At 52.8% G+C, this 461,373-nt stretch carries 411 protein-coding genes, 8 tRNA genes, 9 rRNA genes, 10 pseudogenes, 2 riboswitches and 1 other annotated feature (1 of these 441 only partly in view); of the genes and pseudogenes, 240 read left to right on the forward strand and 198 right to left on the reverse strand.

All coding sequences use genetic code 11. From position 1 onward, the window contains the following. From dnaA to yidA, 5 genes are all read left to right on the forward strand, one after another. Entirely contained in the window at positions 1–1,404 is a 1,404-nt protein-coding gene (dnaA, locus tag HV334_RS00005) for a chromosomal replication initiator protein DnaA (RefSeq protein WP_047498800.1), read from the forward strand. A gap of 4 nt (positions 1,405–1,408) precedes the next feature. Next, entirely contained in the window at positions 1,409–2,509 is a 1,101-nt protein-coding gene (gene dnaN / locus HV334_RS00010) for a DNA polymerase III subunit beta (protein ID WP_016155068.1), read from the forward strand. Then, positions 2,509–3,582, forward strand: coding sequence for a DNA replication/repair protein RecF (recF, locus tag HV334_RS00015; protein ID WP_016155067.1), 1,074 nt, complete (start codon positions 2,509–2,511; stop codon positions 3,580–3,582). Before dnaN ends, recF begins: the two co-directional genes overlap by 1 nt. Positions 3,583–3,610: 28 nt before the next feature. Beyond that, positions 3,611–6,025 (forward strand): DNA topoisomerase (ATP-hydrolyzing) subunit B, encoded by a 2,415-nt coding sequence (gene gyrB / locus HV334_RS00020; protein WP_047498797.1) that lies wholly within the window; start codon positions 3,611–3,613, stop codon positions 6,023–6,025. Positions 6,026–6,155: 130 nt separating this feature from the next. Next, the gene (gene yidA / locus HV334_RS00025) at positions 6,156–6,968 is read left to right on the forward strand and encodes a sugar-phosphatase (RefSeq protein ID WP_016155065.1); all 813 of its coding nucleotides are present in this window, start codon (positions 6,156–6,158) and stop codon (positions 6,966–6,968) included. Positions 6,969–6,972: 4 nt separating this feature from the next. Here the strand turns inward: yidA and cbrA are convergent, their stop codons facing one another. After that, complete coding sequence (gene cbrA / locus HV334_RS00030; protein WP_049271669.1) at positions 6,973–8,091, reverse strand: colicin M resistance lipid reductase CbrA; 1,119 nt, start codon at positions 8,089–8,091, stop codon at positions 6,973–6,975. A gap of 99 nt (positions 8,092–8,190) precedes the next feature. On the opposite strand from cbrA, the gene HV334_RS00035 reads away from it, so the two are divergent. After that, positions 8,191–9,417, forward strand: coding sequence for a DUF3748 domain-containing protein (locus HV334_RS00035; RefSeq protein ID WP_181221017.1), 1,227 nt, complete (start codon positions 8,191–8,193; stop codon positions 9,415–9,417). 1 nt (position 9,418) lies between these two features. Here HV334_RS00035 and HV334_RS00040 read toward each other — a convergent pair whose 3' ends face one another. Continuing rightward, positions 9,419–9,751 carry a YceK/YidQ family lipoprotein gene (locus tag HV334_RS00040; RefSeq protein ID WP_162489540.1) on the reverse strand — a complete coding sequence of 111 codons (333 nt, stop codon included), beginning with the start codon at positions 9,749–9,751 and terminating at the stop codon, positions 9,419–9,421. Between the two features lie 239 nt (positions 9,752–9,990). After that, positions 9,991–10,063: a sequence feature (ROSE (Repression Of Heat Shock gene Expression) occurs in the 5'-region of heat shock genes and acts as an RNA thermometer to modulate expression.), on the forward strand. On the opposite strand from HV334_RS00040, the gene ibpA reads away from it, so the two are divergent. The 3 genes from ibpA to HV334_RS00055 all read left to right on the forward strand — a co-directional run bounded on the left by ibpA (position 10,057) and on the right by HV334_RS00055 (position 12,933). Beyond that, positions 10,057–10,470, forward strand: coding sequence for a small heat shock chaperone IbpA (gene ibpA / locus HV334_RS00045; RefSeq protein WP_003023882.1), 414 nt, complete (start codon positions 10,057–10,059; stop codon positions 10,468–10,470). Its footprint overlaps the feature before it by 7 nt. A 92-nt stretch (positions 10,471–10,562) precedes the next feature. Next, complete coding sequence (ibpB, locus tag HV334_RS00050) at positions 10,563–10,991, forward strand: small heat shock chaperone IbpB (protein ID WP_003827096.1); 429 nt, start codon at positions 10,563–10,565, stop codon at positions 10,989–10,991. A gap of 280 nt (positions 10,992–11,271) precedes the next feature. Beyond that, complete coding sequence (locus tag HV334_RS00055; RefSeq protein ID WP_046276202.1) at positions 11,272–12,933, forward strand: putative transporter; 1,662 nt, start codon at positions 11,272–11,274, stop codon at positions 12,931–12,933. Here HV334_RS00055 and HV334_RS00060 read toward each other — a convergent pair whose 3' ends face one another. Further along, entirely contained in the window at positions 12,934–13,650 is a 717-nt protein-coding gene (locus HV334_RS00060; protein ID WP_046276201.1) for a GntR family transcriptional regulator, read from the reverse strand. A 223-nt stretch (positions 13,651–13,873) separates the two neighbouring features. Here HV334_RS00060 and HV334_RS00065 point away from each other — a divergent pair, with 223 nt between their 5' ends. Together HV334_RS00065 and HV334_RS00070 are read left to right on the forward strand one after the other, a co-directional pair. Next, complete coding sequence (locus HV334_RS00065) at positions 13,874–15,493, forward strand: alpha-glucoside-specific PTS transporter subunit IIBC (protein WP_181221018.1); 1,620 nt, start codon at positions 13,874–13,876, stop codon at positions 15,491–15,493. Further along, positions 15,490–16,812: a 6-phospho-alpha-glucosidase gene (locus HV334_RS00070; RefSeq protein ID WP_019078008.1), complete on the forward strand. Its 1,323-nt coding sequence runs from the start codon at positions 15,490–15,492 to the stop codon at positions 16,810–16,812. Before HV334_RS00065 ends, HV334_RS00070 begins: the two co-directional genes overlap by 4 nt. Here the strand turns inward: HV334_RS00070 and HV334_RS00075 are convergent. Next, complete coding sequence (locus HV334_RS00075; protein ID WP_181221019.1) at positions 16,809–17,702, reverse strand: AraC family transcriptional regulator; 894 nt, start codon at positions 17,700–17,702, stop codon at positions 16,809–16,811. The two genes, HV334_RS00070 and HV334_RS00075, sit on opposite strands and share 4 nt — an antisense overlap. Positions 17,703–17,869: 167 nt before the next feature. Here HV334_RS00075 and HV334_RS00080 point away from each other — a divergent pair, with 167 nt between their 5' ends. The 5 genes from HV334_RS00080 (at position 17,870) to HV334_RS00100 (ending at position 22,982) form a co-directional block, all read left to right on the forward strand. Beyond that, positions 17,870–19,585, forward strand: a complete 1,716-nt coding sequence (locus HV334_RS00080; RefSeq protein ID WP_047499146.1) for a solute:sodium symporter family transporter — start codon at positions 17,870–17,872, stop codon at positions 19,583–19,585. Then, positions 19,582–21,075 (forward strand): sulfatase-like hydrolase/transferase, encoded by a 1,494-nt coding sequence (locus HV334_RS00085; RefSeq protein WP_141875735.1) that lies wholly within the window; start codon positions 19,582–19,584, stop codon positions 21,073–21,075. The genes HV334_RS00080 and HV334_RS00085 overlap by 4 nt, the downstream gene beginning before the upstream one ends. Before the next feature lie 98 nt (positions 21,076–21,173). Beyond that, positions 21,174–21,521, forward strand: a complete 348-nt coding sequence (locus tag HV334_RS00090; RefSeq protein WP_016157812.1) for a DUF202 domain-containing protein — start codon at positions 21,174–21,176, stop codon at positions 21,519–21,521. Beyond that, positions 21,511–21,873, forward strand: a complete 363-nt coding sequence (locus tag HV334_RS00095) for a DUF202 domain-containing protein (RefSeq protein ID WP_016155058.1) — start codon at positions 21,511–21,513, stop codon at positions 21,871–21,873. The genes HV334_RS00090 and HV334_RS00095 overlap by 11 nt, the downstream gene beginning before the upstream one ends. Then, positions 21,870–22,982 (forward strand): anaerobic sulfatase maturase, encoded by a 1,113-nt coding sequence (locus tag HV334_RS00100; protein WP_160289482.1) that lies wholly within the window; start codon positions 21,870–21,872, stop codon positions 22,980–22,982. The genes HV334_RS00095 and HV334_RS00100 overlap by 4 nt, the downstream gene beginning before the upstream one ends. Positions 22,983–22,994: 12 nt before the next feature. Here the strand turns inward: HV334_RS00100 and dsdA are convergent, their stop codons facing one another. Both dsdA and dsdX read right to left on the reverse strand, forming a co-directional pair. Continuing rightward, positions 22,995–24,317 carry a D-serine ammonia-lyase gene (dsdA, locus tag HV334_RS00105; RefSeq protein WP_049282843.1) on the reverse strand — a complete coding sequence of 441 codons (1,323 nt, stop codon included), beginning with the start codon at positions 24,315–24,317 and terminating at the stop codon, positions 22,995–22,997. 17 nt (positions 24,318–24,334) lie between these two features. Then, entirely contained in the window at positions 24,335–25,672 is a 1,338-nt protein-coding gene (gene dsdX / locus HV334_RS00110) for a D-serine transporter DsdX (protein ID WP_016157809.1), read from the reverse strand. Between the two features lie 229 nt (positions 25,673–25,901). Here dsdX and dsdC point away from each other — a divergent pair, with 229 nt between their 5' ends. Then, entirely contained in the window at positions 25,902–26,828 is a 927-nt protein-coding gene (dsdC, locus tag HV334_RS00115) for a DNA-binding transcriptional regulator DsdC (protein ID WP_016155054.1), read from the forward strand. Between the two features lie 78 nt (positions 26,829–26,906). Next, a complete protein-coding gene (locus HV334_RS00120) occupies positions 26,907–27,989 on the forward strand; it encodes a cellulase family glycosylhydrolase (protein ID WP_181221020.1) in 1,083 nt (360 codons plus the stop codon). Here the strand turns inward: HV334_RS00120 and emrD are convergent. The 3 genes from emrD to tisB form a co-directional block, all read right to left on the reverse strand. After that, positions 27,916–29,100, reverse strand: a complete 1,185-nt coding sequence (gene emrD / locus HV334_RS00125) for a multidrug efflux MFS transporter EmrD (protein WP_047498775.1) — start codon at positions 29,098–29,100, stop codon at positions 27,916–27,918. The two genes, HV334_RS00120 and emrD, sit on opposite strands and share 74 nt — an antisense overlap. 193 nt (positions 29,101–29,293) lie before the next feature. After that, positions 29,294–30,127: a DMT family transporter gene (locus tag HV334_RS00130; protein WP_016157806.1), complete on the reverse strand. Its 834-nt coding sequence runs from the start codon at positions 30,125–30,127 to the stop codon at positions 29,294–29,296. Between the two features lie 123 nt (positions 30,128–30,250). Beyond that, a complete protein-coding gene (gene tisB, locus HV334_RS00135) occupies positions 30,251–30,340 on the reverse strand; it encodes a type I toxin-antitoxin system toxin TisB (protein WP_003023909.1) in 90 nt (29 codons plus the stop codon). A 522-nt stretch (positions 30,341–30,862) separates the two neighbouring features. Between tisB and ivbL the strand changes: the two genes are divergently transcribed. The 3 genes from ivbL (at position 30,863) to ilvN (ending at position 33,051) form a co-directional block, all read left to right on the forward strand. Beyond that, positions 30,863–30,961 (forward strand): ilvB operon leader peptide IvbL, encoded by a 99-nt coding sequence (gene ivbL / locus HV334_RS00140; RefSeq protein ID WP_003827118.1) that lies wholly within the window; start codon positions 30,863–30,865, stop codon positions 30,959–30,961. A 107-nt stretch (positions 30,962–31,068) separates the two neighbouring features. Next, positions 31,069–32,757: an acetolactate synthase large subunit gene (gene ilvB / locus HV334_RS00145; protein WP_016155049.1), complete on the forward strand. Its 1,689-nt coding sequence runs from the start codon at positions 31,069–31,071 to the stop codon at positions 32,755–32,757. 3 nt (positions 32,758–32,760) lie between these two features. After that, a complete protein-coding gene (gene ilvN / locus HV334_RS00150) occupies positions 32,761–33,051 on the forward strand; it encodes an acetolactate synthase small subunit (protein WP_003023914.1) in 291 nt (96 codons plus the stop codon). A gap of 1 nt (position 33,052) precedes the next feature. Here ilvN and HV334_RS00155 read toward each other — a convergent pair whose 3' ends face one another. Then, positions 33,053–33,838, reverse strand: coding sequence for a DeoR family transcriptional regulator (locus tag HV334_RS00155; RefSeq protein ID WP_181221021.1), 786 nt, complete (start codon positions 33,836–33,838; stop codon positions 33,053–33,055). Positions 33,839–34,163: 325 nt separating this feature from the next. Between HV334_RS00155 and rbsK the strand changes: the two genes are divergently transcribed. From rbsK to nepI, 9 genes are all read left to right on the forward strand, one after another. Further along, positions 34,164–35,084 carry a ribokinase gene (gene rbsK, locus HV334_RS00160; RefSeq protein WP_003827124.1) on the forward strand — a complete coding sequence of 307 codons (921 nt, stop codon included), beginning with the start codon at positions 34,164–34,166 and terminating at the stop codon, positions 35,082–35,084. A 27-nt stretch (positions 35,085–35,111) separates the two neighbouring features. Beyond that, positions 35,112–36,428 (forward strand): L-fucose:H+ symporter permease, encoded by a 1,317-nt coding sequence (fucP, locus tag HV334_RS00165; RefSeq protein ID WP_003023919.1) that lies wholly within the window; start codon positions 35,112–35,114, stop codon positions 36,426–36,428. 11 nt (positions 36,429–36,439) lie between these two features. Next, positions 36,440–37,453, forward strand: a complete 1,014-nt coding sequence (locus HV334_RS00170; protein ID WP_131347227.1) for an aldose 1-epimerase family protein — start codon at positions 36,440–36,442, stop codon at positions 37,451–37,453. A gap of 195 nt (positions 37,454–37,648) precedes the next feature. After that, a complete protein-coding gene (gene uhpA, locus HV334_RS00175) occupies positions 37,649–38,242 on the forward strand; it encodes a transcriptional regulator UhpA (RefSeq protein ID WP_016155044.1) in 594 nt (197 codons plus the stop codon). After that, positions 38,239–39,741, forward strand: a complete 1,503-nt coding sequence (gene uhpB / locus HV334_RS00180) for a signal transduction histidine-protein kinase/phosphatase UhpB (RefSeq protein ID WP_141875739.1) — start codon at positions 38,239–38,241, stop codon at positions 39,739–39,741. Before uhpA ends, uhpB begins: the two co-directional genes overlap by 4 nt. 9 nt (positions 39,742–39,750) lie before the next feature. Continuing rightward, entirely contained in the window at positions 39,751–41,079 is a 1,329-nt protein-coding gene (locus HV334_RS00185; RefSeq protein WP_181221022.1) for an MFS transporter, read from the forward strand. A 142-nt stretch (positions 41,080–41,221) separates the two neighbouring features. Then, positions 41,222–42,613, forward strand: coding sequence for a hexose-6-phosphate:phosphate antiporter (gene uhpT, locus HV334_RS00190; protein WP_003023929.1), 1,392 nt, complete (start codon positions 41,222–41,224; stop codon positions 42,611–42,613). A gap of 148 nt (positions 42,614–42,761) precedes the next feature. Continuing rightward, positions 42,762–43,214, forward strand: coding sequence for a DUF1198 family protein (locus HV334_RS00195; protein ID WP_181221023.1), 453 nt, complete (start codon positions 42,762–42,764; stop codon positions 43,212–43,214). 168 nt (positions 43,215–43,382) lie between these two features. After that, positions 43,383–44,567 (forward strand): purine ribonucleoside efflux pump NepI, encoded by a 1,185-nt coding sequence (gene nepI, locus HV334_RS00200; RefSeq protein WP_016155040.1) that lies wholly within the window; start codon positions 43,383–43,385, stop codon positions 44,565–44,567. 55 nt (positions 44,568–44,622) lie between these two features. Here the strand turns inward: nepI and HV334_RS00205 are convergent, their stop codons facing one another. Next, positions 44,623–46,005, reverse strand: coding sequence for a glycoside hydrolase family 1 protein (locus tag HV334_RS00205; RefSeq protein WP_181221024.1), 1,383 nt, complete (start codon positions 46,003–46,005; stop codon positions 44,623–44,625). A gap of 92 nt (positions 46,006–46,097) precedes the next feature. Then, positions 46,098–46,391: a YicS family protein gene (locus HV334_RS00210; protein ID WP_019078023.1), complete on the reverse strand. Its 294-nt coding sequence runs from the start codon at positions 46,389–46,391 to the stop codon at positions 46,098–46,100. A gap of 130 nt (positions 46,392–46,521) precedes the next feature. On the opposite strand from HV334_RS00210, the gene HV334_RS00215 reads away from it, so the two are divergent. From HV334_RS00215 to nlpA, 10 genes are all read left to right on the forward strand, one after another. Next, the gene (locus tag HV334_RS00215) at positions 46,522–46,938 is read left to right on the forward strand and encodes a GNAT family N-acetyltransferase (protein ID WP_016155037.1); all 417 of its coding nucleotides are present in this window, start codon (positions 46,522–46,524) and stop codon (positions 46,936–46,938) included. A gap of 90 nt (positions 46,939–47,028) precedes the next feature. Next, positions 47,029–49,827 (forward strand): transcriptional regulator DagR, encoded by a 2,799-nt coding sequence (gene dagR, locus HV334_RS00220; RefSeq protein WP_181221025.1) that lies wholly within the window; start codon positions 47,029–47,031, stop codon positions 49,825–49,827. Between the two features lie 120 nt (positions 49,828–49,947). Then, positions 49,948–50,373: a PTS sugar transporter subunit IIA gene (locus HV334_RS00225; RefSeq protein WP_047498758.1), complete on the forward strand. Its 426-nt coding sequence runs from the start codon at positions 49,948–49,950 to the stop codon at positions 50,371–50,373. A gap of 12 nt (positions 50,374–50,385) precedes the next feature. Then, the gene (locus HV334_RS00230) at positions 50,386–50,871 is read left to right on the forward strand and encodes a PTS system mannose/fructose/N-acetylgalactosamine-transporter subunit IIB (RefSeq protein ID WP_003023959.1); all 486 of its coding nucleotides are present in this window, start codon (positions 50,386–50,388) and stop codon (positions 50,869–50,871) included. Positions 50,872–51,015: 144 nt separating this feature from the next. After that, positions 51,016–51,765: a PTS sugar transporter subunit IIC gene (locus HV334_RS00235; protein ID WP_181221026.1), complete on the forward strand. Its 750-nt coding sequence runs from the start codon at positions 51,016–51,018 to the stop codon at positions 51,763–51,765. Beyond that, positions 51,762–52,622 (forward strand): PTS system mannose/fructose/sorbose family transporter subunit IID, encoded by an 861-nt coding sequence (locus HV334_RS00240; RefSeq protein WP_005121522.1) that lies wholly within the window; start codon positions 51,762–51,764, stop codon positions 52,620–52,622. The genes HV334_RS00235 and HV334_RS00240 overlap by 4 nt, the downstream gene beginning before the upstream one ends. 3 nt (positions 52,623–52,625) lie before the next feature. Continuing rightward, positions 52,626–53,735, forward strand: coding sequence for a D-glucosaminate-6-phosphate ammonia lyase (gene dgaE / locus HV334_RS00245; RefSeq protein ID WP_047498755.1), 1,110 nt, complete (start codon positions 52,626–52,628; stop codon positions 53,733–53,735). Beyond that, positions 53,722–54,465, forward strand: coding sequence for a 2-dehydro-3-deoxy-phosphogluconate aldolase (locus HV334_RS00250; protein ID WP_047498754.1), 744 nt, complete (start codon positions 53,722–53,724; stop codon positions 54,463–54,465). The genes dgaE and HV334_RS00250 overlap by 14 nt, the downstream gene beginning before the upstream one ends. Positions 54,466–54,674: 209 nt before the next feature. Continuing rightward, positions 54,675–55,601, forward strand: coding sequence for an Rpn family recombination-promoting nuclease/putative transposase (locus tag HV334_RS00255; protein WP_181221027.1), 927 nt, complete (start codon positions 54,675–54,677; stop codon positions 55,599–55,601). Between the two features lie 122 nt (positions 55,602–55,723). Then, complete coding sequence (gene nlpA / locus HV334_RS00260; protein ID WP_046276188.1) at positions 55,724–56,542, forward strand: lipoprotein NlpA; 819 nt, start codon at positions 55,724–55,726, stop codon at positions 56,540–56,542. Positions 56,543–56,570: 28 nt separating this feature from the next. Here nlpA and HV334_RS00265 read toward each other — a convergent pair whose 3' ends face one another. The 3 genes from HV334_RS00265 to HV334_RS00275 all read right to left on the reverse strand — a co-directional run bounded on the left by HV334_RS00265 (position 56,571) and on the right by HV334_RS00275 (position 58,906). Continuing rightward, complete coding sequence (locus HV334_RS00265; RefSeq protein ID WP_153689879.1) at positions 56,571–57,473, reverse strand: carboxylate/amino acid/amine transporter; 903 nt, start codon at positions 57,471–57,473, stop codon at positions 56,571–56,573. 118 nt (positions 57,474–57,591) lie between these two features. Next, entirely contained in the window at positions 57,592–57,897 is a 306-nt protein-coding gene (locus HV334_RS00270) for a putative quinol monooxygenase (RefSeq protein ID WP_181221028.1), read from the reverse strand. A 1-nt stretch (position 57,898) separates the two neighbouring features. Continuing rightward, positions 57,899–58,906, reverse strand: a complete 1,008-nt coding sequence (locus HV334_RS00275) for a zinc-binding alcohol dehydrogenase family protein (RefSeq protein WP_181221029.1) — start codon at positions 58,904–58,906, stop codon at positions 57,899–57,901. Positions 58,907–59,016: 110 nt separating this feature from the next. Here HV334_RS00275 and HV334_RS00280 point away from each other — a divergent pair, with 110 nt between their 5' ends. Next, on the forward strand, positions 59,017–59,922 hold the full coding sequence (locus HV334_RS00280; RefSeq protein WP_181221030.1) for a LysR family transcriptional regulator: 906 nt from the start codon (positions 59,017–59,019) through the stop codon (positions 59,920–59,922). A 355-nt stretch (positions 59,923–60,277) separates the two neighbouring features. Continuing rightward, positions 60,278–61,114 (forward strand): helix-turn-helix domain-containing protein, encoded by an 837-nt coding sequence (locus HV334_RS00285; RefSeq protein ID WP_181221031.1) that lies wholly within the window; start codon positions 60,278–60,280, stop codon positions 61,112–61,114. Positions 61,115–61,174: 60 nt separating this feature from the next. On the opposite strand, the gene HV334_RS00290 is transcribed toward HV334_RS00285, so the two are convergent. From HV334_RS00290 to HV334_RS00305, 4 genes are read right to left on the reverse strand one after another with little or no spacing between them, the layout of a single operon-like run. Continuing rightward, a complete protein-coding gene (locus tag HV334_RS00290) occupies positions 61,175–62,122 on the reverse strand; it encodes a fimbrial protein (protein ID WP_016155030.1) in 948 nt (315 codons plus the stop codon). Beyond that, positions 62,113–64,575, reverse strand: a complete 2,463-nt coding sequence (locus HV334_RS00295; RefSeq protein ID WP_181221032.1) for a fimbria/pilus outer membrane usher protein — start codon at positions 64,573–64,575, stop codon at positions 62,113–62,115. Before HV334_RS00295 ends, HV334_RS00290 begins: the two co-directional genes overlap by 10 nt. Before the next feature lie 20 nt (positions 64,576–64,595). Then, positions 64,596–65,303 carry a molecular chaperone gene (locus HV334_RS00300; RefSeq protein ID WP_131347215.1) on the reverse strand — a complete coding sequence of 236 codons (708 nt, stop codon included), beginning with the start codon at positions 65,301–65,303 and terminating at the stop codon, positions 64,596–64,598. A gap of 51 nt (positions 65,304–65,354) precedes the next feature. Then, entirely contained in the window at positions 65,355–65,933 is a 579-nt protein-coding gene (locus HV334_RS00305; protein WP_131347214.1) for a fimbrial protein, read from the reverse strand. A 481-nt stretch (positions 65,934–66,414) separates the two neighbouring features. Between HV334_RS00305 and HV334_RS00310 the strand changes: the two genes are divergently transcribed. Beyond that, positions 66,415–67,077, forward strand: coding sequence for a LuxR C-terminal-related transcriptional regulator (locus HV334_RS00310; RefSeq protein ID WP_047498727.1), 663 nt, complete (start codon positions 66,415–66,417; stop codon positions 67,075–67,077). A 62-nt stretch (positions 67,078–67,139) separates the two neighbouring features. Here HV334_RS00310 and HV334_RS00315 read toward each other — a convergent pair whose 3' ends face one another. The 3 genes from HV334_RS00315 to HV334_RS00325 all read right to left on the reverse strand — a co-directional run bounded on the left by HV334_RS00315 (position 67,140) and on the right by HV334_RS00325 (position 70,214). Next, positions 67,140–68,636 (reverse strand): C69 family dipeptidase, encoded by a 1,497-nt coding sequence (locus HV334_RS00315; protein ID WP_047498724.1) that lies wholly within the window; start codon positions 68,634–68,636, stop codon positions 67,140–67,142. Positions 68,637–68,979: 343 nt separating this feature from the next. After that, a complete protein-coding gene (locus HV334_RS00320; protein ID WP_181221033.1) occupies positions 68,980–69,444 on the reverse strand; it encodes a hypothetical protein in 465 nt (154 codons plus the stop codon). After that, positions 69,441–70,214 (reverse strand): winged helix-turn-helix domain-containing protein, encoded by a 774-nt coding sequence (locus HV334_RS00325; RefSeq protein ID WP_181221034.1) that lies wholly within the window; start codon positions 70,212–70,214, stop codon positions 69,441–69,443. Before HV334_RS00325 ends, HV334_RS00320 begins: the two co-directional genes overlap by 4 nt. 577 nt (positions 70,215–70,791) lie before the next feature. Between HV334_RS00325 and HV334_RS00330 the strand changes: the two genes are divergently transcribed. Beyond that, positions 70,792–71,409, forward strand: a complete 618-nt coding sequence (locus tag HV334_RS00330) for a helix-turn-helix transcriptional regulator (protein ID WP_046276006.1) — start codon at positions 70,792–70,794, stop codon at positions 71,407–71,409. Positions 71,410–71,484: 75 nt separating this feature from the next. Next, a complete protein-coding gene (gene misL, locus HV334_RS00335; RefSeq protein WP_181221035.1) occupies positions 71,485–74,325 on the forward strand; it encodes an intestinal colonization autotransporter adhesin MisL in 2,841 nt (946 codons plus the stop codon). A gap of 98 nt (positions 74,326–74,423) precedes the next feature. Here the strand turns inward: misL and HV334_RS00340 are convergent. Further along, a pseudogene (locus HV334_RS00340) lies at positions 74,424–74,755 on the reverse strand (DUF1493 family protein). 292 nt (positions 74,756–75,047) lie between these two features. Then, on the reverse strand, positions 75,048–75,338 hold the full coding sequence (locus HV334_RS00345) for a SymE family type I addiction module toxin (RefSeq protein WP_181221036.1): 291 nt from the start codon (positions 75,336–75,338) through the stop codon (positions 75,048–75,050). Between the two features lie 137 nt (positions 75,339–75,475). Here HV334_RS00345 and HV334_RS00350 point away from each other — a divergent pair, with 137 nt between their 5' ends. After that, entirely contained in the window at positions 75,476–75,667 is a 192-nt protein-coding gene (locus tag HV334_RS00350) for a toxin-antitoxin system HicB family antitoxin (RefSeq protein WP_003844491.1), read from the forward strand. Positions 75,668–75,738: 71 nt separating this feature from the next. Here HV334_RS00350 and HV334_RS25470 read toward each other — a convergent pair whose 3' ends face one another. From HV334_RS25470 to HV334_RS00420, 15 genes are all read right to left on the reverse strand, one after another. Continuing rightward, a complete protein-coding gene (locus tag HV334_RS25470; protein WP_345943270.1) occupies positions 75,739–75,927 on the reverse strand; it encodes a hypothetical protein in 189 nt (62 codons plus the stop codon). Beyond that, positions 75,909–76,889 (reverse strand): IS5-like element ISKpn26 family transposase, encoded by a 981-nt coding sequence (locus HV334_RS00355; RefSeq protein WP_020899206.1) that lies wholly within the window; start codon positions 76,887–76,889, stop codon positions 75,909–75,911. The genes HV334_RS25470 and HV334_RS00355 overlap by 19 nt, the downstream gene beginning before the upstream one ends. Positions 76,890–76,929: 40 nt before the next feature. Further along, positions 76,930–77,328 carry an oligogalacturonate-specific porin KdgM family protein gene (locus tag HV334_RS00360; RefSeq protein ID WP_249415044.1) on the reverse strand — a complete coding sequence of 133 codons (399 nt, stop codon included), beginning with the start codon at positions 77,326–77,328 and terminating at the stop codon, positions 76,930–76,932. A gap of 348 nt (positions 77,329–77,676) precedes the next feature. Further along, positions 77,677–78,519: a PTS system mannose/fructose/sorbose family transporter subunit IID gene (locus HV334_RS00365; protein ID WP_103767196.1), complete on the reverse strand. Its 843-nt coding sequence runs from the start codon at positions 78,517–78,519 to the stop codon at positions 77,677–77,679. Further along, the gene (locus tag HV334_RS00370; protein ID WP_103767195.1) at positions 78,512–79,312 is read right to left on the reverse strand and encodes a PTS sugar transporter subunit IIC; all 801 of its coding nucleotides are present in this window, start codon (positions 79,310–79,312) and stop codon (positions 78,512–78,514) included. Before HV334_RS00370 ends, HV334_RS00365 begins: the two co-directional genes overlap by 8 nt. A gap of 11 nt (positions 79,313–79,323) precedes the next feature. Further along, positions 79,324–79,821, reverse strand: a complete 498-nt coding sequence (locus HV334_RS00375) for a PTS sugar transporter subunit IIB (RefSeq protein WP_181221037.1) — start codon at positions 79,819–79,821, stop codon at positions 79,324–79,326. A 12-nt stretch (positions 79,822–79,833) separates the two neighbouring features. Beyond that, a complete protein-coding gene (locus HV334_RS00380) occupies positions 79,834–81,012 on the reverse strand; it encodes a glycoside hydrolase family 88 protein (protein ID WP_103767193.1) in 1,179 nt (392 codons plus the stop codon). After that, positions 81,009–81,491: a PTS fructose transporter subunit IIA gene (locus HV334_RS00385; RefSeq protein ID WP_103767192.1), complete on the reverse strand. Its 483-nt coding sequence runs from the start codon at positions 81,489–81,491 to the stop codon at positions 81,009–81,011. The genes HV334_RS00380 and HV334_RS00385 overlap by 4 nt, the downstream gene beginning before the upstream one ends. 180 nt (positions 81,492–81,671) lie before the next feature. Further along, a complete protein-coding gene (locus HV334_RS00390; protein ID WP_181221038.1) occupies positions 81,672–84,266 on the reverse strand; it encodes a sigma 54-interacting transcriptional regulator in 2,595 nt (864 codons plus the stop codon). Between the two features lie 181 nt (positions 84,267–84,447). Next, a complete protein-coding gene (locus HV334_RS00395; RefSeq protein ID WP_181221039.1) occupies positions 84,448–86,193 on the reverse strand; it encodes a putative frv operon regulatory protein in 1,746 nt (581 codons plus the stop codon). After that, positions 86,193–87,263 (reverse strand): aminopeptidase, encoded by a 1,071-nt coding sequence (locus tag HV334_RS00400; RefSeq protein ID WP_181221040.1) that lies wholly within the window; start codon positions 87,261–87,263, stop codon positions 86,193–86,195. Before HV334_RS00400 ends, HV334_RS00395 begins: the two co-directional genes overlap by 1 nt. Next, positions 87,253–88,698 carry a PTS fructose-like transporter subunit IIBC gene (locus tag HV334_RS00405; protein ID WP_049282349.1) on the reverse strand — a complete coding sequence of 482 codons (1,446 nt, stop codon included), beginning with the start codon at positions 88,696–88,698 and terminating at the stop codon, positions 87,253–87,255. Before HV334_RS00405 ends, HV334_RS00400 begins: the two co-directional genes overlap by 11 nt. 10 nt (positions 88,699–88,708) lie before the next feature. Beyond that, the gene (locus HV334_RS00410) at positions 88,709–89,155 is read right to left on the reverse strand and encodes a PTS fructose transporter subunit IIA (RefSeq protein WP_016157883.1); all 447 of its coding nucleotides are present in this window, start codon (positions 89,153–89,155) and stop codon (positions 88,709–88,711) included. A 182-nt stretch (positions 89,156–89,337) separates the two neighbouring features. Further along, complete coding sequence (locus HV334_RS00415) at positions 89,338–89,661, reverse strand: AzlD domain-containing protein (RefSeq protein ID WP_016157884.1); 324 nt, start codon at positions 89,659–89,661, stop codon at positions 89,338–89,340. Then, positions 89,661–90,320: an AzlC family ABC transporter permease gene (locus HV334_RS00420; protein ID WP_181221041.1), complete on the reverse strand. Its 660-nt coding sequence runs from the start codon at positions 90,318–90,320 to the stop codon at positions 89,661–89,663. Before HV334_RS00420 ends, HV334_RS00415 begins: the two co-directional genes overlap by 1 nt. Positions 90,321–90,421: 101 nt before the next feature. Here HV334_RS00420 and HV334_RS00425 point away from each other — a divergent pair, with 101 nt between their 5' ends. Further along, entirely contained in the window at positions 90,422–90,970 is a 549-nt protein-coding gene (locus HV334_RS00425; protein ID WP_016155192.1) for an XRE family transcriptional regulator, read from the forward strand. A gap of 336 nt (positions 90,971–91,306) precedes the next feature. Further along, entirely contained in the window at positions 91,307–92,707 is a 1,401-nt protein-coding gene (locus HV334_RS00430; RefSeq protein WP_181221042.1) for a carbohydrate porin, read from the forward strand. A gap of 290 nt (positions 92,708–92,997) precedes the next feature. Here the strand turns inward: HV334_RS00430 and rhaM are convergent, their stop codons facing one another. The 5 genes from rhaM to rhaB form a co-directional block, all read right to left on the reverse strand. Continuing rightward, positions 92,998–93,312 carry an L-rhamnose mutarotase gene (gene rhaM, locus HV334_RS00435; protein ID WP_016155195.1) on the reverse strand — a complete coding sequence of 105 codons (315 nt, stop codon included), beginning with the start codon at positions 93,310–93,312 and terminating at the stop codon, positions 92,998–93,000. Continuing rightward, positions 93,309–94,463: a lactaldehyde reductase gene (fucO, locus tag HV334_RS00440; protein ID WP_181221043.1), complete on the reverse strand. Its 1,155-nt coding sequence runs from the start codon at positions 94,461–94,463 to the stop codon at positions 93,309–93,311. Before fucO ends, rhaM begins: the two co-directional genes overlap by 4 nt. A gap of 126 nt (positions 94,464–94,589) precedes the next feature. Beyond that, entirely contained in the window at positions 94,590–95,417 is an 828-nt protein-coding gene (gene rhaD / locus HV334_RS00445; protein ID WP_016155197.1) for a rhamnulose-1-phosphate aldolase, read from the reverse strand. Positions 95,418–95,560: 143 nt separating this feature from the next. After that, the gene (gene rhaA / locus HV334_RS00450; protein WP_019077926.1) at positions 95,561–96,820 is read right to left on the reverse strand and encodes an L-rhamnose isomerase; all 1,260 of its coding nucleotides are present in this window, start codon (positions 96,818–96,820) and stop codon (positions 95,561–95,563) included. Further along, entirely contained in the window at positions 96,817–98,286 is a 1,470-nt protein-coding gene (gene rhaB / locus HV334_RS00455) for a rhamnulokinase (protein ID WP_181221044.1), read from the reverse strand. Before rhaB ends, rhaA begins: the two co-directional genes overlap by 4 nt. Before the next feature lie 300 nt (positions 98,287–98,586). On the opposite strand from rhaB, the gene rhaS reads away from it, so the two are divergent. The 8 genes from rhaS to HV334_RS00495 all read left to right on the forward strand — a co-directional run bounded on the left by rhaS (position 98,587) and on the right by HV334_RS00495 (position 108,780). Continuing rightward, positions 98,587–99,435, forward strand: a complete 849-nt coding sequence (gene rhaS / locus HV334_RS00460) for an HTH-type transcriptional activator RhaS (protein WP_016157890.1) — start codon at positions 98,587–98,589, stop codon at positions 99,433–99,435. A 105-nt stretch (positions 99,436–99,540) separates the two neighbouring features. Next, the gene (gene rhaR, locus HV334_RS00465; RefSeq protein WP_049040553.1) at positions 99,541–100,389 is read left to right on the forward strand and encodes an HTH-type transcriptional activator RhaR; all 849 of its coding nucleotides are present in this window, start codon (positions 99,541–99,543) and stop codon (positions 100,387–100,389) included. A gap of 222 nt (positions 100,390–100,611) precedes the next feature. Continuing rightward, the gene (locus HV334_RS00470) at positions 100,612–100,941 is read left to right on the forward strand and encodes a hypothetical protein (protein ID WP_181221045.1); all 330 of its coding nucleotides are present in this window, start codon (positions 100,612–100,614) and stop codon (positions 100,939–100,941) included. 61 nt (positions 100,942–101,002) lie between these two features. Then, positions 101,003–101,317: a PTS fructose transporter subunit IIB gene (locus HV334_RS00475; RefSeq protein ID WP_016157892.1), complete on the forward strand. Its 315-nt coding sequence runs from the start codon at positions 101,003–101,005 to the stop codon at positions 101,315–101,317. Beyond that, on the forward strand, positions 101,310–102,425 hold the full coding sequence (locus HV334_RS00480; RefSeq protein ID WP_049282357.1) for a PTS fructose transporter subunit IIC: 1,116 nt from the start codon (positions 101,310–101,312) through the stop codon (positions 102,423–102,425). The genes HV334_RS00475 and HV334_RS00480 overlap by 8 nt, the downstream gene beginning before the upstream one ends. A gap of 87 nt (positions 102,426–102,512) precedes the next feature. Continuing rightward, positions 102,513–105,104: a glycoside hydrolase family 38 C-terminal domain-containing protein gene (locus HV334_RS00485; RefSeq protein ID WP_181221046.1), complete on the forward strand. Its 2,592-nt coding sequence runs from the start codon at positions 102,513–102,515 to the stop codon at positions 105,102–105,104. 4 nt (positions 105,105–105,108) lie between these two features. Then, complete coding sequence (gene ptsP, locus HV334_RS00490; RefSeq protein ID WP_181221047.1) at positions 105,109–107,598, forward strand: phosphoenolpyruvate--protein phosphotransferase; 2,490 nt, start codon at positions 105,109–105,111, stop codon at positions 107,596–107,598. A gap of 3 nt (positions 107,599–107,601) precedes the next feature. Beyond that, positions 107,602–108,780, forward strand: coding sequence for an MFS transporter (locus HV334_RS00495; protein ID WP_181221048.1), 1,179 nt, complete (start codon positions 107,602–107,604; stop codon positions 108,778–108,780). A gap of 127 nt (positions 108,781–108,907) precedes the next feature. Here HV334_RS00495 and rhaT read toward each other — a convergent pair whose 3' ends face one another. Further along, positions 108,908–109,942, reverse strand: a complete 1,035-nt coding sequence (gene rhaT, locus HV334_RS00500; protein ID WP_016157897.1) for an L-rhamnose/proton symporter RhaT — start codon at positions 109,940–109,942, stop codon at positions 108,908–108,910. A gap of 202 nt (positions 109,943–110,144) precedes the next feature. Beyond that, positions 110,145–111,566 carry an L-fucose/L-arabinose isomerase family protein gene (locus HV334_RS00505; protein ID WP_019077921.1) on the reverse strand — a complete coding sequence of 474 codons (1,422 nt, stop codon included), beginning with the start codon at positions 111,564–111,566 and terminating at the stop codon, positions 110,145–110,147. A 255-nt stretch (positions 111,567–111,821) separates the two neighbouring features. Between HV334_RS00505 and sodA the strand changes: the two genes are divergently transcribed. Next, on the forward strand, positions 111,822–112,442 hold the full coding sequence (gene sodA, locus HV334_RS00510; protein ID WP_016155203.1) for a superoxide dismutase [Mn]: 621 nt from the start codon (positions 111,822–111,824) through the stop codon (positions 112,440–112,442). Between the two features lie 235 nt (positions 112,443–112,677). Further along, positions 112,678–113,661, forward strand: coding sequence for a 2-keto-3-deoxygluconate transporter (gene kdgT / locus HV334_RS00515; protein WP_016155204.1), 984 nt, complete (start codon positions 112,678–112,680; stop codon positions 113,659–113,661). Between the two features lie 41 nt (positions 113,662–113,702). Here kdgT (HV334_RS00515) and HV334_RS00520 read toward each other — a convergent pair whose 3' ends face one another. After that, positions 113,703–114,599 (reverse strand): dihydrodipicolinate synthase family protein, encoded by an 897-nt coding sequence (locus HV334_RS00520; RefSeq protein WP_016155205.1) that lies wholly within the window; start codon positions 114,597–114,599, stop codon positions 113,703–113,705. Between the two features lie 153 nt (positions 114,600–114,752). Here HV334_RS00520 and yiiM point away from each other — a divergent pair, with 153 nt between their 5' ends. The 4 genes and pseudogenes from yiiM (at position 114,753) to HV334_RS00540 (ending at position 118,693) form a co-directional block, all read left to right on the forward strand. Continuing rightward, the gene (gene yiiM, locus HV334_RS00525; protein WP_181221049.1) at positions 114,753–115,427 is read left to right on the forward strand and encodes a 6-hydroxyaminopurine reductase; all 675 of its coding nucleotides are present in this window, start codon (positions 114,753–114,755) and stop codon (positions 115,425–115,427) included. A 228-nt stretch (positions 115,428–115,655) separates the two neighbouring features. Next, positions 115,656–116,360: a GntR family transcriptional regulator gene (locus HV334_RS00530; RefSeq protein ID WP_181221050.1), complete on the forward strand. Its 705-nt coding sequence runs from the start codon at positions 115,656–115,658 to the stop codon at positions 116,358–116,360. 8 nt (positions 116,361–116,368) lie between these two features. Further along, positions 116,369–117,325, forward strand: a complete 957-nt coding sequence (locus HV334_RS00535) for a TIM barrel protein (RefSeq protein WP_181221051.1) — start codon at positions 116,369–116,371, stop codon at positions 117,323–117,325. Positions 117,326–117,443: 118 nt separating this feature from the next. Next, positions 117,444–118,693: pseudogene (locus HV334_RS00540) on the forward strand (MFS transporter). Positions 118,694–118,733: 40 nt separating this feature from the next. Here the strand turns inward: HV334_RS00540 and cpxA are convergent. Further along, the gene (cpxA, locus tag HV334_RS00545) at positions 118,734–120,107 is read right to left on the reverse strand and encodes an envelope stress sensor histidine kinase CpxA (RefSeq protein WP_181221052.1); all 1,374 of its coding nucleotides are present in this window, start codon (positions 120,105–120,107) and stop codon (positions 118,734–118,736) included. Next, positions 120,104–120,802 (reverse strand): envelope stress response regulator transcription factor CpxR, encoded by a 699-nt coding sequence (gene cpxR / locus HV334_RS00550; RefSeq protein WP_006686193.1) that lies wholly within the window; start codon positions 120,800–120,802, stop codon positions 120,104–120,106. Before cpxR ends, cpxA begins: the two co-directional genes overlap by 4 nt. Positions 120,803–120,952: 150 nt before the next feature. Between cpxR and cpxP the strand changes: the two genes are divergently transcribed. Beyond that, positions 120,953–121,453, forward strand: coding sequence for a cell-envelope stress modulator CpxP (gene cpxP, locus HV334_RS00555; protein WP_016155211.1), 501 nt, complete (start codon positions 120,953–120,955; stop codon positions 121,451–121,453). 167 nt (positions 121,454–121,620) lie between these two features. Here cpxP and HV334_RS00560 read toward each other — a convergent pair whose 3' ends face one another. After that, on the reverse strand, positions 121,621–122,601 hold the full coding sequence (locus HV334_RS00560; RefSeq protein ID WP_063217253.1) for a tyrosine-type recombinase/integrase: 981 nt from the start codon (positions 122,599–122,601) through the stop codon (positions 121,621–121,623). 66 nt (positions 122,602–122,667) lie between these two features. After that, positions 122,668–122,973: a helix-turn-helix transcriptional regulator gene (locus HV334_RS00565; protein WP_063217254.1), complete on the reverse strand. Its 306-nt coding sequence runs from the start codon at positions 122,971–122,973 to the stop codon at positions 122,668–122,670. Positions 122,974–123,081: 108 nt separating this feature from the next. Between HV334_RS00565 and HV334_RS00570 the strand changes: the two genes are divergently transcribed. The 13 genes from HV334_RS00570 (at position 123,082) to HV334_RS00630 (ending at position 130,461) form a co-directional block, all read left to right on the forward strand. Continuing rightward, positions 123,082–123,363: a Cox family DNA-binding protein gene (locus HV334_RS00570; RefSeq protein WP_181221053.1), complete on the forward strand. Its 282-nt coding sequence runs from the start codon at positions 123,082–123,084 to the stop codon at positions 123,361–123,363. A 2-nt stretch (positions 123,364–123,365) separates the two neighbouring features. Further along, a complete protein-coding gene (locus tag HV334_RS00575) occupies positions 123,366–123,626 on the forward strand; it encodes a hypothetical protein (RefSeq protein WP_063217256.1) in 261 nt (86 codons plus the stop codon). Further along, a complete protein-coding gene (locus HV334_RS00580) occupies positions 123,616–123,789 on the forward strand; it encodes a hypothetical protein (RefSeq protein ID WP_167854259.1) in 174 nt (57 codons plus the stop codon). Before HV334_RS00575 ends, HV334_RS00580 begins: the two co-directional genes overlap by 11 nt. A 12-nt stretch (positions 123,790–123,801) precedes the next feature. Beyond that, positions 123,802–124,029: a phage filamentation protein Fil family protein gene (locus HV334_RS00585; protein ID WP_074149901.1), complete on the forward strand. Its 228-nt coding sequence runs from the start codon at positions 123,802–123,804 to the stop codon at positions 124,027–124,029. Between the two features lie 87 nt (positions 124,030–124,116). Continuing rightward, a complete protein-coding gene (locus tag HV334_RS00590) occupies positions 124,117–124,479 on the forward strand; it encodes a hypothetical protein (RefSeq protein WP_063217257.1) in 363 nt (120 codons plus the stop codon). A 333-nt stretch (positions 124,480–124,812) separates the two neighbouring features. Further along, entirely contained in the window at positions 124,813–125,205 is a 393-nt protein-coding gene (locus HV334_RS00595) for a hypothetical protein (RefSeq protein ID WP_181221054.1), read from the forward strand. 69 nt (positions 125,206–125,274) lie between these two features. After that, positions 125,275–125,847, forward strand: a complete 573-nt coding sequence (locus tag HV334_RS00600) for a 3'-5' exonuclease (protein WP_058651663.1) — start codon at positions 125,275–125,277, stop codon at positions 125,845–125,847. Next, positions 125,844–126,698 carry a Dam family site-specific DNA-(adenine-N6)-methyltransferase gene (locus tag HV334_RS00605; RefSeq protein WP_058651662.1) on the forward strand — a complete coding sequence of 285 codons (855 nt, stop codon included), beginning with the start codon at positions 125,844–125,846 and terminating at the stop codon, positions 126,696–126,698. Before HV334_RS00600 ends, HV334_RS00605 begins: the two co-directional genes overlap by 4 nt. Then, positions 126,695–126,979 carry a hypothetical protein gene (locus tag HV334_RS00610; RefSeq protein WP_058651661.1) on the forward strand — a complete coding sequence of 95 codons (285 nt, stop codon included), beginning with the start codon at positions 126,695–126,697 and terminating at the stop codon, positions 126,977–126,979. Before HV334_RS00605 ends, HV334_RS00610 begins: the two co-directional genes overlap by 4 nt. Continuing rightward, positions 126,979–129,483 carry a replication endonuclease gene (locus HV334_RS00615; protein ID WP_249415045.1) on the forward strand — a complete coding sequence of 835 codons (2,505 nt, stop codon included), beginning with the start codon at positions 126,979–126,981 and terminating at the stop codon, positions 129,481–129,483. The genes HV334_RS00610 and HV334_RS00615 overlap by 1 nt, the downstream gene beginning before the upstream one ends. Positions 129,484–129,493: 10 nt before the next feature. Continuing rightward, a complete protein-coding gene (locus tag HV334_RS00620) occupies positions 129,494–129,679 on the forward strand; it encodes a hypothetical protein (RefSeq protein ID WP_058651660.1) in 186 nt (61 codons plus the stop codon). 180 nt (positions 129,680–129,859) lie between these two features. Beyond that, entirely contained in the window at positions 129,860–130,081 is a 222-nt protein-coding gene (locus tag HV334_RS00625) for a type II toxin-antitoxin system Phd/YefM family antitoxin (RefSeq protein WP_006117881.1), read from the forward strand. Further along, positions 130,078–130,461, forward strand: coding sequence for a type II toxin-antitoxin system death-on-curing family toxin (locus HV334_RS00630; protein WP_006117882.1), 384 nt, complete (start codon positions 130,078–130,080; stop codon positions 130,459–130,461). The genes HV334_RS00625 and HV334_RS00630 overlap by 4 nt, the downstream gene beginning before the upstream one ends. A 451-nt stretch (positions 130,462–130,912) precedes the next feature. Here the strand turns inward: HV334_RS00630 and HV334_RS00635 are convergent, their stop codons facing one another. Further along, on the reverse strand, positions 130,913–131,971 hold the full coding sequence (locus HV334_RS00635; protein WP_058651658.1) for a phage portal protein: 1,059 nt from the start codon (positions 131,969–131,971) through the stop codon (positions 130,913–130,915). Continuing rightward, the gene (locus tag HV334_RS00640) at positions 131,971–133,701 is read right to left on the reverse strand and encodes a terminase family protein (RefSeq protein ID WP_063217259.1); all 1,731 of its coding nucleotides are present in this window, start codon (positions 133,699–133,701) and stop codon (positions 131,971–131,973) included. The genes HV334_RS00635 and HV334_RS00640 overlap by 1 nt, the downstream gene beginning before the upstream one ends. 159 nt (positions 133,702–133,860) lie before the next feature. Between HV334_RS00640 and HV334_RS00645 the strand changes: the two genes are divergently transcribed. The 16 genes from HV334_RS00645 to HV334_RS00720 all read left to right on the forward strand — a co-directional run bounded on the left by HV334_RS00645 (position 133,861) and on the right by HV334_RS00720 (position 144,047). Further along, a complete protein-coding gene (locus tag HV334_RS00645; protein WP_058651656.1) occupies positions 133,861–134,697 on the forward strand; it encodes a GPO family capsid scaffolding protein in 837 nt (278 codons plus the stop codon). A 23-nt stretch (positions 134,698–134,720) separates the two neighbouring features. Continuing rightward, positions 134,721–135,770 carry a phage major capsid protein, P2 family gene (locus HV334_RS00650; protein WP_058651655.1) on the forward strand — a complete coding sequence of 350 codons (1,050 nt, stop codon included), beginning with the start codon at positions 134,721–134,723 and terminating at the stop codon, positions 135,768–135,770. A gap of 45 nt (positions 135,771–135,815) precedes the next feature. Beyond that, positions 135,816–136,673: a phage terminase small subunit gene (gene gpM / locus HV334_RS00655; protein ID WP_058651654.1), complete on the forward strand. Its 858-nt coding sequence runs from the start codon at positions 135,816–135,818 to the stop codon at positions 136,671–136,673. Between the two features lie 98 nt (positions 136,674–136,771). Next, positions 136,772–137,296: a head completion/stabilization protein gene (locus HV334_RS00660; protein WP_058651653.1), complete on the forward strand. Its 525-nt coding sequence runs from the start codon at positions 136,772–136,774 to the stop codon at positions 137,294–137,296. Next, entirely contained in the window at positions 137,296–137,496 is a 201-nt protein-coding gene (locus tag HV334_RS00665; protein ID WP_058651652.1) for a tail protein X, read from the forward strand. The genes HV334_RS00660 and HV334_RS00665 overlap by 1 nt, the downstream gene beginning before the upstream one ends. 9 nt (positions 137,497–137,505) lie before the next feature. Next, positions 137,506–137,838 (forward strand): phage holin, lambda family, encoded by a 333-nt coding sequence (locus tag HV334_RS00670; protein WP_058651651.1) that lies wholly within the window; start codon positions 137,506–137,508, stop codon positions 137,836–137,838. After that, entirely contained in the window at positions 137,825–138,265 is a 441-nt protein-coding gene (locus tag HV334_RS00675; RefSeq protein ID WP_058651650.1) for a lysozyme, read from the forward strand. The genes HV334_RS00670 and HV334_RS00675 overlap by 14 nt, the downstream gene beginning before the upstream one ends. After that, positions 138,262–138,798 (forward strand): DUF2514 family protein, encoded by a 537-nt coding sequence (locus HV334_RS00680; protein ID WP_058651649.1) that lies wholly within the window; start codon positions 138,262–138,264, stop codon positions 138,796–138,798. The genes HV334_RS00675 and HV334_RS00680 overlap by 4 nt, the downstream gene beginning before the upstream one ends. 4 nt (positions 138,799–138,802) lie before the next feature. Further along, the gene (locus HV334_RS00685) at positions 138,803–139,273 is read left to right on the forward strand and encodes a phage tail protein (protein ID WP_058651648.1); all 471 of its coding nucleotides are present in this window, start codon (positions 138,803–138,805) and stop codon (positions 139,271–139,273) included. After that, positions 139,266–139,904, forward strand: a complete 639-nt coding sequence (locus HV334_RS00690; protein WP_058651647.1) for a phage virion morphogenesis protein — start codon at positions 139,266–139,268, stop codon at positions 139,902–139,904. The genes HV334_RS00685 and HV334_RS00690 overlap by 8 nt, the downstream gene beginning before the upstream one ends. Further along, a complete protein-coding gene (locus HV334_RS00695; protein WP_063217261.1) occupies positions 139,901–140,482 on the forward strand; it encodes a phage baseplate assembly protein V in 582 nt (193 codons plus the stop codon). Before HV334_RS00690 ends, HV334_RS00695 begins: the two co-directional genes overlap by 4 nt. After that, the gene (locus HV334_RS00700) at positions 140,479–140,847 is read left to right on the forward strand and encodes a GPW/gp25 family protein (RefSeq protein ID WP_063217262.1); all 369 of its coding nucleotides are present in this window, start codon (positions 140,479–140,481) and stop codon (positions 140,845–140,847) included. The genes HV334_RS00695 and HV334_RS00700 overlap by 4 nt, the downstream gene beginning before the upstream one ends. Further along, positions 140,834–141,730: a baseplate J/gp47 family protein gene (locus HV334_RS00705; RefSeq protein WP_063217263.1), complete on the forward strand. Its 897-nt coding sequence runs from the start codon at positions 140,834–140,836 to the stop codon at positions 141,728–141,730. The genes HV334_RS00700 and HV334_RS00705 overlap by 14 nt, the downstream gene beginning before the upstream one ends. Continuing rightward, positions 141,723–142,337, forward strand: a complete 615-nt coding sequence (locus HV334_RS00710; RefSeq protein ID WP_085381511.1) for a phage tail protein I — start codon at positions 141,723–141,725, stop codon at positions 142,335–142,337. Before HV334_RS00705 ends, HV334_RS00710 begins: the two co-directional genes overlap by 8 nt. Further along, positions 142,327–143,454: a phage tail protein gene (locus HV334_RS00715; RefSeq protein ID WP_181221055.1), complete on the forward strand. Its 1,128-nt coding sequence runs from the start codon at positions 142,327–142,329 to the stop codon at positions 143,452–143,454. The genes HV334_RS00710 and HV334_RS00715 overlap by 11 nt, the downstream gene beginning before the upstream one ends. Next, the gene (locus HV334_RS00720) at positions 143,454–144,047 is read left to right on the forward strand and encodes a tail fiber assembly protein (RefSeq protein ID WP_181221056.1); all 594 of its coding nucleotides are present in this window, start codon (positions 143,454–143,456) and stop codon (positions 144,045–144,047) included. The genes HV334_RS00715 and HV334_RS00720 overlap by 1 nt, the downstream gene beginning before the upstream one ends. Here the strand turns inward: HV334_RS00720 and HV334_RS00725 are convergent. The 8 genes from HV334_RS00725 to HV334_RS00760 form a co-directional block, all read right to left on the reverse strand. Beyond that, the gene (locus tag HV334_RS00725) at positions 144,028–144,372 is read right to left on the reverse strand and encodes a tail fiber assembly protein (protein WP_108361571.1); all 345 of its coding nucleotides are present in this window, start codon (positions 144,370–144,372) and stop codon (positions 144,028–144,030) included. The two genes, HV334_RS00720 and HV334_RS00725, sit on opposite strands and share 20 nt — an antisense overlap. After that, complete coding sequence (locus HV334_RS00730) at positions 144,369–144,857, reverse strand: hypothetical protein (RefSeq protein ID WP_181221057.1); 489 nt, start codon at positions 144,855–144,857, stop codon at positions 144,369–144,371. Before HV334_RS00730 ends, HV334_RS00725 begins: the two co-directional genes overlap by 4 nt. 131 nt (positions 144,858–144,988) lie before the next feature. Continuing rightward, complete coding sequence (locus tag HV334_RS00735) at positions 144,989–145,477, reverse strand: phage tail protein (RefSeq protein ID WP_063217265.1); 489 nt, start codon at positions 145,475–145,477, stop codon at positions 144,989–144,991. 14 nt (positions 145,478–145,491) lie between these two features. Continuing rightward, positions 145,492–148,458 carry a phage tail tape measure protein gene (locus HV334_RS00740; RefSeq protein ID WP_109867100.1) on the reverse strand — a complete coding sequence of 989 codons (2,967 nt, stop codon included), beginning with the start codon at positions 148,456–148,458 and terminating at the stop codon, positions 145,492–145,494. After that, complete coding sequence (locus HV334_RS00745; protein ID WP_032424037.1) at positions 148,445–148,600, reverse strand: GpE family phage tail protein; 156 nt, start codon at positions 148,598–148,600, stop codon at positions 148,445–148,447. The genes HV334_RS00740 and HV334_RS00745 overlap by 14 nt, the downstream gene beginning before the upstream one ends. A gap of 5 nt (positions 148,601–148,605) precedes the next feature. Then, the gene (locus tag HV334_RS00750) at positions 148,606–148,923 is read right to left on the reverse strand and encodes a phage tail assembly protein (RefSeq protein WP_045292898.1); all 318 of its coding nucleotides are present in this window, start codon (positions 148,921–148,923) and stop codon (positions 148,606–148,608) included. Between the two features lie 48 nt (positions 148,924–148,971). Next, a complete protein-coding gene (locus HV334_RS00755; RefSeq protein ID WP_006117904.1) occupies positions 148,972–149,487 on the reverse strand; it encodes a phage major tail tube protein in 516 nt (171 codons plus the stop codon). Continuing rightward, a complete protein-coding gene (locus HV334_RS00760) occupies positions 149,488–150,669 on the reverse strand; it encodes a phage tail sheath family protein (RefSeq protein ID WP_063217267.1) in 1,182 nt (393 codons plus the stop codon). Positions 150,670–150,822: 153 nt separating this feature from the next. On the opposite strand from HV334_RS00760, the gene HV334_RS00765 reads away from it, so the two are divergent. From HV334_RS00765 to HV334_RS00800, 8 genes are all read left to right on the forward strand, one after another. Then, the gene (locus HV334_RS00765; RefSeq protein ID WP_063217268.1) at positions 150,823–151,959 is read left to right on the forward strand and encodes a phage late control D family protein; all 1,137 of its coding nucleotides are present in this window, start codon (positions 150,823–150,825) and stop codon (positions 151,957–151,959) included. Between the two features lie 39 nt (positions 151,960–151,998). Then, entirely contained in the window at positions 151,999–152,247 is a 249-nt protein-coding gene (locus tag HV334_RS00770; RefSeq protein WP_064767481.1) for an ogr/Delta-like zinc finger family protein, read from the forward strand. Positions 152,248–152,372: 125 nt separating this feature from the next. Then, positions 152,373–152,756 carry a hypothetical protein gene (locus tag HV334_RS00775; protein WP_063217269.1) on the forward strand — a complete coding sequence of 128 codons (384 nt, stop codon included), beginning with the start codon at positions 152,373–152,375 and terminating at the stop codon, positions 152,754–152,756. A gap of 243 nt (positions 152,757–152,999) precedes the next feature. After that, positions 153,000–153,902 (forward strand): CDF family cation-efflux transporter FieF, encoded by a 903-nt coding sequence (fieF, locus tag HV334_RS00780; protein ID WP_016155246.1) that lies wholly within the window; start codon positions 153,000–153,002, stop codon positions 153,900–153,902. Positions 153,903–154,087: 185 nt separating this feature from the next. Next, the gene (gene pfkA / locus HV334_RS00785; protein ID WP_003028778.1) at positions 154,088–155,050 is read left to right on the forward strand and encodes a 6-phosphofructokinase; all 963 of its coding nucleotides are present in this window, start codon (positions 154,088–154,090) and stop codon (positions 155,048–155,050) included. 206 nt (positions 155,051–155,256) lie between these two features. Next, positions 155,257–156,246 (forward strand): sulfate/thiosulfate ABC transporter substrate-binding protein Sbp, encoded by a 990-nt coding sequence (sbp, locus tag HV334_RS00790; protein WP_047497565.1) that lies wholly within the window; start codon positions 155,257–155,259, stop codon positions 156,244–156,246. 104 nt (positions 156,247–156,350) lie between these two features. Beyond that, positions 156,351–157,100, forward strand: a complete 750-nt coding sequence (locus HV334_RS00795; RefSeq protein ID WP_181221058.1) for a CDP-diacylglycerol diphosphatase — start codon at positions 156,351–156,353, stop codon at positions 157,098–157,100. 73 nt (positions 157,101–157,173) lie between these two features. After that, on the forward strand, positions 157,174–158,478 hold the full coding sequence (locus tag HV334_RS00800) for an SLC13 family permease (protein ID WP_181221059.1): 1,305 nt from the start codon (positions 157,174–157,176) through the stop codon (positions 158,476–158,478). Positions 158,479–158,560: 82 nt separating this feature from the next. On the opposite strand, the gene tpiA is transcribed toward HV334_RS00800, so the two are convergent. After that, entirely contained in the window at positions 158,561–159,328 is a 768-nt protein-coding gene (gene tpiA / locus HV334_RS00805; RefSeq protein WP_003028783.1) for a triose-phosphate isomerase, read from the reverse strand. A gap of 111 nt (positions 159,329–159,439) precedes the next feature. Beyond that, positions 159,440–160,036, reverse strand: coding sequence for a YiiQ family protein (locus tag HV334_RS00810; protein WP_049282363.1), 597 nt, complete (start codon positions 160,034–160,036; stop codon positions 159,440–159,442). Positions 160,037–160,136: 100 nt separating this feature from the next. On the opposite strand from HV334_RS00810, the gene HV334_RS00815 reads away from it, so the two are divergent. Next, positions 160,137–160,568, forward strand: coding sequence for a DUF805 domain-containing protein (locus tag HV334_RS00815; protein WP_016155251.1), 432 nt, complete (start codon positions 160,137–160,139; stop codon positions 160,566–160,568). A 39-nt stretch (positions 160,569–160,607) separates the two neighbouring features. Here the strand turns inward: HV334_RS00815 and fpr are convergent, their stop codons facing one another. The 4 genes from fpr to HV334_RS00835 all read right to left on the reverse strand — a co-directional run bounded on the left by fpr (position 160,608) and on the right by HV334_RS00835 (position 164,972). Next, positions 160,608–161,354 carry a ferredoxin--NADP(+) reductase gene (gene fpr / locus HV334_RS00820; protein ID WP_181221060.1) on the reverse strand — a complete coding sequence of 249 codons (747 nt, stop codon included), beginning with the start codon at positions 161,352–161,354 and terminating at the stop codon, positions 160,608–160,610. 95 nt (positions 161,355–161,449) lie between these two features. Next, positions 161,450–162,460 carry a class II fructose-bisphosphatase gene (gene glpX, locus HV334_RS00825; RefSeq protein WP_016155253.1) on the reverse strand — a complete coding sequence of 337 codons (1,011 nt, stop codon included), beginning with the start codon at positions 162,458–162,460 and terminating at the stop codon, positions 161,450–161,452. A 135-nt stretch (positions 162,461–162,595) separates the two neighbouring features. Further along, on the reverse strand, positions 162,596–164,104 hold the full coding sequence (gene glpK / locus HV334_RS00830; protein ID WP_016155254.1) for a glycerol kinase GlpK: 1,509 nt from the start codon (positions 164,102–164,104) through the stop codon (positions 162,596–162,598). Between the two features lie 22 nt (positions 164,105–164,126). Then, positions 164,127–164,972 (reverse strand): MIP/aquaporin family protein, encoded by an 846-nt coding sequence (locus HV334_RS00835; RefSeq protein ID WP_016155255.1) that lies wholly within the window; start codon positions 164,970–164,972, stop codon positions 164,127–164,129. A gap of 428 nt (positions 164,973–165,400) precedes the next feature. On the opposite strand from HV334_RS00835, the gene zapB reads away from it, so the two are divergent. The 4 genes from zapB to HV334_RS00855 all read left to right on the forward strand — a co-directional run bounded on the left by zapB (position 165,401) and on the right by HV334_RS00855 (position 167,233). After that, a complete protein-coding gene (gene zapB / locus HV334_RS00840) occupies positions 165,401–165,646 on the forward strand; it encodes a septal ring assembly protein ZapB (RefSeq protein WP_019077914.1) in 246 nt (81 codons plus the stop codon). 92 nt (positions 165,647–165,738) lie between these two features. After that, on the forward strand, positions 165,739–166,116 hold the full coding sequence (locus tag HV334_RS00845; protein ID WP_249415046.1) for a hypothetical protein: 378 nt from the start codon (positions 165,739–165,741) through the stop codon (positions 166,114–166,116). Positions 166,117–166,159: 43 nt separating this feature from the next. After that, positions 166,160–166,507 (forward strand): hypothetical protein, encoded by a 348-nt coding sequence (locus HV334_RS00850; protein WP_181221061.1) that lies wholly within the window; start codon positions 166,160–166,162, stop codon positions 166,505–166,507. A 28-nt stretch (positions 166,508–166,535) separates the two neighbouring features. Continuing rightward, positions 166,536–167,233, forward strand: a protein-coding gene (locus tag HV334_RS00855) for an IS1-like element IS1B family transposase (protein ID WP_095033700.1) whose coding sequence is annotated in 2 segments (ribosomal slippage) — positions 166,536–166,785 and positions 166,785–167,233 — 699 coding nt in all. Because the reading frame shifts where the segments join, the coding sequence is not laid out codon by codon here. 134 nt (positions 167,234–167,367) lie between these two features. Here the strand turns inward: HV334_RS00855 and rraA are convergent. From rraA to priA, 7 genes are all read right to left on the reverse strand, one after another. Further along, complete coding sequence (rraA, locus tag HV334_RS00860) at positions 167,368–167,853, reverse strand: ribonuclease E activity regulator RraA (RefSeq protein WP_008787034.1); 486 nt, start codon at positions 167,851–167,853, stop codon at positions 167,368–167,370. 92 nt (positions 167,854–167,945) lie between these two features. Further along, positions 167,946–168,875 (reverse strand): 1,4-dihydroxy-2-naphthoate polyprenyltransferase, encoded by a 930-nt coding sequence (gene menA, locus HV334_RS00865; RefSeq protein WP_016157915.1) that lies wholly within the window; start codon positions 168,873–168,875, stop codon positions 167,946–167,948. Positions 168,876–168,942: 67 nt separating this feature from the next. Next, on the reverse strand, positions 168,943–170,274 hold the full coding sequence (gene hslU / locus HV334_RS00870; RefSeq protein WP_003028803.1) for an HslU--HslV peptidase ATPase subunit: 1,332 nt from the start codon (positions 170,272–170,274) through the stop codon (positions 168,943–168,945). Positions 170,275–170,283: 9 nt separating this feature from the next. Continuing rightward, the gene (gene hslV / locus HV334_RS00875) at positions 170,284–170,814 is read right to left on the reverse strand and encodes an ATP-dependent protease subunit HslV (RefSeq protein WP_003028805.1); all 531 of its coding nucleotides are present in this window, start codon (positions 170,812–170,814) and stop codon (positions 170,284–170,286) included. Between the two features lie 91 nt (positions 170,815–170,905). Next, positions 170,906–171,880: a cell division protein FtsN gene (ftsN, locus tag HV334_RS00880; protein WP_181221062.1), complete on the reverse strand. Its 975-nt coding sequence runs from the start codon at positions 171,878–171,880 to the stop codon at positions 170,906–170,908. A gap of 93 nt (positions 171,881–171,973) precedes the next feature. Next, complete coding sequence (gene cytR, locus HV334_RS00885; RefSeq protein WP_016157916.1) at positions 171,974–172,999, reverse strand: DNA-binding transcriptional regulator CytR; 1,026 nt, start codon at positions 172,997–172,999, stop codon at positions 171,974–171,976. 156 nt (positions 173,000–173,155) lie between these two features. After that, positions 173,156–175,354: a primosomal protein N' gene (priA, locus tag HV334_RS00890; protein WP_181221063.1), complete on the reverse strand. Its 2,199-nt coding sequence runs from the start codon at positions 175,352–175,354 to the stop codon at positions 173,156–173,158. A 257-nt stretch (positions 175,355–175,611) separates the two neighbouring features. Here priA and rpmE point away from each other — a divergent pair, with 257 nt between their 5' ends. From rpmE to HV334_RS00905, 3 genes are all read left to right on the forward strand, one after another. After that, positions 175,612–175,824, forward strand: coding sequence for a 50S ribosomal protein L31 (gene rpmE / locus HV334_RS00895; RefSeq protein ID WP_008787040.1), 213 nt, complete (start codon positions 175,612–175,614; stop codon positions 175,822–175,824). Between the two features lie 339 nt (positions 175,825–176,163). Continuing rightward, positions 176,164–176,844 carry an oligogalacturonate-specific porin KdgM family protein gene (locus HV334_RS00900; RefSeq protein ID WP_181221064.1) on the forward strand — a complete coding sequence of 227 codons (681 nt, stop codon included), beginning with the start codon at positions 176,164–176,166 and terminating at the stop codon, positions 176,842–176,844. 87 nt (positions 176,845–176,931) lie between these two features. Further along, on the forward strand, positions 176,932–178,356 hold the full coding sequence (locus HV334_RS00905) for a glycoside-pentoside-hexuronide (GPH):cation symporter (protein ID WP_047497587.1): 1,425 nt from the start codon (positions 176,932–176,934) through the stop codon (positions 178,354–178,356). A 53-nt stretch (positions 178,357–178,409) separates the two neighbouring features. Here HV334_RS00905 and metJ read toward each other — a convergent pair whose 3' ends face one another. Next, complete coding sequence (gene metJ / locus HV334_RS00910; RefSeq protein WP_003825168.1) at positions 178,410–178,727, reverse strand: met regulon transcriptional regulator MetJ; 318 nt, start codon at positions 178,725–178,727, stop codon at positions 178,410–178,412. Positions 178,728–178,992: 265 nt separating this feature from the next. On the opposite strand from metJ, the gene metB reads away from it, so the two are divergent. Both metB and metL read left to right on the forward strand, forming a co-directional pair. Further along, positions 178,993–180,153 carry a cystathionine gamma-synthase gene (metB, locus tag HV334_RS00915; RefSeq protein WP_019077907.1) on the forward strand — a complete coding sequence of 387 codons (1,161 nt, stop codon included), beginning with the start codon at positions 178,993–178,995 and terminating at the stop codon, positions 180,151–180,153. 2 nt (positions 180,154–180,155) lie between these two features. Next, on the forward strand, positions 180,156–182,588 hold the full coding sequence (metL, locus tag HV334_RS00920) for a bifunctional aspartate kinase/homoserine dehydrogenase II (protein ID WP_016155268.1): 2,433 nt from the start codon (positions 180,156–180,158) through the stop codon (positions 182,586–182,588). Here metL and HV334_RS00925 read toward each other — a convergent pair whose 3' ends face one another. Then, positions 182,589–182,969, reverse strand: a complete 381-nt coding sequence (locus HV334_RS00925; protein WP_181221065.1) for a carboxymuconolactone decarboxylase family protein — start codon at positions 182,967–182,969, stop codon at positions 182,589–182,591. Positions 182,970–183,057: 88 nt separating this feature from the next. Between HV334_RS00925 and HV334_RS00930 the strand changes: the two genes are divergently transcribed. The 3 genes from HV334_RS00930 (at position 183,058) to katG (ending at position 187,360) form a co-directional block, all read left to right on the forward strand. After that, on the forward strand, positions 183,058–183,966 hold the full coding sequence (locus tag HV334_RS00930) for a LysR family transcriptional regulator (RefSeq protein ID WP_181221066.1): 909 nt from the start codon (positions 183,058–183,060) through the stop codon (positions 183,964–183,966). A gap of 157 nt (positions 183,967–184,123) precedes the next feature. Then, positions 184,124–185,011: a methylenetetrahydrofolate reductase gene (gene metF, locus HV334_RS00935; RefSeq protein ID WP_016155273.1), complete on the forward strand. Its 888-nt coding sequence runs from the start codon at positions 184,124–184,126 to the stop codon at positions 185,009–185,011. 168 nt (positions 185,012–185,179) lie between these two features. Beyond that, a complete protein-coding gene (katG, locus tag HV334_RS00940; RefSeq protein ID WP_181221067.1) occupies positions 185,180–187,360 on the forward strand; it encodes a catalase/peroxidase HPI in 2,181 nt (726 codons plus the stop codon). Between the two features lie 85 nt (positions 187,361–187,445). On the opposite strand, the gene HV334_RS00945 is transcribed toward katG, so the two are convergent. From HV334_RS00945 to ptsP (HV334_RS00955), 3 genes are read right to left on the reverse strand one after another with little or no spacing between them, the layout of a single operon-like run. Next, the gene (locus tag HV334_RS00945; protein WP_016155275.1) at positions 187,446–188,549 is read right to left on the reverse strand and encodes a glycerol dehydrogenase; all 1,104 of its coding nucleotides are present in this window, start codon (positions 188,547–188,549) and stop codon (positions 187,446–187,448) included. Between the two features lie 12 nt (positions 188,550–188,561). Then, on the reverse strand, positions 188,562–189,224 hold the full coding sequence (fsa, locus tag HV334_RS00950; protein ID WP_153689836.1) for a fructose-6-phosphate aldolase: 663 nt from the start codon (positions 189,222–189,224) through the stop codon (positions 188,562–188,564). A gap of 15 nt (positions 189,225–189,239) precedes the next feature. Continuing rightward, positions 189,240–191,741, reverse strand: coding sequence for a phosphoenolpyruvate--protein phosphotransferase (ptsP, locus tag HV334_RS00955; RefSeq protein WP_181221832.1), 2,502 nt, complete (start codon positions 191,739–191,741; stop codon positions 189,240–189,242). Between the two features lie 308 nt (positions 191,742–192,049). Here ptsP (HV334_RS00955) and HV334_RS00960 point away from each other — a divergent pair, with 308 nt between their 5' ends. From HV334_RS00960 to HV334_RS00980, 5 genes are all read left to right on the forward strand, one after another. Then, entirely contained in the window at positions 192,050–193,129 is a 1,080-nt protein-coding gene (locus HV334_RS00960) for a PTS fructose transporter subunit EIIC (RefSeq protein ID WP_003825153.1), read from the forward strand. A 14-nt stretch (positions 193,130–193,143) separates the two neighbouring features. Beyond that, on the forward strand, positions 193,144–193,464 hold the full coding sequence (locus tag HV334_RS00965; protein WP_016155279.1) for a PTS fructose-like transporter subunit IIB: 321 nt from the start codon (positions 193,144–193,146) through the stop codon (positions 193,462–193,464). Between the two features lie 103 nt (positions 193,465–193,567). Beyond that, positions 193,568–195,865, forward strand: coding sequence for a formate C-acetyltransferase (locus HV334_RS00970; RefSeq protein WP_181221068.1), 2,298 nt, complete (start codon positions 193,568–193,570; stop codon positions 195,863–195,865). After that, on the forward strand, positions 195,831–196,709 hold the full coding sequence (locus tag HV334_RS00975) for a [formate-C-acetyltransferase]-activating enzyme (protein ID WP_181221069.1): 879 nt from the start codon (positions 195,831–195,833) through the stop codon (positions 196,707–196,709). The genes HV334_RS00970 and HV334_RS00975 overlap by 35 nt, the downstream gene beginning before the upstream one ends. 1 nt (position 196,710) lies before the next feature. Then, positions 196,711–197,067, forward strand: coding sequence for a PTS fructose-like transporter subunit IIB (locus tag HV334_RS00980; RefSeq protein WP_016155282.1), 357 nt, complete (start codon positions 196,711–196,713; stop codon positions 197,065–197,067). On the opposite strand, the gene HV334_RS00985 is transcribed toward HV334_RS00980, so the two are convergent. From HV334_RS00985 to argE, 4 genes are all read right to left on the reverse strand, one after another. After that, positions 197,054–197,914 carry an AraC family transcriptional regulator gene (locus HV334_RS00985; RefSeq protein ID WP_181221834.1) on the reverse strand — a complete coding sequence of 287 codons (861 nt, stop codon included), beginning with the start codon at positions 197,912–197,914 and terminating at the stop codon, positions 197,054–197,056. The genes HV334_RS00980 and HV334_RS00985 overlap by 14 nt on opposite strands. An 86-nt stretch (positions 197,915–198,000) precedes the next feature. Beyond that, the gene (locus tag HV334_RS00990; RefSeq protein ID WP_047497602.1) at positions 198,001–199,734 is read right to left on the reverse strand and encodes a phosphoethanolamine transferase CptA; all 1,734 of its coding nucleotides are present in this window, start codon (positions 199,732–199,734) and stop codon (positions 198,001–198,003) included. Between the two features lie 210 nt (positions 199,735–199,944). After that, positions 199,945–202,596, reverse strand: a complete 2,652-nt coding sequence (gene ppc / locus HV334_RS00995) for a phosphoenolpyruvate carboxylase (RefSeq protein WP_016157932.1) — start codon at positions 202,594–202,596, stop codon at positions 199,945–199,947. Positions 202,597–202,939: 343 nt separating this feature from the next. Next, positions 202,940–204,091, reverse strand: a complete 1,152-nt coding sequence (argE, locus tag HV334_RS01000) for an acetylornithine deacetylase (RefSeq protein WP_016155286.1) — start codon at positions 204,089–204,091, stop codon at positions 202,940–202,942. Between the two features lie 155 nt (positions 204,092–204,246). On the opposite strand from argE, the gene argC reads away from it, so the two are divergent. From argC to argH, 3 genes are all read left to right on the forward strand, one after another. Then, positions 204,247–205,251, forward strand: coding sequence for an N-acetyl-gamma-glutamyl-phosphate reductase (argC, locus tag HV334_RS01005; RefSeq protein WP_016155287.1), 1,005 nt, complete (start codon positions 204,247–204,249; stop codon positions 205,249–205,251). A 10-nt stretch (positions 205,252–205,261) separates the two neighbouring features. Beyond that, positions 205,262–206,035, forward strand: a complete 774-nt coding sequence (gene argB / locus HV334_RS01010; protein WP_016155288.1) for an acetylglutamate kinase — start codon at positions 205,262–205,264, stop codon at positions 206,033–206,035. 116 nt (positions 206,036–206,151) lie between these two features. Next, the gene (gene argH, locus HV334_RS01015) at positions 206,152–207,525 is read left to right on the forward strand and encodes an argininosuccinate lyase (RefSeq protein ID WP_047497608.1); all 1,374 of its coding nucleotides are present in this window, start codon (positions 206,152–206,154) and stop codon (positions 207,523–207,525) included. 64 nt (positions 207,526–207,589) lie between these two features. On the opposite strand, the gene HV334_RS01020 is transcribed toward argH, so the two are convergent. Further along, a complete protein-coding gene (locus tag HV334_RS01020) occupies positions 207,590–209,761 on the reverse strand; it encodes a ricin-type beta-trefoil lectin domain protein (protein WP_181221070.1) in 2,172 nt (723 codons plus the stop codon). A 483-nt stretch (positions 209,762–210,244) separates the two neighbouring features. Here HV334_RS01020 and oxyR point away from each other — a divergent pair, with 483 nt between their 5' ends. Beyond that, positions 210,245–211,162 (forward strand): DNA-binding transcriptional regulator OxyR, encoded by a 918-nt coding sequence (gene oxyR, locus HV334_RS01025; protein WP_181221071.1) that lies wholly within the window; start codon positions 210,245–210,247, stop codon positions 211,160–211,162. On the opposite strand, the gene sthA is transcribed toward oxyR, so the two are convergent. Continuing rightward, positions 211,145–212,545: a Si-specific NAD(P)(+) transhydrogenase gene (gene sthA, locus HV334_RS01030; RefSeq protein ID WP_016155291.1), complete on the reverse strand. Its 1,401-nt coding sequence runs from the start codon at positions 212,543–212,545 to the stop codon at positions 211,145–211,147. The two genes, oxyR and sthA, sit on opposite strands and share 18 nt — an antisense overlap. Positions 212,546–212,736: 191 nt before the next feature. Between sthA and fabR the strand changes: the two genes are divergently transcribed. Together fabR and HV334_RS01040 are read left to right on the forward strand one after the other, a co-directional pair. Next, positions 212,737–213,372 (forward strand): HTH-type transcriptional repressor FabR, encoded by a 636-nt coding sequence (gene fabR, locus HV334_RS01035; protein WP_003028862.1) that lies wholly within the window; start codon positions 212,737–212,739, stop codon positions 213,370–213,372. Between the two features lie 15 nt (positions 213,373–213,387). Further along, positions 213,388–213,747 (forward strand): YijD family membrane protein, encoded by a 360-nt coding sequence (locus HV334_RS01040; protein ID WP_016155292.1) that lies wholly within the window; start codon positions 213,388–213,390, stop codon positions 213,745–213,747. 45 nt (positions 213,748–213,792) lie between these two features. Here the strand turns inward: HV334_RS01040 and trmA are convergent, their stop codons facing one another. Beyond that, positions 213,793–214,893, reverse strand: a complete 1,101-nt coding sequence (trmA, locus tag HV334_RS01045) for a tRNA (uridine(54)-C5)-methyltransferase TrmA (RefSeq protein WP_181221072.1) — start codon at positions 214,891–214,893, stop codon at positions 213,793–213,795. A 115-nt stretch (positions 214,894–215,008) separates the two neighbouring features. Next, positions 215,009–215,196, forward strand: a riboswitch (cobalamin riboswitch). A gap of 64 nt (positions 215,197–215,260) precedes the next feature. Between trmA and btuB the strand changes: the two genes are divergently transcribed. From btuB to birA, 9 genes are all read left to right on the forward strand, one after another. Beyond that, complete coding sequence (btuB, locus tag HV334_RS01050) at positions 215,261–217,099, forward strand: TonB-dependent vitamin B12 receptor BtuB (protein ID WP_047497611.1); 1,839 nt, start codon at positions 215,261–215,263, stop codon at positions 217,097–217,099. After that, positions 217,044–217,895 (forward strand): glutamate racemase, encoded by an 852-nt coding sequence (gene murI / locus HV334_RS01055; protein ID WP_016157938.1) that lies wholly within the window; start codon positions 217,044–217,046, stop codon positions 217,893–217,895. The genes btuB and murI overlap by 56 nt, the downstream gene beginning before the upstream one ends. A 375-nt stretch (positions 217,896–218,270) precedes the next feature. Continuing rightward, positions 218,271–219,812: ribosomal RNA gene (locus tag HV334_RS01060) — 16S ribosomal RNA — on the forward strand. A gap of 71 nt (positions 219,813–219,883) precedes the next feature. Then, positions 219,884–219,960 (forward strand) — tRNA-Ile (locus HV334_RS01065). A 108-nt stretch (positions 219,961–220,068) separates the two neighbouring features. Then, positions 220,069–220,144: transfer RNA gene (locus HV334_RS01070), tRNA-Ala, on the forward strand. Between the two features lie 208 nt (positions 220,145–220,352). Beyond that, a 23S ribosomal RNA gene (locus HV334_RS01075) occupies positions 220,353–223,259 on the forward strand. Positions 223,260–223,357: 98 nt separating this feature from the next. Then, positions 223,358–223,473: ribosomal RNA gene (gene rrf, locus HV334_RS01080) — 5S ribosomal RNA — on the forward strand. The 16S, 23S and 5S rRNA genes sit together here with 2 tRNA genes alongside, the layout of an rRNA operon. Positions 223,474–223,703: 230 nt before the next feature. Next, positions 223,704–224,732 carry a UDP-N-acetylmuramate dehydrogenase gene (gene murB / locus HV334_RS01085; RefSeq protein WP_181221073.1) on the forward strand — a complete coding sequence of 343 codons (1,029 nt, stop codon included), beginning with the start codon at positions 223,704–223,706 and terminating at the stop codon, positions 224,730–224,732. Next, positions 224,729–225,691 (forward strand): bifunctional biotin--[acetyl-CoA-carboxylase] ligase/biotin operon repressor BirA, encoded by a 963-nt coding sequence (birA, locus tag HV334_RS01090; protein WP_103767370.1) that lies wholly within the window; start codon positions 224,729–224,731, stop codon positions 225,689–225,691. Before murB ends, birA begins: the two co-directional genes overlap by 4 nt. Before the next feature lie 33 nt (positions 225,692–225,724). On the opposite strand, the gene coaA is transcribed toward birA, so the two are convergent. Then, complete coding sequence (coaA, locus tag HV334_RS01095; protein ID WP_003031107.1) at positions 225,725–226,675, reverse strand: type I pantothenate kinase; 951 nt, start codon at positions 226,673–226,675, stop codon at positions 225,725–225,727. A gap of 301 nt (positions 226,676–226,976) precedes the next feature. Further along, positions 226,977–227,045, reverse strand: a pseudogene (locus HV334_RS25200) (hypothetical protein); the annotation flags it as partial. Between the two features lie 19 nt (positions 227,046–227,064). On the opposite strand from HV334_RS25200, the gene HV334_RS01100 reads away from it, so the two are divergent. The 13 genes from HV334_RS01100 to rpoC all read left to right on the forward strand — a co-directional run bounded on the left by HV334_RS01100 (position 227,065) and on the right by rpoC (position 241,200). After that, positions 227,065–227,140 (forward strand) — tRNA-Thr (locus tag HV334_RS01100). 8 nt (positions 227,141–227,148) lie between these two features. After that, positions 227,149–227,233, forward strand: a tRNA-Tyr gene (locus HV334_RS01105). Positions 227,234–227,347: 114 nt separating this feature from the next. Next, a tRNA-Gly gene (locus tag HV334_RS01110) sits at positions 227,348–227,422 on the forward strand. Positions 227,423–227,427: 5 nt separating this feature from the next. Next, positions 227,428–227,503: transfer RNA gene (locus HV334_RS01115), tRNA-Thr, on the forward strand. A gap of 118 nt (positions 227,504–227,621) precedes the next feature. Next, positions 227,622–228,806 carry an elongation factor Tu gene (gene tuf, locus HV334_RS01120; RefSeq protein WP_003031109.1) on the forward strand — a complete coding sequence of 395 codons (1,185 nt, stop codon included), beginning with the start codon at positions 227,622–227,624 and terminating at the stop codon, positions 228,804–228,806. A gap of 230 nt (positions 228,807–229,036) precedes the next feature. Continuing rightward, a complete protein-coding gene (gene secE / locus HV334_RS01125) occupies positions 229,037–229,420 on the forward strand; it encodes a preprotein translocase subunit SecE (RefSeq protein WP_003033128.1) in 384 nt (127 codons plus the stop codon). A gap of 1 nt (position 229,421) precedes the next feature. Further along, on the forward strand, positions 229,422–229,967 hold the full coding sequence (gene nusG / locus HV334_RS01130; protein WP_003033125.1) for a transcription termination/antitermination protein NusG: 546 nt from the start codon (positions 229,422–229,424) through the stop codon (positions 229,965–229,967). A 155-nt stretch (positions 229,968–230,122) separates the two neighbouring features. Continuing rightward, complete coding sequence (gene rplK / locus HV334_RS01135; RefSeq protein ID WP_003033122.1) at positions 230,123–230,551, forward strand: 50S ribosomal protein L11; 429 nt, start codon at positions 230,123–230,125, stop codon at positions 230,549–230,551. Positions 230,552–230,554: 3 nt separating this feature from the next. Beyond that, positions 230,555–231,262 (forward strand): 50S ribosomal protein L1, encoded by a 708-nt coding sequence (gene rplA / locus HV334_RS01140; protein ID WP_016155300.1) that lies wholly within the window; start codon positions 230,555–230,557, stop codon positions 231,260–231,262. Between the two features lie 359 nt (positions 231,263–231,621). Next, entirely contained in the window at positions 231,622–232,119 is a 498-nt protein-coding gene (gene rplJ, locus HV334_RS01145; protein ID WP_005132895.1) for a 50S ribosomal protein L10, read from the forward strand. Between the two features lie 66 nt (positions 232,120–232,185). Further along, positions 232,186–232,551, forward strand: coding sequence for a 50S ribosomal protein L7/L12 (gene rplL / locus HV334_RS01150; protein ID WP_000028882.1), 366 nt, complete (start codon positions 232,186–232,188; stop codon positions 232,549–232,551). Positions 232,552–232,871: 320 nt separating this feature from the next. Beyond that, complete coding sequence (gene rpoB / locus HV334_RS01155) at positions 232,872–236,900, forward strand: DNA-directed RNA polymerase subunit beta (protein ID WP_003033111.1); 4,029 nt, start codon at positions 232,872–232,874, stop codon at positions 236,898–236,900. Between the two features lie 76 nt (positions 236,901–236,976). Further along, positions 236,977–241,200, forward strand: coding sequence for a DNA-directed RNA polymerase subunit beta' (gene rpoC, locus HV334_RS01160; protein WP_016155301.1), 4,224 nt, complete (start codon positions 236,977–236,979; stop codon positions 241,198–241,200). A gap of 147 nt (positions 241,201–241,347) precedes the next feature. Here rpoC and HV334_RS01165 read toward each other — a convergent pair whose 3' ends face one another. Next, positions 241,348–241,665 carry a PTS lactose/cellobiose transporter subunit IIA gene (locus HV334_RS01165; protein WP_047415986.1) on the reverse strand — a complete coding sequence of 106 codons (318 nt, stop codon included), beginning with the start codon at positions 241,663–241,665 and terminating at the stop codon, positions 241,348–241,350. 4 nt (positions 241,666–241,669) lie between these two features. Continuing rightward, positions 241,670–241,975: a PTS sugar transporter subunit IIB gene (locus tag HV334_RS01170; RefSeq protein WP_016155303.1), complete on the reverse strand. Its 306-nt coding sequence runs from the start codon at positions 241,973–241,975 to the stop codon at positions 241,670–241,672. A 1,090-nt stretch (positions 241,976–243,065) separates the two neighbouring features. Between HV334_RS01170 and HV334_RS01175 the strand changes: the two genes are divergently transcribed. Beyond that, entirely contained in the window at positions 243,066–243,278 is a 213-nt protein-coding gene (locus HV334_RS01175) for an RNA chaperone/antiterminator CspA (protein WP_016155304.1), read from the forward strand. A 120-nt stretch (positions 243,279–243,398) separates the two neighbouring features. On the opposite strand, the gene thiH is transcribed toward HV334_RS01175, so the two are convergent. From thiH to HV334_RS01210, 7 genes are all read right to left on the reverse strand, one after another. Next, the gene (thiH, locus tag HV334_RS01180; RefSeq protein ID WP_016157943.1) at positions 243,399–244,532 is read right to left on the reverse strand and encodes a 2-iminoacetate synthase ThiH; all 1,134 of its coding nucleotides are present in this window, start codon (positions 244,530–244,532) and stop codon (positions 243,399–243,401) included. Then, the gene (gene thiG, locus HV334_RS01185; RefSeq protein ID WP_047415991.1) at positions 244,529–245,299 is read right to left on the reverse strand and encodes a thiazole synthase; all 771 of its coding nucleotides are present in this window, start codon (positions 245,297–245,299) and stop codon (positions 244,529–244,531) included. Before thiG ends, thiH begins: the two co-directional genes overlap by 4 nt. A gap of 1 nt (position 245,300) precedes the next feature. Next, the gene (gene thiS / locus HV334_RS01190; protein ID WP_016155307.1) at positions 245,301–245,501 is read right to left on the reverse strand and encodes a sulfur carrier protein ThiS; all 201 of its coding nucleotides are present in this window, start codon (positions 245,499–245,501) and stop codon (positions 245,301–245,303) included. Then, the gene (locus tag HV334_RS01195) at positions 245,482–246,240 is read right to left on the reverse strand and encodes a HesA/MoeB/ThiF family protein (protein ID WP_103284369.1); all 759 of its coding nucleotides are present in this window, start codon (positions 246,238–246,240) and stop codon (positions 245,482–245,484) included. Before HV334_RS01195 ends, thiS begins: the two co-directional genes overlap by 20 nt. Further along, positions 246,233–246,868 (reverse strand): thiamine phosphate synthase, encoded by a 636-nt coding sequence (gene thiE / locus HV334_RS01200; RefSeq protein WP_047498837.1) that lies wholly within the window; start codon positions 246,866–246,868, stop codon positions 246,233–246,235. The genes HV334_RS01195 and thiE overlap by 8 nt, the downstream gene beginning before the upstream one ends. After that, positions 246,868–248,766, reverse strand: a complete 1,899-nt coding sequence (thiC, locus tag HV334_RS01205) for a phosphomethylpyrimidine synthase ThiC (protein WP_181221074.1) — start codon at positions 248,764–248,766, stop codon at positions 246,868–246,870. Before thiC ends, thiE begins: the two co-directional genes overlap by 1 nt. A gap of 83 nt (positions 248,767–248,849) precedes the next feature. Next, a riboswitch (TPP riboswitch) is annotated at positions 248,850–248,972 on the reverse strand. A 49-nt stretch (positions 248,973–249,021) separates the two neighbouring features. Continuing rightward, a complete protein-coding gene (locus HV334_RS01210; protein WP_016155311.1) occupies positions 249,022–249,510 on the reverse strand; it encodes an Rsd/AlgQ family anti-sigma factor in 489 nt (162 codons plus the stop codon). Between the two features lie 96 nt (positions 249,511–249,606). On the opposite strand from HV334_RS01210, the gene nudC reads away from it, so the two are divergent. From nudC to HV334_RS01240, 6 genes are all read left to right on the forward strand, one after another. Beyond that, the gene (gene nudC / locus HV334_RS01215) at positions 249,607–250,380 is read left to right on the forward strand and encodes an NAD(+) diphosphatase (protein ID WP_016155312.1); all 774 of its coding nucleotides are present in this window, start codon (positions 249,607–249,609) and stop codon (positions 250,378–250,380) included. A gap of 43 nt (positions 250,381–250,423) precedes the next feature. Continuing rightward, positions 250,424–251,488: a uroporphyrinogen decarboxylase gene (gene hemE / locus HV334_RS01220; protein ID WP_181221075.1), complete on the forward strand. Its 1,065-nt coding sequence runs from the start codon at positions 250,424–250,426 to the stop codon at positions 251,486–251,488. Between the two features lie 9 nt (positions 251,489–251,497). Then, positions 251,498–252,178, forward strand: a complete 681-nt coding sequence (gene nfi, locus HV334_RS01225; RefSeq protein WP_181221076.1) for a deoxyribonuclease V — start codon at positions 251,498–251,500, stop codon at positions 252,176–252,178. Between the two features lie 33 nt (positions 252,179–252,211). Continuing rightward, positions 252,212–252,802, forward strand: coding sequence for a YjaG family protein (locus HV334_RS01230; protein ID WP_003842015.1), 591 nt, complete (start codon positions 252,212–252,214; stop codon positions 252,800–252,802). Between the two features lie 186 nt (positions 252,803–252,988). Then, complete coding sequence (hupA, locus tag HV334_RS01235; RefSeq protein ID WP_001044509.1) at positions 252,989–253,261, forward strand: nucleoid-associated protein HU-alpha; 273 nt, start codon at positions 252,989–252,991, stop codon at positions 253,259–253,261. An 11-nt stretch (positions 253,262–253,272) separates the two neighbouring features. After that, positions 253,273–253,965 carry a DUF1481 domain-containing protein gene (locus HV334_RS01240; protein ID WP_047359007.1) on the forward strand — a complete coding sequence of 231 codons (693 nt, stop codon included), beginning with the start codon at positions 253,273–253,275 and terminating at the stop codon, positions 253,963–253,965. 59 nt (positions 253,966–254,024) lie between these two features. Here the strand turns inward: HV334_RS01240 and zraP are convergent, their stop codons facing one another. Further along, positions 254,025–254,465, reverse strand: a complete 441-nt coding sequence (zraP, locus tag HV334_RS01245; RefSeq protein WP_016155316.1) for a zinc resistance sensor/chaperone ZraP — start codon at positions 254,463–254,465, stop codon at positions 254,025–254,027. 264 nt (positions 254,466–254,729) lie between these two features. On the opposite strand from zraP, the gene zraS reads away from it, so the two are divergent. Next, positions 254,730–256,115, forward strand: a complete 1,386-nt coding sequence (zraS, locus tag HV334_RS01250) for a two-component system sensor histidine kinase ZraS (RefSeq protein ID WP_075849254.1) — start codon at positions 254,730–254,732, stop codon at positions 256,113–256,115. 5 nt (positions 256,116–256,120) lie between these two features. Next, the gene (gene zraR, locus HV334_RS01255; protein ID WP_181221077.1) at positions 256,121–257,446 is read left to right on the forward strand and encodes a sigma-54-dependent response regulator transcription factor ZraR; all 1,326 of its coding nucleotides are present in this window, start codon (positions 256,121–256,123) and stop codon (positions 257,444–257,446) included. On the opposite strand, the gene purD is transcribed toward zraR, so the two are convergent. Both purD and purH read right to left on the reverse strand, forming a co-directional pair. Then, on the reverse strand, positions 257,443–258,732 hold the full coding sequence (purD, locus tag HV334_RS01260; protein WP_115191111.1) for a phosphoribosylamine--glycine ligase: 1,290 nt from the start codon (positions 258,730–258,732) through the stop codon (positions 257,443–257,445). The two genes, zraR and purD, sit on opposite strands and share 4 nt — an antisense overlap. Positions 258,733–258,747: 15 nt before the next feature. Further along, positions 258,748–260,337 (reverse strand): bifunctional phosphoribosylaminoimidazolecarboxamide formyltransferase/IMP cyclohydrolase, encoded by a 1,590-nt coding sequence (gene purH, locus HV334_RS01265; RefSeq protein ID WP_181221079.1) that lies wholly within the window; start codon positions 260,335–260,337, stop codon positions 258,748–258,750. Positions 260,338–260,956: 619 nt separating this feature from the next. On the opposite strand from purH, the gene HV334_RS01270 reads away from it, so the two are divergent. The 8 genes from HV334_RS01270 (at position 260,957) to aceK (ending at position 272,478) form a co-directional block, all read left to right on the forward strand. Further along, a 16S ribosomal RNA gene (locus HV334_RS01270) occupies positions 260,957–262,498 on the forward strand. A gap of 85 nt (positions 262,499–262,583) precedes the next feature. Next, a tRNA-Glu gene (locus HV334_RS01275) sits at positions 262,584–262,659 on the forward strand. Between the two features lie 220 nt (positions 262,660–262,879). Then, positions 262,880–265,786: ribosomal RNA gene (locus HV334_RS01280) — 23S ribosomal RNA — on the forward strand. Between the two features lie 97 nt (positions 265,787–265,883). Then, positions 265,884–265,999, forward strand: a 5S ribosomal RNA gene (rrf, locus tag HV334_RS01285). A gap of 509 nt (positions 266,000–266,508) precedes the next feature. Beyond that, positions 266,509–267,438: a homoserine O-succinyltransferase gene (metA, locus tag HV334_RS01290; RefSeq protein WP_016155321.1), complete on the forward strand. Its 930-nt coding sequence runs from the start codon at positions 266,509–266,511 to the stop codon at positions 267,436–267,438. Between the two features lie 268 nt (positions 267,439–267,706). Continuing rightward, positions 267,707–269,308, forward strand: a complete 1,602-nt coding sequence (gene aceB, locus HV334_RS01295) for a malate synthase A (protein ID WP_181221080.1) — start codon at positions 267,707–267,709, stop codon at positions 269,306–269,308. 35 nt (positions 269,309–269,343) lie between these two features. After that, positions 269,344–270,648, forward strand: coding sequence for an isocitrate lyase (gene aceA, locus HV334_RS01300; RefSeq protein WP_016155323.1), 1,305 nt, complete (start codon positions 269,344–269,346; stop codon positions 270,646–270,648). Positions 270,649–270,750: 102 nt separating this feature from the next. Then, positions 270,751–272,478, forward strand: a complete 1,728-nt coding sequence (gene aceK, locus HV334_RS01305) for a bifunctional isocitrate dehydrogenase kinase/phosphatase (RefSeq protein ID WP_047415535.1) — start codon at positions 270,751–270,753, stop codon at positions 272,476–272,478. 17 nt (positions 272,479–272,495) lie between these two features. Here aceK and iclR read toward each other — a convergent pair whose 3' ends face one another. Continuing rightward, positions 272,496–273,320 carry a glyoxylate bypass operon transcriptional repressor IclR gene (gene iclR / locus HV334_RS01310; protein ID WP_047357748.1) on the reverse strand — a complete coding sequence of 275 codons (825 nt, stop codon included), beginning with the start codon at positions 273,318–273,320 and terminating at the stop codon, positions 272,496–272,498. 195 nt (positions 273,321–273,515) lie between these two features. On the opposite strand from iclR, the gene metH reads away from it, so the two are divergent. After that, on the forward strand, positions 273,516–277,199 hold the full coding sequence (gene metH / locus HV334_RS01315) for a methionine synthase (protein ID WP_047415532.1): 3,684 nt from the start codon (positions 273,516–273,518) through the stop codon (positions 277,197–277,199). Between the two features lie 241 nt (positions 277,200–277,440). Further along, positions 277,441–279,072, forward strand: a complete 1,632-nt coding sequence (locus tag HV334_RS01320; protein WP_016155327.1) for a Na/Pi cotransporter family protein — start codon at positions 277,441–277,443, stop codon at positions 279,070–279,072. 56 nt (positions 279,073–279,128) lie between these two features. On the opposite strand, the gene pepE is transcribed toward HV334_RS01320, so the two are convergent. Both pepE and HV334_RS01330 read right to left on the reverse strand, forming a co-directional pair. Next, positions 279,129–279,818 (reverse strand): dipeptidase PepE, encoded by a 690-nt coding sequence (gene pepE / locus HV334_RS01325; protein WP_016155430.1) that lies wholly within the window; start codon positions 279,816–279,818, stop codon positions 279,129–279,131. Between the two features lie 155 nt (positions 279,819–279,973). Beyond that, on the reverse strand, positions 279,974–280,393 hold the full coding sequence (locus tag HV334_RS01330) for a rhodanese-like domain-containing protein (RefSeq protein ID WP_019077882.1): 420 nt from the start codon (positions 280,391–280,393) through the stop codon (positions 279,974–279,976). A gap of 84 nt (positions 280,394–280,477) precedes the next feature. On the opposite strand from HV334_RS01330, the gene ftrA reads away from it, so the two are divergent. Then, the gene (gene ftrA, locus HV334_RS01335) at positions 280,478–281,458 is read left to right on the forward strand and encodes a transcriptional regulator FtrA (protein ID WP_047499533.1); all 981 of its coding nucleotides are present in this window, start codon (positions 280,478–280,480) and stop codon (positions 281,456–281,458) included. 68 nt (positions 281,459–281,526) lie between these two features. Next, the gene (gene rluF / locus HV334_RS01340) at positions 281,527–282,402 is read left to right on the forward strand and encodes a 23S rRNA pseudouridine(2604) synthase RluF (protein WP_016155331.1); all 876 of its coding nucleotides are present in this window, start codon (positions 281,527–281,529) and stop codon (positions 282,400–282,402) included. Here rluF and HV334_RS01345 read toward each other — a convergent pair. From HV334_RS01345 to lysC, 3 genes are all read right to left on the reverse strand, one after another. After that, the gene (locus HV334_RS01345) at positions 282,399–282,671 is read right to left on the reverse strand and encodes a DUF3811 domain-containing protein (RefSeq protein WP_003826541.1); all 273 of its coding nucleotides are present in this window, start codon (positions 282,669–282,671) and stop codon (positions 282,399–282,401) included. The genes rluF and HV334_RS01345 overlap by 4 nt on opposite strands. Positions 282,672–282,772: 101 nt before the next feature. Further along, positions 282,773–283,699, reverse strand: coding sequence for a ketopantoate/pantoate/pantothenate transporter PanS (gene panS, locus HV334_RS01350; protein ID WP_016155332.1), 927 nt, complete (start codon positions 283,697–283,699; stop codon positions 282,773–282,775). Positions 283,700–283,791: 92 nt separating this feature from the next. After that, a complete protein-coding gene (gene lysC, locus HV334_RS01355; RefSeq protein WP_016155333.1) occupies positions 283,792–285,141 on the reverse strand; it encodes a lysine-sensitive aspartokinase 3 in 1,350 nt (449 codons plus the stop codon). Positions 285,142–285,443: 302 nt separating this feature from the next. Here lysC and pgi point away from each other — a divergent pair, with 302 nt between their 5' ends. The 5 genes from pgi (at position 285,444) to HV334_RS01380 (ending at position 291,334) form a co-directional block, all read left to right on the forward strand. Next, entirely contained in the window at positions 285,444–287,090 is a 1,647-nt protein-coding gene (gene pgi, locus HV334_RS01360) for a glucose-6-phosphate isomerase (RefSeq protein WP_016155434.1), read from the forward strand. Between the two features lie 469 nt (positions 287,091–287,559). Then, positions 287,560–287,802 carry an exopolysaccharide production protein YjbE gene (gene yjbE / locus HV334_RS01365; protein ID WP_003826562.1) on the forward strand — a complete coding sequence of 81 codons (243 nt, stop codon included), beginning with the start codon at positions 287,560–287,562 and terminating at the stop codon, positions 287,800–287,802. Between the two features lie 63 nt (positions 287,803–287,865). After that, entirely contained in the window at positions 287,866–288,504 is a 639-nt protein-coding gene (locus HV334_RS01370; protein WP_181221081.1) for a YjbF family lipoprotein, read from the forward strand. After that, positions 288,501–289,238, forward strand: a complete 738-nt coding sequence (locus HV334_RS01375; protein WP_181221082.1) for a capsule biosynthesis GfcC family protein — start codon at positions 288,501–288,503, stop codon at positions 289,236–289,238. Before HV334_RS01370 ends, HV334_RS01375 begins: the two co-directional genes overlap by 4 nt. Next, complete coding sequence (locus HV334_RS01380) at positions 289,238–291,334, forward strand: YjbH domain-containing protein (RefSeq protein ID WP_181221083.1); 2,097 nt, start codon at positions 289,238–289,240, stop codon at positions 291,332–291,334. The genes HV334_RS01375 and HV334_RS01380 overlap by 1 nt, the downstream gene beginning before the upstream one ends. 34 nt (positions 291,335–291,368) lie before the next feature. On the opposite strand, the gene HV334_RS01385 is transcribed toward HV334_RS01380, so the two are convergent. Further along, on the reverse strand, positions 291,369–291,824 hold the full coding sequence (locus HV334_RS01385; RefSeq protein ID WP_161784581.1) for an acyltransferase: 456 nt from the start codon (positions 291,822–291,824) through the stop codon (positions 291,369–291,371). 135 nt (positions 291,825–291,959) lie between these two features. Between HV334_RS01385 and psiE the strand changes: the two genes are divergently transcribed. Further along, positions 291,960–292,370, forward strand: coding sequence for a phosphate-starvation-inducible protein PsiE (gene psiE / locus HV334_RS01390; RefSeq protein ID WP_003031674.1), 411 nt, complete (start codon positions 291,960–291,962; stop codon positions 292,368–292,370). Between the two features lie 45 nt (positions 292,371–292,415). Here the strand turns inward: psiE and xylE are convergent, their stop codons facing one another. The 4 genes from xylE to malE all read right to left on the reverse strand — a co-directional run bounded on the left by xylE (position 292,416) and on the right by malE (position 298,043). Further along, the gene (gene xylE / locus HV334_RS01395) at positions 292,416–293,891 is read right to left on the reverse strand and encodes a D-xylose transporter XylE (protein WP_047499539.1); all 1,476 of its coding nucleotides are present in this window, start codon (positions 293,889–293,891) and stop codon (positions 292,416–292,418) included. A 324-nt stretch (positions 293,892–294,215) separates the two neighbouring features. Then, positions 294,216–295,106: a maltose ABC transporter permease MalG gene (gene malG, locus HV334_RS01400; RefSeq protein ID WP_016155340.1), complete on the reverse strand. Its 891-nt coding sequence runs from the start codon at positions 295,104–295,106 to the stop codon at positions 294,216–294,218. Positions 295,107–295,120: 14 nt separating this feature from the next. Continuing rightward, positions 295,121–296,665, reverse strand: coding sequence for a maltose ABC transporter permease MalF (malF, locus tag HV334_RS01405; RefSeq protein WP_016155440.1), 1,545 nt, complete (start codon positions 296,663–296,665; stop codon positions 295,121–295,123). Positions 296,666–296,852: 187 nt separating this feature from the next. After that, positions 296,853–298,043: a maltose/maltodextrin ABC transporter substrate-binding protein MalE gene (malE, locus tag HV334_RS01410; protein ID WP_016155342.1), complete on the reverse strand. Its 1,191-nt coding sequence runs from the start codon at positions 298,041–298,043 to the stop codon at positions 296,853–296,855. A 359-nt stretch (positions 298,044–298,402) separates the two neighbouring features. Between malE and malK the strand changes: the two genes are divergently transcribed. The 5 genes from malK (at position 298,403) to ubiA (ending at position 303,672) form a co-directional block, all read left to right on the forward strand. Next, positions 298,403–299,512 (forward strand): maltose/maltodextrin ABC transporter ATP-binding protein MalK, encoded by a 1,110-nt coding sequence (malK, locus tag HV334_RS01415; RefSeq protein WP_016155343.1) that lies wholly within the window; start codon positions 298,403–298,405, stop codon positions 299,510–299,512. A 176-nt stretch (positions 299,513–299,688) separates the two neighbouring features. Further along, positions 299,689–301,047, forward strand: a complete 1,359-nt coding sequence (locus HV334_RS01420) for a maltoporin (protein WP_016155344.1) — start codon at positions 299,689–299,691, stop codon at positions 301,045–301,047. 113 nt (positions 301,048–301,160) lie between these two features. Next, positions 301,161–302,108: a maltose operon protein MalM gene (gene malM / locus HV334_RS01425; protein ID WP_016155345.1), complete on the forward strand. Its 948-nt coding sequence runs from the start codon at positions 301,161–301,163 to the stop codon at positions 302,106–302,108. Between the two features lie 180 nt (positions 302,109–302,288). Continuing rightward, a complete protein-coding gene (ubiC, locus tag HV334_RS01430) occupies positions 302,289–302,786 on the forward strand; it encodes a chorismate lyase (protein ID WP_181221085.1) in 498 nt (165 codons plus the stop codon). 13 nt (positions 302,787–302,799) lie between these two features. Next, entirely contained in the window at positions 302,800–303,672 is an 873-nt protein-coding gene (ubiA, locus tag HV334_RS01435; protein ID WP_003826589.1) for a 4-hydroxybenzoate octaprenyltransferase, read from the forward strand. A gap of 60 nt (positions 303,673–303,732) precedes the next feature. Here ubiA and plsB read toward each other — a convergent pair whose 3' ends face one another. Further along, on the reverse strand, positions 303,733–306,153 hold the full coding sequence (gene plsB / locus HV334_RS01440) for a glycerol-3-phosphate 1-O-acyltransferase PlsB (RefSeq protein ID WP_047499542.1): 2,421 nt from the start codon (positions 306,151–306,153) through the stop codon (positions 303,733–303,735). A 171-nt stretch (positions 306,154–306,324) separates the two neighbouring features. On the opposite strand from plsB, the gene HV334_RS01445 reads away from it, so the two are divergent. The 4 genes from HV334_RS01445 (at position 306,325) to HV334_RS01460 (ending at position 309,210) form a co-directional block, all read left to right on the forward strand. Next, complete coding sequence (locus HV334_RS01445) at positions 306,325–306,693, forward strand: diacylglycerol kinase (protein ID WP_003826594.1); 369 nt, start codon at positions 306,325–306,327, stop codon at positions 306,691–306,693. 109 nt (positions 306,694–306,802) lie between these two features. Beyond that, positions 306,803–307,411 carry a transcriptional repressor LexA gene (gene lexA, locus HV334_RS01450; protein ID WP_003826596.1) on the forward strand — a complete coding sequence of 203 codons (609 nt, stop codon included), beginning with the start codon at positions 306,803–306,805 and terminating at the stop codon, positions 307,409–307,411. A 134-nt stretch (positions 307,412–307,545) separates the two neighbouring features. Continuing rightward, complete coding sequence (gene dinF / locus HV334_RS01455) at positions 307,546–308,865, forward strand: MATE family efflux transporter DinF (protein ID WP_181221086.1); 1,320 nt, start codon at positions 307,546–307,548, stop codon at positions 308,863–308,865. Between the two features lie 135 nt (positions 308,866–309,000). Next, a complete protein-coding gene (locus tag HV334_RS01460) occupies positions 309,001–309,210 on the forward strand; it encodes a CsbD family protein (RefSeq protein WP_019077869.1) in 210 nt (69 codons plus the stop codon). Positions 309,211–309,258: 48 nt separating this feature from the next. Here HV334_RS01460 and zur read toward each other — a convergent pair whose 3' ends face one another. Next, positions 309,259–309,777 (reverse strand): zinc uptake transcriptional repressor Zur, encoded by a 519-nt coding sequence (zur, locus tag HV334_RS01465; RefSeq protein WP_003031709.1) that lies wholly within the window; start codon positions 309,775–309,777, stop codon positions 309,259–309,261. Between the two features lie 115 nt (positions 309,778–309,892). On the opposite strand from zur, the gene HV334_RS01470 reads away from it, so the two are divergent. The 3 genes from HV334_RS01470 to pspG all read left to right on the forward strand — a co-directional run bounded on the left by HV334_RS01470 (position 309,893) and on the right by pspG (position 311,863). Further along, positions 309,893–310,381: a cupin domain-containing protein gene (locus tag HV334_RS01470; protein WP_016155350.1), complete on the forward strand. Its 489-nt coding sequence runs from the start codon at positions 309,893–309,895 to the stop codon at positions 310,379–310,381. Between the two features lie 107 nt (positions 310,382–310,488). Further along, the gene (dusA, locus tag HV334_RS01475; RefSeq protein ID WP_047499544.1) at positions 310,489–311,487 is read left to right on the forward strand and encodes a tRNA dihydrouridine(20/20a) synthase DusA; all 999 of its coding nucleotides are present in this window, start codon (positions 310,489–310,491) and stop codon (positions 311,485–311,487) included. Between the two features lie 133 nt (positions 311,488–311,620). After that, a complete protein-coding gene (pspG, locus tag HV334_RS01480; RefSeq protein WP_016155352.1) occupies positions 311,621–311,863 on the forward strand; it encodes an envelope stress response protein PspG in 243 nt (80 codons plus the stop codon). A 232-nt stretch (positions 311,864–312,095) separates the two neighbouring features. Here the strand turns inward: pspG and HV334_RS01485 are convergent, their stop codons facing one another. Continuing rightward, complete coding sequence (locus tag HV334_RS01485; RefSeq protein ID WP_141876101.1) at positions 312,096–313,079, reverse strand: quinone oxidoreductase; 984 nt, start codon at positions 313,077–313,079, stop codon at positions 312,096–312,098. 64 nt (positions 313,080–313,143) lie between these two features. Between HV334_RS01485 and dnaB the strand changes: the two genes are divergently transcribed. From dnaB to HV334_RS01510, 5 genes are all read left to right on the forward strand, one after another. Then, a complete protein-coding gene (dnaB, locus tag HV334_RS01490) occupies positions 313,144–314,559 on the forward strand; it encodes a replicative DNA helicase (protein WP_003826610.1) in 1,416 nt (471 codons plus the stop codon). Positions 314,560–314,606: 47 nt separating this feature from the next. After that, the gene (gene alr / locus HV334_RS01495) at positions 314,607–315,686 is read left to right on the forward strand and encodes an alanine racemase (protein WP_016155354.1); all 1,080 of its coding nucleotides are present in this window, start codon (positions 314,607–314,609) and stop codon (positions 315,684–315,686) included. A gap of 129 nt (positions 315,687–315,815) precedes the next feature. Beyond that, positions 315,816–317,009, forward strand: a complete 1,194-nt coding sequence (tyrB, locus tag HV334_RS01500; protein WP_181221087.1) for an aromatic amino acid transaminase — start codon at positions 315,816–315,818, stop codon at positions 317,007–317,009. 249 nt (positions 317,010–317,258) lie between these two features. Then, positions 317,259–317,972: an acid phosphatase AphA gene (gene aphA / locus HV334_RS01505; protein ID WP_003826615.1), complete on the forward strand. Its 714-nt coding sequence runs from the start codon at positions 317,259–317,261 to the stop codon at positions 317,970–317,972. 126 nt (positions 317,973–318,098) lie between these two features. Then, positions 318,099–318,455, forward strand: coding sequence for an MmcQ/YjbR family DNA-binding protein (locus HV334_RS01510; protein ID WP_016155357.1), 357 nt, complete (start codon positions 318,099–318,101; stop codon positions 318,453–318,455). Between the two features lie 94 nt (positions 318,456–318,549). Here the strand turns inward: HV334_RS01510 and uvrA are convergent, their stop codons facing one another. After that, entirely contained in the window at positions 318,550–321,372 is a 2,823-nt protein-coding gene (gene uvrA / locus HV334_RS01515; RefSeq protein ID WP_016155358.1) for an excinuclease ABC subunit UvrA, read from the reverse strand. A gap of 251 nt (positions 321,373–321,623) precedes the next feature. Here uvrA and ssb1 point away from each other — a divergent pair, with 251 nt between their 5' ends. Then, the gene (gene ssb1 / locus HV334_RS01520; protein ID WP_003826621.1) at positions 321,624–322,148 is read left to right on the forward strand and encodes a single-stranded DNA-binding protein SSB1; all 525 of its coding nucleotides are present in this window, start codon (positions 321,624–321,626) and stop codon (positions 322,146–322,148) included. 66 nt (positions 322,149–322,214) lie between these two features. Here ssb1 and HV334_RS01525 read toward each other — a convergent pair whose 3' ends face one another. Then, positions 322,215–322,496, reverse strand: a complete 282-nt coding sequence (locus HV334_RS01525) for a YjcB family protein (protein WP_016155360.1) — start codon at positions 322,494–322,496, stop codon at positions 322,215–322,217. 551 nt (positions 322,497–323,047) lie between these two features. On the opposite strand from HV334_RS01525, the gene HV334_RS01530 reads away from it, so the two are divergent. Continuing rightward, complete coding sequence (locus HV334_RS01530; protein ID WP_047499546.1) at positions 323,048–324,634, forward strand: EAL domain-containing protein; 1,587 nt, start codon at positions 323,048–323,050, stop codon at positions 324,632–324,634. A gap of 2 nt (positions 324,635–324,636) precedes the next feature. Here HV334_RS01530 and soxS read toward each other — a convergent pair whose 3' ends face one another. Further along, on the reverse strand, positions 324,637–324,960 hold the full coding sequence (soxS, locus tag HV334_RS01535; RefSeq protein WP_016155362.1) for a superoxide response transcriptional regulator SoxS: 324 nt from the start codon (positions 324,958–324,960) through the stop codon (positions 324,637–324,639). Positions 324,961–325,046: 86 nt separating this feature from the next. On the opposite strand from soxS, the gene soxR reads away from it, so the two are divergent. From soxR to HV334_RS01550, 3 genes are all read left to right on the forward strand, one after another. After that, a complete protein-coding gene (gene soxR / locus HV334_RS01540; RefSeq protein ID WP_016155363.1) occupies positions 325,047–325,505 on the forward strand; it encodes a redox-sensitive transcriptional activator SoxR in 459 nt (152 codons plus the stop codon). A gap of 604 nt (positions 325,506–326,109) precedes the next feature. After that, a complete protein-coding gene (gene ghxP, locus HV334_RS01545; RefSeq protein ID WP_016155449.1) occupies positions 326,110–327,459 on the forward strand; it encodes a guanine/hypoxanthine transporter GhxP in 1,350 nt (449 codons plus the stop codon). A gap of 157 nt (positions 327,460–327,616) precedes the next feature. Then, entirely contained in the window at positions 327,617–329,263 is a 1,647-nt protein-coding gene (locus HV334_RS01550; RefSeq protein WP_016155450.1) for a Na+/H+ antiporter, read from the forward strand. An 84-nt stretch (positions 329,264–329,347) separates the two neighbouring features. On the opposite strand, the gene HV334_RS01555 is transcribed toward HV334_RS01550, so the two are convergent. Further along, the gene (locus HV334_RS01555) at positions 329,348–330,238 is read right to left on the reverse strand and encodes a LysR family transcriptional regulator (RefSeq protein WP_016155366.1); all 891 of its coding nucleotides are present in this window, start codon (positions 330,236–330,238) and stop codon (positions 329,348–329,350) included. Between the two features lie 101 nt (positions 330,239–330,339). Here HV334_RS01555 and HV334_RS01560 point away from each other — a divergent pair, with 101 nt between their 5' ends. Both HV334_RS01560 and HV334_RS01565 read left to right on the forward strand, forming a co-directional pair. Further along, positions 330,340–330,750, forward strand: a complete 411-nt coding sequence (locus HV334_RS01560) for a CidA/LrgA family protein (protein ID WP_016155367.1) — start codon at positions 330,340–330,342, stop codon at positions 330,748–330,750. Beyond that, entirely contained in the window at positions 330,743–331,432 is a 690-nt protein-coding gene (locus tag HV334_RS01565) for an LrgB family protein (protein ID WP_049282883.1), read from the forward strand. Before HV334_RS01560 ends, HV334_RS01565 begins: the two co-directional genes overlap by 8 nt. Before the next feature lie 14 nt (positions 331,433–331,446). On the opposite strand, the gene HV334_RS01570 is transcribed toward HV334_RS01565, so the two are convergent. Beyond that, positions 331,447–332,736, reverse strand: coding sequence for a Gfo/Idh/MocA family oxidoreductase (locus HV334_RS01570; RefSeq protein WP_181221089.1), 1,290 nt, complete (start codon positions 332,734–332,736; stop codon positions 331,447–331,449). A gap of 243 nt (positions 332,737–332,979) precedes the next feature. Here HV334_RS01570 and HV334_RS01575 point away from each other — a divergent pair, with 243 nt between their 5' ends. Continuing rightward, complete coding sequence (locus tag HV334_RS01575; protein ID WP_172976633.1) at positions 332,980–333,927, forward strand: DUF4431 domain-containing protein; 948 nt, start codon at positions 332,980–332,982, stop codon at positions 333,925–333,927. Positions 333,928–334,171: 244 nt separating this feature from the next. Here the strand turns inward: HV334_RS01575 and actP are convergent, their stop codons facing one another. The 3 genes and pseudogenes from actP to acs form a co-directional block, all read right to left on the reverse strand. Continuing rightward, positions 334,172–335,821: a cation/acetate symporter ActP gene (gene actP, locus HV334_RS01580; RefSeq protein WP_016155369.1), complete on the reverse strand. Its 1,650-nt coding sequence runs from the start codon at positions 335,819–335,821 to the stop codon at positions 334,172–334,174. After that, positions 335,818–336,131 (reverse strand): annotated as a pseudogene (locus HV334_RS01585) (DUF485 domain-containing protein). The gene actP and the pseudogene HV334_RS01585 overlap by 4 nt, the downstream one beginning before the upstream one ends. A gap of 236 nt (positions 336,132–336,367) precedes the next feature. Next, positions 336,368–338,326, reverse strand: coding sequence for an acetate--CoA ligase (gene acs, locus HV334_RS01590; protein ID WP_016155371.1), 1,959 nt, complete (start codon positions 338,324–338,326; stop codon positions 336,368–336,370). 1,173 nt (positions 338,327–339,499) lie between these two features. Here acs and nrfA point away from each other — a divergent pair. From nrfA to gltP, 7 genes and pseudogenes are all read left to right on the forward strand, one after another. Beyond that, a complete protein-coding gene (gene nrfA, locus HV334_RS01595) occupies positions 339,500–340,936 on the forward strand; it encodes an ammonia-forming nitrite reductase cytochrome c552 subunit (protein WP_016155372.1) in 1,437 nt (478 codons plus the stop codon). Between the two features lie 44 nt (positions 340,937–340,980). Further along, positions 340,981–341,547 carry a cytochrome c nitrite reductase pentaheme subunit gene (gene nrfB, locus HV334_RS01600; protein WP_005132587.1) on the forward strand — a complete coding sequence of 189 codons (567 nt, stop codon included), beginning with the start codon at positions 340,981–340,983 and terminating at the stop codon, positions 341,545–341,547. Further along, a complete protein-coding gene (gene nrfC / locus HV334_RS01605) occupies positions 341,544–342,215 on the forward strand; it encodes a cytochrome c nitrite reductase Fe-S protein (RefSeq protein ID WP_103767227.1) in 672 nt (223 codons plus the stop codon). Before nrfB ends, nrfC begins: the two co-directional genes overlap by 4 nt. Next, positions 342,212–343,168, forward strand: coding sequence for a cytochrome c nitrite reductase subunit NrfD (nrfD, locus tag HV334_RS01610; protein WP_016155452.1), 957 nt, complete (start codon positions 342,212–342,214; stop codon positions 343,166–343,168). The genes nrfC and nrfD overlap by 4 nt, the downstream gene beginning before the upstream one ends. A gap of 8 nt (positions 343,169–343,176) precedes the next feature. Next, positions 343,177–345,388 (forward strand): annotated as a pseudogene (gene nrfF / locus HV334_RS01615) (heme lyase NrfEFG subunit NrfF). Further along, on the forward strand, positions 345,385–346,005 hold the full coding sequence (nrfG, locus tag HV334_RS01625; protein WP_047357723.1) for a heme lyase NrfEFG subunit NrfG: 621 nt from the start codon (positions 345,385–345,387) through the stop codon (positions 346,003–346,005). The pseudogene nrfF and the gene nrfG overlap by 4 nt, the downstream one beginning before the upstream one ends. Positions 346,006–346,349: 344 nt before the next feature. Further along, positions 346,350–347,663 (forward strand): glutamate/aspartate:proton symporter GltP, encoded by a 1,314-nt coding sequence (gltP, locus tag HV334_RS01630; protein ID WP_016155378.1) that lies wholly within the window; start codon positions 346,350–346,352, stop codon positions 347,661–347,663. Between the two features lie 50 nt (positions 347,664–347,713). Here the strand turns inward: gltP and yjcO are convergent, their stop codons facing one another. Together yjcO and fdhF are read right to left on the reverse strand one after the other, a co-directional pair. Further along, positions 347,714–348,403: a Sel1 family TPR-like repeat protein YjcO gene (gene yjcO / locus HV334_RS01635; RefSeq protein WP_016155379.1), complete on the reverse strand. Its 690-nt coding sequence runs from the start codon at positions 348,401–348,403 to the stop codon at positions 347,714–347,716. A 103-nt stretch (positions 348,404–348,506) separates the two neighbouring features. Beyond that, the gene (fdhF, locus tag HV334_RS01640) at positions 348,507–350,654 is read right to left on the reverse strand and encodes a formate dehydrogenase subunit alpha (protein ID WP_181221091.1); all 2,148 of its coding nucleotides are present in this window, start codon (positions 350,652–350,654) and stop codon (positions 348,507–348,509) included. A 288-nt stretch (positions 350,655–350,942) separates the two neighbouring features. Here fdhF and HV334_RS01645 point away from each other — a divergent pair, with 288 nt between their 5' ends. Then, complete coding sequence (locus HV334_RS01645) at positions 350,943–351,674, forward strand: response regulator transcription factor (RefSeq protein ID WP_181221093.1); 732 nt, start codon at positions 350,943–350,945, stop codon at positions 351,672–351,674. A gap of 52 nt (positions 351,675–351,726) precedes the next feature. Here the strand turns inward: HV334_RS01645 and HV334_RS01650 are convergent, their stop codons facing one another. Genes HV334_RS01650 through HV334_RS01660 form a run of 3 tightly spaced genes read right to left on the reverse strand, consistent with a single transcriptional unit; the run spans position 351,727 to position 354,286 of the window. After that, positions 351,727–352,731 (reverse strand): carbohydrate kinase family protein, encoded by a 1,005-nt coding sequence (locus tag HV334_RS01650; protein ID WP_181221837.1) that lies wholly within the window; start codon positions 352,729–352,731, stop codon positions 351,727–351,729. Next, complete coding sequence (locus tag HV334_RS01655) at positions 352,728–353,588, reverse strand: ketose 1,6-bisphosphate aldolase (RefSeq protein WP_016155383.1); 861 nt, start codon at positions 353,586–353,588, stop codon at positions 352,728–352,730. The genes HV334_RS01650 and HV334_RS01655 overlap by 4 nt, the downstream gene beginning before the upstream one ends. A gap of 14 nt (positions 353,589–353,602) precedes the next feature. Beyond that, positions 353,603–354,286: a D-lyxose/D-mannose family sugar isomerase gene (locus HV334_RS01660; RefSeq protein ID WP_049268870.1), complete on the reverse strand. Its 684-nt coding sequence runs from the start codon at positions 354,284–354,286 to the stop codon at positions 353,603–353,605. 619 nt (positions 354,287–354,905) lie between these two features. Here HV334_RS01660 and vgrG point away from each other — a divergent pair. Genes vgrG through HV334_RS01685 form a run of 5 tightly spaced genes read left to right on the forward strand, consistent with a single transcriptional unit; the run spans position 354,906 to position 361,986 of the window. Then, entirely contained in the window at positions 354,906–357,446 is a 2,541-nt protein-coding gene (gene vgrG, locus HV334_RS01665; protein WP_181221094.1) for a type VI secretion system Vgr family protein, read from the forward strand. Beyond that, a complete protein-coding gene (locus HV334_RS01670) occupies positions 357,439–359,535 on the forward strand; it encodes an alpha/beta hydrolase (protein WP_181221095.1) in 2,097 nt (698 codons plus the stop codon). The genes vgrG and HV334_RS01670 overlap by 8 nt, the downstream gene beginning before the upstream one ends. 9 nt (positions 359,536–359,544) lie before the next feature. Next, positions 359,545–360,321, forward strand: a complete 777-nt coding sequence (locus tag HV334_RS01675) for a hypothetical protein (RefSeq protein WP_181221096.1) — start codon at positions 359,545–359,547, stop codon at positions 360,319–360,321. Position 360,322: 1 nt separating this feature from the next. Further along, the gene (locus HV334_RS01680) at positions 360,323–360,583 is read left to right on the forward strand and encodes a PAAR domain-containing protein (RefSeq protein ID WP_016155465.1); all 261 of its coding nucleotides are present in this window, start codon (positions 360,323–360,325) and stop codon (positions 360,581–360,583) included. Further along, positions 360,580–361,986, forward strand: coding sequence for a hypothetical protein (locus HV334_RS01685; RefSeq protein ID WP_181221098.1), 1,407 nt, complete (start codon positions 360,580–360,582; stop codon positions 361,984–361,986). The genes HV334_RS01680 and HV334_RS01685 overlap by 4 nt, the downstream gene beginning before the upstream one ends. A gap of 73 nt (positions 361,987–362,059) precedes the next feature. On the opposite strand, the gene HV334_RS01690 is transcribed toward HV334_RS01685, so the two are convergent. The 3 genes from HV334_RS01690 to HV334_RS01700 are packed head-to-tail and all read right to left on the reverse strand — an operon-like array spanning position 362,060 to position 365,542. Continuing rightward, positions 362,060–363,001 (reverse strand): ABC transporter substrate-binding protein, encoded by a 942-nt coding sequence (locus HV334_RS01690; RefSeq protein WP_019077849.1) that lies wholly within the window; start codon positions 362,999–363,001, stop codon positions 362,060–362,062. 29 nt (positions 363,002–363,030) lie between these two features. Further along, a complete protein-coding gene (locus tag HV334_RS01695; RefSeq protein WP_016155386.1) occupies positions 363,031–364,026 on the reverse strand; it encodes a hypothetical protein in 996 nt (331 codons plus the stop codon). Further along, positions 364,019–365,542: a sugar ABC transporter ATP-binding protein gene (locus tag HV334_RS01700; RefSeq protein ID WP_016155468.1), complete on the reverse strand. Its 1,524-nt coding sequence runs from the start codon at positions 365,540–365,542 to the stop codon at positions 364,019–364,021. Before HV334_RS01700 ends, HV334_RS01695 begins: the two co-directional genes overlap by 8 nt. Positions 365,543–365,656: 114 nt before the next feature. Here HV334_RS01700 and HV334_RS01705 point away from each other — a divergent pair, with 114 nt between their 5' ends. Further along, positions 365,657–367,921 (forward strand): hybrid sensor histidine kinase/response regulator, encoded by a 2,265-nt coding sequence (locus HV334_RS01705; protein ID WP_181221099.1) that lies wholly within the window; start codon positions 365,657–365,659, stop codon positions 367,919–367,921. A 69-nt stretch (positions 367,922–367,990) separates the two neighbouring features. Beyond that, the gene (gene yjdP, locus HV334_RS01710; RefSeq protein ID WP_016155470.1) at positions 367,991–368,320 is read left to right on the forward strand and encodes a DDRRRQL repeat protein YjdP; all 330 of its coding nucleotides are present in this window, start codon (positions 367,991–367,993) and stop codon (positions 368,318–368,320) included. A 69-nt stretch (positions 368,321–368,389) separates the two neighbouring features. Here the strand turns inward: yjdP and phnP are convergent, their stop codons facing one another. From phnP to HV334_RS01790, 16 genes are all read right to left on the reverse strand, one after another. Further along, complete coding sequence (phnP, locus tag HV334_RS01715) at positions 368,390–369,148, reverse strand: phosphonate metabolism protein PhnP (protein WP_181221101.1); 759 nt, start codon at positions 369,146–369,148, stop codon at positions 368,390–368,392. Positions 369,149–369,156: 8 nt separating this feature from the next. Then, entirely contained in the window at positions 369,157–369,591 is a 435-nt protein-coding gene (gene phnO, locus HV334_RS01720; protein WP_046274567.1) for an aminoalkylphosphonate N-acetyltransferase, read from the reverse strand. Continuing rightward, positions 369,578–370,132, reverse strand: a complete 555-nt coding sequence (gene phnN / locus HV334_RS01725; protein WP_016155392.1) for a ribose 1,5-bisphosphokinase — start codon at positions 370,130–370,132, stop codon at positions 369,578–369,580. The genes phnO and phnN overlap by 14 nt, the downstream gene beginning before the upstream one ends. A 2-nt stretch (positions 370,133–370,134) precedes the next feature. Further along, a complete protein-coding gene (gene phnM, locus HV334_RS01730; protein WP_103767212.1) occupies positions 370,135–371,271 on the reverse strand; it encodes an alpha-D-ribose 1-methylphosphonate 5-triphosphate diphosphatase in 1,137 nt (378 codons plus the stop codon). Further along, positions 371,268–371,954 (reverse strand): phosphonate C-P lyase system protein PhnL, encoded by a 687-nt coding sequence (gene phnL, locus HV334_RS01735; protein WP_047499592.1) that lies wholly within the window; start codon positions 371,952–371,954, stop codon positions 371,268–371,270. Before phnL ends, phnM begins: the two co-directional genes overlap by 4 nt. Positions 371,955–372,070: 116 nt before the next feature. Further along, positions 372,071–372,829 (reverse strand): phosphonate C-P lyase system protein PhnK, encoded by a 759-nt coding sequence (phnK, locus tag HV334_RS01740; RefSeq protein WP_003844769.1) that lies wholly within the window; start codon positions 372,827–372,829, stop codon positions 372,071–372,073. Further along, positions 372,826–373,617, reverse strand: coding sequence for an alpha-D-ribose 1-methylphosphonate 5-phosphate C-P-lyase PhnJ (phnJ, locus tag HV334_RS01745; protein ID WP_232079158.1), 792 nt, complete (start codon positions 373,615–373,617; stop codon positions 372,826–372,828). Before phnJ ends, phnK begins: the two co-directional genes overlap by 4 nt. A 46-nt stretch (positions 373,618–373,663) precedes the next feature. Then, positions 373,664–374,731, reverse strand: a complete 1,068-nt coding sequence (locus HV334_RS01750; RefSeq protein WP_016155475.1) for a carbon-phosphorus lyase complex subunit PhnI — start codon at positions 374,729–374,731, stop codon at positions 373,664–373,666. Continuing rightward, a complete protein-coding gene (gene phnH / locus HV334_RS01755) occupies positions 374,731–375,315 on the reverse strand; it encodes a phosphonate C-P lyase system protein PhnH (protein WP_003031824.1) in 585 nt (194 codons plus the stop codon). The genes HV334_RS01750 and phnH overlap by 1 nt, the downstream gene beginning before the upstream one ends. Beyond that, positions 375,312–375,764 (reverse strand): phosphonate C-P lyase system protein PhnG, encoded by a 453-nt coding sequence (gene phnG, locus HV334_RS01760; protein ID WP_019077841.1) that lies wholly within the window; start codon positions 375,762–375,764, stop codon positions 375,312–375,314. The genes phnH and phnG overlap by 4 nt, the downstream gene beginning before the upstream one ends. Next, on the reverse strand, positions 375,765–376,490 hold the full coding sequence (gene phnF, locus HV334_RS01765) for a phosphonate metabolism transcriptional regulator PhnF (RefSeq protein ID WP_016155477.1): 726 nt from the start codon (positions 376,488–376,490) through the stop codon (positions 375,765–375,767). 20 nt (positions 376,491–376,510) lie between these two features. Beyond that, positions 376,511–377,290, reverse strand: a complete 780-nt coding sequence (phnE, locus tag HV334_RS01770; RefSeq protein ID WP_016155398.1) for a phosphonate ABC transporter, permease protein PhnE — start codon at positions 377,288–377,290, stop codon at positions 376,511–376,513. A gap of 105 nt (positions 377,291–377,395) precedes the next feature. After that, positions 377,396–378,412 carry a phosphonate ABC transporter substrate-binding protein gene (gene phnD, locus HV334_RS01775; RefSeq protein WP_016155399.1) on the reverse strand — a complete coding sequence of 339 codons (1,017 nt, stop codon included), beginning with the start codon at positions 378,410–378,412 and terminating at the stop codon, positions 377,396–377,398. Between the two features lie 80 nt (positions 378,413–378,492). Continuing rightward, a complete protein-coding gene (gene phnC / locus HV334_RS01780) occupies positions 378,493–379,281 on the reverse strand; it encodes a phosphonate ABC transporter ATP-binding protein (RefSeq protein WP_016155400.1) in 789 nt (262 codons plus the stop codon). 132 nt (positions 379,282–379,413) lie between these two features. Continuing rightward, positions 379,414–379,860, reverse strand: coding sequence for a VOC family metalloprotein YjdN (gene yjdN, locus HV334_RS01785; RefSeq protein ID WP_016155401.1), 447 nt, complete (start codon positions 379,858–379,860; stop codon positions 379,414–379,416). A gap of 141 nt (positions 379,861–380,001) precedes the next feature. After that, complete coding sequence (locus tag HV334_RS01790) at positions 380,002–380,337, reverse strand: zinc ribbon domain-containing protein YjdM (RefSeq protein ID WP_003031835.1); 336 nt, start codon at positions 380,335–380,337, stop codon at positions 380,002–380,004. A gap of 539 nt (positions 380,338–380,876) precedes the next feature. Between HV334_RS01790 and crfC the strand changes: the two genes are divergently transcribed. Together crfC and HV334_RS01800 are read left to right on the forward strand one after the other, a co-directional pair. Beyond that, a complete protein-coding gene (gene crfC, locus HV334_RS01795; RefSeq protein ID WP_047416018.1) occupies positions 380,877–383,234 on the forward strand; it encodes a clamp-binding protein CrfC in 2,358 nt (785 codons plus the stop codon). After that, on the forward strand, positions 383,231–384,124 hold the full coding sequence (locus HV334_RS01800; protein ID WP_016155403.1) for a diguanylate cyclase regulator RdcB family protein: 894 nt from the start codon (positions 383,231–383,233) through the stop codon (positions 384,122–384,124). Before crfC ends, HV334_RS01800 begins: the two co-directional genes overlap by 4 nt. A 30-nt stretch (positions 384,125–384,154) precedes the next feature. On the opposite strand, the gene kdgT (HV334_RS01805) is transcribed toward HV334_RS01800, so the two are convergent. Beyond that, positions 384,155–385,153: a 2-keto-3-deoxygluconate transporter gene (gene kdgT / locus HV334_RS01805; RefSeq protein WP_016155482.1), complete on the reverse strand. Its 999-nt coding sequence runs from the start codon at positions 385,151–385,153 to the stop codon at positions 384,155–384,157. A gap of 699 nt (positions 385,154–385,852) precedes the next feature. On the opposite strand from kdgT (HV334_RS01805), the gene proP reads away from it, so the two are divergent. Both proP and pmrR read left to right on the forward strand, forming a co-directional pair. Continuing rightward, positions 385,853–387,355 carry a glycine betaine/L-proline transporter ProP gene (gene proP, locus HV334_RS01810; protein WP_103767207.1) on the forward strand — a complete coding sequence of 501 codons (1,503 nt, stop codon included), beginning with the start codon at positions 385,853–385,855 and terminating at the stop codon, positions 387,353–387,355. An 82-nt stretch (positions 387,356–387,437) separates the two neighbouring features. Then, positions 387,438–387,527 (forward strand): LpxT activity modulator PmrR, encoded by a 90-nt coding sequence (pmrR, locus tag HV334_RS01815; RefSeq protein WP_016155406.1) that lies wholly within the window; start codon positions 387,438–387,440, stop codon positions 387,525–387,527. Here pmrR and pmrB read toward each other — a convergent pair. The 7 genes from pmrB to melR all read right to left on the reverse strand — a co-directional run bounded on the left by pmrB (position 387,521) and on the right by melR (position 397,079). After that, positions 387,521–388,603: a two-component system sensor histidine kinase PmrB gene (gene pmrB, locus HV334_RS01820; RefSeq protein ID WP_181221103.1), complete on the reverse strand. Its 1,083-nt coding sequence runs from the start codon at positions 388,601–388,603 to the stop codon at positions 387,521–387,523. The genes pmrR and pmrB overlap by 7 nt on opposite strands. Continuing rightward, positions 388,604–389,272 (reverse strand): two-component system response regulator PmrA, encoded by a 669-nt coding sequence (gene pmrA, locus HV334_RS01825; protein WP_016155408.1) that lies wholly within the window; start codon positions 389,270–389,272, stop codon positions 388,604–388,606. It abuts the gene before it with no gap. A 4-nt stretch (positions 389,273–389,276) separates the two neighbouring features. Beyond that, positions 389,277–390,914 (reverse strand): phosphoethanolamine transferase EptA, encoded by a 1,638-nt coding sequence (gene eptA / locus HV334_RS01830; protein ID WP_049043178.1) that lies wholly within the window; start codon positions 390,912–390,914, stop codon positions 389,277–389,279. Between the two features lie 145 nt (positions 390,915–391,059). Continuing rightward, positions 391,060–392,397: an arginine/agmatine antiporter gene (gene adiC / locus HV334_RS01835; protein ID WP_016155410.1), complete on the reverse strand. Its 1,338-nt coding sequence runs from the start codon at positions 392,395–392,397 to the stop codon at positions 391,060–391,062. A gap of 127 nt (positions 392,398–392,524) precedes the next feature. Then, the gene (locus HV334_RS01840) at positions 392,525–393,286 is read right to left on the reverse strand and encodes an AraC family transcriptional regulator (RefSeq protein ID WP_016155411.1); all 762 of its coding nucleotides are present in this window, start codon (positions 393,284–393,286) and stop codon (positions 392,525–392,527) included. Positions 393,287–393,601: 315 nt separating this feature from the next. Further along, positions 393,602–395,869: an arginine decarboxylase gene (gene adiA, locus HV334_RS01845; RefSeq protein ID WP_016155412.1), complete on the reverse strand. Its 2,268-nt coding sequence runs from the start codon at positions 395,867–395,869 to the stop codon at positions 393,602–393,604. 277 nt (positions 395,870–396,146) lie between these two features. Next, positions 396,147–397,079 (reverse strand): transcriptional regulator MelR, encoded by a 933-nt coding sequence (gene melR / locus HV334_RS01850; protein WP_047499581.1) that lies wholly within the window; start codon positions 397,077–397,079, stop codon positions 396,147–396,149. 269 nt (positions 397,080–397,348) lie between these two features. Here melR and melA point away from each other — a divergent pair, with 269 nt between their 5' ends. The 3 genes from melA (at position 397,349) to HV334_RS01865 (ending at position 400,484) form a co-directional block, all read left to right on the forward strand. After that, entirely contained in the window at positions 397,349–398,704 is a 1,356-nt protein-coding gene (gene melA / locus HV334_RS01855) for an alpha-galactosidase (RefSeq protein ID WP_049259806.1), read from the forward strand. 92 nt (positions 398,705–398,796) lie between these two features. Next, positions 398,797–400,227 carry a melibiose:sodium transporter MelB gene (melB, locus tag HV334_RS01860; protein ID WP_047416009.1) on the forward strand — a complete coding sequence of 477 codons (1,431 nt, stop codon included), beginning with the start codon at positions 398,797–398,799 and terminating at the stop codon, positions 400,225–400,227. A 2-nt stretch (positions 400,228–400,229) separates the two neighbouring features. Then, on the forward strand, positions 400,230–400,484 hold the full coding sequence (locus HV334_RS01865; protein ID WP_016155416.1) for a SemiSWEET transporter: 255 nt from the start codon (positions 400,230–400,232) through the stop codon (positions 400,482–400,484). A gap of 26 nt (positions 400,485–400,510) precedes the next feature. Here the strand turns inward: HV334_RS01865 and HV334_RS01870 are convergent, their stop codons facing one another. The 6 genes from HV334_RS01870 to HV334_RS01895 form a co-directional block, all read right to left on the reverse strand. Continuing rightward, complete coding sequence (locus HV334_RS01870) at positions 400,511–401,128, reverse strand: DUF2238 domain-containing protein (protein ID WP_019077832.1); 618 nt, start codon at positions 401,126–401,128, stop codon at positions 400,511–400,513. A gap of 147 nt (positions 401,129–401,275) precedes the next feature. Beyond that, positions 401,276–402,922, reverse strand: a complete 1,647-nt coding sequence (fumA, locus tag HV334_RS01875; protein ID WP_016155418.1) for a class I fumarate hydratase FumA — start codon at positions 402,920–402,922, stop codon at positions 401,276–401,278. Between the two features lie 96 nt (positions 402,923–403,018). Next, positions 403,019–404,359, reverse strand: coding sequence for an anaerobic C4-dicarboxylate transporter DcuB (gene dcuB / locus HV334_RS01880; protein WP_003031873.1), 1,341 nt, complete (start codon positions 404,357–404,359; stop codon positions 403,019–403,021). 118 nt (positions 404,360–404,477) lie between these two features. Then, positions 404,478–404,780, reverse strand: a complete 303-nt coding sequence (locus tag HV334_RS01885; protein ID WP_131341598.1) for a hypothetical protein — start codon at positions 404,778–404,780, stop codon at positions 404,478–404,480. A gap of 297 nt (positions 404,781–405,077) precedes the next feature. After that, a complete protein-coding gene (dcuR, locus tag HV334_RS01890) occupies positions 405,078–405,797 on the reverse strand; it encodes a two-component system response regulator DcuR (RefSeq protein WP_016155419.1) in 720 nt (239 codons plus the stop codon). Continuing rightward, the gene (locus HV334_RS01895; protein WP_103767205.1) at positions 405,794–407,425 is read right to left on the reverse strand and encodes a sensor histidine kinase; all 1,632 of its coding nucleotides are present in this window, start codon (positions 407,423–407,425) and stop codon (positions 405,794–405,796) included. Before HV334_RS01895 ends, dcuR begins: the two co-directional genes overlap by 4 nt. A 597-nt stretch (positions 407,426–408,022) precedes the next feature. On the opposite strand from HV334_RS01895, the gene HV334_RS01900 reads away from it, so the two are divergent. From HV334_RS01900 to rrf (HV334_RS01910), 3 genes are all read left to right on the forward strand, one after another. After that, positions 408,023–409,564: ribosomal RNA gene (locus HV334_RS01900) — 16S ribosomal RNA — on the forward strand. Positions 409,565–409,798: 234 nt separating this feature from the next. Continuing rightward, a 23S ribosomal RNA gene (locus HV334_RS01905) occupies positions 409,799–412,705 on the forward strand. Between the two features lie 97 nt (positions 412,706–412,802). Then, positions 412,803–412,918: ribosomal RNA gene (gene rrf / locus HV334_RS01910) — 5S ribosomal RNA — on the forward strand. A gap of 166 nt (positions 412,919–413,084) precedes the next feature. Here the strand turns inward: rrf (HV334_RS01910) and HV334_RS25205 are convergent. The 9 genes and pseudogenes from HV334_RS25205 to HV334_RS01950 form a co-directional block, all read right to left on the reverse strand. Beyond that, a pseudogene (locus HV334_RS25205) lies at positions 413,085–413,180 on the reverse strand (GNAT family N-acetyltransferase); the annotation flags it as partial. A 279-nt stretch (positions 413,181–413,459) separates the two neighbouring features. Further along, a complete protein-coding gene (locus tag HV334_RS01915; RefSeq protein WP_001548928.1) occupies positions 413,460–414,302 on the reverse strand; it encodes a DUF4942 domain-containing protein in 843 nt (280 codons plus the stop codon). An 84-nt stretch (positions 414,303–414,386) separates the two neighbouring features. Continuing rightward, the gene (locus HV334_RS01920) at positions 414,387–414,584 is read right to left on the reverse strand and encodes a DUF957 domain-containing protein (protein WP_000839269.1); all 198 of its coding nucleotides are present in this window, start codon (positions 414,582–414,584) and stop codon (positions 414,387–414,389) included. 11 nt (positions 414,585–414,595) lie between these two features. After that, positions 414,596–415,084 (reverse strand): DUF5983 family protein, encoded by a 489-nt coding sequence (locus HV334_RS01925; protein WP_001547769.1) that lies wholly within the window; start codon positions 415,082–415,084, stop codon positions 414,596–414,598. After that, entirely contained in the window at positions 415,081–415,458 is a 378-nt protein-coding gene (locus HV334_RS01930) for a TA system toxin CbtA family protein (protein WP_000854726.1), read from the reverse strand. The genes HV334_RS01925 and HV334_RS01930 overlap by 4 nt, the downstream gene beginning before the upstream one ends. 89 nt (positions 415,459–415,547) lie before the next feature. Continuing rightward, positions 415,548–415,874 (reverse strand): type IV toxin-antitoxin system antitoxin YafW, encoded by a 327-nt coding sequence (gene yafW / locus HV334_RS01935; protein ID WP_001548930.1) that lies wholly within the window; start codon positions 415,872–415,874, stop codon positions 415,548–415,550. A gap of 18 nt (positions 415,875–415,892) precedes the next feature. Further along, complete coding sequence (locus HV334_RS01940; protein WP_000691994.1) at positions 415,893–416,114, reverse strand: DUF987 domain-containing protein; 222 nt, start codon at positions 416,112–416,114, stop codon at positions 415,893–415,895. A gap of 8 nt (positions 416,115–416,122) precedes the next feature. Further along, on the reverse strand, positions 416,123–416,569 hold the full coding sequence (locus HV334_RS01945; RefSeq protein ID WP_128638097.1) for a RadC family protein: 447 nt from the start codon (positions 416,567–416,569) through the stop codon (positions 416,123–416,125). A gap of 27 nt (positions 416,570–416,596) precedes the next feature. Continuing rightward, a protein-coding gene (locus tag HV334_RS01950; protein ID WP_095033700.1) for an IS1-like element IS1B family transposase occupies positions 416,597–417,294 on the reverse strand; the annotation gives its coding sequence in 2 pieces (ribosomal slippage) (positions 416,597–417,045 and positions 417,045–417,294; 699 coding nt in all). 56 nt (positions 417,295–417,350) lie between these two features. Between HV334_RS01950 and HV334_RS01955 the strand changes: the two are divergent. Beyond that, positions 417,351–419,441: pseudogene (locus HV334_RS01955) on the forward strand (type I restriction endonuclease subunit R); the annotation flags it as partial. A 24-nt stretch (positions 419,442–419,465) separates the two neighbouring features. On the opposite strand, the pseudogene HV334_RS01960 reads toward HV334_RS01955, so the two are convergent. The 4 genes and pseudogenes from HV334_RS01960 to HV334_RS01980 form a co-directional block, all read right to left on the reverse strand. After that, positions 419,466–419,792 (reverse strand): annotated as a pseudogene (locus HV334_RS01960) (transposase); the annotation flags it as partial. Between the two features lie 40 nt (positions 419,793–419,832). Continuing rightward, positions 419,833–421,368, reverse strand: coding sequence for an IS66 family transposase (locus HV334_RS01965; RefSeq protein ID WP_001000406.1), 1,536 nt, complete (start codon positions 421,366–421,368; stop codon positions 419,833–419,835). Positions 421,369–421,417: 49 nt separating this feature from the next. Continuing rightward, a complete protein-coding gene (gene tnpB, locus HV334_RS01970; RefSeq protein ID WP_000609174.1) occupies positions 421,418–421,765 on the reverse strand; it encodes an IS66 family insertion sequence element accessory protein TnpB in 348 nt (115 codons plus the stop codon). Between the two features lie 448 nt (positions 421,766–422,213). Continuing rightward, a pseudogene (locus tag HV334_RS01980) lies at positions 422,214–423,203 on the reverse strand (IS5-like element IS5 family transposase). A 34-nt stretch (positions 423,204–423,237) separates the two neighbouring features. On the opposite strand from HV334_RS01980, the gene hdeB reads away from it, so the two are divergent. Beyond that, complete coding sequence (gene hdeB, locus HV334_RS01985; protein WP_024196074.1) at positions 423,238–423,567, forward strand: acid-activated periplasmic chaperone HdeB; 330 nt, start codon at positions 423,238–423,240, stop codon at positions 423,565–423,567. Positions 423,568–423,618: 51 nt separating this feature from the next. On the opposite strand, the gene HV334_RS01990 is transcribed toward hdeB, so the two are convergent. Genes HV334_RS01990 through HV334_RS02010 form a run of 5 tightly spaced genes read right to left on the reverse strand, consistent with a single transcriptional unit; the run spans position 423,619 to position 428,993 of the window. Then, positions 423,619–424,422 (reverse strand): MIP/aquaporin family protein, encoded by an 804-nt coding sequence (locus HV334_RS01990; protein ID WP_032669189.1) that lies wholly within the window; start codon positions 424,420–424,422, stop codon positions 423,619–423,621. Between the two features lie 53 nt (positions 424,423–424,475). Continuing rightward, positions 424,476–426,287 (reverse strand): diol dehydratase reactivase subunit alpha, encoded by a 1,812-nt coding sequence (locus HV334_RS01995; protein WP_175097912.1) that lies wholly within the window; start codon positions 426,285–426,287, stop codon positions 424,476–424,478. 11 nt (positions 426,288–426,298) lie between these two features. Next, positions 426,299–426,727: a diol dehydratase small subunit gene (locus HV334_RS02000; protein WP_181221105.1), complete on the reverse strand. Its 429-nt coding sequence runs from the start codon at positions 426,725–426,727 to the stop codon at positions 426,299–426,301. Positions 426,728–426,729: 2 nt separating this feature from the next. Further along, complete coding sequence (locus HV334_RS02005; protein ID WP_016154579.1) at positions 426,730–427,314, reverse strand: propanediol/glycerol family dehydratase medium subunit; 585 nt, start codon at positions 427,312–427,314, stop codon at positions 426,730–426,732. Positions 427,315–427,325: 11 nt separating this feature from the next. Then, positions 427,326–428,993, reverse strand: coding sequence for a propanediol/glycerol family dehydratase large subunit (locus HV334_RS02010; RefSeq protein ID WP_016154580.1), 1,668 nt, complete (start codon positions 428,991–428,993; stop codon positions 427,326–427,328). Positions 428,994–429,384: 391 nt separating this feature from the next. Here HV334_RS02010 and HV334_RS02015 point away from each other — a divergent pair, with 391 nt between their 5' ends. From HV334_RS02015 to HV334_RS02030, 4 genes are read left to right on the forward strand one after another with little or no spacing between them, the layout of a single operon-like run. After that, positions 429,385–429,813 carry a heme-binding protein gene (locus tag HV334_RS02015; protein WP_019077737.1) on the forward strand — a complete coding sequence of 143 codons (429 nt, stop codon included), beginning with the start codon at positions 429,385–429,387 and terminating at the stop codon, positions 429,811–429,813. A 22-nt stretch (positions 429,814–429,835) separates the two neighbouring features. After that, positions 429,836–430,999 carry a 1,3-propanediol dehydrogenase gene (gene dhaT, locus HV334_RS02020; protein WP_016157511.1) on the forward strand — a complete coding sequence of 388 codons (1,164 nt, stop codon included), beginning with the start codon at positions 429,836–429,838 and terminating at the stop codon, positions 430,997–430,999. 16 nt (positions 431,000–431,015) lie between these two features. Next, positions 431,016–431,369: a glycerol dehydratase reactivase beta/small subunit family protein gene (locus tag HV334_RS02025; protein ID WP_016154583.1), complete on the forward strand. Its 354-nt coding sequence runs from the start codon at positions 431,016–431,018 to the stop codon at positions 431,367–431,369. Further along, the gene (locus tag HV334_RS02030; RefSeq protein WP_181220868.1) at positions 431,370–431,900 is read left to right on the forward strand and encodes a cob(I)yrinic acid a,c-diamide adenosyltransferase; all 531 of its coding nucleotides are present in this window, start codon (positions 431,370–431,372) and stop codon (positions 431,898–431,900) included. It abuts the gene before it with no gap. Here the strand turns inward: HV334_RS02030 and dhaR are convergent. Continuing rightward, positions 431,878–433,803 (reverse strand): dihydroxyacetone kinase operon transcriptional regulator DhaR, encoded by a 1,926-nt coding sequence (dhaR, locus tag HV334_RS02035; RefSeq protein ID WP_181221107.1) that lies wholly within the window; start codon positions 433,801–433,803, stop codon positions 431,878–431,880. The two genes, HV334_RS02030 and dhaR, sit on opposite strands and share 23 nt — an antisense overlap. Positions 433,804–433,894: 91 nt before the next feature. Next, entirely contained in the window at positions 433,895–434,992 is a 1,098-nt protein-coding gene (locus HV334_RS02040; protein WP_003024745.1) for a glycerol dehydrogenase, read from the reverse strand. A 560-nt stretch (positions 434,993–435,552) separates the two neighbouring features. On the opposite strand from HV334_RS02040, the gene HV334_RS02045 reads away from it, so the two are divergent. Then, positions 435,553–437,211, forward strand: coding sequence for a glycerone kinase (locus tag HV334_RS02045; protein ID WP_016243888.1), 1,659 nt, complete (start codon positions 435,553–435,555; stop codon positions 437,209–437,211). 40 nt (positions 437,212–437,251) lie between these two features. On the opposite strand, the pseudogene cfa reads toward HV334_RS02045, so the two are convergent. Then, a pseudogene (cfa, locus tag HV334_RS02050) lies at positions 437,252–438,142 on the reverse strand (cyclopropane fatty acyl phospholipid synthase); the annotation flags it as partial. A 55-nt stretch (positions 438,143–438,197) separates the two neighbouring features. On the opposite strand from cfa, the gene HV334_RS02055 reads away from it, so the two are divergent. Then, a protein-coding gene (locus HV334_RS02055) for an IS1 family transposase (RefSeq protein ID WP_249415047.1) occupies positions 438,198–438,895 on the forward strand; the annotation gives its coding sequence in 2 pieces (ribosomal slippage) (positions 438,198–438,447 and positions 438,447–438,895; 699 coding nt in all). A 107-nt stretch (positions 438,896–439,002) separates the two neighbouring features. Here HV334_RS02055 and HV334_RS02060 read toward each other — a convergent pair. The 7 genes from HV334_RS02060 to aspA all read right to left on the reverse strand — a co-directional run bounded on the left by HV334_RS02060 (position 439,003) and on the right by aspA (position 446,568). Then, entirely contained in the window at positions 439,003–440,265 is a 1,263-nt protein-coding gene (locus tag HV334_RS02060) for an integrase arm-type DNA-binding domain-containing protein (protein WP_001218854.1), read from the reverse strand. 197 nt (positions 440,266–440,462) lie between these two features. Then, a tRNA-Phe gene (locus HV334_RS02065) sits at positions 440,463–440,538 on the reverse strand. A 397-nt stretch (positions 440,539–440,935) separates the two neighbouring features. Next, a complete protein-coding gene (locus HV334_RS02070; protein ID WP_181221109.1) occupies positions 440,936–441,511 on the reverse strand; it encodes a transcriptional regulator in 576 nt (191 codons plus the stop codon). 36 nt (positions 441,512–441,547) lie between these two features. Beyond that, positions 441,548–443,257, reverse strand: coding sequence for a protein-disulfide reductase DsbD (locus HV334_RS02075; protein WP_181221110.1), 1,710 nt, complete (start codon positions 443,255–443,257; stop codon positions 441,548–441,550). Beyond that, the gene (gene cutA, locus HV334_RS02080; protein ID WP_003025447.1) at positions 443,233–443,580 is read right to left on the reverse strand and encodes a divalent cation tolerance protein CutA; all 348 of its coding nucleotides are present in this window, start codon (positions 443,578–443,580) and stop codon (positions 443,233–443,235) included. Before cutA ends, HV334_RS02075 begins: the two co-directional genes overlap by 25 nt. A gap of 134 nt (positions 443,581–443,714) precedes the next feature. Beyond that, positions 443,715–445,016 (reverse strand): anaerobic C4-dicarboxylate transporter DcuA, encoded by a 1,302-nt coding sequence (dcuA, locus tag HV334_RS02085; RefSeq protein ID WP_181221111.1) that lies wholly within the window; start codon positions 445,014–445,016, stop codon positions 443,715–443,717. Positions 445,017–445,131: 115 nt separating this feature from the next. Beyond that, positions 445,132–446,568: an aspartate ammonia-lyase gene (gene aspA / locus HV334_RS02090; RefSeq protein WP_016151388.1), complete on the reverse strand. Its 1,437-nt coding sequence runs from the start codon at positions 446,566–446,568 to the stop codon at positions 445,132–445,134. A 338-nt stretch (positions 446,569–446,906) separates the two neighbouring features. Between aspA and HV334_RS02095 the strand changes: the two genes are divergently transcribed. Continuing rightward, on the forward strand, positions 446,907–447,383 hold the full coding sequence (locus HV334_RS02095; RefSeq protein ID WP_103766926.1) for an FxsA family protein: 477 nt from the start codon (positions 446,907–446,909) through the stop codon (positions 447,381–447,383). 48 nt (positions 447,384–447,431) lie between these two features. On the opposite strand, the gene yjeH is transcribed toward HV334_RS02095, so the two are convergent. Continuing rightward, on the reverse strand, positions 447,432–448,697 hold the full coding sequence (yjeH, locus tag HV334_RS02100) for an L-methionine/branched-chain amino acid transporter (protein WP_047500035.1): 1,266 nt from the start codon (positions 448,695–448,697) through the stop codon (positions 447,432–447,434). Positions 448,698–448,972: 275 nt separating this feature from the next. Between yjeH and HV334_RS02105 the strand changes: the two genes are divergently transcribed. The 3 genes from HV334_RS02105 to HV334_RS02115 all read left to right on the forward strand — a co-directional run bounded on the left by HV334_RS02105 (position 448,973) and on the right by HV334_RS02115 (position 451,562). Then, complete coding sequence (locus HV334_RS02105; protein WP_000027827.1) at positions 448,973–449,266, forward strand: co-chaperone GroES; 294 nt, start codon at positions 448,973–448,975, stop codon at positions 449,264–449,266. A gap of 43 nt (positions 449,267–449,309) precedes the next feature. Next, complete coding sequence (gene groL / locus HV334_RS02110; protein ID WP_003025464.1) at positions 449,310–450,956, forward strand: chaperonin GroEL; 1,647 nt, start codon at positions 449,310–449,312, stop codon at positions 450,954–450,956. A gap of 252 nt (positions 450,957–451,208) precedes the next feature. Beyond that, entirely contained in the window at positions 451,209–451,562 is a 354-nt protein-coding gene (locus tag HV334_RS02115; RefSeq protein ID WP_016151391.1) for a DUF4156 domain-containing protein, read from the forward strand. Positions 451,563–451,647: 85 nt separating this feature from the next. On the opposite strand, the gene yjeJ is transcribed toward HV334_RS02115, so the two are convergent. Both yjeJ and epmB read right to left on the reverse strand, forming a co-directional pair. Next, positions 451,648–452,511 (reverse strand): YjeJ family protein, encoded by an 864-nt coding sequence (gene yjeJ / locus HV334_RS02120; protein WP_181221112.1) that lies wholly within the window; start codon positions 452,509–452,511, stop codon positions 451,648–451,650. 183 nt (positions 452,512–452,694) lie between these two features. Further along, positions 452,695–453,723, reverse strand: a complete 1,029-nt coding sequence (gene epmB, locus HV334_RS02125) for an EF-P beta-lysylation protein EpmB (RefSeq protein ID WP_103766923.1) — start codon at positions 453,721–453,723, stop codon at positions 452,695–452,697. 41 nt (positions 453,724–453,764) lie between these two features. Between epmB and efp the strand changes: the two genes are divergently transcribed. The 3 genes from efp (at position 453,765) to ecnB (ending at position 454,777) form a co-directional block, all read left to right on the forward strand. After that, positions 453,765–454,331 (forward strand): elongation factor P, encoded by a 567-nt coding sequence (efp, locus tag HV334_RS02130; RefSeq protein WP_003025478.1) that lies wholly within the window; start codon positions 453,765–453,767, stop codon positions 454,329–454,331. Between the two features lie 57 nt (positions 454,332–454,388). Further along, positions 454,389–454,523 (forward strand): lipoprotein antitoxin entericidin A, encoded by a 135-nt coding sequence (gene ecnA, locus HV334_RS02135; protein ID WP_016151394.1) that lies wholly within the window; start codon positions 454,389–454,391, stop codon positions 454,521–454,523. A 107-nt stretch (positions 454,524–454,630) separates the two neighbouring features. Further along, the gene (gene ecnB, locus HV334_RS02140) at positions 454,631–454,777 is read left to right on the forward strand and encodes a lipoprotein toxin entericidin B (RefSeq protein ID WP_016151395.1); all 147 of its coding nucleotides are present in this window, start codon (positions 454,631–454,633) and stop codon (positions 454,775–454,777) included. Positions 454,778–454,807: 30 nt separating this feature from the next. Here the strand turns inward: ecnB and HV334_RS02145 are convergent, their stop codons facing one another. Then, positions 454,808–455,407 (reverse strand): LuxR C-terminal-related transcriptional regulator, encoded by a 600-nt coding sequence (locus HV334_RS02145; RefSeq protein WP_181221113.1) that lies wholly within the window; start codon positions 455,405–455,407, stop codon positions 454,808–454,810. A 256-nt stretch (positions 455,408–455,663) separates the two neighbouring features. On the opposite strand from HV334_RS02145, the gene sugE reads away from it, so the two are divergent. Continuing rightward, the gene (sugE, locus tag HV334_RS02150; protein ID WP_016151397.1) at positions 455,664–455,981 is read left to right on the forward strand and encodes a quaternary ammonium compound efflux SMR transporter SugE; all 318 of its coding nucleotides are present in this window, start codon (positions 455,664–455,666) and stop codon (positions 455,979–455,981) included. On the opposite strand, the gene HV334_RS02155 is transcribed toward sugE, so the two are convergent. After that, entirely contained in the window at positions 455,978–456,511 is a 534-nt protein-coding gene (locus HV334_RS02155; RefSeq protein ID WP_016151398.1) for a lipocalin family protein, read from the reverse strand. The genes sugE and HV334_RS02155 overlap by 4 nt on opposite strands. Positions 456,512–456,604: 93 nt before the next feature. Next, positions 456,605–457,750 (reverse strand): CMY-2 family class C beta-lactamase, encoded by a 1,146-nt coding sequence (gene blaCMY / locus HV334_RS02160; protein ID WP_181221114.1) that lies wholly within the window; start codon positions 457,748–457,750, stop codon positions 456,605–456,607. Between the two features lie 131 nt (positions 457,751–457,881). Here blaCMY and ampR point away from each other — a divergent pair, with 131 nt between their 5' ends. After that, complete coding sequence (gene ampR, locus HV334_RS02165; RefSeq protein WP_094761031.1) at positions 457,882–458,754, forward strand: LysR family transcriptional regulator AmpR; 873 nt, start codon at positions 457,882–457,884, stop codon at positions 458,752–458,754. A gap of 44 nt (positions 458,755–458,798) precedes the next feature. Here ampR and frdD read toward each other — a convergent pair whose 3' ends face one another. The 4 genes in view from frdD to frdA are tightly spaced (at most 10 nt apart) and all read right to left on the reverse strand, a layout consistent with a single transcriptional unit that may run on beyond the window. Further along, a complete protein-coding gene (gene frdD, locus HV334_RS02170; RefSeq protein ID WP_003025535.1) occupies positions 458,799–459,155 on the reverse strand; it encodes a fumarate reductase subunit FrdD in 357 nt (118 codons plus the stop codon). Positions 459,156–459,165: 10 nt separating this feature from the next. Beyond that, the gene (frdC, locus tag HV334_RS02175) at positions 459,166–459,561 is read right to left on the reverse strand and encodes a fumarate reductase subunit FrdC (protein WP_016151401.1); all 396 of its coding nucleotides are present in this window, start codon (positions 459,559–459,561) and stop codon (positions 459,166–459,168) included. A gap of 10 nt (positions 459,562–459,571) precedes the next feature. Next, positions 459,572–460,306, reverse strand: coding sequence for a fumarate reductase iron-sulfur protein (gene frdB / locus HV334_RS02180; protein ID WP_016155500.1), 735 nt, complete (start codon positions 460,304–460,306; stop codon positions 459,572–459,574). Then, positions 460,299–461,373: the 3' portion of a fumarate reductase (quinol) flavoprotein subunit gene (gene frdA, locus HV334_RS02185; protein ID WP_181221115.1), read on the reverse strand. Its footprint extends 716 nt past the window's final position; the window shows 1,075 of its 1,791 coding nt (coding positions 717–1,791); its start codon lies off the right edge, out of view; it ends in the stop codon at positions 460,299–460,301. Before frdA ends, frdB begins: the two co-directional genes overlap by 8 nt.

Below are 461,373 nucleotides of genomic sequence, written 5' to 3' on the forward strand. Positions count from 1 at the left end.
GTGTCACTTTCGCTTTGGCAGCAGTGTCTTGCCCGATTGCAGGATGAGTTACCAGCCACAGAGTTCAGTATGTGGATACGCCCGTTGCAGGCGGAACTGAGCGATAACACGCTGGCTTTGTATGCGCCAAACCGTTTCGTGCTTGATTGGGTAAGGGATAAATACCTTAATAATATTAATGGATTACTCAATAACTTCTGTGGAGCGGATGCCCCACAGCTGCGCTTTGAAGTCGGTACTAAACCCGTCACGCAAACGCTGAAAACGCCGGTAAACAACGTTGTTGCGCCCGCCTACGTGGCTCAGCAAGTGCAACCGCAACGTGCCGCTCCGTCGGCGCGCTCAGGCTGGGATAACGTCCCGGCACCGGCAGAACCTACCTATCGTTCTAACGTCAACGTCAAACACACGTTTGATAACTTCGTTGAAGGTAAATCTAACCAACTGGCGCGCGCGGCGGCACGTCAGGTGGCGGACAATCCTGGCGGCGCCTACAATCCGTTATTCCTTTATGGCGGTACGGGTCTGGGTAAAACCCACCTTCTGCACGCTGTCGGTAACGGTATTATGGCGCGTAAGCCAAACGCGAAAGTGGTGTATATGCACTCCGAACGTTTTGTGCAGGACATGGTTAAGGCCCTGCAAAACAACGCGATCGAAGAGTTTAAACGCTACTACCGTTCCGTGGATGCGCTGCTGATTGACGATATCCAATTCTTCGCGAATAAAGAACGATCGCAGGAAGAGTTTTTCCACACCTTTAACGCCCTGCTGGAAGGCAATCAGCAGATCATCCTGACTTCGGATCGCTATCCGAAGGAGATCAACGGCGTTGAAGATCGTCTGAAATCCCGCTTCGGCTGGGGACTGACTGTTGCGATCGAGCCGCCTGAGCTGGAAACGCGCGTTGCGATCCTGATGAAAAAAGCCGACGAAAACGACATTCGTCTGCCGGGTGAAGTGGCGTTCTTTATTGCCAAGCGTCTACGCTCTAACGTACGTGAGCTGGAAGGCGCACTGAACCGCGTGATCGCCAACGCTAATTTTACCGGCCGGGCGATTACCATCGATTTCGTGCGCGAAGCGTTGCGCGATCTGCTGGCTTTACAGGAAAAGCTGGTCACCATCGACAATATTCAGAAGACGGTGGCGGAGTATTACAAAATCAAAATTGCGGATCTGCTTTCTAAGCGTCGATCTCGCTCGGTAGCTCGTCCGCGCCAGATGGCGATGGCGCTGGCAAAAGAGCTCACTAACCACAGTCTGCCGGAAATTGGCGACGCGTTTGGTGGGCGTGACCATACTACCGTGCTTCATGCCTGTCGCAAGATTGAGCAGTTGCGTGAAGAAAGCCATGATATTAAAGAAGATTTCTCCAATTTAATCAGAACATTATCTTCGTGACGCTATGAAATTTACCGTTGAACGTGAACATTTATTAAAACCGCTTCAGCAGGTCAGCGGCCCGCTGGGTGGACGTCCTACACTGCCTATTCTCGGAAATCTGCTGCTGCAGGTTGCTGACGGTGCGCTTTCTCTGACCGGTACCGATCTCGAAATGGAGATGGTGGCGCGCGTGGCGCTGATCCAGCCTCATGAACCTGGTGCGACCACCGTTCCGGCGCGTAAATTCTTCGATATTTGCCGTGGGTTGCCGGAAGGCGCGGAAATTGCCGTTCAACTGGAAGGCGATCGCATGCTGGTGCGTTCTGGCCGCAGCCGTTTCTCGCTGTCTACGCTGCCTGCCGCCGACTTCCCGAATCTGGACGACTGGCAGAGCGAAGTCGAATTCACGCTGCCGCAGGCCACGATGAAGCGCCTGATTGAAGCCACGCAGTTTTCGATGGCGCATCAGGACGTGCGTTACTACTTAAACGGCATGCTGTTTGAAACCGAAGGGGAAGAGCTGCGTACCGTGGCGACCGACGGTCACCGCCTGGCGGTCTGTTCAATGCCTGTCGGTCAGCAGTTACCCAGCCATTCGGTGATCGTTCCGCGTAAAGGCGTGATTGAACTGATGCGTATGCTCGACGGCGGCGACAACCCGCTGCGCGTGCAGATTGGCAGCAACAACATTCGTGCGCACGTGGGTGACTTCATCTTTACCTCCAAGCTGGTTGATGGCCGTTTCCCGGATTATCGCCGCGTATTGCCGAAGAATCCGGACAAACATCTGGAAGCCGGTTGCGATATCCTCAAACAGGCATTTGCTCGTGCGGCGATCCTCTCTAACGAGAAATTCCGCGGCGTGCGTCTGTATGTCAGTGAAAACCAGCTGAAAATCACCGCCAACAACCCGGAGCAGGAAGAAGCGGAAGAAATTCTGGATGTCTCCTATCCTGGTACCGAACTGGAAATCGGTTTTAACGTTAGCTACGTACTGGACGTACTGAACGCGCTGAAGTGCGAGAACGTTCGTATTCTGCTGACCGATTCCGTATCGAGCGTACAGATTGAAGATGCTGCCAGCCAGAGCGCGGCTTATGTTGTTATGCCAATGAGACTGTAATGTCGCTCACCCGTCTGTTGATCCGCGACTTTCGCAATATCGAAAGCGCGGATCTCGCTTTATCCCCTGGCTTTAACTTCCTGGTTGGCGCGAACGGCAGCGGCAAAACCAGCGTGCTGGAAGCCATCTATACGCTCGGCCACGGCCGGGCGTTTCGCAGTTTGCAGATTGGCCGCGTAATTCGCCACGAGCAGGAGTCGTTTGTTTTACACGGGCGTTTGCAGGGGGAAGAGCGTGAGACATCGATTGGCCTGACGAAAGACAAACTGGGCGACAGCAAAGTGCGCATTGACGGCACTGACGGGCACAAGGTCGCGGAACTGGCGCACCTGATGCCGATGCAGCTGATCACGCCAGAGGGGTTTACTTTACTCAATGGCGGCCCCAAATACAGAAGAGCATTCCTTGACTGGGGATGCTTTCACAATGAAGCCGGATTTTTCACCGCCTGGAGCAATCTGAAGCGACTGCTAAAGCAGCGCAACGCAGCCCTGCGCCAGGTGAGTCGTTATGAACAACTGCGTCCGTGGGATAAAGAACTGATCCCGCTGGCGGAACAAATCAGCACCTGGCGCGCGGAGTACAGCGCCGGTATCGCGCAGGATATGGCGGATACCTGTCAGCAGTTTCTACCCGAATTTTCTCTCTCCTTCTCATTCCAGCGCGGCTGGGAGAAAGAGACCGATTATGCCGAAGTGCTGGAACGCAGTTTTGAACGCGATCGCATGTTGACCTACACCGCGCACGGTCCGCACAAAGCGGATTTTCGCATTCGCGCTGACGGTGCGCCGGTGGAAGACACGTTGTCGCGTGGGCAGCTAAAGCTGCTGATGTGCGCCTTACGTCTGGCGCAAGGGGAGTTCCTCACCCGCGAAAGTGGGCGGCGGTGTCTCTACCTGATAGATGATTTTGCCTCTGAACTTGATGATGCCCGTCGTGGGCTGTTAGCCAGCCGCTTAAAAGCGACGCAATCTCAGGTCTTTGTCAGCGCAATCAGCGCTGAACACGTTCTGGACATGTCGGACAAAAATTCGAAGATGTTCACCGTGGAAAAGGGTAAAATAACGGATTAACCCAAGTTTAAATGAGCGAGAAACGTTGATGTCGAATTCTTATGACTCCTCCAGTATCAAAGTCCTGAAAGGACTGGATGCGGTGCGTAAGCGCCCGGGTATGTATATCGGCGACACGGATGACGGCACCGGTCTGCACCACATGGTATTCGAGGTGGTAGATAACGCTATCGACGAAGCGCTCGCGGGTCACTGTAAAGATATCGTTGTAACGATTCACGCTGACAACTCCGTGTCCGTTACCGATGATGGCCGTGGTATCCCAACCGGTATCCACCCGGAAGAGGGCGTTTCGGCGGCGGAAGTTATCATGACCGTTCTGCACGCAGGCGGTAAATTCGATGATAACTCCTATAAAGTTTCCGGTGGTCTGCACGGCGTAGGTGTGTCCGTAGTAAACGCCCTGTCACAGAAACTGGAGCTGGTGATTCGCCGCGAAGGTAAAGTGCATCAGCAAACTTACGTGCACGGTGTGCCGCAGGCGCCGCTGGCGGTAACCGGCGAAACAGAAGCGACGGGTACTCAGGTACGTTTCTGGCCAAGCCACGAAACCTTTACCAACGTCGTTGAGTTTGAATACGAGATTCTGGCTAAGCGTCTGCGCGAGCTGTCGTTCCTGAACTCCGGCGTCTCTATTCGTCTGCGCGACAAGCGCGATGGTAAAGAAGACCATTTCCACTACGAAGGCGGCATTAAGGCGTTTGTTGAATACCTCAACAAAAACAAAACGCCGATCCACCCAAATATCTTCTACTTCTCCACCGAAAAAGACGGTATCGGCGTTGAAGTTGCGCTGCAGTGGAACGATGGTTTCCAGGAAAACATCTACTGCTTCACCAACAACATTCCGCAGCGTGACGGTGGTACTCACCTTGCAGGCTTCCGTGCGGCGATGACCCGTACCCTGAACGCCTACATGGACAAAGAAGGCTACAGCAAAAAAGCCAAAGTCAGCGCCACCGGTGACGATGCCCGTGAAGGCTTGATTGCCGTTGTTTCCGTGAAAGTACCGGATCCGAAGTTCTCCTCACAGACCAAAGACAAGCTGGTCTCCTCTGAGGTGAAATCGGCGGTAGAACAGCAGATGAACGAACTGCTGAGCGAATACCTGCTGGAAAACCCGTCTGACGCGAAAATCGTCGTTGGCAAAATTATTGATGCTGCACGTGCCCGTGAAGCGGCACGTCGCGCGCGTGAAATGACCCGTCGTAAAGGCGCGCTGGACTTAGCGGGCCTGCCGGGCAAGCTGGCGGACTGTCAGGAACGCGACCCGGCGCTGTCCGAACTGTACCTTGTGGAAGGGGACTCCGCGGGCGGTTCTGCGAAGCAGGGCCGTAACCGTAAAAACCAGGCAATTCTGCCGCTGAAGGGTAAAATCCTCAACGTCGAGAAAGCGCGCTTTGATAAAATGCTCTCTTCTCAGGAAGTGGCAACGCTGATCACCGCACTCGGCTGTGGCATCGGTCGTGACGAGTACAACCCGGACAAACTGCGTTATCACAGCATCATCATCATGACCGATGCGGACGTCGACGGCTCGCATATTCGTACGCTGCTGTTGACCTTCTTCTATCGTCAGATGCCGGAAATTGTGGAACGCGGCCACGTTTACATTGCACAGCCACCGCTGTACAAAGTGAAAAAAGGTAAGCAGGAACAGTATATTAAAGATGACGAAGCGATGGATCAGTACCAAATTTCTATCGCTCTGGATGGTGCAACGCTGCACACTAATGCCAGCGCACCTGCTCTTTCAGGTGAGTCGTTAGAAAAACTGGTTTCTGAATACAACGCGACGCAGAAAATGATTGGCCGTATGGAACGTCGTTTCCCGAAAGCGTTGCTGAAAGAACTGGTTTATCAACCGACGCTGCCGGAAGCTGATTTGGCGAACGAGCAGACCGTTACCCGCTGGGTTAATACGTTGATTACCGAGCTGAACGAAAAAGAACAGCACGGCAGCCTGTGGAAGTTTGATATCCACCACAACGCAGAGCAGAACCTGTTTGAGCCGATTGTGCGCGTCCGTACTCACGGTGTGGATACCGACTATATTCTGGACCACGAGTTTGTGACCGGTGGCGAATACCGTCGTATTTGTACGCTCGGTGAGAAGCTGCGCGGGCTGATCGAAGACGATGCGTTTATCGAACGTGGCGAGCGCCGCCAGCCGGTTGCCAGCTTTGAGCAGGCACTGGAATGGCTGCAGAAAGAGTCACGTCGCGGCCTCGCTATCCAGCGTTATAAAGGTCTGGGCGAGATGAACCCGGATCAGTTGTGGGAAACCACCATGGATCCGGAAAGCCGTCGTATGCTGCGCGTTACCGTGAAGGATGCGATTGCCGCCGACCAGCTCTTCACTACGCTGATGGGCGATGCCGTTGAACCGCGTCGCGCGTTTATCGAAGAAAACGCCCTGAAAGCGGCGAACATCGATATCTAACTTGCACCCAGGTCTACAACCGTCCTGCAAAAGGGGAATCTCGATTCCCCTTTCTATCCCCCTTTTCGTAGCTGTTTTTTGAGCGGAATCGCGTTAGCATGAGGACGGACTCATTTAATCCGGGGAACTCATGGCTATCAAACTTATTGCTATCGACATGGATGGCACACTTCTGCTGCCCGATCACACCATTTCACCCGCGGTCAAAACGGCGATTGCCGCAGCGCGCGCGCGTGGCGTAAATGTGGTGCTGACCACGGGGCGCCCGTATGCCGGCGTCCACAGCTATCTGAAAGAATTGCATATGGAAGAACCCGGTGACTACTGCATTACCTACAATGGCGCGCTAGTGCAGAAAGCAGGGGATGGCAGTACTGTCGCGCAAACCGCGTTGAGCTATGATGATTATCGTTATCTGGAGCAGCTCTCCCGGGACGTTGGCTCGCATTTCCACGCTCTCGATCGCAACACCCTGTATACCGCGAACCGTGATATCAGTTACTACACGGTACATGAATCGTTTGTTGCGACGATTCCGCTGGTGTTCTGTGAAGCCGAGAAAATGGATCCCGCAACCCAGTTCCTGAAAGTGATGATGATTGACGAGCCGGAGATCCTCGATAAAGCTATCTCGCGCATACCTGCGGAAGTAAAAGAGAAGTACACCGTGCTGAAAAGTGCACCGTATTTCCTCGAAATCCTCGATAAACGCGTCAATAAAGGGACTGGCGTGAAATCGCTGGCCGATGCGTTGGGTATAAAAGCCGAAGAGGTGATGGCGATTGGCGATCAGGAAAACGACATCGCGATGATTGAATACGCAGGCGTGGGTGTTGCCATGGACAACGCTATTGGGTCAGTCAAAGAAATCGCCAACTTTGTGACGAAATCTAACCTTGAAGATGGCGTCGCGTATGCCATTGAGAAGTTTGCGCTGAAATAAGATGTTATGGGCAAATGCCTTGGCGCATTTGCCCTGTTTCAGCAATTAGTTGTGATACTGAGTGGTCACCTTGAGGAATATGCGCCACGCCGCTGCGCATTATCCATTTACGGGAAAACGCCGACGTCAGGGCCCGACTTTTCAGAATTTTGCCAAACAGTTTGAGACGTAACTTGCGGGTGGCTTTGCGGTAAGCGTGATTCATATCTGGTGCATCCCGCAACAATACAGATTTGAGCGCCTCCGCGCTGTCCAGCGCATAGCTAATCCCCTCCAGTGAGCTGGCGCTGATAAAACCGGCCGCTTCGCCAATCAAAAATGCGTTGTCCTTGCCACAGACGAAGTCTTTCCAGCGTGAAGGAAACAGCACAGTACATTTTTCACTTTTCACCGGTTTGCCGAACTGAAATTGGAACGCTTCCATCTTCGCTTTCAGCGCGTCAAAGCGCGCCTGGCCGTCCTTCATCGGGTAGGCACCGCCAAAGATAAAATAGCCATCTTTGCTGATACTCCAGGAATAACAGTCGGTTGCGTCGTTATCAAAAATGCAGGAATAGAACGGGACGGGATGCTTTTCCGCAAACCATTGTTGAATAGCAACATATTTACGGATCTGGTGCCGGGGATAGAGATGACGGCGTACCAGTGAGTTCGCGCCGTCGGCTCCCACCAGATAACGCGCGGTGATCTGCTGCTCCCAACCGTCGGCGCGGAAGATAACATGCCATTTATCGCCCTCGCGCCAGATTTTCCGACATAGGCTGTCGTGGTACACCTGTACATCATCAGGAATGAGAGATTTAAGCCATAAATCAAAAGCATGGCGGTTGATATTAATGTAGCTGCGCTGGTAGTTACGCGTCAAAGAGGCTGCAACATCAACCGTTTTAACGCTAAATATCTGTGGGTTAGCGATGACATCAACGGGTAAGGTTATCCCGTCGCGGATAAACGAACGCTGGGCATCCGGGGCCAACAGACCGCCGCAGGGTTTGGTGAAACCTTCGTTGCCGCACTGGTGTTTTTTATCCAACGCGATCACGCGCATTTTTCCACTCAACTGCCGCGCCAGCGCTGCGCCTGCCGGGCCTAACCCGATAATGGCTACGTCAAAATGTTCCATCTTTCTGTCCGCAAAAATGAAGATGGCGATACGCTAAAGCCTGAAAGTGAAGTGCTTGTGAAGTATGATTGCTGAAATCGTCTTGTATCAGGGCATTCCATGAAGCAAATCACCTTTACGCCGCGTAATCATCAGCTTACCAATATCAATACCTGGACACCGGACAGCCAGTGGCTGGTCTTTGATGTGCGCCCTTCCGGTGCCTCTTTTACCGGCGACACAATTGAGCGCGTCAATATTCATACTGGCGAGCTGGAGGTGATTTATCGGGCCATGCAGGGATCGCACGTTGGCGTGGTGACCGTTCATCCAAAGTCGGAAAAATATGTGTTTATTCATGGGCCTGAAAATCCTGATGAAACATGGCATTACGACTTCCATCATCGGCGTGGGGTGATAGCTACGCAGGCAAAAGTGGAGAATCTGGATGCAATGGATATTACCGCCCCATATACGCCGGGCGCGCTGCGTGGCGGTAGTCATGTGCATGTATTTAGCCCGAGCGGCGAGTTTGTCAGTTTCACCTATAACGACCATGTGCTGCATGAGCGCTCACCGGCGCTGGATCTACGCAATGTCGGTGTGGCTGCGCCCTATGGTCCGGTGACGGTCTCCGCGCAGCATCCCCGTGAGTACAGCGGGAGCCATTGGTGCGTGCTGGTAACCCAGACGACACCCACGCCTAAACCGGGTAGCGATGAGATTAACCGCGCCTATGAAGAGGGCTGGGTAGGGGAAAACAGACTGGCGTTTATCGGTGATACGTTATCAGTCACGGGCGAGAAAGTGCCGGAGTTATTTATTGTTGATTTACCACAGGATGAAAGCGGCTGGAAACAGCCGGGTGACGCTCCGCTGGAGGGCACTGAGGCAACAATGCCTGCGCCGCCATTCGGTATTTATCAACGCCGCCTGACGTTTACTCATGCGCGCGCCTTTCCCGGTCTGGTAAATCAGCCGCGCCATTGGGTGCGCAGTAATCCAAAGGCATCTGAGATTGCGTTTTTAATGCGTGATGACGTCGGCATTGTGCAACTGTGGCTGATTTCCCCACAAGGAGGAGAACCGCGTCAGCTTACCCGCTGCGCCACGGATATTCAGTCAGCATTCAACTGGCATCCGTCAGGGAAATGGCTGGGGTTTGTACTGGATAACAAAATTGCTTGTTGTGATGCTCAGACAGGACAGGTTGATTTTTTAACGGACCGTCACGGCAACCCACCATCGGGCGATGCGATCATCTTCTCTCCTGATGGTCGACAGGTTGCGTGGATGGAAGACGTCGAGGGTTTCCGCCAGCTGTGGGTAACAGAGACTGGGCGTTAACTTAAGGAGCAGGCATTTCAGCCGGAGGGATAACGGCGTTCGCGGCCTGCGTTCTCTCCTCGCTTTTTTCTACACGGGATCTCACCGAGCTATCTTTGCGAAAGAGATCCCACGGAAGTAATACTGTATCCAGTACTGCGGTAAACGGCATATCCAGAATCGCCAGTGACTTGGTTCCCCAGTTTGTATCACTTTCGCTAATCATTGTGGCGCTGGCGCGCGTGCCAGGATACGTCCCTTCTTTGCCCCCGGTATGCGACATAATGCTGGAACAGCCGCTCACAAACGCCATCCCGCTGCACATTGTCAGTGTTACCAACATTTTTTTTATCATCATTTTTTTCATCTGTATTTATTGTGTTTGCATGGTGAGTTAAAGCGATCCGTTGCGAAAATAACATCACCATTTCGTCACACTGTGGCGGCTATCGCGATTTAACGATAACAACTGCTCCCACCAGTGTATGCAATAGACAACAAACTGCAAAAAAAGTCAGATGAATACGCTTGAAAAGTTTGTATTAAGACCCATTTTTAGAGTGTAGACAAATGAAGGGCATGCCTGATGGGTGTCCTGGCTACCTGACCTGTCCATGATGGAAGGTCTATTATTCTCGCTGATTTCAGGAGCTATTGATTATGCGTAACTTTGATTTATCCCCACTGTACCGTTCTGCTATTGGTTTTGATCGCCTGTTTAACCTGCTGGAAAACAATCAGGGCCAGAGCAATGGCGGCTACCCTCCGTATAACGTTGAGCTGGTAGACGAAAACCATTACCGAATTGCGATTGCCGTTGCTGGTTTTGCTGAAAGCGAACTGGAAATTACTGCCCAGGACAATCTGCTGGTGGTGAAAGGCGCCCATGCGGACGATCAAAAAGAACGTACTTACCTGTATCAGGGGATTGCCGAGCGCAACTTCGAACGTAAGTTCCAGTTAGCGGAGAACATTCATGTTCGCGGCGCGAACCTGGTGAATGGTCTGCTGTATATCGATCTCGAACGCGTGATTCCCGAGGCGAATAAGCCGCGCCGCATCGAAATCAACTAATTCTGTGGGCCGCTTCAGGCGGCCCTGCTAAGCAATCGGCTTGCCGTCAGGGAGCCAAAAGGTACTTACTCGCTTCTTAGAAGGAGATTATTATGCGTAACTACGATTTATCCCCACTGCTGCGTCAATGGATCGGTTTTGACAAACTGGCCAATGCCTTGCAAAACACGGGCGAAAGCCAGAGCTTCCCGCCTTATAACATCGAAAAGAGCGATGATAACCACTACCGCATTACCCTTGCGTTAGCCGGTTTCCGCCAGGAAGATCTGGATATTCAACTGGAAGGCACGCGCCTGACCGTGAAAGGTACGCCGCAGCAGCCGGAAAAAGAGACCAAATGGTTGCATCAGGGGCTGGTCACTCAGCCGTTCAGCCTGAGCTTTACGCTGGCTGAAAATATGGAAGTCTCCGGCGCAAGCTTCACTAACGGCTTGCTGCATATCGATTTGACCCGGAATGAACCTGAAACCATCGCTCCACAACGTATCGCCATCAGCGAACGTCCCGCATTAGACAGTTAAATAGCTCCATGCCTTTGCCCCGCCAGAAATGACGGGGCTTTTTTGTGCATCAGCCCACATGAAACTATGATCTGGAGGGCAGGATGCCGGAAGCGCTGCCATTGCCAGAAAAAAGCATTCAGCAATTTCAAATCGACGTGAAGAAAAACAGTAAAGAACGCTCTTCTTAAGCGCTCTTGGGCGCTCTGTAGCATGATAATGTGCGCCACTCTGCATTCATGCCTGAACGGTTCAGTCATAATCCTCGTTAAATAAAATGTTATTCACAGGGAACAGGAAAATGAGTGATATAGCATTGACGGTCAGCGTTCTGGCAATGGTGGCAGTTGTCGGATTATGGATCGGCAACATAAAAATACGTGGTGTTGGTTTTGGCATCGGAGGCGTGCTGTTCGGCGGTATTATTGTCGGGCATTTTGTCGATCAGGCAGGGATGACCCTGAGCGGTGACATGCTGCATTTTATTCAGGAATTTGGCCTGATTCTTTTCGTCTACACCATCGGTATTCAGGTGGGGCCGGGCTTTTTTGCGTCACTGCGCGTTTCGGGCCTACGGCTGAATCTGTTTGCCGTGCTGATTGTTATCATGGGTGGCCTGGTCACCGCGATCCTGCATAAGATTTTTGCCATTCCCCTTCCCGTGGTGCTGGGCATTTTTTCCGGTGCGGTCACCAATACTCCGGCGTTAGGCGCGGGGCAGCAGATTCTGCGCGATCTGGGTACTCCTGTTGATGTGGTGGATCAGATGGGGATGAGCTATGCCATGGCTTATCCTTTTGGTATCTGCGGTATTTTGCTCACTATGTGGCTGATGCGCCTTATTTTTCGCGTTAACGTCGATGCCGAAGCCCATCAGCATGAATCCACGCTGACCAACGGACACGCTCTGATTCAGACGATGAATATCCGTGTGGAAAACCCGAACCTCAACAATATGGCGATTCAGGATGTCCCAATCCTGAACAGCGACAAAATCATCTGCTCACGTTTGAAACGTGAAGAAACATTGATGGTGCCGTCGCCGGGGACGATTATTCAGATGGGCGACCTGCTACACCTGGTTGGTCAGCCTGCTGATCTGCACAACGCGCAGGTGGTGATTGGGCAGGAGGTGGACACATCGCTGTCGACGCGAGGCACCGATTTACGCGTTGAGCGCGTGGTGGTGACCAACGAACAGGTGCTGGGGAAACGAATCCGCGACCTGCATTTCAAAGAACGTTACGACGTGGTTATCTCCCGTCTGAACCGTGCGGGGGTTGAGCTGGTAGCCAGCAGCGACGCCAGCCTGCAGTTTGGCGACATCCTCAATCTGGTTGGCCGACCTTCCTCGATTGATACTGTTGCCAATGTGGTGGGTAACGCCCAGCAAAAACTGCAGCAGGTGCAGATGCTGCCGGTATTTATCGGGATCGGGCTGGGTGTTCTGCTGGGTTCAATCCCGCTTTTCATTCCGGGGTTCCCGGTGGCGCTAAAACTGGGGCTGGCCGGTGGGCCGCTGATTATGGCCTTGATCCTGGGGCGTATTGGCAGCATCGGTAAGCTGTATTGGTTTATGCCCCCCAGCGCTAACCTGGCGCTGCGAGAGTTGGGTATCGTGCTGTTTCTCGCAGTGGTTGGTCTGAAGTCAGGCGGTGATTTTGTTCATACCCTGACGCAGGGAGATGGCCTGAGCTGGGTGGGTTACGGTATTTTCATCACCGCGATTCCGCTGATTACCGTGGGGCTGCTGGCGAGGATTTTCGTCAAAATGAACTACCTCACGCTGTGCGGCATGCTGGCTGGCTCAATGACCGATCCGCCTGCACTGGCATTTGCTAACAACCTGCATGCCACCAGCGGGGCAGCGGCGCTGTCGTATGCGACCGTTTATCCGCTGGTGATGTTCCTGCGAATTATCACGCCGCAACTGCTGGCGGTGATTTTTTGGGGGATGGGTTAGTCAGGCTGAGTCTGGGTGGACGCGCCGTAAGTGGTAGTCCACCTGGTACTCGCTGGCGTTTCTGAACATCACCGAATAATTCAAAAACTCCCCGCTATCGCTGTAGGACAGTGAGGTAATCCGCAGCAATGGCGTCTGTTCAGGTACGTTCATCTGCGCGGAAAGCTGCTTATCGGCAAGAACGGGAGTCAGACTTTCATAGTTGCCGCTGATAGTTATTCCGCACTCTTTCTCGATGTAATCGAATTTTGACCCTTCCAGATGCGCCAGCGATAAATTACGGAATAATTTTACCGGCATGTAGCTGTCTTCAAGCATCAGCGGCTTGCCGTCCACATAGCGAACGCGACGTGAGAAGTAGATGCGTTCATTAATCTGGATACGCAGTTGGCTGGCAATTGCTGGTGGTGCGGGCATCACTTCAAATACCAGTACTTCACTGGTGACCTCTTTCCCTTGTCGCTTCAGTACTTCCGCCAGTCCGGTCAGGTTTGTGGTTTCATGATGGACATCTTTGCGCGCCACATAAGTTCCACTCCCATGACGGCGTACGACCAATCCCCAGCCAATCAACATATCAATTGCTTTACGGATCGTCATTCGTGAAACCGCGAACTCTTGGGCAAGCTTTTTTTCACCAGGCAACGGGCTACCGATGTTGTAATCAGAAGAATTCAGGCGAATTCGTAGTCGTTCCGCAATTGATTTGTAGATCACTACCAGACCTCTTTTTTCTTTTAATTACTGCACCATAAACCTTTTGATGTCTAACTTTTACGTAAAAAGTAGACCTCATTGCCGAAATTAAAACCATGAAAGCGATCACGAATCGCAGCGGCATGCCATGTCTGAAGGATCGCAACTTTCTATTCTCGTATCAGGCCAGCAATCACTACAAAAAAGGCCTCTCCCCTACTGGTTGTTATATGAGGATGTGAAAATGCTCAGTCAAATACAACGCTTTGGCGGCGCGATGTTCACCCCGGTGCTGCTGTTTCCCTTTGCCGGTATCGTCGTCGGTATCGCTATTATGCTGCGCAACCCGCTGTTTGTGGGTGAAGCGCTTACCGATCCCAACAGTTTGTTCGCACAAATCGTTCATATCATCGAAGAAGGTGGCTGGACGGTATTTCGCAATATGCCGCTGATTTTCGCCGTTGGTCTGCCGATCGGTCTGGCGAAACAGGCTCAGGGGCGCGCTTGTCTGGCGGTACTGGTCAGCTTTCTTACGTGGAATTACTTCATCAATGCCATGGGCATGACCTGGGGACATTTCTTCGGCGTGGATTTTAGCGCAGACCCGACGGCAGGTAGCGGCTTAACGATGATGGCCGGGATTAAAACACTTGATACCAGCATCATCGGCGCCATTGTCATTTCCGGTATTGTCACCGCTCTGCACAATCGTTATTTCGATAAACCGTTGCCGGTATTTCTTGGTATTTTCCAGGGGACATCGTTTGTGGTGATCATTGCTTTCCTGGTGATGATCCCCTGTGCCTGGCTGACGCTGCTGGGCTGGCCAAAGGTGCAGATGGGGATTGAATCCCTGCAAGCCTTTCTGCGTTCTGCGGGGGCGCTGGGGGTATGGGTGTATACCTTCCTTGAGCGTATTTTGATCCCGACCGGGCTGCATCACTTCGTCTATGGTCCATTTATCTTCGGCCCTGCGGCGGTGGAAGGCGGCATCCAGGTCTACTGGGCGCAGCATTTGCAGGAATTCAGCCAAAGCACAGAGTCGCTGAAAACACTGTTCCCGGAAGGGGGTTTTGCCCTGCACGGCAACTCGAAAATCTTTGGTTCATTAGGTATTGCTCTGGCGCTTTACTTCACGGCCTCTCCGGAAAACCGGGTGAAGGTGGCGGGACTGCTGATCCCCGCCACGCTGACGGCCGTGCTGGTGGGGATCACCGAACCGCTGGAGTTCACCTTCCTGTTTATCTCACCCTTGCTGTTTGCTGTACACGCCGTGCTGGCGGCGTCTATGGCAACGGTGATGTATCTCTGTGGGGTGGTAGGCAATATGGGCGGCGGCCTGCTTGATCAGTTCTTGCCGCAAAACTGGATCCCGATGTTCCACAACCATGCCGGAATGATGTTCACCCAGATAGCGATTGGCCTGGCCTTTACTGCACTCTATTTTGCCATCTTCCGCGCGCTGATCCTGCGCTTCAACCTGAAAACGCCGGGCCGGGAAGATAGCGAAATCAAACTCTACACCAAAGCTGACTATAAAGCCGCGCGTGGGCAAACCACCGCCGCTGCGCCAGACACCAAACTGGGACAGGCGGCCGGTTTTCTGCAAGCGTTAGGCGGCGCAGGCAATATCGAAAGTATTAATAACTGCGCCACTCGCCTGCGGATTGCGCTTCACGACATGGCGAAAACGCAAAGCGATGACGTCTTCAAAGCGCTGGGTGCACACGGTGTTGTGCGTCGCGGCAATGGTATTCAGGTCATTGTTGGTTTACACGTCCCTCAGGTACGCGACCAGCTCGAAACGCTAATGAAATCTACTTTATCAAACGAACAGATCCCCATGACGGAGGCAGTATCATGAAAAAATTCTCAGTGGTTATCGCAGGTGGTGGTAGTACCTTTACGCCGGGCATCGTGCTGATGTTGCTGGCAAATCAGGACCGTTTCCCGCTTCGTGCGCTGAAATTTTATGACAACGATGGCGCGCGTCAGGAGGTGATTGCCGAGGCGTGTAAAATCATCCTCAAAGAGCAGGCGCCGGAGATAGAGTTTAGTTACACCACCGATCCCAAAACTGCGTTTACCGATGTTGATTTCGTGATGGCACATATCCGCGTGGGTAAATACCCAATGCGTGAACAAGACGAGAAAATCCCGTTACGTCACGGGGTGTTAGGCCAGGAAACCTGTGGGCCGGGCGGGATTGCCTACGGCATGCGATCTATTGGCGGTGTGCTGGAACTGGTGGATTATATGGAAAAATATTCACCAAACGCCTGGATGCTTAACTACTCTAACCCGGCGGCAATTGTGGCTGAAGCCACGCGTAGACTGCGTCCAAATGCGAAAATCCTCAATATTTGCGATATGCCCATCGGTATTGAAGGACGGATGGCGCAGATTGTCGGCCTTAAAGATCGTAAACAGATGCGCGTGCGCTACTACGGGCTGAACCACTTTGGCTGGTGGACATCAATTGAAGATCTCCAGGGTAACGATTTGATGCCGAAGCTGCGTGAATACGTGGCGAAGCATGGTTATGTGCCGCCATCGAACGACCCGCATACGGAGGCGAGCTGGAACGATACCTTCGCTAAGGCGAAGGATGTGCAGGCGTTGGATCCGGACACCATGCCAAATACCTACCTGAAATACTATCTGTTCCCGGATTACGTGGTCCAGCACTCCAATCCGCAGCGTACCCGTGCCAACGAGGTTATGGATCACCGCGAAAAACAGGTGTTCGGTTCCTGCCGGGCCATTATTGAGGCGGGCCATTCTGCGGCCGGTGAACTGGAGATTGACGAACATGCTTCCTACATTGTCGATCTGGCGGCGGCCATCGCCTTTAACACTCAGGAGCGGATGCTGCTGATTGTGCCAAATAATGGTGCGATTCATAACTTTGATGATGAAGCGATGGTCGAGATCCCATGCCTGGTGGGGCATAACGGCCCGGAGCCGCTGACGGTGGGGGATATCCCGCAGTTCCAGAAAGGGTTGATGAGCCAGCAGGTGGCGGTTGAGAAGCTGGTGGTCGATGCCTGGGAACACCGCTCTTACCAGCGTTTGTGGCAGGCTATCACCCTGTCGAAAACCGTGCCGAGTGCGTCTGTAGCTAAAGCGATTCTGGATGATTTGATCGACGCTAACAAAGAGTACTGGCCGGAACTGCGCTAACCCAGTTGACCGGCATCCTCTGGGTGCCGGTCCGCATGTTTCAATACCGCCGACGGCGCATAGCCAAATTTGTGTTTAAACGCCTTGCTGAAATGAAACGAGTCAAAGAAGTTAAGTATATCAGCGACCTGCCCGACCGTATTTCCCTCCTGCTTTAGCAGCGACAGCGCCAGTTCCAGCCGCGCATCCAGATAGTATTCTTTCGGTGTTTTTCCGGTATAGCGTAAAAAAAGACGACGTAGCCAGGCTTCGCTACAGGGGATAGTGGCTGCCATATCCGCCACGCTCCACCGTTTTTGTAGACTGGCATGTAGAGTGGCAATCAGTTTTTCAATCTGTATTCGCTGTGGGTCTTTTTTACCTTCGGCGTAAATAAGACAAATCCATTGATAAATTATTTTTGTGAGAAAGGCGACTGCCAGATTATTTTTTATTGAGTCTGGGGATGTAATTAATCGCGAAACTTCGGTCAGCTCCTGATTATAAATATCACCATTATAAATAATGCTTTGTTGTCGTAGCGGAATATCCATTACGCTGGTTGGTGTGAATTCCATCCAGTATTGTTCCCATACCAATCCTTCACAGTGATAAGACTGTATATCGGTTGGTTTTAAAAAGATTATACAGTTTCCGGTAAGCGTGATTTGTTCACCGCCTTTAAGAAGGATTTTTCCACAGCCCTGGACGGTGTAGACTGCAACCCATGAATTAGCAATCAGCGGTTTTTTCTTATCACGTGGCCAAATAACCCGATAATGTTCGTCGGCATAGGTGTGCCACAGCGAGATCAATGAAATCCCGCTGGAGATCACACTTTCATTAATCAACAGGGGAATATTGTACGTAGTTTCGTTTTTTACATGCGAACTTTGCATCTTTCCATTCATTTTAATTTCCCACCGGAGAATTATGCCCACAACCTGAACTTAACAGAAAAAATCTGTTCAGGGATATGACGTTTTTATTTTAAGAAATCTGACTGCCTGACCCGGCGCACATTACCTTGCATTCCCCCTACAGCTGCCGGGACATAATGAAAAATAAGGGCTATGAGATGAATACGCTACAAATTCTGAGCTTTGTGGGCTTTACGCTGCTGGTGGCGCTAATCACCTGGTGGAAGGTACGTAAAACGGATACCGGATCGCAACAAGGGTATTTTCTTGCCGGGCGTTCATTGAAAGCGCCGGTGATTGCCGCGTCATTGATGTTAACTAACCTTTCAACCGAACAGTTGGTTGGTCTGTCTGGTCAGGCTTACAAAAGCGGAATGTCGGTTATGGGTTGGGAAGTCACCTCTGCGGTGACGCTTATCTTTCTGGCGCTGATTTTTCTACCTCGCTATCTGCAACGTGGTATCGCTACGATCCCAGATTTTCTGGAAGAGCGTTACGATAAAACCACGCGAATCATTATCGATTTTTGCTTTCTTATTGCCACTGGCGTCTGCTTCCTGCCGATTGTGCTTTATTCAGGGGCGCTGGCGCTGAATAGCCTTTTTCACATCGGTGAATCGCTGAATATTTCTCAGGGCGCAGCAATCTGGTTACTGGTTATTTTGCTGGGCCTTGCCGGGATTATTTATGCGGTGATCGGCGGTTTACGTGCGATGGCGGTGGCCGATTCTATCAATGGTATAGGGCTGGTGATTGGTGGATTGATGGTCCCCGTGTTCGGCCTGATTGCGATGGGAAAAGGCAGTTTTTTACAAGGTGTTGAGCAACTGACCACCGTACATGCGGAGAAATTAAACTCAATTGGTGGAGCGAACGATCCGCTGCCGATAGGTGCAGCCTTTACCGGTTTGATTCTGGTGAATACCTTCTACTGGTGTACTAATCAGGGCATCGTACAACGTACGCTGGCTTCCAAAAGCCTCGCCGAAGGGCAGAAAGGAGCATTACTCACAGCGGTATTGAAAATGCTCGATCCACTGGTGCTGGTATTACCAGGTTTAATTGCTTTTCATCTATACCAGGATCTGCCAAAGGCGGATATGGCATATCCGACACTGGTAAATAACGTGCTTCCTGTCCCTTTGGTGGGGTTTTTCGGTGCCGTTTTATTCGGCGCGGTAATCAGTACATTCAATGGATTTTTAAACAGCGCCAGTACCTTATTTAGCATGGGAATATATCGGCGGATTATTAATCAACACGCCCAATCGGAACAGCTGGTTCGGGTTGGGCGTAAGTTCGGATTCTTTATCGCGGTAATTTCCGTGCTGGTAGCACCGTGGATCGCTAATGCACCGGAAGGACTCTACAGCTGGATGAAACAGCTCAACGGTATTTATAACGTGCCGTTGGTGACCATCATCATCATGGGATTCTTTTTCCCGCGCATCCCTGCGCTGGCAGCGAAAGTCGCTATGGGATTCGGTATCGTCAGCTACATCACCATTAATTATCTGGTGAAGTTCGACTTTCACTTCCTTTACGTACTGGCCTGTACCTTCTGCATCAACGTGGTGGTGATGCTGGTTATCGGCATTATCAAGCCGCGTGCGACGCCGTTTAAATTCCATGATGCTTTTGCGGTAGACATGAAGCCGTGGAAAAACGCCAAACTTGCCTCTGTCGGTATCCTGACCGCGATGCTCGGCGTCTATGCCGGACTGGCGCAGTTTGGAGGGTACAACACCCAATGGCTGACGATTCTCTGCTACTCAATTACGGCGGCAGTGATGATGTATTTAATTTACAGCAGCTGGCAGACGCGTCGTTTGGCCACTGCGCTTTCTGTCTCTGATGCTAAGGATAAAGCATGACCCGCCCTAATTTTCTGTTCATTATGACTGATACCCAGGCGACCAATATGGTCGGCTGTTATAGTGGTAAGTCTCTGAATACCAATAACATTGATAGCCTGGCGGCGGAAGGTATTCGCTTCAATTCTGCTTATACCTGCTCACCGGTGTGCACCCCGGCCCGCGCTGGGCTGTTTACCGGTATTTATGCCAACCAGTCCGGCCCGTGGACCAATAACGTCGCGCCGGGGAAAAATATCTCCACCATGGGACGCTATTTTAAGGATGCGGGCTATCACACCTGCTACATCGGCAAGTGGCATCTCGACGGGCACGATTACTTTGGTACCGGTGAGTGCCCGCCCGAATGGGATGCTGACTACTGGTATGACGGGGCAAATTACCTCGCGGAACTGACGGACAAAGAGATCGGTTTGTGGCGTAACGGTCTGAACAGCGTGGAGGATTTGCTGGCTAACAATATCAATGAAACCTTTACCTGGGCGCACCGCATCAGTAACCGGGCGGTTGATTTCCTCCGCCACCCTGCACGTGATGAAGAACCCTTCCTGATGGTAGTTTCCTACGACGAGCCGCATCACCCGTTTACCTGTCCCGTGGAGTATCTGCAGAAATATCAGGATTTTTATTATGACCTGGGGATGAAGGCGCACGACTCTTTGAGTAACAAACCTGAACATCATCGTCTTTGGTCTGAAGCGATGCCTTCGCCGGTAGGTGATGATGGGCGCTATCACCATCCGCTCTATTTTGCCTGCAACGACTTTGTCGATGACCAGATTGGCCGGGTTATTAATACCTTAACGCCCATGCAGCGGGACAACACCTGGGTCATTTACACCTCCGATCATGGCGAGATGATGGGGGCGCATAAGCTTATCAGTAAGGGGGCAGCGATGTATGACGACATCACGCGAATTCCGCTGATTATGCGCTCGCCTCAGGGAGAATCAATGCAGGTAGACACGCCGGTCAGCCATATCGATCTGCTGCCGACGATGATGGCGCTGGCGGGTATTGAGAAGCCACAAATCCTGCCGGGTGAAAACATCCTTACCGTTGAAAAACCACGCGGTGTGATGGTGGAGTTCAATCGTTATGAGATTGAACATGACAGTTTTGGCGGATTTATACCGGTACGTTGCTGGGTGACGGATGACTGGAAGCTGGTGCTGAACCTGTTTACCAGTGATGAGCTTTACGACAGACGAAACGATCCCGATGAGCTACACAACCAGATAGATTCTCCGCAATTAGCCGATGTTCGCTGCCAGATGCACGACGCGCTGCTGGACTATATGGATAAAATCCGCGATCCATTCCGCACCTATCAGTGGAGTTTGCGTCCCTGGCGTCCTGACGCTGTACCGCGCTGGATGGGCGCTTTTCGCCCGCGCCCGCAAGACGGCTATTCTCCCGTGGTACGCGATTACGACACCGGTTTACCAACCCAGGGCGTAAAAGTGGAGGAGAAAAAGCAGAAGTTCTGACTACAATGCCAATTGGCGCAGATACTCATATTTGCACTTACCTGTCGGCCGGATAAGGCATTAGCCGCCATCCGGCAATGACAGCCAGAGGAGTTTGAATGAAAATTTCCCGCCTTGGAGAAGCCCCGGATTACCGCTTCTCACTGGCAAATGAGCGTACCTTTCTGGCGTGGATCCGTACCGCGCTGGGGTTTCTGGCGGCGGGGGTTGGTCTCGACCAACTGGCTCCGGATTTTGCCACGCCGGTAATTCGTGAGCTTTTAGCGCTGTTGCTATGCCTGTTTGCCGGTGGTCTGGCGATTTATGGCTACCTGCGCTGGCTGCGTAATGAGAGGGCGATGCGCCTGAAAGAGGATTTGCCCTATACCCATAGCCTGTTAATCATCAGTCTGATTTTGTTTATTGTCGCGGTGATTGTCATGGGACTGGTGCTGTATGCCGGATAGCCGTAAGTCGCGACGTATCGCCGATCCGGGGTTACAACCGGAGCGAACATCGCTGGCCTGGTTTCGTACGCTTCTGGGTTATGGCGCGCTAATGGCGTTGGCGCTGAAGCACAACTGGCATCAGGCGGGCTTCCTGTTTTGGGTTTCAATTGTGGTGCTGGCGCTGGTGGCAATCGTTCTGTGGCGCTATACCCGCAGCCGTAATCTGATGGATGTTACGCATAGCGATTTTTCTGAATCTCGCGCGGTGCGTGACAAATTTATGATCTCCCTCGCGGTGTTATCCCTCGCAATACTGTTTGCTGTAACGCATGTCCGCCAACTTATTGCGTTTATCGGGAATTTAGCATGACAGGATGTCAGGTCATGGCCAAACCAGCCAGCTCTCGTTGTAACCTGGATTGTCGTTACTGTTTTTACATCGATAAACCCACTCAACCCGAAATGGATGACGCCACCTTAGAGACGTTTATTCGTCAGCATATCACCGCACAGCCGGGGGCTGACGTGATGTTCGCCTGGCAGGGCGGAGAGCCAACCCTCTGTGGCATCGACTTTTTCCGCCGCGTAGTGACGTTGCAAAAACAGTACGGGGAAGGGAAGAAAATCCATAACGCGTTCCAGACCAACGGGATTTTGCTCAACGACGAATGGTGTCAGTTTTTGCACGATAACGGCTGGCTGGTGGGGATTTCGTTGGATGGCCCCGCCGAGTTGCACGATGCTTATCGTGTTAACCGCAGCGGAAAACCGACTCACCATAAGGTGGTGGACGCCATTGCCAGGCTCCGTAAGCATCAGGTGGAGTTCAATCTGCTGGTAGTGGTTAATTCTCTGAACAGCCAGCGACCAGGACAGATGTATCGCTACCTTCGCCAGCTTGGCACGCCTTTTTTGCAGTTCATTCCGCTGGTTGAATATGATGAAGACGGCGAGCTTACCGCCGAATCCGTCCCGCCTCAGGCGTGGGGAACCTTCCTGAATTCCGTCTTTGATATCTGGGTCAGAGAAGATATTGGCCGCGTATTCGTCCAGTTATTTGATTCAACTCTGGGCGTATGGTGCGGACACCCGGCGCAGATGTGTTCGCTAAGCTCCACCTGCGGACATGCTTTTGCTCTGGAAGCGAATGGCGATTTGTATCAGTGCGATCACTATGTCCACCCAGATTTTCGCTTGGGTAATATTCATCGCACGTCGTTGAGTGAGCTCAACGCCAGCCCGAGGGCAGCGGCGTTTGGTCAGTCCAAGAGAACCACGCTGAGCGCGGAATGCCAGGCGTGTTCGCTATTACGCTTTTGCCATGGTGATTGTCCAAAGCATCGCGACAGCAGTGGAAAGAGTGCGATTTGCGGCGGATACAGCGCTTTCTTCAATCATACCGCGCCGCATATGCGCGTGATGCGTGACCTTCTGAAGCAACATCGCTCACCGATGGAACTGATGGCGATGCTGCGTTAAGTTCAGCGGCGTTTAACGTCCTTTGGCCAGATACTGCGCCATTTCGGCTTCCGGCACCATGCCGCCGCCGGTCGCCCACACCAGGTGGGTGGCGTTATTGAGCTGCTCCGCGCTGAAGCCGTGCATTTGCTGATAGTCAGCAGAAGCGCAAACGTGCTGCGGACCGGCCATCCCGGCCAGCGCCGACGGCTCAAGGCGAATGCCTTCTTCCTGCGCCAGCCAGCCCAGCATGTCGTACATAGTCTGATCGTCCAGGGTGTACAGACCGTCGAGCAGACGTTCCATTGCCCGGCCAACAAAGCCGGACGCGCGGCCCACCGCCAGCCCATCAGCCGCTGTCAGGTTATCGATACCAATGTCCTGCACAGAAATCGTATCGTGCAGCCCGGTATAAATCCCCAGCAACATGCACGGTGAATGGGTAGGTTCTGCGAAGAAGCAGTGCACGTTATCGCCGAATGCCAGCTTCAGGCCAAACGCCACCCCGCCAGGCCCACCGCCGACGCCGCACGGCAGGTAAACAAACAGCGGATGGTCGGCATCCACCACGCGCCCCTGCTGCGCGAACTGCGCCTTCAGACGCTGGCCGGCGACCGCATAACCTAAAAACAACGTGCGGGAATTTTCATCATCGATAAAGAAACAGTTCGGATCGGACTGTGCCGCCTTACGGCCCTGCTCAACCGCCACGCCATAATCTTCTTCATACTCCACGACCGTCACGCCGTGGCTGCGCAGTTTGGCTTTTTTCCATGCGCGAGCGTCGGCAGACATATGAACCGTCACCTTAAAGCCGATACGGGCGCTCATAATGCCGATCGACATCCCAAGGTTGCCGGTGGAGCCTACGGCGATGCTGTACTGACTGAAGAACTGTTTAAACTCAGGCGAAAGCAGAATGCTGTAATCGTCTTGTGTGGTCAGCAGACCAGCCTCCAGCGCCAGTTTTTCCGCGTGGGTTAGCACTTCATAAATACCGCCACGCGCTTTAATTGAGCCGGAAATCGGTAGATGGCTGTCTTTCTTCAGCAGAATTTCGCCGTTGATGCGCTGCCCATACTCTTTTTCCAGCCGCTTTTGCATCGCCGGGATCGCGGCCAGTTCGGATTCGATAATGCCGCCAGTGGCTGCGGTTTCCGGGAATGCCTGCGCCAGATACGGCGCGAAGCGCGTCAGACGAGCGTGGGCATCCTGAACATCGTGCTCTGTCAGGCCAACATACGGTAAACCTTCCGCAAGAGAGGTAGTGCCAGGGTTAAACCAGGTCGTCTCCTTGAGAGCGACCAGATCTTCCACTAAAGGATGCTGGGCGATAAGTGTTTGAATGTTTTCCATAGTCAGTCTCTTTGCGCTTAGATAATAAAGGAAAGCAGGAATGTGCAAACCAGTGCAATAACGGACGCGATAAATGTCGCGGTCGTATAATATTTGAACGTCTCATTTAGGGTGGCGCCGCAGTACTGCTTCACCAGCCAGAAGAGGGAATCGGTGACGATCGTGCAGCCAATCGCGCCGGAACCGATGGCAATGGCGATGATCTCCGGGCTAACGTTGGGGTAGAGCGGCAGCATCGGGGCCACGATTGCCGTCGCACCCATCATCGCCACCGTGGCAGAGCCCACCGCAGCATGCAGGATTAACGCCACCAGCCATGCCAGCAGAATCGGGTGCATATGCATGTTCGAGAGGATCAGCGCGAGGGTATCCGCCAGTCCGCTGCTCTTGAGGATAGCGTTGAATGCGCCGCCTGCGCCGATAATCAGCAAAATGTTAGCAATGGAGCCAAAACCGTTTTCGGTGTGGGTCAGCAGCGCACCCATGCCAATGTGCTGACGCAGGCCGAGAATGTAATAGGCCACGAAAACGGCAATAAACATCGCGGTGATCGGGTTACCAATAAACTCCAACAGCGTATAAACCGTGCTGCCTTTCGCCATGTTCAGCTCAGCGACGGTTTTTACCAGCATCAGGCCAATCGGCAGCAGTACGGTAAACAGCGTAGCGCCCAGCGATGGCAGCGTACTTTCGTCGCGCACCTTGAGGTCGGAAAACTCAGCCGGAACCGGTTTAAACGGCAGACGGTTACCGAGGAATTTCAGATACAGCGGACCGCCGATCAGCGAGGCCATTAAGCCCACCAGTAAGCCGTAGACAATCACGGTGCCAATGTCCGCGCCCAGCTTGTTCGCCACGAAGAGGGCGGCTGGATGCGGCGGCACGACGCAGTGTACTGCCATCAGCGCTGTACATAACGGAATCGCCAGCTTCAGTAGCGAGGTATTGGTTTTTTTGGCAATTGAAAAGGCCAGAGGAATCAACAGCACTACGCCGACTTCAACAAACAGCGTGATCCCGCAAATCAGCCCGACCAGTACCATAATGACGTCAGCGGAAAGCCAGCGACAGCGCTGTAGCGTCAGGCCGATACGTTCGGCCGCGCCGGACACTTCCATCATTTTGCCAAGAATGGTCCCAAGGCCGATAACCGCGGCGAGGAAGCCCAGCGTACCGCCGATGCCACTCTCAATGGCATTGACCATATCCAGCGGCCCCATACCCATCATCGTACCCACGAAGAAGCTGGCTAACAGCAGCGCCAGAAACGGGTGGAATTTGAACTTCACGATGGTCAAAACGATTAACACGATGCTTATCAGCAGCGTGCTCACAACCCAGATTTGAGAGTGCATAACTCACCTTGCCCTGTGATTAATATAGGGTTATTGGACAAAAATAAGGCATGGTCTGACAAACGATATAAATCCCCTTTCACATGAGCCAGATTGCATCAAGTAGGTGATTTACGTCTAATTACGCTTTGTTTATGCGATATGGTTCACCTTGATTCATCTTTGTGCTGATTTTTGCAGCGAACTTTTTTACACTCCGGCGAATGAATCAGGAGGACAGGAGGTGAACATGGATCCCTTACGCGAGGTCAGAAATCGGCTGCTCAACGGCTGGCAGTTGTCAAAGCTGTATACCTTTGAAGTGGCGGCCCGACATCAGTCGTTTGCGCTGGCGGCAGATGAGCTGTCACTAAGCCCCAGCGCTGTCAGCCATCGCATTAATCAGCTGGAAGATGAGCTGGGTATTCAGCTGTTTGTTCGTTCGCATCGTAAAGTGGAACTCACCCACGAGGGCAAGCGGGTGTTCTGGGCGCTGAAATCATCGCTGGATACGCTGAATCAGGAAATCCTTGATATTAAAAATCAGGAGTTGTCCGGGACCCTCACCGTCTACTCACGGCCTTCTATCGCTCAGTGCTGGCTGGTTCCGGCGCTCGGCGACTTTACCCGTCGCTATCCGTCGATTTCGCTGACCATGCTGACCGGGAACGACAACGTCAATCTGCAGCGTGCCGGGGTCGATCTGGCCATCTATTTTGACGACGCACCCTCCGCGCAGCTCACGCACCACTTCCTGATGGATGAAGAGATCCTGCCGGTATGCAGCCCGGACTACGCTCGCCGCCATGACCTTACCGGTTCGCTGGTGAATTTACCGCACTGTACGTTGCTGCATGACAGACAGGCGTGGAGTAACGACTCCGGGACCGATGAATGGCACAGTTGGGCGCAGCATTTTTCGGTGAATCTGCCGACATCGTCGGGAATTGGTTTCGATCGTTCTGATTTGGCGGTGATTGCGGCGATGAATCATATCGGCGTGGCGATGGGCCGAAAGCGGCTGGTGCAAAAACGCCTCGACAGTGGAGAGCTGGTTGCGCCTTTTGGCGATATGGCGCTGAAATGCCATCAGCACTACTACATCACCACCCTGCCTGGCAGACAGTGGCCGAAAATCGAGGCGTTTATTCGCTGGCTTCAGGAACAGGTTAAATAAGCAGGCCGCGAATATTTTTTACGCTTTCTCGCTACACGCAAAGTGAAAAAGCATGCTAAATACGTGATATCACTCCTGATGATTTGCGTAAGGACGACCGTGTTAAAGCCGATTGTTTCCCTTTTACTGTTAGCCAGCGCCACCGTGTGTGCCGCGCAACCTGTGCTGACTGCGGCGCAGTATGCGCAGCAGCTTGGCGTTGGGATGGACGTAGACTGGGCGCGCACCGATCGGGGTATCCGTGAATTCGATCCGCTGGTGGTGCGGGATTACAAGGCGAAAGGGTTAACCCACGTGCGCATTCGCGTGGCGGGAGAGCCTACGGAGGCGCGGCTTATACATCTGCGCAAGCTGGTGGAAGCCTGCGAGCAGTATGGCGTGATCCCGATAATTGCCTATCAGGCTGACGAATATAAAAAAGATCCCAGTACCGGTAACGAAAAAGAGGTGGTTAACTGGTGGGTGGCGGTGGCGCATTACTTTGGTCAAAGCTCGCCGTTACTGGGTTTCGACCTGATATACGAACCCTCTGATAAGCTCAACCATAATCAGGTGTCGCTCAATCGGGTGTATGACAAAACAATTCGTACTGTCCATGCCATCGACCCGCAGCGGATGATTTTTATCGCGCCGCGACTACGCGCCGCCCCGGAAGATTTGCCTGACCTGAAACTGCCGCCGCAAAGTCAGAATACCGTGCTGGCTCAATGGCATATTTTTCCGTGGGGGCCGCTGAAAAATAATGGTAAATATCCGTGGACCTCAGGCACAGCGGCAGAAAAGGCTGCTATTCGCGCCCGTATCAATACCGCCCTTCACTGGCAGCAGAAAACGGGTCATGTCAGTTGGGTGGGAGGCTGGTCGCCAGGAGAAACCATCAGGAACGTGCCTTCTGCCTCGCAAATGGCGTTTGCCCGATTTATGGCGTGCGAACTGAAAAAAGCGAAAATTCCCTATGCTATCAATGCGGATACGCAGTTTTATGATGGCGAGGAAGGCGCCTGGCGTCCGGCGCTGGAGCCGTTACTGACGACGATGATCGCGCCTGAATGCGAAAAGCCCGGCGATAAGCCGGGCCATCATACGCTTAAACCGCCTGCCCCTGATGCGACACGCGTGACGCCAGCGGAAGCCAGCAAACAAAAATCAACAGTCCCATAAGGGTCATCAGCAGGCCCAGACTGGCTTGCCCGGTCTGCGGCAGCATTGCAGAGAACCACGCCAGCACGCCGGAACCAATATTCTGTAATCCCCCAACCAGCGCACCGGCAGTGCCTGCCAGGAATGGGAAAGGCTCCATTGCGCCACTGGTTGCCAGCGGAAACAGCATCCCGGCACCGAAGAAAAATAGTGCGGCGGGAACCAGCAGCGTCCAGACGTTCATCACGTCAAACAGGCCCGGGATCCACATCATTAAACCGGCTACCAGACAGCAGATAACCGACTGCCACATCAGCGTCGAGAAACGCTTATTCGGGCGACCGGCGAACCAGGCGCCGAAAAATGCCGCCGGGATGGGCAGAATAAACAGGATACTGACCACCATGCTGCTTAAACCGAGCCTTGCGCCCAACAATACCCCGGAGCAGGCCTCGAAGACCGCAACGCCCGCCAGGCCGCCGATCAGCATCAGCACGTAACAGGTGAAAGAACTGTTACCAAACAGCGTTTTATAGCTGGCGATAAGGCGTGGACGCGGTGCGCCCGCAGGACGCGTTTCCGGCATCCAGCGCGCCATGCTAAACGTGACGCCCGCGCACAGAACCAGCAGGAAGATGTAACAGGCGCGCCAGTTCCACAGGGTATCCAGCATGCCGCCAATCAGCGGGGCCAGCAGTGGACTCACCAGAATCCCCATGTTTAACAAACTATTCGCGTGGCGCAGCTGCGTGCCTTCGTACAGATCGCGCGGTAAGGTTCGCGCCATTACACCGCCGACGCCTGTTCCCATGCCCTGGATTGCACTGGCGATAATCAGTACCGTCAGGCTGTGGGTGGTTATCGCGACCAGCGTGGCCAGCATGAAAATAGACATTCCGGTAAGGATCACCGGACGGCGGCCAACGCGATCGGAAAGTGGGCCGTAAAACAGTTGTGACAGGCCGTAGGTCAGCAGGTAGGCGGCCATTACGCTTTGCACCGCTCCTTCGCGAACGTTCAGTTCACGCGCCATATCAGCAATCGCGGGGATATAAATGGTTTGCGCCATCTGACCTACCGCCACCAGTAATACCAACATCAACAACAAATTGACGCTTCTATGCCTTTTCATTTCGCTGATTACTTTTAAAAAAGAGAAAAAAGAAGAATAAGGTGCTGTACTTTCCCGTAAATGCGCGTGGAATCTACCACAACATAAAAAGAAGGCCAGATAGTGGGCTGGAATGTTTACGCGATGAACGGCAGGAAATGTAAACAAAAAGCGGCAACAAATGTTGCCGGATTGAATCGGGGTTACGGCGCGATCATGACAAGCGGAGTAAGACAGCGCCTACGGCAATGCCGGCGGCCGCGACAAGGCGTATTCCGGCAACCTTTTCTTTCAGCAGTAGCCAGGCGAGCAGAGCGCCAAACAGAATGGAGGTTTCACGCAGCGCTGCGACCACCGCCAACGGAGCCTGGGTCATGGCCCACAGCGCCAGACCGTAAGAACCCATCGTGCCAATCCCGCCCAGAATACCTTTCTTCCACTGCTGTACCAGATAGCGTGACGCTTCCCGGCGCCGGGCGATCATCGCCCAGCCCAGCAGACAGGAACCGTTCAGAAAGAAGGTCCACAGCGTATAACCGAGCGCGGTTTCTGATAAGCGTACGCCGGTGCCATCAACCAGCGTGTAACCAGCGATAAAGCAGGCGTTAATGAGCGCCAGTACGATCCCGCGTTGTGAGCTGCTGCGTCCGTTAAATGCCATGCCGAGAATGGCCAGACAGATCGTAGCAATCCCCACCCAGGCAAACACAGACAGGCTATCGCCAAGGAACAAGACGCTGATAATCGCAACCAGCAGCGGTGCTGTCCCACGCATCAGAGGATAGGTCTGACTCATATCCGAAACCTGATAGGTTTTGGCGACCAGGACCGTATACACCACTTGCAACGCGGTTGAGACGGCCAAAAACGGCAGGCTGGCGGCGGAAGGCTGAGGCGCGAAGGGTAAGCAGATCAATGCCATAATCGCCGCGGAGCCGCTGACGCCAATCGCCGAGTACAGTTTATCGTTTCCAGCTTTAACAATGGCATTCCAACTGGCATGCAGCAGCGCGGCAAACAGCAAAATGCAGAAAACAGAAAGCGTCATGGTGGCGTTCTTCCCTGAGAATGTCATAAAAACGTAACATATTGGCGCGAGACAAGCACCAGGGAGAAGGTGAAAGGGGAGCGGAGTGTTACCCGCTCCCCTTAGGTGCGACTTGAATCCGAATTACTTAACGTATTTCAGAACGGCATCAAGTAGTTGCAGTGCTGCAACAATGAGTTTGAGGATAAGAATAGCGATATCCACGAGGCTCATACGCTCTCCTTTTGGTACAAGGAGCACGGTGCTGACGTACCTCGCCGCTGCCTGTTGCCAGCACCTTTGTTGACATAACACAGTGTGCTCACACGGGGGTTAAGGCGCTGACGGCACCACCCGTTTCAGCCAGGACTTTGATGCGCCGGTTTACGATGCGGCCCCCGCATAACACATTGCGTACCGAGACATTATAGATAAGTACTGTATAAATTAACAGTATCTTATGGACATTGTGTCATTCATGTTCCATACTCAAAACCATCAAAATTCGTGCCGAAATTGCGTGTTCTTCGCAGAACGCGTATACTTTTTCCGTTGACATAACACAGTGTGTTCGGCGGCTACCAACCGCACAGCGCTGAAAAAAACCTCGCTCCGGCGGGGTTTTTTGTTTTCCGACTCTGCACAGCGAAATGTGATCGTTGACGCATTTTTATGCAGATGAAAATTTTTCCATTGTCACGCTGAAAAACCTGTGTTTGTATAAATCCAGTTAATCAACAAACAGACAGGTCCCTAATGAACCCTTCCATGCTGACTGCGACCCTACTAAAAACTGCGCCATCTCGCGCAGCGGTCGTCGTGCGTGTGGTGGTGGTCGTCGGCAATGCGCCGTAGGGTCCGGATCAACACACGATTCCAAAACCCCGCCGGCGCAAACCGGGCGGGGTTTTTCGTTTAAGAGACCTGCCCGAAGCAAAGGCCCAGAATAAAAGGACTGGAGCATGGCAAGTTCGGGCATAACATCCAAGCGTACGCGTTTTACGGGCGCAGAATTCATCGTTCATTTCATGGAACGCCAGGGGATTCAGGTGGTCACCGGTATTCCTGGCGGATCGATTCTTCCCGTCTATGACGCCTTGAGCCAAAGCACGCAAATCCGTCATATCCTGGCGCGCCACGAGCAGGGCGCGGGGTTTATCGCACAGGGGATGGCGAGAACCGATGGTAAACCCGCCGTCTGTATGGCCTGCAGCGGACCGGGCGCGACCAACCTGGTGACCGCCATTGCCGACGCGCGGCTGGATTCTATCCCGCTGGTGTGTATCACCGGGCAGGTTCCGGCCTCAATGATCGGGACCGACGCCTTCCAGGAAGTCGATACCTACGGCATCTCTATCCCCATCACCAAGCACAACTATCTGGTCCGCCATATCAGTGAATTACCGCAGGTCATGAGCGATGCGTTCCGCATTGCGCAGTCCGGCCGTCCGGGCCCGGTGTGGATAGACATTCCTAAGGATATTCAAACTGCAGTTTTTGAAATTGAAGAGATGCCGGAGCCCGCGCAGAAAATGGCGGCACCGGCGTTCAGCCAGGACAGCATTCGCGATGCCGCGGCCATGATTAACGCCGCACAGCGTCCGGTGCTGTATCTCGGCGGCGGCGTGATTAACGCGCCTGAGCGGGTTCGTGAACTGGCAGAAAAAGCTATGCTGCCCACCACCATGACCTTAATGGCGCTCGGTATGCTGCCGAAAGCGCATCCGCTGTCGTTAGGCATGCTGGGTATGCACGGCGCGCGCAGCACTAACTTTATTCTGCAAGAAGCGGACTTATTGATTGTTCTGGGCGCGCGTTTTGATGACCGGGCGATTGGTAAAACCGAGCAGTTCTGTCCGAACGCCAAAATCATCCATGTGGATATCGACCGTGCGGAGCTGGGTAAAATCAAACAGCCGCACGTGGCGATTCAGGCGGATGTCGATGAGGTTCTGGCGCAACTGATCCCATTAATTGACGCGCAGCCGCGAGAGTCGTGGCATCAAATGGTGGCCGATTTACAACGCGAATTCCCCTGCAGCATTCCGCAGGAAAGCGACCCGCTCAGCCACTATGGGCTGATCAACGCCGTAGCGGCCTGCGTGGATGACAATGCCATTATCACCACCGACGTAGGCCAGCATCAGATGTGGGCCGCACAGGCTTACCCGCTGAACCGTCCGCGTCAGTGGCTGACCTCCGGCGGTCTGGGAACCATGGGCTTTGGCCTGCCGGCGGCAATTGGCGCAGCGCTGGTCAACCCGGACAAAAAGGTGCTGTGCTTCTCCGGCGACGGTAGCCTGATGATGAATATTCAGGAAATGGCAACGGCCAGCGAAAATCAGCTGGATATTAAAATCATCCTGATGAATAACGAAGCGTTGGGTCTGGTGTATCAGCAGCAGAGTTTGTTCTATAAGCAGGGCGTTTTTGCGGCGACATATCCGGGGATGATTAACTTTATGCAGATAGCCGCCGGGTTTGGCCTCGAAACCTGCGATTTGAATAACGAAGCGGATCCACAGGCTGCGTTGCAGGAGATTATTAATCGCCCTGGACCTGCGCTGATCCACGTGCGCATCGATGCCGAAGAAAAAGTGTACCCGATGGTGCCGCCGGGTGCGGCAAACACAGAAATGGTGGGGGAATAAGCCATGCAACAGCAGACTCATGACAACGTAATCCTGGAACTCACCGTACGCAACCATCCGGGCGTAATGACCCACGTCTGCGGGCTGTTTGCCCGCCGCGCGTTCAACGTGGAAGGCATTCTCTGTCTACCGATTCAGGACAGCGACAAGAGCCGCATCTGGCTGCTGGTCAATGACGATCAGCGTCTTGAGCAGATGATAAGCCAGATCGACAAGCTGGAAGATGTGGTGAAAGTGGCCCGCAACCAGTCCGACCCGTCGATGTTTAACAAAATCACGGTTTTCTTTGAGTGAGTTAGTCGCCGTCTGAATCCGGGGTGATGACTTTGACAGAGCCGTTCCGGCAGTGGGTTGCATAATCTGCCGGCAACGGGCGATCGCTTATCAGTACGTCAAAAGTAGAGAGCGGGCCAATGCTGGCGGGGGCAACCTCATCAAACAGGGCGTGGCGCGTCAGCAGAATTTTGCGCAATCCGCGTTCCATCGCTTTGCGTTTGGTGGCCAGATCGTCCGGATTGAACCAGCTAACGCCGAAATGCTCATGGACTCCGCTGGCAGAGATAAACACTTTTCGTGGGTTGAGCGCATCCAGCGGAGAGGGATTGTTGGTGTCGTAAAAGGCATCACTTTTCGCCCGATAGGTGCCCCCGCAAAGAATCGCCGTGGCGTTGGGTTTTTCATTTAGCGCCACGAATACCCGGTGTGAGTAGCAAATTCCGGTAAAGGTAATATCGTCCGGGATCATGCTGATGACTAATGGCATTTCGGCACCATTATCAAAAAAGACCAGATCGTTTTCACTGACCAGTCCCGCGGCCAGAATGGCAACCGGTAAATCGTCGCGATGATACTGCTTTTGCACGGGGAGCGGAGCGTTAACGAGGGTGGCGGGCTTGTTCACCATCACGATGTAACCACCGAGTAGCGTAAGCGGCAATGGTTCGTCATCCTGGCTGAGATCCCGACGGATGGTCATCACGGAAACCTCCAGCATGCGCGCCGCCTCTTTCAGATGGATTCTGTCGGTCTTCTTCAACAATTCCATCAGACGTCGAATACGTTCTTTTTGCTTGGTTTCCATGCACACTCTCCACGAATCATGTTTTCATGTTCCTTCAGTAACATTTATGTGTTTCTGGGAACATGATATTGCTGCATTACTATACGTCTGACCATTGGGAAATAAAAGCGTGTTTTTACACGTTTTATTGATTATAAGCAGCGAGTTTTCAGTCAATTGTAAGCAAGTTAATCATTTTGAGTGTGATAGAGACGCAACATTTAGCATAATAAATAAACAATAAAATGATCCTCCAATCGCGATCCTAGTCACAAATGATACGGAAGTAACATGATAATGTTATTTTAATATCATTGTTGTGTGATTGTTTCTGAGAGGTAGTAAAATGGATATCGCGGTTATTGGCTCCAACATGGTGGATCTCATCACCTACATCAACCAGATGCCCAAAGAAGGGGAAACGCTGGAAGCACCCGCCTTTAAAATTGGTTGTGGCGGTAAAGGGGCAAATCAGGCCGTTGCGGCTGCTAAGCTCAATTCCAAAGTGCTGATGCTGACGAAAGTCGGTGATGATATTTTTGCGGATAACACCATTCGTAATCTCGAATCCTGGGGGATTAATACGACCTATGTCGAAAAGGTACCCTGCACCAGCAGCGGCGTTGCACCGATCTTTGTTAATGCAAACTCCAGCAACAGCATTCTGATTATTAAAGGTGCCAACAAGTTTCTCTCCCCGGAAGATATCGATCGCGCGGCGGAAGATCTGAAAAAGTGTCAACTTATTGTCCTGCAGCTGGAAGTACAGTTGGAAACGGTTTATCACGCGATTGAATTCGGTAAAAAACACGGTATTGAAGTGTTATTAAATCCCGCCCCTGCATTACGGGAATTAGATATGTCTTATGCCTGTAAATGCGATTTCTTCGTGCCAAATGAAACCGAGCTCGAAATATTAACCGGTATGCCGGTGGATACCTATGACCATATTCGCGCCGCGGCACGTTCTTTGGTCGATAAAGGTCTGAACAATATTATCGTCACCATGGGGGAGAAAGGTGCTCTGTGGATGACGCGTGACCAGGAAGTCCATGTCCCGGCGTTTAAAGTGAACGCTGTCGATACCAGTGGCGCAGGTGACGCTTTCATCGGTTGTTTTGCCCACTATTACGTTCAAAGCGGTGATGTCGAAGCCGCCATGAAAAAAGCCGCTCTCTTCGCTGCATTCAGCGTTACCGGGAAAGGCACTCAATCATCTTATCCAAGCATCGAACAATTTAATGAGTTTCTTACCTTAAACGAATAATACTCCTGCATTGTAAAAGGTAGCACTATGAACGATAAAAACATCATTCAGATGCCCGACGGCTATCTGAATAAGACGCCTCTGTTCCAGTTTATTTTGTTATCCTGTTTATTCCCTTTATGGGGATGCGCAGCCGCATTAAATGATATTCTGATTACGCAATTCAAAAGCGTATTTTCACTCAGCAACTTTGCTTCGGCATTAGTTCAGAGTGCCTTTTATGGCGGTTATTTTTTAATTGCGATTCCGGCATCTTTGGTGATTAAAAAGACCAGTTATAAAATCGCCATCTTAATGGGACTGACCCTTTATATTGTTGGCTGTACGCTCTTTTTCCCGGCATCGCACATGGCCACCTACACCATGTTCCTCGCGGCAATTTTTGCGATTGCGATTGGCTTGAGCTTCCTGGAAACCGCAGCCAACACCTACAGCTCCATGATAGGCCCAAAAGCGTATGCCACCCTGCGCCTGAACATCAGCCAGACCTTTTACCCCATTGGTGCAGCCGCCGGTATTCTGCTGGGTAAATATCTGGTCTTCTCTGAAGGCGAGAGTCTGGAAAAACAGATGGCTGGGATGAACGCGGAGCAGATCCACAACTTTAAAGTGTTGATGCTGGAAAATACCCTTGAGCCTTACAAGTACATGATTATGGTGCTGGTTGTGGTGATGGTGTTGTTCCTGCTGACCCGCTTCCCGACCTGCAAAGTCGCGCAAACGGCGAGTCATAAACGTCCGTCAGCGATGGATACGCTGCGTTATCTGGCCAGCAATGCCCGTTTCCGCCGTGGGATTGTGGCGCAGTTCCTGTACGTGGGGATGCAGGTCGCGGTGTGGTCATTTACCATCCGTCTGGCGCTGGAATTGGGTGATATCAACGAGCGCGACGCCTCAACCTTCATGGTCTATAGCTTTGCCTGCTTCTTTATCGGCAAGTTTATCGCCAACATCTTGATGACACGCTTCAATCCTGAAAAAGTGCTGATCCTCTACTCCATCATTGGCGCACTGTTTCTGGTCTATGTTGCGCTGGCGCCAAGCTTTAGCGCCGTGTACGTTGCCGTACTGGTGAGCGTCCTGTTTGGACCCTGCTGGGCGACAATCTATGCCGGTACGCTGGATACCGTGGATAACGAACATACTGAAATGGCGGGAGCAGTCATTGTCATGGCGATTGTTGGTGCAGCGGTGGTTCCGGCAATTCAGGGCTATGTGGCCGATATGTTCCACTCGCTACAACTCTCGTTCCTGGTCTCCATGTTGTGCTTCGTGTACGTCGGTATCTACTTCTGGCGTGAAAGCAAAGTGCGCAATAACCTGGCTGAAGCGACTGTTTCCTGAGGAGAGCGATCATGACAACACGTATCACGCTGTGGCGGGAACTCTTTGCAGAGCATCCGCGAATCTTACTGAAGAATAGCGACTTCACGGTTACCGCATTTCGTTACGCCAGCGGTGTGGAAGGGCTGAAGGTAGAAAACAGTCGTGGACATCTGGTTATTCTGCCCTGGATGGGGCAGATGATCTGGGATGCTCAGTTTGACGGGCATGAACTGACCATGCGCAACATGTTTAGTCAGCCGAAACCGGCTGCGGAAGTGGTAGCGACATACGGCTGCTTTGCTTTCCACTCGGGTATATTGGCTAATGGCTGCCCTTCGCCAGAAGATTCTCACCCGTTGCATGGCGAAATGGCCTGTGCCGCGATGGATGAGGCCTGGCTGGAGCTGGAGGGAGAGAATTTGCGCGTGAGCGGACGCTACGAGTATGTGATGGGGTTCGGTCATCATTATCAGGCGCATCCTGCGGTGGTTATGCGCAAAGCGAGTGCGCTGTTTGATATTCAGATGGCGGTCACCAACCTCGCCTCAGTGGCAATGCCTTTACAGTATATGTGCCATATGAACTATGCCTACGTACCGGAAGCGACCTTCAGCCAGAATATCCCGGATGAAGCCATGAAGCTGCGTGAGTCGGTACCCGCGCATGTTAAACCTACCGAGCAGTGGCTGGCGTTTAATCAGCGGATCATCCAGGGCGAGGCCTCGCTGGGGCGCCTCAACGAGCCCGATTTTTACGATCCGGAAATCGTTTTCTTCGCTGACCAACTGGACCGATACACGGATAAGCCTGAATTTCGCATGATCGCACCTGATGGCACCACGTTCGTGACGCGTTTCTCCAGCGCGGAGTTGAATTATGTCACCCGTTGGATCCTCTATAACGGCGATCAGCAGGTGGCAGCCTTCGCCCTACCTGCGACCTGTCGCCCTGAAGGCTTCCTGGCGGCACAGCGAAAAGGCACGTTGATTCAGCTAGAACCGCAGCACACCCGCACATTTACCGTCACAACTGGCATCGCCTGATCGCTCAAGGCTTAAACAGCAGCGCGTCGGAACACAAAATCCTTCAAGCTGCATAAGGCGGCAAGTCTGCTCACCTCAGAAGCTTACTCAAGTCAGTGACTGGGGTGAGCAGACCAAGCCAACGCAGAGGCTGCTTGAAGGATAAAGTGTATATCGTTAAGGTAAGCACGTTTTTTATCCCCCAGGACAGAACCCATGATCACCGTTGCCCTTATCGACGACCACACTATCGTCCGCTCCGGCTTTGCCCAGTTGCTGGGGCTGGAACCTGATTTGCAGGTTGTGGCTGAGTTCGGCTCAGGCAGTGAGGCGCTGGCGGGATTACCGGGACGTGGCGTGCAGGTATGTATCTGTGATATCTCGATGCCTGATATCTCCGGTCTTGAACTGTTAAGCCAGTTGCCAAAAGGGATGGCGATTATCATGCTCTCCGTCCACGACAGCCCCGCGCTGGTGGAGCAGGCGCTCAACGCGGGCGCGCGTGGTTTCCTTTCTAAACGCTGTAGCCCTGATGAGCTGATCGCGGCGGTGCATACCGTGGCGACCGGCGGCTGCTATTTGACGCCGGATATCGCCGTCAAACTGGCGGCTGGTCGTCAGGATCCGCTGACCAAACGCGAACGTCAGGTGGCGGAGAAACTGGCGCAAGGCATGGCGGTAAAAGAGATTGCCGCCGAACTGGGCCTGTCGCCGAAAACGGTGCACGTGCATCGCGCTAACCTGATGGAAAAACTGGGCGTTAGCAATGATGTCGAACTGGCCCGCCGGATGTTTGACGGCTGGCAATGAACACGCTCTGTTCCCGGTTAATCACCGTTGTTGCCTGCTTCTTTATCTTCTCTGCCGCGTGGTTCTGCTTGTGGAGTATCAGCCTGCACCTGGTTGAGCGCCCGGAGCTGGCGGTACTGCTGTTTCCGTTTGGCCTGCGTCTGGGGTTGATGCTGCAATGTCCACGCGGCTACTGGCCGGTGCTGCTGGGTGCGGAATGGCTGCTTCTTTTCTGGCTGGCGCAGGAAGTGGCGCTGGCTCACTTGCCACTTTTGATGATCGGGAGCTTCCTCACGTTACTCCCGGTGATGCTGATTTCGCGCTACCGCCATCAGCGCGACTGGCGCACGCTGCTGTTACAGGGCGCGGCGCTGACGGCGGCGGCGTTGCTGCAATCGCTGCCCTGGCTTGGGCAAGGCGAAGAGGCGTGGAATGCCCTACTGCTGACGCTCACTGGTGGATTAACGCTGGCTCCGATCTGTCTGGTTTTCTGGCACTATCTTACCAGCACCACCTGGTTGCCGCTGGGCCCGGCGGTGGTGTCTCAGCCGGTGAACTGGCGCGGGCGGCATCTGGTCTGGTATCTGCTGCTGTTTAGCGTCAGCCTGTGGTTGCAGCTTGGCCTGCCCGATGAACTGTCGCGCTTCACGCCGTTTTGCCTCGCACTGCCGATCATTGCGCTCGCCTGGCACTACGGCTGGCAGGGGGCGCTGATTGCCACGTTAATGAACGCCATTGCGCTGATTGCCAGCCAGACCTGGCACGATCATCCCGTTGACCTGTTGCTCTCCCTGCTGGTGCAAAGCCTGACCGGGCTGCTGCTCGGCGCGGGGATCCAGCGTCTGCGCGAGCTTAACCAGTCGCTGCAAAACGAATTAGCGCGCAACCACCGTCTGGCTGAACGCCTGCTGGAGACCGAAGAGAGCGTGCGCCGGGATGTGGCGCGCGAACTGCACGATGATATCGGTCAGACCATCACCGCCATTCGCACCCAGGCGGGCATTGTCCAGCGGCTGGCGCCGGAAAACGCAGGGGTGAAGCGCAGCGGGGCGCATATCGAACAACTTTCTCTTGGCGTGTACGATTCGGTGCGTCGTCTGTTGGGTCGTCTGCGTCCGCGCCAGTTGGATGATCTCACGCTGGAACAAGCCATCCGCTCATTGATGCGTGAAATGGAGCTGGAAAGCCGTGGCATCGTCAGCCACCTTGACTGGCGAATTGACGAATCTGTACTCAGCGAAAGTCAGCGGGTGACGCTGTTTCGCGTCTGTCAGGAAGGGCTGAACAACATCGTTAAGCACGCCAACGCCAGCGCGGTGACGCTTCAGGGCTGGCAGCAGGATGAACGGCTGATGCTGGTGATTGAGGACGACGGCAGCGGCCTGCCGCCGGGGTCGAATCAGCTGGGATTTGGCCTCACCGGGATGCGTGAACGTATTACCGCCCTCGGGGGATCGCTCTCGATTTCCTGTACGCACGGCACGCGGGTCAGCGTGTCGTTACCTCAGCGTTATGTGTAAGGAGCGGTCATGTTTTCGTTTTTAAAAGCCCCAGTCAGCGCGCCGCTCATCACCGATAAGCGTGAAGTGGATGCCCTCTACCGCTACTGGCGGCGGCATATTCTGACCACTATCTGGCTCGGCTACGCGCTGTTCTATTTCACACGCAAGAGCTTCAACGCCGCCGTACCGGATATTCTCACCAGCGGCGTGCTGACCCGCAGCGACATTGGTCTGCTGGCGACGCTGTTTTACATCACCTACGGCCTGTCGAAGTTTGTTTCCGGTATCGTCAGTGACCGTTCCAACGCCCGCTATTTTATGGGGTTTGGGCTTATCGCCACCGGCGTGGTGAACATTCTGTTTGGCTTCTCCACCTCGCTCTGGGCTTTTGCGGTGCTCTGGGCGCTGAACGCCTTTTTCCAGGGCTGGGGGTCGCCGGTCTGCGCGCGTTTATTGACCGCGTGGTATTCGCGTACCGAACGCGGCGGCTGGTGGGCACTGTGGAATACTGCGCACAATGTTGGCGGGGCGCTGATCCCTATCGTGATGGCGGCGACGGCGCTGCTCTACGGCTGGCGTGCCGGGATGATGATCGCCGGGCTGCTGGCGATTGTAGTGGGGATTTTTCTCTGCTGGCGGCTGCGCGACAGGCCGCAGGCGATTGGTCTGCCGCCGATTGGCGACTGGCGCCATGATGAGCTGGAAATCGCCCAGCAGCAGGAAGGAGCAGGGCTGAGCCGTAAAGAGATCCTCACCCGCTATGTATTGCTGAATCCCTATATCTGGTTGCTGTCGCTGTGTTACGTGCTGGTGTACGTCGTCCGCGCCGCCATCAACGACTGGGGCAATCTGTATATGTCGGAGACGCTCGGCGTGGATCTGGTGACCGCCAATACCGCCGTGACCATGTTCGAATTGGGCGGATTTATCGGCGCGCTGGTCGCAGGCTGGGGCTCGGACAAACTGTTTAACGGCAACCGCGGTCCAATGAACCTGATTTTTGCTGCCGGAATTTTGCTCTCCGTGGGCTCGTTGTGGCTGATGCCGTTCGCCAGTTACGTGATGCAGGCGGCGTGCTTCTTCACCACCGGATTCTTCGTCTTCGGCCCGCAAATGCTGATCGGCATGGCGGCGGCAGAGTGCTCGCACAAAGAGGCAGCGGGCGCGGCAACCGGATTTGTCGGGCTGTTTGCCTATCTGGGGGCATCGCTTTCCGGCTGGCCGCTGGCGAAGGTGATGGAGGTCTGGCACTGGACCGGATTCTTTGTGGTGATCGCCATTGCGGCGGGGATTTCCGCGCTGCTGCTGCTGCCGTTTTTGAACGCCCAGGCTCCACGCGAACTCAACGAAGCGTGATGCACCTCACCTTTTTGCCCTGAGTAGGGCAAAACTAAGAAATTTTCCCGGTTTCACCTGGACGCTGTCTCAGGCGCGTCCCCCGGCTGATTTTTACAATGCCTGCCATTCGCAGGTATAAAAATTAGCTCGGGAGTGTCAAATGCTGGCCTTTCTAAACCAGGTACGCAAGCCGACCCTGGATCTGCCGCTCGATGTGCGGCGCAAAATGTGGTTCAAACCGTTCATGCAGTCCTATCTGGTAGTCTTTATTGGCTACCTGACCATGTATCTGATCCGCAAAAACTTCAATATCGCGCAGAACGACATGATCTCCACCTACGGGCTGAGCATGACGCAGCTGGGAATGATTGGCCTGGGCTTCTCCATCACCTACGGCGTGGGTAAAACGCTGGTTTCCTACTACGCAGACGGCAAAAATACCAAGCAGTTCCTGCCGTTTATGCTGATCCTCTCCGCCATCTGTATGCTCGGCTTCAGCGCCAGCATGGGAGCGGGTTCAACCAGCCTGTTCCTGATGATCGCCTTCTACGCGCTGAGCGGTTTTTTCCAGAGTACTGGCGGCTCGTGTAGCTATTCCACCATCACCAAATGGACGCCGCGTCGCAAGCGGGGTTCTTACCTCGGTATGTGGAATATCTCCCATAACCTCGGTGGTGCGGGTGCGGCTGGCGTGGCGCTGTTTGGCGCCAACTATCTGTTCGACGGTCACGTCATTGGTATGTTTATCTTCCCGTCAATTATCGCCCTGATTGTCGGCTTTATCGGCCTGCGCTACGGCAGCGACTCCCCGGAGTCTTATGGCCTCGGTAAAGCTGAAGAGCTGTTCGGCGAGGAGATAAGCGAAGAGGACAAAGAGACTGAAGAAAATGAGATGACCAAATGGCAGATCTTTGTTGAGTACGTGCTGAAAAACAAAGTGATCTGGCTGCTGTGCTTCTCCAACATTTTCCTGTACGTGGTGCGCATCGGTATCGACCAGTGGTCCACTGTCTACGCTTTCCAGGAGCTGAAGCTCTCCAAAGAAGTGGCGATTCAGGGCTTTACCCTGTTTGAAGTGGGCGCGTTGGTCGGCACGTTACTGTGGGGTTGGCTCTCTGACCTGGCTAACGGTCGTCGTGCGCTGGTAGCCTGCGTGGCGCTGGCGTTGATTATCGCAACTCTGGGCGTTTATCAGCACGCCAGCAACCAGTATGTCTATCTGGCTTCGCTGTTTGCGCTGGGCTTCCTGGTGTTCGGTCCTCAGCTGTTAATCGGCGTTGCAGCCGTCGGATTCGTACCGAAAAAAGCGATCGGCGCAGCCGATGGGATTAAAGGCACCTTCGCATATCTGATTGGTGACAGCTTCGCCAAGCTGGGTCTGGGGATGATTGCCGACGGCACGCCGATTTTCGGTCTGACCGGCTGGGCGGGCACGTTCGCCGCGCTGGATACCGCCGCCATCGGTTGTATCTGTCTGATGGCCATTGTGGCCGTGTTTGAAGAACGTAAAATTCGCCGCGAGAAAAAAATTCAACAATTGAAAGTCGCTTAAGTTAAGTGTGCATTGGTAACTTTTGCCCGCCTGAATGGCGGGCTTTTTTATGTCGCGGATCCATCCTGAATCGTGTTGATACGTTCAGTCGTCGACAGAGAGGAATTTGCCGTTATGATGGGCATCCTGTCTGGTAATGGATGTGCGCATGATTTGGATAATGCTGGCCACATTGGTCGTTGTTTTTGTAGTGGGTTTTCGGGTGTTGACGTCCGGATCTCGACGGGCAATTCGCCGTCTGAGCGAGCGACTGAATATTGATGTTGTGTCGGTAGAGTCGATGATCGATCAGATGGGAAAAGTACAGGGTGAGGCTTTTTTACAGTACCTCCACCGCCCAGATGAATCGCATCTGCAAAATGCTGCCCAGGTGTTGTTGATCTGGCAAATCGTTATTGTCGACGGCAGTGAGTCGAATCTGCTGCAATGGCACCGTTGGCTGCAAAAAGCCCGATTGGCCACGCCGATTACTGACGCACAGATGCGTCTGGCGCTCGGTTTTCTGCGCGAAATAGAGCCGGATATGCAGGAGTTTAATGCGTTTCAGATGCGCTATAACGCCTTTTTCCAGCCCGAAGATGGCGTGCACTGGCTGCACTGACAGTCATGCCTGTTGGCGTTACGTGACTCAGGCCGACAAAGGGACCCTGCCGCTGGTCGAATAAGACACGTCGACATTCAGCGGTAAAGTTGCCAAAACGTTAAATGCGTCACAGATTTAGTGTTACACTGCGTAACTTTTCTGCAATAACCCCACGCAGGTAACAAAATGAGTGAAGCTGTTGAACAAAAATCCCGCGCTGAGGCAAATGCCCGACCGAACTGGTCGGCGGTATTCGCTGTGGCGTTCTGCGTTGCCTGCCTGATAACCGTTGAGTTTCTGCCCGTTAGCCTGTTAACGCCGATGGCGCAGGATCTGGGGATTTCTGAAGGTGTTGCCGGACAATCGGTGACTGTGACGGCATTTGTTGCCATGTTCGCCAGCCTGTTTGTGACGCAAATTATCCAGGCGACCGATCGTCGCTACGTGGTGATCGTGTTTTCGGTGCTGCTGACGCTCTCCTGCCTGCTGGTTTCCTTTGCCAACTCTTTTTCACTGCTGCTCATTGGCCGCGCCTGTCTCGGTCTGGCGCTTGGCGGATTCTGGGCGATGTCGGCGTCGCTGACCATGCGTCTGGTTCCCGCCCGTACGGTACCGAAAGCGCTGTCGGTGATTTTTGGCGCGGTCTCTGTCGCGCTGGTGATTGCCGCGCCGCTGGGGAGTTTTTTGGGCGGTATTATCGGCTGGCGCAACGTGTTTAATGCGGCGGCGGTAATGGGCGTGCTGTGCACGATTTGGGTGGTGAGAGCGCTGCCGTCGTTGCCAGGTGAACCTTCGCATCAGAAACAAAATATGTTCAGCCTGCTGCAGCGCCCGGGGGTGATGGCCGGGATGATTGCCATCTTTATGTCCTTTGCCGGACAGTTCGCCTTCTTTACCTATATTCGCCCGATCTATATGAATCTGGCAGGCTTTGAAGTTGATGGCCTGACGTTGGTGCTGCTGAGTTTTGGTATCGCCAGCTTTGTCGGGACGTCGCTCTCCTCGGTAGTTCTGAAGCGCTCGGTCAAACTGGCCTTAGCCGGTGCGCCGCTGGTGCTGGCGCTTAGCGCGCTGGTCCTGATCCTGTGGGGTAGCGACAAAGTTGTGGCGGCAGGTATTGCGATTATCTGGGGCCTGGCGTTTGCGTTGGTTCCGGTCGGCTGGTCGACGTGGATCACCCGATCGCTTGCCGATCAGGCAGAAAAAGCCGGATCCGTCCAGGTCGCCGTGATCCAGCTTGCCAATACCTGCGGGGCAGCGGTGGGAGGCTATGCGCTCGATAACCTCGGACTGCTTTCGCCCCTGATGCTTTCCGGCAGCCTGATGCTGCTGACGGCGCTTCTGGTCACGATGAAGGTCAGAATACAGTGAGATTGTTGCCTGATGGCGCGCAGCTTTCAGGCAACACCGCTATCTGACGACTGAATCAATCAAAACCCTTGTTTTCGGCGGTATGGGCAAACCATTCGCCGCTTTTCTTCACCGTACGTTTTTGCGTATCTAAATCTAACTGGACAAAACCGTAGCGGTTTTTATATCCATTGAGCCAGGACCAGTTATCAATAAAGGTCCACATATGGTAGCCAAGACAATTACACCCTTCGCTAATGCCTTTATGTAGCCATTTAAGATGCGCGGAAACAAATTCAATGCGGTAGCTGTCGTTGATTTGGTCCTGCTGAATAAAACGTTGCTCATTTTCGACTCCCATGCCGTTTTCAGAAATAAAACAGCGCGGGTTGCCGTAGTTATCACGCAGATTAGTAATAATATCGTATATACCTGGCTCGTAAATTTCCCAGCCACGGTAAGGGTTCATTTTACGCCCCGGCATTTCGTAATAATCAAACAGCCACTCCGGCATAAACGGCGCGTCAGGATTGACGGCAGTATCACGACATTTCACGCGGCGCGGCTGATAATAATTAATACCGAGCAGGTCGATTTTGCCATCGGCGATGAGCTGACTGTCGCCTGGCCGACATGCTGGGAGTTGATCGTACTCTTTTAGCAGCTCTATCAGATCCGCCGGATATTCACCTTTTAGCACCGGGTCAAGGAAGCTGCGGTTAAACAGCAGATCCGCATGGTGCGCAGCTTTTACATCCGCCGGGTGTTGTGAGCGCGGATAAGAGGGCGTTAAATTCAGGATCACACCGATTTCACCGTCATAACTTCCGGCGTGGTACGCGCGCACCGCCGTGGAATGCGCCAGTACGGTGTGATACGCCACGGTGGCCGCGCGTTTGAAATCCACCACATTAGGGTAATGGAAGTCATACAGATAGCCGCCTTCTACCGGGACAATCGGTTCGTTAAAGGTGAACCAGTGCTTCACCCGATTGCCGAACAAGGTAAAACAGGTTTGTGCGTAGCGACCAAACGCCTCAACCACATCACGGTTTTCCCAGCCACCTTTCTCCTGCATCACCATCGGCATATCGAAGTGGAACAGGGTGATAAATGGCGTAATGCCTTGCGCCAGCAGCTCATCGATGACGTTGTTATAGAAATCAACTGCCTGCGGGTTGACGTCGCCAGTACCGTCCGGGATCAGTCGTGACCAACTGATTGAAGTGCGGAAGCTGTTGTGCTTCAGCTGTTTGAGCAGTGCGATGTCCTGTTTCCAGTGCTGATAAACGGTCGAGGTGTTCGCCGGGCCAATCTCCTGATGGAAACGCCCAGGCTGGCGGTCGAACCACACGTCCCATGTCGTCTGGCTTTTGCCGCCGTTCAGACTATCCCCTTCGGTTTGCAGCGCCGAGCAGGCACTGCCCCACCAAAAGTTTTCGGGAAAACGGTATCGCATTATCTTGCTCCTTGATGTGTTTCATTTCCCTACACAATAGGCGATTTTGCAAAACAGAAACCGGTTACAGCACTCGTTTTTCAATGCGATAGTTACAAATCCGGGCATTCAACTTTGCCCAGCGCTTCCCAGTAGTTGTTCTGATTGTTTCTTTGTATTGCCAGAATGGCTTCGCGGATGTGTTGCTGATTACGCGTATCAGCCATAATCGTTTTTTCCCACACCTCATCCGATGGCGACCCCTGCGGGGTACAAATCTTGCGTAAATCCTTCAATACGGTGTTTTTTTCATGAACGGACTGTAGAGAGCCATAAGCCGAATCGGCCTGCGCCAAACCCGGCAGCATGAAAAGAATGGCAATAAGCGGTAAAACGGCTTGTTTCATGATAATAATCCTTGTTGTCGATGCGCATCATCTCAAGAGTAAGTGTAGACGGCATGCGCCTCACTCATCAGCCTGTGTTAATTTCTAAAAAGAAAATCAGCCAGAAGTTTTAGTTTTTCAGGAGGATAGGATGCAAATACAGATTACAGATACCATTACTGAAGACGATCAAAATGCTCTGCTTGTTGGATTGCGCGCCTACAATCGCCAGTTTCTGAGGACCACCAATTTTGGCGACCTGGCGGTGTACTGGCGCGATGAGCACAATGAAATACTGGGCGGGCTGATCGGTAAAATCAAAGGCGAATGGCTGTGCATTGATTTCCTGTGGATGCATGACTCGCTGCGTAAAGGCGGTTACGGCACAAAGTTGATGCAGGCCGCTGAACAGACGGCGCGTGAGAGAGGATGCCTGCATGCGCTGGTGGACACGATGAGTTTCCAGGCGCTGCCGTTTTATCAGAAAAACGGCTATCAGTTGCAAATGACCCTCGATAACTTTCCAGAAACCGGTTCCGCGCGCCATTATTTGTCGAAAACGTTTTGATGACCGGAAGGACTGGACGCCGCCTCACTTTCTTGCGTAGCAGAATAGTGTATGTTCTGAACAATCATTTATTTCTTAAGCGGTAAAGAGATGAGACGGATTGAGATAATACTGGGGGAGCTGGAACGGCTGACGCGAGGACTGAATCTTGCCCATCTGGCGCAGGAAACGGCGTTCACAGCGGAGGCAATCGGCTTTAACCTTGGACTGGCGCGCAACTCGGTCAGTAAAGATCTCAATCAGCTCTGGAACGACGGTCTGGCGATTAAAAGCCGTGGGCGCCCGGTATTCTTTCTGCACCGCCAGGCGATTGAAACGTTGCTGGGGCGCAAACTGGATGAGTCCGAGCGCGAAGTGCAAACAGTTGCCGACCTGTTGCCTGTTCAGGAAAACCAGGCGACAGACGATCCCTTTGTCGGCCTGATTGGTTACGATCGCAGCCTGCGCGATGCGGTGGAAAAAGGTCGTGCGGCGGTGCTGTATCCTCATGGACTGCATGTTCTGCTAACTGGTCCCTCCGGCGTCGGTAAAACCTTTTTTGCCGAACTGATGCACCGTTTCGCCTGCGAGCGTGCAGTGGGAACGCCCCCACCGCTGGTCTATTTCAACTGCGCAGAATACGCCCATAACCCGGAGCTGCTCTCTTCGCATCTGTTTGGTCATCGACAGGGGGCATTTACTGGCGCAAACGAAAATAAACCCGGTCTGGTCGAGCAGGCCGACGGCGGCTATCTGCTGCTTGATGAAGTGCATCGTCTACCGTATGAAGGTCAGGAAAAGCTGTTCTCTATTCTCGACAAAGGTGAATACCGGCCGTTAGGTTCAAGCGCCGTGGTGCGTTCTATTTCGGTACGCTTGATTTGTGCCACTACCGAACCAGTAAGTTCGGCATTGTTGCGTACCTTCCAGCGGCGTATTCAGGTGTGTATCGATCTCCCCAGCATCCGCCAGCGCTCAGTGGAAGAGCAGGTCGAACTGATTGTTGGCTTCTTACAGCGTGAGAGCCGCAAAATCGAGCGTACGATAAGCATCGACCGTACCCTGCTGCTCTGGCTGCTGAACAAGCCGCTGGAAGGCAATATTGGGCAGCTCAAGAGCGACATTCAGTTTCTCTGCGCCCAGGCTTGGGCCTCGGGGATGACGGAGCACAGCGATACGCTACAGTTGGATAAACGTCTGGCAGATATTCCGTTTAACGCCACGCCGGAACAGCGTCTGCTCATTGGTACGATGTTTGAAGGCAAAGAGCACCTGAGCATTGATGCCCGCACGCTGCCCGCACTGAAAAATTCGCTGGCCACCGGAGCCGAAATAGAAGAGAGCGATCTCTTTTACAGCTTCCTGACCCGGGAATATATCAACCTGCGTAACAGCAACGTACCGCCAGCCGAAACGCTGGCAATCCTCAAAAACAAACTCAGCTCAATTTTTGAATATGGCCTCTACAGCCGCGACAACGTGGCGCATCCCCCGCGCTATGGCGATCAGATTGAAGAGCGCGTCACGCTGCTGATCGGCAGCGTTGAACAGGTGCTTGGTTTCACGCTGCCGGAAAATCTGATTAACCCGCTGCGCAAACACTTCCTGGCGCTGATTGGCTACGTACAGCGTGGACTTATTCCCCAACTTTATTCTTCCAGCCTGATCCTCGATCGCTGTAAAGATGAATATGAAAACGCCACGCTGTTATGCCGAAAAATCAATGAACTGCTGCATATTCAGTGTCCGGCGACGGAAGTGGTCTGGCTATGCTTGTTCCTCAAAGAGTGTCGCCATTACCGCCAACGGATTGATGCCAGTCCGGACTGCGGGGTGATTTTGATTGCCCATGGTGCGACGACCGCCACAAGTCAGGCACAGTACGTGAATCGCGTGCTGGAGCGCGAGGTGTTCAGCGCTATCGATATGCCTTTCGAGCAGTCGGTGCATGACACACTGGAAGCCCTGACGCAGATGATCCACACCCGGCAATATCGTCGGTTGATCCTGATGGTGGATATTGGTTCTCTGATCCATTTTGGTAGCACTATCAGTAAATTATTCCAGATAGACGTTCTGCTAATGCCCAATATCACGCTCACCAGTTTGCTGGAGATAGGGCTGGATTTAAGCTACGAAACCAGTGATCTACCGCAGCTGGAGGCGTTGATGCAGAGCAAAAATATACCCTGTCAGCTCTGTACGCCGCAGCAGGAAAACTGCGGTAAAGTGCTGGTCATCTCCTGCATCACCGGCATGGGAACGGCGGAAAAAATCAAAAAGGTGCTGGAAGAGAGCTTCGGCGAGCTGATGTCGCAGGATACGCGGATGGTTATCCTTGATTACAACGAAGTGCGTAGCCTGGAACGCGTTCAACAAGCGATAAACCCCAGTGAACGTCTGGCGGGAATCGTCGGTACTTTCCAGCCGGGACTGCCGGACATTCCGTTTATCTCGCTCGAGGAGTTGTTCTCTGAGCAAGGCCCCGAGCTGGTGCTCAGCCTGCTGACGCCGGATCTCTCCAGTAGCGAACGCCGTCTGGAGATGGAGCGCAGTGCGATGCGCTTTATCAGTGCGTTGACTATGGAGAGCATCATTAACCATATTTCGGTGCTCAACCCACAGCGCATTCTGAAAGAGATAGAAGGTGTGCTTAACCATCTGACCACTGCGCTTTCTCTGAAACCGAGTCGTCAGGTGACACTGCGCTTCCTGATTCATTGCTGCTGTATGGTCGAGCGTATCGTGATTAACCGCAAACCGTTACAGATGGCGCTGGAGAATAAACCGGATCTGGATATTCGCGCGTTTAGTGTCATTAAATCTGCTTTCCTGCCGATAGAAGAGGCCTATGCCATCCGGTTATCGGATGCGGAATATTTTTATATCTACGAACTGTTGTATAGCTAATCCTTTGTTTGGGTGGGGCTTTTCGCCCCGCCGGCATCCACAAATCCCCGCGTGACACAAATACTGGCACAACCTTTGCTCTGTTTACCTATGTCTATGTAATTGAGCCAGGAGGCCATTTTGACTACCACTGAATCCTTGCCCCAGATCCTGCTGCTGACCCATGGCGGCTGGGGGCAACAGCTTTGCAACAGCTTGCGCATGGTGATGGGTGAAATCAAAGGCGTTACGGAAATTTCCCTGATGCCTGTTGATACGCTCGGCGAGTTTTATCAGCGCGTTGAAGCCGTGGTGAAAACCATGCCGGAAGGCTCACTGATCCTGACTGATTTTATTGGCGGCACGACCTCCAACGTGGCAGCGCGGCTGAGTGCTGATTACCCGGTAGCAGTGATTTCAGGGCTCAACGCCTCTTTGTTACTGGAGGCGCTTGATAAACGCGAGCATGGCCAACTGACCACCTGCGTGGCCGATCTGGTCGAGGCTGGGCGTAGCAGCTGCCTGGACGTTGTTGCCCACGTACGTCAACTACAACAATCACAATAAGGAATAAACATCATGGCAAACATCGTCTTATGTCGTATCGACAGCCGTCTGATTCATGGACAAGTGGTGACCAAATGGGTTGGGCAATCTCAGGCAAACCGGATTGCGGTTGTTAGCGATGAGCTGGATGCCGATCCGTTTATGAAAAATATCTACCTGATGGCCGCGCCCCCGAACATCAAAGTGGATTGTTTCGGTAACCAAAGTTTTGCGGCCGCCTGGAAAGAAAACCAGCTTGGTGACGGCAAAGTACTGGTGCTGTTCCCCTCTCTGGCGGCGGTGCAGGAAGCGGTTCAACTGGGCTTTGATGTCACCACTATTCAGGTTGGTGGGCTGGGTGGGGGGCCAAACCGCAAAGCGGTATTCCAGAACATTACACTGGATGAAAAAGACGTCGGCATTCTGAGCGACCTGAAAAATCGTGGGATTCAGGTGTTCTTCCAGACTATCCCGGAAGATAAGCCGCAGTCGCTGGACGATATCCTGAAAAAATTCTAACCATTTAGCATACACAAAATCATTCTGGATGCATCGAGGCGGCAACTGAGTGAATCCCCAAAGCTTACTGAAGTAAGTGATTGGGGTGAGCGAAGGCAGCCAACAAAGAGGCAGCCTGAAGGATGACGTGTACAGGAAAATATTATGGATACTTTAGTCTTTGCAAGCCTGATGGGATTGTATTACTGGTTTGCCCGCTTACGCCTTGGCTACACCTTCTCCGCCATGCTGCTACAGCCGGTGGTGATTGCCGTATTCGTTGGTCTGCTGTTAGGCAACATGGAAACGGCGATGATCATAGGTGCAGGGATGCAGTTGGTTTACCTCGGTGTGACCTCGACGCCAGGCGGTAACGTCCCGTCGGATCCGGCGCTGGCCGCCTGTATTTCAATTCCTATCGCCGTGAAGGCCGGAATGGACCCGAATCTGGCTATCGCGCTGGCCATTCCATTTGGCGTCATTGGCGTATTCCTCGATCAGCTGCGCCGCACGTTAAACGCCGCGTGGGTTCATATGGCCGACAAGCATGCGGAAACGGCAAATATGGCGGGCATTATGCGCTGTGCGTTCCTCTACCCGGCGTTGCTTGGCCTGGTACTGCGTTTCCCGGTGGTTTTCGCCGCCAACTATTTTGGTCAGGACGTTGTGGAAAGCTTCCTGAAGCTGATGCCGCATTGGTTGACTCACTCCTTTGAAATTATGGGTGGCATTCTGCCGGCGCTGGGCTTCGCCATCACCATTATGGTGATCGGTAAAAAGAGCCTGCTGCCGTGGTTTATCGGCGGATTCTTTGCAGTGCTGTACCTGAAAGTGGGCATCATGGCGATGGCAATCTTTGGTACCTGCGTGGCCTTCCTGATTAAAGGTCTGGCGAAAAATGAAGGAGCAGCATGATGAGCAGCGACGTAATGCAGCATGAATTGGTGGAGCGCGCACGTGAAAGCGGCACGTTGACCAAAGCAGATATCACTAAAGCCTGGTTTATTTACTGGCTGGGCGCTGAAGTTTCCAGCTCCTATGAACGTTTGCAAAGCCTGATTTTCTGCGCCTCAATGACGCCGATCATCAAAAAACTCTACCCGCAAAAAGAGGAGCAGGTGGAAGCGCTGAAACGCCATCTGAACTTCTTCAACTCAGAGCAGACGTTTGGGGCGGTGATTCAGGGGATCTCCATTGCGATGGAGGAACAGAAAACTCGCGGCGAGCCGATTAGCGATGCCTCAATTACCGGGATTAAAACCGGGTTGATGGGGCCGCTGGCCGGGATGGGAGACTCAATCATCTGGGCTGCTGTTATGCCGCTGTTAATTGCTATTTTCATCCCATTTGCCGCTAATGGCAGCGCGATGGGCGGAATTGTACCTTTAATCCTCTATCCAGCCATTACGTTGGCAATCAGCTATGGCATGGTTCACAAAGGCTATACGCTGGGGCGTGATTCGATAATTGGTCTGCTGCAGGGAGGGAGAATTAAGGAGCTTATCTACGGTGCGAACGTGCTGGGCCTGATTATGATGGGCGCGCTTTCTGCAAGCTACGTCAAGATCACCACGCCGTTAAAACTCAGCGCCCTGAAAGGCTCTGAAGTGGTGGTCCAGCAAATCCTCGACTCCATTGCTCCCGGCCTGTTGCCGCTGGCGGCGGTGTTCGCCATTTACTTCTATCTGGTGAAGAAAGGGCCGCGTTATACCACGATTTTGCTGTCGATTGTCGCGCTCAGCGTGGTCTGTTCGCTGCTGGGAGTACTGTAAGCCATGACACAAAATATTTACCAACAACTGGGACTAAGACAGGTCATTAACGCCTGCGGCAAGATGACGATTCTGGGCGTTTCCAGCGTGGCGCCGGAGGTGATGCAAGCCACTGTGCGAGCTGCCTCAGCCTTTGTTGAAATTGATCGGCTGGTGGACCGCACCGGTGAACTGGTTTCCCGCTACACCGGCGCTGAAGACAGCTATGTCACTTCCTGTGCATCAGCGGGTATTGCGATTGCTGTTGCTGCCGCCATTACCCGCGGTGACCAGGCGCGAGTCTCGCTGATGCCGGACAGTGCGGGTATGGCGAATGAAGTAGTCATGCTGCGCGGGCATAACGTCGACTATGGTGCGCCCATCACCAGCGCCATTCGCTTGGGTGGCGGGCGGGTGGTGGAAGTAGGGTCAAGTAATCTGGCGGCCCACTGGCAGTTGCAGAGCGCAATTACCGACAACACCGCCGCACTGCTGTACGTGAAATCGCACCACTGCGTACAGAAAGGCATGTTGAGCATTGCGGACTTCGTGCAGGTCGCGCAGGTTCACAACCTGCCGCTGATTGTCGATGCCGCTGCCGAGGAAGATTTACACGCCTGGGTGGCGAGCGGGGCGGATATGGTGGTCTATAGCGGGGCAAAAGCTTTTAACGCGCCGACCTCCGGGTTTATCACCGGGAAGAAACAGTGGATTGCCGCGTGTAAAGCGCAGCACCACGGGATTGCCAGGGCGATGAAAATCGGCAAAGAGAATATGGTCGGGCTGGTGTATGCCCTGGAAAACTATCATCAGGGCCAAACTGTGACCACTGCTGAAGAGCTCTGGCCCGTGGCGCAGGCGATTTCAGACATTCGTGGACTGGATGCGGATATTGAGCAAGACGAAGCCGGACGCGCTATCTGGCGGATTCGTATTCGGGTAAATGCGCAGGTGTTGGGGATAGATGCGTACGCCGTAGAAGCGCAGCTGCGCGGGGGTGATATCGCGATTTACGCTCGTCGTTACAACCTACATCAGGGCGTTTTCAGTCTTGACCCGCGTACGGTCGCTGAAGGGGAAATGGCGCTGATTGTGGCGCGACTAAAGGAGATTGCAGCGCATGCAGCACATTAATTTTTATCGTAATAAAGTGGCCATTAACGTGCTGGCGAAGGATATCGCCAATGCGCGGGAAATCTATGATGCTGCCGAAGGCCATGCGGTGATTGGTATCCTTTCCGCTCAGTTTTCCTCGGTTGAGGAAGGGGTTCAGGAAGTGAAGCGCTGGATGACCGACGTGCCGTCGGTTTCCGTGGGGTTGGGGGCAGGTGATCCTGCGCAGTATTACAAAGCGGCAATGATTGCCTCTCAGGTTCATCCGGCACACGTCAACCAGACCTTTACCGGCTGCGGCTTTGCGGCAGGGGCGCTGGCGGCAACGGGCGGTGAACAGACCCATATCAACGCACTGGTCAGCCCGACGGGCACGCCAGGGGAAGTGTTGATCTCGACCGGCGTCAGCAGCAGCCAGGGCACACCAGCTCGAGTTTCCTGCGATGCCGCAGTACGCATGATGTTGGATTCTGGCGCGCATGCCGCTAAGTTTTTCCCGATGGGCGGTGAGACATCGTTGCCAGAGCTGTACGCACTGGCGACGATCGCGGCGCGAAACGGTATGACGCTGATTGAACCGACCGGCGGTATCGATCTCGATAACTTCGGCATTATCCTGCAAACCTGTCTGGAGGCTGGAGTGCCGCGCGTCATGCCGCATGTTTACAGCTCGATTATTGACTCACAGACCGGTAATACCCGGCCTGCAGATGTCGTCAGGTTGATGGAGATAGTGAAAGCCCTGATGTGATATTGCCATCGTCGGATGGCATACAAAAATGCCCGGAGGTGCTCACGCTTACCGGGCATTTTTGCGAACACCATTCCCTGCAAATGAATACATTGCAAAAGTATGTATTTATTCGCCAAAGCGTCTCGCAGATAGAAAAGTTCCCTGATGTTGTGTGCGCTACTGGCGAGTAAGGTTCCGTCATCTTGTACTTCTGGTGACGGACCGCCATGAAAAAAAATACAACGTCTATACCGCATGATGCGGTATTTAAAAAGTTCTTAAGTCACCCAGAAACGGCACGGGATTTTCTTGATATCTACCTACCTGCAGCATTACGTGAACTTTGCGATCTGAACACACTGAAGCTGGAATCCGGGAGTTTTATAGAGGAAGACCTGCGTGCCAGTTATTCCGATGTTCTGTGGTCACTGAAAACGAGGACCGGAAAAGGCTATATCTACGCGTTGATTGAACACCAGAGTTCATCGGATGCTCATATGGCATTCCGGCTGATGCGTTACGCTATTGCCGCGATGCAAAATCACCTTGATGCCGGACACAAAAAGCTGCCGCTGGTGGTTCCGATACTTTTTTACCATGGCGTTGCTAGCCCGTACCCTTTTTCACTGTGTTGGCTGGATGAGTTTGACGATCCAGAAACGGCGCGGCAGCTTTATGGCGCGGCCTTTCCGCTGGTAGACATCACGATGGTGTCTGATGATGAGATTATGCAGCATCGGCGGATGGCGCTACTGGAACTTGTCCAGAAGCATATACGCGAGCGCGATTTGATGGTGCTAGTGGATAAACTGGTTGCCTTGCTGATTAAGGGACACGCTAATGACAGTCAGGTAGAAACGCTATTTAATTACCTGGTTCAGTCTGGCAGCGCACCACGTTTTGAGGCGTTTATTCGAAAGGTTGCACTGTGCGTTCCCCAACACAAGGAGAGATTAATGACTATCGCAGAATGCTTACGTGAGTCGGGGCATCGCAGTGGCCTGCAGGAAGGACTGCAAAAGGGATTACTTGAAGGCAAACAGGAAGAAGCGTTGCGGATAGCCCAAGCCATGCTTGAAAAGGGGATTGATCGTGAACTGGTGCTAATTATTACTGGGCTTTCCTTTGATGAGCTAACGGCACATTCCGATTAATTTTCCTTTTCGCATTATGCTTTTTTCTTCTTGCTGATGCTTTTTCGTTTTTTAAACCGCAGCGGCCTTCCCGCTATAGTCATTTCATTACTCATCAGGCGGTTATTGCAAAAGGATAAAACGTGAAACTGAAGATACCTTATTTTGGGGCTGGGGCGGCGTTATTACTGGCGGGATTATTGCTGGCAGGATGCGATCAGCAGAACAATGATGCAAAGCATATTAAAGTGGGCGTGATTAACGGCGCAGAGCAGGATGTGGCGGAAGTCGCGAAGAAAGTCGCTAAAGAAAAATATGGCCTGGAGGTGGAGTTGGTGGGGTTTAGCGGTTCTCTGCTGCCCAACGATGCCACTAATCATGGTGAGCTGGATGCCAACGTCTTCCAGCATCGTCCGTTCCTTGAACAAGATAATAAAGCGCACGGCTATAAGCTGGTAGCGGTGGGCAATACCTTTGTGTTCCCGATGGCGGGTTATTCGAAGAAAATCAAAACTGTTGATGAACTAAAAGACGGTGCGACGATTGCGATACCTAACGATCCGACCAACCTTGGGCGGGCGCTGTTGCTGCTACAAAAAGAGAAGTTAATCACGCTGAAAGCGGATACCGGCCTGCTGCCAACGGCGCTGGATATTACGGATAATCCGCGACATCTGAAAATTATGGAACTGGAAGGGGCGCAGCTACCGCGCGTGCTGGACGATCAAAAAGTGGATGTGGCGATTATCAGTACCACCTACATCCAGCAAACCGGGCTTTCTCCGGTACATGACAGCGTATTTATCGAAGACAAAAATTCACCGTACGTGAACATTCTGGTGGCGCGAGAAGACAATAAAGATGCCGAGAATGTGAAAGAATTCCTGCAATCTTATCAGTCACCGGAAGTGGCGAAGGCGGCAGAAACTATCTTTAACGGCGGCGCAGTTCCGGGCTGGTAATCGTCACCCGTTGCCGCGCCAGTTGGGGTTAAACCGCTCTGGCGCGGCGACGTGAGTCCATTGAGATAAGCACGACCGATGAGAGGATCAAAAGCGTACCCAGCCAGTCTGGCAGGGTAAAGGTGATGCCTAACAGCAGCAGGGACAGCAACGCACTGCTCAACGGTTCCGCGCAGCTTAAAATGCTCGCTTTCGGTCCGCCAATCATCTGCGCGCCTTTCAGGTACAGGCTAAACGTGAGTGACGTGCCGATGACCACCAGATAGAAAAACGCCAGAACCAAACTGCCATTTACCACGAAATGAGTTCCCTGCCCGGCATAGAACGGCAGTAGGATCATTCCACCGATTAACATACTCCAGCCGACGACTGGCAACGTGCCGTAGCGCGCGATGAGCGTTGAGGGGTAGGTGGTATAGAATGCGGCGGCAAACGCCGAGGCTATTCCCCAAAACAGCGCGGCAGCTGAGATAGATAACGACGTCGGATTACCGTGGGTGACCAGTAAGAAGGTACCGATGAGTGAGGTGAAGATCGCCGTCAGCACTAAAATCCCCGGCCGCGCTTTGCGCACCACGGAGAACCACGCCACGATAATGGTCGGTGACAAAAATTGCAGCACCGTCGCGGTGGCGGCGTTGGATTTTTCGATGGTCAGCAGGAAGGTTAGCTGTACGGTGAGTGCCCCGACCACGGAAAAAATCAGCAGGCTGATGGCGTCCTTGCGGTTTTTGATAATGGAGAATACGTTGTCGCCGTGAACGAAAGAGAGCATCAGCAGAATGAGCCCCGCGAAAATCAGGCGCGTCATGGTCAGAAACTGCGACGACATCTGGCTTTGCTCCATGATGTACTGCGCGCAAACGCCTGAACTTCCCCATAATACGGCGGCAATCAGGACGTTCATCATCCCTCTTCTGGTGGAACTCATCTTTCCCTCTGCATGTTGTTTTGTTTTATTTGTGTGCAGGCATCATAGCAGAGATAGCGAAGCGAGTGAGACATGACGGGCACAGCCCCCCACACCGCAGGGGGCTTCGGCAGTCATCTTACGGCGCAATCGGCGTCAGATAATCCAGTCGTAGCGGTTCGGCCAGCAGCTCGTTCATTTGCAGAATAAACGTCTGGAAATGGGGCAGGGCGATATGCTCGTCCAGACCGGCCTGACCGCGCCAGGATTCACGAACGTAGAAGACATCCGGTGTGTCGCGCAACTGGAACAGGGCATACTCAATATTGCCCGGCTCCTGGCGCGTGGGCAGCAGCAGAGCCTGCAGCGCCTGTTTCAGTGCGTCGATTTTCCCCGGTCTGGCTTTCAGTACCGCAATAATTGAAATCACCTTTGAATCAGACATGTTAAAACCCCTCCAGCACAATCTTGCCGACTGAACGACCGGTTTCAATTTGCGCGTGCGCTTTTTGCAGATTCGCCGCGTTGATTGCGCCAAAATGCTCGCCCAGCGTGGTGCGAATGGTGTTGTCATCGATCAACTGTGCCACGCGGGTTAATAGCTGATGCTGCGCAATGATGTCGTGGGTGGTAAACATCGAACGGGTAAACATAAATTCCCAGTGCAGCGAAATGCTTTTGGCCTTCAGTGGACGTGCATCGAGGGTTTGCGGATCGTCAATCAGCGCCAGTTTGCCCTGCGGCGCCAGGGCGGCAATAATTTGCGGGTAGTGCTGCTCGGTATTGTTCAGGCTGGCAACGTGCGTCACCTCTTTAATGCCTATCCGAGCCAGCTCTTCCATCAGCGGCTTGCTATGGTCAATCACGTGATGAGCGCCTGCTTCACGTACCCATTTCTGGCTCTGTGGACGTGAAGCGGTACCGATGACTGTCATTTTGGTCAGCTTACTGGCCAGTTGCGTCAGGATAGAACCGACGCCGCCAGCAGCGCCAACAATCAATAACACATCATTTTCATTGCCATTTTCCTCAACGCCCAGACGGTCGAACAGCATTTCCCAGGCGGTGATGGCGGTCAGCGGCAGTGCCGCAGCAGAAGCGTTGTCCAGCGATTGCGGCTTCAGCGCGGTAATACGTTCATCAACCAGCTGAAATTCACTGTTACTGCCAGCGCGACCCAGCGCACCGGCGTACCAGACTTCATCGCCAGGAGCGAACAGGGTGACTGCTTCACCCACGGACTTCACTACGCCAACGGCGTCCCAACCCAGCACGCGGGGCACATTAGCGTTAAAACCTTCGCGGACCTTGGTATCAACGGGGTTGACGGAAATGGCCTTCACTTCAACCAGCAGATCGTGCCCGGAGGCGACGGGCATGGGCAGGTCAATCTCTTGTAAAAATTCAATGTTACTGCCGTCGGTTGCGGCGCGGGTAATAGCGATGGCTTTCATAATCTCTCCGGTTAATAAACCTTCTATCTGTTGAATAATTCGATGGTAAACCGGTAGCAGAACGGGAAAAATAGCCCTTCGGCGACAGGACTTATACTCGGGGAGTGAAAATGTTCCGGCTTGAAGATCTCACGTTGTTTGTCCGCGCCGCGGCGCTAAATAGTTTTAGCGATGCCGCACGCGAAGTCGGCGTTCAGCCTGCTCAGGTCAGTTCTGCTATTAAGCGCCTGGAATCTACGCTGGCTATCCGCTTGTTCGCCCGCTCCACGCGCAGTCTGCGCCTGACGCCGGAAGGTGAGGTCTGGCTACCCTATGCCCGCCAGATGCTGGACGTGATGCATGCCGGACTGCAAAAAATTCAGACCCCGGAAGATGAAGTTTCAGGCACGCTGCAAATCGCCGTACCTTCCGATCTCGGTCGGAACCTACTGCTGCCGGTCTTTCAGTCGTTTCGACGCCGCTATCCCGCGCTGCGCCTGCGGATTTTTTTCTCCGACCAGGTGACGGATGTCTTTAAAGACCCCGTCGATGTTGCGTTTCGTTATGGCAACACCGAAGACGCATCTTACATTGCGCTGCCTGTCGCACCGGGTAACCGACGCGTGCTGGTGGCATCACCGGAATGGGTTTTGCAAAACGGCGCGCCGCAAACTCCGGATGATTTAACACAGCTCAACGCCATGACCTTCGTCTTACGCGGACGCCTGCACGATCGCTGGACGTTTACGCATAACGGCGAGGTTAGCAGTGTGCAGGTAAACGGCACCATTATGAGCGACGATGCTGCAGTAATCCGACGGCTGGCGATTGCCGGAGAAGGCATCGCGTACAAGTCGTGGCTGGATGTCAGCGAGGATGTGCGTGATGGACGATTGCAGCTACTGATGCCTGATTACCTGGGCGAGAAAGCCCCGCTAAATATGATTTGCCCACATCGTAAGCAGCTTTCAACGGCTGTCCGTCTGCTGCATGACGCCGTGAAGGCGCGGTGTGACACGTTGGGCGTTTCCCCGTGAGGTGTTCAATTGCAGGAATATTATTCGATAGCCATACGCATAAATAATAGCTAATCTCTGTTGCGGGCATTAATCTGATCGGAACGCCGATCAGTTAGTGATAATTGTTTCATTGAGTATAGTTTCTTCGATTAATATTGTTTCTTAAATTAATGCAGTGTTTATAATATTTATGTTAAGAATTTTTTGGTCGATGATTTAATGACTTGTATATTTATTAAAAGGTATTTGACGAGATACCTTCCGCTACGATATAAAACATAATAGCCCCGATACATACCTATTTCTTTGCCTGATTGTTAAACGCATTGATGCTTTTTGTTATTACGTTATTTATTGGGGTAGGAGAGGGCCATTGAAGTCAAAGACTATAAATGATGTATTGTATTATATAGAAGATAATTTTGTTTCAGGCATTGGTATTGATGACATTTCACAGTTTTCCGGATACAGCCGCAGGCATATACAGAATATTTTAAAGCAGCGAATAAATATGCCTGTGGGGCTTTATATTCGTAGGCGACGGATAACCAAAGCAGCAAGCTTGTTACGCCTTACTCATATGGATATTATCGATATTTCAGTGCGGGTGGGATTCGATTCTCAGCAATCTTTCTGCCGTGAATTTAAAAAACTAACCGGTTATACCCCCACAGAATACCGTAAAAATCCCAGTTGGGATCTTTCGCCGTTAATGTCGTTTGTACTACGCAGTGATATTGTTGTCGGCGAATTGCAACTACGTACCTTACCTGCTGATACCGTGCATGGATTTCAGTACAACTATGACACACCAATCCCGCCTGCCAGTGACTCACATCTGCATCGATTAAATCTAATATTTGAGCAACTTACCAGTTCAAAACAAAATGTGTGGGCATTAACCGATTTCTCGTCTAATCCAAACTCAATGATGCGGTTGAAAGTTAAAAGCATCATTGGTAATAAAAGTCATCATTCGCCCAATGCCTATAATCGTTATGAGTGTCCTTCGGGAATGTATGCCTGTTTTTCATTCAGATTCAAGAAAGAGGACTATCCACTCTATTCAAGATATATTTATTTTAAAATGTTGCCGGAGAGTAAATTAAAAAGAAAGGCAGGTTATGATATTGAAATATTCCATTATAACCAAGAGGATCTTAAAAACAAAATAATTACCTGTGATCATTACATTCCGATAGATACGTAATGTAAAAAAGCTCCACTTGCGTGGAGCAAAGACCTCGCAGTACGCCTAGATTAGGATTGATTATTGGTACTCAGCATTGAAATACAAAACTGAACGTACAATGCCGGGACTGACATTGTTAGCTGTTTGATAATACTGAGCATAAAACGGGATGGAATGATTACCTTTATCTTGAGGCGCTAAATTGATATATGAAGGTGTATTGAATTTAACAGGCTGTTGTTGTTGATCTAACACCTGAATGCCGATGCCAGCAGCGCCTTTGGGGTGGATATTCTTTAGTACACCGATAATACTGCGGTGACCATTCTCTGTGTCGCTCCAGCTTAGAATAACCCGGGAAGGCGTGGTAAAATCACTTTTACAGAGAAGGTCGATAGTAAATGGTTTTCTTCCCGCAGTGCTTCCATAGCCTCTGAATTGCTCAAGTGCTATATCGGGCAGTTTGACGTTGATCGAGCGGTTACCTTTGATTGCGCATGAACGGTTGAGCATCGTGATATATTTTGCCGGCACAATGATATCCACCACGGGCAACGATTGAGCCTCACTTCTGATTTGCAGGTTGATGGAGCCCGCAGCGGCTCCTGCCGCAAGCTGATCATCCAGTTTGATCAGCTCAATCTTTATTTTGCTGTTTCTGAATTCATCTGCCGTCGCTCTGAAAGTTGATGGCCACTGGATCGTTTGTCCGGTTGAGGTTTCCAGGGTGACTTTAATGCCAATCCCACTCACATTGCTGCGTATAATACCGGGTTGTTTCATTGCGGACCGATCGCCAATAATCTGTGCGGAAAAAGGCTGGTTGTTAGTACAGCCTGACGCCTGAATATTCTGTAGCGAAAGCGTGCGCGTCTGAATAACTCCCCCTGACTGGATTGATTGCTTATCGTTAACGATTTCCGGCGACAAAATAAACTTTTGTGTGGTCAGGGTACATGCAGCACTGGCTGTCTGATGAATGCCCAAGGCACAGCCCAGAATTAAAGCGGTTCGTATTACCGACATGTGGCCTCCTGGTTTTTTAACACGATCGTACATTTCCCTGTTTCCAGTGAAACGAACACTTCTGGTGAGGTGGTTTCATCAATATAAAGCGCACCGCCTTGTCCGACGTAGCCGACATGATTATTGGCATTGTCGCGGATGATGGCACCGAATGGCATTCTCTGCTGACCCTGCAGGCGGGGATAAATAATGTTCTGTTTTCTGAGCGTCGTTTCAAAGGTGACTGGAATGACATTACCTTCGTAAGGCGCAATCTTGGCCTGGGTTTTAGTAAAGTTCAGACCTTCAGTTGAACCTTTTGGATCGATAGTAACGTCATTCACGCGCCACGGACGAAGCCAGGGCAGAATGGCGTAGCCATTTTTATCGAAGCGGGTTCCAGGTACGCCTTCAAGATGAGCGCCATGCGCATCAGGCGCATAGACCAGCGCGACGGTATCTGAGCGCTCTGGCGAGAAGGTTATTCCCCCCGCGTGCCCAACCAGCATGCCACTCATTCCACCGCTTACCTGGTGCCATGAGTTACTCTGACTCCACGTCCCGTTCAGCGAGGTATAAGGCGTACGCACCATGCCGTTTGCTCCCCATTCCACACTACCGCCGCGGAGATAGCCGGTATTTGCTCCCCAAACGATATTGTTTTCCTCATCAGTCGAGGTCGTGAAGCCGAGGCGTGTATTGCTGGCTTTGCCGTTATCGCTATAGCTATCAGAGGAGATCTGCGTAAAACCGGCGTTATCCCGGGGCAGGAAATAGCTGAATGAGAGCATGATTTGGTCATCTTTGGTGACCGAACCCTGTTGATCCTGATTCCAGAAACGTTGGGCGGATATACTCCAGGTCAGGTTGCCCCAGGCATTGGTGTATCCCACGGCATACTGGCGATAATTATCCTGCTGATCCCAGAACTTCTTAAGAGAGCCGGATAAATAGAATGAGCCCCAGGTATCGGATAACGGCTGATTAATACTGGCGCTAAACGACTGCTTCTCGCGTGACGAGAAATATTGGCTGACGAATGCCTGTGCATCCAGGGCATCCAGCGCATCGCGTTGACCGTAAAAGTGATGTGAACTGTATTTTGCTTCCAGCCAGAGCGCGGTTGCCGACCAGGGTAGGGTGCTATTCCATGTCAGACGATACTGTTGTCCTTGTTGACGATTGTCCTCAAGCTTCAGGCGCGATTGGGTGATATCAAGGGCGAATGCGCCGAGTTGGGTGTTCAGACCGCTACCGATGAGGGCTGACTGATAGCGCTCGAATCCAGAGGCCCCGGTATACAACGTTAAATAGTTGTTCAGGCCATACTGCCAGTAGGCCTGGGCTAAAAACGGATCTTCATCATAATTATCTTCATCGACGGTGCCGAGAGTGATGCCATAGCGCGAAATGCCGGGTTTTAGTAGCTGTGGTACCGAAGAGTATGGAACGGTAAAGCGGCGGATACGCCCGTCTGATTCCTGAATCGTGACCAGCAACTCGCCGCCAGTATTCGCGGGCAACACGGAATCAATCGAGAATGGCCCAGCCGGAACCGAAGACTGATGAATGGTTTGACCATCCTGGGTGACGGTAATACGGGCGTTGGTCTCAGCTACGCCGCGAATAATCGGCGCCCAGTTCAGCGTGCTATCCGGGCGCATTAAATCCTCAGAAGCCAATCCCACTCCGAGAATAGCCATACTGTCGAACATCTGGCTGTCAGTATAGAACTTGCCAGCGCTTAACATGGATTTCCAACGAGTGATGGGCCGTTTTAGCGTCGTGCGATTATTGGCGTAATGGCTACCTATTTTGCTGTCCCAATTTTGGCTACCAAAATGTTCAATTAGCCACCCTCCAGCAGAGCTTCGGATATCCATTCCCACCCAGGCGCTGTCCGTACTTGAACGATCGTTACCACGTTGCTGGGTGCTGTAATAATCGGCGTTATAGCTGAAATTAATCGCCGGCGCCCCTGGTTGCCAGAGTTCAGGTTGGACATAATTGTTTTCGATATTATCAACATAAGCCTGCGGGATGGTGATGCGCAGCTCAAGCTGGCTGGTGTTGAGTCTCTCCGTTGCTTTCCCGCTGGTGTCCCAATCGGCAATGCTGCCGCAGCGTGAAGGGTGAGCGGCCAGCGTTTGATTCATTTTTTCTGGGTTAATGCCCACGCCTTTGATAAATGCTTCTGAATAACAGCTAACTAAATCGCCGTGATTATCTTTTTTGAATAAGAGTTCACGACGTCCACGCCAGTTATCATTAATATAAATATCTACGATATATGTCCCAGGCAATAAGCCTGCGGCATTAAAGGACTGCAAATCGTTAAGTGAAGCATTGCCCATTAAGATGGCATTATCAAATTCATATCGGCTAGTGCTGTCTGCATGAAGCATGGCTGAAAATAACGAACCATATAAAATTACGCAGCCGGGTATGGTTAAGATCCTTTTACGTAAGCCCATTGTGTATTCCTTTTTTATTTCTATTTATTAATGGCTGTTTTGAATTCCACGACGCTGCCGTAATCGTTCACTGCTTGTAAAACTACAGCTTCTCCAGGTTTGATTTTTTGTTTTGAATTGACCTTAGTTTTACTTTTAGGCGCAACCATGATGCTTTCTTTCAATAACCCGTTTCCTGAGGCGCTAACAACATCTACAACTGTGATAAAAAAGGGCGTCGGGTTGACCAACGTAATGCCGTCAGAGGTGGCAATAAATTCCATCTTACTTTCGGCATTTTGCCGATCTCCTAAACCGATCGGCCGCCAGAAAAATTTAAACCGAGAACGAATGGCTAAATTGAGAATGGCTGTGTTTTCCGTAGCCTGGCTTTTATCTACGGAGGGAATGTCCAGAATATTTAACCACCATAATGATTCTCTATCGTTCGCGGCAATGCGTTTATCAATAGCTTTTTTTATTCTTATTGATTGTCCATTTTTTGCATCAATACGAGCAATCGGTGGTGAGATAATAAATGGAGTGGAAATGTCTTCGGGTAATTTTCCTGCGTCACCATTATCCAGCCATACCTGAGCCAGTGAAGGTGAGTCTCCTGAATTGGACATTTGTATGGTAATTTCGGTAGTTTCTTCAGAGTAAATGAATCGAGTACCATTCACGATAATGTTATTAGCATGTGCAATAGAAATAGAAAAAAAAACAAACAGAGCAAGGATGATTTTCATATGACCTCTGGCAAAAAATGCCATAGCAGCAAGTGCTACGGCATCATGTATTTAGAGATAGGTAATGCTGTAGTTTGCCTGGGCAGTTACCGGACCTGTAGTAACCTGATCCCAAAAATGAGTATTACGCGGTTTAATGTAACCGACACTGAAGGTGTATGTTAATGGAGAATCATTATGACCGATGGATTGATAATTTTCTGGCTCAAAACGATTAGATTTATCGTTTAAGTCAATGGTCCTCCCGTTTTTATCTTTCAACACTAATGCAACGTTTTTGGCACCATTAGCATCATTATTTTGGAGATAACCTTCATTCGTCAAATTGCCGTTATTAACCCATGCTAATTTAGGGATTAATTTTTCATGTATATAACAATCTTTAACCTTAATATGGAATATCTGATCCTGCTCAGAACTGAATTTATTAACTTTATGGCTCAATACCGGTTTTAATTTCACATTTTTATTACTATCATCATTTACAATTTTACAGGAACTGGAATAAACATGACCAGTAAAATTAACTTTGCCTTGAGGATCGTGGGTATTGCTGCCTAAACCTATTGCCATCGCTGAAGGAATTGATACTGCATATGTTATTAAAATCGCAGTGAATAATTTATTCATAATGTACTCCTCATTTAGAGATAGATCGTCCCTATTATCAGTAACATTGTCTGGGCTCCTTTTTTCTTGCGCCCTGTAAGGCTGTCGCCCGCTATCAATTATGTTAGATAAATTATTGTTGTACATCGTAGATTGGACGTATTTCACTCATCCTATAATATTAATAATGATCATTAACTATGAGTATTAATGAATTATTATTATCTATAAGCAGATTGTGATTGAGATAGTCCTCAACTCTAAGGTGAAATAAAAACACTTGGAATACAATATGTTATGTTTGTATTGTGATACTTCTTTAAATGCTATAAAGAAAAATCGAATCCTGCGCTCGGAAAAAGCGAATGATCGAATTGCACAATTAGCTAAATTCTTATAATTCAATCAGATTATCTTTAATCTTAAGTAGTGACTTGTTATTGGCTTGGCATGCAATAACGATAAGGAATATTGTCAATCATCATTTGAATGAAGGCTAGATATGCTTAACATGGACAGTAAGATAATACTCATTAGTAACCAATCAATACAGACGCAACTCTTGCTGGATTATCTCAATAAGCAAAACGATATCTTGGTTGATTTTGTTAACATTAGCAGACCAGACATGTCATTTATCGTTGAGGGAAGTATCATCCTCTATGATATACAGGCATCAAGCCGTAAATTAAAAAATGTCTGGTCAAAATTACTCAATGACAGCGCATATAGTTTGCGCGTTTATATTATTAACTGCCTGCGGTCGCTCCCACTCTATGAGAGCATGCTATGGCCAAATTTTGAGTCGATCGTACCAAATAATTGCTCTACAGAATATTTGTTAGAACTCCTTAAAGAGGGGCTTAAAACCTCCCGTCCACCACGCTCACTGTCACCGCCGCCAGAGTATGTAAACCTCACGCCATCAGATAGTGACTACGGAATTTTAACCGAAAGAGAATATGAAATTTTAACTGAGTTGTCGAAAGGTGCGTCTAATGTAGAAATTGCTAACGCATTTTTTATTAGTGAAAATACAGTGAGAACGCATATTTATAATATATTTAAAAAGATATCTGTGAATAACCGAACACAGGCAGCCTGCTGGGCCAATTTGCATCTAAGAAGCCTGGCTGTCGATCAACTGCCGCGGAAGGAAATGTAAGCCGTACTACTGGCGCAAAGTTTTGAAGCTTACTTTGCGCCAGCATGTCATCGTGCCGTTACTCAGTCTTTTTTCGCAGCGTTTGCAAAGAAGATATCAGACTGAATGTCTTTAGTGCGGATGGTAAAGAGCTGATTAGTCAGATCTTCCGTCAGCTTCTCGGCATCGGCCATGATGCGCAAGTTGAAGTCATTGAGCATCTTATCTGCGGCAGGTTTATCGGTTTTTGCCATCTTCAGATATTTTGCTTCGACCTCTTTTTGCTCCTTCGCCACTTTATCTTCCCATGCTTTGTAGGCTTTTTTGACGATTGGCGCGAGCTTCGGATAATCGGTCATCGTCAGCGTCTGTAACTTACGGTATTTCCAGTAAATGGACTGATCGTCCGCTTTATCGGTGCCCATCGTATAGTTTGCCGGATACGCTTTCAGGCCGCTGTAGTACGGAACAAACGCGGTGAGGTCGGCCATACCCAGACCAATGTAGGTCGTTTCACCAATCTCTTTTGGCAACCACGGACGGACCTGCATCACGTGCGCTTCATAGGTGCGGAAGACGCTAACCGGACGCCATGGCTCTTTGCCGTTCAGACCGTTGGTGTACGGGTCATGGCTGGTGCCTTCGTAATGGTTACGCAGCACGGCCTTCACATCATCCAGCGTCATCTTCTTCTCTGGCGTCATGAACACCGGGAATTCGCGCCCTTTGGCCATATCCTGATTTACGGAAGGATTGAACTCTTTCTGGATGGTCCATACGCGAGGATCGTTATACGTGCGGTCACGCTCATCATCACGGGTATAGGCTTTGGAGAAGTTGAATTTGCCATCTTTTGCCGGTTCGTACAGACCTTTTTCGGTCGCAAATTGAATCAGGTTTTTTGACGCCATCATGTCCGGGTTTTTAGGGTCGTAATCCTGTAAGCGGCCCTGATTACCGGTGGCAAAATACTGGTTATTCGGCAGGCGCTGCGCCATCCACTGGTGACCGCTGCCGGTTTCCAGGTACCAGATTTCGTTATCGTCGACGACGGCCACGCCAAAACCTTCCCCAGCGCCGACGGTCTCAACGATATGACCCAGTAACGCCACGGCTTCACGCGCAGTTTTGCTCTGGGACAACAGAATATCCGGGATATCATCTTCGGTGATCCCTTTATCTTCAACGTAGGGGTCGGCAGCCAGCGCTTTTGCTGAGGCAAAAATAGATTCTGTACCGCTCACGCCAACGCCCAATTCGTTAAATCCGGTCGCGCCGTGCAGTTGGGTTTTCCAGTTTGGAACGGTGGTATAACGCAGAGAGTTTTTGGGTAGCGGCCAGGTAAAGTCATTCGCGCCATTATGTGCTTTGGTGCTGTATATCCCGGTCTGATTCTGCTTGGCCGGATGAATGACAAAATGCTGCGCTTTCAGGGCATCGCTGTCAGCGCTACGGGCTACCAGCATGGAGCCGTCCGCTGATGCTTCATTACCGACCAATAGGGTCGTACAAGCAAAACCTGATGAAACAACGGCCAAATTTATAGAAAGTGCAATCAGGCACTTTTTAAAAGTAAACATTACGTATCCCTCATATGTACGCCAAAAATACACCGGAAACACACCGTTTCCTGAAATGCGATAACGCCTGAACGCTCAGACATTGCTCGCGAGAGAGATAAACGCCCCTGTCCACGTCTTCTCCAAATATCCATCCGTAGGTTGAAGTCTTCTGGGCAAAATAAAACGCCCATTTCGCTTAATTATTGCGCAATGGATATCGTGGTATTCAGGATGTTTCCTGATTCGGGATGAAGAATAGCAATGGGATATGAGTGGATTCAGTGACCCATGTCGCGTAAGTCGATGATGGCAAATATGAATTCTATTGAAGGGGGCGTGCTTTTTGTATCCGGATATGACGTTACCTTTTGCGGCAATACAGCGAGGGGACATTTGAGCTGGCAAAAATCCATGCGCCCTTATACTCCTCCATGATCAGGCTCAGGTTTCGTCCGCTTTGACGGTAAAATCCGGGTAATGTGTTGTTAATATCAGCTTCATCGGCGCTGTCAGCGAAGGTTTTGACCACCTGCATTGCCTGTAGCACTCGGGCTTCGTGCTGCCTGGTATAACTGAAATAGATGTTCCTGCTAATGTCTGAGGTATTACGTCCGTACAGTTTTCCGGTAATGGTCGCTAGCCCTGCATCTTTGTACATCCGAAATGAAACCGTACCTGCAAAGCGGTTGCTGCCAATATTCCATTCGACATTTCCAACGCAATTTAGCTGCTTTTCGGCATAGCGTGAATGCCATAGCCATCCGCCTGAGCCGAGCAATGTCGCCACGCCGATTACGATTAAAATAAGGTGGTGTATTTTTTTCATTGCCCGCGCATCCAGTAATAATGGGTAGTACAAAACGCGTGCGCATCTACCCGTGCATCTTTATCACAAACAAATGCCACGATCCTCTCCGCTTTACGGTAGCCGGAAAGGAAAACATGCTTGTTGTTTTCACAGAGAGAAGGGTGCAGTTGCATCAGATTGAAATAATTTTCCTGATCGTGATCATTCAGTGAGTAATAAATTTTACAGTTTTGCCGAGATGGGACCTGCATAGAAACAGAAATGAATTTACTAAACGGCATAACAGGACGTGTCTGATACCACACCAGCCAGATAATCAATGTGGCAATAACGATGCCAGCGCTAAATATAATATTCCACCAGGGGACCCGCGTCGTTTGTTGTGCCGCGGGAGGAATTATCTTTGGGGGCGCGTATTCCTCTATTAGCGGTGACTGGAAAACTTCACTCTGAGGATGCGTTATCGCCTCTACCTGCGTATTTTCATTTAATCTGAGTCCGCGTCGAGAAATAGTTTTCACCGTATCACGTGGCAGACCCACATCCGCCAGCGCGTTACGTAGCGTCAGAATAGCCTGGTAAAATGTGTTGGTTGTGGTCACATTATTTCTCTCACCCCAACCCACTTTTATCAATGTGTTCTGCGAAACAATGTCACTTGCGTGAGTAATTAAATAGAGAAAGCAAAGCGAAGCTGGGAGCTGAAGTTGTATTGCGCGCCCGGTCTGACGATTGACCAGACTTTTGCTGTTAGGATTAAATTCGACCAACTGATTGATAAGGTACAATTGCCCAGCCCTCAGTAACTATAACGTATCACCGCGTGTGCCTACACATACCTTAAATTTTACATCCAAATCGTGAATATGCCTCACTCTTTGTACGTGATCGAAGATAAGAATTTCACTTAAGGATTAAAAACACTTTAAATACAATGTGTTACGTGTGTAAATTCTTAGGTGAGTATTAACTAATGTTAAATAATGAGAATTCATTACAGTTTTATCTGAATTCTCATTATATTTATCAACAGCACTTCAAGGGGGATTGAGTTATCAGGATTGTGTAATTAATAAGAGCCCCTTTCATTGGTTAATTTTTAGCAAATAGTGCTTTTTTAATTTTTATTCTGGGATTTGGATTTATGCATAAAATTCCTAATACCCAGACTGTTATTCTGAGATAAAGCAGAAAAAAGCTTAGCGCAATCGCATTACTTATAGCCTATACATAATAACATATCAGGAGTTTATTACATTTTTTAGGTGTCACTGTTATTAACTGACAAGGAATGTCACACGTGTCGGATTGACACATTTATTTACCAATGAAATATTTATGGAAAAATAACAGGAGTCATTTTTGATGAAGAGATCACCATCACAGAGTGTTCGTTGCATAAGCTGTGAATTATCCTGTCAATTATTTCCGGATACTGTGGTACGCGCCAGCTACTGTCACCGAGCCACTTTTGCGATCTGGCCAGAGGGAAATAGTTTTCTGCAAAAAGGAATTATTGAAAAACTTCTCCTTAATAATCAAAATCATTTGTCGCGTGGGTTTATTTTTGTGGACTTTTCCTTCCCAAACCTGCGCCTGTTCGCCGATCCGCAATGGGTTGACCGGCTGGCCTACAGCGGTATGTATATTGTGTTGATAGCGGACAGGAATCTCGCGCCGTTAGCCAACTACTGGCTGTCGAAAAGCAATAAAATACAAGGGATTATATATTCCGATGATGATGATGAAGTTCAGCATCAGAAAATTCGCCGATTATTTACCGGCCACCTTGCGAACAGTAAACGCGGACGCTCACTCAACTATACAGAAATGATATTACTGAAGCGATTTGTGTCAGGGAAAAGTATTCAGCAAATTACAAAAATAGATAATATAGATATTAAGAAAATATATGTCTACAAGCTCAGGCTTGAAGATAAATTAGGCCATAGCATTCATCAAATACTGTCGAATATTTTATAACGCATTTTTGATTTTTACTATTTTCACATCTTTGCGATGTGGTGGACGCCCTACGCCCGAAAGCAGGAGGCTATTATGAAAAAACCTAAGCATTACTCACGCATTGCGATAGCGGTATCAACCGCGTTAACGTCAATGGTATTTTCAACCCACGCGGCCTGGATTGATATTGATAGTCTTCCTGCCAGTGGATTGGTGAGCAGTCTTTCGCCGGAGTTGCAGGCTTTATTTCCTGCACAAGCGAATGCCAGTTTCGAAAAAACCAGCGCTACGCCGAATTATGTTTATCAGTGGAGTGCCGGTACCATTCCCGTTTTTGGCCATGGATTAACGCTCAATGGGCCTGGGGCTGAAGCTTTTGAACACTCTGTTACCGTTATTCAGAACAGCACGACGGGTAGCCCGGGCGTTATTTTCGGTGACGACCTGACGATTCGCACACAGTCAAAGAATGCCACTAATAATGGTAAAGATGTTGACGGTATCCGCACACACGGGGCTAATACGCCGGATAATCCAGTCTTTATTATCACCGGGGATCGCACCAGTATTTATGTGGACGGCCAGGATGGTGATGGTATTAACGCCGGTTACAACGCCTATAATGGTGGGCAGGGTTGGAAAGGCTCGGCCAACATTTACGTCGGCGACGATCTGTATATTCAAACCACCGGTAACCAGGGGCGTGGCATCACGGCAAACGCGATGAGAGACGAAACGCTGGCTAAAAATACGATTATCGTCGGCGACCGGGCACACATTGTGACAACCGGTAGCAGCTCAGAAGGTCTCCGCACCGGGCAGAGCGGGTCCTCAATCCGCCTTGGCAATGACGCCACCATCGAGACGTCGGGTGCTTCCTCGACAGGGATTTATGCCGCCTCATCTTCCAAAACGGAACTGGGCAACAATGCCACGATTACGGTCAACGGCGTCAGCGCACATGCGGTTTATTCCACCAATGCAACCGTGAATCTCGGCGAAAACGCAACGATCAACGTCAACAATTCGGCGAAAGCGGCGTCATACAGCAAAGCGCCACGCGGCCTGTATGCGATTTCACGCGGTACGATAAACCTGGCAGGTGGCGCCGCCATTACCATGGCGGGCAATCACAGCAATGAAAGTTATGCCATCAGTACAGAAACGGGCGGTATCGTCGACGGTTCTGCTGGCGGGCGTTTCCTTATCGACGGCGATCTTCACGCAGCCGGTGCTACTGCCGCAAACAACACCCAGCCGCAGCAAAACAGTACCATCAACCTCAATATGACCGACAACTCGTTGTGGAGTGGGGCGTCATACGTCACCAGCGGCACTGCCGGGACGGGGGTTATCTCGCTGCAAATGAGCGATGCGACCTGGAACATGACCAACAGCTCAACGCTCACTGACCTGACGCTGAACGGCGGGTCAGTGGTGAACTTTGGGCATGCTGACGGCGAACCGTGGCAGACGCTTACTATCAATGAAGATTTTACCGGCAACGGCGGAAAACTCGTTTTCAATACCGTCCTGAATGACGATGCCTCCGAAACCGACAAGCTGAAAGTGCTCGGCAACACCGCGGGTAACGCGTTTGTGGCGGTGAACAATATCGGCGGAACTGGGGCGCAAACCGTTGAAGGTATTGAGATCATCGAAGTGGCCGGTAATTCTGACGGTACTTTTGAGAAAGCGGGCCGTATTGTTGCCGGTGCGTACGACTATAACGTGGTGCAAAAGGGCAACAACTGGTATCTGACCAGCTTTATTCCTGCTCCGCCGGATCCGGAAGAGCCGGACCCCGTCGATCCGGACCCGGTTGACCCTATTGACCCAGATCCCGTTGACCCGGACCCGGTTGACCCTATTGACCCAGGTCCTGTTGACCCGGACCCGGTCGATCCTGTCGACCCGATTATCCCTGAGCCGGAAGAACCTGTTGCGCCCCCTGTCACTGAGCAGCAGTACCGCCCGGAAGCAGGCAGTTATCTGGCGAACAACTACGCTGCTAACACGCTGTTCATGACCCGACTCCACGATCGTCTGGGGGAAACGCAGTACGTCGATATGCTGACGGGCGAGAAAAAAGTCACCAGTCTGTGGATGCGTAACGTCGGGGCACATACCCGCTTCAAAGACGGTAGCGGGCAGTTGAAAACCCAAAGCAACAGCTATGTCTTGCAGTTAGGCGGTGACCTGGCGCAGTGGAGCAGCGATGGCCTCGACCGCTGGCACCTCGGTGCGATGGCTGGTTACGCCAACAGCCAGAACCGCACGCAGTCCAGTCTGACCGGCTACCATTCACGTGGTCAGGTCACCGGTTACAGCGTGGGACTGTACGGCACCTGGTATGCCAATGACGCTGACAAGACCGGCACTTACGTAGACACCTGGATGCTGTACAACTGGTTTGATAACAAGGTGATGGGTCAGGAGCAGGCGACGGAGAAATATAAATCCAGCGGGATCACCGCTTCTGTTGAAGCCGGTTACAGCTTCAAATTGGGTGAAAATGAGCGCAACAGCTATTGGCTGCAACCGAAAGCTCAGGTGGTGTGGATGGACGTGCAGGCCGACAGCCACCGTGAAGCGAACGGTACCCGCGTGAAGGACAACACCGATGGCAACCTGATGACCCGTCTGGGGGTAAAAGCCTTTATCAACGGTCACAACGCCATCGACGACGGTAAATCTCGTGAGTTCCAGCCGTTTGTTGAAGCCAACTGGATCCACAACACGCAGACGACTCGCGTGAAGATGGATGATGTGAGCAACGACATGCGTGGCACCAAGAACATTGGCGAGCTGAAAGTCGGCGTTGAAGGTCAAATCACTCCGCGCCTCAACGTGTGGAGCAACGTGGCCCAACAGGTCGGCGATAAAGGCTACAGCGATACCCGCGGTATGCTGGGCGTGAAATATAACTTCTGACGTAGTTGCAGGTAATGGAAAAGCCGCTGATTAATGGGTCAGCGGCTTTATTTTTTGGGGAAGCGGTAGGTCGGATAAATGGCATCCGTCAATAAGGTTCAGTCATAAAGCCATTTACCCGCTTTTGCAGACTCTGCCAGCATGCGGAGTGTTAATGGCTGCGGCTCATCGTCATCTCTGCTACAGGTAAAAATTGCATAAAGAATGAATGTCTCAATAGGCCAATATTTATAGAAATCGAAATTGGAGCAATCAACATTGAAAGTTGCAAAGTAAGCATCCATGATGTCTGCGCCCGTTTCACTGGCCACACATAATCTCCCGTTGAAAGGCTGGTATCGAGAGTGACTGGCCAACGCTTTTTAAAGAATAAGCTGGGTTTATTAAATGTTTCATCGTACCAGGCGATGATATCATCATCACTTACCATAGCTTATCTTTACCTCTGACGTCTTTGAGCCAGAGATAAACAGTAATTGCCATTTTAATAACTCATTTTGTTGAAAAATAATATATGAGGGTTATTACGATTGGTTTGCAATAGTGAAAACATTAATAATAGAGAAAAATAAATCATTCCACGGTTAAATTTAAAATAGCCATATATAATTAGGATGATTGGTTATGGAAGAGTGATTCATTTTGAAAGTAGGCCGGATAAGCGTTAGCGCCATCCGGCACCTGGTAAACCTATAAGTAACGCTTACAGGTTCAGTTATACGTTACTGAAGAGTCGCCAGCGTGCTCCCAATTCTATTCAACTTCTGATTTGCCTCTTTTAGCTCATCCTGCAATCGTTGCTCCTGCTCGCCATAGACTATCAGGACGATGCAACCGTTCATCACTTTTACGCTAATCTGTTGCCCGGTATCAAACCCCGCCGCGCGGAGCCACTTGCCTGAAAGGATAATTTTGGGTGTGGATTTGTCGAAAACATTCGGTCGGTATCCCACAATTAACGAACGTTCGGTTCCGGATTGGTCGCTATCTGGGGTAGAATGCGAATCAGCCATAATCAACTCCTTGATAGTTGGTGAGGTTAGCTCTCGTCGGGTACTGCGAATACCGGGCGAGGGCGTTTATAAGTCAGGTCGTCAGATAAGACAGGTACGTACCTGATTGGTGATATCTTGCGCTTGTAGGTACGTACATGTCAACGGCTAAACGCGACCCAAATCAGTCCAAATCCGGAAAGGCTCCAACTTTTCAGATTCGTATCACGCCTGAGTTAAAGGCGCAGTTCGAGGCTGCTGCAAAAGCAGAAGGGATGAGTTTGGGGAATTGGCTCAAAACCTTGGGGAGAAATGAATTACGTAAATTAGGTATTGAGCCAGAAATGTAGGCTAGTTCAATTGAGAATTTTGAGCGTCAGAAGATTCGGGAAAAGAAACTACATCCATTTTTAATGCTGTTTCACCAGAGAAAATTGAAGCTAGGGAAGGTGCGAATAAGTAGGTCATTTCTTCCCAAGCTGACTCGCTGATTAAAATTTCGCGGATCTGGGCCGATTTTTTTCCCGCAAACACATCGAATCAGCCTATTTAGGCTATTTTTTCCACCATTTCTGGCGTTATTTCCGGTTTTTACTGAGATCTCTCCCACTGACGTATCATTTGGTCCACCCGAAACAGGTTGGCCAGGGTGAATAACATCGCCAGTTGGTTATCGTTTTTCAGCAGCCCCTTGTATCTGGCTTTCACGAAGCCGAACTGCCGCTTGATGATGCGAAACGGGTGCTCCCCCCTGGCACGGATGCTGGCTTTCATGTATTCGATGTTGATGGCCGTTTTGTTCTTGCGCGGATGCTGCTTCAAGGTTTTTACCCTGCCGGGACGCTCGGCGATCAGCCAGTCCACATCCACCTCGGCCAGCTCCTCGCGCTGTGGCGCTCCTTGGTAGCCGGCATCGGCTGAGACAAATTGCTCCTCTCCATGAAGCAGATTACCCAGCTGATTGAGGTCATGCTCGTTGGCCGCGGTGGTGACCAGGCTGTGGGTCAGGCCACTCTTGGCATCGACACCAATGTGGGCCTTCATGCCAAAGTGCCACTGATTGCCTTTCTTGGTCTGATGCATCTCCGGATCGCGTTGCTGCTCTTTGTTCTTGGTAGAGCTGGGTGCCTCAATGATGGTGGCATCCACCAAAGTGCCTTGGGTCATCATGACGCCTGCTTCGGCCAGCCAGCGATTGATGGTCTTGAACAATTGACGGGCCAGTTGATGCTGCTCGAGCAGGTGGCGGAAATTCATGATGGTGGTGCGATCCGGCAGGGCGCTATCCAGGGATAATCGGGCAAACAGGCGCATGGAGGCGATTTCGTACAGGGCATCTTCCATGGCACCGTCGCTCAGGTTGTACCAATGCTGCATGCAGTGAATACGCAGCATGGTCTCCAGCGGATAGGGCCGTCGGCCATTGCCCGCCTTGGGATAAAACGGCTCGATGACAGCGGTCATATTCTGCCATGGCAGAATCTGCTCCATGCGGGAGAGGAAAATCTCTTTTCGGGTCTGACGGCGCTTAGTGCTGAATTCACTATCGGCGAAGGTGAGTTGATGGCTCATGATGTCCCTCTGGGATGCGCTCCGGATGAATATGATGATCTCATATCAGGAACTTGTTCGCACCTTCCCTAAAACTTAATGTCTTACTGATTTTATAATCGAGGCTGATATAAGGTGCCAGTTTCGTCCCGTTACTATCAATATCAGTTAATCCGCCAGGCGTCAGCGTCCATTTTTCATTAAGCGGAATAGGGTACCAACCTTCAAACTCCTGAAAAGAGCTTTTCATTTGATTAAAGTCTTGTCCGAGGTCATACATGGCGGAAGCAAGGACTCCTGCGCCGTTATCAAATATATGGCCAAGACCAATTTTATACTGATTTTTCTCAGAGGCCGTAGTGTGTGCGTAGCGGTTATCAACCCAGGTGGCTGCGGAAAATGCATTCAGTGCAAAGCAGGATAGCGGTATGCCGATCACAAGCGTGTGTAATTTTTTCATTTTTATTCCTGTAGAATTTGTTGAATATTTAATGCCATTTTTTCTGTGAAAAAATAAAAGACAGAAATTAATTGCAAATCCCGTGCCAGTAATTAAAAGCTATAAATTACAATTGTTTATGGTTTTTGTTGAAAAGTGAGATCGACACTAATGGCGATAATGGCTTTTTCATCCACTTGCGTCGAGAGAAATAAAGACCAATCGATTTTTTATAAATTTATTCATTGGGGGAGTAAAAGGTTTTCTTAATATGAACAGGTTCTGTGGTGGAGGTAAATAAATTAAGGTGAACATTCTCATAGAGAATGCGAAAGGGCTCCCTTTAGTAAAAGGGAGCCGGATGAAAGTTTAAATAATTCCCACGCCCGCTGACGCAAAGCCAAAAACAATCAGCATAATAAGCACTTTGTTCGGGCTGACCTTTTTATTCAGTAGCTTCAGGCACCCCAAAACTAAAAGCAGAGGAATCAATCCAACGCAAATTTTGTCGAGGATCTCCTGCAATACGAACGGCTGTCCGGCGATAGTGGTTTTAAAGGTGGTAGTAAACTTCACCATGCTGGCGCTCATCGCACCCACCATCATCAGGCCCATCATTGCCGAGGCTTTGGTAATACAGCTTAGTAGACCCGACTGCGTCGCTTCGGCGATGTACTTCGAACCTAGCCGGTAGCCCATAACGCCGCCATAGTAGCGCAGCAGGTAGCTCGGAATGTTGTAAATCAGCAGGAACAGCAGCGGCCCCAGAGGGTTCCCTTGTGATGCAAGGCCGATAGCAATCCCGGTAGCGATAATGCGCAGCACACCATAGAAGAATGAATCGCCAACGCCTGCGAACGGCCCCATCAGCGCGACTTTAATACCATTAATACTGGAGGTATCAAAATTCGGGTTGGCGGCATTCTCTTTTTCCATCGACAGCGTCAGGCCCATAATGAAGGGAGCTAAATGCTGGTTGGTATTGAAGAACTGGCTGTTGCGCTTCAGTGACTCAATATAGCCGTGCGGGTTGCCTGTATAAATCTTTTTAAGTAACGGTGCCAGAATCCAGCCGTAGCTCAGCCCCTCCATGCGGGTGAAGTTCATGGAGCCGAGCAGCTGAAACTGGCGGAGGAACAGTTGGCGGAACATCTTTTTCTCGCCTTTGCTGTCATCATGTGCGTTGAGAGCGCTGTGTTGGATATCAGTCATTGAAGAACCCATCCTTATCGTCAACCGATGCCGGAGCTGCAGTTGCCGCCTGTTTATTGGCTTTAAGCTGATTGAATTCGTTGAAGCAGAGATAAACGGCTACGGACGCGGCGATAATCGCGATACCCATAATCGGCAGTTGCAGATAAGCCGCCATGGCGAAGCCGATAAAGAAGAAGGCAGCAATGTTCCGGTTCCATAAGGCTTTAAGCAGGATGGCGAAGCCCAGCGCAGGAAGAATACCGCCGACGGCAGTCATGCCGCGCATGACCGTATCCGGAATGCTCTCGACCAGACTACGAATAACGTCGGTGCCGAAGAGAATGCCGAAGAACGCCAGGACGGCGAACGGCACACCGTAGAACATTGTCATCCCGAGCGTGATACCGAGCGCGGCGCGGTCGCGTCCTTCTTCAAGCAAGGCGTCGTACTGCTCTACCAGGGCGGTATAAACCAGCTTCAGCACTTGGTAGACGAATACCGCCAGCAGGCTGATGGGCAGCGCGAGCGCGACAGCCACCGCAGGCTCCGCGCGGGTAAGTATGGTAAACGCAGTAGCCAGCACCGAGCCCACCGCCAGGTCGGCTGGTACCGAGCCGCCGATGGTGATGGTGCCGAGAAAAATTAGCTCCAGCGTGGCGCCGATAATAATGCCCTGCTGGAAATCACCCAGCACGAAGCCGACCATTGCACCGCAGATAAGTGGCCGTTCAATCAGTGGTTGGCCCAAAGTGTGGTCGGCGAATTTGGCGATATACATCACCAGCGCGACAAGTAATGCAGACGTTAACATAGCGACCTCGCTTAGCTAGTAGCGTTATCCAGCATCTCAATCAGGTTTTTTACCGAATGAGATGGCAGGACCTGGTATTCCACCTTCACGCCGCGCGCGGCAATGGCATGAAAATCAGCAATATCTTCAGGAGTGACGTATACGGTGTCGCTAATGCGTTTTTTCGCTGCCAGATTGTCGGTAATGCGCCCGAAGTTAGCGACATTCAGCGTTTTAATGCCTTCAACCTGTTCAACCATACGACGCGCGTCGGCGGCATTATTGACGATCACCATAATTTTCATTGCCTCGGAGCGCGGGTCATTGAGGATATCGCCTGCGTCTTTAACCGCCATAATGGCGCACTTCGCGGTATCAGGGGCCGCCATGCGCAGCGACATCTTCTGCACTTCGTTATTCACGATCTGATCGTTGGCGACCAGAATACGGTTCACGCCCAGATGCTTGGTCCAGACCACGGCAACCTGGCCGTGGATCAGGCGATCGTCAATTCGTACTAAAGAAATCATGTGTAGCTCCAGTTAGCAAAAGTAGGGGGTCCAGATGCGGGAAAGTCGAACCAGGGCTTCGAAATAGAAATAATCGCCCCAGAGGTTAGGTTCGTTAATACCCATGTTGCGGCCAAAGTTATAAACGCCTTCACGCAGCAGGCCGTCCTGCGTATGGGCAAAATAGCGCTCGCGTAAATTGCGCATCATCAGTTCGATAGCGTTGCCGTAAGCAGAGCGCAGTGGGTCGGTTAACGGCAGCAGCGTGAGCAGCTCCGTCAGGCCGCAGGCGGCGACGGCAGCGGCGGAAGTATCTCGTGGCGCGTTATCCTGCGGCGTGAAAATCAGGTCCCAGTAGCAGACGAAATCCTCTGGCAGACGGTTGAGAAAATAGTGCGCCAGCTTACGCGCCAGCTCCGGCTGAGTGACATCGCCGGTATGGCGGAAGCCCAACGCAAAACCGTAAATTCCCCACGCCTGGCCGCGCGCCCAGCACGAGCTGTCGCTAAAGCCCTGATGGGTATCGCCGAGTAGCGGCTGGCCGCTGTGCACATCCATGTAGAAGGTGTGGAAGCTGGAAGCATCCTCGCGAACCAGATAACGCGCGGCCTGCGCCAGGTGACGCGTCGCGGCTTCCCGCCACGCTGCGTTGCCTGTCTCATCGGCGGCCCAGAACAGCAGCGGCACGTTGAGATTGCAGTCAATGATCATGCGCCCCTGGCGCGTCGGGTCGTTGAGATCGCCCCAGGCCTGAATGACGCCTGCCGTGGCGTTAAAGCGGCGGTACAGTAGTTCAGCTGCACGCAACGCCAGGTCGCGGGCGCGAAGGTTACCGGTGAGTTTCCAGGCGTTGACGCAGGAGAGCAGATAGAGGAAGCCCAGGTCATGGGTATCGACTTTAATCTGTTTATCAAGACGCTCTTCAAAACTGTCGAGCAGGCCTTCCGCCACCGTGCGGTATTTATCATCGCCGGTCACTTCCCAGGCCAACCACAGCATGCCGGTCCAGAATCCTTCGGTCCAGTCGACTTTCTCTACCGCCGGGTAGCGGCCATCCGTCGCGCTGGCTGCGGGAAAAGTGGCGGTAAAACGCGGCAGCATGGCGTCAACGCTGGCGAGCACTTCACGGAGTGCTTCACTCAGCCAGCGCGAGTCTAAGCCCGGCTGTAGCGCAAGATAGCGGCGGTCGAGCGTTTCCAGCGCAACGATCATGGCTGTGTCTCCGTGGCAAAAAAGTCGTCGATATCATCCTCAACGGCAGGCTGTGCGGCCTGGCGAGCGGCGATAATTTCCGGCTGCTCATTCATGTACTGCATCGCGCCGCTGGCGGCGGTGATGGCGTCCTTAAGGCGTGATGGGGTATCCGTATGTTCGGAGAGGCAGAATTCCATCAGCATGATCAAATTGGCGCCGCTGATCACGTGGGCATGCGGATATTTCACCAACATCTGTACAGCGGTGTTATTGACGCTACCGCCCGGCATATCGGTAAACAGCACCAGCTCTTTTCCCCGACTAGCCGCCTGCTGTGCGATAGCGTCGAAGCGTACCGCCAACTCTGCCGTGGAGCCGATCTCTCCGCAGTAGGCGCAGATGGGCGTCACGCCGTGATCGTCGCCAACCAGCAGATTCAGCGCCGAGATAATCCCTTCTGCGTAATGTCCGTGGGTCGCGATGTACATCTCTCGCATTGCGTATTCCTTCGTTTTTCGGTATCTGTTGAGGATATTGCAACTGCCGTGCCATGTTTTTAACCTAATGATTTATCGAGGGAATATAGCAGTGTCTGCACGTATTCATAGTGTTGAAAGCGGCGGTAAGGGGAGTGTCGAACCGTCTGCCAGCTTGCACTGGCAGAGCGGTTAGTTGAGCTATTCGGCCGCGATCCACGGCTCCATGATTTCATAGATCATCAGCACTTCGGTGAGTGGCAGGGTGATATTGTATTTACGGTTCAGCACCTGGAAGAAGGTGTCATGTACGGCGACAAAAGCCTGTTGAGCCAGTGTTAGTTCTGCCTCTTCGCGGTGGCGCACGCTGTTGTTGACCATCACCCGTTCAATCATCAGCGCGATATGCATAAACAAATTGATACGCAGGTAGCTTTCAAAATGTATTTTGTAGAAAGATTCATACTGCTTAATAACTGCTTCAACTTCATCAATAATGACCACCGGATTGAGAAAGTTGAGACGGCTGGCGACGCCTTCGACGGTGAACAGCTTCACCACTTCATCAATCATGGGTTCCAGACCGCCTTCCATCAGCAGCCCGTTGAAGTAATCGCGTTTTAGCACCAGTGTTTTTTCTTTGATCAACTGCTCTACGCTTAACAGCGGAATATAGCCTGCTTCCAGATCGGTGGTGGTGATGATCAGCCGCGTGCCGTTCAGCGCCGGGTCGGCATGGGCGATTTTCCATTTCAGATCGTCATACTCCATCGTAATGATGTCGATCTCCTCCTGCGCCAGATACCGCTGGACGATATCTTTGAGTTTGCGGGAGATCCCTTCCCCGGAAATGCAAGAGATAATGATTTTATTCCCCGGCAAGATTCCTGCGTAGTATTGGGTTTCAACCTCATACGCTCCTTTGGCGCTCTCAATAATCGCCTCCATTGACAGCTTATCCTGAATTTTGGCCGCAATATCCAGCGCCATAGCTGTGCTGACGTTATTGATAACCAACAGTTCGCCATGCAGGTGGAGCTTGATCTCTTCGTAGATCTCTTTTAGTGACCCCATATCCACCAGGATAATCAGACCGCCCCCTTGTTTGAGGCGCGAGACGTGGGAGATCAGCAGGTCGATGATATCCCTGGTGGAAGTCGCGTTAGCCATATCGAAGGCTTTAAAGTAGTACCCGCCGGTCAGTTGATTGGCGATACTGCCAATGCTAGACGCGGTCGCGCGTCCGTGCGAAACGATAATGCCCTGAATCGGGTCGTCTTCACCGGCGAGGTTATGAAAAGCACAGCTTAACAGCGGCAGTAAGAGAGGATGCGGCTGGTGAATGATGTGCTTGCTCAGCAAGGAGAGGCACTCTTCCGCCAGCAGACGCGCTTTGTCGGAGACGTAGTCGGAAATCGTTTGTAGCTCAGTTACATTGACCGTTTCCTGAGGGGCATGTAGCGCATAGATGACGCAAAGCCATATCGCTTTGCGAATTTCTTGGCTACAGCTGATGCCGGTCTGGCTTTCCAGCTCGTTTAACGCATGGATGGTGTTCTGCCAGATGTATCCACTGTACAGCGACTCGGCGGTAACCGCGCCGCTGACCGTGGTCAGGTGCTGTTCCATTTTGCGATTCAGTAATAGCACGTTACCGCTATGGCAAAAGTCACGAAAAATAACCTCATCGTGCATCGCTTTAGGCAACAGCTGACTGGGATCCAGCGCCTCATCATGAAGATGAGTGGTAATTCTGATTATTTCGCCGTTGAACGATGGGCCGCGTAGCGTAATAACGTCGGTCTCGTGATTGTCGCTCCAGGCGCTGGCGCACATCACTTTGATTTGATTTTTTAACTCGCCGATATTGCCGCGGACTGGCGAAGTCACCAACTGATGCATGAGCTGGCTATCAAGATGAATATCCCGACGCAAGCTGAGCGCCTCCTGATGCAAAAAATGACTGACCTGAGCGACGCGCTCGGTGAGTGGGCGAGAAATATAATTGGGCAGCGTCACGCGCACCGGAATTCGACGACGAAAGGTGTTGAGCAGGACGGTGTCGATATTCTCCGTGGTGGCAAAGATAAAGCGTAGCGACGCCGGATGGTGCGTGCGATTATCGCCAAGACGGTAGAAATATCCTTTGTCCATAAACAGAAACAGTTTTTCCTGGTTTTCCGCCGACAGCCGATGGACCTCATCAAGGAACAGAAATCCGCCATCCGCATCATCAAAGGCTCCGCGCTTTTCGCGGTCGGCTCCGGTGAACGCGCCGCGGGTATAGCCAAACAGCGTTGCCGAAAGCAGCTCCGGGTTGTTAGCGTAGTCGGCACAATTCAGTTCAACAAATGGCTTATCAGCCGTGATCACGCCGCGCTCGATGGCATATTGATAAATCAGCGCCGCCAGATGGCTCTTACCGACTCCACTTTCTCCGGAGAGCAGGACAGGCAGACCGTCGCCGGGATAATCTACCGCCGAGCGGCAAAGCGCGATTGCCTCCGCCAGGCTTCCCTGTGCGCCGATCAACTGCCGAAATGCATCGTATTTTTTCGACACTACGCGAGACGCCTGCACATTTTTCACACCATTTGTCTGCACAAAGAAGCGCACCGGACGGGTATTTTCTTTACTCAGATGGCCGTCATCGCACAGTCTGTTGAGATAATGACTGATGACGCTGCGATTAACCTGCATGAAGTCTGCACAGTCCTGGGCTGTGAAGCCCGCAGGTTTCTCTGCATAATGAGTGAGTATTTTATGGAATAACTTTTCTTTCGCCGACAGCGCCATTTTTCAATGTCCCGCATAGAGTAGAAAATAGCGTCGATTTTATTTCGACACTAGACACCACTGTTTTTATTAGACACTGGATACTTTCCACGGCATGGAATAAAAATGAAACTACGTTTTGATTAGAATGTGATAGAGATCGCCACACTTTTTCTGTGGTGGAAAACAAATCGGCGGTGCTTTATTGCCTGAGCAATCCGATAAACGCGTTATAGTCTTTCAATCCCGCAATAGTTTCTGCCGGATGGCTGCTCAGCACGCTGGATAAATAACTGAAGATTTTTAGCTCATGCCGCGCCTCGGCGGCGGCACAGGCGATCAGGGCATGGCTGACCGGTTCGTTATTCACCAGAATAGGGTGTGCGAGGGTAATAAAGAAACCACGAAAGCGGCGCTCCTGTTCGCTCCAGCAATGAGGAATCGCCAGGCGATTCACGATCAGGTTTTCACCTTCATGCTCCCGGGCGCAAATGCGCAGCGCTTCGTCCTCGGTGATATGGCTCTGTGCCACAAGCTGGCCGCAGATCCGGCCGATGATACTCTGCCAATTTTCGGCCTTCATATTGGCGTAATGGAAGCTGCCCGGCTGTAAAAAGAAACGTTCGGGCTGCTGGCGGATAAAGGCCGTTGCGAGGAAGTGTTTAATCTGCTCGGTACCCGCAGCGGTGATGATGTTCTTGATGGTTAAGGTATTTTTTATAGATTCATCAAGTAAATAGTGACTATTGTTGATGATTAACAGTGGGGTGATTTCTTCACTGATGGCGCTGACTTCACTCGTATTTCGCGCAATGATCACCCGACAATTCAGAACATCTCGCTCAATAGCCTGTTGGTTGATGGTGGCGATAGCATTCTGGTCGGATAACAAAATGACCGGCTGGCGCTCGTTTTGATGGCGCTCCAGGGCGCAGGCGAAGTAAAGCCCTATGAGGTCGCTATCGAACAGTGGGATATCCAGTTTTTCACGCAACAGGGCAATAAAACGCAGACTCAAATCGAAGGCGGCAGGCCAGGTCGACTTCAGGTTGTGCATACTGCTCTGGCGATGTTCCGGTACCCAAACCGGGGCAGAGACGCATCTCAGCAGGTGGCCGGTAATATTATCAACCAGTTGGGTATCGATAACGTGCAACGCAGCGATGCCGGGAACGCTTTTTAACAACAAGGTCACCGCATCGGCAGAGATTGTCATTGCCTGCCGTTGTCTGATTTCCAGAAGGCCGATCAGTGTTCTGAAGGCGTTCTCGCCCAGGTAGACTCCTCCTTGTTCCACCGCATTTTTCAGTGAAACATACCGACACTCCGGCCATGACCCGGAGAGCTGGTTACGCAGGGCATAGACGGCCAGCACCAGACTTGCCAGGTACTCTCCCGAGATGAGCGGGAATTCATTAAGTTTTTCACATGCTGCATTGAGCCTGTCGATGTTGTCCCGGGTAATACCCGGCAGTGGAATTAAGAGGGGATCTTTTTTAAGCAGATTCGCCAACAGGATAATGCGCTTTTCTTCTGGTTCATCAATGAAATGACCGACGCCTGGGCGGCTGGCAAGACAAAAGGCCCGCTCATAGCGCTGCTTCAACCGTGGGAGACGATCGGCCACCCAGGTTTCAGGTAAATTGAGCGCCGAAGCCAGCTGTACACGCGGTGTAAAGGTATTAAGCAGAAGAAAGGCCAGCAACCGGTCATCATTATCATGGCGTTGCAGAAGCTGAAAATAACCGCGTCTGTCGACAATTTCCAACTGATAGCCCGCACTGCCACCGGGCTGAATGCGGGCCTTACCGCTGAGGGTAAAATTGAGGTAGTCAATATCGCGCAGGATGGTTCTGCCTGAAACGCCAGTTTGCCGCGCCAGGTCGCCCAGCAAACACGGCTGCTGTTCAAGAAGATCCACCAATTTTAACTGGCGTTCCGAAAGCATTAACTCTCCCGGCGAAAGTCAGTAAACGCGCGGACCTTTTCGGTCGACAGCGAGGTGAGCAGTTCGTGCACCAGCGTAAACAGCGCGTCGTAATCCGATGCGGAAATCATGCCGCTGTTGGCGTGGAGATAGCGAGTCGGCAGGCATAGCGCCGCCACCGGACGACCGCCGCCCATAACGTTATAGCGTCCACCGTCCGTCGCCCCGGTTTTCATGGTGCAAAACTGCAATGACGCACCGCTGTTTTCTGCACACGCTTTTAATGTGGCAACCAACTGCTGATTAGGGAAATAGCGCTTATCGAACAGCATCAGCCCTGGGCCCTCGCCAAGCTTGAGTGGGTATTTAATGCCGTCGATTCCGGGCACATCGCCCGCAACCGCAGTATCCAGCACGATCACCACATCGGGCTTGATATGCTCCGCTGAGGTTTGCGCCCCGCGTAGACCCACTTCTTCTTCCACGCTGCCCACGCCGTACAGGGTAATTTCAGGGTTATCCACGGTTTGTAAAAGCTCGGCCATCAGGGCGCAGCCGACGCGATTATCCAGCGCTTTGCCGACGATCTTATCTTCGCCCCAGCGAGCGAAATTGGCTTCCGGGCTCACGAAGTCACCGATCGCAATTCCGCGGTTTTCTACTTCTTCGCGGCTGTTGGCACCAATATCGATGAACATTTCGTCAAATGTCAGAGGTTGCTGTTTCTGCTTTTCCGTTAAGGCGTGCGGTGCCACGGAGCCGATTATGCCAGGGATTTTGACGCCCTTGCGGGTGCGGATGGCGACCCGGTGGTTCAGCATCGACTGGCTCCACCAACCGCCAATGGTGGTGAAGCGCAAAAAGCCGCTTTCGTCGATATGCGTGACCATAAAGCCCACTTCATCCATGTGACCGACGATGGCAACCTTCGGCCCACGGTTGCCCTTGCGTGCGACAAAGCTGCCGAGGCCGTCAAAAGTGATTTCATCGACGCTGGAATCCAGCGCATTAATGAGAAGAGTGCGAACTTCCTGCTCATCACCGCTGACGGCGCTGGCTTCGCATAACTGCTGAAGTAACTCAATGTTCATGGGCAAGCTCCTGCTGCGCGGCTTTACGTTTCAGCCACAATCCTTTCAGGATGATAATTAACGAAATGTTCAGCGCCAGACCGATAGCCAGCACCAGGTAAAATGACCCCACCGGAGACATCAGGCCAATCAGCGGATCAAAGATACCTAAACCCGGCGCGAGACGTTTGATTCCAAAGGCGATGACCAGCATGCCGGTAATACCACCGGAGAGTGTATTGGCGGTAATCATCGGCAGCGGCGCGGCCAGCGCATAGGGGATTGCCGGTTCGGTGGCGACGGTGGCACCCACCACAATCGCACTGCTGGCGGCGGCCTTCTCCTGCTGGGTAAACAGTTTCGGCGCTAAATAGGTAGCGATACCTGCCGCGACGGGCGGCATCAGCGCCACCACGCCGACGATGGCGTACCAGTCATAGATATGTTTTTCCAGCAGTGAGAAGCAGAAGAACCAGGCCGTTTTATTGATTGGCCCGCCCATATCAAATGCCAGCATTGCGCCAACGAGGAAGGCTGCGCCCATTTTCATTGATGGCGGAATGGTGTTCAGGAAGTGCAGCAGACCCCCCATGATGTCGGACATCACCGGGCCGATGACGTAATAAGTCAGGACGCCAAACACCAGCAAAGTGACAAACGGGATCAGCATGGAGCCGAGCAGCGGCTGCAACGCTTTGCCGAGTCGAACCTTGCGAAACCAAAGCACAAAGTAGCCAATTGCCAGCCCGAGTACGACCGCGCCGAGAAACCCCGCGCCGGACTGGGTGCCGAGAAGACCTTTATCGTTCGCCAGGTAACACACCAGAAACGCCGGGGCAAAAGCGGGCTTATCGGCAATCGACCACGCGATGTATGCCCCCATAATGGGGATCATAAAGGTGAAACCCAGATAGCCGATGGATTCAACAACCCAGGTGAACGACGGCGCACCTTTCGACATATCGGCATAGGGCAAACCGAACTGTACCAGCATATTAGCGATGGCAACCAGAATACCGCCGCCAATAACAAACGGCAGCGCGGCGGAAACGCCAGCCATCAGGTGGCTCATCACGCTACCGTGCTGGACCTCCTGTTTTCCCAGCTTCACGCTGCTATCAGTGGCAAAAAGTTGTGAATGAGTCGGTAACTGCGTAAAAATCAGGTCGATATTTTTCAGCGCCTGGGAAATGGCTATTTCATAGACTTTTTTCCCGGCGAAACGCGCCCGGTCTTCACCGCTCAGGCCGCGACCTGTAGCCAGAATAACGTAATCGGCAGCGGCAATTTCTTCACTGGTCAGTCGGTTTTCGATGCCGCTTGAGCCCTGGGTTTCGACTTTAATCGTATGGCCGAGCGAGCGCGCTTTTTGCTCCAGCGCTTCTGCCACCATATAAGTGTGGGCGATACCCGCCGGACAGTTGGTAATCGCCACTAAACGCAAGGATGACTCCATAGCCGCTTCCTTATGAGGTTAAGGTCTGATTGAGCAGGGCGAGTACCTGGTCGGTGTCGCCTTGCTTCAGTTGGTTGATGAAATCTTGATGGATAATTTTGCGGCACAGGGTGCCGATAATTTTGACCTGATCGTCCTCGCCCGTTTGTGGCACGCCGAGGCAGATCCAGCAGTTAACGTCCTCGCCGTCGCTGGCTTTCCAGTCCACTTTTTCTGATTTGCGCGCGAACAAGACGAAGGGGCGTGTGATACAGACGCTTTTACCGTGTGGGACGGCAATGCCCGAACCAAAGCCGGTGGAATGCAGCTTTTCGCGTATCAGCAGCGTTTGCAGGAAGGCGCTGCGGTCAGAGACGTAGCCATTTTGAAGCGCCATATTCGCCAGTTGCTTGAGGATGGCATAAACGCTATTCCCCTGAATATTCAGGTCAATGCAGTTAGCTGTAAGGGCTGTCATGGTGGGACTCCGTTAAAAACTGTTTGATTTGATTTTAACGGTGAGATGGTGAAGAGATGAGCAGCAATATGTCAGCGGGAAGTGACAATTTGAGGCAGAGTTAGCGCCTGGTTTTGTGGGGTAAAACACATAACGCTACAGGTGATTACCCTGATGAATATTTCGCCAGGGTAATTATATAGTTAGTGTATACCCACCATTCGTAACAGCGCGGTTACCACTGCGGCGGCAACGATCACCACGATCAGCGGCATCTTACGCCAGGCGAGAAATACCGCAAAAGCCACGCCGAGTACGCGCGCCATTCCGGCAAAGTGTTCGCCCTCGTAAAAGGTGGTCGCCAGCGCAACGGAGAACAGTAATACCGTTGCGGCGTCGGAAAGCAGCGCCTGCGAGCGTTCTGAGAACGCTAAACGGCTTCCAAGCTTGGCTCCCCCTAAACGCATTAAATACGTTCCCACAGATAACATGGCGATACCGACGATAAACAGCGTCATGTTGCCCATTATTTTTTCCTCGTCAGTAAGCCAAAGAGTGAGAGCAAAACCGGTAAACCGACCGGCGCAAAGGGAATGGCGGCAAGCGACAACGTGGCGCCGCTACAGGCACGAATCAGCGTAGTGCGGTTTTTGAATGCCGGGACGACCAGAGCCAGCAGAATGGCAGGGAAGACGGCATCCAGACCGATGGTTTCCGGGGCAGGGAGCAGTTTGCCGACGCCTGCGCCGATCAGGGTGCCAACAGGCCAGAAAATTGCGACGCCCAGACCGCACAGCCAGTAGGCGGCTTTACGTTGCTCAGGCGTTTTTTGCGACAGGCCAAAGACCACGCTTTCGTCGTTCATAATATGACAGCCGAGGAAACTGGCAGCCTGGGTGCCTACCAGATCGCGCACGGTGACGCCGAACGGCACGTGTCGGGCGTTAACCAGTAAACCGGCAGCCGCAGCCGCCAGTGGATTACCACCGCTGGCGATAATGCCGATAAACATAAACTCGGACGCGCCCGCCAGCACAGTAATAGAGAGTACAAACGGTACCCACAGCGGGAAGCCGTACGCCATCGCCAGTGAGCCGTATGACATGCCGACTACACCGACGGCCAGACAGACTAAAAATATTGCTTTTATCGTGTCGCCTTTGAGACTGGAAAAATAATGTTTCATACCGTTTTAGCCATATCGAACGAGTTTCCATTATAATGAACGTGACTAATTGGCTTTACAAGTCGAACAATTCGTTCGATATAAAAAACATGGAGTCGTGAATGACCCAGCCCATCAGTATGATCGCGAAAAGTCTGGTGCGTGAACGTCAGCGTACCGGTTTGTCGCTGGCGGAGATTGCCCGTCGCGCGGGGATTGCAAAATCGACACTCTCGCAATTGGAAGCGGGCAATGGAAATCCTAGCCTGGAAACGCTCTGGTCGCTGTGTGTGGCGTTAGATATTCCCTTTGCGCGCCTGCTGGAACCGCAGGAGCAAAAAACGCAGGTGATTCGCCGCGGCGAAGGGACAAAAGTCGTGGCTGAGCAGGCCCACTATCAGGCCATTTTACTGGCCGCCTGCCCACCGGGTGCGCGGCGGGATATCTATCTGCTGCTGACGCAGCCGGGCGCGGATCGTATTTCACAACCGCATCCACCGGGATCGGTTGAACATATTATCGTAACGCAGGGTAAGGCGATGGTGGGATTGACGGAAGCGCCGGAGGAGTTAGGTGAGGGCGATTATATTTGTTACCCCGCCGATCAAGCGCATATCTTTAAAGCACTGGAGCCTGACACTCAGGCGATTCTGGTTTCTGAGCAGAGTTAATTGAACGCTTATTAAATAAAGGTGTGGCGATTATCGTTCGCGCCTTTATTATTTTTAATTATGTTTTATTGTTATTCATATAAAATTGTTTTTATTATTTTTAGTTAATTTCAGCACTATTGTTATATCCCTCACATTCTTACTTATATCTACGTTACACATAATAAAATCAGTATGATAATAAATATTAGCCTGCACTGGTGCCACGTTTTAATGTTCTGAATTTATTTCAGTCATCGGTATCGTATTACCTATAAAAATATTTTTTGGATTTGCATGTTGCGCGTCTTCCGGTCGGAAGACGTTGGACGATCTTTATTTCAAGGAAAGCAAATAATGAAGAAATCGACGTTAGCTTTAGCAATAGGTCTATTATTAGTGGCAAATAATGGCTTTGCTAAAACGCAAAAAATGACTCTGGAACAGCGGCTCGAACAACTGGAGGCTCGGCTGGAAGCTGCGGAAAACCGCGCGGCAAAAGCGGAAAATCAGGTGCAGCAATTGCAGGTACAGCAGGCTGCGGAGATCCAGGAAATTAAAGTTGCTCAGGGGAATACGCCAGTCAACGGCACTACGCCTGCGCAAGAGACCAAAAAGAACGCCACCACCCCTAACCTGGTGCTCTCCGGCTATGGCGATCTGAAAATCTACGGCGACGTGGAATTCAACATGGATGCGGAAAGCAACAAAGGCGTGCTGGCGGCAACCAATTCGAATGTGGGCGACCCAACCAATGAACGCTGGGATCTGAACGGACGTATCCTGCTGGGCTTTGACGGTATGCGTAAGCTGGACAACGGCTATTTCGCCGGTTTTTCAGCGCAACCGCTGGCTGACATGACGGGTTCGGTCAATCTTGATGACGCCGCTTTCTTCTTCGGTCAGGAAAATGACTGGAAAGTAAAAGTCGGTCGTTTCGAAGCTTACGATATGTTCCCGCTGAATCAGGATACCTTTGTTGAGCATTCAGGGCATACCGCCAACGATTTGTATGATGACGGTAGCGGCTACATCTACATGATGAAAGAAGGTCGTGGCCGTTCTGATTCCGGCGGCAGCTTCCTAATGAGCAAACAGCTCGATAACTGGTATTTCGAGTTAAATACCCTGTTGGAAGATGGCACCTCGCTGTATCAGGATAGCCGCTATCATGGTCGTGAAATATCGCAGGAGAAAAACGTGGCTTATCTGCGCCCGGTTGTCGCCTGGACGCCGGTGGATGCGCTGACGATTTCTGCGGCTATGGAATCGAACGTTATCAATAACGCCTATGGATATACCGATCCGCTATCAGGCAAGTTTGTCGATCAGTCCGATCGTACCGGTTACGGTATGACGATGACCTGGAACGGTCTGAAAGCCGATCCGGAAAATGGCCTGGTGTTTAACCTGAACACCGCTTATCTCGATGCGGATAACGAAAAAGACTTTACGGCGGCGGCCAACGTTCTGTGGAAGCGCTTTGAACTGGGCTATATCTATGCTCATAACAAGATCGACGAATTTAACAATCTGATTAAGCACGATGATAATGACTGGTTCTACAATGAGGGCACTTACGATATTCATACCATTCACGCGTCTTATTTAATTCCGAATGTAATGGATATGCAGAACTTTAATATTTATCTCGGCGCTTATTATTCGATGATCAACAGCGATAACAGCAATCCGGAGAATTATACCGACGACGACGACCGTTACGGCGCGCGTCTCCGTTTCAAATACTTCTTCTGATTTTCCGTTCTCAGGCGCCTGGATTCAGGCGCTTTTTTCTTATAGCCTGGTCATCAGGCTTTTATTTCCCCACCCAGTTATTTTTGATTTTGAACTTGTCGGCGCGGTTGTAGCTACACGAGTAGTTAAATGCCGTCCCGTCTTCCAGTTTGGTGACGCCGGAGACTTTCAGCATCGGTATGCCTGAGCAGGTGCCGGGTTGTGGGGAAATGGCGTGGATGACAAAACGAACGCAATGCTGCTGACGGGAGAAAAAGTTTCCTCCCCCGTCAGGGGAGGAAACAGAGCGGTTAAGGCAGATAAAACACTTCTTTTAGCTCAGCGCTGACCGGGCTGTTGTCCGGGTTTGCCGGCATGACATCACGCATATGCTTCCACCAACGCTGGCAAACATCGGTGCTGGCAACGGCGTTCCAGCGCTCTTCTGACTCAATCTCGACGGTGGCGAACAGCAGGTTGCGTTCCTGGTCGAGATAAATCGCGTAGTGATGGGCACCGTGCTCTTTCAGCACCGCTTCCAGTTCTGGCCAGATGGGATTGTGCCGACGTTGATACTCAACGTGCGCGTCGGCATTCACCTGCATCACAAAGGCCTTGCGGATCATAACGCCTCCAGATACAGCTCGCGGACCTCATCGCGGCTGGCGGTGCGTGGGTTACACGGCGCACATGGATCGGCCAACGCTTTATCCAGCCAGCCTTCAATATCCTCTTTCGTCACGCCAAGGGAACTAAAACCAGCCGGAATACCTACACGCTTGCTCAGGGCACGAATCGCGGTGATGGCCTCCATGCTTGCCGCTTCGTCGCTCATCCCGCGGGTGTCCACTCCCATCGCCTGCGCCACTCGGGCAAAACGCGCCACGGCGTTCGGGCGGTTAAAGTTTTCGATAATCGGCAGCAGGATGGCATTGCAGACGCCGTGCGGCAGGTTGTGGGTCGCGCCTGGCTGGTGAGCCAGCGCATGCACCAGACCCAGACCCAGACCAGCACTGTTGAATGCCATACCCGCCAGATACTGACCAAACGCCATTTGCTCACGGGCCTCGAGGTTATGACCATCGTCGACCGCTTTCGGTAGCCACAGGTTGATCAGGCGAATTGCTTCCAGGGCGTTGGCGTCGGTGAGCGGATGCGCGCCAACGGAAACATAGGCTTCCACCGCGTGAGTCAGGGCGTCCATGCCGGTTGCGGCGGTAACGGAGGCTGGGATTTCCAGCATCACGCTGGCGTCATCCACGGCGATATCCGGGATGATGTTCGGGTCGATGATCACCTCTTTGACCTTGCGGGCAGAGTCGATAATGACCGCGTTGCTGGTCATCTCTGCTGCTGTACCAGCAGTGGTATTGATGGCAACCAGCGGCACGCCCGCATTTTTCACTTTGCCCACGCCGGAGTAAGCGGTAGAAGGGCCAGGGTTGGCGGTCAGGATCTTCACCGCTTTGGCGGTATCGATCGGGCTGCCGCCGCCGAAGGCGATAATATAGTCACATTCCGCCCCCTGATATGCCGTAAAACCTTTCTGTACCAGCTCTTCTGTCGGATTCGGGAACACCTCATCAAACAGGTGGTAAGACATTTGATGTTCATCCAGTGCGGCAAATAGGCTATCCAGCAGGCCCAGCTTCACCAGTTGACCATCGGTGACGATCAGCGCTTTGCCCCATTGTTTATTCGCCACGAGATTCACCATATCGGCAATCGCGCCGGCGCCATGCAGGCTAATTTTTGGCAGTGCCAACATAAAGCTCATCACTATTCTCCTTAAAAAAAATCCCTGGTGCCCGATGGCATTACGCTTATCGGGCCGACGGTGAAACGTGCATCGTCATGTAGGCCGGATAAAGCGAAGCCGCATCCGGCGTTGAGTTGGCAGGTATCAGTACAGCTCTACGGCGCTTGCCAGCGGAGTCACGCCAAAGCGTTTAGCCAGTGCTACCAGCTCTTCACGCGTGATGGTCTGCTTCATACCGCCCATCGAATAGATTTTGACTAAAACTTCGGCGGATTTTTCTGCGGTATCTATCAAGCCAAATGCTTCGTCGAGGGAGGGACCGCTGCCGAACACGCCGTGGAACGGCCACAGTACCAGCGAGTGTTTCTGCATTTCCTCGGCGGTTGCCTGGCCGATTTCATCCGTACCCGGCACCATCCACGGCAGAATGCCGACGCCATCCGGGAACACCACCAGACACTCGGTGCTGCCTTCCCACAGTTTGCGGGTAATCAGCGGGGTGTTGTTTTCCAGCACGTAGGTCAGGGCGATCAGGTTGGTAGCATGGCAGTGCATGATCACGCGGTCTTTGCCGTTCGTCGCTTTAATACGCTCGCAATGGGAGAGGAAGTGAGCCGGCAACTCGGAGGTTGGCACCGCTTCGTGGGTCAGGCCCCAGAGGATGTGGTAGCCCGCGCCGTCGCTGTCTACTTTCACCACGCCCAAATTTGCCGCGGGATCGAGCTGAACGTTACGGAAAAATTTACCGGAACCGGTGACGATAAACGGCGTGTTAGCCAGCAAAGGCATTGGCTGACTTAGCGCGATATAGCGCGGTTTTTCGTGGAAATCGGCGCTAAATGGCGCAATGTCAGCCTCATCCAGACGCAGTGTCAGGTTGCCGCCGTTACGTTCGTCCCAGCCTTTCAGCCACGCGTCGGAAGTGGCTTTGATCATCCCCTGGACGAACCAGGAATTAGTCATGTTTTGCATATTCGGTGATCCTGTTGATTGCCCGATCGTTATCGGGTCTTACGTAGGCCGGATAAGTGAAGATCCATCCGGCAATCGTCTTTCATTCATTGCCGGATAGCGACGTGGGGCGTCATATCCGGCCTGTAAGCCTGGTGTCACGGTTAGCTACGTTTGCTCAAAATCTCTTTCTCATAGGCGCGCACGCTGTCCAGCCACTGACTTCCTGCTGGCGTGTCGTGACGCTGGCAGTACATCTCCCACACGGCTTGCCACGGCAGCGATTTTTGCTCTTCCAGCAAGGCCAGACGTGCGGTGTAGTCGCCGCTGGCTTCCAGCTGACGCAGTTGTTCGGTCGGTTCTAACAGCGCGCGCAGCAGGGCTTTTTTCATATTGCGAGTGCCGATAACCCACGCGGCGATGCGGTTAATAGAGGCGTCGAAGAAGTCGAGGCCGATGTGTACGCGGTCAAACAGGTTGTGGCGGACTATCTCGCTGGCAATCGCCTGCGTTTCGTCATCCAGCAGCACCACGTGATCGCTGTCCCAGCGCACCGGACGGCTGACGTGCAGCAGCAGACGCGGTACGTACAGCATGGCGGCGGAGATTTTGTCGGAAATCACTTCAGTCGGATGGAAGTGACCCGCATCCAGGCACAGCGCAGTCTGACGGCTGGTGGCGTAACCCATATAGAACTCGTTGGAGCCCACGGTGTAGCTTTCGGCGCCGATGCCAAACAGCTTGCTCTCGACGGCGTCGATATGGTGCGCCGGGTCGAGTTTTTCGCTGATCACTTCATCCAGTGCTTCAAGCAGACGTTGGCGCGGCGCTAACCGGTCAACGGTAATGTCTTTCATGCCATCCGGGATCCAGATATTCATCACCGACGGCGTACCCAACTGCTCGCCAAAATACGCTGAGACGCGACGGCTGGCTTTGCAGTGGTCAATCCAAAACTGGCGAATGGTGTCATCGGCGTGGGCCAGCGTGAAGCCGTCGGCGCTCAGCGGGTGAGAGAAGCAGGATGGGTTGAAATCCAGCCCTAACTGGTTTGCTTTCGCCCACTCGACCCAGTTTTTAAAGTGTTCAGGTTTGATTTGGTCGCGGGCAACCGGCGTATCGGACTCCAGATAGATCGCGTGCAAATTCAGACGTTTTGGACCCGGGATCAGGCTCAGCGCCTGCTCCAGATCGGCGCGCAGCTCGGTTGCGTTACGCGCTTTGCCCGGATAGTTGCCGGTAGCCTGAATACCGCCTGTGAGCGAGCCTTCTGGATTCTCGAAACCGGCGACATCATCGCCCTGCCAGCAGTGCATGGAGACCGGCAGACGATCGAGCTGGCGTAAGGCCGCCTCGACATCAATGCCTACCGCGGCGAAACGTAGTTTTGCCAGTTCCCAGGCTTGTTCAAGTTGAGTGGTCATGCGCAAAGCTCCTTTGTCTGTCGTAGTGATGGAAACTGCGCCTGGTAGCGGGCAATTTCACTTTCAGGATTTGGAATGAAGGTGGTCAGGTCGTAGTTGGCACGCACCACCTGACGGAAATCATCAACGTTGTTAAGCTCGTCCAGCGTCATCAACTGGATGCCAATATTGCCGAGCGTGGAGGCCTCAATCGGCCCGGACATCACGCGAATACCGCAGGCATCCGCGCACAGCTGGTTCAGTAGGGCGTTCTGGCAGCCGCCGCCAACGATGTGCAGTTGGCTAAATGCTGCACCACGCAGTTGTGCCAGTTCTTGCAGAATGTCAGCGTATAGCAATGCCAGGCTGTCGAAGATACAGCGCGCCAGTTCGGCGTTTTGCTGGGGAACGGGTTGACCCGATTCACGACAGGCCGCCTGAATTTCCGCGCTCATATCGTCGGGGTTGATAAAGCGATCGTCGTTCGGGTTAATCAGGAATTGGCAGGCCGGCAGCGCTTGCGTTTGGGCAATAAGCGTTGGCAGGTCGGTAATCTGGCGCTCTTTTAAAACGCGCTGGAGCAGCCACAGTCCCATGATGTTTTTCAGTACGCGGTAGCGCCCTTCCGCACCCCCTTCGTTGGTGATGTTCGCCGCCAGCGCCGCATCGTTGGTATACGGCGTTCTGCTCTCAAAGCCCATTAGCGACCAGGTACCGGAAGAGAGATACGCACTATTTTTATCGGCCAGCGGTGAAGCGATGACCGCGCTGGCGGTGTCGTGACTGGCGACGGCCACAACCGGAATTTGGTTTTTCTGCGGGCAAATCCAGTGACCAATGACGTTCCCCGGATGCGTCGGGCGACCAAACCAGGCTTTGTCTGCCCCGGTCCACGCCAGCAGCGTGTCATCCCAGTCGTCGGTGTTGATATTGACTAACTGGGTGGTGGTGGCGTTGGTGTATTCCCAGTTCAATTTGCCGGTCAGGCGAAAGCTGAAGTAGTCGGGGATCAGCAGGACATGTGCCACCTGCGCAAGCAGTTCTGGCTGCTGTTCAACCAGCGCACGTAGCTGATACAAGGTGTTAAACGGCAGAAACTGAATGCCGCTACGGCGGTAGATTTCACCTTTACCTGGCTGCGCCATCGCCTGTGACATAATGCCGGTCGTGCGGCTGTCACGGTAAGAGACCGGCAGACCAACACGTTGGCCGGCGTTATCGATCAATACGTAATCCACGCCCCAGGTATCAATGCCAATGCTGTCTATCCGAATGCCTTCATCACAGACTTTTTTCAGGCCAAGGCGAATGTCGTTTTCCAGGCTGTCGATGTCCCAGGTGTCAAAACCGTCCGTTTTTTGCAGACAGTTAACGAAGCGGTGGATTTCACGCAGCGTCAGGGTGCGGTGTTTACTGTCGTAACGTGCGAGCATTACGCGCCCACTGGATGCGCCGAGATCGACAGCGACACAATGGCGAAAAGTCATGGCGAGGTCCTTCTGAGTTTTATTGCACTCAGTCTAAGAACCCCGAATAAAGCGTACCTTCTTGACAGTGACAGCCCCAATTAGCGGCTGGCAACATGGCAAAGGTGAACGTGATGTTGTTCACAGTTTCCACTAATCGCGCGGATTTTGGCGGATGTGACGCCTTCCGCATTTCCCGATCTTTCCCGCCATTTCTTGAAGAATTAACCGTGTTTACGCACTTTGGCGTCAAAAAATTAAGGTGAGGGTAGGAACCCTTAATTACTATTCAGCCATATTCGTTAATCAGGGGGAGCCGTCATGACCGTACTGCATTGCGTGGATTTTTTTCCGACAGGTAAAGCGCCAGTGGCTATTGAACCGCGGCTTCCTCAGCCCGCGTTTCCTGAACATCATCATGATTTTCATGAAATTGTGGTGGTCGAACATGGAACGGGGATCCATGTGTTCAACGGACAGCCTTACACCATCAGCGGCGGTACGGTGTGTTTCGTCCGCGATCATGACAGGCATTTATATGAACATACTGACAATCTGTGTCTGACCAATGTTTTGTATCGCTCTCCGGATGCGTTTCAATTTCTGGCCGGGCTGAATCAGCTTTTACCTCAGGAACAAAATGGGCAGTATCCCTCCCACTGGCGCGTAAACCAGGGCGTACTGCAGCAGGTTCGTCACCTGGTGGGGCAGATGGAGACGCTCGGCGAGGAGATGGATACGCCCACGGCGGCAAATCGCGAGATCTTGTTTATGCAGTTGCTGGTACTGCTACGTAAAAGCAGCCTGATGGAAGCGGCGACCGATAACGATGCGCGGCTTAACCTTTTGATGGCATGGCTGGAGGATAACTTTGCCGAAGAGGTGTGTTGGGAGGCGCTGGCCGAGAAGTTTTCGCTCTCTTTACGCACTCTGCATCGCCAGCTTAAACAGCAAACAGGATTGACGCCGCAGCGCTACCTTAACCGTCTGCGACTGATTAAAGCCAGGCATCTGCTCCGCCACAGTGATGACAGCGTGACTGATATCGCTTATCTCTGCGGTTTCGGTGACAGTAACCACTTTTCGACGCTTTTTCGCCGTGAGTTCGAGTGGTCGCCACGCGATATTCGTCAGGGGCGTGACCTTATAGCGGGAAGCAGCCTTCAGTAACGCGAAAGCTATCAACGTTTTTTACCGTCCGTTTGCTGATAATCATACCCTTTCATGCCGGATAAGCGCAGCGCATCCGGCAAGCGTACAGGTTGAGGTGATGTGATGGCGAATCATCTGGTTCTTTTGAAATCAGACTTTTTTGCGCATGAGCAGCAGGCTGTCGCCGTGGCCGATCGTTATCCGCAGGATGTCTTTGCTGAGCATACCCACGAGTTTTGCGAGCTGGTTCTGGTCTGGCGCGGCAATGGTCTGCATGTCCTTAACGATCGTCCGTACCGGATAACCCGTGGCGATCTGTTTTACATTCGCGCCGAAGATAAACACTCCTATACCTCCGTTAACGACCTTGTGTTGCAAAATATCATCTACTGCCCGGAGCGGTTAACGCTGAATGTTGACTGGCAAGGGGCGATCCCCGGATTTGACGGTACGCCGAGGCAGCCGCACTGGCGACTCGGCAGCGTTGGCATGACCCAGGCCAGACAGGTGATAAGCCAGCTTGAGCATGAAAGTAATCAGCGCGATGCGCAGGCCTTTACCATGGCTGAGCTGCTGTTTGGTCAACTGGTAACTCACCTTAAACGTCATCGTTATGCCACGGATACGCTCCCGGCGACGTCAAGTGAAACGCTGCTGGATAAACTGATCACCGCGTTAGCCGGTAGCCATGAGCATGCGTTCGAACTGGATACGTTTTGCGAGCGTGAACGGTGCAGCGAACGCGTTTTGCGCCAGCAGTTCCGCAGCCAGACCGGGATGACGATCAACCATTACCTGCGGCAACTGCGCATTTGCCATGCTCAGTATCTGTTATCGCATACTGAAAAGCTGATTGGTGAAGTTGCTATGCAGTGCGGTTTTGAAGACAGTAACTATTTTTCGGTGGTATTTAACCGCGAAGTCGGGATGACGCCAGGGCAATGGCGCCATCGTAGTCGGGTGACACCATAATATATAAATCTGGTTTATATATTGCAGTGGCGTTTTGATACATATTCGGACTAAATCAGACATAATGAGTGAATACTCTGTGCAATAAATCACAGTTGCTCTTTTATTTTTGTTTTATTCTCAGCAAACTTATTTATCGGAGTAACGTTTGTGTTGACCAACTCTATAATCATCAAAAGTCTGCTTTTAATTTTGCTATCTTGCGATCGCAAAATTAAACGTATGCTTGATTATTTTTGCTGGTTTAATTCCGTTAACGATCTGGCTGAAAATGATATCGCCGAGCAGGAGTGTATGGATACGCAAATGGCGCGCGAATGGTCCAGCCTGTGGGACTGCGCCAGCGAAGCTATCGGCGCGAGCGTACGTCAACGCTGTCATCGTCCTGCCCGTTTTGGCCTGCATTTCCCACAGGCGCTGCTGTGCCGTCGCAAACGTGACGAGCTGGCCTTCAGTTTCCGTAACTCCAGCCTGCACCAACTGTTAGTTTGCCGCCATGCCAGCGGCGCTGACGGTGAAAGCCAGGTTTATCAATTTGTTAGTCCTATATAAAGCACAATGCGCACTTTCGCCATTGTGCTTTTTTTATTGCCTGAATCTATGAGGAATCATTATGTACATTGTTTGTGTTGCAGCTTGTCCGACCGGCGTTGCTCATACCTACATGGCTGCGGAATCGCTTGAAATCACGGGGAAAAACCGTGGGCATGAAGTTAAAGTGGAAACGCAGGGGAGCATTGGCGCTGAGAATGAAATTACGCCAGAGGATCTGGCGCGCGCTGACGCGGTCATCATTGCTGCCGACGTTGCGATTAGCGGGAAAGAGCGTTTCGATGGCATGGTGAAGCTCGAATGCAGCGTCTCTGATCCCATCAAATTTGGCGATGCGGTGTTTGAAGCAGTAGAGCAGGAGGTTGCAAATGGCTAAGTTTCAGGGGGGAGACAAACCGTCTACCGGGATAGAGGTCAAGAACGCCATTATGACCGGCGTTTCATGGATGCTGCCGTTTGTCATTGCTGGAGCTGTGCTAATGGGGATCGCCCGTATCGGCGCTTCTCTCTACGGTATTGATAACATCTGGGATGCCAGCTACGAGCAGGCCGGCATGGTGGTGCAGTTGCTGCACAAATTTGATGGTTTCGGCGGGCTGGCGCTGTCCCTGATGTTGCCGGTGGTGGCCGGCTATATCAGCTTTGCGCTGGCGAACAAACCGGGTCTTGCGCCGGGGATGATTGGCGGACTGCTGGCGAGTAACCTGGGAACGGGTTTTCTCGGCGCGCTGGCGGCCGGTTTTGTCGCGGGCTATATCGTTCGCGCCCTGAACCGCTACATCAAATTGCCGAAGGCGCTCTCCTCTGCTGTGCCTATTTTCATTCTGCCAGTCGGTGGTACGCTGCTGACCTGCGTGGTGATGGCATTTATTATCGGTACGCCGCTGGCGGCGTTGAATCACGGCATGGAAAGCTGGCTGTTATCCATGTCCGGCACGAACAAAGTGCTGCTGGCGGCGGTCATTGGCGGCATGGTTGGGTTTGATCTCGGCGGCCCGATTAACAAGGCGGCGGTGACGACGGCAATGGCGTTACTGGCCTCCGGTATTTATGACCCAAACACCGCCGCGCAGGTGGCGATTATCGTGCCGCCAATTGGTCTGGGTGTCGCTACGCTGCTGTGGTCGTCACGCTTCCCGGAATCCCTGCGTGAGGCGGGTAAAGCCTCTACGTTGATGGGGCTGATTGGTGTTTCGGAAGGCGCCATTCCGTTTGCGCTGTCAAACCCAAGAATTATTGTCGTCAACGTGATTGGCTCGGCGGTGGGGGCGGCGATGGCGGTAGGATTAGGGGCGGTAAACCATGCGCCGATCTCCGGTTTTTACGGCTGGCTGGCGGTAGAAAAATGGCCGATTTATGTGCTCTCGATTGTCTGCGGCTCGGCGATTATCGCCTGCGGCTCATTGTTGATATTCCGTGGCCCGACAGCCACGCCTGAGGTGAGAAAAGAGACGGCGGCGCCGAAATTTAAAGCCAGCCGTTAGACGTACTACTGAATTAATATTTCCCTATGTTTAGCGCGGGTAAATATCCGTGCGGGTTACCTACGCCTTAAAACAGGAATAAACGAAATGAAAACGGTTCATTTAATTCAGCATACGCACTGGGATCGTGAATGGTATTTTACGGAGAATGATTCCCAGGCTCTGCTTTATTATTTTATGGCAGATCTTATCCAACATCTTGAAGCGGATGAATCATTAGGTCCATTTATGCTTGATGGCCAAACGGTGGTGCTGGAAGATTATTTCCAACTGGCACCAGAAAACCGCGAACGCGTGCAGGCGCTGGTGAAAGCCGGACGTTTGTTAATCGGTCCCTGGTATACACAGACCGATTTTTTGGTGGTTGGCGCTGAGTCCATCACCCGCAATCTGCTGCTGGGGCAGGCAGACTGTGACGAGATAGGGCCGAGAATGGCGGTCGGTTATGTGCCGGACTCCTTTGGCCAGAGCGCACAGTTGCCCATGTTCCTTAATCAGTTTGCCATCGACCACGCGGTTATCTGGCGCGGCTGGAGCGAGTACGACACGCCGTTTACCGAGTTCCGCTGGCGAAGCCAGGGGGGCAGCGTGGTGACGACGGCGGTATTACCGCAGGGTTATGGGTGCGCTAAGTGGTTGCCGACGGATGCCAACCAGGCCTGGCCGCGCCTCTCTGCGGTTATGGAAAAGCAGGCGGCATTTAGCCGCAGTACGCAGCTACTACTGCCGAACGGTAACGATCAGTCACCGTTTGAGTACGGCGTTCCGGCAATGCTCGACACGCTGAATCAGGAACAAACGGCGTACCGCTTTATTCGCAGCGACTTTAGCCGTTACTTTGCCGCACTGGCGGATACGCCGCTGGCGATCTTTGAGGGCGAACTGCTAAGCCCGAAATATATGCGTATCCATCGCGGTATTTTTTCTACCCGCATGGATATTAAACAGGCCAACGTCCGGCTGGAGAACTTCGTCAGCCGTCAGCTAGAACCGCTGCTGAGTGTGGCCTGGACGCTGGGGTTGCCCTATCCGCAGCGCGCCATTGAGACAATATGGCGCGAGGCGATGAAATCCCACGCTCACGATAGCATCGGTGGGTGTAACGCCGATCGCGTGAATGCAATGGTGAAGGCGCGTTTGCTCTCGGGTCAGGAAAAAGCCGAGCGCCTGTACGAGCTGAATATGCAGATGTTGGCAAACGGCATTACGGCGCAGCAACAGGGTAAAAAAATCATCGTCTTTAACGCGCTGCCGTCGGTGCGCGATGGCCTGGTGGCGCTGACGCTCTACCTACCCGGTGAGGCGTTCCGCATTGTTGACGAGCAGGGACAACCCTGCCGCTGGCAGATTATGCGTGAGACATCGCAAGATATGTCCGTCATTGTTCAGGAGCTGTCCAATAGTCCCGATCCCGTCTTCTATCGGCGGTGCGATATTTTACTGGAGGTCGCATCGCTCCCCGCCTGCGGCTATACCACCCTTTATCTGCAAGATGAGTGCGCCCCCGGATTTGCTGTGCCGTCCTCAACAGAAGAGGCGCTGGAGAATCCGTGGTTACGCCTGACGCTGGAAGGCGAACAGGTTGTTCTGGTCGATAAGCGCAGCGGTAAGCGCTGGGATAACCTTATTCAACTGGTGGACGGCGGCGATGCCGGTGACACCTATAACTATTCTCCACCAGAGGATGACTGGCGCGTTACCGGCGCAGGGGCGCTGCTTCACGCCGACTGGCAGCGCGGCGCGCTGGTGGACACGTTGTCGCTAAGCTGGTCTATCGCAGCACCGCACACGCTGGCCGACAGGCAGGAGCACCGTTGTAATGCACGACTGGATGTCAGCATGGTGGTCATGCTGGATCACCAGCGCCCGACGCTGGACCTCCAGGTTAGCGTCAACAACACCTTGCACGATCATCGTTTACAGGTGGAAATTCCTGCTGATGTCTTTACCGATGTCCATTTTGCCGATCAACCGTTTGGTCTCATTCGTCGCGCCAACCGACCGGCCACGCTGGATGTCTGGCAGCAGGAAAATTGGGGTGAAGCCCCGGCATCGCTGTGGCCAATGCAAAGTCTGGTAATGATGCATGATGGCAAGCAGGGCATCAGTGTGGTGACGGATGGGCTGCGAGAATATGAAATTCCCGCAGAACGCCCATCGGTTATCGCCATTACGCTACTGCGTAGCGTGGGTTGGCTGGGACGTGCCGGTATGCCGTGGCGTCCGGGACGCGCATCCGGTATGGCGTTGCCTTCCCCAGACTCACAGATCCCAGGCGAATTTAGCGCCCGCTTCGCGCTCATCCCGTTGTGCGATGGTGAAAGCCCGAACTTCTGGCGTGAAGTCGAAGCCTGGCGCACACCGCCAGTTGGCTGGCTGGATTCCGGCTGGGCGCGTTTTAAAACTAATCCACACGCGCTGACATTCCCGACAGTCTACAGCCTGCTGCACTGGGAGACACCACTCCATTTCAGCACCTTGAAAAAAGCGCAACGTGAAGATGCGCTGATTTTACGCGGCTGGAACCCCGGCTCGCAGCCGCAGATCAGCTCAACGCCGGTTGCTGATGCGACAGTGCGCGAAGTTACGCTGGCGGAAAAATCGCTGAACTCATCGCATGAAACGATACCGGCCTGCACGCCGATCTCATGGCGTATTACGCCTGCAGCCAGAGGATAATATTGTGTTAAACATTCGTTTTACCTGCCCGTTGCCAAATGGTCTACATGCCCGCCCCGCCAGTGCGTTAGAGCAGCGCGTCAGCGCATTTCAGGCTCGCGTTCAAATAGGCAATCTGCGTAACCAGCGTCAGGCCGATGCCCGTAGCGTGTTGGCGATGATTGGGACCGATATTTTGTATCAGGACCCGTGTGAACTGGTGATTGAGGGCGAGGATGAATCTGCCGCGCATCAGGCGCTGACTCAGTTTGTGAGGCAAGAGTTTGCCGCGTGTGATGAACCCGTTGCCCGGACGCCGGAACGGGTGGAGCAACCTCTGCCGGTTTTTCTGGCGCAGACCCGTGCGGAGTGGGTGCGCGGTAACGGCGTGAGCGCTGGGCTGGCGCAAGGGGTGGCAATGCATCTGGGCGTGCCGGATCTGTATCAATTGGCAGAACAAGAGGCGGTGGCGGCGCCGGCTGTACAGCGAGCCGCGCTGACGGCGGCACTTGAGCAAGTACGCCGCGAGCTGCACGACGCATTACCGCATACGCAGGGAGAAGCCGCAGCGGTGCTACAGGCTCATGTCAAACTGCTGGACGATGCGCTCTTCGAAACCTCGCTACTTACCGACCGTACAGCGCGCAATGCGCTGGCAGCATTGGCGCTGGCGCTGGATGAACTGAGCGCGCCGCTGCGCGAAAGTCGCAGCGTCTACCTACAACAGCGGGTGCTGGATTTACAGGATTTGGGCCTGCGTCTGGCGGCGCATCTCACCGCGCAGCCGCTGATGCCGCAAACGGCATTGTCGCAAGATACCATCGTTATCAGTCCGGTTCCCATAACGCCAGGCCAGTTTCTGGCGCTGCGCGGCCCGCATCTGAAAGGTGTGGTGATGGGCGCGGGCGGGGAAACATCACATACCGTCATTCTGGCGCGATCGTTTGGGGTTCCGCTGCTGAGCGTAGAGGCGGCGGAAGCGGGGCGTATTCGCGGTGGTGAAGCGCTGCTGCTCGACGCTCGCCACGGGGTGGTGGTGGTGTCACCGGATGAGCAGGCTCTGCGGTGGTATCAACTGGAAGAGGACAAACGTCAGCGCCTTGAGGCGCGTTTACAGCCGCTTATTCAACGCCCTGGGGCGACGCAAGAGGGCGAACGGGTGACGGTGCTGGCGAATATCGCGCTGGCTGCGGAAGTGGAAGCGGCATTTGCCGCCGGGGCGGAGGGGATTGGTCTGTTCCGCACTGAAATGCTGTTCTGCGAACGAGCCGCGCCGCCTGACGAGGAGGAGCAGTACCAGGCCTATCGTCATGTGCTGGAACAGGCGCGGGGGCGTAAAGTGGTGATCCGTACGCTGGATATTGGTGGCGATAAACCCTGTGACTATCTGGCGATGCCGCCGGAGGAAAACCCGTTTCTTGGCTGGCGCGGCATCCGCCTGTATCCCGAATTTATGTCGATTTTCCGTCCTCAGATACGTGCGCTACTGCGCGCCAGCGCCGCCGGACCGTTGCACATTATGGCGCCGATGGTGACTACGCTTGCTGAGGTGAAGTGGCTGCGTGAACAGTTCCAGCAAACAGCGGCGCAACTGCTGGCCGAGGGGGCGGCGGTTGGGCAGTGGTCGCTGGGTATTATGGCGGAAGTGCCATCCGTGCTTTATCTGCTGGAGAAAGCCGCTGCGTATATCGACTTTGTTTCGATTGGCAGCAACGACCTGACGCAATACTTCCTGGCCTGCGACCGGGGCAACGCGCAGGTTCGACATCTCTACAATTATTTTGACCCCGCGTTTTTACAGTTACTGAAGGAGATGACGGCACGCGCGCAGCGGGCCGGTATTGAGATCAGCCTGTGCGGCGAGATGGGCGGCGACCCGTCGGCGCTGGCGCTACTGTTGGGCGTTGGTTTACGACAGATCAGCATGTCCTCAAGCCGTATTGCGCCAGCCAAGGCGCGCTTAATGACCTTAACCCTCGCGCACAGCGAGCAGACGCTGGAACGGGCATTAGCTTGTGAAAGTGGTCAGGACGTGGCGGTACTACTTTCACAACAGGTGGCGGCGCAAGCAAAACCCGTGTTTGATCCCGCCCTGATCCTGCTCGATCGGGCGATTACCCGTAAAGCGGAGGCGATTAAGGTGCTCACCGATAATCTTGAGGTCGAACAGCGGGTCTTTTCCGGCTCAGCCGTTGAAGAGGCTATTTGGCAGCGTGAGGCGATTTTCTCTACCGCATTAGGATTTGCGATTGCGCTTCCGCACTGCAAATCGGCGGCGGTCGCGCACAGTAGCGTGTCGGTGATGCGTTTGAGTGAGCCGCTGGCGTGGAGCGACGAGGTGGATGTCTCGCTGGTTATCATGCTGACGGTGAGCGAGCAGGAGAAGGGCGATCATATGAAAATCTTCTCCCGTCTGGCGCGTAAGTTGATGCATGTGGAGTTCCGTGAGCAGTTGCTTGGCAGCATGTCGCCGCAGGATGTCGCCGTGCATCTGGCACAGGAAATGGCGGGATAAATCATGGTACAGAATCCTCGCCGGGCGTTCATTATGCTGTCGGCTGTCTTTTTTTACTGGGGCGTCCTGACGGCAATTAATAGCGCCACGATTCCCTTTTTCCGGCAAGTTTTTTCGCTTTCATGGCGAGACTCGATGTTGGTAAATGTGGCGTTTTATCTCGCACCGTTTGTGATTTGTTTACCGTGTTCAGGCTGGATGGCGCGTTTAGGGTATCGCAGCGCACTCTTACTGGCGTTGATACTTGCCGCAAGTGGTTCGGTGGTGATTGCCGTATCGCTCTGGCTGGCGTCATTTGCCGGTTGCCTGGTGGGGATTTTCATTGTGGCGATGGGGGTTGCGGCGATGCAGGTGGTCGCAAACCCTTATGTTAATCGGCTTGGCGAGGCGCAAAGTGCGGCTGGACGCCTCAGTCTGGCGTCGTCCATCAACTCCCTCGGGGCGGCGCTGGCGCCTGTCGTCCTGGCGGTTGTTCTGGCTGGCTCTGTCATTTCAGTTCCAGGGATGTATCTCGGTTTGATGCTGGTGGGAGGCATACTGCTGGTTGCGTTATACCGTTTTTCAATTGCTGATTTTCGTGACGCGCACGAGAATATTTTTTCTGCGATTCGTGCGCTCAGGCGCTATGCGCAGTTTCGTACTGGGGTGAGTGGCATTCTTGTTTACGTTGGCGTTGAAGTCAGCATTGGTACTACGGCTCTCAGCTATCTTCACGACCCATCTTTGGGCGGGTTTTCGCTTGCACAAGCGACCTCCTTTATCGCGTTGTACTGGGGCGGTGCATTGGCGGGGCGGTTTTTGTATGGCTTGCTGGCTCACTGTTGCCGACCTCAGTTGTTGTTTTGCCTGTGTTCTTCGGGAGCGGTACTACTAACCGTTGCCGCGATAGTTTTCGCTAACCGTTTTGGCGGCTATTGTCTGCTGGCGACGGGACTCATGAACTCGGTGATGTATCCCATTATTTTCTCTCGCACGCTCTCCGGCCTTGATCGCTATGCGGCATCTATTTCTGCTTGCTTGATTATGGCGGGCATTGGCGGCGGGGTGCTGCCCTTTATCCAGGGGATGGTTATTGATGCTATTGGCCTGCGTTTGAGCTTTTGGGTGCCGGTTATCGGGTATCTGTTTTTATTGCTGAACGGATTTAAGCTATACGCTCGAACGGAGGTATTTTGTGAGTAACGCCATCATTATTTGGTTAATATTTGGTTAATTTAAGGTAGTTCAACGGAAACTGATTCTGGGTGATATTTAACCGTAAAGTTGGGATGACGCCGAGCCAGTGGCGTCATCTCAGTACCCAACATGATTAGCTGGCCATTCCCAGACCAACAATGTTTGCCGCGACAATGATCACTACGCAGCCAAGACTTAGCACGCTGACCGGACGTCTCCCTGCATTGCTCCACTCTTTCATGATCAGGCCCACGATACCGCCGCACAGGACGTAGAAGCTCATGTGCAGCATCCAGCTCATGTAGTCATACTGTGCTGGAATTTTGGCATGGCCCCAGGCGTAAAAGAAGAACTGGAGATACCACATCAGGCCAGCAAGCGCAGAAAACAGGATATTGCTGATAATCAGCGGTTTTGCTAAAGAGAAATCGGCCTTTACTGACAGGTTTTTCATTTTTGCCAGACGAATGAAGCAGTATCCCAGATTGATCACCGCACCACCGCCCATGATGACTACGTAGCTTGGCAGGGCGACATACAGCGGATCGATACCGAGTGTTGCAGCGGCTTCGTGCATTGGTTTAGCCGCATCCATGGCAAAGGACATCCCCGCGGAGAAAAAGCCGCACATCACCGCCAGTATCAGACCTTTTTTCAGATTGAACTCTTCGGCTTTGATGCCCATCTTGCGCTCTTTTAACTGTCCGGCGCGGGTGACAATCGCCACTCCGATCAGGGCGACCAGCACGCCGAGCAGGGTCATACGTCCGCCTGGTGTGCCAATGAGCACGTCAAATTTACCGGCAATGATTGGCGTCATTAAGGTACCAACAATTAGCGTAATGCCGATAGCGATCCCGATCCCCATCGACATACCGAGATAGCGCATAGTCAGGCCATAGTTGATATTACCAATCCCCCACATGGCACCGAATAAAAATACCGGCAGCAGGGTGGACGCACTGAATGAACTGTAATAGGCCCAGAAGTCCGGCAGAAGGATCGCGCTGACGAGCCAGGGAAGGATCAGCCATGAAACAAAACCACCTATAGACCACATGGTTTCCCAGGACCAGTGTTGTACCTTTTTAAAAGGGGCATAGAAACAAGCGGCACTAGCGGCACCGATTAGATGCCATATTATCCCCATCGTAATTGCGTTACCCATTCTGTTTCCTTTTGAATTATCGATTTGGCAGGATGAAAATCACCCGTTTTGATGTTCAAAAGTCTAAAGAGTGAGCAATAGATTAACCTTCAGCATGCTGCCGTGGGATGAGTAATGCTGGCAAAATTCAGGGGATGAAAGGGATATTGATCACAAATGCGGCTCCGCCCCTCTTTTTTGAGAAGGGCGGAAATATAGAGGATTAGCAAATTCTTACTGCCTGAATACCCAGTAGCCAGGCGAGTTTTTCCAGTGCCTCGCCATGGTGCCCCAGGCCAATGCTGCAATGATGAGCTGGGCCGCCCATGCACCATTGTGTGGTGAACTCGCGAGCTGATAACGGGAAGCGATAGCGGCTATTGGTGTTGCCAATATCCAGGACTTCACCTGGTACAGCTTCACCTTCGGCATACTGTAAACGCACCCCGTTTTCGGCATCTTCAATTACCGAAAGAAAGGTCACCGGACCTGATTTCACGGTCATCTGGATAGATACACCTTTACCGGGTTTACCATGATAAACCGGCAGCGGCACCAGACTCACCGGACCATCCGCCATCAGCGGGTGTGCCGGACCGTCATGTCCCCACAAAACAGCATCATCATTAAATTCAATGCCATATGGTTCTGAGAATGAACCGCCAGCCCCCAGAAGTTGCTGAATTTTCATCGCCAGCACATTTTTGATTTCATATTCTCCCGCTACGGGAATACCACGGTGGGTAAGCAGCGTGTTGCCGAGAATGATTGAGGTGATGATGTTCTCGTAAGCGTTGCCGTTACGGCCTTCATAGTAATAGGCTAGTGCACCGAGTTTATTCTGGGCAATTAGTTTATCCATGGCGCAGGCAGTGGTGAGTGCGCGGTTGAGCTCTGCAGGTTCGCATGCCGCATCCAACTGAAGTACACGGTGCATTTCCTGTCGTTTGGCGTTGAGGTCTGCCTCGCTGACCTGCTCGCGATATTCAGCCAACTCACACATTTCCAGTGGCTTAAAGCGCACGCCCATTTTGGCGGACAAATTCGTCATATTGCTGTAAACGTCTACCATGCCGTCATAATAGTGCCCGAGGACGCCGACCTGACAATTTGCCAGCATTTGACGAGCGTTAAGTGCCTGTAGCCACTGCGCCGTTTGTTGCCAGACATACTCATCGCCCTGTAATGCGCCAACAATCAACTGAAAGCGGATATTCGCACGGTTAAACACGTTTGCCAGTTCGGGGGCGCTGCAGGCCTGACAGTGCGCCAGCCACTCTCCAGTACGGCCTCCCCGATCGGGAATTTGACGGATTGTTGAATAAGGCAGCCCTGGCTCTGGCTGTAGGGCCAGAATAATGACCGGTTTATTGATACTCTGCACAAGCGGTAGCACCGTTGAGCTGAGCGCGTAGGTGCTGATGTAAAGACAGACAGCATCGACCGGCTGTTGCTGCAACCGTCTGATAAGGGCATCGGCTTTATCGACGTTATCAATCAGGCCGCCATTAATCACGCTGGCTTGTTGCGCCGTCAGGCGCTCATCAATTGATTGCAGATAGCCCTGAAGACGTGACTCCAGGCCTGTAAACTGGGGCCAGTATGTGTCGAGGCCGATACCAAAAAGGGCGATGTTGACAGACATAGCAATATTTCCTTGTGAGATAATTTTCAGACTATGTCGTGCTTTATCTCCCATGTCCTTCATGTCGCTGCCTATTTTCTACTCAGATTGGCAAAATCAGCCTGATTTTCCCAGTGATGCTCACACTTTTACCTCATAATAGCCATGTAAAAAGTACGGCATTGATAATCATTTTCAATATCATTTAATTAACTATAATGACCCAACTGCTTACGCGGCGTTAACACTGGCCGCCCGACAATACTGGAGATGATTATGAGTTATACACTGCCATCCCTGCCGTACGCTTATGATGCCCTTGAACCGCACTTCGATAAGCAGACGATGGAAATCCACCATACCAAACACCACCAGGCTTACGTAAACAACGCGAACGCTGCGCTGGAAAGCTTGCCTGAATTCGCGAGCCTGCCTGTTGAAGAGCTGATCACCAAACTGGATCAACTGCCAGCAGACAAGAAAACCGTACTGCGTAACAACGCGGGCGGCCACGCTAACCACAGCCTGTTCTGGAAAGGTCTGAAAACCGGTACTACGCTGCAGGGCGACCTGAAAGCGGCTATCGAACGTGACTTCGGCTCCGTGGACAACTTCAAAGCTGAATTTGAAAAAGCTGCGGCAACCCGTTTTGGTTCCGGCTGGGCGTGGCTGGTTCTGAAAGGTGACAAACTGGCTGTTGTTTCCACTGCTAACCAGGATTCCCCGCTGATGGGTGAAGCTATCTCTGGCGCTTCCGGCTTCCCGATCGTGGGCCTGGATGTTTGGGAACACGCTTACTACCTGAAATTCCAGAACCGCCGCCCGGACTACATCAAAGAGTTCTGGAACGTGGTGAACTGGGACGAAGCTGCCGCGCGTTTCGCAGCGAAAAAATAAGTTCTACGCTTTAGTAAGCCCCTGCAAGCGATGCTTGTGGGGGTTTTTTTGTGATCAAAATCAATATAAAAACAATGATCCACTTAAATTGAAACAAGGTTTTATTATGCGAGTGGGATCACTTTTATAGTCTCTATGAATGTCTATCTTCGTTTCATCAAGACGGGCGCATCTCATAAGCAAGATGCAATCGCCCATAAAAATTGCCCCATTTTTATGTCTACAGGTGATGGAAATGCAGATCAAACGAACGATAGAGAAAATCCCAGGCGGCATGATGCTGGTGCCGCTTTTTCTGGGCGCGTTGTGTCACACCTTTTCCCCCGGCGCCGGGAAATACTTCGGCTCCTTTACCAACGGTATGATCACCGGTACGGTGCCTATTCTGGCGGTCTGGTTCTTTTGTATGGGGGCGTCGATCAAGCTAAGCGCTACCGGTACCGTACTGCGTAAATCGGGTACGCTGGTCATAACCAAGATCCTGGTAGCGTGGGTGGTCGCGGCGATTGCTTCACGTATTCTGCCGGAACATGGTGTAGAAGTTGGTTTCTTCGCCGGGTTGTCTACGCTGGCGCTGGTGGCCGCCATGGATATGACCAACGGCGGGCTGTATGCCTCGATTATGCAGCAGTACGGCACCAAAGAAGAGGCCGGGGCGTTTGTCCTGATGTCGCTGGAGTCTGGCCCGCTGATGACTATGGTAATTCTGGGAACCGCCGGGATCGCTTCGTTTGAACCACACGTGTTTGTGGGGGCCGTATTACCGTTCCTGATTGGCTTTGCGCTGGGGAATCTGGACCCTGAGCTGCGGGAGTTCTTCAGCAAAGCGGTGCAGACATTGATTCCTTTCTTTGCCTTCGCGCTTGGTAACACCATTGATTTGAGCGTGATTGCGCAGACCGGTGTACTGGGTATTTTGCTGGGCGTGGCGGTAATTATCATTACCGGTATTCCATTGATTATCGCCGATAAACTGATTGGTGGCGGCGATGGCACAGCGGGGATTGCGGCCTCCAGCTCAGCTGGTGCGGCGGTCGCTACGCCAGTGCTGATTGCTGAAATGGTTCCGGCATTTAAACCGATGGCGCCGGCAGCAACTTCCCTTGTCGCCACGTCGGTGATTGTGACCTCCATTCTGGTGCCGATTATCACTTCCATCTGGTCGAAAAGAGTTAAAGCCAGGGCGGCGGAAATTGATATTCGTAGCGCCGTGAAGTAAGCCTCTTTTGCCGGATGGTCTGTTCCATCCGGCTTAACGATTTACGCTTTGACGACAAATACCTCATCGATGGTCCGACACTCACCCTCGTTCAACTCTCCGCCGGCATTTCGTGACACGCCGGTGCAATAGCCAAACTTACGCGATACCACGGTTTTGATGGTGGTGACGAAATCTTCGCCGATGGCGTAGATGGACATGTAGGTGCCAATCTGGTCCTGAATGTCGCGAAGTGCTGTCAGGTCGCCCTGTTTAAATGCTTCCCGTGCGCTGACAAACAGTTCAGGCATGACGTTGTTTAATCCTGAAATCACCCCCGCGCCGCCTGCCAGCAGGTTAGGAATGTAGTATTCGTCATAGCCGGACAACACGGCAAAATCCTCCCGTACGGCGCGGGTGGTCTGGATCATACTGCGAGTATGGGACTGGCAGTCGACGGTATCTTTAATGCCTGCGAAGTTGGGGAACTCGGCGGCGAGGGTGGCAACCAGTTCGGGCGTTAAATCGCAGCCAGTGCGCGCTGGAAAGTTATAGGCAAACCATTTGCCGCTGAGCTTCTGCCCCAACTGACGGAAGTAGCTCAGCAGCTGTTTTGCCGTTTGCCCGTAGTAGTAAGGCGGCAGGATCATCACGGCATCGTAATCGGCGCGATACGCTTCCTGCGCCATCAACAGCACATCATTCTGGCAGGTGGATGAGACGTTGGCGACCATCTTCAGCGAGCTCATGGCGCGGGCCTCGCGGATCAGTAGCAGCTTTTCTTCGAGCGTAAAGGAGGCAAATTCCCCGATGCTACCCATCAGCAAAATCACGTCGATTTTGGCCTCGGTAAGGCGTTTGAGATGCTGGCTCAGACCGTTAAGATCGATCTTGCCGTCATTATCCATTGGCGTAATGGAAGGACACCAGACGCCAGCAAATTGCGATTGACCAGTCACGTTGTTGACTCCTTATTTGAAATGATGTTTCAAAACCAGATTACATTGATAGCATGTGTCCCTAAGTTTCATGTGAACCGTGCTCTCATTTTGAGCGACTGGGGTAAAATAAATGTGGTGTAATGGGGGAAAATTTATCGGGAGAGGGAACAGATGCGATATCCGGTCGATGTTTTTACAGGCAAGGTTCGGGACTACACGGGAAGCCGTCCCAGCGCGATTGCTAAGGTCCAGGTTGACGGCGAGCTGATGCTGACCGAACTGGGGCTGACGGGTGATGAACAGGCGGAAAAGAAAATTCACGGTGGGCCAGATCGCGCGCTGTGCCACTATCCGCGTGAACACTATCAGCACTGGAGACAAGAGTTTCCGGAGCAGGCAGAGCGCTTTGTCGCGCCCGCGTTTGGCGAGAATCTCTCTACTGAGGGGCTAACGGAAGAGAATGTATTCATTGGCGATATTTTCCAGTGGGGAGATGCGCTGATTCAGGTCACGCAGCCGCGCTCGCCGTGCTTTAAGCTGAATTTCCATTTTGGCATCAGCGATATGGCCAGCCAGATGCAGGAGGCAGGCAAGACGGGCTGGTTGTGCAGCGTCATCGCTCCAGGTCAGGTGTCGGCGGACGCGCCGTTGATCCTGGCTTCACGCGTCAGCGACGTCAGCGTGCGGGAGGCGATTGCTATTGCCTGGCATATGCCGTTTGATGACTCACAATATCACCGTTTACTCTCGGCTGCCGGGTTATCGAAAAGCTGGACCAGAACGATGCAAAAGCGTCGTTTAAGCTGCAAGATCGAAGACAATTCCCGCCGTTTGTGGGGAAAATAAAGCCATTCTGGCCATGCAATTAAATCAGGTGGTAACACCTGATTTGCCTCTCTCGTGGTTCTTATCTCTGCATACTAAGGTGGGTTAAAAAACCTGCCTGTCACGCCATGTTTTCAGTCCATTCTTGATACCTGGCCCACAAAAAGAAACTCTGTGTTGAAAAAAAACTTGAGTATTTCCTGCACTCAAATATCTTAGCTTTAAATTGGTTTAAACCAGACGAGCAAGATGAAAAAGAAAAACAATGTTGATGTGCTTAGAGAGCGCTTTGAAAGCTGGTTAAACGAGAATAATTTGCCAGCGGGCTCTAAATTGCCTTCGGAGAGAGAGTTATGTGAGCTGCTGGATGCGAAGCGCATGACTTTACGTCAGGTTCTGATTGAGCTTGAGATCGATGCGCGTATCTTCCGAAAGAACCGCAGTGGTTGGTTTATTTCATCGAAGCGATTTATTTATAATCCCAAATCACTTTCCAGCTTTAATGCTGAAGCCTGTGCTCAGGGGCGCAAGCCTTTTTGGGGTTATTTAACCAAAGAAACGATTGCGACGGTTCCGCACCATGTTGATGATGTTTTTCTCTCCTCCGGTGATCGCTATTTAGTTGCCGGTTGGTGTGGTCTTGATTCGCATAAAGTGTTTTACCATGAGTCCTATATTGATGCTGATGTTGCGCCAGGATTCATTAACAAATTGGGCAATCAGTCTTTTGCCAGCGTCTGGGAAGATGCGTTTGGTCATGCTTTAAATATCAAAGAAATGATTTTTAAACCGGTCAATATGCCAGAAGTGGCCTGCAAAGAGTTGGGCGTTGCGCCTAATACTTATGGAATTTTAGTAGAAAAACATCGGGCTACCCGAGATAAAAAAGTGGTTCAGGTTGATTTTGAATACTGGCGACTTGAATCTGTGGAACTTGTTATTCGTGATGAATGAGAAAAATAATGGGAAAATGCAACCAAGAACTTCTCGCTGAACGTGCGAGAAATATACCACTGTACCTACATGCTTATGCCTTTCATCTGAATATGCGCTATGAGAGAGTCCTTCCGGGCGATCTTCTGGATATTGCGCATCAGCAACAATTAAAGGGAGTGAAAATACATGTTGAGGATGGTGAGTCCCAATCACTGCAGAAACTAAACGATCGGCAGTTGCACGATTTTAAAGAAAAGGCAAAAAAATATAACCTCGATGTACATATTGAAACGAGCGCATCGGACAAGGCGACATTGACGGATGCGATCCGTATTGCTGTGGCAACTGGCGCAACTTCAGTACGTTTCTACCCGCGCTATGAAGGACATCTCAACGATGTCATGGCAAAGATTGCCAATGATATTGCGTGGCTGTCTCAGTATGACGATTGCGGACTAAGCTTTACTATCGAACAGCATGAAGATCTGCAAGGCCATGAACTGGTGACGCTGGTTAATAATAGTGGAATGAAGAATCTCTCTATTCTGTTTGATTTTGGCAACATGATTAACGCCAATGAGCAGCCGCTTTCTGCGTTAGAAGTCATGTCCCCTCTAATCACTCAGGTGCATATCAAAGACGCAAAAATTATTAAAGAAGGTAAAGGCTGGGGGCATGAGGCTTGTCGTTCAGGATACGGTGATTTACCAATGGAAGAGATGCTTAAGGCATTATTACTTTTAGGTGAGGATAAACCGCAAGTAAATGCTTTTGGTCTGGAAGAGGAAGTTGAATATTATGCTCCGGCATTTCGTTTTGATGATGAAGGTGATAATCCCTGGATCCCATGGCGCGATGCAAGCTATACGCCGCTGCCCGACTGTGACATGATTGATGCGCGACTGGCGCAGGAAAAAGAACATGCTCTTGCTCAAATAAAGTATATCCGTGATTTATGCGATAAGTTTACAAGTAATAAATAAACTTCTTTAAATATTATTAAATGCGAAAAGGGTTATGAAAATAACTCTCTTAATTTATTAACTGCATGATTTAATTTAAATATTTCTCTCAACAAGCAATGAGGGTTTAACTATGTTCATGAATAAATGGGCAAGGCTCTGTTTTTTAATTTTAGGCGGCGGCACAATATTCAAACTTTCAAGTATGAAAGATGTTTTCTATGTGCCAATGCAAAGTGACTGGGGTTTAACCAATACGCAAATTGGTTTAAGTTTTACTGTTTATACGATTGTTCAGACAACCGGGCTTTTTCTGTCGCTCTATATCGCAGACCGTTATTCCAAAAAATATTATTACCATTTGGTCTGATCGGCGTTGGGCTATGCGGTTTATATTTGGCGACGCTACCGTCATTTACCGGTTATCTTATTTGCTTTGCCGCAATGGCGTTTTTTGCCGATGTGGTTTATTGGCCGGTGTTATTGAAAGCTGTGCGTCTGCTAGGTACGCAAGAAGAACAAGGGCGCATGTTTGGCTTTTTAGAAGCCGGACGCGGCGTGGTGGATGTTATCGTCGCTTCTGGCGCTCTGTTTGTTTTCGTCCAGTTTGGTGAAGGTAAAGCGGGGATGCAGGCTGGACTGTTGTTTTATACGCTAATTACGCTGGCTGCGGGCGTTCTCACTTACTTTATTGTCGATGATGACAAAGTGAAAGGCGGCGAGAAAACCAGTGCCAACATGGAAGTCTTAAAGGGTATCAAACATGTGTTGTCCTGCCCTAACGTCTGGCTGGCTTCTTTAGGGATTTTCTTTGTTTACGCCGCGTACTGTGGCCTGACTTACTTCATCCCATTCTTAAAAGATATCTACATGCTGCCGGTAGCGCTCGTCGGCGCGTACGGCATCATCAACCAGTATGCATTGAAAATGGTGGGAGGGCCGATTGGTGGGCTGCTGGCGGATAAGGTTGCTAAATCACCTACGGTTTACCTGAAGTGGACGTTTCTGATCTCTGCTGCTGCTATGGTTGTTTTTATGCTGTTGCCACATCAAACGATGAATGTGTATATCGGTATGGCGGCGACGCTAGGATTTGGGGCGATTATTTTCTCACAGCGCGCCATTTTCTTTGCACCAATGGATGAGATTGGTACCCCGCGTGAATATGCCGGTTCGGCGATGGCATTTGGCTGTATCATCGGTTATATGCCCGCCATGTTTGCGTATACGTTATACGGCTATTTACTGGATACCAATAGCGGCATCACGGGCTATAACTATGTCTTTAGCGTGATGATTGCATTCAGCTTAATGGGCTTTATCTGTTCGACCATTCTGGTGAAGCGGATTAAAAAGCAAAAGCTAGCGGCTGCGACTGTGGCAGCATAATGTGAGAACTTCCCCGGTACGACGTTACCGGGGAAGCATGTTAAGCGCGTTTATACAGCGGCAACCAAATTACCAGCCGTAAACCACCCAGCGGGCTGTCTTCGGCTTTCACCCAGCCACGATGCTGTTGGATTGCGGTTTCAACAATCGCCAGACCCAGACCTGTTCCGCCAGACTCGCGATCGCGCGCCTCATCGGTACGATAGAACGGACGGAAAATCTGTTCTCGGTCTTCAGGGCTAACGCCCGGGCCATCGTCGTCGACAGTGATGGTAATCCCATCGATATCCACCGCGAAGCCAACTTCAATCTGAGTGTGTGAATAACGCAGGGCGTTGCGCACAATGTTTTCCAGCGCGCTTTCCAGCGCATTTGGGTTGCCGTACAGCGGCCACGGGCCCGGCGGGAAATTCACCGTGAGTGATTTACCCATCTGCTCGGCTTCAAAGGCGGCGTTATCCAGCACTTCGCCCCACAGCTGATTGGCTTTCACCGTTTCACTGACCAGCGCGTTTTTCTGCTGATTGCGTGACATCACCAGCAGGTCGTTGATCATGCTGTCCAGTCGATGTGCTTCTGTTTCAATACGCTCCAGCTCTTTGCTTTCACCGCTACGACGGCGCAGCAGCGCGGTGCCCAACTGCAGACGCGTCAACGGCGTTCTCAACTCGTGGGAGATGTCCGACAGCAGGCGTTGCTGCGAGGTCATCATTCGCTCCAGCGCCGTCACCATCTGGTTAAAGCTGGCGCCTGCCGCCAGAAACTCCTGCGGACCGGCTTCCAGTTCCGGATGCTGACGCAGGTTGCCCTGGGCCACTTCATCCGCCGCATTTTTCAACTTACGCGCCGGTTTCGCCAGACTCCAGGCAAGCCAGAGCAGTAGCGGAGAGCTGACTAACATGGTGACAATCAGCAACAACAGCGGTCGGTCGAACAACAGATTGATAAAGTCAGATTGTGAGCTGCTGGCAGGTCGAATGAGATACAGCTGGTAGTTATCTTTGCCGTCTCTGACGGAGAAAGGCCCGACCATCTCAACGCGACCGTATTTTTTCTTTTGCGGATGGTCGGCGTTATCGGCCTGACCAATAAAGTTACGAATGATCTGCATTTCGTTGCGTTCTGCGCCGATCACGCGTCCTTCCGTCGTAACAAGCAATAACCGCTGTCCTGGCGGCGCCCACTTGTCTATCGCCCGAAACAAGCGACGCCACCACATTAAATCGTTGGGTGGATCGTTCGCCAGTTCAGCTTCAACGTGTTGCTCAATCATCAACCCCTGGCGCTGCTCGCTGTCCAGTAGCTCGGTCATCTGGCGTGAATCAAGCTTGGGTAACATCAGTACCAACATCAACACCAGTGCCAGCGTCAACCAGAAGATGGCAAAGATGCGTGCGGTTAAGCTCCCTATCATGAAGCGGAGACCATCAGGTAGCCGCGACCGCGCAGGGTTTTAAACCACGGGTGTCCGTCTTTACGTTCTGGCAGCTTACGACGCAGGTTCGAGATATGCATGTCGATCGCGCGATCAAAAGGCGTCAGGCGTTTGCCCAGCACTTCCTGGCTCAGGTGTTCACGCGAAACCACCTGACCGAGATGCTGTGCCAGCAAATAGAGCAGGGTGAATTCGGTGCCGGTTAATTCCAGGGTTTGCCCGTCAAAGCTGGCTTCCTGGCGACCCGGATTAAGGCTTAACGCATCCACTTCTAGAGTCGGCGAACCGTTGTCGCTGTTCTGCTGCTGTTCGCTCCAGTGTGAGCGACGCAAAATAGCGCGGATGCGCGCGACCAGTTCACGGTCGTTAAACGGTTTGGGTAAATAGTCGTCCGCGCCCAGCTCAAGGCCAAGTACGCGATCCAATTCGCTGCCGCGAGCGGTCAGCATGATTACGGGTGTCTGGTGTGTCTGACGAAGTGCTTTCAGCGTATCAATGCCATTTTTCTTCGGCATCATGACGTCGAGCAAAAGTAAATCGATGCTGTCATCCAGAAGCTCAAGCGCCTGTTCCCCATCATAGGCAACCAGCACATCGAAACCTTCCATTTCGAGCAACTCCTTTAACAGGGAAGTCAGCTCTCGGTCATCATCAACTAACAGGATTTTATTCATTGTTTACGTACCTCCGAGGCAGAAATTACGTCATCAGGCGTCGCTAATCTATGACTTTACGTTGTTTTACACCCCCTGACGCATGTTTGCAGCCCGAATCGTAAACTGTCTCTCGTTGAATCGCGACAGAAAAGATTTTGGGAGCAAGTGATGGGCAAAGTTACCGCTGCCGTCATGGCCTCAACGCTGGCACTGAGTACTTTAAGCCATGCAGCTGAAGTCGTCACAGGCGATCACTGGCACCTGGGTGAAGGCTCCGCGCAACGCAGCGTTCAGAGCCACATGTTCGACGGTATCAGTTTAACCGAACATCAACGTCAACAGATGCGAGATTTAATGCAGCAGGCAAGACACGAACAGCCTCCTGTTAATGTTAGCGAAATGGAGACAATGCATCGCCTTGTCACCGCAGAGAAATTTGATGAACGCGCTGTGCGCGCTCAGGCAGAAAGAATGGCGCAAGAACAGGTTGCCCGCCAGGTTGAAATAGCCAAGGTTCGCAACCAGATGTATCGCCTGTTAACGCCCGAGCAGCAAGCGGTTTTAAATGAGAGACATGAACAACGAATGGAGCAACTGCGCGACGTAGCGCACTGGAAAAAAAGCTCATCGTTGAATTTATTGAGTAGTAGCAACTCACGTTCCCAGTAGTAACCCTGTTTTCCTTGCCATAGACACCATCCCTGTCTTCCCCCACATGATGTGGGGGTTTTTTTTATCAGGTACTTAGAAGAAAACCCTTATAAATCAATCCATGCTGTAACCGCCAGAAGCAGCTACAGCGGGTTATAGTGTTTGGTGGCGTAGTCAACGTGTAGTCAAATTGCCAGCCCTCCACCTAGTGGGTTTAACGTTACCGCGTGCTTAAGATAATCAGGGGCAAGGTGAGCATAAACCATCGTTTGTTGTATGCTGGCGTGCCCCAAAATCTGCTGTAGCGCAATAATATTCCCCCCGTTCATCATGAACCAGCTTGCGAACGTGTGCCGGAGCACATGCGTGGCCTGTCCGCGCGGCAAGTCTGGTTTAACCTGCCTGAGCCGCTCACAGAAGTTTTCATAGTCAACTTTGAACAGTGGCCCCGTGTCGCTGGTCTTGATCTCTTTTTCCAGTTCTTCCGAGATCGGAACCGTTCGCTTTTTCCCGTTTTTGGTTTTGAGAAACGTTACGCGCCCGTGGTTAACCTGCTCACCTCGCAGCGTGCTGCCCTCTCCCCATCGTGCGCCAGTGCTGAGACATACCAGAGCTACGCGCCGATCGTCACCGGTCAAAGTTTCCAGCAGCCTGCCGATCTCTAACTTCGTTAGATAGGTCATGGCTGGCGGTGTTTCTTTCAGCGGTTCCAGACCCTTACAGGGGTTTTCCTTCCTGAACTCTTCCATCTTGATCAACGCACTGAACATGCCGGAAAGCCGGTAGATATCACGATTAATAGTGGCCGCGCTGATCCCATCGTCCAGCCTTTGGCTTCGGTGCTGCGCTATCGTGCGTTTGCTCAACCGATTAACGGCCGGATCACCCAACGCCCTGATCGTTTTATTCAGGTGACGTTTCTCAATTTCGCCATTTTCCAGCGTCTGCCCGTATAACAACCACCAGGCCTCTAACAACTCGCTTAAGGTGCGGCGATCTACGCTCGCGCCCAGCCATTCTTTTTTGTCGGCGTTGACCAATACATAACGCTCAAAAAGTACAGCTTCTTGTTTCTTATCGAACCGCCTGCGTATGCGTTTTCCATTACGCCCGCGCGGGTAAACGTCTACTTCGTATTGACCACCTTCGAGCTTCTTAATCGACATAGCGAAGCCCTCCAGTGCAATTGTCATTTTGCGCTGATTGTTCTAGCGCAAAGAAAAACCAGATTTTTAACCAGTCTTGAGGCCGGAACGGCGCGACATTGTTTTTCCTTGCCCATCAGGGGAGAGAGCCGGGGAAACCTGCCCCGCAGATGGTGCGGTTTTATCGGTCATGAGCCAAAGGGCGTATTTTTCGAATCTGGGGTGATTCGTAAAATTAACCATAAATTTTTCAGTCATTTGGATGCCTTTCATTTCATAGTTATTGAGAGTTCCGTAGGGAACATCAAGCATTTCAGCTAGTTGCGCCCTTGTTAATCCCTCTGCTTCTCTGATTAGGCGGATCTTTTCGCCCAGGCTTGACGAATTAGCCATATCTGTCTAATATCCTCTTTAGTTGGTCATATGTGTCTAAGTTAGGCGGCCGCCTAGAGCAGCTACAGCCAGCTATAAGCGGCCAAACACCAAAGAGGATTATTACACATGAAAGACAAATACCCAGAGGGCTACATTGAATTGCGTCACCCTGTGGACGCAGTGCCAACCACAAAATTTGCCGAAATGATCGGTAAATCCGCCAACGCAGTGGGCGACATGGTTCGCGACGGTAAGTTGCCGGTTGTCCAGATGAAGAACCCGGAAGCCCTTACAGGCCGTTCAGAAAACTGGATCTACATCCCAGAATTTAACCGCGCTATGCGTGACGCCTATTTCAACCGCCCGAAAGAGCAGCGCGACGCCTGGTTACTGTGGATTGGGCTTTGATTATGAAAAAGCGCTATTCACAACATGGGTCACATGCCGGAAGCATTCCGGGATTGGTTCAGGTGAGCAAAAACGTTTATGTATATTCCGGCTTCACTATCCGCAAATCATCACGCAATGCTTTTAATCGAAGCAATTCGTATTTGATAAATAAGCGGGATGATAACGGCGGTATTGATAATTACTATGGCCGTGACTTTGCCTTAGCGGAAGCAATGCGAACCATTGAAAGGCTGAATGGTGGTAAAGGTTATGAAAACTGAAATGGTTATCGGGCTTTCTCTCTTTGCTGTTCTTGCGTTGTATTTAATTCAATTTTTAATCCGCTTGCGGAGTAGAAAAGTAAAGCAGCAAAGAGCTAAGGCGCTTGCTGAATATAAAACCCGCCGTGAAGAAGTTGAACTAAAAGCCCGTAGGCAACTGTAGCAGGTACACGATATGTACGATAACGCTCCATCACTTGCCAGCCTGTTAAAGCATGGTTGCCAGGTCACGCATTACCGCAATACACGCGGCTGGATTGAATGCCCGGACGGGCGTTTCTTTAAACCGGAACCGAATAAGGTACGTTTTATTAAAGGTATGAGTAAGCCTTTTGTTTATACGAAGAAGATAAACAAAGGCTTATTTAGTGCCTTAGCTGGGTTATTTAGAAAGCTGCTTTAGTCATTAAGTAATAGATAAAACTTTTTCTACCTGTCGTCACTTTATTAAGTGATGGCTCATTCACTCACCCAGATAACGGGGTTAGCTATGTTCAAGTTCGAATTAGGACAACAAGTATCAATTAAAAGCAGCGGAGAAAAAGGCGCTGTTGAGGCCTGCGCTAAATACATAGCAAGCGGCAACCATTATTACATTCATTATCGCGCGGCTGATGGGCGTGCGGTAACTAAATGGTTCGAAGAACATCACATTGAAGTTTGCGACCAAAATACAACGGAAAGCACCGATTCCATTACTGAGATCGGTGCACAAATCGAATCATTGATTAAGAGAGTTTGCGACGCTTTGCAAAAGCAGGGAGAAGAAGCGCAAGTTCAGCGTGAATTTCTGATGAAACACCTGCAATTGCAGATGGAGAAGTTGAAAGAGCAGCCGTCGATTCCAGAGTAGACAAGACTTTTTCCTGTTGCTCAGGAGTTAAGGCATTAAACATCGCTACAGCAAGTAATGAAACGGCATTCGTCTGATTCCTGGTCATTTCGTTGGCTTGAGTAAGCGTAGAAATCAGCTTGTTAAATGCTCCTTGTGTATCTGGTTTTTTATCGTTAGACACGGTTTCTCCTTTTGAGTGGGTAGTAGTTGTGCCGCTCGCTTCTTGCTGGAAGGCGGCATCACGAAATTACCACAAAACCATGCGCCGGGCATGGCTAAAACCCGGCACTTATCCGAGGCATTACTTGCGAGTAGTGCGCCTGATAAGTGGCAGTGATGGGGGATAGGTTAATGAGTATCGGACAAGAAAAACCAGTATCCGGGCATCAGATGTTCCTTGAACAGCGTGCCCGTTTGCAGTCGAGCATTTCAGTTTCCCGTACCAATGACACGGCGAGCCGTTTCAATCGCCTGGGCGAGACTCAGAAAAAGGTGCTCATCCTGCTGGCAAACGAAGCTGCGCAGCGGTTTAAAGATTTGCCGCCGCTGACCCATTCCCATCTCACCATGCCTTTCGAACAGTTCAGCTCTCAGGACAAAGTGAGTCTGATGTTGGGTATTAAGCGCCTTGCTGAACTGGCCACAGCGATGCCGTGGGAGTTTCCAGATCATGCCGCGCCGCGCCTTGAAATGCAGGCGTTACGCGAATCACCACCACCCGCGCCGGATGGCGCAGTCAATTAACCACTGAATGATTAACCAGTAGTCAGGCGCATCACCGCGCCGGGCTTCCTGCACCCAGGAGAAAGCAAGATGAAGCACGTAATGATTGATATTGAAGCCATGGATAACAAGCCCACTGCGGCGATTGCGTCTATTGCTGCGGCAATCTTTGACCCTATATCAGGTGAGGTTTCCGCCTCAATGTACCGCCGCATTGCTATTGAAAGCAGTGAGGCATTCGGCGGAACGCTGGGCGCTGAAACAATCAAATGGTGGTTTAAGCAGTCGGGAGAAGTACGAGCAGAAGTAATCAAAGAAGGGGCTTACTCCCTCCCTGTAGCTCTTAGTGAATTAAATATGTTTATCCTGGAATATTGTGATCTGGCGAGCGTGAAAGTCTGGGCGCGCGGCACTGATTACGATATGCCAATTATCTACAACGCACTGCGCGCTGTAGATTTAAAGCCGGTCTGGAATTTCTGGAATGTCCGCGACGTTAGAACGGTTGAAGAGGTTGCGCTTACTGTCTGGGGGTATGCTTCAAATCGGCTTGTCGATCCTGAAAAGCATAACGCTGCCGCTGATGTGTGGAATCAGATCGCCCAGCTCTCAGACAACCTAAAAAGCCTCGCAGCAAAAGGCGCTATGGGGGCGGCATTATGATCCGTTCCCTCCTCAAATGGCCCGGTGGCAAAAGCCGCGTGATGCCTGAATTACTGCCGCATTTACCAAAGGCTGGTTGCCTCGTTGAGCCTTTTGTTGGTGGCGCTTCCGTGTTCCTCAATACCGATTATCGCCGCTATATCCTTGCGGATATCAACCCAGACCTGATCCGCCTTTATCGTGAGGTCAAAAGCAATCCTGAGTTGGTGATTGATCTTGCGCGCCCGCTCTTTGCGACCGGCAATTCCAAAGAGGAATACTTACAGAACCGCCGTATTTTCAACGGTACAAAAGGCTTGCTTGATGTGGCCCGCGCGGCCCTGTTTCTCTACCTCAACCGCCACGGCTACAACGGCGTGGTGCGTTACAACCAGAGCGGTGGTTATAACGTGCCGTTTGGTCAGCACAAAAGCGCGCCTTACTTCCCTGAGGCGGAGATCCGCCAGTTTGCTGAGAAGGCCAACGACACCAAAGCTATTTTCCTGTGCAGCTCGTTTCAAAACACCCTCAAAGTGATGGTTGGAACGGATGAAGCCATCTATTGCGATCCGCCGTACCTGCCTGCCAGCGAAACCGCCAACTTCACCCAATACCACACTGAGCCATTCACCGAGCAGCAGCACCGCCAGTTAGCGACGGAGTTGCTGGAAGTGAACCGCAAATATGGCGTGCCGGTTGTCATTTCCAACAGTGACACCGAAACCACCCGCGAGATTTACCACCGCTTTCACCTGCATGAAATCGACGTGCAGCGCTCCGTTAGCACTGACGCCAGCAACCGCCAGAAGGCCAAAGAAGTGATCGGCACTTTGGGCATCGTTGAAGGATGCCCGGCAGGTGGTTGCGAATGAACATGGAAAAAACTCTCGATCTTCCCGTTTGGATGGCTATTGATTTAGCTCGCGCTCATGCTGACGCCACGGTTTATGCGGTAGTTGATCGCATCCTAGACCGCTGGAAATTGCATGATTTTTGGGTTGTTGAATTTGAAGCTTTTGACGTCCATGAAGGAGTCTATGTCCGTAATCAATTTACATTCGATACGGCTAAAGAAGCATACAAATTTAAGCCAGGGCGCGCCGTTACGTGGAGTTATGACACCGCCGATTGTGATGATGAGCTGCCATTCTGATGAGCACATCACTAAGCGGGCGCAACGCACCGACTCCGCCCCCTCCGTATCCGGGTAGTACTCCAGACGCTACCCGGTACGATTACGAATGGCAGAAGCCGAAAGCTGCCATTTGTGTTGATAAGACTCCCGTTGTTGATCTAGTCGAGCTGGGTCAAGAACAGGAGTTTTTGGCGTGGGTGAAAGTCACCCTTGCGCCGCTACCTCGCTTTATTCGCCTGCGTCTGGCTTCCCGCATTGACAGCATTCACACCATGAAGGGCAGGCACATCGCTCGTCTGGCGCTGCGCGATATCATCCGCAGGGATCTGCCGCCTATCAGCATGGTGAATGAGCAATACGCTATTGCGATGACCGATGAGGCTAAATCTCAGGCTGATACAGCATTCAAAGGATTAAACCCGCTTTACCACACGTTTAACACTCTGCATGGATTGGTTGAGCGCTTTAACCACCTGCCGGACTTCACGCCGGAAGATGTTGAGCTACTGGCGCAGGATATCGCTATCTATATGCGGTCTGTGCTGAGTGAAGTTCACGAAACGGTAGAGACTCAGAGTGATCGGAAATATGCCGGATACCTTTACACCGAAGCGGCTATCCTCGCGCGGCTTTTCTTCCTTACACCTCCGAGCTGGGCAAAGTATTGCCGGGGGGCACTGTTTATTGATGAGGCTACTACCGGTATCAGCAAGATGCTGGATGATCGCTACTGGCACCGTAACCTGAAAAAGTACGCCGCGCGCTGGCGTGAGCACCTGCACATTGCCTTTGGTGATGTGAAGCGGGGCGCTGCACCGTATTGCAGTAAGCACCACGTTGATGAGTGGGATGCCAGACGCAAGCGCAGCCGCGCGATCATGGCTCGTCTTGAGCTGGAAGACCAGGACACCAAAGAGCGTATTTCGCTTATTGAGCAGATCGATAAGAGCATATCTAACCCGGCATTGCGCCGCGTTGAACTTATGACCCGTATCGGCGGCTTTGAGAAAGTTGCCACCGAAAGCGGCTACGCGGGCCAGTTTTTTACTCTGACAGCACCATCCAAATACCACGCATATACCGTATTCGGTCATCGTAATGCCAAATGGAATGGTGCCAGCCCAAGAGCCACGCAGCGTTATCTTAATCGGGTATGGCAACAGATCCGCGCCGAGCTGGCCCGCCGTGAAATTCCTGTCTTTGGTTTGCGGGTGGCTGAGTCTCACCACGATGGTACGCCGCACTGGCACGGCCTGCTGTTCTCCCTGCCGGAACATTCCGCCGAACTGCTGGAAGTGATGGAGGACTATGCCACCCGCGAGGATGCGGAAGAGTTGCAGGGTAAGCACGGCAATCAGCCGCGTTTTGATATGAAGCCGATCGATCAGGAAATCGGCAGCGCCACCGGCTACGTGGTGAAGTACATCAGTAAGAATATTGACGGCTACGCGCTCGACGGTGAAACCGACGACGAAAGCGGCAGGCCGCTGAAAGAAACATCAAAACACGCTACCGCCTGGGCATCGTGCTGGGGCATCCGTCAGTTTCAGTTTTTGGGCGGTGCGCCGGTATCTGTCTGGCGTGAGCTGCGCCGGTTTCGCAATCAGGAGCAGGCCGACAAGATAAACCCGCTGTTTGCTGAGCTGCACCGCGCAGCAGATGCTGGCGACTGGCAGCAATACACCCAATTGCAGGGTGGGGCACTGGTTGCCCGCCGTGATCTGCCGTTGCGCATCTGGTACCAGCAGAAAGAAGAGCCAAATGATTACGGCGAGTATCTGGATCTTATTAAAGGTCTGGTGATGCCAGCTGCTCACATCCCACCAATTGAAACCCGCCTGCATACCTACCGCATTGTGCGTAAGAAACCTGAAGTTTTAGACGACTCCGGGCAGGCCGTTGACTTTGATTTTGACCTTCGGGGCGCGTCCGCGCCCTCTAGGACTCGTGTCAATAACTGTACCGAGGTCAAAAAACGAACAAATTCACCGCCCGGATCACCGTCATTAATGACAGTGCCAGCTGAGCGGGAAGGGCCGGAACAGTTTGAGATCGGTCAGTTGACCCAGGAACAGCGAAAACAGGTACGTGAAAGCCTTCATAACCACAAACCGAAGCGGCAGAAATCGCCTGCTGATGAGTTTGAGGAGCTGGCGCGCAGCATTACTAGCGGCGACTGTTCCGAATATGACACCCAGCGGGCAGAAAGTTACCTCAAAGCCGCCCATGCAATCAGGCAGCAAGAGCAAGTTTTATCACCGGCAATTGCTGGTTTGGCTGGGCTGGTTCAGTCATGGGCGCAGGTTAAGAAGGTACAGATCAGTAAACCGCAGGCCATTCAACTGGCGCGCGGTAATGAAGTGACGGTACTCGATACCGTGTATCGCGCGCATCCGGTTACAGGTGAGTTGATTATCGCCGGTACCGATCAGCCGTGGCGTAAATCCATATCCAAACACAAGGTTGGTGAGCTGGTTGACCGATGGAAAGCAGCGGTTAAGTCAGCAGATAACGAAGGGTAAGGGAGGGAAAATGAAAACGATTCTGGATGTTATCGGCTTTTTGCTGGCGGTTTCGGCCTATGACTGGATGCGGACAAACGTACCAGCAAAGCGCCGGGCGGCATGGATTGCGGCAGCGGCGACTTTATTCGCTTGGATTTGTGTTCAGGCTGTTGGTGAGGCGCTATTTGAAATGCTACCCCAATGGGTTTGGTAACAATCGGTATGACCGGCGCAACTTGTTGCGCGGGGAGTGGCGATTCTGCGGGCGCGGGCGGCAAAGAGTCCGCCAGCGCCACAACGTGGCGCTCAATGCTAAATGGGTCTGGCTCAGGTAATGGTGTTGCGTGTTGTACGTTTGTATTGTACATTCGAGGTGTACATCAAAGGAGGTCATATGCGAACCTATACCACATCTCAGGCCCGGCAAAACATTGCTGAGGTAATGGAAGCGGCTACGGCTGGCGAACCTGTAGAAATAACCCGCCGCGATGGCTCTGCCGCTGTGCTTATCAGCCGGGATGATTTCAATGCGTGGCAGGAAGCAAAGCTTGATGCTGAATTTGCCGAAATTATGGGGCGACACGGTCGTACCATTAAGGCGCTGGCCGACAGATGAAATGGATCAGCGCTCAGGAGGTGATAGCGTTTCATGATCGTCTGCTTGCAGCTTTGCCCGGCGTTCAGGGGATGCCAGAACCGGGAAGAGCAGAGGCGATCATTTATCGTGTTCAGAACCAGCTTTACTATGAAGGCGTTGAGGATATCCACGAACTCGCTGCGATGTATCTCGTCGCCATTTCGCGTGGTCATATCTTCAATGATGGCAACAAGCGAACCGCCTTTTTCGTTGCGATGGCTTTTTTAAAGCGCAATGGTATTGATATCCGTGATGAAGGTAACGAACTGGAAGAACTGACCGTATCCGCAGCGACGGGGTCACTAAGCAGCGGTGATGTTGCTGCTGTTTTGCGCCGACTATCCATCAATCCCCACTGACCTGAGAAGCTGCCTTTTAACGGCGGCTTTTCTTCCCTCCGGGCCTTCTTTCTCTGTTGCACAATAGTGCACAAATTTGCACAATTTTTTTGAAGCTATTTATACCCTTTCCGCCCTGTGGCTGCGCGGTCTGGCCCCGGATCGGCAAATGCACAAAAAACGAAGCAAATGTCGCGCGCAGGTGACGGGGGAACAGCCCACGCGACGGATGGTCGGGAGGTGATGCCTTTAATTGCTATTCTCCGGCCTTTTTCGCCTTCTCCGCGCGTTTTCTCACGTCTGGATGTGTTCGGGGTAAATTGCAGATTGCGCCTGCCAGAATGGCGCTCATGCGCTCTGAGTGAGGGGCGTTAAAGGTCGTACCGGGTGGGAATTGGGTGGTGGCCGGTCATGCGGAGATTGAAAATTACTGAAGGAGAACCGCCGCAGGATGTGCGGCGGGTGAAGCGGCTCACTCGTCTTTGAGCAGAGCGTAGGGATTAAAGCGGATCACTTCCTGACCGAGCCAGTCATTGACGCCTTTCATTGCTTCCATTACGGGCAACATTTCGTTGATGGCAAAGACGCGCGCGGCCTTCTCAACATCACCGAGCGAGCCGTTGCCTTCCGGCATTGCGCCCATCAGTTGCGGCGGGATGCGGTGAGCGTCGCGGAGATCGTTGCGCGTTGCTGATTTAATGTTAAGAAACTCATCCTTTGCCGATATCTGGCTGAATGGCAACAGTTGCACACCATCTTTGCCGCCGCCCGGTGCGTGGATCAGAACGTTTTTGAAGGAGCCTTTCCCTCTGGCCTGTGACAGCGTCTTTTGCACCACCTTGATGCTTTCCTGATCCACCTTCTCCGAACCGACATAGAGAATACATCCGGCGTGAGAGCCGTTGTCATAGTAAAGTTTGCGGAACCTGTCGGCAGAATGGGACAGGCTGGCGGACAGAAGCGCCCCCATGTATTCCGGCATACCGTAGATTTCCTGATGAATGTCCGGGTTCATGATGTGGCAGATCTCGCCCGCCTTGAACTCGTATTCATCTTTCCACTGCCGGATAAACCAGTAGGTATCAAGATCGCTTCCCCGTCGCGTGTTCAGCGCCGGAACATGCTTAAGTTTTAGCGGCTCTCCCAGGCGATTAGACCGACGCTCAAGATAGGCATTGCCGAAGACAAACCAGTCCAGTGCAAACGCAGAGAAGGCCTGACGTGAGAGTAACGGGTGAGGGATATAGCACCCGGTCAGCACATTACGCTTGAAGTAAAGCGCCGACTGATGCAGCGGGGACTGTGCGAACGCACGGGTTAACCCTTTCCAGTCTATTGGCGTCTCGTAGTACCGACCATTATCGACGCAGCACATGCTGTCCAGCAGATCATAGCCGTCTGTTACTGAATATGGCCCGTCAAACGTGAAGGCGCTGAGCGCCGGATCGCTTCTGAGCGCGTCAGAAATATCAGGCTGTTCGGCACCGCCACTGCTGGCAGTGTGATTGTTTTTGTAGGTGCGCTTCTTCATCAGAACTCCATAGCAAACCCGCCGCTGCCACTCTCCTGGCCCAGCGGTTCGTTAATAATGGCGAGCATATTCGCCCAGGCTAAATCCCCGTGGCTGACGCCGCGCGAGCGGTCAGTGTCATAGGTGATGAATCCGCCCGGCGTCTTTACCTTGCGAACAGAGTTAAAGGCGTTGATCAGGGCGCGCTCGCTGCGGTCATATTCCCATCGCCCGGCGCGGATCAGCTGTAGCATTTTCAGCACCAGGGCGCGCTTTGACGTCATTGACATGGTGTAGGGCATCGCCATCGGGAAAAACTTCTTCACTATCTGGTAAACGGCTTCACCATTACCGCCCGTCACGTCGATGCCGACATGCTGAACGTTGTATTTGAAGGTGAAGTTTTCGATAACTTTCGCCTGCTCTTCAAATTCAAGGCCGCGCACCTGTTCCGTTTCCACCGTACGGAATTTACCGCCCGGCACCAGTGGCGGAACCACAACGCAAATCGCGCCGCTGTCACCGTTGCCGCTGCTGCCGTTGGCGTCATAGCCTATCCAGACCGGGCGATTACCCATCGGCCTGGACGCGAAAGGCTTCCAGTCCGGCCATTCGTCATAACCATCTGCCCCGCAGCTAATCAGTGCGTTAAGGTTGAAGGCTGACTCGCCATCGCGAACGAACTCGCACATGTACAGGTTGCGGAATTCATCCTCGCTGTTTTCATCCTGGATCTCTTCAAGGTCGGTATATTCCCAGCCGTGGTCTATCACATCTTTCAGGGTGACAATCTGACGCCAGGTTTTATCCGGGCATAACAGCCCGCTGTTCAGCGTTTTCCAGCCCACATCAAACGCTTTGCGCTGTGCCTTCGGGCGTTTCTCATTCCAGCGATCTCCCGTCCAGAACGGGTAGGCCTCATGGGTCTCGCCTGACGGCGTGGAAAAGTAGGTACGCGTCAGCCCCTTCAGCGTTGCCATCGCACCTGCAACCTTTCGCAGGTTGGTGAAGTTGCTGACCCAGAAGAATTCGTCAAACTTCAGGTTGCCCGTATATGACTGCGCTGTTGCAGCGGACGTGCCGAGGAAATGCAGCTCTGCGCCGTTACTCAGTACGATTTTGTCACCGCCCTTAAGCTCAACGTCCACCTCTTCCGCCATCTTCTGAATGAATCCCCTGAACTGGTGCGCCTGACGGCGGGATGCAGACAGAAATATCTGGTTGCGCTGGTACGGGTATTTCACATCATCGCGCAGCGCATCAAGCAACGCCTCGCGTGCAAAGTACCAGGTTGCGCCAATCTGGCGGGACTTCAGTATCATGCGGTTTCGGTGGTGGCGTTGCTCATACCAGCCGCGTTGATGCCACGAAAGGGAATCAAGTATTTTCTCCCGCAGCGCGACGATCTGTTCTTCGGTGAAGTGGTTTTTCAGCTTGCGCTTGCGTGGCTTTTTGCCCGCGCCAGCCCCTGCCGGTTGTCCGTCAGACAGCTTTTTCAGTTGCCGGGTCAGCAGGTCAATCTCCTTGAAGTCTCCCCCGGTCTTGTCTTTCTTGTCCGTAAGCTGGATGAGGCGCGCATCCATCGACTGGCTGACGCGCTGGACGGGCGGTGTTTCATCCCATTCATCGCGTTTCTTCCAGGCGTAAATTGTGTTCTGATTAATCCCCATCAGGCGCGCGATCTCCGCTGGCGGGTAGCCCTGCCAGTAAAGTTGTTTTGCCCTCTGACGTACAAAAGCGTCCTGTATCATCTGCCCTCCACCGTTTATGGAGTGAAGATTACCCCGCGCGCGATCCCGCTATCGCCCCCTTTATGGTCTGGCTTTCCTCCGACAACAAAACCTCGTTGAGACAGCAAGTTACGCTCTGCCATCATGGCCGTACAGAAACCACTCAACAGGATTATCGACATGGCTAGCGCAGCTAAACCAGCCCGTAAGAAATTCCGCGTTGCTGTCTCCGGTGCCACCGTTGACGGGCGTGAAATTCGCCCTGAGCACCTTCGTGATGCAGCAGCAAACTACAGCCCGGACGTGTACGGCGCACGCGTCAATGTGGAGCACTACCTTTCGCCGTTCCCCGGCAGTGATTTCGGCGCGATGGGTGATGTGACGGCGCTGAGTGCTGAAGATATCAGCGAAGGCCCGCTCGCCGGGCGCACCGCGCTTTACGCCGAGATCGAACCTTCTGAGCGCATGAAGAAGCTGACGGAAGAAGGTAAGAAAATTTACTCCAGCATTGAACTGCATCCGCAGTTTGCGCTTAACGGCAAGGCGTATGTCATGGGGCTGGCGATGACCGATACCCCGGCCAGCCTCGGCACCGAGCGCCTGAAATTTGCCGCGCAGCAGCGTCAGCAGGTTATGTCCTTCAACAATCAGCAAGGTGAAGCCCCGCTGTTCACCGATGCCATTGAGGCAGAAATCATCGAACTGGCCGAGCAGCGCAGCGATGAAGGTAAGCAGTGGTTCGGGCGCGTCATGGGGATTATCGGCAAAGGCCGTAAATCTGACGGTGAGCAGTTCAGCCAGGTGCGTGACGCCGTGGAGAAAGTCGCCCAATCCCATGCCGATTTGCTGGACAGTTTTAATGACCTGAGCCGCGCCCGCGAGCAGGACAGCCAGGCCATCCAGAAGCTGACCTCCGATCTTGCCGCGCTGACCAGCAAGCTGGGAAGCACAGACGCCAATTTCAGCCAGCGGGAACCCGCGAGCGGTGGCGCTAACGCGCAACTGGCTGATTACTGATATTCACAAAGAGAGCAGAGAACATGGATAACAATACCCGCCAGCTATTTGATCAGTACATCGCCCGGCAGGCACAACTCAACGGCGTATCAACCGCCGCTGTCGCTGCAAAATTTGCCGTAGATCCGACGCGTCAGCAGCGCCTTGAACAGGCCGCACAGCAGGATGATTCTTTCCTGAGCAAAATTAATGTGTTTGGCGTAAACCAGCAGATCGGCCAGAAAGTCCTGATCGGCAGCAAAGGCCCGATGGCTGGCGTAAACAACAGTGTTACCAGTCGTCGCAACCCTGGCTCAAATCATTCAATGGAGCCGTTCGACTACATGTGTCGCAAGGTCAACTATGACTACGGCATCAGCTATGAACAGCTTGATGCGTGGGCGCACATGCCGGAGTTCCAGCCGCTGATCAGTAAGGCAATGGCCCGCCAGATGTCGCTTGACCGCATCATGATTGGCTTTAACGGCGTGAAGTACAGCGACCCGTCTGACCGTGCCGCTAACCCGCTGTTGCAGGATTGTGGCATTGGCTGGCTGGAAAAAATCCGCCAGGAAGCGCCGCACCGCGTTATTTCCAATGTGACGATCACCTCGCGCGATGAAGATAACAAGATTGTCGCAAAAGGCACCTACGGCAACATTGGCGCTGCGGTGTACGACGCCAAAAACAGCCTGATGGATGAATGGCACAAGCGTAACCCGGATAACGTAGTGATTCTGGCGGGTGACCTGCTGACGAGCAGCAATTTCTCGGCCATCAACGCCTTAAGCCAGACCAACCCGAATACCGAAATGCTGGCCGGTCAGCTGATTGTCGCGCAGGAGCGCGTAGGCAATATGCCGACCTTTATCGCGCCTTACTTCCCGGTAAATGGCGTGCTGATCACGCCGTTCAAAAACCTGTCGGTGTACTACCAGCGTGGCGGTCTGCGCCGGACGATCAAAGAAGAGCCGGAATACAACCGTGTCGCAACTTATCAGTCGTCAAACGATGACTTCGTCATTGAAGACTACGGCAATGTTGCGTTCATTGACGGCATTCAGTTCGCCCAGGCCGAACCGGCAGGCGAGTGACAGAAGCGGCGGGGCATTGCCCCGCCATGACGGGGAGAAGTGACGATGTTAACACCGGCACAACGACATTTTCAGAAGGTCATGGCAGAACGCCGGGGCCAGGCGGATGAAGAATCCGATATCCAGCGCACCGCGCATGAGCAAATTCTGCATCGCCTGCGTATGGACTTGTCCCGCCTCAGCGGCGTGCAGTCCGAAGAAACCAAAGCCGAAATGAAAAAATCCATGCTGCCTGAATACGAGGGATGGATTGAAGGCACACTCGACGGCGACAGCGGGCGGCAGGATGAAGTCATTACCAGGCTGATGGTCTGGGCGATTGACTGTCGTGACTATGCTCTTGCGTTGAGGCTGGGGCGCTATGTAGTACGCCACGGGCTGACGCTGCCGGATAACTTCAACCGCACGGCAGCAACCTTCCTGACCGAAGAAGTGAGCAAACCACTATTGACGCTCGCGGCCGCTGATGCCGACGCTGATTTATCGTCTGGTGTCGCCGTGCTTGACGAAGTGGCGGAAATTGTCGCCGACAGTGATATGCCCGATGTGGTGCGCGCCAAGTTGTGCAAGGCCCGTGCGCTTGCCCGCCGTGGTGCGACTGATATCACGACCAAAGCTGAAGCGCTGGCGCTGTTCCGTGAGGCGCTGACGCGTAACCCCAACGCCGGGGTAAAAAAAGAGATTGCCACGCTGGCCCGTGAAGTTAAGAAGCTGTCTGCGGATGGCGGCACGGGTGAAGGCGATACGGCCAGCACCGACAAAACTGACGGTACTGCTGAGCCTGTTCCTGAAAAGAGCACCACCGCCAGCGCAGCAGGTAAAGCGACGACGCGTAAAACCACGACTAGGGCGGCAACAGGCAAAGCGACAAAGCGCAAGCCTGCCAGCCAGAAAAAGAATTAACGACTTCGGCCCCGTCCGACAGGCGGCGCGGGTGGATATCTGCCTGTTCACGGTCTTTTAACCACCCGCCCACCGCCTGATTTATGGGAGATAAGTGCATGAGCAGCCTTGTGGCTAATAAGCGCGTGTTGCCTGCCGACAGCGATACCCCCGATGTTGATGATGGTGATACCACCGTCAGTGCCGGGGACTTCTGGCCGGTGATTAAACTCGCCGATCTCCGTCTGGCCGCGCGCATCACAGGTGGTATCACCACGTCCAGGCTGATGCACGTCACCACGGAAGCGGTAGCCCATGTCACCGCACAGTTGCTGGACTGGCGCACCGGTCAGCTCAAAGCAGGTTTTCACGCGCTGGAAGATGTGCCTTCAGCCCTGCCATCAGGTGAGATGGAAAAGCTGATGATCAACGGTGAAAACGTGAAGGTCTACCGCTTCCGGCGTGCGGTTTATTCGATTGCCAGGGCGCTGGTACTTGAAGGTTATCGCGATGTTGATACCACGGCGAAAGGCGACAAAGACGCCGCCGCGCTTGACCTTCAACGGGATGATCTGTGGCGGGATGCCCGCTGGAGTATCGCCGACATTCGCGACACGCCGCGCCTCTATGCGGAGCTTTGCTGATGAAAGTGAAGGCATTGCAGGGGGATACGGTGGATTTGCTTTGCTGGCGTCACTACGGCACCACGCAGGGCGTGACCGAAAAAGTGTTATCTGCCAATCCCGGACTGAGTCAGCAGGTTTTTCTTGATGCCGGTCAGGAGATTGAACTGCCGGAAATCGCGAGCAAAGCGCAGCGGGAGATGGTGCAGCTTTGGGATTGAGAGGTTGCCATGAGCGACGTACCTACGGGGGTGCTGGAACAAACAATGAAATGGATTGCTACATATCTGCCGACGCTGTACGCGGCAGGTGCGGCGTTGAGCATATCGGCGCTGATGAGTCTGTATGACGGCCAGTCAATGCTGAAAACCGCCACCGGTTCACTGGTCTGCGGGATTGTCACGCTGGCAGTTGCCGGATCGCTTGAATATCTGGGCCTGCCATCCAATGCCGTCACCTTCGTGGGCGCGTCAATAGGATTTATGGGGGCTGACAAGGTACGCAACAAAGTGACCGGCTTTATTGAAACCCGTATCGGAGGGGCGAAAAGTGGAAATGAGTAAAAACGGACTGGCCCTGCTCAAAAGCTTTGAGGGCTGCGAGCTTACCGCCTATCAGGATGCAACAGGTGTCTGGACTATCGGCTATGGCTGGACGCAACCCGTTAACGGCGTGCCGGTCGGTAAGGGTATGACCATCACTCAGGCAACCGCCGACAGCCTGCTGAGCAGCGGCGTGGTGCAGTATGAAAAAGGTGTGACAGGTCTGGTGAAGGTAGCCGTTAATCAAAACCAGTTTGATGCTCTCGTTGATTTTGCCTACAACCTGGGCGTTAACGCCCTGGCGGGGTCAACACTGCTGAAAAAACTTAATGCCGGGGATTTTGCGGGCGCAGCGAATGAGTTTCCGAAGTGGAACAAGGCAGGCGGCAGGGTTCTTAACGGTCTGGTTAGACGCCGTGCCGCTGAGCGCTCGCTGTTCCTGTCATGAGCTGGTTACTGTCCCGCTGGAAACCTGTGCTAATTGCGGTGCTCTGTGGTCTGGCTGTCTGGTGGTTCAGTCATCAGTGTTATACAGCCGGGTACAGTGACGCCAGCGCAGAGTGGGCGCTGAAATGGAAACAGCGTGATGCTGACGATGCTACAGCACTGGCTAAGCGGCAGACAGAGGCCAGGGAAGAAGAACAACGCCGACAGGGTGAAGTTGATGAGATCAGAAAACAAGCCAGCCAGCAGCTTGCTGGCGTCAAGGCTGATGCCGATCGTGCCCGTGCTGCTTCTCGTGGGTTGCACGACAGGGCCGATAAACTTGCCAGGCAACTGGCCGAACGTGAACGCGCCTGCGGTGCCGATACTTCCGGCAGAAGCGAGACAGAAGCCAGCGGAGCCGTATTGCTCGCCGACCTGTTCCGCCGCGCTGACGAGCGAGCGGGAGATCTGGCAAGAGAGGCTGATGAGGCAAGAGCCAGAGGGCTGGCCTGTGAAGCCGCATACAGTTCAATAGCGACTCCGCCTAAGAGGTAGCGCCATGTTAAAAGCTGATTCACTACGCGAGACCCTGACCAGCGCTAACAAATGGTGCAGGGCCAACCCTGAAGCCTTCACCGTTTTTGTGGAAGAAGGGAATATCGAGACGACCGGCGAAACGCCGTCGTTTATGTACCGCTATACCCTGGTGCTGTTTGTGATGAATTTTGCCGGTGATATTGATGATTTCACGTTGCCGTTAATGGCATGGCTCTGGCACAACCAGCCCGATCTGTTGCTTAACCCGGAGAAGAACCGGGACATTAAATTTACGACCCTTATCAACAACGACGATACCGCCGACATTCTGTTTGAAATGCCGCTGCGCGAGCGCGTGAAGGTCACTCTGGATGAAAACGGCATTCCCAGGGCAGAGCATTTGCCGGAACCTAAACCACGCATCCCGTCAGCGGACGGCGACTGGAGCGCCATCTTTGAGGACGTGACGTGGGAGGCTGACGCGCATGAGTAACGATCTCTTCCGTGAGCTGGATCAGGTATTCAGCGACATACTGGCGGGCACTTCGCAGGCCGGACGTATTCGCACCGCCCGCGCGGTTGGTCAGGTACTGCGAAAGAGCCAGCAACAGCGCATCAAAGCACAGCAGAACCCGGAAGGTTCGCCATATCCTGCCCGCCGTCGCCGGGTGCTGCGTTCTCAGCAGGGTATTGTGTTTGTCTGGCAGGGTGAGATCCGCCGCCTCAAAAACTGGCACGGTGGCCGGGGGAAATACGGGCGCACCATTACCGGCTTTGACGAAGAGCGCAACGATATTCGCACGTTTTACCGCAGCGATATTGAGCGTTACATCGAGATCAATACGCGCTCAGTGCGCCGCAGCACAGCAAAGAAAGTGCCGATGTTTCAGCGATTGCGCAGCTATCGCTTTCTCAAAATGCGCGCTGATGCAGGCGGTACAACCGTGGGCTATGACGGCGTGGCCGCGCGCATTGCGCGTGTGCACCAGTACGGCCAGCGCGATCAGGTCGGGCCGGGTGCCTTTGCTAAATATCCTGTGCGTGAGCTGCTGGGCTTTACCGCTGGCGATGAGCAGATGATTACGGAACAGGTAGTTAACAGCCTGGGGAATGCTGCACGATGAGCGCTGAACTGATCCGCCTGCTGGAAAATATCCTCCGCGTCGGCGTCGTTATTGCCGTTGATGAAGAGAGCTGGCGCGTGCGCGTGCAAAGCGGCGAGCTTCAGACCGACTGGCTGCGCTGGAACACCACGCGCGCCGGGGCATTCAGTATCTGGGTGCCGCCTTCCGTGGGTGAGCAGGTCTGGCTGGGCTGTATTGGTGGCAATCCTGAAACGGCGGTCATTATCGGCAGTCTCTACAGCAACGATCACCCTGCACCGGGCAGCAGCCTGAAAGAGATTATGCTGACAGCGCCAGACGGTGCCTCTTTTCGCTACGACGCGGAGGCCAGCGCACTGGAAGCGCAGGGCATGAAGACCGCACATATCAAAGCCTCTGCCAGCGTCACGCTTGAAACGCCGATCGTAGAATGCACCGACCATCTGAAAGCGCGGACGTTCGAACTGTCGGAGGGTGGCACGATGAAGGGCAATGTTACCCATTCTGGCGGATCGCTTTCGTCTAACGGGGTGACGGTTCATTCGCACGTGCATGGTGGTGTGCAGGGTGGCAGCAGCAACACCGGGGGGCCGAAATGACAGTCCGCTATACCGGGATGAACCCGGACGGCACGGGCCAGCTTACCGATACTGATCAGCTGTGGAATTCAGTACGCGACATACTGACAACGCCGCTGGCAAGCCGGGTGATGCGCCGGGATTACGGCAGCATGATCCCCGATCTGCTGGATGAGCCACAAAACGAAGTGACCCGCCTGCAATGTATGAGTGCGGCAGTGATCGCCCTGACGATGTGGGAGCCGCGTATTGCCCTGAACGGCATCAATATCAGTTATTCAAAGGATGGCGCTGTCACCGCTGAACTGGTCGGCATTATCACCGAAACCATGCAGACGGCTGGCACAGCGCTGACGCTCAGGAGTGGCACTAATGGCAACAGTTGATTTATCGCAGCTACCACAGCCGCAAATTATCGAAGTGCTGGACTTTGAAGTCATTCTCAGCGAGGTGAAAGCCGTCATGCTCGCGGCATTCCCGCAGGAACAGCAGGCTTCTGTTGCCGCTGCGCTGGAGCTGGAATCCGAACCGCTGAACGTGATCGCCCAGGTGGTAGCTTACCGTGAAATGATGCTCAGGCAGCGGATTAATGATGGCGCGGCGGCGTGCATGTTGAGCCATGCCGTATCGTCCGATCTTGATAATCTCGCGGGCAACCTGAACACCGAACGTCTGATCATCACCCCGGAGACAGCAACCACTGACGCAGTAACGGAAAACGATACCGCACTGCGTTTGCGGGCGCAGGCTGCGTTTGAAGGGCTAAGCGTGGCGGGGCCAACCGGCGCATACGAATATTTTGCCAAAAGTGCCAGCGGCAAAGTGGCGGACGCCAAAGCGATCAGCCCGTCGCCTGCCGTGGTGGTGGTCTCTGTCCTGTCCACCGAGGGCGACGGCACCGCCAGTGCGGAACTGCTGGCAACGGTGGATAAGGCGCTGTCTGCTGACGATAAGCGCCCCGTTGCCGATCGTCTGACCGTTCAGGCGGCAGAGATCGTGAATTATCAGATTAATGCGCTGCTGTATTTCTACCCAGGCCCTGAGTCTGAACCTATCCATACCGCCGCGCAGGACGCGCTTCAGTCCTGGCTGAATCAACAGGGCAAGATTGGTCGTGATGTTGCCCGCTCAGCCATTATGGCGGCGTTGCATGTTCAGGGTGTGCAGAGGGTGGAGCTGCTGGAGCCTGTCAGCGATATTGTGATCGCCGATACGCAGGCAGCACGGTGTGAGTCCTTCACGATCGAGACCGGGGGCACAGATGAATAACAACATGCTGCCGCCTTCGGCCAGCGGTTTTATGCGCAGTACGGAGACGGTGACGGAGCGGCTTACCGATATTCCTGTTGACCTGCGCAAGCTGTGGAACCCGGACGAGTGTCCGACTGATCTTCTGCCTTATCTCGCCTGGGCGCTGTCTGTTGACCGCTGGGATAAGAACTGGTCAGAACAGACTAAACGGCAGGTGATTAAAGCCTCCTGGCTGGTTCACCGTCAGAAGGGCACCATTTCCGCTTTGCGCCGCGTCGTTGAACCGTTTGGCTTTCTGCTGCGCGTGATCGAATGGTGGCAGAGTGGCGAAGAGCCGGGAACATTCAAGCTTGAAATCGGCATTCAGGACGAAGGGATCACCGAGGAAACCTATCTTGAGCTTGAGCGCCTGATTGACGACGCAAAACCCAGAAGCCGTCACCTTACAGGCCTTTCACTTTCACTTCAGACGCAGGGGTATATCGAAGCCGGGGCGGGGTGTTATATCGGCGATACGCTGACCGTTTATCCCTATTTTCCTGAAACCATATCCGTAGGCGGTGCTGACTACACCGGCGCGGCAGTCCATTTAATTGATACCGTGGAGATCGCAAGTGGCGACTAAATATTTTGCCCTGTTAACCAATATCGGGGCGGCAAAACTGGCAAATGCCACGGCATTGGGTGCGCAGGTTGAGATCACCCAGATGGCCGTGGGCGATGGTAACGGCGTGCTGCCGACACCGAACCCGGCACAGACCGCGCTGACGCATGAGCTGCGCCGTGCGCAACTGAATATGCTGACTATTGACCCGGTTAACACCAATCAGATCATTGCGGAACAGGTTATACCGGAAGACGCGGGCGGATGGTGGATCCGTGAGATTGGCCTGTTTGATAAAGACGGAGATATGATTGCGGTTGCCAACTGTGCAGAGACTTATAAACCGCAGTTGCAGGAAGGTAGCGGGCGCGTGCAGGTGATTCGCGTGATCCTGATCGTCAGCAGCACCGAGGCTGTGACGCTGAAAATCGATCCGTCAGTGGTGCTGGCAACCCGTAAATATGTTGATGATGCCGTTATTGAAGTTAAGGCATACGCCGATGATGTGATGAAAAAGCACGTAGCTGCTGCAAATCCACACAAGCAATACCCACTGATAGCCAATGCATTAAAAGAAATGGTTGATGCTGGACTGGTAAATCAGATTCTCGAAAACCTTCATTTGGAAGAACTGCCAAATTTCGCAAAGTATGGCGCACCGATGATAGGCGAATTGATTGAATGGCCGTCTGACAAAATGCCGAATGAAATTTACCCTGATATGAAGATGGAGTTTATCCCGTACATAGGGCAGTCATTCGATCCGGTAAAGTATCCGCTACTTGCAACTCTACATCCCAATCTGCATTTGCCAGCAGATATGCGCGCAAACGTGGCGCGTGGCTGGGACTGGGGGCGGGGTATTGACGCCGGACGTGTACTCATGTCGGCTCAGGATGACGCGATGCAAAGGATTACCGGTGAACTTACAGATATGTGTTCAGGAGACTCTCTCCAGGCTACCGGCGCATTGACTATTACCGCTAAACCCGCTCAGCACTGGTATGCGGCTGCGACAGTATCATCAGCATATTTATATTACAGAGCAATAGGCTTTGATAATGCGTCAGTTGCAAGAACAGCAAATGAAAACAGAATGAAAAACGTGGCGTGGAATATGATTGTGAGGGCTAAATAATGTCGTTATTTGATAAAAATGGAAATGCGATAGAAACACATGTTGCAACTGTCAGTAGTTACGACGCCATGACTGGTGAATTTATTGATACCTATGATGTTCGTATTATTGATGGAACCGGTATTCCTGCCTTTTCCACTCTGACCATCGCCCCGGAACCAGAGAAAGGATTTGCGCACATCTGGAATGGTCAGTCATGGGATGCAGTCCCTGATTATCGCGGAATGACCGCCTATATCAAAGAATCTGGCGCGGGCGTAACGGTGAGAGATATTGGCGAATTAGCTGAGACGCTAACCCTGATAAAACCGCTTACCCCTTTTGATAAATGGGATGGTATGCAGTGGGTAACGGATACAGATGCGCAGCATGCATCTGATGTTGCTACTGCTGACGCAGAAAAGCAGTCCCGGATTGACCAGGCCAATGACTACATGAACAACAAGCAGTGGCCTGGCAAATCCGCGCTCGGACGCATGAAAGATACAGAAAAAGGGCAGTATAATTTGTGGCTGGATTATCTGGATGCACTGGAAGCGGTAGACACCTCCAGTGCGCCGGATATCAAATGGCCTACGCCTCCTGCGCATTAGGCCAGACGGGGGCTGCTGTATCGACGCGCATCAGCAGTACCCGGTATTTTTTCCACTCTGCCAACTCCACGGTTTCTGCGGCTGTCGCTACTCCCGCATCGACAGCGTCCTGCCGCCACGCAATCTCAGCATCAGCGGTGGCGCGCAGCTGTAATTTTTTAGCCTCAGCCTCTGCTATCACCTCATCCTGAGTCGGTGGGGGATTAGCTATATCCATCGCCTCCTTTTCAGTTATTGGAGAAAGGTCTGGGATTATGAATTCGTCTTGAGAACCATCCGACTCGTAGGCATAGACAATATTATTTATATCTTTGAAGTATTTCATTGTGATAGCTCCATCCATCTAATCAGTGAACCACCAGGGATAATTGATGCTGCTATTGAGTATGTAACTCCTGGTGGAACGACAGCGTAAACCGTACCGATCTGACTGGCTGAATTTGATGACGCAAAACTTGATGTGATTACTCCACCTACAACAGCGTCTCGGCGGCCATTTAATGGAACATCCAACGTGACCAATATCATTATTGCACGAGATGTTGTATTGGTATATGTCACGCCGAGCATCCTAGAGGATGTTACATCTTTATACTGCTGAGCTATGCCAAACGTAGAATCTCCGGAGGCAACAGACCCATAGACTTTCCCAACGTTTAAAATCGCCGAATCCCCCAACTGAAGGTTAAGTCGTGCAGCAACAATATTCTCAACGTCGGAAAAGTTATTCCCCTTTTGGAGTGAGCCAGCGGCCTCTTTCACCGTTTCTTGCAATTGAACGATTAAGAGAATGGATATTCCGGAATGCACGGTCACTTCTGACGGTGATGGCCATACATATCGAGTAACGTCATTACTGGCTGTGCTGTAGCACAGTCAAATATGACTGGACATGGACATAAAATAACGGGCTTGCGCCCGTATAAATTTCCATCATGGAGCTAAAAAAGACCCGATATCGTACTACTGGCAGAATTATAGGCAGTTGTCGCCTTGTTCTTTAGCCCTGAAAGCAGATCGCTAACGGATGACGCTTGCAGGCGCTCGCGTAAGTCTTCATCACAGCGCTGGAAGCTGATCGAAAACTCTATTTTTTTCGCCTTTCCGTAACGGTCAAACTCCGTATGCGTGGCCTGTAGCCCGGTCAGCACATACATGCCGTAAATCTGCCCCGCACCACTGATTAAAGGCCACGGACGCCCGGTGTATGCCTGCGTTGCCAGAACGGTAAGAGATACGTCACCGCCCGTAATTTCAGGGTAAAGCACCCCGTCAAGGTTGATCTGCGTCTCCCCAGCGCCGATGTACTGCCATTTTGCCGATCGGTTGATGCGGTCATTTTTCACATGCCGCCAGTTAAGCGAATGGCGCAACTGCTGATAAGGCAGTGTCTTCAGTTCAAAAACGAACATCCCGTATATCATCATCATAATGTCGCTTCCCCTTAATCTCTGTCTTTGAAGCTACCGCGATTGAGCCGCGCAAGACGGGCCATTTCGGCATTCACCGCGTCGGCAGCAATGCGGCCAATTTCGCGCGCATCCTGCCGGTCAACACCGTGCAGGTGTACGTGGATTTCCCCCGTAAAGCCGCCAGCGGCAACCGGTATATTGCTGGCGCTGCGGCTGACTGGCAGAAGTTCAGCCTGCTTAACGGGAAGCGATGCCGCTACCACTGCGGGACGTGCGCTTAACCCGTTGTTCCTGACCGTGCTGGCCAGCTGCGACTCCTTCCATTCCCCACGAACGGCCAGCGCACGGGGCAGGTTTTTAAACACGATATCGCCGGGGCCGATCTTCTTCGTGTTATCGGCAGTCGCTTTGGTGTTGCTGTCGATATTCTGCAACCGGCGCATTGTGCCGTTATCGCCGGTCAGCGGTGATGAGGGTTGCGGTGTGTCAGGCGGAACGTTTTTCACCTCAACTTTTTTCGGTGCAACTTTAGCGATATCGCCCTGAAGAAGGGCTACTTTGTCCTGAAGAACGGCCATGCGTTGCGCGTCCTCGATCTTCTTCCTGGCTTTTTCAGCTTCATCAGGCAGAACGCCGAGCTTTTCAAGGATCCATGCCAGTGTATCCAGCAGCATTTTTGCAGGCGTCAGAACAAGCTGGAGAGCGCCACCAAGAACGTTACCGAATACCTCACCGGCGCTGGCGCACTTATCCAGTGTTTCCTTGCTGGACTCCATCGGGGAAAGCAGAGATTTAAACCAGTTAAAGACCTGACTGACAGCGCGGCCTATCGCGTCAAAGATGGGGCTGAACTGCGAGAAGGTGTCACGTAACGGGGCCAGTCTTTCCATGATGCCGGTGAATACGCCAGCAAAAAATGCTTTAAGAGGCTCCCAGTAACGCCAGATAAGAACTCCGGCAGCAACAAACGCCGCCACTATCAGGCCAATCGGACTAAACAGCAGTGACAGCGCTGTACCCAGCATAGACACCGCAGCAGTAATCATGCTCCATATGGCCGGTAAGCCTGTCAGGCGAAGAGCGAGCATTCCGAGGTTTTTAGTCAGCGCTCCCAGCGCGGCACCGGGTGCAAGAAATACCCCCATAAGTGCGCCACGCATAGCGGGTATGATGGCCGAAACGCCCCGCATTTTCCCTGCTAACGAGCCGAGAACTGGAGCCCATCCGCGCACGCTTGCCATCGCCGGGCCGGAAGCCGTGCCGAGCGTTCGCAGAGCGGCAATCGTTCCGGCTATGCCTCTGCCCCCTGTCAGCAGGGTAAAACCTAACTGGAGTTTAGCCAGTGGCCCCATCAGCAGGCCGATCGCCAGCGATGTGCCGCCAATGGCGGCGGTCAGCGCCAGAACGCTACCGCCGACAACCAGCAGGGATTGTGCGAGCTTCGGATTCTCCTTCGCCCACTGCGTCATATGCCCCACAACATTACTCAGCCCCTGGGTCAGGGCGCGAAGCTGGTTGTTGACGAGATCGTTAATCTGGATACGGAATCCTTCCCAGGCGCTGTCCAGATTCTTGAGATCGCCATCAAGGTTATCCGCCATTATTTTGGCGGCTTTCTGTGCCTCACCCTTGGCGTTTTTCAGTTCACCAAGCAATTTCTGAAGTTCGCCGCTCCCTGCCGACATAACCAGAGCCTGGAATGACTTTGACGCTTCTTCACCGGCAATATCTTTGAAGAAAGAGAGCTTATCGGTATCGCCGTATTTGCTGATTTTTTTATAGAGATCGGTAAGCACAACTTCAGCAGGGCGCATTTTCCCCGTCGCATCAGCGACTTCTACACCCAGTTCTTTAAGCGCAGTTTTTGCTCTGCCGGTCGGCGCGGCAAGGCGTGAAAATGTGGCCTGCAAACCCGTACCGGCGATACTCCCGCGCAGACCAACGTTCGCCATCACGCCGATCATAGCCGTGGTCTGTTCGACGCTGACGCCTAGGTTGGAAAGACCTGTCCCGGCGTACTTCATCGCCTCACCGATATTTTGCAGATCGGTGTTGGTACGGGTGAATGCGCCCGTTAATACGTCGCTGACGCGATCCATTTCTTTGGGATCGAGACGGAACTGAGACAGGATGTTTGAGCTGATATCAGCGCTTTCACCTAAATCCATACCACCGGCCAGCGCCATATTGAGCACGCCAGGCAGTGCGGCCTGAATGGCCTGCGGAGTGAAACCGGCCATAGCGAGAAATGCCTGTCCACTGGCGGCGTCGGTCGTGGTGAACTGTGTTTCAGCACCCAGCTTTTTGGCCTGGTCACGAAGTGCTGAAAAGTCAACGGAGCTTTTATCTATACGGGTCAGCGCCTGTACGCGGGACATTTCCCGATCAAACCCAACGGCGGGGGATAAGAAACGTCCCGCTACGTAACCGGCAGCAGTGGCCCCGGCAACGGCCATCGTGCCACCGCCGCGAAGTTTACCCGCTGTTTGCTGCATCTGGTCATAGCGTGCCCGTGCCTGTGTGACAGCGGCAAGCTGTCGCCGTTCCCGCTCCAGCGTCTGGTTGTACTGTTCGGTTCTACGTATCGCGCTCTGAATGGTGCGATCGCTGCCGACCAGCGAAACACCGTGGCTGCGCAGCGCCTGTGAGGCAGCACGCAGCTTAACCATTTCCTGCGTGCGTGCAGAGTTAAGGCGCTCCAGCTTTGCGGCCAGCGCTGCCATATGTGCTTTTTGCTTGTCTGTAAGCTGTGTACCTTCCCGCTGCGCCTGATTCAGCCCTTCAAGCGTCCGGCTGGCGTCGTCAATTTTGCGGGAGGTCTTTTGCACGCTGTCGCGCAGACGGTTGAACGTGCGGGACTGGCTGTCCAGGTCTTTAATGCTGGATTGCGTTTTTTTGAGGGATTCTGACAAACCGCCCGCACTCTGGCGGGCGGCATTGACCGGGCGGGTAAGTTTATCGATCGCGCTGAACGCGACGCGGATATTAAGGCTTTTCACTGTCACTGGCTCCACTTCGGACAGCCGCCCGCTCACGCCAGGCTATGACTTCGCCCAGTTCCATCGTGAAGACTTCAGAGGGCGGCCAGTTGAAAACAACCGCGATATCAGCAACCAGATCGTCGATCAGGTCGAACCGCAGGAGTGTTACTGATTCTCCGTCTCCGCCTCGCTCGACGCTCCAGACCCCGCAGGCGTCAAAAAAGGGACGAGCGCTTCAGACAGGCTGACAAAATCGCGGGTATCCATTTCGTTGATTTCGGTCTGTTTGAGGCGTGGTGACGTGACACGGGTCAGCAGTACCGCCACCGAATCCACATCCATATTCATCACGTTGACCAGCTTCAGCCCACGCAGTGAGCCAGCCTGTTTGATCTCATCCGTGATCGTTACCTGAGTAATTTTCTCATCGCCGCGAACAACGGGTTTTGCCAGAGTAATGGCGTTATCGTTTTTTTTGCTCATTGTTGAATGCTCCGGGCGGCAAGGCTGTGCCGCCACTTATCAGGTTAATCAGTTACCCATTCCAAGCGCAGACGTGATGCGGTCAGGGTAGATATTCTTGCCGTCTTTCTTGTAGATGAAGTTCAGCAGATCAAACTCAAACAGCGGCTTATCGTCGATGGTGAGTTTGTAATAAGTGTTCTTCATCGTGTAGCTGACGGAGGTGTCTTCTCCCTGCTTGCTCTCGCCGCCGTCCATTTCGGTGATGCGGCCGCGCAGTTCGACCTCAACCAGCAGGCTTTCACCATCGGTGTAATACTCCCCGGCGAAGCGGAAACGGGTTTCGTCGATATCGCCGCAGTAGTTCAGCAGTAACGACTGAACCAGACCGCCAACCACCATCGTGGTATCCAGCGCGCCACTGTCCAGACCGAGATCCACCGCAGCGGAGCCAATCATCCCGCCCCCCTGAAAATCTTCAGTTTTACGGGTCAGTTTTGGCAGCGTCACGGAAGAGACTTTGCCGATGCAGTTGCTGCCGTTCACAAAGCAGGTGAACAGGCGTAGTTTGTGAGGAACCGCCATTTATGCACCTCCCAGGGAAGAAAACGCCGATTCGAAATACTCGTCCGTGAAGGTCTGGTAGAGCGTCAGATCTTCCATTGGCGGAACCGGTGTATATTTATAGCGAATGCGTACCTGACCCTGACGGAGACCGGTTGTCGGGTTATCCAGGATATCAAACCAGCATTCAGCACCAATTAGCCGCCCCTGCGTCACCAGCGAATTGAGTTTGCCGCTGATGCCGCTGACCACGTCCTTGACGTTGGCCGGGGTTAGCGGTTCGTCCACTGATTCAAATTGCGCCTCAGCGATACTGTCAGCCAGAATCTGTGCCGTACGGGTGTAAACCTCAAAAATATAATCTTTGGTGTCCGTGACGCGGTTACCCCAGAACCGGAAACCGTTACGCTTGATGAGCGTCGTGATCTCCTTGTTGTTGAGTTCGTTCGCGTCGCTGTCTTCGGCCTGAAGCGACCAGAAAACATCCTGTGAAATACCCAGCACGTTGCTTACCGACACATTGGAAAGCGATTTGTGCCAGCCCTGATTGTTGTCAATCAGCGCGCGAAGGCCGCAGGCATAGGCCGGGGCCGGGAAGGTTTCGTTTTCTCCGGTCAGCGGGTTGTAGGCGATGAAATCAGGCCAGATAAGCATTAGCTCTCGATAGGCGAAGGTCGCACGATATGCGGTGGCTTCAGCCATCGTTTTGCAGCCGTAGCAACTGGCGTAAACAAACGCGCGCAGATTCTGAGCAATAACACACAGCGCAGAAGTGACTTCTTCCGTGTCGTAGCCCGGCACGGCCAGAATGCGTGGACGATAACCAACCTTCTGCTCGGCAGTCAGAAACGCGTACATGCCGGTATAGCTGCCGTCTTCTGCCGTGCCACCCATGATGAGCTGCGACTGCGTTTTACCGCCTTCCTCTTCCGTGGCTGCTGCCACGCGCACAACGATAACCTTCGGACTGGTCTGGTCAGCGATGGCTTTGAGTGTTTTGTACAGGGAGCCGGTTTTACCCGCCTTACCCAGCACGTTGTTAACCCGCGTCAGCAACACGGGGGTATTCAGGGGAAAGGTTTCCGCGTCGGCATCATCCGCCACGGCAACGATCCCAATGACACTGGATTCAATGTCATTGATAGCCGTCACCAGGTCGGTATTCTCCCGGACGCGTACACCGTGGAAACGTGTCTCTGACATGTTAGCCACCATTACGTTATTGAGTTCGCAGTCATAATCCCTCATGTCTGAATGTCACTCACGCTATTGCGGGTCTGGCCGGACGGCGACAACAAAAACCGATTTGGTCTCTCCCGCGCGCGTGGGATCCTTCGCCGGAAGAAGGGGGAAAGCATGGCACTTACAGACCTGACAAAATCACTTAACGACGCCGTCAGCAGTTATAACGATTCACTTACCGAGGCGGTAAAAAGTCCAGGATTCAGCATTACGATGGGTGGCAAGGTACTGACGCAGCTTGATGATCGGATCATGTCGTTGTCACTAACGGACAACAGGGGCTTTGATGCTGATCAGCTATCTATTTCCATTGATGACAGTGACGGTATGGTTGCACTGCCGCCGCGCGGGGCTGAACTTGCCGTATCATTTGGCTGGCTGGGTGAACCGCTGATTTACAAGGGGCTGTACACGGTTGACGAGGTTTCCCACGAAGGCCCGGCAGATACCATTGGCGTTACTGCCCGCAGCGCTGATTTTCGTGAAGAATTCAACGTAAAGCGCGAAGTCTCATGGCATGACGTGACCGTTGAGCGCGTTGTGTCGGCAATAGCGCACCGATACGGACTGAAGGCGCAGATCAGTGAAATGCTCATAGATATTGAGATTGATCACGCCGACCAGACGCAGGAAAGCGATATGTCATTCCTTACCCGCATGGCGGACATGCTGGGCGCAATTGCCACCGTCAAGAACGGCAGTCTGCTGTTTATCCTGCCGGGCGGTGGCGTAACCGCTGACGGGAAGGCGCTCCCCTCTGCCAGTATTGACCGCACAAGTGGCGACCGGCATCGCTTTCGTATTGCCGATCGGGATGCCTATACCGGCGTTCGGGCTTACTGGCTGGATCTGAATTTCGGCAAAAAGAAAAAGGTCAGCGTAAAGCGCCGCAAGCCTGCAAAGCCCAAAAAAGAGAAGAGCAGCAGCCGTGAGGGCGATTACATGGAGGGCGCAGACGGTAACGTCTATGTGCTGCGCAAAACCTACCAGAATGAAGAGGCTGCGAAACGTGCGGCAGCGGCAAAGTGGCAACAGCTTCAGCGTGGCGCGGCAGAGTTTTCGATCACCCTGGCGCGTGGCCGCGCAGAGCTTTACCCAGAAATGCACGTTACTGTTAGCGGTTTTAAGGATGAAATAGACAATCAGGACTGGATCATTGCACGCGCTGAGCACGTCATAGACGACAGCGGTTTTACCACCCGGCTGGAGCTGGAAGCAAAAATACCTGACTGGATAGCGGAAACTGAATAAAATGAAATGGAGTTCAACTCCCACAGGGGAGCCATCATTATGTTCAGATGTCCATTTTGCGGCGCTATGGCCCGCACCCGTACCAGCCGTAAAATAACCGATATGACTATCCGGCAATATCACCAGTGTCAGAATCTGGAATGTAGCCGGTCATTCACCACACTAAACAGCGTGGAAAGGGAAGTAACAAAGCGTGCAGGCACTGCACCGTTACCGCCTGACTTTATCCCCCGTGATGCTTTCCCTGCATCACATTACGGCAGAGACCAGCTTAATCTGGCTCTCTGACCACCGTCAAAGCGCCCCCGTAAATCCATTCAGTGCGGGGGCAGCTTCAAGCAAAACGCTTTTTCCAGAGAAAATATCTTTGATAACATCGGTCAGCATATTAATAGCGATGATGGGATAGGGATATGAAAAAGGTGTTGTTAATACTGGCTTTGGTTTCTCTCGTTGGATGTAAGCCTGGCGCTGAAAAAGCTGTTGAACTAGGTAAGTCAGAAGTCGCAGCAGATGTTAGGGATCCAGATAGCGTAAAATTTAGATATCTTCGATTTGTTCAGGGTGAGGATTCACCTGATGGGGCTATCGTTGGCTATGTTTGCGGCCAGATCAATGCAAAAAATGGTTTTGGGGCTTACGAGGGATTCTCTCCATTCCTTATGAAAATAAGCATGAAATCAAAGGGCGCGTTTTCTAAGGGGGTCACCTACTCTGTAACAGAGAAGAAAATCTACACCCGGTTTAGTGATCCAGTGCCAGCGTCATACAAAGACAACTGCGGCCCTGATGAGTGAGGGATGTTTCGGTAAGATGCCAGGCAAAAGCCCGGCTTTTTAATGTCGAAGTGTAGTCAAAATGTAGACGAAGTTAAGAATAAATCCTTTTATTCCATTATGTTACTGTCTGGATTTCTTCACCATCCCTGTCTTCCCCCACATGATGTGGGGGTTTTTTTTGCCCAAAATTTGTCACTCGGTTATTGCCTGACTGTTTTACTTCATCCGTTATACTAGCGGCATATCATGGCAGGAGTGTTTATGAATCAAACCTATGGGCGGCTGGTTAGCCGGGCGGCAATCGCGGCGACCGTGATGGCATCGCTGTTACTTTTGATCAAGATTTTTGCGTGGTGGTACACCGGATCGGTCAGTATTCTGGCAGCGCTGGTGGATTCTTTGGTGGACATCGCCGCGTCGTTAACCAACCTGTTGGTGGTGCGCTATTCTTTGCAACCGGCCGATGATGAACATACGTTCGGACACGGAAAAGCGGAATCGCTGGCGGCGCTGGCGCAAAGCATGTTTATTTCCGGTTCGGCGCTGTTTTTATTCCTGACCGGGATTCAGCATCTCATCCAACCCACGCCAATGAAAGATCCTGGCGTCGGGGTGGTTGTCACCATCATTGCGTTAGTGTGTACAATCATTCTGGTCTCGTTTCAGCGCTGGGTGGTGAAGCGCACGCAAAGTCAGGCCGTTAGGGCGGATATGCTTCATTATCAGTCTGATGTTATGATGAACGGTGCGATTCTCGTGGCGCTTGGGCTGGCATGGTACGGCTGGCATCGCGCAGATGCCTTGTTTGCGCTCGGGATTGGCATCTATATTTTATATAGTGCATTACGCATGGGTTATGAGGCGGTACAGTCTTTGCTGGATCGCGCTTTACCCGATGAAGAACGTCAGGAAATTATTGATATTGTGACGTCATGGCCTGGAGTCAGCGGCGCTCACGATCTTCGCACGCGGCAGTCAGGGCCGACCCGCTTTATTCAGATTCATTTGGAAATGGAAGATAATCTGCCGCTCGTTCAGGCGCATTTAGTGGCTGAACAGGTAGAGCAGGCAATTTTACGGCGTTTCCCGGGATCGGATGTCATCATTCATCAGGATCCCTGTTCGGTCGTACCCAAGGAAGGCAAGATGTTTGAGCTTTTATAATTCGTTGTAAAAAAAGTGAACCGGGCCAGCATTTTGTGTATAAATTACCACCATTTGGCCTGACCTGAATCAATTCAGCAGGAAGTGATTGTTATACTATCTGCATATTCGTTGGATCGTTTCGATATGCGGAATCGACTTCCGGCAGCAGATTTCATTTTGCATTCCAAAGTTCAGAGGTAGTCATGATTAAGAAAATCGGTGTGTTGACAAGCGGCGGTGATGCGCCGGGCATGAACGCAGCAATCCGTGGTGTTGTACGTGCAGCGTTGACGGAAGGGCTGGAAGTCATGGGGATCCATGATGGCTACCTGGGTTTGTATGAAGACCGTATGGTTCAACTTGACCGCTACAGCGTGTCCGACATGATCAACCGTGGCGGTACATTCCTCGGTTCTGCCCGCTTCCCGGAATTCCGCGACGAAAACGTGCGTGCCGTGGCTATCGAAAACCTGAAAAAGCGTGGCATTGACGCGCTGGTTGTTATCGGTGGTGACGGTTCATACATGGGGGCAAAACGCCTGACTGAAATGGGCTTCCCATGCATCGGTCTGCCAGGCACTATCGACAACGATATCAAAGGCACCGACTACACCATCGGTTATTTCACCGCTCTGGGTACCGTAGTCGAAGCGATTGACCGTCTGCGTGATACCTCTTCTTCTCACCAGCGTATTTCCATCGTTGAAGTGATGGGCCGCTACTGTGGCGATCTGACCCTGGCGGCTGCCATTGCTGGTGGCTGTGAGTTTGTGGTGGTTCCGGAAGTGGAATTCAGCCGTGACGATCTGGTTGCTGAAATCAAAGCAGGCATCGCGAAAGGTAAAAAACACGCGATTGTGGCGATCACTGAGCACATGTGTGACGTTGACGAACTGGCGCATTACATCGAGAAAGAAACGGGTCGTGAAACGCGCTCAACCGTACTGGGTCACATCCAGCGTGGTGGTTCTCCGGTGCCTTACGACCGTATCCTGGCGTCCCGTATGGGCGCATATGCCATTGAACTGCTGTTGGCCGGTCACGGCGGTCGCTGTGTAGGTATTCAGAACGAGCAACTGGTTCACCACGACATCATCGACGCGATTGAAAACATGAAGCGTCCGTTCAAAGGTGACTGGCTGGACTGCGCGAAAAAACTGTACTGATTGTTTTTTCCGCGCCTGATGGCGCTAAGCGCATCAGGCCTACAGGTTGCAAAGACTTGTAGGCCTGATGAGCCGCTAACCATCATTCGGCACAATTCCCCGCATTTATTCCCCTAAGTTATAGCAAATCTTTTTTTATTCTTTAATGTTTGGATACCTTTCTGACACGCTTTGCTCATCACAACACCACATAAGAGAGCTGGGCGATGAACAAATGGGGCGTAGGGTTAACATTATTGCTGGCATCGACCAGCGTTCTGGCAAAGGATATTCAGTTACTTAACGTATCGTACGATCCAACGCGTGAATTGTACGAGCAGTACAATAAGGCCTTTAGCGCGCACTGGAAGCAGGAAAAGGGCGACAACGTCGTGATCCGCCAGTCGCACGGCGGTTCGGGTAAACAAGCGACCTCCGTCATTAACGGCATTGAAGCCGATGTCGTGACGCTGGCGCTGGCTTACGATGTGGATGCCATTGCTGAACGTGGTCGTATCGATAAAAACTGGATTAAGCGTCTGCCGGATAACTCCGCGCCATACACCTCCACCATCGTTTTCCTGGTCCGCAAAGGCAACCCCAAACAAATTCATGACTGGAACGATCTGATCAAACCAGGCGTGTCGGTCATTACGCCAAACCCGAAAAGCTCAGGCGGCGCACGCTGGAACTATCTGGCGGCATGGGGCTACGCCTTGCACCACAACAACAACGATCAGGCCAAGGCACAAGACTTCGTGAAGGCCCTGTATAAGAATGTTGAAGTGCTGGACTCCGGTGCGCGTGGCTCAACCAATACCTTCGTTGAGCGCGGTATCGGTGATGTGCTGATCGCCTGGGAAAACGAAGCCCTGCTGGCGACAAACGAGCTGGGCAAAGACAAATTCGAGATAGTGACGCCGAGTGAATCTATCCTCGCGGAACCGACCGTTTCCGTGGTCGACAAAGTAGTGGAAAAGAAAGACACCAAAACGGTGGCGGAAGCCTACCTGAAATATCTCTATTCTCCGGAAGGTCAGGAAATTGCAGCGAAAAACTACTATCGTCCGCGTGATGCAGACGTTGCGAAGAAATACGAAAATGCATTTCCGAAGCTGAAACTGTTCACCATCGACGAAGAGTTTGGCGGCTGGACGAAAGCGCAGAAAGAGCACTTCTCTAACGGTGGTACGTTTGACCAGATCAGCAAGCGCTAAATAAGTCTGTGATTTACCGACCCGGTGGCATAACGCGACCGGGTTTTTTATTTGTCATGGTTTTGCGTTACTCTTGCCCTTCAATGAGATACAGGGAACGCGTAATGAAAAAAGCAGGCTATCTTTTACTGGCGGTGATTGTAGTCGCCGCTGCTGCAGGTATCGGGTACTGGAAATTCACCGGTAACCCGGACGCATTACGCCAGATTGTTCTTCAGCAATGCCTGCCACACCAGTTGCAGCAGCAGGATCCTGCGCCGTGCGCAGAAGTGAAGCCAGATGCCGGATATGCGGTGTTCAAAGACCGAAATGGCCCTTTGCAATATTTGTTGATGCCCACTTACCGCATCAACGGTACAGAAAGCCCACTGCTGTTAAAATCAGGCACGCCGAACTTTTTCTGGTTGGCCTGGCAGGCGCGTAGCTTTATGAGCCAAAAATACGGCCACGAAATCCCTGACAAAGCGGTCTCTCTGACCATTAACTCGCGTAGCGGGCGTACACAAAATCATCTGCATATTCATATCTCCTGCCTGCGAACCGATGTCAGACAACAGCTGGATGACAATCTGGCGAAAATCAGTACTCGCTGGCTGCCTTTACCGGGTGGACTGCGCGGTCATGAATATCTGGCGCGTCGCGTCACGGAAAATGAACTGGCGCAACGCAGTCCATTTATGATGCTGGCAGAAGAGGTGCCGGATGCGCGTGAACATATGGGCAGCTATGCGCTGGCGATGGTGCGTCAGAGCGATGAGTCTTTTGTCCTGCTGGCGACCCAGCGCAATTTGTTGTCGCTCAATCTCGCCTCCGCTGAGGAAATTCAGGATCATCAATGTGATATTCTGCGTTAACCCCACCTAATCTGGCATTTACTCCGCATGTCTGTCCCCGTATTCTTGTTGAAAAAAACAACAGGAGACAGGCATGTCGCTCTGGCTTACACACCCTTTGTTTATCCCCTCTCTGGTGGTTGGCATTACTATCCTGCTCTGGGCGACGTCGCTACTGCCGGAGTTTATAACGGCGCTGCTGTTCTTTGCCGTAGCAATGGTCGCCAAAATCGCACCTGCGGATGTGATCTTTGGCGGATTTGCGTCTTCGGCATTCTGGCTGGTCTTTAGTGGTTTTGTGCTGGGTATCGCGATTCGCAAAACGGGGCTGGCGGACAGGGCGGCGAGAGCGCTGTCATCGCGATTGACCGATTCCTGGCCGTTAATGGTGGCGAGTGTGGTGCTGCTCAGTTACGCGCTGGCGTTCGTGATGCCGTCCAACATGGGGCGTATTGCGCTGCTGATGCCGATTGTTGCCGCAATGGCGAAGCGTGCCGGAATTAACGAGGGTACGCGCGCCTGGTATGGTCTGGCGCTGGCCGTCGGGTTTGGGACGTTCCAGCTTTCCGCGACCATTTTACCCGCTAACGTGCCAAATCTGGTAATGAGCGGCGCGGCGGAAGGCTCTTACGGCATCCACCTCAATTATCTTCCCTATTTGCTGCTGCATACGCCGGTTCTGGGTTGGCTGAAAGGCGCGGTGCTCATCATGCTTATCTGCTGGCTGTTCCCTGGCAAGCCCCACGCACCGCGCGATCTCACGCCAGCGGAACCAATGAGCCGGGATGAAAAACGTCTGGCCTGGATGTTAGCAGTGGTGCTGCTGCTGTGGGTAAGTGAAAGCTGGCACGGTATAGGGCCTGCGTGGACCGGGCTGGCGGCGGCGGTTATCACGCTGCTACCACGGGTTGGCTTTATCAATGGCGACGAGTTTTCCTCCGGGGTAAATATCAGGACCTGCATTTACGTGGCGGGGATTCTGGGGTTGGCAATCACCGTTACCCAGACCGGCATTGGCAGTGCAGTGGGCGAGGCGCTGTTACAGGTGATGCCGCTGGATGCGGAAAAACCATTTACCAGCTTTCTCGCGCTGACCGGCATTACCACCGCACTCAATTTTATTATGACGGCGAACGGCGTTCCGGCGCTGTATACCACTCTGGCGCAAAGTTTTGCCGATGCGACTGGGTTCCCGCTGCTGTCGGTAATTATGATTCAGGTATTGGGGTATTCCACACCGCTACTGCCGTATCAGGCTTCGCCGATTGTGGTGGCGATGGCGCTTGGGAAAGTGCCTGCGAGGGCGGGGATGCTGCTGTGTATCGCGCTGGCGACGGCAACATATCTGGTTCTTCTGCCGCTGGATTATCTGTGGTTTAGCGTGTTGGGTAAGTTGTAAAAAAAAGCCCGGTAGCGCTAACGCTTACCGGGCCTACAGTCTTGGAGGGCGGGTCAGCGAAGCGCTACCCGCCTCAACAGCATTACGCCTGTTTAGCCGCTTCTGCTGCTTTAACGATGACCGCGAAGGCATCTGCTTTCAGAGAAGCACCGCCAACCAGCGCGCCATCGATATCCGGCTGAGCGAACAGTTCTGCTGCATTAGCTGCGTTTACGGAACCGCCGTACTGGATGATAACTTGTTCAGCGATTTTCGCGTCAGCTTTAGCAATGTGGTCACGAATGAATTTGTGAACAGCCTGAGCCTGAGCAGGAGTTGCAGATTTACCGGTACCGATAGCCCATACTGGTTCGTAAGCGATAACGACGCCTTCGAATGCTGCCGCGCCCTGAGTTTTCAGAACGGCGTCGATCTGACGTGCACAGACTTCTTCAGTTTTGCCCGCTTCGTTTTCTGCTTCGGTTTCACCGATGCACAGAACCGGAGTCAGACCTTGTTCTTTCAGCACGGCGAATTTTTTAGCGATCAGCTCGTCAGACTCTTTGTGGTAAGTACGACGCTCAGAGTGACCGATAATGATGTACTGCGCGCCGATATCTTTCAGCATTTCAGCACTTGTTTCACCGGTAAATGCGCCAGACAGGTTCAGGTCAACGTTCTGCGCGCCCAGGATAATGTGGCTACCGGCAGCGGCGTGTTTCGCCAGGTCGATATACATTTCCGGCGGAGCGATTGCTACTGCACAGCCAGCAACGCCAGCCAGTTCTTTACGCAGATTAGCAACCAGTTCGTTTACCATGTGGCGGCTGCCGTTCAGTTTCCAGTTACCCATCACTAAAGGATGTCGCATTTCATTTCTCCACGCTTGTCAGCGAATTAAGGAATATGGCCGCCCGTCAGGGCAGCATGGTCTGTGAAACAGTATAGAGATTCGTCTGCGGAAAGGCTTTGCTTTTTGTCATCAATTCGCCTTCTCAAGACTATCTGATAGTGCCAGCTTAATCGGTTCAACAGCGAAGGTCAGCCCTTTTTCACCGTTATCTGCCACAACATAGCGAATTGCGCCTTCTGTTTCGGCGTAATAGTGTTTACCTTTGCCGGCAGCGAGCAGTTTTTGCAGCTTTTTCTGGCTCTGCTCTTTCGTCAGTAGCGGCGCGACGGTACGAATGACGGCGGTCATGTATTCCAGCGCTTTCGCTTTGGCCGCCTTTTGTTCTGGTCCCTGAATCGGCAACCAGGTTATCTGCATACTTTTGATTTTTAGCGTGCCGCGCTCAAGGGCGGAGGACGCATACAGGTTTTCATTGATTTTACTGGCCGCGCGGGTGAGGTTTGCCCGATCGCGGCTGCTGTCGATGGCGCGGAACTCATTCAGGATAAGCTTCGGATTCTGCGTATTAAAGTTTTCGCGAAACTGGCTAATCGACAGGTCAAAGGTCGGCGCACCCGCCAGTAAATAGGGGGCCGTGGTTGCCGTCGATGGCTCTTCCGCCCGTGCCGCAACGCTCGCGGTGAAGGCTGAAAACAATAATAAAAACAGTGTAAATCCTTGCTTCATCAATCGTACCTTTCGTTATGACTGCTCACGATTAAAACGGTAACTGTCGGGCTTGTCAAAAGGGTAAACTGTTCTGGAAGGTAATAATAAAGGAACTTACATGACCATACAGCAGTGGTTATTCTCATTTAAAGGGCGCATCGGGCGCCGTGATTTCTGGATTTGGATAGGTCTGTGGATCGTCGGAATGCTGGTTCTGTTCTCGCTGGCGAGCAAGCAATTACTCGATATTCAGACTGCGGCATTTTGTCTGGTTTGTCTGCTATGGCCGACGGCGGCAGTGACGGTAAAACGCCTGCACGATCGGGGACGTTCTGGAGCGTGGGCGCTGCTGATGATTCTGGCGTGGATGCTGCTGGCCGGAAATTGGACGATGTTACCCGGCGTCTGGCAATGGGCGGTTGGTCGCTTTGTTCCGACGCTCATTCTGGTCGGTATGCTTATCGATCTGGGCGCGTTCGTTGGCACCCAGGACGAAAATAAATATGGTAAGGATACGCAGGACGTAAAGTACAAAGCCGAGCGCCAGTAGTTGTAGACCGGAGAAGCGCAATCGCCGCCCGGCAAACCCTCACCAGTAATGCTCAGCAGTCATATGGCCCGGTCGACGGCGCAGGTGTTTGGTCATCTGCCGGGTCTCTTTCAGCAGTTGCTGCGTGTCGCGTACCATTTGTGGATTTCCGCACAACATCACATGGCTGGTTTCTTTATCCATTGGCAGCCCTACCGCCTTTTCCAGTTCACCGCTTTCAATCAGCGCCGGTACACGCCCGGTCAGCGAATCTACGGCTGTCTCACGGCTAACAACCGTCTGGATGCGTAATTTACCTTCGTAGCGCTTTTCCAGCGCCTGCATCAATGGCAGGTAGCTCAAATCGGCGGCATAGCGTACGGCGTGGACCAGCACCAGATTTTTAAAGCGATCCAGGTCTTTGCCTAATTGAAGAATCGACAAATACGGGCCGATAGCCGTGCCGGTTGCCAGCATCCATAGCGTTTCGCAATCAGGGACTTCATCCAGCACGAAGAATCCAGCGGCCTCACTCACCACCTGAACTTCATCGCCAGGCTTTAGCGCCGCCAGTTGAGGGCTGAGTTTGCCGTCGGGAACCGTCACCAGATAAAATTCTAAGTCGGGGTTATCGGGCGCATTCACGTAGGAATAGGCGCGCTGGACGCGCTCACCGTCGATCTCAAGGCCAAGCTTGGTGAACTGACCTGCAGTGAAAGGAAGAACCGGAGCTCGCACGGTCAAACTAAACAGGGCATCGGTCCAGTTCTGCACCTTTGTGACTTTGCCTGTTACCCAATCTGCCATGGTTTTCTCCTGTCTGCTTTGATTGCCTTATCTTCGTTCGTTGGACGAAAGATTTCCAGCCCGGATGGGCTGGAAGGCTCTATTGATCAAATCAATTACAGGATGTGCGCCTGCACATCGGGATCTTTGCGATCGAGGTAGTGAATCGACTGAATGCGGCGGATCGTGCGTGATTTGCCGCGGATCAACAGCGTTTCGGTGGTTGCGATATTGCCTTTACGGCTAATTCCTTCCAGCAGATCGCCTTTGGTGATGCCGGTAGCGGAGAAAATGACGTTGTCGCTGCGCGCCATTTCATCCAGACGCAGCGCTTTGCCCGCTTCAATGCCCATCGCGGTGCAGCGGGCCAGTTCCTGTTCGCCAATACGACGGTTCTCTTCGCTGTCGCCTTTGACGTCATGGCGCGCCAGCAGGCGGCCCTGCATGTCGCCGTCCAGCGCGCGGATGACGGCCGCGGAAACCACGCCTTCCGGTGCGCCGCCAATACCGTACAGCACGTCAACTTCGCTGTCTGGCATACAGGTCAGAATCGAGGCCGCAACGTCGCCGTCAGGAATGGCGAAGACGCGCACGCCCAGTTTCGCCATCTCTGCAATAACCTCGTCATGGCGTGGTTTTGCCAGGATGGTGACGGTCAGGTCACTCAGTGGTTTGTTCAGCGCGGCTGCAATGTTTCGCAGGTTGGTTTCCAGCGACAGGTTCAGGTCGATGGACCCTTTTGCGCCAGGGCCGACAATCAGCTTTTCCATGTACATGTCTGGCGCGTTCAGGAAACAGCCTTTATCGCCTACAGCCAGCACCGCCAGCGCATTCGCCTGGCCCATTGCCGTCATACGCGTGCCTTCGATAGGATCGACGGCGATGTCGACCGCATCACCGTGGCCGGTTCCGACTTTCTCGCCGATAAACAGCATCGGCGCTTCATCAATCTCACCCTCGCCAATCACGATGGTGCCGTCGATGTTGACCTGGTTGAGCATAATACGCATGGCGTTCACCGCCGCGCCATCAGCGGTATTTTTATCGCCGCGGCCCAGCCATTTATAGCCAGCCAGCGCGGCCGCTTCGGTCACGCGTGAAAATTCAATGGCAAGTTCTCGTCTCATTGCAAACTCGTAGCTGAAAGGAATGGCGCGAAGTGTAGCACAGGGGAGGGGACTAGATTATTGATGTGTGTGCGGGGTTGCCCCCGCACGAAGATATTGCCGGACAAGGTAAAGTCGCCATCCGGCAATGACGAATTACTCGTCGTGATCTTCCCACGCCATGGCGCGTTTGACCGCTTTTTTCCAGCCGCTGTAACGGAAATTACGCTCGGTGGTTTCGATGCCCGGGCGGAATTCACGCTCGATGACCGCTTTCTCCTGCAGTTCATCCAGATTCTGCCAGAAACCTACTGCCAGACCGGCAAGGTACGCAGCACCCAATGCGGTGACTTCGCGGACTTCCGGGCGCTCAACGCGCGTGCCGAGAATATCGGACTGGAACTGCATCAGAAAGTTGTTGGCGACCGCACCGCCATCGACGCGCAGGGCGTGCAGGCGAATACCGGAGTCAGCCTGCATCGCTTCCAGTACGTCACGGGTCTGGTAAGCGATAGACTCAAGCGTTGCGCGGATGATGTGGTTGGAGTTTACGCCACGGGTCAGGCCGAAGATGGCTCCGCGTGCATACGGGTCCCAGTACGGTGCGCCAAGGCCTGTGAATGCCGGAACGACGTATACGCCGTTGGTGTCTTTCACTTTGGTGGCGAAATATTCAGAGTCGAATGCATCGCTGATGAGTTTCATTTCATCGCGCAGCCACTGGATGGATGCGCCAGCCATAAATACCGCACCTTCCAGCGCGTAGTTCACTTCCCCGGTCGGTCCGCAGGCGATGGTGGTCAGTAGTCCATTTTCGGACTTAACGGCTTTCTCGCCAGTGTTCATCAGCATGAAGCAGCCGGTACCGTAGGTGTTTTTCGCCATCCCTTCCTTCACGCACAGCTGGCCAAACAGAGCAGCCTGCTGGTCACCGGCAATACCGGAGATAGGAATACGAATGCCGCCTTTACCACCGATGTTGGTCTGGCCGTACACTTCAGAAGAACGACGCACTTCTGGCAGCATTGCACGCGGAATATCCAGCGCATCCAGCATCGTGTCATCCCAGTCCAGGGAGTGGATGTTGAACAGCATGGTACGAGAGGCGTTGGTGTAATCCGTTACGTGTACGCGCCCCTGCGTCATTTTCCAGATAAGCCAGGTGTCTACCGTACCGAACAGCAGTTCGCCGCGACGAGCGCGCTCACGTGAGCCTTCTACGTGGTCGAGGATCCACTTCACTTTAGTGCCGGAAAAGTATGGGTCAATTACCAGACCCGTGTTATTACGGATGTACTCTTCCATTCCGTCGCGCTTGAGCTTTTCGCAGATATCCGCGGTACGACGACACTGCCACACAATTGCGTTATAGATAGGCTTACCGGTCTCACGCTCCCAGACGATGGTGGTTTCACGCTGGTTGGTAATACCGATCGCTGCAATTTCATCGGAACTGATATCGGCTTTCGCCAGAACTTCTACCAGCGTGGAGCTTTGGGTCGCCCAAATTTCCATTGGGTCATGTTCTACCCAACCTGCTTTCGGGTAGATTTGCTCGAATTCGCGCTGTGAAACGCTAACGATATTCGCATCGTGGTCCATTACGACCGCGCGGGAGCTGGTGGTGCCCTGGTCGAGCGCAACGATATATTTTTTTTCAGTCATGATTATTTGTCCCGTAGTCACATTACTGCGAAGCTTTTTGTTGAGTGTTGGTCGCAACGTCTTTCTCTTCAATCGCGCAGACATCGCACGGTAAATGGCGACCAATCAGTTTGCGATATGCCCATGCGCCTAAAATCGCGCCGGTAATCGGGCCAAACACCGGGACCAGGAAGTAAGGGATATCACGACCACCCGTGAAGGCAATCTCACCCCATCCGGCCATCCAGGCGAAGAGTTTCGGTCCGAAGTCACGTGCCGGGTTCATCGCAAAACCTGTCAGCGGACCCATGGAAGCACCAATAACGGCAATCAACAAGCCGATCAGCAGTGGTGCCAGCGGACCACGAGGTACACCGTTACCATCGTCGGTCAGAGCCAGAATCAGCCCCATTAGAATAGCGGTAATGACCATTTCAACCGCGAAGGCCTGCACAAAATTGATATGCGGGTTCGGATAGGTCGAGAAAGTACCTGCCAGACCCAGGCTCTCGGTACTGCCGCGCACGATATGGTTAGTTTGTTCGAAATCGATGAAAAGATTGTAATAAAGCCCGTAAACCAGTGCCGCTGCGCAAAAGGCGCCGGCAATTTGCGAAATAATAAAAGGAGCAACTTTGCGTTTATCAAAACAGGCGAACAGCCAGAGTGCGATGGTTACCGCTGGATTCAGGTGTGCACCAGAAACGCCTGCAGTCAGATAGATAGCCATCGCTACCCCCAGACCCCAGATGATACTGATTTCCCACTGACCAAAAGTAGCCCCAGCAACTTTGAGTGCAGCGACACATCCCACACCGAAGAAAATCAACAACCCGGTACCGAGGAATTCAGCAATGCACTGGCCTTTTAAGGTTGATGTTTGACTCATAATCGGATCCTGAAGAGAGTTTAATGTTTATTGTATGCGAGAAGGTCACTGACATCCCCGGAGCCGGTAGGCACACTGTTAATTTATCGTTAACGCTCAAAAACGAGAAATATCGAAATTGAAATGTGTGTACTCCATCAACAAAATGAGCGTTATCGCGCTATTTCGCGGTATTTGTTATACAAAAATAGTGTGAGCTGAATCATTTCAATGATCAATTCGTTAACACTTAAGAGTTATGATAGTAATGTCACCAGGAGAAAGACGAAAAGTGTTGCAAACCGCAATCTGCGCGGGATGCCGCTGGACAGGGATGACGCGGCTTCATACAATCGGTGTTAAGTAGAGTGCGCTCGTTTTTATTAAGGCGTCGCCGGTTATCGGGACGAGGATTTTTATCCATCAACGCCTTGCAATTCAGGAGAGGTATGACGATGTCATTAGAAGTGTTTGAGAAACTGGAAGCAAAAGTACAGCAGGCGATTGATACCATCACGCTGTTGCAGATGGAAATCGAAGAGCTGAAAGAAAAGAACAACTCACTGTCGCAGGAAGTTCAGTCTGCACAGCAGCAGCGTGAAGAGCTGGAGCGTGAGAACAACAACCTGAAAGAACAGCAGAATGGCTGGCAGGATCGTCTGCATGCCCTGTTGGGGCGTATGGAAGAAGTCTAATTCTGATTTCTTTAAAAAGGCATCCATAATGGATGCCTTTTTACTATGTAGACTTTAGGATATCGTAATTCTCAAATTTCAAAGAATACGATATGACAAAAAGAAACGATATTATTGATAATTTGGATCGATTTATCACCAGAGATATTAGATATGGTCTTATCTATACAGATAATCTAGGGTGGATTGATTTAGGCCACGCTAATCCGGCAGGCGCTGAAAAATTATGGTTTGAAATGACAAGACCTCGTGGTGGTGATAGTGAATTTTATGAAGTAAATTACCATCAAAGTATGTCTAAAAGCATTCACGGTCTAAATATCAATGCTGGTATATATCGTAGATTCATGGTGCGACGAGGATTGCAGGAGCGAATTCTGCAAGGTATTGCTTTGTCTATATTCTTGAGTACGTCACATCGTTTCGAATCCTTACAGGATTTTTGGCCTTACACTTATTTATGGATGTAATAAAACCTGTTGCGAATCCAAATTATGTTCGGGAACTCCGTATATGACGTTTCGACGATTAGGTGTTATTATTGCATTTATGCTTTTCTTTGCGCTGCTTTATTGTTATTTCATGGTGAGTGTCTTTACAAAAAAATGCTATACGCAGCATGATTTATTAATTTATCAGCTATTAACGCCGAAATTGATTAAACAGGTTCCAAGGGTATCCAGCGACTGGTTTTTTGTAAGCCATACAGATGAGGGTAGCCATCTTCAACGCAGTGAAATAGTTTTTACGGGGATACCTAAGAATGATATTCACAGAGCAGAAGAAAAATTAAACGCATATGTTGAATCTTATCCTGCAAGTCGTGAGATGATGGGTGATGCTGCCAACTTACTGATTTAGTGTATGATGGTGTTTTTGAGGTGCTCCAGTGGCTTCTGTTTCTATCAGCTGTCCCTCCTGTTCAGCTACTGACGGGGTGGTGCGTAACGGCAAAAGCACTGCCGGACATCAGCGCTATCTCTGCTCTCACTGCCGTAAAACATGGCAACTGCAGTTCACTTACACCGCTTCTCAACCCGGTACGCACCAGAAAATCATTGATATGGCCATGAATGGCGTTGGATGCCGGGCAACCGCCCGCATTATGGGCGTTGGCCTCAACACGATTTTCCGCCATTTAAAAAACTCAGGCCGCAGTCGGTAACCTCGCGCATACAGCCGGGCAGTGACGTCATCGTCTGCGCGGAAATGGACGAACAGTGGGGATACGTCGGGGCTAAATCGCGCCAGCGCTGGCTGTTTTACGCGTATGACAGGCTCCGGAAGACGGTTGTTGCGCACGTATTCGGTGAACGCACTATGGCGACGCTGGGGCGTCTTATGAGCCTGCTGTCACCCTTTGACGTGGTGATATGGATGACGGATGGCTGGCCGCTGTATGAATCCCGCCTGAAGGGAAAGCTGCACGTAATCAGCAAGCGATATACGCAGCGAATTGAGCGGCATAACCTGAATCTGAGGCAGCACCTGGCACGGCTGGGACGGAAGTCGCTGTCGTTCTCAAAATCGGTGGAGCTGCATGACAAAGTCATCGGGCATTATCTGAACATAAAACACTATCAATAAGTTGGAGTCATTACCAGATGATGAGTGTCGTTGTTGAAGCAAGAGCTGGGAATTATGATGTTAAGGTCATTCACTACAAATCGGATGAATGAAGAAAATAAAAGGCCATCAAACTTGCTGATGGCCTTTTTCACTTACTCGATATCGAGCGGGTCTTCGGAGAGGATTATCCCGGTGTTGTCGGCGTACAGGTGGTCGCCGGAGAAGAATGTCACGCCGCCAAAGTTGACGCGCACATCGCTTTCCCCGATACCTTCTCCTGAAGCACCTACCGGAATTGCGGCAATCGCCTGAATGCCGATATCCAGTTCTTCCAGATCGTCTACCTGGCGGACTGAGCCGTAGATGACCAGACCTTCCCATTCATTCTGTACGGCCAGTCGTGCCAGTTCGGCATCGACCAGCGCACGACGGACAGAACCGCCGCCATCGACCAGCAGAATGCGACCACGGCCATTTTGTTCGAGCAGATCGTACAGCAACCCGTTGTCCTCGAAACATTTTACCGTGATGATTTGTCCGCCAAACGACGACCGTCCTCCAAAGTTAGAGAACAGCGGTTCCACGACGTTGACATCTTCCTGATAGATGTCACAAAGCTCGGATGTATCGTATTTCATAGGCTTAACGTTCAGTTGCTGCGAGAATTTTTAGTATATCGCGCTATGTGTACTGTTGGCAAAATCATCAATTGTTAATTGATATTTGTCAGTTAAAGAGACCACTGACTTAAGAAAATTCCAACGACAAACAGCAAGTTAGTTAATAGCGCCGCTTTTACGGTGCGTTCCAGCATCGGACGCATTGCCGCAGGATCCATTTCGCGCATCACGTAACGCGCCTGTTTGAAAAGCAGCGGAGCGGCAAGGATAAACAGCCATCCCCACAGACTTTGTAGCGAAAACAGGTTAAACAGCGCCAGGCAGACCAGCGTCCCCATCAGCAGGCAGGCATGGTAGCGGCGGGCATTGACGGCACCTAAACGTACTACCAGCGTGTTCTTGCCGTTCTCTCTGTCGCTGTTGATATCGCGCAGGTTGTTGACGTTGAGCACGGCAGTTGCCAGCAGACCACAGGCGGTGGCAGGCAGAATCAGCGCCGGAATCAGCGTATGCGCCTGCAGATACCAGCTTCCCATCACGCTAAGCCAGCCAAAGAATACCAGCACGGAAATATCGCCCAGACCGATATATCCGTATGGGCGATTACCCACGGTGTAGGTGATCGCCGCAATAATCGACAGGCCCCCAAGCACCAGGAAACCGACAAAATCCGCCAGCGTGTGACAGGCCACAGCAACCAGGGCCAGGCCCGACAAACAGATCAACACCACGGTGACGATCAGCGCACGCTTCATCTGCTGTTGGGTGATAACCCCTTTTTGCATACCACGCAGCGGTCCAATGCGATCGGGCTTGTCGCTGCCTTTGACGGCATCGCCATAGTCGTTAGCGAGGTTGGACAGAATTTGCAGCAGTCCTGCTGTAATCAATGCCAACAGAGCAACCAGCGGATCGAAGTATCCTTGCCACCATGCTAATGCCGTACCGACGATGATCGCCGCGAAGGCGAGCGGTAAGGTCTTAGGTCGTAAACTTTCCAGCCAGGCTTGTGAGCGGCTAATTTTTTGTTGTTCAGTCATATTTAGCGCCAATAAAAATGGGGCTTTATCAGCCCCATCAACAGTGATGAAAATGCATTGAACGCGATTATAGGATAAAACGGCTCAGATCTTCATCTGCGACCAGCGCATCCAGATGTTTGCTCACATATTCGGCATCAATTGTGATGCTTTGGCCGTTTAAATCGCTCGCATCATAGGAAATATCTTCCATCAGACGCTCGAGAACGGTATGCAGACGACGTGCACCGATGTTTTCGGTGGTTTCATTGACCTGCCAGGCCGCTTCGGCAATGCGTTTAATGCCCGATTCGGTGAAGTTGATGTCCACACCTTCGGTCGCCATCAGCGCTTTGTACTGGACGGTGATGGAGGCATTCGGTTCGGTAAGGATACGCTCAAAATCGCTGGTGGTCAGCGCCTGCAGCTCGACACGAATCGGCAGACGACCCTGCAGTTCCGGGATCAGGTCAGACGGTTTCGCTACCTGGAATGCGCCAGAGGCGATAAACAGAATGTGGTCTGTTTTCACCATACCGTGTTTAGTGGAGACCGTGCAGCCTTCAACCAGCGGCAGCAGGTCGCGCTGTACGCCTTCACGGGACACGTCCGGGCCGGAGGATTCGCCGCGCTTACAGATTTTGTCGATTTCGTCGATAAACACGATTCCGTGTTGCTCAACGGCGTCGATAGCTTCCTGTTTCAGCTCTTCCGGATTCACCAGTTTGGCCGCTTCTTCTTCAATCAGCAGCTTCATCGCGTCTTTGATTTTCAGCTTACGCGGTTTTTGCTTCTGACCGCCCAGGTTCTGGAACATGGACTGTAGCTGGCTGGTCATCTCTTCCATTCCCGGAGGCGCCATGATTTCAACGCCCATCGGTGCGGCCGCGAGATCGATTTCGATCTCTTTATCATCCAACTGGCCTTCACGCAGTTTTTTACGGAACGCCTGACGCGCTGCAGAAGGTTCCTGCGGCTGCTCTGACTGTCCCCAGTTATTTTTAGCCGGTGGGATCAGCACGTCGAGAATGCGCTCTTCCGCCATCTCTTCGGCACGGAAGCGGTTTTTCTCGATGGCCTGAACGCGGACCATTTTGATGGCAGCATCGGTCAGATCGCGGATGATAGAGTCAACTTCTTTACCAACATAGCCGACTTCGGTGAATTTCGTTGCTTCAACTTTGATGAACGGCGCGTTGGCCAGTTTTGCCAGACGACGGGCGATTTCGGTTTTACCGACGCCGGTTGGGCCAATCATCAGAATGTTTTTCGGCGTAACTTCATGGCGCAGCTCTTCGTTGAGCTGCATGCGGCGCCAGCGGTTACGCAGGGCAATCGCCACGGAACGCTTAGCGTTATCCTGGCCGATGATGTGTTTGTTCAGTTCGCTGACAATTTCGCGTGGGGTCATTTCAGACATGGGGGATCCTTACGCTTTGGAGTTCAATTCTTCGATGGTATGGAAGTGGTTGGTATAAATGCAGATATCCCCTGCAATATCCAACGCTTTCTCAGCAATCTCGCGTGCGCCAAGCTCAGTGTTTTCCAGCAGAGCGCGTGCAGCAGCCTGGGCGTAGGGACCGCCGGAGCCGATGGCAATCAGATCGTTTTCTGGCTGGATGACGTCGCCGTTACCGGTGATGATGAGTGATGCGGTTTCATCCGCAACGGCCAGCAGCGCTTCGAGTTTGCGCAGCATACGGTCGGTACGCCAGTCTTTTGCCAGTTCAACGGCAGCTTTCACCAGGTGACCCTGGTGCATTTCCAGCTTGCGTTCAAACAGTTCAAACAGCGTGAATGCATCCGCAGTACCGCCCGCAAAGCCCGCGATGACTTTGTCGTTGTACAGACGGCGGACTTTCTTCACGTTGCCTTTCATTACGGTGTTACCCAGTGTGGCCTGACCATCACCGGCGATTACCACATGGCCGTTACGGCGTACGCTTACTATTGTTGTCACGAGCAGACCCCTTGGTTACAAATGCAAAACACAGGCCCCGCGCAGTATGCGGGGCGTAATGCAAGTATAGATGGGGGGGATTTTGGGGGTTTCAACCCCCAGTGGCGAGTCGAATGCAGTTTGTGTGACCAGCAACTTTCAGGCGGCTGATGGTGTTGTCGGCATTCTCTTTGCCTTTGACCGGACCAATGACCACGCGATTCCAACCGTTATTGGTGGTAATACGTGAGTTGAAGCCTTCAAAAGCCAACTGCGCGCGCACGGTTTCTGCCTGCTCAGCGCCTTTAAATGAGCCGCACTGTACCATCCAGCGGCGTTCATCTTTTTTCTCCGCCGTCTGTTTTGGCGGCTGCGTTTCATTCGTTATCGGCGCGGCCGGCTGCGTTTTCGGCTGAGCGGCGGTGGTATGCGCAGGTGTTTGCAGTAGATCCTGATACGGCTGTTGGGCCGCCGGTTTTGGCTGCGCCTTCGGCTGCTGTACCGGTGCGGCTTGCGCAGTACGCGTTTGCTGCTGCTGGTTCGGCTGTTCCGTTACCCGTTGGCGCGGCTGTTGAGCCTGCTGTTGGGTGTTATTCCACTGCTGCTGTTGCACCTGACGCTGACGCTGCAGCGTTTGCTGGCGTTGTTCAGCAGTTTGTTCGTTCCACGGTACTTCGTTGAGCTGCGTTGGCTGTTGGCGCATATCGGCCTGCATTTGCGCCAACAACTGGCGCTGCTCATTGGTAAGCTGATCGGCGTTCAGTACCTCGCCGCCTGCAGACGGTTCGGTAGGCGCACGTACGCCAGGCTGACGGCTTTCCAGCTCTTTGATGTATCGCCAGCGCTCTTCCGGTTTTGGCGGGATGCCATTACCGGTGACTTTCTGGTTTTGCAGCGTTTCGGACTCTTCTTTCTTGTGATGCGTAATGAAGTACAGACCACCGATAAAGGTCACGAGTACGGCTGCAGCAATAGCAACCATAGCGGGCGATACCGCAGGCGTATTGCGTTGTTTTTTCCGTGATGTGCTCTTCTTGCGCCGCGAAGGTACCGGTTGGCCGCGACGTACATAATCTCGTTGTGCCACTATCGTTTCGCTGTATTTATTCGTTCGTCAGCCCGCCATGTTACTTAAGCGGCGGGCCTTTGACCAGACAGGGGAGTCCGAAAGCACTTTACTTTACGTCAGTGCCCGGGTAGTGCCCCGAATAATAAGCTCGCAGTCCAGTAAACGTGAGCCACTGCTGACGTTCTGACCTTGTAGTTGATCGAGCAGTAACAGCATAGCTTCACGTCCGATATCGAAACGCGGCTGTGCGACGGTTGTCAGGGGTGGATCACAAAATTCCGTGAGCGAAATATTATCAAAGCCAATGATGGATAAATCGTCAGGTACCTTCAGACCCTGACGTTTGGCGTAAGAGAGTGCCCCCAGCGCCATGACATCGCTGTGGCAAAAGACCGCAGTAGGTGGCTGTGGAAGCTCAAGGAGCTGCTTAAGCGCATTGGCTCCCGCTTCATAGGTAAAGTCACCGCGCGCGATGAAATGCGGATCGACCGTAATTCCGCTGCGGCGCAATGCCTGAACGTAACCTTGCAGACGGTAATGGCACAGCGGCATATCCTCTGGTCCGGCGATACAGCCAATGCGTTTATGCCCCAGTTCCAGCAGATAGTTCATCGCGTTGAAGGCGGCGGTGAGATTATCAATGTGCACGGTGGGGAGTTCCAGCTCTGGCGCGAACTCGTTGGACATGACCATCGGCGGCAAGTTGCGCTGCTCTTCCACGCTGGCATCAAACGGCAGGCGCGAGCTGAGCAGCACCATGCCATCGATCTGTTTGGTGATAATGAGGTTGAGGAAGGTCTTTTCCTGCTGATTCTGGTGGGCGCAGTCGCCGATAAGCACCAGATATCCCTGCTCAGCGGCGGTCACTTCTATGCCGCGAATCACTTCGCTAAAAAACGGATCGCAGATATCCGGGACAATCACCAGAATGGTACGTGATTCATTACGCTTAACGTTGCGTCCCATTGATTGGGGTAAATATCCCACTTCCAGCGCAGCCTGTTCAACCTTGTTACGGGTTGACTGCGAGACTTTGTCCGGGTTCATTAACGCGCGGGATACGGTTGCCGTTGAGACTTTCGCCTTCAGAGCAACATCTTTCATCGTAGCGGCGGCAACCTGCTTATTCGGTTTCACTCTTTCTCCTCGCCAGAGAGCTGCTGGCACAGACTCGTCCTTGAATAGCCTTCATCTGAAACATTTTTATCAGATAGTTAATGGAAGCGGTTACAGAATTTTCATAAAAAGTGTGATGGATCTTTAATTTTACGATCCGCCTCGCATCGTGAGGGATTATCCCTCGATGGGATCGACATCCAGCACCCATTTAACCTTACGTGCATCGGGTAACGTATTGATCAGCGCCAGTGTGCCGCTGACGATATGCTGCAGGCGAATTCGCGACGGATGTTGCAACAAAATTTGCCAGCGATAGCGACCGCCGCGCTTGGGGGCCAGGGCGGGAACCGGGCCGAGCACCCACAGTTTGTCATCGGCAAGCGGACTGGCCTGGATCAGATTTCGCAACTGTTGTAAGAACATAGGCGCATGCTGGTTGTTATGATCTTCTGCCCGCACAATCACATGGCTGGTCCACGGTGGAAGCTGGAGCGTTTGTCGCTCGGCCAGCGCCTGCTCGGCAAACGCGTCATAACCTTTGTACAGCAAAGTTTGCAGCAGCGGATGTTCAGGATGGTGCGTTTGTAGCACCACTTCGCCCTGTTTCCCGGCGCGTCCTGCTCGCCCGGAGACCTGCGTGTAAAGCTGGGCGAAGCGTTCTGCCGACCGGAAATCTACAGAGAACAGCGCGCCGTCAACGTCCAGAAGCGCCACCAGGGTGACGTCCGGGAAGTGGTGGCCCTTGGCCAGCATTTGCGTGCCGATCAGAATTCGTGCGCCGCCGCGATGTACTTCCGCCAGATGCTGCTCCAGCGACCCTTTACGGCTGGTGGTGTCGCGATCGATGCGTGAGATTGGCACACCGGGGAAAAAAGGGGCCAGAGCCTGCTCAAGCTGTTCGGTGCCGAGTCCAACCGGAACCATATGCGTTGAGCCGCAGGAAGGGCACTGACGTGGTATTGGGCGCTGGCTGTCGCAGTGGTGGCAGCGTAAATGGTGCTGTGCCTGATGCAGCGTGTAGTAGTGATCGCAGCGCGGACATTCGGCAATCCAGCCGCAGTCATGGCACAGCAGCGCAGGAGCAAAGCCCCGGCGGTTCAAAAACAGAATCACCTGGTTATCCGCCTGCAGGTGCTGACGCATACGGGTGATAAGCGCAGGGGCAAGTCCGGCCTGCACCTGCTGACCTTTGAGATCCAGCACGTGCTGAGTGGCGGGGCGCGCATTTCCGGCACGACGCGTCAGGCGCAGCATGCGATATTTTTTCTGTCGCACGTTGCACAGCGTTTCCAGAGCCGGAGTGGCTGAGCCGAGAATAATCGGGATCTGCTCGCTGTGGGCGCGATAAACCGCGAGATCGCGTGCATGATAGCGCCAGCCTTCCTGCTGTTTATAAGAGCTGTCGTGCTCTTCGTCGATGACAATCACGCCGAGATTTTTAAACGGTGTAAACAGCGACGAGCGCGTGCCGATAACAATCGCCGCTTCGCCATTTTTTGCTTTCAGCCAGGCCGAAAGACGTTCGCTGTCGTTCAAACCGGAGTGCAGGACTTCGACCGGCGCATTGAAGCGTTCGCGAAAACGGGCAATAGTTTGCGGCGTCAGGCCAATCTCCGGCACCATCACCAGCGCCTGCTTGCCCTGAGCCAGGACATTTTCCAGTACGCTTAGATAGACCTCTGTTTTGCCTGAGCCCGTCACGCCCGCTAATAGCCAGGCGCTAAAACTGTCCGCGGCGCTGTGAATCGCCCCGACGGCGGTGGCTTGCTCGGTGTTCAGTCGAAGACGCTCACCGGAAACCGCGTAGTGGGTACGCCAGTCGCTAAAACCTGGCGTTTCGCTCGCCAGATCGCACAGCCCTTTTTTCCGCAGCGCCTGTAATGCGGCGTCATTAAATTCGAGCTCAGCCACCTGGTCGCGCCAGATTTTTCCCTGGCGTAGCGCAGCCAGCGCCTGCTGTTGCTTGGGAGAGCGCTTGAGGCTGTTGAGATCAATAACCTGACCTTCTTCAGTGGCAAACCAGTACCATATGGGCGCGTTTGTCGCCGGGCGTCCCTGGCGCAGCAGAATCGGCAGGGCGTGAAACAGTACGTCGCCGATAGGATGGTGATAATAGTCAGCCGCCCACAGCAGTAGACGCCAGACGGAGGTCGAATAAACCGGCTCGCTGTCCAGCACTTCGAGAACGGCTTTCAATTCGCTCAGCGGCAGTTCGCTGTGCTCGCTAACGGATAGAACGATGCCCACGCGCTCCTGTTGCTTGCCAAAGGGCACGCGTACACGACACCCAGCTTTGGCGCTCATGCCTTCCGGCAGCAGGTAGTCAAAGGTGCGAGGTAGCGGAACGGGTAAGGCAACGTGCGCAACGGGCATTGAATCATCCTGACTTGAAATCTGGCGGGTTAGTATACACATTAGTGAAGGGTAGAATGCGGATCAGTTTGCATGAGCAGGTTAATTTCTGTATGATTCGCCGCCTTTGATGCAAATTGATTGCGTCAAACAATGACCATTACCCGAGAGTTTCAGGCTGTTGATGCAGCGTGAAAGGTGACGGGGAATAATTAACATCGCGTGGTGTCTGGCGTTAGGGCTGGAAGAGCGACGCGGCCTTAAACCGAGGTTTTCCCATGAAAAAAGATATTCACCCGAAATACGAAGAAATTACTGCAAACTGCTCTTGCGGTAACGTCATGAAAATCCGCTCTACCGTCGGTCACGATCTGAACCTGGACGTGTGCGGTCAGTGCCACCCGTTCTATACTGGCAAGCAGCGTGATGTTGCTACCGGTGGCCGTGTTGATCGCTTCAACAAGCGTTTCAGCATCCCAGGCAGCAAGTAAGTTTCAGCTGTCAGAAAAAAGCGCCTTATGGCGCTTTTTTTGTATCTGCGCCTGCAGACTGAAATTCGTATTGATGTATTGAATGATGTCTTTTATTTAATAAATAAAACAGCGTTTTTATTTTTACGATAAAATGTTTCAACTGGTGATCTGCGTCCTTTTTATCTTCTTGTTTTTGCCACTTATGCCAATCTTTGGCAAAATACCAAAGGTTTCCTCCTTCTTTCTAAAATACACTTTCGTGGAAATATAAAATTATTCTTATTCCTTCATCGTTTCTTCATTTATGGACGGAGCGAGATGGGCAATTTCCTAGATTTAGTGTGAAGAGGGATGGTCATGAAATTTAAATCCGCGTTATTACTGATTCCATTATTCTCTGCGGCCGCGCAAGCGGGTTATGTTGATTATCGACATGAATATTATGATGATGGTCGTAATTATGACCGTGTTTATATGTCGCATCGTTTTGCTACGGGTTTTGGTGTGGCAGTCGAGGCCATTTCACGTTCCGAAAATACGCAATCTAATGATGCGTGGAATAATATGGAAAGTAATGGCAACGAGTATACGGCGAGCTACCAGTTCACCTGGAATGACCTTGTCTGGCAGCCGGGTATTGCGATCGAAACGGGCGATAACATCGCGATTTATAAGCCTTATATTCGCGTGCAGTATAACATCAATGACCATTGGTGGACTGCGTTCCGCTATCGTCAGGAGTACATGCGTAGAAACACTGACGGCAAGGATGACCGCATGGTCTATCGTCCGGAAGCATGGCTCGGTTACAACATCAATGACTGGATGTTTGAGCTGAACGGTATTTATAAAATTGCCGATAGCGAAGATTTATATAACAACCGAAAAGACGATTACGAATATAACTTCCGTGTGGCGTATAAAATAGGCTCATGGGTTCCATTTGTTGAGGTAGGTAACGTTTCCTCGGGGTATAACACCACAACCACAGACGATCGTCAGACCCGCTATCGCGTTGGTCTCGGTTATAACTTCTGACCGTTAATACACTTCGTATCGATTTATTACGCTGAGCATCGGTATACGCATAGTTTGCGTGAATAATGTGTCTAAGGAGTTAACATCATGTCTAATGATGGAACAATGATCGGAAGCAATCAAAATATTGCCGTCAGGCCTTTCGGATTAAGAGATAAATTCGGTTATTTATGTGGTGACCTCGGAACCTGTTTTATTCTTGGACTGGTAAATAGTTTTTTAATGATTTATTACACCAACGTACTCGGTATTTCCGGTGTTATTGTTGGTTCACTCTATTTTGTGACCAAACTCTTTGATGCGTTTGTCGACGTTGGTGTAGGGCGCTTATGTGATACCTCTAAACTGACGGTACATGGGCGATTTAACCCCTGGGTGCGCCGCATGAAGTACCCGTTTTGCATCATTGCGGTCGTTCTGTTCCTGCCGTTTGTGCATGATTTTTCTTATACGGCGAAAATTATCTACATCTGCTGTTCCTATTTTATTTACGGTTCGCTGTTATCGACAGTGAGTATTCCGTATGGCGCCATGTCTGCGGCGATTAGCTCGAACCCGGAAGATCGCGTATCGCTGTCAACCTGGCGCAGCGTTGGGTCCGCCATCGGCGGCGGGACAACCGGCTTTTTTATTCCGATCCTGATGTACACCACTCTGGTGGACGGAAGCCAGGTGATCTCTGGGCAGCATTTCTTCTGGATTGCCATTGGTTGTTCTGTGCTGGGGTTTATCTTTTTAACGTTGACCTGTCAGTTAACGACGGAACGCGTGCGGGTTGAAAGAAAAGAGAGCATGCCGGTTTCTGTGCTGCTGAAGGGGTTGCTACGCAATAAAGCGCTGATTGTTTTAGTGGTTGTGGATCTGCTGATTGTGATTAATCAGGGGTTGTCTGGTACCAACATGACTTACCTGTTTAATGACTATTTCCATAACAAAGAGGCCATGTCCGTTGCATTGCTCTTCACCTTTGGCTCTCTGGTTTTGCTGGCACCCTCGGCATCCTGGCTCACGAAGCGCTTCGGTAAGAAAGAAGCCAGCGTAGGCGCGCTGCTCTTTGCGGTAGCCATGTATGTGATTATGTACTTCACCCACATTACCGACGCGAAGGTTTATTTGGTTTTCCTGTTCCTGGCGACGCTGGGAGCTGGGTTATTCAACCTGATGATTTGGGCGTTTATGACCGATGTGTGTGATTATCACCAGTATGTCACCGGCGATCGTGAAGATGGGACCGTCTATGGCGTGAACTTCTTCGCCCGCAAGGTTGGCCAGGCGTGCGCAGGGGCTATTGGCGGCTTTATGCTGGCCATCATTGGTTATCAATCTTCGTCAACGGGTGGCGCTGTGCAAACCAGCATTGTGCAGGAAAACATCTATACGATGGCGAATCTGTTACCGGCTTTATGCCTGTTTTTGGCCGCGGTCATTCTGATTTATTTCTATCCATTGAACCGTAAAGAGACGCTCAAAATGGAAGAAACATTGAATAAGCTTAATGGTATCAGTAAGTAACGTAGTGAGAAGCGGCGGGAGTAATCCCGCCTTTTCTCATCTGTCTTGAAAAATCAGTATTCCCACGTTTCCGGGTTGATACCCAGTTCACGCATGATTACCTTTGCTTCTTCCGGGATTTCATCGCTGCGCTCTTTACGCAGGTCGTCATCGTTGGGTAATGGTTGCCCGGTAAAAGCATGCAGAAACGCTTCACACAGCAGTTCGCTGTTGGTGGCGTGACGCAGGTTGTTAACCTGACGACGCGTGCGTTCATCGGTAAGGATTTTTAACACCTTCAGAGGAATGGAAACCGTAATTTTTTTGACTTGCTCACTCTTCTTACCGTGCTCAGCGTATGGGCTGATATATTCGCCGCTCCATTCAGCCATGAGATACCTAATCCTCTTTGTCATTAATATTGAGGCCAGAACCTGAGCCCGGACCATAATTGCGCGTAGTTTATCGTAGTGGCGTGGCCCTGACACGAAGTAAGCCGACGCAGATGTACGCTAATGCATATAATTTTAACGGCTATTTCCGGTTTGCTCAATCTATACGCAAAGAAGTTTAGATGTCCAGATGTATTGACGGCTATCGTAACTATGATTACTCTGGTGTCTGACTTTTCACCGACTCAGCCAGGATCTCCTCAATATGACGCGTAAACAGGCCACCATCGCAGTGCGTAGCGGGTTAAATGACGACGAACAGTACGGTTGCGTTGTCCCGCCGATCCACCTCTCCAGCACCTATAACTTTACCGGTTTTAATGAGCCTCGCGCCCATGACTATTCGCGCCGCGGTAACCCAACGCGTGATGTCGTTCAGCGTGCGCTGGCGGAACTGGAAGGTGGGGCGGGGGCAGTACTGACCAATACCGGCATGTCGGCGATTCATCTGGTGACTACGGTATTCCTCAAGCCTGGCGATCTGCTGGTCGCACCGCACGACTGCTACGGCGGGAGCTATCGTCTGTTTGACAGCCTGGCAAAGCGTGGCTGTTATCGCGTACTGTTTGTCGATCAAGGAGATGAGCAGGCGTTGCAGGCGGCACTGGCGGAAAAACCGAAGCTGGTGCTGGTAGAAAGCCCAAGCAACCCGCTGTTGCGCGTGGTGGATATCGCGAAAATCTGCCAGCAGGCGCGCGAGGCTGGTGCGGTCAGCGTGGTGGACAACACTTTTTTAAGCCCGGCACTGCAAAATCCACTGGCATTAGGCGCCGATCTGGTGTTGCATTCATGCACGAAATATTTAAACGGTCACTCCGACGTAGTGGCTGGTGTGGTGATAGCAAAAGATCCTGAAATGGTCACTGAACTGGCATGGTGGGCGAATAATATTGGTGTGACCGGCGGCGCGTTTGATAGTTATCTGCTGTTGCGCGGCCTGCGTACTCTGTCACCTCGTATGGAGGTGGCGCAACGTAATGCTCAGGCGATTGTGGATTATCTGCAAACTCAGCCGCTGGTGAAAAAATTGTATCACCCGTCATTGCCGGATAATCAGGGCCATGAGATTGCCGCGCGTCAGCAAAAAGGGTTTGGCGCGATGTTGAGTTTTGAGCTGGATGGCGATGAGCAAACGCTGCGTCGCTTCCTCGGCGGGTTGTCATTGTTTACGCTGGCGGAATCGTTAGGGGGCGTTGAAAGTCTGATCTCTCATGCCGCAACCATGACACACGCGGGAATGGCGCCAGAAGCGCGTGCTGCTGCCGGAATTTCGGAAACGCTGTTGCGTATCTCCACCGGTATTGAAGATGGCGAAGATTTAATTGCCGACCTGGAAAATGGCTTCCGGGCTGCAAACAAGGGGTAAACATGAGTGTGATTGCGCAGGCAGGGACGAAGGGTCGTCAACTGCACAAATTTGGTGGTAGTAGTCTGGCTGATGTGAAATGTTATCTGCGTGTCGCAGGCATTATGGCGGAGTACTCGCAGCCTGATGACATGATGGTTGTTTCAGCCGCAGGCAGTACCACTAACCAGTTGATTAGCTGGCTAAAATTAAGCCAGACCGATCGTCTGTCTGCGCATCAGGTTCAACAGGCGTTACGTCGCTATCAGAGTGAGCTTATCAGCGGTTTGTTACCTCCTGAGGTGGCGGATGGGCTGATCGGCGCGTTTATTCACGATCTGGAGCGTCTGGCTGGGTTACTCGACAGCGGCGTGAATGATGCCGTCTATGCTGAAGTCGTCGGGCATGGCGAGGTGTGGTCGGCGCGTTTGATGTCTGCCGTCCTTAACCAACAGGGGCTGGAGTCAGCCTGGCTGGATGCGCGCGATTTTTTACGTGCCGAGCGCGGCGCTCAGCCGCAGGTGGATGAAGGTCTTTCTTACCCATTGCTGCAGCAACTGCTGGCGCAGCATCCGGGCAAACGCCTGGTCGTTACCGGTTTCATTAGCCGCAGCAACGCCGGTGAGACGGTACTGCTGGGGCGTAACGGCTCCGACTACTCGGCGACGCAGGTTGGCGCGTTGGCGGGGGTTTCCCGCGTAACCATCTGGAGCGATGTCGCCGGGGTTTACAGCGCGGATCCGCGTAAAGTAAAAGATGCCTGTCTGCTGCCGCTGCTGCGTCTGGATGAAGCCAGCGAGCTGGCGCGTCTGGCGGCTCCGGTTCTCCATGCCCGCACCCTCCAGCCGGTTTCCGGCAGCGATATCGATCTCCAGTTGCGTTGTAGCTATACGCCGGAGCAGGGATCGACGCGTATTGAACGCGTGCTGGCTTCCGGTACCGGGGCACGTATTGTGACCAGCCATGACGACGTTTGCCTGATTGAGTTTCAGGTTCCCACTGGCCAGGACTTTAAACTGGCCTATAAAGAAATCGATCAGATTTTAAAACGCACCCAGGTGCGTCCGCTGGCAGTGGGTGTGCATCCTGACCGCCAGTTGCTGCAATTTTGCTATACCTCCGAAGTCGCTGATGGCGCATTGAAAATTCTGGATGAAGCTGGCCTGCCGGGCGAACTGCGTCTGCGCCAGGGGCTGGCGCTGGTGGCGATGGTTGGGGCGGGCGTCACCCGTAACCCGCTGCACTGCCATCGCTTTTGGCAACAGCTGAAAGGTCAGCCGGTCGAATTCACCTGGCAGTCGGAAGAGGGCATTAGCCTGGTCGCCGTCTTGCGTACCGGGCCAACGGAGAGCCTGATTCAGGGTCTGCACCAGTCAATCTTCCGCGCGGAAAAACGCATTGGTCTGGTGCTGTTCGGCAAAGGTAACATTGGGTCGCGCTGGCTGGAGCTATTTGCCCGCGAGCAGAGCACGCTCTCGGCGCGTACCGGATTAGAGTTCGTGCTGGCAGGAGTGGTTGATAGTCGCCGTAGCCTGCTGAATTACGAAGGGCTGGATGCCAGCCGCGCATTGGCCTTCTTCGATGACGAGGCGGTAGAACAGGATGAAGAGTCATTGTTCCTGTGGATGCGCGCCCACCCGTATGATGATTTAGTGGTGCTGGACGTCACTGCCAGCGAGCAGTTGGCGGAGCAGTATCTGGATTTCGCCAGTCATGGCTTCCACGTTATCAGCGCCAACAAGCTGGCGGGGGCGAGCAGCAGTAATAATTACCGCCAGATTCATGACGCCTTTGAAAAAACCGGTCGCCACTGGCTGTATAACGCCACCGTAGGCGCAGGCTTGCCGATCAACCATACCGTGCGCGATCTGATTGATAGCGGAGATACTATTCTGTCGATCAGCGGGATCTTCTCCGGCACGTTGTCGTGGTTGTTCCTGCAATTTGATGGCACGGTCCCGTTCACCGATCTGGTGGATCAGGCGTGGCAGCAGGGTCTGACTGAACCTGATCCGCGCGTGGATCTTTCCGGCAAAGATGTGATGCGCAAGCTGGTGATTCTGGCGCGTGAAGCGGGTTACGACATCGAACCGGATCAGGTACGCGTAGAATCGCTGGTGCCTGCACACTGTGAAGCAGGTTCTATTGACCATTTCTTTGAAAATGGCGATGAGCTGAACGAGCAGATGGTGCAACGCCTGGAAGCGGCACGTGAAATGGGACTGGTGCTACGCTATGTGGCGCGTTTTGACGCTAACGGTAAGGCACGCGTTGGCGTTGAAGCGGTACGCCCTGAGCACCCGCTGGCGGCACTACTGCCGTGCGATAACGTCTTCGCCATTGAAAGCCGTTGGTATCGTGATAACCCGCTGGTCATTCGCGGACCGGGGGCGGGCCGCGATGTGACCGCCGGGGCGATTCAGTCTGATATCAACCGCCTGGCGCAACTGCTGTAGTTAGCGCTTACTGTTCGCCGCAAACACCTCTTTTGCGGCGAACAGGCCGTTTAGTGCTGCCGGGAATCCCGCATAAACAGCCATCTGCATCATCACTTCAATAATCTCTTCCTGCGTTAAGCCAACGTGCAGCGCGGCGGCGATGTGTACCTTAAGCTGCGGTGCGGCGTTACCCATGGCGGTGAGCGCGGCGACGGTGGCAATTTCTCTACTGCGTAAATCCAGCCCCGGCCTTGAATAGATGTCGCCAAAAGGAAATTCAATCAGGTATTGGGCGAAGTCCGGCGCGATATCCTTCAGGCTATCGACGACCGCATCTCCCCCTTTTCCATCAACCTGTTGCAGCATTCTCTGACCGGTTAAATAGCGTTCTGAATCCATGATAATCACCTCGTGAGTTCGTGTATGGCATGAGGATAGAGCGCGCAGAATGATTGGGGTAATACCGTTTCCGTGATACCTTTTCGGTATGACAACATCGCCTTTGCACTCTCTGGATATCCGCCTTCTACGCTATTTTTCCGTGGTGGCGGAAGAGAACAACATGAGTCGAGCGGCGCAGCGTTTATTTATGTCGCAGCCGCCGCTGAGTCGCCACATTCGCCAGCTTGAAGAGCGCCTGGGGGTGACGCTTTTTGTCCGTCATACCCGTGGACTTGCGCTGACGGAGGACGGCCAACGCGTACTTGAAATCGTGCGCCCGCTATTGGCGTTACAGGATAAAACCTGGACGGTGTTGAGTCAGATAGCGAAAACGGGAGAGCAATTTCTGCGCTTAGGGCTAAGTACGGCGTTTGAGCAGGGCGTTTTTGCGGCGCTTGAGTCGCAGCTTGCTACGCGTGTACAGAAGCTACATATTGTCCGTCATGGTTCGCCTGAACTGGCGCGTCAGGTGCGTCGGGGAAAACTGGATGCAGCGCTGGTGGCGCTACCGCTTGAGAATTCGGGTCTTAGCGTCACGCCGCTCGGCTGGCAAGAATCGATGATCGCCGCCTTACCCACGCTCTGGCCCGAGGCGGCTCTGCCTTCGCTCTCGTTAACGTCGCTGAACCACCGACCGCTGTTCTGGTTCAAACGTGAACGTAACCCTGCTTTTTTTGATTACACTCGACACATTTTTCGTCGTGCCGGTTACTCTCCTGCCCTTATTGAGGAGCCGATGGAACATGACGTGCTGCTGGCACGGATCGCGCAGGGTGACGGTCTGAGCCTGGTTCCGGCCTCCTTTTCCGCTATCCAGCGTCAGGGCGTGATCTTCCTTCCGCTTACTGATACAGAATTGCGGCTTGGCATGGGGTTAGCGACGCTGCCTGAGAACGTAACAAAAGTAGAGTGGCTACAGACGGTCGTGACGCAATCCCTCACCATTTCAAGCTGATGTGAATTTTTTTCACGTTGGCTGAGTATTCCTCACCTTTAACGATGATTTTTGTGTTGACGCCAGCATGCTTTTCCGTCATTTTTACATCTAGACGTCTAAACGTATAGCAGTTCACAACACAACATATAACGACAAAAGATTGATGAGGTAAGGTATGAGCTTTTTTCACGCCAACCAGCGGGAAGCCCTGAATCAGAGCCTGGCAGAAGTGCAGGGTCAGATTAACGTTTCGTTTGAGTTTTTCCCGCCGCGCACCAGTGAAATGGAGCAAACCCTGTGGAACTCCATCGATCGCCTGAGCAGCCTGAAGCCGAAGTTTGTTTCAGTTACTTACGGTGCAAACTCTGGTGAGCGCGACCGTACGCATAGCATTATTAAAGGCATTAAGGATCGCACAGGTCTTGAAGCGGTCCCGCACCTGACATGCATTGATGCGACCCGTGATGAGCTGCGTACCATTGCTCAGGACTACTGGCATAACGGTATTCGTCATATTGTTGCCCTGCGCGGCGACCTGCCGCCGGGAAGCGGTAAACCGGATATGTATGCTTCCGACCTGGTGACTCTGCTGAAAGACGTTGCAGACTTCGATATCTCCGTTGCGGCTTACCCGGAAGTGCACCCGGAAGCGAAAAGCGCTCAGGCCGATTTGCTGAACCTGAAGCGTAAGGTTGATGCCGGTGCAAACCGCGCGATCACTCAGTTTTTCTTCGATGTAGAAAGCTATCTGCGCTTTCGCGATCGCTGCGTGTCTGCGGGAATCGATGTGGAAATTATTCCGGGCATCCTGCCGGTATCTAACTTTAAGCAGGCGAAAAAATTTGCTGACATGACCAACGTCCGCATTCCTGCGTGGATGTCGACCATGTTTGATGGTCTTGATGATGACGCGGAAACCCGCAAGCTGGTGGGCGCGAATATCGCTATGGACATGGTGAAAATTCTCAGTCGCGAAGGGGTGAAGGATTTTCACTTCTATACCCTCAATCGTGCCGAGATGAGCTACGCTATTTGTCACACACTGGGTGTAAGACCTAACTAAACAGATGCCCCAGCCCTCTACGGAGGGCTTTTTGTTGATCATTTTGATCTACATCTCTGCAACTTAAAATATAAAAGGAATTAGCTATCGAATCTGTGGGTTATTTCGACTATATCTTATCTCTGGTGGTGTATATCGTAGTCAGAACACTGTAAAGGGAGCATATAGATGAGCATGTCCGACGATAGCCAAAACGCATCAACTGCCGGTAAGTGTCCTTTTCATCAAGGCGGTCACGATCAGAGCGCGGGAGCAGGAACGAACAACCGCGACTGGTGGCCAAATCAACTCCGCGTTGATCTTTTAAACCAACATTCCAACCGTTCGAACCCGCTGGGTGAGGACTTCGACTACCGCAAAGAGTTTAGTAAACTCGACTATTCTGCCCTGAAAGGGGATCTCAGAGCCCTTCTGTCCGAATCTCAACCGTGGTGGCCCGCTGACTGGGGAACCTATGCCGGATTGTTTATCCGCATGGCATGGCACGGCGCGGGAACCTATCGCTCTATCGATGGACGCGGTGGAGCGGGTCGCGGACAGCAGCGTTTTGCACCACTGAACTCCTGGCCGGACAACGTCAGCCTTGATAAAGCACGTCGTCTGCTGTGGCCAATCAAGCAGAAATATGGTCAGAAAATTTCCTGGGCCGACCTGTTTATCCTCGCGGGTAACGTGGCGCTGGAAAACTCAGGTTTCCGTACCTTTGGCTTTGGTGCCGGTCGTGAAGATGTCTGGGAACCGGATCTCGACGTAAACTGGGGTGATGAAAAAGCCTGGCTGACTCACCGTCACCCGGAAGAGCTGGCAAAAGCGCCGCTGGGCGCCACCGAAATGGGCCTTATTTATGTGAACCCGGAAGGGCCGGACCATAGCGGCGAACCGCTTTCTGCGGCAGCGGCTATTCGCGCGACCTTCGGTAACATGGGGATGAACGACGAAGAAACCGTGGCGCTGATTGGCGGCGGTCATACGTTGGGCAAAACCCACGGCGCAGCAGCGGCATCGCACGTTGGCGCCGATCCAGAATCCGCACCGATTGAAGCGCAGGGCCTGGGCTGGGCCAGCAGCTACGGTAGTGGCGCGGGCGCGGATGCAATTACTTCCGGTCTGGAAGTGGTGTGGACGCAGACGCCTACCCAATGGAGCAACTATTTCTTCGAGAACCTGTTCAAATATGAGTGGGTGCAGACTCGCAGTCCGGCAGGCGCGATTCAGTTTGAAGCGGTTGACGCGCCAGAAATTATTCCCGATCCGTTTGATCCGTCGAAAAAACGCAAGCCGACGATGCTGGTTACCGACCTGACGCTGCGTTTCGATCCTGAGTTCGAAAAGATCTCTCGCCGTTTCCTGAACGATCCGCAAGCGTTCAACGAAGCGTTTGCCCGTGCGTGGTTTAAACTGACGCACCGCGATATGGGGCCAAAATCGCGTTACATTGGCCCGGAAGTGCCAAAAGAAGATCTGATTTGGCAAGACCCGCTGCCGCATGCGTTCTTCAACCCAAGCGAAGAAGATATCCTGAAGCTGAAGGCGACCATCGCTGCTTCCGGACTGTCCGTGGGCGAACTGGTATCGGTAGCGTGGGCTTCGGCATCGACTTTCCGTGGCGGGGATAAACGTGGCGGCGCTAACGGTGCACGTCTGGCGCTGGACCCACAACGCGGCTGGGATGTGAATGCCACCGCGGCACGCGTTCTGCCTGTGCTGGAAGGTATTTATAAGTCTGCCCACACTGCCTCGTTGGCCGATATTATCGTGCTGGCCGGTGTTGTCGGTATCGAGCAGGCGGCTAGCGCTGCGGGCGTCAGCATCAAGGTACCTTTTGCGCCGGGTCGCGTGGATGCGCGTCAGGATCAAACGGATATTGAGATGTTTGAACTGCTTGAGCCGATTGCCGATGGTTTCCGTAACTACCGCGCTCGTCCTGACGTGTCGACCACCGAGTCGCTGCTGATCGACAAAGCGCAGCAGTTGACGCTAACCGCACCGGAAATGACCGTGCTGTTGGGCGGTATGCGCGTACTGGGCACCAACTTTGATGGTAGCCAGCACGGCGTCTTTACCGATCGCCCTGGCGTACTCAGCACTGACTTCTTCGTCAATCTGCTGGATATGCGTCATGAGTGGAAGGCGGTTGATGAGTCACAAGAGCTGTTTGAAGGTCGTGACCGTTCGAGCGGCGAAGTAAAATACACCGCAACTCGCGCCGATCTGGTGTTTGGTTCTAACTCTGTACTACGCGCAGTGGCTGAAGTTTATGCCTGCAGCGATGCTCACGAGAAGTTCGTGAGAGATTTCGTTGCCGCATGGGTGAAAGTGATGAACCTGGATCGTTTCGATCTGCTGTAACAGACCATGCCGGATGTCGCTTGCGCGGGTCCGGCATAGTATGAACAAAAAAATCCCCGCAATTGCGGGGATTTTTATTGGCCGGTTATTCCCACTCTTGCAGGTAACGTTGACCGTACTGGTCAGCCACCAGCAGGGCGGCATACACCTGGTCCGGCGTTGCGCCGCCAGGCATATTGTGGATGGTTTCGCCTTCGGCACAGGCAGCTTCAGCCACAATGCGCATTTTCGCCGGAATATCCTGTTTGATGTCCAGTTGCGCCAGGGTAATCGGCAGGCCAACGGAATGACACAGCGCCGCAACGGTTTCAATTTCATCGACCGGCGCGTTTTCCAGTACCAGTTGCGTCAGCGTGCCGAAAGCCACTTTCTCGCCGTGGTAATAGTGATGCGCATCCGGGATTGCCGTCAGACCGTTATGGATGGCATGCGCCGCCGCCAGACCGCCGCTTTCAAAACCGACGCCGCTCAGATAGGTGTTGGCTTCAATAACGCGCTCCAGCGCAGGCGTTACCACGTGCTGCTCGGCGGCCAGCATCGCTTTTTCACCTTCTTCTATCAGCGTATTAAAGCACAGCTCAGCCAGCGCCAGCGCCGCCTGAGTGCACTGACCGCCCGCCATGGTGGTTGCGCCGCTGCGTGAACAGGCGCGCGCTTCGAACCAGGTCGCCAACGCATCGCCGATGCCCGCGGCTAACAGACGCGCCGGTGCGCCCGCGACAATTTTGGTATCAACAATGACCCTGTCCGGGTTATTGGGCAGCAGCAAATAGCGATCGAATTCACCGGCATCGGTGTAAATAACGGACAGCGCGCTGCACGGTGCATCGGTAGAGGCGATGGTTGGCGCAATGGCGACAGGCACGCCCATAAAGTGCGCCAGCGCTTTGGCGGTATCCAGCGTTTTACCGCCGCCAATACCAAGTACTGCGCCACATTGCGCTTTTTCTGCCACGCCGCGCAGACGGTCGATTTCGTTTTGTGAACACTCGCCGCCAAACGGTGCAATCTCCAGCGCCAGTCCGGCATCCTGGAAACTTTTTTCCAGTGCGCCCTGGGCAAAGCCTAAGACAAACTTGTCCCCAACGACCAGCCAGCGCTCTGCCAGTGGTTTGAGGTAGTTGCCAAGACGGGTAATAACATCGGCACCCTGGATGTACTTACCAGGTGATTGAATAATGCGATCCATACTTTATTTCCCTCACAGGTTGATGTGACCAAATGTATTGTTCCAGTCATGTTCAAACTTCTCTACTGCTGACTCTACCGCAGGGGTATTGAGCATTTGTTGCGCTACGTCTAATGGCAGGGTGATTGCTTCGCATCCTGCCAGTAAGCAATCCAGCGCCTGACGAGGGGTTTTAAAGCTGGCTGCCAGTACCATGCTGTTTGGCGCATGCAGTTCCAGTAATGTTTGCAGTTCTTGTACCGTGCGAATTCCGTCGCCGCCCTGCGCGTCAATACGGTTAACGTAAGGCGCGATATATTTCGCCCCCGCCAGCGCTGCCAGCAGCCCCTGAGAGGCACTGTACACGGCGGTTCCCAGCGTGGTGATACCCTCTTTTTTCAGCATCTTGATCGCGGCCAGACCTTCGGATGTCACCGGGATTTTTACCACCAGACCGGGGACCGCGTTGCTCAGACGTTTGGCTTCCTCCACCATGCCTTGTGCGTCGCGGCTCATGGTTTGGGCAAACAGAATGCCCTCTTCGTCAATGGCGTTTTGCAGGCGCGGCAGCACATCCCAGATGGATTCTTTGCTTGCTGCCACAATGCTTGGGTTGGTGGTGACACCCGCGATAGGGAAGATGCGTGCCAGACGTTCGACTTCCGCGACGTTGGCGGTATCAAGGTAAAGTTCCATACAAAAACACCCTCTTTAAAGTTCAAGTTCATGTTGCAGCAGGCTGGCGATAGCGTCGGCAGAGGCGGCGTTAACCAGCGCGTTACGGAATTCTTCATGCATAATGCGCCGTGCCAGACGCGAGAAAATACGCATATGCTGGTCGCCCGCGGCGTGTTTGTTGAGCGTCAGCATAATAATGAATTGCGCATCATCATCACCCCAACGTACCGGCGCTTGCAGGCGCGCTACGCTGATAGTGGACTGCTCAATATGTTCTGATTTGCTGTGCGGAATGGCGAAGCTAAAACCTAATCCGGTAGAGAAGACCGCTTCGCGCGCCCACAGATCGGCTTCCAGTTTACGCGGATAGCGGCAACGACCTGCCAGCAGGAGGTTGTCGGTCATCCCTTTGATGACCTCCTCTTTACTACGCCAGTCGCTATCCAGCGTGATGCACTCGGCGGTAACCAGAGGGGTATCCTGTTGGGTCATGCGGAACTGGGCCAGCAGATGTTCGACCTCCAGCGACGTTCGACACGCCATTGCTTGATTCAGCAACTGACGGCAGGCGCGGCTGTCAAGTTGCGCCATCCGCGCTTTGGCGGCGGGAATGGAGGGAGCGCTCATGCTGATCTCGTCCAGACCCAGTCCCACAAGCAGCGGTAGCACTGAACCTTTAGCGCCAAGTTCGCCGCACAGGCCAATCCATTTCCCCTGACGATGTACCGCCTGTACGGCGTAATCCAGTGCACGCAAGAAGGCTGGATTCAGGCTGTTGTAATGGCGGGTAACTTTGGCGTTGTCGCGGTCGACCGCCAGCAGGTATTGCGTCAGGTCATTACTGCCAATACTAAAGAAATCAATTTCTTCGCAGCATTGATCGATGATGAACATCACCGACGGAACCTCCAGCATGATACCGAGCGGGATCTTCTCATCAAACGGGATGTGTTCAGTACGCAGTTGCTGTTTAGCTTCGGCCAGCTTCTCTTTGACCCACAGGATCTCTTCCATAGAGGAGATCATTGGGATCATGATTTTCAGGCTACCGTGCGCTGATGCGCGCAGGATCGATCGCAGTTGTGTGGTAAACAAAGCGGCGTATTCTTCATAGATACGCACCGCGCGATAACCGAGGAACGGGTTGGCTTCGGCAGGAATATTCAGATAATCAACGGGTTTATCACCGCCGATATCCATAGTGCGCACAATGATGCTGCGTCCCTGCGCGGGCTCCAGCGCCTGGCAGAAAATGTTGTATAGCTCATTCTCATCCGGGGCGCAGGTACGGTCCATATACAGCATTTCCGTGCGGAACAGGCCAACCGCTTCCGCACCGTTGCCAAAGGCTGCTTGCGCTTCCACGGAATGGGCGATGTTGGCGGCGACTTCCATGCGGATGCCATCACCCGTGCGCGCCTCCTGGGTCAGCCAGATACGTTGTTGTTCTCGAATGGCATCCTGGATACGGGTTTCCTGCTGGTAGTAACGTACGACGGATTCATCAGGGGCAACAATGACCGCTCCTGCGTTACCATCGATATAAACCGTTTGCTGCAGCCATGGCATTAAGGATTCAATATCCACGCCAACCAGCGTAGGAATGTTGAATGACCGGGCGAGAATCACCGTGTGTGAAGTGGTACCGCCGCTTTTTAACAGCAAGCCTTTCAGCAATGTTTTGTCCAGTTCGAGGAACTGGCTCGGTGTGAGCTCGTCCGCCATACAGACCGTAGGCTGGCTTAGTTTTCCCGGCGCAGGAAAACGCTGCTCTCCATAAATTTGCTGCAGAAGCTGGAAGCAGACATCGCGCACATCCAGCGCACGTTCCTGTAAATAACTGCTGCTGGAGCGGGCGAATTCATCACAAAAATGTCCGGCACTTTCGACAATCGCCTGGGCGCAGCTTAACCCGCGAGATACTCCAGCGAGCAGGTGCTGACGCAGTGAGAGGTCGCTTGCCAGCGAGCGGTGTGCTTCCAGAATCGCACTGGTTGCGCCGTCGCTGTCGAGTAACCGAAACGCAATATTCTTCATCAGCAGCGTTAAGCCGTTATCCAGTGCCGCCTGCTCGGTTTCAATATCTTTAGCGGATGGGAGATTGTTAAGGGCGTTGAGATCCAGCGAAGAGAGCAGACTCAGAACGCCTCCCGCACTGCCGCTGCAGACGGTGCGAGCGCGAAAAAGCTGTGGGTTTAGATTGGTGAGGGATGCAGGAAGTGGCTCCAGCTCGTTGCTTTTGGCTTCCGCTAGCGGTGCATCGCAGTGTGGAAATTCATTACGTAACCATTGGGTTAAATGCTGGTGGGCTGCCTGTTCATCTGCACCCGAAATCAGCAACTGGCAGCTATCACCCGCCAGAGTATCGGTGCCAATCAGTGCCAATGCGCTCTTGGCGTTACCCCTACGTTCGGTACGCAGGTTGTGCCACTCAATGTGCGAAGTAAAGGTGTTGCACTGCGTTTCTATGTGACTTGCCGGGCGCGCATGTACGCCATTGGGCAGCTCACAGGTAAATTCCACAATCAGGGCCATAGCCTCATCTCCCATAACGATTTCTCGCTACAGGATAAAAGGGCAACGCCTGAGCCTGCCATCTGACAAATCTGCCAAAAACTGGATAAATGTAATGTAACCATCAAAGTGAGATATCCCTCACAAGTCAGTTTGTCCTCTATAAATTCCGAGAAACTACAAGTTATGAGGCGGATCGCATTTTTGCTCTGACATTACAAAAGTCCAGCAAATGGCCTTTTTATCCACTGTTTGCGCCGCGTCGGATTGCCTATTGTTTTCCGCAACAAGTTTATGGATATGGGCTTTAGGCAGCCTGGGAGCGACTTATGAAAGAGTTGGTACAAATCCTGAAAAATACCCGTCAGCACCTGATGACGGGTGTTTCGCATATGATCCCCTTCGTAGTCGCGGGTGGAATTTTGCTGGCGGTCTCTGTCATGTTGTATGGCAAGGGCGCGGTACCGGATGCAGCGACCGATCCTAATCTCAAGAAACTGTTTGATATTGGCGTCGCAGGGCTGACGTTGATGGTGCCATTCCTTGCCGCTTACATTGGTTATTCCATTGCTGAACGTTCTGCTCTCGCCCCTTGTGCGATTGGCGCATGGGTGGGAAACAGCTTCGGCGCAGGTTTTTTCGGCGCGCTAATTGCCGGGATTATTGGCGGTATCGTCGTCCATTATCTGAAGAAGATCCCCGTACATAAGGTGTTGCGATCGGTAATGCCTATCTTCGTTATTCCTATTGTCGGCACCTTTATCACCGCAGGCATCATGATGTGGGGCCTGGGAGAACCCGTTGGCGCGTTAACCACTAGCCTGACCGAGTGGCTGCAGGGTATGCAGCAGGGCAGCATCGTGCTGCTGGCGGTAATTATGGGACTGATGTTGGCCTTCGATATGGGGGGGCCGATTAACAAAGTTGCCTACGCTTTCATGCTGATTTGCGTGGCGCAGGGGGTTTATACCGTGGTGGCCATCGCCGCGGTAGGGATCTGCGTGCCGCCGCTGGGCTTAGGTTTGGCGACGCTGATTGGTCGTAAGAATTTCTCTTCTGAAGAACGTGAAGCCGGTAAAGCCGCGCTGGTGATGGGCTGCGTTGGCGTAACGGAAGGCGCAATTCCTTTTGCTGCCGCCGATCCGCTGCGCGTTATCCCATCCATTATGGTGGGTTCCGCCTGCGGCACGGTAACCGCCGCGCTGTTTGGTGCGCAGTGTTATGCCGGCTGGGGCGGGCTGATTGTTCTGCCGGTCGTTGAAGGAAAATTGGGTTATATCGCGGCGGTTGCCGTGGGGGCTGTAGTGACCGCTGTGTGCGTTAACGTACTGAAAAGTCTGGCGCGGAAAAAAGTGTCTCAGGTCGACCAGAAAGAAGACGACCTGGATTTAGATTTTGAAATGAATTAAGCGAGGAATGAGTCATGACCAAGATTATCGCAGTAACTGCATGTCCTTCTGGCGTTGCCCACACCTATATGGCCGCCGAAGCGCTGGAAAGCGCCGCTAAAGCCAAGGGGTGGGAAGTAAAGGTTGAGACTCAGGGGTCGATCGGTCTGGAAAACGAACTGACCGCGGCGGATGTGGCAGAAGCCGACATGGTGATTCTGACCAAAGACATTGGTATTAAGTTTGAAGAGCGTTTTGCGGGCAAAACTATCGTTCGTGTCAACATCAGTGATGCAGTGAAACGTGCCGACGCCATCATGAACAAGATTGGTGCACACCTTGCGCAAACCGCATAACGGTTTGTTTGCCGGAGGGTGGTTTCGACTTATCCGGCCTACTGATACGTAGGCCAGATAAGCACAGCGCCATCTGGCATCAGTTTTTCTACAGGAGTTCCTCATGACTAGCCGTATCCAACGTTTAAAAAACGCTCTGTTTCAAAATAACCGCGAAATTTCGCTTGAGCGTGCGCTGCTATATACCGCCAGCCACCAGCAGACGGAGGGAGAGCCGGTTATTCTGCGGCGGGCGAAAGCCACCGCATATATTCTTGAGCACGTTGAAATATCGATTCGTGATGAGGAACTGATAGCCGGGAACCGTACCGTTAAACCGCGGGCGGGCATAATGTCACCGGAAATGGATCCTTACTGGCTGCTCAACGAGCTGGAGCAGTTTCCAACCCGTCCGCAGGACCGTTTTGACATCAGCGAAGAGGATAAACATCTCTATCGCGATGTGCTGTATCCGTACTGGGAAAAGCGGTCGATGAAAGATTTCATCAACGGTCAGATGACCGATGAGGTAAAAGCCGCTGTCCGTACGCAGATTTTTAGCGTTAACCAGACGGATAAAGGTCAGGGGCATATCATTATTGATTATCCACGCCTGTTGAATCTCGGGCTTGGCGAACTGGTAGCGCAGATGCGGGCGCATTGTCTGCAGCAGCCGGATAACCACTTTTATCAGGCTGCTCTGTTGCTGCTTGAGGCTTCGCAAAGCCACATTCTGCGTTACGCCCTGCTGGCAGAACAAATGGCGGAAAGCTGCCCGGATGCGCAGCGACGTCAGGAATTGCTGACGATTGCAGAAAACTCCCGGCATAACGCCCAGCATAAGCCGCAAACCTTCTGGCAAGCATGTCAGCTGTTCTGGTACATGAACATTATTTTGCAATATGAGTCCAACGCCAGTTCGCTCTCACTCGGACGCTTCGACCAGTATATGTTGCCGTTTTATCAGACCTCGCTGACGCAGGGGGAAGATCCTGCATTCTTAAAAGAAATCCTCGAATCGCTATGGGTGAAATGCAATGACATTGTACTGCTGCGATCCACCAGCAGCGCGCGCTATTTCGCTGGCTTCCCAACGGGTTACACCGCACTGCTTGGGGGATTAACGGAGAATGGTCGTAGTGCGGTAAACGTACTGTCGTTTCTCTGCCTTGATGCTTATCAGAGCGTACAACTGCCGCAACCAAATCTCGGTGTGCGCACGAACGCGTTGATCGATACGCCGTTCCTGATGAAAACGGCACAGACCATTCGCCTTGGGACCGGCATTCCGCAAATCTTTAATGATGAAGTGGTGGTGCCCGCATTTCTTAACCGTGGCGTCTCGCTGGAAGATGCGCGAGATTACGCGGTAGTCGGCTGTGTCGAGCTGTCTATTCCAGGCAGAACATACGGTTTGCACGACATCGCCATGTTTAATCTGCTGAAAGTAATGGAAATCTGCCTGCATGAGAACGAAGGCAATCGCGCGCTGACGTATGAAGACCTGTTGAAGCATATTCGTGCCAAAATCAGCCACTACATTACGTTGATGGTCGAAGGCAGTAACATCTGCGATATCGGTCATCGCGACTGGGCGCCGGTGCCGCTGCTCTCCTCGTTTATTAGCGATTGCCTGGATAAAGGGTGTGATATTACCGACGGCGGCGCGCGTTATAACTTCTCCGGCGTACAGGGAATCGGCATTGCGAACCTGAGCGATTCGCTGCATGCGCTCAATGGACTGGTATTTGAACAACAGCGCTTAACTTTTGACGAACTTTTGTCGGTGCTAAAAGACAACTTTGCTACCCCGGAAGGCGAGAAAATTCGCGCCAGGCTGATTAACCGCTTCGAAAAATACGGCAACGATATTGATGATGTAGATAACATCAGCGCCGAACTGCTGCGTCATTACTGTAAAGAGGTAGAGAAATACCAGAATCCACGCGGCGGGCAATTTACGCCGGGTTCATATACTGTCTCTGCGCACGTGCCGCTGGGTTCGGTCGTCGGAGCGACACCGGATGGTCGCTTCGCCGGGGAACAGTTGGCGGACGGGGGGCTGTCGCCGATGCTGGGTCAGGATATGCAAGGGCCGACGGCGGTATTGAAATCGGTCAGCAAGCTGGATAACACGTTGCTTTCCAATGGGACTTTGCTGAACGTGAAGTTTACGCCAGCCACACTGGAAGGTGAGGCTGGTTTACGCAAGCTGGCGGATTTTCTGCGGGCATTTACCCAGCTCAAGCTCCAGCACATCCAGTTTAACGTGGTGAATGCCGACACATTGCGAGAAGCGCAGCAGCGCCCACAAGATTTCGCCGGGCTGGTGGTGCGCGTGGCGGGTTACAGCGCCTTCTTTGTCGAGCTGTCGAAGGAGATCCAGGATGACATCATTCGCCGCACCGCGCATCAGCTGTGAGGTTATTGACCCACGTGGCGAGGACGTCGCGCGTATATTCAATATTCAGCGTTACTCACTGAATGATGGACAAGGTATTCGTACGGTAGTCTTTTTTAAAGGTTGTCCGCATACCTGCCCGTGGTGCGCCAACCCTGAATCTCTCTCCCCACGTATTGAAACAGTACGGCGGGAGAGTAAATGCCTGCACTGTACACCCTGTCTACGTGATGCTGATGAGTGTCCCTCCGGTGCGTTTGAACGTATCGGTCGTGATATCTCGCTGGACGAGCTGGAACGTGAAGTGATGAAAGATGATATTTTCTTTCGCACCTCTGGCGGGGGGGTGACGCTTTCCGGTGGTGAAGTGCTGATGCAAGCGCCCTTTGCCGTACGATTCCTGCAACGTCTGCGGCGCTGGGATGTTCGCTGCGCGATTGAAACGGCTGGCGATGCGCCAGCCAGTCGTTTGTTATCGCTGGCAAGAGAGTGCGATGAGGTGCTGTTTGACCTCAAAATTATGGATGTCCATTTGGCGCGTGAGACCATTAATATGAACCTGCCGCGCGTGCTGGCGAATTTACGACTAATGGTCGCTGAAGGAATTAATGTCATACCTCGCCTGCCGCTGATTCCGGGCTTTACGATGAATGTAGAGAACACGCAGCAGGCGTTGACGCTGTTGTCATCATTAGGCATAAAGCAGGTGCACCTGCTAACGTTTCATCAATATGGCGAACCGAAATACAACCTGCTCGGATTACCCTGGTCGATGAAAGAAGTGCCCGTCCCGTCGGCGCAAGAGATAGATTTTATACGTAAGATGGCAGAATGCGCCGGATTTCAGGTAACAGTAGGAGGATAGTATGGCCATCGCACCTGTACGATATCTGGTTGCTGTCACCGCGTGCGTAAGCGGCGTGGCCCATACTTATATGGCCGCTGAACGGCTGGAGAAACTCTGCCAGCAGGAGAAATGGAGCATCAAGATTGAAACTCAGGGCGCGTTGGGTACCGAAAATCGCCTGACGGAAGAGGATATTAACCGTGCTGATGCGGTGTTGCTTATTACCGATATTGAACTGGCAGGAGCAGAGCGATTTACGCAGAGCCGATACGTCCAGTCGGGCATTAGCGCATTTCTGCGTGAGCCGCAGCGGGTGATGAGCGCCGTGCGAAAGCTGCTTTCTGCACCACAGCACACACATCTTACTTTGGATTAGCTTTTATCTCCGTCAGTTGGCTGTGGCATTGCCGACGATATTCTGACGGCGAACGTTCGGTATTTTTGCGAAACAGGCGGCAGAAATAGTTGCTGTCAACAAACCCACAGGTGTGCGCCACTTCTTTGATCTTCAGCTCATAACCCTTCAGCAGCGTTTTCGCGTGTTCCAGTCGCGTGTGATTCAGGTATTCGTTAAACCCGATAGTGCCCGTTTTTTGAAACAGGTGGGAGAGGTAATTGGGTGAGATGTAAAACGCCTGCGCGACGGATTCTCGGGTGAGCGGCGAAGCGTAGCGTTCATCAATATAGTCGCGAATGGCTTCGAAAAGCGCCTGACTGCGTGATGCGGTCTGGATCTGGCTGCCCAGCAGATCGCGGCAGTGGCTCAGTAAGCTCGCAACGATTAGCCTGGCGGTTTGTTGCTCCTGCGGTTGCATCTGCATTTCATTGAGCGTTTGCAGCAGGAAAGAGCCAATTCGTGGCCCACGCCGCGCGACGTGCTGGCGGGTAAGATTATGATATTGCTTGCCGTCCCACTGGACGATGCTGAAACCCAGTTGCTGTTTGCCGAACAGAATGCTGAGCGTGGTGACCGGTGTGAGCCACTGCGGAAAGTTCCAGCCGCCAGCCGGAACGAATAGCACATCGCAAGGCAGTAACGTCGCGGATGCGCCAGCAACTCCGTTATCGGTGAACTCACCTTCCAGCACAATTTCCAGCCGGGGAAAATCGACCTGATACGCCAGCTCCGGCGTTGAGCTACTGGTGCTGGCAAAATAAACCTGGCACAGCGGCGTGGGGCCGTTAATCAGGCGGGAGAGAAGATGGCTGACGTCGTGATACATGTTAATCCCTTGCAGGCAGCAGACAGGGGAAACAGTAACCGTCATCATAAAAAAAGGCCACTCTTAAAGAGTGGCCGATACGAGTATTACTGATTACCGATTTGATCGCCGTACGGCAGGCTATCGTAATCAATCAGGGCATTCTTTTTGTACGGATTGCCAATCCAGCGGGTCGTCTCTTTGAACTGCGGGCTGGTAATGGATCGGGTCGGATCGAAACCGTCGTAGGTGAATCCCGCTAAATCAGACCAGGTGTGGATAAGCTCTGAGCTGCTGTATTTACGATTCACATCCTGTGAGAAGTCACGCGGGTGTGCAGCCTGCCATTTTTCAGAGGTCCACAGCAGGAACGGTACCGTATACATATGGCGCGTCGGGTTGTCTTCATTACGACCCTGCGTTTTATGCGGTGGCGTATCGTATACCTCCTCCCCGTGATCGGAGAAGTAGAGCAGGAAGCCGTTCGGGTCTGTCGCTTTATAGTCTTTGATCAGACTGGCAATGATATGGTCATTGTAGACATTCGCGCTGTCGTAATCGTTGTATGCTTCCAGCTCATCATCATCCAGGCCGGGGGGAACATGGTCGACATTGTTATCGAATTTACCCTGACCATCCGGATAGCGGAATTTGTACTTAATATGCGTACCCAGCAGGTGCACGATGATGAACTTTTTCGGTGCCGGGTCGGCCAGTACTTCTTTAAATGGCGCCAGCACATTGCTGTCATATTCGCGCGCACTTTGCGTACGCTGCTGATTCATATAGAACTGCTTATCCGTCTGCTTAGAGAACACGGTCAGCATGGTGTTGCGAGCCGTCATCGTCTGCTGATTGGTGATCCAGAAGGTTTTATAACCTGCCTGTTTCATCATATTCATCAGAGACGGTTGAGTCAGGTACAGGTCCGGATTCTTCTCGTTGGCGAAGGTCAGCGCCTGCTGCAGGATTTCAATGGTGTACGGACGTGAGGTCACGACATTATTGAATACGGTGAAGTTAGGATCGGATTTATGCAATGCATCCAGTTCTGGCGTCGTTTCGCGCGGGTAACCATACAGGCTCATGCGACCACGCTGCGTTGACTCGCCAATGACCAGCACCAGCGTACGTGGGGCATCGCCGGAGTTATCTTTGAAGTTAGCCAGCGGCGGCAGGGCATTGTTCTCATTCAGCAGGCTATTGAGTGAGGTCAACTGCTGACGGTACTGATAATACCCGGAGATGAATTGCCACGGTGCGGCGGGCTCCATACGTGAGGCGAGACCATTTACCGTTTTTTCAAACGGCTTGTGTTTGATGAAAGTGTTAACGGCTATCGGATGCAGAATCAAACCGTATAACAACGCAAACGACACCAGATAGCGCCAGGGCGATGGAATATGAACAGGGCGCAGACGCGTCCACAGCAGAATAGCGATAGCCGTATAGGCCAGGGCGATAAGAACAATTTTTAGGCTGAAATACTGGCTGAGATATTCGCTGGCTTCGTTCGCATTGGTTTCAAACATCACATACAGAACGCTTTGCGAGAACTCTTGTCCGTAGATGACGTAATAGCTCAGAGCAGCCAGCGAGGCCGCCCATAGCACCATGCCAATGACGGCAGCAATAATACGGATACGGTTTGGAAATAAAAATACCGGGATTAACCACAGCGAACTGAATAGCAAGGAGTCGCGTAATCCATTAGTTCCGCTATATCCGGTTAAACAAATAACGACCTGAAGTAAAGTGGAAAAAAACCAAAAATAGAGGAGCGCCCAACCCAGGGCTTTCCAGCTAAATTTAGGTTTAGACTGGAGTTGTAAGGATTGCATAATGTGAGCCTGTCTTTAATCGTAGCGCCAAGAGTAGCGACTTAATATTAAGAGGAACTTAAGCATCACGATCTTAGGATCGTGTTTTGCTGTTGATATATTCACAATGTGAATATATTCAGGCGGGAATATATTGAAAAAGAAGCGGTTATGACAGCAGTTTTTGTTGTCGCCTTCGTACAATAGCACGAAGGCGACGAGGGGGGGACGTTAGCCTGTATTACGCATGCCGGCTGCGACACCAGCGATTGTCACCATCAGCGCTTGTTCAACGCGCGGATCCGGTGCATTGCCTTGCTCTTCCGCCAGGCGTGAGCGGTGTAACAGCTCAGCCTGTAAGACATTCAGCGGGTCAGTATAAATATTTCTTAACTGAATGGACTCGGCAATCCACGGCAGGTCGGCCATCAAATGTGAGTCGTTGGCAATCGCCAGCACGACATCGATATCGGCTTCCAGGCGCTGACGCAGCTCTTCACCCAGCGGCCACAGCTCTTTTTTGACCAGGCGCTGATCGTAGTATTCTGCCAGCCACAGGTCTGCTTTGGCGAAAACCATTTCCAGCATGCCAAGACGTGTGGAGAAGAATGGCCAGTCGCGGCACATTGCTTCGAGTTCGCTTTGCTTACCGTCTTCAACCACTTTTTGCAGTGCGGTGCCTGCACCCAGCCACGCCGGGAGCATCAGACGGTTCTGCGTCCAGGCAAAAATCCACGGAATGGCGCGCAGAGACTCTACCCCGCCGGTTGGGCGACGTTTTGCCGGACGTGAACCGAGCGGTAATTTACCCAGTTCCTGCTCTGGCGTTGCGGAGCGGAAGTAAGGGACGAAGTCTTTGTTTTCACGTACATATCCACGATAGAGCTCACAGGAAATATCGGAAAGCTCATCCATGATATGACGCCAGTTATCTTTCGGCTCTGGCGGCGGTAACAGGTTGGCCTCCAGAATTGCTGCGGTATACAGCGACAGGCTGCTGATGGTCACTTCCGGCAGGCCGTACTTAAAGCGGATCATCTCCCCTTGTTCTGTCACGCGCAGACCGCCTTTCAGGCTGCCTGGTGGTTGAGAAAGCAGCGCCGCATGCGCAGGCGCGCCACCGCGACCAATGGAGCCACCGCGACCGTGGAACAGCGTCAGTTCGATACCGGCTTTTTCGCAGGTTTTGATCAACGCGTCCTGCGCTTGATATTGCGCCCAGGAGGCCGCCATCACGCCCGCATCTTTTGCGGAGTCAGAGTAGCCAATCATGACCATCTGTTTGCCCTGAATAAAGCCACGGTACCAGTCAATGTTCAGGAGCTGAGACATGACGTCATCGGCGTTGTTGAGGTCGTCCAGCGTTTCAAACAGCGGGGCAACCGGCATAGCAAAACCGATACCGGCTTCTTTCAGTAGCAGATGTACGGCCAGTACATCCGATGGCGTTTTCGCCATTGAGATAACATAGGCGGCAATGGAGCCATACGGGGCTTCAGCAATGACCCGGCAGGTGTCGAGCACTTCGCGGGTGTCGTTGCTCGGCTCCCAGTTACGTGGGAGCAGCGGACGCTTGGAGTTCAGCTCGCGGATCAGGAAAGCCTGTTTATCCGCTTCCGACCAGTTTTCGTAGTCGCCAATGCCCAGATAACGGGTCAGTTCTCCAAGGGCTTCAGTGTGACGGGTACTTTCCTGACGAATATCAATACGTACCAGCGGTACGCCGAAACATTTCACGCGGCGTAGGGTGTCGAGCAATTCGCCATTGGCGATAATGCCCATGCCACAGGCCTGCAGAGACTGATAGCACGCATATAGCGGGTCCCAGAGCTGTTCGTTTTGGGTGAGAAGTCCCGCAGGTTTCGGCAATTTCTCGCCTTTCAGACGGGCTTCCAGCCAGGCCTGGGTTGCCATCAGACGTGAACGCAGGGTTTTCATCAGATAACGGTAAGGTTCTGCTGCGCCTTCTTCACCCACCAGCGCCAACAGTTCCGGTGTGGCATCCACCATCGACAGCTCAGAAATCAGAAACTGAATGTCTTTCAGGAACAGATCGGTCGCTTTCCAGCGGCTGAGTAGCAGCACGTGACGGGTGATATCCGCTGTTACGTTCGGGTTGCCATCGCGGTCGCCGCCCATCCAGGAGGTAAAGCGAACCGGGACAAAATCAACGGGCAGCTTATAGCCCAGATGCTCTTCCAGTTGTTCGTTCAGCTCGCGCAGATAGTTTGGTACGCCTTCCCACAGGCTATTTTCAACCACCGCGAAGCCCCATTTGGCTTCATCAACCGGGCTTGGGCGCAGCTTGCGGATTTCATCCGTATGCCAGGACTGGGCAATCAACTGGCGCAGACGGCGCATCAGCTGATGGCGCTCGTAATCGACGAGGTCTTTGTTATCAAGTTGCTTGAGACAGGCGTTCACTTCACCCATTTTATGGATCAGCGTACGGCGGGTGATCTCGGTCGGGTGGGCAGTGAGAACCAGCTCCAGGGAGAGAGATTCGACGGCTTTTTTGATGGTGGCTTCATCGAGGTTGGGCTGCTCTTTCAGTTTACGCAGAGTGCGAGCAATCACTTCCGGGTTGCTGGCTGCTTCGCCTTTTGGCGAAATGCTGTGGTACTGCTCGGCGGTGTTGGCCAGGTTCAGAAACTGGCTAAACGCGCGGGCAACCGGCAGCAGCTCGTCGTTAGACAGGTTTTGCAGCGTAGTGAGCAGCTCCTGGCGATTGACTTCATTGCCAGCGCGGGATGATTTGGACAACTTACGGATTGTTTCTACGCGGTCAAGAATGTTCTCTCCCAGCGCATCCTTGATGGTCTCCCCCAGCACTTTGCCGAGCATACTGACATTACTACGCAACGCGGAATATTGTTCGTTCATATTAACCCAGACACCCCATCTTTAATTTATGCGTCCTGTATCTTTCGCGCGACATCGGCGTTGGCTGCGCTTGCCCATCTGGTCACTTACTTATGTAAGCTCCTTGTATGAGCTCGCTTGCCGCCTTGCTGTGACGCGAAATCTCTCGGACTTTGTATGTTAGCCGTCTTTTATAAAGCCACGTAAAAGTCGTGACGTCAATTGCTGCGAAATCGGTTCAGCAAACGAAAAAATGACGGGAATTTACGTTATTTAATTCACATCGAATCAAATAAGCTTTGCTTATGGAAATGTTAATAAATTACCTCGCTTACCACTAAAGGGTTAGCGAGGCGATAAGCGGTTAATGCCAGCAGAAATGATGCACAACCTGGGTGATCAATTCGCGGGTTGGCTTAATAAAACGAGTTTCCAGATACTCATCCGGCTGATGCGCCTGATTAATGGAGCCAGGCCCTAACACCAGCGTCGGGCAAAGCGTCTGGATAAACGGCGCTTCGGTGCAGTAGTTCACCACTTCTGTCTGTGCGCCCAGCAGTTTCTCAACCACTTGTACCAGTTGATGATCTGGTGGGCACTCATAGCCTGGAATTGGCGGATGTAGCTCCGACACCGTCAGGCGACCTGGCCAGCGCTCGCTGACCGGGGCCAGCGCGTCGTTAAGTAAGCCATTGAGATCGTTAAGCGTCATGCCGGGCAGTGGGCGAATATCCATATGCAGCTCGCAGCAGGCGCAGATTCGGTTGGCGGCGTCGCCGCCGTGGATGTGACCCAAATTTAACGTCGGATAAGGGACGGTAAAAGCATCATGGTGATAGCGCTCTTTCAGATCATCGCGCAGATTCATGATATGACCGATGGCATCATGCATCAGTTCAATGGCATTCACGCCACGAGCCGGATCGCTCGAGTGACCCGATTGTCCCAAAATGCGAATCGCATTAGAGATATGACCTTTGTGCGCGCGGACCGGTTGCAAAGAAGTGGGTTCGCCAATGATCGCGCAGTCCGGGCGTAAAGCGGTGGTTTCAGAGAAATAACGCGCTCCCGCCATGCTGGTCTCTTCATCGGCAGTGGCCAGAATGTACAGGGGCTTTTTCAGTTGAGTGACGTCGACGTCACGCAGCGCGTCGAGGATAAAGGCGAAGAAGCCTTTCATATCTGCCGTACCCAAACCGTAGAGCTTATTGTCATGCTCGGTCAGGGTGAACGGATCGCGCGTCCAGCGTCCGTCGTCAAAGGGGACGGTATCGGTATGGCCCGCCAACAACAAACCACCGGCTCCCTGTCCAATGCTTGCCAGCATATTGAATTTATTGCGCGTGTCGGGAACCGGCTGGACCTCCACATTAAAGCCTAAATCTTTGAACCAGCCCGCCAGCAGAGTGATTAAACCTGCATTACTTTGGTCGAGCGCTTCTTCGGTGGCGCTAATCGACGGCATGGCAATCAGAGCGCGGTATATCTCGATAAATGGCGGTAAATTGTTTTTCATTGTTGACACACCTCGGGTCATGATAGTATCAATATTCATGCAGTATTTGTGAATAAAAATACATTAACGTTGAGCGTAATAAAACCCACCAAGTGTAAGGTGAGGTGATAAAGGCTTATATCTGGCAACAGAATCTAAGAAGGTGAGCAGCCCCGATGTTGAATACGCTGATTGTGGGCGCCAGTGGCTATGCCGGCGCAGAGCTTGTGACCTATGTAAATCGCCATCCTGATATGACCATAACCGCTTTGACCGTCTCAGCGCAAAGCAATGATGCAGGAAAATTAATCTCCGATTTGCATCCGCAGTTGAAAGGCATTGTCGATTTACCGTTACAGCCAATGTCAGATATCAGCGAGTTTAGCGCAGGGGTGGACGTTGTGTTCCTCGCAACGGCACATGAGGTGAGCCATGACCTGGCCCCGCAGTTTTTGCAGGCCGGATGCGTGGTGTTTGACCTCTCGGGCGCGTTTCGCGTAAACGACGGCGCGTTCTATGAAAAATATTACGGCTTTACCCATCAGCATCCCGACCTGCTGGAGCAGGCGGTTTATGGACTGGCGGAGTGGAGCGCAGACCAACTGAAAGACGCGAATCTGATTGCCGTGCCGGGTTGCTACCCGACGGCGGCGCAGCTGTCGCTGAAACCACTGATTGATGCCGGGCTGCTGGATCTCAGCCAGTGGCCGGTAATTAACGCCACCAGCGGCGTGAGCGGCGCGGGACGTAAGGCGGCTATTTCCAACAGCTTTTGTGAGGTGAGCCTGCAGCCGTATGGCGTGTTTACCCATCGCCATCAGCCGGAAATCGCTACTCACCTTGGTGCGGAGGTGATCTTCACCCCGCATCTGGGCAACTTCCCGCGCGGAATTCTGGAAACCATCACCTGCCGTTTGCAAGCGGGCGTAACCCATGCGCAAGTGGCTCAAACGTTGCAACAGGCGTATGGCGATAAGCCACTGGTGCGTCTGTATGACAAAGGCGTTCCGGCGCTGAAGAACGTGGTTGGCTTACCGTTCTGTGATATCGGGTTTGCCGTACAGGGTGAGCACCTGATCGTGGTGGCAACTGAAGACAACTTATTGAAAGGCGCGGCGGCACAGGCGATGCAGTGCGCAAATATTCGTTTTGGCTTTGCTGAAACGCAGTCTCTTATTTAAGGGTGCAACGATGAATCCATTAATTATCAAGCTGGGCGGCGTTTTACTGGATAGCGAAGAGGCGCTGGAGCGTCTGTTTACCGCACTGGTGAATTATCGTGAGTCGCATCAGCGACCGCTGGTCATTGTGCACGGTGGCGGCTGCGTGGTTGACGATCTGATGAAGCAGCTGAACCTGCCGGTGAAAAAGAAAAATGGTCTGCGCGTCACGCCAGCCGATCAAATTGACATTATTACCGGCGCCCTGGCGGGAACAGCGAATAAAACCTTACTGGCCTGGGCGAAAAAGCATCACATCGCATCCGTGGGTCTGTATCTTGGTGATGGCGATAGCGTAAAAGTGACGCCGCTCGATAAAGCGCTGGGTCATGTTGGACTGGCGCAGCCGGGTTCGCCTAAGCTGATTAACACACTGCTGGAAGGCGGTTTTCTGCCGGTAGTTAGCTCCATTGGCGTTACTGAAGACGGACTGCTGATGAACGTTAATGCCGATCAGGCGGCAACGGCGCTGGCGGCAACGCTGGGTGCGGATCTGATCCTGCTCTCTGACGTAAGCGGTATTCTGGATGGTAAAGGCCAGCGTATTGCCGAAATGACCGCCGCTAAAGCGGAACAACTGATTGAACAAGGTATTATTACTGACGGCATGATCGTGAAGGTCAATGCGGCGCTGGATGCCGCGCGCACGCTGGGTCGCCCTGTGGATATTGCCTCCTGGCGTCATGCCGAGCAACTGCCGGCGCTGTTTAACGGCATGCCAATTGGCACGCGGATTTTAGCGTAAACTATTTTGTACCCGATGGCGGTTATGCCTTATCGGGCCTACGTGAACCGAACCTGTACGCCGGATAAGCTAAGCGCCATCCGGCGTTGAAATTCAAGATATTAAGGAAGCAAGTTATGGCACTTTGGGGTGGGCGTTTTACACAGGCAGCAGATCAGCGGTTCAAACAGTTCAACGACTCGTTGCGTTTTGACTACCGCCTGGCAGAACAGGATATTGTCGGCTCTGTGGCCTGGTCTAAAGCGCTGGTAACGGTCGGCGTACTGACTGCCGATGAACAACTGCAATTGGAAGAGGCGCTGAACACTCTGTTGGAAGAGGTTCGCGTTAATCCGCAGCAGATCCTGCAAAGCGATGCTGAAGATATTCATAGCTGGGTGGAAGGTAAGCTGATTGATAAAGTCGGCCAGCTTGGTAAAAAACTGCATACCGGACGTAGCCGTAATGACCAGGTCGCGACCGATCTTAAACTGTGGTGTAAAGACACGGTTATTGAATTACTGTCGGCCAACCGTCAGCTGCAAAGTGCGCTGGTGGTGACGGCAGAGAATAACCAGGACGCCGTCATGCCGGGTTACACCCACCTGCAACGTGCGCAGCCGGTGACGTTTGCTCATTGGTGTCTGGCCTATGTCGAAATGTTGGCGCGTGACGAGAGCCGTCTGCAGGATTCGCTCAAGCGCCTGGACGTCAGTCCACTGGGCTGCGGCGCGCTGGCGGGGACGGCGTATGAAATCGATCGCGAGCAGCTGGCCGGTTGGCTGGGCTTTTCCTCGGCGACGCGTAACAGTCTGGACAGTGTTTCTGACCGTGACCACGTGCTGGAGTTACTCTCCAACGCTTCTATCGGCATGGTGCACCTGTCGCGTTTTGCTGAAGACCTGATTTTCTTTAATACCGGCGAAGCGGGCTTTGTCGAGCTGTCCGATCGTGTAACTTCGGGTTCATCTCTGATGCCGCAGAAGAAAAACCCGGATGCGCTGGAGCTGATCCGTGGCAAATGCGGTCGCGTGCAGGGTGCGCTGACCGGCATGATGATGACCTTAAAAGGTCTCCCGTTGGCATACAACAAAGATATGCAGGAAGACAAAGAAGGGCTGTTCGATGCGCTCGACACCTGGCTGGACTGTCTGCATATGGCTGCGCTGGTGCTGGATGGCATTCAGGTGAAACGTCCGCGTTGTCAGGAAGCGGCGCAGCAGGGTTATGCTAACGCCACCGAGTTGGCGGATTATCTGGTAGCAAAAGGCGTCCCGTTCCGCGAAGCACACCATATTGTGGGTGAGACGGTGGTCGAGGCGATTCGTCAGGGCAAACCGCTGGAAGCGCTGTCGCTTGCTGACTTACAAAAGTTCAGTCAGGTTATTGGCGAGGACGTTTATCCGATCCTCTCGTTGCAATCGTGCCTGGATAAACGTGCGGCGAAAGGCGGCGTGTCGCCACAGCAGGTGGCGCAGGCGATCGACTACGCGAAGGCGCGTCTGATTTAACGTCGGTAATAAAAGAGGCCATCCCGAGGGATGGCCTTGTCATGTTTCTATCCTGGATAGCAGTTTACGGACGATAAATCTCAAATTCCTGGGCGACGTTATTGTCGGTGCAGGTACTTAAGGTGACATAACCGTCGTTACCCACCGTCATACAACGTTGCGTGCCTTCCTTCTGTGAGACGAACTTGTTGTTTTGCCAGGTCCATGTCTGATTTTTGTTGGTATCAGTCGGGGTGTGGCAGGTGTAAGAAATAATATTTCTGCCTTCAACATTATAACCGTTTTGAATATCCAGGCAGCTCTGGCTATTGCCAATTACCAGATGTTCACGGGCATCAAATTTAAAGGTCTGGTTGTTGGAGCCGGAGCAGGCATAGGTGAACAAACGATCGCCATTCCGGATTTGACCGTTTTTGACATCCAGGCAGAGGTTGTTTTTCCGTGATTTATAAACACCGGTGACGACCTCTTTTTCATCTGCGTGAGTAAACGGCGCAAATACCTGGCTGTATGCGTACATCGGTGCCTGCTGTGCGGTCATGCCGCTGTGCTCCGGGCTGACCTGCTTCGCCACGCCCGGCTGATCGCGTGCCATTGACCACGCGCCAATCATGCCGAGGTTGCGTTTTTTCGCATCTTCCATTACCAGTTTCGCATCGGACAGATAGAACACTTCGCCCTGTACATCGTTGTAACCGATCATCGGGGTGGTGCCCATCATGGCGTTGATCTCTTTGTCAGATTTCTCTGGCCAGATTTTCTTCAACTGGGTGAACATGTTGTCGATAGCGGATGTGGCGCATTTACCGTGAATGTTCTGCCCTTCGGTGCCGTCTGACTGGCAGACGGCGTTACCGTAGTCCATGGTCATCACGTTAATACCAGCCAGCTCAACGCCGGCATGGCGCGCATTTTCCAGTACATACAGACCTTCAGCCGTCAGACCGGTCGGCAGAATTGGCAGGGTGTACCAGATACCGACTTTGCGACCTTCCTCTTTCCACTGAGCCTGAACCTCTTTTACTGCCTGGTTGCGACGATCGATGGAATCCTGATCGGCCACCCATGTGCCTTCGATATCAAAATCCAGCACGTTCAGGTTCATGTTATCAACAATGTCGTAGTAGAGTTTTTGCAGGTCTTTAACATTCTTACAGGCAGCTGCCAGCGGGGAGTTATTCGCTCCGCCAATGGAAACCATCACATCGCCACCGGCTTCACGCAGCGCTTTTATTTTGCTGTACTGTGAGTAATCCTGCAGATTATAGGCCGTACCCCAGGTTGGGATGCACTGCTCGCCGCTTTTCGCGACGACAAACGCCATGGTGAAGTGGGTAATATTTTGCTCTTTCGCCAGTTTTGCCAGATCCGGAATGCTGTTCAGGCTAAAGTCGACGTATGGTGCATAAACGTGGGCAGGCCACGGATTTTTCGGCGTCCCTACGCGCTCTTTGGTGCCTGCCCAGTTGGTATAAATCGCCCACGGGTTGTTATCATCCGGCATAAAGCCTTTGACTTTCGTCTGAGCGACATAAGGTATCCCTTTGTACACCGCCAGTTTGCCAGCTTCGTAAAGCGCAATGGAGTTGATCTGTGGGGCATTATTAAATTGTTCCTGGGTGAATTCGACCGTTGGGCCTAACGGTTTCCACGGACGGCCATTGGTGCCGGTCGGGTTCTGGTTACCTGCAATAGAAGGGTTTTCGCCAACGGTATAGTACAGTGCTTCATAAGACTGGCCGTCAACTTTGACCTCATCCCCTTTGTTATAAACCTGGCTGGAACTCCAGTCGGGTACTGGCGTATAGAGTTTCCACGGGTTATCGGCACCTGGGGTGAAGGAATAAGCCGGAATGGGCCTGGACGCTTCATATGTCACATCCTGATAAGCGACAATATCATCTTTGGCATAATCTTTTTCTGCGCTGAATGCGTCGTGGGCGACCGGCGTGGCGCTGCCCGCGTCACAGGTCGTTGGGTTGCCGTATTGGTCTATTTCCGCTTTTGTGGCATCGCGCACATAACTCCACGGATTATCCCAGTTTTCAGCGGACGCGCCCTGTGGGCAATTATCGGCATTTATATACCAGCGGTTACTATAAACTTTACTGTCAAAAATAACTTCAATGGTGTTTCCACCTGACTGACCGCTCCAGGCTTCCAGGGCGAATGCGTTTGCGGCGCACGACATCAGGCCTGCCGCGAGAAAATATCGCGAAATAGTATTGAGTTTCATAAAAGATTCCATTCGATAAATATTAGAAAAATATGGGTGAATGTACTCTAAATAATTAGAGTGGCGAAGAAACGAGTGTTCTTGCGATTTGCCATATATTGAATATCGCGCGGTTATTATTTATGAACCTGATAGGGCGTCAAATATATAAATGATACAAAATGTTTTTGATTATTTTAATTTAATATGATTTTCATTTAAATAATCGAATGGAAATATGTAATTTATATTTTGTATATATTTTTTTGAATGTATTCGCGCCGGGCGCAAAAAAAAATGCGGACTCAAGGTCCGCAAAAGTTCACGTTGGCTTTAGTTATTTCGAGTATGAGAGAAACTCTCAAAACGGACAGTAGCTTCAAGGGTTAAAGGGGTACCGTTCCGTTTCTGTGGTGCATTATTAAACAGAAAGCTTGATAGGGATAATCGTTCGTTGCTATTCTACCTATCGCTACGAACTATCGTGGCGATGGAGGATGAATAATGAATATTCGTGATCTTGAATACCTGGTGGCGCTAGCCGAACATCGTCACTTCCGACGAGCGGCAGACTCCTGTCACGTTAGTCAGCCAACGCTGAGCGGACAGATCCGCAAGCTGGAAGATGAGCTTGGCGTCATGCTGCTGGAGCGTACGAGTCGCAAAGTGCTGTTCACTCAGGCAGGTTTACTGCTGGTGGATCAGGCGCGCACCGTGCTGCGCGAGGTCAAAGTGCTCAAGGAGATGGCAAGCCAACAAGGCGAGACAATGTCTGGACCGCTGCATATTGGTTTGATCCCAACGGTGGGGCCATACCTGCTGCCGCATATTATTCCTATGTTGCACCAGACCTTCCCAAAACTGGAAATGTATCTCCATGAGGCGCAGACGCATCAGCTGTTGGCGCAACTGGATAGCGGTAAGCTCGACTGCGTCATTCTGGCGCTGGTGAAAGAGAGTGAGGCGTTCATCGAAGTACCATTATTTGATGAGCCTATGCTGCTGGTGATCTATGAAGATCACCCATGGGCAAACCGCGACTGTGTACCGATGTCCGATCTGGCGGGTGAGAAACTGCTGATGCTAGAGGATGGCCACTGCCTGCGCGATCAGGCGATGGGCTTCTGCTTTGAAGCGGGTGCCGATGAGGATACCCATTTCCGGGCGACCAGTCTGGAAACGCTGCGTAACATGGTGGCGGCAGGCAGCGGTATTACCTTACTGCCTGCGCTGGCCGTGCCGCCGGAGCGTAAGCGTGATGGCGTTGTCTATCTGCCCTGCATCAAGCCTGAACCGCGCCGTACGATTGGCCTGGTGTATCGTCCAGGTTCGCCGCTGCGCAGCCGTTATGAACAGCTGGCAGAGGCCATCCGTGGGTCAATGGATGGCCATTTCGACAGTGCGTTAAAACAGGCGGTTTAAGCCATTTAGCGCTGCTACCCGATAGGCTTCCGCCATGGTTGGGTAGTTAAAGGTGGTGTTAACGAAGTATTCGATGGTGTTACCACCACCTTTTTGCTCCATTATCGCCTGACCGATGTGAATAATTTCGGCCGCGCGTTCCCCAAAGCAGTGGATCCCCAGAATCTCTTTCGTTTCGCGATGGAACAGGATCTTCAGCGTTCCGACACTCATACCCACGATTTGCGCACGTGCCAGATGTTTAAACTGGGCGCGGCCAACCTCGTATGGAACTTTCATGGCTGTGAGCTGCTGCTCGGTTTTCCCGACGGAGCTGATTTCCGGAATGGTATAAATCCCGGTCGGGATATCTTCGATCAGATGCGCGGTAGCTTCGCCTTTTACCAATGCCTGGGCGGCAATGCGTCCCTGATCGTAGGCCGCCGATGCCAGACTCGGATAGCCGATCACATCTCCTACGGCATACACGTGAGGCAGCGCCGTCTGGTACATGCTGTTGACCTTCAACTGTCCGCGGCTGTCGGTTTTCAACCCAATATTTTCCAGCGCCAGCGAATCGGTATTACCGGTACGGCCATTGGCGTACAACAGGCAGTCGGCTTTCAGTTTCTTACCGGATTTCAGATGCATGATGACGCCGTCATCGCAACCTTCAATCTTCTCGTACTCTTCGTTGTGGCGAATGACCACACCGCTGTTCCAGAAGTGGTAAGAGAGCGAGTCGGACATCTCTTGATCGAGGAACGCAAGCAGACGATCGCGGGTGTTGATTAAATCGACTTTGACGTCCATTCCACGGAAGATCGACGCATATTCGCAGCCAATTACTCCCGCACCATAAATCAAAACATGGCGGGGTTCATGGTGCAGGCTCAGGATAGAGTCGCTGTCATAAACCCGGGGATGGGAAAAGTCGACATCCACCGGATGATAGGGGCGTGAACCACAGGCGATGATGAACTTATCCGCGGTCAGCGTTTCCACCGTGCCGTCGTGGCATTCAAGGGCGAGTGTGTGTTCATCAACAAAACGGGCATTTCCCTGCAAAATTTCACAGTGGTTGCGCTCGTAAAATCCTTGCCGCATACGCGTTTGCTGATTAATAACGTTATCAGCGTGGTTGAGAATATCGGCGAAAGAAGAACGAAGGAGTCGGGAGTGGTCGCTGTAAAGTGGGTTCTGATTGAATTCAATAATACGGCTGACGGCGTGGCGGAGGGCTTTCGACGGGATGGTCCCCCAGTGGGTACAGCCTCCGCCGACGTTATGATAGCGCTCAATCACCGCGACGCGCGCTCCTTGCTTAACCAGACCCATTGCAGCGCCTTCGCCGCCGGGACCGGAACCTATTACTATTGCATCGTAATCGTAGGAATGTGACATGGTCAGGCTTACCTGTTCTTATACATAAAAGCAACAGAATAGTAACATCGTTGTCGGGATAACCCAATTATCGTTGTGCTTTTTTGCGAACTCGAAGCACAAACGGCGCGTAAACAATCATTCACAAAGCCATGCCAACCGCCTAATCTCTGGTATAGTGCCAGCAAGGTATGTGGAAGGATTCAGACATCGTGATGGGCGTTAGAGCGCAACAAAAAGAAAAAACCCGGCGTTCGCTGGTAGAAGCCGCATTTAGTCAACTCAGCGCTGAGCGTAGTTTTGCCAGCCTCAGTTTACGCGAAGTCGCTCGTGAAGCGGGCATTGCGCCAACCTCGTTTTATCGCCATTTCCGTGATGTGGATGAACTCGGCCTGACGATGGTGGATGAGAGTGGTTTGATGCTGCGTCAGTTGATGCGTCAGGCGCGTCAGCGTATCGCGAAGGGCGGGAGTGTGATCCGCACCTCGGTCTCAACATTTATGGAGTTCATCGGCAACAATCCCAACGCCTTCCGTTTATTATTGCGCGAGCGTTCGGGAACCTCCGCAGCGTTTCGCGCAGCGGTTGCTCGTGAAATTCAGCACTTCATTGCGGAACTTGCGGACTATCTCGAACTCGAAAACCATATGCCTCGTGCGTTTACTGAAGCGCAGGCCGAAGCCATGGTCACCATTGTGTTCAGCGCCGGGGCAGAAGCACTGGATGTTGGCGCCGAGCAGCGTCGACAGCTGGAAGAACGGCTGGTATTGCAACTGCGCATGATCGCGAAGGGCGCATTTTATTGGTACCGCCGTGAACAAGAGAAGATGACGCATCACTCCGAGTAACGAGAAGGACGAGCAATGAAACAGTCAGGTCAAGATAAAGGTACGCTGCTGCTGGCGCTGGTTGCTGGCTTATCGATCAATGGCACATTTGCGGCGCTGTTTAGCTCCATTGTGCCATTCTCAGTATTCCCAATTATTTCGCTGGTGCTGACGGTTTATTGTCTGCATCAACGCTATCAAAACCGTACCATGCCTGTGGGGTTACCGGGCCTGGCCGCCGCCTGTTTTATTCTCGGCGTTCTGTTGTACAGCACTGTGGTACGCGCTGAATATCCGGATATTGGCTCTAACTTCTTCCCGGCGGTTCTGTCGGTGATTCTGGTGTTCTGGATCGGCTTTAAAGTGCGTAACCGTAGACAGGAAATCGTGGAGTAATATTTGTAGGCCGGGCAAGCGAAGCGCGCCCGGCCAGGACATCATTTACTTGGCGGTCAGTAATACTCCGCACTCCATATGGTGCGTATACGGGAACTGATCGAACAGAGCCAGGCGTGAAACATTGTGCGTCTGGCTTAACGTTTCCAGGTTCTTACACAATGTCTCCGGGTTACAGGAGATGTACAGAATTCGCGGGTACGCCTGCACCATTTTCTCTGTTTCGCTGTCCAGACCGCTGCGCGGTGGGTCAACGAAAATGGTTTCACACTGGTAACTCTTCAGATCGATTCCCTGCAAACGGTTGAACTCACGAACCCCGTTCATCGCCTGAGTAAACTCTTCGGCCGCCATGCGGATAATTTGTACGTTATCAATATGGTTAGCCGCAATGTTGTATTGCGCTGCAGCCACGGACGGTTTAGCGATTTCAGTGGCCAGCACGCGGTTGAAGTTTTGTGCGAGGGCTAACGAGAAATTGCCATTGCCGCAGTACAGCTCAAGCAGGTCGCCTTTTGATCCCCTGGTGACATCAATCGCCCATTCCAGCATCTGAATATTCATGACGGCATTCGGCTGGGTGAAGCTGTTCTCAACCTGGCGGTAGATAATCTCTTTACCCGCAACCGGCAAGCGTTCGTCAATGTAATCCTGGTCCAGCTCGATTTTGGTTTTGGTTGCCCGGCCAATCAGATGCACGTTCAGGTTTTGCGCCCGTAACGCATCCCGCAGCGCTTCAGCTTCCTGACGCCATTCATCATCCAGCTTTTTATGGTACAGCATCGATACCACCGCCTGATCGCTCAGGGTAGTGAGGTAATCAATCTGGAACAGTTTGTGGCGCAGGACGTGGTTGTTGCGAACGCCGTCGATCATTGCCGTCATCAGCGTGTTGATAAGCTCGCTGGCCGCCGGGAAACTGTCGACGCGGATACGGCTTTTGGTCTGGCTGTCGAACATGATGTGGTACAGATCATCCCCGTCATGCCACAGACGAAATTCCGCGCGCATACGGTAGTGGCTGACCGGCGAGCGAAACACTTCCGGAGCCTGTGCATAAAATGGCGTCATTAAGCTCTGCAGACGCACTACTTTTTCAGCTAACTGGGCGTCGTACTGTTCTGTCGGAAGGTGTTCGGGGGTCATGATGCGTCCTGAAAAATAAAAGTACGCGGGGATTGTAGGGATTGCTCAACAGATGTCCAGTCATTGATGATTTCCGATATTGTGATGCGCGGTCTGGACACCAGGTTGTAACAAACTGTAGCATCCGTTTTCCGGTCCTGTGAGTTAAAAGGGAATCCAGTGTGAATCTGGAGCTGACGCGCAGCGGTAAGGAAGGTAGGAGATGAGCGCACCTGGTGCAGACACTGCGGCTTGCCGTGGGAAGTCATCATCTCTTTAAGTTGCCTCCAAGCCCGAAGACCTGCCGGCTAACGTCGCATCTGGTTTTCATCATCGCGTACTATCGGTGGGACCTGCGGCATCCTTCTTATATTGTGGATGCTTTACAATGATTAAAAAATCGTTGCTGTGCACGGCGCTGTCCGTCACAGCATTTTCGGGTTGGGCGCAGGACACTAGCCCAGATACTCTCGTCGTCACTGCCAACCGTTTTCAGCAGCCTCGTAGCGCTGTACTTGCCCCTATCACCGTTGTTACGCGTCAGGACATCGATCGCTGGCAATCCACTTCCGTCAATGATGTGCTTCGTCGCCTGCCGGGCGTGGATATCGCCCAATACGGTGGTATGGGACAAAATTCGTCTATTTCTATTCGCGGCACCAATGCCAGCCATGTGCTGGTGTTGATTGACGGCGTGCGTCTGAACCTGGCAGGGGTTAGCGGCGCAGCCGATCTTAGCCAGTTCCCAGTCTCGTTAGTGCAACGTATCGAATACATTCGTGGGCCGCGGTCGGCGGTTTATGGGTCTGATGCGATTGGTGGTGTGGTGAATATCATTACCACGCGTGAAAAGCCGGGGACGGAACTCACTGCTGGTGTGGGGAGCAATGGGTATCAGAATTATGATGTCTCAACCCAACAACAGCTTGGCGAAAATACGCGCGTCACATTAATGGGCGATTATGCCTATACCAAAGGTTTTGATGTTGTCGCATACGGTAGCACTGGCTCTCAGGCTCAGCCTGACAAAGACGGTTTCTTAAGTAAGACGCTATATGGCGCGCTGGAACATAACTTTTCCGATACATGGAGCGGGTTTGTTCGCGGCTACGGCTATGATAACCGAACAGATTATGACGCGTATTATTATCCTGGGACGCCGTTAGTGGATACCCGTCAGCTCTATAGCCAAAGCTGGGATGCCGGGCTGCGCTTTAATGGCGAGCTTATCCAGTCACAACTGGTTTCCAGCTATAGCCATAGTAAAGATTACAACTATGATCCGGATTATGGCCGCTATGACTCCTCGGCCACACTGGATGATATGAAGCAATATAATGTTCAGTGGTCCAACAGTATGGTGCTTGGTCACGGTAACGTAGGCGCAGGCGTTGACTGGCAAAAGCAAACCACGACGCCTGGCACCGGGTATGTCACGGACGGTTACGATCAGCGTAATACGGGTCTCTACCTGACCGGGTTGCAGCAACTGGGCGACTTTACCTTTGAAGGTGCGGCGCGCAGTGATGATAACTCCGAGTTTGGCCGTCATGGCACATGGCAGACCAGCGCCGGATGGGAGTTTATTGAAGGCTATCGCTTTATTGCGTCCTACGGTACATCTTACAAAGCGCCTAATCTCGGACAGTTGCATGGTTATTACGGTAATTCGAACCTGGATCCTGAACAAAGTAAGCAATGGGAAGGGGCGTTTGAAGGCTTAACGGCGGGCGTGAACTGGCGTGTATCCGGATATCGTAATGATATCGATGACATGATCGATTACGACCCGCATACCGAGAAATACTTTAATGAAGGTAAAGTTCGTATTAAAGGTGTGGAAGCGACCGCAAACTTTGATACCGGGCCGTTGGCACATACGCTGAGCTACGATTATGTCGATTCGCGCAATGCGATTACGGACAAGCCGCTCGCACGGCGTTCTAAAAACCAGGTGAAGTACCAACTCGACTGGCAGGTTTATGATTTTGACTGGGGCCTGACGTATCATTACCTGGGAACGCGTTATGACACTGACTACGTAACCTACCAGCCGGTAAAAATGGGTGGGGTTAGCCTGTGGGATCTTGGCGTGTCATATCCAATCACCTCACAGCTGACAGTTCGTGGTAAAATCGCCAACCTGTTCGATAAAGATTACGAGACAGTTTATGGCTACGCAACTGCAGGACGGGAATACACCTTGTCTGGCAGCTACACTTTCTGATCCGCGTCCCACCGTGCTGGTGTTTGATTCCGGCGTCGGTGGGTTGTCGGTCTATGACGAGATCCGGCGTCTTCTGCCGGATCTCCACTATATATACGCTTTCGACAACGTCGCCTTTCCTTATGGAGAGAAGAGCGAGGAGTTTATCGTCGAACGTGTTGTTGAGATTGTGACTGCGGTCCAGCAGCGTTATCCCCTCTCTCTTGCGGTCATCGCGTGTAATACAGCAAGCACGGTATCGCTCCCTGCATTACGTGAGAAATTTGCCTTTCCGGTTGTGGGCGTGGTGCCTGCCATTAAACCGGCGGCGCGACTCACGGCGAATGGTGTGGTGGGACTGCTGGCTACGCGTGCAACGGTGAAGCGTTCATATACCCATGAGTTGATTGCACGGTTTGCTAACGAATGTCAGATAGCGATGCTGGGTTCCGCTGAGCTGGTGGAACTGGCGGAAGCGAAGCTGCATGGTGAAACCGTTTCTCTGGAAGAACTGCGTCGTGTCCTGCGCCCTTGGCTGCGGATGTCGGAACCACCTGACACAGTGGTGCTCGGATGCACCCATTTCCCTCTATTACGGGAAGAACTTTTACAGGTCCTGCCCGAGGGGACGCGGCTGGTGGATTCTGGTGCCGCGATTGCGCGTCGTACGGCCTGGTTATTAGAACATGAAGCGCCAGACGCGAAATCAACTGATGAGAATGTCGCATTCTGCATGGCAATGACGGCAGAAGCCGAACAATTATTGCCCGTGCTGCAGCGTTATGGCTTTAAGACGCTCGAAAAACTGGCTGTTTAGGCTGTTTTGGTGGAAAAATAGGCACTCGGAAGATTATTTTAAATTTCCCCTTGTCAGCCTGAAATAACTCCCTATAATGCGCCTCCACTGACACGGAACAACGGATTACAAACCGCCGGGTCAGCGGGGTTCCACTGCGAATCTCGCAGAGAAAAGCAAAAATAAATGCTTGACTCTGAATGAGGAAAACGTAATATACGGGACCTCGCGACAGAGCGCTAAAGCGCGTCGCAACTGCTCTTTAACAATTTATCAGACAATCTGTGTGGGCACTCGAAGATACGGATTCTTAACGTCGCAAGACGAAAAATGAATACCAAGTCTCTGAGTGAACACGTAATTCATTACGAAGTTTAATTCACGAGCATCAAACTTAAATTGAAGAGTTTGATCATGGCTCAGATTGAACGCTGGCGGCAGGCCTAACACATGCAAGTCGAACGGTAGCACAGAGGAGCTTGCTCCTTGGGTGACGAGTGGCGGACGGGTGAGTAATGTCTGGGAAACTGCCCGATGGAGGGGGATAACTACTGGAAACGGTAGCTAATACCGCATAACGTCGCAAGACCAAAGAGGGGGACCTTCGGGCCTCTTGCCATCGGATGTGCCCAGATGGGATTAGCTAGTAGGTGGGGTAACGGCTCACCTAGGCGACGATCCCTAGCTGGTCTGAGAGGATGACCAGCCACACTGGAACTGAGACACGGTCCAGACTCCTACGGGAGGCAGCAGTGGGGAATATTGCACAATGGGCGCAAGCCTGATGCAGCCATGCCGCGTGTATGAAGAAGGCCTTCGGGTTGTAAAGTACTTTCAGCGAGGAGGAAGGTGTTGTGGTTAATAACCGCAGCAATTGACGTTACTCGCAGAAGAAGCACCGGCTAACTCCGTGCCAGCAGCCGCGGTAATACGGAGGGTGCAAGCGTTAATCGGAATTACTGGGCGTAAAGCGCACGCAGGCGGTCTGTCAAGTCGGATGTGAAATCCCCGGGCTCAACCTGGGAACTGCATCCGAAACTGGCAGGCTAGAGTCTTGTAGAGGGGGGTAGAATTCCAGGTGTAGCGGTGAAATGCGTAGAGATCTGGAGGAATACCGGTGGCGAAGGCGGCCCCCTGGACAAAGACTGACGCTCAGGTGCGAAAGCGTGGGGAGCAAACAGGATTAGATACCCTGGTAGTCCACGCCGTAAACGATGTCGACTTGGAGGTTGTGCCCTTGAGGCGTGGCTTCCGGAGCTAACGCGTTAAGTCGACCGCCTGGGGAGTACGGCCGCAAGGTTAAAACTCAAATGAATTGACGGGGGCCCGCACAAGCGGTGGAGCATGTGGTTTAATTCGATGCAACGCGAAGAACCTTACCTACTCTTGACATCCAGAGAACTTAGCAGAGATGCTTTGGTGCCTTCGGGAACTCTGAGACAGGTGCTGCATGGCTGTCGTCAGCTCGTGTTGTGAAATGTTGGGTTAAGTCCCGCAACGAGCGCAACCCTTATCCTTTGTTGCCAGCGATTCGGTCGGGAACTCAAAGGAGACTGCCAGTGATAAACTGGAGGAAGGTGGGGATGACGTCAAGTCATCATGGCCCTTACGAGTAGGGCTACACACGTGCTACAATGGCATATACAAAGAGAAGCGACCTCGCGAGAGCAAGCGGACCTCATAAAGTATGTCGTAGTCCGGATTGGAGTCTGCAACTCGACTCCATGAAGTCGGAATCGCTAGTAATCGTGGATCAGAATGCCACGGTGAATACGTTCCCGGGCCTTGTACACACCGCCCGTCACACCATGGGAGTGGGTTGCAAAAGAAGTAGGTAGCTTAACCTTCGGGAGGGCGCTTACCACTTTGTGATTCATGACTGGGGTGAAGTCGTAACAAGGTAACCGTAGGGGAACCTGCGGTTGGATCACCTCCTTACCTTAAAGAACCGACCTTTGTAGTGCTCACACAGATTGTCTGATGAAAATTAGCAGTAAGAAAATCTCTGCAGGCTTGTAGCTCAGGTGGTTAGAGCGCACCCCTGATAAGGGTGAGGTCGGTGGTTCAAGTCCACTCAGGCCTACCAAATTCGCCTCCGTGCTGTGTTACGGCGATGCTCGCATACTTCAGTATGCTTCGCACCACCGCGCCTTGCCCGGAAACGAATTAGGGTACAGAGATTAGCATTTACGATGGGGTTATAGCTCAGCTGGGAGAGCGCCTGCCTTGCACGCAGGAGGTCTGCGGTTCGATCCCGCATAGCTCCACCATCCTTTACTGCAAAAACACAAGAAAACTTCAGAGTGTACCTGAAAAGGTTCACTGCGAAGTTTTGCTCTTTAAAAATCTGGATCAAGCTGAAAATTGAAACGACACACTGTTTCATTTCTCCGTAAACAAGAAATGAAAAGCGGTGTGTTCGAGTCTCTCAAATTTTCGCAACACTGAAGTGTTTTACGAAACATCTTCGGGTTGTGAGGTTAAGCGACTAAGCGTACACGGTGGATGCCCTGGCAGTCAGAGGCGATGAAGGACGTGCTAATCTGCGATAAGCGTCGGTAAGGTGATATGAACCGTTATAACCGGCGATTTCCGAATGGGGAAACCCAGTGTGATTCGTCACACTATCATTACGTGAATACATAGCGTAATGAAGCGAACCGGGGGAACTGAAACATCTAAGTACCCCGAGGAAAAGAAATCAACCGAGATTCCCCCAGTAGCGGCGAGCGAACGGGGAGCAGCCCAGAGTCTGAATCAGCATGTGTGGTAGTGGAACGGTCTGGAAAGTCCGGCGATACAGGGTGATAGTCCCGTACACAAAAGTGCATGTGTTGTGAACTCGAAGAGTAGGGCGGGACACGTGGTATCCTGTCTGAATATGGGGGGACCATCCTCCAAGGCTAAATACTCCTGACTGACCGATAGTGAACCAGTACCGTGAGGGAAAGGCGAAAAGAACCCCGGCGAGGGGAGTGAAAAAGAACCTGAAACCGTGTACGTACAAGCAGTGGGAGCCTCTTTATGGGGTGACTGCGTACCTTTTGTATAATGGGTCAGCGACTTATATTCTGTAGCAAGGTTAACCGAATAGGGGAGCCGAAGGGAAACCGAGTCTTAACTGGGCGTTAAGTTGCAGGGTATAGACCCGAAACCCGGTGATCTAGCCATGGGCAGGTTGAAGGTTGGGTAACACTAACTGGAGGACCGAACCGACTAATGTTGAAAAATTAGCGGATGACTTGTGGCTGGGGGTGAAAGGCCAATCAAACCGGGAGATAGCTGGTTCTCCCCGAAAGCTATTTAGGTAGCGCCTCGTGAACTCATCTTCGGGGGTAGAGCACTGTTTCGGCTAGGGGGTCATCCCGACTTACCAACCCGATGCAAACTGCGAATACCGAAGAATGTTATCACGGGAGACACACGGCGGGTGCTAACGTCCGTCGTGAAGAGGGAAACAACCCAGACCGCCAGCTAAGGTCCCAAAGTCATGGTTAAGTGGGAAACGATGTGGGAAGGCACAGACAGCCAGGATGTTGGCTTAGAAGCAGCCATCATTTAAAGAAAGCGTAATAGCTCACTGGTCGAGTCGGCCTGCGCGGAAGATGTAACGGGGCTAAACCATGCACCGAAGCTGCGGCAGCGACACTATGTGTTGTTGGGTAGGGGAGCGTTCTGTAAGCCGTTGAAGGTGTGCTGTGAGGCATGCTGGAGGTATCAGAAGTGCGAATGCTGACATAAGTAACGATAATGCGGGTGAAAAACCCGCACGCCGGAAGACCAAGGGTTCCTGTCCAACGTTAATCGGGGCAGGGTGAGTCGACCCCTAAGGCGAGGCCGAAAGGCGTAGTCGATGGGAAACAGGTTAATATTCCTGTACTTGGTGTTACTGCGAAGGGGGGACGGAGAAGGCTATGTTAGCCGGGCGACGGTTGTCCCGGTTTAAGCATGTAGGCGGAGATTCCAGGTAAATCCGGAGTCTTGTTAACGCTGAGGTGTGATGACGAGGCACTACGGTGCTGAAGTAACAAATGCCCTGCTTCCAGGAAAAGCCTCTAAGCATCAGGTAACACAAAATCGTACCCCAAACCGACACAGGTGGTCAGGTAGAGAATACCAAGGCGCTTGAGAGAACTCGGGTGAAGGAACTAGGCAAAATGGTGCCGTAACTTCGGGAGAAGGCACGCTGATATGTAGGTGAAGTGATTTACTCATGGAGCTGAAATCAGTCGAAGATACCAGCTGGCTGCAACTGTTTATTAAAAACACAGCACTGTGCAAACACGAAAGTGGACGTATACGGTGTGACGCCTGCCCGGTGCCGGAAGGTTAATTGATGGGGTTATCCGTAAGGAGAAGCTCTTGATCGAAGCCCCGGTAAACGGCGGCCGTAACTATAACGGTCCTAAGGTAGCGAAATTCCTTGTCGGGTAAGTTCCGACCTGCACGAATGGCGTAATGATGGCCAGGCTGTCTCCACCCGAGACTCAGTGAAATTGAACTCGCTGTGAAGATGCAGTGTACCCGCGGCAAGACGGAAAGACCCCGTGAACCTTTACTATAGCTTGACACTGAACACTGGTCCTTGATGTGTAGGATAGGTGGGAGGCTTTGAAGTGTGGACGCCAGTCTGCATGGAGCCAACCTTGAAATACCACCCTTTAATGGCTGGTGTTCTAACGTAGACCCGTAATCCGGGTTGCGGACAGTGTCTGGTGGGTAGTTTGACTGGGGCGGTCTCCTCCTAAAGAGTAACGGAGGAGCACGAAGGTTAGCTAATCCTGGTCGGACATCAGGAGGTTAGTGCAAAGGCATAAGCTAGCTTGACTGCGAGAGTGACGGCTCGAGCAGGTGCGAAAGCAGGTCTTAGTGATCCGGTGGTTCTGAATGGAAGGGCCATCGCTCAACGGATAAAAGGTACTCCGGGGATAACAGGCTGATACCGCCCAAGAGTTCATATCGACGGCGGTGTTTGGCACCTCGATGTCGGCTCATCACATCCTGGGGCTGAAGTAGGTCCCAAGGGTATGGCTGTTCGCCATTTAAAGTGGTACGCGAGCTGGGTTTAGAACGTCGTGAGACAGTTCGGTCCCTATCTGCCGTGGGCGCTGGAGAATTGAGGGGGGCTGCTCCTAGTACGAGAGGACCGGAGTGGACGCATCACTGGTGTTCGGGTTGTCATGCCAATGGCATTGCCCGGTAGCTAAATGCGGAAGAGATAAGTGCTGAAAGCATCTAAGCACGAAACTTGCCCCGAGATGAGTTCTCCCTGACCCTTTAAGGGTCCTGAAGGAACGTTGAAGACGACGACGTTGATAGGTCGGGTGTGTAAGCGTAGCGATACGTTGAGCTAACCGATACTAATGAACCGTGAGGCTTAACCTTACAACGCCGAAGGTGTTTTGGCGAAAGAGAAGACATCATTTTCAGTTTGATTACAGATTACATCGACATGCGAAAAGCGTGTTGATAAACAGAATTTGCCTGGCGGCTGTAGCGCGGTGGTCCCACCTGACCCCATGCCGAACTCAGAAGTGAAACGCCGTAGCGCCGATGGTAGTGTGGGGTCTCCCCATGCGAGAGTAGGGAACTGCCAGGCATCAAATAAGTGAAGAAGCCCATCCTGCCGGATGGGCTTTTTTGCGTCTGCAGGGAGTGAAAACTGCCGGAGGTGGCCTCCCGCCTTATCCGGCCAACGTCTGTTATTACCGGATACGGGGCCTGTAAACCTTATTCTGATTGTGATTGCTGCTCCTAAGCTTCCATAAAACAAGCCATCCTGCTGCATATACGGTAAACTAAGCGCGATTTTGCATCAGGAAAGCGTCTATGAATCACTCCCTTAAAGCCTGGAACACCTTCGGTATCGATCAACACGCTAATGTGCTTGTCTGTGTCGAAAATGATCAACAACTACTAAATGCCTGGCAATCAGCCAATGCATCACATCATCCAGTGCTAATCCTGGGCGAAGGGAGTAACGTCCTGTTTCTTGATGCCTTCCATGGAACGGTGATCGTCAACCGTATCAAGGGAATAGCGATTACAGAACAACCTGATGCGTGGCATTTGCACGTAGGCGCGGGTGAAAACTGGCATCATCTGGTAGAGCATACGCTGCAGCAAAGCATGCCCGGGCTGGAAAATCTGGCGCTGATCCCCGGCTGCGTAGGTTCATCGCCAATCCAGAATATTGGTGCCTATGGCGTAGAACTGCGGCGCGTCTGTGAATACGTGGACTGCGTAGAGCTTTCGACCGGCAAACATCTGCGTGTCAGCGCCGCAGAATGCCGATTTGGTTACCGCGACAGTATCTTCAAACATGAGTACCAGGATCGTTTCGCGATTGTAGCTGTTGGTCTGCGCTTACCTAAACAGTGGCAACCCGTTCTCACTTACGGTGACCTGACGCGTCTTGATCCTGCCACGGTAACGCCTCGGCAGGTTTTTGATTCTGTTTGCCATATGCGCACCACAAAACTGCCCGATCCAAAAGTAAACGGTAATGCGGGGAGCTTCTTTAAAAACCCGGTTGTCACCGCGGACATTGCGCAGGAGCTCCTGGCGAAATTCCCGACTGCACCTCATTACCCGCAGGCTGATGGCTCTGTGAAACTGGCTGCTGGCTGGCTTATCGATCAATGTCAGCTAAAAGGCATGCGCATTGGTGGTGCAGCGGTACATCAGCAGCAGGCACTGGTGTTGATTAATGCAGGCCATGCTACGAGTCAGGATGTGGTGCAACTGGCGCATCACGTACGCCAAAAAGTCGGTGAGAAATTCAATGTCTGGCTTGAACCGGAAGTCCGGTTTATTGGCCCACTGGGTGAAGTGAATGCCGTGGAGATCGTTGCATGAAGGATAATACCGTCCCCCTGACGCTTATTTCATTATTATCCGATGGCGAATTTCAATCTGGTGAGCAACTCGGTGAAAAGCTGGGAATGAGCCGTGCGGCAATCAATAAACATGTCCAGACGCTACGTGACTGGGGTGTTGATGTATTTACTGTCCCTGGTAAAGGATACAGCTTACCTGAACCTATCCAGCTATTAGATTCATCACTTATTTATTCTCAGCTGGATGGCGGGAATATAACGGTCCTGCCGGTTATCGACTCAACCAATCAGTACCTGATGGATCGAATTGGTCAACTGGAGTCAGGGGATGCCTGCGTCGCTGAGTATCAGCAGGCCGGTCGTGGTCGTCGTGGACGTAAATGGTTCTCTCCCTTTGGCGCCAATCTGTACCTTTCAATGTTCTGGCGACTGGAACAAGGACCGGCAGCCGCGATTGGCCTGAGCCTGGTGATTGGTATTGTCATGGCTGAGGTTTTACGCGATCTGGGCGCGGATAAAGTGCGTGTTAAATGGCCGAACGATCTCTATTTACTCGACCGTAAACTGGCAGGGATCCTGGTTGAACTCACCGGAAAAACGGGCGATGCCGCACAGATTGTTATTGGGGCGGGTATAAACATGTCCATGCGTCGGGTTGAGGAGAATGTGGTTAATCAAGGCTGGATTAATCTGCAGGAGGCGGGTATTACCATTGACCGCAATACTCTGGCTGCCCGACTGATCCGCGAGCTGCGCGCTGCCCTGGTACTGTTTGAGCATGAGGGCCTGGCGCCGTATTTGTCCCGCTGGAGGGCGCTGGATAACTTTATCGACCGCCCTGTTAAACTCATTATTGGTGATAAAGAAATATTTGGCGTATCTCGTGGAATAGATGCGCAAGGTGCATTACTACTCGAACAAAATGGCGTGATAAAACCCTGGATGGGTGGGGAAATATCGCTTAGAAGCGCTGAATAATAAGAAGGGGAGCTATGGCTCCCCTTTATTTTTTTATTTTCGTAATCTGACTTGCTCAACGGCATGATTGGCGCTTTTCGTCATGATTAAGCTGGCTCGCTCACGCGTTGGTAAAATATTCTGTTTTAAATTCAACCAGTTGATTTCTTTCCACAGCGATGTGGCCGTGTTGATTGCCTCGTCTTCCGACAATTTCGCATAGTTATGGAAATAAGAGTCTGGGTTGGTAAATGCCCCTTCGCGGAATTTCAGGAAGCGGTTGATATACCACGTCTGGAGTAATTCTTCTGGCGCATCCACATAAATAGAAAAGTCGACAAAGTCAGAAACAAATACATGATGTGGATCGTGAGGATAGTCCATCCCGCTTTGTAATACATTGAGCCCTTCGAGGATTAATATGTCAGGCTGGGCAACGGTTTTGTCGCCATCAGGGATCACATCATAAATCAGATGAGAATAGACCGGTGCCGTAACGTTTGGGACGCCAGACTTTAGATCGGAAACGAATTTAACCAGACGGTGCATATCATAGGACTGAGGAAAGCCTTTCTTCTTCATGAGCCCACGATCTTTCAACACCTGGTTAGGATGAAGAAAACCGTCAGTAGTGATCAGCTCAACCTTACGATGTTCGGGCCAGCGACTCAGTAACGCTTGCAACACACGTGCAGTCGTACTTTTGCCGACGGCGACGCTGCCAGCAATGCTAATAATATAAGGAATACGCTCGCCGTTGGTGCCTAAAAATTGCTCCAGCACAGCCTGACGCCGCAGGTTCGAACTGATGTAAAAATTTAGCAAACGCGATAATGGTAAATAAATCTCAGCAACTTCTTCCAGCGATAAGTCTTCGTTAATGCCTTTCAGACGAGCAATCTCTTCCTCGGTCAGAGTCATCGGCACGGAATCACGAAGCGCAGCCCACTGGTTGCGATCAAACTGTAGGTAAGGCGACGTTAACGCTTGCTCTTTTATACTCATACGCATGGTCTGGCTGTCATTGCTATATCAGGTCTGCGGTAAAAAACGAAATCATCCCCGGTACGCAATGGCACGCACATTTCAGTTAATTTGGACAATGGGCAGGAGGGTAACACCAGATGGGAGGGAATAATAAGAAAAAATCGTCCCCTGAAACGCAATGTGACGGCTATTCCAGATGTATAAAGATGCACTTTCTCTCTATTGATAACGGCATGCCGGAGCAAAATGCCTTCAGGGAGCGCGGCTGACGTTGGAAATTTGTTCAATTCGAAGAAGAAATAGATTATTTATCGGTCGCATAGCGCAAAATGTGAGCGATAGAACATTTTATGCAATTTTTTAGTTGCATGAGTGCGCATGTCTCCATAAAATGCGCGCTACTTGATGCCGACTTAGCTCAGTAGGTAGAGCAACTGACTTGTAATCAGTAGGTCACCAGTTCGATTCCGGTAGTCGGCACCATCAAGTCCGGTGGGGTTCCCGAGCGGCCAAAGGGAGCAGACTGTAAATCTGCCGTCACAGACTTCGAAGGTTCGAATCCTTCCCCCACCACCACTTTCTGGCAGCGTTATCGCCGCCTGAGTTGGTTAAAAAATTAATCAGCTCGAATAAAAAAGAGAGAAATCTCTTTTTTATTACAGAAAGAACTGGGTAGCCGAGTTTCAGGATGCGGGCATCGTATAATGGCTATTACCTCAGCCTTCCAAGCTGATGATGCGGGTTCGATTCCCGCTGCCCGCTCCAGACGTGCTGATATGGCTCAGTTGGTAGAGCGCACCCTTGGTAAGGGTGAGGTCCCCAGTTCGACTCTGGGTATCAGCACCACTTCACTTCTCCTTCCCGTTTCTCTCTGTTTACTTTTAAAAGCATTCAACAGCTCAGGCATATGGCTTGGTTGATGTGGTGATATCACCGATTTATCCGTGTCTTAGAGGGACAATCGATGTCTAAAGAAAAATTTGAACGTACAAAACCGCACGTTAACGTCGGTACTATCGGCCACGTTGACCATGGTAAAACAACGCTGACCGCTGCAATCACTACCGTACTGGCTAAAACCTACGGTGGTGCTGCTCGTGCATTCGACCAGATCGATAACGCGCCGGAAGAAAAAGCTCGTGGTATCACCATCAACACTTCTCACGTTGAATATGACACCCCGACTCGCCACTACGCACACGTAGACTGCCCGGGCCACGCCGACTATGTTAAAAACATGATCACCGGTGCTGCGCAGATGGATGGCGCGATCCTGGTTGTTGCTGCGACTGACGGCCCGATGCCGCAGACTCGTGAGCACATCCTGCTGGGTCGTCAGGTAGGCGTTCCGTACATCATCGTGTTCCTGAACAAATGCGACATGGTTGATGACGAAGAGCTGCTGGAACTGGTAGAAATGGAAGTTCGTGAACTTCTGTCTCAGTACGATTTCCCGGGCGACGACACTCCGATCGTTCGTGGTTCTGCTCTGAAAGCGCTGGAAGGCGAAGCAGAGTGGGAAGCGAAAATCATCGAACTGGCTGGCTTCCTGGATTCTTATATCCCAGAACCAGAGCGTGCGATTGACAAGCCGTTCCTGCTGCCTATCGAAGACGTATTCTCCATCTCCGGTCGTGGTACCGTTGTTACCGGTCGTGTAGAGCGCGGTATCATCAAAGTTGGTGAAGAAGTTGAAATCGTTGGTATCAAAGAGACTGCTAAGTCTACCTGTACTGGCGTTGAAATGTTCCGCAAACTGCTGGACGAAGGCCGTGCTGGTGAGAACGTTGGTGTTCTGCTGCGTGGTATCAAACGTGAAGAAATCGAACGTGGTCAGGTCCTGGCTAAGCCGGGCTCTATCAAGCCGCACACCAAGTTCGAATCTGAAGTGTACATTCTGTCCAAAGACGAAGGCGGCCGTCATACTCCGTTCTTCAAAGGCTACCGTCCGCAGTTCTACTTCCGTACTACTGACGTGACTGGTACCATCGAACTGCCGGAAGGCGTTGAGATGGTAATGCCGGGCGACAACATCAAAATGGTTGTTACCCTGATCCACCCAATCGCGATGGACGACGGTCTGCGTTTCGCAATCCGTGAAGGCGGCCGTACTGTTGGTGCGGGCGTTGTTGCCAAAGTAATGAGCTAATTGCCGAATAACATTTGACGCAATGCGCAATAAAAGGGCATCATTTGATGCCCTTTTTGCACGCTTTCACACCAGAACCTGGCTCATCAGTGATTTTATTTGTCATAATCATTGCTGAGACAGGCTCTGAAGAGGGCGTTTAGTCCGAAACGCACCAGAGCATTTCGGTTTGGATCGCCTCGCTTACGCGGGGTGAAAATGTTTGTAGAATACTTCTGACAGGTTGGTTTATGAGTGCGAATACCGAAGCTCAAGGAAGCGGGCGCGGCCTGGAAGCGATGAAGTGGGTTGTTGTCGCTGTATTGCTGCTTGTAGCTATCGTTGGCAACTACCTCTATCGTGACATGATGCTGCCGCTGCGTGCGCTGGCCGTAGTGATTCTGATTGCCGCAGCGGGTGGTGTCGCGCTGTTGACAACAAAAGGTAAAGCGACCGTTGCTTTTGCCCGTGAAGCGAGAACCGAAGTCCGTAAGGTCATTTGGCCAACTCGCCAGGAAACATTGCACACCACATTAATTGTGGCTGCGGTTACCGCAGTAATGTCACTGATCCTGTGGGGACTGGATGGTATTCTGGTTCGCCTGGTATCCTTTATCACTGGCCTGAGGTTCTAAGATGTCTGAAGCCCCTAAAAAGCGCTGGTACGTCGTTCAGGCGTTTTCCGGTTTTGAAGGCCGCGTAGCTACATCGCTGCGCGAATATATCAAGTTACAAAATATGGAAGAGCTGTTTGGCGAAGTCATGGTGCCGACCGAAGAAGTGGTCGAAATCCGTGGCGGTCAGCGTCGCAAGAGCGAACGTAAATTCTTCCCGGGCTATGTATTGGTCCAGATGGTGATGAATGACGCAAGCTGGCACCTGGTGCGCAGCGTGCCGCGTGTGATGGGCTTTATCGGCGGTACTTCTGACCGTCCGGCGCCGATCAGCGACAAAGAAGTTGATGCGATCATGAACCGTCTGCAGCAGGTTGGCGACAAGCCGCGTCCGAAAACGATGTTTGAGCCAGGTGAAATGGTTCGCGTTAGCGACGGTCCGTTCGCTGACTTTAACGGCGTGGTTGAAGAAGTGGACTACGAGAAGTCTCGTCTGAAAGTTTCCGTATCTATCTTCGGTCGTGCGACTCCAGTTGAACTGGACTTCGCTCAGGTTGAAAAAGCCTAACACCCCGATCAAAAAAGCGACGATTTAAGCGTTGCACAAGGCGCGAGATTGGAATACAATTTCGCGCCTTTTGTTTTTATGGAAACTATCCGTAAAACGAATTTAATCACGGGGAGCCTCCTTGAGGCGTTATAACCCAACTAGAGGAATTTAGAATGGCTAAGAAAGTCCAAGCCTATGTCAAGCTGCAGGTTGCAGCTGGTATGGCTAACCCGAGTCCGCCGGTAGGTCCTGCACTGGGTCAACAAGGCGTGAACATCATGGAATTCTGCAAAGCGTTCAACGCTAAAACTGATTCCATGGAAAAAGGTCTGCCAATCCCGGTTGTTATCACCGTTTACGCTGACCGTTCTTTCACTTTCGTTACCAAAACGCCTCCGGCAGCAGTTCTGCTGAAGAAAGCGGCTGGTATCAAGTCTGGTTCCGGCAAGCCGAACAAAGACAAAGTGGGTAAAATTTCCCGCGCTCAGCTGCAGGAAATCGCGCAGACCAAAGCTGCCGACATGACTGGTTCCGACATTGAAGCGATGACTCGCTCCATTGAAGGTACTGCACGTTCCATGGGCCTGGTAGTGGAGGACTAAGAAATGGCTAAACTGACCAAGCGCATGTCCGTGATCCGTGACAAAGTTGATGCTACTAAGCAGTATGACATCAACGAAGCTATCGCTCTGCTGAAAGAGCTGGCCACTGCTAAATTCGTAGAAAGCGTGGACGTTGCTGTTAACCTCGGCATCGATGCTCGTAAATCTGACCAGAACGTACGTGGTGCAACTGTACTGCCGCACGGTACTGGCCGTTCCGTTCGCGTAGCCGTATTTACCCAGGGTGCAAACGCTGAAGCTGCTAAAGCTGCAGGCGCTGAGCTGGTAGGTATGGAAGATCTGGCTGAACAGATCAAGAAAGGCGAAATGAACTTTGACGTTGTTATTGCTTCTCCGGATGCAATGCGCGTTGTTGGCCAGCTGGGTCAGGTTCTGGGTCCGCGCGGCCTGATGCCAAACCCGAAAGTTGGTACCGTAACTCCTAACGTTGCTGAAGCTGTTAAGAATGCTAAAGCTGGTCAGGTTCGTTACCGTAACGACAAAAACGGCATCATCCACACCACCATCGGTAAAGTGGATTTTGACGCTGACAAACTGAAAGAAAACCTGGAAGCTCTGCTGGTTGCGCTGAAAAAAGCAAAACCGACTCAGGCAAAAGGCGTGTACATCAAGAAAGTTAGCATCTCCACCACCATGGGTGCTGGCGTTGCCGTTGATCAGTCCGGTCTGACTGCGACTGTGGCGAACTAATATTCGCCTTTACGTGGGCGGTGATTTTGTCTACAATCTTACCCCCACGTATTCTGCTAATTGCAGACGTATATCTGAGATATTCAGGCTGTGGCAAGGCGGTCAACGCCACTACAGATTGAATAGCGACAGATAGAAAAGATTTGTTCGTTGGAGCCTGGCCTAATCCAGGCCTCCGTCGAAGACCGCAGGTGTTTCGTAAGAAACTTAATGCCCTGCGTAGACGGTGACAGAACGCTAAGATTATTTCTGATACTCTGGCTTGTTTCTGCTCACCGTATTTAGACGCTCTCTCCGTTGGGGGGGAGTGAAGTGAGTTCCGGAACATGAGTTCCGGCAAACATCCAGGAGCAAAGCTAATGGCTTTAAATCTTCAAGACAAACAAGCGATTGTTGCTGAAGTCAGCGAAGTAGCCAAAGGCGCGCTGTCTGCAGTAGTTGCGGATTCCCGTGGCGTAACTGTAGATAAAATGACTGAACTGCGTAAAGCAGGTCGTGAAGCTGGCGTATACATGCGTGTTGTTCGTAACACCCTGCTGCGCCGCGTCGTTGAAGGTACTCAGTTCGAGTGCCTGAAAGACACGTTTGTTGGTCCGACCCTGATTGCATACTCTATGGAACACCCGGGCGCTGCTGCTCGTCTGTTCAAAGAGTTCGCGAAAGCGAATGCAAAATTTGAGGTCAAAGCCGCAGCCTTTGAAGGTGAGTTGATTACGGCATCGAATATCGATCGCCTGGCAACTCTGCCGACCTACGAAGAAGCAATTGCACGCCTGATGGCAACCATGAAAGAAGCTTCGGCTGGCAAACTGGTTCGTACTCTGGCTGCTGTACGCGATGCGAAAGAAGCTGCTTAATCGCAGTTATCTTTGTAAAGCATCTGCTTACGTATAAACTTATTCTGATTTTCAGGAACAATTTAAATGTCTATCACTAAAGATCAAATCATTGAAGCAGTATCCGCTATGTCCGTAATGGACGTTGTAGAACTGATTTCTGCAATGGAAGAAAAATTCGGTGTTTCTGCTGCTGCTGCTGTAGCTGTAGCTGCTGGCCCGGCTGAAGCTGCTGAAGAAAAAACTGAATTCGACGTAATTCTGAAAGCTGCTGGCGCTAACAAAGTTGCTGTTATCAAAGCAGTACGTGGCGCAACTGGCCTGGGTCTGAAAGAAGCTAAAGACCTGGTAGAATCTGCACCGGCTGCGCTGAAAGAAGGCGTGAGCAAAGACGACGCAGAAGCACTGAAAAAATCTCTGGAAGAAGCTGGCGCTGAAGTTGAAGTTAAATAAGCCAACTTTTCTGGTTGCAGCCTAAGAAATTAGGCTGATGGCTGGTGACTTTTTAGTCACCAGCCTTTTTGCGCTGTAAGGCGCCAGTAGCATTTCACACTGTTTGACTACTGCTGTGCCTTTCAATGCTTGTTTCTATCGACGTCTTAATATACTGCGACAGAACGTCAGTTCTGTGTAAATCGCAATGAAATGGTTTAAGCGTGATAGCAACAGGCATTGCGGAAAGTATTCGATTTTCCGGTCAACAAAATAGTGTTGCACAAACTGTCCCTTCGTCGGACAGATGGGTCGACTTGTCAGCGAGCTGAGGAACCCTAATGGTTTACTCCTATACCGAGAAAAAACGTATTCGTAAGGATTTTGGTAAACGTCCGCAAGTGTTGGACATACCTTATCTCCTTTCTATCCAGCTTGACTCGTTTCAGAAGTTCATCGAGCAAGATCCTGAAGGGCAGTATGGTCTGGAAGCAGCTTTCCGTTCCGTTTTCCCGATTCAGAGCTACAGCGGTAATTCCGAGCTGCAATACGTCAGCTACCGCCTTGGCGAACCGGTGTTTGACGTTCAGGAATGTCAGATCCGTGGCGTGACCTATTCCGCACCGCTGCGCGTAAAACTGCGCCTGGTGATCTACGAGCGCGAAGCGCCGGAAGGCACCGTAAAAGACATTAAAGAACAAGAAGTCTACATGGGCGAAATTCCGCTCATGACAGACAACGGTACCTTTGTTATCAACGGTACTGAGCGTGTTATCGTTTCTCAGCTGCACCGTAGTCCTGGCGTCTTCTTTGACTCCGACAAAGGTAAAACCCACTCTTCGGGTAAAGTGCTGTATAACGCGCGAATCATCCCTTACCGTGGTTCCTGGCTGGACTTCGAATTCGATCCGAAGGACAACCTGTTCGTACGTATTGACCGTCGCCGTAAACTGCCTGCGACCATTATTCTGCGTGCACTGAACTACACCACTGAGCAGATCCTTGACCTGTTCTTTGAGAAAGTTGTTTTCGAAATTCGTGACAACAAGCTGCAGATGGAACTGGTGCCGGAACGCCTGCGTGGTGAAACCGCCTCCTTTGACATCGAAGCTAACGGCAAAGTCTACGTCGAAAAAGGCCGTCGTATCACTGCGCGCCACATTCGCCAGCTGGAAAAAGACGATATCAAACATATCGAAGTTCCGGTTGAATACATTGCTGGTAAAGTTGCGGCTAAAGACTACGTTGACGAATCTACTGGCGAGCTGATCTGCGCAGCTAACATGGAGCTGAGTCTGGATCTGCTGGCTAAGCTGAGCCAGTCTGGCCACAAGCGTATCGAAACGCTGTTCACCAACGATCTGGACCACGGTCCGTACATTTCTGAAACTGTACGTGTTGACCCAACCAACGATCGTCTGAGCGCGCTGGTAGAAATCTACCGCATGATGCGCCCTGGTGAGCCGCCGACGCGTGAAGCTGCTGAAAGCCTGTTCGAGAACCTGTTCTTCTCCGAAGACCGCTATGACCTGTCTGCGGTTGGTCGTATGAAGTTCAACCGTTCTCTGCTGCGCGACGAAATCGAAGGTTCTGGTATCCTGAGCAAAGACGACATCATCGAAGTGATGAAGAAGCTCATCGATATCCGTAACGGTAAAGGCGAAGTCGATGATATCGACCACCTCGGTAACCGTCGTATCCGTTCCGTAGGCGAAATGGCGGAAAACCAGTTCCGCGTTGGCCTGGTACGTGTTGAGCGTGCGGTGAAAGAGCGTCTGTCTCTGGGCGATCTGGATACCCTGATGCCTCAGGATATGATCAACGCTAAGCCGATTTCTGCAGCAGTGAAAGAGTTCTTTGGTTCCAGCCAGCTGTCTCAGTTTATGGACCAGAACAACCCGCTGTCTGAGATTACGCACAAACGTCGTATCTCTGCACTCGGCCCAGGCGGTTTGACCCGTGAACGCGCAGGCTTCGAAGTTCGAGACGTACACCCGACTCACTACGGTCGCGTATGTCCAATCGAAACGCCTGAAGGTCCGAACATCGGTCTGATTAACTCCTTGTCCGTGTACGCACAGACTAACGAATACGGCTTCCTCGAGACTCCGTACCGTAAAGTGACCGACGGTGTTGTAACTGACGAAATTCATTACCTGTCTGCTATCGAAGAAGGCAACTACGTTATCGCTCAGGCGAACTCCAACCTGGATGACGAAGGCCACTTTGTAGAAGATCTGGTTACCTGCCGTAGCAAAGGCGAATCCAGCTTGTTCAGCCGTGACCAGGTTGACTACATGGACGTATCCACCCAGCAGGTGGTATCCGTCGGTGCGTCCCTGATCCCGTTCCTGGAACACGATGACGCCAACCGTGCATTGATGGGTGCGAACATGCAACGTCAGGCGGTTCCGACTCTGCGTGCTGATAAGCCGCTGGTTGGTACCGGTATGGAACGTGCTGTTGCCGTCGACTCCGGTGTTACCGCAGTTGCTAAACGTGGCGGTACCGTCCAGTACGTGGATGCTTCCCGTATCGTTATCAAAGTTAACGAAGACGAGATGTACCCGGGCGAAGCAGGTATCGACATTTATAACCTGACCAAATACACCCGTTCTAACCAGAACACCTGTATCAACCAGATGCCTTGCGTATCTCTGGGCGAACCGGTTGAACGTGGTGATGTGCTGGCAGACGGTCCGTCCACCGACCTCGGTGAACTGGCGCTCGGTCAGAACATGCGCGTGGCATTCATGCCATGGAATGGTTACAACTTCGAAGACTCCATCCTCGTATCTGAGCGTGTTGTCCAGGAAGACCGTTTCACCACCATCCACATTCAGGAACTGGCATGTGTGTCCCGTGACACCAAGCTGGGGCCGGAAGAGATCACCGCTGACATCCCGAACGTGGGTGAAGCTGCGCTCTCCAAACTGGATGAATCCGGTATCGTTTATATCGGCGCGGAAGTAACCGGTGGCGATATTCTGGTTGGTAAGGTAACGCCGAAAGGTGAAACCCAGCTGACGCCAGAAGAGAAGCTGCTGCGTGCGATCTTCGGTGAGAAAGCGTCTGACGTTAAAGACTCTTCTCTGCGCGTGCCAAACGGTGTTTCCGGTACGATTATCGACGTTCAGGTCTTTACTCGCGATGGCGTAGAAAAAGACAAACGTGCGCTGGAAATCGAAGAGATGCAGCTGAAGCAGGCGAAAAAAGACCTGTCTGAAGAACTGCAAATCCTCGAAGCTGGCCTGTTCAGCCGTATCTACGCTGTGCTGGTTTCCGGTGGTGTTGAAGCTGAGAAGCTCGACAAACTGCCGCGCGATCGCTGGTTAGAACTCGGCCTGACCGACGAAGAGAAACAAAATCAGCTGGAACAACTGGCTGAGCAGTACGACGAACTGAAACACGAGTTCGAGAAAAAACTCGAAGCGAAACGCCGTAAAATCACTCAGGGCGACGATCTGGCACCGGGCGTGCTGAAGATTGTTAAGGTTTATCTGGCGGTTAAACGTCGGATCCAGCCTGGTGATAAGATGGCAGGTCGTCACGGTAACAAGGGTGTAATCTCTAAGATCAACCCGATCGAAGATATGCCACACGATGCTAACGGTACGCCGGTAGATATCGTGCTGAACCCGCTGGGCGTACCATCGCGTATGAACATCGGTCAGATCCTTGAAACCCACCTGGGTATGGCTGCGAAAGGTATTGGCGATAAGATCAACGCCATGCTGAAACAGCAGCAGGAAGTCGCGAAACTGCGCGAATTCATCCAGCGTGCTTACGATCTGGGTTCAGATGTTCGTCAGAAAGTTGACCTGAATACCTTCAGCGATGAAGAAGTTCTGCGTCTGGCTGAAAACCTGAAAAAAGGTATGCCGATCGCAACGCCGGTGTTCGACGGTGCGAAAGAGTCTGAAATCAAGGAACTGTTACAGCTGGGTGGCCTGCCGACTTCCGGTCAGATCACACTGTTCGACGGTCGTACCGGTGAGCAGTTCGAGCGCCAGGTTACCGTTGGCTACATGTACATGCTGAAACTGAACCACCTGGTTGATGACAAGATGCATGCGCGTTCTACCGGTTCTTACAGCCTGGTTACTCAGCAGCCGCTGGGTGGTAAGGCTCAGTTCGGTGGTCAGCGCTTCGGGGAGATGGAAGTGTGGGCGCTTGAAGCATACGGCGCGGCATACACCCTGCAGGAAATGCTCACCGTTAAGTCTGATGACGTGAACGGTCGTACTAAGATGTATAAAAACATCGTGGACGGCAACCATCAGATGGAACCAGGCATGCCGGAATCCTTCAACGTACTGTTGAAAGAGATTCGTTCGCTGGGTATCAACATCGAGCTGGAAGACGAGTAACTCTCGATCAAACAGGTCACTGGTGCTGGCGTAACAGCCAGCGCCAGATTGTGCTAACTCCGACGGGAGCAAATCCGTGAAAGATTTATTAAAGTTTCTGAAAGCGCAGACTAAAACCGAAGAGTTTGATGCGATCAAAATTGCTCTGGCCTCGCCAGACATGATCCGTTCATGGTCTTTCGGTGAAGTTAAGAAGCCGGAAACCATCAACTACCGTACGTTCAAACCTGAACGTGACGGCCTTTTCTGCGCCCGTATCTTTGGGCCGGTAAAAGACTATGAGTGCCTGTGCGGTAAGTACAAGCGCCTGAAACACCGCGGTGTGATCTGTGAGAAGTGCGGCGTTGAAGTGACCCAGACTAAAGTACGCCGTGAGCGTATGGGCCACATCGAGCTGGCGTCTCCGACTGCTCACATCTGGTTCCTGAAATCTCTGCCGTCCCGTATCGGTCTGCTGCTCGATATGCCGCTGCGCGATATCGAACGCGTACTGTACTTCGAATCTTATGTGGTTATCGAAGGCGGTATGACTAACCTGGAACGTCAACAGATCCTGACTGAAGAGCAGTATCTGGACGCGCTGGAAGAGTTCGGTGACGAATTCGACGCGAAGATGGGTGCGGAAGCAATCCAGGCCCTGCTGAAGAGCATGGATCTGGAGCAAGAGTGCGAAACTCTGCGCGAAGAGCTGAACGAAACCAACTCCGAAACCAAGCGTAAGAAGCTGACCAAACGTATCAAACTGCTGGAAGCATTCGTACAGTCTGGCAACAAGCCAGAGTGGATGATCCTGACCGTTCTGCCGGTTCTGCCGCCAGATCTGCGTCCGCTGGTTCCGCTGGATGGTGGTCGTTTCGCAACATCAGATCTGAACGATCTGTACCGTCGCGTGATCAACCGTAACAACCGTTTGAAACGTCTGCTGGATCTGGCTGCGCCGGACATCATCGTACGTAACGAAAAACGTATGCTGCAGGAAGCGGTTGACGCCCTGCTGGATAACGGTCGTCGTGGTCGTGCGATCACCGGTTCTAACAAACGTCCTCTGAAATCTTTGGCCGATATGATCAAAGGTAAACAGGGTCGTTTCCGTCAGAACCTGCTCGGTAAGCGTGTTGACTACTCCGGTCGTTCTGTAATCACCGTAGGTCCATACCTGCGTCTGCATCAGTGCGGTCTGCCGAAGAAAATGGCACTGGAACTGTTCAAACCGTTCATTTACGGCAAGCTGGAACTGCGTGGCCTGGCCACCACCATCAAAGCCGCTAAGAAAATGGTTGAGCGTGAAGAAGCTGTCGTTTGGGATATCCTGGACGAAGTTATCCGCGAACACCCGGTACTGCTGAACCGTGCACCAACCCTGCACCGTCTGGGTATCCAGGCATTTGAACCGGTACTGATCGAAGGTAAAGCTATCCAGCTGCACCCGCTGGTTTGTGCGGCATATAACGCCGACTTCGATGGTGACCAGATGGCTGTTCACGTACCGCTGACGCTGGAAGCCCAGCTCGAAGCGCGTGCGCTGATGATGTCTACCAACAACATCCTGTCTCCGGCGAACGGCGAACCTATCATCGTTCCGTCTCAGGACGTTGTATTGGGTCTGTACTACATGACCCGTGACTGTGTTAACGCCAAAGGCGAAGGCATGGTGCTGACTGGCCCGAAAGAAGCTGAGCGTATCTATCGCGCAGGTCTGGCCTCTCTGCATGCGCGCGTTAAAGTGCGTATCACTGAATACGAAAAAGATGAAAACGGCGAATTCGTTGCGCACACCAGCCTGAAAGACACGACCGTTGGTCGCGCCATTCTGTGGATGATCGTACCGAAAGGTCTGCCTTTCTCCATCGTCAACCAGGCGCTGGGCAAGAAAGCAATCTCCAAAATGCTGAACACCTGTTACCGCATTCTGGGCCTGAAGCCGACCGTTATCTTCGCTGACCAGACAATGTACACCGGCTTTGCTTATGCAGCGCGTTCAGGTGCATCTGTTGGTATTGATGACATGGTCATCCCAGAGAAGAAACACGAGATCATCTCTGAAGCGGAAGCTGAAGTTGCTGAGATCCAGGAGCAGTTCCAGTCTGGTCTGGTAACCGCGGGCGAACGCTATAACAAAGTTATCGATATCTGGGCTGCGGCGAACGATCGTGTATCCAAAGCGATGATGGATAACCTGCAAACCGAAACCGTGATTAACCGTGACGGCGTAGAAGAGCAGCAGGTTTCCTTCAACAGCATCTACATGATGGCCGACTCCGGTGCGCGTGGTTCTGCAGCACAGATTCGTCAGCTGGCTGGTATGCGTGGTCTGATGGCTAAGCCAGATGGCTCCATCATCGAAACGCCAATCACCGCGAACTTCCGTGAAGGTCTGAACGTACTCCAGTACTTCATCTCTACTCACGGTGCTCGTAAAGGTCTGGCGGATACCGCACTGAAAACAGCGAACTCCGGTTATCTGACTCGTCGTCTGGTTGACGTTGCGCAGGACTTGGTTGTTACTGAAGACGATTGCGGCACGCTGGAAGGCATCACCATGACCCCGGTTATCGAGGGTGGTGACGTTAAAGAACCGCTGCGCGATCGCGTTCTGGGTCGTGTGACTGCTGAAGACGTTCTGAAGCCGGGTACGGCGGATATTCTGGTTCCACGCAACACGCTGCTGCACGAACAGTGGTGTGACCTGCTGGAAGAGAACTCCGTTGACTCCGTCAAAGTCCGTTCCGTTGTATCCTGTGACACCGACTTTGGTGTATGTGCGCACTGCTACGGTCGTGACCTGGCGCGTGGCCACATCATCAATAAAGGTGAAGCAATCGGCGTTATCGCGGCACAGTCCATCGGTGAACCGGGTACACAGCTGACGATGCGTACGTTCCACATCGGTGGTGCGGCATCTCGTGCGGCTGCTGAATCCAGCATCCAGGTGAAAAATAAAGGTAGCATCCGTCTGAGCAATGCGAAGTCGGTTGTTAACTCCAGCGGTAAACTGGTTATCACCTCACGTAACACCGAACTGAAACTGATCGACGAATTCGGCCGTACCAAAGAAAGCTATAAAGTGCCTTACGGCTCCGTTATGGCGAAAGGTGATGGCGAACAGGTTGCTGGCGGCGAAACCGTAGCGAACTGGGATCCGCACACCATGCCGGTTATCACCGAAGTGAGTGGTTTCGTCCGCTTCACTGACATGATCGACGGCCAGACCATTACTCGTCAGACCGACGAGCTGACCGGTCTGTCTTCTCTGGTGGTTCTGGATTCTGCAGAACGTACTGCGGGTGGTAAAGACCTGCGTCCGGCACTGAAAATTGTTGATGCTCAGGGCAACGACGTTCTGATCCCAGGCACTGATATGCCTGCTCAGTACTTCCTGCCGGGTAAAGCGATTGTTCAGCTGGAAGATGGCGTACAGATCAGTTCTGGTGACACCCTGGCGCGTGTTCCGCAGGAATCCGGCGGTACCAAGGATATCACCGGTGGTCTGCCGCGCGTTGCGGACCTGTTCGAAGCACGTCGTCCGAAAGAGCCGGCAATCCTGGCTGAAATCAGCGGCATCATTTCCTTCGGTAAAGAAACCAAAGGTAAACGTCGTCTGGTTATCACCCCGGTAGACGGTAGCGAGCCGTACGAAGAGATGATTCCGAAATGGCGTCAGCTCAACGTGTTCGAAGGTGAACGTGTAGAACGTGGTGACGTTGTTTCCGACGGTCCGGAAGCGCCGCACGACATCCTGCGTCTGCGTGGTGTGCATGCTGTAACTCGTTATATCGTTAACGAAGTTCAGGACGTATACCGTCTGCAGGGCGTTAAGATTAACGATAAGCACATCGAAGTTATCGTTCGTCAGATGCTGCGTAAAGCCACCATCGAAAGCGCTGGTAGCTCCGACTTCCTGGAAGGCGAGCAGGTTGAATACTCCCGCGTCAAGATTGCTAATCGCGATCTGGAAGCGAACGGCAAAGTGGGTGCAACATTCTCCCGCGATCTGCTGGGTATCACCAAAGCGTCTCTGGCGACCGAGTCCTTCATCTCTGCAGCATCGTTCCAGGAAACCACGCGTGTCCTGACCGAAGCCGCTGTTGCAGGTAAACGTGATGAACTGCGCGGTCTGAAAGAGAACGTTATCGTGGGTCGTCTGATCCCGGCGGGTACCGGTTATGCGTACCATCAGGATCGTATGCGCCGCCGCGCAGCGGGCGAACTGCCAGCTGCTCCGCAGGTGACTGCTGAAGATGCGTCTGCCAGCCTGGCAGAACTGCTGAACGCAGGCTTGGGCGGTTCTGACAACGATTAATCGTTGCTGACGCTAATAAAAAACCCGCTTCGGCGGGTTTTTTTATGTCGATGGATTTAAGATGTATTATGTTGGTCGGATAAGGCATCAGCTGCCATCCGGCATGATGACGCCAGGCTTATGAGGCCTACGGCTTACGTCAGCCGATCAGTTTACTGGTGGTAAGCGTCGATACAGTTCAATCATGTCGCCTGCCAGATCCTGAATCACCATGGCATTCATCAGGTGGTCCTGGGAATGGACTGTGATGAGATTAACCGGTAGTTTGCCGGTACCTTCGTCAATTCCGATCAGTTGGGTCTGGATTTTATGCGCTTGTTTAACATACTCGCGTGATTCTATCATCGCGTGTTCTGCCCCGGCGAAATCACCTTTACGCGCCAGTTGCAACGCCGTCAGGGCTTGACTGCGCGCAGCTCCGGCGTTTACCAATAATTCCATGATGATCGTTTCTAACTCTTCCATGCCATCACTCCAGTAGTTTCAGCGCTTTGTCCAGTACCGCATCGCCTTTCATCATGCCGTAATCCATCATATCGATAACGGCGACTTTTTTTCCTAGCGGGTCGGCGAGCGCCTGCAGCTTGGCCTGTTCATACTTAACCTGTGGGCCGAGCAATACGATATCCGCAGTGGCGATATTCTCTTCAAACTCAGCCACCGGGACCGCTTTGATAGTGACGTCGACTCCTTTTTTCTGGGCGGCATCTTTCATCTTTTGCACCAGCATGCTGGTGGACATTCCGGCGGCACAGCATAAAACGATGTTTTTCATAAGCAGTCTCGATCAACATGTGTGGGTTGATAATTATCGCGAGCCAGCCGCAGCAACAACTGCTTTGCAACGATTGTGTGCAAGGCATCACAAAGAAAGTCACTTTTTCTGAAACCGGTTACAAAAAGAGGCTCAACACTACGATCTGGCCCTGATTTGGCGATTGTTGACCCATTTATCATATGCAGGAATATATAATCACTGTTAATAAAGACATGTTATAAAAAACAGTATTGACAGCGTTTTTTAAACCCGTATGTTAATACTTAACAGCGGAGAAATTGTAGTTTGCTGTTAAGGTAGTAAGTGTTAGTAGAGCTTGATTGGGGGTTGCGATAAAGGCCACGAAGTATTTTTGTATGGGATAGTCGATACTGAAAACGCTATTTATTCACCTCGACAATGCTTTCAGGCCACGTAGTTGATATATCTAATCGCAAATAGTTAGTAAAACGCGACGATGTAACGCCATGATTTAATAGTAAATGTTTGCGGTTTCTGTTTTCTGGTTATCGCAAGGGAAATAAGGCAACGCATCAAAGAGTATATGTCGCGAGGGGAAGTGTACTTGTTTAGGTCACCAGCCTTGAGTTCTATTATCAAGCGGGTGGAATGTGTTTAACGGTAAATAGAGGACGTTTTTAGTTAGTATCAATATCCAATATTATCTGTAGTAAACGTGTACATTTTAAAGTAGTACCATCAGCAGTACTAAATCGTTAAGTTTATTAATGTTAAATTTGAAGTGTGTAGTAACTTAAAGCCCTGACTGCAATGGTCAGGGCTTTTGTTCATTTTAGATCAAGTTGTTACCTGAAATGCTCAACCGCGATGGTGTAACATTTCGGCGCTAATCGATTATTAAATAAATTAATGCTTGCTTATTGATTAGAAGTAAGTCTACTATAGCGACATCGGTTTGATACACAGACCTTATGAAAGCAGTTTTAGTAAAGCAGTTCTCAGTTCAAGCGTTATCCTCAGATACTCTTCTTCATGAGCCTCCTCCCTAAGTGCCCCATAAGTTAATTTCTGCAAAACAGGCCATCTTCGCTGCTTAAGCGGCTCAAAAATATGAAAGGAAGTATCTATGTCTAACAAAATGACTGGTTTAGTAAAATGGTTTAACTCTGAGAAAGGCTTCGGCTTTATCACTCCTCAGGACGGTAGCAAGGACGTGTTTGTGCATTTCTCTGCTATCCAGAGCAACGATTTTAAAACATTAGACGAAGGTCAAAAAGTGGAGTTCTCTGTGGAGAATGGCGCTAAAGGCCCGTCTGCTGTTAACGTTGTCGCGCTGTAATCGCCGATAATTTCACTAATGCTTACGATAGCGATGAAGGCCAGAGCCTGAGCAGTTAAGTGACAGTGAAGAAAAAACCCGCGAAAGCGGGTTTTTTCGTTTTATGCGATTGCTCCGGACTTACGGCATCTGCGAAGCGCGTCCCAGATAGCTGTCCCAGTCCTTCCACACGGGCTGTAACCCCTGCGCCATTAGTGCTTCAGCAACGGCTTCTGGGCGACGGGCGTCGTGTGGGGAGAACTGTTCCAGTTCAGGATGGTTATCGGCATAACCGCCTGGCTGTGTTTTTGAGAAGGCGCTGACGTTGTTGATCGCCAGCGGGATCACATGATCGCGGAACCATGGCGATTCGCGGGTGGAGAGCGACAGCTCAATTTCTGGCGCCAGTAAACGAAACGCGCAAATGGTTTGGACCAACTGTCGCTCGTCCATGATCGATGCGGGTTCAACGCCACCGGTGCATGGGCGCAGGCGAGGGAAGGAGATGGAGTAGCGGCTCTGCCAGTAATGCTGCTGCATCCACAGCAGATGTTCAGCCACCATATAGCAATCGACCCGCCAGCTGTCGGACAAACCAATCAACGCGCCAAGACCGATTTTGTCGATCCCTGCGCGGCCCAGCCTGTCCGGCGTTTCCAGTCGCCAGAAGAAATCCTGCTTTTTCCCCTTCAGATGGTGGCGAGCGTAAATCGCCTCATGATAGCTCTCCTGATACACCATCACGCCATCCAGTCCCAGCGTCTTCAGCTCCGCATATTCAGCCTCTGACAGCGGCTGAACTTCCATCTGCAACGAGGCAAACTGGCGGCGAATGGTGGGCAAATGGCGACGAAAGTAATCCATTCCGACTTTTGCCTGATGTTCACCGGTGACCAACAACAGATGCTCAAAACCCAGCTCACGGATAGCGGTACACTCTCGTTTTATCTCATCTTCGTCCAGCGTTTTGCGTTTGATACGGTTGCTCATGGAAAAGCCGCAGTAGGTGCAGTCGTTGGCGCAAAGATTTGAGAGATACAGCGGAACATAAAAGCTGACCGTGTTGCCGAAGCGCTGGCGGGTCAGGCGCTGCGCTCGCTGTGCCAACGGCTCCAGAAAGTCGGCGGCGGCAGGGGAGAGCAACGCCATCAGATCGTCGCGACTAAGCTGTGAAGCGTTGAGGGCGTGCTCCACGTCAGCGGCGGTTTTACCGTTGATACGCAGGCGGATGTCATCCCAGTCAAGCTGGCGCCAGCGGTCGCTGAACGTTTTCATACGAAGGCCTCCAGGAATCCGGTTAACGGGCTGGTGGCGCTTGCCTGCGAACTTTTGCTTCCTGGTACCGCCTGGCGCGCCAGAAGGCCCGCTTCAACCGCCAGACGGAAGGCGGTAGCCATTGTGACCGGGCAGTCGGCCACGGCGATTGCCGTGTTGACCAGCACTGCGTCGGCACCCATTTCCAGCGCCTGTGTGGCGTGGCTGGGGACGCCGATACCCGCATCAACCACCACCGGTACGGTTGCCTGCTGGATAATAATCTCCAGCATCGCTTTCGTTTCCAGTCCCTGATTAGAACCGATGGGCGCACCGAGCGGCATTACCGCCGCGCAGCCGACCTCTTCCAGCCGCTTACACAGCACCGGATCCGCGCCGCAGTAGGGCAGCACCACAAAGCCCAGTTTCACCAATGCTTCCGCGGCTTTTAACGTTTCAATCGGATCCGGCAATAGCCAGCGGGCGTCCGGGTGGATTTCTAATTTTAGCCAGTTTGTGCCCAGCGCTTCACGTGCCAGTTGGGCGGCGAAAATAGCCTCTTCCGCGGTTTTCGCCCCGGAGGTGTTAGGTAGTAGCGTCACCCCCGCGTCGATAAGTGGGGCCAGAATGGCATCGTTGTGCTGGCGCAAATCCACGCGCTTCATCGCCAGCGTCACCAGTTGGCTGCCGGAGGCGCGGATCGCCTCGACCATCAGCTGCGACGAAGCAAATTTTCCGGTGCCGGTGAACAGATGTGAATCAAACGTTTTGTCGGCAATACGTAACATATCAACCCCCTGCAATAACCTGAAAAAGCAGGATCTGGTCGCCTTCCTGCACGATTTGCTGCTCCCACTGCTCGCGCGGCAGGATCTGCTGATTAAGCGCCAGCGCCGCTCCCGGTTTAAGTTGATTTAGCGCAGTGAGCAGCCCGCTGACGGTTTGTCCCTCGGCGCACTGCATTGGCTCATCATTGAACTGAATCTGCATGTTGTCCTCCGCAGACCGGGCAGCCGCTGGCACGACGTAGCGCGAGGCTGCGCCACTGGCTGGTTTTACCGTCGAACAGGCGTAGCTCCCCACTGGGAGTTTCAATGCCGCTGAGTAATTTAATCGCCTCCAGCGCCTGCAAGGTGCCCATCACGCCCACAACCGGGCCGACGATGCCGGCGGTGCGGCAGTTGCGTTCCGGCTCTACATCATCCGGCCACAGGCAACGGTAACAGCCTTGTTCCCACGGTGGCGTCAGTACCATTAGCTGGCCGCCAAAGCCCACAGCGCTGGCGGTGATGAGCGGAGTGTTGAGCATCACGCAGGCGGCGTTAATTTCCTGGCGCGTCGCCATGTTGTCGGTACAGTCGAGCACCACGTCGGCACGCGCTACCGCATGCCGGAGCGCCTCACCGGTCAGCCGCTGCTCAAGGGCGACCAGCTCGCTGTCCGGATTAAGGCGTGCCAGATGTCGCTTTGCCGCCTGTGCTTTCGGCCGGGCGATATCATCGGTGGTGAACAATATTTGCCGCTGCAGGTTGCTCAGATGAACGTCATCATCGTCCGCCAACGTCAGCGTGCCGACGCCCGCTCCCGCCAGATACAGTGCCGCAGGCGAGCCGAGCCCACCTAAGCCGACGATCAGCACATGGCTATCGAGCAGCTTTTGTTGGCCCTCAATGGCAATGTCGCCGAGCAGGATCTGGCGGCTGTAGCGCATAAAATCGCGGTCATTCATCGCCGGCTCCCGCAATGTCCAGTAGCTGCGCCGTGGCTGCCTGCCAGTCTGCGGCGTGGGTTATGGCGCTGACCACGGCAATGCTGCCAACGCCGGTCGCCAGCACCGCTGGGGCGCGCTCAAGGCTGATGCCGCCGATAGCGACAGTGGGGTAATCCGCCAGTCGTTTACTATGGCTTGCCAACTGCGTGAGACCCTGCGGGGCCGACGGCATCTGCTTGGTTTGCGTCGGGAAGACATGACCCAGCGCGATATAAGAAGGCTTAGCAGCCAGCGCTACGTCTATCTCCATATCATCGTGAGTGGAAACACCCAGGCGTAGCCCCGCCGCCTGAATCGCCTTCAGGTCGGTGGTTTCGAGGTCTTCCTGGCCCAGATGCACGCCGTACGCGTTGTGCTTAATTGCCAGACTCCAGTAGTCGTTGATAAACAGGCGAGCATCATAGCGATGCCCCAACTCTATGGCGGCAATGACGTCGGCTTCGACCTCTTCATCACGTTTATCTTTAATGCGCAGTTGGATCGTGCGCACACCTGCCTGCAGCAAGCGTTCAATCCATTCAACGCTGTCTACCACCGGGTAAAGCCCGAGGCGGAACGGCACGGTCGGGAAATCAGGCTGGTACATCACGCCTCCTCTTTTTTGAGGTAGATTTCGCCGCCTTTGGCGCGGAAGTTCTCCGACATATCCGCCATTCCGATTTCAATGGTTTGTGCGGCGGCGTAGTCGCGGACCTCCTGGCTGATTTTCATCGAGCAGAACTTCGGCCCGCACATGGAGCAGAAGTGGGCAACCTTGCCGGACTCCTGTGGCAGGGTTTCATCGTGATAGGCGCGGGCGGTGAATGGGTCGAGTGCGAGGTTAAACTGGTCTTCCCAGCGGAATTCGAAGCGCGCTTTCGACATGGCGTTATCGCGGATCTGCGCTCCCGGATGGCCTTTGGCTAAATCAGCGGCATGGGCGGCAATCTTGTAGGTAATCAGCCCTTGCTTCACGTCTTCTTTGTTCGGCAGGCCAAGGTGCTCTTTTGGCGTGACGTAGCACAGCATCGCACAGCCAAACCAGCCGATCATCGCCGCACCAATGCCGGAGGTGAAGTGGTCATAGCCCGGCGCGATATCTGTCGTCAACGGCCCTAAGGTGTAGAACGGCGCTTCATGGCAGTGCTCCAGCTCTTCGGTCATATTGCGCTGGATCATATGCATCGGCACATGACCCGGGCCTTCAATCATCACCTGCACGTCGTATTCCCAGGCGATTTTGGTCAGTTCGCCCAGCGTATGCAGCTCGGAGAACTGCGCCTCGTCGTTGGCATCCTGAATCGAGCCTGGACGCAGGCCGTCGCCGAGAGAGAGCGAAACGTCATAAGCGGCACAGATTTCGCAAATCTCGCGGAAATGTTCAAACAGGAAGTTCTCTTTGTGATGAGAAAGACACCATTTCGCCATGATCGAACCGCCGCGCGAGACAATTCCTGTCAGGCGTTTAGCGGTCATCGGCACGTAGCGCAGCAGTACGCCCGCGTGAATGGTGAAGTAGTCGACGCCCTGTTCGGCTTGTTCGAGCAGCGTGTCACGGAAGGCTTCCCAGGTGAGATCTTCAGCGATCCCGTTAACCTTCTCCAGCGCCTGGTAGATCGGTACGGTACCGATCGGCACCGGGCTGTTACGTAGGATCCACTCGCGGGTTTCGTGAATATAGCGGCCGGTGGAGAGGTCCATCACCGTATCTGCGCCCCAGCGGGTCGACCACACCAGCTTCTCCACCTCTTCTTCAATGGAGGAGGTCACCGCCGAGTTACCGATGTTGGCGTTCACCTTCACCAGGAAGTTGCGGCCGATGATCATCGGCTCGGATTCCGGGTGGTTGATGTTGGCAGGAATAATCGCGCGGCCCGCAGCGACTTCATCACGCACGAATTCCGGGGTGATGTTTTCCGGCAGGCGCGCACCAAAGTTCATTCCTGGATGCTGATGGCGCAGCACTTCACTACGAATGCGCTCGCGGCCCATGTTTTCACGGATGGCGATAAATTCCATCTCCGGGGTAACCATCCCCTGACGGGCATAGTGCAACTGGGTAACGCGCTTGCCGGCTTTGGCGCGTTTTGGCGTCAGCAGGCCGCTGAAACGCAGCTCGTCCAGGCCATCGTCGGCCAGACGTTGTTTGGTATAAGCGGAGCTACGGTCGTCTAATTCTTCGCTATCTTTACGCGCCGCAATCCATGGCTGGCGCAGTTTTGCCAGACCCTGCTGAACGTTAATCGCCACATCAGGATCGCCGTACGGCCCGGAGGTGTCGTACACCGGCACGGCTTCGTTCTCTTCAAACTGCGGGTTGTCTTTCGTACCACCAATCAGCGTAGGACTTAGCTGGATTTCGCGCATCGGGATGCGGATATCCGCCTGCGAACCGGTGATGTAGATACGTTTTGAGTTAGGAAAGGCGGTACCTTCCAGCGTGTCGATAAAGTGTTGGGCTTGGGCGCGCTGTTCGCGGCGTGATGGTTTAGTAGTGGCAGACATAGCTCATTCCAAATAAAAGTAAGGATATGGCTTGTCAGACGACGGATGAAGCAAGAGAGACGAACGCCAAAGGGCGATACGGTTGTAGATTGACTCTTGTTCCCTTCGCAGGTTTTAACCTGATCAGGTTCCGCGGATCCCGAATTAACGGTCTCAGCCTTTTCCACTCATGCTGCTGTGGAAAATAAGCACTCCGACAAGAAGTAACCTCAAAAAGAGGTAATGAATGTAAATTACGCGTTAATGTCGCAAATCTCAAGCAGGACGTTTGATCATGCCACTCTCGTGCATCGCATCAAAAACCAGCATGATCAGCTTATCTTCCAGCACGAACCGGGCTTCCAGCGCCTCGCCGATATCCGATAAGGCCTGTTGAAATTCAAGGAAGTTATCGTGATCAATGGCGGTCTCCAGACTGGAATCATAGTAGTCCATGATCAGTTGCGTATTGGCTTCCAGGAGCGGCCAAATTTTTGTGGCTTTTAAAAGCTGCCCGTTCCCTTCCAATTTATGGAGAATACGTTCATAAATACTGAAGTGTCCGGTGGAAAGGTAATCGACCAGGCTCTGGCAAAAATCATCCAGCGCCTTTTCATTGAGCCGCATGTACGATTCTTTGCCAGGCTTAATGCCAACCAGATTGTAGTAAGCCACGAGCAGGTGCTTACGTACATGTAGCCAGCGATCAACCAGTTTGTTACTTCCTCCGACGTGCTCCGTCAGGCTTTCCAGCTGGTTTAGCATGATTGACTCCGCAAGATGGTGTTTAGGAACGGCTCACCCGTAAATGTAAAAATAATGTAAACAACATGCCTGTGAAGCAAAGGTTGCGCAAGAGATATGGATCGTATAATTGAAAAATTAGATAGCGGCTGGTGGATTGTCAGTCATGAGCAAAAGTTATGGTTGCCTCATGGCGAACTGCCTTACGGCGACGCAGCAAGTTTTGATCTGACCGGGCAGCGTGCACTTCCTATAGGCGAATGGGAAGGGGAGACGGTCTGGCTGGTGCAGCAGCAGCGTCGGCACGATATGGGGTCTGTGCGCCAGGTCATTGACCAGGATGTTGGCCTGTTTCAACTGGCCGGACGCGGCGTACAACTGGCCGAGTTCTACCGCTCACATAAATTCTGCGGTTACTGCGGTCATCCCATGCACCCGAGTAAAACGGAATGGGCGATGCTGTGTAGCCACTGTCGAGAACGCTACTACCCGCAAATTGCCCCCTGCATTATCGTCGCTATTCGCCGTGACGACGCTATCCTGCTTGCCCAACATGTTCGCCATCGTAACGGCGTGCATACCGTGCTGGCGGGTTTTGTCGAAGTGGGCGAGACCCTCGAGCAGGCGGTGGCACGCGAAGTCATGGAAGAGAGCGGCATTAAGGTGAAAAACCTGCGCTACGTCACTTCTCAGCCGTGGCCGTTCCCACAGTCTTTGATGACCGCATTTATGGCGGAGTATGATAGCGGCGAAATTGTTATTGACCCGAAGGAACTGCTGGAAGCGAACTGGTATCGCTACGACGATTTACCGCTCCTGCCCCCGCCGGGCACCGTCGCGCGTCGATTGATTGAAGATACTGTCGCCCTCTGCCGGGCAGAGTATGAGTGACACACATGTTACACTGGCGTGAAATAGCTCAAGGAATGGAAAAATGACCGAACTGAAGAACGATCGTTATCTGCGTGCGCTGCTGCGCCAGCCCGTTGATGTCACTCCGGTATGGATGATGCGCCAGGCGGGCCGCTATCTACCGGAATATAAAGCCACGCGCGCCGAAGCGGGCGATTTTATGGCGCTGTGCAAAAATGCCGAGCTGGCCTGCGAAGTCACGCTGCAGCCGCTGCGTCGCTATAAGCTTGATGCGGCGATCCTCTTTTCGGATATCCTGACGATTCCTGATGCGATGGGACTTGGGCTGTATTTTGAAGCCGGAGAGGGCCCACGCTTTACCTCACCGATCGTCAGCAAGGCTGACGTCGACAAACTGCCGATCCCGGACCCGGAAGATGAGCTGGGGTATGTGATGAATGCGGTGCGCACAATCCGCCGTGAACTGAAAGGCGAAGTGCCGCTGATCGGCTTCTCCGGTAGCCCGTGGACACTGGCGACCTATATGGTCGAAGGCGGTAGTAGTAAGGCCTTCACCGTGATTAAAAAGATGATGTACGCCGATCCAAAGGCGCTGCATCTGCTGCTTGATAAGCTGGCGAAGAGCGTCACTCTGTACCTGAACGCGCAGATCAAAGCGGGCGCGCAGTCGGTAATGATTTTCGACACCTGGGGCGGTGTGCTGACCGGTCGCGACTATCAGCAGTTCTCCCTGTATTACATGCACAAAATCGTCGACGGCCTGATGCGCGAGAACGAAGGTCGTCGCGTACCGGTGACGCTGTTCACTAAAGGCGGTGGTCAGTGGCTGGAAGCGATGGCGGAAACCGGCTGTGATGCGTTAGGTCTGGACTGGACCACTGACATTGCCGATGCGCGTCGTCGTGTAGGTCATAAAGTGGCACTACAGGGCAATATGGATCCGTCCATGCTGTATGCGCCGCCAGCCCGCATCGAAGAAGAGGTGGCGACGATTCTGGCCGGTTTTGGTCAGGGTGAAGGCCATGTCTTTAACCTGGGCCACGGCATTCATCAGGATGTCCCGCCAGAGCATGCGGGTGTCTTTGTGGAGGCGGTACATCGGTTGTCTGAACAGTATCACCGCTAAGGAGTCATTATGGATCTTGCGTCATTACGCGCGCAGCAGCTTGAACTGGCCTCCTCAGTGATCCGCGAGGATCGCCTGAGGAACGATCCACCGGATCTGATCGGCGGGGCGGACGTTGGGTTCGAGCAGGGGGGCGAAGTGACGCGAGCCGCGATGGTCTTACTGAAGTACCCCTCGCTGGAACTGGTTGAATACACGGTGGCGCGAATCGCCACCACCATGCCCTACATTCCTGGCTTTCTCTCCTTTCGCGAAACACCCGCGCTGATGGCCGCCTGGCAGCAGCTTTCGCACAAGCCTGATCTGCTGTTCGTTGACGGTCACGGGATCTCTCACCCTCGCCGTCTGGGCGTGGCCAGCCATTTTGGCCTGCTGGTGGATGTCCCGACGATTGGTGTGGCGAAAAAACGGTTGTGCGGCAAGTTTGAGCCGCTCGCCGCCGAACCCGGAGCGTTAGCGCCGTTGTTGGATAAAGGCGAACAGCTGGCATGGGTTTGGCGCAGCAAAGCACGCTGTAACCCGCTGTTTATCTCTACGGGTCATCGCGTGAGCCAGGACAGCGCGTTAGCGTGGGTACAATGCTGTATGAACGGCTATCGTCTGCCGGAACCAACACGCTGGGCAGATGCGGTGGCATCCGAACGCCCTGCTTTTACGCGGCTTGCAGCAAAAACGCCCCATATCGGGTAAACTGCCGCTAATTTCCGTATTTGAGAACTCATCATGTTACAAAATCCGATTCACCTGCGTCTGGAGAAGCTGGAAAGCTGGCAGCACGTCACGTTTATGGCCTGTCTGTGCGAACGCATGTACCCCAACTACGCCATGTTCTGTAAGCAAACCGAATTTGGCGATGGACAAATTTACCGCCGAATTCTGGATTTGATTTGGGAAGCGCTGACGGTTAAAGACGCGAAAATCAATTTCGATAGCCAGTTGGAAAAATTTGAAGAGGCTATTCCTTCAGCAGACGATTACGATTTGTACGGCGTTTATCCGGCGATTGATGCCTGTGTGGCATTAAGCGAACTGATGCATTCGCGTCTTAGCGGTGAAACGCTGGAACATGCAATTGAGGTTAGTAAGGCTTCGATTACGACGGTTGCGATGCTGGAAATGACCCAGGCTGGTCGCGAAATGACCGATGAAGAGCTCAAAGAGAACCCGGCCGTTGAGCAAGAATGGGATATTCAGTGGGAAATTTTCCGACTTTTAGCCGACTGTGAAGAACGCGATATTGAGCTGATAAAAGGGCTTCGTGCAGACCTGCGCGAGGCTGGCGAGAGCAATATTGGTATAAATTTTCAGCAATGACACCATAAAACGTGATTTAACGCCTGATTTGTCGTGCCTGAAGGCTTCCCATCCGCCCCCGGTCTGGTCTACATTTGGGGGGCGAAAAAAAGTGGCTATCGGTGCGTGTATGCAGGAGAGTGCTTTTCTGGCATTTCCGTCGCACTCGATGCTTAGCAAGCGATAAACACATTGTAAGGATAACTTATGAACAAGACTCAACTGATTGATGTAATTGCAGACAAAGCAGAACTGTCTAAAACACAGGCTAAAGCTGCTCTGGAATCCACTCTGGCTGCTATTACTGAGTCTCTGAAAGAAGGCGATGCTGTACAACTGGTTGGTTTCGGTACCTTCAAAGTGAACCACCGTGCTGAGCGCACTGGCCGCAACCCGCAGACCGGTAAAGAAATCAAAATTGCCGCAGCTAACGTACCGGCATTTGTTTCTGGTAAAGCACTGAAAGACGCGGTTAAGTAATTCGCGTGGCAGTGAACAGTTTTATCGAAGGGGCGGTTTCGCCCCTTTTGTCCATCTGGCGTCATTCGCTTTGGCTTTCAGGTGTGCTGTTACTGTCTGCCTGTAGTCGCCACTCTGAGCTTCCTCCGTTCACGGCCAGCGGCTATGTTGGCGATCAGGGGGCGGTACGCATTTGGCGTAAAGATTCCAGCGACGATGTTCACTTACTCTCGGTATTTAGTCCGTGGCGTAAAGGCGATACCACTACCAGTGAATACCGCTGGCAGGGTGATTCGCTCTCGCTGATAGAACTCAACACTTACAGTAAACCACCGGAACATGTCCGTATACGCTTCGATGACCGGGGCGAACTGAGTTTCATGCAACGTGAAGTCGATGGGCAAAAGCAGCAGCTTTCCAGCGATCAAATTGCGCTTTACCGCTATCGTGCCGATCAAATCCGCCAGACCAGCGATGCGTTGCGTCAGGGACGGGTGATATTGCGTCAGGGACGCTGGCATGCGAATAACACAGTCACGACCTGTGAAGGTGAAACACTGAAGCCCGATCTGGAATCGTGGGCGATAAACCACATTGAGCGCCGCCAGAGCCATTCATCTGTAGAAGTGAGTGTGGCATGGCTGGAAGCGCCCGAAGGGTCGCAGCTACTGCTGGTTGCTAATGAAGATTTTTGTCACTGGCAGCCTACTGCCAAAACCTTCTGAAAACCTGATGCCAGGACATCGGGCCAGATAAGGTGAGGCCGCCATCCGGCAAAAAACGTTTACCAGTGGCCCATTCCCATATGGCCGCCGCGATGGTTACCGCCACCGCCGCACCCGCCGTAGCCCATTCCCGCTCCGCGAGGTACGCCTGCCTGGGCCATTGCGACATCGCGTTTAACGCGCTGCTCATCCAGTGACTGATTCAACGCCTCCATCTCTTTTGCCACGGCATTAATTTTTGCAGTGTCCGGCGAGCTGGCTGTTAGCAACGCGTTGTACTCATAACGTTTAGAGGTCAGCTGTTGGCGCAAGGCGTTGGTCTGCGAGTAGTAATCATCATATATTTTCTGCGCGGTAGCCTGCTGCTCAGTGGTCATTGGCGTACCGCCTCGTTGCTGCATTCCATCACCATATCCCCAGTGATTTTGCGCCAGCGCCGGGGTAGAGCCCAACGCGATAAGAGAGAGCGCAATCAGCGCCAGTTTGTTGTTCCGTTTCATGGGTCGTTCTCCTGTTGGTTAGATTACATTTCCTATTGCATCTTCCGTGCCAAAGCGGCAATCCCGCTCCCGCGGGCGTTGTACTCGTGGTCTTTACAGGGCGACGAGTAAAAATGACTCGCCAGAACGCGCCGGCGGGTCATTTTTACCCGCTACTTTCAGCGGTTTGTGTCTGAGGGCAGGGTTATCATTGAGAAAAAATGGCATGATTTCTGCTGTATACCTGCAACGATGAAAGGAACAGGTGGGATAAAGGGAGAGCGTATGCGTCTTTATAAGGACACGGCGGCCAAGTGGTTGAGCCGACTCTTGCTGGCGGCAATCCTGATTTTGGTCGGTTGGTTTTCGATTATGACCATTCGGGACTATGGGCGGGAAAGCGGCGCCGCGCGGCAAACGCTACTGGAAAAAGGCAGCGTGCTCATCCGCGCTCTGGAGTCTGGTACGCGCGTAGGTATGGGGATGCGCATGCATCATGCTCAACAGCAGACGCTGCTGGAGGAAATGGCCGTACAACCAGGCGTGCTATGGTTTGCCGTCGTTGACGATCATGGCGTCATTATTACTCACAGCAATTCCGCGATGGTCGGTAAAACGCTCTATTCACCGGATGTCCTGCGACAACTAAGCCCCGGGGAACAAGAAAGCTGGCGGAATATTGACATGCCTACGGGGGACGGTGAAAAAACACCGGTCCTGGAAATTTATCGTCAGTTTCAGCCGATGTATGGTCCAGGACGTCATGGCATGGCGCGCTGCGCCAGCAATGACGGACAGCTTATCCCCCCCGCACAAACCATATTTATCGCTTTTGATGCCAGCGATCTGGCTGCGACTCAGGCAAGAGAGTGGCGTAACACCCTGATCGTCCTGTCTGCGCTGGCGGCCGTGCTGCTGGCCACTGTGCTGACGTTCTTCTGGTATCAACGCTATCAGCGCTCGTACAAAGAACTGCAGGATGCGATGAAGCGTAAAGAAAAACTGATGGCGCTCGGACATCTGGCGGCCGGGGTCGCGCATGAGATTCGAAACCCGCTTTCATCGATCAAGGGTTTAGCGAAGTATTTTGCTGAACGAACTCCGGCTGGTGGTGAGTCGCATGAGCTGGCGCAGGTGATGGCGAAAGAGGCGGACCGTTTAAATCGGGTGGTGAGCGAGCTGCTGGAGCTGGTGAAACCTGCGCATCTGACGCTGCAACAGGTGGATCTCAATGAGGTCATCACCCACTCATTAAACCTGGTGAGTCAGGATGCGGCAAGCCGGGAAATCCAGCTACGTTTTTCGGCCAGTTCCACGCTGCCCGCTATTCAGGCCGATCCCGACCGACTGACTCAGGTTCTGTTGAATCTGTATCTGAACGCCATTCATGCGATTGGTCGTCAGGGCACGATTACGGTTGAAGCGAGTGAAAGCAGCGGCGATCGCGTTAAAATCGTGGTTATTGATAGCGGGAAAGGGATTGCCGCGGAACAGCTGGAGGCCATTTTTACGCCTTACTTCACGACTAAAGCGGATGGAACCGGCCTTGGGCTGGCGGTAGTGCAGAACATAATTGAACAGCACGGTGGTACCATTCATGTGGCAAGCGTTGAGGGCAAAGGCGCAACCTTTACCCTCTGGCTGCCGACCAACGCGAAACAACAGGATTAACAAGGATGACGCGCGGAAAAATCAATATTCTGGTGGTAGATGACGATATCAGCCACTGCACCATTTTACAGGCGCTGCTGCGCGGCTGGGGTTATGAGGTCGCGCTGGCCTATAGCGGGCAAGCGGCACTGGAACAGGTGCGTGAACGCGTATTTGATTTAGTGCTGTGCGATGTGCGTATGGCGGAGATGGACGGCATCGCAACGCTGAAAGAGATTAAAGCGTTGAATTCGGCGATTCCGGTATTGATCATGACGGCGTTCTCCAGCGTGGAGACCGCCGTTGAGGCGCTGAAAACCGGGGCGCTGGACTACTTAATCAAGCCGCTGGATTTTGATCGCCTGCAGGAGACGCTGGAAAAGGCGCTGGCGCATACGCGGGAAACGGGCGCTGAACTGCCGTCAGGGTCGGCTGCGCAGTTTGGCATGATTGGCAGCAGTCCGGCGATGCAGCAGTTGATCAATGAAATCGCGATGGTTGCGCCCTCGGATGCAACGGTGCTCATTAACGGAGACTCCGGTACGGGGAAAGAGCTGGTGGCCCGGGCGCTGCATGCCAGCAGTGCCCGCTGTGATAAACCGCTGGTGACGCTGAACTGTGCGTCGCTTAATGAATCGCTGCTGGAGTCCGAACTTTTTGGTCATGAGAAAGGCGCGTTTACCGGTGCGGATAAGCGGCGGGAAGGGCGCTTTGTGGAAGCCGAAGGCGGCACGTTATTTCTTGATGAAATTGGCGATATCTCACCGCTAATGCAGGTGCGTCTGCTGCGGGCAATCCAGGAGCGAGAAGTGCAACGGGTTGGCAGCAACCAGACTATTGCGGTTGATGTCCGGCTGATCGCTGCCACACATCGCGATCTGGCGGAGGAAGTGAACGCCGGGCACTTTCGTCAGGATCTCTACTATCGCCTGAACGTCATCACTATTGAAATGCCAGCGCTGCGCCAGCGTCGGGAAGATATTCCGCTGCTGGCCGAACATTTTCTCCAGCGTTTTGCCACACGTAATCGAAAAGCGGTGAAAGGCTTTACTCCGCAGGCGATGGATCTGCTGATCCACTATGACTGGCCGGGCAATATCCGTGAGCTGGAAAATGCGATTGAGCGTTCGGTGGTGCTGCTAACGGGGGAATATATTTCCGAACGCGAGCTGCCGATGGCGATTGCCGCGACACCGATAAAAACGGAATACAGTGGCGAGATCCAACCGCTGGTGGATGTCGAAAAAGAAGTGATTCTGGCGGCGCTGGAAAAAACGGGCGGTAATAAAACCGAAGCCGCCCGTCAGTTAGGTATTACGCGCAAAACGCTGCTGGCTAAGCTCAGCCGTTAGTTTTGCTCACGTTCGATGGCGCGCCAGCCGATGTCGTTACGGCTGAAGCTGCCGTCCCAACGGATGTCGGTCATCAGGGCGTAGGCACGCTGCTGCGCCTCAGCAACGGTGTTGCCCAGCGCGGTGGCGCACAGGACGCGACCGCCGTTGGTCAGCACGCGATCGTCAGCAGACAGTTTGGTGCCCGCGTGGAACACTTTACCGTCAGCGGCTTCTTCCAGCGGCAGGCCGTGGATCTCATCGCCAGTATTGTAGTTGCCCGGATAACCCCCTGCGGCAATCACTACGCCCAAAGAGGCGCGTTCGTCCCACTCAGAGGTTTTCTCATCCAGCTTGCCATCACAGGCGGCAAGGCACAGCTCCACCAGATCCGATTTCATACGCAGCATAATCGGCTGGGTTTCCGGATCGCCGAAGCGGCAGTTGAACTCGATAACCTTCGGGTTGCCCTGTTTGTCGATCATCAGACCTGCGTACAGGAAACCGGTGTAAGTGTTCCCTTCCGCTGCCATGCCTTTTACGGTTGGCCAGATGATGCGTTCCATGGTGCGCTGATGAACGTCGTCAGTCACCACCGGTGCCGGTGAGTAAGCGCCCATACCGCCGGTGTTCGGACCGGTATCGCCGTTGCCCACGCGTTTGTGGTCCTGGCTGGTGGCCATTGGCAGCACGTGCTCGCCGTCAACCATCACGATAAAGCTCGCTTCTTCACCGTCAAGGAACTCTTCGATAACGATACGGTGGCCCGCATCGCCAAAAGCGTTACCTGCCAGCATGTCATGAACGGCGGCTTCGGCTTCCTCCAGCGTCATCGCGACGATAACGCCTTTACCGGCGGCCAGGCCGTCGGCCTTGATAACGATCGGCGCGCCTTTCTCACGCAGATAGGCCAGCGCAGGCTCAATCTCGGTGAAGTTCTGATACTCCGCCGTCGGAATGTTATGACGGGCAAGGAAATCTTTGGTGAAGGCTTTGGAGCCTTCCAACTGTGCTGCACCTTCGGTTGGGCCGAAGATTTTCAGACCGGCAGCGCGAAACGCATCGACCACGCCAATTACCAGAGGCGCTTCTGGGCCAACGATGGTCAGATCGATCTTCTCATTTTGGGCAAAGCTCAGCAGCGCCGGAATATCGGTCACGCCGATTGCCACGTTTTGCAGCGCAGGTTCCAGCGCGGTGCCCGCGTTGCCTGGTGCGACAAATACCGTTTCGACTTTTGGCGACTGCGCCGCTTTCCAGGCCAGCGCGTGTTCGCGCCCGCCGTTGCCAATCACTAATACTTTCATCGTCTGCTCCGTGGATTAATGGCGGAAGTGGCGCATGTCGGTGAACACCATCGCTATGCCGTGCTCGTCGGCGGCAGCAATGACTTCATCATCACGGATAGAACCGCCCGGCTGGATCACGCAGGTCACACCGGCGGCGGCGGCGGCATCAATCCCATCGCGGAACGGGAAGAAGGCGTCGGATGCCATAGAGGAACCTTGAACTTCCAGACCTTCGTCGGCGGCTTTAATCCCGGCGATTTTTGCGGAATATACGCGGCTCATCTGGCCTGCGCCTATGCCGATAGTCATGTTCTCTTTGGCGTAAACAATGGCGTTGGATTTTACAAACTTAGCTACTTTCCAGCAGAACAGCGCATCGCGCAGTTCCTGTTCGGTCGGCTGACGTTTGGAAACTACGCGCAGTTCACCTTCGCTCACCATACCCAGGTCACGATCCTGAACCAGCAGACCGCCGTTAACGCGTTTGAAGTCCAGGCCCGGCACACGTTGTGCCCACTGACCGCAGGTCAGCACGCGGACGTTCTGTTTGGCGGCGGTGATTTTCAGTGCGTCTTCGGTTGCGGATGGCGCGATGATCACTTCCACGAACTGACGGGAAATGATGGCTTGAGCAGTTTCGGCATCCAGTTCGCGGTTGAAGGCGATGATGCCGCCGAACGCGGAGGTCGGGTCGGTTTTATAGGCGCGGTCGTAAGCATCGAGAATAGAGGTACTGACAGCCACGCCGCACGGGTTAGCGTGTTTGACGATCACACAGGCTGGCTCGTTGAATTCTTTTACGCACTCCAGCGCCGCATCGGTATCGGCGATGTTGTTGTAGGAAAGTGCTTTGCCCTGTACCTGCTGTGCGGTGGCAACGGACGCTTCTTTAACATTCTCTTCTATATAGAAGGCAGCCTGTTGGTGGCTGTTCTCGCCGTAGCGCATATCCTGCTTCTTAATGAAGTTCAGGTTCAGTGTACGTGGAAAGCGACCGGCGGCTTCTTTGCTTTCGCCGTGGTAGGCCGGAACCATGCTACCGAAGTAGTTGGCGATCATGCTGTCGTAAGCGGCGGTGTGTTCGAAGGCTTTAATCGCGAGGTCGAAACGCGTGTCGAGGGTCAGAGAACTGTCGTTGGCATCCATCTCTTTAATAATGGCGGCGTAGTCGCTGCTCTTCACAACGATAGCCACATCTTTATGGTTTTTGGCAGCGGAACGCACCATCGTCGGGCCGCCGATATCAATGTTTTCTACCGCATCTTCCAGCGAGCAGCCTTCACGGGCAACGGTCTCGGCGAACGGGTACAGGTTAACAACCACCATGTCGATAGGTGCGATGCCGTGCTGTTCCATAATCCCGTCGTCCTGACCGCGACGACCAAGAATGCCGCCATGGACTTTCGGATGCAGGGTCTTTACGCGTCCATCCATCATTTCCGGGAAGCCGGTGTAATCGGAAACTTCGGTCACTGGCAGACCTTTCTCAGCTAACAGGCGCGCAGTGCCACCTGTAGACAGCAGCTCCACACCGCGTGCGGAAAGTGCCTGAGCGAATTCGATGATACCGGCCTTGTCAGAAACACTGAGCAGAGCGCGGCGGACTGGACGACGTTGTTGCATGGTAAATCCCCTGGATTTGACTATTACAGAGAGCGTTAGGTGAATTCTTGGCTAAAAACTCAGCTAACGCCCCTTACGGGGCATCCTTGTTGTGCGGGGGCATTGTAACGAAAACGTTTGCGCAACGCTCGCGAATTTTTAATTTTCGATTTTGACCTCTTCTTTTTCCGTTGAAGGATGCTCATATAAACAGAGAAGTGCACAAACGATCGCGTGGTTTGTGGATAACTCTGTGTGTAAATGGGTATAAGGCGGGGTTTTGCTGTGGAATGCAGCGGTCAGTCATTTTTCTGTAATTTAAGGGTTGCGGGCCGCGGGAAACTCCCTATAATGCGCCTCCATCGACACGGCGGATGTGAATCACTTCACACAAACAGCCGGTTCGGTTGAAGAGAAAAACCTGAAAATGAGGGTTGACTCTGAAAGAGGAAAGCGTAATATACGCCACCTCGCGACAGAGCGCTAAAGCGCGTCGCACCTGCTCTTTAACAATTTATCAGACAATCTGTGTGGGCACTCGAAGATACGGATTCTTAACGTCGCAAGACGAAAAATGAATACCAAGTCTCTGAGTGAACACGTAATTCATTACGAAGTTTAATTCACGAGCATCAAACTTAAATTGAAGAGTTTGATCATGGCTCAGATTGAACGCTGGCGGCAGGCCTAACACATGCAAGTCGAACGGTAGCACAGAGGAGCTTGCTCCTTGGGTGACGAGTGGCGGACGGGTGAGTAATGTCTGGGAAACTGCCCGATGGAGGGGGATAACTACTGGAAACGGTAGCTAATACCGCATAACGTCGCAAGACCAAAGAGGGGGACCTTCGGGCCTCTTGCCATCGGATGTGCCCAGATGGGATTAGCTAGTAGGTGGGGTAACGGCTCACCTAGGCGACGATCCCTAGCTGGTCTGAGAGGATGACCAGCCACACTGGAACTGAGACACGGTCCAGACTCCTACGGGAGGCAGCAGTGGGGAATATTGCACAATGGGCGCAAGCCTGATGCAGCCATGCCGCGTGTATGAAGAAGGCCTTCGGGTTGTAAAGTACTTTCAGCGAGGAGGAAGGTGTTGTGGTTAATAACCGCAGCAATTGACGTTACTCGCAGAAGAAGCACCGGCTAACTCCGTGCCAGCAGCCGCGGTAATACGGAGGGTGCAAGCGTTAATCGGAATTACTGGGCGTAAAGCGCACGCAGGCGGTCTGTCAAGTCGGATGTGAAATCCCCGGGCTCAACCTGGGAACTGCATCCGAAACTGGCAGGCTAGAGTCTTGTAGAGGGGGGTAGAATTCCAGGTGTAGCGGTGAAATGCGTAGAGATCTGGAGGAATACCGGTGGCGAAGGCGGCCCCCTGGACAAAGACTGACGCTCAGGTGCGAAAGCGTGGGGAGCAAACAGGATTAGATACCCTGGTAGTCCACGCCGTAAACGATGTCGACTTGGAGGTTGTGCCCTTGAGGCGTGGCTTCCGGAGCTAACGCGTTAAGTCGACCGCCTGGGGAGTACGGCCGCAAGGTTAAAACTCAAATGAATTGACGGGGGCCCGCACAAGCGGTGGAGCATGTGGTTTAATTCGATGCAACGCGAAGAACCTTACCTACTCTTGACATCCAGAGAACTTAGCAGAGATGCTTTGGTGCCTTCGGGAACTCTGAGACAGGTGCTGCATGGCTGTCGTCAGCTCGTGTTGTGAAATGTTGGGTTAAGTCCCGCAACGAGCGCAACCCTTATCCTTTGTTGCCAGCGATTCGGTCGGGAACTCAAAGGAGACTGCCAGTGATAAACTGGAGGAAGGTGGGGATGACGTCAAGTCATCATGGCCCTTACGAGTAGGGCTACACACGTGCTACAATGGCATATACAAAGAGAAGCGACCTCGCGAGAGCAAGCGGACCTCATAAAGTATGTCGTAGTCCGGATTGGAGTCTGCAACTCGACTCCATGAAGTCGGAATCGCTAGTAATCGTGGATCAGAATGCCACGGTGAATACGTTCCCGGGCCTTGTACACACCGCCCGTCACACCATGGGAGTGGGTTGCAAAAGAAGTAGGTAGCTTAACCTTCGGGAGGGCGCTTACCACTTTGTGATTCATGACTGGGGTGAAGTCGTAACAAGGTAACCGTAGGGGAACCTGCGGTTGGATCACCTCCTTACCTTAAAGAACCGACCTTTGTAGTGCTCACACAGATTGTCTGATGAAAAGTAAATAGCAAGGCGTCTTGCGATTGAGACTTCAGTGTCCCCTTCGTCTAGAGGCCCAGGACACCGCCCTTTCACGGCGGTAACAGGGGTTCGAATCCCCTAGGGGACGCCACTTGCTGGTATGTGTGAGTGAAAGTCGCCGACCGAAGTATCTCAAAACAGACTTTCGAGTCTCGTTTGAGATATTTGCTCTTTAAAAATCTGGAACAAGCTGAAAATTGAAACGACACACTGTTTCATTTCTCCGTAAACAAGAAATGAAAAGCGGTGTGTTCGAGTCTCTCAAATTTTCGCAACACTGAAGTGTTTTACGAAACATCTTCGGGTTGTGAGGTTAAGCGACTAAGCGTACACGGTGGATGCCCTGGCAGTCAGAGGCGATGAAGGACGTGCTAATCTGCGATAAGCGTCGGTAAGGTGATATGAACCGTTATAACCGGCGATTTCCGAATGGGGAAACCCAGTGTGATTCGTCACACTATCATTACGTGAATACATAGCGTAATGAAGCGAACCGGGGGAACTGAAACATCTAAGTACCCCGAGGAAAAGAAATCAACCGAGATTCCCCCAGTAGCGGCGAGCGAACGGGGAGCAGCCCAGAGTCTGAATCAGCATGTGTGGTAGTGGAACGGTCTGGAAAGTCCGGCGATACAGGGTGATAGTCCCGTACACAAAAGTGCATGTGTTGTGAACTCGAAGAGTAGGGCGGGACACGTGGTATCCTGTCTGAATATGGGGGGACCATCCTCCAAGGCTAAATACTCCTGACTGACCGATAGTGAACCAGTACCGTGAGGGAAAGGCGAAAAGAACCCCGGCGAGGGGAGTGAAAAAGAACCTGAAACCGTGTACGTACAAGCAGTGGGAGCCTCTTTATGGGGTGACTGCGTACCTTTTGTATAATGGGTCAGCGACTTATATTCTGTAGCAAGGTTAACCGAATAGGGGAGCCGAAGGGAAACCGAGTCTTAACTGGGCGTTAAGTTGCAGGGTATAGACCCGAAACCCGGTGATCTAGCCATGGGCAGGTTGAAGGTTGGGTAACACTAACTGGAGGACCGAACCGACTAATGTTGAAAAATTAGCGGATGACTTGTGGCTGGGGGTGAAAGGCCAATCAAACCGGGAGATAGCTGGTTCTCCCCGAAAGCTATTTAGGTAGCGCCTCGTGAACTCATCTTCGGGGGTAGAGCACTGTTTCGGCTAGGGGGTCATCCCGACTTACCAACCCGATGCAAACTGCGAATACCGAAGAATGTTATCACGGGAGACACACGGCGGGTGCTAACGTCCGTCGTGAAGAGGGAAACAACCCAGACCGCCAGCTAAGGTCCCAAAGTCATGGTTAAGTGGGAAACGATGTGGGAAGGCACAGACAGCCAGGATGTTGGCTTAGAAGCAGCCATCATTTAAAGAAAGCGTAATAGCTCACTGGTCGAGTCGGCCTGCGCGGAAGATGTAACGGGGCTAAACCATGCACCGAAGCTGCGGCAGCGACACTATGTGTTGTTGGGTAGGGGAGCGTTCTGTAAGCCGTTGAAGGTGTGCTGTGAGGCATGCTGGAGGTATCAGAAGTGCGAATGCTGACATAAGTAACGATAATGCGGGTGAAAAACCCGCACGCCGGAAGACCAAGGGTTCCTGTCCAACGTTAATCGGGGCAGGGTGAGTCGACCCCTAAGGCGAGGCCGAAAGGCGTAGTCGATGGGAAACAGGTTAATATTCCTGTACTTGGTGTTACTGCGAAGGGGGGACGGAGAAGGCTATGTTAGCCGGGCGACGGTTGTCCCGGTTTAAGCATGTAGGCGGAGATTCCAGGTAAATCCGGAGTCTTGTTAACGCTGAGGTGTGATGACGAGGCACTACGGTGCTGAAGTAACAAATGCCCTGCTTCCAGGAAAAGCCTCTAAGCATCAGGTAACACAAAATCGTACCCCAAACCGACACAGGTGGTCAGGTAGAGAATACCAAGGCGCTTGAGAGAACTCGGGTGAAGGAACTAGGCAAAATGGTGCCGTAACTTCGGGAGAAGGCACGCTGATATGTAGGTGAAGTGATTTACTCATGGAGCTGAAATCAGTCGAAGATACCAGCTGGCTGCAACTGTTTATTAAAAACACAGCACTGTGCAAACACGAAAGTGGACGTATACGGTGTGACGCCTGCCCGGTGCCGGAAGGTTAATTGATGGGGTTATCCGTAAGGAGAAGCTCTTGATCGAAGCCCCGGTAAACGGCGGCCGTAACTATAACGGTCCTAAGGTAGCGAAATTCCTTGTCGGGTAAGTTCCGACCTGCACGAATGGCGTAATGATGGCCAGGCTGTCTCCACCCGAGACTCAGTGAAATTGAACTCGCTGTGAAGATGCAGTGTACCCGCGGCAAGACGGAAAGACCCCGTGAACCTTTACTATAGCTTGACACTGAACACTGGTCCTTGATGTGTAGGATAGGTGGGAGGCTTTGAAGTGTGGACGCCAGTCTGCATGGAGCCAACCTTGAAATACCACCCTTTAATGGCTGGTGTTCTAACGTAGACCCGTAATCCGGGTTGCGGACAGTGTCTGGTGGGTAGTTTGACTGGGGCGGTCTCCTCCTAAAGAGTAACGGAGGAGCACGAAGGTTAGCTAATCCTGGTCGGACATCAGGAGGTTAGTGCAAAGGCATAAGCTAGCTTGACTGCGAGAGTGACGGCTCGAGCAGGTGCGAAAGCAGGTCTTAGTGATCCGGTGGTTCTGAATGGAAGGGCCATCGCTCAACGGATAAAAGGTACTCCGGGGATAACAGGCTGATACCGCCCAAGAGTTCATATCGACGGCGGTGTTTGGCACCTCGATGTCGGCTCATCACATCCTGGGGCTGAAGTAGGTCCCAAGGGTATGGCTGTTCGCCATTTAAAGTGGTACGCGAGCTGGGTTTAGAACGTCGTGAGACAGTTCGGTCCCTATCTGCCGTGGGCGCTGGAGAATTGAGGGGGGCTGCTCCTAGTACGAGAGGACCGGAGTGGACGCATCACTGGTGTTCGGGTTGTCATGCCAATGGCATTGCCCGGTAGCTAAATGCGGAAGAGATAAGTGCTGAAAGCATCTAAGCACGAAACTTGCCCCGAGATGAGTTCTCCCTGACCCTTTAAGGGTCCTGAAGGAACGTTGAAGACGACGACGTTGATAGGTCGGGTGTGTAAGCGTAGCGATACGTTGAGCTAACCGATACTAATGAACCGTGAGGCTTAACCTTACAACGCCGAAGATGTTTTGGCGGATGAGACATCGAAATTCAGCTTGATTACAGATTACATCGACAGACCGAGAGGTGTGTTGATAAACAGAATTTGCCTGGCGGCTGTAGCGCGGTGGTCCCACCTGACCCCATGCCGAACTCAGAAGTGAAACGCCGTAGCGCCGATGGTAGTGTGGGGTCTCCCCATGCGAGAGTAGGGAACTGCCAGGCATCAAATAAAAGCGAAAGGCCCGGTCGAAAGACCGGGCCTTTTGTTTTATCTGTGGTCTGTCGGTGAGTGCTCTCCTGAGGAGGACAAATCCGCCGGGAGCGGATTTGAACGTTGCGCAGCAACGGCCCGGAGGGTGGCGGGCAGGACGCCCGCCATAAACTGCCAGGCATCAAATAAGTGAAGAAGCCCATCCTGCCGGATGGGCTTTTTTGCGTCTGCAGGGAATGAGAACTGCCGGATGCAGCGTACCGTTTTATCCAGCCCATCATGTTGTAACCGGTGTTCAGGCCTGAGAAGCGCAGCGCACCTGGCTCTCCCGGCAGCACATTGCCTGTTACGCGAACGACGAATAGCATTCTCCTTTTTTCTTTACTGCACTAATCTACAGCAAGGAGCCGTGAAACTTTCTCAACTTGAGGATGCAGGCTCGACATTCGCATGATTCCTGGGTATCTTCAGCTATCTGGATGTCTAAACGTTTAAACGTATGTAGTGAGGTTATCAGGTTATGCCAATTCGCGTGCAGGACGAGCTACCCGCCGTCAATTTCTTGCGTGAGGAAAACGTCTTTGTGATGACGTCATCTCGCGCTTCCGGTCAGGAAATTCGTCCACTGAAGGTGCTCATCCTCAACCTGATGCCCAAGAAGATTGAAACGGAAAACCAGTTCCTGCGTTTACTCTCTAACTCACCGTTGCAGGTAGATGTTCAGCTATTGCGCATTGATGCCCGCGAGTCACGCAACACCCCTACGGAGCATCTGAATAACTTTTACTGTAATTTCGAGGATATCTGCGATCAGAACTTTGATGGACTGATCGTGACCGGCGCGCCGTTGGGTCTGGTTGAATTTAATGACGTGGCTTACTGGCCGCAGATTAAACAAGTGCTTGAATGGGCGAAAGATCATGTTACATCGACGCTCTTTGTCTGTTGGGCGGTGCAAGCCGCATTGAATATCCTGTACGGAATTCCCAAGCAAACCCGTACGGATAAACTCTCAGGCGTCTATGAGCACCATATTCTTCATCCTCATGCGCTGCTGACGCGTGGATTTGATGATGCGTTCCTGGCCCCGCATTCGCGCTATGCCGATTTTCCTGCTGCCCTTATCAGGGACTACACCGATCTCGAGATTTTTGCCGAAACAGAAGAGGGAGATGCCTACCTGTTTGCCAGCAAAGATAAACGTATCGCCTTCGTAACGGGCCATCCTGAGTATGACGCCCATACACTCGGCAGTGAATATTTTCGTGACGTCGAAGCCGGCTTAACGCCGGAAGTGCCCTATAACTACTTCCCAAAAGATGACCCGCAAAATAAACCGCGGGCAACCTGGCGTAGCCACGGCAATCTGTTGTTTACCAACTGGCTCAACTATTACGTTTACCAGATCACGCCATATGATCTGCGTCACATGAATCCAACGCTGGATTAATCTTCTGTAACAGACGATCCTTAAGCGTTTCAGCATGTTGAATCAGGCACCTTCGGGTGCCTTTTTTATTTCCGAAACGCACCTCACTGTGTAATTAAATTTTATTTATATTGTTATCAATAAGTTAATTGATAATTAAATTAAAAATGGAAATTGTTTTTGATTTTGAAATTTAAATGAGTAGTCTTAGTTGTGCTGAACGAAAACCGCACAACGATCCTTCGTTCGCATTGGGGATGTGTTTGGATCAATGACGAGGAACTACGCAATGAATCAACAGGCAACGACAACCGATGAACTGATCTTCACCAGGCCGCGTGGCGAACAGGAACAGCAGATTCTGACCGCTGAAGCGGTGGAGTTTCTGACCGAGCTGGTGACAAGATTTACGCCAAAGCGGAATAAACTTCTGGCTGCACGTATCCAGCAGCAGCAGGATATTGATGACGGTAAGTTGCCTGACTTTATTTCGGAAACAGCTTCCATTCGCGAAGGCAGCTGGAAAATTCGCGGTATTCCTGATGATTTACTGGATCGCCGTGTAGAGATTACCGGACCGGTTGAGCGCAAGATGGTTATCAACGCGCTGAACGCGAACGTCAAAGTCTTTATGGCTGATTTTGAAGATTCGCTGGCTCCTGAGTGGAGCAAAGTTATCGACGGGCAAATCAACTTGCGCGATGCAGTCAATGGCACCATTAGCTACACCAACGAAGCCGGTAAAATTTATCAACTCAAACCCAATCCGGCCCTGTTAGTGTGCCGCGTTCGCGGTCTGCACCTGCCGGAAAAACACGTCACCTGGCGTGGCGAATCGATCCCGGGCAGCCTGTTCGACTTTGCCCTCTATTTCTTCCACAACTACAAAACGTTGCTGGCAAAAGGCAGTGGCCCTTATTTCTATCTACCCAAAACGCAGGCCTGGCAAGAAGCGGCATGGTGGAGTGAAGTGTTCAGCTATGCAGAGGATCGCTTTAATCTGACGCGCGGCACAATTAAAGCGACCCTGCTGATTGAAACGCTGCCAGCCGTTTTCCAGATGGACGAAATTCTGCACGCGCTGCGTGACCACATTGTGGGCCTGAACTGCGGTCGCTGGGACTACATTTTCAGTTATATCAAAACACTGAAGAACCACCCGGATCGCGTGTTGCCGGACCGTCAGGTGGTGACGATGGATAAGCCATTCCTCAGTGCGTATTCGCGTCTGCTGATCAAAACCTGTCATAAACGCGGCGCGTTCGCGATGGGCGGCATGGCCGCGTTCATTCCCAGCAAAGATGCGGAACGTAACAACCAGGTTCTGACCAAGGTAAAAGCGGACAAAGCGCTGGAAGCCAATAACGGTCATGACGGCACATGGATTGCCCATCCAGGACTGGCAGATACCGCAATGGCGGTGTTCAACGACGTACTCGGTGAAAATAAAAATCAGCTGTTCGTGACCCGTGAAGAAGATGCGGCGATTACCGCAGAACAATTGCTGGCACCCTGTGAAGGTGAGCGTACTGAAGAAGGCATGCGTGCCAACATTCGTGTCGCGGTGCAGTACATCGAAGCGTGGATCTCCGGTAATGGCTGCGTACCGATTTATGGTCTGATGGAAGATGCGGCCACCGCCGAAATCTCTCGTACTTCCATCTGGCAGTGGATCCACCACCAGAAAACGCTCAGCAACGGCAAACCGGTTACCAAACCGTTGTTCCGCCAGATGCTGGCCGAAGAGATGCTGGTGATTCAGGAGGAACTGGGCGAACACCGCTACAGCAGCGGGCGTTTTGACGACGCCGCGCGCCTGATGGAGCAAATCACCACTTCCGACGAGTTAATTGACTTCCTGACGTTACCGGGCTATCGCCTGTTGGCCTAATTTACCCACAATTTATCCTAATGGAGCATCTGCACATGAAAACCCGTACTCAACAAATCGAAGAATTACAGAAAGAATGGACTCAACCGCGCTGGGAAGGCATCACCCGCCCCTATAGCGCGGAGGAAGTGGTGAAATTACGTGGCTCGGTCAACCCGGAATGCACGCTGGCGCAGCTTGGCGCGGCGAAAATGTGGCGTCTGCTACACGGCGAATCGAAGAAAGGTTATATCAACAGCCTCGGTGCGCTGACTGGTGGTCAGGCGCTGCAGCAAGCGAAAGCTGGTATTGAAGCGGTCTACCTTTCAGGCTGGCAGGTGGCGGCAGATGCCAACCTGGCGTCCAGCATGTATCCGGATCAATCGTTGTATCCAGCGAACTCCGTTCCGGCGGTGGTGGACAGGATCAACAACACATTCCGTCGTGCCGATCAGATCCAATGGTCAACTGGTATTGAGCCGAACGATCCGCGCTATGTGGATTACTTCCTGCCGATCGTTGCCGATGCGGAAGCGGGTTTTGGCGGGGTACTGAACGCGTTTGAACTAATGAAATCGATGATTGAGGCTGGTGCAGCGGCCGTTCACTTCGAAGATCAGCTCGCATCGGTGAAAAAATGTGGTCACATGGGCGGCAAAGTCCTGGTGCCGACTCAGGAAGCTATCCAGAAACTGGTGGCAGCCCGTCTGGCTGCAGACGTTATGGGCGTTCCGACGCTGGTGATTGCGCGTACCGATGCTGACGCAGCCGATCTGATTACGTCTGATTGCGACCCATACGATAGCGAGTTCATCACTGGCGAACGTACCAGCGAAGGGTTCTACCGTACGCATGCGGGTATTGAGCAGGCGATCAGCCGTGGCCTGGCCTACGCACCGTATGCGGATCTGGTGTGGTGTGAAACCTCCACGCCGGACCTCGAACTGGCGAAGCGCTTTGCCGATGCTATTCATGCGAAATTCCCAGGCAAACTGCTGGCCTACAACTGTTCGCCATCGTTTAACTGGCAGAAAAACCTGGATGACAAAACCATTGCCAGCTTCCAGCAACAGCTGTCCGATATGGGTTACAAATACCAGTTCATTACGCTGGCGGGTATCCACAGCATGTGGTTCAACATGTTCGACCTCGCGCATTCCTATGCGCAGGGTGAGGGCATGCGCCACTACGTTGAGAAGGTTCAGCAGCCGGAATTTGCGGCGGCTAAAGATGGTTACACCTTCGTGTCCCATCAGCAGGAAGTAGGGACAGGCTACTTCGACAAAGTAACCACCATCATTCAGGGCGGCACTTCTTCAGTGACCGCGCTGACCGGCTCGACTGAAGAATCGCAGTTTTGATCAATGCCCGGTGGCGCTGCGCTTACCGGGCCTACGAAAGGATGTAGGCCGGATAAGCGAATGCGCCATCCGGCATGACATTGTGCCGGATGGGAGAAATTGATGACGCGTGGCCTGGAATTACTGATTGCTCAGACGATTTTGCAAGGTTTCGACGCCCAGTACGGGCGTTTTCTGGAAGTGACCTCCGGCGCGCAGCAGCGTTTTGAACATGCCGACTGGCACGCGGTTCAGCAGGCGATGAAAAGTCGTATCCACCTTTACGATCATCATGTGGGTCTGGTGGTGGAGCAACTGCGCTGCATTACTGATGGCAAAAGTACCGACGCGGATTTTTTACTTCGCGTGAAAGAGCATTACACCCGGCTATTGCCAGATTACCCACGCTTCGAGATTGCGGAGAGTTTCTTTAACTCCGTCTATTGCCGGTTATTTGACCACCGCTCGCTGACTCCCGAGCGACTGTTTATTTTCAGCTCTCAGCCAGAGCGCCGTTTTCGCACGATCCCACGCCCGTTGGCGAAAGACTTTTTTCCCGATACCGGCTGGGAGTGGCTGCTTACGCGCGTCCTCAGCGATCTGCCCTTGCGTCTGCCGTGGCAGAACAGACATCGGGATATCCACTACATCATCGAACACCTGACCGAAACGCTGGGGGCGGATGTGTTGCAGCGCAGTCATTTGCAGGTGGCGAACGAACTGTTTTATCGCAACAAGGCCGCCTGGCTGGTCGGTAAGTTGATTACCCCTTCCGGGACGCTGCCGTTTTTACTGCCAATTCACCGTACTGACGAGGGTGAACTGTTTGTCGATACCTGCCTGACCACGACGGCGGAAGCCAGTATCGTGTTTGGCTTCGCCCGCTCGTATTTTATGGTTTACGCCCCACTGCCCGCCGCGTTAGTGGAGTGGCTGCGCGAGATCCTGCCCGGTAAAACCACCGCTGAATTGTATATGGCGATCGGCTGTCAGAAACACGCGAAGACCGAAAGTTACCGCGAATATCTGCTCTATCTTGCCCATTGCGATGAGCAATTTATCGAAGCGCCGGGGATCCGCGGCATGGTGATGCTGGTATTTACCCTGCCAGGCTTCGACCGCGTCTTTAAAGTCATCAAAGACAAATTTGCGCCGCAAAAAGAGATGTCGGCCGCCCACGTCCGCGCCTGTTATCAACTGGTCAAGGAGCACGATCGTGTCGGGCGGATGGCTGACACTCAGGAGTTCGAGAACTTTGTGCTGGATAAACGGCAAATCGATCCGTCGCTGATGGCGCTGTTGCTACAGGAAGCCCCGGAAAAAATTACCGATCTCGGCGATCAGATCGTCATTCGCCATCTGTATATCGAACGACGGATGGTGCCGCTGAATATCTGGCTGGAGCAGGTCGAAGGCCAGCAACTGCGCGATGCAATTGAAGAGTACGGCAATGCCATTCGTCAGCTGGCCGCCGCCAATATTTTCCCCGGCGATATGCTGTTTAAGAACTTCGGCGTGACTCGCCACGGGCGCGTGGTGTTCTACGACTACGATGAAATTTGCTACATGACGGAGGTGAATTTCCGTCATATCCCGCCGCCGCGCTACCCGGAAGATGAGATGAGCGCTGAACCGTGGTATAGCGTATCCCCGGGGGATGTCTTCCCGGAAGAGTTTCGTCACTGGCTATGCGCTGACCCGCGTATCGGGCCGCTATTTGAAGAGATGCATGCTGACCTGTTCAGCGCTGACTACTGGCGAGGTCTGCAAACGCGGATCCGTGAAGGGCACGTGGAAGATGTTTACGCCTACCGGCGCAAACAGCGGTTTTGCATCAGATTTGCGGCTTGATGCCCGGCAACCCTTTCTTAACGAAATCCGCCGTATGCCAGCGTGACTTCTTTCGCCGCTTTGATCGCCATGGCGCCAAACTCGGTCACTCGATCGTCGGTAATGCGCGAAATGGGTCCGGAGATGGAAATAGCGGCAAACGGCTCGCGGTGTTCATCATAAATGCACGACGCCACGCAGCGCAGACCCAGCGCATGCTCCTCATCATCAAAGGAGTAGCCGCGCTTGCGCGTCTGGGCTAAATCCTCTTTCAGATGCACCGGCGACACCAGCGTGGCGTGGGTGTATGCGTGCAGCCCTTTACGGTGCAGCAGGCCAGTCACCTGTTCTTCACTCAGTTGGGATAAAAACGCCTTACCCGCACCGGAGGCGTGCATCGGCAGTTTGCCGCCGATAGGCGCGGACATACGCATCAGTTGGGTACACTGCACCTGGTCGATAATAATGGCCTGATGGTCGCTTTGATCTAACACGGCCAGGTTTACCGTCTCACCGGAGTCTTCCATCAGCTTGCGCAGGATCGGGTGGACAATCGCCAGCAAATTACGGCTTTGCAAAAAGCTGCTGCCGACGATAAACGCATGCGCACCCACGGCCCAGTGGCCTAATTCACCCACCTGACGGACAAATCCTTGCTGCTGCATGGTGGTCAACAAACGGTGAGTCGTGGAGTTTGGCAAACCGGCCTGCTGTGCCAGCTCGGTTAGTGCCACGCTGCCGTTGGATTCTGCAATCCACTCCAGTAGCTTCAGGCCGCGAGTCAGAGACTGAACCTGCCCGGTTGCAGGCGTAGTAGCAGCGGCGGGTTTTCTACCGCGTTTCGCGGGGATTGTGGCAACCATGGCGGACTCCTTTTCTGTATCGTGGAAATCATTTTCGTTTTATTCAATTATAATGCAAGAATTCCTGTACTGATCGGATGAGTGAAGCTGAACATGTCTCATGTTGGCCGTTGTTCTCTTTTCCACCTCTCAGGTTTGTGCCAGTATGGTCTGTTGAGTTTTTTTCGGTCTGGTTGAGCGTTGTCGGGAGCGAGTGTGAGCAGCAAAGTTGAACAATTACGTCAGCAGTTAAATGAACGTATTCTGGTGCTGGACGGCGGTATGGGCACCATGATCCAGGGATATCGTCTGAGCGAAGAGGATTTCCGCGGCGAACGCTTTGCCGACTGGCCGTGCGATCTGAAAGGCAACAACGACCTGTTGGTGCTCAGCAAACCTGAGGTGATCGCCGCCATCCATAACGCCTATTTTGAGGCGGGCGCGGATATCATCGAAACCAACACCTTTAACTCCACGACTATCGCCATGGCGGATTACCAGATGGAATCCCTGTCGGCGGAAATCAACTTTGCAGCAGCCAAACTGGCGCGCGCAGCGGCAGACGAATGGACGGCACGCACACCGGAAAAACCGCGCTATGTCGCGGGTGTGCTTGGTCCAACCAACCGTACGGCGTCTATCTCGCCTGACGTCAACGACCCGGCTTACCGCAATATTACCTTTGATCAGCTGGTGGCCGCCTACCGTGAATCCACCAAAGCGCTGGTGGAAGGTGGCAGCGACCTGATCCTGATTGAAACCGTCTTCGATACCCTGAACGCCAAAGCCGCTATTTTCGCGGTTAAAACCGAGTTCGAAGCGCTGGGCGTTGAGTTGCCGATTATGCTCTCCGGCACTATCACCGATGCTTCCGGGCGTACGCTCTCCGGTCAGACAACCGAAGCGTTCTATAACTCACTGCGCCACGCCGATGCGCTGACCTTCGGTCTGAACTGCGCCTTAGGCCCGGACGAGTTGCGCCAGTACGTGCAGGAGCTGTCGCGCATTGCCGAATGCTATGTTACCGCGCACCCGAACGCCGGGTTGCCGAACGCCTTTGGCGAATACGATCTCGATGCCGACACCATGGCGGCGCAAATACGCGAGTGGGCGCAAGCGGGCTTCCTCAACGTGGTTGGCGGCTGCTGCGGCACCACGCCGGAACACATCGCCGCGATGAGCCGCGCAGTGGAAGGCTTGCCGCCGCGCCGCTTGCCGGAAATCCCGGTAGCCTGCCGTCTGTCTGGCCTTGAACCGTTGAATATTGGCGACGATAGCCTGTTTGTGAACGTCGGCGAGCGTACCAACGTCACCGGTTCGGCGAAATTTAAGCGACTGATCAAAGAAGAGAAATACAACGAAGCGCTGGATGTCGCCCGTCAGCAGGTGGAAAGTGGCGCACAGATTATCGATATCAACATGGATGAGGGGATGCTCGACGCCGAAGCGGCGATGGTGCGTTTTCTCAACCTTATCGCCGGTGAGCCGGATATCGCCCGCGTGCCGATTATGATCGACTCCTCAAAATGGGACGTCATCGAAAAAGGGCTGAAGTGCATTCAGGGTAAAGGCATCGTTAACTCCATCTCGATGAAAGAGGGGGTTGAGACCTTTATCCACCACGCGAAGTTGCTGCGACGCTACGGTGCCGCAGTGGTGGTGATGGCCTTTGACGAGCAGGGGCAGGCCGACACCCGAGCGCGTAAAATTGAGATTTGCCGACGGGCGTACAAAATTCTTACCGAAGAGGTAGGCTTCCCGCCGGAAGACATCATCTTCGACCCGAACATCTTTGCGGTCGCGACCGGGATTGATGAGCACAACAACTACGCCCAGGACTTTATCGGCGCCTGTGAGGACATCAAACGCGAACTACCGCACGCGCTGATCTCCGGCGGCGTCTCCAACGTGTCGTTCTCCTTCCGTGGTAACGACCCGGTTCGTGAAGCCATTCACGCGGTATTCCTTTACTACGCCATTCGCAACGGCATGGACATGGGGATCGTCAACGCCGGACAACTGGCGATTTACGACGACCTGCCCGCCGAGCTGCGCGATGCGGTTGAAGATGTGATCCTCAACCGTCGTGACGATGGCACCGAGCGTCTGCTGGAGCTGGCTGAGAAATATCGCGGTAGCAAAACTGATGACACTGCCAATGCCCAGATGGCGGAATGGCGCAGTTGGGACGTGAAAAAGCGCCTCGAATATTCGCTGGTGAAAGGCATTACCGAATTTATTGAGCAGGATACTGAAGAAGCTCGCCAGCAGGCCGCGCGTCCGATCGAGGTGATTGAAGGGCCGCTGATGGACGGGATGAACGTGGTTGGCGATCTGTTTGGCGAGGGCAAAATGTTCCTGCCGCAGGTGGTGAAATCCGCCCGCGTGATGAAGCAGGCGGTGGCCTACCTCGAACCGTACATTGAGGCCAGCAAAGAGAAAGGCTCCAGCAACGGCAAGATGGTCATTGCTACCGTGAAAGGCGATGTGCACGATATCGGCAAAAACATCGTTGGTGTGGTGCTGCAATGTAACAACTACGAAATCGTCGATCTTGGCGTGATGGTGCCAGCGGAGAAAATCCTCAGAACGGCACGTGAAGTGAATGCCGATCTGATTGGTCTTTCCGGGCTGATTACCCCGTCGCTGGACGAAATGGTCAACGTGGCGAAAGAGATGGAGCGCCAGGGTTTCACTATTCCATTGCTGATTGGCGGCGCGACCACCTCAAAAGCGCACACGGCGGTGAAAATAGAGCAGAACTACAGTGGTCCGACGGTTTATGTGCAGAACGCCTCGCGTACCGTTGGCGTAGTCGCCGCACTCCTCTCTGACACTCAGCGCGATGACTTTGTCGCCCGTACGCGTAAAGAGTACGAAACCGTGCGTATCCAGCATGCGCGTAAGAAACCGCGGACCCCACCAGTAACGTTACAGGCTGCCCGCGACAACGATCTGGCCTTCGACTGGGAAAACTACACGCCGCCGGTGGCGCACCGCCTCGGCGTACAGAGCGTTGAAGCCAGCATCGAAACGCTGCGCAACTACATCGACTGGACGCCGTTCTTTATGACCTGGTCGCTGGCCGGGAAATACCCGCGCATCCTCGAAGATGAGGTGGTGGGAGAAGAGGCGAAACGTCTGTTCAAAGACGCCAATGACATGTTGGATAAACTCAGCGCTGAGAAAACCCTGAATCCGCGCGGCGTGGTGGGCTTGTTCCCGGCTAACCGCGTGGGGGACGACATCGAGATTTACCGTGACGAGACGCGTACGCACGTCATCAACGTCAGTCATCACCTGCGCCAGCAGACGGAAAAAGTCGGTTTCGCCAACTACTGCCTGTCTGACTTTGTTGCGCCGAAACTGAGCGGCAAAGCGGATTACATCGGTGCTTTCGCAGTTACCGGCGGTCTGGAGGAAGATGCACTGGCGGACGCCTTCGAAGCCCAGCATGACGACTACAACAAGATCATGGTGAAAGCGATTGCCGACCGCCTGGCGGAAGCGTTCGCGGAATATCTGCACGAGCGCGTGCGTAAAGTCTACTGGGGCTATGCGGCGAATGAGAACCTCAGTAACGAGGAGCTGATCCGCGAAAACTACCAGGGAATTCGCCCGGCGCCGGGCTATCCGGCGTGTCCGGAACACACCGAAAAGGCCACCATCTGGGAACTGCTGGATGTAGAAGCGCACACCGGGATGAAGCTCACCGAATCCTTCGCGATGTGGCCAGGTGCGTCGGTTTCCGGCTGGTATTTCAGTCATCCAGACAGCAAGTACTACGCCGTGGCGCAAATCCAGCGCGATCAGGTTGAAGATTACGCCTTCCGTAAAGGCATGAGCGTGGCGGAAGTCGAACGTTGGTTAGCGCCTAATCTGGGCTATGACGCTGACTGATTCACAAAACTGTCATCTTTATTTACAACAAACAGGGCACTCAATGAGTGCCTTGTCTCTTTATTACGTTTAAACCCTTATACTGAAAGAACGTTCATCGGTACTGCTTGCCGGATGGCGGCGTAAACACCTTATCCGGCTACTGGCATATTTTTGTAGGCCTGATAAGCGTGGCGTCATCAGGTGTTATGTCATCGCTATGAGCCTCAGGAACATATAACGATAAGGAGAACCTGATTCCGTGCTAACTCTGTTACACCTGCTTTCTGCTGTCTCTATGCTGGTTTGGGGTACGCATATTGTGCGCACCGGCGTGATGCGCGTCTTCGGCGCCCGCTTGCGTACCGTACTCAGCCGTAGTGTTGAAAAGAAGCCGCTCGCCTTTTGTGCGGGTATCGGCGTGACGGCGCTGGTACAAAGCAGCAACGCCACCACCATGCTGGTGACCTCGTTTGTCGCGCAGGACCTCGTCGCGCTCACCCCTGCGCTGGTGATTGTACTCGGCGCCGACGTCGGGACCGCGCTGATGGCGCGTATCCTGACCTTCGATCTCTCCTGGCTGTCGCCACTGCTGATTTTTATCGGCGTGATCTTCTTTCTCGGACGTAAGCAGTCCCGTGTGGGGCAACTGGGGCGGGTTGGTATTGGACTGGGGTTGATTTTACTGGCGCTGGAACTGATTGTGCAGGCGGTAACACCGATCACCCAGGCTAACGGCGTACAGGTTATTTTCGCCTCGCTCACCGGCGATATCATGCTGGATGCGCTGATTGGCGCTATGTTCGCGATTATCAGTTACTCCAGCCTTGCGGCGGTGCTGCTGACGGCAACGCTGACCGCGGCAGGCATTATCTCGTTCCCGGTGGCGTTGTGTCTGGTGATTGGCGCCAACCTCGGCTCTGGCCTGCTGGCGATGCTTAATAACAGCGCCGCTAACGCCGCCGCCCGCCGTGTGGCGCTCGGTAGCCTGCTGTTTAAGCTGGTGGGAAGCCTGATTATCCTGCCGTTTGTTCATCCGCTGGCCAATCTGATGGATGAACTGCCGTTACCGAAATCTGAACTGGTTATTTACTTCCATGTCTTCTACAACCTGGTGCGCTGCGTGGCGATGGTGCCGTTCGCAGAACCGATGGCGCGTTTTTGTAAGCGCATCATCCGCGATGAGCCGGAGCTGGATGCGCATCTGAAGCCCAAGCATCTGGACGTCAGTGCGCTGGATACGCCGACGCTGGCCCTGGCCAATGCCGCTCGTGAAGCTCTGCGCATCGGCGACGCGATGGAGCAGATGATGGACGGGCTGAAGAAGGTGATGCACGGCGAGCCGCGTGAAGAGAAAGAGCTGCGCAGGATGGCGGACGACATTAACGTGCTATACACGGCAATCAAGCTTTATCTGGCGCGGATGCCAAAGGATGAACTGGCGGAAGAGGAATCACGCCGTTGGGCGGAGATTATCGAAATGTCGCTTAACCTCGAGCAGGCTTCCGATATTGTCGAACGTATGGGCAGTGAGATAGCGGATAAGTCGCTGGCTGCCCGTCGCGCATTCTCTGTGGAAGGATTGAAAGAGCTGGATGCGCTCTTCGATCAGCTGCTCAGCAATCTGCAGCTGGCGATGTCGGTGTTCTTCTCTGGTGACGTGACCAGCGCCCGACGTCTGCGCCGTAGCAAGCACCGTTTCCGTATTCTCAACCGTCGGTATTCGCATGCGCACGTTGACCGTCTGCATCAGCAGAACGTGCAGAGCATCGAGACCAGCTCCTTGCACCTGGCGCTGCTGGGCGATATGCAGCGTCTGAACTCGCTGTTTTGTTCCGTGGCTTATAGCGTGCTGGAACAGCCGGATGAGGACGATGAGCGCGACGATTATTGAGTGAGGTGGACCGGGTGGCCGGATAAGGCATTTATGCCGTTATCCGGCAACGTCGGTTAGAAGCAGTGACCTGCTTCGAGGGCAACCGCGTCTTCACCCGCTTTAAAGACGTAAGTGGTGTTCGGACCGCCAAGAACCGCCTGGCCGTTACTCACCTTAATCCAGTTTCCTTCCGGCAAACCAATTACCGTCAGCTCTGGTGCCACAACCAGCAGCTCGCGAATACGCTGTTCACGCGTTTCGCCTTTGTGGCCTTCCGGAAGCGCATTGGTGAAATGTGGGTTAATCTGCAGCGGGAACAGACCCAGGGCATCAAAACCTTTTGGATCGACAATCGGCATGTCGTTGGTGGTGCGGATGGTCTGGCAGGCGAGGTTAGAACCTGCGCTCCAGCCGATGTACAGCGCACCGCGTTTGACGACATCCACAATCGGCGCCAGCAGTCCGCGCTCGCGGCTCTCTTTCAGTAACTGGAAGGTGTTACCCCCGCCGACAATCACCAGCTCTGCGTTTTCAATGGCAGCGATCGGATCGGCAACGGTATGAATGCCAGTAACGTTGACGCCCATTGGCGCAAAGATGGCTGCCGTTTTCGCCGTGTATTCATCCCAGGTTTGCGTCACGCCAGCGAACGGAATAAACACCGCCGTACGGCGACCATTCAGCTGCTCAGCAATCAGCGGTAGCGCATGTTCCATCCAGCCTTTGCCCGGCAGCGTCGAGTTACTCAATAAAAGCAGTTCCATCATTTCTCCATGTAATCAGAAAATTACAAACCGCGCTAATGCTACCACTATCAGCGTAACGCCTTACTGATATGGCTCACGATGTTGGAAGGGGGAAAGCCGAACGGGTTAACCACAACCTCCTGTTGGAAAAGCCCGTTCAGACTTAACAACGATCAATCTATTGAAACAGCGTCCTTTTGCGTAGTGGCAAACGCCAGGCCTTCGTCCTCCCAGCCCTTAATACCACCAATCATTATTTTCACCGGTCGACCTAGCTGCGCCAACTTCAGCGCCGCGCGATCGGCCCCGTTACAGTGTGGGCCAGCGCAATAGACGACAAACAGTGTGTCCTGTGGCCATTTTTTCAAGGATTCCGTATTTATCAGTCGATGGGGAAGATGAATCGCGCCAGGGATATGACAACGGGAAAAACTCTCTGCACTCCCCACTACATGTAAAAGCACAAAATCTTTGTCGTCAGCAGCCATCGCGGAATGAACGTCAGAACAATCCGTCTCCATATTCAGACGTTGCTGGAAATGGGCGATAGCTTGTGCAGATGAAGCGGCTGGAATATCAGTTACGGTACTCATATTGTTGTTTTCTCTTGTGGTGAAATCAGCTGTTGTGTTACCTCTTATCTCATCAAAAAATTAACCTCGAAACACCCTCTGACCATGACAGATTCCGCCAGGATCATGACAACATCTTCTCGCCCGTTGGTCGTTGCACTCGCTTATGACGGGCTATGTACTTTCGAGTTTGGCGTCGCAGTGGAAGTTTTTGGGCTTCCGCGACCTGAACTGGGAGAGAGCTGGTATCGTTTTGCCGTGGCTTCGGTTGATCAAGGTGAATTAAGGGCAACTGGTGGGGTTCGTATCGTGGTGGACGGTGGATATGAATTGCTGCAGGAAGCAGACACTATTGTCATTCCTGGCTGGCGTGACGTGAGCTCACCGGTCCCGGAAGCATTATGCGATGCGCTTCGTGAAGCACATCAACGCGGTTGTCGAGTCATCTCTATCTGTTCTGGTGTATTTGTTCTGGCTGCGGCAGGTTTGCTGGATGACCGTAAGGCGACGACGCACTGGCGTTACGTCAGTGAACTCCAGCGACGCTTTCCCGCCATCAACGTCGTGGAAGATGTCCTGTATGTCGGTGACCACGACGTGCTCACTTCGGCAGGTAGTGCGGCAGGGATTGATTTATGTTTGCATGTGGTGCGCACTGATTTTGGACTTGAGATTGCCAATAACGTGGCCCGTCGCCTGGTGCTGCAGCCCCACAGGGATGGCAGCCAGACTCAGCAGCAACTGCGTCCTGTTGCCCGCAGTCGGGAAAGCCAGCGTTTTGGTCTTTTGCTTGACTGGTTACATAACAATATCGCGCAGAAGCATACTCTTGACGCTCTGGCCAGCCAGGTCGGTATGAGTCCCCGAACGTTGATGCGGCGATTTCAGGAGTCAACGGGGCTTACTCCCGCACGTTGGCTGATGAATGAACGGCTAAACCGTGCGCAGCAGGCGCTCAATACATCCCATATCAGTATTGAGCAGATCGCGCAGCAAACCGGGTTCGGCAGCGCAAACTCTTTGCGTTACCACTTTCAAAAACGATTTGGTATCAGCCCGCAGGCATTACGTAATCAGATGCGATAGCACATTTTCACGCTCTGCTTTTTTATCCCCCGCAAGGTAGGGTATATTTCGCTGTCAAAGGAGAAATTATGCTGCCCGACTCATCCATCCGATTAAATAAATACATCAGTGAAAGCGGAATCTGCTCGCGCCGCGAGGCGGATCGCTTTATCGAACAAGGGAATGTCTTCCTGAATGGTAAACGCGCCACCATTGGCGATCAGGTGATGCCTGGCGACGTCGTAAAAGTGAATGGTCGGTTGATTGAGCCGCGTGAAGCGGAAGATCTGGTTTTTATCGCGCTGAACAAGCCGGTAGGGATTGTCAGCACCACTGAAGACAGCGAACGCGACAACATTGTTGATTTCGTTAACCACAGCAAGCGCGTGTTCCCGATCGGTCGTCTGGACAAAGATTCCCAGGGACTTATCTTTCTGACCAACCACGGCGACCTGGTGAATAAAATCCTGCGTGCCGGTAACGATCACGAAAAAGAGTATCTGGTGACGGTAGATAAGCCGGTCACTGATGACTTTATCCGTGGGATGAGTGCCGGTGTGCCAATCCTTGGCACCGTTACCAAGAAATGTAAGGTCAAGAAAGAAGCGCCGTTTGTGTTTCGTATCACGCTGATTCAGGGGCTGAACCGCCAGATCCGTCGTATGTGCGAGCACTTTGGCTATGAAGTTACTAAGCTTGAGCGTACACGTATCATGAACGTTGGTCTGTCCGGCCTGCCGCTGGGTGAATGGCGCGACCTGACGGATGACGAACTGATCGACCTGTTCAAGCTGATTGAGAACTCGTCCTCAGAAGCCAAACCGAAGGCGAAAGCGAAGCCAAAAACCGCAGGCATTAAGCGCCCGGTGGTGAAAATCGAAAAATCGGCTGAGAAAGAGAAATCGCGCCCGGCGGCAAACGGGAAGCGTTTTACCTCGCCGGGGCGTAAGAAGAAAGGGCGTTAACGTCTGCCGCGCGTTGGCGTATTCGCTGACCAGGAAAATGATGCTTCCGCATCCGGTTTATAAGCCTGCTTTTTCTTCAACTGGCGGGCTTTTTTAGCTTCTGCTTCACGCAAGGCCATCAGTTTATCGATGTACTCTTTCTTGATGCTGTTGGTCTCAGCGTTGGTCAGCAGCCGACCATGCGCAATGCGCGCGCGGTCGAGCAGCGTTTTCAGTTCACGCTGTTCGCGTTCGGTCATCTCTTTTTGGGTAATGCGGGGGAGTGCCATAAGGGTGCCCTCTGTTAGCCGATATCCGCAGTGTACGGCAAAGTGCAGAGGCTGGGTAGGCCGGATAAGGTGTTAGCCGCTATCCGGCCTGCCGCCGTCAATTAGCGGCGTTCTTTTTCTTTAATCGGTTTACCGGACCAGTAACCTGCCAGCAGCGAACCGGAAAGGTTATGCCAGACCGAGAACAACGCGCCGGGTAGGGCCGCAAGCGGGCCAAAGTAGATTTTGCCCAGCGCAGCGGCAAGCCCTGAATTCTGCATGCCCACTTCAATAGCCAACGTACGACAGGTTGACTCGTCGAAACCAAACAGTTTTCCGCCCCAGTAGCCGCCGAGCAAGCCAATGGTGTTATGCAGGATCACGGCGATAATCACCACAAAGCCGACGGACGCAATGTGCGAGGCAGAACCCGCCACGACGGCGCTGATGATCGCCAGGATGCACAGCATAGAAAACGCCGGCAGATACGGTTCCACGGCTTTTACGACGCGTGGGAACAGATGGTGAATGACCAGTCCCAAAGCAATCGGAATGACCACGATCTGCAGAATACTCAGCAGCATACCCATCACATCCACCTGGATATGCGCGTCGACATACAGCCGTGTCAGCAGCGGCGTGGCGACAACGCCGACCAGCGTTGAAACCGATGAAATAGTCACGGAGAGCGCCACATCACCTTTTGCCAGATAGATCATGACGTTCGATGCGGTTCCGCTGGCGACGCTACCGACCAGCACCATCCCTGCCGACAGTTCCGGCGGCATATTAAATGCCAGCGCCAAAATCCATGCGGCGAGCGGCATCACCAGATAGTGCAGGAAAATACCCGCCGCGACCGGTGCGGGGCGTGAAAGTACGCGTTTAAAGTCGTCCACCTTCAGGTGAACGCCCATGCCGAACATGATCAGCATCAGCAACGACGGTACGAATGGCCCGACAGGCGTAAAGGTGGAGGGCGTGTAATACGCAATAACAGAGAGCAGCAGCGCCCATAACGGGAACAGCCGCGTGAGAGTAGCGAGCATGTTATCTTCCTTGCGATTGAAATGTGTTGTGTTGTTATAAAAAAGCCGGGTTCGAGCCCGGCTATAGTTATTGTTTATCGCGTGATGAAATATTATTCAAACAAATTATGATGTAGCTTCTGTACCACCTGTTCGGCTTCGCTACCGGGCACCAGGAAGCACAGGTTATGGCTGGACGCGCCGTAGCAAATCATGCGGATGTTGAACGGCTCCAGTACACCAAATACCTCTTTACCCACGCCGCAGGCTTTGGACAGGTCGTTGCCAATCAACGCCACCAGCGCCAGGCCTTCTTCGACTTCAACCCGGCACAAGGCAGACAGTTCCATCAGCAGAGACTGCGTTAACAGCGTATCGCCGGTGGAGGTTGAACCGGTGGTATCCAGCGTCAGCGCTACGCTGACTTCAGATGTGGTAATTAAATCGACCGAGATATTGTGGCGTGCAAGGATGCCGAACACTTCTGCTAAAAAGCCGCGAGAGTGCAGCATATTCAGGCTATGCAGCGTCAGCAGCGTCTGCTTACGGCGTAGCGCCAGCGCACGGAACAGCGGTGGATTCGCGGTTTTATTGCAGACCAGCGTACCGCCTGCTTTTGGATCCTTGCTGGAGCCAACAAATACCGGGATATCGCTACGTACGGCCGGCAACAGGGTTGCCGGGTGCAGCACTTTCGCGCCAAAGGTCGCCATTTCCGCGGCCTCTTCAAAGGCGATTTCATCAATACGCTGCGCAGCAGGAACAACGCGCGGATCGGTAGTGTAAATGCCTGGAACATCGGTCCAGATATCGACGCGCGTTGCGTGCAGCGCTTCGGCCAGCAGGGCGGCTGTATAATCGCTACCGCCGCGCCCCAACGTGGTGGTGCGGCCTTTGCCTTCGCTGCCGATAAAACCCTGAGTGATTACCAGACCTTCGCTCAGACGCGGGGCCAACTGAAGCGTTGCCAGTTCAGCCAGCGCCGCGACGTCGGGTTCTGCGCGACCAAAACGATCGTTGGTGCGCATCACTTTACGCACGTCAAACCACTGCGCTTGTACGTTGCGTTCACGCAGGATTTCGACGAACAACAGGGTAGACATCAGTTCACCGTGGCTGACCAGTTCGTCGGTCAGGGCGGTTGAGGTCGCCAGTGACGCCGCTTCTGCCAGCGTGGTGATGTTTTCCAGCAGACGTTCAATCTCTTCACGAATTACGTTTGGATAACGCAGGCGTTCCAGAATATTGAACTGAATTTGACGAATGGCGTCGAGTTTTTCGAAGCGCTCGGTTGGCTCCAGCCCTTCAGCCAGTGCGACCAGCAGGTTGGTAATTCCAGCGGAAGCGGAAAGCACCACTACACGGACGTTAGCATCAGAAAGCACCACATCAGCGCTGCGATTCATGGCATCAAAATCCGCCACGCTGGTACCGCCAAACTTGGAGACAACTACATCAGTCATAACTACCTCGTGTCAGGGAATGAATAGAGCGACCATGGCACATAAGGCAGAACGAAAACCGGTGCAGGCGCAAATGCAAATACCGTATTTATAAATAAAATGTGTAGCTTGCACTGTCAACGCTGGGATTATGCGGATTTTTCATGCTGCGTTTCCGTTCAGTAACAGCGCTTATAACATCTATACTTTTTACCCTGGTTCGATGGATACAAGGGCGATGGCATTAAAACAATCACACTTTTCTGTGACTGGCGTTACAATCGATCTCAGTCACAATTCTCAAAATCAGAAGAGTATTGCTAATGAAAAACATCAATCCAACGCAGACCTCAGCCTGGCAGGCACTACAAAAACACTTTGAAGAGATGAAAGACGTTACTATCGCGGATCTGTTCGCGAAAGATAGCGATCGTTTCGCTAAATTTTCCGCTACGTTTGACGATCTGATGCTGGTGGATTTCTCCAAAAACCGCATCACTGAAGAGACGCTGGCTAAACTGCAGGATCTGGCGAAAGAGACCGATTTGGCAGGCGCCATCAAGTCCATGTTCTCCGGTGAGAAAATTAACCGCACTGAAGACCGTGCCGTGCTGCACGTGGCGCTGCGCAACCGTAGCAACACTCCAATCATCGTTGACGGCAAAGATGTGATGCCGGAAGTGAATGCGGTGCTGGAGAAGATGAAATCCTTCTCTGAAGCGATTATCTCTGGAAGCTGGAAAGGCTATACCGGTAAAGCCATTACTGATGTCGTGAACATCGGTATAGGCGGTTCAGACCTCGGCCCGTTCATGGTGACCGAAGCGCTGCGCCCGTACAAAAATCACCTGAACATGCATTTTGTGTCTAACGTCGATGGTACGCACATTGCCGAAGTGCTGAAGAAAGTGAATCCGGAGACTACGCTGTTCCTGGTCGCTTCCAAAACCTTCACCACTCAGGAAACCATGACTAACGCCCACAGCGCGCGCGACTGGTTCCTGGCGACCGCTGGCGACAACAAGCACGTTGCCAAACACTTCGCAGCGCTCTCCACTAACGGTAAAGCGGTTGGCGAGTTCGGTATTGATACCGCCAATATGTTCGAGTTCTGGGACTGGGTTGGCGGTCGTTACTCTCTGTGGTCTGCAATCGGTCTGTCCATCATCCTTTCTGTGGGCTTCGACAACTTTGTTGAGCTGCTTTCTGGCGCGCACGCCATGGACAAACACTTCTCCACCACTCCGGCGGAGAAAAACCTGCCGGTGCTGTTGGCGCTGATCGGTATCTGGTACAACAATTTCTTCGGTGCTGAAACCGAAGCGATTCTGCCGTACGACCAGTATATGCACCGTTTCGCGGCCTACTTCCAGCAGGGCAATATGGAATCCAACGGTAAATACGTTGACCGTAACGGCAATGCGGTGGATTACCAGACAGGCCCAATCATCTGGGGTGAGCCGGGTACTAACGGTCAGCATGCGTTCTACCAGCTGATTCACCAGGGTACCAAAATGGTTCCGTGCGATTTCATCGCTCCGGCAATCACCCACAACCCGCTGTCGGATCACCATCCGAAACTGCTGTCTAACTTCTTCGCTCAGACCGAAGCGCTGGCTTTTGGTAAATCTCGTGAAGTGGTTGAGCAGGAATACCGCGATCAGGGTAAAGATCCTGCAACGCTTGACCACGTTGTGCCGTTCAAAGTGTTCGAAGGTAACCGTCCAACTAACTCCATCCTGCTGCGCGAAATCACACCGTTCAGCCTGGGTGCGCTGATTGCGCTGTACGAGCACAAAATCTTCACTCAGGGCGCGATCCTGAATATCTTCACCTTTGACCAGTGGGGCGTTGAGCTGGGCAAACAGCTGGCGAATCGCATTCTGCCAGAGCTGAATGATGATAAAGAAATCACCAGCCATGATTGCTCAACTAACGGTTTGATTAACCGTTATAAGTCCTGGCGTTAATCTGCTTCTTCCTTCGAGCCGCAGCGGTGTTGGCTGCGTTCGTTAACCCCGGTCGCATAGCTATCTATGCTCCCGGGGATTAACGATCTTGCCGTCTTGCTGCAATTCGAATGAATTTGCAGATTACTTATAAAAAAAGCCGATATTAATATCGGCTTTTTTATAATCTGGCTCCCGAATATCTACGCTTTTGCTTTACACCTTTATTGAGCTTAATCCTAAAATAATTCATTCAACGTTATCGTGTTTCTGGTTTTTTCAGAATTACCGGATGTTGTGTTTTTGTTTTTGTATTTTAACTTTATGATTATATTGAATTAATTATCTTGCGTTAATCATTTTATTTCTTGCTATCTAATTATCCTAAATTCCCGCCTGGCGTAATTTGCACACTTTGGCTTGTGTATACTCGATCTCGCCCGAAATTCTTTTGGGTAAATCTCCATTCATACAATGAAGGGAATTTGTGATGAAAAAAGTTCTGTATGGCCTTTGGGCTATATCTGCGCTTGCGGCGACTTCTGTCTATGCTGCCCCCGTTCAGGTGGGTGAGGCTGCAGGGTCGGCTGCCGCGTCGGTTTCGGCAGGAAGTTCCTCCGCAACCAGCGTGAGCACCGTAAGTTCCGCGGTGGGGGTTGCTCTTGCGGCAACCGGTGGCGGCGATGGTTCTAACACCGGAACCACAACCACCACAACCACCAGTACCCAGTAATACCGGTACGTTTAATTCTAACCACACTTCGGTGTGGTTATTTTGCCGCTGCGGAGAAATGTCGTGAAGCGACCAGCGCTGATAATGGTTTGCCTGTTATTACAGGCGTGCTCAGCCACCACCGAAGGGCTGGGTCATTCGCTATGGGATAGCGTGTTTGGTACTCCCGGCGTACAGATGACGGACGATGAAATCAAAAACATGCCCTACGCCAGCCAGTACATGCAGCTCAACGGCGGCCCACAACTGTTTGTGGTACTCGCGTTCGCGGAAAACGGACAGCAGAAATGGGTGACTCAGGATCGGGCCATTCTCGTCACGCAGTCTGGGCGCATGGTGAAAACGCATCTCGGCGGGGACAACCTGATCGAGGTGAATAATCTGGCGGCAGATCCGCTCATCAAACCAAACCAGATAGTCGATGGGGCAACGTGGACCCGCACGATGGGCTGGACCGAACATCAGCAGTTGCGCTATGCCACCGCCCGCTCGGTTTTCGAATGGGATGGCACTGACACCATTAAGGTTGGTAGCGAAGATACGCCAGTACGAATCCTTGACGAAGAAGTCACCACCGATCAAACGCACTGGCATAACCGCTACTGGATCGACAGCGAAGGGCAGATTCGCCAATCGGAACAGTATCTTGGCGCACGTTACTTCCCGGTGAAAACCACGCTGATTAAGGCGGCAAAATCATGATGAAACGAGCCGTTGTGGCGCTGCTATTGAGCCTGAGCGCAGCGTCAGTTTTTGCTGCGGGTAGCGTTAAGGTCTTTACCTCCGCCAGCGAAGAGCCAAAAACGTTGACCGGGGCCGAACATCTGCTCGACCTGGTTGGGCAGCCGCGGTTGAGTAATAGCTGGTGGCCAGGAGCGGTTATCAGCGAAGAGCGGGCAACGACGGAAGCAGAGCGTCAGCAGCAGGCATTACTGGCTCGTCTGGCGATGCTCAGCGCTGAAGCAAGTGGTGACGATGCCGCGGCTATCAACGCATTGCGCCAGCAAATTCAGGCGCTGAAGGTGACCGGCAGACAGAAGATTAATCTCGACCCGGATGTTGTGCGCGTCAGTGAGCGAGGCAACCCGCCGTTGCAGGGCAATTACACGCTGTGGGTCGGACCGCAGCCAACGGATATAACGCTGTTTGGCCTGCTAAGTCATCCGGGTAAACAACCGTTTATGCCCGGGCGCGATATCGCCAGCTATCTCGATGGGCAACGTCGGCTCAGCGGCGCAGATCGTAGCTATGCCTGGGTCATCTATCCCGACGGACGCACGCAAAAAGTCCCGGTCGCATACTGGAACAAACGTCACGTTGAGCCGATGCCCGGCAGCATCATTTTTGTCGGACTCTCTGATGCTGTCTGGCGCAGCACCCCGGATGAAATCAATGCCGACATTCTTCGCACCCTGACCCAGCGGATACCCGAATAATGAGAAAAACTTATCTGCTCAGCTTACTGGCGATGGGCGTAAGCGTTGCCTGCCACGGTGAAACCTGGCCCGCGCCCATTGGACCTTCCCAGTCGGATTTTGGCGGCGTGGGACTGCTGCAAACCCCAACCGCACGCATGGCGCGTGAAGGCGAAATGAGCCTTAACTACCGCGATAACGATCAATACCGTTACTACTCTGCGTCGGTACAACTCTTCCCCTGGCTGGAAACCACCCTGCGCTATACCGATGTGCGTACCAAAAAATACAGCGGCGTGGAGTCGTTTTCTGGCGATCAGACTTATAAAGATAAGGCTTTTGATCTCAAACTTCGCCTGTGGGAAGAGAGCTACTGGATGCCGCAGGTGGCGGTTGGCGCGCGGGATATCGGTGGTACCGGACTGTTTGATGCGGAGTATGTGGTGGCGAACAAAGCCTGGGGCCCGTTTGATTTCTCTCTCGGCCTTGGCTGGGGATATCTCGGGACCAGCGGCAACGTTAGCAACCCGTTTTGCTCATACAGTGATAAATTCTGCCATCGCGATAACAGCTACAAGCAGGCCGGTTCTATTGACGGTAGCCAGATGTTCCACGGTCCGGCGTCGCTGTTTGGCGGCGTAGAGTATCAGACTCCCTGGCAGCCGCTGCGCCTGAAACTGGAGTATGAAGGTAATAATTACCAGCAGGATTTTGCCGGCAAGTTGGATCAGAAGAGCAAGTTTAACGTCGGCGCTATTTATCGCGTCACCGATTGGGCCGACGTTAACCTCAGCTATGAGCGCGGGAACACCTTGATGTTTGGGGTCACGCTGCGGACTAACTTTAACGATCTGCGACCAAACTATAACGACAATACCCGCCCGAAATATCAACCACAGCCGCAGGATGCCATCCTGCAACATTCGGTGGTGGCGAATCAGTTAACGCTGCTGAAATATAATGCCGGGCTGGCGGATCCTAAAATTCAGGTGCAGGGCGATACGCTGTATGTGACGGGTGAACAGGTGAAATACCGTGATTCGCGCGAAGGGATCGAGCGTGCTAACCGGATCGTGATGAACGATCTTCCCGATGGGATCCGCACGATCCGCATTACGGAAAACCGCCTTAACTTGCCGCAGGTGACGACCGAAACGGAGGTTTCCAGCCTCAAGCGCCATCTGGAAGGCGAGCCGTTGGGCCATGAAACTCAGCTGGCACAAAAACGCGTCGAACCCGAGGTACCGAAAACGACCGAGCAGGGCTGGTATATTGATAAGTCACGCTTCAATTTCCACATCGATCCAGTGCTAAATCAGTCGGTGGGCGGCCCGGAAAACTTCTATATGTATCAGTTGGGCGTGATGGGAACGGCGGATTTGTGGGTTACCGATCATCTGCTGACCACCGGGAGTTTGTTCGCCAACCTCGCCAATAACTATGACAAGTTTAACTACACCAACCCGCCGCAGGATTCGCATTTACCACGCGTGCGTACCCATGTGCGTGAGTATGTGCAAAACGATGTCTACGTGAATAACCTGCAGGCCAACTACTTCCAGTCACTCGGAAACGGGTTCTACGGACAGGTTTACGGGGGCTATCTGGAAACTATGTACGGCGGAGCGGGGGCAGAAGTGCTGTATCGCCCGCTGGACAGCAACTGGGCGTTTGGTGTTGATGCCAACTACGTGAAACAGCGTGACTGGCGTAGCGCGCAGGACATGATGAAGTTCACCGACTACAGCGTGAAGACCGGGCATTTGACGGCTTACTGGAATCCTTCGTTCGCCCAGGATGTACTGGTGAAAGCCAGCGTGGGGCAGTATCTGGCGGGGGATAAGGGCGGAACGCTGGAAGTGGCGAAACGCTTTGACAGCGGCGTAGTGGTGGGTGGTTATGCGACCATCACCGACGCCTCGCCGGATGAGTACGGAGAGGGTGATTTTACCAAAGGGGTGTACGTTTCTGTGCCGCTGGATCTGTTCTCGTCAGGCCCAACCCGCAGTCGTGCGGCGATTGGCTGGATGCCGTTAACACGCGATGGCGGCCAGCAGCTTGGACGTAAGTTTGGTCTGTACGACATGACCAGCGACAGGAGTGAAAACTTCCGCTGATAGATGGCCGGATGGGACCTGCGCTTATCCGGCTCTATAAACGACGTAATAATTTTGCCGGATTTCCCGCATACACGCCTTTCTCGGTGATCGATTTGGTCACCACGCTTCCCGCGCCGACGACCACGCCATCACAGATAGTGACCGCCAGAATGGTCGCTCCGCTACCGATCGAGACATCGTCGCCAATCGTAATACGTCCCCAACTGTTGCGGTCGGCATTGGGTTTTCCTTCGCGAAACATATCGTTGGCGAACATCACGCCGTGACCGATAAAACAGCGGGCGCCGAGGGTGACATATTCGCAGATGAAGGTGTGCGACTGAATTTTGCTGTCTGCGCCAATCTGCGTATTACCCTGGATTTCAACAAATGGTCCGACAAAAACGTTGTCACCCAATGTGCAGTCGTAGAGATTTGCGGGTTCATAAATTACCACGTTCTCACCGCAGGTAACGTTGCGAACAGCGGATTGTCTGAGCTGCATAATTCATCCTGTGAAATGTGTCGTGATATACATCATTCCCTGCTGACCTTTCTTGCACAAAATATAAACAAAAAATGTAGATCTCTGTCACATTTTTGCGTTATACAGGAACATTGCCACTGAGTAAGAGGTGCTGTTATGACGTCGCTATCTCGTCCGCGCGTGGAGTTTATCTCCACTATTTTACAGACCGTGTTGAATCTGGGGTTGCTGAGTCTGGGCCTGATCCTGGTCGTATTCCTCGGGAAAGAAACGTTGCATCTGGCGGATGTGCTGTTCGCGCCGGAACAAACCAGCAAATATGAACTGGTGGAAGGGCTGGTGGTTTACTTTCTCTACTTTGAATTTATCGCGCTGATTGTGAAGTACTTTCAGTCAGGTTTTCACTTTCCGCTGCGCTACTTTGTCTATATCGGGATCACTGCGATTGTGCGGCTGATCATTGTCGATCATAAAGCGCCGATGGATGTGCTGATCTATTCTGCGGCGATCCTGCTGCTGGTGATCACCCTGTGGCTGTGTAATTCCAAACGGCTGAAGCGAGAGTAAAAGACAACACGCCGCAATTAGGCTGCGGCGTGTTTTGGGTAAGAATTACTGCGCAGAGGCCGGCTGGGTTTTCTCCGCTGCGGGCTCCCACAGCTCTTCAAGTTCTTCCAGCGTTTTGCCTTTGGTTTCCGGCACAAACTTCCACATAAACAGCGCGGCCAGAATGCCCATACAACCGTAAATCCAGTAGGAGAAACCGTTGTGGAAATGGGAAATCAGCCACGAATTTTTGTCCATCATCGGGAAAGTCCAGGAAACGAAGTAGTTCGCCAGCCATTGCGCGGCAACCGCAATGGCGAGCGCTTTGCCACGAATTGCATTGGGGAAGATTTCGGCCAGCAGCACCCAACAAACCGGTCCCCAGGACATGGCGAATGCGGCGACATAAAACAGCATCGACAGTAACGCAACCAGCCCGGAAGCCTGGGTATAAAAGGCGGTTCCGAGGCTGAACATACCGATGGCCATGCCTAAGGCGCCAATAATCTGCAGCGGTTTGCGACCAAATTTATCCACCGTCATGATCGCCAATACGGTAAAGCTTAGGTTGATCACGCCAACAATAATGGTCTGCAACAGCGCCACGTCAGTGCTGGCTCCCAGCGTTTTAAACACTTCCGGGGCATAGTAGAGCACGACGTTAATACCGACGAATTGCTGGAAGATAGACAGCATCACGCCGATGACGATAACGCCTGCGCCAAACATCAGCAGTCGACCGCCGGTTTTACGACCATGTTCCAGAGACTGATTGATCTCCTGTATGGCCTGGGCGGCGAGGGTGCTGCCCATAATTTTGCGCAGAATACCTTCCGCTTGTTCATGTCTACCACGCGCCATCAGCCAGCGTGGGCTTTCTGGTACGGTATACAGCAGCAGTAAAAATAGCAGAGCGGGAATACTTTCGGACGCAAACATATATCGCCAGCCATCAGTATTCAGCCAGTTAGCGTCACCTGAACGAGCGATAAAATAGTTAACGCAATACACCAATAGTTGACCAAAAATAATGGCGAACTGGTTAAATGACACCAGTTTCCCACGAATATGTGCGGGTGCCAGTTCAGCAATATACATTGGTGAGAGCATTGAGGCTAAACCTACCCCAATACCACCAATGATGCGATAAATAACAAATTCGGGAACGTATCCGGCTAAATAAACAGGTACCGCGTTATCTGGATTAATCGTCGTAAAGCCTAATTCCGGCCAGGCGGATCCAATGCCGGAAATAAAGAACAGCAGGGCGGCGATTTTCAGCGAGTCCCGACGACCAAACCGGTTACTGCAATAGCCGCCCAGCGCGCCGCCGATGATGCAACCAATCAACGCACTGGCGACGCAAAAACCTAACAGCGAGTTGGCAGCGGATTCACTTAAGTGTTGTGGGGCGACAAATACGGTATTTAAGGATTCTACCGTTCCGGAAATGACAGCCGTGTCATAGCCGAATAATAGCCCTCCTAATGTTGCGACTAATGTAATCGAAAAAATATAACTGGAATTATATTGAGTGTTCATTCAGACCTGCCTTAAAGGGTACAGCTCTTTTGATCAGTGCGGTGATGGTGAATTTAACAGGCAGGGAAGACAATTATCATTTTTTACATTGCAATTATGTTTTGTCTTTTCTGTGATCTTAATTCTGTTTAATTTGTCGAGTTTCAGGCGAAAAATTGATTTGCAGTGATGGGGGGCACGAAAGGAAATAATCGTAAGCGTAATGCAAAATAACATAAAAAAAGGGCGCTCCGTAGAGCGCCGAATAACAGTCACAGGTTGGGATAACATAAGTTGAGGGTTGCAGTGGCATTGCCCGTTGCCGGGCAGTTACTTCGGTAAAACTTAACCTTTCACACCACCCGCCGTCAGTCCGTTGACCAGCCAGCGCTGTGCCAGCAGGAACACCAGAGTGATCGGAATGGCTGAAAGTACAGCTGCGGCGGCAAAGTCGCCCCACAAATAGTTCTGTGGATTGAGGTACTGCTGCATACCTACCGCAAGGGTATAGCTGTTCACATCACGCAGCAGCAGTGATGCGACCGGTACTTCGGTAATCGCGGCAATGAAAGACAGAATAAACACGACCGCCAGAATCGGAACGGAAAGCGGTAGCAACACCAGGCGGAATGCCTGCCACGGCGTTGCGCCATCCAGCGCGGCCGCTTCTTCCAGCGAACCGTCGATGGTTTCGAAATAGCCCTTAATCGTCCACACATGCAGCGCAATACCGCCGAGATAGGCGAAGATCACGCCACCGTGAGTGTTCAGACCAATAAACGGAATGTACTGGCCCAGGCGGTCAAACAAAGCATACAACGCGACCAGAGACAGCACCGCCGGGAACATCTGGAATATCAGCATCCCTTTCAGTAGGGTTGCTTTGCCCGGGAAACGCATACGGGCAAAGGCGTAAGCGCAGGTGGTGGAAAGCGTCACGATACCGATCGCGGTAATGGTGGCTACTTTCACCGAGTTCCACAGCCATAACAGCACCGGGAACGGCGGCGGCGTCACGCGGCCATCCGCGTGTTCAACGCTAAAGCCCAGCGCCAGTTTCCAGTGTTCCCAGGAGATGTTTTCCGGGATCAGGCTGCCGGTGGCAAAGTTACCTTCACGCAGCGAGATAGCGATAACCATCAGCAGCGGGAACATGATCGCTGCAATGAAAATCAGCAGCAGCAAGTGCGTTGTTAAGAGACGCAGTTTCTGAGATTTGGGTTGTACCATAGCCATGTTCGTTGTCTCCCTTAATCAAACTTCATACGCGTGGCTTTCAGGTTCACTATGGCCAGCGCACCGACCAGCAGGAAGATCAGCGTGGCAATCGCCGCCGCCAGACCGAAGTCCTGACCACCGCCGCCTTCGAAGGCGATACGGTAGGTGTAGCTCACGAGCAGGTCGGTATAGCCTGCTGGCGTGGTGGTACCAAGACGGTCTGGACCACCGTTGGTCAACAGTTGAATCAGCACGAAGTTGTTAAAGTTAAAGGCGAAGCTGGCGATCATCAGCGGCGTCAGCGGCTTAATCAGCAGCGGCAACGTAATCTTAAAGAAGTTCTGGAACGGACCTGCACCATCCATCGCCGACGCTTCATACAGGTCGTCAGGGATCGCTTTAAGCAGACCCATGCACAGGATCATCATGTACGGGTAACCAAGCCAGGTGTTGACGATAATAATCATCGAACGCGCGGTGGTTGGGTCGCTGAACCAGGCCGGTTTGATGCCAAACAGCGCGCTCAGCATCATGTTGATTTCACCGAAGCTCTGGTTGAACAGCCCTTTGAAAATCAGAATCGAAATAAACGACGGTACGGCATACGGCAGAATCAGCAGGACACGGTAAATCGCTTTGCCTTTGAGAGACTCCCACTGTACGAGACAGGCCAGTACCATCCCCACGGCCACGGTGAGGATCACGGTCAGAACAGAGAAGACCACCGTCCAGACAAAGATGGCGAAGAACGGTTTCTGAATGCCTTCGTCAGTAAATACGCGGGCGAAGTTGTCCCAACCGATGGCAACGGTATAGCCTGGGCTGAGTTTTTCGTTACCCCAGCTACCGTCAGCGTTAATTGCCTGATAATAACCAATATCGTTGTTGGCGCGGTATTTTACGCCGCTTTGGCTGTTGGTGAGCGTGCCGTCATCAGCGAGCGTATAGAGTGGCTGCGTGCCGGAAAACTGGCGCAGTGAACTCATAATCACTTTGCTTTCATCCGGCAGGATGGCGGTGAGTTGGGTTAACGCCTGGCGATTTTGCGTGATGATACGCAGCGTCGCACGTTCGCCCGCTGGCAGCGCCTCGGCTTCTTTCAACTGCAGTTTCTGTTCGCCGCCAAATTTAAAGGCGTCGGAGAGATAATTCTTGCCAGTTTCACCGTCGGTGAGGGCCAGTTGCCACTCCGTACCCGCCGGATACAGGCCGAAGTTGTAGGTTTTCCCCGCCTGATAAGAACGGTCCATCAGGACTTCCTGAGCACGTTCAAAGGTCAGTTGGTTGGTGCTGCTGTAGTTGGTAAAGGCAATTGCGATAGTACAAATTAGCGGAAACAGGACAAACAGCCCCATCCCTGCAACGCCTGGGTAAACATAGCGCCAGGCGTAGGCTTTACGGTTAGCAAAAATATACAGGCCAGCAGAGCTTAAAATCAGCGTCATGATGGCAAACAGGTACTCCCCCTGAGCATACATCAAAACAACAAGGTAACCGACCAGCAGCCCAAGCAGACCCATCACTGACCATTTCAGCCGGTCGCTTTGCCACCAGTGTTTCTTTTTAATGACATCCATGGGGATCAATCCTCTTAACGCTTTATCCTTCGCACTACCTCTTTGTTGGCTGCGGAAGCTCACCCCAGTCACTTACTTATGTAAGCTCCTGGGGATTTGCCTCCTTGCCGCCTCGATGTAGCGCGAATGATTTCGCGTAACAACGTATTCAATAAACCTGATTCCCTAAGAAATAAGGGAAACCGTATTACTTGGTGATACGACCTTGTGCATCTTTCAGCGCGGCATCGACGGTCTGACGGCCGCTGGCAGCGTTGATCACTGCGGTACGAACGGCATACCAGAATGCGGACATCTGCGGGATGTTCGGCATGATCTCGCCTTTCTGGGCGTTATCCATGGTGGCCGCGATACGCGGGTCTTTCGCTAACTGATCCTGGAAGGATTTCAGCGCAACCGCGCCCAGCGGTTTGTCCTTATTCACTTCATCCAGACCCTGATCGGTCAGCAGGTAGTTTTCGAGGAACTCTTTTGCCAGTTCTTTGTTCGGGCTGGCAGCGTTGATACCTGCGCTCAGAACGCCCACGAACGGTTTGGACGGTTTACCCTTGAAGGTTGGCAGCAGGGCAACGCCGTAATTCACCTTGCTCTTATCGATGTTGGACCACGCCCACGGACCGTTGATGGTCATCGCGGTGTCACCTTTGTTAAAGGCCGCTTCGGCGATGGAGTAATCGGTATCCGCGTTCATGTGTTTGTTCTTGATCAGATCAACCAGGAAGGTCAGACCCGCTTTTGCGCCCGCGTTGTCCACGCCCACGTCTTTCACGTCGTACTTGCCGTTTTCAAACTTGAACGCGTAACCGCCGTCGGCGGCAATCAGCGGCCAGGTGAAGTACGGTTCTTGCAGGTTGAACATCAGCGCGGACTTCCCTTTCGCCTTCAGCTCTTTATCCAGCGCAGGAATTTCTTCCCAGGTTTTTGGCGGGTTCGGAACGAGGTCTTTGTTATAAATCAACGACAGCGCTTCAACCGCAATTGGGTAGGCAATCAGTTTGCCGTTATAGCGTACGGCATCCCAGGTGAATGGATAGAGTTTGTCCTGGAACGCTTTATCTGGGGTGATTTCAGCCAGCAGGCCAGACTGAGCGTAGCCGCCAAAACGGTCATGTGCCCAGAAGATGATGTCAGGGCCATCGCCAGTCGCGGCAACCTGTGGGAACTTCTCTTCCAGTTTGTCCGGGTGCTCAATGGTGACTTTGATACCGGTGTCTTTCTCGAATTTTTTGCCCACTTCAGCGAGGCCGTTATAGCCTTTGTCGCCGTTAATCCAGATAACCAGCTTACCTTCTTCAATCTTGGCGAGAGCCGAGGCGGAAAACATCATCGTCGTTAATGCAGACAATGCGAGGATGCGTGCGCCAGTTTTGATTTTCATAGTTCCCATCCTGTTTGGTGATTTTGCAGAGGTGGCTTAACGGTTACTAGTTTCTTTATACGACAACCTCTTTCCATCCTCCTTACCCCTACGCCCCACCCGCTCTTTATGTGATCTGTGTTACATAAATGTGAGTATTGCGTACTGGCGCACATAAAAACCCACTGATTTTTGCAGGCTGCATCACGAAATTCCTCCGCGGCGTACGGCCCGGGTCTCAGACGCTGTTCTCTCATCCTCCCGCCTCCTCCCCCATAAAAAAGCCGGGGGTGGAGGATTCACGCAGTCAAGGGATCACGCATAGTCAGCCCATCATGAATGTTGCTGTCGATGACAGGTTGTAACGAAGGGAGAAGGGCATGGCGAGCGTACAGCTGCGAAATGTAACGAAAGCCTGGGGTGACGTGGTGGTATCGAAAGATATCAATCTCGACATTCACGAAGGGGAATTCGTGGTGTTTGTCGGACCGTCAGGCTGCGGTAAGTCGACCTTGCTGCGTATGATCGCCGGACTTGAAACCATCACCAGTGGCGACCTGTTTATCGGGGAGACCCGGATGAACGACATTCCCCCCGCCGAACGCGGCGTGGGCATGGTCTTTCAGTCCTACGCGTTGTATCCCCATTTATCCGTCGCAGAAAACATGTCGTTTGGCCTCAAACTGGCTGGCGCAAAAAAAGAGGTGATGAATCAGCGCGTGAATCAGGTCGCGGAAGTTCTGCAACTGGCGCACCTGCTGGAGCGTAAACCGAAAGCGCTTTCCGGCGGACAACGTCAGCGTGTGGCGATTGGCCGAACGCTGGTCGCCGAGCCGCGCGTATTCCTGCTGGATGAACCGCTGTCGAACCTCGACGCCGCTCTGCGTGTGCAAATGCGTATTGAAATCTCCCGCCTGCATAAACGTCTTGGCCGCACGATGATTTACGTCACCCACGATCAGGTCGAAGCGATGACGCTGGCCGACAAAATTGTGGTGCTGGATGCTGGTCGCGTGGCGCAGGTCGGCAAACCGCTGGAGCTATACCACTATCCGGCTGACCGCTTTGTGGCGGGCTTTATTGGTTCGCCGAAGATGAACTTCCTGCCGGTGAAAGTCACCGGGACGGCCATCGATCAGGTGCAGGTTGAACTGCCTAACCGCCAGCAAATATGGCTACCAGTGGACAGCCATGCGGTACAGGTTGGTGCCAACATGTCTTTAGGTATCCGCCCGGAACATCTGCTGCCCAGCGATATCGCCGATGTCACCCTCGAAGGTGAAGTGCAGGTGGTCGAGCAGCTTGGTCACGAAACTCAAATTCATATCCAGATCCCCGCCATCCGTCAAAACCTGGTTTACCGCCAGAACGACGTGGTGTTGGTAGAAGAGGGTGCCACATTCGCCATCGGCCTGCCGCCAGAGCGTTGCCATCTGTTCCGTGAGGATGGCACTGCATGTCGTCGGTTGCATCAAGAGCCGGGCGTTTAAGGTCCCCATAAAAAACGAAACGCAAAGCCATTCGAAGCTACATCGAGGCGGCAAGTAAATGAATCCCCGGGAGTGTACAAAGAGTACGCGACTGGGGTGAAAGAACGCAGCCAACAAAGAGGCAGCCCGAAGGGGGACGCGTTTAAAGAAAAGCAATGATCTCAGGAGATAGAACGATGATTACTCTGCGCAAACTCCCTCTGGCGGTTGCTGTAGCAGCAGGCATTATGTCTGTTCAGGCAATGGCTGTAGATTTCCACGGTTACGCTCGTTCCGGTATTGGCTGGACAGGGAGTGGCGGTGAACAACAGTGTTTCCAGGCAACCGGTGCACAAAGTAAATACCGTCTCGGTAACGAATGTGAAACCTATGCGGAAATCAAATTAGGTCAGGAAGTGTGGAAAGAAGGCGATAAGAGCTTCTACTTCGACACCAACGTTGCTTACTCCGTCGCACAGCAGAATGACTGGGAAGGCACAGACCCGGCATTCCGTGAAGCTAACGTGCAGGGTAAAAACCTGATCGAATGGCTGCCAGGCTCCACTATCTGGGCCGGTAAGCGCTTCTACCAGCGTCATGACGTACACATGATCGACTTCTACTACTGGGATATTTCAGGTCCTGGCGCCGGTATTGAAAACATCGATCTGGGCTTCGGTAAACTGTCTTTGGCAGCGAGCCGTTCACAGGAAGCGGGTGGTTCATACGCTTTCAGCAGCCAGAATATCTATGATCGTACCAAAGACACCGCGAACGATGTATTTGACGTTCGTTTAGCGCAGTTGGCAACTAACCCGGATGGGATGTTGGAACTGGGCGTTGACTATGGTCGCGCGAATACCACCGATGATTACAGGCTGGCGGACGGCGCATCTAAAGATGGTTGGATGTTCACCGCTGAACATACCCAGAGCATGCTGAAGGGCTACAACAAGTTTGTCGTTCAGTACGCCACAGATTCCATGACCACCCAGGGCAAAGGCCTGAACCAGGGTTCTTATGGTTCTTCCACTACGACCATTGAAGATCCCGTTACTGGCGTTAAAACCAACTATGCCAACAACGTTGTGAATAACAACGGTAGCCTGTTCCGCGTGCTGGACCACGGTGCAATCTCCCTGGGCGACAAGTGGGACCTGATGTACGTCGGTATGTACCAGAACCTCGACATGGATAACGACCTGGGGACCGAATGGTACACCGTCGGTATTCGCCCGATGTATAAATGGACGCCAATCATGAGCACCCTGCTGGAAGTCGGTTACGACAACGTCAAATCTCAGCAGACCAGCGATCGCAACAGCCAGTACAAAATCACCCTGGCCCAACAATGGCAGGCGGGTGACAGCATCTGGTCTCGTCCGGCAATCCGCGTCTTCGCAACCTATGCAAAATGGGATGAAGAGTGGGGTTACATCAAAAATGGTAACGACGTAACCAAATTCGCAGCGGCAACGAACTCTGGCCTCAGCACAACCAGCCGTGGCGACAACGATGAGTGGTCCTTCGGTGCCCAGATGGAAATCTGGTGGTAATTCAGCACTAACCTGACGTAAAGACGGAAAGAGGGGCGCAAGCCCCTCTTGATTACGGTTTAGCGCGCTATTGCCTGGCCACCGCTGAACCCATGCTATCTGAGGTGATAACAATGAAAATGAAGAAAAGTCTCGTTGCCCTTTGTTTATCTGCAGGGTTATTTGCCAGCGCACCTGGCATCAGCCTGGCCGATGTGAATATTGTTCCGCAGAACACCACCGCGGCCCCATCTATTCCCACTGCGGCGCTGCAGCAGTTAACCTGGACGCCTGTTGATCAATCCAAAACCCAGTCTTCGCCGCTTGCGACAGCGGGTCAGCGTCTGGATGTCGCCGGTATTACTGGCCCGGTCGCTGCGTATAGCGTCCCGGCGAATATTGGCGAACTCACCCTGACGCTGTCCAGTGAAGTGAATAAACAAACCAGCGTATTTGCGCCAAACGTATTAATTCTTGACCAAAACATGACGCCATCTGCGTTCTTCCCCAGCAGCTATTTTACCTACCAGGAGCCCGGCGTGATGAGTGCCGATCGTCTGGAAGGGGTAATGCGTCTGACGCCAGCGCTGGGTCAGCAAAAACTCTATGTTTTGGTCTTTACCACTGATAAAGATCTCCAGCAGACCACAACCCTGCTTGACCCGGCAAAAGCCTATGCCAAGGGCGTAGGTAACGCTATTCCGGATATTCCAGACCCGATCGCCCGTCATACCACCGACGGTTTACTGAAACTGAAAGTCAAAACCAGCTCCTCCTCCAGTGTTCTGGTCGGGCCGCTGTTTGGCTCATCCGGCCCTGGTCCTGTCACGGTGGGCAATACCGCCGCGCCTGCGGTGACCTATGCGGCTCCGGCAGCAGCCGTTGCTGCTCCAGCGCCACAACCGGTGAAGAAAAGTGAGCCGATGCTGAACGACACGGAAAGTTATTTTAACCAGGGCATTAAGGATGCCGTTGCGAAAGGCGATGTCGATAAAGCGCTGAAGCTGCTTGATGAAGCTGAGCGTCTGGGATCCAAATCTGCCCGATCCACCTTTATCAGCAGTGTAAAAGGCAAGGGGTAAACATCGCCCCGCATTGTTGATTTTGCAACAACTGGTGCGTCTCCTGGCGCACCTTTTTTTATCCTTCGGTGCTAATTGTTACACTTATGTTGCTCTGGCGATCACTTAATTGTGTTTGCTCACCCCGTAATGCATTTTCTGCGATACAATGCCTTCAAGTTATAAATCGGAGAGTAAGGCATGGCACACCCTGCGTTAACGCAACTGCGTGCGCTGCGTTATTTTGATGCGATCCCGGCGCTGGACGCCCAACTGCTCGACTGGTTGTTACTGGAAGATTCCATGACTAAACGTTTTGAGCAGCAGGGAAAACAGGTCACCGTAACGTTGATTCGCGAAGCATTCGTTGGGCAAAATGAGGTGCCTGAAGAGCTGCCGCTGCTGCCTAAAGAGTCCCGTTATTGGTTACGTGAGATCCTGTTATGCGCGGATGGTGAACCCTGGCTTGCCGGGCGGACCGTGGTGCCTGAATCAACCTTGTGCGGCCCTGAGCTGGCCTTACAAAATCTGGGGAAAACCCCGCTCGGACGTTACCTGTTTACATCATCGACATTGACCCGAGATTTTATTGAGATTGGCCGCGATGCAGCGCTGTGGGGGCGCCGTTCCCGCCTGCGGCTGAGCGGTAAGCCGCTGATGCTTACCGAGCTTTTTCTACCTGCATCGCCGTTGTACTGAGAGGAAGATAAAGATGGAGTGGAGTCTGACGCAGAATAAGCTGCTGGCATTTCACCGCTTGATGCGTACGGATAAGCCAATCGGTGCCTTACTGCTGCTCTGGCCTACGCTGTGGGCATTGTGGGTGGCAACCCCAGGCATGCCGCAATTGTGGATCCTGGCGGTTTTTGTCGCTGGCGTTTGGTTAATGCGCGCCGCCGGCTGCGTGGTGAATGATTATGCCGACAGGAAATTTGACGGACACGTTAAACGCACCGCAAATCGACCGCTGCCAAGCGGGGCAGTCACTGAAAAAGAGGCCCGAACGCTGTTCGTCGTATTGGTACTGCTGGCCTTCCTGCTGGTTTTGACGCTCAACACGATGACCATTTTGTTGTCCGTTGCGGCGTTAGCGCTGGCGTGGGTTTACCCGTTCATGAAGCGCTATACGCACCTGCCGCAGGTGGTGCTGGGGGCGGCGTTTGGCTGGTCGATCCCGATGGCGTTCGCCGCCGTGAGCGAGTCCGTACCGCTGAGCTGCTGGCTGATGTTCCTCGCCAATATTCTCTGGGCTGTGGCCTACGACACCCAATATGCGATGGTTGACCGCGATGATGACCTGAAGATCGGCATTAAATCGACCGCGATTCTGTTCGGTCAAAACGACAAGCTGATCATTGGTATCCTGCAGGTGGGCGTACTGGTGCTGATGGCGCTGGTGGGTTGGCTAAACGGGCTGGGACTGGGTTATTATTGGTCTCTGCTGGTGGCCGGCGCGCTGTTTGTATATCAGCAGAAACTGATCGTCAATCGCGAGCGTGATGCCTGTTTTAAAGCGTTTATGAACAATAACTACGTCGGTTTGGTGCTGTTCTTAGGGCTGGCGATGAGCTACTGGCATTTTTGAGTTTGGCTTAGCCTGCAAAATAAAAAACCGGTCATTTCATTTCGACCGGTTTTTTTATGCTTACTCGCCCTGTGTGGCGCTCTCGATGGTCAGACGCACATCTGACGTGACCAGTTCGGCCAACATCTGATAGATCTTCATCGTCTCTTCCGGTTCGGCATCTCCGGTATCGCTGATGAATCCCTCGTCACGCAGCGTCAGCACCAGAGAGCTGAACACGGCTTTATCGAAGAATTCCGGCGCGTTAATGCCGTGCAGTACGGAGAGGCGTTGCGCCACGGTACGGCTCTCTTTCTCCAGCGTGCCACGGTTGATAGACGGGTTCGCGCTCAGCAGCCAGAAGGTAATGGCGTAGCGTTGCAACGTCTCGCGAGCACCCGCCGCCAACAGCTGTAGCGTACGAGAGCGGGCCGGATTGATATGCAGTTCGTCATCGTTCAGGGCGATCAGTCCCTGGCGCTGCATTTCGCTGGCCAGTTCGTCAATCACTCCGGTGAGTTCATCACGCTCCCAACGTAAGAACAGCTCTGCTTTCAGCATTGGGTACAGCGCATCAATATGCTGCTGTAGCGCGGCGCGTGAAATACGACGATGCTGAGTCACAATGGCTGCCATCAACGAAGGCAGAACCAGCATATGCGCAATGTTGTTGCGGTAATAGGTCATCAATACCGCCTGCTCGCGCGGCAGAATGATGATGTCACCGATGGTGTCTTTCTCGACCTCAAACTTATTCATCTGTAAGGCGTGGTCGATCAATTCACTGGCGCTCTGCGCAGGAACCGTACAATCTGCCGCATACGGCACGTTGCGCAGCAGACTCAGATAGCAGTCGAGCTGTTCAGTCAGTTGCTCACGGGTCAGAGAGCGCTGGCGGGAGGCCAACAGCGCGGTACAGCACAGGTTCATGGCATTGGCCGCGCCTGCATTGTTAATGCGTACCATCAGATCGGCGGCAATGCTATTTACCGTCGGCGTCAGCCAGGCCGGACGGATGGACTCGATAGGATCGATCGATTCACGCCACTCCGGTACATGCTGGTTGAGGTAAGTCATCAATGGCATCGGTTCGCCAAAGTTGACATAACCCTGACCCAGATTACGCAGCTTGCTCAAGCCACGCAGCATTTGCGGCAAACTCTCTTTCTCTTTCGTCGCGCCACGCAGCTCTTTCGCGTACGTGCCCACTTCCATTACGTGCTCGTAGCCGATGTAGATGGGGACGAGGGTAATCGGACGCGTACCGCCGCGCAGCATCGCCTGAATGGTCATCGACAGCGTGCCGGTTTTCGGGTCGAGCAGACGCCCGGTACGTGAACGGCCTCCTTCGACAAAGTATTCAACCGAGTAGCCGCGGCTGAACAACTCGCCCAGGTATTCGCGGAAAACGGTGGAATAGAGCTTGTTGCCCTTGAAGGTACGACGAATAAAGAACGCGCCCAGACGACGGAAAATCGGACCTGCTGGCCAGAAGTTCAGGTTGATACCGGCAGCGATGTGCGGCGGAACCAGCCCCTGGTGGTACAGAACGTACGACAGCAGCATATAGTCCATATGGCTGCGGTGGCACGGAACATAGACGATTTCGTGCCCATCGTGCGCCAACTGACGTACACGCTCCGCATTGTGAACGTTAATCCCCTGATACAGACGGTTCCAGGTAAAGCCCAGAATACGGTCTGTCAGACGAATCATCTCGTAGGAGAAGTTGGCGGCAATCTCTTCCATCAGCGCAATGGCATTTTGCTGCGCTTTTTCGTGGGAGATTTTTTTACTGCGCGCTTCATCTTCTACCGCGCGAGCGATAGCTTTTGAGGCCAGCAGTTTATTGAACAGGTCCTGGCGGGCAGGGAGGCGCGGGCCGACTGCGGCCAGACGCTGACGAGCAAAGTGCATGCGCGCCACACGAGCCAGCTTCTGAGCGATGATTTTATCCGTACCGTGTTCGTCCGCCATGCGACGCAGGGAGACCGATGGGGAGAAGCGGACAAAACTGTCGCGACCCAGCCAGGACACAGCAAAGAATTTCTGTACGCCGTTCAGCATGCGCAGCGGCGGATTGACCTCGCCTTTTTCACGCCCAGGCGCGCGGCCAAACATCACCGAAACCGGCACCATTTGCACATCCAGGTCTGGATTGCTGCGATGCAAGTCGAGATAGTTATGGAACAGCTTAATGGACTCTTCTTTCGGCGTGTAATAGGTGAACACGCGCGGGCCGCCGTGAATAAACACGTAGCGCGGCAGCAGAGTTCCGTCTATCTCCAGCGGTTCCAGGGGATCCGGGAGATCGTGCACCAGACATTGGGCACGCAGCGTCAGCAAGTCTGCTTTTGAGTTGTACGGTAGGACGTACATAATGGGACGCGAAGTATCGAGCCCCAATTCCGGGGCAGGTTCTGCCGGAATAGACTTGCTTTTTACCAGGACGCTTAATGGTAAATTCAGTAATTTGTAGTAAATTCGTGGCCAGCCGGACATAAACGATGTAAAGCCTCTGGTTAATAATGCAAATGCGCTGCAAGGATATCAGAAAGTTTAGTGAATTTCTGGTGTATCCGGTCATACTTCGCGCTGCTTTGCCACACCCTGAAACAAACGGGGTAACGTTACAATGACATTGACGCTAATAATGTAAAAAGGTTCTTTTTGATGGCCAATAATACCACTGGATTCACCCGAATTATCAAAGCTGCAGGCTATTCCTGGAAAGGTTTTCGCGCCGCATGGATCAATGAGGCGGCATTCCGCCAGGAAAGCGTTGCCGTACTGTTGGGCGTAGCCATCGCCTGCTGGCTGGACGTCGACGCCATTACCCGCGTGCTGTTGATTGGTTCCGTGATGCTGGTGATGATCGTTGAAATCCTCAACAGTGCGATTGAGGCGGTGGTTGACCGTATTGGCTCTGAGTATCACGAACTTTCCGGTCGGGCGAAAGATATGGGCTCGGCAGCGGTATTGCTGTCTATTTTTGTCGCTCTGATCACCTGGGGCATCCTGTTGTGGTCGCATTTGCGATAAAGATTCCACAACTGCATAAATCTCCTGTTTTTTGTGCAGTTTGCGGTTCCAAAATCACCTTTAGCTGTATATACTCACAGCATAACTGTATATACACCCAGGGGGCGGAATGAAAGCGTTAACGGCCAGGCAGCAAGAGGTGTTTGATCTCATTAGGGATCACATCAGCCAGACAGGTATGCCACCGACGCGTGCGGAGATCGCGCAGCGTTTGGGGTTCCGTTCCCCAAACGCCGCTGAAGAACACCTGAAAGCGCTTGCGCGTAAAGGCGTCCTTGAAATTGTATCCGGCGCATCGCGCGGTATTCGACTGCTGCAGGAAGAAGAAGAAGGGTTACCGCTTGTCGGACGCGTAGCGGCAGGCGAGCCACTGCTGGCGCAGCAGCACATCGAAGGCCACTATCAGGTCGATCCTTCACTGTTCAAACCGAACGCCGATTTTCTGCTGCGCGTTAGCGGTATGTCGATGAAAGACATCGGTATTATGGACGGTGATTTACTGGCTGTGCATAAAACTCAGGATGTGCGTAACGGTCAGGTCGTTGTTGCCCGTATCGACGACGAAGTCACCGTCAAGCGTCTGAAAAAGCAGGGCAACAAGGTTGAACTCCTGCCAGAAAACAGCGAATTTAAACCTATTGTTGTCGACCTGCGCGAGCAAAACTTCACTATTGAAGGGTTGGCGGTAGGCGTCATTCGTAACGGTGAATGGCTGTAATTTTCTGTTGATTACCTGTCGGCCGGATAAGACGTTTACGTCGCTATCCGGCAACTTGCTTGGTGGCGCTACGCTTACCGGGCCTACACTGCATCTTTTTTCAGTACATCTAACTTCTTCTCAGGCTCTCCTGTATGCCTTTCTTTACCTCTTCTGATAAAGCACTCTGGTACCTCGCCTTACCGATGATCTTCTCCAATATCACCGTTCCCCTGTTGGGACTGGTGGATACCGCGGTGATTGGTCATCTGGATAGTCCGGTCTATCTTGGCGGCGTTGCTGTTGGCGCCACGGCGACCAGCTTTCTCTTTATGCTGCTGCTTTTTTTGCGCATGAGTACCACCGGCCTTACCGCGCAGGCATTTGGCGCGAAAAATCCGCAGGCGCTGGCGCGCGCGTTGGTGCAGCCGCTATTGCTGGCGCTGGGCGCGGGGTTGCTTATCGCACTGTTTCGTACGCCGATTATCGATCTGGCTCTGCACATTGTCGGCGGAAGTGAGGCGGTACTGGAGCAGGCCCGACGTTTCCTGGAAATCCGCTGGTTAAGCGCACCCGCGTCGCTGGCGAATCTGGTGCTGCTCGGTTGGTTACTTGGCGTTCAGTATGCGCGCGCGCCAGTTATCCTGTTGATTGTCGGCAATATTCTCAACATTGTGCTCGATTTATGGCTGGTAATGGGCCTGCATATGAACGTGCAGGGGGCGGCGTTGGCGACGGTGATTGCCGAATATGCCACGCTGCTGATTGGCCTGATGATGGTACGCAAAGTCCTGCATATGCGTGGAATTTCGCTGGCAATGTTGAAGCTGGCGTGGCGTGGCAACTTCCGTCGTTTGCTGGCGCTCAACCGCGACATCATGCTGCGTTCTCTGCTGCTACAGCTCTGCTTTGGGGCCATTACAGTTCTGGGCGCGCGTTTGGGAGGCGATATCATCGCGGTTAACGCCGTTCTGATGACTCTGCTGACGTTTACCGCCTACGCGCTGGATGGATTTGCCTATGCTGTGGAAGCGCATTCGGGTCAGGCCTATGGGGCGAGGGATGGCAGCCAGTTGCTTGATGTCTGGCGGGCGGCCTGTCGACAGTCCGGTATTGTGGCTATTCTGTTTTCGCTGGTTTATGCCCTGTTTGGCGAGCAGATTGTTGCGCTGCTGACCTCGCTGCCGCAAATCCAACAGTTGGCCGATCGCTATCTTTTCTGGCAGGTGGTTTTGCCGCTGGTGGGGGTGTGGTGTTATCTGCTCGACGGTATGTTTATTGGCGCGACACGGGCTGCAGAAATGCGCAACAGTATGGCCGTTGCCGCAGCAGGGTTCGCATTAACGCTACTGGCTTTACCGTTGCTGGGAAATCATGGTTTGTGGCTGGCGTTAACCGTTTTTCTCGCGCTGCGTGGGCTTTCCCTGGCCTTTATCTGGCGGCGTCACTGGCGTAATGGAACCTGGTTTGCCTGAGCGGATGGTTAAAAATTCCGAATAATAAATAAAACCCAGAATCCCTGACTACACTTATTCTCACGTCCAGCAAAAACAGCATGTGTCTGGACATGGCACTCTCGCTATTCACAACCTAACGATGAGGACTTGATGATGAATAAAGACGAAGTCGGCGGTAACTGGAAGCAGTTTAAAGGTAAAGTGAAAGAGCAATGGGGCAAACTGACCGATGATGATATGACGGTCATTGAAGGTAAACGTGACCAACTGGTCGGTAAAGTCCAGGAGCGTTACGGTTACGCGAAAGATCAGGCGGAGAAAGAAGTGACCGATTGGGAAAAACGTAATGATTACCGCTGGTAATTAACCCTTCCCTCCTGAGAGTACAAGGATGTACGCTCTCCCACCCGCTTAACGCCCAACTTTCTTCTTCACCTGAATCGTATGGTCATGCTGGCATTCGCCAGGGTGACGACATGACTCAACCTCCACACAGGCCGGGCACAGTCCATGGGCTTCAATAACGTTATGTCGCAGGGCAAAACCCATTTTTGCTGCCAGCGTATGCATGATGTCTTCCACGCCTTCCGCGCACTCTTCTTTTACCACACCACAGCGGTCGCAAATGAACATTGCGGAACTGTGAGTTGGCTGATCGAACAGATGGCAAAGCACATAGCTGTTGGTGGATTCCACCTTGTGCACAAACCCTTGTTCCAGCAGAAAATCGAGCGCACGATACACGGTCGGCGGCTTGGCCTGCGGCTCGGTTTCCCGCAACAGGTCAAGTAGGTCGTAAGCGCTGATTGCGCCTTCCTGCAGGCTCATCAGGCGCAGCACTTCGAGGCGTTGTGGCGTAAGCCGTACGTTGCGTTGCGCACAGAGTTTTTCAGCTTGAGCCAATAACTCCTGCGTGGTGGTTTTGTCCATTTGGCGCCTCGATTTGCGTGCAAGGTTAATCCCTTACTTTAACATGTTCTGTTTAAAACACCGAGATCCACCGCGGTGTGCTATACCTGACCCATCGCAATACTGGAAAATAATCATGAAAAGACCCGATTGTATTCGTCACTGGCGTGAAGTTGAGGGGGCTGATGACTCCACCTATCCCGACAGCGATGAGCTGTTTTCCATAGGTGCGCCGCTTGCCCGCAAGCTGGGGTTAGGGCGACTCGGCATTCATCATGAGCGCCTGCCGCCGGGCCGACGCACCTCGTATCCGCACGCTGAAAGTGATGAGGAAGAGTTTATCTATGTGCTGGAGGGATATCCTGAAGCCTGGATTAACGGTTATTTATGGAAGCTGGAGCCGGGCGACAGCGTCGGTTTCCCGGCGGGCACCGGCGTGTGTCACACCTTTATCAATAACACCAGTGAAGAGGTTCGTCTGCTGGTCGTGGGTGAGGCGAACAAAAAATACAATCGTATTTATTATCCGCTTAATCCGGTTTATGCCGCCACGCGTGAGGACCGTTGGGTCGACCATCCGCCGCAGTTTTTTGGATCTCACGACGGAAAACCGGGGCGTAAATAGCGCTTGTCGGGGAGCAGGGAGGGGGAACCGCGAGGATGTGGCTCACTATCGTAACGGTCTATGCTATAGTAGCGCCCCTTTTTTAACCGGATGCTTGAATATTCGCCATGCTGCCTGAATCTCAGTCTACCGCTTTTCCCGCTCATCGTTTTTCTATCGCGCCGATGCTTGACTGGACGGACAGACATTGCCGCTACTTTTTGCGCTTACTGTCCAGCCAGACGCTGCTCTACACGGAGATGGTAACCACCGGCGCGATCATTCATGGTAAAGGCGATTATCTGGCGTATAGCGAAGAAGAACATCCGGTCGCTTTGCAACTGGGCGGGAGCGATCCGGCTGCGCTGGCGCAGTGCGCAAAGCTTGCTGAACAACGGGGCTATGACGAAATTAACCTCAACGTGGGTTGCCCTTCCGATCGTGTACAGAATGGAATGTTTGGTGCCTGTCTGATGGGGAATGCGCAACTGGTCGCTGATTGCGTCAAAGCGATGCGCGATGTGGTATCGATTCCGGTAACGGTGAAAACCCGTATTGGTATTGATGACCAGGACAGCTACGAATTCCTGTGCGATTTCATCAACACGGTCACCGGTAACGGTGAATGTGAGATGTTTATCATCCACGCCCGCAAGGCCTGGCTGTCCGGGCTAAGCCCGAAAGAAAACCGCGAAATCCCACCGCTGGATTATGACCGTGTTTATCAGCTAAAGCGCGATTTTCCGCATCTGACGATGTCGATCAACGGTGGCATAAAATCGTTGGAAGAAGCGAAAATCCATCTGCAACATATGGATGGCGTGATGGTGGGGCGCGAAGCTTATCAAAACCCAGGCATTCTGGCGTCCGTTGACCGCGAGATTTTTGCTGTCACCAGCGAAGATGCCGATCCGGTCGCCGTAGTGCGTGCGATGTATCCGTATATTGAGCGTGAACTGAGTAAAGGAACCTATTTGGGGCATGTCACGCGCCATATGCTGGGACTGTTTCAGGGGATTCCTGGGGCACGGCAGTGGCGTCGCTATCTGAGCGAAAATGCGCATAAAGCCGGGGCAGATATTGAGGTTCTGGAACATGCGCTGAAGCTGGTGGCAGACAAACGTTAAGTTTTCACCAAAAGTTAGTGAATTTCACCACGCCCTGCGCTTCGTCGCGGGGCGTTTGCTTTATAAATCAATATATTAATTTTGGCATGTTTCTTGTAAAGCTGTGGAGAGTATTTCATTTCGGGAGAGAGCCATGCTGGAACTACTTTTTGTGATTGGATTTTTTATCATGCTGATGGTCACCGGCGTATCTTTGCTGGGAGTGCTGGCCGCATTGGTGGTAGCCACTGTGGTGATGTTTTTGGGCGGACTATTTGCGTTGATGATTAAACTGTTGCCCTGGCTGTTATTGGCCGTTGCCGTGGTGTGGGTTATCAAGGCGATAAAAGCGCCAAAAGTCCCACAGTATCAGCGCAATAACCGCCGATTTTACTAAGGTATTGAGCGGTGTGTCACAACCTGCAACATTGCCTTTAGAAGCAAATAGGAATTGATTATCAAATCTGTCACTATTGCCAGGTTAACGAATTCATCGAGCTGTACCCTACATACAGCCGAACTAAAAAAAGAAAGGGCTTCCTACGGGAAGCCCTAATTCTTTCTTCCCCCTTCATAATTCAAACCGCAGGTTTGTTGGCGGCTTGAATTATTTAACGGAAATGAGGGCGTTACGGGATCAGCAAACTCGACCCCTGTGTGGCCCGGCTTTCCAGCACTTCATGAGCATGCTGCGCGTCGTGCAGTGCGAACGTCTGGCCCGGTGCGACATCCACTTTGATCACTCCGCTGGCAATCAGCGAGAAAAGCTCATTGCTGGCTTCGGTTAATTCATGGTGGTTGGTGATGTAACCCTGGAGTGAAGGGCGAGTCACGTACAGCGAACCTTTCTGATTCAGAATGCCTAAGTTAACGCCAGTCACCGGTCCGGAAGCATTACCAAAGCTGACCATGAGCCCCCGGCGCTGCAGGCAATCCAGTGAGGCTTCCCAGGTATCTTTCCCCACCGAGTCATACACCACCCGCACTTTTTTACCGCCAGTGATCTCTTTTACACGTTCTACAATGCTCTCTTCACGATAGTTAATGACCTGCCATGCGCCGGCCTGCAGCGCAATTTGCGCTTTTTGCGCATTACCGACGGTGCCAATCAGCTTCGCACCCAATGCTTTTGCCCACTGGCAGGCAATCATACCGACGCCGCCTGCTGCCGCATGGAACAAAAATGGTTCATCGGGCTGAATTTCATAGGTCTTACGCAACAGATAAAAAACGGTGAGCCCTTTAAGAAATGAGGCGGCAGCTTGTTCAAACGAGATAGCGTTGGGCAAAATAGCGGTTTTATCCGCCGGGACGTTATGCACTGAGCTGTAGGCGCCCAGGGGAGACTGAGCGTAAACCACGCGATCGCCGGCTTTAATGTGCGTCACTTTGCTACCGACTTTACTGACCACGCCTGCGGCTTCGGTACCCAGACCGCTGGGCAGAGAAGGCGGCGGATAAAGACCACTGCGGATATAGGTGTCGATATAGTTGATCCCAATCGCTTTGTTCTCGACCTGGATTTCATTTTCCGCCGGGTCTACGGGCGTAAACTCCACTGCCTTGAGTACATCAGGGCCACCATGCTTGTGAAATTCAATACGTGTTGCCATGCTTCCTCCAAAAGAAATGTGGTAATCTTTCGACCCAATCATTATCTCGGTAACTCCATTCACTATGGCAGGAAATAAACCCTTCAACAAACAACAGACTGATGCTCGTGAGCGCGATCCCCAGGTCGCCGGGCTGAAAGTACCGCCGCACTCGATTGAAGCGGAACAGTCGGTGTTGGGCGGTTTAATGCTGGATAACGAACGCTGGGACGATGTGGCCGAGCGTGTGGTGGCGGAAGATTTTTATACCCGACCGCACCGGCACATCTTCACCGAAATGCATCGCCTGCAGGAGATGGGAAAACCCATCGATCTGATCACGCTTGCAGAATCGCTGGAAGTTCAGGGGCAACTGGACAGCGTCGGCGGTTTTGCTTACCTGGCTGAGTTATCTAAAAATACGCCAAGTGCAGCGAACATTAGTGCCTATGCGGATATTGTCCGCGAACGTGCCGTTGTTCGTGACATGATTTCGGTGGCGAACGAGATCGCGGAAGCCGGGTTTGATCCGCAAGGCCGTTCCAGTGAAGATCTGCTGGACCTCGCGGAATCCCGCGTCTTTAAAATTGCTGAAAGTCGCGCCAATAAAGACGAAGGTCCGAAAAATATTACCGATGTGCTCGACGCTACCGTCGCGCGTATCGAACAGTTGTTCCAGCAACCACACGATGGTGTCACCGGGGTCAACACCGGTTATGACGACCTCAATAAAAAGACTGCTGGTTTGCAGCCGTCAGACTTAATTATCGTCGCCGCGCGTCCGTCGATGGGTAAAACGACATTTGCAATGAACCTCGTCGAAAATGCGGCGATGCTGCAAGATAAGCCGGTTCTTATCTTTAGTCTTGAAATGCCCTCAGAACAGATCATGATGCGTTCCCTGGCCTCACTCTCACGTGTAGACCAAACCAAAATCCGTACCGGTCAACTGGATGATGAAGACTGGGCGCGAATTTCCGGAACAATGGGTATTTTGCTGGAGAAACGAAACATCTATATTGATGACTCCTCCGGCCTGACGCCAACGGAAGTGCGATCACGTGCCCGTCGTATCGCCCGCGAACACGGTGGTATCGGACTTATCATGATCGACTACCTGCAACTGATGCGCGTGCCGTCGCTCTCCGACAACCGTACGCTGGAAATTGCTGAAATTTCCCGCTCGCTGAAAGCGTTAGCGAAAGAACTGCATGTGCCGGTGGTGGCGCTGTCGCAGCTTAACCGCTCTCTGGAACAACGCGCCGATAAGCGTCCGGTCAACTCGGATCTGCGTGAGTCCGGCTCCATCGAGCAGGATGCCGACTTAATCATGTTTATCTATCGTGATGAGGTTTATCACGAAAACAGCGACTTGAAAGGCATCGCCGAGATCATTATCGGTAAACAGCGTAACGGCCCGATCGGTACGGTGCGCCTGACGTTTAACGGTCAGTGGTCGCGCTTCGATAACTATGCTGGCCCGCAGTACGACGACGAATAACAACACTGAATCAGGTTACTCAAGCAAATACTTATCAAGGAATACAAATGCAAGCGGCAACTGTAGTCATTAACCGCCGCGCTCTGCGACACAACCTGCAACGTCTGCGTGAACTGGCTCCAGCCAGTAAACTGGTTGCGGTCGTGAAAGCGAACGCTTACGGCCATGGTCTGTTAGAGACCGCGCGAACGCTCCCCGATGCGGACGCTTTTGGTGTCGCTCGTCTTGAAGAAGCCCTGCGGTTGCGAGCGGGAGGGATCACGCAGCCCATCCTGCTGCTGGAAGGATTTTTTGATGCTTCCGATCTGCCGACTATCTCCGCGCAGCGTCTGCATACTGCCGTCCACAACCAGGAGCAGCTTGAAGCTCTGGAAGCCGCGGTACTGGCTGAACCGGTCACCGTCTGGATGAAGCTCGACACGGGAATGCACCGCCTGGGCGTGCGTCCGGAGCAGGCCGAGGCGTTTTATCAGCGCTTGACGCAATGCGAAAACGTGCGCCAGCCGGTCAATATCGTCAGCCACTTTGCGCGCGCGGACGAGCCTGAGTGCGGCGCGACCGAAAAGCAGCTCGATATCTTCAATAGCTTTTGCGCGGGTAAACCGGGTCAACGTTCGATCGCCGCGTCGGGTGGTATTCTGCTGTGGCCGCAGTCTCACTTCGACTGGGCGCGTCCGGGGCTGATTCTGTATGGCGTATCGCCGTTGGAAAACCACTCTATCGGTGCCGATTTTGGCTGCCAGCCGGTGATGTCGCTCACTTCCAGCCTAATTGCGGTGCGTGAACACAAAGCGGGCGAGCCGGTTGGCTATGGTGGAACCTGGCTGAGCGAGCGCGACACGCGTCTGGGCGTGGTGGCGATGGGCTATGGCGATGGTTATCCGCGCGCTGCGCCGTCTGGGACACCGGTACTGGTCAATGGCCGTGAAGTGCCGATCGTCGGTCGCGTCGCGATGGATATGATTTGCGTCGATTTAGGTCCCGAGGCGCAGGATAAAGCCGGCGATTCGGTTATCCTGTGGGGTGAAGGCCTGCCCGTTGAACGCATTGCTGAAATGACGAAAGTAAGTGCTTACGAACTTATCACGCGCCTGACCTCAAGGGTGGCAATGAAGTATATCGATTAAGTTCATGATGTGCCGGATAAGGCGGTTACGCCGCCATCCGGCAATATTCCTCTCAACATCCTCTCGATCTTCTCCCGCTTCCGGTTTATTGTGTTCTTAACCCCTGCCTGTAAACCTGGAGAACCACACGTGTTTCAAAAAGTTGACGCCTACGCCGGCGACCCGATTTTATCGCTCATGGAGCGTTTCAAAGAAGATTCACGTAGCGACAAAGTGAACCTCAGCATCGGTCTGTACTACAACGAAGACGGCATTATTCCTCAGCTTAAAGCGGTGGCAGAAGCGGAAGCCCGACTGAATGCCAAACCGCATGGCGCTTCGCTGTATCTGCCGATGGAAGGCCTGAACACTTATCGCCATACTATTGCGCCGCTGTTGTTTGGCGCAGAGCATCCGGTTCTCCAGCAGCAGCGCGTCGCAACGATTCAGACGCTGGGCGGCTCCGGTGCGCTAAAGGTTGGTGCAGACTTCCTGAAACGCTATTTCCCTGATTCTGGCGTGTGGGTCAGCGATCCGACCTGGGAAAACCACATCGCGATTTTTGAAGGTGCTGGGTTCGAAGTAAGTACTTACCCCTGGTATGACGACACCACCAATGGCGTGCGTTTCAACGACCTGCTGGCCACGCTGAACACCTTACCGGCGCGCAGCATCGTACTGCTGCATCCGTGCTGCCATAACCCGACGGGTGCGGATTTAACCCCCGCGCAATGGGATGGTGTCATTGAGATCCTGAAAGCTCGCGATCTGATCCCGTTCCTGGATATTGCTTACCAGGGTTTCGGCGGCGGAATGGAAGACGATGCCTATGCGATCCGCGCCATGGCCAGCGCCGGATTGCCTGCACTGGTCAGCAACTCATTCTCGAAGATTTTCTCTTTGTACGGCGAACGTGTCGGCGGACTTTCAGTGGTCTGTGAAGACGCTGATGCCGCCAGCCGCGTTCTGGGGCAGCTAAAAGCGACGGTGCGTCGTAACTATTCCAGCCCGCCAAACTTTGGTGCGCAGGTCGTGGCCGCGGTGTTGGGTGATGACGCGCTGAAAGCCAACTGGCTGGCGGAAGTCGAAGAGATGCGTACCCGTATTCTGGCGATGCGCCAGGCGCTGGTTAACGTATTGAATGCGGAGATCCCTGGTCGTAACTTTGATTACCTGCTGCAACAGCGCGGGATGTTCAGCTATACCGGGCTCAGCGCTGCTCAGGTCGATCGCCTGCGCGATGAGTTCGGTGTGTACCTGATAGCCAGCGGTCGTATGTGCGTGGCCGGGTTGAATCACGGTAACGTGCAGCGGGTGGCGAAGGCATTTGCCGCTGTCATGTAACCGGGTTTTTAGGCCTGATAAGCGTCGCGCCATCAGGCATTGTATTGCCGGATGGCGGTGTAATCACCTTATCCGGCCTACTTTCTTTCACCGTGCTATTGGTCTGTTTTCCAATGTGATCATGCTCTTTTTCCAGGACAAAACCAGAGAAAATCCTTCCTTTCCCTCCCCCTAAGGGGTAAGGTCAGATAGTTTTTTGACCAGTTGTTAATAAAAAAATGATAACTAACTGACTACTTAGGGAAAAATATGCGCAAGTTTACGTTGGCACTGAGTGCCGTTTGTTTATTGTTCACGCTAAATCAGCCGGCCCAGGCGTTAGTTTCTTCTCCCTCTCAGCTTAATCCAGGCACCAACGTTGCAAAACTCGCTGAGCAGGCACCCATTCACTGGGTCTCCGTGGCACAAATTGAAAACAGCCTGACCGGACGCCCGCCGATGGCCGTCGGGTTTGATATCGATGACACCGTCCTCTTTTCCAGCCCAGGCTTCTGGCGCGGAAAAAAAACGTATTCTCCGGACAGTGAGGATTACCTGAAAAATCCGGCCTTCTGGGAAAAAATGAACAATGGCTGGGACGAATTCAGCATTCCGAAAGAAGTGGCGCGTCAGTTGATTGATATGCACGTGCGTCGCGGCGACAGCATCTTTTTCGTAACCGGGCGTAGCCAGACGAAGACCGAAACGGTGTCGAAAACGCTGTCCGATAACTTTCACATCCCGGCCGGCAATATGAACCCGGTCATTTTTGCCGGTGATAAGCCGGGCCAGAATACGAAAACGCAGTGGCTGCAGGATAAAAATATCCGCATGTTCTACGGCGACTCTGATAATGACATTACCGCCGCCCGAGACGTGGGTATTCGCGGCATTCGTATTTTACGCGCTTCTAACTCCACTTATAAACCGTTGCCACAGGCCGGCGCGTTTGGTGAAGAGGTGATCGTCAACTCGGAGTATTGAGGACGTTGCTTGCGGTTGTTGTTTTTTTAAACAAATTTGCGTTACCTGCTTTTACCTTTTGCGGACTTGCTGCACACTGAATAAAAGATGTTCTCATTAGGCAATATGCTGGTAAGGGGAATTAAGATGACGAATTCGGAGTTGCTGCAATACTGCATGGCAAAAATGGGCGCCGAGCAGAGCGTACACAGTGACTGGAAGGCCACACAAATCAAAGTCGAAGATGTGCTTTTTGCCATGGTAAAAGAGGTGGAAGAACGCCCGGCAGTGTCACTGAAAACCAGCCCGGAACTGGCAGAGTTGTTACGTCAGCAGCATAGCGATGTACGGCCAAGCCGGCATCTCAATAAGGCGCACTGGAGTACGGTGTATCTGGACGGCTCGCTGCCGGATTCGCAAATCTACTACCTGGTAGACGCGTCTTATCAGCAGGCCGTAAACACGCTGCCGGAAGATAAACGCCGGATACTGGCGCAGTCCTGATCTGTTTTCCGCAATGAGGCGCCAGCGCCTTATCCGGCCTACAAGCAATTATGCATATTTTGTAGGCCTGATAAGCGTAGCGCCATCGGCATGATTACAACAGTGGTTTGAGGAAACGGGCCGTGTGTGAGGCTTCACACTCAGCGACTGTTTCTGGTGTGCCTGAAACCAGAATTTCCCCGCCGCCGCTGCCGCCTTCCGGACCGAGATCGACAATCCAGTCAGCGGTTTTTATCACGTCCAGATTGTGCTCAATCACTACGATGGTGTTGCCCTGATCCCGGAGCTGATGCAGCACGTCCAGCAGTTGCTGAATATCCGCAAAATGCAGACCGGTGGTCGGTTCGTCGAGAATATACAGCGTTTGACCGGTACCGCGTTTGGACAGTTCACGCGCCAGCTTCACGCGCTGCGCTTCACCGCCCGAGAGCGTGGTGGCGGACTGACCCAGTCGAATGTACGTCAGACCCACGTCCATCAGCGTTTGCAGCTTACGCGCCAGCGCCGGAACGGCATCGAAGAACTCACGCGCTTCTTCAATCGTCATATCCAGCACTTCGTGGATAGTCTTGCCCTTGTACTTAATCTCCAGAGTTTCGCGGTTATAGCGCTTGCCTTTACACTGATCGCACGGCACGTAGATATCCGGCAGAAAGTGCATTTCGACTTTGATCACGCCGTCGCCCTGACAAGCTTCACAGCGTCCGCCGCGGACGTTAAAGCTGAAACGACCCGGAGTATAACCGCGCGCACGCGACTCCGGCACACCGGCAAACAGTTCGCGCACTGGCGTAAACACGCCGGTGTAGGTTGCCGGGTTAGAGCGCGGCGTACGGCCAATCGGGCTTTGGTCAATGTCGATCACTTTGTCGAAATGTTCCAGGCCCTGAACATCACGATATGGCGCGGGTTCCGCCAGCGTGGCGCCGTTCAGCGCCGTCTGCGCAATCGGGAACAGCGTGTCGTTAATTAGCGTCGATTTACCCGAACCGGAAACACCGGTAATGCAGGTAAATAAACCAACCGGCAGCGTCAGGGTGACATCTTTCAGGTTGTTACCGCGCGCGCCGGTCAGCTTCAACACTTTTTCCGGGTCTGCCGCCACGCGCTGTTTCGGCACTTCAATCTTGCGCTTACCGCTCATGTACTGGCCGGTCAGCGACTCAGGCACGGCCATGATATCTTTTAGCGTACCTTCGGCAACCACCTGGCCGCCGTGAACGCCCGCGCCGGGGCCGATGTCGATAACGTGGTCAGCGGCGCGAATCGCGTCTTCATCGTGCTCAACCACAATGACGGTATTGCCCAGATTACGCAGGTGGATAAGCGTACCCAACAGACGCTCGTTATCGCGCTGATGCAGACCGATAGACGGTTCATCCAGTACATACATTACGCCGACCAGACCTGCGCCGATCTGGCTTGCCAGACGAATACGCTGGGCTTCGCCGCCGGAGAGCGTTTCTGCTGAACGCGACAGCGTCAGATAGTTGAGGCCGACGTTGACCAGGAACTTCAGACGATCGCCAATCTCTTTGAGAATTTTCTCTGCGATCTTCGCTCGCTGACCCGCAAGCTTCAGGTTGTTGAAGAAATCCATGGCGTGACCGATGCTCATGTCGGAAATCGCGGGCAGCGGCGTATTTTCGACAAATACGTGGCGGGCTTCCCGGCGTAAACGCGTCCCCTCACAGCTGGCGCACGGTCGGTTGCTAATGAACTTGGCTAATTCTTCACGTACCGCGCTGGATTCCGTCTCTTTATAACGGCGCTCCATATTGTGCAATACGCCTTCGAACGGATGGCGGCGTACGGACGTATCGCCGCGATCGTTCATGTATTTAAATTCGATATTCTCTTTACCGGAACCGTACAGCACCACTTTATGCACGGCAGGGTTCAGGCTGGCCCATGGGGCTTCGACGTCGAATTTATAGTGTTCCGCCAGTGACTTAAGCATCTGGAAGTAATAGAAGTTACGGCGATCCCAGCCGCGGATAGCACCACCGGCCAGCGACAGTTCCGGATTTTGGATCACCCGGTCAGGATCGAAATACTGCTGCACGCCGAGACCGTCACAGGTCGGGCATGCACCCGCTGGGTTATTGAACGAGAACAGACGTGGTTCCAGCTCGCGCATGCTGTAGCCGCAGATCGGGCAGGCGAAGTTGGCGGAGAACAGCAACTCTTCCGCTTTCGGATCGTCCATATCGGCGACTACCGCCGTACCACCGGACAGTTCCAGCGCGGTTTCAAAGGATTCTGCCAGTCGCTGGGTGAGATCGTCGCGTACTTTAAAGCGGTCAATCACCACTTCAATAGTGTGTTTCTTTTGCAGTTCAAGCTTGGGCGGATCGGAAAGGTCGCACACTTCACCGTCGATACGGGCGCGGATATAGCCCTGGCCTGCCAGGTTTTCCAGCGTTTTAGTATGCTCGCCTTTACGCTCCTTAATCACCGGCGCCAGCAGCATCAGACGTTTGCCTTCCGGCTGCGACAGAACGTTGTCCACCATCTGGCTAACGGTCTGGGCCGCCAGGGGAACGTCGTGATCCGGGCAGCGCGGTTCGCCAACGCGGGCAAACAACAGGCGCAGATAGTCGTGAATTTCGGTAATCGTACCTACCGTGGATCGCGGGTTGTGGGATGTCGATTTTTGTTCAATTGAGATGGCGGGAGACAGCCCCTCAATGTGGTCGACATCCGGCTTTTCCATCAGCGACAGAAACTGACGCGCGTACGCGGAAAGGGATTCAACGTAACGACGCTGCCCTTCGGCATACAAGGTGTCGAAAGCGAGCGAAGATTTGCCTGAGCCCGAAAGCCCGGTGACGACAATCAGCTTGTCGCGCGGGATGACGAGGTTGATGTTTTTGAGATTATGGGTGCGGGCGCCCCGAACTTCGATCTTATCCATTCATCTTTCCCGGATTAAACGCTTTTTTGCCTGGCTGCATGGTGCTACCGGCGATCACAAACGGTTAATTATGACACAACCTGACCTGAATGGATATACAGTATTGGAATGCAAAACGCAGATGCCTGTGCAACAATGTCTGTCTGGGGTTGTTTACTGGAATCGATCTCGCAACGTAGTAAAAGCGCTATTGGAAATGCTACAATCCCGCGCTTACACTTATTCAGTAACGTTTTTCAGGAGACACGATCATGGCCAGCAGAGGCGTAAACAAGGTGATTCTCGTCGGTAATCTGGGCCAGGACCCGGAAGTACGCTATATGCCGAATGGTGGCGCAGTTGCCAACATTACGCTGGCTACTTCCGAATCCTGGCGTGATAAAGCGACCGGCGAAATGAAAGAGCAGACTGAATGGCACCGTGTGGTGCTGTTCGGCAAACTGGCGGAAGTTGCCAGCGAATATCTGCGTAAAGGTTCCCAGGTCTATATCGAAGGTCAGCTGCGTACCCGCAAATGGACCGATCAATCCGGCGTAGAAAAGTACACCACTGAAGTTGTGGTTAACGTTGGCGGCACCATGCAAATGCTGGGCGGTCGTCAGGGTGGTGGTGCTCCGGCAGGTGGCGGCCAGCAGCAGGGTGGTTGGGGTCAGCCTCAGCAGCCGCAAGGTGGCAATCAGTTCAGCGGCGGCGCGCAGTCTCGCCCGCAGCAGTCGGCTCCGGCAGCACCGTCTAATGAGCCGCCGATGGATTTCGACGACGATATTCCGTTCTAATCCTTCTGCTTTTCGCTGAAAATTATGGCTACCTCAGGACTGAGGTAGCCATATGCAATTCTGTTATCAGTTCAACACCATCGGCCAGTCTGGCGGTGTATGGCTCATCACTTCAACCATTACGGTTTCAATGTTCTTCCAGATTGCGGACATATCCACCAGGGTTATGCCGAGTAATCCGGTCGCAAACCAGCAGGCAAAAACCAGCCCTAAACCGCTGCTAATGACGGCCAGGCCAATATAATCTGATTTACGAAAACGGATATTGAGCGTACTGGCTAAAAACATCAGCACTGCACTGAGTAATTGCCACCGCAGAAGAACCACGCCAGTTGTTATCGTTGCCATGAAAAACGTCCTCAGAAAGTCTGGATGCCCAGGACAGCGCGGGGGTGTTCACCGAGGGTGTAGTACTCTGGCTATCGACGGGCAATAACATGAATGAAACATCGTTTCTGTTACATGATTTTTGTGAACTATATCACATATGCTCGTTTGTTCACCAGTGTTGGACGTATTTTTTGCAGGATGATAACCATGTTAAATATGTGGTTATATTCAAGGAAGCAATGATACTAAATAATCAACTCTAAAGATGCATTTGCGTTACCTGTTTTATTTATCCTAAATTAATCGTTAAAAAAATCTAATGAATTTCTTAAATAAAGCCAGGATAGTGCTTATAAAAAATTACTCCTTGGGGATAATAACGTTATGAAATAAGCATAACTTTAAGTTTGCCTTACGGAAAAATAATATCATCATCAACTATTATCAGACTTTTACATAGAGAAGTCTGTTGCTAATACTGATAGATTCATGCAACTTAATCAGTCGGTGTTTATAGCATCTTGCCTTAATGGGTTCTGGCATATACGAAACAGGGAAACAGGGCTGACATGAATCACAGTGCGCGACGCAAGATACTGAAGTTCCTCGGAACATTCATGGTGGTATTGCTCCCCGTGGTGCTGGCGTTATGGTTTGCTCAAATCCGGGCAATGTCCGAAACCCGTAATCAACTTCGCTCTTTTGCGCAACTGGTGTTAAATAAAACTGAATTGGTGATCCAACAAGCCGATTTAGCGCGAGATATGGCCCTGTTGTATCAAGGTAAGATGTGTACCCCGGCACATCAGAAAAATATGCTAGATATTATTCGTGGTCGTTTATATATCAGCGAGCTAATTTATGCGCAGGGCGATCATTTTTTGTGCTCTACGTCGATGGCGCCGCCAGTCGCCTATATTATGCCGACCGCCGACTATAAACGTACGCCGGACATCTCCATCTATTACTATCGCGATACCCCCTTTTTCGCTGGCTACAGAATGACGTATATGCAACGTGGAAACTACGTTGCCGTCATCAACCCATTATCTTACAGCGAAGTTATGTCAGATGACCCGGACCTGTCCTGGGGCGTGTATGACACGGTAACGGGTACTTTTTTCTCTGCCAGCGAAGGGGCGCCTATTGCGCAGTTATTGCCGTTGGTGCGCGGTGAAGCCTCAACCTTCCAGTTGGACGATCGCTTCTACACCAAAGTGCATTCAGAAAAACGCCCGATTGCGATTATTGTGTCGACCTCGGATAAACGCATACATTCGATTTTCTATCATGAGGCTGCGTTAACGATTCCTTTCGGGATTATCTGCAGCATCCTGATGCTGTTAATGTGGTGGCGCACGCGTCAGGAATACTTATCTCCCCGCCGCTTGTTAAAACGAGCAATCAAAAAACGTCAACTGTGTCTGCACTACCAGCCGATCATTGATATCGAAAACGGTCAGTGCGTAGGGGCTGAGGCTCTGCTGCGCTGGCCGGGCTGTGATGGTGAAGTAATGAGCCCAACCGAGTTTATTCCACTGGCTGAAAAAGAGGGAATGATTGAGCGGATCACGGATTACGTGATTGAAGAGGTGTTCAACGATTTAGGATATTTTCTTTCGGCGCATCCTCAGCTTTATATCTCGATAAACCTCTCTGCTTCTGACTTTCATTCATCCCGACTTATTGCCCTGATTACCGACAAAAACCGTGAGTACTCTGTGGCGGCCCAGCAAATTAAAGTCGAGGTGACGGAACGCGGGTTTATTGATGTAGATAAAATGACCGCGGTAATCCAGGCGTTTCGTCAGGCGGGTTATGAAGTGGCGTTTGATGATTTTGGGACGGGATATTCCAATCTACACAATTTATCCGCGTTGAATATCGATATCCTGAAGATCGACAAATCATTTATTAGTACGTTGTCCACCAACAGCACCAGTCACCTGATTGCCGAACATATCATCGAAATGGCGCAAAGCTTACACCTGAAGATGATTGCGGAAGGGGTAGAGACGGTTGAGCAAATCGAGTGGCTGCGCGAACGTGGCGTACAGTATTGTCAGGGCTGGTATTTTGCGAAGGCGCTGCCGCCACAGGAGTTCATGCACTGGATACAACGGTCGCCCGCCATACTGACGCAGAGCGGGCAATAATCTTACAGGCGGTGGCGGTAATCGCTGGGGGTACGATCAAACTCGCGGCGAAACACGCGTGAGAAGGTTTGTTGTGATACGTAACCAAGATCCATTGCGATATCGAAAATAGGTCGCTCGGTCGTCCGCAGTTCAACAGCAGCCAGCAGGAGTCGACGCTGGCGGATATAGTCACCCAACGTCTGGCGCATCACCGTGCGGAACATTCTCTGTAAATACCACTTCGAGTAACCTGATTTTTTCGCGACCGCCTCAATGTTCAGCGGCTGATCGATATGGTCGTCAATCCATTCAATAAGGGTCTGAATAATCTGCTGATGGGACATAGGGCTGCCTCTTTTTCAGTATTCGATTCGTCGTTTTGTCTGTGGGCGAGTATAATTCCTCAAGTTAACTTGAGGTAAAGCGATTTATGGAAAAGAAATTACCCCGAATAAAAGCGCTGCTCACGCCAGGTGAAGTCGCAAAGCGTAGCGGCGTAGCGGTATCAACCCTGCATTTCTATGAAAGCAAAGGGTTAATCAGCAGTATGCGCAACAGCGGCAATCAGCGCCGATACAGACGTGATGTGTTGCGTTATGTGGCGATTATCAAGATTGCTCAACGCATCGGGATCCCGTTGGCAACGATCGGTGACGCGCTCGGCGTATTACCTGAAGGACATTCGCTCAGTGCTAAAGAGTGGAAGCAGCTCTCTTCGCAATGGCGTGAAGAGCTGGATCGACGCATTCATACTTTAGTGGCGCTACGCGATGAACTGGATGGGTGTATTGGTTGCGGTTGTTTGTCGCGCAGCGATTGCCCGTTGCGTAACCCAGGCGATCAGCTTGGCGAGAAGGGGACCGGGGCGCGTCTGCTGGAAGATGATTGATGTGAAATATCTGATGGATTGACGGATATAAAACTAAAGCGCCACAGAGGGCGCTTTAGTTTGGTTCCGGTCTTTGTCTTTCACTCTATCCCGCTGGTTCACGGGAGGGTTTCCCCCGACATCAACACCCCTCAGTCGAGCACATTAGGTGAGGTTCCGGTCTGTGTTGATAATGTAATTGTAAGCCACCTCTATCTATTTACCAGTGAAATGGTGGTTTTTTAGCCAAAAAATTTTCCGCATCTTCACCGGTTTTCTTGCGCAAGTTTGCGTGAAAAAGGCACACCGATGTTGTAATAACTCCGCAAATTTTGTTGCCAGACTGCGCATTGACGATAACGTTTGCGCATCGACTGATTATTTATTGCGCGTTATAAGAAGAAATGAGTAAAAAGCGGCAAAGTTCAGTTGAAAACCAGCGTATGATCGCTGGATAATCGTTTGCTTTTTTTTACCACCCGTTTTTTATGCGCGGAGCTAAACGTTTGCTTTTTTGCGACACCCCTATTGACGCAAACCTGGCACATGGAGAAAACGTTTAGCAGGCAGTGGATTGTCCAGCACGCATAATGACGAAAAAATAAACTCTCAGGGGATGTTTTCTATGTCTACGCCTTCAGCGCGTACCGGCGGTTCACTCGACGCCTGGTTTAAAATTTCGCTCCGCGGCAGTACCGTTCGTCAGGAAGTCGTTGCCGGATTAACGACGTTCCTGGCCATGGTCTACTCCGTCATCGTGGTTCCCGGGATGCTGGGTAAAGCTGGATTCCCGCCTGCCGCTGTATTTGTGGCAACCTGTCTGGTCGCGGGCGTCGGTTCTATTGTGATGGGCCTGTGGGCAAACCTGCCGCTGGCGATTGGTTGCGCCATTTCTTTGACGGCGTTTACCGCATTCAGCCTGGTACTGGGACAACATATCAGCGTGCCTGTTGCGCTGGGTGCGGTGTTCCTGATGGGTGTCCTGTTTACCATCATTTCCGCGACCGGTATTCGTAGCTGGATCCTGCGCAATCTACCGCAGGGTGTTGCGCACGGTACGGGGATTGGTATCGGCCTGTTCCTGCTGCTGATTGCGGCAAACGGCGTGGGTCTGGTTATTAAAAACCCGCTGGACGGCCTGCCGGTTGCGCTGGGCGATTTCGATACCTTCCCGGTGATTATGTCGCTGGTAGGTCTGGCGGTGATTATTGGCCTCGAAAAACTGAAAGTACCGGGCGGTATCCTGCTGACTATTATCGGTATTTCCGTAGTGGGTCTGATTTTCGACCCGGCCGTACATTTCTCCGGTATTTTTGCCATGCCGTCTCTGAGCGACGAAAACGGCAACTCGCTGATCGGTAGCCTGGATATTATGGGCGCACTAAACCCAATCGTACTGCCGAGCGTGCTGGCGCTGGTCATGACCGCTGTCTTCGATGCGACCGGAACCATCCGTGCGGTAGCCGGACAGGCGAATCTGCTGGATAAAGACGGACAGATTATTGACGGCGGCAAAGCGCTGACCACCGACTCCCTGAGCAGCGTGTTCTCTGGTCTGGTGGGTGCTGCACCGGCGGCGGTTTATATTGAATCCGCAGCGGGTACGGCGGCAGGCGGCAAAACTGGCCTGACGGCGATCACCGTTGGCGTACTGTTCCTGCTGATCCTGTTCCTCTCTCCGCTCTCTTATCTTGTACCAGTATATGCAACGGCACCTGCGCTGATGTATGTGGGTCTGTTGATGTTGAGCAACGTAGCGAAAATCGACTTTGCTGACTTTGTCGACGCTATGGCGGGGCTGGTAACGGCCGTATTTATCGTGCTGACCTGTAACATCGTGACCGGCATTATGATTGGCTTTGCTACCCTGGTGATTGGCCGTATCGTCTCTGGCGAATGGCGCAAACTGAACATCGGCACAGTGGTCATCGCCATCGCGCTGGTGGCCTTCTACGCTGGTGGTTGGGCTATCTAATCCTCATTTGATGAAGATTCTGAAAACGGGTGGCTTTGGCCGCCCGTTTTTATTTTCACAACACTCTCGTTGTCTTTTGCGTTACTCTCAAGTAGATAGAATTGAGGCACGACGCCTCTCATCACTGATCATAAGAAACATCGCAAACAGGGAACGCATGGAAATCTTTTTCACCATACTCATCATGACCCTTGTGGTCTCGCTGTCGGGGGTTTTTACTCGCGTATTGCCATTCCAACTCCCTTTACCCCTTATGCAGATCGCCATCGGCGCCTTGCTGGCGTGGCCGACGTTTGGTTTGCATGTGGAATTCGATCCTGAGCTTTTTCTGGTTCTGTTCATCCCGCCGCTGCTTTTCGCCGATGGCTGGAAGACGCCAACCCGTGAGTTTCTGGAGCACGGGCGAGAGATCTTCGGCCTTGCGCTGGCGCTGGTTCTGGTCACGGTGGTCGGGATTGGCTTTATGATTTACTGGCTGGTGCCGGGGATCCCTCTCATCCCAGCCTTTGCGCTGGCCGCTGTCCTGTCGCCAACCGATGCCGTTGCCCTTTCCGGCATAGTGGGCGAGGGACGCATACCGAAGAAAATCATGGGTATCCTGCAGGGCGAAGCGTTGATGAACGACGCCTCCGGTCTGGTATCACTGAAATTTGCCGTCGCCGTGGCGATGGGCACGATGGTGTTTACGGTTGGTGGCGCAACGCTTGAATTCTTCAAGGTAGCGATTGGCGGTATCCTGGCCGGTTTTGTCGTCAGTTGGCTGTACGGGCGCTCCCTGCGTTTTCTCAGCCGCTGGGGTGGTGATGAACCGGCAACGCAAATCGTTCTGCTGTTCCTGCTGCCGTTTGCGTCTTACCTGATTGCGGAACACATCGGTGTTTCCGGCATCCTCGCGGCGGTCGCAGCCGGGATGACGATCACCCGTTCCGGGGTAATGCGCCGGGCGCCGCTGGCGATGCGTTTACGTGCTAACAGCACCTGGGCGATGCTGGAGTTTGTGTTTAACGGCATGGTTTTCTTGCTGTTAGGACTGCAGTTGCCGGGGATTCTGGAGTCTTCTTTGGCGGCGGCAGAAGCCGATCCGAATGTTGAAATCTGGATGCTGTTTACCGATATCGTGCTGATTTACGTGGCGCTGATGCTGGTACGTTTTGGCTGGCTGTGGACGATGAAGAAGTTTAGCCTGCGCTTCCTGAAGAAAAAGCCGATGGAGTTTGGTTCCTGGACGACGCGTGAAATCATGATCGCCTCCTTTGCGGGCGTGCGTGGGGCCATTACTCTCGCCGGTGTGCTCTCTATTCCGTTGCTGTTACCGGATGGTAGCGGCTTCCCGGCGCGATATGAGCTGATCTTCCTTGCCGCGGGCGTGATTCTGTTCTCGCTGTTTGTTGGCGTGGTGATGCTGCCGCTTCTGCTGCAACACCTGGAAGTGGCAGACCACTCGCAGCAGCAGAAAGAGGAACGAATTGCCCGCGCTGCCACGGCGGAAGTGGCGATTGTCGCCATCCAGAAAATGGAGGAGCGTCTGGCCGCAGACACCGAAGAGAACATCGACAATCAGTTGCTCACCGAGGTGAGTTCACGCGTCATCGGTAACCTGCGTCGACGCGCCGACGGACGAAACGACGTGGAAAGCTCGATGCAGGAAGAAAACCTCGAGCGGCGTTTCCGTCTGGCGGCCCTGCGTTCCGAGCGTGCGGAACTTTATCACCTGCGCGCCACGCGGGAAATCAGCAATGAGACGCTGCAAAAACTGCTGCACGATCTGGATTTGCTGGAAGCGCTGTTGATCGAGAACGAATAAACGGTTGTGCCTGATGGCGCTACGCTTATCAGGCCTACGGAATCCAATTGTAGGTCTGATAAGCGTTAAGCCGCATCCGGCATGTTACGACTCTTGCGTTAGCCAGAACCCTTCACAGCATTTGAGCCACGCTTGGGCGCTGTGCGACAGATACACACCTTCGCGCCAAATCATGCCCAACTGCCAGCGTAAATCACTCTCCAAAGGGATCCAGCGCAGCGTCTGCTTATCCAATCGCTGGCAAATCGGCTCCGGTAAAATGGCGATCCCGACTCCGGCTTGCACCATCGCCGCCAGAAAATCCCACTGCCCACTGCGTACCGCGATGCGGGGTTTGACGTTGTGCTGGTTAAACAGCTCAAGCAACTGACGGCTCAACGCGAAATCTTCGTTATAGATAAGCAGGGGATGCTCCGCTAACGCCTCGGGGGAAATGGATTCACACGTTGTCCACTGACCGGAGCGGGGGACCAGCACACAGAGCGGATGGCTAAAAAGCGGTAAGGTCGCCAGGCCGCTCTCTTCTTCAACCGGCAGCGCGGTCATCGCGACATCCAGATCGCCGTTCATCACCGCCTGCTGGACGGTTAAGCCGCCAAATTCAGATACCTTCAGCTCCACGCCGGGATAGCGCTGGCGAAACAGGCTGATAGGCCCGGCCATCAACATACCGACCATGGGGGGGATGCCGAGGCGCAGCACTCCCTTGTTGAGGTGATTAATGTCGCTGAGTTCTGCTTCGAGCTGGCGAAACTCGGCGAGGATCGCCAGGCCGCGTTCGAAAACAACCTGTCCGGTGTCGGTTAACAGCAGTCGCCGACCGTCGCGGATTAACAGCGTGCAGTTAAGCTCGTCTTCAAGGTTCTTCAACATCTTGCTGATGGTGGGCTGGGTGACAAAAAGCTTCTCCGCTGCGCGGGTAAAGCTCTGCTGACGAACCACCTCAACAAAATAGCGCAGCGTTCTGATATCCATGATTATTCCTTAAGACTATGCCTGCAATGAGTTTAATTCATTTCAGTCCTGGACGGGGGCTCTCTATACTGGCGCTCTCTATTTTTTAAGGACATACCCTCATGGCTGTGGCGATAAGCCGCGTGACGCCTGCCGTTATTCATCGACTCCAGATCCCCGTTCAGGTTCTGTTGTACGCAGGTCTATTTGTATTTGCTCAATATCTTGTCTCCTGGCTGCATCTGCCGCTTCCTGCCAACCTGGTTGGGATGGTGCTGATGTTGGCGCTGATTGTCTGCCGGGTTATCCCGTTGAACTGGATTCGCGCAGGCGCTCGCTGGTTACTGGCTGAAATGTTGCTGTTTTTTGTTCCGGCGGTGGTGGCTGTCGTCAACTATACGCAGCTGTTGTTGGTCGATGGTTGGCGCATATTTGCCGTCATTGCGCTAAGTACGTTGATGGTGCTTGGCGCAACGGCGTGGGTCGTGGATAAAGTGTATCGCTATGAAATGAGCAGGCTAAACCGTGAGTAATTTCCAGCTAAGCGTGCTGTGTCTGGTGATTACGCTGGGCATCTATTTTGCCAACAAGCGCCTGTATCGCCGTTTTCGTAAATTACCGCTGATGCCGTTAGTGTTCACTCCGGCGCTGCTGGTCCTGATGCTGGTCTTTGGGCATATCTCCTGGCAAAACTATATTGGTGAATCGCACTGGCTGCTGTGGCTGTTAGGCCCAGCGACCATCGCCTTTGCCGTTCCGGTCTATGACAACCTTGCCGTGATTAAGCGGCACTGGATGTCACTGACTGCGGGCGTAGTGACGGCAACGCTGGTGGCCGTTACCAGTTCCGTGTGGCTGGCGCGTCTGTTTATGTTGCCTGATGAAATCCAGCGTAGTCTGGCGGTGCGCTCCGTCACCACGCCGTTTGCGCTGGCGGCAGCAGAGCCGTTGGGCGGGCAACCAGACCTGGTGGCATTGTTCGTGGTAGTGACCGGTGTATTCGGTATGGCGGTTGGCGATGTACTGTTTTTACGGCTTTCTATTCGGGAAGGGATGGCGAAAGGCGCAGGATTTGGCGCAGCATCGCATGGTGCGGGCACGGCGCGCTCTTATGAGCTCGGCCAGCAGGAGGGCGTGGTCGCCAGCCTGGTGATGATGCTTTCCGGCGTGGTGATGGTGCTGGTGGCGCCGCTGGTCGCAAGGCTGATGTTCTGACCAGCGGCTGTGTGCTATTTCAAGCGTGAAATCAGCGCGAACTCTTTAAAATTCACCGGCCGCTGTTGCTGCATTGAAATATTCCCGGCGATACCGGTCAAAATCGACATGGCGCCGGCGCGATGGTCGGCGGTACGCTGCAACGGATCGTGCCGCGGTTCGCCAAACAGATCGGCCAGCATCGCATTATCTCCACCGCCGTGACCGCCTTCGCCGAGGGTAAAATCAGCTTGCCACGGCGCGGCAAACATCGGGAAAACAGTGATGTCACAGGCTTCAAGGCAGCCTTCGTTATCCCGCTCGCCTCCGGCGTTGACGTAGGATTTCTCAACGATTTTCATCTCCAGGCGGCCTTCGCTGCCGTTAAAGACCACGTTCAAGCCTTCCCACGGCAGCCAGGTGTTCAGTGAGTAGGTAAGCTGCACCTGATTCTGATACTTCACCAGCACCGACATGGTGTCTTCAATGGTGATGCCGTCGCTGAATACGCTCTGGTCGCGGAAATAGTTATCTTCATGTTCTGCATCCAGATAGAGCGCTTTAAGCTGAGGGTTTTCGGCCATATGCAGCGCAAACGGATCGTCTTTGGCCTGCGCATAGCCGTGAGCGCGCGGGTAAAATTGCGTCACGCCCCGGCGTTCGGCGTTCTCTTTTCCATAGAAACGCAGGCTGCCTTCGGCATACACCCGCTCGGGATAACTGCCCAGCCAGAAGTTCATTAGATCAAAATGGTGAGTGGATTTATGCACTAATAAGCCGCCGCTATTACGTTTTTCGCGATGCCAGCGACGGAAATAATCGGCACCGTGTTCGGTATTGAGCAACCATTCAAAGTGAACTGAATAAACCTCGCCAATCGTACCGTTCATCAGCAGTTCGCGAACCTTGCTGTGGTGCGGTGCATAGCGATAGTTAAAAGCGACGCGTAACTGACGGCCGGTCTCTTCAATGGCGTCCAGAATCCGCAGGGCGCGTTGCTCATCGATGGTCATCGGTTTTTCGGTGATCACATCGCAGCCTGCGCGTAGCGCACGCACGATATAGTCGTCGTGAGTCCGGTCCATGGTGGTCACAATGATGATATCCGGACGTGTTTCGCGGATCATCTCTTCAAACTGCTGCGCCTTCCATGTAGAGACCGGGGGCGCACCTTCGTTCGCCAAAAGCTGGTTGGCGTAATTCATACGGGTTTGATTGGTGTCGCAAAAGGCGACCAGACGTGCATTTTCTTTCCACTGCCCGCCAATCGCGCTGATGTAAAGTCCCGCGCGCCCGCCAGTTCCTACCAGGGCATATTTCTTCATAACATCCTCATTTCTAAAAAATGAATTAACGTGTTGATGTAATAAAAACAATATTTCAATTTTATTTTTATACAATAACGCTAATGCAGAAGATGGATACAACGCAGAAGGAAAAATGTGATCCCCAGCCAAAATGACCGGAAGAGAGGATGAGATTCTGATTTTCTTAGAGGCTATGTTTAAATTTATGTTTACGCCTTAGAATAATGATAAATGTTACTCGCCATTGTAAGGATGCGCAGCGTGAAATATTTGTGGTTATCTGCTCTTTTGTTTAGTCATGCCGTTTTGGCCTGGTGTCCTGATGAAGACCAACAGGTGACACTTCAGGGAACATTAATACAACAGACATTACCCGGTTCGCCAAATTACGAAAGCATCAAAGATGGCGATGAAGCGGTAACTTATGATTATCTTAAATTGGATCAACCGTTTGAGTGCGATGTTAACGGTGAGCGTGAAAATGTTCCGCTAGTGCAGATTATCTTGATGGGCAAAAATAAGCTTAATTACGCCGATCTTGCTCCTTCTCTGGGAAAAGATGTCATCCTGACCGGGAAAACGATGTATGCCCAAACGGGTCATCACTTTACTTCTGTGCTGCTTATTCTTTATAGCGCCAAAAACGTTACTCCCATCACCACGGCGGAACAAAAGAAAAGCGCGCTGCTGCAGTTTCAACAGTTCCAACAGGCGTTGCGGGAGAAAAACGTTGTCGCGTTGAAAACATATTTTGTCTTTCCTTTGCAGGGGACGCTATTTGACTTTATTGATTATGATGAAAACCGTCAGGAAGATGTACTTACCGAGACTGTGTTTGACCAAAATTCGCAGCAGATTATGGCGCATCTGCAGATGCTTGCCAGCATCGGTGTTGATGCTGAATCCCTGATGATAAACGAGTACAGAATTAACGCGCTTTCGGAACATGAGCAGCAGCGTCGCTATTTTCCTGCGGATGAAGATGGCATGTTTTATTATGAAGAACATGGTAAACGTCATACCGTTAAAGGAACATGCGATACCGTCGCCCAAGGGGAACTTACGGACGGTATTCTTTTTATTTCACAGGGGACCGGTCCTAATACGCAACTTCCCGGCCTTTCAGAGTATTGTGATGGTGCAACGTCATATATGTTCAAGCTGGTTGATGGCAAACTGCGACTGACGGGGAGTTTTACCGCAGGGTAGGGACGTATTACAAAAGGAATGAAATAAAAATAAAAAAGGATGTTAATAAATGCTTAATGATTTATTTCTGGGGTGCCGGGTTGCTGGCTTTTTGGAAGGGCTTGCAGTGGCTAAATCTTGTGTGTGCGATTATTTTCCTGTTGCTTATCGCTGTGCCTGCTCGTCGCTTGATAACGGATGAGAATCCAGGATGATTCGCTGAACGTCTTCCCCGGCCAAAATGACCGGGGAAGAGGAGGAGTGGTTAGTGCGCGCGACCTTGTTCTACGCCGTACCCGGTCTGGGAACGGATGAACTGGGCACGGAACTGCTCGCGTTCGCGATTACCTTCTTCTGAGTTATCGGTAGCAGAGAAGAACCAGATCCCGAGGAACGCTACGCTGATGGAGAACAGCGCCGGATATTCATACGGGAAAATGGCTTTTTCGTGACCAAGGATCTGGACCCAAATCGTCGGGCCAAGCACCATCAGCACCACCGCCGTCAGCAGACCTAACCAGCCGCCCAACATCGCGCCACGCGTGGTCAGTCTTGACCAGTACATGGAGAGCAGAATGATCGGGAAGTTGCAGCTGGCTGCGATAGCAAACGCCAGACCTACCATGAAGGCGATATTCTGGTTCTCAAACAGCACGCCGAGCAGGATGGCAATCACGCCCAGCACCAGTACGGTGATTTTCGACACCTTCAGCTCTTCACGTTCGGTTGCGCCTTTACGGAACACGTTGGCATACAGGTCGTGAGAAACGGCCGATGCGCCCGCCAGCGTCAGGCCTGCAACCACCGCCAGGATGGTGGCAAACGCCACGGCTGAGATGAAGCCCAGGAACAGGTTGCCTCCCACTGCATTCGCCAGGTGAACCGCCGCCATGTTGTTACCGCCGATCAGCGCGCCAGCAGCGTCCTTATACGCCGGATTAGCGCCCACCAGCATGATCGCGCCAAAGCCGATGATAAAGGTCAGGATGTAGAAATAACCCATAAAACCGGTGGCATAGAACACGCTCTTACGCGCTTCGCGGGCATCGCTGACCGTGAAGAAGCGCATCAGGATGTGCGGCAAGCCTGCCGTACCAAACATCAGGCCGAGACCTAACGACAGGGCGGAGATCGGATCTTTTACCAGTCCGCCCGGGCTCATAATAGCTGAACCTTTCGGGTGTACCGCCATTGCTTCGGTGAACAGGTTGTTGAAGCTAAAGCCGACGTGCTTCATCACCATAAAGGCCATAAAGCTGGCGCCGAACAGCAGCAGAACGGCTTTGATGATCTGTACCCAGGTGGTCGCCAGCATGCCGCCAAACAGGACGTACATCATCATCAGCACGCCAACCAGTACGACGGCGATGTGATAGTTCAGACCAAACAGCAGCTCAATCAGCTTACCTGCGCCGACCATCTGGGCGATCAGATACAGCGCGACCACCACCAGAGAACCACAGGCCGACAGAATACGGATTGGTCCTTGCTTCAGACGATAAGAAGCAACATCTGCAAAGGTGTAACGACCCAGGTTACGCAGACGCTCAGCAATCAGGAACAGGATAATTGGCCAACCGACCAGGAAGCCGAGCGAATAGATCAGCCCGTCATAACCGGAGGTAAACACCAGCGCGGAAATCCCGAGAAACGATGCCGCCGACATATAGTCGCCCGCAATCGCCAGCCCGTTCTGGAAACCAGTGATGTTACCGCCGGCGGTGTAGTAGTCATTACGCGAACGTACGCGCTTAGACGCCCAGTAAGTAATACCGAGCGTAAAGATGACGAAAATCAGGAACATGACAATCGCCTGCCAGTTGGTTGGCTGGCGTTGGACTGCACCGCTAATAGCATCCGCCGCGTTTGCGGCGAAGGGCAGCGTGGCGGCAAGCGCCGTCAGGACTCTCTTCATGATGCTTTAACCTCGTGCAGAACCGCATTGTTCAGGCGGTCGAATTCACCGTTTGCCCGCCAGATATAGATCCCGGTCAGGATGAAGGAGATGAGGATCACACCGACCCCAATCGGAATACCCCGGGTGACGCTGGTTCCCGCGTGTAGCGGCGTACCCAGCCAGCCAGGCGCAAAGGCAATCAGTAAAATAAAGCTGATGTAAACTGCCAGCATGATGATGGACAGAATGGTGGCAAACCGTTGCTTTTTTCAACTAACTCCCTGAAACGCGCACTGTCTTCTATCCGCTGATAAATAGAGTCATTCATCACAGAGTTCTCCAGAGGCCCCCTTCGTCTTTCACGTTGCAAGTGTGTTGGCCGCACTCGCCCACCTCAGTCACATAGTGAACTATGCTCCTGGGGATGCGCTCGCTTGCCGCCTTCCTGCAACGCGAAATCCTTTGGGGTGGGTTATTATATTTTCCCTCCCGGTCAGGGGAGGGGTAGGGGTAGGATTTGTAGGCCCGATAAGCCGCGCACCATCGGGCATTTCACGGTTATGGTTATGATGGCATCGCGATGGCCTGCTTCTCTTCGAGCAGTTTCTCTACCACGCCAGGATCGGCGAGGGTCGAGGTATCGCCCAGATTGCTGGTATCGCCCGCCGCGATTTTACGCAGAATACGGCGCATGATTTTGCCGGAGCGGGTTTTCGGCAGTGAGTCGGTCCAGTGCAGCACGTCTGGCGTTGCCAGCGGACCAATTTCTTTACGTACCCAGTTGCGCACCTCGGCGTACAGCTCCGGTGACGGCTCTTCGCCGTGATTCAGCGTGACGTAGGCGTAGATCGCCTGGCCTTTAATATTATGCGGAATACCCACCACCGCGGCCTCGGCAATCTTCGGATGCGACACCAGCGCCGATTCGATTTCTGCCGTTCCCAGACGGTGGCCAGAGACGTTCAGCACATCGTCCACACGACCGGTGATCCAGTAATAGCCATCTTCGTCACGACGCGCGCCGTCGCCGCTGAAGTACATATTCTTGAAGGTAGAAAAGTAGGTCTGCTCAAAGCGTTCGTGATCGCCAAACAGCGTTCTCGCCTGGCCCGGCCACGAGTCGGTAATCACCAGGTTGCCTTCGGTCGCGCCTTCCAGCGGATTACCCTCGTTATCGACAATCGCAGGCTGTACGCCAAAGAACGGACGGGTTGCGGAACCCGCTTTCAGCTCGGTGGCGCCCGGCAGCGGGGTGATCATGAATCCACCGGTTTCGGTCTGCCACCAGGTATCGACGACCGGGCATTTTTCGTTGCCGATCTTCTTCCAGTACCACTCCCATGCTTCCGGGTTAATCGGCTCGCCAACGGAACCCAGGATACGCAGCGAGGAGCGGTCAGTGCCTTCAATCGCTTTATCACCTTCTGCCATCAGGGCACGGATGGCGGTCGGCGCGGTATACAGAATATTGACCTGGTGCTTGTCCACAACCTGCGACATACGCGCCGGGGTTGGCCAGTTTGGCACGCCTTCGAACATCAGCGTGGTTGCGCCGCAGGCCAACGGACCATACAGCAGGTAGCTGTGCCCGGTTACCCAACCCACGTCAGCGGTACACCAATAAATATCGCCCTGATGGTAGTCAAACACGTACTTAAAGGTGGTTGCGGCATAGACCAGATATCCGCCGGTGGTATGCAGTACGCCTTTTGGCTTGCCGGTTGAACCGGAGGTATAGAGGATAAACAGCGGATCTTCCGCGTTCATTTCTTCTGGCTGATGTTCCGGGCTGGCTTTCTCGATAAGATCGGACCACCACAGGTCACGGCCTTCCTGCCATTCCGTTTTTCCACCGGTACGTTTGAGGACGACCACATGTTCCACGGTTTTCACGTTCGGGTTTTTCAGCGCATCATCGACGTTCTTTTTCAGCGGGATGGCGCGGCCGGCGCGCACGCCTTCGTCGGCGGTGATCACCAGACGTGAATTGGAGTCGATGATACGTCCGGCGACCGCCTCTGGTGAAAAACCACCGAAGATGACCGAATGTACCGCGCCAATACGGGCGCAAGCCAGCATAGCAACCGCCGCTTCCGGCACCATCGGCATATAAATGGCCACCACGTCGCCTTTTTTAATGCCTAAATCCAGTAGCGTATTGGCGAAACGGCAAACATCGCGATGCAGTTCGCGATAAGTAATGTTTTTGCTTTGGGTGGCGTCATCGCCTTCCCAGATGATGGCGGTGCGATCGCCATTTGCCTGTAAATGACGGTCAAGGCAGTTTGCGGCCAGGTTCAGGGTGCCGTCTTCGTACCATTTAATCGACACGTTGCCTGGTGCGAAGGAGGTGTTCTTCACCTGGCTGTACGGCTTGATCCAATCAAGTATCTTTCCCTGCTCGCCCCAAAATGTGTCGGGTTCGTTAACGGATTGCTGGTATTTCTCTTCGTACTGCTCCGGATTTATCAGGCAACGATCCGCAATGTTTGCGGGAATAGCGTGTTTATGTATTTGGCTCATGGCTTTTGTTCTCCTTGTAGGATGTTAATAATATGTCTCATAAACGTTAAATGTAGGGGCTTTGAGAGTTTTGTTTAGTATTTGCGCGGCAGATCACGCAATAAACGAATTGTGCAAATTAGCGGCAAACTTAATTTTGAAGGGAACTAGCAAAAATTGATTAAATCTCGCGATAACATGTAGTTATCTAAAGGATTATTGAAAAGGTGATCTATCTCTGAATTAGACAAAAGAGTGAGGGGCAGAGGGTAATGCCAGTTAGTTAAGCATTATGGAGAACATGTGATCCCGGCTCAGGGATCCGTTCACCTCAGCAATATCAATTCTATGAGGCTCAGACACCTGTGAACGTGCAAGAGAGGCTCACCGCCGCCTCCCTTGCATCCCTGGCTCCCGGCGGGAAAATCGTCGCTGCGCGATTCATTCGTCTTATGCCGTCTGCCTGTCGGGTCGGGGCCGGGCCTGCGTCCCTGCAGGCCGTCCCCTCTGCCCGCATCCCTGCGGGCAGACCCGGTCAGCCGTCAACGCCTCATCGATTTTCAGCCGGACCGAGGTCATCGCTGCAACGCACTGACTTCCAGTTAACTCTGTTTTGCTGTTCAGATAAAAAACGCAGGTGGTCAGGTGTGGGCTGGTCCGGCTGAAAATTGCCGACGTGTTTCCGGAAGGCCGGGAGAACCCGCAGGGATGCGGGTTCAGGGCGCGTTTTGCAGGGACGCTACCTCGCGCCCGGCCCGGTAGCCTGGAGGAATAAACGGAGGGGACCGCGGAGCGGCAATTTTCCCGCCGGGAGCCGGGATTGTTAAGGGTACGGCGATAGTACCCTTAACACGTTCACAGGTCGTATTGTCTCAGAGAAGTGATATCACTAAGGTGAACGTAGCAATACGCCGGAGGCAACAGATTCATTACCTCCGTATGTGCCACTTTCCATTATCGCTACTGCCACTCATCCTCGTTAACTGACAAGCATTAGAGGTTAGAGGGGGGTGATATAACTCTAAAGTGGTATTTTACATACACTTACAATTGATTAAAGACAACATTTTCAGTGTGGTTTCTTGTTACAAATAGGGTGGAGCAATGTCATGACAGTATTCGTGTGGTTGCTGTTATGGAAAACAATAAAAGAACCGCCATTGCAGATAATGGCGTCATCTGGATGAGACCCCTATGGCAAGGATAAAATCACGCGTACGCCGTTTCTTCAGCCTGTTATTACCTTTATTATTTATTTCTGCTGTTCACGCTGAACAAACTCCTGTACCCGCAAAAACCGTCACCGTTGAAGCGAAGAATGAAACCTTCGCTCCTCAGCATCCCGATCAATATCTCTCCTGGAAAGCCACGTCTGAGCAATCAGCCCGTGAAGATGCGCTGGCAGAAGATCCGCGTCTGGTGATCCTGTGGGCGGGATATCCATTCTCGCGCGATTACAACAAACCGCGTGGACACGCCTATGCCGTGACCGATGTACGTGAAACCTTACGTACCGGCGCACCAAAAACGGCTGAAGACGGTCCGCTGCCGATGGCCTGCTGGAGCTGTAAAAGCCCGGACGTAGCGCGTCTGATCCAGAAAGATGGTGAAGATGGCTACTTCCACGGTAAATGGGCGCGCGGCGGTCCAGAAATTGTTAACAATCTCGGCTGTGCAGATTGCCATAACACTGCGTCACCAGACTTCGCCAAAGGCAAGCCAGAGCTGACGCTGTCGCGTCCTTATGCAGAACGCGCGATGGAAGCAATCGGCAAACCGTTTGAGAAAGCCGGTCGCTTTGATCAGCAATCCATGGTCTGCGGTCAGTGCCACGTGGAATACTACTTCGACGGTAAAAACAAAGCCGTTAAGTTCCCGTGGGACGAGGGCATGAAAGTCGAGAACATGGAGAAATACTACGACACCATCGCCTTCTCTGACTGGACCAACTCCCTGTCGAAAACGCCGATGCTGAAAGCGCAGCACCCGGAATATGAAACCTGGAGCGCGGGCATTCACGGCAAGAACAACGTGACCTGTATCGACTGTCACATGCCGAAAGTGCAAAACGCGGAAGGCAAGATCTACACCGACCATAAGATTGGTAACCCGTTCGATAACTTTGCTCAGACCTGTGCGAACTGCCACACCCAGGATAAAGCGTCCCTGCAAAAAGTGGTCGCCGAGCGTAAACAGGCTATTCATGACCTGAAAATCAAGGTGGAAGATCAGCTGGTTCATGCGCACTTCGAAGCGAAAGCTGCATGGGATGCGGGTGCGACTGAAGCGGAAATGAAGCCGATTCTGGAAGATATCCGTCACGCACAATGGCGCTGGGACCTGTCTATCGCCTCACACGGTATTCACATGCACGCTCCGGAAGAGGGTCTGCGGATGCTGGGTAGCGCCATGGATAAAGCCGCCGATGCGCGTACCAAACTGGTCCGTCTGCTGGCGACTAAAGGCATCACCCATGAAATCCCGTTACCGGATATCTCTACCAAAGAGAAAGCCCAGGCGGCGATTGGTCTGAACATGCAGCAAATCAATGCTGAGAAGCAGGACTTCATCAAAACGGTGATTCCGCAGTGGGAAGATCAGGCGCGTAAAAACGGTCTGTTAAGCCAATAACCCCATTTCGCCCCGTCAGGGGCGGATAACTCAACGGAGTGAATATGAGCGTATTACGTTCGTTATTAACTGCTGGGGTGCTGGCGTCAGGCTTGTTCTGGAGCCTGAGTGGAATCACTGCCACGCCAACGCCGCAGGAGTCGGATCAACGCTGGACGGTTACCCAACAGCGTAATCCGGATGCCGCCTGTCTGGATTGTCACAAGCCAGATACCGAAGGTATGCATGGTAAGCATGCAGAAGTCATCAACCCGAATAACAAACTGCCGGTCACCTGCACCAATTGTCACGGCCAGCCGTCACCGAACCACCGTGAAGGGGTGAAGGATGTGATGCGCTTTAATGAGCCGATGTACAACGTTGAACAGCAGAACAGCGTCTGTATGTCCTGCCACCTGCCTGAGCAGCTACAAAAAGCGTTCTGGCCACACGATGTCCACGTAACCAAAGTGGCGTGTGCCAGCTGTCACTCACTGCATCCGAAGCAAGACACGATGCAGACGCTAAGTGATAAAGGACGGATCAAGATTTGCGTCGATTGCCACAGCGATCAGCGTAACAATCCGAACTTTAACCCGGCGTCGGTTCCGTTGCTTAAGGAGCATCCATGAGTTGCTCTCGTCGCCAGTTTATCACCCGCGTCGGCGCGCTGGTGGCAGTGAGCGGGACGGCGGGACGCGTTGTGGCGAAGACGCTGAACATCAACGGCGTACGTTACGGTATGGTACATGATGAGTCACTATGCATCGGCTGTACGGCCTGCATGGATGCTTGTCGGGAAGTAAACAACGTGCCGGAAGGGGTATCGCGTCTGACGATTATTCGCAGCGAGCCGCAGGGGACGTTTCCTGATGTGAAGTATCACTTCTTCCGTCATTCGTGCCAGCATTGCGACCATGCCCCCTGCGTTGACGTCTGCCCGACGGGGGCATCGTATCGCGATGCCGCCAGCGGTATTGTGGATGTGAACCCGGACCTTTGCGTTGGCTGCCAGTACTGTATCGCCGCGTGTCCTTATCGCGTGCGCTTTATCCATCCGGTTAGCAAAACGGCGGATAAATGCGATTTCTGTCGGAAAACCAATCTGAAAGCGGGCAAGCAGCCCGCCTGCGTTGAGTCGTGTCCGACGAAGGCGCTGACGTTTGGTAATCTGGACGATCCCAATAGCGATATCTCCCGCTTGTTGCTGCAGAAAACCACCTACCGTTACAAGCTGGCGTTGGGCACAAAACCGAAGGTCTACCGCGTTCCCTTTAAATTTGGGGAGGTGAGCCAATGACATCCGCTTCTGCATTTCATTTTGAATCACTGGTGTGGGACTGGCCCATTGCCATCTATCTGTTCCTGATTGGCATCTCCGCCGGACTGGTCACGCTGGCGATTCTGCTGCGTCGTTTCCATCCGGAGGCGGGCGGTTCTGACAGCACGCTGCTACGCACTACGCTGGTGTTAGGGCCGGGGGCGATTATCTTCGGTCTGCTGATTCTGGTGTTCCACCTGACGCGTCCATGGACCTTCTGGAAACTGATGTTCCACTACAGCTTCACTTCGGTGATGTCGATGGGGGTCATGTTGTTCCAGTTGTATATGGTGGTGTTGGTGCTGTGGCTGGCAAAAATCTTTGAAAAAGAGGTGATTGCTCTGCAACAGCGCTGGTTGCCGCGATTAGGGATCGTACAGAAAATGCTGACGTTGATTGCGCCGTTTCATCGCGCGCTGGAGACGTTAATGCTGGTGCTGGCGGTCCTGCTCGGGGCGTACACCGGTTTTCTGCTGTCGGCGCTGAAATCCTACCCGTTCCTGAATAACCCGATCCTGCCGGTGCTGTTTCTGTTCTCCGGGATCTCCTCCGGCGCGGCGGTGGCGCTGATCGCCATGGCGTTACGTCATCGTAGCAATCCGCACAGTACCGAAGCGCACTTTGTGCATCGCATGGAAGTCCCGGTGGTATGGCTGGAGATCTTCCTGCTGGCGGCGTTTTTCGTCGGCCTGGCGCTGGGCGATGACGGCAAAATGCGCGCGCTGGCGGCGGCACTGGGCGGTGGATTCTGGACCTGGTGGTTCTGGCTGGGCGTGGCCGGGCTTGGGCTGATACTGCCGATGCTGCTAAAACCTTGGGCCAACCGCAGTTCGACGTTTCATGGCGTGCTGGCAGTGTGCGGCGCCAGCCTGACCGGCGTACTGCTGCTGCGCTTTTTTATTCTCTATGCGGGTCAGCTAACCGTTGCGTAAGGTGATATCTGGACGTTCTCCTTCCTGAAGCCGGTTTTCTGGCACTGTTGTTAAGCCTCGGGGTCAACGTGTTGACCCCGATTGCCGTGTTGGTGGGTGTCCGCCAGCGCTGGCAAGGCGTAATGCGCCTGGCAAGCGTGGGCATGTGGACGCAATTTTCGCTGCTGCTGCTGGCCCTTGCCATTCTGATATTCTGCTTTCTCACCAGCGACTTTTCGGTGGTCTACGTTGCTCAGCATAGCTACAGCCTGCTGCCGTGGGGATTAAAACTGGCGGCGGTGTGGGGCGGGCATGAAGGATCGCTGCTGCTGTGGGTGCTGTTTCTTTCCGGCTGGAGCGCGCTGTTCGCCTTGCGCTATCGGCGTGATTCCGACCTGCTGTTTCCGTTAACGCTCAGCGTCCTCGCACTGATAACGGCCCTGCTGCTGCTGTTTGTGGTGGTATGGTCCGATCCGTTCGTGCGTATCTTCCCGCCAGCCATTGAAGGGCGCGACCTTAACCCGATGCTGCAACATCTCGGGTTAATCCTCCATCCGCCGCTGCTGTACCTGGGTTACGGTGGCTTGATGGTGGCGGCAGGTGTGGCGCTGGCCTCGCTGCTGCGCGGTGACTTTAATGCGCAGAGCGCCGGGGTGTGCTGGCGCTGGGCGCTGCCTGGCTGGTGTGCGCTGACGCTGGGGATTATCCTCGGCTCCTGGTGGGCTTACTGCGAGCTGGGCTGGGGCGGCTGGTGGTTCTGGGACCCGGTAGAAAATGCCTCCTTATTACCCTGGCTTTCCGCCAGTGCGCTGCTGCATAGTCTGTTCATCACGCGCCAACGTGGGATCTTCCGCCACTGGTCGCTGCTGCTGGCGATCGTCACGCTGATTTTATCGCTGCTGGGGACGCTGATTGTGCGTTCCGGCATTCTCGTTTCCGTGCACGCTTTTGCGCTGGATAACGTCCGCGCCACACCGCTGTTTGCGCTGTTTACCGTATTGAGCCTGGCATCGCTCGGGCTGTATGCCTGGCGGGGACAGCAAGTCCGCCAGAATGCGCGTTTTGGCGGCTGGTCGCGCGAGATGCTGATTCTGGTCGCGCTATTACTTTTTTGCGCGGTGCTGCTGATTGTGCTGATTGGCACCCTTTACCCGATGATTTACGGGTTGTTCGGCTGGGGGCGGCTCTCCGTGGGCGCACCGTACTTTAACCGTGCTACGCTGCCCTTTGGCCTGCTGATGCTGCTGGTTATCGTGCTGGCGACGATCAGAAGCCGCAAAGTGCCTGTGCGTTGCCAGCTTCCGGCACTGCTGGCGCATGCCGGGGTGCTGGTGTTTGCGGCTGGGATCGTCTTTTCCAGCGGTAGTCGTCAGGAGATAAGCCTGAATCTCAGCCCCGAGCAGCAGGTGGAACTGGCGGGCTATATTTTTCGTTTTGAGCGTCTCGACCTGGAAGCAAAAGGTAACTACACCAGTGAAAAAGCGCAGATCACGCTGTGGCAAAATGAGAAACGCATTGGCAGCCTGGAGCCCGAAAGACGCTTCTATGCCGCGCGCCGTCAACAGATGATGGAGCCGGGGATCCGCTGGAATCTGATGCATGACTGGTATGCGGTAATCGGCGAAAAAACCGGACCGGACCGTTATGCCATGCGCTTGTACGTGCAGACCGGCGTGCGCTGGATTTGGGGCGGGGGACTGTTAATGGTCTTTGGTGCGCTGCTGAGCGGATGGCGAGGGAGAAAGCGCGATGCATAAACTAATCAACGCGTTGCCAGATGGCGGCGAACGGGGTGTGAAAACGGTAGGTCGGATAAGCGCAGCGCCATCCGGCAGAACATGTTTACTCTTAGCTATCATTTTGTTTTTCATCGCCTTCGCGACACATGCCCAGGTTGTGGACACATGGGCTTTTGCCAACCCGCAACAACAGGAAAAAGCGTTGTCTATTGCCAGCCAACTGCGCTGTCCACAGTGTCAAAACCAAAACTTGCTGGAATCTAATGCGCCGGTAGCGGTCAGTATGCGCCACCAGGTTTATAGCATGGTGGCGGAAGGGAAAAGTGAAGCCGAGATAACGACGTGGATGACCGATCGCTACGGTGATTTTGTGCGCTACAACCCGCCGTTGAATGAGCAAACGCTGCTGCTGTGGGCGTTGCCGTGCCTGCTGTTATTACTGGTGGGCGTGGTGGTCTGGCGGGTGAGAAGGCGTCAGCGCGTAGAGGAGGATGTGCAATGAGCCAGTCCACCCATTCCCCTGCGCCGTTACGCCCACTCCCCGTGAAGTGGCTGACCGCTGCGACGGTGCTGATGGTTGTGGCCTGCATCGGAGGTTACCTGTTGACGCCAAAATGGCAGGCGGTGCGTCAGGAACAGACGCGGTTGGCGGACCCATTACATGCGTTCACCGATGAAAATGTTCAGGAAAAACAGCTGCTTTTGCTGCAATCGCAAATTCGTGCTAATCCACAGGACGGTGTGAAATGGGCGCAACTCGGTGAGTACTATCTTTGGCAAAACGCGTATCATAATGCGCTGCTGGCCTACGAGCAGGCGCTACGTGTAGGGGGTGAAAATGCTGAGATCTATTCAGCGCTGGCAACGGTATTGTATTACCAGGCCGGGCAGCATATGACACCGCCCACTCGCGAGATGATTGATAAGGCTCTGGCGCTGGACCCGACAGAGGTCACTGCACTGATGCTGTTAGCCTCAGATGCGTTTATGCAGGCAGACTACGCCCAGGCCATTTCAGTGTGGCAAAAAGTTATGGATTTAAACTCGCCGAGGGTGAACCGGGCACAGCTCATTGACTCTATTAATATGGCGAAGTTGTTGCAGAATCGGCAAAAATAAATTTGTTTCTTTTGTGATTGGTATCATTTGGCCTGTTTAAAAAACAGGCGAACGAACAAATGAGCAAAAAAAACTCACGCCATGACTTCTTCATTTTTGAACATATTAAAATTCTTTTATAACAAAAAGTTATTCATCAATACCCCGATAAAATTGCATTTTTATGCATAAATTCAGCTGAAGGCTCTGTTCCTGGAGGGTTGCGCGAGACAGTACGCAAATGATAATGATAATAAGCGTTAAAAAACTCCATAAACGAACGCAACACAATTCATACCCTTTCAGTATGTACTATTACCACACACCGCATGTGGAATAGCGCTCCATCGAGGAAGTCCGTTGTTATGAAAAATTTGAAAGTCAGCCTGGCATGGCAGATTCTGATCGCTATGGTGCTGGGCATTCTGCTGGGGAGTTACCTGCATTACCATAGTGACAGCCGCGAATGGCTGGTTGTAAACCTGCTGTCACCGGCGGGCGATATCTTTATCCATCTGATCAAAATGATCGTGGTGCCCATTGTCATCTCTACGCTGGTTGTCGGTATCGCCGGGGTCGGTGATGCAAAACAGCTGGGCCGTATTGGCGCCAAAACTATTATCTATTTCGAAGTAATCACCACCGTGGCGATTATCCTGGGTATCACTCTGGCGAATGTGTTCCAGCCAGGTACCGGGGTGGATATGTCGCAACTGGCGACCGTGGATATTTCGAAATATCAAAGCACGACCGCAGAAGTACAGAGCCACGCGCATGGCCTGATGGGGACAATTTTGTCACTGGTGCCAACCAACATCGTCGCATCGATGGCAAAAGGCGATATGCTGCCGATTATCTTCTTCTCGGTGCTGTTCGGTTTAGGTCTGTCTTCCCTGCCGGCAACTCACCGCGAGCCGTTGGTTACCGTATTTCGCTCTATTTCCGAAACCATGTTTAAAGTCACTCACATGGTTATGCGCTACGCGCCAGTCGGCGTTTTCGCGCTGATTGCCGTTACCGTCGCGAACTTCGGTTTTGCCTCCTTGTGGCCGCTGGCGAAGCTGGTGCTGTTGGTGCATTTCGCCATTCTGTTCTTCGCGCTGGTGGTGCTGGGGATCGTGGCGCGCATCTGCGGTTTGAGCATCTGGATCCTGATCCGCATTCTGAAAGACGAGCTGATTCTGGCTTACTCTACCGCCAGCTCCGAGAGCGTACTGCCGCGCATTATTGAGAAGATGGAAGCCTATGGCGCGCCAGCTTCAATCACCAGCTTTGTGGTGCCGACCGGCTACTCATTCAACCTTGATGGTTCAACTCTGTACCAGAGTATCGCCGCTATCTTTATCGCGCAGCTGTATGGTATCGACCTGTCGCTGTGGCAGGAAATCGTGCTGGTGTTGACGCTGATGGTGACCTCAAAAGGGATTGCGGGTGTGCCGGGCGTATCATTCGTGGTGCTGCTGGCTACGCTGGGCAGCGTGGGGATCCCACTGGAAGGCCTGGCGTTTATCGCCGGTGTTGACCGTATCCTCGACATGGCGCGTACCGCGCTGAACGTGGTGGGTAATGCGCTGGCGGTACTGGTTATCGCCAAGTGGGAACACAAATTTGACCGCAAGAAAGCGCTGGCCTATGAGCGCGACGTGCTGGGTAGATTTGATAAGACCGCTAATCAGTAATTCATGACAGCTTGCCGGATAAGCGTAGCGCCATCCGGCAATGCAAATCATTACCCGTTTGTTAACTTATCAAATTCTTCGCAGCCGGTATCGAATCCTTCCATACAGCTCAGATTCAGCCAGTGCAGCGCCTTCTGTTTATTCTTCACGATAAAACCCTGTTCACCGTTTAAGAACATCATCCCTGCCCAGTATTCGGAATAACCGGTACGGGAAATGGCTGAGCTTCGTTTGAAATACCACGTCGCTTTCTCATCGTCAGCGGGAATGCCCACGCCGTTGGCGTAAATCAGGCCGAGCAGCATTTGCGCGTCGACGGCGGAGTCATTTTCCAGGTCTTCGGAGGCGTTTTGCAGCAAGGTAATGGCTTTAGGGTAATCGGTACGTCCAGCCTGGGTGTTGACCAGAATCCGCGCCAGGGTAAGTTCTCCCGCTTTACTGCCTGCTTTGGCTGCTTTTTCCGCCAGCGTTTTAGCCTGGGGGTAATCCAGACTGACCGGATTCGTAATTTTGATTTGCGCCAGTAGCGCACAGGCGTCGGCATCGCCGTTGTCGGCGGCTTTTTGCGCCCAATACTCGGCTTTGCTCAAATCGCCCGAACTGAACCAGGTATCGGCAAGAAAGTACTGTGCGCGACGATCCCCTGCCTCAGCGGCCTGCAAATACTGGCTTCCTGGCTCAGTATCACTGGCATGGGCAAAGAATGTCATAAAGAACATCAATGCAATGAGTTGTTTCATTTTGAGTTTTATTTAGGGTACGGAATGAACAGTATAAAGAGATCGTATGGATAAAAAAACAGCCTCCGGGCGGAGGCTGTTGCAGAACAGTTACGTAAACGGACTAACCCATCGCGCTTTCGCGCAGGCTGGCTTTCAGCTTGGTGTACTCATCAATGACATACTGCTCGGCAGCGCGCTGATCGGCAATGCGTTCAACGTTAACGGCACAGTACTTGTACTCCGGCGTTTTGGTAATCGGGCTTAAGTTCTCGGTTACCAGCTCATTACATGCGCCAATCCACCACTGGTAGGTCATGTAAATCGCGCCTTTGTTTGGACGATCGCTGACTGCTGCACGGGTAATGACCCGGCCTTTACGCGAGTTAACCCACACCAGCTCTTCATCCTGGATGCCCAGGCGTTCTGCGTCGGCGGTGTTGATCTGGGCATAGCCCGGTTCATCCGCCAGCGCGGCCAGCGCCGCACAGTTACCGGTCATCGAACGGCAAGAGTAGTGGCCGACTTCACGCACCGTAGACAGCACCATCGGGTACTCCTCAGTGAGTTTGTCGATTGGCGCTACCCAGTCGCAGGTAAAGAACTGCGCCAGACCGTTCGGGGTATCGAACTTCTCTTTGAAGAGATAAGACGTACCCTGGTCGGTTTCTGAGGTGTCGCGGCAAGGCCACTGGATATAACCCAGATCGCCCATTTTCTCGTAAGTGGCACCGTAGAAATCCGGGCACAGATGACGCAACTCATCCCAGATTTCCTGGGTGTTGTTGTAGTGCATCGGGTAGCCCATACGGGTGGCGATTTCACTGATAATCTGCCAGTCCGTTTTCAGATCCCACTTCGGCTCAACGGCTTTAAAGAAGCGCTGGAAGCCACGGTCAGCCGCGGAGAAGACGCCTTCATGCTCGCCCCATGACGTAGACGGTAAAATAACGTCTGCGGCAGCGGCAGTTTTGGTCATGAAGATATCCTGCACGATGACCAGTTCCAGATCCTCAAAGCCTTTGCGCACTGCGGAGAGTTCAGCATCGGTCTGTAATGGATCTTCACCCATAATGTACGCCGCGCGGACTTCGCCATGCGCCGCACGGTGCGGCAGTTCACTGATGCGATAGCCGGTATGCGCAGGCAGACTTTCCACGCCCCAGGCTTTAGCGAACTTCTCGCGGTTAGCCGGATCTTTCACATACTGATAGCCCGGATAAGTATCCGGTAGCGCGCCCATGTCGCATGCGCCCTGAACGTTGTTCTGGCCACGAACCGGGTTAACGCCCACGCTTGGCTTACCGAGGTTGCCGGTCAGCATTGCGAGGCTGGTCAGTGAACGCACGGTTTCCACACCCTGATAGAACTGGGTAACACCCATGCCCCACAGGATGGCCGCGCTTTTTGCCGTGGCGTACATACGAGCAGCCTGACGAATATCCTGTGCGCTAACGCCAGTGACATCTTCGACGGACTCCGGCGTGTAGCCTTCGACAATCTTGCTGTACTCTTCGAATCCTTCGGTACGGGAGGCGACGAACGCCTGGTCGTACAGTTTTTCTTCGATGATGACATGACCCATAGCGTTGAGCAGCGCGATGTTCGAGCCGTTTTTCAACGCGATGTGCATATCGGCAATACGCGCGGTTTCAATTTTGCGCGGATCGCAGACGATAATTTTCGCCCCGTTACGTTTAGCGTTAATCACGTGATTCGCCACGATCGGGTGGGAATCCGCCGGGTTGTACCCGAAGATGAACACTAAATCTGTGTTATCAATTTCATTGATAGCATTACTCATTGCGCCGTTACCGACCGATTGGTGCAGACCTGCAACCGAAGGGCCGTGTCAGACGCGAGCGCAGCAGTCAACGTTATTGGTACCAATAACGGCGCGCGCGAATTTTTGCATTACATAGTTGGTTTCGTTACCCGTACCGCGAGATGAACCGGTCGTCTGAATAGCGTCCGGGCCATACTTCGCTTTGATGGCGCTCAGACGAGTGGCGACGTAATCAAGCGCTTCATCCCAGGAAACGGATTCCAGTTTGCCGCCACGCTGGCGACGGATCATTGGGGTTTTCAGACGAGGGGTCAGGATCTGGGTATCATTGATAAAATCCCAGCCATAGTAGCCCTTCAGACACAAGGTACCCTGGTTGGTTTTCCCCTGCGCCGCTTCAGCCCGGACGATTTTGCCGTTATCGACCACCAGGTTGATTTTGCAACCTGATGCGCAATATGGGCAAACCGTGACGACTTTTTTCATCGGTCTCGCTCCAGTTAATCAAATCACGCATACGCGCTTGTCGCTTGAGTTATGCATCTTTTATGCCATGTTTTTATCAGGGGCATTAGTCGATATTACGGGCGAATTTTGCGCAAAACCCTGACGAAAAACAGGCTGTCGTCATATTTGACGTGACGAATCTCCAATACGTGACGGCCCGGCAGTGTGACCGAGGTTATGTTTCCCACACATCCTTGTGCCTTATCGCTGTCACTCTGTGCAGAATCAATCACACTCATTTAAGTTGGCCAGAAATGGGGAAAAACAATGAAGCCAGCCATACTGGTTGTGGATGATGACATCGCTGTCTGCACGCTTTTACAGGATGTGCTGAGCGAACACGTCTTTGCAGTGACCGCATGTCACACCGGGCAGGAGGCGCTGCGCTGCATTGAGACTCAGCCGGAATTCGCTCTGGTATTGCTGGACATGATGTTGCCTGATATTAACGGTCTGATGGTGCTGCAGCAGGTGCAAAAGATGAGACCCGGACTACCGGTGGTGATGCTGACCGGGCTTGGCAGCGAGTCGGATGTGGTTGTCGGGTTGGAAATGGGCGCTGACGACTACATCGGTAAACCGTTCAATGCGCGGGTGCTGGTGGCGCGGGTAAAAGCGGTACTCAGACGCGTCGGCGTGTTAACGGCAGAAAGCGGCAGCCCGCAAACCACGGGGCTTTCTTTTAACGGTTGGCATCTCGATACCGCCGGTTGCCAGTTACATAATCCTCAGCAACTGAAGGTGGAGTTGACGCAGGGGGAATACAGCCTGCTGCTGGCGTTGGCCCAAAACGCCCGCCGGGTACTTAGCCGAGAACAGCTGCTGGAACTGACGCGCAGCGACAGCGTTGAGGTGTTTGACCGCACCATTGACGTGCTAATCATGCGGTTACGGCGAAAAATAGAGAACAACCCGCATCAGCCGATGCTGATCAAAACCCTGCGCGGGCTGGGCTATGTGTTTGCCGCCGACGTTCAGCATCATGATAAGGCGGCGTAAACGTCTTATCCGGCCTACAAGGACGCTAGGTCGGCCTGATAAGCGTAGTGCATCAGGCCTCAGCCATACCGGCTTTTAACTCTGCCAACGTTTTCGCGCCGTCTATCGCGTTGGCGCACAGCAAACTGGCCCGTGCGCAGGCGTGTGCCAGCCTGACGCTGTCCGTCAGCGACCAGCGTTCATGACAGCCATACAAAAATCCGGCGCAAAACGCATCTCCCGCCCCGACGCTGCCAACGATCTCCTCCTGCGCCAGATATTGTGACGGGATCCAGACGCCCGTCAGATCCGGCGCTTCACCCCAGGCGCCTTCCGGACAGTGGATAACCACCCGCTGGCGAACGCCCGCATTCAGCAGTTCGCGCGCAGCGGTGGCGATGTGCGCAATATGCAGCTCCCCGTTGGGCTGGCGGATCTCCAGCCCGCTGAATTCCCCTGCTTCCAGCTCGTTAATTACCAGATAGTCGAGATGGCGCAGGGCTGGCATCACCAGCGGCTGATAGCGCGGGTCGCCCTTGCGTGAAACCAGATCCAGTGATGTTTCAAAGCCGTTGTCGCGCATTTGCGCCAGCAGCCGTGCGCTACGCGTGCCGTACTCCTCATCCGGCATGTCCAGACTGTCGAGCAGCAGCAGATAGCCAAGATGGAAGATTTTCATCGAGGTATCCAGTTGCTCAAAAGTGGGCAGATCCAGCAGCCGGTTGGCGCCGGGCGAGTGGAAAAAGGTGCGCTGACCGCTGGGATCGGTCATCACCTGTGACATCGACGTGGGGGCGAAAGTCGTGCGCTGCACATGTTGGCGATTAACATGATACTGCTCCAGCATCGCCATGATGTAGTCGCCGTCGCTATCCTGACCGATTAACCCCACCGCCTGCAGCGGCAGTCCGGTGTGCATTTTCGCCAGCGTCAGCAGTACGTTCAGCGGCGCACCGCCCGTCGCGCGTTCGCTACGGATGATTTCCGCCAGCCAGCCGCGTTCCGGCCACTGCACAATTTGATGCACATGATCGACCAGCATGTTGCCTGCGGCGATAACGCCTCTGCGTTCCATCAGACCCGTCCCGCGCTGCCAAAAATACGCATCTGTTCTGAAACGGTATCGGTAATGGCCTCTTCAATGGCGAGCAGCAGTTCGGCGAATTCGTCGTACAGGGGCTGACGATTCGCTATTCTTGTCTCTACCGCTGACAGCGCCGCCTGCGACATGCCGGTATAGAAGTTGATTTTGTGAATGCCGAGTTCAATTGCGCGCTTGAAATCGTCGTTGCTGATGCCGGAACCGCCGTGCAGTACCAGTGGGATCGCCGCCTGCTGGCGAAGGGCGTCCAGACGCGGAAAGTCGAGCACCGGTTCGCCTTTATATTTGCCGTGTGCATTACCAATGGCGACCGCCAGCGCGTCAATCCCGGTTCTGTCGACGAAATCACGCGCCATCATCGGGTCGGTAAATAGCGACTCGTCGGCATGACCATACAACGCGCCGCCCTCATCGCCTCCCACCGCGCCCAGTTCGGCTTCCACCGATACGCCGACGGCGTGACACATCTTCACCACTTCGCGGGTTTGACGAATATTTTCTTCATACTCCAGCGTGGAGCCATCAAACATCACTGAACTGAAACCTAAGCGAAGTGCCCGAACCACCGACTCAAAGTGCAGGCCGTGGTCAAGGTTCAGCACTACCGGAATGTCATGCCGCGCGGCTTCGAACTTGACCGCTTCGACCAGAGAATCCAACGAGATATATTTAAAATGCACCTCGGCGATGTTGATGATAAACGGCGAACGTTCCTGCTTTGCCGCGGCAAACAGCGCGCGCAGGAAGTGTGAGTCCAGAACGTTAAACGCCCCTAAGGCATAGCGGTGCTCGCGGGCATGGGCAAGGCCATCGGCGAGAGATATCAACGGCATAATGCGCTCCTTGGTTAGCGGAACAGGCGATACTCATTACACAGCACCAGCTGCGCCGGTTCGTCTTCTTCAATGTCGTTATAGCGGGCGATCGGTTGCAGAAAGTGGTTATCGTGGTCGTCGTCATTAACAGAAGAAACCTCGCCGACCAGCACGTCGCCAAAACCTTCTTCCGCCCAGAAGCTGTGATACAGGCCCGGCGGCAGGCAGATGCTTTCACCCGGCGTCAGGCGCAGTTGACTGCCTGCCGCATGGGTTTGCCGACAGCCGTCAATCACCACGCTCACGTCGCTGTCCTCCGTTTGTTCTCGGAGCCCCGCATTCCACAGTTCCACAATTAAATTACCGCCGCCGCGATTGATAATGTCTTCGCGTTTACGCCAGTGAAAATGCATCGGCGTGACCTGCGCATCGCGAACATGCATGATTTTCTCGGCGTAGCATTTCTCGTAAGGCATTCCTTTCGGCGAGCCATTACGCAGGGTAAACAGCGTTAACCCTTGCGCGGCGAAATTGTTGCCGCCAAACGCGGTGACATCCCAACCGAGCTTAAGGTCGAAAACTTCTCTCCAGGCGGCGGGATCAAGCTTGCGCCATTGGGTCGGCGGGAAACTGGCGAAAGGGGGGAGATGCACGTCGTGCTGAGAGAAAAACTGGCGCGTGTGGCCAAGGATTTCGTTTATTGCTGAGCGTTTCATTGATTCTCCTGTGGCTGATAAGATGACCTTTATGCGGCCCTCTCTCAAAGAAGAGGGAGAAAATCAAAAGCTTTCCCATGGATAAAATGGACACAATCTGGTTACCTCTCCCTCACAGCAGAATAGGGAATAGTTATATTTTATTGTGTTTTTCTATGTGGTGATGTGATTCATTCAATAAAATGATAAATAAAAAGAGCATTTTCACAAATGTTATTATAAATCATTATCTTAATATTTTTGTTTTTTTAGTCGAATCTCAGTTTTCTGCAGTCATTGGGATGTGCGCGCTGGCGTGTTGCCTCGCGATTAAAAATGAATAATACATAATATAAATAATCTTATTAAAATCTGCTGCTATTGAATATAAAATATCGTTAGTTAACCGATCGTTTATATATCATAAGTGTACTACGTACTTTGCTAATAACTATTTGTTTATTTTTAAAATATTTTTTTAGTAAAAAATAACCTTCTTAGTAGTCTTGTTGGTATGCTGATTAAACTTTAAACTTTAAACTTTAAACTTTAAACTTTAAACTTTAAACTTTAAACTTTAAACTTTAAACTTTAAACTTTATTCTTTATGTATTACTGTCTTTCTGCAAGGGATGCGATAATGAAAAAAGGTTCTGGCTTCTATAATCTTGAAGGTATGATTTCAGATGATAGTATAAATAAATACTTATTAACCATCAGAGGGTCGGTAAATTTAGGTGTACTTGATGTTGAATCAATTGACGGAAAGGAAAGTCTAAGCAAACCATATAGTTATAAAATAACATTCACTTCAAAATGTAAAGATATCCCTCCAGAATCTCTTCTTAATATTGAAGCTATGCTACAAATTAGAGCCCCTAATAATAAATGGAGTAAATATGTTCAGGGTTCTGCAATGTGGATCAATGAGCGGCAAATAGAAGGGGTTATTACATCATGTTCACTTATTAGCACTTCAGCGGATGAATCACTGTACGAAATCAGGCTGGAGCATAAGCTTGCATTACTCTCACGACGCAGGCGATCGGCTATTTACCTGAATATTAACGTTCCGAAACTGGTAACGCAGATCCTCAAAGAGCATTTTTTTGCTGATTATGAAATCGACTTTGATAAGCTTCTTTGTACCTATCCTGACCGGGAAATGATCGTACAGTGGGAGGAATCAGATTTAGCGTTTGTCAGCCGCATCCTGTCAGAAGTTGGGATCTGGTTCAGGATTGAAAATCATCATGCGGTTTCGCACATTATGGTGCTTATCTTTAGTGATTCCCAAAGCCGGTACATCTTCGATCAAAAGATTATGCATGCATCTCATGCGGGTCTGACAGCAAATGATTACGCGATCGATAAGCTGGTATCAAAGCACAACCTTGTCTCCGCAGCCGTTAAAGCAAAGAACTTTGACTACCGGCTTGCCAACTCGCTAATACTCAATGCTGATGCCGATGGGGCTGAACAAACATCGACGACGTATGGAGTGGATTATCGTTATGCGGATATTCACCACCAGCCGGGATCGAAATTTGCAGAGGAACAACCGGGCGAATCCAGCTGGTTCTACGCCAAACTGCATCACGAAATTATTCTTAATAATCAATCTGTTTTAAGCGGGGTGACCACCAGCCCGTCGATCGCGCCAGGTATGGTGCTTGAAATCGACGGTACTATTCCGCAAGCGTTTACTTCAGGATTTGTAGTAACGGCAATGCGGGTGACGGGGAGGCGTGATGCAGCCCTTCAATCCCAACTGATCGGTATTCCTTACAGTGAGCGCGTTTGCTTTCGGCCGCAGCCACTACCCCGACCGCGTATCGTGGGTACGGTTCCCGCAATTGTTTCCTCCCGAATAGACAATGACAAATATGCCCATATCGATGTGCAGGGGCGCTATTGGGTGAAGTTTGATTTTGACCTCGACCAACATAAGCAAGGCTATGAAAGTATGCCCGTCCGTCTGGCACGGATTTATGCCGGTGATACTTATGGTCATCACTTCCCGCTCATTCAGGGGGCGGAAGTTGCCATTGCGTTTGAAGGTGGTGATCCGGAAAGGCCTTTCATTGCCCATGCGCTGCATCATGCTCCAAAGCCTGACCTCGTCACCAGCCGTAACAATACCCGCAACGTAATCCGTACTGCGGGCCACAATAAGCTGCGGATGGAGGACCGACGCGGACAGGAACACGTCAAGTTAAGTACCGAATACGCTAAAACCCAGCTGAACATGGGCCACCTTGTTGATGCTGGTGGTAAGCCGCGCGGTGAAGGCGCAGAACTGCGCACCGATGAGCGGGGGGTGTTGAGAGCCGCAAAGGGAATATTGCTGACGACAGAGGCGCAGCCAAAAGCCCAGGGCAAGCAGCTCGACATGAACGCAGTTGTTCAACAGCTACAGGCTGCGCTTGTACTGGCAACCTCTCTTCAGCAGAGCGCCCTGACGGCGCAAGCGTTAAACGTCGAAATGGGGCAACAGCAGCAGCTTAACGCCGCACTTGAACAGCTCACTCAGCCGGGGCTGGTGGCCTATGCCGATCAAGGTATGGCTCTGCTCACACCAGAAACCATGGCGCTGTCGGCAAACAAAGATCTGTCGCTGAATGCGGCCAATAACGGCAGTTTTAACGTTTTTAAGAAACTCTCCATGGCTGTCGGACAGGGTTTATCGCTTTTCAGCAGAGCGATCGGGATCAAAATTATTGCCGCAAAAGATGATATTTCCGTCCAGGCGCAGCGTGGTGAAATGGGCCTGCTTTCCGATCAGCATTTTCATATTCAAAGTATGAACGGCAATGTGACCATCAGCGCCAAAAAGAATATTCAGTTGCTGTGTGGGGGTGGCGGTATCCGAATAAATGAAGATGGCTCAGTAAAAATATTCTCTCCCGCTAAAGTGCAGTTGAAAGGCACCATTCTTGACTGGAGTGGGCCGGAATCCGTTAAAGATAAATCCCCCGTTTTTCAGGAAGACCAGTTTCACCGCCGCATTAAATTACATGGTTATGGGAATACAGACGATGTTCTGAAAAAGACAAAATTCAGACTGACTAAGGCCTCCGGTGAAATCATTGAAGGTGTTACCGACGATGAAGGCATGACGCCGTTACTGGATATGACGGAAATGGATGAAATGAAAATGGAGATTTTGCCAAATGAGTAACAGTCCCTTTAATCCGCGAGTCGTGGCGACGGGGGGACAAGGCGTGCCTAAATCCACCGGTGGAAAAATGGCAGTCTGCGAAGTGGCGGTTAAAAACCCTATGCCCTGTATTGTAATCCTTGTTCATGGTGTTAACGATGTGGGCGAGGCGTATCAAAATCAGGAGCAGGGGATCATTGCCGGCCTGAATGAACGTATGGGCCGTACGGATATGTATCCGCATGAATGGCACCAGTTCAAAATGGATATGGGCGATGGCGAACAGCAGCAGGTGAAAATGCCTGGGCGCAGTCCGGTGATCCCATTTTACTGGGGATATAAACCTGTTGATCATGCAACGTATATCGAGGACCAGCGGCGTTATCGTGATGAGCTGGCTAAATCAGGCAGCGCCGCAAAGCTGCCTTACAATGCCTACCAGGAAGATGACGCCACGAAGCTGGCAAAGTTAGGACACATTCCTCAAACCACGTTGAAATATCAGAATGATAATTTCGGTAATGTTCTCGACGATGTGTATGCCAAAGGAGGTGGTACCTTTGCGAATGCGACAACCACTATTCCGGATATGTTAGGCCCGGGCTCCGGCGGCCTGACGAATGGCGCTGCAGGATTTGCTTCATTTCATATGAATGGTGGGGATTTTACGCATCCTATTTATGATAACCCTCACCGTATTTATCAGTTTTTTGCCGCGCAGAGGCTGGCAGATTTAATCCTGATGATTCGAAGTGAATCGGCAACAAAACGGGACCCAATTAATATCGTTGCACATTCGCAGGGGACTATTATTACTATGCTGGCAAATATGCTGGTCATGCAAGCTGGTGAGAAACCAGCTGATTGCGTTATTCTTAATCACTCCCCCTATGCGCTTGAAAATACGTTTGCCGAGAGTGCGACCCCCGGACATCACCAGACGGATCGCGCCCGTCAGCAGACGTTTAAAAATTTCTGTCATTTGATGGCGACAAACGATAAATATGGCAAAGGAGAATACCACACCGGAGCGGAAATTGATGATATAGAAGGCGCAACATGTCTGAGTAAAACCCATTCTCAATGGCGCAAGAATAAGCTCTATACCCGCAATAACTTCGGCAAGGTATATAACTATTTTTGCCCCAATGACAGTGTTGTCTCATTACTTAACGTGCAGGGTTTTGGCTGGCGAGGCATACCTCACGACATTGCGAGTGGTATAGAGAATTTGCGCCAGCGTGTTTTCTGCGAAAATGGCCCCGATATAGGTTGTAGCCCCCAAAGCGTGTGTTTTGAAATGCCGGCGTTAAAAAAGGGAAGTTTTAATCAGGATACGGGTTTTACTAAACAATATACGTTTTCCGATGTTGTGATTAATGGTGAACAACTTCCCGTTACTTTTAAGCATCAACTACAGGGGGGTGAGAGCAAGTATCAATATTCGTTAGAGCCTGATTCCCCCGATCAGGTCATCTCATTTTCTGCAAAAGCCACTACTATTTCCCGTACTGAGACAGATATTAAAAGTCTCAGCGGCGCAGGTTTCGATTTTTTACAGCCAGGTCGGGAATTAACACCAGCAGAACTCACAATGTTCAGCAATAAATATGGTAAGCGTTATACCAAAGGCGTTGTCCTTGGAGGGGGATACAATAAAACCGTACAGCTGATTTATGAAAAAACGGCGGATGAACTGAAAAAAGAATGGATGCACTCAGACCCTGTTGGTTACAGCCAGCATTCCTCTATTGTCATGTCAAAAGATGCCCCAGCGAAAGCAATGGCCTTCGATCTGGCGGTGGGGATATGCAGGGCATTTGATTACGAAAATGGTGAGTTCTGGGTAAAACTACTTCGCCGTGGGGACTGGCGTATGAAGAAAAATGGTCTGCAAAAGACTGTTGATTATTATGATACGGGTATCCTGAATAAAGCAGATACAAAAGATTATATGAATAAACCCGATGATATCTTGCCAAAGGGGAAATTTGGTGTGGTTAACGAGTTCTATCATTCAACTACAGTTAAACCTGCCAAGTATAATGAAATATATAATACAGAGATTTCCAATCTGCAATGGGATATGCCTGAGTCGCTTAACGTTTAAGGATAAATAATGAAAATGAGAATTATGTTAAAAATAATAATCGGAGCAATCTCGCTATGCGCCGTCTCTGCCTGTACAAAATCACCCTCACAGATTATTTATCGCTATGATAATAACCGCTATCTGGAATTGAAAGGCTTCAATTGTGATGGCGCACTTTGGTATCATGACAATAAAAGAAGCATACATAAAGAGATCTATGATGGCATATTTGCTTCCTTCAGAATTTTTACAGGTGAATATATTCATCCTTCCGATAAATATATATTTATTCCTGAGTGGGAGCCGGGGGCATACACAATATCCAAAGACTATGGGCAAACATGGGAGGTGGCATCTTATATTTCCCCATTTCAGGGGCAAGAGAGAAATTCAGAGGGGAATATGGTCGACAGACCGGAGGGAAAAGAAATAAAAAGAGTGGTGGTGGTTAATAATCAGGCATTTATTACCACTTCGCTGAATCATTTGTATATGAGTTCATACCCTTTTGACGATCCGCGTCTAAAACCCGGCGGGCCGGGTATAGATTATAAGTTCTTTGATGACACGTATTATCTCTACAGGCCAGGTAAACATAAATCCAAGGGTAAGTATGTAGACGCTCATATGAGACCTGAATCTCCTGGTGCGGCGTGGGGGACGGTCGTTTTTATGAAAGCTGCTTTAGCCCATTTAACGGAGGGTTACAAGGCAAATTATCAAAACCTGCCCGACAAAGAACCGGAGGTGGTGGGCTATAAGGGATGGACCCAGATGCGCTGTGACCTGGATGCGGGGAAATAATATGAAAGGTGTAATCAGGCTAAATGACCCGCTGGAAAACGGTGGGTATGTGAACAAAGCTTCTGGTAGCAAGTTTATGGGAATTCCTGTCGCTTTAATGGGGGATACTGTTCTTTGTGTTGCGCATAAAGGGACCTTTCCCATACTTGATTTTGAACCAACCTGGACAATGGACGGTAGAGGCGTTGTTGTGGATGGGTGTAGGGCTGCATGCGGTTGTGCAATAAAAACCACACTGCCAATGGCGGGGACAAGCAAATGAGTAAATGGAAGATACCAAACAAGAATCCCTATCAAGACCCAGGAAAATTCCCGCTAAATATTATGCTGGTTATTAGCTGTGCTATATTCTTGTTATGTATGATGTACCATATATTAAACTGGCTTCAGGAAAAGAAAGTTGCTGATAATTTGACATGGAATGCAATAGTAATCCCTTCTCTAATAGTGTTAGTAATCTGGTGTGTGGTGATAATCATTCACGGTATAATATCTTTTCCTTTTTATTATGCGGGTTACCTTGAGCAGTATGGTATGTATAAGTGGAAAAACTGGGCAATACAGGCATTGCCTCTTTTAGACTATTCATCAATTCTCCCGGTGCCTGAACTGGCATTAAAAATTCAGAAACTAGAAGGGGAAGCGCCAGCAGGTTCTGCAACGCCGTTACGAATTGATATCGAAGTTGATTCAATGGATGACGCCAGAGTTGATAAAGTGCTAAGACGGTTGATAGAACCACTCAAGAATTCTCTTGTCAAAGAGTATCGTCCGTTTAATACCTGGTTGTATGTTAAGGGTGCGGATGACACTATCGGCAATAGTTTCAGGGCGGTACTCGCAAGTCTGGGCATCTCCAGCAATAAGGTCGGAGACGTTAATATTCTTCATGATTGTCCGGATTATTCTTTAATCAATGATTGGATTGGCCTAAATATTTCTGAAAACAACTTGGTTATTACAGTTGAATTGCACAATAAAAATAATTCTGATTTTTTCGAAAGTGCTAATGCCTTTATTTTTACCAATACAAAATTGCTTGAAGATAAAGACACGCCTTTATATTTATTGCGTATGATGGACAGTACTCCATATTATCTTGATGAAATTGTAAGTGCATATTTATCTGCTCAACAAGTGGATGTGAGTAAAATTAAAAAGATGTGGTTCAACTCACTGGATAAACAGTCAAAATTAGTAATGTTTAGTGGGGTGGAAAACGCAAAAGTGAACATTTTGGCCGATAGTCGATATGAACTGGAAGCCGTTACTGGGCAAAGCACAGAGGTTCAGCGTTGGGTTGTATTGGCGTTGGCTGCGGATGCTGCAAAATATGGTCAAGGACATCAGTTATTCGCCAGTGCATCCGCAGGCACGATTCAAACCGGAATAATAGCTGCTAAATATCCAGGATGTTGGCCTGCACTTGGTAAGCTCGATTTCGGGAATTATTGGAAAATCATAATTGTTTGCGCAATTATTTTATGGGGTATAGGGTTTGTAAGTCTCGTGCCAACGGAAATGTTCAATAATCATCCCTGGTATACGTTTACTCCTTTAGTTATCGGCATTCTGGTTATTTATACGGCGATTATGATTTATTCTTTGATAGTGAGTCAAAAGATAGAGCGGGAAATGGATATTTATTACTCTCAGTTTTTATGAGGAAAGCGCCCTGATGGGCGCTCATACTTCTTTTACTCTCTTTGCGGCAGGAGAGCATCAGTCGGTTAAGGGGTTATTTCACCGTCCAACCCTTATAGCTGCCGACGTTGTTTTTATCGATCATCGTCACCGGGATCAGTACGGGCTCTTTCGGGGCGGGTTTCCCCTGCAATATGTCATAGCCGATTTCGACCGCTTTGGCAGCCATCACCTGCGGATCTTGTGCAGGCGTCGCCACAAATAGTGAGTTTTCCCGCTTCAACGCTTCTTCAGCGTCTGGCGATCCGTCTACGCCGACAATAAAGAATTCGCTACGTTGTGCCTGTTTTGCCGCCAGATCGGCACCGATCGCCGTAGGATCGTTAATGGCGAATACGCCGTCGATCTTCGGATTCGCCGCCAGCAGCGCGGTCATGATCTCCAGTCCGCCTTCGCGACTGCCTTTAGCGTTTTGGTTATACGACAGCACCTTGATATCCGGGTGGCGTTTAAACTCGGTCTGGCAGCCTTCCACGCGGTTCTGGACGGCGGAAACCGGCGGCCCGTTGATAATGACGACGTTGCCTTTCCCTTTCAGACGGTCGGTAATGTATTTACAGGCCATTTCACCCGCCTGGGTGTTATCGGAGGTAATGGTCGCATCTGCGCCTTCCGCCGCTACGTCAACGGCAACCACCACAATCCCTGCGTCTTTCGCGCGTTTTACCGCTGGGCCGATGCCTTTGGAGTCGGCGGCGTTAAGGATAATCATGTCGACCTTAGCGGCAATAAAGTTGTCGATTTGCGACACCTGTTGTCCCAGATCGTAGCCGCTGGAAACCAGCGTCACTTTAACGCTATCACCCGCCAGTTTGCGTGCTTCCAGCTCCGCGCCTTTGGTGATCTGCACGAAGAACGGGTTGGCCAGATCGCCCACCGTAACGCCGATCGATTTCAGTTCTTTTGCCTGCACAAACGGAGCTGCAGCAAGCAGTGCGCCAGCACAGAGCGCGGTGACTAAGGGCTTCAATCTCATGCTGTATTCCTCGAAGTAAGATGTTGTTGTTATGCACTTTGATGGTGTCGGGTACGGTATTTGTCGATCAGTACCGCTATGATGATCACCGCCCCTTTGATCACCAGTTGCCAGAAATAGGAGACGCCCATCAGCGTCATGCCGTTATTGAGCGTGGCGATAATCAACGCCCCTACCAGCGTGCCGGTGATGGTACCGATCCCCCCAACAAAGCTGGTACCGCCGAGGATCACCGCCGCGATGGCGTCCAGCTCGTAACCCATGCCTAAGTTACCGTTGGCGCTGTATAGCCGTGAGGCGCTCATCACCCCGCCAAGACCTGAGAGCACACCGCTCATGCCGTAGACGAACAGCAGCACCAGCCACACTTTGATACCGGTTAAACGAGCGGCCTGCATATTGCCGCCGACCGCATAAATATGAACGCCGAGTGTGGTGCGCCTAAGAATGAACCAGCACATCACCACCACCGCCAGCGCAATGACCACTAGCCACGGAACCGGACCAAGATAGTTGTTACCGATCCACTCAAAGCTGATATTGGAATTGATCACCGTCGTGCCGTCGGCCAGCAGATAGGCCGCGCCGCGCAGCGCCGTATACGTTCCAAGCGTGACGATAAACGGTGGCAGTCCGGCAAAAGCAACCAGCGCGCCGTTAAACAACCCCAGCACCAGACCGAGCATCAGCGCCGCCGGAATCGACAGCATGGCAAACTCAGGGATCAGCGAAACGACCATAGCCGCGACGGCGGTGGTGCCGAGAATCGAGCCAACCGAGAGGTCGATCCCGCCGGTCAAAATAATGAAGGTCATGCCAGCCGCCAGCACGATGTTGATCGACGCCTGGCGGGTAATATTCAGCAGGTTGCTTTCGGTAAAAAAGTTTGGCGCGATAAAGCCAAACACCGCCACTATCAGGATGAGAATCGGCAAGATGCCGACCGTTTGCATCAGATCGCTCATCAGCAATTTTTTCGCGGAGGCGGATTTCGCCACCTGCTGGGGAGTGGTTGGATTATTCATGGGACACCGCCTGGTGATGGGAGTCGTTCACGCCGGTTGCCAGCGTCATAATATTTTCTTGGGTAATACTTTGCCCGTTCAGCTCACCGGCAATGCTGCCTTCCCGCATGACGTACACGCGATCGCTCATACCGACAACTTCCGGCAATTCGCTGGAGATCATCAGGATCGCCACGCCTTTGCGCGCCATGTCGTTCATGATCCGGTAGATCTCGCTTTTGGCGCCAACGTCTACGCCGCGCGTGGGTTCATCGAGGATCAAAATGCGTGGGCCGATCGCGACCCAGCGTGAAATCAGCAGCTTTTGCTGATTACCGCCGGACAGCCCGCCCGCGCGTACCTGGGCGTGCGGAACGCGGATGTTGAGCAATTGGATGGCGTCATCGGAAATAGCCTGCGCCTTTTTGCGATCGAGCATGCCCCAGTTGGCGTCACGTTCCAGCGTCGCCATGGTGATGTTCTCTGCTGCCGCCAGCTCTAAAAACAATCCCTGCTCTTTGCGGTTTTCCGTCAGAAAGCCAATGCCGTGGTCAATTGCCTCGCGAGGGGAGTGGATCACCACCGGTTCACCGTCTACTTCAATCATGCCGCCGATGGCTTTACGCACGCCAAAAATCAACTGAGCCAGTTCAGAACGCCCGGCGCCGACTAACCCGGCAAGGCCGACGATCTCCCCGGAGCGCACCAGTAAACTGCACGGCTGGACTTTATGGCCGTCGGTCAGGTGGTGGACGTTGAGGCGCGCTTTACCTAAGGGAATATCACGCTCTTTGTTGAACAAATCGCTTAACGGTCGGCCCACCATCATGCGCACCAGCTCAGAGGCGTTGAGTTTGTCGCGGGTCAGGCTGCCAACATATTGCCCGTCGCGCAGGACGCTGACGCGGTCCGAGAGTTCATACACCTCCGCCATGCGGTGGCTAATGTAGATAATCGCCATCCCCTCATCGCGCAGGCGCATGATCAGTTCAAACAAGCGGTGGGTTTCACGTGAGGAGAGGGCGGCAGTGGGTTCATCCATAACCAGAATGCGGCTGTTACGGTGCAGGGCGCGGGCGATTTCCACCTGCTGCTGTTCGGCGATGGTCAACGTCATCACGCGATCGCTGGCCTTAAACTGGGCGCCGAGTCGGTCGATGACTTTCTGCGACTGCATCACCATCTCTTTACGCTGGACCAGACCGCCGCGCGACAGCTCGCTGCCAAGAAAGATATTTTCCGCCACCGTCAGGTTCGGCGCGAGCTGCATCTCCTGGTAAATCAGCGTGATGCCTGCGCTGAGCGCGTCTTTTGGCCCGCGAATGTGAAACGGCTGACCGTCGATCAGGATCTCACCGCTGGTGGCGGTATACGCGCCCGCGAGGATCTTCATCAGGGTGCTTTTCCCCGCGCCGTTCTCACCCATCAGGGCATGAATCTCACCCGGCCAGACCGTTAAATCGACCCCTTTCAGCGCGTAAAATTTACCAAACGCTTTGGCAATGTTGCGCATCTCCAGAACCGGTGTCCTGCTCATAGCGGATCTCCTGTGGGGTGGCCGATATCAGCAGTCCATCACAGGAATGTAAATGCAAAATGTCAGAAGCCGTTCATATTTGTCATATTGCGATTTTTCTTCACGGAGCGTGATATGCCGCAACCAGGACGTCACTTTTTCGCCAGTGCGCGCGGACGATTGCTGTTCTTCAATCTGCTGGTGGTGACGGTCACGCTGATGGTAAGCGGTGTGGCGGTGCTGGGGTTTCAGCATGCCAGTCAAATCCAGGAACAGGTGCAGCAGCAAACCGTTGACGACATGACCGGCAGCATGAACCTGGCGCGGGATACGGCGAACGTGGCGACGGCGGCGGTGCGGCTGTCGCAGGTGGTCGGCGCGCTGGAATACAAAGGTGAAGCGGAGCGGCTGCAGGAGACGCAACGGGCGCTGAAGCATTCGCTGGAACAGTTGGCCACCGCGCCGTTGGCGCAGCAGGAGCCGGCGCTGGTCGAGCGTATTATCCAGCGCAGCCAGGAGCTACAAAGCAGCGTGGAAGGTATGCTGCAGCGCGGGCAACGGCGACATCTGGAACGTAACGCCCTGCTCAGTTCGCTGTATCAGAATCAAAGTTATTTACGTCATCTGCAAAAGCTGACCGGCGCGCAGGATGACGTGCTGCTGGGGCAGATAGACCGCTTAATTGTTGCCGCCATTGAAACACCCACGCCGCGTTCGGTGGTGAAACAACTGGACGGCGTGATGCCCGCGCTGCCTGTGCAAAATAGCAATCCGCTGATTACCAACATCCTCACCGACTTCAACCAGGAGTTGCATAAGCTGGAGCCGCTCTCTTCTGCGCTTGAGCAGAGCGATTTGGCGATCAACTGGTATATGTTTCATATCAAAGCGCTGGTGGCGATCCTCAACAGCGATATCAACCGGTATGCTTCGCAGGTGGCGCTGATCTCCGAACAGCGGGTGGCGCAAAGTCATCAGGAACTGCAATCTGGCGCGTTGTTTATTTTGGTGTTTGCGCTGTTGGCGGTGGTGATCACCGGTTTTGCCGGCTGGTATATCTACCGTAACCTCGGCTCTAACCTGACGGCCATTTCGCGGGCGATGACCCGGCTGGCGCATGGTGAATCGGACGTTAGCGTCCCGGCCCTGCAGCGGCGCGATGAGCTGGGCGAGCTGGCCCGCGCCTTTAGCGTCTTCGCCCGTAATACGGCATCGCTGGAGCACACCACCCGACTGCTAAAAGAAAAAACCAGCCAGATGGAAATCGACCGCACCGAGCGCCAGGGGCTGGAGGAAGCGCTGTTGCACAGTCAGAAACTGAAGGCGGTAGGGCAACTGACGGGCGGATTAGCGCATGATTTCAATAACCTGCTGGCGGTCATTATTGGCAGCCTGGATCTGGTGAACCCAGACTCTCCTGACGCGCCACGGATCAATCGGGCGCTAAAAGCCGCCGAGCGCGGGGCGCTCCTTACCCAGAGGCTGCTGGCCTTTTCGCGCAAACAGTCGTTGCATCCCCATGCGGTGGAGCTGAAAACGCTGCTGGAAAATTTGGGCGAACTGATGCGCCACTCTCTTCCGGCTACGTTGACGCTGGAGATTGAAGCCCAGTCTCCCGCCTGGCCCGCGTGGATTGATGTCAGCCAACTGGAGAACGCCATTATTAATCTGGTGATGAATGCCCGTGACGCCATGGACGGGCAGGCGGGCACGATTAAAATCCGTACCTGGAATCAGCGGGTCACGCGCAGCGATGGGCGTAAGCAGGATATGGTGATGCTGGAAGTTGCCGACCAGGGAAGCGGGATGTCGCAGGAGGTGAAAGCTCAGGTCTTCGAGCCGTTTTTCACCACCAAACAGACCGGCAGCGGCAGCGGGCTGGGGCTGTCTATGGTCTACGGTTTTGTGCGCCAGTCCGGTGGCCGCGTGGAGATTGAAAGCGCCCCTGGGCAGGGAACGACGGTCAGATTGCAGCTTCCTCGCGCGGTTGTGCCGGTGCAGACACCGGTGGAGACAATCGCACAGCACACCCCGACTCGCGGTGAAAAACTGGTGCTGGTTCTCGAAGATGAAGCCGATGTGCGCCAGACGTTATGTGAGCAATTACACCTGCTGGGCTACCTGACGTTAGAGGCCGCCAACGGCGAACAGGCTATGCATATGCTGGCGGCTTCATCCGAGATTGATATTTTTATCAGCGACTTAATGCTGCCCGGCGGTTTAAGCGGTGTGGATGTGATTAATCATGCGCTGGCACATTATCCACAACTGAACATCCTGCTGATTAGCGGCCAGGATTTACGTCCGGCGCATAACCCGGCGCTGCCGGATGTGGCGTTATTGCGTAAGCCCTTCACCCGGGGAGAACTGGCGCAGGCGCTGCGGCATTCGCGTAATTGAGATTCCTCCGCTACCCGCGCAAATACGCTTTGATTACCGTGGGGCGAGTTTCTTGATGAGGCTGGTTTTATGCAACGCTCCGCGACATTCTTACTTTTCACTCTGCTGATGATGACCACCGTATCGGCGCAGGCGGATATTATCGATGACGCCATCGGCAATATTCAGCAGGCGATTAACGATGCCTACAAACCGGACAGCGGGCGGGATTATGACGACTCTCGTGATGAAAGCTGGCAGCGACAGATGAGTGACGATCGTCGCAGGCAGTATGATAATCGCCGCCGCCAGTTTGAAGACCGCCGCCGCCAACTGGATGACCGCCAGCGCCAGCTCGATCAGGAACGGCGTCAGTTAGAAGACGAAGAGCGCAGAATGGAAGAAGATTATGATCGTTAGCGCAATTTTTCGCTGGCAAGGTTATAGGGGGCAGAGACCTGTTAACAAGCCTTTAAGTGCGATGTAAACCTACCTCAGCACAATCTCCATTCCGTCATACCCGGCTTCGAGCCCTGTCGGTAGCGGATTCTCCATCATCCACAAATCAAACTGATGACTGATATGTGTCAGGATCACCCGTGGGCAGCGGATAACCTCGTTCAAGGCGATAACGGTATTTACATCGCTGTGATTGCGCGGCGGCTCGGTGCGCGGGGCGTGGCTGCAGTCGATGATAATCACCTGAGGCTGGTTATTGTGGAGAAACTTCAGCGTCTTGTCGGGAAGTCCGGCGGTATCGGAGAGCCACGCCACGCGGCTGTGCGCGGTCTCCAGCAGATAGCCAAACGTCAGCTTTGAATGGTTGAGCGGGAGTGGCGTCACCTGCAACCCTTGCAGGTTAAACACCACGAATGGCGCGACGGTATGGCTAAAATCGAGGATGCCAGGGTGCTTAAACAGATCGTCGCATCCCTGTTCATCCGGCGGACCGTACACCGGGATAGTCGCCCCCACGCCCCAGCGCAGCGGAAACAGCCCCTGCACGTGATCCATATGGTAGTGGGTGAGCAGAAACTGCTGGAAGCTGCCTGCTGGCCAGTCGTCCATCAGATGCGGGATCCCCGCGTCCAGCAGCGTCACCGCATTGTTAAATTTGACCACCCCGCTACAAGGGCGTCGACGGTATTGCGTCTGTAAGCGTGCTCGTTGGCAGGCCGCACAGTCACAGCCAAATGCTGGCACCAGTTGCGCGCCGCCGGTTCCCGTCAGTGTAATGGTCAGACTCATGGCTCCCCCTACAACGGTTTGGTGAAGCGAAAATGGCTCATGGTATAGCCTTCGCGCTGGTAAAAGCGGTGCGCGTCAAGGCGTTGGGTACTGGTAGAAAGCTCGGTTATTTCTGCGCCCGCTTCGCGCGCGGTGGCTTCGGCCCAGGCCAGTAACTGACTACCCACTTTTAGTCCTCGTGCCTGTGGCATCACCACAAGTTCCTGGATCTCGCCAATCCAGTTGGCGTGGTGCAGATGAAACTGCAGGTGCAGACCGATCAAGCCGACGACCTGTCCGTCGAGCAGCGCCAGCTGGTAGTGCATATTGGGATCTTGCAGATTTGCGGCGTAGCCGGCGCTAAAGGCCTGCAGGTCGAATTGGCCCTGTTTCAACTCACAGATAAGCGCGTAAACCGCATCGGTATCGTATAGCGTGGCGCGGCGTAATTCACAGACAGACATGTTTCTTCTCCTTGCGTCCCATCAGTGTGAGCAGTGTATCGACAGACTGTAGCAAACTTCCATCATTGTTCAGGACGTGGCAGTCATATGGCGTGTAGCGTGCCGCGCGTTCAAGGCGGGCAGCGATTTCCGTTTCGCTCTCCCGTCCACGTGCCTGCAGGCGCTGGCGTAAAATGGCCGGGGAAACCTGTAAGCAAATGGGAAGTAAAGAAGCGCCGTAACGGGCCTGCGCCTGGGGCAGATGCGCGCGCGAGCCGTTGACCACCACATCAAAACCGGCGTGCAGCCAGAGGTCAATCTCTACGCCGACGCCGTAATAGAAGCCGTTGGCGTGCCAGCTCAGCGCCAGCAGGTTCTGCCCGGCGCGGGTAAAAAACTCTGGTTCGCTGAGGGCAATATGGTTTTCATTCCCTGCGTTGGCGGCGCGGGTGATGTAACGGTGCGCCACCAGCAGTTGCGCAGGTTCCTGCTGGCGAAGTTCTGCCAGTAGACTGTCCTTACCGGAGCCGGACGGCCCCATCAGCCAGATCAGTTTCCCCATAGTCAGAATACCCTTTTGCCCTGACGCCAGACGTGGTCGATATGGATGTGATCGCCTTTGCGATGCGCCAGCACCAGATCCGCGCGTTTACCTTCGGCTACAACGCCACGATCGTCGAGATTTAATGCCCGCGCCGGATTGCGGGTCACCAGACGAATGGCCTGCGGCAGCGTAAAGCGGTTGGCGTCATCGTCTGCCACGCGAAATGCCGCATCGAGCAGGCTGGCGGGGTAGTAGTCGGAGGAGAGAATATCCAGCAGCCCCAGCTCAGCCAGCTTATGCGCCGCCACGTTGCCGGAGTGAGAACCGCCGCGCACGATGTTGGGCGCGCCCATCAGTACGTTCATGCCATGCTGGCGCGAGGCCTCTGCGGCGGCAAAAGTAGTAGGAAATTCGGCGATCACGCTGCCAAGTTGATGCGATTCCAGCACATGATCGCAGGTGGCATCGTCATGGCTCGCCAGCGCTATCTGGCGCTCACGACACATCTGAGCAATCGCTGTGCGGTTGGGTTGCGACCAACGTGCAGCCAGAGCTAACTGTTCTTCTTCGTAGCGGACCATTTGCTCGTCGGTAAGTGAATACTTGCCCTGATAATACTCCCGGTACTTCTCGCGATTGGCGAACTGACGCTGGCCGGGGGAGTGGTCCATCAGCGATACCAGCGTCACCGGCTCACGACTGACCAGTTTTTCAAACAGCGGTAGGGTGGTGTGATGCGGCAGCTCGCAGCGCAAATGCAGGCGGTGCTCGGCGCGATTGACCCCGCGCTTTTGCGTCTCTTCCACCGCGTTGATCATCTTCTCCAGATTTTCCAGACGGTCGCCACCGTCGCGCACATCGCCAATCGCCACCGCGTCCAGCACGGTGGTAATGCCGCTGGCGACCATCAGCGCGTCGTGGCTGCTCATCGCCGAGTGGGCGGGCCAGTCTACCTTCGGGCGCGGGGTGAAAAACTTGTCGAGATTGTCGGTATGCAGCTCGATAAGCCCTGGCAGCAGCCAGCCGCCTTCTCCGTCCATCGCTTGGGCCAGTTGGCTCTGACTTTCGGCAAAGGCGCGGATCGTTCCGCCCTCAATTTCCAGCGATCCTTGCACCACTTCATCTTCCAGCACCAGCTTTACATTATTGATAATCATGCTGTTGTTCCCATCAGGTGCAGGCGATCCGCGACGCGGTCGCGCACGGTTTGATCGTGAAAAATGCCGACAATTGCCGCGCCGCGGGCTTTCGCTTCTTCAATCAATGCGACGACGGCGGCGCTGTTTTTGGCGTCCAGCGAGGCGGTGGGCTCATCGAGGAGTAGAATCGGGTAATCGACGATAAACCCTCGGGCGATATTGACGCGCTGCTGTTCGCCCCCGGAAAACGTCGACGGCGCCAGATGCCACAGCCGCTCCGGCACGTTCAGGCGGGTAAGCAGGTTAGCCGCTTTGGCTGCGCACTCCTCGCGCGACACGCCGAGATCCAGCAGCGGCTGCATCACCACATCCAGCGCAGAAATCCTTGGGATCACGCGCAAGAACTGGCTGACCCAGCCGATGGTTGAACGGCGAACTTCCAGCACTTTACGCGCCGGAGCCTGCACCAGATCGACCCATTCGCCGCTGTGGCGGATGTGGATGTGTCCTTCATCCGGCAGGTAGTTGGCGTACAGCGAACGCAGCAATGTGGATTTGCCGCTGCCAGAGTGACCGTGCAGCACCACGCATTCGCCGTTTTTAACTTCCAGCGTGGCGTCTTGCAGCACCGGCAGACGCACGCCGTTTTGCTGATGCAGTACAAAGGTTTTACTGACGTTTTCAACGCGGATCGCGTTCATTTTTAGCCTCTTTAAGCATTTTTGCGTTCGATTGCCTGATGGCGCTTCGCTTATCAGGCCTACAACCGATGCCGATCCGTAGGCCGGGTCGCGAAGCGCCACCCGGCAAGACAAAATCAGTTTTGCAAAACAGATGACACCAGCAACTGGGTATACGGATGATGCGGATCGTCGAGTACGCGGTCGGTTAACCCACTTTCCACCACCTGACCCTGCTTCATCACCAGCAAACGGTCGGCCAGCAGGCGCGCTACGCCCAGATCGTGGGTGACAATAACCACTGCCAGATCCAGTTCCACCACAAGACCGCGCAGCAGGTCCAGCAGTTTGGCCTGTACGGAAACGTCCAGACCGCCGGTGGGCTCGTCCATAAACACCAGTTTGGGATGGGTGACGAGGTTGCGGGCGATCTGCAGTCGCTGCTGCATGCCGCCGGAAAAGGTGGTTGGCAGGTCGTCGATACGCGAGGCCGGGATCTCCACTTCTTCCAGCCAACGCTGCGCGGTGGCACGGATGTCGCCGTAGTGGCGCGCCCCGGTGGCCATCAGGCGTTCGCCGATATTGCCGCCAGCGGAGACCTGACGGCGCAGGCCATCCAGCGGATGCTGATGCACCACGCCCCATTCGGTGCGCAGCAGACGGCGACGGTCGGCCTCGTTCATGCCGTACAGCGAACGGTTCTGATACAAAATCTCACCGCTCTGCGGCGTTAGCCGTGAAGAGATCGATTTCAGCAGCGTGGTTTTGCCTGAACCGGACTCGCCGACGATACCCAGCACTTCGCCAGGCCACAGGTCAAAAGAGACATCGCTGAAGCCCTTGCCCGGCGCGTAGAGATGGGTCAGGTTGTTGACTGAAAGCAGCGGTTGCGTCATTTGCTGAGGGCCTCACTCTGTTGGCGGCAGTAGTCGGTGTCGGAGCAGACAAACATGCGTTTGCCGGTGTCATCGAGCACCACTTCATCGAGATAGCTGTAGGTTGAGCCACAGATGGCGCAAGGCTCATCCCAGCTCTGCACGGTAAACGGGTGATCGTCGAAATCGAGGCTTTCCACACGGGTGTAAGGTGGAACGGCATAGATGCGTTTTTCGCGGCCTGCGCCAAACAGTTGCAGGGCCGGCATCATGTCCATCTTCGGATTGTCGAATTTTGGAATTGGCGACGGGTCCATGACGTAGCGGTCGTTGACCTTCACCGGATAGGCGTAAGTGGTGGCGATATGGCCGAAGCGGGCGATATCTTCATACAGTTTCACCTGCATGATGCCGTACTCTTCCAGCGCGTGCATGGTGCGGGTTTCCGTTTCGCGCGGCTCGATAAAGCGCAACGGCTCGGGGATCGGGACCTGGAAGATAATGATCTGGTCTTCCACCAGCGGCGTTTCCGGGATGCGGTGGCGGGTCTGGATCAGCGTCGCGTCTTCCGTGCGCTCGGTGGTGTTCACCCCGGTCACGCGTTTAAAGAAGTTGCGAATCGACACGGCGTTAGTGGTGTCATCTGCGCCCTGGTCAATTACCTTCAGCACGTCCGGCTCGCCAATCACGCTGGCGGTGAGCTGAATGCCGCCGGTTCCCCAACCGTAGGGCATCGGCATTTCACGTCCGCCAAACGGTACCTGGTAACCGGGGATCGCCACTGCTTTCAGAATTGCGCGGCGGATCATGCGTTTGGTCTGCTCATCAAGATACGCAAAGTTGTAGCCGGAGAGGTTAGTGGTCACGGGTAGCCTCCTGTTGCAGGCGTTTGAGCAGTTCCAGCTCGGCCTGGAAATCGACGTAATGGGGAAGTTTGAGGTGCGAAACAAAACCCGCCGCCTCGACGTTATCCGCATGCGCCAGCACGAACTCTTCGTCCTGCGCCGGTCCCGTGACCGCTTCATCGTATTCGGCTGCCTGTAGGGCGCGGTCCACCAGCGCCATCGCCATCGCTTTACGTTCGCTCATGCCGAACACCAGCCCGTAGCCGCGGGTAAAATGGGGGGATTCGTTTTCTGGCGCGACAAAACCGTTGACCATTTCACATTCGGTCATCAGCAGTTCACCGACGTTCACCGCAAATCCCAGCTCTTCCGGTACGGTTTCCAGTGCCACATAGCCGCTGCGAATTTCGGCGGCAAACGGGTGATTGCGCCCGTAGCCGCGTTGGGTGGAGTAGGCCAACGCCAGCAGATATCCCTCATCGCCGCGCATCAGTTGTTGCAGGCGTGAAGCGCGTGAACAGGGGTAAACCGGTGGCGTGCGGGTAATATCATCCGGCTGAGCGCCGTTATCCTCTTCACGCTTTGCCAGTCCCTGGTTGGCCAGCAGGGAAAAGACGTGCGGAGAGGCGTCCTGCGCGTCGTCTGCGCTGCGCAGGGGTGGCGTTTCGCCATTGGCCAGCAGGGTAAAATCCAGCAGGCGATGGGTGTAGTCATAAGTGGGACCTAACAATTGCCCGCCGGGAATATCCTTGTAGACCGCAGAGATTCGGCGCTCAAGGCGCATTTCTGCACTGTTAACCGGTTCGCTGACCGCCACCTTTGCCAGCGTAGTGCGGTAGGCGCGGAGCAAAAAGATGGCTTCGACGTTATCGCCGCTGGCCTGCTTCAGCGCCAGCGCGGCCAGTTCGCGGTCGGCGATGCCGCCTTCGGTCATCACCCGGTCGACGGCCAGGTTCATCTGTTGTTCGATTTGCGCCACGCTCAGTTCAGCAATGGTCTCATCGCCCCGGCGTCGGTTTTCCTGCAGGGCATGGGCGTTGGCTATCGCCTTTTCGCCCCCTTTGACGGCGACATACATCAGCACACCTCCACATGGGTAGTTCGCGGAATAGCCAGCAGGCGTTCGCCGCAGGTGAGGATCAGGTCGACCCCCAGCGGGAACGGATGCGGGCGTTCGGTGAGTTCGTGAATCAGGCATTCCGGTAGCTGTGGCGCGATCATGCGCTCTTCAGCGATACCGGCGCCGGTCAGACGCAGCATGCGTCCACCGCTTAAGCCAGAGACCTGCACAATCAGCGTGGCGCTGGTTTCTGGCGCGACGGCGGAACCGGCGGAGAGGGCGTTAAGCTGTTCGCTGCTGATGCGTTCGTCGGCGACGGCAAAGGCCGCCAACTGCGGCTGATCCACCAGCGGCGCGTTGGTGTGAAAACGCAGATTCTGCCGGGCGATATCGTTATCCATCGACGGCGCCAGCCAGACCGGCGTGTCGCCATCGACCAGGGTCAGTAGCACGCTGGTGGTTGCCAGGCCCAGTGGCTGCCAGCCGTGTTTCAGTTGATGCAGGGCGACGATCACGCCCGGCTCACTCATGGCCTTCAGCAGGCGACGAAAGCTCTGCTGAGCATCCTGAACGGGTAAATTAAAAGCGGTTTGTAAGGTCATGCGTTATCTCCGCGTACCAGCGTGAAGAAGTCGACCCGGCTGGCGTTGACTTCGGCACGGCGTGCGCTAATCAGCGCATCGCGTTCCGCTTCCAGCGGGGCAATTAAGGTTTCCATTAGGCTCTGGAAATGCGTTTGTTCCTGCAGCAGCGCGTCAATGACCGCGCACTGCTCGGCGTGTTGTTTGTTGCGGCCCAGCAGGTAGCTGTAGCCCAGCGTGCCGCTCTTCAGGCGAACCACTGCGCGGGTAAGCGTGGTATCACCGGCAAAGAAGCGGTTGCCGGTGCCGCCCATGCGAGCCTGGAGCTGCATCAGTCCGCTTTCCGGTGCGCGGATAAGTTCATAGTCTGGCGTCAGTTTGAGCGCGTGGATGCGGGCGTTCAGGGCATCGGCATTGCTGTAAGCCAGCGCGCGCATCCAGCGCTGGCGGGTAGCGGTATCGAAATGCATTCAGTGCTCCATAGTGAATTCGATCATGTCGGCGCGGGTCAGGCTGACGGAGTATTCCGCCGCGTGTTCTTCGCCTTCACGGTGGTTCAGGGTGCGCACGCACAGCAGCGGCGCCATATTGGGGATTTCCAGCACTTTGCTCTCTTTAGCCTGTGCGCGGCGGGCGCTGATGCGCGTTTGTGTGCGCAGGAGCGTCAGACCGGACTGTTCGCGCAGGTAGTCGTGCAGTGAGCCGTTGTTAAAGCCCTGCAGCAGCGGCCATAGCGTGAGGTCGGAAAAATAGTGGTCGATCTGGCACAGTGCGATACCGTTTACCCGGCGCAGGGTGCGCAGATGAATCACGTTATCGCCCTCGTTAATGCTGAGCGCATCGGCAATGTGGCTGGAGGCCGGGCGCAGCACCGCCAGCAGTTTTTCGCTGGTGGGGTGGCTGCCCTGGTCCAGCAGGTTCTGGCTAAAGCGCGCCTGGGCATTAAGCGGGTAATCGAATGGGCGCATCAGCACCAGTACGCCGACGCCCTGGCGACGCTGGACCCAACCACGCTCAACCAACTGGTCAATAGCGCGGCGCAGGGTGTGGCGGTTTACCTCGTAGCGCGCGGCAAGCTGATGCTCGGCGGGCAGATAGTCACCGCAGCGATAATGATGACGAAGCTCCTGCTCAAGTCTCGCGGCAATTTCCTGATAACGCGTTGGATAACTGGTCGGATGTGTAGACAAGTGCATAGCAATCAATGCCTCGCTAATCAGATAAAGTGCTTACGCAAACGCTGGGAAAGGAAATCCAGCAGGCTGACGGTGACGATGATTAACACCATCAAGGCGCAGGTTTGCTGGAACTGAAAGCCGCGAATCGCCTCCCATAAAGTCACGCCAATACCGCCCGCACCCACCATTCCGACCACCGTGGCCGAGCGAACGTTGGATTCAAAGCGATACAGCGAGTAGGAGATAAGCAGCGGCATGACCTGTGGCAGAACCCCGTACAGAATCTCTTCAATTTTGTTGGCCCCGGTGGCGCGAATGCCTTCTACCGGACCCGGCTCAATGGCTTCTACCGCTTCCGAAAGCAGCTTGGAGAGCACCCCGGTGGTGTGGATAAACAGTGCCATTACCCCGGCGAACGGACCTAAACCCACGGCGACCACGAACAGCATGGCAAAGACCATTTCATTGATGGCGCGGCAGGCGTCCATCAGGCGACGCATCGGCTGGTAAATCCACCACGGTACGAGGTTATCGGCGCACATCAGGCCAAAGGGAATCGACAGCACAACGGCGAGGGCGGTACCCCAGACGGCAATTTGCAGGGTGACGGCCATTTCACCGAGATAGTCCTGCCACTGACTGAAGTCTGGCGGAAAGAAGTCGGCAGCGAAGGTCGCCATATTGCCGGAATCCTGGATCAGCGTGAGCGGAGCCATTTCGGCACCTTTCCACGAGACCACCAGCACGGCGAGAAGAATGGCCCAGCTCAGCAGTGAGAACCAGCTACGTTTGGGCGGGGCGACGGTGATGGTTTGCATGTTTAGCTCCGTGCGTAGGTTTATCGCCGGATGGCAGCTCTTGCGCCTTATCCGGCCTACAGAACATCGTCTGCCCGGTAAGCGAAACGCCACCGGGCATCAGGTTTACTGCACCGCTTTAGTCACGCTGGTCATGGCGCCCAGGGCGGCGGTCAAACGGTCAAGGTCGTCGAGCTGCGCTTTCAGCGCCGAGGTTTTGCTGGTTTTCTCTTCCTCGTTCAACCCTTTGTTGCCCTTCACGCCCTGCATCTCTTTAAACAGCGCCAGTTGGCGAATCGGTACCAGTTGCAGGTCGCTGGAGGCACGGAACGGTGCCCATCCCAGGCGTTCCAGGACGGTTTTCTGTTCCGGCGTTTTGCCGTAATTCATAAAGAAGTCGTACACCTTGTCCTTGGTGGTTTCGGAGAGGTTTTTGCGCCAGACGATCGGATCGCCCGGGATCAGCGGTGACTTCCAGATAACCTTCAGCTCTTTCAGTTTTTCCGGCGCGGAGGTTTTCAGCTTGTCGAGGTTTTCGGTGTTGTTGGTGGCGACATCGACCTGTTTGTTGGCGACGGCCAGCGCGTTGGTTTCGTGTCCGGCGTTAACGGTGCGTTTGAAGTCGCTGGCGGAGATGTTGTTTTTGGCGAAGACGTAGTAACCGGGGACGAGGAAGCCTGACGTTGAGTTGGGATCGCCGTTGCCGAATGTCAGATCCTTACGTTTGGCGATCAGATCGTTCAGGTTGTTGATCGGACTGTCTTTGTTAACGATCAACACGCTCCAGTATCCCGGGGAGCCGTCGGCAGCGACGGTTTGGGCAAACACTTGTCCGTTAGCGCGATCCACTGCTTCCATTGCTGAGAGGTTGCCGTACCAGGCGATATCAACTTTGTTAAAACGCATTCCCTGAATGATCCCGGCGTAGTCCGGGGCGAAGAAGGCGTTCACTTTCACGCCCAACGATTTTTCCATGTCCTTCAGGAACGGTTCCCACTGTGGCTTCAGGTTTTGCTGTGATTCGGTCGAAATAATGCCAAAGTTCAGCGCTTTTTCTTGCTCTTCGGCCTGCGCCGGGCTGAACAAGGTGCTGATGCTGAACATGCTGGTAAAGGCCAGCGCGGCAACGGTCTTATAGCTCATGTTGTTTCCTTAATTAGTCTTTGTTCCAGGCTATTTCACTTGCCAGCCTGGCTGCGCCAATAACGCCTGGTTTTTTAGAACTATGCAGCCTGCGCGTTCTGTTCGACGCGGTTCATGCTGCGGTAGAGATGGTCAAAACGATCGTTATCAAAATGCTGGCTGCTGCCATCAAAGAAGACGTTGCCCTGACGAAGCGCGACAATGCGTTCGCAGTAGCGCAGGGCGTAATCCACCTGATGCAGCGTGACGACCACGGTGATGCCGTCGGTCTGGTTAATGTCGCGTAGGGTGTCCATCACGATGCGTGCGGATTCCGGGTCCAGCGAGGCTATCGGCTCGTCGGCAAGGATCACTTTGGCTTGCTGCATCAGCGCGCGGGCAATCGCCACGCGCTGCTGTTGCCCGCCCGAAAGCGTGGAAACGCGCTGGTATGCAAAGTGCGCCATGCCAACGCGGGTCAGCGCCTGTAATGCACGCTGTTTCTGTTCCTGGCTAAACCAGCTAAAACAGGTGCGCCAAAACGGCGTGCTGCCGAGTGCGCCAATCAGGACGTTTTCCAGTACCGTCAGGCGGTTAACCAGATTGAACTGCTGGAAGATGTAGCCGGTGTGGGCGCGGCTTTTGCGGATATCGCGCGCCAGGCGGCCTTCATGTTGAACGGTGCGACCCAGCAGTTCGACGTGGCTACCCGGGGATTTATCACCGACGATCAAACCGCTTAAATGACGTAAAAGGGTGGATTTGCCGGAGCCAGACGGCCCAAGCAGAGCCACCATCTCACCGGAACAGATGTTCAGATCAACCGCATTGAGCGCCTGATGTTGATTGAAGGACTTGGAGAGTTTTTCGACGCGAATAATCGTTTGCATGATGCGGCCTCCCTTAAAAAGTGGCCCCATCGTGGCGGATTAATGTGACGTTTTCGTTAAAGGATGGTTACTTGGTGATGAAGAGTTGAGCGATTTTTGATGACAGTACGGGAGGGCTGGCCTCCCGTTGGATTACTCTGTAGGTTGCTGCTGTTTGACGACGTTGATCATCCACGGTACGCCATACCGATCGCTCACTTTACCGAAACCATGAGCCCAGAAGGTTTCCTGCCAGTCCATTTCGATTTTTCCGTTTGCTGCCAGGTTATCAAACCAGCGTTTGCCTTCGTCGACGTTTTGCGTGTCGAGTACCAGCGTAAAGCCAGAGTAGTGGGCATTTCCGTCGGGGGCGCTATCGCTCATCATGATGTCGCTGCCCGCAACGCGCAGGTTGGCGTGGGCAATGGCGGTATCGGGGAATTTCATGCCTGAAGGGCAACCCTCTTCGCTGTTCTGCGCCGGTTTGGGCATTTCACCGAAGTTGATTTTGTAGAGTAGCTCAGCGCCTAATGTTTTTTGGTAGTAGGCGATAGCATCAGCGCAGTTGCCTGCGAAGGAGATATAGGGACTTAACGGCATAATCTTTACCTCAGGTAAAAGAAACCAGTTAAGTGTAGTTATCGTCTGCAAAAATAAGCCAGGCGGGAAGTATGAGCTTCCCGCCTGGCAGATGAGCTGGCATCGGCCTGATTGACGTATAGCGCCATCAGGCAATTTGCATCAGTTCTTTTTCACAAATTCAGATTTCAGCTTCATTGGGCCAAAGCCATCGATTTTGCAATCGATGTTGTGGTCGCCTTCAACCAGACGGATGTTCTTCACTTTGGTCCCGATCTTCAACATGGAAGAGCTACCTTTTACCTTCAGGTCTTTCACTACGGTAACGCTGTCGCCGTCAGCCAGCAGGTTGCCGTTGGCATCTTTAACGATCAGTTCGTCGCTGTCCTGAGCCGGTTCAGCATCGTTCCATTCGTGAGCGCATTCCGGGCAGATGAACATGCCGTTATCTTCGTAAGTGTATTCGGAGTTGCATTGTGGGCAGTGTGGTAATGACATGTGGATTTCCTCAAAAGTCAGCAGGGGCAAATGCGCCCAAAAATGGCAGATTGCCGAAAAAGGCCGCAATTATACATAAAATCCCTGCTTTTGTCGGGACTACTGCGCGATTATGCAAAATGATCTGCTGTAAAGACCCTTTGCTTTTACCTCAATGAAAGTATGGCGGAATATTTTTTAAGGGAAATTGCTACGCTTAGGTATTTAAGATAAGGTGAGGCGAAATATCTGATATTCATAGGTAACGTTGCTTACGGATGCCTAAGCCATTGTGATTGAATATCATTGACCCCCTTAATTTTAGTAGGGGGATTACGCGGGTATTTTTTAAAACTGAACTACGCTGTTTATCTTTCTTACTTATTACATAAGTGAGAGGCATCCGGCCAGCGGTTATACGCCAAATTTATTTTAATAATATCAGTTGGTTGTTTTGATTTTAATTATTTCTACACGTAATTATAAAAGCCAAAAAATCTATAAATAAAACGATTGGGCTAAATAAAAGTAATGCCATTTGCGTTAAGGAAGAATTTTCCATGCACACACAGACAATATATGAATTAAGTCAGGAAGCGGAACGCTTGCTGATGCTCTCGCTTGAACATCTCAGGCAATTGCAAAAATTGCCTATGACGTCGTTGGATGATGTCGCGCTAAAACAAGGAGAGCATAGCAGACAGGTGGTTCAGCCCCTGCATTTCAGCGCGCGTGGCATGGATGTCCAGCAGGCAACGCTCAATAATGAACTGCGTAAGATTACGCGTCTGGAAATGGTGCTGGCGATTGTCGGTACCATGAAAGCGGGAAAATCGACGACGATTAACGCGATTGTAGGGACCGAAGTTTTACCTAATCGTAATCGTCCCATGACGGCGCTACCAACGCTAATTCGCCATACGCCGGGGCAGAAAGAGCCGGTGTTGCATTTTTCACATGTCACGCCTATCGATGCCTTAATGAAGGTTTTACAGCAGCGCGTGCGCGAGTGCGATCGCCAGCGTCTTACGCAGACCCTGGAAATTGATAAGGATATGAATGTCCTGCTGCAGCATATTGAAAACGGCGTGGCATTTGAGCGGTATTATCTTGGTGCACAGCCTATTTTCCATTGCCTTAAAAGTCTGAATGACCTGGTGCGTTTGTCAAAAGCACTGGAAGTGGATTTTCCTTTTGCCGCCTATGCCGCGATTGAGCATATTCCGGTTATCGAGGTCGAATTTGTCCATTTGGCCGGTCAGGCGAGCTATCCGGGGCAATTAACCCTGCTGGATACGCCGGGGCCGAATGAGGCCGGGCAACCGCATCTACAAAAGATGCTGAATGAACAGTTGGCGCGGGCTTCTGCGGTACTGGTGGTGATGGATTACACCCAACTGAAATCGATTTCCGATGAAGAAGTGCGCCACGCGGTCATGGCGGTCGGCAAGTCAGTGCCGCTGTATGCGCTGGTGAACAAATTCGATCAGAAAGACCGCAACAGTGACGATGAAGAGCAGGTGCGGGCATTAATTTCCGGCACGCTGATGCAAGGCGGGATTGCCCCGGAGCGAATCTATCCGGTTTCTTCGATGTGGGGGTATCTGGCGAACAGGGCGCGTCATGAGCTGATGGCTCGCGGGCGGCTGCCGGATCACCAGGTGCAACGTTGGGTACAGGATTTTGCCGAAGCGGCACTTGGCCGACGCTGGTGCACCAACGATCTTGAGGATACGGAGCACATTCGCCATGCAGCCGATCTGTTGTGGGAGGATTCGCTGTTTGAGCAGCCGATCCAGAAAGTGATTCATGCCGCTTACGCCAATGCTTCGCTGTATGCGCTACGCTCAGCGTCGCATAAGTTATTGAACTATGCGCAAAGCGCGCACGAATATCTGGAGTTTCGCGCCCATGGGTTAACGGTTGCCTATGAAAAACTGCGGCTGAACATCACGCATATTGAAGAGGATATGCAGCAGTTAGAAGTGAGTCAGGGGCGGGTGAGTGATGAAGTCAGTCATGAGGTCGAGCTGGCGCTGGAGGCTGCCGCGGCCTATCTCAATGAGCAACAGACTGAGATTCTGTGCGGCATCAACACGTTCTTTATCAAAGAAAACGTCCTGATGATGTCACAACATGGCCAGGGGGCTGGCGTTTCCTCGGCAGAAATGGCCGGAGAAATGCTGGTGTTGCACGATGAAGGGCAGGCGAAAATCGTGCTGGATAAAATGCGCTCGTCCTGTGAAGTTGTCTTGCTGGCAGCGCAGGAAAGCATCAGTCGGGATTTAGCTCTGCGCTTTGAACAGCTTGAGTCGACGCTGTCCCGGGCGCTAAATGACGCCATGCGCCCCATTGAGCAGCGGGTGAAAGAGGAGCTGAACCACGCTGGTTTTCGTGCGCGGATCCGTTTTCCGGCGTTTCATGCGGCGATGTTTAACTTCAATACCCGCCAGTTGTTTAACGAGGCCATTGAGCAGGATATTCCGGCGGAAAATGCGCCGTCAACTGGCGGTGTGGTGCGTGATACCTTCTCTCGCTGGTTGAATCAGCCCAACTGGGGATGGAATGAGTACGTCGAAACAAAAACGCGTTATCTCATTGATATGGGCGCACTGCATAAGAACCTTGTGCACTATGTCACCCAGTTTTGCCAACAAATTCGTAAAGCTTTAGCTGCGCAGGTCGATATTTCCGTTACGGCAGGCATGGCCACGTTTTTTGCTGATTTTTCACTGTGTTTGACGCAATTACAGGCGAGCCTGCGTGAGAGTCTGACCCTGCGCCAGCAAAATGAATCTGCGGTGAATTCCTTGAACGAACAACTGCAGCATCGCATTACGACTGCGGCATGGCTTTATGAAGATTCCCGCTTGCTGCGCGACGATATCAATACCCTTTTTGCAACCGAGCACACATGACTAACGTGTTACTGGAAGGCCCCGGGCGGACGCTGGAGTGTGTCTACCCGAAGTTTATGGTCGATCTGGTTCAGGGAGATGAAACCAAACGTTCCGGCGGTTTTCTGCAACAACAGCAGCGGCTGCGTGCGCGTCTGACGCAGGAGGTGCTATCCCAGACGCAACTGCGAGCATGGGTGTTGGCAGGCGTGTCCAGCGAGCATCTGGTGATGCGTCTAAAACTGGTGGAAAAACTGGCGGGCATGATCGATCCGGGCCATCTGGCGCTGGTACGGATCGCCGAAGGGTTGATGTTTTTACAACAAACCGAACACCCGCGTGGACTCTCCACGCCTGGTCTTCTGCAGCAGATAAATTCACTCGCTGACTGGTTTACCCAGCGCGGCGCTTATAAAGAGAAGGCGGTGACGCAACGCGGCCTGACGGTGCAAGCGGGCGAACATAGCGAGCAAATTTTTACCCGCTGGCGGGCTGGCGCGTATGACGGCTGGTCGTTACCTGGACGCTGTTTTGTGGCGTTAGAGGAGCTGCGCTGGGGAGCCTTTGGTGACGCCTGCCGGTTAGCAAATGCCGATGTGGTGTCAATGCTAAAAGACAACCTGCGAACGATGGCTGCTCAGGCGCTGGCAGACAGCGTGAATGCGGCCCCCGCCACGCGTCATTACTATCATCATTGGCTCAGCACGCCGGTGGTTGGCGGCTCGGGTGAGCACAACGATATGTTGAGCTGGCTCGGGGACTGGTGCGATGCGCAGCGTCATCCGGTGAGCTGGTCGGTGACGCAGCGTTGGCAAAATGTGGCGTTGGGCATGCCGAGATTGTGTTCGGCGAAGCGGCTGGTTGATGCGATGGTTGAGGAGATTTTTGCACCGTCCCCGCTCATCAATTGAGCAGGAACGGTGAGTGGGATAAAGGCAGGTTTAGTGGTGCAGGGAGTCTGCCGGGGTAGCCGCCGTCTCATTGACGACCGGGTTTTTATTAAAACGTTTGGCATACAGCGCGGTGATAATCGGCACCAGAATCGCGGTGACTATCACGCTGGCGGCAACCAGCGCCGTAGCGGATGCGGCAACCGGTTCAAATGCCGGGTTAATCTGGGCGATAATCACCGGGTTTGCCACTGCAGCGCCTGCTGCAGAAGAGGCTGCTACGCCTGCCGTACCGTTCCCGCCACCAATAACGCGGTCAGCAATAATCAGCGGAATACCGGTGATGACGATAACCGCGACGCCCAGCAGGATGCCCAGCAGACCCGTATCAACGATGACGCTCAGGTTAATCGTGTTGCCCAGCGCGAAGCCGAAGAACGGGATCAGCACCGGCGTGGCTTTGCTGAAGAAGGAACGCAGATCGTGATCCAGGTTACCCAACGCAAAACCAATCAGGAACGGTAATACCGCGCCGACAAAATGGTGTGGTTCGAAGGAAGCCAGACCCGCGGAGCCGAGGATCACCATGGTCATTAACGGACCGGATTCCAGAGACATCAACACAAATGCGCCAGACTCTTCTTTGGTTCCGTACTGGTTCATCAGGCTGGCGTACAAACCGCCGTTGGTCATGTCCATCGCTGAAACAATTGCCAGTACCGAAAGACCGGCAAAGAACCCGGTTTGAATACCGGTATCAGGAATAAATGAAGCAGCAATCATTGCCACTACCCATGCCACGGCTATTTTAGTTAATACCAGTGTGCCGGATTTGCGTAATACCGTGCCGGTTGCTCGTAAATCAATAGATGCACCGATACAAAAAAACCACACTGCCAGAATCGGCACCGTTCCGCTGATCATTCCTTTGGTAAACGAACCGAAATACGCGCCGGTATCCGGAGCTAACGTATTTAACACTGCGCCTAATAACAGAGGAATCAACATCATTCCGCCAGGGATGCGTTCAATCGTGGCTTTAATTTTCATAAGCGTCCTCATCTCTTGTCGCAGGTAATACACGCGCAAGGAAATAAAAATTAATAAATTCAATTGGTTACTGGTGTTTCTTAACAAAGAAAACAGCTATCTCTTTGTTTTATAAAATCTAACGCGGCATACGTTGAGCGTGTTGCTGCTCCCAGGGATATTGCGTCTGGAATTAGTTTGCATTCATGGGAACATTGATTCAATCAAAATAAAACGATGTTTTAGTTATCTTCATCACATATTCCGAGCAAAAGTTCCTGAGTGCTCTGATTATTAAAAAAGCTGTGATCTTTTTGTGAAGAGATTAGGTGGGTTTTTGCCTAGCAGAATAATAGTGACTGTTGTGATTGTTGGTGCAACAAAGCGATTTATTCTTGTATTTAATTGCCAGAAAATCGCAAGCATTACATGTTAAAAAGTTGACTAAGAATGACCTGATTTACGCATGTTGACGAAATGGAAATCTATATGTGAAGTTGATCACAAATTTAAACACTGTTAGGGTAAAGAGGTCATTAACCGCCCAATCAGGCGTCAACAGGTTCGGTTGTACTGCTCGTTTCTCGTCAGTGTAAGTAAACCTGCTACGCTTGTTACAGGGAATGCGTCTGTGCATTCCCCGCTCGGTGATGACCTTGACGCAGGGGCGTTGAGGGACTCGATCTGTAGCGTGACAGGGCTAAGTCTATGAGGACGAGTATGCTAAAAAGGAAAAAAATAAAACCAATTACGCTGCGCGACGTTACCATCATTGATGACGGTAAACTGCGAAAAGCCATTACCGCGGCGTCGTTAGGTAATGCGATGGAGTGGTTTGATTTTGGTGTTTATGGGTTTGTTGCTTACGCATTAGGTAAAGTGTTCTTCCCTGGGGCTGACCCCAGCGTACAGATGGTTGCTGCACTTGCCACCTTCTCTGTTCCCTTTCTGATTCGACCGCTTGGCGGATTGTTCTTCGGTATGCTTGGCGATAAATACGGTCGTCAGAAGATCCTCGCTATCACTATTGTGATTATGTCGATAAGTACCTTCTGTATCGGTCTCATTCCCTCGTATGCCTCGATTGGTATCTGGGCACCGATTCTGCTGTTGCTGTGTAAAATGGCGCAGGGGTTCTCAGTCGGCGGAGAGTATACCGGGGCGTCGATTTTTGTCGCAGAGTACTCGCCAGACCGTAAGCGTGGATTTATGGGCAGCTGGCTGGACTTCGGCTCGATTGCCGGGTTTGTGCTGGGTGCGGGCGTGGTAGTCCTGATCTCAACTATCGTCGGCGAAGAAAACTTCCTTGAGTGGGGCTGGCGTATTCCGTTCTTCCTGGCGCTACCGTTAGGGCTTATTGGCCTGTACCTGCGTCATGCACTGGAAGAGACTCCGGCGTTCCAGCAGCACGTGGATAAACTGGAGCAGGGCGATCGTCAGGGACTGCAGGACGGTCCGAAGGTGTCGTTTAAAGAGATTGCGACCAGGCACTGGCGCAGCCTGCTGGCATGTATTGGTCTGGTGATTGCCACCAACGTCACCTATTACATGCTGCTCACCTATATGCCGAGCTATCTGTCGCATAACCTGCATTACTCTGAAGACCACGGCGTGCTGATTATTATCGCCATCATGATTGGTATGCTGTTTGTGCAGCCGGTGATGGGTCTGCTCAGCGACCGCTTCGGGCGCCGTCCGTTTGTGATTATGGGTAGTATTGCGCTGTTTGTGCTGGCTATTCCGGCATTTATTCTGATTAACAGTAACGTCATCGGCCTGATTTTCGCCGGGTTGCTGATGCTGGCGGTGATCCTCAACTGCTTTACCGGGGTGATGGCGTCAACGTTACCAGCGATGTTCCCGACGCATATTCGCTACAGTGCCCTGGCCGCAGCGTTTAACATCTCGGTATTGGTCGCCGGTCTGACACCGACGTTGGCCGCATGGCTGGTGGAAAGCACGCAGAATCTGATGATGCCTGCTTATTATCTGATGGTGATTGCGGTGATAGGTTTAATTACCGGCGTGACCATGAAAGAGACGGCTAATCAGCCGCTGAAGGGGGCTACGCCTGCCGCTTCGGATATTCATGAAGCGAAAGAGCTCCTCGGCGAGCACTACGATAATATTGAGCATAAAATCGAAGATATCGATCAGGAAATTGCTGAGCTGCAGCTTAAGCGTACGCGCCTGGTGCAGCAGCATCCGCGGATTGATGAGTAATCATGTGATTTATCATATCAACTTAAGGTTGGCTTAATCTGTGTCAGGTAAACTCTCCTCCAGAGTATTGGAGGAGAGTGTCATGAAAAACCGCATTTATGAAAGTTTGACCACCGTGTGCAGCGTGCTGATCGTCAGCAGCTTTTTGTACGTTTGGGTGAGTTCTTACTGACCTTTCGCTAATTCCACCCAAGCGCGAGTGCCGGTGGTTCCCTGACGATTTTGCAAATAGAAATGCCCGTGATGTAACTGGGTGATACGACTGACAATGCTCAGCCCCAGCCCAATCCCGCCAAAACGGCTGTCCATACGCACAAACGCTTTACTCAGCTCCCCGCATTTACTCTCATCAATGCCAGGGCCTTCATCTTCGACGGCGATAACGGCATCATGCTCTGTATTCAGGCTAATCGTAATATGGGTGCCTTCCGGGCTGTAACGATGCGCGTTCTCCACCAGATTTCGCAGCAGCATTCGTAATAGCGTCGCATCGCCACGTACGACAACGTCCGCCGTGCTTTGCGGTAGGAGCAGCGTCTGCTGACGCTGGTCCAGCATGGTGCTGAGTTCATCGTAGGAGGGCAAAATCACGTCCTCCAGCAGTTTGACGTGCTGGTAGCTCCCGGCCGAGAACGACTGTCCAACGCGGGCGAGTTGCAGCAGTTGCGACACGCTGCCCATCATTTGGTCAAGGCGGGCAATTAACGGTGAAACGTCGATCTTATGGGTTTTGGACAGTAATTCCAGATGCAGGCGAACGCCTGACAGTGGGGTGCGCAGTTCGTGGGCGACATCGGCGGTAAATAAGCGTTCGTTTTCAATGGTGCTCGTCAGCCGCGTCACCAGCTCGTTGAGCGCTGAGACGACCGCCTGGATCTCAATGGTTGAACTGTGAACTTCAATTGGAGTCAGGTTATCGGCTGCCCGCGTTTCTAACTCTTTTTGCAGATCCGCCAGCGGGCGAGTAATACGTCGCACTGCCTGGTAGCAAATCAGCAGCGTCAGGCTGACCATAAAGATACCGGGGACGATCAGGCTGGCGATGGCCTCGCGGATTTCATGCAGGATGTGGCGATCGTTGTTACGATTTTCGCGTAACGCCTGTTCGAATAGCTGTATTTGTTCGGTGCTTTCGTGCCACAACCAGAAGGTGCTAATCAACTGGAAGACCAGCAGAATAAGACCGATGGTCAGCATCAGGCGATGACGAAGCGGGAGCGGTTTTTTTAGATATTGCAGTAGCTTCACTTAGCTTTCCTCAGTGGCAACCAGCATATAGCCAAATCCCCTGACTGTGCGGATACGTGATTTACCCACTTTGTCCCGCAGGTTGTGAATGTGCACTTCCAGCGTATTGGTCGACGGTTCGTTATCCCAGCTGTAGATGTCGTTATACAGGATCTCCCGGTGTACCGGGCTGCCCGCTTTAAGCATCAGGCGCGACAGGAGTGCGTATTCTTTCGGCGTTAAGATAACCTCTTGTCCATCCATCCACACCTGGCGACGACCGATATTCAGCGTCAGATTACTGACAATGAGTTCACTTTCACCCTGATTGTTATGACGACGCAGCAGCGCCCGGATGCGGGCATGCAGTTCTTCCAGTGCGAACGGTTTGACCAGATAGTCATCGGCGCCAACGTCCAGCCCGCTGACCCGGTCTTTCACCGTATCGCGGGCGGTGAGGATAAGCACCGGCACGGTGTATTTTTTCTGTCTGATGCGGTTCAGGAAGTGCAGGCCGTCTTCATCCGGTAAGCCCAGGTCCAGAACCACCAGACTGTAATGGCCGGTCTCCAGACACTGCTCCGCGGCACGGGCCGTTGATACGCCGTCGCAGGCATAGCCTTCTGTTTGCGCGGCGAGTATCAGTCCCTGTAATAACAACGTATCGTCTTCAACAATCAGAATTTTCATTCGTTTAGCCTCCCCGGCAGGGTTGCAGAATATCATCTGCCGCCTGATATTTCTGTGTTTGCACGCCTGTTAATCCCAGCAGGGTTGAGAAGAGATTATCCTGTGAGAAGTCCTCTGAGCCTGCCCGTTTTTGCAAACATGTCTGAGAGACTTGATAGCGTTGCTGATAATCTTCTGAGAGCCACAGCAGCATCGGCACATGTTTTTGCGTATCTGGCGCAATCGAATACGGCAGGCCGTGTAAATAGATGCCATTTTCCCCTAAGGATTCACCGTGATCGGAAAGGTAGACCAGGCTGGTGGTGAAATTATCCTGATGCTCTTTCAGTATATTGATTGCTTTATCAACAATATAGTCGACGTAAAGAATGGTGTTGTCATAGGTATTGACCAACTGTTGCTGTGAACAAGTCTGGATTTCGTTGGTGTCACAGGTTGGCGTAAATTTCTTGAACTGCGCAGGATAGCGGTTGTAATAGGTCGGACCGTGGCTGCCGATGGTGTGCAGCACAATCACGCCGTCGCCTTGCAGGTTATTAATGTACTCTTCCAGCCCGTGGAACAGCACGTCATCGTAGCATTCCCCGTCAATACACTGCCCTGGCAGGTTCAGCTTAGTCATATTCTGGTGCGGTACCCGGTCACATGCCCCTTTGCAGCCGCCGTCGTTATCGTTCCACAGAACGTTAATTCCCGCCCGCTGAATAATGTCGAGCACGCCTTCCTGATGCTGCGCCAGTTCTTCATCGTAGTGCGCGCGTGGCATACCCGAGAACATGCAGGGGACAGATACTGCCGTTGCCGTTCCGCAGGATGTGGTACGGGGGAAATAGACCACATCATCTTTTTCCAGCAACGGGTTGGTCTGGCGCGAATAGCCTGACAGCGAGAAGTTATCGCCGCGTGAGGTCTCGCCGAGCACCACAATCGTCAGGTTCTTACGCTTTTCTTTCACCATCAACGGATTGCGATGGGCGTCTTCACCAATGCGTACCAGCGGCAGGTGGGCCAGCCTCTGGTGTGAATACCAGGAAGAGGTCGCCACAATGCTGTTGGATGGGCTGAGGGATTTCACCAGTTCTTTATTGTTGCGAAACAGTGAGGCGTAATCTTTGTAGAAGAACGCGGCGACCAGCACGATCAGCAGCGCGGAGATCAGAATATTCGCGCCACGGAACAGTACGCTGCGCATGGCCGGGGCGATCGGTTTGATTCTTATCCAGCAGGCAATGAGCGCGGCGAGAATGCCGCTCACTCCGAGCGTGATGAGCATTTGCGGTGTCAGCAAAGCAAAGGTTTCGGCGGGTGTGGTGTCCATCATATTGGCGATCATCGAACGGTCAATGATGATGCCGTAGGTCATGATGAAATATTGGGCCGATGCGCCAACCAGAATGAAAACGCAGGCCACCAGGCGATTAAGCCACAGGAATGAGGCCAGCGTCAGCACAATGTTCATGACGCTGAAAGCGACGACCGGCATCGACAAAAACACCAGCAGGTTGCGCACAGAATCCAGGGGCAGTTCTTGCAGCACTTGTTTATAGAACGCAATGTTCAGGAAAGTCGCAAGATAAAATGAGATCAGGAGAAGCCAGCTGATTAGCCCGAGAGTGGGTCTTTTAAACAGGTGCTTTAACATTAAGGGGGTTCCATCGACTAAGTGGTACAAATCCTCTCAAAGTAAAATTAAGCCAACCTTAAGTTCTTAATGTTGATTTCAGGAGTCGCGGGGGGCGGCGTTGGCCCGATGAACTTACGCCATCGGGCAACGACGACTGTTTGCGTTAGTTATTGTTTACCGGAGCATCCAATGGATATGGGTTTTTATGGATCCGATTGTAGTTCAGTGCATACAGCGCGGTGATGATCATCAGTGTGACGAATGACCACATCACCTCTTTGGCACCGGAACCGACAACGGCCCAAATACAGTAAACAAAAGCGATAAAGGTCACCAGTAAGTACATCGGACGCGCTTTACCAAAGTGACCATGGCCGAGCAGCAGCAGCGCGGCGCAGGTGTAAAGATACGGCACCAGCGTGAAAATAACGGAGACCGAAGAGACCAGACCAAACTCTTTCGCAGCGTTTGGCGACATGCTGCTGAACTGGAAGATGGTCATCAGAACGCCGACGATAATTAACCCGGCTACCGGCGTACCGGCTTTGTTAACGCGGGCAAAAATCGGTGGGAACAGGCCGTCATCGGCTGCCGCTTTGGCGGTTTGCCCGGCAAGCAGCGTCCAGCCGCCCAGGGAACCAAGGCACCCGGCCGCGGCACAGAAGGAGACAATCGCCCCAGCGGTGTCTCCCAGCGCCATGCGTGCGGCATCACCGAACGGGGAGGCTGAAACACGCAGCGCCGCGTTAGGGATCATACCCATAATCGCCGTGGTGGAGAGCACATAGCAAACGGCGGCAATCAGCACGCCGCCCATGGTGGCGATAGGCACGTTACGTTTGGGATTTTTAACCACACCTGCCGCGACGGAGGCGCTTTCCACGCCGATAAATGACCACAAGGTTACGTTCAGAGTGCTTTGAATCGCACCGAAGGTGTTCATACCGCTGACGTTCCATGCCGCCATATAGGTTTCACCCCGGAACCAGAACCAGCCGAAGACGGCAATACCGACAATTGGCACCAGCGCCAGTACCGTTGCGACGGCCTGTACACGGGTGATCATTTTCGGTCCGACAATGTTCAGCAACACGAAGATCCACAGCACCACGACGCAGGTCAGCGTCAGGACCAGCGGATCTTTTAAGATGGGGAAGAAGTAGCTCAGGTAACCGACGCCAATAACCACCATGGCGATGTTACCAATCCAGCAAGCCAGCCAGTACAGGACGTTGGTCTGGTAGCCCAAAAAAGGACCGAAACAGCGGCGGGCATAAGCGTAAGAACCACCGGGACTGGAGTCTAAGGACGACATTTTCGCGTACACCATCGACAGCGCCAAAGCACCGATAATAGTGACCAACCATCCGTAGATTGCAATCCCGCCAGTTGACGCAAGGTTTGCGGGTAGCAGGAATACACCGGAACCCATAATATTCCCCGACACCATAAGGGTGACGGGGATTAAGCCCACTTTGTGAGCATCAGCATCCGTCGACATATTTAGTAACTCCTGATAAGGATAAATGACGTCTTATCATACCTCTTCAGAAGACTATTTTATGATGGCGGACTGGGGGTATCGCTAATGCTGATATTATTATGGCTTATCGCTAACTGATTAAAAATCAGGCAGCGGATGGCTCCCTATGTTGACTGACATAATGTAGAGGCGTCATCCCATAGAACTCTTTAAATACGGATATAAAGTACGAGGTACTGTTATATCCGCACAGTTGAGAGACCTGGGAAATGTTTTTGCCATCCATCAATAATTGATTGACGGCATAACGCATGCGACACGTGGTAATTATTTGGCTGTAACTTGTATTTTCACTTTTGAGCTTTTTCTTTAACAAACTGGGGCTCAGGCATAAGCAACTGGCAACCATGCTTAAATTCCAGTCTTTATGTATATCGCTCTCAATAATGTGATAAACGCTGTCGCTGATACGACTGCGTAGTATATGCATGAGCAGAGAAATAAACTTTTTGCTGCCGAGAAAGCGTGATAACACCGTGAACAGTAGCGAGCGCGTGCGCACACTTTCACCTTCGTCCATTGTGTCCATTACGCTATATTGGGCAGCCACCCGGAAGACATCCGGCGTCAGACAGACGGCGGTCATCACTGGGTTGGCACTGCGTTGCCAGAGTGGGATCTGTGAAAGGTCTTTATTTAAAAAACGTAGATAGTCTTTAATGATATCACGGCTGATATGTACGACCAGTGCGTTATTAAGTGATGAGAAATCGATAATATTATTATCGCATGCTACCAGCGCCATATGATTAGCTTTTAAGCTGATGGCTTCTTTACCGTTAATCCTTAACCAAACATCCTTCTCCGTTAATACAACAACACAAGCTGCTCTGCTGCAAACCCTCATACCCAAACTCCAGGAATATGAACATAAAACACCGTAGCTCACCATCAGATGAACCATATCGGCTAAATTGAAATTGTATGATGAATCCAGGACCGCATTAAAATAACGTGTCTGAAATTAATTACAATGTTTGGTGGGAATTTTCTTATGTACACTTTTTTTTACGCAAGTGGAAACGTGATATTTGCGTATAAAAAAAGCGCGGGGTGGTCCCGCGCAAAAAGGTATGACAATGTTATTGTTTTGCAGCAATACTCAGGAATTACTCAAGCATGACATGTCTACCTTAAAAATCGGACTATCTATAAAATGACATTATGCTTTCACGCACATGACGTGATATACACCGTCAATAATTTCCGTTCCTTCGGTTTCATGTTCAAATCCAGGGAAGTGGTGGTCCCAGGACTGCAACGAACGTAGATAACTAATCTGCGGGCTATTGGCGTCGCCAAAGTTTTCCCCGGACAGCAGCATTGGAATTCCCGGTGGGTAAGGAATCACGGAATTCGCAGCTATACGACCCGGCAGATTTTCAATGGCCACCATCTCAACGTTATCGCTGACTATCGCGTTATAGGCTTCACGCGGGGTGATTTCAGCAACAGGCAGGCCGGAGTAGGCCGCGTTGAGTCGGCTGCCAGGGTTGTTCTCTTTCAGCCAGGCAAACATGGTGTCGCCCAGATCGTGAATGCCCATGTTGGCGTAAGTGTCAGGATGTTCCTCAACCAGTTCTGGCATCACCTGCGCCAGCGGTGTATTGGCATCGTAATGGTGTTTGAATGAGCACAGGGTATTGATCAGCGTGCCCCATTTCCCACGGGTAATCCCCATTGAGAACAGGAACATAATCTGGAAATCGGTGGTACGGGTCGGCACGATACCGTGGCGGCCAAGCCAGGCGGTGACCAGCGCTGCCGGTACGCCGCTCTCTTCCAGTTCGCCATCATCGCCCATCCCCGGCGCCAGAATACTGACTTTGATTGGGTCCAGCATGCTCCAGTTATCCGGCAGGTCTTTAAACCCGTGCCAGGATTCACCCGGACGCATCACCCAGCAGTTCTGGTCAGTGGTCAGGAGTTGGGTTGGCGCATCGGCAAAGTCATAAGTTTTGCCGGTTTGCGGGTCAGTCACCACTTCTTTGTTCCACGGTTTGAAGAACCAGTCGCCTTCGGCGGAAAATTCTTTGTACAAACGCGCCATGGCCTGACGGAAATCGACCGCTTCGTCGATCACTTCCTGGGTGAGCGACAGACCGCTGTTGCCGTCCATCATGGAGACCGCCACGTCGTTTGATGCGCAGATGGCATACAGCGGAGAGGTGGTGGCGTGCATCATGTACGCCTGGTTAAAGCGGGAGAAGTTCACAGCCCCACGGCCTTCACGGACGTGAATGTAAGACGCCTGAGAGAGCGCGTTCAGCAGTTTGTGGGTCGAGTGGGTCGCAAAAACGGTAGGACCGTTATGATCGCCCGGCGCGCCACGCATAGCGTAGTGATCGGCATAAATTGGGTTAAAGCGGGCATAGCCGTACCAGGCCTCATCGAAGTGGATGCGATCGCTGGTTTGCGCGAGCAGGTCCTGGGCCTCTTTGGCGTTGTAGCAAACACCGTCATAAGTACAGTTGGTCACAACGCTGTAAGACGGTTTTTGCCCGGCCTTGCCCTTGGTCAGCGGGCTTTCGCTGATTTTTTTCTGCAATGTTTCAGGTTGCATTTCTTGCGGGTAGATAGGGCCGATAATGCCGTACCGGTTGCGACTTGGCACCATGTACACCGGTTTTGCGCCGGTGAGGATCAACCCCTGCTCGATAGATTTGTGGCAGTTACGATCCAGCACCACGACGTCGTTGTCGGTCATACAAGCCTGCATGATGGTGCGGTTAGAGCCGGAAGTCCCGACCACTACGGACCAGGAGCGGTCAGCGCCAAACACGCGGGCGGCATATTTTTCGCTCTCGCCAAATGCGCCGGTATGATCCAGCAGTGAGCCGAGCGATGCGCGTTCAATACCCATGTCGCTCCGGAATAAGTTTTCACCGTAGTAATCATGGTAAAAACGACCCGCCGGTGTTTTGGTAAATCCGACACCGCCCTGGTGACCAGGCGCCGCCCAGGAGTATTCATGGATGTCGCCGTACTTCATCAGCGCGCTGAACAGTGGCGGCAGAAGCTGCTGGCGGTAACGGGTCATCGCCGCAACGGCACGTCCGGCGATAAAGTCTGCGGTATCTTCCATAATCCAGGCGAATTCATCGACAAGCTCCAGCAGGTCGCGATCCAGCGATGCGGTGGCTTTTTCGCGATCGCCCAGCAGGAAAACGGGAACGTTTTGCTGGCGCTCGTGGAGCTTGCCGATCAATTGCCTGACGTTCAGGTGCTCGTCTTGTTGTTCCATTTGATAGCTGAACATCAGGCAATCAATGGCTTCATTAGCGGCGAGGATTGCGTAACCATCGTCGAATGAGGTGGACTTAATGACGGTAACATTTTGGCGGCTTAATGCGTCAGCCAGACGTTCGACAGCGCTACCGACCCAGGTGTCCTGATGCAGAAACTCACTTTCAACAATTAATACTTTCATCATCTTTTACCCGGTTGTGGAAAGGTTGCAATTTATGGATTGCAGACACACCGTATGAATGTGACGCAGGCAAGTATTATCCTGACAAAATGGGCTGTAAAGCGGGTGATAAATAGTCTGATTTGTGTTTAATTTGTTTTTAAACAAATAGTTATGTTTACTTATTGGCGATTTTTCATCGCTGTTTATCGACAGGGGGAATATTTTTTTGGCTGATACTGATATCGGCGAACGATAGGGATCGTAGGCTGGGGTAACGCCGGTGGTTTCTGGCTGCTCAGCCAGCCATTGTTTGCCGGCGCTGCTGGCTCAGTTTGCGATACTGCTGCGGCGACATGCCGACAAACTTGCTGAAAGTGTCATAAAAACGGCTGCTGGATCGGAATCCCGCGGTCAACGCGACGTCAAGAATGGTTTTATCGGTATCGCTAAGCAATGCACGGACGTGATTGATCCGCATTGCGGTAATGTACTGCTTCATGGTGAGTTGCATCACGCGCTGGAAAATCCCCATCGCGTAGTTGGCGTTGAGCTTCACGTGTTCCGCGACGTCGTTGATAGTGAGCACCTGATCGTAGTTATCGGCAATAAAACTCAGCATCTGGCTTACGTAAAACTGGGCGTGCCGCGAAACGCTGTTTTTGTGCGTCCGCGAAGTTTTATTGACCAGGATTGGCTGCCAGCCGGAAAGGCTAAACCGCTTGAGCATCAGACCAATTTCATCAATGGCGAGCTGGCGAATTTGCTCGTTCGGGTTGCTCAGCTCCTGTTGCCAGCGCTGAACTTCAAAGGTGCTTAGCTGCTGCGACGCCAGCGATTTGATGACCATGCCATGGGTAACGTGGTTGATCAGTTCGCGATCCAGCGGCCAGGAAAGGAAAAGGTGCATCGGTAAATTGAAGATAGCCATGCTTTGGCAGCGGCCCGGACGCGTGAGCTGATGCGGCGTACAGGCCCAGAAAAGCGTAATGTGTCCCTGTTTTATCTGCACCACTTCGTTGTTGATAAGGTACTCAACGTCGCCATCAAACGGCACATTAATCTCCACCTGCCCATGCCAGTGGCTGGCAGGCATAGCATGCGGTGAGCGCAGCTCAATATCCATCCGTTGATATTCTGAGTACAGCGACAATGGGCTGCGGGTTTGCTCTTCATCGCTGCTGCACATGTGCGGATCGGGGGGAAGAGGCGATGTCGGTAATGTACTCATGGTTGCTCCATTTCCTGAATTATCAGAATCATGTCATTTGCTGCGCATTAAGGCTGAGAATCAGGACACAAATCGGACCGATATCATTGAGCATAGTGAGATTTTGGGGCCGCATACTCTGCTTTTTGTGCAATTTTGTCCCATAAACTCAGATCCAGTATGGGACAAAGAGGCGATCTGAGTTTATGGGAATGCTCGCCAGGGAAGTCGGAAGTTTTCATCAATGCGCTGTGCCACCATGACTGTGTTCACTAATGTTCTGGAGAGTCATGATGTCTGCACCCAAAATTACCTTTATCGGCGCCGGTTCCACGATTTTCGTCAAAAATATCCTCGGGGACGTCTTTCATCGCGATGCGCTGAAATCTGCGCATATCGCCTTGATGGACGTCAATCCTACTCGGCTGGAAGAGTCACACATTGTGGTGCGTAAGTTGATGGACTCAGCGGGCGCGTCCGGGCGTATCACCTGCTATACCGATCAAAAAGCGGCATTGCAGGATGCTGATTTTGTGGTGGTCGCTTTCCAGATTGGTGGCTATGAACCTTGTACCGTTACCGATTTTGCGGTGTGTAAACGTCATGGTCTGGAGCAGACGATTGCAGATACGTTGGGGCCAGGCGGCATTATGCGCGCGCTGCGCACTATCCCGCATTTATGGCAGATTTGTGAGGATATGACCGAAGTCTGCCCGCAGGCCACCATGCTTAACTACGTTAACCCGATGGCGATGAACACCTGGGCAATGTATGCGCGCTATCCGCATATTAAGCAGGTTGGATTGTGTCACTCGGTGCAAGGGACAGCGGAGGAGCTGGCCCGCGATTTGAACATCGACCCGGCCTCTTTGCGCTATCGCTGCGCCGGGATCAACCATATGGCGTTTTATCTGGAACTTGAGCGTAAAACGGCTGACGGTGCTTATGTGAATCTCTATCCGGAGCTGCTGGCGGCCTATGAATCTGGTCAGGCGCCGAAACCGAATCTTCACGGTAATACCCGTTGTCAGAACATTGTGCGCTATGAAATGTTCAAAAAGCTGGGCTATTTCGTCACTGAGTCGTCGGAGCATTTCGCGGAATATACGCCGTGGTTTATCAAACCAGGGCGTGAGGATCTGATTGAGCGCTATAAGGTTCCACTGGATGAGTATCCAAAACGCTGTGTGGAACAGCTGGCGAACTGGAACAAAGAGCTGGAAGAGTACAAAACGGCGGCGCGGATCGAGATTAAACCGTCACGTGAATATGCCAGCACTATCATGAACGCTATCTGGACCGGTGAACCGAGCGTGGTGTATGGCAACGTTCGCAATGACCATCTGATCGATAACCTGCCGCAAGGCTGTTGCGTGGAGGTGGCTTGCCTGGTCGATGCGAATGGTATCCAGCCAACGAAGGTGGGTACTCTCCCGTCACATTTGGCGGCCATGATGCAAACCAATATCAATGTTCAGACCCTGCTAACGGAAGCCATTCTGACGGAAAATCGCGATCGCGTTTATCACGCGGCGATGATGGATCCGCATACCGCTGCGGTATTGGGGATTGAGGAGATTTATGCGCTGGTGGACGACCTGATCGCGTCTCATGGCGACTGGCTGCCGGCCTGGTTACACCGTTAACACACCATTACGCCGGGCAGAGCATCCGGCGTTTAACCTCTGACGTTTCCTCTAACAGAAGGCGGGCGCTGGTAACGGCGACCCGATACCCTATGAGCATCTCTCTGAAAACAAAACTCAGTTACGGATTTGGAGCGTTTGGTAAGGATTTCGCCATCGGTATTGTGTACATGTACCTGATGTATTACTACACCGACGTGGTGGGATTATCGGTGGGGCTGGTCGGAACGTTGTTCCTGGCGGCAAGGGTCTGGGATGCGGTAAACGATCCCATCATGGGCTGGATTGTGAACGCCACCCGGTCGCGGTGGGGAAAATTTAAACCCTGGATCTTACTCGGTACGCTGGCGAACTCATTGGTGCTGTTTTTGCTTTTTAGCGCACATTTGTTTGAGGGCACTGCGCAAGTCGTATTTGTGTGCGTGACGTATATATTATGGGGAATGACCTACACCATCATGGATATTCCATTCTGGTCGCTGGTGCCAACTATTACGCTGGATAAACGCGAGCGTGAACAACTGGTGCCGTTCCCTCGTTTCTTCGCAAGCCTGGCTGGGTTTGTCACCGCGGGGGTGACGTTGCCCTTTGTGAGCTATGTCGGCGGTGCCGATCGCGGCTTTGGTTTCCAGATGTTTACGCTGGTGCTGATTGCATTCTTTATCGTTTCTACCGTTGTTACGCTGCGTAATGTGCATGAGGTTTATTCGTCAGATAGCGAGGCAACGACGGACAGCAGTCGTCTTGGGCTGAAAGCGATCGTTGGGCTCATCTATAAAAACGACCAGTTATCCTGCCTGCTAGGCATGGCGCTGGCTTACAATATTGCCGCCAATATCATTGCTGGCTTTGCCATTTACTATTTTACTTATGTGATTGGCGATGCAAGCCTCTTCCCGTACTACATGTCTTACGCAGGAGCGGCAAACCTGCTGACGCTGATTTTCTTTCCTCGATTGGTAAAAGCGTTGTCACGACGGATCCTGTGGGCTGGGGCATCCGTGCTGCCGGTGCTCAGCTGTATCGTGCTGCTGGTGATGGCGTTAGCCGGTTTCCATAATATCTTACTCATTGTTATTGCTGGTATTTTACTGAATATTGGTTCAGCGCTTTTCTGGGTGTTGCAGGTCATTATGGTGGCGGATACCGTTGATTACGGTGAATACAAACTTAACGTACGTTGTGAAAGTATCGCTTATTCAGTGCAGACGATGGTGGTAAAAGGAGGGTCAGCGTTTGCCGCTTTCTTTATCGCAGTGATACTTGGGGTGATTAATTACGCGCCGAATGTCGCGCAGTCTGCAGAAACCATTGTTGGTATGCAATTCATTATGATCGCGCTACCAGCACTCTTTTTTGTGGTGACCTTAGTCCTTTACTTCCGCTTTTACCGACTGAACGGCGACACGCTGCGCAGGGTCCAGATTCATTTGTTGGATAAGTACCGTAAGGTGCCGCAGCAGCATGAGCAACCGGATATCCCGGCTATTGCGATAGTCACCCCAGGTGATGTGAAGGCGTAGCTATGGAATGGCATTCGTGGATTGGGTATTTGGCGGCTAGCCTGACGACGCTCTCATTCTTACCGCAAGCGATTAAGGTCATTACCACCCGCAACACGCAGGGTATCTCCGGTTTAATGTATGTAATGTTTGTGTGTGGGCTGGTGTTGTGGCTGATTTATGGATTATTGATTGAAGATACTGCCGTCAGCATGGCGAACTTTCTGACACTCCTGTTCGCCTTGCCGATTCTGGTTATCAAGTCTCGCAATGGGTAAGGCTGATTGCCGGATAAGCGTCAGCGCTATCCGGCAGTTTTTAACTGTCTGTTGTGCCAGCCCGCCAGCACGAGCACCGTGGTGAGCGCACCGAGCAGGGCGCAGAACATATCCGACTGGGTATCCCACGGGTCGCCCTGCGTCCCGAGAAAATCATCTGCTCCCTGACCCATCGCCAGCGCTGCCCACCATTCGATCAGCTCATACATCGCGCTAATCGCCAGCGCCACGCAGCAGACCAAAAATGCCAGCATTTTGCGGCCACGAACAATATTACCGCGCACTAAAATCTCTCTTGCCGTCAGGGCGGGCACCAGACCCTGGAAGAAGTGACCCAGCTTGTCATAGGGGTTACGACTGAGATCCAGCCACTCCTGAACCTGAAAACCGACAGGGACTTTAGCGTAGGTATACATACCGCCGACCATCAGAATGATGGCGTGCAAGAAAATGAGCGTGTAGAGCAATGGCGTCAGCGGGTAGCGCTTCACGGTCGCCAGCAACAGTGGGACGACAATAATGACCGGCGTAACTTCCATCAGCCAGGTGATTTTCTCCGTGGCAGAGATACCGGTGTAGATAAGTATTAGCGCCAGGAGCAGCGCGCCAGAGTGCAAGATTGTGGAGTTCAGTGTGCGGAGCATGGCGAATTCACAAGTAATGGAAAAGGTTACTATTCCCTGTGAGCGGCAAAAATTCAACGCCAGTAAATGGGAGGATAAAGTTGGCCCGGGGGGATCACTGGACTGACGCCAAAAATCTGTTGTCAGTCCAGTGCCGGGCCGAATGGGTTACTTCGCGCAGTTAGCGCATTGTTTGCTGACGATTTGCTGGAAGAAATCGTTGCCTTTGTCATCGACCAGAATGAAAGCCGGGAAATCTTCGACTTCGATTTTCCAGATAGCTTCCATACCCAGCTCAGGGTATTCCACGCATTCCAGATGTTTAATACTCTGCTGCGCAAGTACCGCTGCCGGGCCACCAATGCTACCTAAATAGAAGCCGCCGTGTTTATGGCAGGCGTCTGTCACCTGCTGGCTACGGTTACCTTTTGCCAGCATGATCATGCTGCCGCCGTGAGACTGTAGCAGGTCAACATAGGAGTCCATACGACCCGCAGTGGTTGGCCCTAAAGAGCCGGACGGATAACCCGCAGGTGTTTTGGCCGGACCCGCGTAGTAGATAGGGTGATCTTTCACGTACTGCGGCAGACCTTCGCCGGACTCAATACGTTCTTTTAGCTTCGCGTGGGCAATATCGCGACCGACAATGATGGTGCCGCTCAGCGACAGACGGGTAGAAACCGGATACTGAGAGAGCTGAGCGAGGATCTCTTTCATTGGGCGGTTAAGGTCAACTTTAACCACTTCACCTTCGCCTGCCTGGCGCAGCGACTCCGGAATGTACTGGGCTGGGTTATGTTCCAGTTTTTCGATCCAGATCCCTTCGCGGTTAATCTTGGCCTTGATGTTACGGTCTGCGGAGCAAGACACACCCATACCAACCGGGCAGGATGCGCCGTGGCGAGGCAGGCGGATCACGCGGATATCGTGCGCGAAGTATTTCCCGCCAAACTGGGCGCCGAGGCCGAGTTTCTGCGCTTCTTCCAGCAGTTCCTGTTCCAGTTGCAGATCGCGGAACGCCTGGCCGTGCGCATTACCTTCAGTCGGCAGTGCGTCATAGTAGTGTGTGCTGGCCAGCTTCACCGTTTTCAGGGTGCTTTCCGCTGACGTGCCGCCAATGACGAATGCAATGTGGTACGGCGGGCATGCTGCGGTACCCAGCGTGCGCATTTTCTCAACCAGGAAGTTTTTCAGTTTGCCGGGCGTCAGCAGCGCTTTGGTTTCCTGATACAGATAGGTTTTGTTCGCTGAACCGCCGCCTTTGGCCACGCACAGGAATTTGTATTCGTCACCGTCTACGCTGTACAGGTCGATTTGTGCGGGCAGGTTGGTGCCGGTATTCACTTCTTTGTACATATCCAGCGCCGCGTTTTGCGAGTAGCGCAGGTTATCTTCAATATAGGTATTAAATACGCCCTTGGAGAGTGCCGCTTCGTCGCCGCCACCGGTCCAGACGCGCTGACCTTTTTTACCCATGATAATTGCCGTACCGGTGTCCTGGCAGGTTGGCAATACGCCTTTAGCCGCGATTTCGGAGTTTCTCAGGAACTGCAGCGCTACGTATTTATCGTTTTCGCTGGCTTCGGGATCATGGAGAATTGAGGCGACTTGCTGTTGGTGTTCAGGGCGGAGCATGAAGGAGGCATCGTGGAAGGCTTGTTGGGCCAGTAGCGTAAGTGCTTCAGGGGCTACTTTCAGGATTGTTTCGCCTTCAAACTCGCCGACGCTGACGTGATCGGAGGTCAGCAGGTAGTACTCAGTTTTGTCTTCCCCCAGTGGGAAAGCCGCCTGATAAGTGAATTCAACTTTTGACATTTGCTTCCAGCCTTTTCATTTTTCTCAGGAATTTTAAAATTCTCTGTGTCTTGACGGTGGCGTGCCGTTCCAAAGCGGACGGCACGCGCACTGTAATTACAGGAAACCGTACATTGCAGCGAAGATCCAACCAAAGACACAGGATACGCTCACGCCGATCAACCCAGGTAGAATGAAGCTGTGGTTAATAACGAAACGGCCAATGTGGGTGGTGCCGGAACGGTCAAACTGAATAGCCGCCAGATCGCTCGGGTAAGTCGGCAGAATGTAGTAACCGTAACATGCCGGAGCGGAAGCAACGATGTACGCTGGATCAACCCCAATTGCCAGTGCGACCGGAACAATCGCCGCCAGCGCCGCAGCCTGGGAGTTTACAAATTTGGAAACCAACAGCAGAACAATTGCATAGGCCCACGGATACTCTTTCACCATATTGCCCAGCACACCTTCGATTTCCGTCATGTGCGCGCCGAACATTGTTTCGGCCATCCAGGCAATACCGTACACCGCCACAATCGCGATCATACCGGAACGGAAGACTTCGTTTTTAGATATTGAAGCGGGATTGGTCTTCGTCAGGATAATAATCAGCGCACCGGTCAGCAGCATGAACATCTGGATAACCAGTACCATTGACAGCGGTTTGCCGCTGAAGGTAGGGCGCAGCTCAGAGAACGCGCCGAGCACGGCAACAACGGCGATAGCGGCAAGGAAGATCCACATGGCCAGCCAGTTGCTTTTCGGCAGCTTTTTGTCTAACAGTGTGGCGGTATCGCCATAAACGTAGTTGTGGTTTTCAGGAACGGAAATAAACTTCTGGAACTCTTCATCTTTATCCAGATCTTTACCGCGGAACCAACTGAAGATACCGATCGCCAGGATACCCAACAGGGTAGACGGGATAGTGATGCTAAGCAGGTCGAGGAATTCAAGATGCTTGCCTTCAAACGTTACGTTACCCAGCATTGCGACCAGTGATACAACGGCCACTGACACCGGGCTGGCGATAATCCCCATCTGCGCACCGATAGAACTCGCTGCCATCGGACGTTCCGGGCGAATATTGTTCTTAATGGCAACGTCATAAATGATTGGCAGGATGGTGTATACCACGTGGCCTGTACCGCAGAGAATCGTCAGGGTGCAGGTAACGAACGGGGCGACGATGGAAACGTATTTTGGGTTACGGCGCAGCAGCTTTTCAGCGATTTGCAGCATAACGTCAAGGCCGCCGGAGGCTTGCAAGGTTGCCGATGCGGCCACCACGGCAATGATAACCAGCATTACATCTACAGGTGGTTTACCCGGCTGGAGATGGAAAACGAAAACCAGAATGACCAGGCCGATACCGCCTAATAAACCCAGCGCGATACCGCCCTTTCTGGCACCATAAAACAAACATATTAATATTATAAGAAGTTGTATACTAAATAACATTTTATTTACCCTCGCGAAAAAACCAGTCAATTTTTTGAAAAATGGATCTGTGCCACATTCTTTTTTGCCGGAATAGGCATCAAAAAATGGTCAGTATTCGATATGTCCGTATTTGCGATTAATGTTCAAATGTCTTGCTAGAATGTTTTTTTAACGTTATGGCGATATTTAGCTTTTTTCTGTGGCTTTGATCAGAGGAGAGAATCCTCAGGCGATGGGAAGCAGAGCTGGACATGGAGAGCTGCGGTTGACGCTGTAATTTATCTGTTTTGCGTTTTCCGCTATTTCGTGAACCACCGACAGAATGGGTGAGTAGGTTATTTGTGTGATCACGCTCACGCCATTTCATAATGTGATGAGGTTGGCGTGCGGATACTTTTATTTGCTCACAAAAATGTACGGTGTCCATGGTACGTAGCATGGTCTCCATTGCTACCAGTCTAGATTTTGTATGTCTGGTTAATTTCAGACTAATCCTTTATGGGTAAAAATACACACTCTGCGAGCCAGATAATACTTAATTAACTTTTGTTAGCGATTTTGAAATTAAAAACAGTGTGACGTTAATCAATATTAAAATAATACATTTAACATGCTGGATACAAATATATTTGATCTAACGCAAATTTATAATTCTGCAGCATGATTCAGAAAAGTAGGGATTTTTCATTATTTTAATAATTGTTACTTTCAAATAACAAATAATCCCAAATTGTTTTTATTGGCAATATTGTTTTAGTAATGAGTAATGTTCAGCCTGAACGCGGTAACGATAAACCGGTCTACCGGTTACGCCATAATGGATGCTGGTAAATAGGATGTGACAATTGACGAGCCAGATAAGATATTTACGGCAAGAAACGCGCGAGATATTGACCTCGTTGGCCAGTTCATCGGTGGAGAATTCCTGATCCTGATGCTCATCAATCCACTGGCACAGCGTGCGTAACGTTTGTGGCGTTAATCCTTTAGGTAAGCGCCGCGCTTCCTGTTCATTGGAGGAGCTGCCGTGAATCAACTGGTCAAGCTCAGACTGTTCATAGTACTGATGCTTTTCCATCTCGGTTTTCTTCTGTAGCCAGCCGGTCAGCGCCTCTTCAAAACGGGACGCCTGGAACGGTTTGATCAGGTAGTCAACGACACCATAGTGGAGAGAGTCTTTGATGGTGGTCGCGTCAGCGGCGGAAGAGATGACAATGACATCACACTTGCAACCTTCGCTGTGCAATACAGGCAACAGATCCAGACCGTTTTCTTTTTGCATATAAATATCAAGCAAAATCAAATCGATATGATTACCGCTATGAAAGATTATCTCTTTTGCTTTCTCCAGCGTGGAGGCTGTGCCGCAGCAATGAAAACCGGAGAGTTGCGCGACATAACGGCGGTTTAATTCCGCTACCATTGCATCGTCATCGACAATTAAGACATTGATCATCTGCTGGCCCTCTCACCATTCCACGGTAACTGTACAAAAAATTGGGTGAAGATCCCAGGTTCTGACTCGACGGAAATATTGCCGCCAACGTTTTCAACCTGTTGTTTAACAAGTGCTAAACCAACGCCCCGTTCGGTTCCTTTTGACGAAACGCCTTTCTCAAAGATGTGCTCAATGTGTTCGGGGGCAATCCCCGGACCATCGTCATTCACTTCGCAATGCAACCAGCCGTGTCGATAATGCAAGGATACGCTGATCTCGCCACCAGGTTCTTGACCTAGCGCCTCTAGGGCGTTTTCAATTAAATTCCCCAGAACGGTAATCAGCACAGCCACCTGATCTTCGTTGCTGTTTTCCGGCAACTGGCTTTCATTGCTGATCACCAGGCTATGGCCTAAATCAGATGTGCGATTAATCTTACTGAGTAAAAATCCTGCGATCACCGGGGATTTTATTTTTCCTAATAGTGAGCCAATCTCTTCCTGATAACTGTTCGCGGTCTTCAGGATGTAATTTTCAAGCTGCTTATAACTTTTCAGATGCAATAATCCCAGAATCACGTGCAATTTATTCATGAATTCGTGGGATCGTTCACGAAGTGCGTCGGCATAGTTGACCATGCCGTCCAGTCGTTGCATTAATTTTCGGACTTCAGTCTTATCTCTGAATGTTGAAATGGCCCCGATGATTTTACCGTTGCTGAGTACCGGAACCGTGTTAATTAAGAGTAGCCGATCCTTCACCATGATCTCTTCATCGCGACGCGGCGTTCCGTCATGCAGTACCTGTGAAAAATCGACCACTTTTGACCATGCGTGGTTGAGCGTGGAGAGCTGGGCATCGTCTTGCGATTTGTGGTAATCCAGCAATTCTTGTGCTGCCTGGTTTATCAGCGTCACTTCACCGCACTCGTCAACGGCAATGACGCCTTCCTTTATAGAGTGCAGCATCGCCTGGCGCTGTTCGAACAGATTGGAGATTTCATAAGGCTCCAGACCAAACAGAATACGCTTGAGGACTTTGACAAATACCCATGTGCCGAGCAGCCCAACCAGCACGCCAAATAAGATGGACCAAAAGATGCTGCCACGGCTGTTATTGATCTGCTCAGTCACCCTGCTTAGCTCAAGGCCGATCGACACGACGCCTATCTGCCGGTGATGCTCGTCATAAATAGGGGTAAATACGCGCAGGGCTTGTGCCAGAAATCCGCGATTAATGGCGACATTCTCTTTCCCTTGCAGGGCCAGCAAAATGTCATCGCCTTTAAACGGCTGACCGATTCGCTGCGCTTCGGGATGGGAGTAACGAATGCTTTGCATATCGGTGACGACGATGAACAAAAAATCGTTGCTCTTATTCACCGCCTGGGCAATCGCCTGAATACCGCTTTCCTCGGGCTTTTTCATTAGCCCCTGGCGGATCTCCGGGGAGTTTGCCAGCGTTCGTGCGACCGCAAGCGCTTTACCCGCTAATGCATCGCGCGTCATGTTGCTGATTTGCGAGAAATAAATCAGATGAACGACAAGCAGTACGGAGAAGAGTACCGCACTGACCATGAGGATCACGGTAGTGCCGAGCTTCATTGGGCGTTTGCGTATAGCAGTACGTTGCAGAGAGTGTCTCATCACGGTCCTGGAATCACGGTTTGTATGGGTATTATCGCCTGATGGGATGCGTAATTCAAAGGTGGTAGGGATGATGGGGCATGGGCTGCCTGGGCTTTTCTTCTATATATAACGTAGAGCGAGTCTCTTTTTATATAGAGATTTCCTTATCTGCTTTCACTTCTTTCAGGGAGGCTGACCACTATTTTGCTTACGATTGTGGATAACTCTGTGTGTAAATGGGTATAAGGCGGGGTTTTGCTGTGGAATGCAGCGGTCAGTCATTTTTCTGCAATTTAAGGGTTGCGGGCCGCGGGAAACTCCCTATAATGCGCCTCCATCGACACGGCAGATGTGAATCACTTCACACAAACAGCCGGTTCGGTTGAAGAGAAAAACCTGAAAATGAGGGTTGACTCTGAAAGAGGAAAGCGTAATATACGCCACCTCGCGACAGAGCGCTAAAGCGCGTCGCACCTGCTCTTTAACAATTTATCAGACAATCTGTGTGGGCACTCGAAGATACGGATTCTTAACGTCGCAAGACGAAAAATGAATACCAAGTCTCTGAGTGAACACGTAATTCATTACGAAGTTTAATTCACGAGCATCAAACTTAAATTGAAGAGTTTGATCATGGCTCAGATTGAACGCTGGCGGCAGGCCTAACACATGCAAGTCGAACGGTAGCACAGAGGAGCTTGCTCCTTGGGTGACGAGTGGCGGACGGGTGAGTAATGTCTGGGAAACTGCCCGATGGAGGGGGATAACTACTGGAAACGGTAGCTAATACCGCATAACGTCGCAAGACCAAAGAGGGGGACCTTCGGGCCTCTTGCCATCGGATGTGCCCAGATGGGATTAGCTAGTAGGTGGGGTAACGGCTCACCTAGGCGACGATCCCTAGCTGGTCTGAGAGGATGACCAGCCACACTGGAACTGAGACACGGTCCAGACTCCTACGGGAGGCAGCAGTGGGGAATATTGCACAATGGGCGCAAGCCTGATGCAGCCATGCCGCGTGTATGAAGAAGGCCTTCGGGTTGTAAAGTACTTTCAGCGAGGAGGAAGGTGTTGTGGTTAATAACCGCAGCAATTGACGTTACTCGCAGAAGAAGCACCGGCTAACTCCGTGCCAGCAGCCGCGGTAATACGGAGGGTGCAAGCGTTAATCGGAATTACTGGGCGTAAAGCGCACGCAGGCGGTCTGTCAAGTCGGATGTGAAATCCCCGGGCTCAACCTGGGAACTGCATCCGAAACTGGCAGGCTAGAGTCTTGTAGAGGGGGGTAGAATTCCAGGTGTAGCGGTGAAATGCGTAGAGATCTGGAGGAATACCGGTGGCGAAGGCGGCCCCCTGGACAAAGACTGACGCTCAGGTGCGAAAGCGTGGGGAGCAAACAGGATTAGATACCCTGGTAGTCCACGCCGTAAACGATGTCGACTTGGAGGTTGTGCCCTTGAGGCGTGGCTTCCGGAGCTAACGCGTTAAGTCGACCGCCTGGGGAGTACGGCCGCAAGGTTAAAACTCAAATGAATTGACGGGGGCCCGCACAAGCGGTGGAGCATGTGGTTTAATTCGATGCAACGCGAAGAACCTTACCTACTCTTGACATCCAGAGAACTTAGCAGAGATGCTTTGGTGCCTTCGGGAACTCTGAGACAGGTGCTGCATGGCTGTCGTCAGCTCGTGTTGTGAAATGTTGGGTTAAGTCCCGCAACGAGCGCAACCCTTATCCTTTGTTGCCAGCGATTCGGTCGGGAACTCAAAGGAGACTGCCAGTGATAAACTGGAGGAAGGTGGGGATGACGTCAAGTCATCATGGCCCTTACGAGTAGGGCTACACACGTGCTACAATGGCATATACAAAGAGAAGCGACCTCGCGAGAGCAAGCGGACCTCATAAAGTATGTCGTAGTCCGGATTGGAGTCTGCAACTCGACTCCATGAAGTCGGAATCGCTAGTAATCGTGGATCAGAATGCCACGGTGAATACGTTCCCGGGCCTTGTACACACCGCCCGTCACACCATGGGAGTGGGTTGCAAAAGAAGTAGGTAGCTTAACCTTCGGGAGGGCGCTTACCACTTTGTGATTCATGACTGGGGTGAAGTCGTAACAAGGTAACCGTAGGGGAACCTGCGGTTGGATCACCTCCTTACCTTAAAGAAACGTTCTTTGTAGTGCTCACACAGATTGTCTGATGAATGATGAACTTCTGAATGTACTTTCGAGTGCATTAAGAAGTTTTGCTCTTTAAAAATCTGGATCAAGCTGAAAATTGAAACGACACACTGTTTCATTTCTCCGTAAACAAGAAATGAAAAGCGGTGTGTCCGAGTCTCTCAAATTTTCGCAACACTGAAGTGTTTTACGAAACATCTTCGGGTTGTGAGGTTAAGCGACTAAGCGTACACGGTGGATGCCCTGGCAGTCAGAGGCGATGAAGGACGTGCTAATCTGCGATAAGCGTCGGTAAGGTGATATGAACCGTTATAACCGGCGATTTCCGAATGGGGAAACCCAGTGTGATTCGTCACACTATCATTACGTGAATACATAGCGTAATGAAGCGAACCGGGGGAACTGAAACATCTAAGTACCCCGAGGAAAAGAAATCAACCGAGATTCCCCCAGTAGCGGCGAGCGAACGGGGAGCAGCCCAGAGTCTGAATCAGCATGTGTGGTAGTGGAACGGTCTGGAAAGTCCGGCGATACAGGGTGATAGTCCCGTACACAAAAGTGCATGTGTTGTGAACTCGAAGAGTAGGGCGGGACACGTGGTATCCTGTCTGAATATGGGGGGACCATCCTCCAAGGCTAAATACTCCTGACTGACCGATAGTGAACCAGTACCGTGAGGGAAAGGCGAAAAGAACCCCGGCGAGGGGAGTGAAAAAGAACCTGAAACCGTGTACGTACAAGCAGTGGGAGCCTCTTTATGGGGTGACTGCGTACCTTTTGTATAATGGGTCAGCGACTTATATTCTGTAGCAAGGTTAACCGAATAGGGGAGCCGAAGGGAAACCGAGTCTTAACTGGGCGTTAAGTTGCAGGGTATAGACCCGAAACCCGGTGATCTAGCCATGGGCAGGTTGAAGGTTGGGTAACACTAACTGGAGGACCGAACCGACTAATGTTGAAAAATTAGCGGATGACTTGTGGCTGGGGGTGAAAGGCCAATCAAACCGGGAGATAGCTGGTTCTCCCCGAAAGCTATTTAGGTAGCGCCTCGTGAACTCATCTTCGGGGGTAGAGCACTGTTTCGGCTAGGGGGTCATCCCGACTTACCAACCCGATGCAAACTGCGAATACCGAAGAATGTTATCACGGGAGACACACGGCGGGTGCTAACGTCCGTCGTGAAGAGGGAAACAACCCAGACCGCCAGCTAAGGTCCCAAAGTCATGGTTAAGTGGGAAACGATGTGGGAAGGCACAGACAGCCAGGATGTTGGCTTAGAAGCAGCCATCATTTAAAGAAAGCGTAATAGCTCACTGGTCGAGTCGGCCTGCGCGGAAGATGTAACGGGGCTAAACCATGCACCGAAGCTGCGGCAGCGACACTATGTGTTGTTGGGTAGGGGAGCGTTCTGTAAGCCGTTGAAGGTGTGCTGTGAGGCATGCTGGAGGTATCAGAAGTGCGAATGCTGACATAAGTAACGATAATGCGGGTGAAAAACCCGCACGCCGGAAGACCAAGGGTTCCTGTCCAACGTTAATCGGGGCAGGGTGAGTCGACCCCTAAGGCGAGGCCGAAAGGCGTAGTCGATGGGAAACAGGTTAATATTCCTGTACTTGGTGTTACTGCGAAGGGGGGACGGAGAAGGCTATGTTAGCCGGGCGACGGTTGTCCCGGTTTAAGCATGTAGGCGGAGATTCCAGGTAAATCCGGAGTCTTGTTAACGCTGAGGTGTGATGACGAGGCACTACGGTGCTGAAGTAACAAATGCCCTGCTTCCAGGAAAAGCCTCTAAGCATCAGGTAACACAAAATCGTACCCCAAACCGACACAGGTGGTCAGGTAGAGAATACCAAGGCGCTTGAGAGAACTCGGGTGAAGGAACTAGGCAAAATGGTGCCGTAACTTCGGGAGAAGGCACGCTGATATGTAGGTGAAGTGATTTACTCATGGAGCTGAAATCAGTCGAAGATACCAGCTGGCTGCAACTGTTTATTAAAAACACAGCACTGTGCAAACACGAAAGTGGACGTATACGGTGTGACGCCTGCCCGGTGCCGGAAGGTTAATTGATGGGGTTATCCGTAAGGAGAAGCTCTTGATCGAAGCCCCGGTAAACGGCGGCCGTAACTATAACGGTCCTAAGGTAGCGAAATTCCTTGTCGGGTAAGTTCCGACCTGCACGAATGGCGTAATGATGGCCAGGCTGTCTCCACCCGAGACTCAGTGAAATTGAACTCGCTGTGAAGATGCAGTGTACCCGCGGCAAGACGGAAAGACCCCGTGAACCTTTACTATAGCTTGACACTGAACACTGGTCCTTGATGTGTAGGATAGGTGGGAGGCTTTGAAGTGTGGACGCCAGTCTGCATGGAGCCAACCTTGAAATACCACCCTTTAATGGCTGGTGTTCTAACGTAGACCCGTAATCCGGGTTGCGGACAGTGTCTGGTGGGTAGTTTGACTGGGGCGGTCTCCTCCTAAAGAGTAACGGAGGAGCACGAAGGTTAGCTAATCCTGGTCGGACATCAGGAGGTTAGTGCAAAGGCATAAGCTAGCTTGACTGCGAGAGTGACGGCTCGAGCAGGTGCGAAAGCAGGTCTTAGTGATCCGGTGGTTCTGAATGGAAGGGCCATCGCTCAACGGATAAAAGGTACTCCGGGGATAACAGGCTGATACCGCCCAAGAGTTCATATCGACGGCGGTGTTTGGCACCTCGATGTCGGCTCATCACATCCTGGGGCTGAAGTAGGTCCCAAGGGTATGGCTGTTCGCCATTTAAAGTGGTACGCGAGCTGGGTTTAGAACGTCGTGAGACAGTTCGGTCCCTATCTGCCGTGGGCGCTGGAGAATTGAGGGGGGCTGCTCCTAGTACGAGAGGACCGGAGTGGACGCATCACTGGTGTTCGGGTTGTCATGCCAATGGCATTGCCCGGTAGCTAAATGCGGAAGAGATAAGTGCTGAAAGCATCTAAGCACGAAACTTGCCCCGAGATGAGTTCTCCCTGACCCTTTAAGGGTCCTGAAGGAACGTTGAAGACGACGACGTTGATAGGTCGGGTGTGTAAGCGTAGCGATACGTTGAGCTAACCGATACTAATGAACCGTGAGGCTTAACCTTACAACGCCGAAGGTGTTTTGGCGGATGAGACATCGAAATTCAGCTTGATTACAGATTACATCGACAGACCGAGAGGTGTGTTGATAAACAGAATTTGCCTGGCGGCTGTAGCGCGGTGGTCCCACCTGACCCCATGCCGAACTCAGAAGTGAAACGCCGTAGCGCCGATGGTAGTGTGGGGTCTCCCCATGCGAGAGTAGGGAACTGCCAGGCATCAAACAAGTGAAGAAGCCCATCCTGCCGGATGGGCTTTTTTGCGTCTGCAGGGAGTGAGAACTGCCGGATGCAGTGTAGCGTTTTATCCAGCCCATCATGTTGTAACCGGTGTGCAGGCCTGAGAAGCGCAGCACACCAGGCTCTCCCGGCAGCACATTGCCTGCTATCCGTGCACGGGGTTGAGTAACAGGTACTGTCGCTCGAGATCGTCCACTTCTGTACATCCCATCACGTTAAACCCCATCTTCTTATAGAACCCAGATGTCAGCTTGTTAACAGGCACGACTAATCTTACGTATGGATTTTGTGAGGGGTAGAGCAGTAAAGATATTGAGAGATGATCGGTTGGAAAGTATCAGAAACTATAAAAGCAAAAACCCGCCTCTAGGGCGGGTTCTTTAAATAGTGGTGCCGGACTCGGAATCGAAAATTTCTTTTACCATATTGATATTAATATAATTTATTTGGTTTGATTAAAAATGTACCCTCAATTATACCCGCAGTCCCTTTTGATATCGAAAGGGAATCACACTCGGGATCAGGCTGAGAGCACAGAAGGAAAGTACCTGGCTATTATATCGTTAATTCTGTCAATCAGTTCCAGCCTTTTGAAAGTGATGTGTGCAGATCCCTTCTTAAAGTATTTAATGATGAACATCTCGTCTTCATAGCGCTCTTTACCCTGAACGGACTGGATGTGACCATCCAGACGAATAGTGATGTTTTCCCGGTTGTCGGGGATCGGTTTGCCGCTGAACAGGTGTAGCATTCTTTCCAGATCGGCAAGTCGATCGGCCTGTTGCCCGCTGTTCAGATGAAGCCCCCACCGGTCCCACCTCACCAGATTGTTGACGATAATTTTACTGCCAAATTTACAGGGTGAGTTGGTTTTGTAATCCCAGCTCAGTCCCCTGAAGACGTTGATCACCCCTCGCTCAAACACCTCATCCTTATTCTGGTGCAGTTGTTCGAATGTACTCAGGATATTCGCTTCACTGATTTCCGGAAAATTATCATATTCCAGTGATCGGTACCATGTGTCCCGGGCCTGCGCATCCATCAGACTCAGCATCCCGGAACGTTGCATCAGGTCACGCCAGATTTCTCGATCGAGATTGCGGGTGATGGCTTTCATTGCTGCTTCCGGTTTTTCCATCAGCCAGCAGCCACAGCGAAAATTCTGTTTCATCGCCCAGTCCAGGGCGGTTTTGCCGCCAATGCCTGCTGTCAGCACTGAGATTTCTGCCAGTTGCCGGATAAGCGTTTCGGTTTGTTGCAGTGCTGCATTCCGTACCGTCACAACGTGTTGGATACTGGTGGAGCAGATAACGTCCGTATGCCCGGTGACCACTTCCGGACGGGAGATTGTGATGTCTGACATTATCGGTTTTCCTTTTGGTTTATAAACGAAAACGCCAGCTGTATTCAGGCTGGCGTCAGGGGAATGAAGTATGGTGAGTGATATTCACCGGTTCTGGTGCAGAAGCTGCAGATGACGAAGAGCACGGACATCCTTCCGGGCCTGTTCGATGCAGGGCAACAGTGCTGCTGAATCCGTTCTATCCTCATCGTTGTCAAAGATAATTCCCGATTCGCAGTCGATATTGTCCTGTAGCCACGCAATCAGAATATCCAGTGCGGTTTCCGTGGTTAATGATTTCATGTTGTTCCTGGTTACCAATCGAAAGTGGGCTGGTCCGGCAGACATTCAGCGCTGGCATCCAGATGAATGAGACTGACGCCATAACGTTGGATGAGTGTGACAACCAGACGACGGAACGTTTTTGACAACCCCAGGCGTTTAAGCCGCAGAACCGGATATGACCACGCATCGGTACGTAACAGATATCCGCTACCTGTGAAATGAATCCATTCTGATTCACCGAAGTCACTGGTCTGGTGTGACAGCGAGTACAGCCAGGCGTTATCCTTTTCCGTGATATGTGCGGTACTGCAGCGTATGCCGGCAAGGGTTGCAAACGGTGGTAGTGTGCAGGTTGACTGTTGGTCGGATTCCTCCACCACGCGGAGTGAATAACCGTTTTCAGCGACCTTGTTAATCAGTTCAGTGAGATTAACACCATCGACATCAACGACAATTCGCCCCATGTTCAGTGCCTGCACATTAATGCTGTCGGCTTCCAACGTCAGGGCCAGTTTCATTGTTTCGCCTCCGGATGCTTCCCCTGGGTAATGTTATTTACCGTTCTGTAGTTATCGCGGGTCATCAGGCCGGTTGCCCTGCGAGCCCGGAGAATATCAATACTGTTTATTAACTGAGAGCGGGTACAGGCGCTGAATCCCGGCTGGTCGGTACGTACCAGTGCGTATTTTTCAACGAGAAAGTTCACCGCATCACACAGTGAAATGCCAGCTTCAATATGCTGCTCAATCACACGTTCATCGGCGAACGGTGTGTCATTCAGCGTAAGGCCGTAATGCTGGTCCAGCAACCGGGACAGCAGTGTCTGCCAGATGGTGACGGGAGACGGGCAGCGCGATGCCTCCCGTACGTGTGTGTCGGGTAATGTTTTCATACTGAAGATTTTCCTGATATGCAGAGATGAAAAATGGAAAAGTGGCGTGGTGAAAACACCAGGCCGGAGCAGAAGATTATTCTGATGATTTACTTTTTCGTTTCGGGCGTCGGATAAACAGCCAGATAAACGTAACCACAGGAGCCGAAGGTGTCGGCTTCGCAGGTTAAATCGTTGTGGTACAGGGTAACGCAGTGGGCATGGTGGGGGCTGAGTTCACCGGTGGTCAGCATCGATTCCATCTGGCGGATAAAGTGCGGGAATGTTTCATCCAGCTTCCGGCATTCGATGTCACTGAACTTGCCGGTGATGCTGGCCCGGTCAGCCAGATAATGCAGTCGGTTGCCTTCCTGCACCAGACGGGCTCCCAGGCGCAGTGTAATCTCCCGCTGCAGGCCCCTGGTAGGGTTGCTCATTACAGTTCTCCACTATTGTCAGTTCAGGGTGATGCTCATCAGGCAGGTATAGGGCCCATTGCGGTCCTGGCGGCGTTCGGCGTATACCGCGAGGACTCCGGCGATATCCGGAACGTCCCTGCCGGTGTAATGACAGACGCTACCGTGCCACTGGTATTTGCCGGTGCAGTAGCGAAAGATTCGGGACTCAGGATGCTGGCGGTATATCGTCATTGCCCTGCGTTTACTGATAATTTTCATGTAATACCTCAAAGCAGACCGTGTTCTGCGAACGAATAGATTTGCCTGCCACCGACAATCAGATGGTCAGGGACACGGATATCCACCAGCTGAAGCACCTGAACCAGTCGCTGCGTGAGGGTTTTGTCGGCCTGGCTAGGTGTCGTCTCGCCGGAAGGATGGTTATGCGCGAGTATCACCGCCGCCGCGTTGAAGTGCAGAGCACGTTTGACCACCTCCCGGGGATGCACCTCGGTGCGGTTAATCGTGCCGGTGAAGAGCGTTTCATGGGCAATCAACTGATTCTGGTTGTCCAGATACAACACCCGGAACTCTTCCCGCTCAAGCGCGGCCATATGCAGTCGCAGCCATTCACGTACGGCGTGGGTAGAGGTGAAGGCTACGCCGGGCTCATGCAGGTGGCGGTCCAGAGCCCTGAGCGCCCGCTGAATGAGACGCCGGTCCTGTGGCGTCATCTCGCCGGGTAAGGTAATGACTCCAACTTATTGATAGTGTTTTATGTTCAGATAATGCCCGATGACTTTGTCATGCAGCTCCACCGATTTTGAGAACGACAGCGACTTCCGTCCCAGCCGTGCCAGGTGCTGCCTCAGATTCAGGTTATGCCGCTCAATTCGCTGCGTATATCGCTTGCTGATTACGTGCAGCTTTCCCTTCAGGCGGGATTCATACAGCGGCCAGCCATCCGTCATCCATATCACCACGTCAAAGGGTGACAGCAGGCTCATAAGACGCCCCAGCGTCGCCATAGTGCGTTCACCGAATACGTGCGCAACAACCGTCTTCCGGAGCCTGTCATACGCGTAAAACAGCCAGCGCTGGCGCGATTTAGCCCCGACGTATCCCCACTGTTCGTCCATTTCCGCGCAGACGATGACGTCACTGCCCGGCTGTATGCGCGAGGTTACCGACTGCGGCCTGAGTTTTTTAAATGGCGGAAAATCGTGTTGAGGCCAACGCCCATAATGCGGGCGGTTGCCCGGCATCCAACGCCATTCATGGCCATATCAATGATTTTCTGGTGCGTACCGGGTTGAGAAGCGGTGTAAGTGAACTGCAGTTGCCATGTTTTACGGCAGTGAGAGCAGAGATAGCGCTGATGTCCGGCAGTGCTTTTGCCGTTACGCACCACCCCGTCAGTAGCTGAACAGGAGGGACAGCTGATAGAAACAGAAGCCACTGGAGCACCTCAAAAACACCATCATACACTAAATCAGTAAGTTGGCAGCATCACCCGATTACCAGACCATGAAGGAGTACCAGCGCTTCTCTCCGGACAGTGTGAATGGTTCGGATAATACAGCAGGCCTCAGAAGAAACCTGGATAAGGACGATAACAAAATCATCGTCACAACCATTCAGAAACTCAATAACCTGATGAAAGCCGAAGCTGACCTGCCCGTCTATCAGCAGCAGGTGGTGTTTATCTTTGATGAGTGTCACCGCAGCCAGTTTGGTGAGGCCCAGAAAAACCTCAAAAAGAAATTCAGACGCTTTTATCAGTTTGGTTTTACCGGTACACCTATTTTCCCGGAAAATGCACTGGGGGCAGAAACCACCGCCAGCGTCTTCGGGCGTGAATTACATTCTTACGTCATTACTGATGCGATTCGTGATGAAAAAGTGCTGAAGTTTAAGGTGGACTATAACGATGTCCGCCCACAGTTTAAGTCTCTTGAAACGGAAACTGATGAGAAAAAACTCAGCGCGGCTGAAAACCACCAGGCCTTTCTGCACCCACTGCGTATCCAGGAAATAACGCAATACATTCTCAATAACTTCCGGCAGAAAACGCACCGAACCTTCCCGGGAGCTAAGGGCTTTAACGCCATGTTAGCAGTTAGCAGCGTGGACGCGGCGAAAGCTTATTACACGACGTTTAAAATGCTACAGGAAGAAGCAGAGAAGAAATCTGGCAGCTATAAACGCCTTCGGGTTGCAACCATCTTCTCCTTTGCTGCAAATGAAGAGCAAAGCGCCATTGGTGATATTACTGACGAAAGCTTTGATACCAGTGCAATGAACCGCAGCGCGAAGGAATTCCTGGATTCAGCTATTGATGACTATAACAACCACTTTAAAACCAATTTCAGCACCGACAGTAACGGTTTCCAGAACTACTACCGCGATTTAGCTCAGCGAGTGAAAAATCAGGATATTGACCTTCTCATCGTGGTGGGAATGTTCTTAACCGGCTTCGATGCCCCGATGCTGAACACTCTGTTTGTTGACAAAAACCTGCGTTATCACGGTCTGATGCAGGCATTTTCCCGCACAAACCGTATCTATGATGCCACCAAAACCTTCGGCAATATCGTGACTTTCAGGGACCTGGAGCGTCCGACCATTGATGCCATCACGCTTTTTGGCGACAAAAACACCAAGAATGTGGTGCTGGAAAAAAGCTACGAAGAGTACATGCAGGGCTTTACCGATGCGGCAACCGGTGAGGCTAAACGAGGTTTTATGGCTGTTGTTTCGGAGCTGGAGCAGCGCTTCCCTGACCCTGCCAGTATCGACAGTGAAAAAGAGAAAAAAGCCTTCGTCAAACTGTTTGGTGAATATCTGCGGGCAGAAAACATCCTGCAAAACTACGATGAATTTGCCACGCTGAAAGCCCTGCAGAAGGTTGATATTAGTGACCCGGAAGCGGTAGCAACCTTTAAAGCAGAGCACTATGTGGATGATGAAAAATTTGCTGAATTACAAACCATTCGTCTCCCGGCAGAACGTAAAGTTCAGGACTATCGCTCAGCATACAATGATATCCGGGACTGGCAGCGACGCGAAAAAGCAGCAAACGACAGGGATAAATCAACCACAGACTGGGATGACGTGGTGTTTGAAATTGACCTGCTTAAGTCGCAGGAGATTAACCTGGACTACATCCTTGGTCTGATTTTCGACCACAACAGAGAGAAAAAAGGTAAAGAAGCCCTGACTGAAGAGGTCAGACGCTTAATCCGCTCAAGTCTGGGCAACCGTGCCAAAGAAGGTCTGATTGTTGACTTTATTCAGCAAACTAACCTTGATGACATGCCGGACAAGGCCAGTATCATTGATGCATTCTTTACCTATGCTCAGCGTGAACAGCAACGGGAAGCAGAGGCGTTGATTAAGGAAGAAAATCTCAATGAAGAGGCTGCAAGGCGCTATATCCGCACATCACTAAAACGGGAGTATGCCACCGAAAATGGGACGGAGCTAAATGAGACGCTACCAAAGCTCAGTCCGCTGAATCCTCAGTACAAAACGAAAAAGCAGACTGTATTCCAGAAAATTGGGGCATTTATCGAAAAATTTAAAGGGGTTGGAGGACACCTCTAGTTGCCAGATAAAAGAACAACCTGATTACCCATGACCCTCAGCCAGCTTCAAGAGTCGATATGGCATCGGAGGGCTTGACACGACTGCATGCCCCAATTCTACCAACATGCTATTGAGGTCAAAACGATGATTAAACCGGAAGCAGTATTCAGCAAGATGCCTTGGTAAATGCTTCGCTCCGAGCTTATGACAACTGCCCCGCAGCGAGTTTTTCACATTTCCTATCATCGTGTTTACCCAGTTGAATGCCGGATGATCCAGCCAGTCCAGGTTGCCCCCGGTGACAACACCCAGGTGCTCACAATTGGCCTCCTTGACCGCTTTGAAACAGGCCAATCCATCGGATATCAGTAAGCGTGCAGTGAGAACCGTATTGACGAAGTGAAGCTGGTCAGGCAGGCAGAGTAACCCGCCACGGGAGCAGAGCACCCACCCGGTTCACAGGCCAGTCGGCGATGACATCAAGTACATGATGCAGATAGCGTTCCGGATCCACGCCGTTTAATTTGCACGTCCCGATAAGACTGTACAGTGACGCACCGCGCTCACCACCATGATCCGAGCCGAAGAACAGCCAGTTTTTTCTCCCCAGACTGACCAGTCGTAGGGCGTTTTCGGCAATGTTATTATCCACCTCCACCCAGCCATCTTCTGCATAGCGGGTCAGCGCCGGCCACTGGTTCAGCGCATACCCGAACGCCTTCGCCAGTTCTGAGTGCCTTGAGAGGGTTTTCTGTTTCTCCCGCAGCCACCCCTCCAGTGACGCCAGCAGCGGCAGCACTTTTTGGTGCCGGACTGCCTGCCGTTCCTCTGCTCTTTTACCTCTGAGCTCCGACTCGATGGCATACAGCTCGCCGATCCGTTTCAGCGCCTCCTCCGTCAGGGCTGACGGGGTACGGACGTGAACATCGTGGATTTTTCGGCGGGCATGGGCCCAGCACGCGGCTTCCTTTATATGGCCGTCGCGGTAGAGCTCGTTGAACCCGGCGTAGGCATCAGCCTGCAGTACGCCACTGAAGCCTGCAAGATGGGTCTGAGGGTGGATACCTTTTCTGTCCGGGCTGTAAGCGAACCACACTGCGGGGGCCAGCGCTGATCCGGCGTTGCGGTCGTCTCGAACGTACGTCCATAAGCGCCCGGTCTTCGTCTTCTTATTGCCCGGCAACAGCACCGGGACAGGCGTATCGTCAGCATGGAGTTTGCCGTCGGTCAGGACATAGTGCTGAAGGGCTTCATCCAGCGGTGCCAGCAGACGACAACACGCATCCACCCAGCCCGACAGTACAGAACGACTCAACACTACACCCTGGCGGGCATAGATCTCCGACTGGCGATACAGCGGTGTGTGCTCTGCATACTTTGAGGTCAGCACTCGGGCCAGCAGCCCCGGTCCGGCGATCCCCCGTTCGATGGGGCGCGAAGGAGCCGGGGCCTGAACGATGCGATCGCACCGACGGCAGGCATGCTTTTCACGGACTGTCCGGATAACCCGGAAGGCGCTGCGCATCAGCTCCAGCTGTTCGGCGGCATCCTCACCCAGGTAACTCAGCGAACCACCGCACTCCGGGCAACACGGCTCAGTCGGCAGCAGCCGCTTCTCATCCCGTGGGAGTGACTCAGGGAACGGTTTGCGGGTGCGGGTCTGACGCAGCGGGCGCTGCACTGCCGGGTCATCCACCCGGCCGGTCAGCGTATCGCTTTCCTGCTGCAGCAGGTTCAGGTCAGCTTCCATTTGCGCGATACGGCGGGATACCTTTTCGGAACGACTGCCGAAGTTCATCCGGCGCAGCTTATCCAGTTGCGCCTGCAGATGGTCTATTTCGCGTTCCCGGTTGCTCAGCTTTTCCTGCAGGGCGTGGATCAACGCTTCCTGTTCGGCCAGGCGCTGTTTCAGCAGAAGGATGTCGTCAGAAGAGGTATCGTTCATAAGCCTGTATTTTACCAGGCTTATTCTGCGACAACCAGGATAAAGAGCGCTACAACATGGTCAGGGATGTCAGTAACCGCTTTGGCTGTCGCCAGTCGATACCTTCCATCAGCATCGCCAGTTGCGCCGGCGTCAGGAACACTTTGCCATCGCGGGCTGAGGGCCAGGCGAAGCGACCACGTTCCAGTCGCTTTGTCAGCAGGCACAGACCATCGCCGGTGGACCAGAGCAGTTTTACCTGACTGCCGCTGCGTCCCCGGAAGATGAAGACGTGGCCGGACATCGGGTCATCTTTCAGCGCGGTCTGCACCTTTGCGGCGAGGCCATTGAAGCCGTTGCGCATATCGGTGATACCGGCAACCAGCCAGATTTTTGTGCCTGCGGGAAGATTTATCATACCGGCCCCCGCATCAGTTCGCGCAGGACAGTGCTCATGAGTTCAGCAGAGGGATGAGTCAGTGTTATTTCTCCTCCCCGACATTTTATGTGGCAGGTAGCGGGAGGAGAGCAGGATGGTAGTTCGAAGGTTGGGAGAGAAGAGCCCGCCTGAAGCTGCACGGGTATCAGGGCAGGAAGCGACGATGAGTTTTTTCGGGGCCGACAGACCCGCCCTTCACGCTGCCAGAGCCTTATCCATTTAAAGAGCAGGTTATCATTGACGTCATGTTTCCGGGCCAGTGCGGCAATACTGCCTTCTTCTTCAAGAGCCAGCCTGACCAGTTCCATTTTGAATTCAGGGGAATAGTGTTTCCGGGGAAGTCTTTCTTTAGCGCGCATGAGGTGTCCACCTGCAAAATAAGTGGGTGCTTAAGTTACAGGATCCTGGATTCGGGACCAGACGGTACTCAGACGACGCTTACAGATCTCTCCCACTGACGTATCATTTGGTCCGCCCGAAACAGGTTGGCCAGCGTGAATAACATCGCCAGTTAATTATCGTTTTTCAGCAACCCCTTGTATCTGGCTTTCACGAAGCCGAACTGCCGCTTGATGATGCGAAACGGGTGCTCCACCTTGGCACGGATGCTGGCTTTCATGTATTCGATGTTGATGGCCGTTTTGTTCTTGCGCGGATGCTGCTTCAAGGTTTTTACCTTGCCGGGACGCTCGGCGATCAGCCAGTCCACATCCACCTCGGCCAGCTCCTCGCGCTGTGGCGCTCCTTGGTAGCCGGCATCGGCTGAGACAAATTGCTCCTCTCCATGAAGCAGATTACCCAGCTGATTGAGGTCATGCTCGTTGGCCGCGGTGGTGACCAGGCTGTGGGTCAGGCCACTCTTGGCATCGACACCAATGTGGGCCTTCATGCCAAAGTGCCACTGATTGCCTTTCTTGGTCTGATGCATCTCCGGATCGCGTTGCTGCTCTTTGTTCTTGGTAGAGCTGGGTGCCTCAATGATGGTGGCATCCACCAAAGTGCCTTGGGTCATCATGACGCCTGCTTCGGCCAGCCAGCGATTGATGGTCTTGAACAATTGACGGGCCAGTTGATGCTGCTCGAGCAGGTGGCGGAAATTCATGATGGTGGTGCGATCCGGCAGGGCGCTATCCAGGGATAATCGGGCAAACAGGCGCATGGAGGCGATTTCGTACAGGGCATCTTCCATGGCACCGTCGCTCAGGTTGTACCAATGCTGCATGCAGTGAATGCGTAGCATGGTTTCCAGCGGATAGGGCCGTCGGCCATTGCCCGCCTTGGGGTAAAACGGCTCGATGACTTCCACCATGTTTTGCCATGGCAGAATCTGCTCCATGCGGGACAAGAAAATCTCTTTTCTGGTCTGACGGCGCTTACTGCTGAATTCACTGTCGGCGAAGGTGAGTTGATGACTCATGATGAACCCTGTTCCATGGCTCCAGATGACAAACATGATCTCATATCAGGGACTTGTTCGCACCTTCCCTAAAGCACTCGTATTGACCGTGGCGGCTACCACATTCTGTCTGATGACCAGCCCGGCGTTCGCGGTTGAGGAAACCACGCCGCAGAATATGACCTGTCAGGAATTTATGGATATGAACCCAAAAAGCATGACCCCGGTGGCCTTCTGGGTAGTGAATCGCAACACCGACTTTAGCGGCGGCGACTATGTTGACTGGCATGAAGTCGAGACCGTTTCGGTACCGAAAATGCTGCAGGAGTGCCACAAGAACCCCGCCGCTAAACTTGGCGATCTCAGCGCGGTCATCAAAAAATAACCCCCCCGGCATCAGGCCGGGGAAACCCGCCGCGCTGCGGCGGGTCCCGCTTTACTCATCGATACCGCATTCGCACGGCAGAAGGCGGCCGATAAGCTTGCGATACAAAAACGCCCCGATAATCGCCCCCACCACCGGCGCCAGCAGCGGCACCAGAAAGTAAGGGATCGCCAGCCCACCGGTAAAGGCGATCGAGCCCCACCCGGCCAGACTGGTAAACAGTTTTGGGCCGAAGTCGCGCGCCGGATTCAGCGCAAAGCCGGTTAGCGGCCCCATCGACGCGCCGATCACGGCGATCAGCAAGCCAATCAGCAACGGCGCCAGCGGCCCGCGCGGAATTCCGTTGCCGTCGTCGGTCAGGGCCATGATCATCGCCATCAGGATTGCCGTGATGGTGGTCTCAACGGCAAACGCTTGTATAAAAGTGATATGTGGATGCGGGTACGTGGAAAAGACCCCGGCCAGGTTAAGGCTGGCGGCAGTGCCGCGCACGATATGCTGACTCTGTTCAAGATCGAGAAACAGCTGGCGATAGAGCCCATACACCAGCGCGGCGGCGCAGAAGGCCCCGGCCGTCTGGGCAACAATAAACGGCAGCACCTTGCGGCGTTCAAAACAGGCGAACAGCCACAGGGCAATGGTCACCGCCGGATTAAGGTGCGCGCCGGAGACACCGGCCGTCAGGTAGATGGCCATGGCGACGCCAAGGCCCCAGATAATACTGATCTCCCACTGACCAAAGCTGGCCCCGGCGACCCGCAGCGCAGCGACGCAGCCCGCGCCGAAGAAAATGAGCAATCCGGTGCCAAGAAACTCGGCCACGCACTGCCCGGTTAAGGTAGAAGTCTGGTTCATTATCGGCATCCTGAAATAGCACGTTAAAGAGAGAGGCTGGCGCGAGCGCCCGTTTAATTCGCCTGACCGGCCAGTAGCAGCCCGGTGGCGACCGCATTGCGCGGCCCTTCTGTTCCCCGAATATTGCCCTGCCCGGCGACTACGCCATAGTGCGACAAGGCTTCCGTGATAAGCTGCGGGATCTCAAAGTCCAGCGATGAGCCGCCCACCAGCACCACAAAGGCGATATCGCGAATGGAACCGCCGGGTGAGACCTGGCGCAGCGCGCGCAGGCAGTTGGTGACAAACACTTTCTCTTTCGCCTGCCGGCGCACGAGACGAATTTTTTCCAGCGGGCTGGCGTTATCGATCGGCACCAGTTCGCCCTCCTTGATGTACACCACTTTGGCGAACACCGCCGGGCTGAGGGCTTCCCGAAAGAACTCCACCGCGCCATTCTCGTGACGAATACTGAACAGGCTTTCCACTTTGGCCAGCGGGTATTTTTTTATCGCTTCCGCCAGCGAAAGATCCTCGAGGCCCAGCTCGGTTTTAATCAACAGGCTGACCATATTCCCCGCCCCGGCGAGATGGACCGCCGTTATCTGCCCCTCCGCGTTGACGATCGCCGCATCCGTCGAGCCGGCGCCGAGATCGAGGATCGCCAGCGGCGCCGCACAGCCGGGAGTGGTTAACGCCCCGGCGATGGCCATGTTGGCCTCCACGCCGCCCACCACCACCTCGGTCTGCAGTCGGGCGCTCAGTTCGCGGGCGATAACCTGCATTTGCAGACGGTCCGCTTTCACCATCGCCGCCATCCCGACGGCATTTTCCATGGCGCACTCGCCGGCCATCCCGCCCTGCACCTTGCGCGGAATAAACGTATCCACCGCCAGCAGATCCTGGATGTATATCGCGCTCATCTCATGGCCGGTCAGGGACGCCATTACCTTTCGCACCCGCTCCAGCATGCCGCCTGCGTGCGTGCCTGCTTCACCACGAATATCACACACGGGCGCGCAGGCGCTCATCGCCTGCATAATGGCCTGCGCGCCTTGCGCTACGTCGGCTTCACCGCCACGCTTTTCACCACGGATAAAGATCTTACCCGCCGGGATCACTCTTGATCGCACATCTCCCTGCGGGGTTTTCAGCACCACAGCGGAACGGTTGCCAATCAGCGCTCTGGCGATGGGGACAATAGTTTGTGTTTCCTCAGGGGTCAGGGCAAAGAAGGTTGCGATACCGTAAGGATTCGACAGCACCCGCACCACCTGTCCCGGGGCCGCCACTTCCACCGCCGCCAGCACGCCTTCCGGCACCTTCTCCAGTAGAGTGACTTCATCAACCACCGGTATTGGCCGATGCAGGCGATTATTCACCAGCACGCCATCATCTTTTTTCAGGATGGCCGCCACCACGTTGACGCCGCGATCCAGCGCTTCATTGATAAACCAAACCGCCTCAAGGAAATCCATCTCCTCACCCACCAACGGTATCCAGCCCTGGGCAAATCGATCCTCGCTCAACGCCGCCAACTTCTCCACGGCGATGGTGGTTCCCATGCCCACGCCAACGCCGCCGGGCGTTTGCGGGTTATGACCAATCATTGTCGATTCAGTAATGATGGTTTCAGTGATGGTTTCCATCGCCACATCGCCAATCACCGGCGCGGCCTCATTGATGCAGATTTTCGCCACGGCCTGAAGCGACCACGGTGTTTTATCCAGTGCCTGCTGCAGAGAAGCGACCACCCCGGCAATGTTGTCCCGCGTCCCTTTCATGCCCGTGGTGGCGACAATCCCGCTGGCGATAAACTGCCCATGCTGTGCCAACGCCACTTCGGTGGTGGCGTTGCCGATATCAATCCCGGCGATTAACGGCATACCTCCCTCCGTCACTGGCTACCTTTGCGCAGCTTGTTTCTCTGCTGATACACCTCTGCCGACTCGCGGACAAAGGCGGCGTTCACCGTGGCATGCCAGGTATATTCCAGTTCATCGGCAATCGCCTGTAGTTCCGCAAATGAAGAACGAAACGGGCGCAGCGCGTTGTAGATCTCCAGAATGCGGGCATCTGGGATGGTAATCAGCTCTGCCGCACGACGGAAATTGCGCGCCACGGCGTGACGCTGCATCTGTTCGGCAATCTGCGCCTGGTACTCCAGCGTTTGCTGAGAAATACGCACATCCTGCGGACCTACGCGGCCCGCCAGCACATTCTCAAGGGTAATCTCGGTTAGCGGTTTGCCGGTAGGAGTCTGGATTTTCTCCGGGCAGCGGGTCGCTAATGGATAATCCTGCGCGGTCATAATGTTGTCGTTCATGGTCATTCCCTTACGAGTGCAATATGCAGCGTGACAGGCGCAGCATCCTGCACCACGTGTTTGGTCTCTTTGATATGAAACAGCGCGGCCTTGGCCATAAATTTGGGGCGTACCATCTGGTCATTAACCACTGGCACTGGCGAAGGCGACTCTTTACGTGCATAGCGCGCGGCGTTTTTACCAATCTGGCGATAGGTTTCCAGCGTCAGCAGCGGAGCCTGAGAGAACAGCTCAAGGTTGCTCAGAGGCAGCAGATCGCGCTGATGAATCACCGTGGTTCCTTTCGACTGGATACCAATCCCGATGCCAGAACCGCTGAGATTTGCCGCATCCCATGCCATAAATGAAACATCCGAGGTGCGCAGAATCCTCACCACCCGTGCATGCAGCCCCTCTTCTTCAATGCCGGCAACCAGCTCTTTCAAAATCGCTTTGTGCGGCATATCAATCAATGTTTTGTGCTGATACTTATCAAAGGCGGGGCCGACGCCTATCACGACTTCATCCACGCGTTCGTCCGCTTTAGCCGCCTCGCCTTCACTCACCTGCAAGGTGAAAACCGGCTTACGTTCAGTTGTGCATTCCACTGTGTACCGCCTTATTCGATCGAGCCGGGCTGAACCACGCCCGCAATATTTTTAATTTCAGCCCAACGTTCAGCAGAGATGCGATAGCCGGTGCCGGGTCCCTGATAGTCGTTGATGTCATTAACGGCGCTGACGACGTCGAACTGACGATCCAGAATGGCCGACGTTTGCAGGTAATCACCAGTAACACGCTGCCTCAGCATGTTGAGGATATTGCTGGCGATGTCTTCGAAGCCGCTGGAACTCAACGCGCCGACGATATCCAGCCCGGTGATATTGCGTTTCATCATCTCTTCCACGGCAGCCAAATCTTCCACCACATTGCGCGCGGGCATATCTTTGCTGCCGTGAGCGTAAGTGGCGGCCTCCACCTCTTCATCGCTAATCAGCGGCAGGCCCAGTTCGCGGAACACCGCCTGAATGGCGCGCGCGGCCTTATTGCGGATGGCGATTGTCTCCTCTTCCGTGACCGGACGCAGGCCCCCATCAACCATCAGATCGCGTTGCAGAATGTTGTAATCATCGAAGTCTTCAGCGTCGAAGTTCGACCCGGCAAACATGTTGTCGTAGTTCGGTACCGCGCTATAGCCGGAGAAGATAAAGTCGGTGCCCGGCAGCATCTGCATCAGGGTGCGGGCAGTACGACGAATATCGGAGTGGGAAAAGGTCTGGTCATTGGCGGAGGCCACTTCAAGGTCGAGCATCGAGGCAATCAGGTTTTCCGCCAGCACCGCGCGAATCCCCGACGGCACAGCGCCGGTCATGCCGATACAGCTGACCGCGCCGTTTTGTAACCCCTGTACGCCCGCGCCTTTGGTGATAAAAATGCAACGCGACTCCAGATAAAGCATCGATTTACTTTCGGAATAGCCCATCAGCGCTTCCGAGCCGGTGCCGGAGGTGTAGCGCATCTTCAGGCCACGAGAAGCATACGCCGAGGCAAGAAACGCTTTTGACCACGGCGTATCATCGCCATCGGTAAACACCGATTCCGTGCCATATACCGACACCGTTTCGGCGTAGCTGGTTAGCCCGCGCATTCCCAGTTCCAGCTCCGTGGCCTCTTCAACGGAGCATTGCGTCAGCACGCCGGGGCGACCGCATTGGGACCCCACCAGCAGCGCCAGGGCGTTAAACGGCGCATAGCGGGCGATCCCGACCGTTGTTTCCTGTTCGGAAAAGCCACGGATCCCCGCTTCAGCAGCGTCGGCAGCAATCTGTACCGGGTTATCTTTCAGGTTGGTCACGTGGCACTGATTGGAGGGGGTGCGTCTGGCGCGCATTTTTTGCAGCGCCATCATCATCTCCACCACGTTCATTTGCGCCATCACCTCCACCGCTTTCGCCGGGGTGATGGCAGTCGTAATGGCAATGATCTCTTCCCGACTGACGTGGATATCCACCAGCATTCTGGCGATCTCCAGCGCGTCGAGCTGCATGGCACGCTCGGCCTCGGGCACGTTAATCGCGTAATCGGCAATGAACCGGTCAATCATGTCGAACTCGGCGCGGCTCTTGCCGTCCAGCTCAACAATACGACCATTTTCCACCTTCACCGACGAAGCCGGATCGTAAGGGCTTTCCATTGCGATCAGCCCCTCTTCAGGCCATTCGCCAATTAGCCCATCCTGATTTACAGGCCGCTGGGCAAGCACTTCGAATCGTTTTGATCTTCTCATAGTTTATGGACTCAAAAGATAAAAAATAGGGACGCCGGGCCGTATTGCCGGGGACACAACACCCGGCATTCGCCTTTCATCAGCAATAGCCGAACTCTAAATGAGCAGGACAATAAAAAAATAAAATTAATTTCGTTCCAATTTGGCACGTAATAAAAAACCATCGTTTCATATTGAAACGCGGCTCAGGAATATTCACCGTGAATTGTGACGAGGTTAAATGATCATTATCAATAAACGCCACAACAGGAAACTGAACGTAATATTTTTGAAATCCCCACCCTATTGACTTAATAACGCGGGGCGAGAAAATAAGATAAAGCCAATGATAAAAATAGCTGTTGCGCGATATTTTCGTGACCTCAGCCCTACAACCTTTTCAGGAGAGACTGTGAATAAGAGCCAACAAATCGCCACTATTACGCTGGCGGCTGCAAAGAAAATGGCGCAGGCCGTCGAGGCTAAAGCGCTTGAAATCAACGTTCCGGTGGTGTTTTCCGTGGTGGATCACGGCGGGAACACGCTGCTAATGCAACGTATGGACGACGCGTTTGTCACCAGCTGTGATATCTCTCTTAATAAAGCTTATACCGCCTGCTGCCTGCGACAGGGTACCCATGAAATTACCGATGCGGTACAACCAGGTGCCTCTCTATATGGCTTGCAGCTCACCAATCAACAACGAATTGTTATTTTTGGCGGCGGTTTACCTGTCATATTAAACGGCAAAGTAATCGGTGCCGTTGGCGTAAGTGGCGGTACCGTCGAACAAGACAGATTATTAGCAGAAACCGCATTGAATTGTTTCTCTGAATTATAATTTAAATCTAAGAAGGTATATTATGAGCTATCGTATGTTTGATTACCTGGTGCCAAATGTGAACTTCTTTGGCCCCAATGCTATTTCCGTGGTCGGCGAACGCTGCAAACTGTTGGGCGGTAAAAAAGCGCTGCTGGTCACTGATAAAGGTCTGCGGGCGATTAAAGACGGCGCGGTAGATAAAACCCTCACACATCTGCGTGAAGCCGGTATTGACGTCGTGGTTTTTGACGGCGTTGAGCCAAACCCCAAAGACACCAACGTGCGCGACGGCCTGGAGGTCTTTCGGAAAGAGCATTGCGACATCATCGTTACCGTTGGCGGCGGTAGCCCGCATGATTGCGGTAAAGGCATCGGTATCGCGGCGACTCACGAAGGGGATCTCTACAGCTATGCCGGAATTGAAACCCTGACCAACCCGCTGCCGCCGATCGTTGCGGTGAATACCACTGCCGGGACCGCCAGCGAAGTCACCCGCCACTGCGTGCTGACCAATACCAAAACCAAAGTGAAGTTTGTGATTGTCAGCTGGCGCAACCTGCCGTCGGTCTCCATTAACGATCCGCTGCTGATGCTCGGCAAGCCAGCCCCACTGACTGCGGCCACCGGGATGGACGCCCTGACCCACGCCGTGGAAGCCTACATTTCCAAAGATGCCAACCCGGTCACCGACGCTGCCGCTATCCAGGCGATCCGCCTGATCGCCCGTAACTTGCGTCAGGCCGTGGCGCTGGGCAGCAACCTGAAAGCTCGCGAGAACATGGCCTACGCCTCCCTGCTGGCGGGTATGGCCTTCAACAACGCCAACCTCGGCTACGTTCACGCGATGGCGCATCAGCTTGGCGGTCTTTACGACATGCCGCACGGCGTGGCGAATGCCGTACTGTTGCCGCACGTGGCACGCTATAACCTGATCGCTAACCCGGAAAAATTTGCCGACATCGCAGAGTTTATGGGCGAAAACACTGACGGACTCTCCACCATGGATGCCGCCGAGCTGGCCATTCATGCTATTGCCCGCCTCTCCGCCGACATCGGTATTCCGCAGCATCTGCGCGATCTGGGCGTCAAAGAAGCCGATTTCCCGTATATGGCGGAAATGGCGCTGAAGGACGGCAACGCCTTCTCCAACCCGCGCAAAGGGAACGAGAAAGAAATTGCCGAGATCTTCCGTCAGGCATTCTGATAACGCAGGGGGCGCAATGTCACTTTCATCACCGGGCGTACATCTGTTTTATCACTCACGCTGGCAGGGTACTCGCGTGCTTGATGAGCTGTGCTGGGGACTGGAAGAGCAAGGCGTTCCCTGCCGGGCAATCTGTTGCGACGATCATGACTGCGCGCTGGCGCTCGGCAAACTGGCGGCCAAAAGTTCGGCGCTGCGCGTGGGTCTCGGTCTCAACGCCACCGGAGATATTGCCTTAACCCATGCCCAGTTGCCCGAGGATCGGGCGCTGGTCTGCGGGCATACCCGCGCCGGGACAGCACAGATCCGCACGCTCGGCGCCAATGCCGGTCAACTGGTTAAAGTTCTTCCCTTCAGCGAGATAAAATAAATGTACCGCATCTATACCCGAACCGGCGATAACGGCACGACCGCGCTGTTTGGCGGCAGTCGTATCGATAAAGACGACATCCGCGTTGAGGCCTACGGCACGGTGGATGAACTGATTTCCCAGCTTGGCGTCTGCTATGCCAGCACGCGCCAGGCCGAGCTACGCCAGGAATTGCACACTATGCAGAAGATGCTGTTCGTACTGGGGGCGGAACTCGCCAGCGATCAGAAAGGACTCACACGCTTAAAACAGCGTATTGGCGAAGAGGATATTCAGGCGCTGGAGCAGCTTATTGACCGCAATATGGCGCAAAGCGGCCCGCTCAAAGAGTTTGTTATTCCGGGGAAAAATCAGGCATCGGCACAACTGCACGTTGCGCGAACCCTGACGCGTCGGCTGGAGCGGATCCTCATCGCGATGGGCAGAACGCTGACGTTACGCGATGAGGCCAGGCGTTATATCAATCGACTGTCGGATGCGCTGTTCTCGATGGCCAGAATCGAAGAAACTACTCCAGATGTTTACGCTTAAACTGGCTGGCATCAATGTCGTACTGCTTCATCTTACGCCACAAGGTGGTGCGACCAATATTCAGCAGTTGCGACATCTCCTGAACACGCCCACTGGTCACGCGGGCGGCATGGATAATCGCCTCTTTCTCGATGGCGGTAAAGGTCAGGCTGGCGGGCAGCAGTGAAGACGCCGTCTCCAGACCAGGACGTTCGGCAAACAGATAATCCGGCAGATTGCTCAGCCGAATATGGCCGTTATCGCTGCTGATGGCGATGTTTTCAATAATGCTGTTCAGCTCAAAATCATTACCCGGCCACGAATAGGCCACCAGTTGTGCCAATGCGTCGTCGTCGATCTTCAGGCTGGATGAAAAGCGTTTTTTCAGGCTATTCAACCGCGTATAAATCAGCGAGGGAATACTGTTACGCCGCGCCCGCAGCGGGGGGATCACTATCTCAAAAGAGTGCAGCGCGTAATACAGCTGACGGCTAAAGCGGTTTTGCTCCACCAGATTGGCGAGATCAACCGTGGTGGTGGCGATCACTTTGACATCCACCGGAATCAACCGACGGGCATCCAGGCGGGTTAATACCCCCTGCTTGATCACCTGTAACAGCGCGGATTGCAGCTCCGGCGCCAGATATTCAATTTTTTCCAGAAACAGCGTGCCGCCGTTCGCCAGTTCAAGACGGCTCAACCGGCCATTTTCATCGTCGGTTGGCGCACTGCCCATAAAATCCTGCCCCAGCACGCTGTTGGCATAAAGCTGACAGTTCACGGCGATATACGGCCCGCTGGCGCGCTCGCTTTCGTTGTGAATGGCCTGGCTCAGCAGCTCCTTACCAACGCCCTCTTCCCCGCACAGTAGGATCGGGAAACTCCCCCTCGCTGCCTGGCGACCAAAATGGATCAAGCGGCGGGTTTCCGGATCGTCAGTCGACATCTGCTCAAAGGTGTGGCTCACCTTGCCGAGCTGGCTGGTCATCAGCTGGCGCATTTGCTCCACCGGATGCAGTAGCAGGATAAAGCTGTTGCCCTGCTCCTCAACAATCGGTTTCAGGGTGATGACGGCATCAACAAACTGATGCTGGCTTTCAAAGGTAACTTCGACGTGATTCAGGCCGCGGGCATGTTTGATCGCCCGGCGCAGCAGCATGGGGAGATTGAGCAGATCGTGAATGTTTTTTCCCTGACTGGCCTGCGCATCGAGATGCAAAAGCAGCGCCGCACGCGCATTGAGGAACTGCAATACGCCCTGTTCGTTCCAGGCCATCACACCATCATCCATACTCTCCAGCAGCCCGTACATCTGGTTCAGATGGCGGTTGGATTCAGCCAGCAGGCTGTCGGTCAGCAAAGAGTTGCCGACTTCTCTGGCAATCGCCAGCGTCAGGGATAAATCAGAAACGCACTCATGCTCCACCAGACAACACAGCGAGATGGAGCCGAACAGTCGACCATGGTTATCGAAGACCGGCGTCGAGCAGAACGACCACGGATGCAGCGCCTGTTTAAAATGCTGTTTACCAGAAGTTTTTGTCGGCTGGCCCGGCATCGTCGCCAGCGACAGCGCACAACTGCCAATGATGCTTTCCGCACAGTAGCTGCCGTCGCGAAACCCAAGCTCCGCCAGCTGTTCCACCGTCTGTGGATCACCGCAACGGCTGAGAATACAGGCTGATTCATCCAGAATCAGCAGCGCGCACGGGCGGCCGTCCATAAACTCCCAGGCATCTTCCAGCGCAGCCTGAGCAATCGTCAGCAACGCCGTCTTGCGACGACAAATCGACTCAAAGGTCAGCCCTTGCGCCTGATGCGGCGCCTGCCAGGTTTCCCGCTGCATAAACTTGCTGCAACGATGCCATGACTGGGCAATGACTGAAGAGACTTCCTTCCCGATGCTATGCGTGTGCGCCGTCATATCCCTTTCCGCTGTTTAACCATAGACAACCCCTCCGGCAGAGACTGTCAGAGGGGGAGAAGATGCCGGATAAAAACCTACCGACGACTGATTAACGCGCCAGCCACTGCTGTCCCAGCAGGTCTGCCGTCAAAATAGCGGCATGTACGCTTTCAGGCGTTACCGGGAACGGCATATTGTGGATGGTTTCACCTTCTGCACAGGTCGCTTTTGCTACGGCCATGATCTTGCCGTCAACGTCTTCTTTCACGCCCATTTCCGCTAACGTTACCGGCAGGCCTACTTTCTGACAGAAATTCAGCACGGTTTCGATCTCTTCCATCGGGCTGTTTTGCAACACCAGCTGCGCCAGCGTACCAAAGGCGACTTTTTCACCGTGGTACAAATGGTGGCACTCTTCCAGAATCGTAAAGCCGTTGTGGATCGCATGCGCCCCTGCCAGACCGCTGCTTTCAAAGCCGATGCCGCTGAGGTAAGTGTTAGCTTCGACAATACGCTCCAGCGCATCGGTCACCACGCCGGCCTGCGCGGCAAAGCGTGCCTTCTCGCCTTCCGCCAGCAGGGTATCATAGCACAAGCGCGCCAGGCTCAGCGCCGCCACGGTGGACTGTCCGCCCGCCATGCTGGTCGCTCTGGCGTCATAACAGGCTTTCGCTTCAAACCAGGTCGAGAGCGCATCGCCCATCCCGGCCACCAGCAGACGTACCGGCGCTTTGGCAATGATTGCAGTGTCCATCACTACCATATCCGGGTTTTTCGGGTAGATCAGATACTCTTCAAACTCACCGGCTTCGGTATAGATAACGGACAGCGCGCTGGTTGGCGCATCGGTAGACGCGATAGTCGGGATCACCACCACCGGCAACTTCTGGTAGTAGCCAATCGCTTTGGCGGTATCCAGCGTTTTCCCGCCACCAATCCCAACCACGCCGCGGCAACCGTGCTGTTTCAAAATGGCAATCAGGCGATTAATTTCAACATGGCTACATTCACCGTTAAAGCGTTCCGCATGGCAGCTAATGTCATGACTGTGCAGGCCGTTTAGTACCTTCTCTCCCGCCAGCTTCATCACGAAGTCATCCGCAATCACGAAAAAGCTGTCCGCCAGATTTTTAGCGTATTGACCAAACAAGGTGGAAGCGTCAGGACCCTGGAGATATTTGGCTGGAGATTGAATAACTTTTAGCATTCCTTTCATCCTCAAATAAGTACATGTTTTTACATGGTGAGCCCTGGCGTTAACCCGTTTAGCCTGATGTTGACGGCGAAAGCGGACGTACCGGAGCGATGTAATAACTGTATGGCGAGGCGTGTACAAAAAAATCTTTCGTCATTTTGTTCTGATATGGAACAGATAAAAATGACATGCGTTTCATATTGGAACGCTTAACCACAAAAATAATGAGATTTGCGATCTCGATCCGTTCCGTTACCGCGAAATCACCGACAAACACGATGATAAATTTCCCCAATTACGCGCCATCCTGGGTAAAGCCCCGCAAAAAAGACTGACTGCGCCGTGTGGCCTGCTCTGATCGCAGGAGGAAAAAGTCGAGCGAGTTCGCATTGTGATGATTTCTTGCCTAATTAAGTTTCATTTCGGAACAAAAAACAGCAATCACGTTTCGTAATGAAACTCATTTTCGTGTTGTTTTTTTCCATGCTGACTTCGCCAGAATCTCTCTATCGCCTCCGCACCATGAACATGCATTCGGGGGTTTGTCTTACACTCAACCTCGAGGAGCCGTTATGTCTCAATTCTTTTTTAATCAACGCCCCCATCTCGTTAGCGACGTGATCGACGGTACAATTATCACCAGCCCGTGGAATAACCTGGCGCGTCTGGAGAGCGATCCGGCCATTCGCATCGTGGTTCGCCGCGACCTTAACAAAAATAACGTGGCGGTGATCTCCGGCGGCGGTTCAGGACACGAACCCGCGCACGTTGGGTTTATCGGCAAAGGAATGCTTACCGCGGCGGTCTGCGGCGACGTGTTCGCCTCCCCGAGCGTGGATGCGGTACTGACCGCTATTCAGGCAGTGACCGGTGAGGCTGGCTGTCTGTTGATCGTGAAGAACTACACCGGTGACCGTCTTAATTTCGGTCTCGCCGCCGAGAAAGCGCGACGCCTGGGCTACAACGTTGAAATGCTGATAGTCGGTGACGATATCTCCCTGCCGGATAACAAACATCCGCGTGGCATTGCGGGAACCATCCTGGTGCATAAAATCGCCGGCTATTTCGCTGAACGCGGCTACAACCTCGCCACCGTCCTGCGTGAAGCGCAGTACGCAGCCAACAACACCTTCAGCCTGGGTGTTGCGCTTTCCAGCTGTCATCTGCCGCAAGAAACCGACGCCGCGCCGCGCCATCATCCGGGTCATGCAGAGCTGGGCATGGGTATTCATGGCGAACCGGGAGCCTCGGTTATCGATACCCAAAACAGCGCGCAGGTGGTCAACCTGATGGTGGATAAACTGCTGACGGTCCTGCCTGAAACCGGCAGAGTGGCGGTGATGATTAACAATCTTGGCGGTGTATCCGTTGCCGAAATGGCTATTATCACCCGCGAACTGGCAAGCAGTACGCTGTACCCGCGTATCGACTGGCTGATTGGTCCGGCCTCGCTGGTCACCGCGTTGGATATGAAAGGATTCTCACTGACGGCCATCGTGCTCGAAGAGAGCATCGAAAAAGCGCTGCTGACCGCAGTGGAAACCAGCAACTGGCCGACTCCCGTCCCACCGCGTGAAATCAGCTACGCGCCATCATCCCAGCGCAGCGCGCGCGTGGAATTCCAGCCCTCTGCCAACGCGCTGGTCGCCGGGATTGTGGAGCTTATCACCGGAACGCTTTCCGGTCTGGAAGCACATCTCAACGCGCTGGATGCCAAAGTCGGCGATGGCGATACGGGTTCAACCTTTGCCGCCGGCGCGCGTGAAATTGCCAGCCTGCTACAGCGTCAGCAGCTTCCGCTGGATGACCTTGCCACGCTGTTCGCGTTGATTGGCGAACGTCTGACCGTGGTGATGGGGGGTTCCAGCGGCGTGCTGATGTCTATTTTCTTTACCGCCGCCGGGCAGAAACTGGAACAGGGAGCTAGCGTTGCCGAAGCGCTGAATACAGGTCTGGCGCAGATGAAGTTCTACGGCGGCGCAGACGAAGGCGATCGCACCATGATAGATGCCCTGCAACCCGCACTGACCTCACTGCTGGCGCAGCCGCACAACCTGCATGCCGCTTTTGACGCCGCGCAAGCCGGAGCCGAACGAACCTGCCTGTCGAGCAAAGCCAATGCAGGTCGCGCATCCTATCTGAACAGCGAAAGCTTGTTGGGTAATATGGACCCCGGCGCGCATGCCGTCGCAATGGTATTTAAAGCGCTGGCGGAGAGTGAGTTGGGTTAAGTCATAAATGCCTGATGCGCTTCGCGCATCAGGCAGAACGTTAACGATAAACGCGGAGGCCACCCTCGACGCCGCGACTAAACAGTACCTGCCAAAGCTCAATATCTCTGGCGCGGAAAGCCCCAGCGCAGGCGCATAAATAGTAATTAAACATTCTTCTGAAGGTGGCGGAGTAACGTGAAGACAGCTCCGGCCATGCCTGATTAAAACGCTCATGCCAGGCCATCAGCGTTTTATCGTAATCGCTGCCAAAGTTATGCCAGTCTTCCATTACAAAGCGCGATTCGCTGGCCTCGGCAATATGCGAAATCGCCGGTATGCAACCGTTCGGGAAAATGTATTTATTGATCCACGGATCGACGCTCATCCCCTTTTTGTTGCTGCCAATGGTATGCAGCAGGAACAGCCCGTCCGGTTTTAAACAACGGTCGGCGATGCTGAAATAGGTGTCGTAGTTTTTCGGCCCGACGTGTTCGAACATCCCCACGGAGACAATGCGATCGTAGTGTTTATCGAGGTCACGATAATCCTGCAGCAGAATGTTAACGTCCAGCCCTTCACAGCGCTGTTGCGCCATTTTCTGCTGCTCTTTTGAGATAGTGACGCCTTCGACCGCCACGCCATAATGACGCGCTGCATATTCCGCCAGTCCGCCCCAGCCACAACCGATATCGAGTAAACGCATACCCGGTTTGAGTTGTAGCTTCTCACAAATCATTTTCAATTTGGCATTTTGCGCTTCGTCTAATGTGGTGGCGTCTTTCCAGTAACCACAGGAATATTGCATGTGCGGATCCAGTATCAGCGCAAAAAGATCGTTCCCAATATCATAATGTTCTTTGCCGACAATCCACGCGCGGCTCCGCGACTGCAAATTAAACAGGCGGGCGCTGACAATGCGTAAAATATCTTTCAGGTTGCCCGGCATTTGGGTGATGCTGCCAACTTACTGATTTAGTGTATGATGGTGTTTTTGAGGTGCTCCAGTGGCTTCTGTTTCTATCAGTTGTCCCTCCTGCTCAGCTACTGAAGGCGTAGTGCGTAACGGTAAAAGTACTGCCGGACATCAGCGCTATCTCTGCTCTCACTGCCGTAAAACATGGCAGCTACAGTTCACTTACACCGCCTCTCAGCCCGGTACACACCAGAAAATCATTGATATGGCCATGAATGGCGTCGGATGTCGCGCCAGTGCACGCATTATGGGCGTTGGCCTCAACACGGTTTTACGTCACTTAAAAAACTCAGGCCGCAGTCGGTAACCTCGCGCATACAACCGGGCAGTGACGTCATCGTCTGCGCTGAAATGGACGAACAGTGGGGCTACGTCGGGGCTAAATCACGTCAGCGCTGGCTGTTTTACGCGTATGACAGGATACGGAGGACGGTTGTGGCGCACGTCTTCGGTGAACGCACTCTGGCCACACTGGAGCGTCTTCTGAGCCTGCTGTCGGCCTTTGAGGTCGTGGTATGGATGACGGATGGCTGGCCGCTGTATGAATCACGCCTGAAGGGAAAGCTGCACGTTATCAGCAAGCGTTACACTCAGCGCATTGAGCGACATAATCTGAATCTGAGACAATATCTGGCAAGGCTGGGACGGAAGTCACTGTCGTTCTCAAAATCGGTGGAGCTGCATGACAAGGTCATCGGGCATTATCTGAACATAAAACACTATCAGTAAGTTGGAGTCATTACCCGGAGTAACTTGTCAGAAACATCAATCTTCGTCATCATTTCAAAGAAAAATAATTAGTTAAAGCAGTCCGGGCTGATTGCCCGGACTGCTTACTATTTTAATGGATTGTTAATCTTTGCATATTCAAACGGACTGATACCCTTCTCCCGGTTCGCATCCAGAAAATCGGCCCACCATTGCAACATCAGTCGCCGTTCTTCCAGATGTTCTGCTTTATGGATATACGCAGCACGTACACCATTACGCTCCTGATGGCTCATCTGACGTTCCACAGCATCGCGGGACCACAAACCTGATTCAATCAATGCACTGCACGCCATCGCCCGGAATCCATGGCCACAGACTTCCTGGGTTGTGTCATACCCCATCACCCTCAGGGCTTTATTTACAGTATTTTCACTGATTGGTTTACGCGGGTCATGTGCACCCGTAAATATCAGACCATTTTCACCTGCCCATGTCTGAAGTTCTGTCAGTATGGCTACAGCCTGTTTGCTGAGTGGCACAAGATGTGGTGTTCGCATCTTGGAGCCCCGGTGTGAGAATTTTACGCCGGGCAGAGGTTCGCGTTCGGCTGGAATAGTCCACATGGCATTGTCAATATCAATTTCAGACCACCGGGCGTATCTGAGTTCACTGGAACGAATAAAAACCAGTAAATTCAGCGTAACGGCAAGCTGGGTGACAGGTTGCCCCTTGTAACTGCTAATACGCGACAAAAGTTCAGGCAGGCGAGAAAGATCAAGAGCGGGGCGATGCTGGCGTTTTACAGTGGTCAATGCGCCAGCCATATCCAGAGCAGGATTATATCTGATGATGCCAGACTGTACGGCATAACGCATTACAGCAGATATTCTTTGCTGCAGACGACTGGCGATTTCATAAATTTGTTTAGCTTCTGCGGCACGAACAGGGATAAGCAGGTCCGGGGTACGGAGTGTTGTGATATCCCGGTTGCCGATAAAGGGGAAAACGTGTGTCTCGAGGCTTTTGAGTACTTTATCGCTGTGTGATTGTGCCCATTGTTTATTACTGGCATGCCAGCGTCGTGCAATATGTTCAAAAGAGAGTTGTAAATCAGGGACTACTTTTTTAGCTCTTTTTTGTTCGCAAGGGTCAACTCCCTCCGAAATCAGTTTTCGGGCCTCATCCCGTTTTGTACGAGCTTCGGAGAGAGAAACTTCCGGATACACACCAAGTGCCAGGGTTTTCTCCTTACCCAGAATACGATAACGGAGACGCCAGTAACGGGAACCATTAGGATGAACCAGCAGGAACATGCCGGCCCCGTCAGTGAGTTTATAAGCCTTGTCAGTGGGCTTTGCAGCCCGGATTTTTGCGTCAGTCAGTGCCATAGTTCAGCCTTCTGAATGCGTTAAAGAGGGTACAAATTCTGTCGAACTGGGGTATACCCGCAATTATACCCACACAATGGGGTTGATGTGGGGGGAATCTGGTTGAGTTCGGTAGAATTGATTTGGAGGCAGAACGCTTAAATTGTGGCGTTCTGAAACGAAAAACGGACCTCCGTGGAGGTCCGTTGATATGAATTTGGTGCCCGGACTCGGAATCGAACCAAGGACACGGGGATTTTCAATCCCCTGCTCTACCGACTGAGCTATCCGGGCAACGGGGCGCATTAAACCGTATTCACGTCTGCCAGTCAATCAAATTTCGGGAAAAGATGTTCAACCGCTTAATATTGCGGCAATCTGCGCGATTATGCCTGAAGTTTGCACAAAACTTCCTGGCAATTTACCTATCAGACCTTCTATCTCAATGAGCAAAGGCTGACGAAAACGTTACGCGGCCTGTATTACTCCCGCACACTACCGCAAGTTGTGCACAAGCCTTTTCGACGTTTCCAGTAACTAACGGTGCAATTGCTGCGGCAGGACCCGCTGGTGTGTCGGGCGATGAGTTGGGCGGGCGGTTAACAGAGTATATTGCACCACCGTGGCGATGGTGCGTTTTAGAGACTGATGGCGCTGTGTTTACTCATTTCGGCCTTGCGGGCATGCTTGCTTAGGTCAGCGCACCGCCCATACGGCACTGAGCAAAGCGCAGGATATCTTCAGCCAGACGGTGTGCCGTTTCGACATCAGCATGGCTACGATTCACCAGCATGCGGCTCAGACAGCCCTCCAGCACCAGTTCCATCTGTTTGGCAACCATTGCAGGGTCGTCAACTTCCAGCGTCGTCAGCAGCTCATGGGTGAAGTCATGTGCCGCCTTTTTTTGCTGATCGGCTAACTGATGGATCGGATGCCCGGGAACGGGGTAAAACGTACAGGCGGCGATAAACAGGCAGCCTGGGTAGCGATTATTGCTCACGCATTCGGACAGCGCGGTGTAGCGTGCCAGTAATTTCTGTTCAGCGCTTAGGGTGTCATCCAGCAAAAGTTGACGCCGCCAGATATCCACCCGCTGGCTGAGGTAACGTAACGCATCGTACAGAATGGCCTCTTTGTCGGGCCAAAAGCGTTGTAGTTCATCAAGAGGATAATCGATACGTTCGGCCACCATTTCCAGTGTGGTATTGGCTATCCCTTGAACCTCAAGTAATTTCAGGGCTTCTCCCAGGACATCTTCACGTTGCACGGTATTCTCCTCCGTATTTCCTGTTGCAAGTGTCGCTCACGGTTGGCGATCGCGCAAATGTGCGCTGAAGGTCGCGGCATCCATAAAGCCGGTTACCCGAGCCTCCGGATGCTCTTTCCCCTCGGCGTCAAAGAACAAAATAGTCGGCAAACCTAAAACCTGTAGATGTTTCAGCAGAGCGACATCCTGGGCATTATTTGCAGTCACATCCGCCTGCAAAAGCACCGTGTCGCCTAGCGCTTGCTGAACCTGCTGATTGCTAAACGTATACTTCTCAAACTCCTTACAGGCCACGCACCAGTCAGCATACAGATCCAACATCACGGGCTTGCCTTTAGCTTGTGCCAGCGCCTGATTTAGCGCATCCACCGAAGCCACAGGCGTGAAGTTAAGGTGTGTCTGGGTTTGAGCATGCGGCACGCCGAACGCCCAGTCCTGCAATGGCCGTACGCTTACCAGCGCTGCAGCTAACAGGATAATTTGCACGATGCGCATCCAGGCGTGCTTTGCCTGCAGGCTGGTGATAAATGCCCAGCTAAAGAATGCGACGCCCAACAGCGACCACAGGCGAACGCCCCAGTCGTCGCCAATGATGCGTTCGAGTAAGAAGACGGGGAGCGCCAGAATGACAAAGCCAAAAGCGGTTTTGACATGTTCCATCCATGGGCCGCTTTTAGGTAACAGACGATTACCGAATACGGTAATTAGCATCAGAGGTAATCCCATCCCCAGCGCGTACAGATACAGCGTGCCGCCTCCCAGCCACATGTTCCCGCTCTGAGCGATATACAGCAAAATCGCGCTTAGCGGGGCCGTTGTACAAGGAGAACAGATGAGGCCGGCAATCGCCCCCATCGCAAAGACGCTACCGGGGGAACCGCCTTGCTGACGGTTACTCAACAATGTGAGGCGTGTTTGCAGCGATGAAGGGAGCTGCAGCGTGAACAAGCCAAACATCGAAAGGGCCAGCAGCGTAAAGACGACGGCAAGGCCAATCAGGACGTAAGGATGCTGTAGCGCAGCCTGGAACTGCAATCCGGCGGCCGCAACAACCAGACCCAGCGCGGTATAAGTGAGCGCCATTCCCTGGACGTAGATAAACGTCAGCAGCAGCGCGCGTCCGGTTGATAAGCGTTGTTTGCCGCCCAGCACGATACCGGAAATCAGCGGATACATCGGCAATACGCAAGGTGTAAACGCGATGCCAATTCCGATTAGCAATGCCCACAGCGCAGAGAAGGGAAGCTGGGTTGCGGGTTGTGGTCTCTCTTGCAAAGCATCGGTGGCAGGCACTGTCACAGGTGTCGCCCTGGTATCGGCAGACACTTCACTTAATGGCACCGTTTTAGTTTCAGGCGGATAGCAAAAACCGGCGTCGGCACAACCCTGGTATGTGACCGTTAATGTTGCGCCAGATTTAGCCTGATTAACCGTGACCGGGATAGTCAATTGTTTACGGTAAATCTCACTTTTGCCATAAAACTCATCTTCATGCCAGACGCCTGGCGGTAGTTTTACCTCGGCGATATCGGCCTGAGATGGCGTAATGCTTATCTGTTTGCGATACAGATAGTAGCCATCTTTAACCTGCCATGAGAGGTTCAGATCGTGTTGGTTTTGCTGAAAATCAAAAACAAACGCCCGATCGGCAGGAACAAACTGCGAGCGGCCAGGCGCGTCAAATAATCCGGCAAAGGTAGATGTGCTGCACAGCAGCAGGATCAGCGTAAGGATGCGTTGAGCCATGAGCGGTAATCAAAGTCTCCGTGAGTGACGGGTAAAACCAGAAGTTCAGGCGTTTGGTATGGATGATGTGACTTCAGGCAATCGAGAAGGGCTTGCTGGTGTGTGACGGTGGTTTTTAAAATCATCTGGACTTCATATTCCTGCTCCAGTTTACCTTCCCAATAATAGAGGGAGGTCGCGCCAGGCAGCAGCGTCACGCAGGCCGCCAGTTTTTCCGCCAGCACTTTGGCGGCCAGATCCTGGGCGGTTGCTTCATCCGGGGCGGTACAGAGCACCACAACGGTATCGGGGATGGAAATATCCTGACTCTTTACATCAAGCATAAACACCTCGAAAGAACAGAGTAACCAGCTAAAGAGTGGTCACTATACAACGGACGAGGGAAGGATGTTAGTTAAAGCGGGATGATGAGGAGGAGGAGGAACTGCAGGGCGCGAAGGCACCCTGCAGTAAAGTCTTACAGCATGAAGCTGCCCAGCAAGAAGCCGAAGCAGACAGCCAAAAGCACGCCCAGAGTACCTGGGATGAAGAACGGATGGTTAAAGACGAATTTACCGATGCGGGTTGTACCGGTGTCATCCATCTGCACCGCCGCAACCAGAGTTGGGTAGGTTGGCAGAATGAACAGGCCAGAAACAGCTGCGAAAGACGCAACAGCAGTCAGTGGGGAAACGTTCAGAGCCAGAGCCATCGGCATCAGTGCTTTAGCGGTTGCAGCCTGAGAGTACAGCAGCGCAGAGGCAAAGAAGAAGATGACAGCCAGCAACCACGGATGACCCTGAATTACGCTACCTGCAGTATCTTTGATCCAGTCAATGTTGTGAGATACGAAGGTATCACCCAGCCATGCAACACCCAGGATACAAATACAGGCGCTCATACCCGCTTTAAAGGTGCTGGAGTTCAGGATGGAGTCAGTTTCAACGCGGCAGACGATCGTAGTCAGCGTCGCGACGCTCAGCATGATGATCAGGATTGCGTTGGTGGTGTTCATCAGCGGTTTAGCGACCAGGCCGAGGCTTGGGCTGTTGATGATGGCGTATACAACTACGCAAATCACGCCCAGCAGGAACAACCAAACGGAGGTTTTCGCGCCAGCTTTGATTTCAACTTGTCTTTCACCACGCAGTTCAACCAAACCTTCTTCCAGACGCTTACGGTAAATCGGGTCGTCAGACAGTTTGGAGTTGAACAGCATCGTTACCAGGAAGGACATCACCAGAACGGCCAGCAGAGTGGACGGAATGACCACGGACAGCAGGTGAATGTAGCTGATGCCATGACCTTCCATTACGGAAGACATGTAAACCACAGCTGCGGAGATTGGCGACGCCGTAATCGCAATCTGTGCAGAAACCACTGCGGTAGAGAGCGGACGGCAAGGTTTGACACCTTGTTCCTTCGCGACTTCAGCGATAACCGGCAGAGTTGCCAGAGAGATGTTGCCGGTACCGGCAAAGATAGTCAGGAAATAGGTCACGATTGGTGCAAGGATCGTGATGTATTTCGGGTTTTTACGCAGCAGTTTTTCAGTTTGATGAACCAGATAGTCCAGACCACCGGCAATCTGCATGGCAGAGATGGCAGCGATAACCGCCATGATAATGGAAATAACATCGAACGGAATATTACCTGGTTTTACGCCAATAGCGGCAAGAACCAGAACACCCAGCCCACCTGCAAATCCAATACCGATACCCCCAAGTCTGGCACCTAAAAAGATTGCCAGCAAAACGATGATAAGTTCTAAAACTATCATATTAGCCTTCCTTGTTGTTTAACAAGTTGATATTAAATTGTTGTTTTTAAGTAACTTCGAGTAAGAAAAAAGGCACGTCATCATGACGTGCCTTCTCCGGTACTACCCTACACGATTACTGTTCGCTTTCATCAGTATAACGTTTTGCTTTATAAGCAGGGTGCATCAGGTTCTGTGCAGAGAAGATATCGTCCAGTTCAGACTCGGTCAACAGACCGCGTTCCAGGACAACTTCACGTACGCTCTTACCGGTTTCGGCACAAATTTTACCGACGATGTCGCCGTTGTGGTGACCGATGAACGGGTTGAGGTAAGTAACGATGCCGATGGAGTTGAATACAAACGCTTCACAGACTTCTTTGTTAGCAGTGATACCACTAACGCATTTTTCCAGCAGGTTGTAGCAAGCATTGCTCAGAATGTGAATGGATTCAAACATTGCCTGGCCAATGACCGGCTCCATTACGTTCAACTGCAGCTGACCAGCTTCAGATGCCATAGTAACGGTGATATCGTTACCGATGACTTTAAAGCAAACCTGGTTTACGACTTCTGGAACAACTGGGTTCACTTTTGCTGGCATGATAGAAGAACCAGCCTGCAGTTCCGGCAGGTTGATCTCGTTCAGACCAGCACGTGGGCCAGAGGAGAGCAAACGCAGGTCGTTACAGATTTTGGACATCTTAACAGCCAGACGTTTCAGTGCGCCGTGAACCATAACGTATGCGCCGCAGTCAGAAGTTGCTTCAATCAGGTCTTCTGCCGGAACACAGGCGAAGCCAGTGACTTCAGCCAGTTTCTGTACTGCCAGCGGGGAGTATTCTTTCGGCGTGTTCAGACCCGTACCGATTGCAGTTGCACCGAGGTTAACTTCCAGCAGCAGCTCAGCGGTACGACTAATGTTTTTCACTTCTTCTTTCAACAGTACGCTGAAAGCATGGAATTCCTGACCGAGGGTCATCGGTACAGCATCCTGCAGCTGGGTACGGCCCATTTTCAGGATGTCCTGGAATTCAACAGCTTTTTGTTCGAAGCCTTCACGCAGCTGGTTCAGGGCATCGATCAGTTTGATGATGGATGCGTATACCGCGATACGGAAGCCAGTTGGGTAAGCGTCGTTGGTAGACTGACATTTGTTAACGTGGTCGTTCGGGTTCAGGTACTGATATTCACCTTTCTGGTGACCCATCAGTTCCAGACCGATATTGGCCAGCACTTCGTTGGTGTTCATGTTGACGGAGGTACCCGCACCACCCTGGTAAACATCTACCGGGAATTGATCCATGCATTTTCCGTTATTCAGGACTTCATCACACGCCGCGATGATGGCATTTGCCACACTCTTAGGAATGGTTTGCAGCTCTTTGTTGGCCATTGCCGCTGCCTTTTTAACCATTACCATACCGCGAACAAATTCAGGAATGTCGCTGATTTTGTTGTTGCTAATGTAGAAGTTTTCAATCGCTCTCAGAGTGTGAACACCGTAGTAGGCGTCCGCTGGAACTTCCCTGGTACCCAACAAGTCTTCTTCGATACGAATGTTGTTTAACATGTGAACCTTCTTTTTCAAGCTGCCAATGATTTGACTAAACACACAGGATATATGTGATTTCGATTGTTTCTCGACCGACGATTATCCCCTGCATCGGTCTGATACTCGAGATCATATGCTGGTTCAGGATTTCTACCGTAATCTGGATCACTTAAAGCGTGGAATTTACCCCTTATTTATTATTCTGTGAAATGGATCACCCCTTTAGGATTAATACTAAAAATAAGTGTACAAGCGACTTGAAATTTTGCTAACCACCTCAACATCTAATTGATGTGAGTCACATAATTCATCGGGCAGGCGTTGAAAAAAACGACTGTTATTGACAGGAGAACCCTTTGCGCTGGATACCATTAATTGCCATTTTTCTCTATGTTTACATAGAGATATCTATTTTTATTCAGGTTGCCCATGTCCTGGGTGTCCTGATGACGCTGATTTTGGTTATTTTTACGTCGGTTATCGGTATGTCTCTGGTTCGTAACCAGGGATTTAAAAATTTTTTACTGATGCAACAAAAAATGGCGGCTGGTGAAAGTCCTGCTGCAGAAATGATCAAGAGCGTGTCGCTGATCATTGCTGGTCTGCTGTTGGTACTGCCCGGTTTTTTCACCGATTTCCTCGGTCTTCTTCTTTTATTACCCCCGGTGCAAAAACATCTGACGATGAAACTGCTGCCGCATTTGCGTTTTTCGCGTATGCCGGGCGGTGGTTTCAGCGCCGGAACTGGGGGCGGTGAGACCTTTGATGGCGAATTTCAGCGCAAAGACGACGATCGCAACCGTATTGATCATAAAGACGATCCTCGGGATTAAGCATCAGTATGCGGGCCGGATAAGCGTGAGCACCATCCGGCAAAATGCTTATCTGCCGGATGACGGCGTCAACGTCGCCTTATCCGGCCTGCGGGGTAAAAACAGCCACAGCCCTGCCAGCATAATCAGCGCATACAGGCTCTTCCAGCCAACCATTGCCAACAGCAGCAGACACAGTAGACCGCCAATGACCGCCAGCATGCGATAATGCCCTTTCAGTAATCGACATCCCGCCAGCATGCACAGCAAATAAATCATAATAAAGATGCCGTTAGCATAGATGATTAACGCATCGAGATTGATTTTCAGCATATAGATGCACAACGTACTGATCACGCAGCAGCCCAATACGGCGTTTAGCGCATTGCGCGGAAGGTGGCGGGGTGACAGACGCGCCAGATGACTTTCCGGCTTATATTGCGCTTGCGACCAGACCAGCCTGGCGAAACTTTGAATATAAATGTTGAGACTGGCAAAACAGGCCAGATAACCAATGATGCAGGCGACCCACAGTGCCTGTACGCCAAATAACTGCACGACGATCTCTGGCAGTGAGGCCGCCGCCGCCATTTGCTCACCGTAGGCGTCAAAATGAAGCACGACGACGGTGCATGCCCAATAAACAGAGCCCGCAAGCAGCAGGCCGATCATCAGCGCGCGCGGGAAATCCCGCTCCGGGTTTTTGAATTCAGATGCCAGATGGGCAAACGCTTCAAGGCCAACAAAACACCAGAACATCACCGACAGCGCGGCGAACAGTCCGGGGAACTCAATCTCGGTTATCGCAGGGAAGGGGATTTCGCCAGGTTTCACATCGCCCGCCCACCAGATGGCGACAATGAGGGCAACAATCAATCCGGCAATGACCGTTTGCAGATTAGCGCTAGAGCTGGCACCGTGGGAGCCGATATACCAAACCAATGCCAGCGTACCGAGCTCTGCCAACAGAAGCTGTTCGTCATGCCAGCCAAACATCGCCTGACCAAATCCGGCGGCAATATGTAATGCCGCGGGCAAGCCGACGGGAATCACCGACAAAAATAGCCATCCGGTGACGCGCTCCAGGCGTGAGCCAAAGGCCATACCAACAAAATGCGCCACGCCACCCGCGCTGGGAAAATGACGACCCAGTACGGCAAAGACAATCGCCACGGGAAAGACTAAAACAATCAGCACCGGCCAGGCCCACAGGCTGTTGTTGCCAGCCACCAGCGCGGCTAGCGCAGGGACGGCGAAAACGCCTGTACCTAGCAATGATGTCGACAACAGGCCAATGCCCTGAGCCAGTCCCAGCTCTTGTTTCAGTCCGCTCATAAGTTGTTATCCGGTTATGCCCATTGACCGGGCTACAGCGCAGATTTTTGATGGTATCACAATCGTATTTGCTTATGACGACGTGACTGAAATCGTTATAAAATGTGATGCGCGTCGGCGTTTTGACGGAATTTTCTGCTGATATAAATTTTTTTTCGCTTGCCCCCTTGAAGGTACAAAGCCCCATCCCCATTTCTCTGGTCACTAGCCGGGAAACCGTTCACGGGCCGGCGTCACCCATAACTGATAAAGACTTTCTCAAAGGAGAGCTATCAATGAGTATTCGTCCGTTACATGATCGTGTGATCGTCAAACGTAAAGAAGTTGAATCTAAATCTGCTGGCGGCATCGTACTGACCGGTTCTGCAGCAGGTAAGTCAACTCGTGGCGAAATCATCGCTGTCGGTAAGGGCCGCATCCTGGACAACGGTACCGTACAGCCGCTGGACGTTAAAGTCGGCGATATCGTTATTTTCAACGATGGCTACGGTGTTAAATCTGAGAAGATCGACAATGAAGAAGTGTTGATCATGTCTGAAAGTGACATCCTGGCAATTGTTGAAGCCTAATCCGCGAACGACACTGAACATACGAATTTAAGGGAAAGAGAAAATGGCAGCTAAAGACGTAAAATTCGGTAACGACGCTCGTGTGAAAATGCTGCGCGGCGTAAACGTACTGGCAGATGCAGTGAAAGTTACCCTCGGTCCAAAAGGCCGTAACGTAGTTCTGGATAAATCTTTCGGTGCACCGACCATCACTAAAGATGGTGTTTCCGTAGCCCGTGAAATCGAACTGGAAGACAAGTTCGAAAACATGGGGGCGCAGATGGTGAAAGAAGTTGCCTCTAAAGCGAACGACGCTGCAGGCGACGGTACCACCACCGCAACCGTACTGGCGCAGTCCATCATCACTGAAGGTCTGAAAGCCGTTGCTGCGGGCATGAACCCGATGGATCTGAAACGTGGTATCGACAAAGCTGTCGCTGCTGCCGTTGAAGAACTGAAAGCACTGTCCGTACCGTGCTCTGACTCTAAAGCGATTGCTCAGGTTGGTACTATCTCCGCTAACTCCGACGAAACCGTAGGTAAACTGATCGCTGAAGCGATGGACAAAGTCGGTAAAGAAGGCGTGATCACCGTTGAAGACGGTACCGGTCTGCAGGACGAACTGGACGTGGTTGAAGGTATGCAGTTCGACCGTGGTTACCTGTCTCCTTACTTCATCAACAAGCCGGAAACTGGCGCAGTAGAACTGGAAAGCCCGTTCATCCTGCTGGCTGACAAGAAAATCTCCAACATCCGCGAAATGCTGCCGGTGCTGGAAGCAGTAGCAAAAGCCGGTAAACCACTGCTGATCATCGCTGAAGATGTTGAAGGCGAAGCGCTGGCAACTCTGGTTGTTAACACCATGCGCGGTATCGTGAAAGTCGCGGCGGTTAAAGCGCCAGGCTTCGGCGACCGTCGTAAAGCGATGCTGCAGGATATCGCTACCCTGACCGGTGGTACCGTTATCTCTGAAGAGATCGGTATGGAGCTGGAAAAAGCAACTCTGGAAGATCTGGGTCAGGCGAAACGCGTTGTTATCAACAAAGACACCACCACCATCATTGATGGCGTGGGTGACGAAGCTGCAATCCAGGGGCGCGTGACTCAGATTCGTCAGCAGATCGAAGAAGCAACTTCTGACTACGACCGTGAAAAATTGCAGGAGCGCGTAGCGAAACTGGCAGGCGGCGTTGCGGTTATCAAAGTTGGTGCTGCGACTGAAGTTGAAATGAAAGAGAAGAAAGCCCGCGTTGAAGATGCCCTGCACGCGACTCGTGCTGCGGTAGAAGAAGGCGTGGTTGCTGGTGGTGGTGTTGCGCTGATTCGTGTAGCGTCTAAGATTGCCGGTCTGAAAGGTCAGAACGAAGACCAGAACGTAGGTATCAAAGTTGCGCTGCGCGCAATGGAATCTCCGCTGCGTCAAATCGTACTGAACTGCGGCGAAGAACCGTCTGTAGTGGCTAACACCGTGAAAGCGGGTGACGGTAACTACGGTTACAACGCTGCAACTGAAGAATACGGTAACATGATCGACATGGGTATCCTGGATCCAACCAAAGTAACGCGTTCAGCTCTGCAGTACGCGGCTTCTGTTGCGGGTCTGATGATCACCACCGAGTGCATGGTTACTGACCTGCCGAAAGGCGATGCGCCTGACTTAGGTGCTGCTGGTGGTATGGGCGGCATGGGTGGAATGGGCGGCATGATGTAATTTAATCTTCATACTTCAAGCCGCAGGATTATTGGCTGCATTCGTTTACCCCAGTCACTTACTCATGTAAGTACCAGGGGATTCATGAACTTGCCGCCTGCCTGCAACTTGAATTATTTGATTAAATACGTATCTCGCGAAAAATGAGAAACCCTCGGGCAGAAATGTCCGGGGGTTTTTCTTTTGGTCATCTTTTTAGTATATGATTCAGCTACGGACATAACGTCCAGCTCATTGATTATGGGGAATGACATGCACGTGAAATATTTAGCAGGGATCGTTGGTGCCGCGCTACTGATGGCGGGTTGTAGCTCCAGCAACGAACTGAGTTCAGCCGGGCAAAGCGTACGCTTCGTCGAAGAGAAGCCTGGCGCAGAGTGTCAACTGATTGGCACTGCAACCGGTACGCAAAGCAACTGGCTTTCTGGCCAGCACGGCGAAGAGGGTGGCTCTATGCGTGGCGCAGCAAACGATCTGCGTAACCAGGCTGCGGCAATGGGTGGTAACGTGATTTATGGCGTCAGCAGCCCATCACAGGGAATGCTGTCCAGCTTTGTTCCTACTGCCAGTGAAATGACCGGGCAGGTTTATAAGTGCCCAAATTGATAAATGCTGTTGATGCCTGATGGCGACGCTAAATGTCTTATCAGGCCTACGATACAAATTCGTCGGCCTGATAAGCGCAGCGACATCAGGCATTTTGAGCGTTATGCGCTGACTGAGCGCGTAAATGATGCAGCGCGCGCAGGCACTGATCCTGATTGAGCTTTTGCGCCTTATCACGCGTTAACGTTCTGACAAACACCTGGCACGGTACACCAGCAAGCTTTTTCAGCCGTGGGCTGAAATCGAGAAGACGGCGAGTAATGGCTTCGGCCTCTTTGCTGCCGGAAGGGGCGCGAGTTTTTACTACCGAACCACAGAACTGGGCTTTTCCTTGATCATCTGTATAGCGGTAAATAATCGCCAGATAATGATTAAACAGGCTTTGTTTCCATTCGGGGTGCGTATAAGAGTCGTATTCCAGATTGTCGTTTTCTTGGCAATCAACATCGTACAGCGGCAGGAAATCCAGCAGCGATGTAATTCGTAGCGCTAATTCCCGCATGCCAGCATTATTTATTGCATGAATAAAAGCATGGACCAGCACCCGAATCTGTCGTTCATTAATCAGTAATTCACACGTTTGTCCATCATGCAGTGTCAGAGAAAATGTTAAGTTTTCGCCTTTGTCATCCACTAACATCAGCGAATTTATGCGGCGATTAATGTCGGCATTTTTTAGCTCATCTTCCTGAATCAAAGGAATATTTTCGTGCATCTTTTGGCTGACTTTATCGCATTCCTTCTCATATTGCGCATGCTCTTTTTCGCTAAGCTGATGTTTGACGGATAGCCTGCTTTCCAGGGCGATAAGCAGATCTCTTAGCCCAAGCGGAGAAAGAAAAAATAACGACGTTTTATTCTTTGGTTCTTTTATCTTTAATGCTAAAGCAATAAATTCATTCTTTTTATGAATAACACCGGTATTGATGCCCTTAATACTTATAGCCATAAAAGGTTCTCCCTAACCATATATTTATTAATATTCTGAATTCGGTTCTACTAATACAAATTATGAATTAATGACTTTATAGCGCTAATTAAAATAGCACAGATTAAAAGCGTGGCTCCACTTGTGAGGATTTAAATAATAAGTAATCGTGGTGAGTGTCCGAAATCGGACACTCAATAATGGTTATTGTTGGCGTAGTTGCAGATCCAACGGCGTTTTACTTGGCTCTCCGCCAATTTCACGCGCCAGTTTGGGGACCATATAGCCGGAAACCAACGTCAGCAGTTCACGCATAATGTGACGTGCCTCATCGTCGCTGACCATAAAGTGGGCGGCACCTTGCACTTTGTCCAGTACGTGCAGGTAATAGGGCATCACCCCCGCATCAAACAGAGTGTTGCTCAGGTTCGCCAGCGTTTGTGCGTTATCGTTCACGCCACGCAGCAAAACGCTTTGGTTGAGTAGGGTGACGCCAGCGGTACGCAGTCGGACCATCGCCTGATGAAACGCCTCATCGACCTCATTGGCGTGGTTAATGTGGTTGACCAGCAGAATCTGCAGGGAGGAACGCGCAAAGCGCTGGGCCAGTCCTTCAGTAATGCGCGCGGGGATCACAATCGGCAAACGGCTGTGAATGCGCAGACGCTTAATGTGCGGGATGGCTTCCAGTTGCGTGAGTAACCAGTCCAGTTCATGGTCCTTGGCCATTAGCGGATCACCACCGGAGAAGATAATCTCATCCAGCTCAGGATGCGCGCTAATGTAGTCTAGGGCGACCTGCCAGTTGCGCTTATTGCCCTGGTTTTCGGCATACGGGAAGTGTCGGCGGAAGCAATAGCGACAATTTACCGCGCAACCGCCTTTAACCAACAACAGCGCCCGATTGCGATATTTATGCAGCAAACCGGGGACCACGCTGTGCTGTTCTTCCAGCGGATCGGTCGAGTAGCCAGGTGCAGCAACAAACTCTTCCTGGGAAGTAAGTACCTGACGCAAAAGCGGATCGTCCGGATTGCCTTTTTCCATACGAGCAATAAAGGCGCGCGGTACGCGCAGGGCGAAAAGTCGTCTCGCGTCGCGTCCGGCCAACAGTTTTTCATCTGCGTCTATATTCAAAAGATGCAGAAGTTCATCAGGATCGGTCACAACATCGGCAAGTTGCGATAACCAATCTTCTCTGGATGGGGTATTTAGGGTTACAATATGCGCCATTTTGTGGCTTAGCTACCAGTTAACAATTTTCAGAGGGCCTTATGGCAACGTACTATAGCAACGATTTTCGTGCTGGTCTTAAAATCATGTTGGACGGCGAACCTTATGCGGTTGAAGCCAGCGAATTCGTTAAACCAGGTAAAGGCCAGGCATTTGCGCGCGTTAAGCTGCGTCGCCTGCTGACCGGTACTCGCGTAGAGAAAACCTTCAAGTCTACCGACTCCGCTGAAGGCGCAGACGTAGCCGACATGAACCTGACCTTCCTGTATAGCGACGGTGAGTTCTGGCACTTTATGAATAACACCACTTTCGAACAGCTGGCTGCAGACGAGAAAGCGGTAGGCGATAACGCTAAATGGCTGCTGGACCAGGCTGAATGCATCGTGACCCTGTGGAACGGTCAGCCGATCTCCGTGACTCCGCCAAACTTCGTTGAGCTGGAAGTCGTTGAAACTGACCCAGGTCTGAAAGGCGATACCGCTGGTACTGGCGGCAAACCGGCTACTCTGTCTACTGGCGCAGTCGTTAAAGTTCCGCTGTTCGTACAGATCGGTGAAGTGATCAAAGTGGATACTCGCTCCGGCGAATACGTTTCTCGCGTAAAATAAGATATCTATTTGATCTTATGGCGCAGGTTGCTGCGCCATACTTTTTCCAGGGCAGGAATGATGAAACGTCTTCTCAGTCTTGTAATGCTCATCCTTTTCACCAGCACTCTCCTGGCGGGTTGTAATACCGCGCGCGGCTTCGGTGAAGACATCAAACATCTTGGCAATTCAATCTCTCACGCCGCCAGCTAACACTCTCTCATAGTCTTAAAAACGGTTGTTTATCCATCACACTTGCGGATCTTGTCTATTATTAATGAGCTATACACAAACAATATTGGTTAGAAAAGGAAGACGTTATGGTTAAAAAGACAATTGCTGCGATCTTTTCTGTGTTGGTTCTTTCTTCAGTGTTGACTGCGTGCAATACAACGAAAGGTGTTGGGCAGGATATCTCTGAAGGCGGTAGCGCAATCTCTGGTGCAGCGACAAAAGCTCAACAATAATCATGAACGGTACGACGTCACGTCGTACCGTTAATTCCCCTTCCCGGGGAGTGAGAGAAACGGCGAGAAGCGGTTCCCTATGTGCAGTTTCATGCGGATATTCCGTTTATAGGTGTAGACCGTCTTGCCATGAATGCTGAGTGCGGCGGCTATCGCATTGTTACTCACACCATCCATCCACATCGACAATACTTTCTCCTCCTGCGGCGTAAGCAGCGGAGTCGCGTTTTCGGCTATTTCTAATGTGGGGCGAAGCTCTAGCGCCTCCTGAATCGTGTGTGAGAGCGCGTTCAGCGTGGTGTGCTTGGTTAAGACCGAATAGGCGACGGATTGAGAGGAAGCCATTGAGGTGTGCTGTCTTTCAACTGATTGCAGTAAAATCAGCGGGATGACGCCGCAGCTCATGAAAAAGGGTTTAATTGGCGGACTGGTATGCGTCTCGCTAATAAAACTGTATAAATCCGCGATCACCAGATGCGGCTTCCACTGCAAAATATGCTCTTTTGCTAACAGGAGATTATTGATCCCTGACACAAGAAATGAGGAGCTGAACCTGCCAGAATGATTAAGCAAGGCCTCAATCCCTGTGCGGGTAAAGTGGCACCGGTCAATCACTAAAATTTTAAGCATAACCTTTTCGCATTCAGAAGAGAGGCAATCGACTTTCCGGATTCAGAAAGCCCTTCATCATAGAGAACTCCGATGAGTGCCAAATGCGGGAACTACGCCGCTAATTATGCTTAATTCTTGCTTTTAGCGGGCAGCGAATAAAAAGGTTGAAATTCATTTTCTCTCGGGCAAAAATGCCATTTCACACATCAGCTTTGCAGGACGACCTGCAAACGCTTCTTTCACCGGGGACGGCCCCATTGTTCTGGAGCCTGATATGTCCTGGATCGTTTTATTAATTGCAGGTCTGCTCGAAGTTGTCTGGGCGATTGGCCTGAAATATACCCACGGTTTTACGCGTTTGACGCCAAGCATTATCACTATTGTGGCAATGATCGTCAGTATCGCCATGCTCTCCTGGGCAATGCGTACGTTGCCTGTAGGAACCGCCTATGCCGTATGGACCGGTATCGGCGCAGTCGGGGCGGCCATTACAGGGATTCTGCTGCTGGGTGAATCTGCCAGCCCGGCGCGGTTACTGAGCCTCGGGCTGATTGTGGCCGGTATTATTGGCCTCAAGCTGAGCACCCACTAAGCGCCAGGCTGTTTTACCCAAATCAGCTTATTCACCTCAAACCCTTCCCGGGTCGCGATGGCCAGCATTTGCTGTTTCATTTCATCTGAAATAGTAGGGGTCCGTGAAAGGATCCACAGGTAGTCGCGATCCGGCCCGCAAACCAGCGCGTGACGATATTCCCTGTCGAGGGCAATCACGTTATACCCGCCATAGAAGGGGCCAAAAAACGAGACCTTGAGCGCAGCGCGGTTTGGGTCGCCAGTGAAGTAGGCTTTCCCCTCCGTTTTCTGCCACATTCCTCTGTCCGGGTTATAGCCCTTGTTAATAACATTGATACCGCCGTCGTCGCGCAGGCTGTAGGTAGCAGTCACTTTTTCCAGTCCGCGCTCGAATCGATGGTCGAAACGCGCAATTTCATACCAGGTGCCCAGATAGCGTGTGGCATCAAAGTTATTTACTACGGTAACACCTTTCGGTGGTGTTGGGGTGCTGCAAGCGACAACCAGAAATGCAGCCGTAACTGCAGCAACGACGGGCAGAATGCGCATGGGATTTTCCTTGCTGGATTTTTGTTAAGTGTAGATGACAGCAGGAAAAAAAGAGAAAGAAAGGAAGCCCGATATCCAGGGCCTCCTTGTCCGTTACTGCAGTTTTTCAAGAATGCGCCAGGCGGCCTCGACGCGAACAGGGTTTGGGTAGCTCTTATTTGCCAGCATCACGATGCCAAGGTTTTTTTCTGGAACGAAAGCAACGTAGCTGCCGAATCCGCCAGTGGAGCCCGTTTTATGCACCCATGAGGCTTTCACGGCAGGCGCGGGCGGGTTTACCTCAACGGCAGGAAGCGCTGCCAGTGCCACTTTGCTGTCGCTACCGCTAATTATCGAGTTGGCCTTCACCGGCCAGTTCAGCATCTCCCAGCCCAGGCCCTGGTACATATCGCCAATACGCCAGTAACGTGACTGCGCAAGCTCGATGCCCTGCTGGAGCGTTTTCTCCTGAACCTGGCTGGCGTCCATGTTGGCCTGAACCCAACGGGTCATATCGATAACGCTCGATTTCACCCCGTAGGCTTCAGCATCAAGTTGGCCAGGGGATACATGCACAGGCTTTCCTTCGCGATAACCCCAGGCATAATCTTTTTGTTCGCTCTGCGGAACCGTAATCCAGGTATGCGCCAGTTTTAAGGGGTGCAGGACGCGTTTGGTCATCGCCTCTTCGTAGCTCATGCCTGAGGGGGTCACCGCCAGGGCGCCAAACAGACCAATGCTGGAGTTAGCATAAAGACGTTTAGCGCCTGGGGCCCATTGCGGCTGCCAGTTTTGATAAAAGCGTAGTAACGCGGCTTTATCCGTAACGTCGTCCGGAACCTGAAGCGGCAGGCCGCCTGCCGTGTAGGTGGCTAAGTGCAGCAGGCTGATACCCTGCCACTGCTTACCCGTCAGTTCAGGCCAGTACTGCGTGACCGGAGCGCTGAGCTTAATTTCGCCGCGGGCGATAGCATCGCCGCCCAGCACGCCGTTGAACGTTTTACTGACCGATCCGAGTTCAAACAGCGTTTGTTGAGTGACTGGACGGTTATTGGCGATATCGGCTTTACCCCAGGTAAAGTAATAAGGTTTCCCCTGATAGATAATCGCAACGGCCATACCCGGAATAGCCTGCTCCTGCATCAGCGGTGTGATGGTGCGGTTAACGATATCGGCAATTTGTTGTTCTGTTTTTGCGGCGGCAAACGTGGAGAAAGAAGCTGTCAGCAGCAGCGCGCAGCATATCGATTTTTTCATCATGAAATCAGTTCCGTAATTAAAAGCGAAAGGGTGTCCGGGCCCGTCAGACGTAATCAGTGTGTTTGATTTGCACCGTGTTGACAAACGGTTAAATTTAGCAGCAGATATAAGTTTTTCTAACAGGCCAGATAATGACGCGTAGCTATATCCCCCTTAATTCGCTGCGGGCTTTTGAAGCAGCGGCCAGACATCTCAGCTTTACCCGCGCTGCAATTGAGCTCAACGTGACGCATTCTGCAATAAGCCAGCATGTGAAAGCGCTGGAGCAACAGCTGAATTGTCAGCTTTTTGTGCGTGGTTCTCGAGGGTTAATGTTGACGACTGAAGGGGAAAGTCTGTTACCTGTACTTAATGACTCTTTCGATCGTATGGCGGGGGTGCTGGATCGTTTTGCCACTAAACAGACTCAGGAAAAACTAAAAATTGGCGTGGTGGGGACCTTTGCGGTCGGCTGTCTTTTCCCTCTGTTGAGCGATTTTAAGCGCCACTGTCCGCATATTGATTTGCATATTTCCACCCACAATAACCGTGTGGATCCCGCCGCCGAAGGGCTGGATTATACTATTCGCTACGGAGGAGGAGCCTGGCACGATACCGATGCGCAATATTTGTGTAGCGCGCTGATGTCTCCGCTGTGTTCACCGACATTGGCCTCGCAGATTAAAGCACCTGTGGACATCCTGAAATTTCCGTTATTACGATCGTATCGGCGTGATGAATGGACGCTTTGGATGCAGGCCGCTGGAGAAGCGCCTCCGTCACCGACGCACAACGTGGTGGTGTTTGACTCGTCCGTCTCAATGCTGGAAGCCGCGCAGGCGGGGATTGGTGTGGCAATTGCACCGGTAAGAATGTTCACGCATTTGCTCAGTAGTGAACGTATCGTGCAGCCTTTTCTAACGCAGATTGATCTGGGGAGTTACTGGATAACGCGTTTACAATCTCGTCCGGAGACGTCCGCGATGCGTGAGTTTTCCCGCTGGTTGACCGGGATGCTGCACTAATAAAAAGGCCCGCCATTGGCGGGCCTGATAATTAACGCATGCGATTAGATGGTCAGGATCCCAATAGCCGTTACAACGGTCAGGATAGCTGCCAGTCCGTAGAATACCCATTTGCCCGCAGGCACGTGGATTTTCAGGTCATGCATCGCGTGGTGCATACGGTGTAAACCACACCACAGCGGCAGAACGATCATCAGGAACAGAAACGCACGTCCGATGAAGCTCTGAGCGAATGCCAGTACGCGTTCATAGCTGAAAGCATCAGGAACAAAGCCCAGCGGCAGCATAATGCCGACCAGCAGGATCATCACCGGCGCAATGATTGCGCTCCACATACCGCCTGCACCAAACAGGCCCCAGAATACGGGTTCGTCAGAGCGTTTTGGATTTGGATTAATCATTCCGGACTCCTTACCAGAACAGGGCAACAAACAGTATTACTACTGTCGCAACCACAGTAACTGCCCAGAGACCTTTGATGATCGGCTCTGGCCCCATTTTTTCGTCTTTTACGATGATGTTGGCAGCTTTTGGCGCCAGCTCAAACCAGGTTTTGGTATGCAGCAGCGCTGCTGCCAGGGCGATAATATTCAGGATCACCACCACCGGGTTTTGCAAAAAGGCGACAAAGCCCATCCAGGACTCTGCACCATGCTTGAGTGCAAACAGGCCGATAATCAGTTCAATGCTGAACCAGACTGCCGGAACCGCCGTGCCTTCGCGCAGCATGTAAAAACGATAAAATGGCAGCTTTTTCCACCAGGTGGACGTCATTGGTCGCACATAGGGTTTGCGTTTAGTCGTCATCGTGCACTCCTTAGCGTGGTTTCAGGGTAGCGATAAGAAAGTCTTTTGAACTTTCAACTTTACCCTGCTGAATGGCCGCAGCCGGATCGACGTGTTTCGGGCAGACTTCGGAGCAGTAGCCCACAAAAGTACAGGACCAGACGCCGTTCGGGCTGTTCAACTGAGCCATACGCTCCTTCTTACCGTGGTCGCGGCTATCTTCGTTGTAACGATGCGCCAGCGTAATCGCAGCCGGTCCAATGAACTCTGGGTTCAGGCCGAACTGCGGGCACGCGGCGTAGCACAGACCACAGTTGATGCAACCGGAGAACTGATGATACTTCGCCATCTGCGCCGGAGTCTGGGTGTTTGGACCCTGATCCGGTGTACGCGGGTTACCGATGATGTACGGTTTGATCGCTTCCAGGCTTTCGATAAAGTGCGTCATGTCGACGACCAGATCGCGCTCAATCGGGAAGTTGCCCAGCGCTTCAACCTTCATGCCGCTGGTGTAATCACGCAGGAAGGTTTTGCACGCCAGTTTAGGTACATTGTTGACCATCATGCCGCAGGAGCCGCAGATCGCCATACGGCAGGACCAGCGGTAGCTCAGGTCCGGTGCCAGGTTATCCTTGATGTAGCCCAGCGCATCCAGCAGTGACGTGGTTTCATCATAAGGAACTTCGTAGAAAGCACTGTGCGGCGCGGTATCGGTTTCCGGGTTATAGCGCACCACCTCAACTTTCAGGTTTTTCATCTCAGCCATTCGCCTTCTCCTTCTTATCGGCTGCTTCCGCTTCGCCACCGTAAACACGTTTAGCCGGTGGCAGAGTGGTGATTTTCACGTCGCTGTATTCCAGGCGAGTCGTGCCGTCAGCATCGCGGAAGGCGAGGGTGTGTTTGAGGAAGTTCACATCGTCACGCTCGGTGCAGCCTTCATCCAGACGCTGATGCGCGCCGCGGGATTCTTTACGCGCCAGAGCAGAGTGCGCCATACATTCAGCAACGTTCAGACCGTGACCCAGTTCGATGGTGTACAGCAGGTCGGTGTTGAAGACGCTGGAGGTATCAGTGATACGGACGTGCTTGAAGCGTTCCTGCAGCTCCGCCAGTTTATCAACGGTTTTCTGCATGAGTTCCGGTGTACGGTAGATACCGCAACCTTCTTCCATGGACAGGCCCATTTCGTCACGGATCTTAGACCAGTTTTCGTTACCTTCCTGGTTAACCAGATCTTTCAGACGTTTTTCAACGCCAGCAACCTGCGCATCGAGCGCGGCACTGTTTGCAGCGCCAGCCGTTGCAGCACGTTCTGCAGCCTGTTCACCGGCCATACGACCGAAGACCACCAGTTCCGCCAGGGAGTTAGAACCCAGACGGTTAGCGCCATGCAGACCAACAGAGGAACATTCGCCCACAGCGAACAGACCTTTAATGCGGGTTTCACAGTGCTGATCGGTTTCGATACCGCCCATGGTGTAGTGCGCGGTAGGACGTACCGGGATCGGCTCTTTAACCGGATCGACACCCACGTAGGCTTTCGCCAGTTCGCAGATGAACGGTAAACGTTCGAGCAGTTTTTTCTCGCCGAGGTGACGCAGGTCGAGGTGAACCACATCGCCACGCGGGGTGGAAATGGTGTTGCCTTTACGCCATTCGTGCCAGAAAGCCTGAGAAACTTTGTCGCGCGGACCGAGTTCCATGTATTTGTTTTTCGGTTCGCCCAGCGGGGTTTCCGGACCCATGCCGTAATCTTGCAGATAACGGTAGCCGTTTTTGTTGACCAGGATACCGCCTTCACCACGGCAGCCTTCGGTCATCAGGATACCAGAG

This window comes from Citrobacter sp. RHBSTW-00944 (genome assembly GCF_013615435.1).
Classification (GTDB): Bacteria; Pseudomonadota; Gammaproteobacteria; order Enterobacterales; family Enterobacteriaceae; genus Citrobacter; species Citrobacter braakii.

Coding starts and splice junctions, on each gene's coding strand:
- zapB (WP_019077914.1), top strand. CDS start 165,401: ATGACGATGTCATTAGAAGTGTTTGAGAAACTGGAAGCAAAAGTACAG.
- yafW (WP_001548930.1), bottom strand. CDS start 415,874: ATGAGCAACCCTACCAGGGGCCTGCAGCGGGAGATTACACTGCGCCTG.
- yjeJ (WP_181221112.1), bottom strand. CDS start 452,511: ATGGCTATAAGTATTAAGGGCATCAATACCGGTGTTATTCATAAAAAG.
- ftrA (WP_047499533.1), top strand. CDS start 280,478: ATGACAGATTCCGCCAGGATCATGACAACATCTTCTCGCCCGTTGGTC.
- HV334_RS00240 (WP_005121522.1), top strand. CDS start 51,762: ATGATGAGCAGCGACGTAATGCAGCATGAATTGGTGGAGCGCGCACGT.
- rpoB (WP_003033111.1), top strand. CDS start 232,872: ATGGTTTACTCCTATACCGAGAAAAAACGTATTCGTAAGGATTTTGGT.
- HV334_RS00760 (WP_063217267.1), bottom strand. CDS start 150,669: ATGTCAGAGACACGTTTCCACGGTGTACGCGTCCGGGAGAATACCGAC.
- HV334_RS00970 (WP_181221068.1), top strand. CDS start 193,568: ATGACTAGCCGTATCCAACGTTTAAAAAACGCTCTGTTTCAAAATAAC.
- HV334_RS00495 (WP_181221048.1), top strand. CDS start 107,602: ATGGTACAGAATCCTCGCCGGGCGTTCATTATGCTGTCGGCTGTCTTT.
- dcuA (WP_181221111.1), bottom strand. CDS start 445,016: ATGATAGTTTTAGAACTTATCATCGTTTTGCTGGCAATCTTTTTAGGT.
- HV334_RS00085 (WP_141875735.1), top strand. CDS start 19,582: ATGACCCGCCCTAATTTTCTGTTCATTATGACTGATACCCAGGCGACC.
- HV334_RS01925 (WP_001547769.1), bottom strand. CDS start 415,084: ATGAAACTGGCCCTGACGTTGGAAGCCGACAGCATTAATGTGCAGGCA.
- HV334_RS01895 (WP_103767205.1), bottom strand. CDS start 407,425: ATGAGACACTCTCTGCAACGTACTGCTATACGCAAACGCCCAATGAAG.
- yjeH (WP_047500035.1), bottom strand. CDS start 448,697: ATGAGCGGACTGAAACAAGAGCTGGGACTGGCTCAGGGCATTGGCCTG.
- melR (WP_047499581.1), bottom strand. CDS start 397,079: ATGAGTACATTACCGACATCGCCTCTTCCCCCCGATCCGCACATGTGC.
- tuf (WP_003031109.1), top strand. CDS start 227,622: ATGTCTAAAGAAAAATTTGAACGTACAAAACCGCACGTTAACGTCGGT.
- psiE (WP_003031674.1), top strand. CDS start 291,960: ATGACGTCGCTATCTCGTCCGCGCGTGGAGTTTATCTCCACTATTTTA.
- HV334_RS02040 (WP_003024745.1), bottom strand. CDS start 434,992: ATGCTAAAAGTTATTCAATCTCCAGCCAAATATCTCCAGGGTCCTGAC.
- HV334_RS00305 (WP_131347214.1), bottom strand. CDS start 65,933: ATGAATAAATTATTCACTGCGATTTTAATAACATATGCAGTATCAATT.
- fucO (WP_181221043.1), bottom strand. CDS start 94,463: ATGAGCTTTATGTTGGCACTGCCAAAAATTAGCCTGCATGGCGCCGGC.
- HV334_RS00650 (WP_058651655.1), top strand. CDS start 134,721: ATGGATAACAATACCCGCCAGCTATTTGATCAGTACATCGCCCGGCAG.
- HV334_RS00685 (WP_058651648.1), top strand. CDS start 138,803: ATGTTAAAAGCTGATTCACTACGCGAGACCCTGACCAGCGCTAACAAA.
- fieF (WP_016155246.1), top strand. CDS start 153,000: ATGAATCAAACCTATGGGCGGCTGGTTAGCCGGGCGGCAATCGCGGCG.
- HV334_RS01945 (WP_128638097.1), bottom strand. CDS start 416,569: ATGACGCCACAGGACCGGCGTCTCATTCAGCGGGCGCTCAGGGCTCTG.
- HV334_RS00810 (WP_049282363.1), bottom strand. CDS start 160,036: ATGAAGCAAGGATTTACACTGTTTTTATTATTGTTTTCAGCCTTCACC.
- murI (WP_016157938.1), top strand. CDS start 217,044: ATGGCTACGCAACTGCAGGACGGGAATACACCTTGTCTGGCAGCTACA.
- HV334_RS00195 (WP_181221023.1), top strand. CDS start 42,762: ATGATTTGGATAATGCTGGCCACATTGGTCGTTGTTTTTGTAGTGGGT.
- nfi (WP_181221076.1), top strand. CDS start 251,498: ATGGATCTTGCGTCATTACGCGCGCAGCAGCTTGAACTGGCCTCCTCA.
- HV334_RS00595 (WP_181221054.1), top strand. CDS start 124,813: ATGAGTATCGGACAAGAAAAACCAGTATCCGGGCATCAGATGTTCCTT.
- HV334_RS00965 (WP_016155279.1), top strand. CDS start 193,144: ATGACCAAGATTATCGCAGTAACTGCATGTCCTTCTGGCGTTGCCCAC.
- HV334_RS01800 (WP_016155403.1), top strand. CDS start 383,231: ATGACTAACGTGTTACTGGAAGGCCCCGGGCGGACGCTGGAGTGTGTC.
- HV334_RS00300 (WP_131347215.1), bottom strand. CDS start 65,303: ATGAAAATCATCCTTGCTCTGTTTGTTTTTTTTTCTATTTCTATTGCA.
- HV334_RS01420 (WP_016155344.1), top strand. CDS start 299,689: ATGATTACTCTGCGCAAACTCCCTCTGGCGGTTGCTGTAGCAGCAGGC.
- adiC (WP_016155410.1), bottom strand. CDS start 392,397: ATGTCGACGGATGCTGATGCTCACAAAGTGGGCTTAATCCCCGTCACC.
- HV334_RS01330 (WP_019077882.1), bottom strand. CDS start 280,393: ATGAGTACCGTAACTGATATTCCAGCCGCTTCATCTGCACAAGCTATC.
- HV334_RS00040 (WP_162489540.1), bottom strand. CDS start 9,751: ATGATAAAAAAAATGTTGGTAACACTGACAATGTGCAGCGGGATGGCG.
- btuB (WP_047497611.1), top strand. CDS start 215,261: ATGATTAAAAAATCGTTGCTGTGCACGGCGCTGTCCGTCACAGCATTT.
- blaCMY (WP_181221114.1), bottom strand. CDS start 457,750: ATGATGAAAAAATCGATATGCTGCGCGCTGCTGCTGACAGCTTCTTTC.
- phnK (WP_003844769.1), bottom strand. CDS start 372,829: ATGACGCAACCGCTGCTTTCAGTCAACAACCTGACCCATCTCTACGCG.
- HV334_RS01685 (WP_181221098.1), top strand. CDS start 360,580: ATGAGTAAATGGAAGATACCAAACAAGAATCCCTATCAAGACCCAGGA.
- nudC (WP_016155312.1), top strand. CDS start 249,607: ATGGATCGTATAATTGAAAAATTAGATAGCGGCTGGTGGATTGTCAGT.
- HV334_RS00660 (WP_058651653.1), top strand. CDS start 136,772: ATGAGCAGCCTTGTGGCTAATAAGCGCGTGTTGCCTGCCGACAGCGAT.
- HV334_RS00310 (WP_047498727.1), top strand. CDS start 66,415: ATGCTTAACATGGACAGTAAGATAATACTCATTAGTAACCAATCAATA.
- dinF (WP_181221086.1), top strand. CDS start 307,546: ATGCCTTTCTTTACCTCTTCTGATAAAGCACTCTGGTACCTCGCCTTA.
- HV334_RS00415 (WP_016157884.1), bottom strand. CDS start 89,661: ATGGGCAACATGACGCTGTTTATCGTCGGTATCGCCATGTTATCTGTG.
- rhaR (WP_049040553.1), top strand. CDS start 99,541: ATGGCGAATCATCTGGTTCTTTTGAAATCAGACTTTTTTGCGCATGAG.
- HV334_RS00470 (WP_181221045.1), top strand. CDS start 100,612: ATGCTTGATTATTTTTGCTGGTTTAATTCCGTTAACGATCTGGCTGAA.
- oxyR (WP_181221071.1), top strand. CDS start 210,245: ATGAATATTCGTGATCTTGAATACCTGGTGGCGCTAGCCGAACATCGT.
- HV334_RS00485 (WP_181221046.1), top strand. CDS start 102,513: ATGAAAACGGTTCATTTAATTCAGCATACGCACTGGGATCGTGAATGG.
- dnaN (WP_016155068.1), top strand. CDS start 1,409: ATGAAATTTACCGTTGAACGTGAACATTTATTAAAACCGCTTCAGCAG.
- HV334_RS01700 (WP_016155468.1), bottom strand. CDS start 365,542: ATGAGCAGGACACCGGTTCTGGAGATGCGCAACATTGCCAAAGCGTTT.
- HV334_RS00380 (WP_103767193.1), bottom strand. CDS start 81,012: ATGATCGTTGCGCTGGAAACGCTCGACCGCCGCTATCTTGCGCTACAG.
- yjdP (WP_016155470.1), top strand. CDS start 367,991: ATGCAACGCTCCGCGACATTCTTACTTTTCACTCTGCTGATGATGACC.
- HV334_RS00360 (WP_249415044.1), bottom strand. CDS start 77,328: ATGAAAAAATTACACACGCTTGTGATCGGCATACCGCTATCCTGCTTT.
- crfC (WP_047416018.1), top strand. CDS start 380,877: ATGCACACACAGACAATATATGAATTAAGTCAGGAAGCGGAACGCTTG.
- HV334_RS01550 (WP_016155450.1), top strand. CDS start 327,617: ATGGAAATCTTTTTCACCATACTCATCATGACCCTTGTGGTCTCGCTG.
- dcuR (WP_016155419.1), bottom strand. CDS start 405,797: ATGATCAATGTCTTAATTGTCGATGACGATGCAATGGTAGCGGAATTA.
- HV334_RS00835 (WP_016155255.1), bottom strand. CDS start 164,972: ATGAGTCAAACATCAACCTTAAAAGGCCAGTGCATTGCTGAATTCCTC.
- HV334_RS00605 (WP_058651662.1), top strand. CDS start 125,844: ATGATCCGTTCCCTCCTCAAATGGCCCGGTGGCAAAAGCCGCGTGATG.
- actP (WP_016155369.1), bottom strand. CDS start 335,821: ATGAAGAGAGTCCTGACGGCGCTTGCCGCCACGCTGCCCTTCGCCGCA.
- HV334_RS00800 (WP_181221059.1), top strand. CDS start 157,174: ATGTCGCTCTGGCTTACACACCCTTTGTTTATCCCCTCTCTGGTGGTT.
- HV334_RS01375 (WP_181221082.1), top strand. CDS start 288,501: ATGATGAAACGAGCCGTTGTGGCGCTGCTATTGAGCCTGAGCGCAGCG.
- hemE (WP_181221075.1), top strand. CDS start 250,424: ATGACCGAACTGAAGAACGATCGTTATCTGCGTGCGCTGCTGCGCCAG.
- HV334_RS00230 (WP_003023959.1), top strand. CDS start 50,386: ATGGCAAACATCGTCTTATGTCGTATCGACAGCCGTCTGATTCATGGA.
- phnD (WP_016155399.1), bottom strand. CDS start 378,412: ATGAGCTATAAGACCGTTGCCGCGCTGGCCTTTACCAGCATGTTCAGC.
- glpX (WP_016155253.1), bottom strand. CDS start 162,460: ATGAGACGAGAACTTGCCATTGAATTTTCACGCGTGACCGAAGCGGCC.
- HV334_RS00425 (WP_016155192.1), top strand. CDS start 90,422: ATGACCCAGCCCATCAGTATGATCGCGAAAAGTCTGGTGCGTGAACGT.
- HV334_RS01660 (WP_049268870.1), bottom strand. CDS start 354,286: ATGAAACGCTCAGCAATAAACGAAATCCTTGGCCACACGCGCCAGTTT.
- HV334_RS00100 (WP_160289482.1), top strand. CDS start 21,870: ATGACAGGATGTCAGGTCATGGCCAAACCAGCCAGCTCTCGTTGTAAC.
- sugE (WP_016151397.1), top strand. CDS start 455,664: ATGTCCTGGATCGTTTTATTAATTGCAGGTCTGCTCGAAGTTGTCTGG.
- HV334_RS00590 (WP_063217257.1), top strand. CDS start 124,117: ATGTTCAAGTTCGAATTAGGACAACAAGTATCAATTAAAAGCAGCGGA.
- HV334_RS01230 (WP_003842015.1), top strand. CDS start 252,212: ATGTTACAAAATCCGATTCACCTGCGTCTGGAGAAGCTGGAAAGCTGG.
- HV334_RS02030 (WP_181220868.1), top strand. CDS start 431,370: ATGTACCGCATCTATACCCGAACCGGCGATAACGGCACGACCGCGCTG.
- purD (WP_115191111.1), bottom strand. CDS start 258,732: ATGAAAGTATTAGTGATTGGCAACGGCGGGCGCGAACACGCGCTGGCC.
- epmB (WP_103766923.1), bottom strand. CDS start 453,723: ATGGCGCATATTGTAACCCTAAATACCCCATCCAGAGAAGATTGGTTA.
- phnN (WP_016155392.1), bottom strand. CDS start 370,132: ATGGGGAAACTGATCTGGCTGATGGGGCCGTCCGGCTCCGGTAAGGAC.
- metF (WP_016155273.1), top strand. CDS start 184,124: ATGAGCTTTTTTCACGCCAACCAGCGGGAAGCCCTGAATCAGAGCCTG.
- phnJ (WP_232079158.1), bottom strand. CDS start 373,617: ATGATCCGCCGCGCAATTCTGAAAGCAGTGGCGATCCCCGGTTACCAG.
- cpxR (WP_006686193.1), bottom strand. CDS start 120,802: ATGAATAAAATCCTGTTAGTTGATGATGACCGAGAGCTGACTTCCCTG.
- HV334_RS00420 (WP_181221041.1), bottom strand. CDS start 90,320: ATGAAACATTATTTTTCCAGTCTCAAAGGCGACACGATAAAAGCAATA.
- HV334_RS02145 (WP_181221113.1), bottom strand. CDS start 455,407: ATGCTTAAAATTTTAGTGATTGACCGGTGCCACTTTACCCGCACAGGG.
- uvrA (WP_016155358.1), bottom strand. CDS start 321,372: ATGGATAAGATCGAAGTTCGGGGCGCCCGCACCCATAATCTCAAAAAC.
- HV334_RS01885 (WP_131341598.1), bottom strand. CDS start 404,780: ATGCTACGTACCATGGACACCGTACATTTTTGTGAGCAAATAAAAGTA.
- HV334_RS00755 (WP_006117904.1), bottom strand. CDS start 149,487: ATGGCGGTTCCTCACAAACTACGCCTGTTCACCTGCTTTGTGAACGGC.
- glpK (WP_016155254.1), bottom strand. CDS start 164,104: ATGACTGAAAAAAAATATATCGTTGCGCTCGACCAGGGCACCACCAGC.
- phnO (WP_046274567.1), bottom strand. CDS start 369,591: ATGTCTGTCTGTGAATTACGCCGCGCCACGCTATACGATACCGATGCG.
- HV334_RS00770 (WP_064767481.1), top strand. CDS start 151,999: ATGTTCAGATGTCCATTTTGCGGCGCTATGGCCCGCACCCGTACCAGC.
- argH (WP_047497608.1), top strand. CDS start 206,152: ATGGCACTTTGGGGTGGGCGTTTTACACAGGCAGCAGATCAGCGGTTC.
- sodA (WP_016155203.1), top strand. CDS start 111,822: ATGAGTTATACACTGCCATCCCTGCCGTACGCTTATGATGCCCTTGAA.
- HV334_RS00255 (WP_181221027.1), top strand. CDS start 54,675: ATGAAAAAAAATACAACGTCTATACCGCATGATGCGGTATTTAAAAAG.
- rpmE (WP_008787040.1), top strand. CDS start 175,612: ATGAAAAAAGATATTCACCCGAAATACGAAGAAATTACTGCAAACTGC.
- HV334_RS00400 (WP_181221040.1), bottom strand. CDS start 87,263: ATGAACATTGAGTTACTTCAGCAGTTATGCGAAGCCAGCGCCGTCAGC.
- HV334_RS00750 (WP_045292898.1), bottom strand. CDS start 148,923: ATGAGCAAAAAAAACGATAACGCCATTACTCTGGCAAAACCCGTTGTT.
- HV334_RS00535 (WP_181221051.1), top strand. CDS start 116,369: ATGGGAAAATGCAACCAAGAACTTCTCGCTGAACGTGCGAGAAATATA.
- HV334_RS00930 (WP_181221066.1), top strand. CDS start 183,058: ATGACAACATCGCCTTTGCACTCTCTGGATATCCGCCTTCTACGCTAT.
- uhpT (WP_003023929.1), top strand. CDS start 41,222: ATGCTGGCCTTTCTAAACCAGGTACGCAAGCCGACCCTGGATCTGCCG.
- HV334_RS01470 (WP_016155350.1), top strand. CDS start 309,893: ATGAAAAGACCCGATTGTATTCGTCACTGGCGTGAAGTTGAGGGGGCT.
- HV334_RS00320 (WP_181221033.1), bottom strand. CDS start 69,444: ATGAAAAAAATACACCACCTTATTTTAATCGTAATCGGCGTGGCGACA.
- dhaT (WP_016157511.1), top strand. CDS start 429,836: ATGAGCTATCGTATGTTTGATTACCTGGTGCCAAATGTGAACTTCTTT.
- HV334_RS01915 (WP_001548928.1), bottom strand. CDS start 414,302: ATGTCAGACATCACAATCTCCCGTCCGGAAGTGGTCACCGGGCATACG.
- acs (WP_016155371.1), bottom strand. CDS start 338,326: ATGAGCCAAATACATAAACACGCTATTCCCGCAAACATTGCGGATCGT.
- fsa (WP_153689836.1), bottom strand. CDS start 189,224: ATGGAACTTTACCTTGATACCGCCAACGTCGCGGAAGTCGAACGTCTG.
- phnM (WP_103767212.1), bottom strand. CDS start 371,271: ATGATTATCAATAATGTAAAGCTGGTGCTGGAAGATGAAGTGGTGCAA.
- rraA (WP_008787034.1), bottom strand. CDS start 167,853: ATGAAATACGATACATCCGAGCTTTGTGACATCTATCAGGAAGATGTC.
- malE (WP_016155342.1), bottom strand. CDS start 298,043: ATGAAAATCAAAACTGGCGCACGCATCCTCGCATTGTCTGCATTAACG.
- HV334_RS01560 (WP_016155367.1), top strand. CDS start 330,340: ATGGCTGTGGCGATAAGCCGCGTGACGCCTGCCGTTATTCATCGACTC.
- HV334_RS00345 (WP_181221036.1), bottom strand. CDS start 75,338: ATGGCTGATTCGCATTCTACCCCAGATAGCGACCAATCCGGAACCGAA.
- phnG (WP_019077841.1), bottom strand. CDS start 375,764: ATGCATTTCGATACCGCTACCCGCCAGCGCTGGATGCGCGCGCTGGCT.
- HV334_RS01380 (WP_181221083.1), top strand. CDS start 289,238: ATGAGAAAAACTTATCTGCTCAGCTTACTGGCGATGGGCGTAAGCGTT.
- HV334_RS00350 (WP_003844491.1), top strand. CDS start 75,476: ATGTCAACGGCTAAACGCGACCCAAATCAGTCCAAATCCGGAAAGGCT.
- HV334_RS01195 (WP_103284369.1), bottom strand. CDS start 246,240: ATGAATGACCGCGATTTTATGCGCTACAGCCGCCAGATCCTGCTCGGC.
- uhpB (WP_141875739.1), top strand. CDS start 38,239: ATGAACACGCTCTGTTCCCGGTTAATCACCGTTGTTGCCTGCTTCTTT.
- pmrR (WP_016155406.1), top strand. CDS start 387,438: ATGAAAAACCGCATTTATGAAAGTTTGACCACCGTGTGCAGCGTGCTG.
- aphA (WP_003826615.1), top strand. CDS start 317,259: ATGCGCAAGTTTACGTTGGCACTGAGTGCCGTTTGTTTATTGTTCACG.
- zraS (WP_075849254.1), top strand. CDS start 254,730: ATGCGTCTTTATAAGGACACGGCGGCCAAGTGGTTGAGCCGACTCTTG.
- fucP (WP_003023919.1), top strand. CDS start 35,112: ATGAACGATAAAAACATCATTCAGATGCCCGACGGCTATCTGAATAAG.
- HV334_RS00275 (WP_181221029.1), bottom strand. CDS start 58,906: ATGAAAGCCATCGCTATTACCCGCGCCGCAACCGACGGCAGTAACATT.
- plsB (WP_047499542.1), bottom strand. CDS start 306,153: ATGTCCGGCTGGCCACGAATTTACTACAAATTACTGAATTTACCATTA.
- ibpA (WP_003023882.1), top strand. CDS start 10,057: ATGCGTAACTTTGATTTATCCCCACTGTACCGTTCTGCTATTGGTTTT.
- ppc (WP_016157932.1), bottom strand. CDS start 202,596: ATGAACGAACAATATTCCGCGTTGCGTAGTAATGTCAGTATGCTCGGC.
- panS (WP_016155332.1), bottom strand. CDS start 283,699: ATGCTCGCTACTCTCACGCGGCTGTTCCCGTTATGGGCGCTGCTGCTC.
- HV334_RS00610 (WP_058651661.1), top strand. CDS start 126,695: ATGAACATGGAAAAAACTCTCGATCTTCCCGTTTGGATGGCTATTGAT.
- vgrG (WP_181221094.1), top strand. CDS start 354,906: ATGAAAAAAGGTTCTGGCTTCTATAATCTTGAAGGTATGATTTCAGAT.
- HV334_RS00990 (WP_047497602.1), bottom strand. CDS start 199,734: ATGCAATCCTTACAACTCCAGTCTAAACCTAAATTTAGCTGGAAAGCC.
- HV334_RS00095 (WP_016155058.1), top strand. CDS start 21,511: ATGCCGGATAGCCGTAAGTCGCGACGTATCGCCGATCCGGGGTTACAA.
- HV334_RS00960 (WP_003825153.1), top strand. CDS start 192,050: ATGAAAGAGTTGGTACAAATCCTGAAAAATACCCGTCAGCACCTGATG.
- ivbL (WP_003827118.1), top strand. CDS start 30,863: ATGAACCCTTCCATGCTGACTGCGACCCTACTAAAAACTGCGCCATCT.
- frdC (WP_016151401.1), bottom strand. CDS start 459,561: ATGACGACTAAACGCAAACCCTATGTGCGACCAATGACGTCCACCTGG.
- HV334_RS02075 (WP_181221110.1), bottom strand. CDS start 443,257: ATGGCTCAACGCATCCTTACGCTGATCCTGCTGCTGTGCAGCACATCT.
- kdgT (WP_016155204.1), top strand. CDS start 112,678: ATGCAGATCAAACGAACGATAGAGAAAATCCCAGGCGGCATGATGCTG.
- HV334_RS00120 (WP_181221020.1), top strand. CDS start 26,907: ATGATTTGCGTAAGGACGACCGTGTTAAAGCCGATTGTTTCCCTTTTA.
- HV334_RS01345 (WP_003826541.1), bottom strand. CDS start 282,671: ATGGCACTCCCCCGCATTACCCAAAAAGAGATGACCGAACGCGAACAG.
- cbrA (WP_049271669.1), bottom strand. CDS start 8,091: ATGGAACATTTTGACGTAGCCATTATCGGGTTAGGCCCGGCAGGCGCA.
- aspA (WP_016151388.1), bottom strand. CDS start 446,568: ATGTTAAACAACATTCGTATCGAAGAAGACTTGTTGGGTACCAGGGAA.
- zraR (WP_181221077.1), top strand. CDS start 256,121: ATGACGCGCGGAAAAATCAATATTCTGGTGGTAGATGACGATATCAGC.
- ssb1 (WP_003826621.1), top strand. CDS start 321,624: ATGGCCAGCAGAGGCGTAAACAAGGTGATTCTCGTCGGTAATCTGGGC.
- melB (WP_047416009.1), top strand. CDS start 398,797: ATGAGCATCTCTCTGAAAACAAAACTCAGTTACGGATTTGGAGCGTTT.
- HV334_RS01485 (WP_141876101.1), bottom strand. CDS start 313,079: ATGGCAACACGTATTGAATTTCACAAGCATGGTGGCCCTGATGTACTC.
- katG (WP_181221067.1), top strand. CDS start 185,180: ATGAGCATGTCCGACGATAGCCAAAACGCATCAACTGCCGGTAAGTGT.
- HV334_RS00665 (WP_058651652.1), top strand. CDS start 137,296: ATGAAAGTGAAGGCATTGCAGGGGGATACGGTGGATTTGCTTTGCTGG.
- gpM (WP_058651654.1), top strand. CDS start 135,816: ATGTTAACACCGGCACAACGACATTTTCAGAAGGTCATGGCAGAACGC.
- ecnB (WP_016151395.1), top strand. CDS start 454,631: ATGGTTAAAAAGACAATTGCTGCGATCTTTTCTGTGTTGGTTCTTTCT.
- HV334_RS01680 (WP_016155465.1), top strand. CDS start 360,323: ATGAAAGGTGTAATCAGGCTAAATGACCCGCTGGAAAACGGTGGGTAT.
- zur (WP_003031709.1), bottom strand. CDS start 309,777: ATGGACAAAACCACCACGCAGGAGTTATTGGCTCAAGCTGAAAAACTC.
- lexA (WP_003826596.1), top strand. CDS start 306,803: ATGAAAGCGTTAACGGCCAGGCAGCAAGAGGTGTTTGATCTCATTAGG.
- HV334_RS01675 (WP_181221096.1), top strand. CDS start 359,545: ATGAAAATGAGAATTATGTTAAAAATAATAATCGGAGCAATCTCGCTA.
- HV334_RS01570 (WP_181221089.1), bottom strand. CDS start 332,736: ATGAAGAAATATGCCCTGGTAGGAACTGGCGGGCGCGCGGGACTTTAC.
- HV334_RS00075 (WP_181221019.1), bottom strand. CDS start 17,702: ATGAATGGAAAGATGCAAAGTTCGCATGTAAAAAACGAAACTACGTAC.
- HV334_RS00250 (WP_047498754.1), top strand. CDS start 53,722: ATGCAGCACATTAATTTTTATCGTAATAAAGTGGCCATTAACGTGCTG.
- HV334_RS01840 (WP_016155411.1), bottom strand. CDS start 393,286: ATGAGGGTTTGCAGCAGAGCAGCTTGTGTTGTTGTATTAACGGAGAAG.
- thiS (WP_016155307.1), bottom strand. CDS start 245,501: ATGCAGATTCAGTTCAATGATGAGCCAATGCAGTGCGCCGAGGGACAA.
- dsdA (WP_049282843.1), bottom strand. CDS start 24,317: ATGGAAAACATTCAAACACTTATCGCCCAGCATCCTTTAGTGGAAGAT.
- tisB (WP_003023909.1), bottom strand. CDS start 30,340: ATGAGCCTCGTGGATATCGCTATTCTTATCCTCAAACTCATTGTTGCA.
- dusA (WP_047499544.1), top strand. CDS start 310,489: ATGCTGCCTGAATCTCAGTCTACCGCTTTTCCCGCTCATCGTTTTTCT.
- rhaD (WP_016155197.1), bottom strand. CDS start 95,417: ATGCAAAACATGACTAATTCCTGGTTCGTCCAGGGGATGATCAAAGCC.
- phnC (WP_016155400.1), bottom strand. CDS start 379,281: ATGCAAACGATTATTCGCGTCGAAAAACTCTCCAAGTCCTTCAATCAA.
- HV334_RS02000 (WP_181221105.1), bottom strand. CDS start 426,727: ATGAACGACAACATTATGACCGCGCAGGATTATCCATTAGCGACCCGC.
- dagR (WP_181221025.1), top strand. CDS start 47,029: ATGAGACGGATTGAGATAATACTGGGGGAGCTGGAACGGCTGACGCGA.
- HV334_RS02155 (WP_016151398.1), bottom strand. CDS start 456,511: ATGCGCATTCTGCCCGTCGTTGCTGCAGTTACGGCTGCATTTCTGGTT.
- dsdX (WP_016157809.1), bottom strand. CDS start 25,672: ATGCACTCTCAAATCTGGGTTGTGAGCACGCTGCTGATAAGCATCGTG.
- cutA (WP_003025447.1), bottom strand. CDS start 443,580: ATGCTTGATGTAAAGAGTCAGGATATTTCCATCCCCGATACCGTTGTG.
- thiC (WP_181221074.1), bottom strand. CDS start 248,766: ATGTCTGCCACTACTAAACCATCACGCCGCGAACAGCGCGCCCAAGCC.
- sthA (WP_016155291.1), bottom strand. CDS start 212,545: ATGTCACATTCCTACGATTACGATGCAATAGTAATAGGTTCCGGTCCC.
- gyrB (WP_047498797.1), top strand. CDS start 3,611: ATGTCGAATTCTTATGACTCCTCCAGTATCAAAGTCCTGAAAGGACTG.
- thiE (WP_047498837.1), bottom strand. CDS start 246,868: ATGTACCAGCCTGATTTCCCGACCGTGCCGTTCCGCCTCGGGCTTTAC.
- purH (WP_181221079.1), bottom strand. CDS start 260,337: ATGCAACAACGTCGTCCAGTCCGCCGCGCTCTGCTCAGTGTTTCTGAC.
- HV334_RS00295 (WP_181221032.1), bottom strand. CDS start 64,575: ATGGGCTTACGTAAAAGGATCTTAACCATACCCGGCTGCGTAATTTTA.
- nrfC (WP_103767227.1), top strand. CDS start 341,544: ATGAGTTGCTCTCGTCGCCAGTTTATCACCCGCGTCGGCGCGCTGGTG.
- HV334_RS02025 (WP_016154583.1), top strand. CDS start 431,016: ATGTCACTTTCATCACCGGGCGTACATCTGTTTTATCACTCACGCTGG.
- rhaB (WP_181221044.1), bottom strand. CDS start 98,286: ATGACTTTTCGCCATTGTGTCGCTGTCGATCTCGGCGCATCCAGTGGG.
- HV334_RS00505 (WP_019077921.1), bottom strand. CDS start 111,566: ATGTCTGTCAACATCGCCCTTTTTGGTATCGGCCTCGACACATACTGG.
- nepI (WP_016155040.1), top strand. CDS start 43,383: ATGAGTGAAGCTGTTGAACAAAAATCCCGCGCTGAGGCAAATGCCCGA.
- ibpB (WP_003827096.1), top strand. CDS start 10,563: ATGCGTAACTACGATTTATCCCCACTGCTGCGTCAATGGATCGGTTTT.
- HV334_RS00980 (WP_016155282.1), top strand. CDS start 196,711: ATGGCCATCGCACCTGTACGATATCTGGTTGCTGTCACCGCGTGCGTA.
- HV334_RS00315 (WP_047498724.1), bottom strand. CDS start 68,636: ATGTTTACTTTTAAAAAGTGCCTGATTGCACTTTCTATAAATTTGGCC.
- HV334_RS01670 (WP_181221095.1), top strand. CDS start 357,439: ATGAGTAACAGTCCCTTTAATCCGCGAGTCGTGGCGACGGGGGGACAA.
- HV334_RS01210 (WP_016155311.1), bottom strand. CDS start 249,510: ATGCTAAACCAGCTGGAAAGCCTGACGGAGCACGTCGGAGGAAGTAAC.
- HV334_RS00900 (WP_181221064.1), top strand. CDS start 176,164: ATGAAATTTAAATCCGCGTTATTACTGATTCCATTATTCTCTGCGGCC.
- metB (WP_019077907.1), top strand. CDS start 178,993: ATGACGCGTAAACAGGCCACCATCGCAGTGCGTAGCGGGTTAAATGAC.
- ampR (WP_094761031.1), top strand. CDS start 457,882: ATGACGCGTAGCTATATCCCCCTTAATTCGCTGCGGGCTTTTGAAGCA.
- nrfD (WP_016155452.1), top strand. CDS start 342,212: ATGACATCCGCTTCTGCATTTCATTTTGAATCACTGGTGTGGGACTGG.
- HV334_RS00035 (WP_181221017.1), top strand. CDS start 8,191: ATGAAGCAAATCACCTTTACGCCGCGTAATCATCAGCTTACCAATATC.
- HV334_RS00845 (WP_249415046.1), top strand. CDS start 165,739: ATGACAAAAAGAAACGATATTATTGATAATTTGGATCGATTTATCACC.
- metA (WP_016155321.1), top strand. CDS start 266,509: ATGCCAATTCGCGTGCAGGACGAGCTACCCGCCGTCAATTTCTTGCGT.
- murB (WP_181221073.1), top strand. CDS start 223,704: ATGAATCACTCCCTTAAAGCCTGGAACACCTTCGGTATCGATCAACAC.
- HV334_RS00205 (WP_181221024.1), bottom strand. CDS start 46,005: ATGCGATACCGTTTTCCCGAAAACTTTTGGTGGGGCAGTGCCTGCTCG.
- HV334_RS00645 (WP_058651656.1), top strand. CDS start 133,861: ATGGCTAGCGCAGCTAAACCAGCCCGTAAGAAATTCCGCGTTGCTGTC.
- HV334_RS00700 (WP_063217262.1), top strand. CDS start 140,479: ATGACAGTCCGCTATACCGGGATGAACCCGGACGGCACGGGCCAGCTT.
- HV334_RS02115 (WP_016151391.1), top strand. CDS start 451,209: ATGCACGTGAAATATTTAGCAGGGATCGTTGGTGCCGCGCTACTGATG.
- HV334_RS00615 (WP_249415045.1), top strand. CDS start 126,979: ATGAGCACATCACTAAGCGGGCGCAACGCACCGACTCCGCCCCCTCCG.
- HV334_RS00270 (WP_181221028.1), bottom strand. CDS start 57,897: ATGTCTGATTCAAAGGTGATTTCAATTATTGCGGTACTGAAAGCCAGA.
- yidA (WP_016155065.1), top strand. CDS start 6,156: ATGGCTATCAAACTTATTGCTATCGACATGGATGGCACACTTCTGCTG.
- HV334_RS00390 (WP_181221038.1), bottom strand. CDS start 84,266: ATGGCGCTGTCGGCGAAAGAAAAGTTATTCCATAAAATACTCACTCAT.
- HV334_RS00530 (WP_181221050.1), top strand. CDS start 115,656: ATGAAAAAGAAAAACAATGTTGATGTGCTTAGAGAGCGCTTTGAAAGC.
- xylE (WP_047499539.1), bottom strand. CDS start 293,891: ATGAACACTCAATATAATTCCAGTTATATTTTTTCGATTACATTAGTC.
- aceB (WP_181221080.1), top strand. CDS start 267,707: ATGAATCAACAGGCAACGACAACCGATGAACTGATCTTCACCAGGCCG.
- rbsK (WP_003827124.1), top strand. CDS start 34,164: ATGGATATCGCGGTTATTGGCTCCAACATGGTGGATCTCATCACCTAC.
- ghxP (WP_016155449.1), top strand. CDS start 326,110: ATGTCTACGCCTTCAGCGCGTACCGGCGGTTCACTCGACGCCTGGTTT.
- gltP (WP_016155378.1), top strand. CDS start 346,350: ATGAAAAATTTGAAAGTCAGCCTGGCATGGCAGATTCTGATCGCTATG.
- rhaT (WP_016157897.1), bottom strand. CDS start 109,942: ATGGGTAACGCAATTACGATGGGGATAATATGGCATCTAATCGGTGCC.
- HV334_RS00130 (WP_016157806.1), bottom strand. CDS start 30,127: ATGACGCTTTCTGTTTTCTGCATTTTGCTGTTTGCCGCGCTGCTGCAT.
- emrD (WP_047498775.1), bottom strand. CDS start 29,100: ATGAAAAGGCATAGAAGCGTCAATTTGTTGTTGATGTTGGTATTACTG.
- HV334_RS00365 (WP_103767196.1), bottom strand. CDS start 78,519: ATGACTGATATCCAACACAGCGCTCTCAACGCACATGATGACAGCAAA.
- pgi (WP_016155434.1), top strand. CDS start 285,444: ATGAAAAACATCAATCCAACGCAGACCTCAGCCTGGCAGGCACTACAA.
- ilvN (WP_003023914.1), top strand. CDS start 32,761: ATGCAACAGCAGACTCATGACAACGTAATCCTGGAACTCACCGTACGC.
- metJ (WP_003825168.1), bottom strand. CDS start 178,727: ATGGCTGAATGGAGCGGCGAATATATCAGCCCATACGCTGAGCACGGT.
- HV334_RS01525 (WP_016155360.1), bottom strand. CDS start 322,496: ATGGCAACGATAACAACTGGCGTGGTTCTTCTGCGGTGGCAATTACTC.
- HV334_RS01655 (WP_016155383.1), bottom strand. CDS start 353,588: ATGCCGTTGATATCTCTCGCCGATGGCCTTGCCCATGCCCGCGAGCAC.
- HV334_RS00080 (WP_047499146.1), top strand. CDS start 17,870: ATGAATACGCTACAAATTCTGAGCTTTGTGGGCTTTACGCTGCTGGTG.
- menA (WP_016157915.1), bottom strand. CDS start 168,875: ATGACTGAACAACAAAAAATTAGCCGCTCACAAGCCTGGCTGGAAAGT.
- HV334_RS00430 (WP_181221042.1), top strand. CDS start 91,307: ATGAAGAAATCGACGTTAGCTTTAGCAATAGGTCTATTATTAGTGGCA.
- HV334_RS00235 (WP_181221026.1), top strand. CDS start 51,016: ATGGATACTTTAGTCTTTGCAAGCCTGATGGGATTGTATTACTGGTTT.
- recF (WP_016155067.1), top strand. CDS start 2,509: ATGTCGCTCACCCGTCTGTTGATCCGCGACTTTCGCAATATCGAAAGC.
- HV334_RS00475 (WP_016157892.1), top strand. CDS start 101,003: ATGTACATTGTTTGTGTTGCAGCTTGTCCGACCGGCGTTGCTCATACC.
- HV334_RS02105 (WP_000027827.1), top strand. CDS start 448,973: ATGAGTATTCGTCCGTTACATGATCGTGTGATCGTCAAACGTAAAGAA.
- HV334_RS00705 (WP_063217263.1), top strand. CDS start 140,834: ATGGCAACAGTTGATTTATCGCAGCTACCACAGCCGCAAATTATCGAA.
- dnaB (WP_003826610.1), top strand. CDS start 313,144: ATGGCAGGAAATAAACCCTTCAACAAACAACAGACTGATGCTCGTGAG.
- HV334_RS01865 (WP_016155416.1), top strand. CDS start 400,230: ATGGAATGGCATTCGTGGATTGGGTATTTGGCGGCTAGCCTGACGACG.
- HV334_RS00670 (WP_058651651.1), top strand. CDS start 137,506: ATGAGCGACGTACCTACGGGGGTGCTGGAACAAACAATGAAATGGATT.
- HV334_RS00565 (WP_063217254.1), bottom strand. CDS start 122,973: ATGGCTAATTCGTCAAGCCTGGGCGAAAAGATCCGCCTAATCAGAGAA.
- HV334_RS01705 (WP_181221099.1), top strand. CDS start 365,657: ATGCCGCAACCAGGACGTCACTTTTTCGCCAGTGCGCGCGGACGATTG.
- HV334_RS02045 (WP_016243888.1), top strand. CDS start 435,553: ATGTCTCAATTCTTTTTTAATCAACGCCCCCATCTCGTTAGCGACGTG.
- secE (WP_003033128.1), top strand. CDS start 229,037: ATGAGTGCGAATACCGAAGCTCAAGGAAGCGGGCGCGGCCTGGAAGCG.
- HV334_RS00925 (WP_181221065.1), bottom strand. CDS start 182,969: ATGGATTCAGAACGCTATTTAACCGGTCAGAGAATGCTGCAACAGGTT.
- efp (WP_003025478.1), top strand. CDS start 453,765: ATGGCAACGTACTATAGCAACGATTTTCGTGCTGGTCTTAAAATCATG.
- HV334_RS01750 (WP_016155475.1), bottom strand. CDS start 374,731: ATGTATGTCGCCGTCAAAGGGGGCGAAAAGGCGATAGCCAACGCCCAT.
- HV334_RS00635 (WP_058651658.1), bottom strand. CDS start 131,971: ATGAAGAAGCGCACCTACAAAAACAATCACACTGCCAGCAGTGGCGGT.
- HV334_RS00385 (WP_103767192.1), bottom strand. CDS start 81,491: ATGCGAGAGATGTACATCGCGACCCACGGACATTACGCAGAAGGGATT.
- ilvB (WP_016155049.1), top strand. CDS start 31,069: ATGGCAAGTTCGGGCATAACATCCAAGCGTACGCGTTTTACGGGCGCA.
- HV334_RS00355 (WP_020899206.1), bottom strand. CDS start 76,889: ATGAGCCATCAACTCACCTTCGCCGATAGTGAATTCAGCACTAAGCGC.
- nusG (WP_003033125.1), top strand. CDS start 229,422: ATGTCTGAAGCCCCTAAAAAGCGCTGGTACGTCGTTCAGGCGTTTTCC.
- HV334_RS01645 (WP_181221093.1), top strand. CDS start 350,943: ATGAAGCCAGCCATACTGGTTGTGGATGATGACATCGCTGTCTGCACG.
- ubiA (WP_003826589.1), top strand. CDS start 302,800: ATGGAGTGGAGTCTGACGCAGAATAAGCTGCTGGCATTTCACCGCTTG.
- HV334_RS01995 (WP_175097912.1), bottom strand. CDS start 426,287: ATGCCGTTAATCGCCGGGATTGATATCGGCAACGCCACCACCGAAGTG.
- malK (WP_016155343.1), top strand. CDS start 298,403: ATGGCGAGCGTACAGCTGCGAAATGTAACGAAAGCCTGGGGTGACGTG.
- misL (WP_181221035.1), top strand. CDS start 71,485: ATGAAAAAACCTAAGCATTACTCACGCATTGCGATAGCGGTATCAACC.
- HV334_RS00775 (WP_063217269.1), top strand. CDS start 152,373: ATGAAAAAGGTGTTGTTAATACTGGCTTTGGTTTCTCTCGTTGGATGT.
- soxS (WP_016155362.1), bottom strand. CDS start 324,960: ATGTCCCATCAGCAGATTATTCAGACCCTTATTGAATGGATTGACGAC.
- HV334_RS00765 (WP_063217268.1), top strand. CDS start 150,823: ATGGCACTTACAGACCTGACAAAATCACTTAACGACGCCGTCAGCAGT.
- rplA (WP_016155300.1), top strand. CDS start 230,555: ATGGCTAAACTGACCAAGCGCATGTCCGTGATCCGTGACAAAGTTGAT.
- soxR (WP_016155363.1), top strand. CDS start 325,047: ATGGAAAAGAAATTACCCCGAATAAAAGCGCTGCTCACGCCAGGTGAA.
- HV334_RS00735 (WP_063217265.1), bottom strand. CDS start 145,477: ATGATGATGATATACGGGATGTTCGTTTTTGAACTGAAGACACTGCCT.
- rplK (WP_003033122.1), top strand. CDS start 230,123: ATGGCTAAGAAAGTCCAAGCCTATGTCAAGCTGCAGGTTGCAGCTGGT.
- HV334_RS00850 (WP_181221061.1), top strand. CDS start 166,160: ATGACGTTTCGACGATTAGGTGTTATTATTGCATTTATGCTTTTCTTT.
- nrfA (WP_016155372.1), top strand. CDS start 339,500: ATGGCAAGGATAAAATCACGCGTACGCCGTTTCTTCAGCCTGTTATTA.
- HV334_RS00795 (WP_181221058.1), top strand. CDS start 156,351: ATGAAAAAAGCAGGCTATCTTTTACTGGCGGTGATTGTAGTCGCCGCT.
- pmrA (WP_016155408.1), bottom strand. CDS start 389,272: ATGAAAATTCTGATTGTTGAAGACGATACGTTGTTATTACAGGGACTG.
- cpxP (WP_016155211.1), top strand. CDS start 120,953: ATGGGCAAAGTTACCGCTGCCGTCATGGCCTCAACGCTGGCACTGAGT.
- HV334_RS00975 (WP_181221069.1), top strand. CDS start 195,831: ATGACATCATTCGCCGCACCGCGCATCAGCTGTGAGGTTATTGACCCA.
- HV334_RS00905 (WP_047497587.1), top strand. CDS start 176,932: ATGTCTAATGATGGAACAATGATCGGAAGCAATCAAAATATTGCCGTC.
- HV334_RS01445 (WP_003826594.1), top strand. CDS start 306,325: ATGGCCAATAATACCACTGGATTCACCCGAATTATCAAAGCTGCAGGC.
- uhpA (WP_016155044.1), top strand. CDS start 37,649: ATGATCACCGTTGCCCTTATCGACGACCACACTATCGTCCGCTCCGGC.
- nrfG (WP_047357723.1), top strand. CDS start 345,385: ATGAGCCAGTCCACCCATTCCCCTGCGCCGTTACGCCCACTCCCCGTG.
- frdB (WP_016155500.1), bottom strand. CDS start 460,306: ATGGCTGAGATGAAAAACCTGAAAGTTGAGGTGGTGCGCTATAACCCG.
- metL (WP_016155268.1), top strand. CDS start 180,156: ATGAGTGTGATTGCGCAGGCAGGGACGAAGGGTCGTCAACTGCACAAA.
- HV334_RS02060 (WP_001218854.1), bottom strand. CDS start 440,265: ATGGCACTGACTGACGCAAAAATCCGGGCTGCAAAGCCCACTGACAAG.
- HV334_RS00395 (WP_181221039.1), bottom strand. CDS start 86,193: ATGCTTTCGGAACGCCAGTTAAAATTGGTGGATCTTCTTGAACAGCAG.
- rplL (WP_000028882.1), top strand. CDS start 232,186: ATGTCTATCACTAAAGATCAAATCATTGAAGCAGTATCCGCTATGTCC.
- HV334_RS01790 (WP_003031835.1), bottom strand. CDS start 380,337: ATGTCATTACCACACTGCCCACAATGCAACTCCGAATACACTTACGAA.
- HV334_RS00370 (WP_103767195.1), bottom strand. CDS start 79,312: ATGTTAACGTCTGCATTACTTGTCGCGCTGGTGATGTATATCGCCAAA.
- HV334_RS00215 (WP_016155037.1), top strand. CDS start 46,522: ATGCAAATACAGATTACAGATACCATTACTGAAGACGATCAAAATGCT.
- malG (WP_016155340.1), bottom strand. CDS start 295,106: ATGGCTATGGTACAACCCAAATCTCAGAAACTGCGTCTCTTAACAACG.
- HV334_RS01965 (WP_001000406.1), bottom strand. CDS start 421,368: ATGAACGATACCTCTTCTGACGACATCCTTCTGCTGAAACAGCGCCTG.
- malF (WP_016155440.1), bottom strand. CDS start 296,665: ATGGATGTCATTAAAAAGAAACACTGGTGGCAAAGCGACCGGCTGAAA.
- HV334_RS00405 (WP_049282349.1), bottom strand. CDS start 88,698: ATGGAGTCATCCTTGCGTTTAGTGGCGATTACCAACTGTCCGGCGGGT.
- HV334_RS00815 (WP_016155251.1), top strand. CDS start 160,137: ATGACCATACAGCAGTGGTTATTCTCATTTAAAGGGCGCATCGGGCGC.
- rhaA (WP_019077926.1), bottom strand. CDS start 96,820: ATGACCACTCAACTTGAACAAGCCTGGGAACTGGCAAAACTACGTTTC.
- HV334_RS01920 (WP_000839269.1), bottom strand. CDS start 414,584: ATGAAATCATTAACCACGGAAACCGCACTGGATATTCTGATTGCGTGG.
- proP (WP_103767207.1), top strand. CDS start 385,853: ATGCTAAAAAGGAAAAAAATAAAACCAATTACGCTGCGCGACGTTACC.
- tnpB (WP_000609174.1), bottom strand. CDS start 421,765: ATGATAAATCTTCCCGCAGGCACAAAAATCTGGCTGGTTGCCGGTATC.
- ubiC (WP_181221085.1), top strand. CDS start 302,289: ATGGCACACCCTGCGTTAACGCAACTGCGTGCGCTGCGTTATTTTGAT.
- argE (WP_016155286.1), bottom strand. CDS start 204,091: ATGAAAAACAATTTACCGCCATTTATCGAGATATACCGCGCTCTGATT.
- HV334_RS00710 (WP_085381511.1), top strand. CDS start 141,723: ATGAATAACAACATGCTGCCGCCTTCGGCCAGCGGTTTTATGCGCAGT.
- yjcO (WP_016155379.1), bottom strand. CDS start 348,403: ATGAAACAACTCATTGCATTGATGTTCTTTATGACATTCTTTGCCCAT.
- phnE (WP_016155398.1), bottom strand. CDS start 377,290: ATGCAAACCATCACCGTCGCCCCGCCCAAACGTAGCTGGTTCTCACTG.
- argB (WP_016155288.1), top strand. CDS start 205,262: ATGAATCCATTAATTATCAAGCTGGGCGGCGTTTTACTGGATAGCGAA.
- coaA (WP_003031107.1), bottom strand. CDS start 226,675: ATGAGTATAAAAGAGCAAGCGTTAACGTCGCCTTACCTACAGTTTGAT.
- dgaE (WP_047498755.1), top strand. CDS start 52,626: ATGACACAAAATATTTACCAACAACTGGGACTAAGACAGGTCATTAAC.
- HV334_RS01870 (WP_019077832.1), bottom strand. CDS start 401,128: ATGCTCCGCACACTGAACTCCACAATCTTGCACTCTGGCGCGCTGCTC.
- HV334_RS00375 (WP_181221037.1), bottom strand. CDS start 79,821: ATGATTTCTTTAGTACGAATTGACGATCGCCTGATCCACGGCCAGGTT.
- aceA (WP_016155323.1), top strand. CDS start 269,344: ATGAAAACCCGTACTCAACAAATCGAAGAATTACAGAAAGAATGGACT.
- HV334_RS00600 (WP_058651663.1), top strand. CDS start 125,275: ATGAAGCACGTAATGATTGATATTGAAGCCATGGATAACAAGCCCACT.
- HV334_RS00290 (WP_016155030.1), bottom strand. CDS start 62,122: ATGTCGGTAATACGAACCGCTTTAATTCTGGGCTGTGCCTTGGGCATT.
- dhaR (WP_181221107.1), bottom strand. CDS start 433,803: ATGACGGCGCACACGCATAGCATCGGGAAGGAAGTCTCTTCAGTCATT.
- yjdN (WP_016155401.1), bottom strand. CDS start 379,860: ATGCCGTTAAGTCCCTATATCTCCTTCGCAGGCAACTGCGCTGATGCT.
- HV334_RS01020 (WP_181221070.1), bottom strand. CDS start 209,761: ATGAAACTCAATACTATTTCGCGATATTTTCTCGCGGCAGGCCTGATG.
- nrfB (WP_005132587.1), top strand. CDS start 340,981: ATGAGCGTATTACGTTCGTTATTAACTGCTGGGGTGCTGGCGTCAGGC.
- pfkA (WP_003028778.1), top strand. CDS start 154,088: ATGATTAAGAAAATCGGTGTGTTGACAAGCGGCGGTGATGCGCCGGGC.
- zraP (WP_016155316.1), bottom strand. CDS start 254,465: ATGAAACGGAACAACAAACTGGCGCTGATTGCGCTCTCTCTTATCGCG.
- ptsP (WP_181221832.1), bottom strand. CDS start 191,741: ATGGCCCTGATTGTGGAATTTACCTGTGAGCTGCCCAATGGCGTACAT.
- thiG (WP_047415991.1), bottom strand. CDS start 245,299: ATGTTACGTATTGCCGACAAAACGTTTGATTCACATCTGTTCACCGGC.
- HV334_RS00265 (WP_153689879.1), bottom strand. CDS start 57,473: ATGAGTTCCACCAGAAGAGGGATGATGAACGTCCTGATTGCCGCCGTA.
- HV334_RS00985 (WP_181221834.1), bottom strand. CDS start 197,914: ATGTATCACGACGTCAGCCATCTTCTCTCCCGCCTGATTAACGGCCCC.
- iclR (WP_047357748.1), bottom strand. CDS start 273,320: ATGGTTGCCACAATCCCCGCGAAACGCGGTAGAAAACCCGCCGCTGCT.
- HV334_RS01460 (WP_019077869.1), top strand. CDS start 309,001: ATGAATAAAGACGAAGTCGGCGGTAACTGGAAGCAGTTTAAAGGTAAA.
- HV334_RS00630 (WP_006117882.1), top strand. CDS start 130,078: ATGAAATGGATCAGCGCTCAGGAGGTGATAGCGTTTCATGATCGTCTG.
- aceK (WP_047415535.1), top strand. CDS start 270,751: ATGACGCGTGGCCTGGAATTACTGATTGCTCAGACGATTTTGCAAGGT.
- fumA (WP_016155418.1), bottom strand. CDS start 402,922: ATGTCAAAAGTTGAATTCACTTATCAGGCGGCTTTCCCACTGGGGGAA.
- HV334_RS00560 (WP_063217253.1), bottom strand. CDS start 122,601: ATGTCGATTAAGAAGCTCGAAGGTGGTCAATACGAAGTAGACGTTTAC.
- HV334_RS00625 (WP_006117881.1), top strand. CDS start 129,860: ATGCGAACCTATACCACATCTCAGGCCCGGCAAAACATTGCTGAGGTA.
- fpr (WP_181221060.1), bottom strand. CDS start 161,354: ATGGCAGATTGGGTAACAGGCAAAGTCACAAAGGTGCAGAACTGGACC.
- HV334_RS01175 (WP_016155304.1), top strand. CDS start 243,066: ATGTCTAACAAAATGACTGGTTTAGTAAAATGGTTTAACTCTGAGAAA.
- HV334_RS01990 (WP_032669189.1), bottom strand. CDS start 424,422: ATGAACCAGACTTCTACCTTAACCGGGCAGTGCGTGGCCGAGTTTCTT.
- phnF (WP_016155477.1), bottom strand. CDS start 376,490: ATGCACTTGTCTACACATCCGACCAGTTATCCAACGCGTTATCAGGAA.
- rhaM (WP_016155195.1), bottom strand. CDS start 93,312: ATGATCCGCAAGGCCTTTGTGATGCAGGTGAATGCCGACGCGCACGTT.
- HV334_RS00575 (WP_063217256.1), top strand. CDS start 123,366: ATGAAAAAGCGCTATTCACAACATGGGTCACATGCCGGAAGCATTCCG.
- HV334_RS00680 (WP_058651649.1), top strand. CDS start 138,262: ATGAGCTGGTTACTGTCCCGCTGGAAACCTGTGCTAATTGCGGTGCTC.
- HV334_RS01690 (WP_019077849.1), bottom strand. CDS start 363,001: ATGAGATTGAAGCCCTTAGTCACCGCGCTCTGTGCTGGCGCACTGCTT.
- tpiA (WP_003028783.1), bottom strand. CDS start 159,328: ATGCGACATCCTTTAGTGATGGGTAACTGGAAACTGAACGGCAGCCGC.
- HV334_RS00155 (WP_181221021.1), bottom strand. CDS start 33,838: ATGGAAACCAAGCAAAAAGAACGTATTCGACGTCTGATGGAATTGTTG.
- HV334_RS00280 (WP_181221030.1), top strand. CDS start 59,017: ATGTTCCGGCTTGAAGATCTCACGTTGTTTGTCCGCGCCGCGGCGCTA.
- rluF (WP_016155331.1), top strand. CDS start 281,527: ATGCTGCCCGACTCATCCATCCGATTAAATAAATACATCAGTGAAAGC.
- malM (WP_016155345.1), top strand. CDS start 301,161: ATGAAAATGAAGAAAAGTCTCGTTGCCCTTTGTTTATCTGCAGGGTTA.
- yjbE (WP_003826562.1), top strand. CDS start 287,560: ATGAAAAAAGTTCTGTATGGCCTTTGGGCTATATCTGCGCTTGCGGCG.
- HV334_RS01170 (WP_016155303.1), bottom strand. CDS start 241,975: ATGAAAAACATCGTTTTATGCTGTGCCGCCGGAATGTCCACCAGCATG.
- HV334_RS00210 (WP_019078023.1), bottom strand. CDS start 46,391: ATGAAACAAGCCGTTTTACCGCTTATTGCCATTCTTTTCATGCTGCCG.
- adiA (WP_016155412.1), bottom strand. CDS start 395,869: ATGAAAGTATTAATTGTTGAAAGTGAGTTTCTGCATCAGGACACCTGG.
- dsdC (WP_016155054.1), top strand. CDS start 25,902: ATGGATCCCTTACGCGAGGTCAGAAATCGGCTGCTCAACGGCTGGCAG.
- HV334_RS00725 (WP_108361571.1), bottom strand. CDS start 144,372: ATGAAATACTTCAAAGATATAAATAATATTGTCTATGCCTACGAGTCG.
- HV334_RS01555 (WP_016155366.1), bottom strand. CDS start 330,238: ATGGATATCAGAACGCTGCGCTATTTTGTTGAGGTGGTTCGTCAGCAG.
- groL (WP_003025464.1), top strand. CDS start 449,310: ATGGCAGCTAAAGACGTAAAATTCGGTAACGACGCTCGTGTGAAAATG.
- HV334_RS01695 (WP_016155386.1), bottom strand. CDS start 364,026: ATGAATAATCCAACCACTCCCCAGCAGGTGGCGAAATCCGCCTCCGCG.
- HV334_RS02010 (WP_016154580.1), bottom strand. CDS start 428,993: ATGAGAAGATCAAAACGATTCGAAGTGCTTGCCCAGCGGCCTGTAAAT.
- HV334_RS00620 (WP_058651660.1), top strand. CDS start 129,494: ATGAAAACGATTCTGGATGTTATCGGCTTTTTGCTGGCGGTTTCGGCC.
- pepE (WP_016155430.1), bottom strand. CDS start 279,818: ATGGAACTGCTTTTATTGAGTAACTCGACGCTGCCGGGCAAAGGCTGG.
- ecnA (WP_016151394.1), top strand. CDS start 454,389: ATGATGAAACGTCTTCTCAGTCTTGTAATGCTCATCCTTTTCACCAGC.
- argC (WP_016155287.1), top strand. CDS start 204,247: ATGTTGAATACGCTGATTGTGGGCGCCAGTGGCTATGCCGGCGCAGAG.
- thiH (WP_016157943.1), bottom strand. CDS start 244,532: ATGAAAACGTTCAGCGACCGCTGGCGCCAGCTTGACTGGGATGACATC.
- priA (WP_181221063.1), bottom strand. CDS start 175,354: ATGCCCGTTGCGCACGTTGCCTTACCCGTTCCGCTACCTCGCACCTTT.
- pspG (WP_016155352.1), top strand. CDS start 311,621: ATGCTGGAACTACTTTTTGTGATTGGATTTTTTATCATGCTGATGGTC.
- phnL (WP_047499592.1), bottom strand. CDS start 371,954: ATGAACGCGATCCGCGTTGAAAACGTCAGTAAAACCTTTGTACTGCAT.
- HV334_RS00170 (WP_131347227.1), top strand. CDS start 36,440: ATGACAACACGTATCACGCTGTGGCGGGAACTCTTTGCAGAGCATCCG.
- HV334_RS00690 (WP_058651647.1), top strand. CDS start 139,266: ATGAGTAACGATCTCTTCCGTGAGCTGGATCAGGTATTCAGCGACATA.
- HV334_RS00185 (WP_181221022.1), top strand. CDS start 39,751: ATGTTTTCGTTTTTAAAAGCCCCAGTCAGCGCGCCGCTCATCACCGAT.
- HV334_RS00090 (WP_016157812.1), top strand. CDS start 21,174: ATGAAAATTTCCCGCCTTGGAGAAGCCCCGGATTACCGCTTCTCACTG.
- eptA (WP_049043178.1), bottom strand. CDS start 390,914: ATGTTAAAGCACCTGTTTAAAAGACCCACTCTCGGGCTAATCAGCTGG.
- trmA (WP_181221072.1), bottom strand. CDS start 214,893: ATGACCCCCGAACACCTTCCGACAGAACAGTACGACGCCCAGTTAGCT.
- HV334_RS01940 (WP_000691994.1), bottom strand. CDS start 416,114: ATGAAAATTATCAGTAAACGCAGGGCAATGACGATATACCGCCAGCAT.
- HV334_RS00570 (WP_181221053.1), top strand. CDS start 123,082: ATGAAAGACAAATACCCAGAGGGCTACATTGAATTGCGTCACCCTGTG.
- hslU (WP_003028803.1), bottom strand. CDS start 170,274: ATGTCTGAAATGACCCCACGCGAAATTGTCAGCGAACTGAACAAACAC.
- frdD (WP_003025535.1), bottom strand. CDS start 459,155: ATGATTAATCCAAATCCAAAACGCTCTGACGAACCCGTATTCTGGGGC.
- phnH (WP_003031824.1), bottom strand. CDS start 375,315: ATGACCTTACAAACCGCTTTTAATTTACCCGTTCAGGATGCTCAGCAG.
- phnP (WP_181221101.1), bottom strand. CDS start 369,148: ATGAGTCTGACCATTACACTGACGGGAACCGGCGGCGCGCAACTGGTG.
- HV334_RS01040 (WP_016155292.1), top strand. CDS start 213,388: ATGAAACAGTCAGGTCAAGATAAAGGTACGCTGCTGCTGGCGCTGGTT.
- hdeB (WP_024196074.1), top strand. CDS start 423,238: ATGATCTCATATCAGGGACTTGTTCGCACCTTCCCTAAAGCACTCGTA.
- HV334_RS00070 (WP_019078008.1), top strand. CDS start 15,490: ATGAAAAAATTCTCAGTGGTTATCGCAGGTGGTGGTAGTACCTTTACG.
- HV334_RS00720 (WP_181221056.1), top strand. CDS start 143,454: ATGTCGTTATTTGATAAAAATGGAAATGCGATAGAAACACATGTTGCA.
- HV334_RS01930 (WP_000854726.1), bottom strand. CDS start 415,458: ATGAAAACATTACCCGACACACACGTACGGGAGGCATCGCGCTGCCCG.
- birA (WP_103767370.1), top strand. CDS start 224,729: ATGAAGGATAATACCGTCCCCCTGACGCTTATTTCATTATTATCCGAT.
- HV334_RS01530 (WP_047499546.1), top strand. CDS start 323,048: ATGAATCACAGTGCGCGACGCAAGATACTGAAGTTCCTCGGAACATTC.
- rhaS (WP_016157890.1), top strand. CDS start 98,587: ATGACCGTACTGCATTGCGTGGATTTTTTTCCGACAGGTAAAGCGCCA.
- dcuB (WP_003031873.1), bottom strand. CDS start 404,359: ATGTTATTTAGTATACAACTTCTTATAATATTAATATGTTTGTTTTAT.
- yiiM (WP_181221049.1), top strand. CDS start 114,753: ATGCGATATCCGGTCGATGTTTTTACAGGCAAGGTTCGGGACTACACG.
- alr (WP_016155354.1), top strand. CDS start 314,607: ATGCAAGCGGCAACTGTAGTCATTAACCGCCGCGCTCTGCGACACAAC.
- HV334_RS00410 (WP_016157883.1), bottom strand. CDS start 89,155: ATGACAGCCCTTACAGCTAACTGCATTGACCTGAATATTCAGGGGAAT.
- cpxA (WP_181221052.1), bottom strand. CDS start 120,107: ATGATAGGGAGCTTAACCGCACGCATCTTTGCCATCTTCTGGTTGACG.
- lysC (WP_016155333.1), bottom strand. CDS start 285,141: ATGACTGATGTAGTTGTCTCCAAGTTTGGCGGTACCAGCGTGGCGGAT.
- rplJ (WP_005132895.1), top strand. CDS start 231,622: ATGGCTTTAAATCTTCAAGACAAACAAGCGATTGTTGCTGAAGTCAGC.
- HV334_RS00065 (WP_181221018.1), top strand. CDS start 13,874: ATGCTCAGTCAAATACAACGCTTTGGCGGCGCGATGTTCACCCCGGTG.
- HV334_RS00480 (WP_049282357.1), top strand. CDS start 101,310: ATGGCTAAGTTTCAGGGGGGAGACAAACCGTCTACCGGGATAGAGGTC.
- HV334_RS00055 (WP_046276202.1), top strand. CDS start 11,272: ATGAGTGATATAGCATTGACGGTCAGCGTTCTGGCAATGGTGGCAGTT.
- HV334_RS00945 (WP_016155275.1), bottom strand. CDS start 188,549: ATGGATCGCATTATTCAATCACCTGGTAAGTACATCCAGGGTGCCGAT.
- HV334_RS01510 (WP_016155357.1), top strand. CDS start 318,099: ATGACGAATTCGGAGTTGCTGCAATACTGCATGGCAAAAATGGGCGCC.
- melA (WP_049259806.1), top strand. CDS start 397,349: ATGATGTCTGCACCCAAAATTACCTTTATCGGCGCCGGTTCCACGATT.
- hupA (WP_001044509.1), top strand. CDS start 252,989: ATGAACAAGACTCAACTGATTGATGTAATTGCAGACAAAGCAGAACTG.
- HV334_RS00580 (WP_167854259.1), top strand. CDS start 123,616: ATGAAAACTGAAATGGTTATCGGGCTTTCTCTCTTTGCTGTTCTTGCG.
- HV334_RS00695 (WP_063217261.1), top strand. CDS start 139,901: ATGAGCGCTGAACTGATCCGCCTGCTGGAAAATATCCTCCGCGTCGGC.
- kdgT (WP_016155482.1), bottom strand. CDS start 385,153: ATGAAAATTAAAGCCACGATTGAACGCATCCCTGGCGGAATGATGTTG.
- HV334_RS01165 (WP_047415986.1), bottom strand. CDS start 241,665: ATGGAAGAGTTAGAAACGATCATCATGGAATTATTGGTAAACGCCGGA.
- HV334_RS00585 (WP_074149901.1), top strand. CDS start 123,802: ATGTACGATAACGCTCCATCACTTGCCAGCCTGTTAAAGCATGGTTGC.
- HV334_RS00640 (WP_063217259.1), bottom strand. CDS start 133,701: ATGATACAGGACGCTTTTGTACGTCAGAGGGCAAAACAACTTTACTGG.
- sbp (WP_047497565.1), top strand. CDS start 155,257: ATGAACAAATGGGGCGTAGGGTTAACATTATTGCTGGCATCGACCAGC.
- HV334_RS00330 (WP_046276006.1), top strand. CDS start 70,792: ATGAAGAGATCACCATCACAGAGTGTTCGTTGCATAAGCTGTGAATTA.